The following is a 448,447-nucleotide window of genomic DNA, read 5'->3' on the forward strand; positions in this document are numbered from 1 at the left end:
GCACCCCCGGCATCGTCCACGAACCCGACGGCGCACTCACCATCACCATCAGCAACACCGCCCCCGCCGACCCCACCGCCCGCGCCAACTGGCTACCCGCCCCCGCCGGCGCCTTCCGGCCGGTACTGCGGATGTACGAACCCGCCGACGCCGTGCTCGACGGGACCTACACGGTCCCCGCCATCACCCGGACCTCCACCTGAAGCGACTACCGCGCACGAGGCTCACCCAGCATGGGCACGCGGGACATCTGACGGAGAGCCTGGATCGGCCGATTGTCAGACGGGCTACTTCCGCCCGCCCACTCCGCTGGCCCGGCCGGGAGCGCCACCGAGCACCGCCGCCATCCGGCCCGGAGTCACCCCGCCCATCGCGACCGTGCTCCGCACCAGATGCGCTTGATCCGCGAACCCGGTACTCGCCGCGATCTCCGCGGCGGGCCGGAGCGGGAACTGCAGTACGGCCTCGCGCAGCCGATGCCAGCGCCGCAGCGCTGTCAGCGAACCGCCGAGCGCCGCGGCGGAGAGCTGCCGCAACCGCCGAGGTGACAGCCCGACGCGGACGGCCGCATCGTCCACGCTCGATCCCTCGTCCAGCAGCCGCAGCACCCGCCGCAATCGGGGATCCGGGGCGGCGGCGGCGACCGCGAGCCGGTCCAGCGCCGCGCCCAGCCGCTCCGGATCGAGGTCACGGCCGGTGGCGGTGACCACTCGGCGGACCTGGTCCCGGTCGAGTGCGTGGACCCGCGGGGTGCCGCCGACCGCGACCAGGTAGGGGTCGACCCACAGCGAGAGGAACCCCGCCGGATAGCGGATCGCGCGCTCGAGGCCCGGTGGAATCAGAACTCCGGGCGCGGTGGTGATCGCGGCGCGCCCGTCTGTCACCGACACCGGGTCGTCGGTGCAGAGCACGAGCTGCCAGGCCGGATGCCGGTAGGGGTTCGGAGCGGCGGCGGCGTCGAGGGATATGCACGCGAACTCGGCGCACACCGCGACGAAGGCGGTGCTGCCGTTGCGTTCAAGACGCCACGACCGCGGCTCCTCGATCATCACTCCATGCTCGCACTCGACACACCTCCGCTTCCAGCCCCGGTGATCCGCGCCACGACACCCGTCCGAGTGGAGCGCCGATGAGAATCAGGCGATCGGAGTACAGCGCCCAGCCGTGGCGAATCCATGCGATAGCCCCGGATTTCACCGTCGAGGACGTGTGGGAACTGCCGACGCCCGGCGGCCGGGACGACCTGGCCCGCCTGGTGCGGCAATTCGCGTCGGACGGGAAAGAACAACGAACCTCGGCCGCGTATCGAATACTGTTCGCGATCCGCTGGCGACTCGGGGCGCTGCTGCACTGGGACGATCCGAACACCGGGATCGGCGCCCGGGTACCGACCCTGCGCGATCGTCTGCCCGCCGACCTGCTGGCCGGGCCCCGCGGCCCCGATCTCACCGCCGTGCCCTTCACCTCGGTGTATCTGACCGACACCGAGTGGGTGGCCGAGATGGCGAACCGGACCGTGCACGCCGCGATGCACATCGGCTGGGTCCCGGACGCTTCCGGGACCGGTTACCACGGTCAGATGGCGGTGCTCGTCAAACCCAACGGCCTCTTCGGCAGGCTCTACATGGCCGCCATCCTCCCGTTCCGCTACACCCTCGTCTACCCGGCCCTGCTGCGCTCGATCGAACGCGGCTGGCTCAGCGGGTGAGGCCGGCGAGCCCGCCCGGATCCGCGACGAACGCGCGCTCCTCGCCGGGGTCGCCGCAGTCTGCGGCGCGGTTGAGCCGCTGCTCACCGGCGGCCTCGTCCGGGGAGCCGGTCAGTTTCGCCGCGCCGCGAGTTCGTCCTCGAGCTCGGCCCCGCCGCGCGCCGAAACGCCCACCGATGTCCCGGTCTCCGAGTCGGTGCGCTGATCGGGGACGGGCGCGGAGCGTCCCGCGAACCGGTTCATGATCGGCAGATCGACCCAGTGGTAGAGCACGGCCGCGGCCGCCGTCGACAGCACGAACGTCAGCACGGCGAACCCGGCCCACCCGAGGAACCCGAATTGCCTTCCCCCGATCAGGAACCGGGTGACCAGCACCATCACCGGGAACTGGATCAGGTAGAACGCGTAGGAGATATTGCCGAGCCACACCATGCGCGGGTGCGAGTTGAGCCCGCGGATCCCGCGCAGATCCCGGACCGCGAGCGTCGCCACCACCGCCGCCGTCGGCGCGATCAGCAGCGCCGACATCTTGAAGTCGACCGGAACCACCCAGGTCGCGGCGTAGGCGAGTACCAGCGCCAGTACCGGCGGCGCGAGCCGGGTGTTGCGCCAGCGCCCCTCGATCACCATGCGGGCGGCCAGCACGCCGAGGTAGAACTCCGGGAGCCGGGCGGGCGGGAAGGTGTAGCCGAGCCAGTACGACGGCGACACCGGGATGTCGGGCTGGGCGAACCAGGCGGGGGAGGCGTGCAGCTCGTAGTACGGCGAGGTGTCGCCGGGCACGAGCCGGGGCGCGAAGGCGTTGCCGATCCCCTTCGGGCCGGGCACCCACAGGTAGAAGGCGGCGTGCAGCGCGAGCACGCCCAGCACCAGGATCGTGGCCGCGAGCAGCAGCCGCCGGGTCGGGATGCGCAGCACCAGCGGAACCAGCAGCGGGAAGCTCAGGTAGAACAGCATCTCCGAGGCGAGTGACCAGGCGGGCACGTTCAGCCCGCCGACCGTGCTCCACTTCGGCACCCACGCGTGCACGAGCAGCAGGTTCGGCAGCCACACCACCAGCCGGTGCAGCGGCACCGCCGCGACCAGCACGAACGCCGCGGCCGCCACCAGGTGCGTCGGGTAGATCTTCAGCACCCGGCGCCGGTAGAACAACCGCACCGACATGCCGGGCCGGAACGCCCAGTAGATGATGAAGCCCGACAGCACGAAGAAGAACGTGACCCCCGCGGCCCCCAGCTGCATCGGCATCCACTGGTGCAGCTGCCGGAACAGTTCGGACTTCTGGAACGGGTACACCGGCAGGAACACCAGCGCGTGCAGGGTGAACACCGCGAACGCCGCCCACCAGCGCGCCCCGGTGAGCGACGGCAGCGCGGGCCGCCGCCGCGCGACGACGTCGGTGGTCACCGCAGGTACCCGTCGTACAGCGCGTTCGCGACGACGGAGTCCCCGCGCGCGGACGGGTGCAGCGGCAGCCCGGCGATATCGGTGCGCCAGTCGAAGAACCCGTTGACCCACGGCTCCGCCGAGCACAGCCCGTGCCCGGCGGTCAGCGCCCTGGTGTCCAAGAACTCCAGCCCGAGCAGCTGGGCGGCCTCGCGCTGGGCGCGGTCCATCCGGTCGAAGTAGTCCACCACCGCCTTGGCGCGCGGCTGGATGAACGGCGCGACGCCGAGGATGCTGACGCAGGCCGTCTCCGTTCCCGCCGCCAGCACCTCCGGGTAGCCCATGATCACGATCCGGGCCGCGGGGGCGTAGTAGCGGATGTAGGTGACCGCGGCGCGGATCCGCTCGGCGTAGACCGGGCCGGTGACCCCGTGCAGGTCCGGGTAGCGGCCCTGCTCGACGGCGTCCAGGTCGCAGCCGCGGACGAGGTCGAAGACGCACTGCTGCAGCCCGTACCAGAGGGTCTGCGTGGACTCGCCCCAGCGGTCGTCGAGGCCGAGTTGCACGGTCACCAGCTTCGTCGCGGGTCCGAGCGCGCCTTCACGGTCGGCCTGCAGCACCTCGTGGGCGAGGGTGAATCCGGGGCCGCTGTCGATGGTCGCGCCCGAGCAGGACGGGTTCGCCACCTGGCCCGGCTCCAGCAGCGCGCCCAGCTGGGCGGGCCACGCGGTCGCGCCCCGCACGCAGACGTCGCCGAGGGTGAACGGATCCCAGCCGTTGGCGGTGTAGGAATCGCCGAGGACGATGACCTGCTTGCCCTGCGGCGCCGGCTCCGCCTGTGCGGCGGCCGTTCCCATCGCCGACGCGGCGGCCAGCGCGGCCGCCGCGCACAGGGCGCTGACGACGGATCTCATCGTGTCCTCAGTAGCCGGCGCGCGGCTCGAAGCCGGGCGCGTCCAGGGTGGGCGGTGCGGGCGCGGGCTGCGGGGCGGGCTGCGGGGCGGCCGTCTGCGGTGCCGGCTTCGGCGCGACCGGCGGCGGGGCAGGCGCCGGGACGACCGGCTCCGGCTCGGCGACCACCGGTGCGGGCGGGGCTTCGGCGGGTGCGGGCGCGGCGCTGCTGCTCGGCGCGGGGCCGGCGGCGGGCGCCGGAGTCGTCGGGGCCGGGGCGACGGTGCTGGTAGCGGGCGTTTTCGGCGGCTCGGTGGACCCGTCGCCACAGGCCGTCGCGCTCAGGAGCAGGAGTCCGGCGATCAGCGCGCCTGCCGCGCGGAGAAGGTGCTTACCCGAGGTGCGAATCGTCATGGGCCTCTCGAATCCAGATGTGAAATACGTGTGGGTCACTTTTGGCGCAGCGTACAGCCGCCTCGAGTGCATAGTGCCCGAATCGGGCGAAACATGATCTTCGTTCCGAGGTGAATGTGCTCGGTGACAATGGGCCGCGGGTGCTCTCGTGGTGGTCTCACGGCTCCGCCCGGGAGCGCCTGCCACGAGCGGAGTGCTGAACTCCCCGGCAGGGCTCGGCGCCACCGCAACCCGCCTTGACGCGCTCTCGATCGACGTGTCCGGCACCCCCGGGGCAGTGTCGGGAGCGGCCGCGGGGGAATCCGAGTCTCATGTCGGAGAACACTCATGACGCCGAATCGGATTGCACAGCCGTGCTCGCCGCCGCGGACTACCCGGTCTTCGTCGTCACCACCCGCGCCGGTGCCGAGCGCAGCGGCTGCCTGGTCGGCTTCACCGCCCAGGTCAGCATCGATCCCCTGCGCTTCCTGGTGGGAATATCGAAGTCGAACCACACCTTCGGGGTGGCCGAGCGTGCCGAGCGGCTGGTGGTGCAGCTGCTGCCGCACGACCGGCGGGCCCTCGCCGAGCTGTTCGGCGCCGAGACCGGCGACGAGATCGACAAGTTCGAGCGCTGTGCGTGGCGGCCGGGTCCGGGCGGGCTGCCGATCCTGACCGACGCGGCCGGGTGGTTCAGCGGCCCGATTCTCGAACGCCACGACTACGGGGACCACGTCGGCATGCTGCTCGCCCCGGATGTGGGGTCGGCGCCGGCGTCCGGGGTCGCGGTCGTGCGCATGGCCGATGTCGAACACCTCGAGCCCGGCCACCGGGCCTGAGGCGCATTCGTTCGGAGAAGTAGCAGTGCCGCAACACGTTTGGCTCGGCGTGGATCGGCTAGACCCTGGGTGACACCGCGGGCGCCCGCATCCCCGACCTTCCGATTCGGGCCCCGAGGTGTGCGGCCCTCGCCGCGATGCCGCCATGGCGGTGGCGGCCCCGCGAAGTGAGGGCTCGACCGAAACCCTGCCCGGGCGTGCGAAACAACCGGTGCCGATCGGAGTGAATCGATTCGGCGCAAGAGCTTTTCACGCCCGGGCAGGGCGGGGAGATGACGGGTGCGGCCTTCGAGCCGCCGCGGTAGCGTTTGCGCTTCTTATATTCGGGTACCACCGTTAGAACATCTGTTCGTATTGCCCGCTGGAAGGTACCCCACCCTGTGACGAGTTCGAGAACCTCGACCACCTACGCCGAATTCGCCCGCCGCTCCGGCACGGGTAAAGACGACTACGAGAACCTCGAACCCCGTTTCGCCGAGCTGGCCGCCCTCGATCCCGCCGACCCGGCGCGGGCGCGGCTGCGGGACGACATCATCACCACCGCGCTGCCGCTGGCCGAGCACATCGCGATGCGCTTCGGCGGGCGCGGGGAGAATATCGACGACCTGGTCCAGGTCGCGATGGTGGGGCTCGTCCAGGCCGTCGACCGGTTCGACCACGCGCACGGCAGCCCGTTCCTCGGGTTCGCGATCCCGACGGTGATGGGGGAGGTGCGCCGCCATTTCCGCGACAAGATGTGGGCGGTGCGGGTACCACGGGCGGTCAAGGAACTCCAGCAACGCCTCGCCCCGGCGATCGAGTCGCTGTCGCAGCAGCTGAACCGGATGCCGACCGCGCGCGAGATCGCCACCGAGCTCGGCGTAGAGCTGGTCGAGGTCACCCGGGCGCTGATCGCCCGCAACGCGTACCAGAGCGAATCGGTCGATGCGGGGCGCCGGAGCGAGGACGGCAACGGTGGCGGCTCGGTACTCGATGATCTCGTCGCCCCCGATCCCGGTTACACCCTGCTCGAGGATGCGATCACGGTCGGTCCGCTGCTGGCCGCGCTCCCGGAGCGCGACCGGCAGGTGCTGGTGTGGCGCTACTCGGAGAACCTGACCCAGAACGAGATCGCGGCCCGGATCGGGGTCTCCCAGATGCAGGTCTCCCGCATCCTGACCCGGGTGCTCGCCCAGCTGCGCGCGCAGGCGATGGCCGAGACGGTCGCGGCTGCCTGACAGCCCGCCCGCAGTCGTCGCGGGGGGCACGAAACGGCTTGCGGTGTCTCGCCCTTCACACAGGGCGCCGGGGGCGCGTTTGCCGGTGGCCCGGAGCGGGCACGTCGCCACTGCGGAGTCCGGCCCCCGCCCGAACGACCCTGGGAGCCGGGAACCGCAGGTGCCGCCGGAGGTGCGTCGAGGCAACGGACACCGTTCCGGTGGCACCGCCGTCGGCCGGGGGGCGCCGCCGGATTCAGGAGTGCAGGGTCTGCGCGGGCGTCTCGCCGTAGCGCCGCTGGTAGTAGCCGGCGAATCGTCCGGAGCTGGGGAAGCCCCAGCGGGCGGCGATCGCGGTCACGGTGTCGCCCGCTGCGGGGTCGGCGGTGAGCAGGTCACGATGGGCGGCCTCGAGCCGGACCTCGCGGTGGTAGCCGAGCGGGGTGGTGCCGTGGTGGGTGCGGAAGGCGTACTGCAGGGCCCGGGGAGTCACACCGGCGACGCGGGCGAGTTCGGTGACGGTGATGGGCAGGTGCGGGTGGGCGTGCAGGTGCTCCACCGCGCGGGCGAGCGCCGTCGGGGAGGTCGTGCCGGGGCCGGGCCGGTGGAGCTGGGTCATTCCGGTGTGCGGGAACACCGCGAGCAGCACGGTGGCGAGCAAGGCGCCGGTCTGTTCGGCGAGGACCGGGTGGGCGAGCGCGGGGTCGGCGGCCGAGAGCAGGTCGCGGTGAACCTGGTGGGTCAGCGAGTTCCAGTAGCGGTCGAGCGCGGGGTTCAGCGGAGTGAACCCGGTGAAGCGCAGTTCGCCGGGGTGCAGGCCGTAGTGGGTGGCGGCGGCGTCATCGATCCGGGTCATCGGGATCCGCAGGATCAGCATCTCCATCGCGAAGGCCTGGAATGTCTGCGTGGTGTGGGCGGGGACGAGGACGGTGTCACCGGCGCGCCCGCGCACCCGGGTGCTGCCACGGTCGTAGTCGTACTCGAACCGCCCGGCCGTGAAGGTCTCGACCACGATGTGATCGCCGATCGGGTCCGTGTCGGCGCCGAAACCCGTCGTCGCGTGCAGCCGTGCCGAGTGCAGGCCGGGCACAGCGCCGCTCTCGATACTGAAGACGTCGTCGGCGTCGATCGGCTCGATCCGGCTGCGGGTGCCGACGTACATGTCGGTGAGCATCTGCTCGATCAGGTCCGCCTCGCCGGTGGCGAAGCGCTGCCGCTGCACCGGAGCGTCGTCGCTGGTCCTGGTCATGATCTCCTCGACTCCTCGCTCCGGATGGTGCGCGCCGGGCACGCTCCCGCCGACGGCCGGTCAGCCGCCGGATTCGGCCTCCGGCGCCGGGCCGGAGAGCTCGGCATTGCGTTCGTGGGCGCGGGCGAGCTGATCCTCGAGGGAGATGATCCGGCTGGCCGCCTCCAGCGCGGTGCCCCTGTCCACCAGCTCACGGGCGCGGGCGGCGATCTGCAGCTGGGCGCGGGAGTAGCGGCGGTGGCCGCCGTCGGAGCGCTGCGGCTCGACCAGGCCGGTGGCGCCGAGGGCGCGCAGGAAGGCGGGTGTGACGCCGAGGATCTCCGCGGCTCGACCCATGCTGTAGGCGGGGTAGTCGCTGTCGTCGAGACGCCCGGCGGCGATATCGGAGCCGGATTCTTCGAATGCGGGTTCGGGCATAGTGCCTCTCGGGTCGATGTTCACGCCAGGGGGCCCCGGCGCCATTGGCGCCGGGGCCCGGAAGAGTTACGAGGGGTATTCCGACATCATCACTCGGCCGGTGCGGCCGGTGCCCGGAATCTGGCGGGCGTGTGAAGTCGGGTCGAGTTGTTCAGTAGGCCACCTCCCGGGATCGGTTGCTATCTCTGCGGTACTGCGTCCCCGCCCCCCGGCGGTCCGGCCTACTGCACCGGATTCTCTTCTCCGTCGGGGAGGGGCGAGGGTGCTGCTCTCCGGGCAGTTCCCCTGCCCGGCTACCAGTCCTTCTGTTCTCGACGAGAGAGACGTTAGTAGCTTCTCGGCAGAATGTCTACACCCGGGAGAGCAGGTTTTGCCCGCGGGATCGGTGGCATACCGAGGGGGTCTCATTACCCTGGGTTTCGGGGTCCGGAGCGGCGTCCGAGGCGGTAGCAGAACGGGGGGTGGTCGTGGACAGCGACGATCTGGAAGCCGAACTCGCCGATGCGATCACGCGACTGGGCGGGCTCGGCCCCGCGCCGACCCGCGCCGAGGTCCAGGTGCTGCGCGAGCGGGTCGGGGTGCTGTACAGCAGGCTGTCGCGCACCGTGCCCGACGGACCCCGCCTCGACCGGCTGCACGCCGCCCTGCGCGACGCCGAAGAGCTGCTGGTCCACGCCGCCGAGCGCGCCGACCGCGCGGTCACCGTCGCGCATATCGTCGCCGCCCGCCGCCGGGCCGCGCCGCGCTGACCCCCTCGATCGCGATCCGCCGCTCCGCTCCTGTCGGAAACCTGCTCGACGCCGACCTCTCGCCGGACGAAAATTCTCCGGCGAGGTCGATCGGCGGGACGAAACGGGTATGCCTCGATTGCAGCGGCCGTGGCCGCTGGCGGGGCCGGGCCCGCAGCGGTGACAGCTGCCGCGGGACCGGGCGATCCGCAGGTTCGGACCGAGAGCGAGAGGGCATGGGCGGCACACGGCAGACGGAGTCGCGCGAGGGGATCGATGCCGCGGGCGCGGTGGCGCCGGTGTGTGTCGGCCGGTTCGGGTACCGCCCGGACGAGCGGACGATGTGGTGGACCGGGGAGACCGCGCCGCGCTCGGCGGCTGCCGATGCCGGGGACGGGCAGCTGGGCCTGGAGCTGCTGCTGGCGCAGGTCCACCCGCTGGACCGGGCGGCCCTGGCCGCGGCGCTCGCCGGTGACCGGCGGTTCTGCGTGCGGGTGCGGTTGCCCGACGCCGCCGGGACCGAGCGCACGCTGATCCTGTTCGCCGACCGGGCGGGCGGTGCGGACCGGCCGGGTTCGGAGTTCGAGGGGTTCTACATCGACCTCACCGACGAACTCGCCGTGCAGCACAAGGCGCTGCTGGACGAGGCGTTGCCGCGCATGGTGCGGACCGGCGCGGCGGTCGAACAGGCCGTCGGCATGCTGCAGCTGGTCTACGGTGTCACCGCGGACAAGGCCGGGGAGCTCCTGGCCTGGCGCGCGGAGGTGACCGGGCTGCCGGTGGCGGAGTTCGCCGCGCGGCTGTGCGCCGTTGTCTCCGGGGCGGGCGCCGCGGCGTCGGCGGAGGTGCGGTCGCGAGTCGATGATCTGCTGCTGACCCTGCACGAGCGCATGGGCGCCGACCGGGAGCGGTAGCGCCGGAGCCGTGCACCGGCATTTGTGCGGTGGCTCACGTTCGAAGACAGCACGGCCCCGGTGTGACATCCTTGAGAGGAGTACGAGTTGTCGCAGTGACAGCCCGGCTTGCTACAGAAAGCAACACAAAGTAATGACGCAAGGCAGTGTGAAGTGGTTCAACGGCGAAAAGGGCTTCGGCTTCATCGCGCAAGACGGGGGCGGTCCTGACGTCTTCGTGCACTACTCCGCGATCTCCGGATCCGGTTTCAAGTCCCTCGATGAGGGCCAGCGTGTCGAGTTCGACGTCGAGCAGGGCCAGAAGGGCCCGCAGGCCGCGAGCGTCCGCGCCGTCTGACAATCGTCTGACCCGAAACCCGCGCCAACGGCGCGGGTTTCGTGCGTTAACGGGCCTCCTACGCCGTCACCTGCCGCGGCGCAGGACCAGCACGGCGCCGACCAGCGCCCACACCACCGCCAGCGCGACCCCGAGCCCGAGCGGGTAGGCCCGGTCGAGCACCGAGGGGTTGTCCGGCATGGCGCCGCCGCGCCCGAGCACCGGCAGCGCGAGCAGTGCCAGGGTGACGGTGCACAGCGCGCCGCACGCGGCAGGCGCCCACCAGCGGGCGGGTAGTATCCGGCGCGCGCCGAGCCCGGCGGCGGCGCAGAGCGGCGCGAAAACCGCGTCGTGCAGCAGGATTCCGAGGCCGAACCACCAGGCGACCGAGATCAGCTCCGGCCGGGCCAGGTCGAGCAGCGCGGCGATGCCGTACCAGCCGAGGGCGATCCCGGCCGCGAGCAGCGCGGCGCGGAGGGCGAGCATCATGCGAGCACCTCGATCCGGGCCAGCCACTTGGTCTGGAGCACGCCGGGCCGGTTCGGGGCGATGAGCCGGCACGGGTAGCCGTGGTCGAGATCGAGCGGCTGCCCGTTGATCGTCAGCGCGACGAGCGTGTCGGCGGCGGCGACGTGGACGGCGGGCAGGATCGAGGTCCGGTAGATCCCCGACTCCTCCAGCGACTCGACGCGCACCGCGCCGCCGCGGTAGCCGACGCTGTCGAGGAGGTCCCGCAGCCGGACCCCGGACCACTCCGCCGAGGCCGACCAGCCCTCCACGCAGGCGATCGGCAGCCGCGCGGAGGTCTGCGGCAGCGCGGCCAGCTCGTCGGGGCCGAACTCGCGGCGGCGTTCACCGGCGGCCACGATCAGGCGGTAGGCGGGGTTGCGGGCCCGGTCGACGACCCCGGCGGCGACGGCGGTGCGGTTGACCGGAACCCCCTGCGGTCCCTCGCCGCTGCGCGGCGCCAGCACCGCGAGCCACCGCAGGAACGGGACCGACTGGCCCGCCACCGCCAGCCCGGCGACGGCGGCGGCGATCCAGCCCGCGTTCAGCACCGCGCGCCGGGAGATTCCGGAGCTGGGCGGGGAGTTCACCGGGCGGTCGAGGGCGGAACGGATCACCGGGAGCTTCACCGCCAGGTGCACGGCCAGCGCGCCGAGCGCCACGTAGGCCATGGCGTAGTGCGCGGGCGGGAAGAAGAATTTCCACGGGTAGAGCTGGGCGATGTTGGCCAGCCCGGTGGCCAGCTGGAAGATCACCGACCCGACCAGCAGCGCGATCGAGCCGCGCTCGGCGAGTACCAGCGGCGAGAGCCGGGGCCGCTGGAACAGCCGGGGGTAGACCGCCCACAGCTTCACCAGCAGCAGCGGGATGGCCGCGACCCCGGCGATCACGTGCAGGCCCTGGGTGACCCGATACAGCCACACGGGGTGCGCGGGCCAGGAGAACCAGTCCGGCGGATGCTGGATCCAGTGGCTGAGCAGCCCGGTCACGAAACACACCAGGATGGCGACCCCGAGCGGAATGCCTGCGCGGGCGGCGATCTCCGCGCCGCGCGCCGGACTCGCCGGTTCGTTGGCGGGGTGATCGCCCGGCTGCGGCGGGTCCGGGAACTCGTCGCGAGTCCGGCCGTTCATGCCGATACCGCACGGCGGGCGCGGTCGAGCCAGGCGATGTGGCGCCCGTGCACCTCGGCGGTGGCGCGCACCCGGAACCCGGTGGCGGCGGCGAGCTGCCCGGCGTGCTCGATGCCGACCCGGGTCCACGGGAACCACGGCCCCGCGACGGCCTCGGTCTCCACCCGTTGCAGCAGCCGCACCATCCCGGTGCCGGGCGGGTCGAACTCGACCACGGCCACCCCGTCGGCGGTGAGCAGGGCGCGGGTGCGGACGAGCAGCCGGTGCGGGTCGGCGCCGATGCCGATATTGCCGTCGGCCAGCAGCGCGTAGGACCAGCGGCCGGCGCCGGGCAGCGGGCCGAACACGTCGCGCAGCAGCGCGGGCGCGCCGCGGGCCCTGGTCAGCGCGACGGCCAGCGGGGAGACGTCGACGCCGAGCGCGACGACGCCGCGGCGCAGCAGCGCGGCCACCAGCCGCCCCGGCCCGCACCCCAGGTCGATGGTCGGTCCGTCGCAGCCCGCGGTGAAGGCGGTGTCGGCGGGTTCGGCGGCGCCGAGCCAGCGCCGGGCCGGGACCTCGCGCCTCGTCCCGTCCGCGGCGCGAACCCAGCAGTCGTGTCCGGCGAGGGCCCGGTCGAAGGTCTCGGTCATCGGGACACCGGGGTGAGCCGGTGCACGGCCGCGGCGAAGCGGCCACCGGCGAAGGCGGCGACCCGCAGCGCGTCGTCGAAGTGGTCCACGTCGGAGTGCGTGGCCAGCGTGCGCACCGGAATCCCGCAGCGGCGCAGGGCGTCCCGGGTGAGCAGCCCGGTCCGCGCGGTGGACATCGGCACCCCGGCAAGGGCGCGCGCGGGTTGCGGGGTCGGCAGCCCGAGCGCCCACCAGCCGCCGTCGGTGGCCGGGCCGAGCACCGCCTCGCCGGTGCCCGCGAGCTCGGTCGCGGCCGTGGTCAGCTCGGCGGGGGAGAGCTGCGGGGTGTCCATGCCGATCTGCAGCACCGGAAGCCCGGCGCGGGCGGCGTCGGCGTGCGCGTTGGCCAGCCGTTCGCCGAAGGTCCGGCCGCGCTGGGGCAGCACCTCGAAGCGGGCGAGCAGCGCGCGCACCTCGGCGGCGCGCTCGGCGGCGGCGAGATCGCCGGTGAACGCGACGACCCGGTGCCCGACCTCGGCGTCCAGCACCGCCTCCAGGGTGTCGAGCAGCGCGGCGGCGGCTAGGTCGGCGGCCTCGCGCGGGGTGAGCGGCGGGCTCAGCCTGGTCTTGGCGAACCCGGCGACCGGCGCCTTGGCGATGACGAGAAGCGTTGCCGGACAGGTCATGACAGCACCGCCAGGAAGTCACGGGTGGCGCGCGCCGAGCCGCGCAGGGAGCCGGAGACCTTGGAGACGCCGCCGGCGCGGGGCCGGTAGCCGATGTCGAACTCGACGATCCGCCAGCCCGCCGCCGCGGCCCGCACCAGCAGCTCGAGCGGGTAGCCGAAGCGCGGGTGCAGCGGGCCGAGCGCCAGCAGCGCGTCGCGGCGCGCCACCCGCATGGCGCCGATGTCGTGCACCGGAACGCCGCGGCGGCGCAGCCGGGCGGCGATCACCCGGTTGCCGAGCCGGGCGTGCCATGGCCAGCAGCCGCGCCGCACCGGCCTGCGCCGCCCGACCGCGAGGTCGGCGCCCGCGGTCACCGCGCCGACCAGCGCGGGGAGCTCGCCGGGGTCCATGGAGCCGTCGCCGTCGAGCACGGCGACCAACCCGGTCGCCGCGGCGGCGATCCCGGCCTGCACGGCGGCGCCGTAGCCGGGAGCCGGTTCGGAGATCACCCGCGCCCCCGCGGCGCGGGCGACGGCGGCGGTCCCGTCGGTCGAGCCGTTGTCGACCACGAGGACGCGGTAGCCCCCGGGAACGGCGGCGAGTACTTTCGGCAACGCTTCAGCTTCATCGCGGCACGGGATGACGACGGTCACGCCGTCCATGCTTTCGGTCACCATGTCGACGCTATGCCCCGGAGCGTCCGAATGAGCCCATGAACCCGTGACGAAAATCTGACGTCTGTTCCGAACACCGGAAACTCCGGGCGGCGCGGCCCTAGGGTCGGTGCCGTGCCCGACCTCACCGAGACCGCGCGCGAGCCGCGCCTCGCCCGCGCCGACCTGCTCGCCGCCGGGGCGGGGTTGACCATTGTTGCCCTGGCATTCGTGGTCCCGCGAATAGCCAGCGAACAGTGGCGGCTCTCGCTCTACGCCGCCGCCGCGCCGATCTTCGGGAGCTTCGTCCCGCACATCGGCTGGGGCACGGTCCCCGCGATCGCGCTCGCCGCCGCGGTGATCACCACCGGCCCGGCGCTGGCCGCCCGGCTCTCCCCGCCCCGGCTGCTGACCCTGAGCTACCTCACCGCGCTGGGGTGGGCCCTTGCCCTCGCGCTGGTCGACGGCTGGGAACGCGGATTCGCTGGACGCTTCGCCGACGTGAACGAGTACCCGCACGAGGTGCCCGGCGTCACCGATATCGGCGCCATGCTGCGTGGGTTCTCCGGCCGCATCCTCGACTTCCAGCCCGACTCCTGGACCACGCACGTCTCCGGGCACCCGCCGGGCGCGCTGCTGTTCTTCGTGCTGCTCGACCGGGCGGGGCTCGGCGGGCCGGTGTGGGCGGCGTGGGCCTGCGTGCTGATCGGCTGCACCGCGGTGCCCGCGGTGGCGGTGGCGCTGACCGCGCTCGGGGCAGCGGAGCGGGCGCGCGCGGCACTGCCGTTCCTGGTGCTCGCCCCGGCCGCGCTGTGGATCGCGGTCTCGGCCGACGCGATGTTCGCCGCGGTCGCCGCCTGGGCGGTCGCGCTGCTCGCGATCGCGACCCGGCCCGGCCGGACCCCGGTCGCGCTGGGCGCCGGGCTGCTGTTCGGGCTGGCGATCTTCCTCAACTACGGGCTGGTCCTGATGGCGTTCCCGGCTGTCGCGGTGCTGATCGCCGGGCGCACCGCCCGCCCGCTGCTGCCCGCGCTGGCCGGCGCGCTGGCGGTGGTCGCGGCCTTCGCGCTGGCCGGGTTCTGGTGGCTGGACGGCTATCACCTGGTGGTCGAGCGCTACTACCAGGGCATCGCGACCACGCGGCCGTTCGGCTACTGGTGGTGGGGCAATCTCGCCGCGACGGTGTGCGCGGTCGGCCTGGCCACCGTGGCCGCGCTGCCGAGGGTGGCGGCGCGGCTGCGGGCGGCCGACCCGGCCGCGATCCTGGTCGTGGCCGGGCTCTGCGCGGTGCTCGCCGCCGACGTCAGCGGGCTCAGCAAGGCCGAGACCGAACGGATCTGGCTACCCTTCGACGTGTGGCTGCTGGCTGCTCCCGCGTTCCTGCCGCGCGCCGCGGACCGGATCTGGCTTACCGTGCAGGCGGTGGGCACGCTGCTGCTCGTCCACCTCGTTCTGACGAATTGGTGAACCACCGTGTGCATTCTCGTCGCCGATGACGACCCCGTGGTCCGTGAGGTGGTGCGGCGCTACCTCGAGCGCGACGGGCTGACCGTGCTGGAGACGGCCGACGGCGCCGCGACCACCGCCGCGCTGCGCGACGCGGAGGTCGAGCTCGCCGTGCTCGACGTCATGATGCCCGCCCCCGACGGCATCGACATCTGCCGCGCCGTGCGCGCGGGCCCGCGCCCGGACCTGCCGGTCATCCTGCTCACCGCGCTCGGCGAGGAGGAGGACCGGGTGATCGGGCTGGAGGCGGGCGCCGACGACTACGTGACCAAGCCGTTCAGCCCGCGCGAGCTGGCGCTGCGGGTCGCCTCGGTGCTGCGCCGCGCCCGCCCCGCGCCCGCGCCCGACCGCGGGGTGCTGCGCGACGGCCCGATCGAGCTGCGCCCGGCGGCCCGCTTCGTCGCGGTGCACGGCAGCGCGGTGGAGCTGACCCCGCGCGAATTCGACCTGCTGGAGTTCCTGCTGCGCCACCCGGGTGCGGTCTTCGCCCGCGAGGAGCTGCTCGCCCGGGTGTGGGGCTGGGATTTCGGCGACCTCTCCACGGTGACCGTGCACGTGAAACGGCTGCGCGCCAAACTCGGCGACCGGCACCGCATCGACACCGTCTGGGGTAGGGGCTATGCCTGGCGCCGGGAGCCCGCCGATGGATGAGTCGACCGCCCAGCTGATCGGTTACACCGCCGCAGGCTCGCTGCCGGTGGTGCTGGCCGGGGCGATCGTGCTGCGCTACACCGGGAATCGCTCGCTGACCACCAGCATGGTGGCGCTGGTGCTGATCCCGATCCTCTCGGCGCTGGCGGGCATGGTCGCCGTCAGCGGGCTGATGTTCACCGAGGAGCTGCACCGCACGCTGGTCGTGCTCGGGGTCGTTGCCGCGGTCACCGTGCCCGCCGCCGTCCTGCTCGGTCGGCAGCAGGCACGCAAGACCGTGTGGGAGAAACAGATTCGTGAGCAGGAGCGGGCCGCCGAGCAGTCGCGCCGGGAACTCGTCGCCTGGGTCAGCCACGACCTGCGGACCCCGCTGGCCGGGATCAGGGCCATGTCCGAGGCGCTCGCCGACGGGGTGGTCGCCGGTGACGCCGACGTCACCCGCTACGCCGGCCAGATCGGCCGGGAGGTGCACCGGCTCTCCGGCATGGTCGACGACCTGTTCGAGATGTCCAAGATCAGCGCGGGCGCGCTGCGGCTCGAGCTGGAACCGGTCGACCTGCGCGAACTGGTCGACGAGGTGCTGGCCGCCAACCGCACCACCGCCGAACGCGCCGACGTCGCGCTGCACGCCGAGCACCCCGAGACCCGGCTCACCGTCGCCGCCGACGACCGCGCGCTGGTCCGGGTGCTCACCAACCTGGTCTGCAATGCCATCGCGCACACCCCGCCCGGCGGCCGGGTCGCGATCTCCGCGGGGGCGGGCGCCGGGCACGCGTGGGCGCGGGTGGACGACACCGGCCCCGGCATCGCCGAGCTCGACCTGCCGCGCATCTTCGACATCGCCTACCGCGGCACCGCCGCCCGCTCCCCGGTCGCCGCGGACGGACTGCCCGTCGGCAGCGGCATGGGGCTGGCCATCGCCGCCGGGCTGGTGCGCGCGCACGCGGGCGACATCACCGCGGAGAACCGCGAGCGCGGCTGCCGCTTCGAGGTCCGGCTGCCGCTGCCGCGGTACTGATCACAGCGTCGGCGCACCCGCCCCGGCGGCGAGCCGCAGCGGCGCGAAGGCGAACTCGGCCAGCCCCCGTTCCGGCCGCACCCGGGCCGAGAAACCGAGCAGCCGCCGCGCCGCCTCCGGGCTCGCCACGATGTGCCGCACATCGCCGGGCCGGAACTCCCCGGTGACCACCGGCGCCGGGCCGCCGCGCGCCTCGGCCAGCACCGCGGCCACCGCGCCGATCGTGATCGGATGCCCGGAGCACACATTGAGCGCGGTGAACCCGGGCAGCGGCCGCTCGACGGCGGCCAGATTCGCCGCGGCGATATCGGTGACGTGCACGAAATCCCGCGCCTGCGCGCCGTCTTCGAACACCCGGGGTGGTTGCCCCGCCTCCAGCGCCGAGCGGAAGATGGCCGCGACCCCGGAGTACGGGGTGTCGCGCGGCATGTCCGGGCCGTAGACGTTGTGGTAGCGCAGCGCGGTCACCGAACCGCCGGTGGCCGCGACCCACGCGACCGCGTAGTGCTCCTGGGCGACCTTGCTCGCCGCGTAGAGGCTGCGCGGGCGCAGCGAAGCCGCCTCGGGGACGAGCTCCCAGTCCAGCTCCTCGCCTGCGCTCCGATGATCGAAGTGCCCGGCCGCGAGGTCGGCGCGGTCCCGCAGGCCGACCTCGACGATCCCGCCGTCCGCCGCGCGGTAGCGGCCCTCGCCGTAGACCACCATCGACGATGCCAGCACCAGCCGGGAACAGCCTGCCTCGGCCATGGCGGCGAGCAGCACCGCGGTGCCGAGGTCGTTGTGCGCGGCGTAGGCGGGCGCGTCGGCCACGCTCACCCCGGCTCCGACCACGGCGGCTTGGTGGCACACCACATCGACCCCGTGCAGCAGCGGGGCCAGGGCGTCCCGGTCGCGGACATCGACCCGGTGGACCCCGTCCGGCGCGGGGGCGTCCGGGCCGTGCGCCGCGGGCAGCATGAGGTCGGTGGCGATCACGTCGTGCCCGGCCGCGGTCAGCGCGCGGTGCACCTGCGCGCCGATGAACCCGGCCGCGCCGGTCAGCAGAATGCGGAGCGTCATGGCCCGATTGTCGTCCGGTGGCGGGGCCGGAGCTGCCGCGACAGTCCGGCCGTCACTGTTTCGTCACGACCTGGAGCGCGCGGTCCGGCATCGAGGGTTGCTTCCGCCCGGTGGTGTACCGGAGGGCGGGGTCGTGCGGGTCGCCGAATGTTACGCGACGTCGAATCCGGCATCCGGACGGTAATACCCCTTGACAATGACCTATCGGCACCCGAGTGCGGCTGCGCGACTTAGTCTCCCGATCGTCCGACGAGATCACCGATACCGCTCCGGGGAAGGTCGCACGTGCACCGAGGCCAGCGTCGCCACTACGTCAGGGCCGCGATCATCGCCGGAACGGCGCTCTTCGTGATCGCCGCGGTGGGGATCGGCCCCGCGGTCGCCGACCCCGGCCGGCCCTCCGGCAACTTCGCGCCGGGTTCGGTCGACACCGTGGGTTTCGGTCCGGTCCAGACATCCTGGGCCGCCGCGACGAGATACGCGCGGACCCGGCCCGATGTCGCACCGCCCGGCACCAACGACTGGTCGTGCCTGCCGAGCGCGGCGCACCCGCGCCCGGTGCTGCTCGTCCACGGAACATGGTCCAACGCCTACGGATTCGCCGGGCTGAGCGGGCCGCTGGCCGCGGCCGGGTACTGCTTGTTCACGTTCAACTACGGTGCCGCCGACCTGGCGGGAGGCGGGGGAGTGATGCCGATGCTGCGCCCGGCCGTGTACGGCTCCGGCGACATCGCGGATTCGGCGCGCCAGCTCGCGCGGTTCGTCGAGCGGGTGCTCGCCGCGACCGGGGCGAGTGCGGTGGATATCGTGGGGCACAGCCAGGGCGGGCCGATGTCGCGCTGGTACCTGAAGTACGGGGGCGGCGCCGCGGTGGTCCGCCGCGAGATCACCATCGGCGCGACCAATCACGGCACCACCATGGCCGGGGTCGGCGCCATCGGGCAGGCGGTGGCCGAGCTCGGCGGCACCGCCCTCGAGCCGGTCGTCGGCCGCGCCACCAGCCAGCAGCTCGCCGGCTCGGATTTCCTCACCGCGCTGAACGCGGGCGGCGATACCGTGCCGGGGGTGGAGTACACCGTGATCGGGACCCGCTACGACACCGTCAGCACCCCGTACGAGGCCACCTTCCTCGAAGCGGGCCCCGGCGCGTCGGTCGCCAACATCACCCTCCAGGACGGCTGCGAGCAGGACCGCTCGGACCACTTCGAGATGCTGTACTCCCCGCGCACGCTCTCGATCGTTCTCGATGCCCTCGACCCCGGCTCCACACCGACCTGCACCGCCCACGGGTGAACCGCTCCGCGGCCGGACCGCCTCGTAGGATGGGCCCGTGTCGTTGAGCGGGAAAGTCGCGTTGGTCACCGGTTCCACCAGTGGAATCGGCCGGGCGACAGCGGAGCTGCTCGCCGAGCGCGGTGCGCACGTGGTGGTCTCCGGCCGCGATGCCGAACGCGGCGACCTGGTCGTGCGGGGGATCCGCGAGGCCGGGGGAGCGGCGGCTTTCGCCCGCGCGGAGTTGTCGAGCGCCGCTGACGCGCTGGCCTTGGCCCGCGCCGCCGAGGAACTCGCCGGACCGGTCGACATCCTGGTCAACAATGCCGCGATCGCGGTCTTCGGCGCCACGGCCGCGATCGCGGAGGACGATTTCGACGCCTGCTACGCCATCAACGTGAAGGTGCCGTTCTTCCTGGTCGGCGCGGTAGCGCCGGGAATGGCCGCCCGCGGGAGCGGGGTGATCGTGAACGTCTCGACCATGGTCGCCTCCTTCGGCACCGCCGGATCGGCGGTCTACGCCTCCAGCAAGGCGGCGCTGGAGCTGCTCACCAAATCCTGGGCGGCGGAGTTCGGCCCGCACGGGGTGCGGGTGAACGCGGTGGCGCCGGGGCCGACGCGGACCGAGGGCACCACCGCGCAGTACGGTGCGAAGCGGTTGGAGTCGCTCGGCGCGCAGGCGCCTGCGCGGCGGGTTGCCGAGGCGCGGGAGATCGCCGAGACCATCGGGTTCCTCGTCGGGGCCGAGGCCGCGTTCGTGCACGGCGTGATCCTGCCCGCCGACGGCGGCCGCACCGCTGTCTAGCGCTCGCGGTGGGCTGATACTTCGTTCACGAGCCGAGTTCGTATCGGTACCACGCCGCGGATTGCCGTCCTCGTGAATCGCCCACACCTTCCTGTCCGAGGCGCGCGGCATCCAAGCCCACTCCGCTTTCCGCGCCAGGATGGACGCATGGGACCGACTCTGCGGAACGGGCGCTGGACCGTGCGCCGCCACATCCCGGCGGCGCCGGAGGTGGTGTGGGCGCTGCTCACCGATCTCGCCGCCTGGCCGCGCTGGGGTCCGAGCGTGCGCGGCGCGTCCATCGACGGCGGGCTGGTGGTCGAAGGCGCCCGCGGCACCGTGACCACGTCGGTCGGGGTGCCGCTGCCCTTCGTCATCACCGACGTCGATCCGGGACGCCGCTGGTCCTGGACGGTCGCGGGGGTTCCCGCCACCGCGCACGGCGTGGAACCGGCCACCGACGGCTGCGAAGTTTGGATGTCCGCTCCACTGTGGGCGCCGGCGTACCTTCCGGTGCTGGCACTCGCCCTGACTCGCATCGACCACATGGCCGGCGGGCACTGAGACTCGTCCGGCTCACCCATCCGCGGCGGCAGCGCGAACGCCGAACAGGATTCGCTGCGCAGCAGCGGCACGCCGGCGGTGCTGGGGGCGAGATGACAGGAGCAGAGCGGGAAGGTGTGGCCGCTTCGACAGGACCTCGGTCGAGATCGTGTGGCGTCGGCTCCAGCGCGTGTCTCGGAGCCGGGGCCGCGAGTAACGACGTGTGCTTCGGCCGGGCACGTAGTGTCGCGACATGCGCACTGTCCTCTTCTGGCTCGGCGTGCTGCTCGGCGTCTATCTGATCGGCCGGGCTATCGCCGAGCCTTTCGTCATCGACATGTCCGACCCGGCCACCTACAGCAAGGACTGGGGCGGACCCAGCCTGATCGGCGTTTTGCTGGTGCACTGCGGCCCGGGACTCATCGCGGCTGTCCTGCTGACCCTCGCTGTGCGCCGCCGACGCCGTTCGGCTACTGGCTGACCCGTTCACAGCCTGCCGTCGTCGCTGTCGCTGTCCTGGTCGAGGGATGATCTGTCCCACTCGTGGTAGTCGGAGATCGCGTTGTCGAGACCGTCGCCAACCGCGGGAAGCATCCTGCTCGCGGCGGCGCTGCTACTCGTGGTGCTGGTGATTCTGCCGGCCCGACAGCTCAACCCTACGAATGCGGAGGAACACGCTGTGACCGTTCCGAACTTCACCCTCAACAACGGGGTCACCATCCCCGCGCTCGGGTTCGGGGTCTTCCAGACCCCGCCGGAGCAGACCATCACCGCCGTCGAGACGGCGCTGGCGACCGGCTACCGCCACATCGACACCGCCGCCGCCTACGGCAACGAACGCGAGGTCGGCGAGGCACTGCGCCGCTCCGGGATCCCGCGCGACGAGGTGTTCGTCGAGACCAAGGTGTGGATCACCGACTTCGGCTACGAGCAGACCCTGCACGCCTTCACCAAGGGCGCGGGCAAGCTCGGGCTCGAGCAGCTGGACCTGCTGATCCTGCACCAGGCCCTGCCCGGCGAGTTCGACCTGACCATCCAGGCGTACAGGGCGCTGGAGACGCTGCTCGCCGACGGCAGGGTCCGCGCGATCGGGGTCTCGAACTTCATGCCCGACCACCTGACCCGGCTGCTCGAGGCCACCGATGTGGTGCCCGCGATCAACCAGATCGAGGTGCACCCCTACTTCCGCCAGTCCGAGGCGCTCGCCGCCGACGAGGCCAACGGGATCCTCAGCCAGGCGTGGTCGCCGATCGGCGGGATCACCTTCTACCGCGACAGCGGGCACACCTCCACCCTCACCGACCCGGTCATCACCGAGGTCGCCGCCGGGCACGGGAAATCCGCGGCGCAGGTGATGCTGCGCTGGCACCTGCAGCAGGGCAGGCAGGCGATTCCGAAGTCGGTGACGCCCGCGCGCATCAGGGAGAACTTCGCGGTCTTCGACTTCACCCTCACCGACGACGAGCTCGCCGCCATCGACGCGCTCGACACCGGCAAGCGCGGCGGCCCCGAACCGGAGCAGATCACCCGCGAGCAGTACGGCGTCGTCATCCCTGAAGCCTGACGATCCGAGGCGGTCGGAGGGCGGGCTCATCGATACCCGATGTGGTTCACGGCCCGCAGCCGAGCGCGATCGGGTCGGTGTTGCCGATCGGGCCGGCGGCGATGTCCTCGACCACCTTCGCGCGGCGGTTCCGCGACGTCGCGGACACCTCGACGCTGTCCTGCCTCATCTACCGGCGGATGCTGCCGGCCCGGCGGCCGGGGCCGATGCACCGGATGCTCACCGTCCCCGCCGGTGCTGACCGCCGGCACCCCGTACTCGGCCATACTGGCGGCATGGCGAATCGCTGGGTGGGCGTGACGGTCGACTGCCTCGATGTCGAACGGGTGGCACATTTCTGGAGCGCACTGCTCGAGCGGCCCGCCGGGCCGTCGCGGCCCGGCTGGGTCTACCTCGGCGAGCGCGGAGATCCGCTGCCGCGCATCGTTTTCCAGCCCGTCACCGAACCCGCGCGGGGGAAGGTGCGGCTGCACCTCGATGTCGCGGTGGACGATATCGACCGCGGAATCGCCCAGGTCGTGGAGCTGGGCGGGCGGGAAACCGGTGAGCGGCACGACTACGAGCAGGGCGTGGTCGTGGTGATGGCCGATCCCGAGGGCCACGAATTCTGCCTGGTGCAGTACTTCGACGAGCCCTGATCGAGCCGGCCGGGCCTCGCACCCGGAACCCGGGCCGTCAGCCCCGGTTTCCGGGCGCGGCGCTGATGAGCGCGTGGGTGCCGCTGGTGCGCCAGCCGGGGTCGTTGGTGTCGAGGGTGTGCTCCTGCTCGGCGGTGAGCCCCACGACGACATCGGACTTCAGTGTCCGCAGCGCTACGACCGCTGTCGGGAACGCCCCGGTTGTCTCGGCGAAGGGCGTGGTGGCGGGCCAGTGCCGGTCACCGACCAGGCGCCGGTAGTTCAGGTCGCCCTTGAGCACGGTGACCCGCGCGCCGGCCAGTTGCCGGGCGAGGTCGTCGGGCATCTCGGCGAACGGCAGCGGGGCGCAGAAGAATTCGTGGGTGTCGATGATCAGCCGTGCGGTGCCGATGTGGTCGGCGAGCCGAGCGGCGAGGCCGGTGGCGGCGGGGGAGGGCGCCCCGCGCAGCAGCGCGAGGGTGGCGAGGACATCGGCCGTGGTGGCGTCGGAGACGAAGTAGGGCGCGGGCTTGACCCACACCCTGACCTCGGCGGCGATCCCGGTGGTCAGCAGGTGGTCGATCAGGATCAGGTCGGGCAGCAGCTCGCCGGCGGCGTTGTCGGCGATCACGTCCAGCCTCGGTGCCTTCGCCCCCGCGAGCATCGACCACAGCCGGGCGCTGTCGTCGATGAGCAGCGCCTCGGAGCTCTCGCTCTCGGTGGCCGTGAGCCGGAATCCGAGGTCGGCGCGATTACCCCAGAGGCAGGCGAGCAGCAGCTGGTCGCGAGGGTCGACGGCGTCGAGCCGGTCGAGGGTGTCGAGCTGGCCGGTGACCGTGGTGCCGTGCAGTTCGGCGGTCTTGAACGGGGCGAAGGGGTCGATGCCCCGCCAGGGGCCGGGGCGGTGGTAGCCGGTGGCCTCGAGTAGCCGCCGGTAGAAGAAGCTCTCCGCCCACAGGAACGGCGCCGCACCCCACGGTTTGCCGTAGTGCTCGGCGCCCCAGCCCAGCCAGCGGCCGCGGTCGGCGGTGTTCTCCGACAGCGGCCGCATCTCCCCGGCGATGCTCTCGGCGAGCAGTGCCTCCAGCGCGGCGCGTTGAACGGGGGTGTAGGGCAGGGCGTCGAGGACGCGCGCGATCAGCTTCGGGTGGCGTTCGTGGAAGACGGCGCGGGCGAAGGAGCCCGGGGTGCCTGCGAGGATGGGTTGCGGGGTCGGGGGTGTCGGCACCATGCCGCTATTCGACCAGAGTCTCGGCCGCGGGGTGGTTCAGGCGTGGCTCAGCGCCTTAACCTTGAGGGCTTCGAACTCCTGGGTGGTGATGGTGCCCGCGTCGAGCAGTTCCTTGGCGTGCGCGATCTCCTGGGCGGGGGAGCGCCCGGCGGCCTCGCGGATGTAGGCATCGGTTTCCTGCTTGGTCGACGCGGCGTACTCGCGGGCCCGTTCGGCCATGCCCCGGCCGCGGGCGATCAGGTACACCAGCGCGGTGAGGTAGGGGAGCACGATCAGCCCGATGAGCCAGACCGCCTTGATCGCGCCCGAGGTCTTGTGGTCGCGCCAGAACAGGTCGACCAGGATGTTGAACAGGATCATGAGGTAGGCGACGAACGCGAAGATCACCACGCCCGCCCACAGGAAGTCCCAGAACGAATCCCACATGGTGTCTCCTCCATCGATGAGCACGGCAGCGATTCGGCAGGCGCGAAGAGCGATCGCGCGAGACGCTGATCGAAGCCTAGAGCAGCAACTCCACGATTCGGTGCAGGCGGCGGACCCGAGTTTCCGGGACCAAGGTCCTCGGCGCGCCGATCGAGCTGCCGCCCGTGCCGGCGGCGCGGCTCATGCCGGGGCTCCGGCGGGCAGGTGCGCGGTGGGCACGGTGGCCGCTCCCGGAGCCGCCAGGATGGCGTCGGCGAGGGCGCCGAGGTGTGCGGCCGGGCGCCCGGCGGGGTGTAGCCCGGCGATCGCGAAGGCGCCGACGATCGCGAGGTGGAGGTGGGCGGCGAGCCGGTCGCCGTCGGCGACACCGAGGCGTGCGGTCAGCGCGCGCAGCCGCCGGGCGAGCTCGCGGTCGTGGTCGAGGCAGCGCTGCCGGACTTCGGCGTGGCCGAACTCGGCGGCGATATTGACGAACGCGGACCCGCGGTAGCCCGCGCGCGCCGCCAGCTCCTGGAACCCGGCGAGGTGGGCGTCGAGTTCTTCGCGCGGATCGCTGTGCTGGGCGGCGGTCCGGTCCCAGCGGGCCCAGAAGTTGGTGTCGTGGCGGTGCAGTACCGCGAGCACGAGGTCGTTCTTGGTGGGGAAGCGCCGGTACACGCTCGCCTTGGCCGTCCCCGTCCGCCGGACGAGTTCGTCGACGCTGATCGCGTGGACGCCGTGCTCGTAGAAGAGCTCGGCCGCGGTCTCGACGAGCCTGTCCCGCAATGCGGTGCCGCGGAGCTGCTTGCGCTCGGCGGGCGGGGTGGGCTCGCCGCTGTGCGCGGTGGAGTGCTGCTGCCGGGCGGGATCCCGGCGCTGCCGGTGGCCGGCGGGATGGCTGTGGCCCGGCCCCGGCCGCAGCCGGTCGGCCGGTGCCGGGCGGCGCCCGATCGGGAGATCTATCGGTGTACGTAGCACTGTTTCTCGCGTTCTTGCAGGAGCCTTCTTCGGCATGCCGGGAACAGTAACGTAGGTACTATTCGAGTACTAAACGTTCCAGGTGTACCTCGGCGGGGCGCACGCGGGGTGGTACATTCAGTGCTCGCTCAGTACCATGTGGTCCGAGGGGGCGTCGTGAACTCGATCAAGCGCAACATCCGCACCACCATGGGACGCAGCGGCGGTCCGGGCAGCGTGTCCTGGAAGATCACCGCCGAGACCCTGATCTTCGCGCCCTACCTGCGCACGAGCGCGCCGCTGACCCGCCGGGTCGTGGGCGAACCTCGCTGCGCCGGCCAGGCCGGGCTCCGCGCGGGTCCGGCGCGGGTGCCCGGGCAGCCGTTGGCGATAATCAGCCGATGAGCCCAGAGCCGGTCACGCTGTCGGAGTTCCTCGACCGCGCCGCCACCCACCGGGTCGCCGACACCGACGCGACCGCGCACCGCATCCTGGACGCCGCGGTCGCCGAGGCGGGTGCCGTCGGCCTGGACCGGGTCCGGATGGAAGACGTCGTGCGCCGCAGCGCGCTCGGCCGCACCACCGTCTACCGCCGCTTCCCGAGCCGGGAGGAGCTGGTGCGCGCCCTGGTCGCCCGCGAGACCGAACGCTTCCTCGCCGCCGTGACCGCGGGCATGGACAGCGTCGACCGCCCCAGCGACCGGGTGGTGGAGGCATTCCTGGCCGCGGTCTCCTTCGCCCGCGCGCACCCCATGCTGCGCCGCATGGGCGAGAGCGCACCCGGCTCCGTGCTCGACCTCGCCACCACCCCCGGCATCGAGTTCCTCGACACCGGGACCGCGTTCATCGCCCGCCACCTGCACGGCGGCCGCCCCGGCAAACCGGGACGCCAGGCCCGCTGGGTCGCCGACGTCTTCGCCCGCCTGTTCCTCACCTACCTGGCCCTGCCCCCGCTCGACCCGGACGTGCGCAACGACACCGAACTGCGCGCCTTCGCCAGAGCCGTGCTGACCCCCATGGCCGAAAGCGCCGCGCCGGCCGACGCGACCGACAAGCGCGTCCGGTAGCGCAGCGCGTCTTGTACCCCGTCTCGACGGCACCGTGAAGTCCTTCCCCGTCGGGGCCGTCGACGAGTTCGACCGCTGGGCGCGCGGCAGCGAGCTGCACGTCACCGCCGTCGCCCTCGACGCACCGCTGCCGCGGCGATATCGGCGACCGCGCGCTGATGCCCCTGGCCGGGGACCGAGGTGTAGGCCGCCACCTGGGCGTGGCCGATCGCCCCGAGCTGCTCGGCCGGTGCGCCCACCGCCGGTGCCGACACGACCGGGACCGCTGAGCCGATCGCCTCGGCCGCGACCCTGTCGATCGCCGCGTCCAGCGCGACCTCGAGGGGCAGGCAGTCCCGCTGGGCGCGGGCGACGAGCATGCCCCCTTCGTAGGCGGTCACGATCAGCAACGCCAGCCGGGCGATGTCGGCGTCGGGGCGCAGTTCGCCGGAGTCGCGCATGCGGGTCAGGCCGGCGGCCACGGCAGCGGTGAGCCGGCGCAGGCCGAGGGCGACGAGTTCGAGCAGCTCCGGGTCGGTGTCGCCGATCTGCTCGGCGAAGGAGGCCAGCGGGCATCCGGTGCGCCACCCCGCCGCCCGCGCCCCCTCGACCACGGCGTCGCGCCAGGCGCGCAGATCGCGCAGCGAACGCAGCCCGGTCACCCATTCGTTGGCGACGACGACCTCGGTCCCGGCCTGGATGACCGCGGCGATCAGATCCCGTTTGTCGGCGAAGTAGTGGTACAGCTGCGAGGTGCTGACCTCGGCCGCGAGCCGGATCGCCTCCAGGGTGGTGGCGTCGGCGCCGTGCGCGAGGATCAGCTCCGAGGCGGCCTCGATGATCCGGGCCCGGCTGCGCCGCCCCTTGGTCGTCAAGCTCTCCGCCGCTACCGGCACCGGCCGTCCCCTCCGAGTTCTGGTATTGCGATTCCATTCTGCACTCGCAGAATGAGAGAAATGGAACGAATTGGAGCACAGCAACATTCGGTCGCCGTGGTGACCGGGGCGACCAGTGGGATCGGGCGCTCGGTGGCGCATGAGCTGGCGGGAGCGGGGTGGACGGTGCTGGTGCACGGCCGCGCCCCGGAGCGGGTGCGCGCGACGATCGGATCGGCGGGGGAGCTGCCCGGACGGCTGATCCCCGTCGTCGCGGATCTCGAGACGCTCGCCGGTGTCGGCGAGCTCGCCGCGCAGGTGCGCGCCGCGGCACCGGAGGGGGTGGATGTGCTGGTCAACAATGCGGGCGCGGCCTTCGACCGGTACGGGCTCACGGTCGACGGGGTGGAGCGCACGATGGCGGTCAACCACCTGGCGGTCGCCGGCCTCACCTTCGCGCTCGAACCGGCGCTGACCGGGCGGGGTTCGCTGCCGCGGGTGATCATGGTGACCTCGTTCCTGGAGCGCGGGGCGCGCCCCGCCGCGGAGTGGACGCTGTCGTCCGGCTGGACCCAGATGGGGGCGTACCGGACGAGCAAACTCGTCGACCTGGCCTTCACCTACGCGCTGGCGCGGGAGTGGGCGGGGCGGGCCGATGTGCTCGCCGTTGACCCGGGGTCGGTGCGCACCGGATTCCAGCGGCGGGCGGGCGGCCCGCTGCGGCTGATCGGGGTGCTCGGCAAGCCGTTCATGGCCGGTCCCGAACGGTCGGCGCGCACGATTCTCGCCGCGGCCACCGCGCTGCCCGGCCATCCCACCGGCAGCTATCTCCGGGCCGGTGCGAGCGGGCGCGGCGACTCCTCCGCGCTCTCCCGCGATCCGGATTTCCAGCGGGAGGTCTTCGCGGAGACCCGCCGGCACCTCGGGCTCGCACCCTCGTGATCGAGCTCGGCGCACGAGGTCCGCGCCGGTGGCCGGCCCGGCGGACCGTTCTCACGCACTGCTCGCGGCGTGGCGGGTGAGGAACGGGGTGACCGCGTCGAGGAAGCGTTGCGGGCATTCGGCGTAGGGCTCGTGGCGCGCGGGCAGAATCGCGACCTCGGCGTGCGGGAGAGCCTCGGCCACGCCCTTTCTGCTCACCACCCACGGGTTGATCGGGTCGTTCCGCCCCCAGACCACCTGCACCGGAACCTCGGCGCCCGGTCGGTCCCCGGCCCGCAGATCCAGGCCGGGGTCGGCGAGCGCCGCCCAGATGCTCCGGTAGACGGCGAGCCGGGCGGGATCATCGCGCAGCGCGACCGCCCGCTCGTAGATCGCCCGCGCCCCGCCGCTGCGCGCGGGCCCCAGATACGCCCGCGCACTCGGAGCCACCAGCGCAGGCCCTGTCCTCGGCCCGCTCATGATTCGGAACAGCAGCCGGGTGGCGAGGTTGAGCGGCGCGAAACCGGCCGGTGCCACGGCGACCACGCCTGCCACATCGGCGCGGTGCGCGAGCCGCAGCGCCACATAGCCGCCGACGCTGCTGCCGACGACGATCAGCTCGCGGAAGCCGTGCGCCGACAGCGCCGCGCAGACCGTCTCCGCGACGGCGACCAGGGCGGACACGGTGACGGCGGCGGGGTCGCGCACCCCGGATTGCCCGTACCCGGGCCAATCCACCGCGGCGATCGCCCACCGGCGGCCGAGCACGGTGGAGATCTCGGCGAAGTCGCGGTGGTCGCCCGGGTTCGCGTGCAGCAGCAGTATTCCGGGTGCCCGTGCGGGATCGCGGCCGGCCAGGTGCACGGCGATCTCCCCGTGGTCGGTGCCAACCCGCAGAATCATCGTCCACTCCCGTCGCTCCCGCCCGAACCGGGCGCTGTACTCGACGTTAGGCAGTGACCGACCGGTCGGTCAAGTGGGTGCGGCCCAGCTCCGCGAGAGGTCTCGCTACCGCGCCGGTCGGCGGGCGTGGAAGCGGAAGTCGTATTCACCGTGGTCGATCGTGACGTCGGTGAAGCCGAGGCCGGCCAGCCTGCCCGGCAGGGTCGAGGGGTCCAGCGGTACGAAGAGGTCGTCCACGTGCGCCGCGCGGACCCGATCGTCGTCGTAGCTGTCCGAGCCGAGCAGGACGCCGCCCGGGTGCAGCACGCGCAACAGCTCGCGGAAGATGTTGTCCTGCGTGATCGCCGACCCGACGTGGTGCAGCACGCCGAAGCAGGCGGCTGCCGAGAACCGGTCGGCGGTGAGCCCGGTCGCGGCGGCGTCGCCGTGTACGACCTCGACCTCGGTGCCAGCCAGGCGTGCGGCGAGCGCGGCCGCCAGCACCGGGTCGATCTCGACCGCGGTGACCCGCGCGGCGTTGCGGCGCAGCAGATCGGTGGTCAGGCCCGGTCCGGGGCCGATCTCGATGACGTCGTCGCCGAGCTCGGCCACCGAGGTGATCCAGGGCAGCAGGTCGCGTTCCAGCATGGCGGCCCACCGCGGGCTGGACAGGATGTCGAGGTGGTATCTGTTCATGGTCCCGGATTCCTCTGTGTCGCAACGGTGATGGATCCAGGGTCTAGAATTCGGGCATGGCTGTCGCGGCTCCAGCGGCCGACTCTGTGACCGTGGCGGCCAGAATCGCCCGCGGCGATGTCCGGGGCGGCGCACCGGGCCGGGCCGGGACCCGTGCCTTCGACTCCGGGCCGGGGCTCGTCACCGGCTGGCATCGCCACGATCTGCACCAGCTCGAATACGCCTTCGAGGGGATCGCGGAGGTCGAGACCGCCGAGGCACGCTATCTGCTGCCCCCGCGCCAGGCGATCTGGATCCCGGCCGGGGTCGACCACAATTCGACCCTGACCCGGGTGCGGACGGTCTCGGCCTTCTTCGCCCCGGAGGCGGGCATGGCGGCCGGCGACCGGGTCAGGGTGCTGGCCGTCGGCCCGCTGCTGCGCGAGATGCTGCTGCACGCCCGGCGCTGGCCCATCGACCGCCCGGCCGTCGACCCGGCCGGCGAGGTGTTTCTCGCCGCTCTGGCAGGCGTGGTCGAGGAATCGCTCGACCACGAGACGCCGTTGCGGCTACCGACGTCGCGCCATCCGGTGGTCGCGGCCGCGATGCGGTTCACCACCGAGCACCTCGCGGATGTCACCCTGGCCGAGATGTGCGCGGCGATCGGCGCCTCGCCGCGATCGCTGCGCCGGGCCTTCGCCGCCGATACCGGGATGACGTGGCGGCGCTACCTGCTGGAGAGCAGGCTGCTGCGGGCGATGGCGCTGCTCGCCGGTCCCGATCCGACCGTGCTCGCGGTCGCCACGGCGGTCGGTTTCGAGAGTGCCAGTGGTTTCACCCGCGCGTTCCGCCGCTACTGCGGTGTCTCGCCGCACGCGTACCGCAGGCGGGTGGACACAGGGGAGGGAACGCCGATGAATTTCCCGGCTCCGCCCCGTCGAATCCGGTAACCCGACCGGAAGGACACCCCCATGACCACAACCGAGAGCATCGAGACCCGAACCCTCGAGGTGCCCGGCGCCGTCCTGCGTTACGACATCCGCGGCGAGCTCGGCTCCGGCCCGCACCCCGCCCTGCTGCTGGCCGGCTCGCCGATGGACGCGAGCGGGTTCCGCACCCTGGCCGGGCACTTCACCGACCGCGCGGTGGTGACCTACGACCCGCGCGGCACCGGCCGCACCGAGCGCACCGACGGCGCCGCCGAGTACACCCCGCAGCAGCACGCCGACGACCTGCGCCGCGTCATCGAGGCGCTCGGCGCCGGGCCGGTGGACGTGTTCGGCAGCAGCGGCGGCGCGGTGAACGCGCTCGCGCTGGTGGCCCGGCATCCGGGGCCGGTGCGCACGCTGGTCGCGCACGAGCCGCCGAGCAGCCAGTTCCTGCCGGACCGCGAGATCATCGACGCCGTCTGCGACGACATGCGCGCCACCTACTACGCCGACGGCATGGGCCCGGCCATGGCGAAGTTCATCGCCCTGGTGTCGCTGCGCGGCGAGCTGCCCGCCGACCACCTGGATCGCCCCGCACCCGACCCCGCGGCCTTCGGGCTCCCCGCCGAGGACGACGGTGACCGCAGCGATCCGCTGGTCGGGCTGAACATCCGCACCTGCACCTCGTACCGGCACGACATCGAGGCGCTGCGCGCGGCGCGCACCCGGATCGTGCTCGCGGTGGGGGAGAAGTCCGAGGGCGAGCTCGCCCATCGCGGTGCTGCGGCGCTCGCGGTCGCGCTCGGCGGCCGGGCGGTGTGTTTCCCCGGCGACCACAGCGGTTTCCTCGGCGGCGAGTTCGGCATGCACGGTGAACCCGACGCTTTCGCCGCCGCGCTGCGCACCGCGCTGGACGGCTGAGCGCAGGAGCGCGGCGCGAACCGGTGGCCGTCACCGGCGGGCCGAGCCGGTCGGTATCGGCGTGCCGCGGCGACCGAATCTTGTACTGTCGCAGACGAAGAACTCGTCTCGACAGCCCGTGATCGCTATGGCTCGGGCCCGATCAGGAGCGTGCTGCTCATGTCCGATGCCCCCGACTCGGCCCTCCGGACCGATATTCCGCATTCGGCGCGGATCTGGAACTACTGGATGGGCGGGAAAGACCACTACGAGATCGACAAGATCGCCGGCGACGCCGGTATCGCGGTGGACCCCGACATCACGACCATGGCGGTCCAGTCGCGCCAGTTCCTCATCCGGGCGGTGCGGTTCCTGGCGGGGGAGGCCGGGATCGGGCAGTTCCTCGACATCGGCACCGGGCTGCCCACGATGCAGAACACCCACGAGGTCGCCCAGTCCGTGCGGCCGGAGGCGAAGGTCGTCTACGTCGACAACGACCCGCTGGTGCTCACCCACGCCAGGGCGCTGCTCACCAGCACCACCGACGAGGGCGTCACCACCTACGTGCAGTGCGATTACCACGAACCCGAGCAGATCGTGGCCGACGCCCGCAACGTCCTGAACTTCACCCGCCCGATCGCGGTGATGTTCATGGGCGTGCTCGGCCACGCCCGCACCTACGACGAGCTGCGCCGCATCGTCGGCACCGTGCTGGCCGCCGTCCCGTCGGGCAGCTACCTGGTGATGTGGGACGGCACCGACGACAGCGCCGCCTACGTGCAGCTGTGCGAGGAGTACACCGGCACCGGCGGCGCACCCTACGTGCCCCGGCCCAGGGAGCAGATCGAAGCGGTCTTCGACGGACTCGAGCTGGTCGAGCCCGGCGTCGTCCCGATCACCCACTGGCGGCCCCGGTCCACCGAGGTGGGCAGTCCGCAGACGATCTCGGCCTACGGCGCGGTGGCCCGCAAACCCTGATCATCGAGCGTGCGCCGGCACGAAGTGGTGGCGGTGCGCGCGGACGTACTCGGTGAAGGTCTGCGGCGGGCGGCCGATGGCTGCGGCGAGCGCGGTGGTGTCGGCCGGCGGGGCCGCAGGCAGCCGGGCGAACCCCGCTCCGATGGCCGAGATGTGCTGTGCCATCGCGCTGTTCACCGCCGTGCCGGTGCTGTCTGCCAGATCTTCGATCTCGCGCCGCCACCGCGCGGCCGGGATGGCGGTGAACGTCACCGGGGTACCTGTCTCGGCGCCGATGAGCGCGGCGATGTCGGCGTGGCTGTGCGCGGCGGCCCCCTGCGGGTAGTGCGTGCTGCCGCGGGGGTAGCGGGCGGGGTCGAGCAGGGCGGTGACGGCGAGATCGGCGGCGTCCAGGCCGCTGATCCACGGGACGACGGCGGCGCCGAAGCTGTTGCCGAAGGCGCCGCTCCGGCGGATGGATTCGGCGTGCAGCAGCGGGATGTTCTCGTAGAACAGCGCCGCGAAGCGCAGGATGGTCGGCTCCAGCCCCGCCCAGCCGAGCACCTCCTCGGCGGCCCACTGTGCGCGCCCGAGCCCGCTGGGGTTGTCCGCGGCGGCGACCGCCATGGACATCACCACCAGCCGGGGTGAACTTCCGGCCTGACGGAGCGCGGCGGCCAGATTCGCGGCGGCCTGCACGATGCCGGGGGCGACCGGGTAGGTGAAGTACACCGCGTCCACGCCCCGCACGGCCGCGCCGAGAGTCGGCTGGTCCAGGAGATCGCCCACGACGATCCGGGCGCCGAGGTCGCGAAGGTGTTGTGCGCGTTCGTCATCGGTGCGCACCAGGACTCGGACCTCGTGGCGCCGTTCGCGCAGGCGGCGCACGACGTGCGAGCCGGTGCCGCCGTGTCGCCCGCCCGCGCCGATGACGAGCGTGGTCCGAGCGCCGGTCGGGGATGGGGTGCCTGTGGACATGCCGCTCACCCTAGCTCGAGTAACTACTATGATGATAGTTACTCGGCAGTGTAGGAAAGGAGCGGCGGGTGCGACGGACGAGCTTCGAGGCGTTGGGGTGCCCGATCGCGGGCGCGCTGGAGTACGTGGGCGACTGGTGGACGCTGCTGATCGTGCGCGACGCGCTCGACGGTTTCACCCGATTCGACGAGTTCGAGCGCAACCTCGGCATCGCCCCGGCCATGCTGACCAAGCGGCTGCGCACGCTGGTCGAATCCGGGCTGCTGGAGCGGAAGCGGTACCGCGAGTCCCCGCCCCGCTACGAGTACCGCATCACCGCCAAGGGCCGGGACCTGTCTCCGGTGCTGGTCGCGCTGTATGCCTGGGGTCGCAAACACGCGGAGACCGGGGAGCCCGGCGTGATCCTGACCGATCGGGAAACGGGTGCCGAGATCGTCCCCGGCCTGACGGACCGCGGCAGCGGACGCCCCCTGTCCGAGGTGGACCTGGCCTTCCTCGCGGGTCCCGGCGCCGACCGGTTCATGCGGGAGCGCCTGGATCCCGAACTGCGTGCAGAGCGCCGCCGCCGCGGTGACCCCGGCACCTCGTGACCCGAGAACGTCAGATACCTGCCCCGCGCATCACGTGCTGCCCCACCTCGGCGATTCGCGCGGCATCCAGAACGCGCATCGGGTGCGCGCCGAGGATCATGGCGACGTTCCCGCGCTCGTCGAGCACCGGCGCGGTGATGCTGAAGACCGGCCGGGACTCGCGCCCCTGGTCGTCGTCGGAGAGGTACCCGATGGAGGTGAACTCGGCGAGCAGGGTGTCCATGATCCGCCGCACGTGCGGCGGCAGCCCCTCCTCGTCGAGGCGCTCCACGAGCTGAGCGGCCTGCATCAGCGCCGGGGTCGTCCAGTCGACGTCGAAGCCGCGATCGCGGGTCCGGGCCAGGACCTGTTCGAGCCGCGCGGTCACGGTGCCGTCACCGCCGGCGCGTTCGATCCATGCGCGCTTCTCGGCCGCGGGCGCCCACGCCGCGAAGGCGGCTCCGAAGGGCGGGGCGTAGGGGATGCGTTCGCCGGGGCGGGCCGGGCGCTGGTCGTCGTCGCCCGCGAGGAAGGCGGTGATCACCAGGTGGTCGCCGACCCGCTCCACGACCGAGGCGGCGTAGCCGAGTGCGGCGACGAGTTCGGCGGCGGCCGCGCGGGCGAGGGCGGCGAGCGGGCGGCTCGCCTGGACTCCGGCGGCGAGCGCGGTGAGCGCCGGGCCGGGGACATAGGTCTTGTCCAGCGGATCCCGCACCGCCCAGCCCCGCTCGCACAGCGTGGTCAGGATGGCGTGCGCGGTCGCCTGGGTGAGTTGCAGCGTGCGCACCACGTCGGAGAACCGCAGTGGCTCCGCCCCGGCCCGCGTCAGCAGTTCCACGATGTCGAGCACTCGCGAGGTCGGGGCCGATCCGCGCACCGTTGACTCCTCCTTTGCCGGAATCGTATTCTCATGTCGTAATTTCGAGAAGTATTCTCGCATATTCGAGAAGTGCAGTCCAGGAGAGTCCATGCGCGCAGTTGTCCTGCGGTCGAACCGCCTGACGGTCCGGGAGACGCCCGATCCGGAGCCGGGAGCGGGGGAAATGCTGGTGTCGGTGGTGAGCACGGCGATCTGCGCCTCCGACGTCCACTACATGGATCACCCCGAGGCCGGGACGAACGACCCCACCGGCCGCTCCCGCTACGATCCCGACCGCGATGTGGTGCTCGGGCACGAGTTCGTCGGGGAGGTGCTCGCGCACGGGCCGGGCTGCACCGGGCAGTTCCCGGTGGGGACGCGGGTCACCTCGATCCCGATCCGGCTGGTCGACGGCGGGGCGGGCGGGGCTCGGATCATCGGCCAGCACCCGGAATCCCCCGGCAGTTTCGCCGAGAGGCTGGTGATCGCCGAGGTGATCGCGCGCGAGGTGCCGCGCGAGGTGGATCCCGACGCCGCCGCGTTGACCGACGCGTTCGCGGTCGGCGAGTTCTACGTCCGCACCGCGCGGATCGCCGCGGGGGAGATCCCGATCGTGATCGGCGCGGGCGCCATAGGGCTCTCGGCCGTGGCCGCGCTGGCCCGCCGCGGCGTGGAACCGATCATCGTCTCCGATTTCGACCCCGGCCGCCGGGGGTCGGCGCGGGACGCGTTCGGCGCGCACATCCTGGTCGACCCGGCCGAGGAGTCCCCGTTCGCGGTGTGGCGCTCGGTCCGCGCGCGGCGCGAGCTGTGGGGGTCGGCGGTGGTCTTCGAGTGCGCGGGTGCGCCCGGGCTGATCCAGCGGCTGATCGCCGAAGCCGATATGGGTACCAGGATCGCCTGCGCGGGCGGCTGGTACACCGGCGACACCCTCGACATCACCGCCGCCACCCGCACCGGCGTGAACCTCCAGTTCGGCGGCGGCCCCATGCCGGAGGACTGGTACGGGACCCTCGACGCCATCATCGGCGGCGCCCTCGACCCGCTGCCCAGCGTCGGCGCCGTCATCGGCCTGGACGAGGTGCCCGACGCGCTCGAACAGGTCAGGCACTCGCGGGGGCCCGCCCGCGTCATCGTCCACCCGAACGGAGACCCGCGATGAACGACCACCACGATATCGGCGCGGTGCTGATCCGCTACGCCACCGGCATCGACCGCCGCGACTGGGAGCTGTTCCGCACCGTCTTCACCCCCGACTGCGTCCTCGACTACGGCCCGATCGGGACGTGGAACGGCATCGAGGAGGTGCTGACGTTCATGCGGCAGTCCCACGACATGGCCGGGCACACCCTGCACCGCATCACCAATATCGCGGCCACCGTCGACGGTGACGGCGCGCGGGCCACCAGCTACGTCGACGCGGTGATCATGTCGCCCGACGGCACGTCCGGCGTCAACGCCGTCGGCTGGTACGACGACGAGCTGCTGCGCACCGGTGCCGGCTGGCAGATCCGGCGCCGCCGCTTCACCACCGTCCGGATCGGCGCGACGAACCCGTGAACCCCCCGCGTCGCTCCTCGACGAGGTGGGCGAGGCGCACCGCCGCCCGGACAGGGGCGAGCACACCGGCAAGATCGTCGTCACGCTGCGGGAACAGGGCATCCGGACCTGCGAGACACCTGTGAGTTTCCCGGGTGCGGGTTTACCGGACCGCACCGGGGCTATCGCCTGATCGTCGGCCCGCGGACATCACGGACCGCGTACGTCACGTCGAAAGGGATACCGGATGAGCGCCACCGACAAGGCGAAGAACAAGGTCGAGGATCTCGCAGGCAAGGCCAAGGAGGCGGTGGGCAAGGTCACCGGCGATCGGAGCACCGAGGCCGAGGGCAAGACCGACCAGACCAAGTCCGACCTCAAGGGTGCGGGCGAGAAGGTCAAGGACGCGCTCCGCGACTGATCCATATTCTCGGCAGGCCGGGCAGCGAGGCACGTTCCTCGCGGCCCGGCCTCGCGCCGTTTCTACCGCTTGTTGAGCAGCCCGGCATCGACCGGGACGACGGTCCCGGTGACGTAGCGGGCATCCTCGGAGACCAGCCAGGCGATGGCGTTCGAGACGTCCAGCGGTTCGACCAGGTCGACCGGCATGGCATTGGTCAGCGCGTGCGCCAGCTGCGGTGAGCGCTCGAGCACCGCTCGCAGGTCGCCGTCGGCCGCCATCGGGGTGCGTACGGCGGTCGGCGCGATGCTGTTCACGCGGATGCTGTGCGGGGCCAGGTAGTTCGCCCACGACCGCATGAGGCCGATGACCCCGTGCTTGGCGGCGGTGTAGCCGAGGAATCCGGCGGTCGGAATGCCGACGCCGATGAGCCCGCCGGTCGAGCTGGTCAGCACGATCGAGCCGCCCGCGCCGCGCTCGACCATGTCCGGGATGGCCACCCGGCCGGTGTTCCACACCCCGGTCAGGTTGACCCCGACCACCTCGTCCCACTCCTGCTCCTCGGCCACCGCCGAGCCGCCCGCTCCGATGCCCGCGTTGGCGAGCACGATGTCGACCGGGCCGAGCTCCTCGACCCCCGCCCGGTACGCGCCGCGCAGCGCGCCCACATCCCGCACATCGGCGCGATGAACCGAGACGCGCCTACCGGTGGCCGCCACCAGCCGGGCGGTCTCGGCGAGTTCGTCGGCGGTGCCCATCGGGTACCGCACCGAACCGAGCTGCTCGCAGATGTCGAGCGCGATGATGTCGGCCCCCTCCTGCGCCAGCCGGACGGCATGGCTGCGGCCCTGGCCGCGCGCCGCGCCGGTGATGAAAGCGACCCTGCCTTCGAGCTTTCCCATGCCGATCACCGCCCCGCCGGCTGGTAGGTGATGTGCAGTTCCTGTAGCCCGCGCAGCAGGAAGGTGGGCTCGTACCGGAAGTCGCGGCCCCCGGCCGGGCCGTGCGCGGTCTCGTCGATGGCGAGGTCGGTGACCCGGTCGAGCAGCCGGTCCAGGGTCACCTGCCCCTCGGTGCGGGCGAGCGACGCGCCCGCGCAGGTGTGGATGCCGCGGCCGAAGGCGATGTGCTCGCGCGAGTTCGGGCGGTCGAGGCGGAACTCGTCGGGGTCGTCGAACTTGCGCGGGTCGCGGTTGGCGGCGCCGATGCAGAGCATGACGATGCTGCCCGCGGGGATGTCGACGTCGCCGACCCGGGTCGTCCTGCGGGCGAGCCGGAAGTCGACCTTGGTCGGGCTCTCGATGCGCAGCGCCTCCTCGATGAACGGGGCGACGAGGCTGCGGTCGGCGCGCAGGATCCGCTGGTACTCGGGGCGTTCGGCGAGCACCCGGATCGCGGAGCTGAGCAGTTTGGTGACCGTCTCCATGCCCGCCGCGAAGAGGAAGGTGGCCGGGCGGACGATGTCGATCAGCTCGGGCAGCGTGCCGTCGGGGTAGGTGGTGGCGGCCAGCACGCCGAGGATGTCGGGGCTCGGGGTGGCGCGGCGCTCGCCGAGGTAGCCGCCGAAGGTGTCCTCCAGCCACTGCAGCGGGTTGCTGCCGACCGGTTCGCTGTCCAGCGAGCCGACCCGGCTGCCCGGCTCCTCGTGCCCGGTCAGCCTGCGCCGGAACTCCTCCCGGTCCTCCTCGGGGACCCCGAGCAGGTCGGCGATGACCAGGGTGGCGAACGGTTTGGCGTAGTCGCCGAGGAATTCGCAGCCGCCCGCCCCGACGATCGCGTCGAGCCTGCGGTCGGCCAGCCCGAGCATGTAGTCCCGGTTCTCCCTGAGCCGCTTGGGCGTCAGCAGCCGGCTCAGCAGCGTGCGGGTGCGGGTGTGGTCGGGCGGGTCCATGGTGACCATGTGCTCGAAGATCGGGAAACGGTGCCGGTGTGCCTCGATCTGATCGGTGATGTCGTCGCCCTCGGGGGTGAACGGCAGCGGCGGGAAGGGGCCGCCGATCGACACGCACGCGGAGAACGATTCGTGGTCGCGGAAGATCAGGTCGGCCTCCCGGTAGCCGGTGACCACCAGGACGTCGTGGTGCGGTTCGCGCACGATCGGGTTCCGGTCGCGCAGCCCGGCCAGGTACGGGTAGGGGTCCTGGGCCAGCGCCGGGTCGGAGAAGTAGTCGAGGGACGCCGTATCGGTCATGAGCCGGCCTTTCCGGGGCGAGAGGGCGAGGCGGCCGGCGAGCGTCACGGCGGGCCTCGGACTGATCGATCGATAAAACTCGAGGAGCGGTGCATTGGTACCACGGCCCCGACGCGATGGTCAACCACGTAAAGCAAGAATGAGAATGGCATTGACATGGTTCTTGGAAAGGTGTCCACTTTTATCGACCGATCAGCATCGGGCTGGTCGAGAGCACGGAGCGAGGTCTTCCATGGTGGGTCGGGTCGAGGGCAAGGTCGCCTACATCACGGGCGCGGCGCGCGGGCAGGGGCGCAGCCACGCGGTGCACCTGGCGCGCGAGGGCGCCGACATCATCGCGGTGGACGTGTGCGCGCCGGTCAGCGGCACCGACCAGATCGCGCACTCCACCCCGGAGGACCTGGCCGAGACCGTGAAGCTGGTCGAGGAGACCGGGCGCCGGATCATCACCGCCCAGGTCGACGTGCGCGATTTCGACGCGCTCGCGGCGGCGGTCGATTCCGGCGTCGAGCAGCTGGGCCGGCTCGACATCGTGGTGGCCAATGCGGGGATCGGCAACGGCGGCCAGACGCTCGACAAGACCAGCGAGCAGGACTGGAACACGATGATCGACATCAACCTCTCCGGCGTCTGGAAGTCGGTGAAAGCCGCTGTGCCGCATCTGCTCTCCGGCGGCCGGGGCGGGTCGATCATCCTGACCAGCTCGGTCGGCGGGCTCAAGGCCTACCCGCAGACGGGGCACTACATCGCGGCCAAGCACGGCGTGGTCGGGCTCATGCGCACCTTCGCCGTCGAGCTCGGGCAGCACTCGATCCGGGTGAACTCGGTGCACCCGACGAACGTCAACACGCCGATGTTCATGAACGAGAACACCATGAAGATGTTCCGCCCGGATCTGGAGAACCCGGGCGTCGACGACTTCCGCGTGGTGGCCCAGATGATGCACGTGCTCCCGGTCGGCTGGGTCGAGCCGGAGGACATCAGCAACGCGGTGCTGTTCCTCGCCTCCGACGAATCCCGTTACGTGACCGGGCTGCCGCTGACGGTCGACGCAGGCAGCACGCTCAAGTGAGGGATCCGATGCGCACCGGTTTCATCGGGCTCGGCAGTCAGGGCGGGCCGATGGCCCGCCGCATCGCCGAGGCGGGTTTCCCGCTCACGCTCTGGGCCCGGCGGCCCGAGACGACGGCCGCCTTCGCCGACACCGGCGCCGCCGTCGCCGCGACGCCGCGTGAACTGGCCGCGGCCAGCGAGCTGGTCTGCCTGTGCGTGGTCGGCGACGCCGACGTGCGCCAGGTGCTCGACGGGCCGGACGGCGTGCTCGCCGGGCTGGCGCCCGGCGGCGTCGTCGCGGTGCACAGCACCGTGCACCCCGACACCTGCCGCGACATCGCCGCCACCGCCGGGGTGCGGGTCGTGGACGCACCGGTCAGCGGCGGCGGGCAGGCGGCGGCCGAGGGCAGGCTGCTGGTCATGGCCGGCGGCGACGACGAGGCCGTGCGGCGCTGCCTGCCGGTCTTCGAGTCCTACGCGGGCCGGGTCGAGCACCTGGGCGCGGTCGGCGCGGGGCAGGTCGCGAAGCTGCTGAACAACCTGCTCTTCACCGCCAACCTCGCCACCGTGGCGACCACCTTCGCGCTCGCCGCCGAGCTGGGCGTCGACCCGGCCCGCCTCGGCGGCGTGCTGGGCGGCGGCACCGCGAACAGCTTCGCCCTGACCGCGATCACCGGCAGCGGCGGCACCGTGGACGCCATCGCCGCCCACGCGGGCGAATTGCTGCGCAAGGATGTCGGGCTCGTGCGCGCTCTCGCCGAGCGGGCGGGCGCGGAATCCGGCGCCGTCGGCACCGCCGCCGAGGCGGCGCTGGCGCTGATGCGCGTCGGCTGACCGCGTTGCCCGGTCCGATCCCCTGCCACCTGCGGAATTGATCGGACGATCAGATGATAACGTGCGCTGTGCGCAGTCCGACGAACAGCGGGGAGCGGTAGTGGCCGTCAGGAAGCCGCGCGAGGCCACCGGCGCCAGGGAGCGGCTCATGGCGGCCACCGAGCAGATCATGGGCGAGGACGGCTACGCGGCGGCGACCTCCCGGCGGGTGGCCGAGCGCGCCGGGGTGAAGTCGGCGCTCGTCTACTACTACTTCCCGACCATGGACGACCTGTTCGTCACCGTCCTGCGCGACAGCGGCGAGCGGGCGCTGGTCCGCATGCGCGAGGCGCTCACCGCCGACGACCCGCTGCGCGTGCTCTGGCTGATCAACACCGACACCCGCTACACCCGGCTCAGCACCGAGTGGATGGCGCTCGCCAACCACCGCAAGGTGATCGGCGCCGAGCTCCGGGTCTTCGCCGAGCGCGTCCGCGACATCGAAACCGCCGCGGTCACCCTGGTGCTGCGCAGCAACGGCGTCGACCTCGCCGATTTCCCGCCCGTGGTGATGTCGATCCTGCTGACCGGTGCCGCGCGCATCATCTGCAACGAGAGCGCCGTCGGCATGGTGCAGGGGCACGAGCAGCTGCGCGGCTACGTCGAGCAGTTCATCGCCCGCTACCCGCTCCCGGTCCGGCCCGCCGAGCGCTGAACGGGCCGGACCGCGAGTCCGTCAGCTCATGCCGATCCGGATGTTCTTGACCTGCATGAACTCGTACAGCCCGTCCAGTCCGCCGGTGCGGCCGAAGCCGCTCTGCTTGTAGCCGCCGTAGGGGCCCTGCGGCGAGATGTCGCTGACCTGGTTGATCCAGATCGAGCCCGCCTCGAGCCTGCGGGCGACGCGGTGCGCGCGGACCAGGTTCGTGGTCTGGATGAAGGCATTGAGCCCGTAGGGGCTGTCGTTGGCCAGCCGCACGGCCTCGTCCTCGTCGCGGAACCGCATGATCGACACGACGGGCCCGAAGGTCTCGGTGCGCGCCAGCGGCGAGCCGTTGTCGACCTCGCCGAACACCGTCGGCTCGAGGTAATAGCCCGCGCCGAGCGCCCCGCCGATCCGCTTGCCGCCGGTGAGCAGGTCACCGGCGCCGGTCGCGACGGCCTCGTCGATCACCGACAGGATGCGGGTGGCGTCGGGCTCGCTGATCACCGGCCCGAACACCACGGCGGGATCGAACGGATCGCCCACCGCCGCCTGCTCGACGGTCGCGACGAACTTCTGCACGAAGGCGTCGTAGACCGATTCGTGCACCAGCACCCGGCTCGCACACGCGCAACTCTGCCCGGACTGCACGATCGGCCCCTGATAGGCCGACAACCGCGCGGCATAGTCGAGATCGGCATCGGCGAAGACGATGTTCGCCGACTTGCCACCCAGTTCGGCGACCACCGGAATCAGGTTCTCCGCCGCGGCCGCGAGGATCTTGCGCGCGGTCACCCCGCCCCCGGTGAAGTGGATCTTGCGGATGCCGGGGTGCCGCACCAGCGCCTCGCCGCCCTCGGCGCGGGCGGGCACGACGTTCACCAGTCCGGGCGGAAGCCCCGCCGCCAGGCACAACTCGCCGAAGCGCAGCGCCGCGAACGGCGCCAGCGCCGACGGCTTGAACAGCACCGCGTTGCCCGCGGCCAGCGCGGGCGCGACGCACGACCCGGCGACCACCATCGCACCGTTCCACGGCGCGATCACCCCGACCACGCCGTAGGGCTCGCGCTCGACCAGATTCAGGTCGGGGGACTCGGCGACCGGCGTGCTGAGCCCGTGCGGCTTGTCGACGTATCCGGCGTAGTGCCGCAGGAAGCGTTCCAGCACAACGGTATTGATGGCGAAGGAGATCGGCACCCCGTAGTCGTGCACGTTCAACCGGCTCAGCTCGGCCGTGTGCTCGTGCACCGCGTCGGCGAGGTCGATCAGCAGATCGCGGCGACGATCGGCGGAGTAGGAGCTCCACTCCCGCTGTGCTTCGCGCCCGGCCCGGACGGCCAGCTCGATGTCTTCGGCGCCCGCGAGCGCGACCGTCCCGTTCGGCGCACCCGTGGCCGGGAAGATGTGGTCCTGGGACCCGCCCGCGGCGGCGGTGATCCGGTCCCCGCCGATGAGTAGCGCGCCGTTCAACGTTTCGGTGGTACTCACGACTGCTCCTCCTCGGCTTCGACGCGCCACTCGTGCACGACGCGGCCCTTCTGTTCGCGGATGACCTGGCTGAGGTACGTGCCCTTCGGCAGCCCGCAGTAGGCGCCGAACTGCAGCGCCAGCTCGTCCATCTCCTCGAACGACACATCGCGGCTCTTCAACGCCGCGTAGACGTGGGACAGAATCGGCAGCGGGGCGTCCTGGAACCCGACGCAGGCCACCGTGATCAACCGGCGCGCCTTCATCGGGAGCCCCGGACGCAACCACATCTCGCCGAAGACGAAATTCAGGATGCCCGCGCCCTGGTACGGGTTGTTCCGGTCCGGGGCGAACGGCATGCAGTTGACCTCCTTGAACGACCGCGTGCCCCGGACCAGGCGCTCTTCGGGGTCGCTCGGGGTGACCAGCGGCAGCAGCGGCTCGGGGGCGGGGACCGGAAGGCCGCGTTCGCGGTGGATCCGTTCCCACTGCTGGTCGACGACGATATTGAACCGCGACGCCTTCGGCCAGCCCGCGTAGACCGCGAAATGCAGCACCGTCTCGCGCATTTCGACGATGGAGAGGTCGCCGCTGTTCAGCGCGGCGTAGACGTGGTCGATCAGCGGCTGCTCGGCGTCGGAGTCGGCGACGCAGGCCAGGGTGACGAAGCGCCGGTCGCGGCGGCTCAGCACCGGCCGGGTCCAGACCTCGGCGAAGACGTAGTCCAGTAGGTCGTCGGAGTCGGTGGGCGGAGCGAAGGTCATGACGTCGGTGAAGGCCCGCCGCCCGCGCGCGCTGATTTCGGTGGTTTCCATGAGGTTCGCTTTCAGTGGAGCGTGACGCCCGCGTCGACCTTGAACTCCATCCCGGTGACGTGCCGGGCCTCGTCGGAGATCAGGTAGAGCACCGCGTTGCTGATGTCGATGGGTTCGGTCATGACGACCGGGAGCGCATTGCCGAACAGCGGCGCCAGGTCCGGGCGCACCTCGGTGAGCAGGGTGAACAGCGACGCCGGAGACATTCCGGTGGCGACGCCGGTCGGGTGCACCGTGTTGACCCGGACGTTGCTCGCCGCCAGCTCGTTGGCCAGCGCCCGGCTCAGCCCGACGACGCCGTGCTTGGCCGCCGTGTAGGGGGTGTGCAGCGGGGTGCCCTTCAACCCGGCCGCCGAGCTGATGTTGACCAGGCTGCCGCCGCGCTCGACCAGGTGCGGCAGCGCGGCCGCGCAGGTGTTCCAGGTGCCGATGAGGTTGACCTCGACCACGGCTCGCCACTGCTCGGGCGTGGTGTTGTCCCAGGTGGCGGCGGTGAGTACCCCGGCATTGGCGACTGCGGCGTCGAGCCCGCCGAGCGCGCCCACCGCCTCGTCCACCACTGTGCGCAGTGCCGCCGCGTCGCGCACGTCGGCGACGGCGGTGCGCACCTGCCCGCCGTGCTCGCCGGCCAGCCGCGCGGTCTCGGCGAGATCGTCCTCGGTGGCGAGCGGATACTCGAGTTCGGGCAGCGACCGGCAGATATCGATGAGCAGCAGGTCGGCGCCCTCCTCGGCGAGCCGGAGCGCGTGGCTGCGACCCATGCCGCGGGCGGCGCCGGTGATCAGCACCCGCTTGCCCGCGACCCGCCCGGTCCTCACAGCTTGTTGACGAAGCCGGCGTCCACCGGCAGCGTCACCCCGGTGATGTACTTCGCCTCGTCCGAGGCGAGGAAGGCGATCGCGGCGCTGATGTCCTGCGGCTCCAGCATGGCGACCGGCATCGGGTTCATCAGGTGGGGGCCGCCGTCGGGGTTGTTCGCCGCCCACTCCATCATCTGCGGGTTGACCGCCATCATGGTGTTCACCGCCGTCGGATGCACGGTGTTGACCCGGATGCTGTACTGCGCCAGGCCGTTCGCCAGACAGCGCATGATCCCGACGATCGCGTGCTTGGACGCCGCGTACCCCAGGCCGCCCCCGTCCATCCCGCCCATGCCGACCAGCCCCGCGGTCGAACTCGTGAACACGATGCAGCCCCCGCGCCCGCCGGCGATCAGATGCGGCAGTGCGGCGCGCGCGGTGTGGAAGGCGCCGGACATGTTCACCCCGATCACGTCGGTCCACTGCGCGAGCTCGGTCTCGATCGGCACCTCCTCCAGCGAGAGCGGCGCGATCCCGGCGTTCGCGCAGACGATGTCGAGCCGGCCGAGCGTGGCCACCCCGGCGTCCAGCGCCTCGCGCAGCCGGGCGAAGTCGCGCACGTCGGCGACCGCGGCGACCATCCTTCGGCCTTCGGCCTCGACGAGCGCCACGGTCTCGTCCAGCTCGTCGCGGCTCGCCATCGGATAGGCGTTGGAGGCGATGTTCGCGCAGATGTCGACGCCGATGATGTCGGCGCCCTCGCGCGCCAGCCGCAGCGCGTGGCTGCGCCCTTGTCCTCGCGCCACCCCGGTGATGAAGGCGACCTTGCCGTCCAGGGAACCCATTGATCCTCGATTCGATGCCGAGTAGCTCCGCGCCATCCCGGATTCCGTCACGGGAGCGCGCCGAGCCGAGTGAAAATCTCGCTTCTAGCAGTGGTAATCTGATTACCACTGGGCGAGAGTAGCAGTATCTTCGGTGGCAAGGGAAGGAGTTGGGCCGAATGCCGGAAGAACACCGCGACGTCATGGAGTCGGTCGTCGGGCAGGGGGAGCAGCGCATCCGGGCCGCCGTCGTCGAGATGCTCGAGGCCGAGGGGTACGACGCGGTGCAGGTGCGCGAGGTCGCCCGGCGGGCCCGGGTCTCGCTGGGCAAGATCTACAAGCTCTACGGGACTCGCGACGAGCTGATCCTGGCGGCGCTGCAGCGGTGGCTGGCCGAGAATCGGTATGCCGGGCTGGCGGAATACACGCCCGACCCGGGGGTCTCGCTGCACGAGGCGCTCATGGGCGTGCTTCGTCCCATCTTCGAACCGTGGGAGCAGCATCCGGGGCTGTTGATCGCCTACTTCCGTGCCCGCGCCGCGAGTGGTGGGGAGTTGCTGGTGCGGCGCGGATTCGAGGCCGTTGTCCCGGCGGCCATGACCGCGCTCGACGGTGTGGACCCCGACTTCGTCCAGGATCTCGGGCGGATCCTGTCCAGCCTGGTCTACGGGCTGCTCGGGCGTTTCGCCGGGGGCGAGATCGCGGTGACCGAAATCCTGCCGACCGTTGATCGCACGGTCTACTGGCTGACTACGGGTTACCGGGCGGGGGGTGGCCCGATTGCCGAATCAAGCGTCGGGACAGCAGTTCCAGGGCATGCAGGACAGCGCTGATCTCCTCCGGGTCGGCGGTGCCGAGCGCGTCTCCGAGCACGTCGTCGACCGTGCTCGCGCGCACCTCGGCAACGCGATCGGATGCGTGCTCGGCGCGGCGCAGCAGCGTGCGCCTGCGGTCGCGCGGATCGGCGCGAGCCACGACCGAGCCGGATTCGCGAAGCCTGGCGACCGCCGTCGACACCGCGCTCTGCGGCAGTCCGGTGCGGGTGGCGATCTCACCGACCGTGCAGTCGGAGTTGTCCAGGATGTCGGCCAGTACGACCAGGACAGCGCTGTTTTCGCCCCCGCCGACGTCGGGCAGGGCCTCTTCGCCGAGCTTCATCAGGGTGCGACCGAGGAGAAACAGCTGTACTCCGTTCACGGCTCCAGCTTACATCAATCTTGATGCATCAAAAATGATGGATTACGGTGGGGTCATGACCACGATCGAAACCGCGACCCTGGCGGTTCCCGGCGCCCGGCTCCACTACGAAGTCCGCGGCCGGGGGCCGGTGCTGCTGATCTCCCAGAGCGGGGAGGGCGATGCCAACCGGACCGGCGACCTCGTCGGGCTGCTGGCGGAGGAGTTCACGGTCGTCACCTACGACCGGAGGGGACTGTCGCGCAGCACCATCGACGATCCGTCCCGGCCGATCACCATGGCGACCCACGCCGCCGACGTGCACCACCTACTGACCGCGGTCACCAGCGAACCGGCGTACATGCTCGGCTGCAGCATCGGAGCGGTGATCGGCCTGCGTCTGGCACTCGAGCACCCCGGACAGCTGCACACCCTCATCGCCCACGAGCCGGTGGCGCCCTCCCTGCTCGCCGCCCCCGACCGCGCCGCGCACCTGCGGGAACTCGAATACTGCCAGCAGGTCTTCCACGCGGAGGGCTGGCGCGCCGCGCTCGCGCCGGTAGCTCGCACACTGGGAATCGACCCTGCCTGCCAGGAGGTCGAGCCGGGGATCCGCCTGCCTGCGATCACCGCCGAGCGCGCCGCCGGCTTCGGCCACTTCCTCGGCCACGACCTGACCGCCGTCCGTGCGGACCGGCTCGACGTCGCCGCCCTGCGACACAGCTCGGTCCGGATCATCCCGGCCGTCGGCAGCACCACTCCGGCGCACGTCTTCGATCGCAAGTGCGCCGTAGCGCTGGCCGCGCTGCTCGGCACCGGCATCGCGATCTTCGCCGGTGGGCACAACGGCAGCATGACGCACCCGCGCGGCTACGCCCTGCGGCTATCGGCTCTCCTCGGGTAGTCCGCGGGACGTCGGAGAGGGGGTATCGGAGGTCACCGCGCGGGTCAGTGCGGGATGAGTCTGGGCGAGCGCGGGCGGGGTCGCGACGACAGGTGCGCCTCGATCACGTGCAGCACCTGATGAGCATGCTCGGTCGGTTCGAGCAGGGGAAGGTACTCGATCGTCCGCGCCAGTGCCCGGAGGTCGACGGCGACGTACATCGCCATGAGCGGGTTCACGAACAGCTCGCTGCCCCCGGTGCGGCCGGTGGTGTGGACGTCACCGAACTCGCCACGGAGAGCGCCCGCGATCTGGGTGTGCACGATGGTCGGGCGCAGTGGCGTGTCGGCGACCGCCTGCTCGACGGCGTCGAGGTAGGCGGCCCCTTCGGGGCTGTCGAGCGGAATGGAGAGCGCCCCGAGGTACGCGTTCCGCCGTTGCAGCGCCGCGAGATTCTCCAGGACGTGGGCGTGGCACACCCCGTGATAGGCATCGACGCCGAAACCGATCGACACCACCACGGCGGTGAGATCGTCCAGCCCGGCCACCGCCGCGAGGCTGGTCATGTCCTCGTGCGGAGTGCCGAGGCCGGTTTCGTCGCCGCGCAGCAGAATGTCGGTGCCCCCGTCCACCAGCACGATGGCGTCCACGCCGAGCTGCTCGACGAGGCCGCGGTAGGCCGCGCGCAACGGGCGGACACCGGATCGGGGGAACGTGTAGACGACCGGCTCGCGTCCGGTGGCGCCCAGCCAGCGAGCCAGGCTGCGTTCGGGGAAGTAGTCGTCGTCGCCGACGGTGTCGGGGGTGACGGCGGCGACTCCGGGGAGCAGCCAGTCGTCGAGCGGGGTCCGGCCCAGGTCGCCGAAGGACAGGTTCGCGAGGTGAACGGTCTTGCCGAGCCCCTCCAGGGCGACGGCGAGCGGCAGCCCGCCGTAGATGTCGAATCCGCCACCCGCCCCGGCGATCAGCACGCGCGAGGCGTCGTGCAGGCGAGTGAACAGCGGAGGCTCGGCCAAGCGATACGAACTCACCCCGTCCATCATGACCACGGCGGCGTTACGGCGCCACGGTCTCCCGAAGGCCCGCCCCCGCACCGACCGGCAACGGGGAGCAGCGGTGGTGGAATTCGGATCTGCGGCCCGATCCCGGTGCGGGCGGCCGGGGCCGCGCGACCTGATCAACGGCTGAACGAGATCCGGCGCCCGCTGGGAGCGGACGCCGGATCGTAGGGACTCGGACCCTCAGGCCACGAGATCGAATCGGTCGCGCATGGGCGTCGCCGGCGCCCCGGGACCGGACTCGGGCTTCCCGCCCTCGCCCCGCTCCCCACCGGTGGTCACCTCGAACGCGCCCGGCTCCGGGTCGCGCACGGTGGGCGAGCCGGGGCTGGGCTGCCCGCTCCAGAAGGTGGCCACGGCGCCGTATTCGGCGACCGCGGTGCTCCAGTTCCACATGTCGTCCCCCTTTCTCGGTCCCTCGACGGTATCCGGGATGGTGGCCGTGCCGATACTGATTTTCCGGCGCGGGAGCGGTCAGAAGCGTTCGCGCAGCGGGATGTCGAAGGGGGTGCCGCGGTAAATGCCGCGGTCGATGAGGCGCGGCACGACCTCGTCGATGAACTCGCGGATGGCGCCAGCGCCCGCCGCGAACATGAGGTTGAATCCGCCGACCGAGCCGTCCTCGTGCCAGGCGGCGAAGTCGTCGGCGAGCTCGTCGTAGGAGCCGACGAACTTGCGGTGCGTGGCTCCGCCGCGCCCGACCGCCTGGGCGACGACCTCGCCGACGGTGACCCCGGGACGCTCCTGGACGAAGGTGTAGATCGCGACGTAGTTGCCGAAGGTGCTCTTGATCGTCGCCTCGACCTCATCCGGGCGCGGGAGCAGGTGGGCGGGGAACGGTTCGCCCACGTCGCCGAGGGGGATGTCGAGCCCGAACTGCCCGAGCGCGAAGGGTGCCATGGCGGCCAAGTCGACGTGGCTGTCGAGTTCGCGCAGCTTCTCCTCTGCTTCGGCGGTGGTCCGGCCGAGGTAGGGGATGAGGCCGGGGACGGGCGGGACCGTGCCCGGGGTGCGGCCCGCTTCGATGAGCGCCTTGTCGAGGGTTTCGCGGTAGGCCGCGGCGGCGGCGCGGGTCGAAGAGTTGGTGAAGACCATGTCGGCGTGCGTGGCCGCGACCGCGATACCCGCGCCCGACCCGCCCGCCTGCGCGATGAGCGGGCGCTGCTGGCGGCTCGGCGCGATATTGAGCGGGCCGGTGACCTGGAAGTGCTCGCCGCGGTGGTCGATCGGCTCGGCGTGGAAGCGGAGGCGGCCGTCGGCGTCGGGGCGCAGGGAGCGGTTCTCCCAGAGGCCGCGCAGGACCTGGAGGAATTCGTCGGCACGGTGGTAGCGGGCCTCGCGGTCGAGGTGGCGGTCGAGGCTGTAGTTCAGGGCGAAGCGGTCGACCACCGAGGTGACGGCGTTGTAGCCGGCGCGGCCGTCCGAGGCCTGGTCGAGCGAGGCCAGCAGCCGGGCCAGGTTGTACGGGTCGTAGAAGGTGGTCGACGCGGTCGCGATCAGCCCGACGTGCCTGGTGTGCTGGGAGATCGCGGTCAGTGCGGTGATCGGCTCGGCGGGGCCGCCGTCGAAGGCGGGGGAGCCCTGCATTCCGGGGATGTCGCCGACGAAGAGCGCGGTGAACAGCCCCTCGTCGCCGAAGCGGCCGTACTCGAGCAGCCGCTCGAAGGCGCCGCGGTCGGGGATGCCACGGGCCTGCTCCGCCTTCTGTGCGCCCTGGTGCAGGTTGAGGTCGTTGGCCACCAGGTTCAGGTGCAGGTAGCGGCGTTGCGCCATGGGATGGGCTCCTGTCGTCGCCTCGGCGAGATCGGGACTTTTGTCAGTGGAGAATCATATTCTCCTCGCGGTTCCGGCGCCAGCGGCCGGTGTACACGTCCCAGGCTCCCCGGTTCGACGATTCGTGGCTCGTCGTCGAGTCCTGTTACGCTGCCCTGTTTTTCACTCGGAAGGGGAACGGAACATGATGAATCGCTCGGTCACGGTGGCGTGTGCGGGGGTCGTGCTCGCGGCGGGAGCGGTGCTGCTCGCGCCCGGAGCGCAGGCACAGGGCTCGCTCGGCTTCGATCCGGGGATCGGGGAGTGCGTGCGGCTCGGCGGCACCGTCGACGACGCCACCATCACCGGGGCGGCCTGCGGCAGCGCCGAGTCGAACTACGTGGTGATCGGCAAGGCCGCCACCAGCGACGGATGCATCGCCGACCGGGACAACTTCTACGCCGAGACCGTCGACGACGTGGAGGTCGGCGCGCTGTGCCTGGATGTCGACTGGGTCTACGGCGGGTGCCTGGACGTGGGCGGGGAGGATCCGCAGCGGATCGACTGCGGTGCGCCCGCTCGCGAGGGGATCCGGGTGCTGAACCGGGTCGACGGCACCGACGATGTCGCCGCGTGCGCGAGCGAGGTCGGGTACCGCTACACCGAGCGGCATTTCGTGGTCTGCGTCGAGGACCTCTGAGCCCGCCGATGAATCGGATCGCCGCCGTCCCCGGTGTAGGCCGATTTTCGGGGGGCGCGACGAGTTCGAACCGGCCCGACGCCCGGTGCCGGGTGAGCACCGGGCTGCCGGCGGACTACCGCGCGGCGAGCGCGTGCGTCACCAGTTCGCCCAGGATCTCGATCCCGTCGGTGGTCAGCACCGACTCCGGATGGAACTGCACCGAGGCGAAGCCGGGCCCGCGCAGCGCGTGCACCCCGCCGCTCTCCGAGGCGCTGCACTCCACCCACGGCGGCGGGGTGGCGGCGACGGCGGTGAAGCTGTTGTAGAACCCGGCGGTGGTGCGCCGCCCGAACAGGTCGATGCTGTGCTGGCTGCCCTGGTTCGGCGCGGTCAGCCGGACCAGCCGCAGCCCGAGCCGCGCGGCGAGGAGCTGGTGGCTCAGGCAGATGGCGAGCAGCGGGCGGCTCTCGCGCAGCCGGTGCCGCACGAGCGCGTCGATGCGCGCGATCCGCGGCTCCGCCGTTTCGGTGGGGTCGCCCGGGCCGGGGCCCATGACGAGCAGGTCGGCCGGGTCGGAGTCGGGCTGCTCGCTCCAGCGCCGGACCTGGACGGTCAGCCCGAGGTGGCGCAGCTGGTGCCCGAGCATGGCCGACCACTCGTCCTCGCAGTCGACGATGGTGGCGGTCACCGGCTCGACGCCCGCCTGCGGGGCGAGGGCCGGCTGCCGATCGAGCCAGAACTGGGCCAGCGACCCGTTGCGCGCGGCCAGCGCCCTGCGGATCTCGGCGTGCTCGAGCAGCGAGGTGCGCCCGATGGCGGGCCGGTGCCCGGGGAGCGCGCCGAGCGCCTGCAGCACGCCGGCGAGCTTGGCGTGCGTCTCGGCGACCTCGGTGACCGGGTCGGAGGCGCGCACGAGGGTGGCGCCGACGGAGGCTTTCACGGTGCCGTCGGCGTGCAGCTCGCAGGTGCGGATGAGGATCGGGGCGTCCAGGGTCTGGCCGTGGTCGTCGCGGCCGAGCAGGGCGAGCACGCCGGAGTAGTAGCCGCGGCCGCTGTCCTCGTAGCGGTGGATGACGCGGGCGGCGTTCTCGATCGGCGAGCCGGAGACGGTCGGGGCGAACATGGTGGCGCGCAGGATGTCCCGGACGTCGCGGGTGCTCTCGCCGCGCAGCAGGTACTCGGTGTGGGTGAGGTTGCCCATCTGCTTGAGCGAGGGGCCGATGACCTGGCCGCCGCGATCGCAGACGGCGGCCATCATCTTCAGCTCCTCGTCGACGACCATGAACAGCTCGTCGGTCTCCTTGCGGTCGCCGAGGAAGTCGAGGATGGCGGCGGGGTCGGGGGCGGTGCCCGGGTGGCGGAAGGTGCCGCTGATCGGATTCATGAGCACCGTGCCCGCCTCGGCGGAGACGTGCCGCTCCGGGGTGGCGCCGACCAGCGCGAGCTCGGGCGTGACGAAGGCGAAGGTCCAGTAGGCGCCGACCTCGTGGCGCAGCAGCCGCCGCAGCAGCACCAGCGCGCTGCGGACGTGGTCGCCGCCGATCCGGCCGCGGAAGTCGCGCCGGATGACGAAGTTGGCGCCGGCGCCGTGCGCGATCTCGTCGGTCACGATCTGCTTGACGATCTGCGCGTAATCGCTGTCGCTGGAGGTGAATCCGCCGCCGCGCAGCCCGGGGCTGCCCGCGGGCAGCAGGTGCACGGCCTCGCTGACCGCGGCGGTGCCGCGCTGCTCGATCAGCAGGCAGGTCAGCGCCGCGGCGTCGTCGTGGCAGGCGAAGCCGCGCTCGGTGATCTGCCGGTAGGGGATGGCGGCGAGGACGGCGGGGCCGTCCGCGTCGCCGGGCAGCGGGATGTCGGCGATGGTGGCGACCTGCCGCGCCCGGCCGGTCAGCACGTCGAGCGTGCTGCCGTCGCGGCAGAGCAGGGCGAAACAGTCGTGTTGTCCTTCGAGGACCTCGATCAACAGCTCGGACACCGGGAACCTTTCGTTACGCCTGCCCGAACGGGACCCCTGCTCGGCGAGGCGCGTCCCGATCGGGAAAGGCAGCCTCTGAGCGGAGAATTCGCACGCTGACAGTGGCGCCTACAGGCGCCACTGCCACACGTGCCGGGTGATCATGAACGGAGACCCTACAACACCCGGGGGATGGTGTCCGCGCACGCGCTCATCCGCTGCGCGCCAGCGTCTTCCTCGCCTTGTCGAGCAGCGCGTCCAGGCCGATCTCGAAGATGTGGTCCTGGATGAGGGTCAGGCGATAGCCCTCCTCGAGCAGTCCGGCCAGGTTCGGCATGGACTCCCGGTCGACGGGCGGCCCGGCCGAGGTGTCGCGGGTCGCCGCGGCGAGCCCCTCCCTGCGCTCCAGCATGGCGAAACCACAGCTGTGCATGGACATCGAATAATAGGTGTCGAGCGCGTCTTTCCGGGTGAAACCGGCCTGCACCAGAGTCCCGACAATTGTTTCGAGCCGCTGATAGGTGACGCGGCCGACATTGCCGTTGCCGTCGTAGACGCCGTGCGCGGTCGGCATGATGAGCAGATCGCAGAGCACCGGATTGTCCCGGAAAAGGGCGCGCATCTGTAGGAAATGATGGCGCAGGCGTTCGTGCCAGGCACCGTCGCCGGTGAAGGGGAGCGCTATCTCGTAGTGTTCGAGCGCGCGGTCCCGCATGGCCTCCAGCAGCTGCTCCTTGCTGCGGAAATACCAGTAGAGGCTGGTGACGCCGGAATCGAGCCGGCGGGCAAGGGCGGGCATGGAGAGTTTCTCCACGGATATCTCGGCTGCCAACCCGTAAGCGGCTTCGACGATTTCTTCGGCCGTGATCGAACCGCGCTCACGGCGTTGGCGCCGCGGTGTCCGCGTCGCGGTTTCGTTTCGCGCCACAGCCGTCCCTTCCGGTCATCGTCACAATCGGCGGAGTCTAGCAGGCCCGTGAATGCGGGCTTTATCGCGAATTGCCGGTTGTCGCCGACGGTGTGATACGGGTCGCACAAAGACAGTTTCGGTCATGAATCGGCTTGGCTAGCCTGCACGTCCCCCTGGGTGTCGAAGTGGCCTCCGTGCCTGCGCCGCCCGCATATAGTAACACCTTACGGTAGGCGGCAGAAGCTGTGGAAAGTGCTGGTGTGAGCATTTTTCCGGCATCGGCCATTGACACCGCGCCCACCTCGAGCGAGACTCGGAATGCGTTATCGAAAGACCTTACGGATACCCCTTACTATTGGGACCGACGCAGTGGTGGCAGTCACATCACCGCATCGGACAGCAGAGCGGGACAGCATGGCAGCAGGCACCAGACCACTCACCGGAATCCGCGTCCTGGAAGTGGCGATGTACGGGTTCGTCCCCTCGGCGGGCGCGGTGCTCGCCGACTGGGGCGCGGACGTGATCAAGGTCGAGCACGCCGTGACCGGCGATCCGCAGCGCGGGCTGCGGCAGATCGGCACGTTCGTCGTCGATGGCGACCCGAACCCCAATATCGAGCACGCCAATCGCGGCAAACGCAGCATCGGCATCGACATGGCGCAGCCGGAGGGCCGCGAGATCGTGCACGCGCTGGCCGAGACCGCCGACGTCTTCCTGACCAGCTTCCTGCCCGCGCACCGTACCCGCTTCGGCATCGACGTCGACGACATCCGCGCGGTCAACCCGTCGATCATCTATGCCAGGGGCAGCGGGCTCGGCCCGCGCGGCGCCGAGTCGGGCAAGGGCGGGTACGACATGACCGCCTTCTGGTGCCGCGGCGGCGTCGCCGCCACCATCACCCCCTCCGACGTGCCGGGAATGGTCACCCCGCCACCGGCGCTCGGCGACACGATCTCCGGCACCAACCTCGCGGGCGGCATCGCCGCCGCGCTGGTCCGGCGCGGGCTCACCGGGGAGCCGTCGGTCGTCGACGTGTCGCTGCTGTCCAGCGCGCTGTGGTCGATGGGGCACGCGATCGCGCTCTCGGCGTACGCGGGCGAGCCCATGGTGGCCGGGCCGAGCGGCGCGCACGGCGCCCCGGCCAACCCGCTGGTCGGGCTGTACGGCACCGCCGACGGCAGGTACCTGTCGTTCGTGATGATGCAGCCCGCCAAGTTCTGGGCCGACGTCTGCGCGCACATCGACCGGCCGGAACTCGCGGCCGACCCGCGCTTCGCCACCGCGGCGTCGATCGCCGAGCACACCGTCGACGCGGTCGCGATCCTGCGCGCGGCGATCGGCGCGAGGACGCTGGCGGAGTGGACCGAGAAGCTGGCGACGCTGGCCGGACCGTGGGCGCCGGTGCAGGACTCGCACCAGGTCCTCGCCGACCCGCAGGTGGTCGCGAACGAGTACATCCGCACCGCGGGCGAGCTGCGGCTGGTCGCCAGCCCGGTCCAATTCGACGTCGGCGCACCGGCATTGACCCCCGGCCCCGAATTCGCCGCGCAGACCGACGAGATCCTCGGCGAGCTCGGCCTGGACTGGGACCGCATCATCGCGCTCAAAACCGCCGGTGCGGTCACGTAGAGATAGGCAGGACCATGACACAGGCGACGACAACGCCGCGGGTGCCGAGCACCGAGCAGGTACCGGTTCGCGTGGTGGATTCCGATGTGCACCCGGTGCCGCGCGCCGGGCAGATCCTGGAATACCTCCCGGAGCCGTACCGGAGCAAGATCGTCTCGCACAAGGTGGGGAACACGATCTTCTACGACGCCCCCGATTACGCGCACGCCTTCGCCATGCGGGTCGACGCGTTTCCCGAGGACGGCGGATTCCCCGGCAGCGACCCGGAACTCGCCTTCCGGCAACTGATCATGGAAGCCGGGTCGGATATCGGCATCCTCGAGCCGTCGGCCAAGGCCGAGCGGCTGCCGGAATGGTCGCAGGCGCAGAGCGTCGCGCACAACAGGTGGCTGGCGAACCACTGGCTGGACAGCCGGAACAACTGGCACCAGCGGTGGCGCGGCTCGATCTGCGTCGCGGTGGAGGACCCCGACGGCGCGGTCAGGGAGATCGAGAACTGGGCCGGGCACCCGTACATGGCGCAGATCCTGATCAAGGCCGAGCCGCGCCCGGCCTGGGGCGACCCGCGCTACGGGCCGATCTGGGCCGCCGCGGTGAAGCACGGGCTCCCGGTCAGCTGCCACCTGTCGCGCGGCTACGCCGAGACCCTGCCCACCCCGCCGGTGGGGCTGCCCTCCTACAACCACGACTTCATGGTCAGCTACTCGCTGCTCGCGGCGAACCAGGTCATGAGCCTGATCTTCGACGGCGTCTTCGACCGGTTCCCCGAGCTGCGCATCGTCCTGGTCGAGCACGCCTTCACCTGGATCCTGCCGCTGATGTGGCGGATGGACGCGATGTACGAGGCGCGCGGGCCGTGGATGGAGATCACCCGCAAGCCGTCGGAGTACGTCAAGGAGCACATCCGCTTCACCACCCAGCCGCTGGACTACCCGGAGGACAAGACCGAGCTGATCCGGGCGTTCGAGTGGATGGAGTGCGCGAAGATCCTGCTCTTCTCCTCGGACTACCCGCACTGGACCTTCGACGACCCGCGCTGGCTGGTCAAGCACCTGCCCGCGCACGCCCGCGAAGCGATCATGTTTCGCAACGGAATTCAGACCTATCACCTGCCCGAGTCGGTCCCGGCGCTGCCGGGGCAGGCGAGGGCGTGGTGACGGGGCTGCGGAAAACAGAGGAAACGACAATGAGACGCGTTGCGGGCAAAGTCGCCTTCGTCACCGGAGCCGCACGGGGGCAGGGCCGCAGCCACGCGCTCCGGCTGGCCGAAGAGGGCGCCGACATCATCGCGGTGGATATCTGCCGCGATATCGAGTCCATCGGATATCCGATGGCCACGCAGGCCGATCTGGACGAGACCGTCGCGCTTGTGGAGAAGACCGGCCGCCGGATCTCCGCCGAGCGCGCCGATGTGCGCGACGTGGCCGGATTGCGCGCCGCGCTGGCGCGGGGCGTCGCCGAATTCGGCAGGCTGGATATCGTCGTCGCGCAGGCCGGCATCGCCGGGATGACCGGGAATCCGCCGTGGCAGGCGTGGTCGGATGTCATCGACACCAATCTGATCGGCGTCATCAATACGATCCAGGTCGCGCTGCCGCACCTGGACGACGGCGCCTCGATCATCGCCACCGGCTCGATGGCCGCGCTGATGGACGTCGCCAAGACCGACAACCCCGGCCAGGACCCGGGCGGCGCCGCCTACCTCGTCGCCAAGCGCGGGTTGTCCGAGTACGTGCACGCCATCGCCACGGAGCTGGCGGCCCGGAAGATCCGCGCGAATGTCGTGCACCCCACGAACTGCGACACCGACATGCTGCAGAGCGACGTGATGTACCGGACCTTCCGCCCCGACCTGCCGAACCCCGGCCGCGCCGACGCCGAACCGGTCTTCTACGTGCAGCAGGCCATGCCGGTGCCGTTCGTCGATCCGCTCGACATCAGCAATACGGTCCTGTTCCTGGCCTCCGACGAATCGCGCTACGTGACCGGCATGCAGATGCGAGTGGACGCGGGCGGATATCTCAAGTGGTACGACTACCACATCTGAAAGACGAGGACACGAAATGACGACCGAGAATATCGTGTCGGATATCGATCGCCGCCGCAACACCTACCATTTCGATCGGCACACCCCCGAATACCGCGAACAATTCGAGAATATCACCGAGGAAATGCAAGAGCGGTGCCCGGTCGCCTGGACCGAGACCTACGGCGGGCACTGGGTGGCCGCCGGTAACCGGGAGGTCTTCGAGCTCGCCCGCTGCCCGCACCTCTCCAACGACCGCGACATCAACAACGAGCGCCGCGGCTACGAGGGCATCACGATCCCGTCCCCGGCGACCATGCAGTACCGCAGCGGCATTCTGGAGATGGACGAGCCGGAGCATCGGATCTACCGCGCCGTGCTCAATCCGTACCTCTCCCCGGCCGCGGTGAAGCGCTGGGGGCCGTTCATCGACGAGATCGTGCGGGCCTCGCTGGACGAGCACATCGAGACGGGGCGCATCGATTTCGTCGAGGACCTAGCCAATATCGTCCCCGCGGTGCTGACTTTGGCCCTGCTGGGAATTCCGCTGGCGAAGTGGGCGATCTACAACGAGCCGTCGCACGCCTCGGTGTACACGCCGCCGAACTCCCCCGACATGCCGCGCGTCCAGGAGGCGAGCCTGGCGATGGGGCTCGACCTGCTGTCGAACCTGCTCGAGATCCGCGAGAACCCGCGGCCCGGCATCATCGACGCGCTGGCCCGGATGACGATCGACGGCGAGCAGCCGCCGGACCTGGATCTGCTCGGGCAGCTGGGGCTGCTCATCGGCGGCGGCTTCGACACCACAACCGCGCTCACCGCGCACGCGCTGGAGTGGCTCTCCCAGCATCCGGGGGAGCGGGAGCTGCTCAGCCGGGAGCGGGACGGGCTGCTCGATCCGGCCACCGAGGAGTTCCTCCGGTTCTTCACCCCCGCGCCGGGCGACGGGCGGACGGTCGCGGAGGACTGCGAGATCGCGGGCCAGCGCTTCCGGGAGGGCGAGCGGGTCTGGCTGTCGTGGGCGATGGCCAACCGCGACCCGCAGGTCTTCAGCGACCCGAACACGGTGATCCTGGACCGGAAGGCGAACCGGCACTACAGCTTCGGGCTCGGCATCCACCGCTGCATCGGCTCGAACGTGGCCCGCACGGTGTTCAAGCACATGGTCACCGCGGTGCTCGACCGGATGCCGGACTACGTCTGCGATCCGGCCGGAGCCGTGCACTACGACACCATCGGGGTCATCCAGGGCATGCGCAGACTCCCCGCCACCTTCACCCCCGGGCCCCGGCTCGGCCCCGGTCTCGACGAGACCCTGGCCCGGCTGCAGCGGCGCTGCGACGACGAGCGGCTCGCCGCACCCGTCACCGCCGAGCGCCCGCCCACCGGCTGACCCATCGACCACGGGAGCACACCCCATGCTGTCAACGCCCGACGGGCGGCGCATTCCGCTGATCGACGCCAGCGTCCACATCTTCTTCCGCTCCGACGCCGATTTCCGCGGCTTCCTGCGCGAGCCCTACCGCAGCCGCGGCATCCCGGACGTGGAGATGGACTGGTACGGCGCGCCGGGCGGGGAGTACGCGCCCGGCACGACCGGCCCCAGCGGCCAGTACCCCGGCTCGGACCCGAACCTGCTCGGGCACTGCCTGTTCGAGCAGCGCGGCGTCGACCTCGCGATCCTGCACCCGATGAGCCGCGGCATCCTGCCGGACCGGCACCTCACCTCCGCGGTGCTCGCCGCGCACAACGAGATGATGGTGTCGCGGTGGCTGGAGAGCGGCCAGTACGCCGAGCGGTTCCGCGGCACGCTGCGGGTCTGCCCGGACGACATCGCCGACGCGGTCCGCGAGATCCGGCGCTGGCGCGGGAACGCGCAGATCGTGCAGATCGGGATTCCGCTGCAATCGCGGGAGCTGTACGGCAAACCCCAGTACTGGCCGCTGTGGGAGGCCGCGCAGGAGGCGGGGCTGCCGGTGGCCGTGCACATCGAGACCGGCAGCGGGGTGGAGAACCCGCCGACACCGTCGGGGCATCCGCGCAGCTACGAGCAGTACGCCGCCTTCATGCCGCTCAACTACGTCTACCACCTGCTGAACATGATCGCCGAGGGGGTCTTCGAGCGGTTCCCCGCGCTGAAGTTCGTCTGGGCCGACGGCGCGGGCGACATGCTGACCCCCTTCATGTGGCGGATGGACACCTTCGGCAGGCCGCACCTGGAGCAGACGCCGTGGGCGCCGCGCATGCCGAGCGACTACCTGCCCGGGCACGTGCACTTCGTGCAGGGCCGGCTGGACGGCCCCGGCGACGTCGAGTTCGCCGGGGAGTGGCTGGCCTGCACCGGCAAGGAGGACATGGTCATGTTCGGCTCCAGCTACCCGCACTGGCAGCTGGGCGAGCCCGCGCTGCTGCCGCGGGCGTGGAGCGCGGAGCAGCGCGACAAGGTCTGCTGGCGCAATGCCGCCGATCTGTACGGCATCGAGCTGCCCGCGGCGGTGGCCCGGTGACCGCGGATCAGGAGTTCTTCCGGGCGACCACCGAGAAGTTCCTGCGCGGGCGCGTGCCCGCCGACGAGGTCAGGCGCCTGCGCGACGATCCGGCCGGATTCGACCCCGGCTACTGGCAGGCAGGCGCCGAGCTGGGCTGGACGTCACTGCTGGTCGACGAAGCGGCGGGTGGCGGCACGCTCAGCGGCGACCCGCTCGCCGATCTCGCGCTCGTCGCCTTCGAGTTCGGCAGGCACGCGGCGCCGGGGCCGCTGATTCCGGCGAACGTCGTCGCGGCGGCGCTGAGCGCCACCGGCACCCACCCGGAGGTGCTCGCGGAGCTGATCTCCGGCACCGCGATCGCGACCTGGTGCCACGCCGCGGCGGGGCCGGGCCTGGCCTTCGACGCCGTCGACCTCGAGATCCGGGAAGCAGGCGCCGACCTGGTGCTCACGGGCAGCTCCAGGCCGGTCGAGTACGCGGGGGTGGCCGACCACCTGCTGGTCACCGGGTACACCGATGGCGCACCGACCCAGGTCTTGCTGCCCGCGAGCACCCCCGGCGTCGCGATCGAACCGCTGAGCTCGGTGGATCTCACGCGCCGGTTCGCCGCCGTCACCTTCGCCGCCGTCCGGGTTCCGCGCACCGCGCTGGTCGGCGGCTGCGGTTCGGCCGCGCGGCAGGTGACCCGGCAGCTCGAGGTCGCGCTGGTCGCGCAGTGCGCCGAGATGGTCGGCGCGATGCAGGCCGGATTCGACATCACCCTGCGGTGGGCCGCCGACCGCTACTCGTTCGGCCGCCCGCTCGCCTCCTACCAGGCCCTGAAACACCGCTTCGCGGACATGAAGTCGTGGCTGGAGGCCGCGCACGCCATCGCCGAGGCCGCGGCTTCGGCGGTCGACGCGGATGCCACCGGCGCGGCCGAACTGGCCGAGGTCGCGAAGGCCTATATCGGCCACCACAGCGTCGAGCTGCTCCAGGAGTGCGTGCAGCTGCACGGCGGCATCGGCTTGACGTTCGAGCACGATCTGCACCTGTTCCTGCGCCGCGCCGCCGTCGGCCGGGCCCTGTACGGGACCCCCGCCGAGCACCGGCGGCGGATCGCGGCGCGGCTGATCGACCGGGAGGCGGCGCTGTGAGCACCGAGATCGAGGACCTCGCCGCCTTCCGGGCCAGGGCGCGCGGCTGGATCCGCGCCGAACTCGGCCCCTTCGACCCGGAGCTGGCGGTCGGGCTGCACCGGGTGCCCCGCGAGCAGGAGCTGGCCGCCGTCGCGCACGACCGCCGCCTCCAGCGGCGGTTCCACGACGCCGGATTCGCCGGGATCGCGATTCCGCGCGAGTACGGCGGGCAGGGGCTGACCGGCGCCCATCAGCAGGTGTTCAACGAGGAGCTGGCCGGGTACGAGTACCCGACCCGGTTCCAGGCGCCGACCATGTCGCCCTGCGCCGCGGTGCTGCTCGACTTCGGCACCGAGGAGCAGAAGCGGCGCCACATCCCCGCCATGCTGCGCGGCGAGGAGATCTGGATGCAGTTCCTCTCCGAGCCCTCCGGTGGCTCCGACGTCGCGGGGGCGCTGACCACCGCGGTCCGCGACGGCGACGAGTGGGTGCTCAACGGCACCAAGATCTGGACGACCGGGGCGTGGTGGTCGGACTGGGCGCTGTGCCTGGCCCGCACCAACTGGGACGTGCCGAAGCACCGCGGCCTGACGGTGTTCGTCCTGCCCATCCACCAGCCCGGCATCGAGGTGCACCGGATCGAACTGCTCAACGGCTCGGGGGATTTCTGCCAGGAGTTCCTCACCGATGTGCGGGTGCCGGACACCGACCGCGTCGGCGCGGTCGACGACGGCTGGACCGTCGGCACCCGCTGGATGTTCCACGAGCGGATGCTGTTCAACTCGCCCTACGTCACGCACGCGCCCGGCGCCTCGCACACCCCCGCCGAGACCTCCCCGCTGCGGATCGCCACCGACGCGGGGGTGCTCGACGATCCCCGGGTGCTCGACCTGATCGGCGAGGCGCAGGTCCTCGCGGTGGTGGGCCGGGCCCTGCAGGAGCGGCTCGGCAGCGGAATCCGCTCCGGCCGCATGCCGGACCAGTCCGCCGCCGTCGGCAGGCTGTTCGGCGGGGTGAGCCAGGTCCGCACCGAGGCGATCAAGTTCGAGATCGCCGGCTCGAGCACCGCCGCGTGGTCGGACGGGGAGCGCGGCGTGGCCGCGGCGAGCGAATCGTTCCTGATGCGGCAGGTGGCGTGCATCGGCGGCGGCACCACCGAGATGGCGCGCAACGTCATCAGCGAACGCGTCCTCGGCATGCCCCGCGAACCCGCTGCCGACCACGGCATTCCCTTCCGGGAGGTACCGCGCGGCACCCGCACCGACCGATGACCCACCCCGACGAACGAGGAGTACCGCGATGAACCTGAACGACATGATCCTGGTCAGCATCGACGACCACATGATCGAACCACCCGACATGTACGCGGGCCACATCCCGGCCAAGTGGAAGGACGAGGCGCCCAAGGTCGTCCGCAACGCCAACGGCGTCGACGAGTGGGTCTTCCAGGACGAGGCGACCTCGACCCCGTTCGGGATGGCCGCGACCGTCGGGTGGCCGCGCGAGGAGTGGGGCTTCAACCCCGGCGCCTACAGCGAGCTGCGGCCCGGCTGTTTCGACGTGCACGAGCGGGTGCGCGACATGAACGCCAACGGCGTGCTCGCCTCCATGTGCTTCCCCACCATGGCCGGCTTCAACGCCCGCACCTTCCACGAGGCGCGGGACAAGGAGCTCGCGCTGGTGATGCTGCAGGCCTACAACGACTGGGCCGTCGACGAGTGGTGCGGCACCTACCCGGGCCGGTTCATCCCGCTCGGCATCGTGCCCATGTGGGACGTTTCGCTCGCGGTGGCCGAGGTGCGCCGCCTCGCGCGCAAGGGCTGCCGGTCGATCAGCTTCCCGGAGACCCCACACGTCCAGGGCTTCCCGAGCTTCCTCTCCGGGCACTGGGACCCGATGCTGGAGGCGCTGTGCGAGGAGAACATGGTGCTCTCGCTGCACATCGGCGCCGGCTTCGACGTGATCAAGCGGCCCGCCGAGGCGCCGATCGACCACCTGATGGTGCTGGCCTGCCAGATCTCCGCGATCACCGCCCAGGACCTGCTCTTCGGCCCGACGCTGCGGAAGTTTCCGACGCTGCGGGTCGCGCTCTCCGAGGGCGGGATCGGCTGGATCCCGTTCTACCTGGACCGCATCGACCGGCACTTCACCAACCAGTCGTGGCTGCACGACGGCAACGACTTCGGCGGGAAACTGCCCAGCGAGGTGTTCCGCGAGCACATCCTGGCCTGCTACATCACCGACCCGTCCGGGCTGCTGCTGCGCGACCGCATCGGCATCGACATCATCGCCTGGGAGTGCGACTACCCGCACACCGACACCACCTGGCCGGAGTCACCGGAGTACGCCTGGAACGAATTCCAGGAGGCGGGGGTGACCTCCGAGGAGGAGATCCACAAGATCACCTGGCAGAACGCCTGCCGGTTCTTCGACTGGGACCCGTTCCAGCACACGCCGCGCGCGCAGGCCACCGTCGGCGCGCTGCGCGCGGCGAGCGCCGATGTGGACGTCACGCGGATGTCGCGGTCGAAGTGGCGGGAGCGCAACGAGGCGGCCGGGATCGGCACCTTCTGAGGGGTAGCGGCGTCCGGCTCACCCGGAGCCGGCGTCGCGGACGGTCAGCAGCAGGTCGTCGAAGCGGGATCGCAGGGCGGTCGGGGCGGGGCTGTGCCCGCTGACCGCGGCGCAGAGCCGGGCCGCGAGCTCCTCGACCGGCACGCCGGTCTCGGTGGCCCGCCAGGCGAGGATCTCGCGCGCCCGGTCCGCGGGGATGCCGTAGACGAGCAGCAGCATGCCGACGGCCCGCTCGACGACGGCGCGGTCGGCCACGAATCGGGTCACCGATTCGTCGACCACCGCCATGCCGTCGGCGCGGAGATCGGCGGTGAGGTCGACGTAGCAGCCGTCGACCCCGTCGGGGGCCGGTTCGCTGATCACGATCAGCGTGCGCACGCCCCGCTTGGTGCCGAGCACGCGCAGCCGCAGGCAGCGGCGCTCCGGTGCGTTCAGAACCTGGGCCAGCAGGCCCCGGTCGTCCGGGTGCACGCGGGCGATGGCGGCGTGCTCCGCCATCTGCTCGACCGCCGCGGGAACCCCGGGTGCCGGTGCCGCGGGTGCGGACCACCACACCGTCCGGGTGCCGCGGCGGTAGGAGAAGCGCCCCGCGCGCAGTGCTCCCGCCGCGGTGCGCTCGCCGTCCGCCTCGATGCGAGCGGTGGGGCTCACCCCGCTCGCCGGGGCTGCTCGGAAACTTTCCATGCTGGGAAAATCGGTGTTGACCTGGGGGTTATTTCCGAATTCCGGCGTGAGGAGAATCGCGGGCGCTGTGACGTTTGGGCGGTTCGACGGGGGTGCGGGCGCTATTCGCGCCCCGGAGCGGCGGTGATGCCGCCGCCGCCCCGGGGCGGGGAATGGTGCCGAGCCTGTCCGCGGGGGTGCGATGCGGAACGTCTCACCGGCGTGGCGCGACCGGAGATGTGGTCATCGGCACGGTGACGTTTCGCGCCGCGAGCGGCGGAATCACTCGGGTGCGGGCGCGGTGAAGGTGAGGCCGAGCGAGCGCGGGAGGCCGCGGTGGCGCCCGCGCCGGTTCGACCAGAACGTCTCGGCGGTCGAGGCAGGCTCGTCCAGTGCCGCCGCGCGCAGGGCGTGCTGCTTGAAGGCGGTGCCCGCGAGGCTGAGGGGGTGCTGCGCGCGGTGCAGCCCCGTGTGGTTCGTCGTCCACAGGACCGCGGGCGGCGCGTTGAGCGCCATCGCGGGCCAGACGTCGGCGAGGACGAGCACGTGCGGGTTGACCTCGTGCAGCAGCGGGGCCGGGTCGGAGCCGGGGTTCATGACGATCGCGCCGAGGAGTTCGAGGCCGCGGAGCCCGCGCGGGTCCGGGGTCGCGACGATCACCTCCCAGCCCGCCGCGCAGGCGTCGAAGAGCAGGCCGCCGGAGTGCCGGATCGCCTCGGTGGCGGTTCCGGCGGCCACCAGCAGGCGGTAGCGCAGGCTGGATTCGCGCAGGTGCGCGCGCCAGCGCTGCCGCGAGTACACCCCGAAGGTGGTTCCGCGATCGCGGAACCCCTCCTCGGCGAGGCGCAGGTGCCTGCCCGTGCGTTCGACGTCGGGCACGGTCATGCGTCGCTCCCGGTGATCGGCGCCGCCAGGTTCTGCTCGTGCACCGTGCGCTGCAGCTGCTCGATGGTGTCCGCGAGCCCGGGCCCGAGCCGGGGGCCGGGGGTGAAGGTGGCGGGCAGTTTGCGCATGCCCTGGATGATTCCGATGGTCTCGTAGTGCACGGCCCCCGCGGGGTCGCAGGCGTAGTCCGGCATCCGGTCGAGCACCGCGAGCAGCATTCGCTTGAAGATCAGGCGGGCCACGTTGGAGCCGATGCAGCGGTGGATGCCGAGCCCGAAACTCAGGTGCCGGTTCGCTTTCCGGTCGAGGACGACGGTGTCGGGGTCGGGGAAGACCGCGGCGTCACGGTTGGCCATGGCCCAGGACAGCCAGAGCCGTTGGCCTTCGCGCAGGGTCCGGCCCGCCACGTCGTGATCGGCGGAGACGGTGCGGCCGTCGCCCGGCGCCGGGGTGAAGTAGCGCAGGAACTCCTCGGTGGCGGGGTCGAGCAGCGTGTCGCGGTCCCTGCTGAGGACGGTTCGCTGGCCGGGGTTGTCCGACAGCCACTCGAGGGAGTGGGCGGTCAGCGCCGTGGTGGTGTCGAAGCCGCCGCCGATGAGCAGCCCGAGGATGCCGAGCAGGTCGAGCTCCTCGGGCGGCTCGCCGTCGACCCGCATCCGGGCGAGCGCGTCGATGATGCCGGGGCGCGGGTTCTCCCGGATCTCGTGCAGGTTGGCCAGCAGGTCCATGCCCATCGCCATGTTCAGCTCCTGAACGCGGTCGATGTCGGGGGAGTCCGGCGGGGTGTAGACCGAGGCGTGGGCGGGCTCGCTGTAGACGGCCCACTTGTGCAGCGGCACACCGAGCATGGCCAGGGTGAGCACGGCGGGCACGATATTGGCGAGGTCGTCGACGAAGTCGATGTGGCCGGTCTCGATCCGCTCGTCCAGGCAGGCGCGGACCAGGTCGTCGATGAAGGGCTGCCAGCGCCGCACCGCACTGGGCGAGAGATACGGGTTCAGCACCGCGCGGAACACCCGGTGCTCGGGGTCGTCCATCTCGATGATGCCGTTGCGCATCGGGAGGTAGGTCTTGCCGGAGGGGATGGTGATGCCCTGGTAGCCGCGGCGCTCGTTCTTGTAGTCGCGGTCACTGGAGACGTGCGGGCAGCGGGCCAGCTCGAAGACCTCGCGGTGGCCGGCGGCGACCCAGTGGCCGCCGTGGGTCTCGGTCCAGGCCAGCGGGCAGCGGGCGTGCAGTTCCCTGGTGATCGTCTCGAACTCGCCGCGGTACTGCGGGGTGTGCCGGTCGAAGTGGTAGTCGGGGGTGGGCCGGGGCGCGGCCGTCTCGGGGTGCGGGTTCACGGCGGAGTCCCTTCCTGCCGGTCGGCTCAACGGTCCTTGAACGGCACCGGCGCGGGCACGGTGACGCCCTCTGGCATGATGAGCTCGCCCTCGTTGTTGATGTAGCCGGAGCCCTTGCGCGGCAGCGGCAGCGCCGGATCCGGGCAGGGCATGTCCGAGCCCGCCCCGCAGATGCCGCCGTTGAAGTAGGAGCGCTCGAGCACGTCCTCGGGCCAGGGGTCGGCGTGCATGCCGAACCACTGCGCGGGCAGGTTGTAGAAGGCGAAGAAGATCACGCTGACCGCGGCGAAGATCGCCAGGAAGCGGGTTGCCTGCTGCTTGGCGAAGCCGCCGCCGACCCGGTCCAGCCCGCGCTCGGCGATGGTGCGGCCCCGGTCGTCGGTGAAGTAGTACAGGCAGCACAGCCCCGTCTGCACCCCGCCCCACATCAGCCCCTCGTAGACCGGCCACTGGTAGTAGGTGCCCGCGTTGATCGAGAGCGCCTGGATGGAGCCGGGGAAGCTGTAGAGCCCCATCGGCATGAGGACAAGGCCCTCCATGACGAAGTCGAAGACGAAGGCGATCACCGCGGTCACGCCGATCAGCCGCAGATTGCTCATGCCGGGCCACCGGGCCTTGACCTTGCGCATCACCCAGCAGCCCGCGATGGTGCAGAGCAGCACGCCGTAGGCGTAGCCGGGCGCGTTCATCAGCAGCGGCTCGGCGACCTGGCGGCCGGGTTCCTCCGGCGAGATCCAGCCCGGGATGTGCGAGGACCACGAGCCGCGGTTGAACATCCAGGTGTTGTAGGTGCACCAGGTGTTGAAGTAGTTGAGCAGCGGGTCCTGGAAGAACATCAGCCCCATCGCGCCGATGAGCATGCCGTCCAGGGTGATCCGGCGTTCCCGGCGCCACGGCCGGACGATGAACCACCAGATGCTGACCGGGAAGAGGACCACGATGCCTGCCGTGTAGACGGTCAGGATCGTCTTCATCGCGGTGGGCAGCTCGGTCGGCCCGGCCGGGACGCGCTCGAAGTAGGGGCCGCTGACCCAGCGGATCCACACGTACACCTGCAGGAGCAGGATCGCGGCGCCGACAACGGCCCAGATCTGCACGGGCTTGACCGCGGCCTGCTGCTCGCCGCCGAGCGCGGCGGTCTTCGCCGCGGGCTCGGTGACGGTGACCCTGCCCTTGTCCTCCGGTCCGCTCATCGCGCGCACCCTTTCCTCGACGTTTCGGTAACCGAACGAACATCAAGATACCAGCTAGTATCTGTTTGACGAAGAGGAATCTGTGGCGGGAAGAGGCAAGGGCGGCAGGGGGATCCGTGGTGGTGCTGCTACGGCGTGCGCGGAACCACCGGCAGGATGATGTGGGAGGGTCGTGCCGCGTCGTGGAAGATCGTCTGCTCGGCGGTGCGCGGGGTGACGGGATCTCCGGTGTTGAGGTTGCGGTCCCAGCGGGGGAAGTTGCTGGAGGTGATCTGGACCCGGATGCGGTGGCCGGCGCGGAAGACGTTACTGGTCGACCACAGGTCGATCTCGTACTCGCCGGGTTCGCCGGGGACGGCCCGGATGCGCTGGATGCCGTCACAGAGGTTGCGGGAGATGCCGTCGCCGTCGACGTCGCAGAGCCGCGCGACCCAGTCGGTGGCGGGGCCGTCGGTGGCGGCGTGCAGGCGCACGCGGACCCGGCCGGTGACCTCGAGGTCGTCGGTGAGCGGCTCGCTGGTGTAGACGAGCACGTCGGAGCGCTGCTCGGTGGTGGCCTGGTCGAACTGTCCGGCGGGGTACTCGGCCGACATGACGAGGTTGCCGCCGCGGGTGCGCACGGGGTCCGCGGGGTCGTAGAGGTAGTGATCCGGGTTCTGCTCGGCGCCGGGCGGGGCCGGGGTGAGGGTGGCGTCCGCGCCGAGGTACCAGGGGGTGTCGACCGCGCGGGCCGGGGGCCACTCGGTCTCGTCGCGCCACCGGTTGATGCCCATGACGAAGATCCGCACCGGCGGCTCGGCATCGATACCGTTGTCCGCGCCCTCGAGCCAGCGGTCGAACCAGTCCAGTTGCAGCTCGTTGTAGGCGATGCCGGCATGGGTGGAGGCCAGGCCGAAGTTCGTCTCGCCGAGCACGCCACCTGTCACTCCGGCGGCGGCCATGTGTGTCCACGGGCCGACGATCAGCCGGGTGGGCTTTCCCAGTGCGGTCATGGCGGCGTGGTTGTCGAGCGTGCCCTGCAGGAAGATGTCGAACCAGCCGCCGGTGTTGAGCGCGGCGACCTCCACACCGCTGTGCTTGCCCGCGATCGTGGCGCCGTCGGCGTTGGCGGGATCGGCCAGTGCGCGGCGCACGCCGATGTCGGGGACGCCGTGGCGGGCGACGGCGGGCAGTTCTCCGGCGGGCAATCCCCAGTACCCGTCGGCGGCCAGCCCGTCATAGTCGACGACCAGCCCGGCGAGGGCGGCGCCCGCCTCGGCCGGATCCTGTGCCCGCGCCGCGATCTCCCCGGCGCCGGTCGTCAGCGACCACCACCCGTTGAGACCCAGTTCGATCGCGCCGCCCCGGAAGTGCAGCCCGTCCGCGGGGTCGCTCCAGGTGATCTGCGGGCTGATCGCGCGCAGCTCCGGCGGCTTGGCCAGCGCCGCCGCCCACTGGGTGTTGCCGGTGTAGCTGCCGCCGAACATGCCGACCACACCGTTGCTTCCCGGCAGCCCCGCCGCCCAGCGCACGGTGTCGTAGCCGTCCTCGACCTCGTAGGTGAAGGGGAGCCATTCGCCCTCGGAACGGAACCGCCCGCGGGAGTCCTGACGAATCAGGATGTAGCCGCGGGACACCGCGCGGAGCGGGTCGAGGGAAATCTGCAGCATGGCGCGCCGATCGTAGGGTGTGCGCTCGATGAGGACGGGCCGGATGGGAGTGGTCATCGGCTGCTCGCGGCGGCGCGGCCGCGGCGTAGCCGGGCGCGCTGGACCTTGCCGCTCGGCGTCTTCGGCAGGGCCTCGACGAAGTGGATCCGCCGCGGGTAGGCGTGGGCGGCGTACTCGGTCTTGACCCACTGCTGCAGCTCGGTGACGAGGTCGTCGGTGCCGGTGGTGTCGCGGGCCAGGACGACGAAGGCTTCGACCACCTCGCCGCGCACCTCGTCGGGGGCGGCGACGACCGCGGCTTCGACGACGGCTTCGTGGCGGAGCAGGGTGGATTCGATGTCGAAGGGGCCGATGCGGTAGCCGGCCATGATGATCACGTCGTCGTCGCGGGAGGAGAAGCGGACGATGCCCTCGCCGTCGATCGAGGCGAGGTCGCCGGTCGGGAAGTAGGCGCCGTCGGCGCGGAAGCGGTCCCCGCCGACGCCGCCGACGTAGCCGTGGAAGGTCATGAACGGGCTCTCGGCCACGACGACGGCGAGCCGTCCCCGCTGTCCGGGCGGGGCGGGCTCGTCGCGCTCCTCGAGCAGCACGGTCATCGTCCAGCCGGGCAGTGCCACTCCCATCGCCCCGTTCCGAATCGGGACCTCGAGCAGGGGGTGGTGCGGGAAGCCGATCGGCATGCCGAGCTCGGTCTGGCCGTAGTGGTCGTGCACCCGCAGTCCGAGCGCCCGGGTGGCCCACTCGTCGACCTCGGGAGTCAGTGGCTCCCCGGCGCTGGAGAGGCGTTGCAGGGCAAGCCCTTCCGGAATCGCCGCGGCCGAGGCGCGCAGTCCGCGGTAGACGGTCGGGGCGGCGGCGAAGTCGGTGACGGCGAGCTCGGCCAGCAGCGCCCAGGTGGACTCGGGCGAGAAGCCGCCGCGCAGCAGGATCGTCGGAACACCCGCGGCCAGCGGGGCGACGAGCGCGGTGTAGAGGCCGTAGGCCCAGCCGGGATCGGCCCCGGACCAGAAGACGCTCTCCGCTCCCACCCCGAGCCCGAACTCCAGGTAGCCCTGCCAGCCGGCGGCATAGCGGACCGGATGCACGACGCCCTTGGGCTTGCCGGTGGTGCCCGAGGTGAACATGTGTACCAGCGGCGCGTCGCCGCCGACCGCGACCGAGGTGATCCCCTCCGGGCTCGCCGCCGCCATCCGGGCACGCAGCCCGTCCACGGCGTCGGTACCGGCGACCAGTACCGACCAGGAACCCGCGGGCACCTTGGCCAGCTGATCGTCGTCGGCCACCACCAGTACCACGCCCGCGTCGGCGAGCCGGGAACCGATGGCCTCGCGGCCGAAGGCGGTGAACAGCGGGGTGTAGACCGCGCCCGCCCGCCAGATCCCGAGCACGACCGCGACCAGATCGGTGCTCTTACCCATCACCGTCGCCACCCGGTCACCCCGGCGCACCCCGGCCTCGGCCAGCACCGCCGCCACCCGCCGCGAGGCCGCGCCCAGCTCGCCGAAGGTCCAGCTCGCCACCGACCCGGGCCCATCGGCCACCGTCAACGCCGTCCGCGCAGCCGGATGCCGGTCGCAGAGCAGCCACGCCACATCGGCGTCGGGCGCGCCGAACACCTCGAGCAACCGGTCGACCCGTGCTCCGACTCCGCTGTCCATCACCGCTCCTTTGGGTACTAAATCAGGTGCTCTGGTACCGAGTAACGTACCCGAACGCGGGCCGGGAGGGAAGGGCCCGGTCGGCGCGTGGGGGAGTGGTCATGTGTCAAACTCGCGGAATGGCCGCACCTTCGCCCAGGGACCGCTCGCCGGTGAAGACCCCCCGCCGCAGGCGGGTCGACTCCGCCCGCCGCGAGGACCTGCTCGGCAGCATCCAGCGGATCTTCCTCGACGAGGGCTTCACCACGGTCACCATCGGCGAGCTGGCCGACCGGCTGCACTGCTCGCGGGCCACGCTGTACAGCGTCGCCGCCACCAAGGAGCAGCTGGTCGTGCTGGCGACCAAGGAGTTCTTCCGCTCCTCCGCCCAGGCCATCGAGCAGCGGGTGAGCGAGCACGACGATCCGCGCACGCGGATCCTGACCTATCTGGACGGCGTCGCCGAGGCCATGCGGCGCAACTCGCCCGCCTTCTACGACGACATGGTGTCCTTCGCGCCGACCGCCGAGATCTACGGCCGCAACACCGAGCGGGCAGCCACGCGCGTGCGCGAGCTCATCGAGGAGGGCATCGCCGCGGGCCTGTTCCGCGCCACCGACGGCAATTTCGCCGCCCACCTGGTGGCGCTGTCCATCGAGGGGGTGCAGTCCGGGGTGCTGCTCGAGCGTACCGGCATGACCGCCGCCGACGCCTTCGCCGAACTCGGCACGCTCCTGCTCAACGGGCTGCTCCGCCGGGCGGAGTGAGCGCGCCCCGGCCGGAACGCAGGGCGTTCACCGGCGGAGTTACGCGCGTAAACTGCGGACGGAGAGTTCGGTCGGGGCTGGCGACGGGCGAGTGGATCGCTCGAGGTGGAAGGGGAGCGCGGGTGAGCACGGTGGAGCATCGGAGCCCGATCCGGGACTGGTGGAGTTACTCGCAGGGGCTCCGGCTGCGGCACCGCCTCGCGGTCCTCGCCCCGGACGCGCAGGACGTCGTCACCCACGCCGGCGGCTGGCTCTTCGACCGGGCGCAGGCGGGCTGGGAGGTGGCGGTGGTGCTGGCCGACGTCGGCGACATCGCGCCGCTGCAACTGCTCGGCGCGACGGTGCTCGAGCTGGAGGGGCCGCTCTCGGTGCCGGTGCACCACACCTGGCCGGAGCTGCTGATCGTCGCGCCGGAGCTGCTCACCGCCGATGATCGGGTGCGCAGCGGGGTGCGGGAGTGCCTGGAGCGCGAGCTGCTCGACATCGTGGTGTGGGATCAGGAGCTGCCCGAGGGGTTCGACCGCTGGTTCGCCGGGGCGCACTGCCATCCCAGCGCCGCCGCCCGCGCCTTCAAGGCGTGCGCGCTCGCGCTCGGCGGATACCCGGGTGCCGATTCCGCGCCGACCGAGCGTTTCCGCGCGGCCGGTGCTCGAATCGACGCCGTCGCGGGTAATTTCGCGCTCGATCCGGGCGAGTGCGAAGCCTGCTGACGGGAACCGGATAGAGCTTAGCCGACGAGGGACCGGAGCAGCTCCCTGGTCCGCCGGACCGAGGCCACGCGGTCGGGGCCGACCGGGAAGACGGCGGCCCAGATGTCGGTGGCGCCCGCGTCGAGCAGCGCCCGCAGCTGGCTCTCCACCGACTTCTCGTCGCCGACGACGGCGGCCTCGGCGGGGCTCGCCAGCCCGCCGGCCGCGAGGATCCGCCGGTAGTTGGGTTGATCGGCGTAGGCGGTCGCGTTGGCCGCCACGCTCGCCCGCGCCTCGGCGACGTCGTCGTGCACGGCGACGGGCAGCCCGGCGACGATCCGCGGGCTCGGCCTGCCCGCGGCGGCCGCCGCGGCGGTGAGCGCGGGGGTGATCCGGGTCTCCAGGACCTGCGCGGGCGCCATCCAGCTGACGATGCCGTCCGCGAGTTCCCCGGCGACCCGCAGCAGCCGCGGCGACATCGCCGAGAGCAGCACGGGCACCGGATGCTCCGGCGTCGCCGTCGGTTCGCCGGTGTGCGCGCGCCAGTCGACGCCGTCGACGTCGGCCGACCCGGTCCGCAGCACGGCGGTCAGGATGCGCAGGTACTCCTCGGTATTGCGCCCGGGGTGGTCGTAGTCGAGCCCGTAGACGTCGGTGACAAGGGATCGGTGCGACGGGCCGATGCCGAGGGTGAAGCCGGGCCGCGCCATGGCCTCGGCGGCCGCCGCCGCCCGGCGCGCCTGCAGGACGGGGTGGCACGGGTAGGTCTGCACGACCGCGGTGCCGAGCTCGATCCGGGAGGTCGCGAGCCCGGCGATCGCCATGGCGGTCAGTGGATCGCCGAGGACGGCGCTCGCGTACCAGAGCGAGGTGAAGCCCTCGTCCTCGGCGCGGCACGCCTGCTCGACGAGCCGGCCGGTGCTCGCGGCGCCGCCGGTGAGGCCGATGCGCATCAGCCGTCCTTCCCGGCGGCGTGCCGCCGCATCAGCTCCTCGATATCGGCGTCGATCGCGAGGTCGAAAGAGCGGAACATGCGGGCCAGCCCGTCGTAGGCGTTGACCGTGAACACCACGTCGAGCAGCTGGCGGACGTCGAGCTCGGCGGCCAGGGTGGCCCAGGTCGGGGCGGTGATCGCGCCGTCGGTGATCAGCTCGTCGACCGCGCGCAGCAGCGCGGCGTCGAGCGCGTCCCAGAACGGGGCGTCCGGGCCGTAGGCGATGCGGCCGATCTCCTCGTCGGAGAGCCCGGCGTCGCGCGCCATGAACAGGTGCTGCGCCCATTCGTAGTTCGAGCGGCGCAGCGCCGCCACCCGCATGACGATCAGCTCGCGCTGCCGCTCGCTGAGCGTCGTCGCCATCAGGATGTGGCCGTTGAAGGTGAAGAACGCGCGGGCCAGCGCGGGGTGGTGGGCGAAGATCCCGAGGGTGTTGCGCGCGGCGGGCCGGTTGTCCCGCTTCGGCGGCGGGTGCAGCGGCTCGGGTGGGCGCAGCGCCGCGAGCGCCGCGCGCATCTCCTCGGGCCATTCGCCAGGGGGGAGTGGGTCGATGCGTGCCATGTCAGATCCGAACCCTTCCATCGTTCGTTCGCGCCGCCGTCATGCCACGGCCTCCTCGCCGACCAGGGTGGTGCGGTGCATGAGCCGCCGCGAGGTCGGCGCGTAGGGGACGGCGCGGTGCAGCATGCCGGTGTTGTCCCAGATCACCAGGTCGCCCACGCGCCAGCGGTGGCGCAGGACGAAGCGGTCCCGGGTCGCCCAGGCCAGCAGTTCGTCGAGCAGTTCCCGGCTCCGCCGCTCGTCCAGGCCGACGATGCGGCCCGCGGTCGCGCCGATGAGCAGCGAATGCCGCCCGTCCCGGTGCCGCCACACCAGCGGGTGCTCGCGGGCGGGCGCCCTGTCCCACAGCGCCCGCTGCTCGGCGTCGGCGTCCGGGTGCAGCAGCAGCTGGGAGGCGGCGACGCTGTGCACCACCCGCAGCCTCGACAGCTCAGCCCCGCGCTGCTCGGGGAGCGCGTCGAAGGCGGCGTAGGTATTGGCGAACTCGGTGTCGCCGCCCTCCTCGGCGACCTCGCGCGCGGTGAGCAGCGTTGCCTTCTGCGGGGTTTCGTCGATCAGGCCGTCGGTGTGCCAGAAGATGGTGCTGCGCCGCAGCGCGGCCAGCTCGCTCCTGGCCGGGTCCAGGCTGACCGGGGAGATCTCCGGATGCTCGGGATGCCCGCCGCGGCCGGCGATCACGACCTCGCCGAGCATCCGGCTGAAGGTGACCAGGTCGGGGTCGGTGATGTGGGCTTCCCGGTACACGACGACGCCGTGCCGGGCCAGCAGCTCGCGGCACCGCTCGGCGGCGTCGGGGGTGGTGAAGCCTGCGGCGGGGAAGCCGCGGATCTCGACGCCGATGTCGGGCGAGATCGGGTTCGTGGTGACGGTCAACGGAGCCTCCGCTATCGGACGTCGAACTCGAGGTGCAGGTCGGTGAGACCGCGGATGATGTAGGTGGGGTCGTAGCGGTAGCCGCGCTGCCCGGCCGGGCCGTGCTCGGCCTCGGAGATCCGGATCGCGGTGGTGCGGTCCAGGAACTTCTCGACGGTGACCCGGCCCTCGGCGCGGGCCAGCGGGCTGCCGGGGCAGGAGTGCGCGCCGCGGCCGAAGGCGATGTGTTCGCGGGCGTTGGGCCGGTCGAGGTCGAAGGCGGCGGGGTTCGCGAAGCGCTCCGGATCGCGGTTGGCCGCGCCCGGGTGCAGCATGATGGTGGTGCCGGCGGGCACCTCGACCTCACCGATCGTGGTGCTGCGCTGGGTCATCCGGAAGTCGCTCATGGTCGGGCTCTCGGTGCGCAGCACCTCCTCGATGAAGTCGGGGACGCGTGTACGGTCGGCGCGCAGCCGGGCCTGGACCTCCTGGTTCTCGGCGAGGAGGCGCAGCGCCGAGCCCATCAGCCGGGCCGAGGTGTCCTGGCCGGCGCCGAAGAGGAAGGTCGCCAGCCGGACCACGGCCGGGATGTCGGGCAGCGAGCCGTCGGGGTAGGTGGCGGTCGCGAGGTCGGTGAGCACGTCGCGGCGCGGGGTGCGGCGGCGGTCGGAGATATAGCCGGCGAAGGTCTCGCTCAGGTACTCGAGCGGATTGCTCGGCAGCGGGGACTCCGCGCCGACCTCGGCGACGTGCTGCCCGGAGAAGATCGTGCGGAAGTGCTCGCGGTCCTCGGCGGGCACGCCGAGCAGGTCGGCGATCACCATGATGGTGAACGGCTTGCCGTAGTCGAGCACCAGCTCGCAGCGCCCGGTGCCGAGGAAGGTGTCCAGGCAGGCATCGGCGATGACCCCCATCTCGGACTCGTTCTCCTTCAGCCGCTTCGGGGTGAGCAGCCGCTCGAGCAGGTTGCGCTCGGCCAGATGGGGCTGCCCGTCCCGGGTGACCATGTACTCGTGGAACACCCAGTGCTCCCGGTTCTCCCGGATGCGCTCGCTGATGTCGTCCTCGCCCGGCTGCACCGGGAACGGCGGGAACGGCCCGCCCAGCGCGTTGCACGAGGAGAACGAGGCGCCGTCGCGGTAGACCTGCACCGCCTCGGCGTAGCCGGTCACCGCCAGCACCCCCGGCTGCGCCACCGGATGCACCGGGCACCGGGACCGCAGCTCGTCGAAGTACGGGTACGGGTCGTTGATCAGGCTCGCGTCGGTGAAGAAATCGACGGCATCGGACGGTGAATTCACAGCACCCCCTACGGGCGGCAGCGGCCCGGGTCGGCCCTCATTCGTTTGGGCGATCGCCCAAAAATGTCCCGGTTCATACCTAGCATCGGGAGCGTGAAGAGGTCAAGGGATGATGGCGGGATGGGCGATCGCCGCACGGAAGGGGCCCGGTCGTGACCGGAGCACGGAACGGAACCGGCAAGCGGGACGGCGCGACCCGTGAGCGGCTGCTCGACGCCACGGTGGAGGTCATGCTCGACGAGGGCTACGCCGCGGCCACCTCGCGGCGGGTCGCGGAGCGGGCGGGTGTGCGGCGGGCGCTGGTCCACTACTACTTCCCGACGATGGACGAGCTGTTCCTCGCGGTGCTGCGCCGTGGCTCCCAGGCGAACCTGCAGGTGCAGCGCCAGGCGCTCAGTGGCGACGCCCCGCTGCGGGCGCTGTGGGAGATGACCGCCGACCCGCGCGGGGCCCGGCTGGTCATGGAGTTCATGGCGCTCGGCAACCACCGCAAGGCGATTCGCGCGGAGCTCGCGGCCGGCGCCGCGCAGTTCCGGGAGGCGCAGGTGGCCGCGCTGTCGGTCATCCTGCGCGGTCGCGGGGAGGCGCCGCCCGCCGAGGTGCTTTCGGTCGTGCTCGCCGCGATCGGGCGGGTGCTGGTGATCGAGCAGGGGCTGGGGATCGAGATCGGCCACGCGGCGACCAGGGAGCTGTTCGAGGGCTATCTCTCCGCGCTCGAACCGCGCGGGTGAATTATTGGGCGATCGCCTAATCGGATCACTCACTCTCGTCGACCTCGGACTGAGTTAAGTAAAGCGTTTGACTTAACTCCTCGTCAAGTGTTCACTGACCTCCGTGACGAACTCCCGGACCGAGCGGGCCGAGTCGACCAAGCAGGCGATCGTGACCGCCGCCGAGGCGCTGTTCGCCGAGCACGGGATCGGCGCGGTCTCGCACCGGCAGATCGCCACCGCCTCCCGGCAGGGCAACAACGCCGCGGTGGCCTACCACTTCGGTACCAAGGCCGACCTGGTGGCGGCGATCCACCTGCGCCACGCCGGCGTCATCGAGCAGCGCATGGAGCGATCCCTGGCGCGGATGGCGGACTCCACCGAACTCGCCGACTGGATCGACGCCATGGTGCGCGGCCTGACCGACCACCTCGCCGCGCTCGGCACGCCGTCCTGGTACGCGCGGTTCTGCGCGCAGGCGATGGCCGACCCGGTCTACGCCGACGTGCTCAACCACACCGCCATGGCCGGGCCCGCGCTGAACCGGGTGGTCGCGGGGATGAACCGCTGCCTGCCCGAGCTGCCCCAGTACATCGTCGCCGAGCGGCACGCCATGACCCGCCTGCTGCTCAACCACACCTGCGCCGACTACGAAGCCGGGTTCGCCGAGGGGCGGGAGATGCCGCGCGCGGACTGGGAGTCGGTGACCGCAGGCCTGGTCGACGCCATGGTCGGGCTGTGGTGCGCGCCGCACACCGTCCGGCACCCACCGGCCCCGGGCCGGTCGGGCCCCCCGATCGAAAGGACCTCCTCGTGAAAGCCTGGCAACTCGATGCCGCGAACGAACCCCTGCGGCGCATCGAGCGCCCCGACCCGGTGCCCGGCCCGGGCCAGGTCGTCGTCGAGGTCGCCGCGGCGGGCATCTGCCACAGCGACGTCGGTTTCTGCGACGGCACCCTCACCCCGATGCTGCCCGGCCTTCCGATGATCCTCGGCCACGAGGTCGTCGGGACCGTCGCCGTGCTCGGCCCCGGCGTCACCACCGTCGCCGTCGGCGACCGGGTCGCGATCGGCGGCCCGGAGAGCTTCGCCCCCGGCTGGGCCGTCGACGGCGGCTTCGCCGACAAGTGCCTCGCCCAGGCATCGGGGCTCATCCCGATCCCGGACGGCGTCTCGTTCGCGCAGGCCGCCACCGCCACCGACGCGGGCCAGACCGCCTACGGCGCCGTCATGGGCGCCGGGGAACTGAAGAAGGGCCAGCGGGTCGGCATCGTCGGGCTCGGCGGGCTCGGCATGACCGGCGCGCGGATCGCGGTGCTCGAGGGCGCCGAGGTGTATGCCGCCGATCCCAAGACCGGCACCTGGGGGCCGGCGAAGGAGCGCGGCGTGCTCGAGGTCGTCGCCGACGTCACCGAGCTCGGCGCCTACGAACTCGACCTCATCGTCGACTTCGCCGGTTTCGGCAGCACCACTACCGGCGCCGTGAACGCCGTGCGCGGCGGCGGGCTGGTCGTGCAGGTGGGGCTCGGGGTGCTGGAGGCCACCATTTCCACGGCCGCGCTCGTGGTCAAGCCCGCCACCCTGCGCGGATCGCGCGGCGGGCGGGCCGGTGACATCGAAGCCGTCCTGGCCCACATCGCCACGGGTGACCTGGTGATCCAGACGACCCCCATCGGGTTCGACGACATCCCGGACGCCATCGGGCGGCTCACCCGCGGCGATGTGGTGGGACGGTTCGTCGCCCTGCGGGACTGAGCCCCGTGGTCGGCTCCCGGCCGGCCACCGTGAGCACCGACATCCGGGCGGGGTCGGTCCGACTCGAAACTACGTTTGCCGAGACCCTGCCGAGGTCCGACCGGCACTCGTCGAAACAGTACTCTACTTGCGGTTTTCTTTCCCAGCCGCCGGGCGAGTCCGCGTTTGCCGGACCCCGCTCACCGCTACGATCGCCGCCATGCCATCCCTCCGCACCAAGCTTGTCCTGTCTTGCTCGGTACCTGTCGTGGCTGCCGGGCTCGCCACCGCCTTCGCGCCCCCGGCCCTCGCCGAGGTGGTGACCCTGGCCCCGCACGAGCTGACCTTCGAATCGCCGGACGGCCCGACCTTCGTCGTCGGGTCGTCCGACGAGCGCATCGACAAGGTGCCGCCGCTCAACGCCGCGGGCACGGTGCGCGAGGTGTACATCAGCGGGTCGTCGTACACGCGGTCGCCCGCGGCGGGGACGTTGGCCGTCGGGTACCACGTCGGCTGCGCGGTCGATCTGCAGGGCATCAACGCGGGCATCGGCCCGGACGACGACGGCGACCCCGACTGGACCGACCTCGGCCTGACGGCGTCGGTCTCGGTGCGGCCCGGCACCATCGCCGAGGTGCCGCTGGCGAAGAAGGACGTGGTCGCCGGCGCCTCCGCCCGCATCAACATGCGCGACGTCCACCTGGTCATCAACGGGTGCATCGGCCCGGCGGTCATCCGCCAGTACACGACGATGCAGGTATACACCGAGCAGATCAGCGACATGGGCGCCGTGTACGGCGACCCGCTCTGGATCTGAACACCCGGATTCAGGCCACCTCGCCCGCGTGCCGCCACGGCAGGAACAGCGCGCCGGCGAGCAGGACCAGCGCCGCGGCGCCGATGGCGGTGCGCGTGCTGGTGGCCGCGGCCAGCGCCGCGCCCGCGACGATGAAGACCGGCTGCACCGTCTTGGCGCTGATGGACCACGCCGTGCCGACCCGGGCCAGGTGATCGTCGTCGGTGCCGTTCATCCGGACGACAGCGAAAACCGGATTGAACACACCGGCGCAGAACAGCAGCGCCGACTCCGCGGCCAGCACCACGAGCAGCCCCTTGACCCCCGGCTCGGCGAGCAGCACCAGCCCGAGCCAGCAGCACCGCAGCGTGCCGAAACCGAACAGCACCCGCGCCGGACCCCAGCGCGTCACCAGGCGCGGCGCGCACAGCGAACCGGCCAGCCCGGCCAGCGTCGGCAGCCCGAGCGCCAGCCCGTACTGCCAGGGCGCGAGGCCGAGTTCGCGCAGCATCAGCACCGCGAGCAGGGGAGCGGAGGCCATCAGTGCGCCGCCGAAGAGCATCCCGTTGCCGAACAGCCCGCGCAGCAGCGGGCGGCTGCCGATGTGGCGCCATCCGGCACCGAGATCGACCCGCGGGGTGTGCTCCGGTCGCGGCGGCGCCGGGTCGGGTGCGGTGATCCGGCTGATCCCCAGCGCCGAGAGCAGGCAGCCGACGGCGTCGATGGCGAGGGTGACGGTACTGCCGAGCAGGGAGACGAGCGCGCCGCCCGCGGGCGCCCCGATTGCGGCGGTGGTCCACATCGTCGACTCCAGGCGCGCGCTCGCGGAGACCCGATCCGGCTCGGGCACCAGCGCTTTCAGGTGTGCGGCGTTGGCGGCGGTGAACACGATCGTCGCCAGCGTCTGCACGGTCGCCACCACGCACAGCTGCCCGAAGCCGAGCACCCCGAACCAGCCCGCCAACGGCACGCTGACCAGCGCCGCCGCCGTGGCGAGATTCGCGCCGATCATCACCGGGCGCTTGCGCCGGAACTCGATCACCGACCCCGTCGGCAGCGCGATGAGCGCGGCCGCCACCCCCGAGATCGCCGCCAGCATGGAGATCTGCCAGTCCGCTGCGCCGAGCACCAGGATCGCGACCAGCGGCAATGCCCCCATGCCGATCGCGGAACCGGCCTGCGCGGCGGTGAACGCCGCCCACAGCTTCCGGAAGTCCGGCGGCAGCGCGGCTCGGCTCGTCACCTGCGGCACCCTAGCGAAAAGGGGTTTCCCCGGCCGGGAGCGGCTCTCTACCGTGGACCGGTGGCAACCGTCAGTTCTGCCTCGACTGAATCAGCGGCAGCAGTTCGGGTCGAGCGCCACGCACAGCGCCGACAGCGCCTCGCGGCGCGCGGCGTGCACGGTGTGCATCCCGCGCCGCTCGGAGGCGATGAGCCCGGCCTTGCGCAGCTGGGTGAGGTGATGTGAGACCGTCGACTCACCGAGCCCGACCGCGGCCGCGAGCCCGCCGCTGTTGTGCTCCCCGTCCGGATCGCTGAGCAGGATCGACAGCAACCGCACCCGCACCGGATCGGCGATCGCCTTCAACCGCAGCGCGATGGCGAGCGCGGTCTCCGCGTCGACCGGCGCCGCCGCCACCGGGGCGCAGCACACCGGGGAGGTCATGTCGATCACCGGCAGCGTCTTGGGCATGCACCGAATCCTACCTACCTTATTGACATATGTCGAAGTACTGGCGCAGACTCGGGCCCGTAAGTTCTTCGACATACATCACACAACCTCTGGGAGGTGGCGGTCATGTCCCGCATCCAGCTCGCCCTCGACGTCGACGACCTCGACACCGCGATCGGCTTCTACTCCACCCTGTTCGGCACCGGCCCGGCCAAGCGGAAGCCCGGCTACGCCAACTTCGCCATCGAGAACCCGCCGCTGAAACTGGTGCTCCTGGAGAACCCCGGCTCCGGCGGGCGGCTCAACCACCTCGGCGTCGAGGTCGAGACCTCGGAGCAGGTGCACGCCGAGATCGCCCGGCTCTCCGGGGCCGGGCTCTACACCGCAGAGCAGCCCGCGGCGACCTGCTGCTTCGCCACCCAGGACAAGGTCTGGGTGACCGGCCCGGATGCCGAACGCTGGGAGGTCTACACCGTGCTCGCCGACACCGAGCACTTCGGCGCCGACGCGCAGGCGGAGGCCGGGAGTTCCTGCTGCGGCAGCGATGCGAAGGCAGGCGTCCCGTGCTGCTGACCGAAGCCGGCCGGGTCCGCGCATGACGGACACCTCTGTGGCGCGACGCCTGTCGATGCCGGATCGGCTCCTCCCGGTCTTGATCGGGCTGGCGATGCTCGCCGGGCTGGTGCTGGGCCGGACGATCCCTGGGCTCGGGGACGCACTCGGCGCGATCGAGATCGACGGCATCTCGCTGCCGATCGCGGCCGGGCTGCTGATCATGATGTACCCGGTGCTGGCGAAGGTCCGCTACGACCGCCTCGACACCGTCACCGGCGATCGTCGCCTGCTCGCCGGCTCCCTGGTGCTGAACTGGGTGCTCGGCCCCGCGCTGATGTTCGCGCTGGCCTGGCTCTTCCTGCCGGACCTGCCGGAGTACCGGACCGGGCTGATCATCGTCGGGCTCGCCCGCTGCATCGCCATGGTCATCATCTGGAACGACCTCGCCTGCGGCGACCGCGAAGCCGCCGCGGTGCTGGTGGCGCTGAACTCGGTGTTCCAGGTGTTCATGTTCGCGGTGCTGGGCTGGTTCTACCTCTCGGTGCTGCCCGGGTGGCTCGGCCTCGAACAGACCGGGATCGACGCCTCGCCGTGGCAGATCGCGAAATCGGTGCTGATCTTTCTCGGCATCCCGCTGGTCGCGGGCTACCTGACCCGGCTGTTCGGCGAGCGCGCCAGGGGCCGGGACTGGTACGAGACCCGGCTGCTCCCCGCGATCGGGCCGCTGGCGCTCTACGGGCTGCTGTTCACCATCGTCGTCCTGTTCGCGCTGCAGGGAGACCAGATCACCTCCCGCCCGGCCGATGTCGCGCGGATCGCGCTCCCGCTGCTGGCCTACTTCGCGCTCATGTGGGGCGGCGGGTTCGCGCTCGGCGCCGTGCTCGGGCTCGGCTACGCGCGCACCACCACGCTGGCCTTCACCGCGGCGGGCAACAACTTCGAACTCGCCATCGCCGTCGCGATCGCCACCTACGGCGCGACCTCCGGTCAGGCGCTGGCCGGGGTGGTCGGCCCGCTCATCGAGGTGCCCGTCCTGGTCGCGCTGGTCTACGTCGCCCTCGCGCTCCGGCACCGGTTCACCGCGGAAGCGGATGACACCGGGTAGGCGAGACGGTCAGTCCGCGAATCCGCTTCGGCGTTCGGCCAGTTCCTCGGCGAGGATGCGGATCGCCTTCGGTCCGACGCCGTGGATGGCGAGCAGCTCCTTCGCGGACACCGTGCCGAGCTGCTCGTAGCGGGTGTACCCGTGCGCGGCGAGTTCGCGGCGCGCCACCTTGCCGATCCGCGGAGTGAACTCGCTCGCATCCTGGTCCATGGCCCGATGCTAGAGCCCCTGCACCCGGGCCGTCATCGCCGCCGATCAGCTCGGGCGCAGGTCTAGCAGTTGCTCGAAGAAGCCGCCGATTCCGCGGGCGCGGTCGGCGAGGTGCACCTCGAGGATCCAGTGGCACCGCTTGCCGGTGGGGTCGAGCCGGCGCAGGGGGGTGTGCGAGCCGGGGGCGATGTAGGAGGTGACCTCGGTGCCGGAGATCTTCTTGTGCGGGAACTCGCCGACCAGGTGTCCGGCGATCGGGGCGGAGAACTCCAAGCCGAGTTCGGCGGCGCGGGCGGTGATCCAGGTGTAGAGCTGGTCGCCGGTGATGTCGGGGGTGCGTTCGAAGTGTGCGCGGCCCTCGTGCCAGAGCGGTTCGAGGGCGTCGCGGAGTGCGAGCTTGGCGGGGTCGGCGCCGAGGACGTAGGTGCGGCCGAAGTCGGCTTCCCATTCGGCGAAGATGGGGCCGAAGTCGAGGTAGCAGATGTCGTCGGCGGCGATGGTGCGGTCGGGCGGGTCGGCGGCGAAGGGCTGCAGCGTGTTGATTCCGGCGCGGACCAGGCGTTTGTGCCAGAAGCGGCGGGTGCCGAAGAGTTCGATGGCCAGGTCGCGTACCGCGTCGCTCACCGCGGACTCGGTGGCGCCCGGCGTGACGAGGCCGCGCGCGAGGACCTCGTCGAAGAGCGTGACGGCCTTGGCCTCGGCCGCCAGCAGCGCGGCAGCACGCTCCGGCTCGACGACTTCGGGAACTCCCATCCGACGAACTCTAGCCGGGTGCGAAGGACGCTCGCCCGTTCCGGCCACGTCCTCGTCCGAGGGCCCGGTTTGTCGTATCGGCCTGCGGGTAGGCGCATCCGCGAAGGCACAGCGTCGATAGCTCGGAGGAGAACAACTCGTGACTCAGCCCCATGAAGCCGATGACGGTGCACCCGACACCGAGGAAGACCGCATTGTCGAGGGCGGATCCGAGGCGCCGGACAACCTGGCGGGTCCCGGCCCCGGCGACGACCGGAACGAGGACCCCGATACCTGAACCGGCCGACGCCTACCCGAGCGGGTGCGGCCAGGAGAACCCGACTGTCACCGGGTGCCCGGCCGCCGCCGGGTCGTAGGCGCCGCACCCCAGCGCGAAGTCGGTGACGAGGGTGCGCACGATGTGCCAGCCCAGCCCGTTCAGCACCGGAGGCACAGCGGTGTACGAGCTGATCAGGACCTCGATCTCGATCGCCTCCACCCGGTACTCGAAGCGCACGATCGCATCCGGCGCCGCCACCGGGATCAGCGCCGTCGCGATCTCGTGCGCGACCAGCTCCAGGTCCGCGGCGGCGTCGATAGCCAGCCCCAGCCCCCATCCCAGCGATCGAGTCATCGAGCGCAGAATCCCCAACTGCTCGGGCCGTGCCCGGATCTCCATCGCCACCGTCGAACCCGACACCCGCGCACCTGCCTCCACATCGAACCCGTACTACCCGAACGGTCCGGCTCGAATCCCGCCCGGGTGAGCACCCCTTCATACCCTCGCGACGGCTGCCGACGACACCCGGTCGCGTGTGGAGGTGGTGACCGCGGGTAGCTCTGCTCTCGAAGGCCGGAAACGGTCCCGGCCGGAGGAGAAGACATGAACAGCGAGGTCGAGCCACTACGGATCGAGTTCCCCGCGAGCCCCGACGAACTCCCCGGGGTGCGCAGCCGGCTGCGCCGGTGGCTGGCCGGGATGATCGCCGATTCCCAGCGCGCCTACGACCTGCTGCTGGCCGCGGGCGAAGCCTGCGCCAACGCGATCGAGCACGGCCACGCCGGTGACCGCAGGCCGATCCGGCTCGAGGCGATCGTGGCGCGCGGAGCGGTCCTGGTCGGCATCTCCGATCACGGACACTGGGTCGCCCGCCCGGCGGCGCCGGACGACGAACGCGGCCACACCGAATCCCTGCGCGGCCGCGGCCTGCAGATGATCAAGGCTCTGGTGCACGAGAGCCGCGTCACCGTGCTCGACTCGGGGACCACGGTCACCCTGAGCATGCCGCTCGACGCCGACGGTGCGGCGGAGGGCAGCCAGGCCCGCTGACCGGACACCCCCGGGTTGCGAGCCGTCGCGAGCCGGGGCACCCTGCCGCGCCACGCGCCGAGCTCTCGGTTGGGATCGCCGCGACAGGGCCCCGCTCTGCCAGGATGAAGGCGTGGACGCCGAGATCGACGAACGGATCGCCGCGAGCCGGGCGACGGCCGGCCGATGAGTGCCGCGCCCGGCCGCGGGCCCGAGGAGCGTGCCGTCGCCACCGTGCTCGAGGACGACGCCGAGGATCTCTACGAGTACGCGCCGTGCGGCTACCTGTCCACCCTGATGGACGGCACGATCGCCCGGATCAACACCACCCTGCTCGAGTGGCTCGGCCGCACCCGCGCGGAGCTGGTCGGGGTCCGCCGGTTCGGCGACCTGCTGACCGTCGGCGGCAGGCTCTACCACGAAACCCACTTCGCGCCGCTGCTGCAGATGCAGGGCGAGGTGAACGCGATCGCGCTGGAGTTGCGCACCGCCGACGGGCAGCGGCTGCCGGTGCTGGTCACCTCGGTGGTGCGGACCGGCGGTGACGGCGCGCCCCTGCTGATCCGCACCACCGTGGTCGCGGCCAAGGACCGCAGGGACTACGAGACCGAACTGCTGCGCGCGCACCGCGCCTCGGAGGTGGAGCTGGACCGGCTGCACCGGCTCAACCACCTGCTGCAGAGCACGCTGCTGCCCCCGGCGCTGGAGACGGTGCCCGGGCTCGATGCCGCCGCGCATTACCACATCGCCTCGCTGGACGAGGTCGGCGGCGATTTCTACGACCTGTTCCCGCTGGCCGCGGGGCGCTGGGGCTTCTTCCTCGGCGATGTCTGCGGCAAGGGCGCGCTCGCCGCGACCATCACCTCGCGGGTGCGGTACACGCTGCGCTCGGCCGCCGTCTACGCCCCCGACCCCGCCGCCGTGCTCGAGCACCTGAACGGGGTGCTGCTCGAGGCGTACAACCCCGGCGATCCCCGGTTCTGCACCGTGCTCTACGGGCAGCTCGTGCTGTCCGCGGGCGGGGTCGAGATCACCATCGCCTCCGGCGGGCATCCGGCGCCGATCCTGCTGCGCGGCAACGGTTCCGCCGCGTATCTGCCCACCGAGGGCGGGCAGCTGATCGGGGTGCTGGCCGATGTCGGGATCGTCACGGCCACCGTCACCCTGTGCCCGGGCGACACCCTGCTGCTCTACACCGACGGGCTCACCGAGGCCCGCACCAGCACCGGCGGCCTCTTCGGGGAGCAGGCGCTGCTGAGCCTGGCCGAGACAGTGGCCCCGGTGTCGGCGACCGACGTGGTGGCCGGGCTGGCCGATCTGCTGCACACCCTCGGGTCCGGGGTCACCGACGACACCGCGCTGCTGGCGCTGCACCTTCCCGGCGCGGGCCGGGGGCAGCCGTGAGCGCCCATCTCACGGTCCGCACCCGCACCGACGCCGAGGGCCCTGTCGTCGAGCTCGCCGGCGAGCTCGACTTCGCCGGAGCGCCACGGGTGCTCGCGGTGTTGTCCGGCCTGTCGCTGAGCGCGGACGAGATGCTGGTGCTGGATCTACGGGCGCTCACCTTCTGCGATTCCCGCGGCATCACCGTGCTCATCGCGGCACATCACCGCGCCGAGGAGGCGGGGGCGACCCTGACCCTGGTGGCGGTGCCCGCCGATATCGGGCGCACGCTGCGGCTGCTCGGCGTCGATCAGCTCTTCGGCACCGCCGACACCGTCGCGGCCGCCCACGCGCCGCGGGGTCGATAACGCGCCGGACCGGGGCCGGGGGAGCGGTCAGTAGGCGAGCAGGTCGAGGGCGTCGTCGGCGGGCAGGATCCAGGCCTGGTCGATCCGGTCGGTGAGCTCGGCACTGTCGAACGCCGCGCGGAGGCGATCGGGCGGCGGCGACAGCGCGGCCGGGTCGAGGCCGGTGTCGTGGTCGTCGGGGTGGGCGAGGGTGTGCTGGTCGGCGCGATCGAAGTCGCTGCCTGCCGGGGCGAAGGGCATGGCTCACTCCTTCCTGGACGGTGCGCGCGGGGCGCCGAGGTGGGGGGGCGGGCCCGTGACCGCCGGGCCCGCCCCACGAAGGGAAGAGTCGTGAAAAACGAATGATTCGAAGGGTCGTCGCGTAACGGGCACCACCTGCCTTCCACTCGCATCGTTCGTGTACGGGGTCCCCGCGGGGTCCGGGCGGAGACCGCGTGGCGGGTGTCACCACCGGTCAGGTACTGGCCAGCGCCTTGGCCTCGTTCTCGCCGCGGATGATCTCGATCTTGCGCGGCTTCGCCTTCTCCGCCACCGGGATCGTCAGCCGCAGCACGCCGTGCCGGTAGTCGGCGCGGATCCGCTCGGTGTCGAGCCCCTCGCCGAGGAACAGCTGCCGGGAGAACACGCCGCGCGGCCGCTCCGAGGCGATCATCGACCGCTCCTGGTCCAGCGGCGCGCGCTCGGCGCGCACCGTCACCACATTGCGCTCGACATCCAGATCCAGCGAGTCCGGGTCGATGCCGGGCAGATCGAACTCCGCCACGAACTCCTCGCCCGCACGCCAGGCATCCATCGGCATCACCGCCGGACGAGCCGCCGTGCCGAACACCTGCTGCGTGAATCGGTCCAGATCCCGGAACGGATCGGTACGCATCAGCATGGTCGCCACCTCCACTACTCCTTATCTCACTGTGTGTGGTGCCAGGTAATCTGTGTTCGCTGGCATAGATTTGTTTTAGCACTCCGTTGAGATGAGTGCAAGTGGGTGAGAAGATAATCTGGAACAGACCGGAAGGACGGTGAACAGGGGCGATGAGCGGTGACGGACCGGTGCACGGACCGGATCGAGCGGTGTACGCGATCTCGGTCGCGGCCGAACTGGCCGGCATCGCGGTCCAGACGCTGCGGCTCTACGAACAGCACGGGCTGATCACCCCCGCGCGCAGCGCGGGCGGGACCCGGCGCTACAGCGGCGCCGATCTGGCCCGGCTGGAGCGCATCTCCGAGCTGAGCAGGCAGGGAATCAACCTCGCCGGGATCGGGCGCATCCTCGACCTCCAGGACGACAACGCCGCGCTCACCGCCGAGCGGGACCAGCTGCGCGCCGACGCCCCCGAGCCGGAGTCGGACGGCCGCATAGCCGGGTAGGGCCGCGCCCGCCCGTCGGGCAGGCGGTCGCGATTACCGGGCAGTAACATGTAGTACTGTCTGGTGGGTAACGACGTTATCCGTCACGCGATGGGACGTCCCGTATCCGGTGCCGCACCGAGTTCGGTTCGGCGACAGGCGAACACCGCGTCGCACGTGCCGGGGCCGGGGGCTCGGAAGGGAACATGGTGGCCGTCGACCGCGCGATCGTTCATGCCTGGCTCGCGGATTTCGCCGAGCGGGTGCGTACCGAGGCCGAGACCGAGCACGTGCTGCGGTGCGTGGACCGGGCGATGCTCGAGGAGTTCCCGCGCTTCGCCGCCGACCCCGAGCTGCGCGGCGAGGTGCGCACCAGTGGCAAGGCGCACTGGCTCGGGCTGCTGGCCGGGATCGGGCGGCCGCGGTTCCATATCCGGCCGCCGATCGAGGTGATCGACGGCGCGCGCACGGTGGCGTGCCGGGGCTACGACCTGAACGTGCTGCTCAAGACCTATCGGGTGGGCCAGCGCGGGCTGTGGAACTACATCACCGGCGTGCTCGACCTGCAGATCGGCGATCCGGAGCTGCGCGGGGCGGTGCTGGTGACCTTCTGGGAGCGCAGCAGCCGGTGGCTGGACGGCTGCCTGGACGCGGTGGTCACCGCCTACCTCGAGGAACGCGAGCAGCGCAGCCGCAGCGCCGAGGAGCAGCGCGCCGCCACCGTCCAGGCGCTGCTGCGCGGCGACGCCACCGCGGCCGAGCTGACGCCGGAGCGGCTCGGGCACAACGTGGAGCACCAGCAGACCGCGCTCACGCTCTGGGCCGACCACGGCATGGCGTCGCCGGTGGCGGCGCGGGTGCTGGCCCGGCTGGCCGCCGACACCGCCGCCGCGCTCGGCGGCCCGCCCCCGCTCACCCTGCCCAGCGGCACGCACGGGCTGTGGGCCTGGGTGGCGACCCCCGAGCCCGCCGATGTCGCGCTGATCCCGGCGCCGCCGGTGCCGGGCACCCGGATGGCGGCGGGCACCCCGTGGCCGGGGGTGGACGGGTTCCGGCGCAGCCATCGGGAGGCGCTGGCGGCGCAGCGGCTCTCCGCCGACGGCGCCGCCGCGGGGCCGGTGATCGCCTACCGGGACGTGGAGCTGGTGTGCCTGCTCACCGGTGACGGCAGCGTGGAGTCGGCCCGGTTGCTGGTCGAGCGGGAACTCGGCGGGATCGCGGGCCCCGGTGAGCCGGCCGCCCGGCTGCGCGAGACGGTGCGCGAGTTCCTCGCGGGCGGCGGCAGTGTCGCCGCCACCGCGGAGGCGCTCGGGGTGCACACCAACACCGTGCGCTACCGGCTGCAGCAGGCCGAGCAGAGGCTCGGGCGCCCGATCGACCAGCGCAGGCTGCACCTGGAGCTGGCGCTCGAGGTGCTGGCCGCCTACGGCGACGAGCTCCTTCCGGCCGGATGAGACTGGAGACCGCGCACAAAGCGGGCGGGCCCCGTTGTGCGGCGGTACCAACTCCGGCGCGCGGCCCGGCGGCCTGCCGCGCGCCGACCTAGCGTGGGCCGGGTGTGGGTAGCGGGTTCGGCGATGCGGGAGCTGTCCGGCCCGCGCGCGCCGTCATCCGTGGTAGACCTCGGGCTCGAGGGCGTTGCCCGGCGCGATCTGCCCGCAGCTGGTCGGCGCGGGCTCCCCGGCGAAGCGGGCGTTCACCCAGGCGAGCGTCTCGAGGGCCCAGATCGGCACCACAGCGCCGTGGCTGAGCAGCGGCAGCTCCCGGTACTGCACCGGCAGCCCGGTCGCGCAGTAGCGGTTCAGCAGGGCGCGCACGTCGCCTGCGATCATGATGCCGTCACCGTCGCCGAGACCGGGCCCGCCGGGCGCCGTGCCCTCGAAGATGCCGCCGGTGCCCTGGTAGACGAGCATCGGGATGGTCGGGATCGGCGCCAGCCCCATGTTGATCGCGTTCGCGACCGCGGTGAACTCCGGGATGGAGTTCGGGTCGGCGTACTGCGGGAGCACCATCTGCTGCCAGGTGAGCCCGGGGTACTGCAGGAAGACGTTGATGATCGAGGCGTCCCGCAGCCGGGCGAAGACCTGCCTGCCGTGGTCGCTCAGGTACTGCTCGACATCGATCCCGTACGAGCGCGAGATGCCGACCAGCGCCATGCCGACCACGCCCGCCCAGGCCAGGCTGCCCGAGGCGTAGCGGAGGGTGTGCGCGGGCACGGCGAGCAGCCCGCCCTGGGCGACCCCGATGAGCTGCGCCGCGATCTCCGGCGCGTACTCCGGGGCGAGGATCGCGGCCCAGTTGCTGGCGATCGCGCCGCCGGAGTACCCCATCAGCGCGGTGCGGGTGCCCGGCGCGATCCCGGTCTCGGGCACCTGGGCGACCGCGCGCAGCGAGTCGAGGGTGTTCATTCCGTACTCCGGGCCCGCGGCGAAATTGGCCTGCTGTCCCTCGGTGTCCGGCACCACGATGCTGAACCCCTGCGCGAGCAGCAGCGCGAACCCGGCGACCTCGCCCGAGAAGAAGAGCCCGCCGACGGCGAGATTGCGCCCGCTGTCGGTGAATCCACCGATCCGGATGTCGCCGGCGACCGCGCGCGACGGGCTGTCCTCGGGATTGAGCGAGTCGTAGGCGGACTGGTAGGAGATCACGCCCCTGGCCGGCCCGGCCCCGGCGGCCCTGATCACCGAGGTCACGTTGGCGACGGCATTGCCCTCGGAGTCGGTCGAGCGGTACAGCACCTGGATGGCGGTCAGCGGCGTCGGCACCTCGGTGAGGTGGAACGGGACCGTCCGGACATCGAGCACGGCTCCCGGCGCCAGCGCCGCGAGATCCGCTGTGCCGCTGTAGGAGTAGAAGGTGTCGCGGGCCTGCGCGACCGGCGGCGTCAGCGCCGTCGCCACCGCCGTCGACAAAGCCGCGACGGCGATGCCCGCCGCCCGTGCGACCGCTCGAGTTCTCATACACGTCCTCACATCACACCGTTGGGATGACCGGGGTCACACCGGCACGTGGGTCTTCCGACGCCTCGAGCTAGTGGAACCAACCGGGATCAAATGCCCGCCGACTATGGCACAGCGTGGTGCGTGTCGCAATGGTCGCCGGTGATTCTGTACCGGCGGGTAAGTGGTCCGCGTCACGGCTTACTTCGTCTGGGTTCGGAATCGACGGGGAATTTTTTCGCTCGCCGGACGATCTTCTGCGCCCAAGCGTCCGGAGCAATCGAGCTGCGGTATCGGAGAAATCTGAAAACGTCGGGACTCACAAGGGTGGGATCGTCGTGCAGCCCGAATGGTGAGCGCGCCTGCACCCCGATCGGCGTACTTGAGGGTTTCATAGCGCGATCCTCACGATGTGACTCGCGTCTATCGCCCTGTCCCGGGCAGGCGGCGTCCGCGCAGGTCGCCTCGAATTCGTGCCCCGTTTGCCCCTCGTACGCGGCTGGGACACAAGTAGCAACCAGTCGCTCTCTTTGTTACGTTGCGAAAGCGCCGACGTCGCGAGATCAGTACCCGGAGGCATCGGCGCCTTCTTCGATTCGACTGTCCCCATTGCTCTTTCGCTCCCGAGCGCGCTGCCGCGTCCGGGTGGCGGAGCTGCGCGGTGGGCGACCAAGGAGGCTGCACGTGCGCGACCAGACGGCTCAGATGCCCCGCGTGCCCGACCGCGGGCACGAGAGCGAGAGTGCGAGGCGCAGGCGGCTGGAGTGGATTCGCGCGCAGACCGGCGGCAGCCTGCGCGCACTGGACACCTTCGACCTGGACCCGGCCCGGCTGGTCGGCAATATCGAGAACCTGGTCGGCAGCGTGACCATCCCGGTGGGGCTGGCCGGGCCGCTGCGCTTCACCGGCGAGCACGCGACCGGGTGGATCACCGCGCCGTTCGCCACCACCGAGGGCGCGCTGGTCGCCTCGGCGACCAGGGGCGCGCACGCGGTCTCCCGCGCGGGCGGGGTCAGTACCAGGGTGCTCGGCCAGCGCATGGTCCGCTCGCCGCGGTTCGACCTGGACGACGTGGTGAGCGCGCACCGCTTCGCGGCGTGGGCGCAGGCCAGGCAGGACGAGCTCGGCGCGCAGGTCGCGGATGTCTCCCGGCACGCGCGGCTGGTCGGGCTGCGCCCGATGCAGATCGGGCGCAGCGTCGACCTGGTCTTCGAGTACGAGACCGGCGACGCCTCCGGGCAGAACATGACCACCGCGTGCACCTGGCGGGCCTGCCTGTGGATCGAGAAGCAGCTCGCCGACGACCCGGAGATCGCGCTGCGCTCGTTCTGCGTGGAGGGCAACACCGCGGGGGACAAGAAGCTCAGCCAGCGCTCGCTGATCAACGGCCGCGGCACCAGGGTGACCGCCGAGTGCCGGATCGACGGCGCCACGCTCGCGCACGTGCTGAAGGTCGATCAGGCGGCGCTGTGCCGGGCGTATTCGATCAATGTCATCGGCACCGCGCTCGGCGGCGGCATCGCGCCGAACATCAATGTGGCGAATGCGATCGCGGCGCTCTTCGCCGCGACCGGCCAGGACATCGCCTGCGTGCACGAGTCCGGCGCCGGGATCCTCAATATCGAGCCCGACGGCGACGGCGTCTACGCCTCGCTGCTGCTGCCCGCGCTGGCGATCGGCACCGTCGGCGGCGGCACCGGCCTGCCGCAGCAGGCCGACTACCTGGAGATGCTCGGCTGCGTCGGCACCGGGACCGCGGGCAGGCTGGCCGAGATCATCGCCGGGTTCGCGCTGGCGCTCGACCTCTCGACGCTCTCGGCGGTGATCGGCGGCCAGTTCGCGACCGCGCACGAGCGGCTCGGCCGCAACCGCCCGGTCCGCTGGTTCACCGCGCTCGACCTGACCCCGGAGTTCTTCGAGCGCACCCTGACCGGCGACGGCCGGGTGCAGACGGTCAAGGTGATCGGCGACAACACCGCGTCCAGCGTGATCAGTGAGCTGACCCACCGGGTGAGCACCCAGAAGCTGGTCGGGGTGCTGCCGGTGGACGTGCACTTCGACGACGACGCGGCCCCGCTCGAGCTCGTGGTCAAGGCCAAGCCGCTCGACGGCGAGGTGGTGCTCGCCGCGCACCGGCTGGTGTCGCTGGCGGGCGGCAGGCTGGCCGAGGCGTGGTCGCGGGGCAGCGACGCCAGCGGCTTCCTCGGCACCCACATGCGCGAGCTGGAGCTGTACCGGGACCCGGGGCCGCTGGCGGCGATCATGCCGCGCTGCCACGGCATCCACCAGGCGCCGGAGCGCGAGGCGTACCTGCTGCTGCTGGAGCGGCTCGGCGACGACGTGCTGCTGAAGGACTCCGCCGACCGCCCGCAGGACTGGCGCCCGGCCCATATCCGCGCCGCGCTCGACGGCATCGCGCCGGTGCACGGGCACTGGCTGAACCGCACCGGCGAACTCGTCGCGAAGCCCTGGTTCGGCCCGGCCACCGAGACCGGCCGGATGGTCGAGATGGCCGAGCTGTGGCGCGGGCTCTACGAGCACCACCACCGCGAGTACCCGCAGCTGGTCGGCGGCGAGTGGCTCGCCGAGACCGTCGGGTGGATCGAGACCGTCGCCGACTGGTGGCCGGAGCTGGAGGCCATGCCGCGCACGCTGGTGCACAACGACTTCAACTCCCGCAATATCGGGCTGCGCCCGGTCGCGGAGCGGTTCGAGCTGGTGGCCTACGACTGGGAGCTGGCCTCGGTGCACGTGCCGCAGCGCGACCTGGCCGAGCTGCTCGCCTACGTGCTGACCCCCGCGGCCACCGCCGAGGAGGTCGACGGCCACCTCGAGCACCACCGGCTCGCGGTCGAGCGGGCCGCTGGCGTCGCGCTCGACCCGGTGCGCTGGCGCCGCGGCTACCGGCTGGCGCTGGCCGATTTCACCGTGCGCAGGCTCTCGCTGTACCTGATGGTGCACACCGCGCACCGGCTCTCGTTCCTGGAGCGGGTCGTCGCCACGGTGGCGCGGCTCGGCGAGATCGAGCGGGGCCGCGAATGAAGGTGCACCACCTGGACTGCGGCCCGCTCGCGAGCGGGATCGTCACGCACTGCCTGCTGGTCGAGACCGCCGACACGCTGGTGCTGGTGGACAGCGGCTTCGGCACCGCCGATCTCGCGGAGCCGGACCGCAGGCTCGGCTGGACCCGGCGGGTGCTCGCCCCGCGGCTCGACCCGGAGCACACCGCGCTGCGGCAGGTCGCGGCGCTGGGGTACGACCCGCGCGACGTCGGCCACATCGTGCTGACGCACCTGGACTACGACCACGCCGGCGGAATCGGCGACTTCCCGTCGGCCCGAATCCACGTGCACGGCCCCGAGCTGCGCGCCGCCGCCGCGCCGACCGGCAGCGACCGCTGGCGCTACCGCACCGCGCAGTGGGCGCACGGCCCGCGCTGGTCGATCCACGAGCGCGGCGGGGCCGAGTGGTTCGGCTTTCCCGGGGTCACGGCGCCGGGCGGGCTGCCGCCCGAGCTGCGGCTGGTTCCGCTCTACGGGCACACCGCGGGGCACATCGGCGTCGCGATCGACACCGGAGACCGCTGGCTGCTGCACGCAGGCGACGCCTTCGTCTCCGAACTCCAGCTCCATCGGCTGCTGCCGGGGCTGCTGCTGGCCGGCGCCGCGTTCGGGGTGCCCGAACCGCGGCTCGCCGCCGCCCGGGTGCGCACGCTGCACCGGCTGGCCGAGCTCGCCCGGCTGCCGGGCGGGCCGGTCACCGTCTTCGCCGCGCACGACCCGATCACCTTCGCCCGACTGGCGAACCAACCGGAAGGAGAGCCGTCGTGCGCCGGACTGTGATGCACGCCAAGGTGCACCGCGCCACCGTCACCCAGGCCGACCTGCACTACGTCGGCTCGGTCACCATCGATGCCGAGCTGCTGCGCGCCGCCGACATCCTCGAGGGCGAACAGGTCGACATCGTCGACATCACCAACGGCGCCCGGCTCACCACGTACGTGATCAGCGGCGAGCCCGGGTCGGGGGTGATCGGGATCAACGGCGCGGCCGCGCACCTGGTGCACCCGGGCGACCTGGTGATCGTGATCGCCTACGGCCAGTTCGACCCCGCCGAGCTCGCCGCGCACCGGCCGCGGGTGGTGCACGTCGACGCCGCCAACCGGATCGTCGCGATCGGGGCCGACCCCGCGCAACCCGTCCCCGGCGCACCGGACCAGATCTCCGGCGCCCTCACCGCAGCCGGACAGCGACAAGGAACCCCCTCGTGACCACCACCGCCATCACCACCGAGTCCCCGTTCGCGCTGCGGCTGCTCGCCTACTCCAACGAACGCTTCCCCGCCTGGCAGGTCGCGGCGCAGCTGCCCATGTTCCTGGCCGCCTTCCTCTTCGGCCAGGCGATCACCGGCCAGGAGCCCGCGCTGCGCGCCGCCACCTGGGCCGGTTTCGCGGCCTTCGTCGCCTACACGCTCATGGTGCGCTGCATCGACGACAACAAGGACGCCGCGCACGACGCCGAGCACTACCCGGAGCGGGTGCTGCAGCGCGGGCTGGTGACCTTCACCCAGCTGCGGGTGATCGCGGTGCTCTGCCTGGTGGTCTCGGTGGCGGTCTCGATCTGGATCGACGGCGGGCTCGGCCGGGTGACGCTGTGGTGGGTCGTCATCTTCGTGACCAACAACCTGGTGCAGTTCGTGCAGGTGAAGTGGGCGGCCATCGGTGCGTGGCTGGAGTCGCGGCGGGTGCTGCTGGCACTGAGTGTGGTGCCGTTCTGGGGCTTCGGCTCGGTGTGGATCGCGCAGATGGGCGGCGGCGACCGGCTGGTCCCCGCCGCGGTGTGGTGGCTGGTGGCGCTCTGGTGTGTGGCGGCGCTGCTGCTGGAGATCGCGCGCAAGTCCCGCACCCCCGACGACGACCGGCCGACCGTGGTCGACTACACGAAGGCGGCGGGGTCGTGGACCCGGTCGCTCGGCCTGGCGGGCACGGTCGCGGTCCTCGTGGTGCTCGCCGTGCTGGCCACCGTGCTCGAGGTCGTCGTGCTGCACACCGCGGGCGCGGACAGCCGGTGGGCGGTCGTCGCGCTCGGGGCCGTCGCGCTGCTGCCGATCGGGGCGGCGGTGCGGTTCCTGCTGAAGCCGGACCGGTTCCGGGTCAAGGACGTCGCGGAAATGTCGGCGGGGCTGTGGCTGATCGGGCAGATCGTCTCGGTCGCCGCGCTGCTGGTGGTGATCTGAGGCAGTGGAGCCCTTCGCCATCGTCGGGGCGGCGCTCGCGCTGCCCGGCGTCGAAGACCTGGATCGCTTCCGCGCCGATCTGCTCGCGGGGACAACGCATTTCGGCCCGGTGCCGCGCGTGCTCGCCGACGACAACGAGGTACCGGTCGCCTCGGTGCTGCCCGAGGCGGAGCTGTTCGACCGCGAGTTCTTCGGGCTGACCGCCACCGAGGCGCGCTGGACCGACCCGCAGCAGCGGCTGCTGCTCCGGCTGGCCCACGAGGCGCTGGAATCCACCGGGATCGCGCGCTCCGGCGCTCGGATCGGGGTGTACGCGACGGCCTCGGCGTCCACCTGGCTGCACGGCCGGGTGGCCGCGGCGGAGCCGGGCCCGGCCCGGGTCGACTACCGCGCGCTGCTCGGCAACGACCGCGACTTCCTGGCCACCCGGATCGCCTACCGGCTCGGCTGCACCGGGCCCGCGTTGACCGTGCAGAGCGCGTGCTCGAGTTCGCTGGTCGCGCTGCACCAGGCCTGCCTGGGGCTGGCGTTCGGTGATGCCGACACCGCGGTGGTGGGGGCGGCATCGCTGGCCTTCCCGCAGGAGCAGGGGTATCTGCACGAGGCGGGCGGGATCCTCTCGGCCACCGGGCGCTCGCGGCCCTTCGACGCGGCCGCCGACGGCACCGTTCGCGGAAGCGGCGGCGGGGTCGTGGTGGTGCGGCGGTTGGCCGACGCGCGGGCGGACGGCGACCCCGTGCTCGCGGTGATCGCTGGTTCGGCGATCAACAACGACGGCGCGCAGCGGATGGCGTACAGCGCGCCAGCGGTCGGCGGGCAGCGCGACGTGCTCGCGGCCGCGCTCGACCGGGCGGGGATCACCCCCGGTGCGGTCGGCTATCTCGAAACGCACGGCACCGGAACGCCGCTCGGTGATCCGATCGAGTTCCGCGCGCTCTCCCGCGCGTACGCGGATCCGGCCGCGCGGCGCTGCTACCTCGGTGCGGCGAAGGCCGGGTACGGCCACCTCGACGTCGCGGCGGGCATGGTCGGGCTGCTGAAGGCGGTGCTGGTGCTGCGCGGCGGCACGATCTTCCCCCAGCCCGCGTTCACCGCGCCGAATCCTGCTATTCCGCTGGCGGATTCGCGGTTCGCCTTCGCCACCGAGCCGGTGCCGGTGGCCGACCTGGAGTACGCCGCCGTCAGCTCGTTCGGCATGGGCGGCACCAATGGACACGTCGTCTTGCGGCGGGCCGAGGCGAGGGCGCCGGGACCGGCCGAAGGGGGGCCGGTCCCGGTGGTCGTCTCGGCCCGCTCGGCGGACGGGCTGCGCGCGTACCGGCAGCGGCTGGCCGAGTACCTGCGGGCGAACCCGGAGCTCGCGGTGCGCGATATCGCCGCCACGCTGGATCGCCGGGTCCGGCACGAGCACGTCTGGTCGGGGTCGGCGGTCTCCGCCGCCGACCTGGCCGAGCAGCTCGCGCTCGAGCCGGTGACCGGGTCGGTGGCCGCCCGGCCGGCGCCGGTGACCGGCACCGCGGAACCCGGTGCCGGAGAGCGGATCTGGCTCCCGCCGAGCCCGCTGAACCCCCAGCGCCTCACCCTGCCGCTGCTGGCGGCGCCCGCGCCCGCCCCCGAGGACGACGCGCACGCCCTGTTCGTGCGGCTGGCCGTGGCCGAGCTGGGCGGCGCGGCGGACGAGGACACCGACTTCTTCGCCGCCGGCGGGGAGTCCATGACGCTGGTCGCGCTGGTCGGCACGCTCACCGACAGCATCGGCTTCCGGGTCGACTTCGACGCCCTGGACGGCGTCTCCCGGATCGGCGACCTGGCCGCGATCCTGGCCGGTCAGGCACGCGCCAAGCAGACGCCGGCCCCCGGCGGCGACCTGCTCGTCCTCGGCGCGGGCGAGCCGCTCATCTACCTGTACCCGCCCGCGGGCGGCACGAACTTCGGCTACACCGCGCTCCAGCGCGCGGCGCCGCGGCTGACTCTGGCGGCGTTCCGCGCGGTGCGCGGCGCGCACACCGTCGAGGAGATCGCCGCGGCCTGCCTGCGCACCCTGCGCGAACGTGGCGCCGTCAGCCCGGAGCTGGTGCTCGGCGGGTACTCCTTCGGCGGCAATGTCGCCTTCGAGATGGCCAGACAGCTCGACGCCGACGGCACGCCACCGGCCGGGCTGGTGCTCATCGACTCCTTCCCGCCGCAGGCGTTCGGGGCGGAACCGGTCGACCCGGAGGCGCTGAGCCGCGAGGTCGGCGCGATCGCGCGCACGGCCGCCGCCGAGCTGCCCGGCACCGACCCCGCCGGCGTCCTCGCCGCCTTCGAATCGCTGTGGCTGGCCAATACGAAGGCGCTGCGCGCCTACCGGCCCGCGACCCCGATCTCGGTGCCGATCACCGTGCTCCGCGCCGAGATCCCGCTGACCCCGGCCCGGGCCCGCGCCGTCGGCATCGACCCCGCCACCGGCACCGACTGGTCCCGCTGGACCCGTGCGGACGTGCGGACCTTCGACACCCCCGGCGACCACTACACCGTCTTGACCGAGCAGCCATGCCGCGCGGCGGCGGCCGAGCTGCTCGAGCGGGCGCTGCGCACGAGAAGGACCATCCCATGAGACCCGCATCCCCGATCCAGCGGCACCTGGTGCTCGCCGCCGCGTTGCGCCCCGCCGACCCGGCGCAGAACTGGGCGCTGCTCTCCCGGCTGCCCGCCGGGACCGACCCGGTCCGGTTCGCCGCCGCCGTCGAGGCGATCCTGCACGGCAACCGCGCCTTCACCGAGACCTTCACCCGCACCGGCAGCGGCGATATCGTGGTGACCCCGACCGCTGTGCGGGCACCGGTCCCGGTCACCCGCTACCCCGACCTCGCCGCCGTCCAGGCCGAGGTCCGACGGCTCGGCGACAGCGTCTTCGACCCGGCGATCGCCCCGCTCCACCACGCGGAGATCGCCACCGCGGGCGCCGACGCCTACTTCCTCTTCGCAGGCGCGCACGTGCTCTCCGACGGCTTCGGCTTCTACAACCTGCTCGCCGACTTCGCCGCCCGCTACGCCGACCCCGCCTACACCAGCCCCGACCCCGGCTCGCCCGCCGATGCCGCCGACGCACCGGCCCCGAGCCGCGCCGACGCCGTGCGGCACTTCGGCGCCGTGCTCGCCGGCCTCGACGACCTGCGCGTCGAGGGCTGGCGAGACCGCGACCCCGGCGGCCGGATCACCGGCGGCATCCGCCGCGAACCGCTGCCGCGCGCCGACTACGACCGCGCCAAGCCGGCCGGGACCGCGCTGGGCGTGCGCCGCTACACGGTGCTGCTGGCGACGCTGGCACTCACCGCGGGCTGCCTGGCGGGCACCGACACCGTCGTCGTCTCCACCCCGATGTCCAATCGCCGCTCGGGCGCGGGCTCGGCGACCACCCGCGGCGTCCGGGTCAATGCCCTGCCGATCCGGTTCGATCTGCGCCCGGAGGTCGGCTTCGCCGAGCTCTGCGCCCGCACCGAGGCCCAGCTGCGCGGGCTGCTCGAGTTCGAGCAGCTGCCGTTCTCCGAGTTCTCCCGCAGCCTGATCGGCTCCGAGGCCATGGACGCCACCCAGCCCTCGGTCGCCTTCACCCTGTACCCGCGCCCACTGGCCGCGGTCGTGGACGGCGTGGCAGGCGAGGCGCTGCACGTGGACCGCCGCTACCTGCAGCACCCGCTCTCGGTGACCGTCGAGGTGGGCGCGGACGAGCCCGCGCTGCTAGTCCAGCGCGCCGACCAGCTGCCCGATGCCGATATCGGCGCGCTCTACCGGCACGTGCTGCACCAGGTCGTCGCCGACCCGGAGCACCTGCGCCTCGGTGCGATCAGCTGGGCCGAAGGCGATCTCGCCGCGCGCGTCGAGCCGGTCACCGCTTTCCCGCGGCGCAGCCTGGCCGAGGAGTTCGCGACCGCGGTCGCCCGCGACCCCGATGGAACAGCCGTGCTCACCGACGACGAGCGGCTGAGCTACGCCGAGCTGGACGCGTGTTCCGACGCCGTCGCCGCCTGGCTGCGCGCGCACGTCCCCGGCGCGCTGGTCGGCGTCACGATCGCGCCATCGGTGCGGCTGGTGGCGACCATGCTCGGGGTGTTCAAGGCGGGCAAGGTCTACGTGCCGATCGACGTGGCGGCCGCACCGGCCCGGGTCGCCCAGATCGCCGCGGCCTGCCCCGACATCACCATCGTCACCGGCCCGGCGGATCAGGCAGACGCGAGCGGCGACGCACTGCCCGAAGCCGGCCCGCGGACGGTCGCCATGCCCGAGCGGCTGCCGCCCGCGCCCGCATCGGCGGCCCGGCCCGGCCCGGACGATCTCGCCTACATCATCTTCACCTCCGGCACGACCGGCGCACCGAAGGGCGTGCGGATCGGCCACGACGCCGCGGTCCGATTCTTCGACGGCCTGCGACAGGCCACCGGCATCGGGGCCGAGCGCTGGCTGCTGTTCCACTCGATGTCGTTCGACATCTCCATCGTCGAGACCCTCGGCGCGCTGTTCTCCGGTGGCGCGGTGTGTATTCCCGGTGCCGAGGTCAAGCGCGACCCGGCAGCGCTCGGCGCGTTCCTGGACCGGCACCGGGTGGCGGTGGTGTCGCAGACGCCGTCGGCGTTCGCCATGCACGGGCCGCGGCTGCGGGAGCTCACCGGCCTGCGTCACGTGCTGCTGTGCGGGGAGCGGCTGGAGTACGGCAGCGTCGCCGGGTTCGTCGCCGCCCGCCCCGACGTGGCGGTCATGAACTGCTACGGCATCACCGAGACCACCATGTACCACACCGCGTTCCGGGTCCCGGCCCGCCCGCCGGAGCGGTCGGTCATCGGCAGGCCGTTCGCCGACACCGGCATGGCCGTGGTCGACGCCGCGCATCGGGTGCTGCCCCGCGGCGTCCCCGGCCAGCTCGTGGTCAGCGGTCCCGGGCTCATGCTCGGGTACCTCCAGGACGACGAGCCGACCCGCGCGCGCATCGTCGAGATCGACGGCGTGCCCAGCTACCTCTCCGGCGATCGGGGCACGCTCGGCGCGGACGGGCAGTTCGTCGTCGCGGGCCGGATGGACACCCAGGTCAAGATCCGCGGCCACCGCCTCGAGCCGGGCGAGGTCGAGCGGGCCGTGCACCGGACCGGGCTGGTCGCGAACGCGCACGTGCGGGTGGCGGGTGCGGGGCTCACCGCCGAACTCGTGTGCTTCCTGGTCCTGAACGGGGACGGCGATCTCGCGACGGTCCGCGAACGGCTCGACCCGCTGCTGCCCCGCGCCTTCCACCCCGACCGCTACCTGGTCCTCCCGGTGCTGCCGGTGAACGCCAACGGCAAGCTCGACGCCGAGGCGCTGACCCGGCTGTACACCGCGGACCGCGACACCGCCCCCGCCGCCACCCCGGACGACCGCGCCGCCGCCGGGCTGGACGCCGTGGTGACCGAGGTGTGGAGCGAAGTGCTCGGCAGCACCGAGTTCGACGGCTCCACCCGGTTCTTCGACGCGGGCGGCACCTCGGCGATGGTGCTGCAGGTCGGCGAGCGGCTGCGCGCCCGGCTCGGCCTGCCCGAGCTGAGCGTGGTCGACCTGTTCGAGCACTGCACCCCCGACACGCTGACCGAGTTCCTGGCCGAGCGGGCGTGACGCCCGTGCCCGCGAACCCCGACGAGAAGAAGCGAGAACGCGTGCCCTCCGACGACTACCAGGCCATCTGTGGCTGGCTCGACAACCCGGATCCGGCCGGCGGGGTGCGGCTCGCCGACGACGACGGCGGCTGGACCAGGCGGGGCTACCCCGAGCTCGCCGCCGACGTGCGCGCCGTCGCCGCCCTGCTCGCCGCCGCCGGGCTGCGCGCGGGCGACGGGGTGTGCGTGGTGCTGCCGACCGAGCTGCGCTGCATCGCGACCATGTTCGCGGTGTGGTCGAGCGGGGCGACGGTGACCATGGTGGCGCCGCCGGTGTTCGGCGCGGGCGGGGAGTACGGCGAGCAGCTGCGCGCGCAGTTCACCCGGGCCGCCCCGCGGCTGGTCGTCACCACCGAGCAGTTGCAGGGGCCGATCGGCGCGGCCATGGCGGACGCCGGGGTGGCGGGCACCCCGGTGACCCTGCCGAAGGACGTCGCGGGCGGCGCGTCCGCAGCGAGCGCCCCGGCGAACCCGGCGGATGACGGCGCGGCGCCGACGAGGCTGCCGGACAACCCGGTGTACCCCATCGCGGCTGTCGGCGCCCCCGTGCCGGGGAGCACCGATCGCGCGCTGGTGCAGTTCACCTCGGGCTCGTCGGGTGCGCCGAAGGGGGTGCCGATCAGCTGGCGCAACCTCGCCGCGAACGTCGCCTACATCACCGACTCGATCGGCTGGCGCCCCGGCGACGCCACCGTCTCCTGGCTGCCGCTCTACCACGACATGGGGCTGGTCGGCGCGGTCATCGCCACCATCGCCGGCCAGGGCGAGCTGCACCTGATGCGCCCCGACCAGTTCATCCGCGAGCCGCTGCGCTGGGTGCGGGCGATGGCGCAGGCCCAGCACGCGGTCGCGCCGTCGTTCGGACTCGGCTACACCGCGCGCCGGGTGCGGCCCGAAGACCTCGCCGACCTGGACCTGTCCGGGCTGCGGTCGCTGATCACCGGCGCCGAACCGGTCGACGTCGAGCACGTCAGCGCCTTCACCGCCCTGCTGGCCGAGGCCGGTTACGACCCGGCCGCGCTGCGCCCCGCCTACGGGCTGGCCGAATCCACGCTCATGGCCACCATCACCCGCTCGGGCGAGACCCCGGTCGCGGTGCGGATCGACAGCGCCGCAACCCGTTTCGGCGAACCGGTCGCCGTCGTCGCCGAGACCCCGTACCGGGGCCAGCCGCTGTCGGGGGGCGGCTGGCTGGTCGGGCTCGGCGGCCCGGCCGCCGCGGTCGCGGTGCGCATCACGGGCACCGACGGCGCCGAACTGCCCCCGGGCACGCTCGGCGAGGTGGTGCTCAGCGGTGCCTCGGTCGCCACCGGCTACCACGGCACCGACCAGGAGTCGGCCGCGGGCACCCGCTTCGCCGGTGGTGAGCTGTGGACCGGCGACGCGGGCTTCCTGCGCGGCGGCCAGCTCTACGTACTCGGCCGGATGGGCTCCAGCCTCAAGGTTCGTGGCCGGTCGGTCTTCATGGAGGACCTCGATGCCAGGATCGCCCGCGAGACCGGGCTGCCCAAGCACACCTTCGCCGCGGTCGCCATGCCGGAGGCAGGCGTCGACCAGGGCGTCGTGCTCTTCGCCGAGCACGCCCCGGGCGACTGGACCGACGCCGCCCGCAAGGCGCTGCGCGCCGAGCTCGGCCCGGCGCGCGACTGCGTCGTCGTCACCGGCGAGCGTGGGCTGATCCGGCGCACCTCCAGCGGCAAGCCGCGGCGCAGGCTCATGTGGGAGCTGTACCGCGACAACGGAACCGACGCGGTCGAGACCGACTCCGCCCCGGTCTTCGCCGAGCGGCGCGCGTCCCTGTCCCGGCTCGGTGACGCCGAGCTGACCCGGCTGCTGGAGCAGGCGCTCGCGGCGGTCGAGGTGCCCGCGACGGCGACGGTCCTGCTGGAGGGCTCGATCGCGGAGGGGTTCGGCAACGAGGGCTCCGATATCGACTTCCTCGCGGTCTCGCCCGGCGCGGAGCCGACGCCGGTGATGCCGTCGGTGCTCTTCCTCGGCGGGCGCCGGGTCGAGGTGCGCACCCGGTCGGAGGGCGAGCTGCGCGCCCAGCTCGACCTGGTCCGCAAGGCCGCGCTGGACGAGGACATCACCGGGGCCGCCCTGCTCGACCTGGACCAGGACCTGCTCAACCGCTGCCAGCGTTTCGCCAGGGCGGCGGTGGTGCGGCCCGGCGCGGCCGATATCGCCGGGCTGCGGCAGGCGCTGCCGTTCCCCGAGCTGAGCCGGGTGCTGTCCCGCTGGTGGTCGGCGCGCGCGACCCAGTCGCTGCGCCAGGCGGTGGCGATGGCCGCGCTGCGCGACCACGGCACCGCCGCGGCGTGGGCGGCCGACGGGCTGCTGCAGGCGGTCAAGGGGCATCTCGCCGAGCGCGGCGAGACCTACCTGGAGAGCAAGTGGCTCGGCCCGCAGCTCGACCGGCTCGGCGCGGACGCGCTCGCCGACCGCTACTTCGAGCAGCTCCGCGCCCTGCGCGCGGGCACCGATCGCGGCCGCGCCCAGGAGCCTGACTCCGCGCAGGAGCCTGACTCCGCGCAGGAGCCTGACTCCGCGCAGGTGTCCGGCTTGGCGCAGGTGTCCGGCTCCGCGCAGGTGTCCAGCTCCGCGCTGGCCCCCGCGCTGGCGCTCGCCGAGGAGCTGGGGGTCGCGGTCGCCGACGACCCCGTGCAGGTGGTGCTCACCCGCGTCGACGGCGTGACGACCTGGCCCATCGACGGCCGCATCCACGTCGTCCGCGGCCGCTCCGACGTGCTGGTCCTCTCCGACCGCGCCGCCAAGGCCTGGCGCGGCGTGGTCTTCGGCCGCTCCGTCTCCGAGGTGCTCGCGCGCAGCCCGGAGCCCCTGCACGCCGAACTCGCCGAATTCGTCCGCCTCGGCCTGGTCGGCCTGCGCTGGGGCCGCGGCGCCGCGATCAGGCCCGCGGTGGCGATGGTGAAACCGCTCGGCCCGTCCACCCTCGCCCCGTGCCCGGTCAGCCCGGTGCTCGGCATCGGCGGCGGCACCAGGGCCGAAGGCCGGCCGGTGACGCTGAGCCCGCTACCCGCCACCCGCTTCGCCGAGTGCGCCTCGGCGCTGGTCTGGTCCAACGTGATCGTGGAGAACGCCCGCGAGGACCTGGTGGGCGCGCTCGGCCAGGGGCAGCCCCGGGTGGCGGAGGCCGCCGCGGACCGGCTGCTCAAGGGCGCGGTGCGGCTGCTGCTCTGCACCCTCGGCATCAGCCCGCTCCCCCCGGACGTCGCCCCGGTCGCCACGCTCGAGCGGCTCGTACCCGCCGGCCTGCCCGGCCGCGACCGGTTGCTGGCCCGGGTGGAGGCCGCCGCGCGAGTCGGCTTCGCCGGGGCACCGCAGAGCGCAGGGCTCGCGGTACTCGACGACCTCGTCGACACCGTCCGCACCACCGCCGACCTGGCCTTCCCCGCCTCCTTCGATTCGCACGAGCAGTGGCGCGCCACCCTGCGGATCACCTACGACTGGCTGCGGCTCGCGGCCTACCTGGACACCGAGCTGCCGATCGACGAGGTCCAGGACCTGCTCGCCTCCGGTGGCGCCCAGCCGCACCAGCGCGGCACCGACCCGAACGGAGAGATCGACCGATGACCGACGACGCCATCGCGGAGCCCGTCCGCGCCCTCATCGCCCGCATGGCCCCCGACACCCCGCAGCACGTGCGCGACGACGAACGCCTGATCGACGACCTCGGCTTCGACTCCATCCGGCTGATGGAGCTCACCGTCGCCCTGGAGCGCGTCTTCGCCCTGCCGCGGCAGAACCCCGAGGACCTGGCCGACATCCTGCGGGTCGGCGACGTCGTCGGGCTGGTCCGCGGCGCGGCGGCCGGGGAGCGCCGGTGACCGCCGTGCTGCTCACCGGCGCGGGCGGGCTGGTCGGCGCCGAGGTGGCCACCCGGCTGCACCGGCGCGGACGGCACGTCGTCGCGCTCACCCACCGCACCCCCGGCATCGTGGACTGCGCCGGGAACCGGCTGCCCGCGACCGCGTTCGCCGACGATCCGGAGGCACCGGTCACCGCCGTGCGCGGTGACGTGCGCGCGCCTGGTTTCGGCCTGGACGCGAGCGCCATGGCCGGCCGGGTCGGGGCGATCGTGCACTGCGCCGCCACCACCGATTTCGCCGCGCCGCAGCGCGACTACGACGAACTGAATGTGGCGGGCACCGCCAACGCCTGCGCGCTGGCCCTCGAGCTGGACGTCCCGCTGGTGTACGTGAGCACCGCCTACGTCTGCGGCCGCCGCGAGGGCGGCATCGCCGAGGACGACCTCAGCGATGCGCACGGCTTCGGAAACGGCTACGAGCGCAGCAAGTTCGACGCCGAGACCCACGTCCGCAACACCGAGGGGCTGCGCTGGTCGATCGTGCGCCCCGGCATCGTCACCGGCTACACCGGCACCGGCGCCATCCGCGACTACAAGAACCTCTACACCGTGGTGAAGCTGATCGTGGAGGGCAAACTGCGCACCCTGCCCGGCCGCTACGACGCCACCCTCTCGCTGGCCCCGGTCGACTTCGTCGCCGACACCGTGGTCGCCGCCGTCACCGACTTCACCGAGCACCGCACCTTCCACGCGGTCGGCGCCGACCCGCTGTCGCTGCGCGGCATGTCGGAGGTGCTGGCCGAGTACCCCTCGTTCGAGGTGGCCCGCTTCGTCCCCAAGTCGGCCTTCGTGCTCGCCGACCTGGGCGACCTCGAGCGCGAGTACTACCTCCGCATCGGCGCCCAGTACACCGGCTACTTCGACGCCCGCCGCAGCTTCGACACCGCGAACACCGCCGCGCTGCTCGGCACCCCGCCACCGGACACCGGCCCCGCCTACCTGCGCACCCTGCTCGACTTCTGCACCGAGAGCGGCTATCTCGGCGCGCCGCTGGCCTCCGTCGACGAGGTGGTGCGGTGCTCGAGCTGAGCGAGGTGAGCAAGTCCTACACCGTCGGCGGCAAGGAGGTGCGCGCGCTCGACCGGGTCAGCCTGCGCTTCGACGCAGGTACCTTCACCGCGGTCGTCGGGCCGTCCGGCTCCGGCAAGAGCACCCTGCTGCACCTGCTCGGCACGCTGGACTCCCCGGACAGCGGCCGGGTCGTCTTCCGGGGCGAACCGGTGGACGGCCTCGGCGAACAGCGGCAGGCCGCCTTCCGGCGGCACACCATCGGCTTCGTCTTCCAGTTCTTCAACCTGCTCCCCACGCTCAGCGCCTGGGAGAACGTGGCCCTGCCGATGCTGCTCGACGGCGGCACCCTGCGCGGCGCCCGCGCCCGCGCGCACGACCTGCTCGACACCGTCGGGCTGACCGACCGCGCCGAGCACCGCCCCGCCCAGCTCTCCGGCGGCCAGATGCAGCGGGTCGCGGTGGCCCGCGCGCTCATGCTCGACCCGCCGATCGTGCTGGCCGACGAGCCGAGCGGCAACCTCGACACGCACGCGGGCGACGAGCTCATGGCGCTGCTGGCCCGGCTCGCGCGCGACGGCGACCGGCAGCGCGCGGTCGTCATGGTCACCCACGACCAGCAGGCCGCCGCGGGCACCGACCGCGTGGTGACGCTGCGGGACGGCCGGGTCGCCGACGACACCGGCCGCGAGGCGCCGTGAGGTCGGCGCTGAACCGCTGGTGGGTCTTCGGGGTCAGGGAGTGGTCCGCGCACCGCGCCCGCGCGCTCACCTCCGGCGCGGTGGTCGCGGTCTCGACCGCGCTGCTGGTCACCGTGCTGTCGATCATCGGCTCGATCGACCGCTCCCTCGACGACTTCGCACACGGCACCACCGGCGATGCCGCGCTGGAGGTCTCGGCCTTCTCCGGCGCGGGCATCCCGGCGGCGCTGCGCACCGAGGTCGCCGCCGTTCCCGGCGTCGCGGCGGCCGTCCCGCTGGTGCAGACCCCGGTCACCACCGCGCGCGGCACCGCCCTGCTGATCGGCACCGACGCCTCCGCGACGGCGCTGCACAGCCCGCTCCAGGACCACCTGCGGGTCCTGCCCGCCACCCCGGACGGGGTGCTGGCGGGCCCGAACACCGGCTTCGCGGCGGGGGAGGGCATCGCCCTGCGGGACACCCGGGTGACCGTGGCCGCCGTGCTCGACGGCGTCGAACGCTTCGACGGCGGCCGCTTCCTGCTCGCGCCGCTCCCGCTCGCCCAGCGCGCCGCGGGCCGCGGCGACCGCATCGACTTCGTCCTGATCGTGGCCGCGCCCGGCACCGACCCCGCCGCGCTGCGCCGCGACGTCACCGCCGCGGTCGCGGGCCGGGCCGGCGTCGGTGAGCCCGCGGCCCACCGCGCCGCGGCGAGCAACGGCGTCCAGCTCATCCGCTTCGTCTCCGTCTCCGCCGCCGGAATGTCGTTCCTCGTCGCCGCCTTCCTCATCTACACCGCGATGGGGCTGGCGATCGCCGGCCGGCGGCAGCGGATCGCCATGCTCCGCGCGCTCGGCGCGACCCGCCGGAGCATCGTCGCCGACCTGCTCGCCGAAACCGCCGTCTCGGCGCTGCTCGGCGCGCTGGCGGGTGCCGCGCTCGGGCTGCTGCTCGGCCGCGCCGCGGTCGGCCGGCTTCCGGACATATTCCTGCAATCGGTCTCCGCCCGAATCGAATTCGCGGTGCCGTGGTGGACGATCCCGCTCGCCGTTGCCGCGGCGGTCGCCGTCTGCCTGGCCGCCGCGGCACTGGCGGCGCGGCAGGTCTACCTGGTGTCCCCGGTGGAGGCGCTGGCCCCGGTCGGGGTCGCACCGGTCGACCGCATCCGCCCCGCGGCGCGGATCGGCGCCGCCGTGCTCGCCGCGGTGCTGGCCGTCGCGGCGGTGCTGGTCGCGACCGGACAGCCCGGCATCCTCGCCAACGGCGGCATCTCGACCATGTTCGCCGCCGAGATCGCGGCGGGCTTCGCGGTCGGCGCGGCGCTGGTGCGCGCGGCGGCCGCGGTCGCCAACCGGTGCGGCGGCGCGGGCGCGCTCGCCGCCGAGACCATCCGCCGCTCACCGAAACGCTCCTGGGCGACGCTGATGACCGTCGCGGTCGCGGTCGCGGCCAGCTTCGCGATCAGCGCGGGCAACAGCAACGCGGTGACCTCGACCGAGAAGTCGTTCGAGGTGCTGCGCGGCGCCGACATCTGGGTCTCGACCACCCCGGCCGGAACCTTCCCCACCGGACCCCGGCTCCCCGCGGACACCGCCGAACGGCTGCGCGCGCTGCCCGCCGTCGCGACGGTCGTCGCCGACCAGGCCACCTACGTCGACCTGGGCGAACAACGTGCCCTCGCCTACGGGGTCGCCCCCGGCTCGGCGAATGCCCTGCTGGACGCCGCCGGCCTCGATGTGGCGCGCCGCGTCCTGGACGGCGCGGGCGCCGTCGTCTCCCGCGACCTCGCCGACGCGCTATCACTCCGGGTGGGCGACACCCTCACGGTCCCGAGCCCCACCGGCGCGCACGCGGTCCCGATCCTCGCGGAGGTCGCCTTCTTCTCCGCCCTGAACGGCGCACTGGCGCTCGGCCTCCCGCTCGTGCAGGAGTGGTTCGGCGACACCGGCACCGCCGCCGTGCAACTGGGACTCGACCCAGGCGCCGACCCCGGCGCCGCGCTCGACCAGGTCCGCGGCGCCGTCCCGCCCGGCGTCCACGTCTACAGCGGCGACGAGGCGGTGCGCGGCTTCGCCGCCGCGCTCGACCAGGCCACCAGCCTGAACCACCTCATCTGGATCATCGTCACGATCATCGCCGCGGTCGCGCTGCTGAACACGCTGCTGCTCTCGGTGCTCGAACGGCGCCGCGAGATCGGCGTGCTGCGCGCCATCGGCGCCGCCCGCCGGTTCGCCGTGGCGACGGTGCTCGCCGAGGCGGCCGGGCTCGCCGTGGTGGGCGGGGTCCTCGGGCTGGCGTTCGGCTCGGTGCAGCAGGTCGTCGCCGACCTCGCCTCCTCCCGCGCGTGGAACGTCGACGTCGCCTTCGCCCCGGTCCCCGGCGCCTACGCGCTCGCGCTCGGCGCGCTCCTGCTCTGCCTGCTCGGCGCGCTGCCCGCCGCGTGGCGCGTCTCCACCGTCAACATCATCGAAGCGATGAGGGTCGAATGAATCAGCGAACCGACGTATCCGTGCTGCGTGACGGCACTCTTGTCGCCGACGGCGACACCGGCTGGGCGGGCGGCAAGGCGGCCGGGCTGGCCCGGCTCGCCCGCGCCGGCGCCACCGTGCCCTCCTGGGTGGTGCTCGGCACCGAGGGCTTCACCGCCCACCTGACCCGGGGCGAACTGCCCGAACTGCATCGGCTCCTGCTCGACGCCGCCGACGACCCCGCCCGCGCCGAAGCGGCCGAACGCCTGCGCGCCGAGATCTGCCGCACCCCGGTCGATCCCGCGCTCGCGGCCGAGATCGAGGAGGCCATGCACGGCCGCGAGCGCGTCGCGGTGCGCAGCTCGGCCGTCGGCGAGGACGGCGCCGACCGCTCCTACGCGGGCATCTACGAGTCCTTCCTCTACCTCACCGGCACCGGCCAGGTGCTCGACGCCGTGCGCCGCTGCTGGGCCTCCGCCTTCAGCCCGCGCGCCCTGCACTACACCGGCGCCGAGGCCGCGTCCCCGGTCGCGGTGATCATCCAGGACATGGTCGACGGCGAGGTCTCCGGCGTCCTGTTCACCACCGACCCCGTCACCGGCGCCACCGACCGGGCGGTCGTCAGCGCCTGCTGGGGGACCGGCGAGGGCGTGGTGAGCGGGGCCTGCGCCACCGACGAGTTCACCGTCGGCCACGACGGCACCGAGGTGTCGGTGACCGTCGCCGACAAGGACATCGAGTACGGCCGCGCCGATGCCGGCGGCGCCGAGCAGCGCGTGGTCGCCGAGCCGCGGCGCCGGATCCGCTGCCTGAGCCAGGAGCAGACCGCCGAGCTGGTGCGCGAGGGGGTCAGGATCGCCGCCGCCATCGGCGGCCCGCAGGACATCGAGTGGACCTTCCGCGCCGGCGAGCTCGTCATCCTGCAGACCCGCCCGATCACCGCGGTGGCCGCGCTCGGCACCTGGCGCACGGTGTGGGACAACAGCAATATCCAGGAGAGCTTCAACGGCGTCACCACCCCGCTCACCTTCTCCTGGGCGGCCAAGGTCTACGAGGTGATCTTCCGCGAGACGCTGCACCTGATCGGCGTCGGCGACCGGACCATCGCCGCCAACGACAAAGTGCTGCGCAACATGGTCGGGCTGGTCTCCGGCCGGGTCTACTACAACATCAACAACTGGTACCGGGTGCTGCGCCTGGCCCCGTTCTTCGACCGCAACAAGGACGACGTCGAGCGGATGATCGGCGTCGAGCACCCGGTCGACTTCATCGAGGGCATCCACGCGGGCCCCGCCGAGCGGCTCGCCGCCATCCCGCAGCTGGCCCCGGTCTTCGTGGTGCTCGGCTGGCGGATGCTGAACCGGGGCAGGCTCGTCGAGCGGTTCCAGCGCGAGGTCGGCGCCGAGGTCGAGCGCATCCGCCACGACCTGGACACCGCCACCGAACTGGACCAGCTCCTCGACCTCGCCGAGCGCGGCCTGAACCTGTTCGACCGCTGGGCCGTGCAGATCCTCAACGACCTCTACCTGAGCAACCAGGCCGGCCGGGCCAGGCGCATCCTGGCCGCCGCGGGCGGCTCCGAGGAGACCGTGGCCGGGCTGCTCGCCTCCGAGGAGGCGGTCGAATCACTGCAACCGACCCTGATCCTGATGCGGCTGGCCGCCGACATCCGCCGCGCCCCCGAACTGCGCACCGCGCTCTACACCGGCGACCCGCGCGCCGGCCTCGACGCCGTGCGCGCCGCCGCACCCGCCGTCGCCGCGGAGCTCGACGCCTACCTCGACCGCTACGGCGACCGCTGCATGGGCGAGCAGAAACTGGAGACGGTGTCGCTGCGCCAGGACCCCTCCTTCATCGGCACCATCCTGCGCAACTACGTCCGCGACGACGCCATCGACGCCGGCGCGCTCGAACGCGACCACGCCCTGCGCCGCGCGGCCTTCGAGCGCGAGATCCTCGACGCCCTGCCCCGCGGCCGCCGCGACAGGCTCGCCGGGGTGCTGCGCAAGGCCCGCACCGCGGTCCGCGACCGGGAGCGCATGCGGCTCACCCGCACCCGCATCGTCGGCGTCGGGCGCTCGGTCTACCTGCGGGTCGGCGAGGTGCTCTGCGCCGCGGGCCGCCTCGACGAGCCGCGCCACGTCTTCTACCTGACCATGGAGGAGATCCAGGGCTTCGCCGAGGGCCGCTCCATGACCACCGACCTCGCCGCGCTGGCCCGCACCCGCATCGCCGAGTTCGCCCGCTACGAACACACCGAGCCACCGAACCAGTTCGAGACCACCGGCCCGCCCGACGTCCTGACCCCCACCGCCGCGGCCGCCGCCGAGCCCGTCGGCGACGGCCGCACCCTGCGCGGCACCGGCTGCTGGCCCGGCATCGTGCAGGGGCCGATCCGCGTAGTCCGCAGCCCCGACGACGATCTCGACGTGCGCGGCACCATCATGGCCGCGCTGCGCACCGATCCCGGCTGGGGGCCGCTCTTCCCGAGCGTCAAGGGGCTGCTCATCGAACGCGGCAGCACGCTGTCGCACTCCGCGGTGCTCGCCCGCGAACTCGGCATCCCCGCCGTCGTCGGCGTGCCCGGGCTCATGGCGACCATCCGCGACGGCGAGACCGTCCGGCTCGACGGCGGCTCCGGCCTGGTGGAGCGGCTCGATGACCCCGCCTGAGCCCCCGCTGCTCGTCTGCGTCGCCGGCGCCGACGCCTCCGGCAAGAGCACCCAGATCGACGCCCTCACCGCGGCCCTGACCGAGGCGGGCATCGACACCGCAGGCGCCGGCATCTGGGACGCCCTCGCCGATCCGGTGATCGGTGCCCGGCTGCCCTTCGCCGACCGCGCCGCCGTCCTCGCCTACCTGAGTGTGCTCGGCCCGAACGCCCGCGCCCACTTCCTCTTCCACGCCCTGCACGCCGCGCTCGACCTGGCACTGGCCCGCAACCCGCGCATCCTCCTGCTGAACGCCTACTGGTACAAGTACTTCGCCACCGAGGTCGCGCACGGCGGCGACCCGGCCACCCTGCGCGCCGCCACCACCGCCTTCCCGCCACCCGCGCTCACCTTCCACCTGCGCGTCACCCCGGAGACCGCGCTCGCCCGCCGCACCGACCCCAGCGACTACGAGAGCGGCTACGGCGACGCCGCCCGCTTCCTCGAATTCCAGCGGCGCAGCCACGCGGAACTGGACCGGCTCGGCACCGAACTCGGCTGGATCGAGCTCGACGCCACCACCGCCCCGGAGGTGCTCACCCGAACCATGCTCGACGCCGTCACCGCGGCGGCCCGGCCGTGACCGCACGGATCGCCGTGGTCGGCATCGACGGCTGCGGCAAGTCCTCGCTCATCGCCCGGCTGCGGGCCGGGAACCAGCTCACCCTCAGCTGCCCCGACCTGCACCACAACGCCGACGGGCCGCTGCACGACCTGTCGCGCAAACTCGCCGCCGTCGGCGCGGCCGCCGACGCCGTCGGCAACCCCGCGGTGAAGGCGGCGACGCTCTACCTGCGCATGACCCTGTACGGCCCGGTCGAGGACTTCCTGCTGCGCACCTACCGCCCCGAGGTCCTGATCTGCGAACGGCATCCGCTGATCGAGACCCTGGTCTACGCCCCGCTCTACGCGCGGCTCGCCGGCCGCGCCCGGCGCGATGTCGCGCCCGTCCTCGACCGGGCCGAGCGGCAGCTCCCCGGCGCGACCGCCGCGCTGCGCCGCTGGCAGGCCCTCGAACAGGACCGCGTCGGCATCGGCGGCGACTTGGCGACGGTGCTCGACGAGATCGTCACCATCCTCGGCACCGGAACCGAGGCCGCCGTCACCCGCTTCGCGCAGAGCTACCGCACCACGCTGCCCGACCGCGTGCTGTGGCTGGACACGCCCCCCGCCGACGCGGCCCGGCGGCTCGCCCTGCGCGGCGGGCCCCTGGAAACCCACGAGAACCTCGCGCACCTGGAAACACTGCGCACGGGATATCGAGAACTGGGTGCGCGGCTCGAAAGCGTCTGGCCCGGCCTGCGATTCGTGCGCGTGCCGAACGCGGATTCCGCGGACCCCGCCGAGGTATTGGATGCCTGCCTGGCGGCGGCGAACTCTCCGTGAGCAGCCCGCACAGCAGCGGATGGCAGGAGCCGAATCCCGCCTCCACCCGGAAGGCGAACCGCGAGCAGTCACCCTGCCGTGCCCTGCTCGCGGGCGTCCTCCGCGAGCCGGTCACCGCGCACTACGTGGTCTGCGCGCTCGCCGCCGACCCCGCCCCGGACGACGACCCGATCCGCGACGTCCACACCCGGCTCGTCGCCACCTGTGAACAACCGGTCCCCGCCGCCCTCACCCGCCGCAGCGGCACGATCCTCATCCCCGGCCTCCGCCACATCGACCAGGCCCCGCCCGGTTTGATTACCGCCCCGCTCACGGCCACCTGGGTCCCCGCCACCGCCCCCACGGTCCCCGCCTGCGCGGAACTGGCCCACGAACTGCTCGACCTCGCGGTCCGGGTACGCCCCGGACCCGGTATCTTCGGCACGCGCGACCTCGCCCTCGAATACCAGATCACCCGCCCCGGCCCCGGCCGCGACCACCTCGCCCGGCTGCTCACCCCGCTCGACCCGCACCCCGAATTGCTCGACACCGTGCGCGAGTACCTGCGGCTCGAACACGGACGGCTCGCCACGGGCCGCGCACTCGGCGTCCACCCGAACACCGTGACCAACCGCCTGGACAAGGCCGGTCAGCTCATCGGCCTCGACCCCACCCGGCTCGAGTCGCTGTGGCAGCTCCGCGCCGCCGTACTCGTGCGCCGCTTCCTCGGCATCGGCTGATCGGGCTACGGGAGGTCGAACTCACCGCCCCGGACCCCGGCGGTGAAGGCGGCCCACTCGCCGGGGGCGAAGACCAGCGCCGGACCGGCGGTGTTCTTGGAGTCCCGCACCCCGACGAGCCCTCCACGCAGGTGGGCGACCTCGACACACTCGTTGTTCCCGCCGCTGAAACTCGACTTGAACCACTGCGCGTCGGACAGATTGGCCGTCATTGCCTGTACTCCCTCGCCATGCGCCGGAGCGCGTGCTTGCTGTCTGCCGGCGACAGGGCGGTGGCCCGGAGCCGCTCGAAGGTGCTCCGGAACTGGTCTACCACCTCGGCCTCGCGCAGCGACAGTAGCGGATGTCTCCCAGCAAAGAATCGGCGTTGCGATTTCCACCGCTGGCGCGATCGCTTCGAATGCTCCGAAGGCAGGTGGTAGTGGGGGAGGGGTCGTGGCCGCCGTCGCTGAGGGTGCCTCCGAGCGGGGAGGAGGCTCGGGATGGGATGCGGCCTGACACCCATCCGTCCGGTACCTGCGCTGCCGATCGAACTTGTCGGGCACTCAAGACTCAAGCGCGTCAAATGGTGACATTGTGATATTCGCATCAAACATGTTCGTCACCTCCAATCGGGAGTCCCGAGTCCCACTCAGTAGAGATTCGAGATACCTGGACGGTCAGGGGAACCCCACGTCTACAACTGCGCCGCCCAGGCCCGCGGCGAGCACCCCACCCGCTGGGTGAACGCCCGGGAGAACGCCGGCGCGGTGGCGTACCCGAGCTCGGTCGCGGTGCGCGCCACCGGCACGCCGGCCCGCAACCGCTCCTTGGCCACGGTGATCCGCCACCCACCGAGGTAGTCGGCGGGCGACTGCCCGACCGCCTCCTTGAACCGCGCGGCGAAAGCGCTGCGCGACATCCGCGCCTCCCGCGCCATGCCTTCGAGCGTCCACGCCCGCCCCGGCTCCTCGTGCACGGCGACCAGGGCGCGAGCCAGCCGCTCGTCGGCGAGGCCGGTGAGCAGCCCGGTGGGCAGGTCGAGGTCGTCGGCGTGCTCGAGGATCCAGCGGAAGAGCTGGATGAGCACGACTTCGAAGAGCCGGTCCACCAGCACGCGGTGCCCGCACTTCGCGGTGTCGATCTCGGCGAAGAGCAGGGCGAGCGCGGGTTCGAGGGTGGCGACGGCGTCGAGCGGGAGCACGATCACCGGGGGGAGGGTGCGGACCAGCGGGTGGTTCGATCCGCCCTCGAAGTCGACGCTGGCGCAGGCGAAGTCGGAGTCCGCGGTGGGCGCGTTGTGGAAGGAGTGGTCGAGCGGGCGGGGGTAGAAGAGCAGGCTGGGCCGGTCGACGTGGCGGGTGGCGAGCCGGTTGCCCGCCCCGCGGTGCGTGACCTCCATCGACCCGGCCCGCAGCACGTGCAGGAAGCCACGGCCGAGCCCGGCGTCGTAGGTCGTGACCCCGCAGAGCGGGCCGGTGTGGAAGAGCCGGGTCCGCACGCGGAATCGTTCGAGCAGCGGGGAGATCCGGTCCACGGAGGTCATGGGCCCATCCTCGCAGACGAATAGGTAAGAAATCGAGACGATAGGGCGCAAATCGTCCGGCTCGGCGCGGCAGGCTGGGAGCTGTCCGAAACACGACAACGAAGGAACCTCCCATGACACTCGTCCCCCTTGTCGAGCGCGAGAGCGCCACCGGCACCGTCCGCGAGCAGCTCGACAGCATCCACGCCGCCTTCGGCACGGTGCCCGCCATGTTCCGCGCGGTCGCGAACTCACCCGCCGCGCTGACCAGCATGTGGGCCGCCTTCGGCGCCTTCGGCGGCGGCGCGCTCGGCCCGGCGGTCGGCGAGCGGATCGCGGTGGCCGTCGCCAACCGCAATGCCTGCGAGTACTGCCTCGCCGCGCACACCGCGCTGGGCCGCAGGGCCGGGGTCGGCGGCGCGGACATGCGGGCCGCGCAGCTCGGCGAGTCCCCGGACCCGCGCACCGCCGCCCTGCTCGGCTTCGCGCTGAAGCTGGTGGCGGAGCGCGGACAGGTCGCCCCCGAGGAGGTGGGCGCGCTGCGCGACCTGGGGTGGAGCGATGAGCAGATCGTCGAGGCGATCGGACAGGTCGCGCTCAACCTGTTCACCAACTACATCAACGTGGCGCTCGGGGTTCCGCTCGACTTCCCGAAGGTGGCCCTGCGCTGAGGTTCGCCGAGCCGGGCAGCGCGTCCGGCGCGATCACCGGTCGGACAGCAGCTCGACGTAGCCGTCGGCGCCGTGCACCCGGATGCGCTGCCCGTCGCGAATGAGCGTGGTGGCGTGCTCGACGCCGACCACGGCGGGCAGGCCGTATTCGCGGGCGATCACCGCGCCGTGCGTCATGAGCCCGCCCGCCTCGGTCACCAGCCCGGCGATGGCGACGAACAGGGGGGTCCAGCTCGGGTCGGTGTAGACGGTGACGAGGATGTCGCCCGCTTCGAGGTCGGCGTGGGCGATGTCGGTGATGACGCGGGCGCGGCCTTCGACGGTCCCGGCGGAGACCGGGGTGCCGGGCAGCGCGCCGTCGGGCAGGTCGGTACGGCGGTAGGCGCCGGTGAGAACCTCGCCGTCGGAGGTGAGCACGCGCGGTGGAGTGAGTGCCTCGTGTGCGCGGAACGCGGCCCTGCGCGCGGTGATCAGCTCCGGGTCGGCGCGGTAGGTGGCCGCCACCTCGCGCAGTTCGTCGAAGCGGAGGTAGCCGATGTCGTCCGTGGCTTGCAGGACGCCGGCCGCGACCAGGCGTTCGGCCTCGCGCAGCAGGGCCTGCCTGTAGACGAAGTAGCGGCACACCATGCCGTACTTCGGGTACTCCCGGTAGCCGGAGAAGGTGCGGACCCGGTCGATCATGCGCTCGGTCTCCGCCGCCTTCGCGGTGCCGTCCGGGAGCGCCCGGACCCGGTCCAGAATCCGCTGTTTCGCCTGCTCGGCTTCGCGCAGGCCGTCGGCGAACTGCCGCGCGGCCGCCCCCGGCTCGAAACCGGCGACATTGCCGAGGATCGCGGGCAGCAGCGTGTCGGGCCGCTCGCGCCAGCGCGGCCGGGTGATGTCGATCTCGCCGGCGCAGCGCATGCCGTAGCGGTCAAGGAATTCTTCGATGGCGGTGCGTGCCTGTTCGCCGCCGGGGTGGTCGGGGAGTCGGTCCAGGAAGTCGTCCGGGGCAGCGTGCAGGTAGGCCACGACCTCCGGGTGCGGGCGGATGGCGTCGGCGACGTCGAGCAGCGCGAGCCCCATCTCCGAGGTGATGTTGCCTGCGACCGAGCGGGTGAGCGCGTCGGCGGCGTTGCGCTCGCCCAGCCAGTCGAGCAGCCGGTCGTTGAGCCACTCGGAGGCGTCCATGGCGGCGGTGATCAGCTGGAGTCCGCGCGGGTCGAACAGGACGCGGCGCAGCTCCTCGATGTCGGTGCGGATGAAGTCGAGCAGCGCGGCCCCGGTGTGGGCGTGGATGTCGCGCTTCAGCACCGCCAGCGATGCCTCGCTCCCGGCGATGAGCTCGCCGATGAGCGCGGGGTCGAGGTCGGGCGGTGCGGGCACCGTACCCGGGATCGGGCGCTCCGGTTCGGGCGCTTCGCTGCCGTAGCCGCCGCGCTCGACCAGGGTGCGCAGGGCATCGCCGAGCAGGGGATCGGATTTGCCGAGCGCGCTGACCAGCGCGGCGCGCGACCCCGGCGCCGCGAGCATGGCGGTGACGTCGACGAACAGCCGCCCGCCCGCGTCGCGCATGGGTGCGCCGCTGGTGAGCTGCCAGAGCGAGATCCCCAGCGGTTTCATGGCGTCGGTCATCATCTGCTGGTGGCCGACCGAGACGTAGACGTGGTCGCCGCCGTCGGCGGCCTCCGGGATCGGGAACAGCGTGGTGATCGGTCTGCTCTGCACGATGCGGATCCCGTCGTCGCCCAGGCACCACTCGATGTCCTGCGGGCTGCCGAAGTGCGCTTCGATCCGGCGGCCTAGCCGCTCGAGGTCGAGCACCTCGGCGTCGGAGAGCACCGGCTCGTCGCGGAGCTCGGGGGCGAGCTCGCGCACCCGGGTGCCCCCGCCGGGCTCCGGCTCGACGGCGAGCTTCTTGGTCGCGGTCGTGCGCTCGACGATCACGCCGCCGCGCACCCGGACGTTGTCGGCGTTCACCAGCCCCGAGACCAGCGCCTCGCCGAGCCCGAAACCGGCGTCGATCGAGGTGACGGTCCGATCCGAGGTGACCGGATCGGCGGTGACCAGCACCCCCGCGGCGCGCGGGAAGACCATGGCCTGCACCACCACCGCCATCCGGATCCCGCTGTGCCCGAACCCGTTCCGCTGCCGGTAGGCAACGGCGCGCTCGGTGAACAGCGAACCCCAGCAGCGCCGCACGTGCGCGAGAATCTCCGGCGCGCCGACGATGTTGAGGTAGCTGTCCTGCTGTCCGGCGAAGGACGCCGTCGGGAGGTCCTCGGCCGTGGCGCTGGAGCGCACGGCGTAGGCCCCGTTCGCGCCGAGCCGGGCGTGCGCCGCGACGATCTCCGCCGCGACGTCGCCGGGAATCTCCAGCTCCTCGATCACCGCGCGGACCCGTGCGCTGAGCACCCGGGTCGCCTCCCGGTCACCCGGCTCGAGCCGGGACAGCTCGCCGAACAGCGCGTCCAGCCCCGGTGCGCCCGCCACCGCGCGGGTGTAGGCCGCCGTCGTCACGCAGAACCCGTCCGGAACCCGCACACCATCCACGCGGGACAGCTCACCGAGGTTCGCGCCCTTGCCGCCGACCACCGCGACCTGCGTCCGATCGATCTCCGCGAAGCCGAGCACATAAGCCATACCGCCACACTCCTCACCTGGGGTTTTCACGCAACGGCAGCGAGTATGGATCACTTTTCGGGAGCTCATGAGGGCGCGGAATCGTGTATACAGTAAAAGGGGGATGGGGGATCAGACCTTGCTTGGATGCCAGTGCGGTACCCGGCCGGTCGTGGCGAGAATGCGATCCAGCGTCGGTGCGCAATCCGGGATCGGCACGGCGGGGCCGTAGGCACCCATTTCCCTCCCCTGCTCGGCGGTCGCGCTCACCTGCTCGAGGAGGAAGCTCAAAAGCTCATCGTCCCAGCAGGCATCGATGCCGAGCGCCCGGCCCAGATCCCAGCCGTGCACGACCAGCTCACCGACCACCATGCCGCCGAGCATCGGCGCGGGCAGTACGGCACCGGCGAACTCGGCCGTGCCGTGCCAGGCCCGCGGCTCGCTCCAGGCGGCGACGATCTCGTCTACCCGCGTGCGCAGGGTTTCGGTGAGAGCGGCGTCGCGCGGCAGGGATTCGGCCATGGGCGGCGCCTGCTCCCGGCGGCCCGCGGCGGCCAGCCCGGGCGCCCAGTACAGCAGGTGGTTCACCAGGGCGGCCACGTCGTAGTCGGCGCACGGGGTGCGGCGGTCCAGGTCGGCGGGGGTGATCGCCGCGGCGATCCGCAGCAGGGGCGCGGCGGCCGCTGCCATCGTCTCCGGAGTGCTCATGGCCGCCAGCCAACCAGCCGCGGGCCCGGCTGTCTTGAACGAACGCGACACCTACACTCGCGTCATGAGGGATGCCCGTGAGCTGGGCGGGGCCTGGCGGCGGTTCCAGCGGCACGAGACCGCCGCGCCGTCGCCGGAGCTCGCCGGGTACATCGAGCACTACTGGACCGTGCACTGGGACTACACCGAGCCCTACCGCCAGCTCATCACGGCGCTGCCGCGCGTGCACCTCACGATCAGCAGTCAGGTGGGCGCGACGGTGCGCGGGGTCACCAGGGGGCACCGCCACCAGACGTTGACCGGGAGCGGCCGGGTGTTCGGCGTCGCCTTCCGGCCCGGCGCGTTCCGCCCGATCCTCGGCGCGCCGGTATCCGGGCTCACCGACCGGGTCGCCGACGCCGCCGCCATCTTCGGCACCGAGCCGCCGCAGTGCCCGGAGGTGGCGACGATCGAGGAGTTCCTGCGCCGGCGGCTACCCGAGCCGAGCGCGGCGAGCCGGGCGGCGGTCGCGGCGGTCGCGCTGATCGCCGCCCGCCCCGACCTCACCCGCGTCGACCGGCTCGCCACCGAGCTCGGCTCCCCGATGCGGACCCTGCAGCGGCTCTTCGCCGAGCACGTCGGGGTGAGCCCCAAGTGGGTGCTGCGCCGCTACCGGGTGCAGGAGGTCGCGCGCAGGCTCGCGGCGGGCGCGGAGATCGATTGGCCCGCACTCGCCGCCGACCTCGGCTACGCCGACCAGGCCCACTTCGTCCGCGACTTCACCCGCCTGATGGGCGAGCCCCCGACGCGGTTCGCCGCACGCTACTGAGACCGCCCGGAACGTTTCCCGGCGGGCAGATTCACCCGATATGCTCGGTGGGCGAACGATTTCCGCCGCGGGCCGTCGATGCCGACGGAGTCATCCGGCCGGGGCGCGCGGGATCAGAAGGCTCGACGGGGGAGGGCTCGAACGATGAACATTCGACGACTGGGCGCGGGGCTGGCGGCATCGCTGGGGATCGGGGTGCTCTGCGGCGCGACAGCCGTTCCGGCGCAGGCGGATCCGCTGCCGCAGTTCGCGCCGATCGGCACCACGCTCTACACCTTCGGTGACGCGAACTTCTGCGCCGGAGCGATTTCCGTGGATCTGGAGGCGGCGCCGAAGCGGCCCGGGTTCGTGCGGGCGCGGGTGACGCCGCAGGGCTACCTGAGCGGGCCGTGCGGCAATCACGTCATGATCGGCTGGGTCGGCTCGGCCGGCTTCCGGCACCAGGACGTCTACGTGCGCACCGGGGCCCAGCGCGGCAAGACCGTGACCGTCGACCTGTGGGTGGGGATGGGCCCGGCCAAGATCATGTCGAGCAGCTGGCCGATCCAGGGCCCGTTCGCCGAGTGGTACCTCTACGTCCCGTAACCCCGGGCGCTCAGGGCAGGTCGGCGAAGCGGACGTCCGCGGCCGCCGCGCTGACGTGCAGCCCGTCGGGGCCCGCGCGGATGTCGGTGATCTGGGCGCCGAGCGGCAGGTCCTGGAGCGGGATCGTGAAGGCCAGGCTGCGGCTGAGCACCGAGAGCGGCAGCGCCGGGCCGCCGACCGCGGCCTGCACCGAGATCGGGGTGAGTTCGATGCCGTCGGCGGTGGGAGCCATCGCGAAGACGATGGTCGCGGGCACCGGGAACGGCAACCCCTCCACCCGGAAGGTGCCGGTCACCTGCAGCCCATCGGGGCTGTCGGAGAGTTCGCGGACGCCGTCGTCGGCGAAGCGCCGCACGGTGTCGTAGGCGACCACCGCCTCGGCGGTCGCCCCGGCCGCGACCAGGGTCGAGGTGTCGCCCCCGATCAGGTCGGCGAGCGGGGCGGTGACGTCGGTGAGGGTGAGCCGCAGGTCGCGCACGGTGACGTCCTGCTCGCTCCACTCGCCCGCCCGGATGTCGATGGTCTCGTACCGGCCGTCGGCGGCCTGGGTGAGGAACGGAAAGCCGCCGATGTCCACCGCCGGATCGCGGTCCAGCGCGTACTCGGCGGCGATCCGGCGCCCGATCTCGTTCTGCGCCATCAGCACCGCGATCCGGTCGCCCGCGATCAGCGCGATCGCCGCGACCACGATCAGTATCACCAGCGCGCGCATGCGCTCACCTGCTCGGTCACCGCACCATCATCGCCGCTGCGGGCCGCGGGGGCGAACCGATCCGCGCTATCGGGCGCCGATCAGGGCGCGTCCAGCACGCCCGCGGGCACGCTGTAGGGCAGGAACCGCACCCGGCGGCGGTCGTCGGTGTTGTCGCGGTGCGCGCGCAGCGCCTCCAGCTCGCTGGGGAAGACCTGGTCGACCCTGGCCGCTCCGCCCTCGTCGACGGTGTAGATCACCCAGACGCCGCTGCCGGACTCGCCGGTCGTCTCGCCCTCCGGCTTCGGTGTCGTGCGCGGCTTCTCCGGCTGCGGCGCGAACTGGCCGAGCAGCGCCGCCAGCGAGCCGACGCTCGCGCCGTCCACGCGCTCCAGGTACCCGCCCGCCTTGCCGATCAGATCGCGCAGCTCGATGCCCGCCTCACGCAGCGCGCGCTCGACATCTTCCGGGTCGAGGCCGAAGGGCCCGTTGGTTGCCATCGCATGTGCTCCTGGGGGACGAGTCGAATCACTACGTCCCCGAGTGTCCTCGCGAATCGCCGATCACGCCACGTCGGTCACCGCGCGGGTGACGGACTCGTCCTCGCGGAACACGAACCGGTCGATGCGCGGCTGGTTGCCGATCACCTCGGCCGCCGCCCCTGGATCGACCAGCGGGCCGACGAAGGCGTAGTAGGTCCACTCCCGCCCGCTGCCGTCCCGGCGCGGGGAGCGGCCGTGGCGCAGCTCCCGCACCCGCCGCCACAGCCCGGTGCCCGCGGGATCGGCCACCACATCCCCGAGACCCACGTCGGTCACCGCCACCGATTCGGTCCGCATGTGCTGATTCTGGCAGTCGCGCGTCGCGGCGTCGCGCCGGAATCGGCAGCGGCTCAGGGCGCGCGGAACGCGCTGATCATGAGCGCGGCGTAGTGGCTGGTTGCGGCGGCCCCGAGCACACTCCGCTCGGAGCCGGGTCAGCGGGCGAGCGCTCCGGGGCGCAGGTCGATGCGGCGCAGGAGCTGGGCGTTGGCGGCGACGACGACGGTGGAGGCGGACATGAGCAGGGCGCCGATCTCCATGGGCAGGGTGATGTTCCAGTGTGCGAGCACCCCGGCGGCCAGCGGGACGGCGACGATGTTGTAACCCGCGGCCCAGGCGAGGTTCTGGATCATCTTGCGGTAGGTGGCCCTGGAGAGGGCGATGACCGAGAGCACCGCGCGCGGGTCGTCACCGGCCAGGACCACTCCGGCGGAGGCGATGGCGACGTCGGTGCCCGCGCCGATGGCGATACCGACGTCGGCGCGGGCGAGGGCGGGGGCGTCGTTGACGCCGTCGCCGACCATGGCGACCCGGTGCCCGGCGTGCTGCAGCGCCGCGACCGCGGCGCCCTTGGCTCCGGGCAGGACTCCGGCGACGACATCGTCGATGCCGAGCCGGGCGGCGACCGCGCGGGCGACCGGTTCGGCGTCGCCGGTGATCATGGCGACGCGGATCCCCCGCTCGTGCAACGCTTCGACCGCGTGCGCGGATTCGGGGCGGATCTCGTCGGCCAGGGCGAGTGCCCCGGCGACGGCACCGTCGCGCAGCACGTGCAGCACCGTCGAGCCCGCCCACGCGGCGGCCTCCGGCAGCGGGTCGAGGCCGTGCTCGGCGAGCATGCCGGGGCCGCCGACGGAGACGGTGGCGCCCGCGACGGTCGCGGTGACGCCGATGCCGTTGCGCGCGGTGAACCCGGTCGCCGGGGCGACGGCGAGGCCGCGCGCCGCCGCGGCGGCCACGATGGCCCGGCCGAGCGGATGCTCGCTGTCCGCCTCGACGGCGGCGGCGAGGGCGATGGCCTCGTCACCGGTGGCCGCGTGCAGCGCGGGTTCGCCACGGGTGAGCGTGCCGGTCTTGTCGAACAGCACCGTGTCGACCGTGCGCATGGCCTCCAGCGCGCGGCGGTCGGTGACCAGTACCCCGCCGGCCGCCGCGCGTTCGGTGGCGATGGCGACCACGAGGGGAATGGCCAGGCCGAGCGCGTGCGGGCAGGCGATGACCAGCACGGTGATGGTGCGGGTGATCGCGGATTGCGGCTCGCCGAGGATCAGCCACACCGCCGCGGTGAGCACGGCGGTGCCCGCGGCGAACCAGAACAGCAGCGCCGCGGCGCGATCGGCCAGGACCTGGGCGCGGGACGTCGAGTTCTGCGCCTCGGCCACCAGGCGCTGGATCCCGGCCAGCGCCGTGTCGGCGCCGACCGCGGTGACCCGTACCCGCAGCCCCGAATCGGTGGTGACGGTGCCTGCCACGACGGTGTCACCGGGCGCGCGGCGCACGGGCGCCGATTCGCCGGTGATCATGGACTCGTCCACATCGGCGGTGCCGGACTCCACCGTTCCGTCGGCGGGCACCCGGCCGCCGGGGCGGACCACGACCAGGTCGCCCGCGCGCAGGTCGCCGAGAGCCACGGTGCCGGGGGTGCCGGTCTCGTCGAGGCGTTCGGCATCGTCGGGCAGCAGCGCGGCCAGTGATTCCAGGGCACTCGACGCGCGGCCGAGCGAGCGCATCTCGATCCAGTGCCCGAGCAGCATGATCACGATCAGCAGCGCCAGCTCCCACCAGAACTCGAGGTCGTGGGCGAGCAGCCCGAGGGTCGCACCCCAGGACGCGCCGAAGGCGACGGTGATCGCCAGCGCGATCAGCAGCATCATGCCCGGCTGCCCGGCGCGGAGTTCGGCGACGGCGCCGGCGAGGAAGGGGCGCCCGCCCCAGAGGTACATGACCGTGCCACCGACCGGGGCGACCCAGGTCAGTGCTCCGGGCACGGTGTAACCGACCAGATCGGCGAACATCATGGAGGTGGCGACGACCGGGATCGCGAGCACCGCCATCACCCCGAACAGCCGCCGGAACACTGCCGCGTCGTGACCGGCGTGTGCCCCGTGGTCGTGCGGGGCGGAAGCCTCGCCGGTGTGGTCGTGGTGCGTCGCGTGCTCGCTGGACATACTCGGACCATATACCCCCTAGGGGTATCTGTCCAGGTGGTGTGCGCGGCAGGGCGGCCGCTCGCTACCGTGAAGCGGGCCGAACTACGCATACCGTCGAACCCCGCACCGGGGTCGGGCGGCCGCGCGAGGATCGGACCGGCCGCGGCGGCTCGCCGTCGTGGTTTCCGTCGCGGCGCAGCGGTCATTCCGGGACGGGGGAGCGGCGTAGGAAAGGGTTCTGCACATGGGCGAGACGTGGTTCGGCCACTACCGCCTCGATCGGCTGCTCGGCAGCGGCGGCTCGGGCCGGGTCTGGCTGGCGCACGACACCGCCACCGACCGGGACGTCGCGCTCAAGGTGCTCGCCGCCGACCTGGCCGCCGACCCCGGCTTCCGGCGGCGGTTCACCCGCGAGGCCAGGCTCGCCGCGCAGCTGCGCGGCCCGCACACCGTCGCCATCCACGCCTTCGGCGAGCACGACGGCCACCTCTACCTCGACATGGAGCTCGTCGACGGCATCGACGCCGCCGCGTTGCTGCGCCGCGAGGGACGGCTCGCGCCCGGGCGCGCCACCGCCGTCGTCGCCCAGGCGGGCGCCGCGCTGGCGGCGGCGCACCGGATCGGGCTCGTGCACCGCGACGTCAAGCCGTCGAACCTCATGGTGACCGCGGAGGAGTTCGTCTACCTGATCGACTTCGGCACTGCCATGCGTGACGGGCAGCCGGCGATCACCGCCACCGGCAACCTGGTCGGGACCCTTGGCTACGTGGCGCCGGAGCGCTTCTCCGGCGCCGCCGACGCCCGCTCGGACCAGTACTCGCTGGCCTGCGTGCTCTTCGAACTGCTCACCGGGCGTAGGCCGTTCGGCGACGGTGACTCGCCGCAGCAGGTGCTCGCGCACCTCATGACCGCGCCGCCAGCGGCGAGCATGCTGAACCCCGCCGTTCCGCGGGAGCTGGACGCGGTGATCGCGCGCGGGATGGCGAAGGAGCCGCGGGCGCGGTTCGCCGATGTGGAGGAGTTCGTCGCGGCCGCCCGGGCCGCCGCGGGCGGGGCCGATATCGCGACGGCCGATATCGCGCCCGCGACCGTGGCCGGTTCCTGGTATCGGCACCCAGCTCCGCCCACCCTGCCGGAGACGGCGCCCCGCGCGGGCAGCAAGCGCCCTGGGATCGCGGTCGCCGCGCTGGCCGGGCTCGCCGCGCTGATCGGCGGTGTCCTGCTGCTCGACCGGCCCGACCCGCCCGGGAGCACCGAGGTCGCCCCGACGTCCCCGCCCGGCACCGCGGTGCCCACCGCCGCGCCGATCGCGCAGACCCCCGGCCCCGTCGTGCTCGACACCTGCGGTCCGGCGCAATGCACCGCGGTGATCCAGGCGCCACCGCCCCCGATCGGCGACCCCGACCCCGGTGCCACCGTCGCCGAGCCCGGCCCGGTCAACCCCGGCCCCGCGGTCGCAGACCTGCCGGAGCCCGACCCCGGGAACGGCAACCCCGGCAATGGAAACGGCAACGGCAACGGCCGGGTGAAACCCGAGAAGCCGGACAAGCCCGCCAAGCCGGACAAGTAGCCGCCTAGGGTGACCGGCATGAGTGAGTTGTCGGGAAAGGTCGCGCTGGTCACCGGCGCGTCGTCGGGGCTGGGCGCGGCGGTGGCCCGGCTGTTCGGGCAACGCGGAGCCACCGTCTTCGGCGTCGGCCGCGACGAACAGCGGCTGGCGGCGGTGTTCACCGAGGTGCCGGGCGGGCGGTATGCGGTGGCCGACATCGCCGGTGCGCACCGCTGCCGCGAGGTGGTCGAGCAGTGCGCCGCGGAGCTGGGCCGCCTCGACATCCTGGTCAACGTCGCCGGACAGCACGCCATGCGGCACACCGCCCAGGTCACCGACGAGGAGTGGGAGCGCGACCTCGCGGTCAACCTGAACGGCCCCTTCTACCTCTCCCGCGCCGCCCTGCCGCACCTGCTCGCGGCGGGCGGCTCCATCGTCAACGTCGCCTCGATCGCCGGCATCGAGGGGCAGGCGTACTCGGCCGGGTACTGCGCGGCCAAACACGGCCTGGTCGGGCTGACCCGCGCGCTCGCCGTCGAGTTCACCGCGCAGCGGCTGCGGGTCAACGCGATCTGCCCGGGCGGCATGCTCACCCCGCAGGTCACCGGCTTCACCCTGCCCGATGGCGCCGACCCGAACCTGGTCATGCGGGTGGCCTCGCCGCGCGGGCTCAGCGAGCCGGAGTCCGTCGCCAAGCTCGTCGCCTTCCTGGCGAGCGACGACGCGGCCGCGATCCACGGCGCGATCTACACCGCCGACAACGGCAAGACCGCGGGCTGATCAGGCGGGTTCGCGCCGCCGCAGCCGGAACTCGCTCGGCGCCACCCCGCGCACCCGCTTGAAGGCGGCGCTGAACCCGAACGGATCGGAGTAGCCGACGACGCGCGCCACGTCGGCGATGCTGCCGTCCTGCTCGGTCAGCAGATCCGCGGCCAGCGTCATCCGCCAGCGCGTGAGGTAGGTCAGCGGCGGCTCGCCGACCAGCTCGGCGAAGCGCTTGGCCAGCGTGGAGCGGGAGACGCCGGTGCGCCCGGCCAGCGTCGCGACCGTCCAGGGCGCGGCGGGCTCGGCGTGCAGCAGCCGCAGCGCGTCACCGACGACCGGGTCGCGCTGCGCGGCCCACCACGCGGGCGGCTCGCCACCGGGCCGGTCGAACCACTCGCGCAGGGTGCACACCAGCATCCAGTCCAGCAGCCGGTCCAGCACCACCTGCTGGCCGGGGACGTCGGCGCCGACCTCGGCGGCGAGGTGGTCGAGCACCGCGTCCCCGGTCCCGCCCGACCCCACCCGCAGCACCGCGGGCAGCGCCTCGAGCAGCCTGCCGCTGATCTCCCCGCGCACCGGGTAGGCGCCGACGATCAGCGTGGTCGCCCCCGGCGCGGGCTCACCGCACTCCGCCCAGCCCAGCCGGTACCGGGTACCGCCCTGCTCCGGCCCCGAGCAGAACGCCCCGCAGGCCACCGGCGCGGCAGCCGTGCCGGGATCGTCGACGAAGGTGAAGGTCGCGGGGCCACGCACCACGGCCGTCTCGTAGGCGCGGACCCGCTCCGGCGCCCCGTCCTCGGGCACGATCCAGCCCGCCCCCGACAGCACCGTGCACAGCGTGAGCGGCGCGCCGTCCACGAAGTGCAGCGACCACGGCGGGGTGAGCGTCGAGCTGCCGAACAACGAACCATGCGCCCGCACCCCGCGAATCAGGTCACCGAAGACATCCACCCCCGCCAGATTAGACGAATGGACAGGCAATCCGGCTTCTCACCTATGGAACTGTCCGGCTCGGCCCCGTTGAATCAAGGTCCATGAGCACCGACACCACCCTCGTCCTCGGCGCGACCGGCAAGACCGGCCGCCGGGTCGCCGCCCGCCTGCGCATGCGCGGCACCCCGACCCGGACCGCCTCCCGCTCCAGCCCCACCCCCTTCGCCTGGGCGCACCCCGACGGCTGGGACGCCGCCCTCACCGGCGCCACCGCCGTCTACCTCATCGCCCCGCCGGTGCCCGGCCCCGTCCACGACTTCGTCACCAGGGCCACCGCCGCCGGAGTCCGCCGGGTGGTGCTGCTCTCCGGCCGCGGCGCCGACACCTGGGGCGGCTCCGACTTCGGGCTCGACATGCGCGACGCCGAGGACGCCGTCCGCGGCTCCACGCTGGAATGGACCATCCTGCGGGCGAGCAACTTCGACCAGAACTTCGACGAGGACCTCTTCCACGCCCCGCTCACTTCCGGCGAACTCGCCCTCCCCGCGGGCGTGGTCCCCGAACCCTTCCTCGACGCCGAGGACGTCGCCGACGCCGCGGCCACCGTCCTGACGCAGCCGGCCACCCACGCCGGCCGCGTCTACGAACTCACCGGCCCGCGCGCCCTCACCTTCGCCGAGGCCGTCGAGCTCATCGCCCGCGCCGCCGGAGAGCCCATCACCTACCGCGAACTGACCCCCGCCGACTACGTGACCGCCCTGGTCGAACAGGGCTGGAACCGCGGCACCGCCGACCACGTCACCGCCATGTTCGCGCTCATGGCCCGCGGCCTGTTCGCCACCCCCACCGACGACGTCGCCACCCTGCTCGGCCGCGCACCCCGCCCCTTCGAGGACTACGTCGCCCGCACCGCCGTCACCGGAATCTGGCAGAAGGGACGGGCATGAGCACCCTCACCCCCGACGACATCACCTTCCTGCGCCGCCCCCTGCACGGCTTCCTCACCGTCGCCGCGGGCCCCGTACCGCCGCAGCCGCGCCCGGTCTGGTTCGAACTCGCCGACGACGGCACCGTCCAGGTCTTCACCGAACCCGGCTCCGCCAAGCTCCGGCGGCTCGCGAAGGACCCGCGCGCCTCGCTCGTGGTCGCCGCACCGGTGGGGGAGCGCGAACGCTGGATCTCGGTCACCGGCCCGGTCACCGTCGAACCCGACGGCGCCCGCGAACTCTGCGACCGGCTCGCCGCCCGCTACTGGGACCTCGACGACCCCGACCGCGCCGCCGAGCTCGCCGCCATGCGCGCGGGCGAGCTGGTCCGGATCGTGCTGCACCCGGAGAAGGTGGCCCGCGTGGGCTACTAGCCGCTCTTCAGCGGGTCGTGACCCCAGTTCATCAGCGAGTAGCGCCACTTCGTGTCCTCGACATCCCCGGAGGGGCGCTGCTTCGCGTGCCGGTGCACGTAGCCGACCACCTTGCGCATGTGCGCGTAATCGGCGTCGGTGAGCTCGTCGGCGGCGAGGATGTCCAGGATCCGGCGGCCACTGTGGTGGCCGGTGGACTCACCTCCGCCGTCCGGCTTCTGACCCACCGCCTTCGACTCGTCGGTCTCCAGCCAGCGGCGCAGCTCGGCGCCGGTCATATTGACCACCGCGCCGAACTCCTTCGCGGTCGCGTCGTCGTCGTCAGTCATCGCTCGCCGGCTTCAGCGCCGATGGCTTGTGCACCGCGTCCCGGCCGCTCTTCGCGCTGCGCACCCGGTACTGCGGATCGTCCTTCGACGCCCGGACCGTGCGCCCGGCCGCCTCGGTATCGGAGGTGATCTTCTCCTCGACCTTGCCCTCGGCGGTGCTGCCGTGGCTCTTCCACTCCACCCTGTCGCCCTTGCGGAACGTGTCGTCGTTGCTCATGCGCGGCTCCTCATCGTCGAAGATCAGCGAACAACCCGGACCTACCCGAGCCACCCGACCGGAAACGCCCAGCTCGGCAGGCGCGCGAGGCCGGATCGGTCTACAGTTCCGAGCGTTCCGCGCACCGAGGAGAGATCACCATGGCAGCCACCCGCACCCCCGTCGTCTTCATCCACGGCCTGTGGCTGCACGCCACCTCGTGGCAGCCGTGGGCGGAGCTCTTCGCCGCCCGCGGCTACGAACCGCACACCCCGGGCTGGCCCGGCGAGCCGGACACCGTCGCCGCCGCCCGCGAACAGCCCGAGGCCGTCGCCGGGATCGGCATCGACGACGTCACCGCGCACTACACCGAGATCATCCGCGCCCTGGACACCCCGCCGGTGCTCGTCGGCCACTCCTTCGGCGGGCTCTTCGTGCAGAAACTCCTCGCCGCCGGGCTCGGCAGCGCGGGCGTCGCCATCGACCCCGCCCAGATCAAGGGCGTCAAGCCGCTGCCCTTCGCGCAGCTGCGCTCCGGCTTCCCCGTGCTCGGCAACCCCGCCAACCGCAAGCGCTCCGTCGCGCTCACCAAGAGCCAGTTCCGCTACGGCTTCGGCAACGCCATCCCCGCCGACGAATCCGACCAGCTCTTCGACGCCTGGACCATCCCCTCCCCGGGCCGCCCGCTCTTCGAAGCCGCCTTCGCCAACTTCACCGGCGACTCCCCGGCCGCCGTCGACACCGCCAACGCCACCCGCGGCCCGCTGCTCTTCCTCTCCGGCGGCAAGGACCACACCGTCCCCGACGTCGTCACCCGCGCCGCGCACAAGCTCTACAGCGGCTCACCCGCCGTCACCGACCTGCGCCGGTTCCCCGACCGCGGCCACTCGCTCGCCCTGGACAGCGGCTGGACCGAGATCGCCGAATCCGCGCTCGAATGGCTCACCGAAAAGGGTGTCGGCCCCGCGCAGTAGAGTCCGCCGCATGCGCGCGGGCATCGGCGGACCGGAGGCACACGGCACGGCCGGCATCTGGCGGCACTCGGCGGCATGGTGGCGCGAGCACACCCCGCTCGGCGACGCCATCGGCACCGCCCCCGACCTGCCGCTGCCCGCCGACGCCGCCATCGGCTTCGCCTTCCCGCCCGCCGCCGAGCAGCGCACCCACCTGCCCGCGCTGCTCGGCCTCGCCACCTACGACCGACCCGCCGAGGTGGCGAGCGACCTGCTCGACGGCGGCATCGACCGCCCCGACCACCCCTACCTCCTCGTCCTGCCCGCCGACCGCATCCAGCCCTGGACCCGCGGCCACACCGCACCCGCGCTGCGCCGGGCACTCACCGAACACGGCTGGTCCGGGCTCACCGTCCCCGAATACCTGGTCCTGCAGCGCCAATCCTTCGAGGCATACGGCGACCACCGCTTCGACGCCTACACCGGCGACGAACCCGGCTGGAGCTGGCTGCCCGGCTCCACGCACGGCCCGCTCGTCGGCATGGCCTACTACAACCCCGGCAGCGGCACCGTGCAGATCGCCGCCTGCAAGACCGGAAGCAAGAACCCGCGCAAGGGTGCCCACATCGGCCGCGTCCTGCCCTGACCCGCCCGCGCCGCACGGCATCTGGTTGACTCGAGCCCACCTCGACCGCCACCGCGCCGGGGCAGCTGTGAATACTGGGAGGCCGCCGTGCCCGACTCCTCGCACCCGATCGACGTCCTGCTCGTCGAGGACGACCCCGGCGACGAGCTCATCACCCGCGAAGCCTTCGACACCCACACCCTCGGCAACACCCTGCACGTCGTCCGCGACGGCGAAGAAGCACTCGACTTCCTCTACCGCCGCGGCCCGCACACCGACGCCGTGCGCCCCGACCTCATCCTGCTCGACCTCAACCTGCCCCGCTACGACGGCCGCCAGGTCCTCGAACAGATCAAGGCCGACCCCGAACTGGCCGCCATCCCCGTCGTCGTGCTCACCACCTCCTCGGCCGCCGAGGACGTGGAGAGCAGCTACCGCGCCCGCGCCAACGCCTTCGTCACCAAACCCGTCGACCTCGACGCCTTCATGGCCGCCATCCAGCAGATCGACGGCTTCTTCGTCCGAGTGGTGAAGTTGCCCCGGCCACACCCGTGACCGGCGTGTCGTCCCCGCAGGTCGCGCTATTGTTTCCAGGTGTCCGAGTCCGCTGTGCCCGAGTGCCGGGAAGACCCGCTCGCCGATCTGCCCGAGTCGGTCGATCCCCAGGTGGCAGGCGGCTTCACGCTGTGGTTCGCCGACCGCCGGTGGGAATGGTCCCCCGAGGTGTACCGGCTACACGGGTATGAACCCGGCGCCGTCGAACCGAGCACCGAACTGGTCCTCGCGCACAACCACCCCGACGACCGCGACCTGGTCGCCCAGCTGATCGAGCGCGCCCTCACCGACCGCGAACCCTTCTCCGGCAGGCACCGCATCATCGACACCAACGACTGCGAGCACACCGTGCTCGTCGTCGCCAACCGCATCCTCGACGCCGACGGCGAACCCGTCGGCACCAGCGGCTGCTACATCGACCTCACCGACACCATCGACGCCGCCGGCCAGGCCGCCGTCAGCGACGTCGTCCCCGAGATCGTCGAATCCCGCGCCGTCATCGAACAGGCCAAGGGCGTCCTCATGCGGATGTACGGGATCAGCCCCGAACAGGCCTTCAAGGTGCTCTCCTGGCGCTCCCAGGAGACCAACACCAAACTGCGCGCCATCGCCGCCCAGCTCATCGCCGACCTGCCCCAGGTGCCGCCGCCCCGCCCGGACATCCTGACCGTCTTCGACCACCTGCTGCTGACCGGGCACGAACGCGTCGAGCCCGCCGCGGACTGACCGCGGCTCAGGCGGGCTGCGCCTCCCGGTACGCCGCCACGATCTCCGACGGGATCCGGCCCCGGCTGGAGATCTCGTGCCCGTTCTCCTTCGCCCACGCCCGGATCGCCGCCACATCCTCCCGGCTCGCCGACGAACGCCCGCCCCCGGCGTTCTTGCTGCGCGCCGCCTTCCCGGTCCGGCGCGCGTACGGCGTCCACTGCTCCAGGAATTTCCGCAGCGAACGCGCATTCTCCGCGGAGAGGTCGATCTCGTAGGACACGCCGTCCACCCCGAAAGCCACCATTTCATCGGCGGCCGAAATGCCGTCGTAATCGTCCACAACCGTGACAACGACTTTGCGTGCCATGAAGCTCTCCCTCTTCCAGTGCACCGAAAACGCGACAGAAACACACTGTAGCGCCAGGGGAGTACACCCCGGAATTCGGCGAACCCTTTATGGCAGCCGCGGCGGCCCGCCGCCCGGCAACTCCGGCCCCACCGCCACCCCGCTGCCCGGCGTACGCCCGCGACCCCGGCCCAGCCGCTCCCGATAGCGCCCGATCTCCTCGGCAGGCACCACCGGCCGCGGCGCCGAATCCAGGTGCACGAACAGCGCATCCGCCGGTCCACACCGCGTCCACCACGCCGGAGAGCACGTGATGCCGCTGCGCCGGATCCAGCTCCGGATGATCCGCCCGCTTGCTCATCCCGCGAGTCTCGGTGCGCGCCAGCGTCGACGCGTACATCAACCGCCACCGCCGTGATCGCCGCCGCCTGCCGCGCCCGCACCCGGCAGTCACCCGCGCTGTCGCCGCCGAGCCCGGCCACCCGCGCAGCGCGAACCGCGCCTCCCCCGCACCCGCCCACGACCCCGAACTCATCGCCCACGACCCCGAACTCATCGCCCACGCCGAATTGTGGCTGCCGCCACCGGTGAAACCCCCGCAGATCCGCTCCCGCGTCGCCGCGTCCGCCCGATCCAGCTGCGCGAAACCCGCTCCGACCGCAGCGCCCGCGCGATCACCGAACGCCCCCGCATCCTCCGGCACCGACCCGTCCTCGTGGAAGAACGTGGCATACCCGTAATAGGCCGTCTTCGTGATCGTCGACCCTTTCGCCACGATCGCGTACGCATTCGAGAATTCCACCCCGGAGAACCGCGCACCCACCCCCCCCGCCATCGACGCACCGTCCCCGCTGTTCACATTCGTGCCCAGCGCACCCGACAGGAACGCGCACCCGCCCGACGCCAGCACCACCGCCCCCGCCGCAATTCGATAATCCCGGCCCAGCTGCCGCTGAAACCCCGCCGCCCCGCGAACCACGCTGTCCGCGTCGACGAGCAATTCCAGCGCGGGGGAGTGATCCAGAATTCGGACCCCGCTGGTCCCGCAGTACCCCTTGTCCACCAGCACCACCTCGACCCCCGCCGCCCGCGCGTGCAACGCTGCCCACGCCGCGGCCGGGCCACCCCCTGCACCCCGGAACACCAGTGCGCTCACCCCGATTCCGGCGCCCCGAGCCCGGCGTTTGCCCGACGAAGCCTCGGGTAACCGCCTCCCGACCGGAGGAGGGATGCGAATCATGACGCACGCCGCACACGACCGGAACGGGCCCGCCGACGCCCGCTCGGTCTCCGAACTCGTCGGTACCGCGAGCGAACAGCTCAGCCGCCTCGTCCGCGACGAGATCCGGCTCGCCACCCTGGAGATGCAGCAGAAGGGCAAGCGGGTCGGCAAGGGCGCCGGGCTGGCGGGGGCGGGTACCGTCCTCGCGCTCTACGGGGTCGGCGCGCTCGTCGCCGCCGCCATCATCGGCCTCGCCGAGCCGCTGCCCGCCTGGGCCGCCGCGCTGATCGTCGGTGTCGTGCTGCTCGTCGTCGCCGGCATCCTCGCCCTCGCGGGCAAGAAGAACGTCCAGAGCGCAACCCCGCCGCTTCCCGAGGCCGCCGTCCACGGCGTGCAGGAGGACGTGGCCACCATCAAGGAAAGGAGCCGCAGGCAGTGAGCCCGGACCCCGAACTCAGCCCGGAGACCGAGAAGGAACTCGTCGCCGCAGGCCGTGACCGCGCCCGCGAGGAGCTCGGCCAGGCCGTCGAGGAGCTGACCCACAAACTCGACGTCCCCGCCCGCGCCTCGGAGAAGGCGCAGGAGGTCAAGGAGAACGCCGCAGCCACCGCGGCAGGCGCCAAGGACAAGGTCGCCGACAGCGCCCAGCAGGCGAAGGAGCGCGCCGCCGAAACGGCCGCCGTCGCCAAGGAGCGCGCTACGGAGTCCGCGACCGCCGCCAAGGAGAAGGCAGCGGAGACCGCCGCCGTGGCAAAGGAGAAGGCGGCCACGACTGCCGCCGTCGCCAAGGAGCGCACGCAGGACGTGGCCACCAAGGCCAAGGAGAGCACCGCGGCCGCCACGGCCAAGGTCGCCGAGGCCACCCCCGAGCCGGTCGCCCGCGGCGGACGTCAGGCCGTAGACCTGATCCGCGCCAATCCGGTGCCGGTCGCCATCGGCGTCGTCAGCGGCGTCGTGCTCTGGCAGGTCCTGCGGAAGCGAGGCAGGCGATGAAGCTCGCGTACAAACCGCTCGGGCTCGGCGTCAGCGTCCTCGGCGGCCTGCTCGCCAACTTCGTCTTCGGCAAGATCTGGCAGGCCGTCAGCGGCGAGGACGAAGCGCCGCACGCCACCTCCGAGGACTACGGCTGGCGCGAAGTCCTGCTCGCCGCCGCCATCCAGGGCGCCGTCTTCGGCCTGGTGAAAACCGCCATCGACCGGGCCGGAGCCACCGGATTCCAGGCCGTCACCGGCACCTGGCCGGAGGACTGAGACGACGTTCACGCAGTTCGGCTGCGTGAACGGGTCGATCCCGGGTAGCCAAGCCAATGGATATCGGGACCGACGACGAGAGAGAGGTACAGCAATGTCGCAACCCATCACCAGCACCCTCGAGGCCGAACAGCAGCGCATCGCCGGTGAGGCCCTGCGCGCCACCGTCGTCGACCTCATCGACCTTTCCCTGATCGCCAAGCAGGCGCACTGGAACGTCGTGGGCCGGAACTTCCGATCGGTGCACCTCGCCCTCGACGAGCTGGTGGTCGCCGCCCGCGAGTTCACCGACGCCGCCGCCGAGCGCGCCACCGCCATCGGCGTCAGCCCGGACGGCCGGGCCTCCACGGTCGCCCGCGACAGCGTGACGGAAGGCTACCCGGACGGCTGGCAGAAGGACACCGACGTCATCAACGGCGTCGTCACCAACCTGACCGCCGTCATCCGCGGCCTCCGCGAGCGCATCGACGCCACCGAGAAGGCCGATCCGGTCACCCAGGATCTCATCATCGAGATCGCCGGGCGGCTGGAGCAGCTGCACTGGATGTGGCAGGCCCAGGTCGCCGACGCCTGACATCGGCCGATCGAACCGCCCGCGAGCTCCGGCTCGCGGGCGGTTCGGCGTTTCAGGGCCGGGGGAGGGGAGGGGCGGCGGCGAGCCAGCGGCGCAGCGCCTCGTGTACCGCCTCGTCGTTGAGCAGCGTGAAGTGATTGGCGCCCGGCAGGTGCAGCCCGTTCTCCGGCTCGAACGCGATCCGGCGGGCACGGCCACGCCCGGAGCCGCTCGGCGTGAGGACCAGGCCGTCGCCGACGATGCGGCCGAGCGGGTTCTTCGGGTTGCGGATGATCGACGCCGTCACGAAGTAGTGCTCGACACCGGGCAGCAGCGGCACCTCCTGCTGCACCCGGCGGGTGAGCGCGTCGATGTCGAGATCGGTCCAATCCTCGTCCACCAGCGAACCCTGCCGCAGGTCGCGGATCCCGGCACTGCGCCTGCGCAGCAGCCGCCCGAACGGCCTGGTCTCCGGCAGCTTCACCAGCCCCGCCGACACCACGTGCACGAACTGCTCCAGCGGCGCGCCCAGGTGCGGCGAACCGAGACAGACGATCTGCCGAACGAGCCGCACCCACGCGGCACCTTCGGCGGCGGCGAGATGGCAGGCCGCGCGGGCCACCAGCCCGCCCATCGAGTGCCCGACCAGCGCGATCCGGCGCAGCGGAACCGGCCAGGCGCGCTGCGTCCGCTCCAGCAGGTCGGCGAGTTCGCGCGCGTTCTCCGAGATGTGCAGCCCGCTGTTGAATCGCACCGCCGCCGTCGCGCAGGGCAGCTCTTCGGCGAGCCGCTCGGCGTAGCCGGGGGTGCCGCCGCGGCGCCAGGCGTGCTCGGTCTCGACCAGGCCGTGCACGAAGACGACGAGGGTGTCGTGCGGCGAGCCGAGTTCCTCCGGGGCCACCGGCTGCCCGTCGACGCGGAACGACATGGGGCCCGTCAGGACGGGATTCTGCTCGGCCAGCCGGTCGCCGATCAGCCCGGACAGCACGCCGAGCAGCCCCGCGCCGAAGACCGTGCGGGAGGGTGGCTCGCCGTTCGGCAGGTCGGCGGTGCGCTCGGCGACCCGGCCCGCGGTCTCGGCGACGGTGCCGACGATCGCGTAGACACCGTCGGCGATGGCATCGTGGGCGACCTGGACGGGGGCGGCGGCGGGCCCGACGCCCCAGCGCACCGCCGTGAAGACGCGGTCGGCGACAGCCCGGTGAACAGTGGCGATGCCCGCGACAGCGCCGCCGAGCTCGTCGCCGGCGAGGCGGGCGAGGGCGCGGACTTCCGCGCGTCGCTGGTCCTCGTACATGGGGTTCAGTGTACAGGTGTGCACCAGATAGTTATCGTATAAATATTGCATGTATGCGACTATGCGCATCAATCAAGATGGCCTCCATCAACAACAAGGAACAACCGGCCAGGACAAGAGGGGGCTCAGGGAAGTTGGGTGATCGTGTACCACAGCAGCGCGAGGGTTCCCGCCATGAAAAGGGGAGCGAGCACCCAGGTCTCGACCTTGTTGCCGGTGCGGCTGATGATCTCGATCCCGAGCCGCTTCCGGTACGGCCAGAGCAGGGGGCACCCGCGGTCGGTGAGGCAGTCGCCGAGGATGTGCACCAGGCAGCCGAGCGCGACGCAGAACGGTAGCCACGGGGGAGCGTCGGAGATCCAGTGCGTCATGGCGAAGGTGCCGCCGAGGGCGAGCGCCAGGACCGTGCCCCAGGCGCGGATGCCCTTGCCGGGCGGGCAGAGGTGCAGTGCTCGGACCGCGAGCGCGAGCAGGACGAAGACCAGGCCGAGGGTGAAGGGCCGGCCGAGGTAGGTCATGCCCGCCCAGGTGCCGATGCCGGCGAGGGCGACGAAGAAGAACGAGTGCGTGGCTTTGCGGTGGCCGCCCGCGATCCAGGAGACGACCGTGCAGAAGAGCTCGGAGACCGGACCGAGGGTGTTGGCGATGGTGCCGTCGGGGTGGTCCATGTCGGGCAGCAGCGCGGCGCCCGCGGTGAGGAAGACGCCGAGTAGCAGGTCGACGGTTCCGAGGTGGTGGTCGCCGACGACGTCGATCACGGGGTACGTCAACACCGACACCGGGAGGGCGGCCGCGGCCGCCGACCAGCCGAGCGCGCCGCTGGTCGCATGAGAATGTCCGAGCACGCGTCCACGTTATCGATCTTGGTTCACGTGCGGTTCACCGGGGAGAGCGCGGTTAGTTGACATAATGTAGATTATCGGCGTTTTTACGACCTGGCGTTTGGGGCGCTGGAATGGCATTCGCTGTGCAGCTGCCCTCTGTGCCGAGTTGCACGGTTTCCCGGGTCTCTCGACCTTTGCCTCGCCCGTAAATGCTCGATGGCCGCGATGGTGACCGACTTGCACTGCGGCAACCGCCCTCCTCCGATGTGTCACAGTGACGCTCCACATCCCCCCATTTACGTCACAGTGACGTTTTTCCCACGCCACGCGGGAACGCGGCAAAACCCGTTGCCGGTCGATTGCTGGACGCTAGGCTCGTCGCATTGTGCTGTGCATCACACCAAGGAGGTGGTGGCCGTGCGGGATCGGAGCCGAGTGGTGATCGGGCTGGCGGTGGCGGCGGTGCTCGTCGTCGGGTCCTGCGCGCAGGAGGACTCGGGCGGAGGGACGGCGTCCTCGAGCTCGGCCCCGCCGAGCGGCACGGCGCAGGAGTCGCCGGGCCAGGTGGCCGGTGTCGCCATCCCGGACGGGCAGATCGACAACGCGGTCGGCAAGCTGGATCGGATCGCCGAGGAGCTGATGGCCTCGTCGAAGATCCCGGGCATGGCGATCGCGGTGGTGCACGGCGGCAAGGTCGTGTACAGCAAGGGGTTCGGGGTGCGGGATGTGACGACGGGGCAGCCGGTGGACGCGGGGACGGTGTTCCAGCTGGCGTCGGTGTCGAAGCCGCTGGGCTCGACGGTGGTGGCGCGTGAGGTGGCGGCGGGCCGGGTGGCGTGGGATACGCCGGTGAAGAAGCTGTCGCCGGGGTTCGCGCTGAATGATCCGTACGTGACGGAGAACGTGACGATCGGGGATCTGTACTCGCACCGGTCGGGGCTGCCGGATCACGCGGGCGACCTGCTGGAGGATCTGGGGTACGACCGCGGGCAGGTGCTGGAGCGGCTGCGACAGCTGCCGCTGGACACGTTCCGTGATTCCTACGCCTACACCAACTACGGGCTGACGGCGGCCGCGGTGGCGGTGGCCGAGGCGGCGGGCACCTCGTGGGAGGAGCTGTCGCAGCGGGAGATCTACGAACCGCTCGGGATGGCGTCGACGAGTTCGCGGTACAGCGACTTCGTGAGCCGCCCGGATCGCGCGGTCGGGCACGTGCTGGTGGACGGTGCGTACAAGCCCGCCGATCCGCCGCGGCAGCCGGATCCGCAGGCGCCGGCGGGCGGGGTGAGCTCGTCGGTGGACGACATGGCGCGCTGGATGACGATGATGCTGGCGGACGGGGCGTTCGAGGGCAAGGAGATCGTGCCGTCGGGCGCGCTGCTGCCCGCGGTGTCGCCGCAGGCGATGTCGGCTCCCCCGGCGTCGCCGGATTCGCGGGCGGGGTTCTACGGGTTCGGTTTCAATGTGGGGACCTCGCCGGCCGGGCGGGTGACGCTGGGGCACTCGGGGGCGTTCAACCGGGGTGCGGGGACGGCGTTCACATTGATCCCGTCGGCCGATGTGGGGATCGTGACGCTGACGAACGCGGCGCCGGTGGGGATTCCGGAGACGCTGAACGCGGAGTTCGCGGATCTGGTGCAGTTCGGGGAGGTGCGGGAGGACTGGCGGGAGCTGTACGCGGGGGCGTTCGAGCAGTTGAACGCGCCGTCCGGGGATCTGGCCGGCAAGGAGCCGCCGTCGAACGCGAAGCCGGCGGGGCCGCTGCAGGAGTACGCGGGCACCTATGACAACGCCTATTTCGGGCCCGCGGTGGTGTCGGTGGACAACGGTGCGCTGGTGTTGACGATGGGGCCGGCGGCGGTGCGGATGCCGATGCGGCACTGGGACGGGGACAAGTTCGTGTTCTCGCCGCAGGGTGAGGGGGCGAATCCGGGGTCGGTGTCGGTGGCGCGATTCGAGGGGAATCGGCTGATCCTGTCGTACTACGAGGAGGAGGGGTTGGGGATGTTTGTGCGGCCGTGACCGTTGATCGCTCTATGGCCGCGGGGTGTGACGCGGGTAACCTGGTCGAAAAGTTCGGCAGAAGGTGACGGAGCTTGATGAACGCGACCACCATTGCCCGGCAGTGCACGCTGTGCGAGGCCCATTGCGGAATCCTGGTGACCGTCGAGGACCTGCAGGTGACCCGGATCGAGGGTAATCCCGACGATGTCCTGTCGAAGGGCTATATCTGCCCGAAGGCGACGGCCATGGGCGGGCTGCACCACGATCCGGATCGGCTGCGGACGCCGATGAAGCGGGTCGGCACGGAGTTCGTGCCGATCGGCTGGGACGAGGCGATCGCCGAGGTGGGCCGCAGGCTGCGGAAGGTGCGGGCGGAGCACGGCGCGCACGCGGTCGGCATGTACCTGGGGAATCCGGCGGCGCACAGTTCGTCGGTGATCTACGGCGGGATGCTGCGGGCGGCGCTGGGGACGAACAATTTCTTCACGGCGTCGTCGATCGATCAGTTCCCGCAGGAGTTCGCGGCGTGGCAGATGTTCGGGTCGAATGTGCTGATGCCGGTGGCCGATATCGATCGGACGCATCGGCTGGTGATCCTGGGTGCGAATCCGGCGGTGTCGAACGGGTCGATCACGACGATGCCGGGCGCGCGGGATCGGATCAAGGCGGTCCGTAAGCGGGGCGGCACGGTGGTGGTGATCGATCCGCGGCGCACGGAGACGGTGAAGCTGGCGGACGAGCACGTGGCGGTGGCGCCGGGTGGTGACGCGTACCTGCTGCTGGGGATGTTGCACGTGCTGGTGACCGAGGGGCTGGTGGACGGGGCGGCGGTGCGGTCGCGGACCACCGGGTTCGAAGAGTTGCGGGCGCTGGTGGCGGAGGCGACGCCGGAGTGGGCCGCTCCCCTGGCGGGGGTGGATGCGGAGGTGATCCGGCGGTTGGCGCGGGAGCACGCGGCGGCGCCGTCGGCGGTGATGTACGGGCGGATCGGGGTGTGCCATCAGGTGACGGGCACGCTGACGCACTGGCTGATCAATGTGATCAACGCGGTGACCGGGAATCTGGATCGGGCGGGTGGGCAGATGTTCGCCACGCCCGCGGTGGACGCGGCGCGGATGGCGCGCCGGGTGCCGCTGGCGGGGTACGGGAAGTGGACGGATCGGTCGGGGCGGTTCAAGTCGTTCCGGGCGGAGTTGCCGGTGGCGGTGCTGGCGGACGAGATGCTGGACGAGGGGCCGGGGCAGATCCGGGCGATGGTGACCTATGCCGGGAATCCGGTGTTGTCGACGCCGCAGGGTGGGCGGTTGGACGAGGCGCTGGCGGGGCTGGATTTCTATGTCGCGGTCGACATGTACATCACGGAGACGACGCGGCACGCGGATCTGATCCTGCCGCCGGTCTCGCCGCTGGAGCGCGAGGACATGGACATCGTGCTGTCGGTGTTCAGTGTGCGGAACAGTCTGCGGTTCAATCCGCGGGTGTTCGAGCCGCAGCCGGGTGGGCTGGAGGATTGGGAGATCATGGCGCGGCTGGCGGTGGAGATTCTGCCGCTGCCGGTGCGGCGGGTGACGGGGCGCGCGCTGACGGCGGTGCTGGATCGGCTGAGTCCGTTGCGGCTGGCGTCGGCGGGGATCGCGGTGGGTCCGTACGGGGTACTGCGCAAGGGGCCGGGCGGGGTGACGGTGTCGAAGTTGCGGAAGACGGCGGGCGGGATCGATCTGGGGCCGTTGCGGCCGCGGTTGCGGGATTTGATCGCGACGAAGGATCGGAAGGTGCATCTGGCGCCGGAGTTGCTGCTCGATGGTGCGCGGGAGTTGATCGCGGAGGCGGGGCGGGGTGCGGCGGTGACGGCGCCCGTGGACGGGTTCGATCTGCGGTTGATCGGGCGGCGGCATCTGCGGAGCAATAACTCGTGGTTGCACAATCTGCCGTCGATGGTGAAGGGGAAGCCGCGGTGCACGGTGCTCATGCATCCCGATGACGCGGTGCAGCGCGGGTTGGCCGATGGTGATCCGGCTGTGGTGTCGTCGCGGATCGGGGCGATCGTGGTTCCGGTGGAGGCGAGTGACGAGATCCGGCGGGGGACGGTGGCGATTCCGCACGGGTGGGGGCATCGGGAGCCGGGGGTCGGGTGGACGGTCGCGGCCGGGTTGCCCGGCGCGAACGTCAACCTGCTGCACGACCCCAAGGCGACGGATACGTTCACCGGCAATTCCGCCGTGAACGGCACCTGGGTCACCGTGGCTCCCGCCCCCGGCGCCCCGGAAGTCGCCGAGCAGCCCGAAATCGCCGAGCAGCCCGAAGAAGCCGCCATCCCCGGCTGACCTCTCCCCCGGTGAACTACACCCACCCCGCACGGGTGACACAATGCGACGATGCATGTGGCTGTCGGCTTGGTGGTCCTGGTAGCGGCAGCGGTAGCCCTCGCTGCCCTGGCCCGCAGGGCGGGTCTGTCGGAGCCGCTGGTCCTCACGGTGGCGGGGGTCGCGGCGTCGTACCTGCCGTTCGTCCCGCAGGTGGATCTGGACCCGGAGATCGTCCTGCTCGGCCTGCTCCCCCCGCTGCTGTACACGGCGGCGATCCGCACCTCCCTGCTGGATTTCCGGAAGAACGCGACGACGATCGCGCTGCTGTCGGTGGTCCTGGTGCTGTTCTCCACCTTCGTGGTGGCCGCGGTGGTCTGGCTGCTGCTTCCGGTCCCGTTCGCGGTCGCGGTGGCGCTGGGCGCGGTGGTCGCCCCACCGGATGCGGTGGCCGCCACGGCGGTGGCGCGCAGGATCGGGATGCCGCGGCGGATCGTGACGATCCTGGAGGACGAGTCGCTGTTCAACGACGCGACGGCGCTGGTGGCGTTGCGGACGGCGATCGCGGCGTCGGCGGGGTCGGTGTCGGTGTGGCAGGCGGGCGGCGATTTCGTGCTGGCGGCCGGTGGCGGCGCGCTGGTGGGGGTGCTGGTGGCGGCGGTGCTGGCGACGCTGCGGCGGCGGATCACCGATCCGGTGCTGGATACGACGCTGTCGTTCCTCGCGCCGTTCGCGGCGTACCTGCCCGCGGAGGAGGTGCACGCCTCGGGGGTGATCGCGGTGGTGGTGTGCGGGATGATCCTCGGGCACGGCGCGCCGCGCTGGCAGAGCGCGGCGTCGCGGATCGCGGAGCGCACGAACTGGCGGACGGTGCAGTTCATTCTGGAGAGCTCGGTGTTCCTGGTGATCGGGTTGCAGGTGCGCCACATCGTGGAGGACGCGCTGGCGTCGGGGCTGGACGAGGGGACGCTGCTGGCGGCGGTGATCGCGGTGCCGGTGGCGGCGATGCTGGCGCGGCCGCTGTTCGTGTTGCCGTGGGCGTGGTTGAACCGGGCGCGTGGGCGGGGTGAGGAGTCGCTGCGGGAGGGGCTGGTGGTGTCGTGGGCGGGCATGCGCGGGGTGGTGACGGTGGCGGCGGTGCTGTTGCTGCCGGAGGAGACGCCGCAGCTGGCGGTGTTGAAGTTGCTGGCGTTGCTGGTGGTGGGGGCGACGTTGCTGGTGCAGGGGTCGACGCTGGCGGTGCTGGTGCGGGCGTTGAAGTTGCGGGGGCCGTCCCGGGCGGAGGACGCGCTGCAGAAGGCGAATCTGTTGCAGCAGGCGGCGGCGGCCGGGTCGGCGGAGCTGGATCGGCGGGTGACGCCGGAGACGCCGGAGGAGGTGGTGCGGGCGTTGCGGGAGCGGTTGACGTTCCGGACGAACGCGGCGTGGGAGCGGCTGGGGCGGGCGGAGTCGGAGCTGGCGACGCCGACGGCGGAGTATCGGCGGTTGCGGTTGGCGATGCTGGGCGCGGAGCGGCAGACGGTGCTGCGGGCGCGGGACGATGGCGCGCTGGATTACGAGATCCTGCAGGCGGTGATGGCGCGGCTGGATCTGGAGGAGTCGATCATCGACCGGTTCGACGAGGCGGAGGTGGCGGAGCCGGAGCCGTTGACGGCGCCGGATCGGGCGGAGAGCTGCGCGCATCTGCGGGAGGCGCCGCTGGTGCGGGTGCCGGATTCGGTGGTCGGCTGCGCGGCGTGTATCGCGGAGGGGCTGACCTGGGTGCATCTGCGGATGTGTCTGACCTGCGGGAATGTGGCGTGCTGTGATTCGTCGGTCGGCAATCACGCGTCGAAGCATTTCGCGGCGCAGCGGCATCCGGTGATGCGGAGTGTGGAGCCGGGTGAGGCGTGGCGGTGGTGCTATGTGGACGAGTTACTGGGGTGAGCGGCGGTGGGAGTAGATGAGCCCGGCGAATTCGGTGAGTAGCCGGTCGAGGCTTGGTTCTTGTTCGCCGGGGGCGATCTGCTGGTAGCCGATGAGGGTGGCCATGCCGAGTGCGGTGAGCACGCCCGCGGTGTCGGGGTCGTGGACGACGCCGTCGATGGCGCGGTGCACGGTGCGGCGGCGGGATTCGTCGACGCGTTTGAGGGCGACGGCGACGGATTCGTCGTTGGCGCCCCAGGCGCGGATGGCGGCTTCGGCGCGGTGGTTGAGGCCGCAGGCGAGGTCGGAGAGGGCGCGGATGTCGTCGTCGGGGGTGGCTTTGCCGAAGTTGCGGGCGCGCAGGACGAGGACCTGGCGGTGTTCCCAGGTTTCCAGGAGCAGGTCGACGAAGCTCTGCCAGCTGCCGAAGTGGTGGTAGAAGGAGCCGGAGGTGACGCCGAGGCGGCGGCAGAGGACGCCGATGTTGAGGCCCTTGAAGCCGAGTTCGGCCAGCACCTCGAGGGCGATGTCGAAGTACTGATCCTTGGTGACCACGCGGGACATGGGGTCGCCGATCTGCTCGCAGGGACGGAGTGAGGCCGAACAGTACCTCATGGGTCCCGGCGTTCCCGGCAGGTGAAAGGGGTGGAATCGGCGAACCGCGTGGACATCCCGGTCGGTTGTCCGGTTTCGTGACGGTTCGGGTCAGCCTCCCGGACGCGGTGTGGCTCGGCCGCTACCCGGCGGGGTGCAGCGCGATGCCGAGCAGGGCGTCGACGGCGGCGCGGATGGCGACGGGGGCGGTGCGGTCGGCGCCGCCGTAGGCGAGTGCCTGGCGAGCCCATTCGTCGACGGCGGCGAGCGCCTTGGGGGTGTCGAGGTCGTCGGCGAGGTGGCGGCGCAGGCGGGCGACGGTGTCGTCGGCGGCCGGGCCCGCTTCCAGGGCGGTGGCTTCGCGCCAGCGGGCGAGGCGCTGTTCGGCGGTGGTGAGGACCTCGTCGGTCCACATGCGGTCCTGCCGGTAGTGGCCGGCGAAGAGGCCGAGGCGCAGGGCGGCGGGGTCGGTGCCCGCGCGGCGCTGGGTGGAGACGAAGACGAGGTTGCCGCGGGATTTGGACATCTTCTCGCCGTCGAGGCCGATGAGGCCGGTGTGCACGTAGTGGCGGGCGAAGCGGCGGCCGGCGCCGAGGGCTTCGCCGTGTGCGACGGAGTATTCGTGGTGCGGGTAGATCAGGTCGGAGCCGCCGCCCTGGACGTCGAACTCGGGGCCGAGCCGGTTCAGGGCGATCGCCGTACACTCGATGTGCCAGCCGGGCCGTCCAGGCCCGAAGGGGGCGTCCCAGGAGGGTTCGCCGGTGCGGGCGGCGCGCCAGAGCAGCGGGTCGATGGGGTCGTGTTTGCCGGGGCGTCCGGGGTCGCCGCCGCGTTCGGCGAAGAGCTGTTCCATGGTGGCGCGGTCGTAGCCGGATTCGTAGCCGAACTGTTCGGTGGCGTCGGCGCGGAAGTAGATGTCGGGGTGTTCGGCGTCCTCGACGGTGTAGGCGGCGCCGGCGGCGAGCAGTTTGCCGACGAGTTCGATGACCTCGTCGACGGATTCGATGGCGCCGATGTAGTCGCGCGGGGGCAGCACGCGCAGGGCGGCCATGTCCTGGCGGAAGAGTTCGATCTCGCGGGCGCCGAGGTCGCGCCAGTCGATGCCGTCGCGGGCGGCGCGTTCGAAGAGCGGGTCGTCGACGTCGGTGATGTTCTGCACGTAGTGCACGTCGTACCCCGCGTCCCGCCAGAGCCGGTTGACCAGGTCGAAGGTCAGGTAGGTTGCGGCGTGGCCGAGGTGGGTGGCGTCGTAGGGGGTGATGCCGCAGACGTAGAGGGTGGCGGTGCGGCCGGGGGTCACCGGGCGCACGGCGCGGTCGGCGGTGTCGAACAGCCGCAGCGGCGGCCCCGTTCCGGGGAGGGCGGGGAGGGGCGTATCGGACCAGGACTGCATGATTCGAGGGTAGAGGTGTGGGCGGGGTCGCGGTTCCGCACCCCGGTTCCCGGCATACTCCCCGCACCCGGGCGGGCGTTGCCGACCTGCGGCGGGGCCGCGGGGAGGCGAAGTCAACAGTTGGCTTCCGGGTGATTCGCCGGTCACCCGCCGCGGGCGGGTCGGCGGGCCGGGGTCAGAACGCGGGCCAGGGAATGGGGCGCGCGGTGTCGGGCAGCGGCATGGCGGGGTCGTCGAGCAACCGGCGGGCACGGTCGGCGAGGGCGGTGATCTCGGTGTCGGTGAGGTGCTCGGCGAGCTCGTCGGCGAGCTCGCCGCTGAGCTCCTTGACCAGGCCGGTGATGTCGGGCAGCAACTCCTCGGGGACGGGCTCGCCCGCCCACCCCCAGAGGACGGTCCGGAGCTTGTTCTCGGCGTGCAGGCAGATGCCGTGGTCGACACCGTAGACGGTGCCGTCGGTGCCGTGCAGGGCGTGGCCGCCCTTGCGGTCGGCGTTGTTGACGATGACGTCGAGCACGGCGAGGCGGCGCAGCCGGGCGTCCTCGGAGTGCACGAGCGACACCTCGGTGCCCGCGGGGTCGACGGCGCGCAGGACTTCGCGGAAGCCGTCGGGGACGGCTCCGGCGGGGGTGAGGTCGACCAGGTCGAGGGTGTCGGCGTGGTCGACGGTGTCGATCCAGCGCTGCACCATGCCCGGGCCGAAGGGGCCCTCGCGCAGGATGGTCTCGGGGACGGTGTGCCAGCCGAGCGTCTCGGCGATCCGGTAGGTGGCGACTTCGCGGCCGGCGAGGGTGCCGTCGGGGAAGTCCCAGAGCGGTTGTTCGCCGCGGACCGGTTTGTAGACCACGCGCAGCGGTGCGGTCGGGTCGGCGGTGGCGATGTCGCAGACCAGGGTGAGGTTGCTGGCGGTGCTGATCCGGCCGAGCACCGCCAGCTCGCCCTCCCGGAACAGCGGGTCAGCGCCGCCGGGCACGGGTCACTCCTCTTCCAGGTCGGTGGTGCCGAAGATGTCGCCGCGCTTGTAGCCGTTGGTGCGCACGCACATGTGCCCGCCCGGGGTGAGCGGTTCCCCGCAGAGCGGGCAGGGCTGGCGACCGGCGGCGATCACCTTGGTGGAGCGCAGCGCGAATTCGCGGGCCTGGATCGGGGTGAGGAACACCCGCACCGCGTCGGGGCCCTCCTCGGTGTCGTCGAGCACGACCGACTCGTCGACCTCGGTCTCGGTGATGGCGAGCAGCTCGACCACCACCGCGCCGGCGTCGGCGTCCCAGCCGAGCCCCATGGTCCCGACCCGGAACTCGGCGTCCACCGGGGTGACCAGCGGGTCGGTGTCCCCGACGGCTTCGGCCTGCGGCGGCACCTCGGCGCCGAACCGGCGCGCGACCTCGTCCAGCAGCAGCCCCATCCGATCGGCCAGCACCTTCACCTGCTGCTTCTCCAGCAGCACGCTGACGACCCGCGGATCCTGCACGGCCTGGAGATAGAACGCGCGATCACCCGGTTCGCCGACGGTCCCGGCGACGAAGCGATCGGGGGTGCGAAATACGTGGATTGCTCGTGCCATCTGCACCCTCCTCGAACCCTGACCCTCATCGACTTATCCCGGCGTGGCGTTTTCCAGACGCCGGGGCGAGCCGGGTGCCCCGTGTGACGTCTCTACAACGGATCGCGGCGCTCCGCATTCCCATTATCCGCGACCGGCTCCGGCGCCACCTCGCCACCGGGGACCGGGCCGTGCGCGCCCGCGCCGGCCTTCGCGGCCCCGGACGGCGCCGCGGCGGCCAGCGCGGACAGGTCGGCGCCGGTGTCGTTGAGCCGCCACACGTAGGGGGCGTGCGGGGAGTAGCGGACGACGCTGATCGAAGCGGGCTCGACCACGATCCGCTGGAAGCCGTCGAGGTGGATGCCGAGCGCGTCGGCCAGCACCGACTTGATGACGTCGCCGTGCGTGCAGGCGACCCAGAGCACGTCGGCGCCGTCGTTGCCGTCGGCGAGGCGGCGGTCGATCTCGCGGATCGCGGTCACCGCGCGGCGCTGCACGTCGGCCAGGCCCTCCCCGTTGGGGAAGACGGCGCCGGAGGCGTGCCGCTGCACCACCGACCACAGCGGCTCCTCGAGCAGTTCGCTGAGCGGGCGGCCGGTCCAGTCGCCGTAGTCGACCTCGAGCAGCCGGTCGTCGTACTCGGGTTCGAGGCCGAGGCGTTCGGCGAGCGGGCCGACGGTGCGCTGGCAGCGCAGCAGCGGGGAGTGCGCGATGTGCTCGATCGGGAGCCCGCCGAGCCGGTCGGCGACCGCGGCGGCCTGTTCGGCGCCGCGCTCGGTGAGTTCGACGCCGGTGCTGCGTCCGGCGAGCGTGCGCGCGGTGTTCGAGGTGGACACGCCGTGGCGCAGCAGGATGACCGTCATGGGGTCAGCCTAGTGGGCCGCGGGTCGGCGCCGTTCCGCTCGCGGCGGGCGGTGGCCGCGCCCGGCCGTCGCCGCTGTCCGAAATTTTCGTTCCGGACCGACAATTGGGCTCGTCGGCCCGCCGTGATCACGCAGCGACAGTACAGGCCGCCCGGAGCCACCCGCGCGGGGGTGGGCCCGGCACTGTGTGGGACGGCGCGGTGTCGGCTCGGCGCTCCCGCGGTGGTGACGCTTTAGGCTTGGCGCCGTGACGAGAGCGTGGACGCGGTAATGGAACAGCGGACGGTCGGCCGTAGCGGGCTGCGGGTGTCGCGGATGGGCCTGGCCACCCACACCTGGGGCGACCGTACCGGCGGCGACGAGGCGGCGGTGCAGATGACGGCGTTCCTCGACGCGGGCGGCACGCTGGTCGACACCTCCCCCGCCTATACGGCGGGCGGCGCGCAGCGGGTGCTTGCCGAGCTGCTCGGCGATCTCGTCAACCGTGACGACCTGGTGCTGAGCGGCTGCTCCGGGGTGGTCCCGGTGACCGTCGCCGAGGCCGGGCCCGCGGTGCCGGAGCCGGTGCGCCCGGCCGTCGACGCCTCCCGGCGCGGGCTGCTGGCGCAACTGGACCGGACACTGCGCGAGCTCGGCACCGACCACCTGGATCTGTGGAGTATCGGCGAGTGGGATCCCTACACCCCGCTCGACGAGGTCGCGGGCACGCTCGAGCACGCGGTGCGCGCCGGGAAGGCCAGGTATGTGGGGGTGCGCGGGTTCAGTGCCTGGCAGCTGGCGTCGCTGGCCGCGCTGACCCCGGTGGTGGCCGCGCAGCACCCGTATTCGCTGCTCGCGCGCGGTGCGGAGGAGGATCTGCTGCCCGCCGCGCGGCACCACGGGACCGGGTTGATCGCGGCGACGCCGCTGGCGGGCGGCATCCTGACCGGCAAGTACCGGGACGGGGTGCCTGCCGATTCGCGCGGGGCGGACGAGGCGACGGCGGAGGAGATCAGGGATCGGCTCGACGAGCGCGCCAATCGGGTGGTGGACGCGCTGGTGACCGCGGCCGACGGGCTCGGCACCTCGCCGCTCGCGGTGGCGCTGGCCTGGATCCGGGATCGCCCGGGGGTGGCGAGCATGGTCGTCGGGGCGCGCGATATCGGGCAGCTCACCGGGGTGCTCGCGGCCGAGACGCTGGAGTTGCCGCGGGCCATCGCCGCCGCGCTCGACGACGTGAGCGCGCGCCCGGAGAACGGGCACGAGTAGCCCGGTCGCCGATGGCGCCGACCGTGCGGCCCGCCGTAGGCGGGGGCAGCGCTAGCCTGGGCGGCATGAGGTGTGGCGGTCGTGTTCGTTCCGGGGGAATCCGTGCCGTGGTGGCGGTGCTCGCCCTGCTCCTGGCGGCCGGGCTCACCGCCTGCGGGGATACCGGGGCGGGCGCGAGCGGCGGGCAGCGCGGCCCGGCGACGGCGTCGCTCACCGACCTGGATCCGGTGCCGTTCACCCCGCCGCCCGCGCCCGCGCTGCCGGTGACGGTGCGCTCCTTCGACGGCACCGAGGTCACCGTCGGCTCCGCGGATCGGATCGTGGCCGCCGACCGGTACGGCACGCTGGCGCAGACGGTGTGGGCGCTCGGGCTCGGCGCGAACCTGGTCGGGCGCAGCACCGCGGCCGCCTTCCCCGCCGTGCGGGACGTGCCGAACGTGACCGGGGGCAGCGGCTCGCTGAACGTGGAGTCGATTCTGGCGCTGCGCCCGACGGTGTTCCTCACCGACACCACCAGTGCCGCGCCCGCGGTGCGCGAGCAGCTGCGCGCGGCCGGGCTCGCGGTGGTCTACTTCGACCCGCAGCGCACCATGGACGGGGTGGTGCCGCAGATCGAGGCGGTCGCCGCCGCGCTCGGCGTCCCCGAGCGGGGCGCGGAGCTGGGCAGGCGCACCCGCGACGAGATCGCCGCCGCCACGGCCGCGGTGCCGGCGCAGGAGCCGCCGCTGCGGATCGCGTTCCTCTACCTGCGCTCCACCGCGATCACGATGATCGCCGGGCCGGGCTCCGGGGCGGACGCGCTGATCGCGGCGATCGGCGGGGCCGACGCCGGGACCGCGGCCGGGGTGCGCGAGCCGTTCACCGCCATCACCAGCGAGGGCATGATCAATGCCGCGCCCGACGTCATCCTGGTCATGACCGACGGGCTGCAGTCGGTCGGCGGGCTGGACGGGCTGGCCAAGGTGCCGGGGATCGCGCAGACCCCGGCCGGGCGGGATCGCCGCGTCGTCGACATGTCGGATGCGGTGCTGCTGTCCTTCGGGCCGAACACCGGCCGGGTGGTGGCGGCGCTCAGCGACGCCGTGTACGGCGCATGAGCCCAGAGCCGGGTACCGGATCCGCTGGGTCGCCGCCGGTGCCCGCCGGACTCGCGAAGGCGGGCGCAGCACCGGGCAGGCGGGACGATCCCGCGGTGCTCGTGCCGCACTCCCCCGCCCCGGTCGTGCCGCGCAGCCGCGGCGTGTCGCGGATCGCGATCGTGTCGATAGTCGCGGTCGTGGCGCTCGTCGCGCTGGCGCTGCTCTCGGCCACGCTCGGGCAGGTGCCGACCACCCCGGCGGAGGTCGCGGGCAGCGTCCTGCATCGCATGGGGCTGGAGCTGGGCCCGCTGCCCGCGCACCCGGCCGGCGAGGTCACGCTGTGGGAGGTGCGGTTCCCGCGGGTGCTGCTCGCGGCGTTCGTCGGCGCCGCGCTCGCCACCGCGGGCGCGCTGCTGCAGGGCGTGTTCGCGAACCCGCTGGCCGAGCCGGGCGTGATCGGGGTGTCGGCGGGGGCGGCGGTGGGCGCGGGCACGGTGATCGTGGTCGGTGGCGCGTTCGTGGCGGCCTGGTCGGTGGCGGCGGCCGCGTTCGCGGCCGGGCTGGCCACCACCATGCTGGTGTACCTGCTGGCCCGCTCCGGGGGGCGCACCGAGGTGGTGACGCTGGTGCTCACCGGGGTGGCGATCAACGCCTTCGCCGGTGGGCTGCTGGCGTTGCTGCTGTTCGTGGCGCAGCCCGCCGCCCGCGATCAGATCGTGTTCTGGCAGCTCGGCAGCCTCAACGGCGCCACCTGGGACGCGGTGGGGATCGTGGCCACGCTCACCACGCTCGGGGTCGCGGCGGCGGTGCTGGTGGCGCGGAAACTGGACCTGCTGGCGCTGGGGGAATCGGTGGCCAGGCATCTCGGGGTCGACGTCGAGCGGTTGCGGGCGATCGTGATCGCGGTGGTCGCGCTGCTCGCCACCGCGGGGGTGGCGTTCACCGGGATCATCATGTTCGTCGGGCTGGTGGTCCCGCATGTGGTGCGGATGCTGGTCGGGCCCGCGCACCGGGTGCTGATCCCGCTCAGCGCCGTCTTCGGCGCGGTGGTGCTGCTCGCCGCCGACGTCGGTGCCCGCACCCTGGTCACCAACGCCGACCTCCCGCTCGGCATGCTCACCTCCCTGGTCGGCGGCCCCTTCTTCTTCTGGCTGCTGCGCCGCACCCGCGCCCGCTCGGGCGGCTGGGCGTGAGCGGCGGGGAGCCGCGTCGGGCGAGCGGCGCGCAGCCCGCCGACCCGGGCAGCGTGGATCGGGCGAGCGCCGCGCAGACCGTCGGGCCGGGCAGCGTGGACCGGGCGGGCACAGAGCAGGCGAGCACAGAGCAGGCGAGTGCTGACGGCTCTCCGGCCGAAGGTCACGGCCCGGCGGAGCCCGTGCGGCGGCGCCGGATCTTCGGGCGCACTTCTCCCCTGCCTCTCCCCCCGGAGCCCGGCACGGTCACCCTGCGCGCCCGCGGCGTGACCGTCGCCCGCGGCCCGCGCACGGTGCTGCGCGATGTCGACTTCGAGGTCGCCGCCGGGCAGGTGGTCGCGCTGGTGGGCCCGAACGGGGCGGGCAAGTCGACCCTGCTGGCCGCGCTCGCCGGGGAGCTGCCCGCCACCACCGGCACCGTCGAGCTGGACGGCCGCCCGGTCACCGCGTGGTCGGCGCTGGACATGGCGCGCAGGCGCGCGGTGCTGCCGCAGAGCCACACCGTCGGGTTCCCGTTCACCGCCCGCGAGGTCGTCGCGATGGGGCGCGCCCCGTGGTCGGGCACCGGCCGCGACCTCGGCGACGAGGCTGCCATCGACACCGCGCTGGCGGCGGCCGATATCGGCCACCTGGCCGGGCGCGCGTTCCCGACCCTGTCCGGCGGTGAGCGGGCCAGGGTCGCGCTGGCCCGGGTGCTGGCCCAGGGCACCGCGACGCTGCTGCTCGACGAACCCACCGCCGCCCTCGACCTCGGCCACCAGGAGGCCGTGCTGACCCTGGCGCGCGAGCGCGCGCGGGCCGGTGCCGCGGTGGTGATCGTGGTGCACGACCTCGGCATCGCCGCCGCCTACGCCGACCGGGTCGCGGTCCTCGACGACGGCCGGGTGGCCGCCGACGGGGCGCCGCGCGCGGTGCTCACCACCGGCCTGCTCACCGCCGTCTACCGGCACCCGGTCGAGGTGATCGACCACCCGGTGACCGGCGCGCAGCTGGTCCTGCCGGTGCGGGCGGTCAGCGCCGCCACACCAGTTTCAGCACCGCCGGGGTGAGCAGCATCCGGATGACGGTGGCGTCGAGTACGAGCGCGGCGATCATGCCGTAGGCGATGTACTTCATGAGCACCAGGTCGGAGAAGCCGAACGCGCCGGTGACCACGATCAGGATGGCGGCGGCCGAGGTGATCACCCCGCCGGTGTGGGCGATGCCGTAGCGGATGGCCTCGGGCGGGTCGGCGCCCGCCGCGCGCGCCTCGGTCATCCGGGACTGCAGGAACACCTCGTAGTCGGTGGAGAGCCCGAAGATCACGCAGACGATCAGCACCAGCGCGGCGAACATGAGCGGGCCGGGGGTGAAGCGGAGCAGCTCCGAGCCGTGGCCCTGGACGAACAGCCAGGTCAGCAGCCCGAGGGTGGAGGCGAGGCTGAGCGCGCTCATCGCCACCGCCTTCACCGCGAGCACCAGGGAGCGGAACGCGACATACATCAGGGCCAGGGAGGCGCTGACCAGGATCAGCAGCAGCCAGGGCAGCCCGGCGAGCAGGCCGTTGATGCTGTCGCGTTCGAGTGCGGGCACCCCGGCGACGTAGGTGCGGACGCCGTCGGGTTGCGGGATCTCGCGCAGCGCGCGGACCACCCGGTCGGCGTCGCGGTCCTCGCGCAGCCCGGCGCTGAGCACGTTGACCCCGTCGCGGGTGGCGGCGGCGGGTTCGAAGCGGCCGGTGAGGCCGGGGACCTGGTTGGCGGCCCAGCGGATCTCGGCGAGCTGCGCCGCGTCGGCGCCGACGACGACGAGTTTGACCGGTTCCAGCCGCAGCCCGGGGAAGAGCTCGTCGAAGCGTTCCTGCGCGACCCGGGCCGGGTGTTCGCGGTCGAGGTAGCGTTCGCTGATCCCGCCGAACTCGATGTGCCGGAACGGGGTGCTGAGCAGCGCGATGCCGAGCAGCACCGGCACGATCACCAGCCACGGGCGGCGCATGGCGAAGCGGGCGAGCCGGGCGAAGAACCCGGCGTCGATCTGGGCTTCGGTCTTGGTGCGGGAGAACCGTTTCCAGCCCCACAGGTCGATGCGGTGCCCGACGATGCCGAGCAGCGCGGGCAGCGCGGTCACCGAGAGCACGGCGGCGATCAGCACCGAGGAGATGCCGCCGTAGGGCACCGAGCGCAGCACCCCGTTCGGGTAGATGAAGAGCGCGCCGAGGCTGATCGCGACGATCAGCGCGGAGAACAGCACGGTGCGCCCGGCGGTGGCGACGGTGCGGGCTACCGCGTCCTCGACCGTGCGGCCCGCGGCGAGCTCCTCCCGGAACCGGGTGACGGCGAAGAGCCCGTAGTCGATGGCGAGCCCGAGGCTGACCAGGGTGACGACGGCGCCGGCGAAGACGTTGACGTCGATGTAATTGGTGAGCCCGCGCATGATGCCCTGCCCGGCCAGGATGGTCATGCCGCCGATCAGCACCGGGAGCAGCGCGCCGACGATGCCGCCGAAGACGAAGTACAGCAGGATCGCCACCAGTGGCAGCGCGATCACCTCGGCGCGGCGGATGTCGTCCTGCATGCCGGTGTTGATGCCCTCGACCACCGGTTGCAGCCCGGCCAGCTGCACGGTGGTGCCGCCGGGGCCGGTGCCGTCGCCGTCCGCGCCGAGCGCGGGTTTGAGCGCGAGGAAGTTCTCGATCGCCTCGGTGCCCTCCTCGCGGAGCCCGACGACGGCGAAGGCGACGGTGCGGGTGGCGTCGGTGGCGGAGGCGGCGAACGGGCTGTCCCAGTAGCTGTCGATCTTGGCGATCCGGTCGGGGTGCTGTTCGCGCAGCGCGGTGAGCGCGGCGGTGACCGGGCCGCGCACGCCGGGGTCGTCGACGGTGGTGCCCGCGGGGGCGGTGAAGAGCAGGATGAGGTCGCTGTCGGTGTCGCGGCCGAAGGTGTCGTCGGCGATCTCGGAGCCGGCCACCGATTCGCTGCTCTCGTCGAACCAGCCCTCCTGGGTCAGGTGTTCGCCGAGGTCGCGGCCGTACCAGCCGGTGACGAGCACGGCGAACACGCACAGCGCGAGGACCGCGACGCGGTGCCGGTAGACGAATCTGCCCCACCGCAGGGAGCCGGAGTGCAGCACCCGCGCCTCAGCCGCAGGCCGCGGTGCGGTAGTCGGCCGAGCGCAGGATCCCGCACAGGTCGGTGCGCGAGATCTTCCACTGGTCGTCGAGGTAGACGAAGTGCACGACGGTGGTGCGGATGTTGCTGCCGGTGCCGTCCTTGTCCAGGCGCAGGGTGGCGGTGAGGGTGCCGTCGCGGTTGTCGAAGACCGGGTCGGTGACGCCGTAGACGGCGCGCGGGTTGTCCTGTAGCGCCTTGTACATGTCGGGGATGGCGTCGCGGAAGGCGGCGCCGTCCTCGATCAGGCCGGTGCGTTCGGCGTCGGGCAGCGCCGGGTCGAGGGCGCTCTTGATGCGGGCGTCGAGTTCGGGCGCGGTCGGGATGTGCCGGTTCGCCACCGCCGACGAGGTCGCCGCGATCGAGGAGGTGACCGCGGCGTTGGCGGAGGAGCGGGCGGCGGCGACGGCGCTCTCGTCCACGCCGTCCCCGCAGGCGGAGAGGGTGAACGCGGTGGCGGCGGCGGCCAGCGCGGCGCCGAGCGCGCGGCGGATGAGGCGGTGCGGTGTGGGAAGCATCACCTACAGGGATACCGTATGCGGTCAGCGTCCGTCGATGACGGCCCCCAACCGTCCCAGAAGGGCACGTACGATCGTGGGCTCGCCCGCGGTCGTGCCCGGTGCCGCGACGGCGCGGGGCAGCAGGTCGCGCACCAGGGCGGTGACGCTGCGCGCGTCGTCGAGGTCGATGTCGGTGACCGGGGTGTCGGCGGCCGCGAGGACGTCCTCGGGGCCGGGAACGGCCAGGTCGGGGTCGTGCCGGTATATTTCCACGAAGAGAGTGGACCGGACGGTCCGGAACGCGAAGGGGTGGCCGTCTGCCGTGGTTCCGAAGCCGTGCGCGAACGGGCCGACGGTGAGGTCGTCGACGGTGAAGCCGGATGATCGGTCGGGCTGCAACCGGGTCTCCCTGGGTCGGGTGGTGGTCACCTCCACGGTAACCACCGGAGCGGACGGTCGGCCCGCCGGAAGCGACGACACAGCTGGTGCCGGGGCGTCGGCGCAGCGATGTTGCGTCATCATGGGTCGATGCGGTCTGCTCGTATGTCGGCTCCGGCGGGGCCGATGTTTCGCCCCGGGCCGTGATCGGTTCGGGGCGGTGTCGCGGGTGAGCGGTGGAAAGGGAGTGCGGCGGATGCGTCCGGTTGGTTCACTGGCGGCGGGGCTGGTGGCGCTGGCGGTGCTCACCGGCTGCTCCGGCGAGTCCGCCGGCCCCGACGTCCCCACCAGGGAACCCGCCGCCCCCGCCGCCGCGCCGGTGCCCGCCGTCCCGCCCGCCGGGCGCACCGCGCTGGCCGGCTCCTCGTACTCGCTGCTCGCCGCCGATCCCGGCAGCGGGCTGCTCGCCGCCGCCACCGGCACCCGGCTCGACGTGCTCGATCCCGGCGCCGAGCCGCTCGCCGTCGCCCGCACCGTCACCCTGCCCGGTGCCGCCGCCGCGCTCGTGCCCGGTCGCCCCGGTGAGGTACTGGCCGCGGTGCCCGGCGCGGTGGTGCGGGTCGCGCTCGGCACCGGGACGAGCACCGAGGTCCCGGTCGACGCCGAGGTGCGCAGCGTCGCGCCCGGCCCGGACGACACCCTCGTCGTCGGCACCGGAGACGGGCAGCTGCGCACCCTCGGCCCGGACGGCGCCACCCGCGCCACCGCGGACGGGCTGGTCTCGGCCGACGCGCTCGCCGTCGTCGGCGGCGAGGTCGCCGTGCTCGATCGGCGCCAGAGCATGATCGCCGAGCTCGGCACCGGCGCCGACCGGCTCGGGCTCGGGCTGCGCGCGGGCGACGGCGCCACCACCCTGATCGCCGACCCGCTCGGCCGGGTCCTGGTCACCGACACCGACCACGGGGAACTGCTGGTCTACACCACCGCGCCGCTGGTGCTGCGGCAGCGCTTCCCGGTGGGCTCCGCGCCCTACGCGCTCGCCTACGACGCCGGGTCGGACACCGTGTGGGTGTCGTGCACGCAGAGCAACGAGGTCGTCGGATTCGACCTCGGCACCGGGATACCGGTGGAAGTGGACCGTCGTCCGACGGTCCGGCAGCCGGACGCGCTCGCCGTCGACGCGGGCACCGGCGACCTGTTCGTGGCATCGGCCGCCGGCGACGGCGTCCAGCGGATCGCCGCGACGGATCGGAAGAGAGGTCAGTGATGGCGCCGAAGCACCGGAGTTCGCGAACCGCGCTCCCCGCGGGCTGGGAGACCAGCGGCGACGACTACGAGTACGTGCCGCTGCGGCTGCCACCCGAGGTCACCAGGGTGACCGCCTCCATGCGGCTGGCCATCCAGGCCGAGTACGGCGGCTGGGAGCTGTCCCGGGTCCGCGCCTACACCGACGGCAGCCGCCGCGTGCTGCTGCGCAGGCGCCGCAACGCCGCGCTACCCGAGTCCGAACCGGGGATCTGATGTACGGCCTGCTGCTGCGCCTGATGTTCCTGCTTCCGCCGGAGCGGGTCCATCACCTCGCCTTCGCCGCCATGCGGTGGGCGACCCGGTTCCCGCCGCTGCGCTCGGTGCTGGCCCTGGTGCTCGCCGGGCACGACCCGATCCTGCGCAGCACCCTGTTCGGGGTCGGCTTCCCGGCCCCGCTCGGGCTCGCGGCCGGGTTCGACAAGAACGCCGACGGCGTCGACGCCTGGGCCCCGCTCGGCTTCGGCTTCGCCGAGATCGGCACCGTCACCGCGCACGCCCAGCCCGGCAACCCCGCCCCCCGGCTGTTCCGGCTGCCCGCCGACCGCGCCCTGATCAACCGGATGGGCTTCAACAACGAGGGCGCCGCCCCGGCCGCCGACCGGCTGCGCGCGCGCCGCCCCGGCGTCCCGATCGGCGCCAACATCGGCAAGACGAAGGCGACCCCGGCCGCCGAGGCCGCCGCCGACTACGCCACCAGCGCCGCCCTGCTCGGCCCGCACGCCGATTTCGTCGTCGTCAACGTCAGCTCCCCCAACACCCCCGGGCTGCGCGACCTGCAGGCCGTCGAGGCGCTGCGGCCGCTGCTGGCCGCGGTGCTCGACACCGTCACCGTTCCCGTCCTGGTCAAGATCGCCCCTGACCTCTCCGACGACGACATCGACGCCGTCGCCGACCTCGCCATCGAGCTCGGGCTGGCCGGGATCGTCGCCACCAACACCACGATCGAGCGCGCCGGGCTCGCCACTCCCGCCGCCGAGGTCGAAACCTGCGGCGCGGGCGGGCTCTCCGGGCCGCCGGTGGCCGACCGGTCGCTCGAGGTGCTGCGCCGGCTGCACCGGCGGGTGGGCGGGCAGCTGGTGCTGGTCTCGGTCGGCGGGATCGAGACCGTCGATCAGGCGTGGGAGCGGATCCTCGCCGGGGCGAGCCTGCTGCAGGGCTACACCGGGTTCATCTACGGTGGCCCGTTCTGGGCGCGGCGGATCCACCGCGGGATCGCCGCCCGGCTGCGCGCCGCCGGCTACCGGGATCTGGCCGAGGCCGTCGGCGCGGAACACCTCGACCCGGCCTGATCACGGGAACACCACCGGCGGCTCGGTGTGCGGCCTGCGCAGGTCGGTGCAGTATCCGAGGCCGTGGCCCGGGCCCGGCGCGGGCGGGCGGCGCGGGATCCCGATATCGCCGCCGCGCGGGCCGTCGGCCGGCTCGCCGGGGGTGATCTCCACCGCGCCGCGCGCCGCCATCGCCTTGGCCAGCAGCAGCAGGGCCTGGGCGAAGACCGTTCCCAGCCGGTGCGCCCGCTCCTGCATCAGCGCGAACGCCAGCGGGTCGTGCACCAGCGCCGAGTTCGACACCAGCTCGTCGAGCTCCATCCCCGCCAGCGCCTGCTCCTCGGTGAGCGGCCTGCCCGGCCACCAGCTCAGCCGCCACGGCTTCCTGCCGCCGGAGTACACCCGGTAGGCGTACTCCGGGGTGACCTCGCTGGTCATCCTCGAGCCGGTGCTGTGGACTGCCATGATCGCTCCTTATCGGCCCCTCCGGGCCTCGTCCCCGACGGGGAGGAGCCGATCCCAGTGTGACAGTCGCCGCCGAAGGCGGTCAATTGCCGTCGAGTCATGGGAATTGACATGTGAACATTGCGGTAAACCTGCTGTCAGGCCGGATGGACAGCGCGCAATCCCGCTGTGCGCGACACTATTACGGCGCGGTTGCCAGATCGCGATCTCTCGGAAGCCTTCGGGCGGACGCAGGGTGGCAATTGGCGCGGTAGCGTAGAGAGCGGCGGTGGCAGGAGGTGAGGCCGGTGAGCGGCCCGCTGGACGGACAAGTCATCGCTGTCCGGCAAATTCTCACCCGGCTCGGGAAACGGTCGGGGCTCAGCGCGGAGCGGGTGCGCACCACGGAGATCGACGTCTCCCCCCTGCTGGAGCTGCCCGCCATCCGTACCCACGCCCGCCGCACGGGGGTGGAGTCCGCCGAGGCGGTGTTGCCGGTCGTTCGCGAAGTGGCGCAACGACTCTCGCCCACCGATCGGCTCGTCGTCGATGCCGCGCTCTCGCTGGGGCTGCTCGCCGACGACGAGGTGGACACCGCACGGCTGTACGCCGGTGACCTCGGGGAGCGACGGGAGTACCTCTCGACGGCCTGGGCGCTGCTGCACACCGTGCTCGGCGCCGGGCCGACGCCCTCGGCCCCGAGCGTCCGGACGCTGCGCGCCTCCCCCGAGCGGCGGGCGTTCACCGCACTCGCCGCGGCCCTGGTCGACGGCCCGGTGCGCAACGGCCGGGGCTATTCGCCGGCGCGGGTGTCGGAACAGGCCGACGCGATCGCCGACCGGTTCGGCACCAACGGCACGGTCACGGTGCTGGGGAACGCGGTGGTCGACCACCTGTACCGCGTCGATCGGCTGCCGGTCGCCGGCGGCTCGGCGAGTGGCCGCTTCGAGCGGCGCCTCGGCGGCAAGGGCCTCAACCGGGCGGTCGCCGCCTCCCGGCTCGGCATGAACACCCGGTTGCTGGCCGCCGTCGGTGACGACGACGCCGGACGCCGCATCGTGGCCCTGCTCGAACGCGAAGGCGTCGACACCTCGATGATGAAGATCGTCCGGGAAGCGGGCACCGACGTGGCCGCGCTCATCGTCACCCCCGGCGGCAGCACCAGCGCGATCGGCGCCGAAGGCAACCAGGTCCAGTTCACCCCGCAGGACCTGCTCGACCCCGACGTTGCCGCGACGCTGGTCAGCTCCGACGTGGTGATCATGACCCTCGAGTCACCGCTGCCGGTCGTGGAGCAGGCGCTCTCGATCCTGCGGGAGGTCCCCCGGCCCCCCGCGCGGGTGCTGCAGGCGGCGCCGCCGCACGACCAGCCCGCCAGGCTCTACCAGTTCCTCGACGGCGTCGAGTACGTGGTCGGCAGCACCTGGCAGCTCAGCCGGCTCATCTCCGCGACCCGGTACACCCCCGACGAAGCGCTGCGGGTCTTCGACGCCGAGATCGCGCCGAAGCTGCTGGCCCTCGGCGTGGGCACGGTCTGCGCCATCGAGGGCTTCACCTGCCGGCTGCGCGGCAGGCACGGCACCGCCGATATCCCCCGCCCCCGGCTCGCCGCGATGGACGACGCACCCGGCGCCCACGCCGCGTTCTGCGGCGCGCTCGCCCACCAGCTGGTGATCACCGGCGGCGAGCCCGACTTCCACTGGATCTGCGCGGCGATGGCCGCCACGCAGTCCTTCGCCGGTGATGTTCCCGAGGCCATGCCCGGCCGGGCGGCGATCGATCGGTTCGTGGACAAGCCGGGCGACCCCGGGTGATGTACGTTTGCCCCGCCCGCCAACGATGCCCGACCGCTTCGGAGGAAGCATTTGACCACGACCGCGTGTGATCGGCCCGAGGCCGCACATCGGAGCCCCCGCAAGGGGAGCGAGCTCGACGTCCGGGTGGTCGAACTATCGGATGCCGTCAACGGGGGGCACCTGCTGACCTTCGGCACCGTCACCGACGGCTGCCTCGTCCGGCTGCACTCCCGCTGCCTCTACGGCGAGGTCCTCGGCTTCGAGGACTGCGACTGCGGGCCGGAGCTGGAGGCCGCGATGGACCTCATCCAGGCCGAGGGGGCCGGGGTGCTGGTCTACCTGGAACAGGAGGGGCGCGGCGCGGGGCTGTCGATGAAGGCCCGCGGGCTCGGGCTCGGGCAGCGCGACAACCTCGACACCTTCGAGAGCTACCACCGGCTCGGCCTGAACGAGGACTCCCGCGACTACAAGGTAGCGGCGACCGCGCTGGTGGCGCTCGGACTCGACCGGGTCCGGCTCATGACGAACAATCCGGACAAGGTCGCCGCGCTGGAGGAAGCGCGCATCGAGGTCGTGGTCGTTCCGCTGCACACCGAGCCGCGCTCGGAGGCCGCGCGGCACTATCTGACCGCCAAGCGGGTCAAGCGCCACCACCTCCTCCCGGAATAGGGACGATCCGGGCAGTACACCCGCTACGATCGACGTGATCCACACCACTTCCGCGCACCCTGAACCCTGACACGGTGACAGACGTTCACCGCCACTGTGTCAGGGGCTGCGTGTGGCCACGCTCGACGATCGGGAACTACGAACTATGACTACACCGGAGATCGGCTTCGCCCACGAATCGGGCGCCACCGTCTACACCGTGCCCGCCGCGTTCCAGGAGACCGTGAAGCTGCGCCCCGGCCAGGTGGCGCTGCGCACCGTCGGGGGAACCCAGGAGATCACCTGGGGCCAGTACGCCGAACGGGTCCGGGTGCTCGCGGCCGGGCTCGCGCGGCTCGGCGTCGCCCGCGGCGACACCGTCGGCATCATGCTCACCAACCGGCCCGAGTTCAATCTCGTCGACACCGCCGCACTGCACCTGGGCGCCACCCCGTTCTCGGTCTACAACACCAGCTCCACCGAGCAGATCGCGCACCAGTTCGGCAACGCCGGGAACCGGGTCGTCATCACCGAGCGGGCGTTCCTGCCGGTGATCACGGCGGTGCCGACCCCGGTCGAGCACCTGATCGTGGTCGACGGCCCGGCGAGCGGCGCGATCACCCTCGCCGACCTGGAGGCGAACCCCGAGCCCGGCTTCGACTTCGACGCCGCCTGGCAGGCCGTGCGCGCCGACGACCTCGCCACCCTCATCTACACCTCCGGCACCACCGGGCCGTCCAAGGGCGTGGAGATCAGCCACCGCAACGTGCTGGCCCAGATCATCGCGCTGCTCAGCGGGCCGCTGAAGGTCGGGTTCGACGACCGCGCCGTCTCCTACCTGCCCGCCGCGCACGTCGCCGACCGCATCTCCGGGCACGCCATCAGCCTGCTCACCGGCGTGCAGATCACCACCGTTCCCGACCCGCGTGAGATCGCCGCCGCGCTGCCCGACGCCCGCCCCACCACCTTCTTCGGCGTGCCGCGGGTGTGGCAGAAGATCAAGGCCGGGGTCGAGGGCAAGCTCGCCGCCGAACCCAGCCCGCTCAAGCGGTCGCTCGCGGACTGGGCCATCGCGACCGGAATCGCCGCCGCCCGCGCCGATCTCAGCGGCAAGGGCCGCTCGCCGGTGCTCAAGGCTCAGCACGCCGTCGCCGACAAGCTGGTGCTGGCCAAGCTGCGCGCCGCGCTCGGGCTCGACCAGCTGCGCGTCGCCTCCTCCGGCGCGGCGCCGATCCCGCCGGAGACCCTCGAGTACTACCTGGGGCTCGGGTTCGTGGTCTCCGAGGTGTGGGGGATGTCGGAGACCACCGGTGTCGGCACCTTCACCGACCTGGACAACCCGCGCCCCGGCTCGGTCGGGCGCGCGGTCGACGGGGTCGAGCTGAAACTCGCCGAGGACGGCGAGGTGCTGATCCGCGGCCCGATCGTCACCCGCAGCTACCGCAACATGCCGGACAAGACCGCCGAGGCCATCGACGCCGACGGCTGGCTGCACACCGGCGACGTCGGCAGCCTCGACGACGACGGCTACCTGCGGATCATCGACCGCAAGAAGGAGCTCATCATCAGCGAGGCGGGCAAGAACATCGCCCCCTCCAACATCGAGAACGCGGTCAAGGCCGCCAGCTCGCTGGTCGGGCAGATCGTCGCCATCGGCGACGCCAGGCCCTACATCACCGCGCTCGTCATGGTCGACCCCGACGTGCTCGCGCTGCGCGCCAAGGAGCTCGACGCCACCGGCGAGGAGCTGCCCGCCCTCGTCGCCCGCACCGAGATCCTCGACGAACTCCGGGCCGCCGTCGCCGAGGGCAACAGGAAGCTCTCCCGGGTCGAGCAGATCAAGCGCTTCACCGTCGTCGACCGGGTCTGGGAGCCCGGCGGGGAGGAGCTCACCCCGAAGATGTCGCTCAAGCGGGTCCCGATCGCCGCGGCCTACGCCGCCGAGATCACCGCGCTCTACGGCCCCGAGCCGGGCGGGCGGGTCATCGCCGTCTAGAATCCGCGAAAACGGCCCCGGACAGCGTGCTCCGGGGCCGTTTTCGCGGGCGGGGGCCTACTGCTCGTAGGTGGCGACCAGGGTGGCGCGGGCCAGGGTGTGGCTGAACAGGTTGAAGCCGAGGAACGCGGGGCTCGCCTCCGGCGGCACGCCCAGGCTCTCCACGTCCACCGCGTGCACCACGACGAAGTAGCGGTGCGGGCCGTGGCCCTGCGGCGGAGCCGCGCCCACGTACCCGGCGAAGCCGCCGTCGTTGCGCAGCGTGATCGCCCCCGTCGGGATCGCCCCGCCCTCCTCGCCGCTGCCCGCCCCGGACGGCAGCGAGGTGGTGCCCGCCGGGATGTCGGCCACCGCCCAGTGCCAGAAACCGGAGGCGGTCGGGGCGTCGGGGTCGTAGACGGTGACCGCGAAACTCTTGGTGCCCTCGGGGAAACCGGACCACGACAGCTGCGGCGAGATGTCCCGCCCGCCCGCGCCGAACACCCCGCTCACCTGGTCGTTGCCGAACTTCTCGCCGTCGGCGACATCGTCGGAGGTGACGGTGAAGGACGGGACATCGGGCAGCGCGTCGTACGGGTTGTTTCTCATGCGGTCCTCTCTCGTTCGGTTCAGCTGTGCAGCAGGAAGTGTTCCAGCACCCGGGTGCCGAATTCGAGCGACTCCACCGGCACCCGCTCGTCCACGCCGTGGAACAGCGCGGTGAAGTCCAGCTCCGGTGGCAGCCGCAGCGGCGCGAACCCGAAGCAGCGGATCCCGAGCTTGGCGAAGGCCTTCGCGTCGGTGCCGCCGGAGAGCATGTAGGGCACCGTGCGCCCGTTCGGGTCGTGCGCCAGCACCGCGGCGTTCATCGCGTCGACCAGGTGCCCGTCGAAGGTGGTCTCGTAGGAGTCGAGCTTGGTGATCCACTCGCGCTCCACGTCCGGGCCGATCAGCTCGTCCACCTCGCGCTCGAACTCGGCCTGCCTGCCGGGCACGACCCGGCAGTCCACCACCGCCTCCGCGGTCTGCGGGATCACGTTGGCCTTGTAGCCGGCACTGAGCATGGTCGGGTTCGCGGTGTCGCGCAGGGTGGCGCCGATGATCCGGGAGATCGTGCCCAGCTTGGCCAGCCTGCCCTCGATGTCGGGGCCCGCCGGATCGAACTCCAGGCCGCTCTCCTCCGACACCGCGGCCAGGAACTCGGCCACCGAATCCGAGACCACCAGCGGGAAGGTGTGCGTGCCCAGGCGCGCCACCGCCCTGGCCAGGATGGTGACCGCGTTGTCCTCGTGCAGGAACGAGCCGTGCCCGGCGCGCGCCTTGGCGCGCAGCCGCATCCAGCCCAGCCCCTTCTCCGCGGTCTCCACCAGGTACAGGCGGCGGTCGCTCCCGTCCCGGCGCGGCACCGTCAGCGAGAAGCCGCCGACTTCGCCGACCGCCTCGGTGATGCCGTCGAACAGCTCGGGGCGGTGCTCCACCAGCCACTGCGACCCCCACTTGCCGCCGTTCTCCTCGTCGGCGAGGAAGGCGAAGACGATGTCGCGCGGCGGGACCGTTCCCTCCCGGCGGAACTGGCGGGCCAGCGCCAGGGACATGCCGACCATGTCCTTCATGTCGACCGCGCCGCGGCCCCACACGTAGCCGTCCCGGACCGCGCCGGAGAACGGGTGCACGCTCCAGTCCGCGGCCTCGGCGGGCACCACGTCCAGGTGGCCGTGGATCAGCAGCGCGCCGCGCGAAGGATCCGCGCCGGGCAGCCGGGCGAAGACGTTGCCGCGGCCCGGCGCGCCGGACTCCACGTACTCGGTGGTGTAGCCGACCTCCTCCAGCTGCTCGATCACCCACCGCGCGCACTCGGCCTCGCCCCTGGTGGTGGCCAGTTCGCCGGTGTTGGAGGTGTCGAAGCGGATCAGCGCGCTGACCAGGTCGACGACCTCGGCGACGGCGCTGGAGTCGGGAGGGGGACCGGAGGGATCGCCAGTTGCGGACACGTCCCCTTTCCTACCATCCGGCGCGGCCCCGGTGCCGCCGGTGCGATCACGCCGATCGGAAGTACCGGACGGTTTCAAGATCAACAGCGGTGCCCCCGCGCCCGGCCTGTCACCGGCATTGGATATTCTGGTCGGCGTCACGCGCTACCCCAGACCCCGGTGGCCTGCGGCGAATCGATTTCGTCGGAAGAGGTAGGGGTATGGACCAGGCGAACAGTGATGCCGTCGTGCTCGGCGCCGCGCCGCGCGCAGCCGAGGCCGAGGACGGGCTGCCCGGGGGCACCGAGCTGCTCGGCGGCGGCCGCCCCCAGGTCGCGGGCGGTTTCCGGTTCTACCTCGCCGACCAGCGCTGGGAATGGTCCGACGAGGTCGCCGCCCTGCACGGCTACGCCGAGGAGACCGTGCAGGCCACCACCGAGCTGCTGCTCTCGCACAAACACCCCGAGGACCGCGACCAGGTCGCCGCCACCATCGCCCGCAGCGTCGAGACCGGCGAGCCCTTCTGCAGCAGCCACCGCATCGTCGACCGCACGGGCGCGGTGCGCCACGTTCTCGTCGTCGGCGACCACCTGACCGGCGACGACGGCACCGTGCTCGGTACCAGCGGCTACTACATCGACGTCACCGACACCTTCGCCGAGAGCCGCAAGGCCACCCTGGACGGGGTGCTGCCCGAGCTCTACGAATCGCGTGCCGTGATCGAACAGGTCAAGGGCGCCATGATGCTGGTCTACGGGATCAGCGCCGACCAGGCCTTCCGGGTGCTCGCCTGGCGCTCGCAGGAGACCAACGTCAAACTGCGCACGCTGGCCGCGCGGCTGATCGCCGAGCTCGCCGCGAGCGCCGACGCCGACGTCCAGCTGCGCACCCGGTTCGACCACCTGCTGCTCACCGTGCACGAACGCGCCGACGAGGGCGAGCACCCCGAGCCCTGACCGCTACCGCTCGTGTGCGGGCGCCGCGGCGAAGGCCAGCACCTCGGCGGCGTCCACCGAGCGCTCCACCACCTCGCGCGAGAGCTCGGGCAGCCGGCGCCGGTGGTGGCGGGCGTAGCCGCGCAGCGCGGCGAACGCCGTCTCCGGGTGCAGCTCGCCCTGCGCCGAGAGCATGCCCTTGGCCTGTTCGATCACGATCCGCGATTGCAGCGCGTGCTGCAGCTGGTTGTTCACCGTCCTGGTGTCGGCCAGCTGCCTGGCCCGCAGCAGCGCGATCGCGGCGATGTCGGCCAGCGCCTGCCCGACCGCGAGATCGTCGTCGGACAGGTGCGCCCCGGTGTCGGTGCTGAACAGGTTCATCGCGCCGAGGCGGTCGTCGCGCAGCCGCAGCGGCAGCGCGTACACCGAGCGCAGCCCCTGCTCGTAGGCGGTGTCGGCGAACTCCGGCCAGCGCTCCCGGTCGCGCTGCAGATCCTCGGTGACGACCCGCTCCGCGGTCCGGTAGGACTGCAGGCACGGCCCGTTGCGGGACTGCAGCTGCAGTAGCTCCAGCCAGCGCGCCGTCTCGTCGGTCGAGGCGAAGACCTGCAGGTCGCCGTGCTCGTCCACCAGCAGCACCGCGCCGTTGTCGGCGGGCGGCAGCAGCTCGACGGCACGGTCGAGCAGGTACTGCACCAGGTCCATCGGGTCGTAGTCGTCGACCAGTGTGTCCGCGAGGCGGACGAATGCCGCCACCAACTCCGTTTCCCGGCGCGCCATTCCTCCCACTTCCTTCCAGCTCCGCCGGGCCCGTCGGGGCCCGGTGCCGGGACGCCGCCCGGCCGTGCTTTCGTGATTGCCCCGCAATCTTTCCGTCAACCCTGTCGGAAAACGAAACACCGCCCGGGCGTGGCGCAGCACACGCCGGGGCGGAACTCGATGTGCGCGTGCCGTTCTCACCGGGCCGAGCACGTTTGCGCGCACCGGCAGCGGGCATCGCGGCAGCCGTGACCAGACAACCCGCCCCGGCCCGGCGCCACCGCGCGCCCCTTCGTGCGAAACTGGCCGCGTGAGCGCGGAAGACGCCGTCGGACACGGCACCCGAAAGCCCGAGCAGGCGCGTGACCGGGGCGAGGTGATCGGCAGGGGGTTCCTCTGGCTGGCCAAGTGGTCGCTGTGCCTGGTCGCGGTCGCCGCCGGCGCCTGGGTGCTCGGCTATCTCATCGCCAAGTTCTGGGTGATCCTGCTGCCGGTGGCGATGGCCATCGTCGTGGCCACCGTGCTCTGGCCGCCGACCCGCTGGATGGTCAACCACGGGCTGCGGCCCGCGCTGGCCGCCACCATCTCGCTGCTCGGCTTCATCGGCGCCCTGGCCGGGGTGATCGCGCTGATCGTCCCCTCGGTCGTCGACCAGGCCCCCGACCTGGGCGACAAGTCCACCGAGGGCGTGAACCAGGTCCGCGATTGGCTGCGCGGCCCGCCGCTGCGGGTCCGCGACGAACAGCTCGACTCGGCGGTCGACGCCATCGTGCAGCGGCTGCAATCCAGCGCCGAGCAGATCGCGGGCGGGGTCTTCACCGGCGTCACCACCGCCACCTCCGCGCTCATCGGCATCTTCCTGGTGCTGGTGCTGGTCTTCTTCTTCATCAAGGACGGGCCGCGGTTCCTGCCGTGGCTGCACCTGCTGCTCGGCAGCCGCAGCGGGCGCCACGTCGAAGAGGTGCTCAACCGGATGTGGGTCACGCTCGGTGGCTTCATCCGCACCCAGGCGCTGGTCAGCCTGATCGATGCGATCTTCATCGGCGCCGGGCTGGTGATCCTCGGCGTCCCGCTGGCCATGGTGCTCGCCGTCATCACCTTCATCGGCGGCTTCGTCCCCGTGGTCGGGGCGTTCGTCGCAGGCGCGCTCGCGGTGCTGGTCGCGCTGGTCGGCAACGGGTTCACCACCGCGCTCATCGTGCTCGGCATCATCATCGCGGTGCAGCAGCTGGAGGGCAACGTGCTGCAGCCGGTGCTACAGAGCCGCAGCATGAAACTGCACGCGGTCGTGGTGCTGCTCGCGGTCACCGCGGGCGGCTCCCTCTACGGGATCGTCGGCGCCTTCCTCGCGGTACCGGTCGTGGCGATCGTCGCCGTGGTCGTGCGCTACCTCGGCGAGCAGATCGACGTCGTCACCGAACCGGCCCCCGAAGCCACCGACGACAACCCCTCCCGAGCCGGGAAACCGGACGACGCCGCCGATGCCCCGGCCGGGGAGAAGCCCGTCTGATCCTCAGCGGATGTCGAGGTGCCAGTCCGCGGGCAGCCCCTCGACCCGGGCGGTGTCGCCGCGGGCGATCACGTGCACGCTCGCCCCGCCAAGGCGCAGGTCGGTCAGCCGCACCTCGCCCCAGGCCGCGGGCAGCCGCGGGGTGAGCAGCAGGGTGCGGCGCGGCAGGTCGGGCTCCAGGCCGAGCAGGGCGCGGACCAGCAGCAGCGGGGCCGCGCTGGCCAGCGCCTGCGGCGAGCACGCCGCCGGATACGGGATCGGCGGGTCGAACCGCGCGCGCGGGAACCCGCAGAACAGCTCCGGCAGCCGCCCGCCGAAACGCTCCGCGGCCTCCAGCAGCCCGGCCGCCAGCGACTCCGCGAGCTCCGCCGCCCCGCGCACGTGCCGGTAGCGGGCCAGCCCCGCCACCGCGAGCGCGGTGTCGTGCGGCCAGATCGAGCCGTTGTGGTAGCTCATCGGGTTGTAGGCGCCCATCCCGTCGGCCAGCGTGCGCAGCCCGAACCCGCTGTTCATCGCCGGGCCCGCGAGCCGGTCGATCAGCTCCTCGGCGCGCTCGTCGGCCACGATCCCGGTCCACAGGCACTGGGCGGCATTGCTGGTCAGCGCATCGATCTGCTGCTTGTCGGCATCCAGGCCGAAGGCGTACCAGCCGTGCTTGGGAATCCAGAACGCCTCGTCGAAACGCGCCCGCAGCTCCTCGGCCGCAGCCCACATCATCGCGCCGGTACCGGCATCGCCGAACGCCGCCGCCAGCTCCGCGCGCGCCAGGTACGCCGCGTACACGTACCCCTGCACCTCGGCCAGCGCGATCGAGGGCCCGGCCGGGCGGCCCCTGGCATCGGTGACCGCGTCGAAACTGCCCTTCCAGCCCTGGTTCACCGGCCCCTGATCGGAGAGCCGCCGGTACTCGACGAAACCGTCGCCGTCGCGGTCGCCGTACTCGGTGATCCAGCGCAGCGCCGCGTCCGCCGCCGGCAGCAGCGCCTGCACCTCGGCGTCCGGGGCGCCCCAGCGCCGCGCCTCGGCCAGCAGCACCACGAACAGCGGGGTCGCGTCCACCGAGCCGTAGGTGACCGCGTCGTGCCAGTCCCGGCCGCCGTGGCGCAGCTCGTGCATGATCCGGCCCGGCTGCTCCTCGGTGAAGGCGTCCACCCGCGCGCCCTGGGTCGCGGCCAGCTCGCGCAGCGTCGACAGCGCCAGCCCGTGGTCGAGCGGCAGCGTCATCCACGAGGTGAGCAGGCTGTCGCGGCCGAACAGCGTCATGAACCAGGGCGCGCCCGCCGCCACATAGCCCGCGCCCGCCGCGGAGTCCTCGATGCGCAGCGCGCCCAGGTCGGTGTCGGTGCGGCGCAGCACCCGATCCAGCGCGGGCGCGGTCGCGGTGAGCGCGGTCGGGGTGGCGCGCCAGTGCCTGGCCGGATGCTCGGCGCAGCGGTCCAGGCAGGTCACCTCCACCCGGCGGTGCCCGCTGATCGGCTGCACCAGCAACCGCGTCTCCCACTCGCCCTGCGCGGGCACCATCGCCTGCCACTGCAGCTGGCCCGGCACGATCACCGGGGCCGGGCCGGTGGCGCGCACCGCGACCCCGTGCCCGGTGCCGCTCTGGTCGTGCAGCAGCAGTTCGTGCTCGGCCGGGGTGGCCTCCACCGGGACCTGGTGCGCGCGGCCCTGTTTCACCGCGAGCAGCCCGGCGAAGTCGGCGTCGGCGTGCAGCACCAGCCCGATCACGGTGTCCTCGTGGCCGAGGTTGCGCACCGTGATGGTCTCGGCCAGCCCCTCCCCCACCAGCCTGCGCCGCTCGATCAGCAGCGTGCTGTCGGCCAGCCCGCTGCGCGGCGGCACCCGCAGCACGAACCTGGCCTCGTCCGGCCCCGGCATGTCGAGCGCGAGCTGCTCGGCGGGGTGGCCGTCGACCAGCAGCTCCCAGCGCGACAGCAGTCTGGTGTCGCGGTAGTAGAGCCCGGCCGCCGCGCCGCCGATGTCGCCGCGCGGGTCCGAGGCGCAGAAGGTGGTGGCCTCCACCAGCGTCACCGTCTGCGGGCCGGAGTCGAAGGGCAGCTCGCCGCGGTGCGGCAGGGTCTGCGGCTCGGTCATGCGCGGCCACCGACCGGAACCGCCGCGCGGCCGGCGCGCACCGCGCGGTAGGCGTGCTCGTAGCCCGCGGCGAGCCGCTCCACCCCGAACCGGGTCTCCGCGGCGCGGCGGCAGTCGCGCGGGTCGAGCGCGGTCACCCGGTGCAGGGCGGCGGGCAGCTCGGCCGGGTCGTCGGCGATCATGCCGGTCACGCCGTGGGTGAGGATCTCGGGCACCGCGCCCGCGCGCAGCGCCACCACCGGGGTACCGCAGGCCAGCGCCTCGATCAGCACCATGCCGAACGGCTCCTCCCAGCGCACCGGGAACAGCAGGCAGCGCGCCCCGGCCAGCAGCGTCCGCTTGGCGGTGGCGTCGGCCTCGCCGACCAGGGTGTCGGTGGGGCCGAGCAGCGGGCGCACGGTCTGCTCGAAGTAGCGGCGCTCCATCGGCTCGCTGCACTTGGCCGCCAGCACCAGCGGAACCCCGGCCGCGTGCGCGGCGCGGATCGCCAGATCCGGCCCCTTGTCCGGGGAGAACCGGCCGAGGAACAGCGCGTAGTCGCCCTTGACCGGCTCGAACGGCCAGTCCGCCGGGCGCAGCGCGTTGTGCACCCGCCCGACCCAGTTCAGGTCGGGGGCGAGCGCGCGCTGGCGGTCGCTGATCGCGACCAGCCCGGCGCTGTCGCCGATCTCGCGGTAGTAGTCGGCCAGCTCGGAATCGACCGAGCCGTGCACGGTGATCACCGCCGGGATGCCGAGCCGGGCGAAGGCGGGCGCGTTCAGCGCGCCGGCGAAGGTGTGGTCGTGGATGACGTCGACCGGATCGCTCGCGTGCAGCTGCTCGATCGCGCGGCGGACCGCGAGCGCGTGCACCACCTCCGGGAAGGGTTCGCCGAGCCGGGCCGCGGCGGGGGTGTCGGAGACCGCGACGAAGCGGGCGCTGGTCCCGGGCCGCCCGACGCCGAGCAGCGTCACCCGGTGCCCGCGCACCACGAGCGCGTCGGCCAGGTCGGCGAGCACCGCCTCCACCCCGCCGTAGCCGCTGGGCGGCACCTCGTAGTAGGGCGGGGCGACGAGCGCGATGTGCAGCCGGGACCCCTCCGGGCCCGGCGTGTCCGGCGGTCCCGGCGGGACGGGCGAACCCACCGCGGCCTGGCGTGTTCCGGACATCGTGCTCATCGGGCCTCCTCGTGCGTGGCTGCCGCCGGACGCGCGCGGCAAGGGAGCGATCGGACGTGATCGGTGGAGCGAGAAGGAGATATCGGGCGCAACGGTAACCGCTGCGCTGCCGCGGTGACCGGTATTGCGCCGTCGGCCTGCGAGTGTCGGCGCCGTCTCCTGGTTACGGTTCGGCAACTACCCGGGCTCGGGGGTGGGAAACCGGCGAACCGCAAATCGCGCGCTGGCCGGCCGCACCGGAAATCCCTCGCACGCAATGCATCTCGTCGGCCCGGGAGCAACTGACAGCACCTGCCCGCACAACCTCCGTAGGATGCGCTACGGTACGAACGCCACGACGACGTGACGGAAGGCGGCGCGGATGCAGTACCGTCCCTCGGCCCGGGAACTCCTCGACGACCTGGCCGAACTGCTCGGCGAGGTACTCCTGCCCGCGCTCCCGCCGGAGCTGCGGCACCGCGCCCGCGTCGGGGCCAACCTGGCCCGCATCCTCGCCCGCGAAGCCGAGCTCGGCCCGGCCGCCGCCGAACGCGAAAAGGACGCCCTGGCCGCGCTGCCGGGGGCTGACGAGCACGCCGAATGGGCCGCCCTGGTCGAGATCACCCGCGCCGACCTCGCCATCGCCAAGCCCGGCTACGACGCCTGGACCGGCGAATGAGCCCCGACCTCGCCGCCGGGCTCGCCCGGCACCTGAGCGAGGCGCTAGGCGAACCCGCCACCGTCGAGGCCGTCCAACCGCTCTCGGCCGGGGCCAGGCGCCGCAATATCGCCGTCGACGCCACCGTCGGCGGGCGCCCGCTCGCCCTGGTCGCGACCCTCGTGCCCGCGGGCATCCAGCTGCTCCCGGTCACCGCCGAGGCCGCCGTGCGCGAGCTGGCCCGCGGCGCCGGGGTCGCCGTCCCGGAGCTGGTGAGCCTCTGCCCCGACCCCGCCGCCGTCGGCGAGCCCTTCCTGCTCTCGGCCCGGATCGCGGGCGAGACCGTCCCGCGCCGGGTGCTGCGGCTGGTCGCGGCCGAGGGCAACGGCGAGCGCATCGCCACCCAGCTCGGCCACGCCATGGCCCGGCTGCACGCCGTCGACCCCGCGCTCGCCCCCGCCGAGCTGCCCGGCACCGCCGGCGAGAACCCGGCCGAGGCCGCGCTCACCGAGGCCGAGGACGGCGTCGCCGCGCTGCTCGCCGACCGCCCCGCCTTCGCCTTCGCGCTGCGCCGCCTCGCCCGCGACGTCCCCGCCCCGCCCCCGCGCACCGCGATCCTGCATACCGACCTGCGCAACGGCAACCTCGTCATCGGCCCCGACGGCATCCGCGCGGTCCTCGACTGGGAGGGCGCGCACCGCTACGGCGACCCCATGCGCGACGCCGCCTGGGCGGCCCTGCGCATGTGGCGCTTCGGCGCCGACGGCCGCGAATTCGGCGGCTTCGCCGGACGCGACCCCTTCGTCCGCGGCTACACCGAGGCGGGCGGCGACTTCGACCCCGACCGTTTCCGCTGGTGGAAGACGCTCGCCACGCTGGCCTGGGGCATCGGGCTGGCCGGGCAGGCCGCCGCGCACACCGACGGCAGCGTCCGCGACATCGTGATGGCCGCCAGCGGGCGGCGCATCCCGGAGATCGAATGGGACCTGCTCATGCAGACCCGGCCGAGCTGAGGAAGGAACACCATGGATTTCGAGCTGCCCGCCGCGCTCACCGCCTACCTCGCCGAACTCGACGAGTTCATCGAGCGCGAGATCGTCCCGCTACAGCACACCGGCGACAACAACCGCTTCTTCGACCACCGCCGCGAGGACGCCCGCACCGACTGGGACCGCGACGGGCTGCCCAACGCCGAATGGGAGGCGCTGCTCGACGAGGCCCGCCGCCGCGCCGACGCCGCCGGACACCTGCGCTACCCCTTCCCGGTCGAGCACGGCGGCCGCGGCGGCGGCAACCTCGACATGGCCGTCATCCGCGAACACCTCGCCCGCAAGGGCCTCGGGCTGCACTGCGACCTGCAGAACGAGCACGCCGTCGTCGGCAACAACGTCGGGCTGCTGCTCATGCTCGAATACGGCACCGAGGCACAGCGGGCCGAATGGCTCGAGGACCTCGCCACCGGCAACCGCGGCTTCGCCTTCGGCATCACCGAACCCGACCACGGCTCCGACGCCACCCACATGGAGACCACCGCGGTGCGCGACGGCGCCGACTGGGTCATCACCGGCGCCAAGACCTGGAACACCGGCATCCACCGCGCCGACACCGACCTGATCTTCGCCCGCACCTCCGGCGCACCCGGCGACGCCACCGGCATCACCGCCTTCCTGGTCCCGGTCGCCAGCCCCGGCTTCACCGTCGAGGAATTCCTCTGGACCTTCAACATGCCCACCGACCACGCCCGCATCTCGCTCGACGCCGTCCGGGTGCCGGACTCGGCGATCTTCGGCCGCGAGGGCCGCGGCCTCGCCGTCGTGCAGCACTTCTTCAACGAGAACCGGATCCGCCAGGCCGCCTCCAGCCTCGGCGCCGCCCAGTACTGCATCGACGAGGCCGTCGCCTACGCCAACGAGCGCCGCACCTTCGGCAAGCGGCTCGCCGCCAACCAGGCCATCCAGTTCCCGCTGGTCGAGCTGCACACCCAGTGCGAGATGCTGCGCGCGCTCATCCACAAGACCGCCTGGACCATGGACCGCGACGGCGCCTTCACCGTCTCCGCCCAGGTCTCCATGTGCAACTACTGGGCCAACCGGCTCTGCTGCGAGGCCGCCGACCGCGCCATGCAGGTGCACGGCGGGCTCGGCTACTCCCGGCACAAGCCCTTCGAGCACATCTACCGCCACCACCGCCGCTACCGGATCACCGAGGGCGCCGAGGAGATCCAGATGCGCCGGGTCGCCGGCTACCTCTTCGGCTTCATGAAGCAGCAAGCACCCAAGGGCGTCTGAGCCGTGTAATTCACTCTTGACTTATATAAGTTCTTCCTGAAATATCGGGTCGTGCACGCGTTCGATGTTCTCGGTGACCCGGTGCGCAGGCGGCTGCTCGAGCTGCTCGCCGCCGGGGAACGCTCGGCCGGTGAGCTGGCCGAGCAGGTGCGGGCGGAGTTCGGGATCAGTCAGCCCGCCGTCTCCCAGCACCTGAAGGTGCTGCGCGAGAACGGCTTCGCCTCGGTCCGCGCCGACGGCACCCGGCGGCTGTACGTGGTCGAGCCGGAGCCGCTGCGCGAGGTGGACCGCTGGCTCGGCCACTTCCGGCACTTCTGGACCGCCCGGCTCCGCGCCCTGGATACCGAGATCGCCCGCGGCAAACGCACCCGACGAACCGAGGAAGGACCACCCCCATGACCGATGACCAGGTCACCGCACCCGTCGATGTCGACCGGCAGCTGCACGAGGTGCGGCGCGGCGTCACCATCGGCGCGCACGAGACCGGCGCGGCCGCCGTGCCGACCATCGTCGAGCTGAGCGAGGAGTACGCCACCACCGTCGACGACCTCTGGGACGCCTGCACCACCGCCGAGCGGCTCCCCCGCTGGTTCGCCCCCGTCACCGGGGAACTGCGGATCGGCGGGCGATACCAGGTCGAGGGGAATGCGGGCGGTGTCGTCGAGGAGTGCGAGCCGCCGCGCTCGTTCCGCATCACCTGGGAGTTCGGCGGGGCCGTCACCTGGGTCGATGTCACGCTGGAGCCGGTCGGCGCCGAGGCGGCGCGGCTTACGCTGCGGCACTCCGGCGACACCCCCGCCGAGATGTGGGACCAGTTCGGCCCCGGCGCCGTCGGGCTCGGCTGGGACCTGGCCCTCCTCGGCCTCGCCTCGCACCTGGCCGGGCACGACCTGCCGCCCGAGGCCACGCAGTGGGAGCAGAGCGACGAGGCCAAGCGCTTCATCCGCGAAGCCGCCGCGGCGTGGGGTCGGGCCGCTATCGAGGGCGGGAGCCCCGAGGAGGCCGCGCTCGCCGCCGCCGAACGGACCAGGGCGTTCTACCTCGGCGAGGGGCCGGGCGCGGCCGGATGAGGGGTGGCCCGGTGCCGGGTGCGGCCGGAACCGGTTCGCGCCGGGAACGGTGACGTCGCGGGCGCGGTCCGGCGGTGCGCCCGGGGCGCGGGGTCAGTGGCGGTTGCGGCGCCAGAGCGCGGCCGAGAGCACCGTGGCGAAGGCGCACCAGGCCGGGTAGGCGATCAAGGCCCGGCCGCGCGGGTCGGCCGCGGCCACCCGGCGGGTCAGGTCCGCGCTGCTCGCGGTGAGCGCGGCCGCCGTCAGGGTGGCCGCGCCGAGCCGGTGCGCGCGGAAGAACACCCAGGTCCAGCCCGCGTTCAGCACCAGGTTCGCGGCCAGCGCGCGCTGCACCCGCTCCGCGTAGCCCGGATCGGGGGCGTTCTCCAGCGCCAGCGCCGAGGTGAACGCCAGATCGGCGTAGAGCAGCGTCCACGCCACCGGGAAGGCGGCGGGCGGCGGCTGGAACCGAGGCTTGCGCAGCTGCCGGTACCAGGCGCTGCCCGGCGTGGTCGCCGCCGAGCCGACCACCGCCGCCGTCGCCACCCCGAGCCCCGTCTTGACCAGCGAGTCCGTCGCCGGCCACCGCCTGTGCCTCGCGATCGTCGCCACCTCGCACCTTCCCGTAGTCCTTGCCGTCGCGTACCCGGAGACCGACCGCAGCAAACTGTGAGCGATCACTCCGCGGGTAGATTGCCCGGGTGATCGAGGTCAGGAGTGGCTGCGGCGCCGTCCGCGGGCAGTGGACCGCCGGTGTCGCCGTATTCCGCGGCATTCCGTACGCCCTCCCGCCGTTCGGCCCGCGGCGCTTCGCCGGACCCGTCCCGGTCCCGCGCTGGGACGGCGCCCGCGCGGCACTCGCGTTCGGCCCCTTCATGCCGCAACCCGGCCACCCCGGCAGCGCCGGGCCCCTCACCCTGAACATCTGGTCGCCCGCGCCGGGCGCGACCCGGTTACCGGTCCTGGTCTGGATCCACGGCGGCGGCTACTACGAGGGCGGACCGGACAATCCGCACCAGGACGGGACCGCGCTCGCCCGCGCCGGGACCGTGCTGGTGACGCTCACCTACCGGGTCGGGGTCGAGGGCTTCGCGCACCTCGACGGCGCCCCCGGCAACCGTGGCATCCTCGACCAGCTCGCCGCGCTGCACTGGGTGCGGGACAACATCGCCGCATACGGCGGTGACCCCGGGAACGTCACCCTGATCGGCCAATCCGCGGGCGCTGGCTGCGTCGCGGCGCTGCTCGCCATGCCCGCGGCACGCGGACTCTTCCGCCGCGCCGTCCCGATGAGCGTGCCCGGCACCTTCTTCACGCCCGCGCTCGCCGCGCGCATCGCCACCGACATCGCGGCCCGGGTCGGGGCGCGCGCGACCGGCGCCGAGCTGTCCCGGTTCGCACCGGGGGCGCTGGTGGCCGCGACCGGCGAGGTCATGGGGCGGATGCCCGGATACATCGGCCGGTGGGGGCGCGTCGCGCTCACACCATCGCCGTTCTCCCCCGTCGTGGACGGCGAGGTGCTCCCCCGCGATCCCTGGCGCGCGCTCGCCGACGGCGCCGCACGCGAGGTCGAGATCCTCACCGGGCACACCCGCGACGAGTACCGGCTCTTCGCCGTCCGGCCCGGCGCCGCGACCGAGGAGCTGATCGACGCCGCGTTCCACTGGTTCGCCGATGAGGACCGCTACCGCAGCGCCTACCCGGACGCGAACCGCGCCCGGCTGCACGAAACGCTGCACGCCGACTGGCTCTTCCGCATGCCGACCCTGCACCTCGCCGACGCCGCGCACATCGGCGGCGGCTCGGTCCGGCTCTACGAGCTGTGCTGGAGCTTCCGGCACGACCAGGGCGCCTCGCACAGCCTCGACGTCCTGCTCCTCTTCGGCACCCTCGCCGCCGCCGACGTGCGCGACCACCCGGCCGCCATCGCCGGTGCCGCTGAACAGCTTCCGGCGCTCACCCGGCGACTGCGGGACGAATGGGTGCGCTTCGCCCGCACCGGCGACCCCGGCTGGCCGCGGTACGACCCCGAGGCCAGGGCTACCCGGATCTACGGCGCCGAGGTGGTGACCGGGCGCTACCCGGAGGAGCCGTCGCGCGCCATCTGGCGGGAACACCGGTTCGGAGCACTGACCCCGCCCGGGTGAAACACCCCGGCCCCGCCATCCCGCCGCCCCTGCGCCGCCGTGTCACCGCCACGGCGCGCGGAGGCACTGGAAAGGGGGCCGGGAGGGCATCGTATTCTATTGAGGCACTGAGCCGTTCGACTTCTGCCGTCCAGGGGGCGCGTGATGATCGTGATCGCGCAGGACAGTACGTTCTCCGGTCCCGAGAAACTTGTCCGGCGATGGTTCGAGAGCTGGCACGGCCCCGATCGCGGGCTCGGCGGCCTCGCCGTCTTCGGCTGCAGGCTTCCCGGTGTCGCGGGCGGGCCCGGCCGCCGGGCCGACATCCTCGTCTGGACGCCGGGGCACTGCACCGTCGTCGAGATCGCCGGGCTGCGGCGCAGCCAATCCGGGGTGCTCGACACCGAGCAGCGGTGGCGGATCGGCTCCGCCCCCGCCGATCTCGACCTTCCCGTCGCCAGCCTCACCCCGGACGTGCGCGCCGCGCAGACCGCCACCGGGCTGCGGGCCCGGCTGAAGCGGGCCGGGCTGCCCGACTTCGTCGGCGAGCTCGCCGTTCTGGTCACCGCGCCGGGGTCGGCGGTCACCTGTTCCGAACCGCTCGAGCCGACCGGCGGTGTCGTCGTCGCCGGGAGCGCGGATCCCGACGCGGTCGAGCGGTACTTCCGGCGCCGGACCGGTGGCGAGGTCCGCTGGGATGTCGCCACGCTCACCGCCGCCTTCGCCGAACTCGAACTCGGTGAGCTGCTGCCCTCCGCCGAAGCGCTCGCCCGCGAGGGATTCGCGGCGGTAGCCGAGATTTCGGCGGCGGAGGTGGCGGCGCAGGGGGCCGTCACCACCGCCGCCGATCCACCGTCGGGAGTGGACGGGGGGACCACCGAGGGCGGCCGCATCGGCGATTCGGGAGCGGGCGCCCCGGAGCACGGGACCGGACTGCCGGACGACGCCGACCTCCGCGACCGATCACCGGAACCCGCCGCGACCGACACGGACCTCGATGAGCCGGACCGGGCGGAAGCCCCCGGCGACCGACCCGGCCGAGCAGTGGCAGCCGCTCCCGAACCGCCCCCGACGTCCGCTGATGACGACCTGGAGCCCGACGATCCGCGTCGCGCGGAATCCGAGGCACCGGAGCGGGTTCCGGCGATGGCCGCGGCAGGGCGCCCGCCGTGGCTCGCGCCGATTCCGCCGCTCCCGGAGCGGCCGCGCCGCCGGCCCGGCGGGCGGAAGGCGGAGCCGAGCGCGATCACGCAAAGGGATACGCCGCGCCGCCCCACCTCGGCGGCCGCGGCCGAACCGGTGGTGGATGCGCCGGCGCGCGCGACCCCGGAGGCCACGCCCGAACCCGTGGTGGATACGCCGGCGCACGCGACCCCGGAGGCCACAGCCGAACCCGTGGTGGAGATGCCGGGGCGCGCCGCCTCCGAAGCCACGGCCGAACCGGCGTGGGCAGGGGCCGGACGGGCCGCACCGGCGCAGACCTGGCGTCCCGGGCCGACCCCCACCGAGCCTCCGAGCAGCGAAGGCCGCACCGCGCCGCCACCGCGATCCCCGATCGCCGCACCGCACCCTGCCTCCGCACCGCGCCCCGCCTCCGCACCGCGCACGGACACCGCACCGCGCACGGACACCGCACCGCGCACGGACACCGAAGGACCCCGGCAGCCGCAAGCCGCCCCCTGGTCACCACTGCCCGGACACCACCACCCGGACTCCGCACCCTCCGGAGAACCCCGCTCCCGCGGCGTCCGCCTCACCCGAACCCCGGCGAACCCGGCACCCTCCCCCCGCGGCCCATCGTTCACGGCGCCCTCCCCCTACGACACCGCCCCGACGAACGAAATGCGCCAACACCCGCGCCCCACCCCACCCGCCGCCGAACAACGCCCGCCCCGCCGCCTCGAATACAGCGCCGACCCCCAACCCCTCCGCCCCCGCACCCACTACTCCCCGCCCCCGTCCCGCGGCGAGAAACTCCGGTCGGCGTTCGACACGGAATCCTGGCCCCGCTTCCGGGTCGGCGGCACCGCCCTGCTCGTCGCCCTCGCCGCAGTGGTCGCCGTCTTCTTCGTCGTCACGCACGTGGCACGGGAGAACCGGCCCGCGCTCGCCGACTACGCCGCGATGTGCGACAAGCCGGACGGCTTCGCCGGCGCCGCCGAGCCGAAACCGGGCCCGGTCGGGGTCTACGCGGCGGGCGACCTCAACGCCGTCAGCCCGCCCGGCGACCCCGCACTGCCCCGTGCCACCCGCCCCGAGGACGTGCAGTGGGTGGCCTGCGCGACCCGCACCGGCGTCGGCGAACCCGTCGCGAACTGCCGCTACCAGGACGGCTCCGCGCTGACCCTGATCGCGGGCCGCTACCGGCTCACCGTCTACGAGGCCGCCACCGGCCGCACCGTGCACAGCGCCGACGTCCCCGGCGACTGGTTCGCCCCCGGCACCATCCCGATCGGCGACCCCTGCGCGGCCGCGGCGGGCGCGACACCCGACCAGCCGGGCCAGCGCTTCGGCCGACCGGCCCCCGACCGGCTGCGCCAGTTCCTCACCGACGCGGCGCGACTGCGGAATCTCCCGTCCTGAACCCCTCCACCCCGGCCGCCGCGCGATCGGCGGCCCGCACCTGCCGGGTGAACGCCGCGCCGAAGGCCCGCGCGGAGTAGGGATCCTGGCCGGTGACCAGCTCCCGGTCGATCACCACCTTGCTGCCCATCGGCAGCCGGGTCTGCTCCACCCGGCCACCGAGCTCACCGAGCAGCCCCGCCGGGTCCGGCTCGAAGAGCCTGCCGGGGAAGCGCCGCGCCACCGGGACCGTCTGCAACATGGTGTCGACCACGGTCTTGAAGCAGGTCATCCGGTAGCCGGCGTAGAGCCAGTGCCCGTCCACCTCGGGCGCGGCGGCCAGCGCGGCCGGGGCGTGGCAGATCAGCCCGGTCGGCTTGCCCGCGGCGTGGAAGTGCGCGAGCAGCGCGCCGAAGTCCTCGTTGTGCGCGGCGCCGGTGTGCGCGTCGCGGTAGAGCAGGTCGACCAGCGGGGCGTGCCCGCCGGGGACGAAGAGCCCGTCGTACTGCTCGACGGTGTGCAGCTTCTCCAGCGGGATCGGGGCGCCGAGCCCGGCGTCGAGCAGCCGCGCGTAGGTGGCGAAGGCGGCGTCGCGCCGCGCCCGGGAGAAGCCGAAGTAGGCGAGGCTGCAGGAGGTGCCGTCCAGTGTCGGCGCCCGCCCGCCCGGCGTCGCGAACGACAGCCGCACCCCCGCCTCCAGCAGCGCCGCCGCCGGTTCCACCAGCTCGCCCAGGTAAACCCCGGTCGGGGCGCTGCCGCCGCCCTGCAGCGGCAACCGGTCGGCGGCGGAGACGACGACGAGCACGTGACGGGGCATGGTGGATCCTCTCGACGGCGGGCATTCCCCACGGGGCTACCCCGTCGCCGCGCCCCGACGCAGCGCGCCCCTCGCTACGCTCACCCCGTGACCGCCGCACCCGACCCCGCCCTGCCCGCCCCGCGGGACGCCGTGGCCCATGCGGTGCGCGCCGACATCCTCGCCGGGCGGCTCGCTCCCGGCGACCGGCTGCGCGAAACCGACCTCGCCGAGCGGTTCGGGGTCTCCCGGATCCCGGTCCGCGAAGCGCTCTCCCAGCTGCAGAACGAGGGGTTCGTGACGCTGGTGCGCTACCGCGGCGCCACCGTCTCGGTGCCATCGGGCACCGCGGCCAGAGAGCTGGTGCAGGTGCGGCGCGGGCTGGAGGTGCTGGCCGCGCAGCTGGCGGCGCGCAGGCGCGGCGGCGAGGTCGCCGCCGAGCTCGCCCGCGTGGTCGAGCTGGGCCGCGACCTCAGCCACTCGGCGGCCGCCCGCGCCGAGTTGCCGCCGCTGGTACTCCGCTTCCACGAGCTGGTGGCCGAGGCGTCGGGCAACAGCCAGCTGCGGCAGCTGCTCGAGCAGCTGCTCGGCCGGGTCTCCTGGCTGTTCGGCAGGCACCTCGACGCGCGCAGCGAGGAGTCGTGGAGCGATCACGCCGCCATCGCGCGCGCCATCCTCTCCGGCTCGCCGGTGCAGGCCGGGTTCCTGATGGACGAGCACATCGCCAAGGACGAGGCGTTGCTCGACGAACTCGACAACTGATTTTGTATACAAACACGCCGAAAACACCGCACCGCCCACGGTGAGTTAACGCAATCCACCCGGACGGTAATCGACCGGAAACAGAAGTTGTATACAAAAGCGGGGTAGCTCAGCAGAAACCCGGAGGTCCCCGTGTCCGTACTCGCCCCGGCGGAATCCCCGCCCGCCGCCACCCTGCCCTGGTGGCGCACCGTGCTCTTCGGCATGCAGCACGTGCTCGTCATGTACACCGGCTGCGTGGCGGTGCCGCTGGTCTTCGGCGCCGCGCTCGGACTGGACCGCTCGATCGTCGCGGCGCTGGTCAACGCCGACCTGCTGGTCGCCGGGATCATCACCGTGGTGCAGGCCGCCGGGGTCGGGAGGCTGCTCGGCGCCCGGATGCCGGTGGTCGCCGGCGCCTCGTTCACCGCCGTCACCCCGATGATCCTGATCGGCCAGGAGTACGGGCTCTCCGCCGTCTACGGCTCGATGATCGCCGCGGGCATCTTCGGCGTGCTGGTCGCGGTGCCGTTCTCCCGCCTGCAGCGCTTCTTCCCGCCCGTCGTGCGCGGCGCCGCCATCGCCATGATCGGGCTCTCGCTCATCGGCAAGGCCGTCACCATGACCTTCGGCGCGGAACCCGCGGGCGGCGCGCGGCTGCTCGTCGCCGCCGGGGTGATCCTGCTGATCCTGGCGCTCATGCGCTACGGCCGCGGGCTGCTCGCCCAATCCGCGGTGCTCGTCGCGCTGGTGCTCGGCACCGTCGCCGCCGCCGCGCTCTCGCTCACCGACTTCTCCGCCGTCGGGGCCGCGGGCTGGCTCGGGCTGCCCGACCTGTTCCCCTTCGGCGCGCCGACCTTCCCCATCGCGGGCATCGTCTCGATGTGCCTGGTGATGCTGGTGATCTTCACCGAATCCACCGCCTACCTGCTCGCCACCGCCGAGCACACCGGGCAGCCCGCCACCCCGGCCGTGATCGGGCGCGGGCTCGCCGCCGACGGCCTCTCCGCGGTGCTGGCGGGCGGGCTCACCTCGTTCCCGGACACGATCTTCGCGCAGAACGTCAGCCTGGTCCGGATGACCGGGGTCGCCGCCCGCAGCGCCGTGGTGGTGGCGGGCGGGTTGCTGGTCGTGCTCGGGCTGGTGCCCAAGATGGGCCAGGTGGTGGCGAGCCTGCCCGGGCCGGTGATCGGCGCGGTCAGCCTGGTCATGTTCGCCACCGTCGCCGGGGTCGGCATCGCCACCCTCGCCACGGTGGACTACGCCCGCACCGACAACCTGCTCATCGTCTCGCTCGCCATGGGCGCGGGCATGATCCCGATCGTCGCGCCCGAACTCTACGACGGGCTGCCCACCTCGCTGAAGGTGATCGTCGGCGGCGCCATCACCAGCACCGTCCTCGTCGCCTTCACCCTGAACCTGGTCTTCCACCACCTCACCCGCACCCCGAAGGAGCTGCCCGCATGACCGGCATCGCCCTGCTCACCGTCCCCACCGCGGGCCCGGACGACCTCGCCCCGCTCACCGCGCTCGGCCCCGCCGGGCTGCGCGCCGACGACGTCCTCGCCGTGATCGGCAAAACCGAGGGCAACGGCTGCGTCAACGACTTCAGCCGCACCCTGGCCGCCGCCGTCTGGGAGCCGCGGCTGCCCGGCGCGATCACCGTCTTCTCCGGCGGCACCGAGGGCGTGCTCAGCCCGCACGTCAACCTCGTCGTGCGCGACCCCCGCGCGCACCCCGGCCACGACCGCGGGCTGGTCGCCGCCGCCGGGCGGACCCGGGCACTGGCCCCCGCCGAGATCGGGCGCCCCGCCCAGCTCGGCGCGGTCGCCGAGACCGTCGGCAAGCTCGTCGCCGAACTCGGCGCCGACCCCGGCGACGTGCACCTGGTCCTGGTGAAATGCCCGCTGCTCACCTCTGACCGGATCGCCGCGGTGCGCGCGACGGGCGCCGAACCGGTCGCCGCCGACACCTACGCCTCCATGGGGCACTCCCGCGCGGCCGCCGCGCTCGGGGTAGCGGTCGCGCTCGGCGAATGCGACACCCGCGCCGCCGAAGCCGCGCTCGCCGGGCACGCCGATATCGACTCCGCGCGCGCCTCCACCAGCGCGGGCGCCGAACTCGACGACTGCCACGTGCTGGTGCTCGCCGAGAGCGCCCGCGCCGCCAACCCGCTGCGCGCGCTGCACGGCCGGATGCGCGACGCCATCGACATCGCCACCGTGCGCGGGCTGCTGGACGAGGTCGCCGCGCGCGGCGGCACCGTGCGCCAGATCTTCGCCAAGGCCGACGCCGACCCGGCGGGCACCGTGCGCGGGCTGCGGCACACCATGCTCACCGACTCCGACATCCCCGCCACCAGGCACGCCCGCGCCGCCGTCGGCGGGCTGCTCGCCGCGCTCAAGGGCGACGGGGCCGTCTACGTCTCGGGCGGGGCCGAGCACCAGGGGCCGCCCGGCGGCGGCAGCATCACCGTGGTGTTCGAGGTACCCGGGGCGTGAGGGTCGTGCTGGTGCACGGCACCGCCACCGACGGCCGGGTCTGGGCAGGCGTCGCCGAAGCGCTCGGCGCCGGATACGAACTCGACCGCCCCACCCGCCCGCAATCCGGTGACCTCGACACCGAGATCGCCTTCCTCGCCCCGCGCTGCGCCGGCGCGGTCGTCGCCGGGGTGAGCGGCGGCGCCACGCTCGGGCTCGAGCTCGCCGCGCGCGGCGTGCCCTTCATTGCCGCGGTGCTGCACGAACCGGCCGCCGGGTCGCTGGTCCCCGGGCTGCTCGCGCCGGTCGCGGCGGCCTTCGCCGACGGCGGGACCGGCCCCTTCGCCCGGACGCTGTACGGGGACTCCTGGCACGCCGGGCTCACCACCGCCGATCCCGGCACGATCGCCGCCGAGCTGCGCATGTTCCGCGCCTTCGAACCCCGCCCCTTGCCCGCCGGGGTAGCCGAGCGGGTGCTGCTGACCGTCGGCGCCGACTCCCCCGCAGCGCGCCACCGGGCCGACACCACCCTCACCGCGCTGCTCGGGGTCCGCAGCCGGGTGGTGCCCGGCGCGCACGCACTGCACCTCGACCACCCGGCGGCCCTCGCCGACCTCATCCGGGAGGCCGCCGAGCACGGGTGAACTACGATCCACCGGCGACCACAGCGGGGGGAGGACGGTGCACCGGCTCGCTCGGCGCAGCCGTGGCGTGACCCGTGCGCGATCCCGCGCCGCCGCAGCGGTTCGACAGCCTCGGCTAGCGGCCCTCCGTGCCCGCCGCCTCGGCGATCAACTGCGTCATCTCGGTGATCTCGCGCCGGATCCGCCTGCGCATGGCCCGCCCGAACTGCTCGTCGGCCACGGTCCGCGCCACCGGGCGCAGCTCGGCGACGGCGCCGATCAGCCGCTCCAGGTTCTCCGGGGTGGGGTCGTCGAGCATGCGGTCGAGCACGTGGCTGCGGAAGGCGTGCACGAAGGAGAAGGCCATCCGGTCGAAGGCCGCCTCGATCTCCCAGCTCATGGCGAGCACCGCGCGCAGCGGGATGCCGGTCGCCACGAGCGTCAGCGTCGCCTCCAGCAACCGGGCGCTCGGGTGGCTGTAGTGCTCGCCGCGGCGGCGCAGGTACCCCAGCTCGATCGCCTCCGCGAGCACCTCCGGGGTGAGCTGGCCGCCGAAGCGGGCGCGCAGCTCGGCGGCGGTCAGCTCGACCGGGTCGCTGTGCGCCCAGTCCACGGTGGCGACCGAGCCGAAGCCGAGGATCTCCGCCAGCCCGCGCCCCTTCTGCGCGGCGGTGAGCAGCTCCTCGATGCCGTCGAGCCGGTAGCCGCGCGCGACCAGGTCGCCGATCAGCCGCAATCGCTCCAGGTGGGCCGCGCTGTACCGGGCGGTGCGGCCCTCCCGGCGGGGCGGCTGGAGCAACCCGCGCTCCTGGTAATAGCGCAGCGTGCGCACCGGGATCCCGGCCTGCTCGGCCAGTTCGGTGACCCGGTACTCGCGCTGCTCGTCCACCGGGCCATCCTCGCCTCGCTCGAACCCTGCTGCCGCGCCGCGCCGTCCGCGGTGCCGCCCGATCCTGCCACCCGGTACCGGGGACGGCCACCGACCGGCAACCATTCCACCCCGAGGTGGCAGCAAACTCCCACTTACCATAGCGTTCACTACGGAAAACCCGGTATCGAAACAGGTTCCACCCTGGTGGACGATCACGTACCCTGCAATCGTGACAGTTGCCACTGGCTGATCGAGTCGATGGGCAACCCAGCCAGGAGGGCAACGGTGATCGAGAACGCGCCCGCCACAGCGGATCTGCTCGTATCGGGGCGGCCCGCATCCGCCCACCTGCGCGACGTCCGGACCCTGGCGCGCCGCCTGGTCGGGCACTTCGCCGACAATGTGGTGCCCTGCGGCACGCTGCCCGGTGACGCGCTGAGCGGCGAGATCACCGTGGTCACCCGGATCTGCCTCGAGCTCGCGCTCGACCTGCTCGACGGCAGGGAGACCACGGACAAGACCGAGCGGGTGCAGGAGGCCGCCGCCGACTGGGCGCGCGAGGGCATCCCGATCGACGCCATCCACAACGCCGTGCACGAGGGGCTGCGGATCGGCTTCGACCTGATCGTCGCCAAGGCAGGCGCGCAGGACTCCCCCGCCATGGTCGACCTGGCGCGCAAATTCATGGAGATCCAGGACCGGATCACCCGCGCGGTCTCCACCGCCTACGTGCGGGAGCTGAAATCGGTGGTCTCCGAGCACCACACGGCCGTGCACACGCTCACCTCCGCACTGCTCGGCGGGCGCAGCACCTCCACCATGGCCAGGGAGAGCGCGGTCGCCATCGCCGACTCCTACCACGTGCTGGCGCTGGCCGTCCCGCCGCACCGCGACGAGCACAACATCGCCCTCGACACGCAGGTGGTGGCGCGGCGCAAGCTGCGCAGGCTGCAGGCCGCGCTGGCCGATCACTGCGGCGGCGACGCGCTCGCGCTGCTCAGCGTGGACGGCGGCACCGTGCTGCTGCCCACCGACCGCTACACCGAGCAGGCGCTGGACACCCTGATCGACCAGCTCGCGGTGGCCGCGCAGGTGCCGCTGGTCGCGACCACCGTGCGGGCCGGACGCGAGGAGATCCCGCTCGCCACCGACCAGGCGCACGAACTGCTCGACGTGGTGCAGCGGCTCGGCTGGCCGCACCGGCTGCACCGCTTCGACGACCTGGTGCTCGAGTACCAGCTCGCCCGCCCCGGCCCGGCGCGCACCGTGCTCGCCGCCGCGCTCGAGCCGCTCGACGGCCAGCCCGACCTGCTGCAGACCCTGCGCACCTACATCGCCAAGGACCTGAACCGCCAGCGCACCGCGCGCGCCCTGCACGTGCACGCCAACACCGTCGACCACCGATTCCGCCGGATCGGCCAGCTCACCGGCTTCGACCCCGGCCAGGCGCACGGCCTCTGGTACCTGCGCTCGGCGCTGATCGCCCGCGCCTTCGAGGCCGGAGCGGCGGCACCGGCGCGCCGTGCCGAGGATTCCGCTGCCGGATAGCCCGCCCGGCTGACACGATTGGCCGCGAGAGCCACCGGCGAGCGCGGCGGTGGGAGCGGCGAGGTGAGGAGGGTGCGGTGCAGGCAGCCGTCTACTACGGTTCGGAACCCCGGCTGGTGATCGAGGAGATCCCGCGCCCGGCGCCCCGGCGCGGCGAGGTGCTGCTGCGGGTCACCGCCTGCGGGGTGTGCCACACCGACCTGCACGTGCTGCGCTCCGAGGTCGCCTTCCCCACCCCCGCGGTGCTCGGGCACGAGGTCTCCGGGGTGGTCGCCGAGCTCGGGCCGGAGGTCACCGGCGTCGCCGTCGGCGACGAGGTGGTGTGCAGCTTCATCATGCCGTGCGGGGACTGCAGGCACTGCGTGCGCGGCATGGAGGACCTCTGCGAGAAGTTCTTCGCCTACAACCGGCTCAAAGGCGCGCTCTACGACGGGGAATCCCGGCTCACCACCGCCGACGGCTCACCGCTTGCCATGTACTCCATGGGCGGGCTCGCCGAGTACTGCGTGGTCCCGGCCACCGACGTGTTCCGGGTGCCGGACGGAGTCGCGCTGGACCAGGTCTCCATCCTGGGCTGCAGCACCTTCACCGCGCTGGGCGCGCTGCGCACCGCCGAACTCGGGGTCGGCGCGCGGATCGCGGTGGTCGCCGCGGGCGGCGTCGGCTCCTCGATCGTGCAGCTCGCCGCCGCGGCCGGGGCCGCGCAGATCATCGCGGTCGACCTCGGCGCGGAGAAGTTGTCCGCCGTGGCGAAGCTCGGCGCCACGCACACCGTGGACGCGGCCACCGAGGACGTGGTCGCGCGGGTCAGGGAGCTCACCGACGGGCACGGCGTCGACATCGCCTTCGAGGCGCTCGGCAATGCCGCCACCTTCGGCACCGCGCTCGACATCCTCGACGACGGCGGGCGGGCCGTCGTGGTCGGCATCGCCCCGGCCGGCTCCACCGGCTCCGTCGACCTGGCCCGACTGGTGCGCCGCAAGCTGGAGATCCGCGGCTCCTACGGCGCCAAGGCGCGCACCGACATGCCCGCGCTGCTGCGCCTGGTCGCCGCGGGCAGCGTCGCCCCGCAGGAGCTCATCACCCGCCGCTACCCGCTGGAACAGGCCGACGAGGCGTACCAGGCCCTGGCCCGCGGCGAAATCGTCGGCCGGGCCATCATCGAGATGGGCTGAACCCTCAGCGCTGCCGCGCGGGCCGCACCACGATCTCGTTGACATCCACCTCGGCCGGCTGGTGCAGCGCGTAGTCCACCGCGGCCGCGATCGCCTCCGGGGCCATAGCGTGCGCGCGGTAGCCGCGCATCGCCTCGGCGGCGCCGGGGTCGGTGATCGAGTCGGCGAGTTCGGAGGTCACCACCCCGGGAGAGACGGTGGTGACCCGGATGCCAGGCGCGCTCTCCTGCCGCAGCCCCTCGGTGATCGCCCACGCCGCGTGCTTGGTGCCCGAGTACACCGCACTGGTCGGCACCACCTCGTGCGCGCCAACGCTCGCCACCGTCACGAAGTGCCCGCTGTCCTGCGCGGTGAACCGGGGCAGCACAGCGGCGATGCTGTGCAGCAGCCCGCCGATATTGACGTCGAGCATGTGCTGCCACTCGTCCACGAGCAGCCGGTCCAGCCGGGACAGCGGCATGACGCCGGCATTGGCGACGAAGGCATCGACCCGGCCGTACCGCTCGGCGGCCCGATCGACGAAGTCCCGCACACCGGCGAGGTCGGTGACATCGACCCGCACCGGGTGAATCCGGTCGTCGCGCTCGGCCAAGGCCCGCAGCCGCTCGGTGCGCCGCGCCCCGGCGAACACCCGGTGCCCGCGGGCCGCCGCCCGCAGCGCGACGGCTTCCCCGATGCCGCTGCTGGCGCCGGTGACGAGGACGATCTTGCTGGTTTCGGTAGTGGTCATGGGTTCCACCGTGCTCGGCGCGCGGAGTCGGCGGCAGGGCGGGAAGTTCCTGGGAGCAGCGCACCCAGGCTCGCCCCCGCACCCCCTCCTACTCTCGGGGCATGGCTTCCAAGCAGTTCGGCGCCTACCTGAAAGCGCGGCGCGCCCAGCTCGACCCGGCCGCGGTGAACCTGCCGGACACCGGGGTACCGGCGGGTGCCGGGGTTGCGGCACGAAGAGGTCGCAATGCGGGCCGGGGCGGGATGTCGGTTATATACCCCATCAAGACTGACCTGCCCCACGTCATCGCGCAGCAGCCCAATTCGCAGGCGGGCATGGCAAGCGGCTCCGACCAGATCCTTGCCCCCGGTGACAGTAATGGCCGCCGCGTCGGTAATCAGGGCAGGTCGAGTTCGCCGGGGATGGAGGGGTAGATCCCGGCGGGTTCACGTTGGCCAGCGCGGACCGCCTCGCGCGCGAAGGTGCCGAGCATCTCGCCGCGATGGCGTCCGCGCTACACAGCCTCGGTCGCGGCTCTTATGCCCAACTCGGCAAGGAGTTCTTCGTTCGAAAGTTCTGCCAGCGTCAGTGCTGGGCGATCGAACAGAAGCTCTGACACCAAGGCCGCGCGCGCGGCCTCGGTGTCGTGGGCGAAGATGACGATCGCCAGCGACTCGACGGCCCGGGAGACACACACATAGAGGAGCCGCCGGGTCCGTTCGAGCACTGAGTCCTCATTGGCGGCGCGACGTGCCAAGTCTCGGTCGGAGAGGGCTTTGATGCCGAAGAGCTTTTCGTAAGAATATTGCTTGAAGGGTGCCCCTTCCTGGTCGTCGAGGATGACGAGGACCTTGGCGAACTCGGAGCCTTTGGTACCGTGCTGCGTCGAGTACGGCGACTGCTCCCGGATATAGTAAAAGTATCGAGAGACTTCTCTGACGTCACACGCGAGGTAAGCCTTGAGAGCCGCCGATTCGGGATCTCCTGTGTCAGCATCCGTAAGTTCACCGCCGAGCGCTCGGTTCAGCATCACAGCCAACTTAGGATCCGGTTCGTAGAGACTGGATTCCATTGCGAGCCGCAGTACCGCGCCGACTGAGTTCGGGCCGCCCTCGCTTACAAGACTTCTGATCTTCTCCACCTGGGTGCGCGTCCCGGCAAGCGCACCACGAGCATCCGTGCCGCTCGTCAGTTCTCGAACGAGCTTGTCACGCACGAGGGCGATCACGGCGGGGTCGTCTGCGCCAGCGGGTTCACACAGCGGCAGAATCAGTTCATCGAAGACCTGCAACGGCCGTGCGTTCCCGCTGTTGAACGCCGCTTTTAGTGTCGATTCGTCGTTGTCGTTGAATGCGGCAAAAAGCGCCGCGAATCCCAGCCGGGCGGCCGCCATGCGATGCATGATGATCAGGATCTTGGCCGCACGGCCATCGACGTCCGGGTCGGTGGTCCAGTCACCGGCGCTGCTGTGGCGACTGAGCCATTCCCGAACAAGATTCAGGTTTGCAGTGCGATGCTCGTCGGCGGGCAGCACGAAGACGTGGAATTCACCTTCCCGTTGCGTGCCATCTGGACGGCCCGGGACTTGAACTAGCCCATCCGCCTTGGAGCGAACCTGATTCACGATGCGGAGCACCTGCAGAGAGCTGCGAAAGTTCTCGGCCTTCTCGATGGTTGCCCATCCTGGTTCGATTGTCACCGTGCCGACGCCGCGTTGGTAGATCTGCTGCATCGGATCACCGAAGAACCCCAGACATACTTCACCGCGCGCCTGGGCGTAGATGTGTTTGAGGGCGGTGACCACTTCGGGAAAGGTGTCCTGGCTTTCATCGACGAAGATGTAGGGATACTTGCGTGCGGCGATCCGGGCCAGCATCGGCTTGTCGATTATGAGCTGGGTCGCCAGTTTCACGACCTCTTCGTGCCCCAGGCTCCCTGTGCTGTGGTCGGTTCCGTGCCCGTAGCGGAAACTCTCGACCGATGCCAAAGCTCCGACTTGGCGTCGCAGACGCCGCATCTCCTCGTCATCCCGCGCCCTGGTGGTTTGCCTCGTCCGCAGCGTATATGCAGCTTGTTTGGCGGTCATCGTCTCGATCTTGCGGTGGAGTTCCTGTTCGAGCCATACACGGATGTCGTGGTTGAAGGGCCGGACGAGCGTCCACAAGAAGCTGTGGATCGTTGACACTGTGACAATCGGGTTGTACCCGACGTCGGCCGCGATCTCCTCGGCCGCGACTGCAGTATAGGTGATACACGCGATCTGTTGAGTCCGGCTTCTCAGCTGCTGCCCGCGGGTCCGAACTACGTGGCCGAGTGCTTTCACCAAAGACGTGGTTTTACCCGACCCCGCTCCGGCGATCATCACGAACCCGCGCGCCGGGGCACCGTCGAGGACCTCACGAAGCTGCCGGTCGGCGTCGGTGTCCTTCGCCGACAGTCTGGAGCTCACGAGATCGACGCCGAGCCGAGCACGGCGGGGATGACGACGTTCGACTGCCGCTCTCCTAGGGCGCCCGGTTCGCCAACCCCCAGACCAAGGCGGCCCCGCAGCCAAGCTAGTCCATCCAAAATATATTGCGGGGCTTCCCATTCCGAAGCAGAAGCAGACATCAGTCGAAGCGCGAACACTGTCTTGTCGAGCCTCCGAACACGGTTGAAGAGCCCTCGGTGTATCTGCTCCAGTGTCATGCCGTGGCCGCCTCGAATGCGCAGACCCACGTCGACACGCGATCGATCCTGCGTCCAAGCCAGATTGCGGAGAGCGAAGGCTTCCTCCAAGGTACGACCTGCGAGGGCCGCCGTGCTCCCGGCCCAACTCACCTCGCAGCGGGTCTGGTACGCCAGACGGATCGTGCCCTCGATCTGACCGTCGAGGGCGATAACCTTGCCGATTTCATCCACGTCGAGAAGATCACTGATCGTCGCCGACCCCTTCAACCAATGAATCAGCGTCTTGTTGGAGGTAACGGCGCCTGGAACCGTTGCCAGGCAGGCCTTTCTGGCATCAGCGAGCTCGTCCTCGGTAGTCGCGGCGGACGGCGTCGCCTTCGTTGGCCTGACGCTGTCGAGATCGGTGATGATCAACGCCGGCACGCCCAGGAACGCTAGCAGAGGCTCGAAGACGTGGGCGAAGTCTCCGCCTACCTCAAGAATGGTCAGATGAACCGACCCGAGTTCGGGGAAGTAGCGTTCGATAATTAGCGGAAGCAATAACCGCTCGACGTTGCCCTCCACCAAGATCACCGCATCAGCGAAAAACAGGTCGCAGTGCGTCAGTTTTACGTACTTCTGCAGAAACTCTCTCGTCGGTTCTTCAGCCTGTTGATGGAAAACTGACAAGTCTTTGACCTCGCTGTGCGGCAGCGCTTTCGAGCTCGCCGATCGGCTGAAGTACCGAATAGGCGTGAAGTTGCTCTCGTAGAGCATGTGGGAAGAGTGTGTCGTCACCACGAGCTGAGTACTGAAGCCCGCCTCCGGGGGTGGCAACAGCTCGAAGACCTTTCGAATGAAGACCTGCTGCAACTGAGCATGCTGGTGAGCCTCGGGTTCCTCGATCATGATCAGATGAACAGGGGGGCGATCACCGGTCGACTCAGTCCACGCCTGATGGAAATCGAGCAACTCCACGGCCATATAGATCAGATTTTTGAATCCCAGGCCATTGTACTGATCGGGCAAGGTCGCCTGGGTCCCGGAGCTGACGATACCGGGCAGCGCGTAGTGCACGCGGGCGTTGCCGGCAAGGACCTGGGCGGGGTTGAAGGAAGCCTTGAGTAGCAGCTCGGGGTGCGCGGTGCCCGGGTAACCGAGCTCGGCGATACCTTGCAGGATCGGCGCGAAAACATCGGCGTAGTGATCGTTGAGAGCGGCTTCCGACCCCGCGATCGCGCTGAGCGCGGCGGGGTCGGCATCGTACTGTCGCAGGTTGCGCTTGTAGAAGGCGCCCAAACGGTGTGAAAGGTTCTCCGCGCGCCCTCGGGACGAAGCGCTTTCTCCGCGAGGGCGAGAATCCGAATCGGATAAGTGCCGTTGGGCGTCGAGAAAGTCCACCCGAATCAGGTCCGCAGCGATGTCCCCGGCACCCGAGGATCGCGGTCCGAGCCGGTGAGGGATGTAGTCCGGCATGGGTTGGCGCGATTCATCACAGAACCGCTCATCTAACACGTAGTAGAAGATCTCGAACTCATCGGTCAACCGCTTGCGCAGATAGTCGGTCAAGCTCAAAGGCCAAGGCCTGTGCGCGAATTCATCGCCAGCCGCTCGGTCCTTGGAGACCTCCCGCGCGGCCCGATAGTTCTTGAACAACGCGTCGGGGTTGCGCGGCCCGTAGGCCATCCGTAGTCCGATTAACTCGCCGTCCCACGACAGGCTCGGCAGCAACCCCACCACACGATGGATGTTCGCGTCATCGACGTCGAACCACAGGTCCAAACTGATCACCGGCAACAACTCCGCGGCGTCAGGATCATCGGTATCAAGGGCATCGAACGTTGCCCAACAATCAGCGCTGAAGTCGTAGATCTCGAACCGGTCGCTTCGTCCCAGAAACCGCTGGAACACATGGGTCGCCGACGTCTTCCCTGTGTTGTTCGCACCGACGAAGACTGTGGTCTGCTCATCGAGATCGACTACGACATCCTTCAGGCGACGAAAGTTTTGAACCCGAAATACTTTGATACGCAACCGTTCATTCTCCACTGTTGAATGGAACTGGCGAGACTTCTAAGGACACCGACTGTCGAGATAGAAGCGATATCACTGCGAACCGCCCCTATACGGATACTGAGGCGACGACTTCGAATGCAGCGGGCAATAGACACGCACTGTGGCTGGACCGCCACTAAGTGGCCCGCTCAGGCCGACACTAGCCGATTCGCCCGACCGAGAGGAGATAGTCGGCACCATAGGCAGATGTGCCAAGTATGGCGCCGCACCGACAAGCAGGACGGACGGGCAGGCTCTTCCCGTAGCGAAGTCATGCTTGACTCACACAACTGCGCTCCCCCTTCCAGATAGGTACCCCGTCGCTCATCGCCTAGCAGAACGTGACAGGTAGCCTAACCGCACGGTGTACGCTCGTCACATCGGGGCTGCTGCATGAGTAGGTGACACCGTTCTGGCTTGCCGTGAGGCGGGCCTGGAAAGATGTTCATCGTGCCCAAGCCCTACCCCCAGGAGTTCCGCGACGACGTGGTCCGGGTCGCCCGTAACCGCGAGGACGGGGTGACCCTGGACCGGATCGCCGCGGATTTCGGGGTCCATCCGATGACGTTGTCGAAATGGATGCGTCAAGCCGACATCGACGAGGGCAACAAGCCCGGAACCAGCAGCAGCGACTCCGCTGAGCTGCGGGAACTGCGGCGGCGGAACCGGTTGCTCGAGCAGGAGAACGAGGTCTTGCGCCGGGCCGCGGCCTATCTGTCGCAGGCGAATCTGCCGGGAAAAGGCTCTACCCGCTCGTGAAAGAGCTCGCCGCCGACGGGATCCCTGTCGTGGTGACGTGCCGGGTGCTCGAGCTCGCTCGCCAACCCTATTACCGGTGGCTGGCCGCCCCGGTCACCACCGGGGAGGTCATCGAGGCCTATCGAGCCGCCGCCCTGTTCGATGCTCATCGTGACGACCCGGAGTTCGGGTATCGGTTCCTTGCCGACGAGGCCGCAATTGCGGGTGAGGTGATGGCGGGGCGGACCGCGTGGCGGATCTGCTCGGTCAACAGGTGGTGGTCGGTGTTCGGCAAACCCCGCCGCAAAAAATCGCAAGCCCGGGCCGCCGGTCCATGACGACCTGGTGCACCGGAGGTTCACCGCGGATCGCCCGAATATGTTGTGGCTCAGCGATATTTCCGAACATCGGACCAGGGAGGGCAAGGTTTACATCTGCGCGGTGAAGGACGTGTTCTCGGGTCGGATCGTGGGCTATTCGATCGACTCACGGATGAAGTCCCGTTTGGCGGTGAACGCGTTGAACAACGCTGTCGCCCGTCGGGGCGAGGTGGCCGGTTGTGTTGTTCATACCGACAGGGGTAGTCAAGGCGGATTCAACTGGTCGTCGCAACACCTCGACTGTGGAGGTGTTGGGCAATGGCGACGAGGGACTGGGGCGCGAAGACGAGCGAGGTTCCCGAGGGGGCGCGGCGGCAGTGGCGTGCGGATCGGGCGTTGCGGCCGGCGATGCGTTCGCCTGGGCGGCCTGAGCCATCGCGGGCGGTGCAGCGGCAGTTCTGGCGTCTGATCGCGACGGGCATCAACTCGGCCGAAGCGGCGTTGAGGGTGGGTGTGTCTGTGCCGGTCGGGGCTCGCTGGTTTCGCCACGGTGGCGGCATGCCGCCGATCTCACTGGCCGAGCCCTCCGGCCGCTATTTGTCCTTCGAGGAGCGTGAGGAAATCGCGCTGCTGCGCGCCGAGCAGGTCGGCGTGCGTGAGATCGCGCGCAGGATCGGCCGCGACCCGGGGACGATTTCCCGCGAACTACGCCGCAACGCGGCCACGCGCGGCGGAAGGCAGCAATACCGAGCGTTGGTGGCCCAGTGGAAGGCTCAGCAGGCGGCCAAGCGCCCCAAGACAGCGAGGCTCGCGACCGACGACAGGCTGCGTGAGTACGTCGGGTAGCGCCTCGCCGGCAACATCCGCCGGCCGGACGGCAGCATCGTCCTCGGGCCGGAGCCGCCCGCGTGGAAAGGGCTGAACAAGCCGCATCGGCAGGACCGGCGGTGGGCGAGAGCGTGGAGCCCGGAGCAGATCTCGCATCGCCTGAAGGTCGACTTCCCCGATGATGCGTCCATGCGCATCAGCCACGAGGCGATCTACCAGTCGCTCTTCATCGGGGGCCGCGGTGGTCTCGAACGCGCACTCGTCACCTGCCTGCGAACCGGCCGTGCGCTCCGGGCGCCGCGGGCTCGAACACAGGACAGACCACAAGGACACGTCACCGCCGATGTGGTGTTCTGCAAGCGTCCCGCGGAGGCCGCGGATCGCGCTGTCCCCGGGCACTGGGAGGGTGACTTGATCATCGGCACGGGCCGGTCCGCGATCGGCACGATCGTCGAACGCAAGAGCCGCTCGACTCTGCTGGTGCACCTGCCCCGGCTGCAGGGATGGGGTGAGATGGCTTACGTGAAGAACGGTCCCGCGCTGGGTGGCTAGGGCGCGATCGCGATGAACGCCGCGCTCATCGCGACGATGGCGAATCTTCCCGAACAGCTCCGCAAGACTCTCACCTGGGATCGCGGCAAAGAGCTCTCCGCGCACGCCCAGTTCGCGCTCGCCACGGGCACGAAGGTGTTCTTCGCCGACCGCACTCGCCCTGGCAGCGGCCGACGAACGAGAACACCAACGGGCTTCTCCGGCAGTACTTTCCGAAGGGCACAGACCTCTCACGATGGTCCGTGGAAGACCTCAAGGCAGTCGCTTTCGCGCTCAACAATAGGCCCCGCAAGAGCCTCGGGTGGAAGACGCCCGCCGAGGTGTTCGACGAACAGCTACGCTCACTTCCACAACCCGTTGTTGCAACGACCAATTGAACCCAAGCAGTTCCGTTCCCGGCGTTTCACGCACGCGCTCAACAGGTTCGGGATGGCTGGGTCGATGGGGCGGTCGGGGCCGCTGGTGACAACGCCGCGATGGAAAGCTTCTTCAGTCTGTTGCAACGCAATGTCCTCGACCGCCATCGGTGGAGACCCGTGAGCAGCTCCGGATCGCGATCGTGTCCTGGAATGAACGCACCTACCACCGCCGCCGGCGCCAGGACCGGCTCGGCCGGTTGACCCCGATCGAGTACGAAGCAATCATGACCCCAGCAGTCGTGCAGGCTGCATAACTCCTGCCACCTCAGAGTGCAGCAGCCCCGGTCACGTATCGGGCTGTGTCACGGGCAGCGCGCAGCGCCGGCTGCTGCCGTCGGCGAGGAATGAGCCCAGTGGGGATCAGCAGTCCGCAGGCGAGTGTCATCGCGGTGTATCCGGTGCCGAAATGCGCCAGGTCCGGTGCGATGACGACCTCGGCTCCGACGCGGGCGGCGGCGGTGATGATGTAGGTGATGGGCATGTAGGTGTCGTGACCGATGGTCACGACCTCGGCCAGCTGGAGGGTTTCGGCGCGGGCGAGGTCATCGATGACCGTGCAATGGGTGGATTCATTGCCGGGCAAGCCGAGATGGATGAGTCCGATCGCTCTGTTGCACAAGGGTTTTACCTCGTCTCTGAAGCGGGTTCCGGGCTGCTTTGCGGGGCTCAGAACAGGGCGTTGTTCGTGGCCTTGTCGTAGAGCCGCATGGCGCCTGGCACCCCGGAGTTCTGGTAGGAACGGACCATGAGCGCGACGTGGTCGGCTGCGTGGGGGTAGTCCCTGGTTTCTTCGGCGATCACTTGCGACAGCTTTTCCCGTGCCGAGTCCTCGAAGTTGCGGATACCGAGTTCATTGATGATCAACGAGCCGTCGACGCCGTCCCTGCTGACCACCCCATCGGTGTTGAGCCATGCGACCAGATTCGCCAGCAGGAACACCGCGTACAGCAAGCGAGCTTGCGGGTGGTGGCGTGGGACGTGGCCTGCGAGTGCGGCCAGCAGATCGGCCGAGGACGGCAACAGTGTCGGCTCGGGAGCCGGGCGCGGGATCGTTTCGGTCATGCTCGCGGGGCCTTTCACACTTGAGCGGGGATGCGAGGAATGCGGGTGGTGGTCACGTTCTGATTCATCGCCGACAGCGCGGCTCTGACTGAACCGAGAACGGTCAGTCCGGTGGGCCGGTACGGCCCGGGGGTTGCGGTGATCCAGCCGCGGTAGAACACGCCACGTCCCTGCGGGGAAGGCAACGGAACCTGTGTGCCGGGAGCGAGGATCGCAACCCTGTAGCCGTTCCACAGCGGGGCCTCCCGGGCCGCGACGTCGGCAGGAACTTCCGAGCGGGTCAGGAAGGTCCACACCGCGCGGCGCGGGTGGCACACGATCGGTCCACCGCCCTGGCGTCGCCGGTCGAGGTCTACTTTCACCAACTGCGCTATATGTGAGGGGATTTCGATCGCCCACACCAGTCCGACCCGGACGTTGATACCGCCGGTTGTCGGGTTGACCGTCGCCGGTAGGTACATGGCATTGCGGTAGAACAGGCATCGGCTGCGCGCGGTGTCGGCGGTCACGACTCTTCTCCGAGTCGGGCTCGCGCGTTCGCGATGGCATCCACCGCGCGCGCCTGCGCGATGAGTTCGGCCACCACCTCAGCTGACGGCGGCCCAGCATAGGTGGCGGCTTCCCATGCGGTGACCAGACCCGAAGACACCAGTCGCTCCAACAGCGAGGAGTAAGCGCCCCCATCCGGCGTCCGCTGCTCACAGCTCACGAGGAGTGCCCGTGCACTCACGATCTGCGTCCCGTGCGGGACGTGCTCGCCGGTTGAGGTACCGCTTGCCTCTGTTCTCGCCGGGAGATTCATGCGGCTGCGTTTGCCCACCTGGACTGGCATAGCTCTGCCCCCAATGCCTTCCCTGTCGTAGCTGGTCAGCCCCGCTAGCGAGGAGCGTCTGTCACCCGCTAGCGGGGTTAGGGGCAACCGTGCCAGCGCGGGAAACCCCGAAGTACGAAGAAACTTCGTACTCTGAGCGATAGCGCTGGAACAGGATGGTGGGTATGAGCCACGTCGAGGGTGGGGCAGCGAAGGCGGTCGCGGAAGATCGCAGGTGTCACCCAGAAGGAACTCGCCAGGCGCGCCAACGTGTCGGTCGGGCTTGTTCGCTCTGTTGAGCAGGGGCGGGTTGCTGCCACTCCGGGGTTTCTCGGCGCGGTCTCGAAGGCGCTGCGCGTGCCGGTGAGCGAGCTGAATGGGCAGCCGTTTCCGCCTGCCGAAGCCGACTCGGGCGTGCACTCCGTGATTGGCTTTCTGCGTACCGAGCTGGCTGCCTACGACATCGACTGTGCTGTCTCGAGCGACTTTCGGCCGATAGAACAGATCGGCGTAGACGTAGCTCAGGTATGCCAGTACCGGCGAAATGCGTCTTTTCATCGTCTGAGCGAAGCGCTGCCGCCCCTACTCAAAGAGGTACGCGCTGTCGTGCATCGGACGGTCGGCATCGAGCGCGATCTTGCTCTCGTGCTCCTGTGCGAGCTGTACTACTCCACACATTCCCTGGCGCACAAGCTCGGATACGCGGACCTCGCCGCCCTTGCTATCGACCGGATGGGGTGGGCTGCCGCGGAAGCCGACAATCCGCTCTGGACGGCAACGGCACACTTCCATCGTGCTGCTCTGTTGACTTCCGGCGGCGACTGGGCAGCCGCGTTGACATTTCTCGAGCGTTGCCGAACAAGCATCGAACCGCGCCTCGGTACAGGTAAGCGACCTGATCTGATCGCGTGGGGTGGTCTGCATCTTCAGTCCGGACTGGCCGCGTCTCGCGCCGGCAGGAGAGATATTGCCGATGAGCACCTCGCCGAGGCGAGATCTGCCGCTGGACGGATAGGTGATGACCGAGACCGGGTCCTGTCGTTCGGGCCGAGGAATGTGGGCATCTGGGGCGTAGCCCTCGCGGTGGAAGCAATGGACGGCACCGAGGCTCTCCGCCGATCACGGTCGCTGATCATTCCTGACGACGCCCCTCGGGAACGTACGGGGCACCACTTCATCGACCTATCGCGTGCCTATCTATTGCACGGTAACCGGCGTAGGGCGCTCGATGCCTTGCTCACCGCAAAGCAGATCGCGCCCGCGCAGACGCGGTACAACCCCGGCGTACATGAAACTGTGCGCGCTCTGGCCCGGGCCGAGACTCGAAGCGTGGGCCTCGTCCACGATTTCGCGGTGTGGTGCGGAATCGTGCACCGGCTCTAGCCGGGAATCCCTTTCACCGCAGCCGGGGACAAGAACTCGACTCGGAAGGACTCGACAAACTCACCGCGGCTGTCGAGGAAGCGACGTGTATGGGGTTGGCGCTCGTGTTCTTCGAAGGCGTCTCGATTCCTGTAGACCTCGTAGAAGACTCTCGCCAATGGCTCGTTCTCGACGGTGTGCGTCGCATAGACCAGCGTGCCGGGTTCGCGCTCTCGGATGGCGGCAACGGTCTCTTCAACGAGGTCATCGAAATCGGCAGCCTTCTCGGCGTCGATGAGGTCGAATCTCACCACAAGGGCAAACATGCCCTGACCTTACCGTTCAGGATCGGGACAAGGTGCCGGGCGGACGCCTCGTGTACGTGGTCTTCACCGGCAGGGCGAGAAGTTCCTGCCCAGGTCCCGCACCGGTAGCGCATTGTCAGCAAGCTTTTGGATGACCTGCAAGCAGCTATCGGGCTGGATGAACAACCCTTCGGCTATCGGTTGGCCGTGCGCTGACGCAGCGCCGTCAGTCCCACCGCGACCGCGCCGCGCACGATCAGCCCGGCAGCGACCAGCGGCGCGAAGACCAGCCACCCGGTGCCCCGGTGGTAGTCGCAGTAGAACCGCAGGGCACTGCGGTGGTGCGCACGGACCTTGCGATAAGGGGCGGATCGCATGCTGCCGCCCTCACGGTGGCGGATCTCCACGCTCGGGTCGAGCACCACCCGGTAGCCCGCGCGATGCATGTCCAAGGCCATCTTGGTTTCCTCGAAGTAGAGGAAGTAGCGGTCGTCGAAGCCACCGACGGCGTCGAACGCTTCGCGGCGGAACAGCATGCAGCACCCGGAGATCCAGTCCACCCCGGTCACCCCGGTGACCGGGGTGCCGAAGTAACGGCGCGTGGCGGGGTTGCCCGGCCACACGCCGCCCAGCAGGGCATGGGCGATGCCGACTGCCAGCGACGGGAACCGCCGCCCGCTCGGATACGGGGTACCGTCCAAGCGGGCGATCCGCGGACCGATCATGCCCATACGCGGGTCGGAGATCGCTGTGTCGACCAGTGCGGCGATCGAGCCCGGCATGAGCTGGGTGTCCGGATTGGCGACGAGAATCCATTCCGCGCTCGTCGCGGCAGCCCCTTGATTGATCGCTGCTGCAAGGCCGACATTGCGCGGGTTGCGGATGACGCGGCCACCGAATTCCTCGACGATATCGGCGCTGCGGTCGGTGGAGACATTGTCGACACCAATCACATCGGCCGCATACGGCTCCACGGCAGCCGCCAACGTCTCCAGGAATCCAGGCAGATCCTCGGCGCTCTGGTAGGTCACCAGGGCCAAGCCGACGGTCTTGTCATCCGAGCTGAGCATGTCGGCGAACCTACCACCGTGAAATCGTCCCTGAGCCACCGATTACGTCACCGACCAGGCGGTCTGTCGGCTCAGCAGCACAGTTGGAATCGTCGTCGAGTGCTCCCAAGCGTCAAGCGGCCGAAGAATGGAGCTAGCTCAGCGCACTCGACGAACCTCGTGCATGTCGCCGGCATCAACGACTCTTGATCGACTCCATCGCTATCCGGACCGCCTGCACGACCGCGTCAGGTTCCAGACGGCTGACAATTGCGTCTGGTGAATGCTGCGCCAGCTCGTCGGCCGGCAGTCTGTGCGCTACTGCGACGACCCCGAAGCCTGCGTGACGTGCGGTCGCGATGTCGTTCGGCGCATCGCCGATGATCACGGTCCGTGCCGGGTCGAGCGGATATCCGAACCGTGCCCGGAATCGGTCGGCGACGAAGGCGGGCAGGTCGAACCGCTCGCGCGCATCCGAACCGAACGCACCGAGATCCATATCGAGGTCCGCGGCGAGACCCGCGACCCTGAGCTTGAATTCGGCTGATACCCGCAGGTTGCCCGTGAGAACGGTCTGGACGAACCCGTTCTCCGCCAGAGCGGCAATGGTGTCGGCAGCGCCGGGGTACGCGGCCTGATCACGGGCAAGCTCTGCCTCGCCCTGAGCCATGACGTCCATGAGCACGTCGGCGTAGCGACCGAAACCCTGCTCCGCGGTCGCCTCGTCGACTCCGGAGGCGATCACCGTATCGATGACGATCGACTCGTCGGTGTAGCCGTGAACGCGTGATGCGGGGAAGACTACCGCTGACTCATCCAGGTCGTAAGTGCGGGCCACAGCGCGCCTCAACCACCGCAGATCCGCAGGAATCAGAGTGCCGTCGACGTCCCAGACAACAAGCCCCGCGTTCGTCTCCCCCATGTCCACGGATTCTTGCAGACGAGACTGTCGGATGCAGGTGCGTCCGAACAGCCCGGCGTTCAGGATTGGGAGAAGGTGCTGGGCGCACTCGACGAACCTCGTGCACGTGGTCTTCACCGGCCGGGCGGGAAGTTCCTGGGAGCAGCGCACCCAGGCTCGCCCCGGCGCCGCCGCCTACCCTCGAGCCTATGGCTTCCACGCAGTTCGGCGCCTATTTGAAAGCGCGGCGCGCCCAGCTCGACCCGGCCGCGGTGAACCTGCCGAGCACCGGGTATCGGCGGGTGCCGGGGTTGCGGCGCGAAGAGGTCGCGCTGCTGGCAGGGATCTCCGTCGACTATTACGTCCGGCTGGAGCAAGGCCGGGAGCGGACCCCGTCGGCGCAGGTCGTCGAAGCGCTGGCGGCGGCGTTGCGGCTGGGTGACGATGCCCGCGAGCATCTGTTCCGGCTGGCCGGGCTCGGCCCGCGGGCGCGCGCGGCGGCCGGGCCGGCTCGGGTCGACCCGAGCCTGGCGGCGCTGCTGGCGGCCTGGCCGGACAACCCGGCCGTCGTCTACAACCGCGCCTACGACGTGCTCGCGTCGAACCCGATCGCCGACATCCTGTTCCACGGCTGGGCGCACTCGACGAACCTTGTGCACGTGGTCTTCACCGACCCGGCCGCACGCGCCTTCTACCGCGACTGGCGCGAGGTCGCCCGCAATACCGTCGCCGGGTTCCGGCTGAACCACGGCAAGGCGCCGGACGATCCGCGCATCCGGCAGGTGCTCGCCGAACTGCTCGCCGCGAGCCCGGACTTCGCCGAGCTGTGGGGCAGCCACGACGCGCGCGGGAAGGCGCTGGAGAGCAAGCGGTTCCAGCACCGCGATGTCGGGCCGCTGACGCTGACCATGCAGACCTTCGACGTGCGCTCCAGCCCCGGGCAGGAGCTGGTCGTCTACCACGCCGAGCCGGGGTCGGCGAGCAGCGAGGCGCTCACCCTGCTCGGGACGCTGGCGGCGACGCGCGGTTAGGGGTTCTCCCGGATTTCGTTTCCTTACTCGCGGGCGTATATTCGTCTGCGAGTAAAGGAGGCGGGATCGTGGGAGCGCGCAAGGTCGACAACCTGATGGCGTTGGCAATTCTCTCGGTCATGGTGGAGCGGCCCATGCACCGCTACGAGATCGCCGCCACCCTGCGCTCGCACGGCAAAGACCAGGACATGGATATCAAGTGGGGCTCGCTCTACACGGTGGTCCGCAATATGGAGAAGGCCGGCTTCCTGGAGATCGTCGGCAGCGAACGCGCGGGCGCCCGCCCCGAGCGGGTCATCTACCGGATCACCGAGGCGGGCCGCAAAGAACTCGTCGACTGGACCCGCGACCTGGTGGCCCGCCCGCAGCGCGAGCAGAGCCGCTTCGTGGCCGGGCTCTCGGTGCTCGCCGTGCTCTCCCCGGACGAGGTGGTGTCCCTGCTCGAGCAGCGCGCCGCCGCGCTCGAGAACACCCTGGCCGAGATCCGCGCGCAGGTCGGCGCGGTCGAGGGGCTGCCGCGGCTGTTCCTGATCGAGACCGAGTTCGGCGTCGCCATGCTGGAGGCCGAGCTGGGCTGGGTGCGCGGGCTGTGCGCCGAACTCGCCGAGGGCACCTTCCCCGAGGTCGACACCTGGCGGCAACTCAACCGCGCCCTGTTCGACCCGGCGGCGCCCGCGGTACCGGGGTGGTCGACGGAGTAAGGGTGAGCGGAAGTCACCGCGCGGGCAACGCTCGCAACTATGCACACCGGGCCCGGCAACGGTGCGGCAACACCATCGCCGAGCCCGGATCTACCGTCTCGAACCGCGCCCGCGGAGCGCACCCGGCCACGAGGCTGGCACCACGAGGATATCCGGGTGGGCACGCGGGACGGTTCGGGCTGCTCGAAATCAGGAGAACATTATGTCCACTCCCGCAATCCGCACCGCGATCGTCGCCGGTGGCGGCATCGCCGGAACCGTCGCCGCCACCGCGCTCCGGCTGGCCGGTATCGACGCCCAGGTGTACGAGGCATACCCGGCCGACAGCTCGTGGCCCGGCTCCGGGCTCGCGCTCGCCCCCAACGGGCTGGCCGCGCTCGACATCATCGGCGCCGGTGACGCCGTGCGCGCCATCGGCGTCGACGTGAGCGGCACCCGCATGTCGGTCGGACGGCGCACCCACGAGCTGCCCGGCCTCGACGACCTGCCGCCGCTGTCGCTGGTCGACCGCGGTGACCTCGTCCGGGTGCTGCGCGAGCACGCCGCCGCCGCGGGCGTTCCGTTCGAGTTCGGCGCCCGGCTGACCGGCGTCGAGGAACACGACGGCGGCGTGACCGCCCGGTTCGCCGCCGGCCGCACCGCCACCGCCGACATCCTGATCGGCGCCGACGGCATCCGCTCCGCGGTCCGCGCGCTGATCGATCCGGCCGCGCCCGGACCGGACTACACCGGCATGCTCGGCTTCGGCGCCGTCGTCCCGTGCGAGGTCGGCATCCCGGCGGGCACCATGCAGTTCGCGTACGGCAAACGCGCCTACTACCTGTACTGCCCGCTCGGCGACGGCCGGGTCATGTGGGGCGCCAACCTGCCGCACCCCGAGTACCTGACCTCCACCCAGGCGCGGGCGATCCCCGCCGAGCAGTGGCTGCGCACCCTGCGCGAGACCTACGCCGAGGACACCCCCGGCGCCGCGCTCACCCGCGCCACCACCCCGGAGACGCTGGAGGTCTGGGGCGCGCTGCACATCATGCCGCCGGTGCCGCACTGGCACCGCGACCGGCTGGTCCTGATCGGCGACGCCGTGCACGCGCCGTCCAACAGTTCCGGCCAGGGGGCGTCGCTGGCGATCGAGAGCGCGATCGAACTGGCCCGCTGCCTGCGCGACCTGCCCACCCCCGCCGCCGCCTTCGCCGCCTACGAGGCGCTGCGCCGCCCGCGCGTCGAGGGCATCGCCGCGCGCGCCGCCAAGATCAACCACAGCAAGGCGCCGGGCCCGGTCGCCCGGGTCGTCATGAACCTGCTCATGCCGATCGCCATGCGCATGATGGACCCGGAGAAGATGCTCGGCACCGAACAGCGCTACCGCATCGACTGGAAGCGGCCGGTCGCAGCCTGACCCACCGGGGGCGAGTCTTACGAGCCCCGTTCGCGGCCCGTCTCGCCGCCGAGTGCTCGAAAGCGCATGCGCCGAAGGCGCGAGACTCGAGCGCTCGGCGGCGAGACTCCCCGGGGCCGCGAACACGCCCGCCGAAGGCGGGCCATCCAACACAAGCAAACACTTGACTCGTTCCAAAGAAAGAACGAGACTCTCGTGTGTGCCGACGGCGACCGAGTTCCAGCAGATGCTTCGGGGTGTGTCGCTTCGCGTGACCGCGCCGCGCATGGCGGTGCTGAGCGCAGTGCACGAAAACCCGCACGCCGACACGGATTCGATTATCCGCGCGGTGCGCGACCGCCTCGCCGCGGTCTCGCACCAGGCGGTGTACGACTCGCTGCACACGCTCACCGCGAGGGGGCTGATCCGGTGCATCCAGCCCCTCGGATCGGTCGCCCGCTACGAGACCAGGGTCGGCGACAACCACCACCACGTGGTGTGCCGCAACTGCGGCGCCATCGCCGACGTCGACTGTGCCACCGGCCCGGCCCCGTGCCTGACCGCGACCGACGACCACGGCTTCTCGATCGACGAGGCCGAGGTCATCTACTGGGGCCGCTGCCCCGCTTGCAAGTCCTGATCGCAGCCCACAACCCCCTCAGGAAGGAACGTCGTGACCTCCGACAGTCGTCCGCCCGCTCCCGATACCGCTACCGCCAGCAACAGCGAGAGCGAGAACCCGGCGCTCAAGTCCCCGACCGCGCATCCGGAGCGCCGCCCGCACACCAACCAGGACTGGTGGCCGGAGCAGATCGACCTCTCGGTGCTGCACGCCCACTCCACCAAGTCCAACCCGCTCGGCGCGGACTTCGACTACGCGAAGGAATTCGCCAAGCTCGACGTCGAGGCGCTCAAGGCCGACGTCACCGCGGTGCTGACCGACTCCAAGGACTGGTGGCCCGCCGACTTCGGCCACTACGGCGGCCTCTTCATCCGCCTGAGCTGGCACGCCGCCGGCACCTACCGGATCGCCGACGGCCGCGGCGGCGGCGGGCAGGGCGCGCAGCGCTTCGCCCCGCTGAACAGCTGGCCGGACAACGGCAACCTGGACAAGGCGCGCCGGCTGCTGTGGCCGGTCAAGCAGAAGTACGGCAACAGCATCTCCTGGGCCGACCTGCTCGTCCTCGCGGGCAACGTGGCGCTCGAGGACATGGGCTTCCAGACCTTCGGCTTCGCCTTCGGCCGCGCCGACGTGTGGGAGCCGGAGGAGATCTTCTGGGGCCCGGAGGACACCTGGCTCGGCGATGAGCGCTACAGCGGCGAGCGCGAGCTCTCCGGCCCGCTCGGCGCGGTCCAGATGGGGCTCATCTACGTGAACCCGGAGGGCCCGAACGGCCGCCCGGACCCGCTGGCCGCCGCCAAGGACATCCGCGAGACCTTCGGCCGGATGGCGATGAACGACGAGGAGACCGCCGCGCTCATCATCGGCGGCCACTCCTTCGGCAAGACCCACGGCGCGGGCAACCCCGACCTGGTCGGCGCCGAGCCCGAGGGCGCGCCGATCGAGCAGCAGGGCCTGGGCTGGAAGAGCACGCACGGCAGTGGCAAGGCGGGCGACGCCATCACCTCCGGGCTCGAGGTGATCTGGACCTCGACCCCGACCCAGTGGAGCAACGGCTTCCTGCAGAACCTGTACGGCTACGAGTGGGAGCTGCACAAGAGCCCGGCCGGTGCCTGGCAGTGGAAGCCGAAGGACGGCGCGGGCGATGGCACCGTCCCCGACCCGTTCGACGGCCCGCGCCGCGCCCCCGGCATGCTCACCACCGACCTGGCGCTGCGCGAGGACCCGATCTACGGCGAGATCACCCGCCGCTGGCTGGACCACCCCGAGCAGCTCGCCGAGGCGTTCGCCAAGGCCTGGTACAAGCTGCTGCACCGCGACATGGGCCCGGTCAGCCGCTACCTCGGCCCGTGGGTGCCCGAGCCGCAGCTGTGGCAGGACCCGGTGCCCGCCGTTGACCACGAGCTCGTCGACGAGCAGGACGTCGCCGCGCTCAAGGCGAAGGTGCTCGAGTCGGGGCTCTCGGTCGCGCAGCTGGTCAAGACGGCGTGGGCGGCGGCCTCCAGCTTCCGCAGCACCGACTACCGCGGCGGCGCCAACGGCGCGCGGCTGCGGCTCGACCCGCAGAAGAACTGGGAGGTCAACGAGCCGGCCGAGCTGGCGAAGGTGCTCCCCGTGCTGGAGCAGATCCAGCAGGACTTCAACGCCTCCGCCGGCGGCAAGAAGATCTCGCTCGCCGACACCATCGTGCTCGCGGGCAACGCGGCCGTGGAGAAGGCGGCGAAGGACGCGGGCCACGAGGTCACCGTCGCGTTCTCCCCCGGGCGCACCGACGCCTCCCAGGAGGAGACCGACGCGGAGTCGTTCGCGGTGCTCGAGCCGCGCGCCGACGGCTTCCGCAACTACGTCCGCCCGGGTGAGAAGGCGCCGCTGGAGCGGCTGCTGCTTGACCGCGCCTACCTGCTCGACGTCACCGCGCCGGAGCTCGCCGTGCTGATCGGCGGGCTGCGCGTGCTCGGCGCCAACTACGCGGGCAAGGAGCACGGCGTCTTCACCGATCGTCCCGGCGTGCTCTCCACCGACTTCTTCGTCAACCTGCTCGATCAGGACATCGAGTGGAAGGCCTCGAAGTCCGAGGAGAACGTCTACGAGGGCACGAAGGGTGGCGCGGCGGTCTACACCGCCACCGCCAACGACCTGGTCTTCGGTTCGCACTCGCAGCTGCGCGCCATCGCCGAGGTCTACGCCCAGAACGACGCGTCCGCGAAGTTCGTCGACGACTTCGCCGCCGCGTGGGCCAAGATCGCCGACAACGATCGCTTCGACCTGCGCTGATCCCGCTCACGAGCACCGGGCCGGTCCTTCGGGGCCGGCCCGGTCTCGTTTCGGCCGTACACTCACCTTCAGTCAGTCTGAAGGTCCGCAGTGGCCGTATCGAGAGGGAGCTACACCGATGACGAAGGTTCTGCTCGCGCTGCACGTCGTGGCCGCGATCGTGGCGATCGGGCCGGTCACGGTCGCCGCGAGCATGTTCCCGCCCGCCGCCAGGCGCGCCGACGGCGAGCCGGGGATCGAGCAGGCGGCGCTGCTGTACCGGATCTGCCCGGTCTACGCCGCCGTCGGCATCGCGGTGCCGCTGTTCGGACTGGCCACCGCGCTCGCGCTCGGCGTGCTCACCGACACCTGGGTGGTGTTCTCCATCGCGCTCACCGCGGCCGCCGCCGGCGTGCTCGGGCTGATGATCCTGCCCGGCCAGGCCGAACTGCTGACCCGGCTGCGCGGCGCTGGCCCGGTGCTCGTGCGCGCCGACACCGCGCAGCTGGCCATGCTCACCGGCGTCTTCAACCTGCTCTGGGTGGTGGTCACGGTGCTGATGATCGTGCGCCCCGGGTCCACCACCGGCGGGTGACCGCCCCACTTCGTTCGGCGGACAGGCCGGGCCGAAGGGTTCGCTCGAGGTGCTGTGCGGCCCGGCCGCCGCCCGGCAAACTGGACCGACGGTGCCCACCGCGCGGGCACGCGGGCGGAAGGGCGGGCATGACCGAGACGATGAGCGGACCGCGGGCCGCTTCCGTGGCGCTCCTCGCCATCGCCGAGCACCTGGCCCAGCTGGTGCCGGGCCCGCCCCTGGTCGGCATCACCGCGATCAGCGGTGACGAGATCGTGGTGGCCGGTTGGTCGTCGCCGCGCGCCCGGCTGGCCGAGCAGGCGCAGCTCATCTGGGGCGCCTCCCCCGGCCTGGAGGCGCTGCGCACCGGCAAGCCGGTCACCGTGCCCGACCTGCGCCTGACCCAGCGCTGGGGCGAGTGGTCGGCCGAGCTGCGGCTGCTCGGGCTCGGCTCCAGCCACAGCCTGCCGGTGCGCGGCGACACCCGTCCGATCGCGGTGCTCGACCTCTACGCCGACGACGGCAACGGCTTCGAGACCGAGATCGACCACCTGCTCATTCCGCGGCTGCCCGCCGTGGCAGCCGCGGTCACCGCGCTCACGGGCGGAACACCGCGCGCACGCAGCCGTCCTTCTTGTTCTTGAACAGGTCGTAGCCGCGCACCGCGTCGTCCAGCGGCAGGTCGTGAGTGATCAGCCAGGACGGATCCAGGTCGCCCTGCTGCACGTAGTCGAACATGCGCGGGACGTAGCGCTGCCCGTGCTGCTGGGCGGTGCGCAGGGTGAGGCTCTTGTTGGTGAGCGCGCCCATCGGGAACTTGTCGGTGACGCCGTAGACGCCGAGCACCGAGACCACCCCGCCCTTGCGGCAGGCCAGGATGGCCTCGCGCAGCGGGGTCGCCCGGTCGGTCTCCAGCCGCAGCGCCTGCTTGGCGCGGTCGTACAGCTGCTGCACGCCGGTGCCGTGCGCCTCCATCCCGACCGCCTCGATCACCGCGTCCGGGCCGCGCCCGCCGGTCGCCTCGCGCAGCGCGTCCTGCACGCTGTCCACCGCGCTGTAGTCGATCACCTCGGCGCCGACCTTCCGCTCGGCCAGCGCGAGCCGCTCCGGCAGCCGGTCGATCACGATCACCCGCTCCGCGCCGAGCAGCAGCGCCGAGCGCGCCGCCATCAGCCCGACCCCGCCGCCGCCCCACACCGCGATCACGTCGCCGGGGGTGATGTCGCAGAAATTCGCGCCCATCAGCCCGGTCGGCACCGCGTCGGAGAGGAACAGCGCCTGCTCGTCGGTGACGCCGTCCGGCACGACGAAGCAGTTCGAGTCGGCGAAGGGCACCCGCACGTACTCCGCGTGCGAGCCCTGGTAGCCGCCGAACGGGTGCGTGTAGCCGTAGATGCCGCCGGTCGGGTGGCCGAGCAGCGGCTGCTGCAGCTCGGGGTTGGGGTTGGTGGTGTCGCAGGCCGAGGGCAGGTCGTGGCGGCAGTACCAGCACGATCCGCAGGAGATGAAGGACGGGACTGTGACCCGCTCGCCGATCCGGCGCTCCCGCACCGCGGGCCCCACCTCGACGATCTCGCCGGTGAACTCGTGGCCGAAGACGTCGCCCGCCCGCATGCCGGGCAGGTAGCCGTCGATGAAGTGCAGGTCGGAGCCGCAGGTGGTGGTGAGCGTGACCTTCACGATCGCGTCGTGCGGGTTCAGCGGGGCCGGGTCGTCGACGGTCTCGACCGCGAGGTCGTTCACGCCGTTCCAGACGAGTGCGCGCATTCGGGGTGTCTCCTTCGATCAGTGGTCCGATTCGCGGGCGGCGGGCTGTGGCTGCAGGGTCGGGATCTCCCCGGTCTGCAGCAGTGCCCGGGCCCGGTACAGCACCTTGAAAACGGCGGCTTCGGTGAGGATTCCGGGGATCGGGGCGGCTACCCGCGCGGTCACCTCGGTGCCTCGATCCGCCGGGGCCTCGGCGAAGGTCAGCCGGATGTGCGGGCCGTCGGGGTCGTCGGTGGTGCTGAAGCGCAACCCTTCGGCATCGGTGCTCAGGGTGGTCTCCCACTCGGTGTCCCGCTCCCCGTGCAGCACCCAGGTGTAGCCGTCGCTGCCGCGCGGCCGCACCTCGCCGACCGTGCCGAGCACCCGGGACAGCTGCTCCGGGTCGTGCCAGAACCGCTCCACCTCGGGGCGCGGCCGCTCGATCGTGATCGCCTGTGCGCGTTCAGTTCTACTGCCGAGCACGGTGCTCGCCAGCCCGCTCAGGCGCTTGGTGGCGGTGCCGACGGTCTTGTCGACGATGCTCATGCGGATCTCCTCCCGTCGTCGTTCGGCGGGCGGCTACCCCTGGGCCGCACGGGCAAACGGGGTTTCCGGGGCCGCGGCGGGGGCAAGCGGAGTGCATCGCCGCCGGTTATCGACCGGCGAACAATCGCATACCCGGAGGCTCCCGTGTTCGCTCGCCGTTTCGTCCTCGCCGGTGTCGTCGTCGGCACCTGCCTGCACGGAGCACCCGTCGCCGGCGCCGACCCGGCCGCGGAGGCCGTGCCCGCGCGCACCGCCTTCTCCGTGCGGACCCCGCTCGGCGGCTGGGGCACCGAGACCGAGAACCTGCCGCGCGCCGCGCTCTCGCTGGCCAAGCTCTACCTCGCCGACTACGCGGTGCGGCACGGCGACGGCTCGCCCGCCGACCTCGCCGCCGCCGAGCGCGCCATCCGCCGCTCCGACGACGCGGCCGCCGACACCCTCGGCGCCCGCTACCCGCAGGCCGTCGCGGCGACCGCCGCCGAATTCGGGCTCACCCGGACCGGTGGCGGCTACTGGGGAACCGCGACGACCAGCACCGCCGACGTCGCCACCTTCCTGCTGGCCAAGGAGACCGCCGACCCGGGCTCCCCGATTCTGCTCTGGATGGCCACCGCGGCCCCGGTCGCGGCCGACGGCACCCCGCAGGACTGGGGCACCGCCGACGTCCCCGGCGTCATCGGCACCAAGTGGGGCTGGTCCGACACCGGCGTCGCCGAGGTCGCCTCCGCCTCCTTCGGCCCCGGCTTCGTCGTCGTCGCGCACACCACCGGCAGCACCGGCGAGCACACCGCCGACGTCTTCGCCGGGATCGCGGCGGCCGTGGCCGACACGGTTCTGCCCGGCTGAGGCCCCCGGCCCGCGGGACAGCGGCGTAACCCGCCGCGGGCGCGGGAACGTGCTATTTTGCTCCGAGTTCGCCATCGCGGCCGGACTCCCGCGCAGCGGCACCCATATGGGGCCGCGCCCGCGTTTCGCCGCCGCGAAACCGGGCATGCGGTATCCATTCCCCCGGTGCCCCACCGGCACGCGCGTCTCGATTCCGCCGGAGGTTCCGTGTCCGCTCGGATGTTCTGTCTCACCCTCGCCGTGGGTGTCTGCTGCGTCCTTCCCGCACCGGTCGCCGGTGCCGAGCCCGCCTCGGTGGTCATCGCCACCGACGACGTGCCCGCCAGGACCGCGTTCTCGACCCGGACCCTGCGCGGCGGCGGGTCCGGCTCCGCCAACGAGAACGAGCCGCGCGCCGCGCTCTCGCTGGCCAAGCTCTACCTCGTCGACTACGCCGTGCGGCACGGCACCCACGGCGAGCTGGACCGGGCCGCGGGCGAGCGCGCGATCCGCTTCTCCGACGACGCCGCGGCCGACACCCTCGACGCCGCCTACCCGGACGCGGTCGACGCGATCGCCGCCGAGTTCGGGCTCACCCACACCGGCGGCGGCTACTGGGGCACCTCCACCACCAGCACCTCCGACGTGGCCACCTTCCTGCTCGCCAAGCTCCGCGCCGACCGCGATTCGCCGATCCTGGAGTGGATGGCCGACGCCGCGCCGGTCGCCGCCGACGGCACCGAGCAGAACTGGGGCACCGCCGACCTGCCCGGGGTGCTGGGCACCAAGTGGGGCTGGTCGGACACCGGGATCTCGGAGGTGGCCTCGGCCTCGTTCGGCGTGGGTTACGTCGTGGTCGCCAACACCATCGGCAGCACCGGCGAGCACACAGCCGATGTCTTCGCCGGGTTCGGCGCCGCCGCGTTCGAGGTCACGAACTCGCGCTGATCGCGCGCCGCACGGCGGCGGGCCTGCACCGCATTTTCAGCTCCGGCCCGCCGGTACGCCCGGCACCGCTGCCCCGATCCGGCGCAGCATCTCGCGCACCACGATCCGGTGCCCGCCGGAGCCGATGACCAGCGCCTTGTAGACGGCTCCGCGCAACCCGGGGAACTCGGCCCAGGTCTGGGCACGCACCCGGGTGCCGTCCGGCCCCAGGTCGTCGAGCTCGAAGATCAGCGCGTAGCGGGAGAACCAGTGCCGCCCGCGCAGGACCAGCCGGTGCGGGGCGTCGGCTTCGTCGAGGCGGAAGCCGCGCGGGACGGTCGCGGGGTCGTCCGGGTCGCGGCAGACCACGGTCAGCAGGGCGCGCCACACCCGGGCCGGATCGGCGTCGAAGGATCTGGCATGCTCATCGATATAGGGTAAACGCTCCATATAGAAGGAACGTACTAGTAGTGGCACCTCCCCGCAAGCACGACACCGATGTGATCCTCGACGCCGCGCGGGCTCTCGTGCTCGGTGAGGGCCCGCGCGCGGCGAGCGTCGCCGCCATCGCCGCGGCCAGCGGCGCCCCGGTCGGCACGCTCTACCACCGCTTCGGCAACCGCGACGGCGTGCTCGGCGCGCTCTGGCTGCGGGCGCTGGAGCGGTTCCAGCGCCGGGCGCTGGCCGCCGCCGACTCCGCCGACCCCGTACAGGCGGGTATCGCCATGGCGCTCGCCACCCTGGAGTTCGGGCGCGACCTGCCCGACGACGCCCGGCTGCTGCTCGGCGCCGGCCCGGCCGACCTCCTCGACAGCGGCCCCGACGCCGCCTTCCGGGCCCGCCGCGACGAGCTGAACGTCCCCCTGCGCGCCCGCCTCGACGCCCTCGCCACCGCACTGACCGGTACCGGCGACGCCCGCGCGGTCGAGGCCGTCACCCGCGCCGTCGTCGACCTGCCCTACGCCGCGCTGCGCAGGCATGCCCCCGCCCCGCCGGAGTGGCTGGCCGCCGATCTCGCGGCCGCTGTGCGGGCGCTGCTGACCGTCCCGAACCTGGGCGTCCGACTAGATTGATTCACCTTTTCGGCCCTCTGGGCGGTGTCCGCCCCGGTCGGGAAACTCGGAGTGGCAGCTTTACCCACTGGCCGCTATTCTCAACCGCGAAAATTTCGGATCTGCTTGCCGGGCTGCGACTTCGGTTATCCAGATCGCCGCAGCAAGGGTCGGAGGCGCCGACACGACGCCCTCCGGCGAGCGCGAAAGTGCAGGACGTGTCGGATTCTTCGCAACCGCGGGCAAGCGAGCCCGCGAGTCCAGAGTCGCGCCCCCTCGTGGTGGCGCTGCTGTCGATCGTGCTGGTCATCGTCGGGTTGGTCGTGCCGCCCGGCGTGCTGACCTCCGGTGATACCAGGGTCATTCTCTCCGTAGTCGGCGCGGCGGGCGGGCTGCTGTTCACCGTCGCGGTGCTCATCGGGCTGCGCTTCCACCGCAAGGCCGCCGAGGCCGCGGCCGCGGTGGCCGCCGCCGAGGTGCGAACCCTCGAGGCGCAGGACCGAACCCTCGAGGCGCAGGAGCGGATCGCCGAGGCCGAGCACCGGCTGGCAGGCGCCGAGGCCGAGCGCGCGCAGGACGGCGCCGCCACCAACGACGCGGTCGGCCGGGCCAGGGAAAGTGAGCACCGCAGGGCCGCCGCCATGGCCGCCTTCGCGGGCGCCGCAGGGCGGATGCAGGCCATGACCACCAGCATGCTGGCCGAGCTCCGCGAGATGGAGCACCGGCACGCAGACCCCAAGGTGCTGGCCGACCTGCTGCACCTGGACCACCGCACCGCGCAGGCCGGGCGGCTCGCCGACAGCGTCGCGGTGCTCTCCGGGGCGCGCTCCGGGCGGCGCTGGGCCAAGCCGATCGCGATGGAATCCATCCTGCGCGGCGCGATGGGACGGGTCGCCGGCTACCAGCGGGTCCGGCTGCGCGCCGTCGCCGACGTCGGGATCGCCGGGCACGCCGCCGAGGGCGTCATGCACGCGCTCGCCGAGCTGCTCGACAATGCCTGCAACTTCTCCCCGCCCACCACCGAGGTGCACGTCTACGCGGCCGAGGTGCCCGCGGGCGTGGTCGTCACCATCGAGGACAGCGGCCTGGTGATGAGCGAATCGGCGCTGCGCCGGGCCGAGTTCGCGGTCTCCGGCGCGGGCGCGGGCGGCCGCGGCATCTCCTCGGCCGACCTCGCCTCGCTCACCGGCACCAGGCTCGGGCTCGCCGTGGTCGGGCACCTGGCCCGCAAGCACGGCCTCACCGTCTCCTACCGGCCGTCGGCCATCGGCGGCACCGCCGTGGTGATCGTGGTGCCGCGTGACCTCACCGCGCGGGTGGACCGCACCCGCCGCCCCCAGCTCGCCCCCGCCGGACCGGCGGAGGCGGCACTCGCCGTCGAGCGCGTCGAGGCCGAACCGGCCGCGCTACCCGACGGCGACGCACCGCTGCCCAAGCGCCGCCGCGGCAGCACGCTCGCGGCGGTGCACCCGGCCGGGATCGGCGCCGACGCCGCGCCCGCCCCGGCCGCGGGCACCGCGCACACGGTCGAGCCATCCGCGCTCGGCGCCTTCCAGCGTGCGGTCACCGGCCGCGACGATGCCGTCGCGCCGCCGCACTCCTCCCCCTCACCCGCCCTGGAGAACGATCGATGACTACCTCCACCCCCGCGCAACTGGGCTGGCTGCTGGAACAGCTGCTCGCCCGCACGCCGCACGCCAGGCACGCGCTGCTGCTCTCCGGTGACGGGCTGAAGATCTGCCACACCCCCGAGCTCTCGGTCGACAAGGCCGACCAGCTCGCCGCCATCGCGGCGGGCATCCAGAGCCTCTCGCACGGCGCCTCCGCCGAGTTCGGCGACGGCCGCAGCGGCGTCAGGCAGTCGATGACCGAGTTCTACGGCGGCATCCTGTTCATCGTCGAGGCCGGGCGCGGCTCGCACATCGCGGTACTCGCCGCAGAGGAGGCCGACGCGGGCCTGGTCGGGCACAACATGCGCGAGATCGTCGAGCAACTCGGCGAGCACCTCGCCATGGCGCCGCGGGTCGCGGGAGCGAGCCTGTCGTGACCAGGCCAGGTCGCGACGACGACCCCGATCGGCTCTATACGCTCACCGGCGGCCGCACCCGCCCCGATTCCGACGCGTTCGATCTGGTGACGCTGGTGGTCGGCGAGTGCGAGCCAGCGCCGGGCATGCAGTCCGAGCACACCGCCATCCTCGAGCTGTGCCGGGCGCCGATCGCGGTGGTCGAGATCGCGGCCGAGTTGCGGCTACCGGTCGGAATCACCACGATTCTGCTGTCGGATCTGTTGCACGCCGGGAAGATCACGGTGCGCCATCCGCACGGGGCGGACGGCGCCTACCGGATGCCGCCCGCAGACTCGACCACTCTGGAGAAGGTGCTCGTTGGACTCCGCAATCTCTGACCACCGGCCCAGCCGTGCCGATGCCCCCCTACAGGCCAGCACCAACCAGGGGCTGAAGATCGTGGTGGTCGGCGGATTCGGCGTCGGCAAGACCACGCTCGTGCGCGCGGTGAGCGAGATCCGCCCGCTCGACACCGAGGCCACCATGACCGACGCCGGGCTCGGCATCGACGACACCAGCGGCGCGCCCGGCAAGACCACCACCACCGTCGCCTTCGACTTCGGCCGCATCACCATCGACGCCGAGCACGTGCTCTACCTGTTCGGCGCGCCCGGCCAGGAGCGGTTCTGGTTCCTCTGGGACCGGCTCTTCGCCGGCGCGCTCGGCGCCATCGTGCTCGTCGACCGGCGCCGGATCGCCGACTCCTGGTACGCCATCGACCGGCTGGAGGCGCAGCGCACCCGATTCGTCGTCGCCTGCAACAATTTCGGCGGCGCCGCCCGGCTGGAGGAGGTGCGCGACGCGCTCGACCTCGACCCGGGCGTCCCGCTGCTCGACTGCGACGCCCGCTCGCGCGGGTCGGCGAAGGACGTGCTGATCGCCCTGGTCGAGCACCTGCACAACTCCGCGACCGGCGTCGCTCCCCCCGCTCGGGGCATCGTCGCCCCCGGGACGCGATTTTGACCGGGTCCGACCCGAGGGCGCACACCGGCGCGGTGCCGCTGGTCGGCCCGCGCTTCCACACCGACCCGCAGCGGCTCTACGCGGAGATGCGGCTGGAGCACGGCCCGGTGGTGCCGGTGGAGCTGCCCGGCGGGATTCCGGCGTGGCTGGTGATCGGGTACCGAGAACTGCACCAGGTGGTCACCGACACCGAGATGTTCCCGCGCGACGTCTCGCTGTGGAACCAGTGGCCGGCGATTCCGGCGGACTGGCCGCTGCTGCCCATGGTCGGCAGGCACTTCACCTCCCCCGAGCAGTCGCGCAGGCACATCGCGGCGGTGGAGCCCGCGCTGGCGGCGGTGGACGCCTTCGCGCTGCGCAATTCCTGTGAGGCACTGGCGGATCGGCTGATCGACGGCTTCTGCGGCCTGGGCCGGGCCGATCTGGTCGCCGAGTTCGCCGAGCCCATCCCGGCGCTGGCGCTGGCCCTGACCCTCGGCTTCCCGCCGGAGGCGGGCGACGAGCTGGCCCGGTCGATGAAGGCCATGGCCGACGGCGGCGCCGACGCGCAGGCCGCGCACGTCGGCTTCGCCGAGCACTTCGGCGCGCTGCTCGGCCGGGCCCGCGCGCATCCGGGCGAGGACCTCGCCAGCGGGCTGCTGCGCCGCCCCGGCTCCTTCACCGACGACGAGGAGTACGTCCTCGTGCTCATGGCGATCATGCTCGCCGGGCACCTGACCACCGCGGACTGGCTGAGCAACACGGTGCGGCTGATGCTCACCGACGACCGTTTCGCCGCCGCGCTCGGCGCCGGGCGGCACAGCGTCGGGCAGGCCATGAACGAGGTGCTCTGGGACGACACCCCGAGCCAGATCCTCTGCGGGCGCTGGGCTTCCCGCGACACCCGGCTCGCCGACCGGCAGATCCGCGCCGGTGACATGCTCATGCTCGGGCTGGCCGCGGCCAATGCCGATCCGCACATCCGCCAGCACGTCGACGGCACGGTCGGCGGGGATCCGGTGTACAGCGGCAACCAGGCGCACTGCTCCTTCGGGTACGGCCTGCACCGCTGCCCCGATCCCGCGCAGCAGATCGCGGAGATCATCGCCCGCACCTCCATCGAGGTGCTGCTGGACCGGCTGCCCGATCTCGACCTCGCGGTGCCCGCCGCGGCTCTGACCCGGCGGCCGTCGCCGTTCCTGCGCGGCACCACCGCGCTGCCCGTCCGCTTCACCCCGGTGCCCGCCATCGGCGCCGCCCGGTGAGCGGCAGAACCACCCCACCCCGCCAGCTGCGGCCACCCGGCCGCCGGACTCGCCGGAGCGACATGGTGCCCGTCCTCGTCCCAGCCCATGCCCCACCGGCTCTCGGAGGCCAGTCGTGACCCGCCCGGACAACACCGCCCGCGTACCGGGCTGCCCGGTGAACCCGCAGGCGGTGCCGCTCGGCGGCCCCCGCTTCCACACCGAGCCGCACCGGCTCTACACCGAGATGCGCCGCGACCACGGCCCGGTCGTCTCCGTCGAGCTGCCCGGCGGGGTGCCCGCCTGGCTCGTCATCGGCTACCGCGAGCTGCACCAGGTGACCAGCGACCCCGACCTCTTCCCGCGCGACGTCGGGCTGTGGAACCAGTGGCCGCACATCCCCGAGGACTGGCCGCTGCTGCCCATGGTCGGGCGGCCCATGCCCTCGCTCTACTTCAGCGCGGGCGCCGAGCACCGCAGGCACCTGGCCATGGTCGAGCCCGCGCTGGAGGCGGTCGACCCGTTCGCGCTGCGCCGCACCTGCGAGCTGCTCGCCGACCGGCTCGTCGACAGCTTCTGCGGCCGCGGCGAGGCCGACCTGGTCGCCGAGTACGCCGAGCCGCTCCCGGTGCTCGCCCTGGCCTGGATGCTCGGCTTCCCTGACGACGACGGCGCGCGGCTGGCCTGGACCATGAAGACCCTCGCCGACGGCGGCGCCGACGCCCAGGCCGCGCACCTCTCCTTCGGCGAGCTGATGCAGAACCTGCTCGCGATGGCCAGGTCCCGGCGCGGCGACGACCTGGTGGCCAGGCTGCTCGCGCACCCCGAGCGCTTCTCCGACGAGGAGTACGTGCTCGACCTCATGGCGATCACCGCGGCCGGGTACCTGCCCACCGCGGACTGGATCGGCAACTCGGTGCGGCTCATGCTCACCGACAACCGCTTCGCCGCCGCGCTCGGCGCCGGGCGGCACAGCATCGGCCAGGCCATGAACGAGGTGCTCTGGGAGGACACCCCCACCCAGATCCTGGCCGGGCGCTGGGCCGCCCGCGACACCAGGCTCGGCGACGAGACCATCAGGGCGGGCGACATGCTGCTGCTCGGGCTGGCCGCCGCCAACGCCGACCCGCACGTGCGCCAGCACGCCGACGGCGCCGGAGGCCGCGCCGACCCGACCTACTCCGGCAACAGCGCGCACTTCGCGTTCAGCCACGGCGAGTACCGCTGCCCGTACCCGGCGCAGCAGATCGCCGAGATCATCGCCAGGACCGGGCTCGAGGTGCTGCTGGACCGGCTGCCCGACCTGGATCTGGCGGTCGCCCCCGGCAGCCTGGTGCGCAGACCGTCGGCCTTCCTGCGCGGAATGACTTCGCTCCCTGTACATTTCACGCCAGTCCCCGCAGTCGGAGGTTTTCTGTGAGTTCATCGTGCCCGCATGCCATGGCCATCGATCCGATGGTCGGCGATCTCGCGGGTGAGACCGATCGGCTGCGCGCGGCGGGCCCGCTGACCCGCATCGAGCTGCTCGGCGTGCCCGCCTGGACCGTCACCGAGCACAACCTGGCCAGGCAGCTGCTGACCGACCCGCGGCTGGTCAAGGACATCGGCTCCTGGAAGCTGTTCACCGACGGCATCGTCACCAGGGAGTGGCCGCTGATCGGGATGATCGACGTCAAGCGCTCGATGTTCACCGTGGACGGCGCCGCACACCGCAGGCTCCGGATCAAGACCACGCAGGCGCTGTCGCGGCGCAGGCTCGACGCGCTGCGCCCGATCGTCGAGCGCTACGTCGCCGAGCTCCTCGACGACCTCGAGGCCGCGGGCGCCGCCGGCGAGCCGGTCGACCTCAAGCAGGTCTTCGCCTACCCGCTGCCCATGCGCGTCGTCAGCGAGCTCATGGGCGTGCCGCACACCGACAACGAGCAGCTGCTCACCTGGTACAAGGCGTTCTTCTCGCTGCTCACCCCGCAGGACGAGCGGCTGGCCACCATCGACGAGCTGACCACCTACTACACCGCGCTGGTCCGCAAGAAGACCGCGACCCCGGCCGACGACCTCACCTCCGCGCTGATCCACGAGAACGGTGACGGCGAGGAGCCGCTCACCGAGGAGGAGGTGATCGGCAACCTGGAGGCGCTGGTCGCCGCGGGCCACGAGACCACCGTCAACCTGATCCTGGCCACCGTGCGGGCGCTGCTGAGCAACCCCGAGCAGCTGGAGCGGATCCGCGCCGACGAGGTCTCCTGGGCCGACGCCATCGAGGAGACGCTGCGCTTCGACGGGCCGGTGATCCACCTGCTCATGCGCTTCGCCACCGAGGACATCGTGCTGGACCAGGGCGTCATCCCGGCCGGTGACGGCGTGGTGATCTCCTACCGGGCGATCGGCCGCGACACCGGCGTGCACGGCGCGGACGCCGACGTCTACGACAGCAGCCGCCCCACCGCGCACCGCAACATCTCCTTCGGCTTCGGCCCGCACATCTGCCCCGGCGCCACCCTGGCGCGGCTGGAGGCAGCGGTCGCGCTGCCCGCGCTCTTCGCCCGCTTCCCGAATCTGCGCGCGGCAGGCGACCTCGCGGCGCTGCCGAACATGCCGGTGCTCACCCAGAACGACCTCTCCGCGCTGCCGGTCCTGCTCACCTGAGTTTCGTTGCGGCACAGGCGGGAATTGCCCGGCGGTGCCCCGTAACGACACCGCCGCACAGCGGCGCGACAAAGGCGTCGCCGCGCTCTGGCGCGCAGGAAAGGCCGCCGTGCGGCGCGGCAAGACCCGTCCGGCCGCGCGGCGGCGCGAACTCTGCCGGGTCGCGAAGGAGACCTTCGGCTGGCCGGAGCTGCGCACCGGCCAGCTCGACGCCATGCTCCCGCTCACCGCGGGGTGCGACGTGCTCGCCGTCATGCCGACCGGGGCGGGGAAATCCGCGATCTACCAGGTGCCCGCGCTGCTGCTGGACGGCCCGGCGCTGATCGTCTCCCCGCTCACCGCGCTGCACCGCGACCAGGTGCAGCAGCTGGCGCGGACCGCAGCGCCGCCCGCCGTCGCGATCAACGCCACCCAGTCCGCCGCCGCCACCGAGCAGGCGTGGGCCGCACTCGAGGGCGGCACCGCGAAGTACCTGTTCCTGGCCCCCGAGCAGCTCGCCAAGGCCGAGCTGCTGGACCGGGTGGCGGCGCTGCGCCCCGGGCTCTTCGTGGTGGACGAGGCGCACTGCGTCTCGGCCTGGGGCCACGACTTCCGCCCGGACTACCTGCGGCTCGCGCACGCCGCCGAGCGGGTCGGCAGGCCGCCGGTGCTCGCGCTCACCGCCACCGCCAACGGCCCCGTGCGCGAGGACATCACCCGCGTGCTCGGCCTGCGCGACCCGGCCACGATCGTCGCGGGCTTCGACCGGCCCAACCTCTCGCTGACCGTGCGCGCCACCCGCACCGCGGGCGACCGCGACGCCGCCGTGCTCGACCTCGTCAGCACCGGCCCGGCCCTGGTCTACACCGCCACCCGCCGCGACACCGAGCGGCTCGCCGCCGCCTTCCGCGAGCGCGGGGTCGACGCCGCCGCCTACCACGCGGGCATGAAGCCCGCCGAGCGCAACGCGGTGCACGAGCGGTTCCGCACCGACCGGGTCGCGGTGGTGGTCGCGACCTCGGCCTTCGGCATGGGCATCGACAAGCCCGGCGTCCGCGCCGTCGTGCACGCCGCCGCCCCGGACTCGCTGGACTCCTACTACCAGCAGATCGGCCGCGCGGGCCGGGACGGCGACCCGGCCGAGGCGATCCTCTGCTTCCGCGCCGAGGACCTCGGGCTGCAGCGCTTCCTCACCAGCCGCCAGGTGGACACCGACGGCCTGCGCGCCCTCGCCCGCACCCTGCACGGCAGGAAGGAGCCCGCGACGCTCGCCGAGCTCACCGCGGCGAGCGAGCGCTCGCGCCGCCGCACGCTCAACAACCTGAACCTGCTCGAGGCCGCCGGGCAGGTGGAGAGCACCGCCGACGGCCGCTTCCGCGGCACCGGCGACGACCCCGACGCCGCGCCCGAGCGCGCCGCCGAGATCGCCGAGCGCCGCCTGCAGCTCGACCGCTCCCGGCTGGAGACCATGCGCGCCTACGCCGAGACCCCGCTCTGCCGCAGGCAATTCCTGCTCGGCTACTTCGGCGAGGTGCGCGAGGAGCAGTGCGGCAACTGCGACACCTGCCTGGCGGGCACCGCGCCGCCGATCGAGCACGTGGACGGCCCGTTCCCGGCCGGCGCGGCGGTGCGGCACCCGGTCTTCGGCGACGGCGAGGTGGTCCGGCGCGAACCGGAGACGGTGACGGTGCTCTTCACCGAGGCCGGGTACCGCAGCCTGTCGCTGGCCGCGGTCGAGGAGGGCGACCTGCTGAGCGAGCGCTGACTCAGCGCATCTCGCGCAGCAGGTCCTCCAGGAAGCCGGTGCTCTCCGCGGGCGAGAGCGCCTGCACCGCGAGCCGGTTCATGACCGCCAGGTACAGCTCGACGTCGCGCTGCTTGTCCAGGTAGATGGAGCTGGTGAGCTGCTCGGTGTAGACGATGTCGGGCAGCTCCGGCTCCGGGAAGCGCAGGATGCTGAACGGGCCGCCCGCCGCCGAGTGCCCGCCCGCGGCGTAGGGCAGCACCTGGATCCGCACGTGCGCGTGCTCGGCCATCGCCACCAGGTGCGCCACCTGCTCGCGCAGGACATCGGCGCCGCCGACCGGGCGGCGCAGCGCGTTCTCGTCCACCACCGACCACAGCGTCGGCGGGGCGTGCCTGGTCAGGATGCGCTGCCTGCGCATCCGCATGTCCACCCGGCGGTCGGTCTCGTCGGAGTTGCCCAGCTCGATCACCGCGCGGGCGTAGTCCGGGGTCTGCAGCAGCCCGGGGATGAACTGCGCCTCGTAGGTGCGGATCGTGGTGGCCGCCTGCTCCAGCCCGATGTAGGTCTCGAACCAGCTGGGCAGCAGGTCGCTGTAGCTCTGCCACCAGCCCGGGTCGTTCGCGCGCTTGGCCATCGCCAGGAACGGCGCGCGCGCCTCCGGATCCTCGACCCCGTAGAGGGTCAGCAGATCGCGCAGGTCCCGCTCCTTGAACCCGGTGCGCCCGAGCTCGAGCCTGCTGATCTTGGCGTGCGAACCGCGGATGGCGTACCCCGCCGCCTCCCGGCTGATGTCGCAATCCTGGCGCAGCTGCCGCAGCCTGCTCCCCAGTGCGACGCGCAGCACCGTCGGCCCCCGCTCGGCCGCGAGGAACTCCGCGAAGCCGCTGTTGTCGTCGTTGGTCATGGACCGCCTCCGGCCGGTGAACGAATACCCCTGCACGCGAAAGTCGCTCCCGGCACACCGCCATCCCCCGCGTCGCGCGCCGATACTACCGCCTCGCCGCGCGCGCCGGAGCACGGGTGAATCCCCGTTTTCCATTGGCATTACTGTGAATTCGCGTACCGGGCGCTGTTCGGAGCGCTGTTCCGTACCGACCGGCCCGAATGTCAGCTATCCCGAAACTCGCTCTCCGACAGTGTGATCGGATCCACGGTTATCGAGCGGAGCGCACGGTGGGTGCGTAAAGTGCGCGGCAAGCGGCGCCGGAGGGGGTACTCCGGCGGTTCCGCCGCAGCGCAACGAGGATCGAAAGCCAGGGGGCCGACCGTGACGTCGCACGAAATCCAGCTCACCGACGGCGAGGTGGCCGATCGGCTGTCCGCCATCCTGACCAGCACCAGCATCGATCTCGCCACCTCGAAGGCGGGCGCGAACTGGTGCTCGAACGCCTTCTTCGCCGAGCGCGGCGGCGATCCGTTCCGGCTCCTCGTCGTGCTGGAGTCGAGCGGCCGCACCCTCGATTCGCTGCGCGCCAATCCGCAGGTCGGGGTGAAGGTGGTGCCGACCGGCTTCCTCGAGCCCTTCGCGCAGGGCGTCGGCACCGCGGCGGTGCGCACCGAGTCGGCGGCGCGGGAGGAGATATTCCGCACAGTGGTGGACAAGGAGCCCGCGCTGCGGCCGTTCCTGTCCGCCCCGGTCGAGGCGGTGGAGATCACCGTCGACTGGTGGCGGGTCACCCACGTCGGCGCCGGTCTGCTGCCCGGCCGGGTGCTCGAGCGCCCGGCGCCGCACTGATGCCGAACCCGGATCAGCAAGTCGCTCAGTACATTCGGCTATTGTCGCCGCGCCGGTGGCGCTCCTAGGCTTGGCCCGCCGCGGTGGATCGGCACCCGATCCCGCGGCCTCGCACCCGCACAGAGAGGTCCCCATGTCCGAAGCCACACCGCAGACCGGCGTTCGCGCCCCGGTCGGCGTGGACACCACCCGGGCCAGCATCGCCCGCGTCTACGACGCCACCCTCGGCGGCAAGGACAACTACCCGATCGATCGCGAGGTGCGCGACCGGGTCGCCGAGGTCGCACCCAGGCAGAGCGACGTCGCCAGGATGAACCGGCGCTGGCTGCACCGCGTGGTGCGCTACCTGGCCGGTACCGCCGGCATCGACCAGTTCCTCGACATCGGCGCCGGGCTGCCGACCGTCGGCAACACCCACGAGATCGCCCAGCAGCAGAACCCCGAGGCCACCGTGGTCTACGTGGACAACGACCCGGTCTGCAACGCGCACGGCCGGGTGCTGCTGGAGCAGAACGAGTTCACCCACTTCGTCCCGGCCGACCTCACCGAGCCGGACACCCTGCTGCGGCACTCCGAGGTCACCGCGCACCTCGACCTCGAGCGCCCGCTCGCGCTCATCCTCTGCGGCATCCTGCACCACGTCGACGACGCGCTCGACCCGGCGGGCATCATGCGCCACTACATCGAGGCGCTGCCGCCCGGCTCCTACGTCGGCATCACGCACTTCTACGACCCCGCCGACGGCGGCGCCGCGCACGACATGGCGCTCGAGCTGCAGCGCCGCTTCACCGAGATGGGGCTCGGCTCCGGCTGGTACCGCACCGCCGAGCAGATCGCCACCTTCTTCGGCGACCTCGAGATCGTCGAGCCCGGCCTGGTCGAGCTGGACGACTGGTGGCCGCCCGGCCCCGCCCTTCGTCCCAGGCGCACCGAGGAGCGGCTGCTGCTCGGCGGCCTCGGCTACAAGCCGGAGCAGCTGCGATGACCGGCTACGACGACCTCACCGGCCCCGCCGTCGACCCCGAGCGCTGGCAGTACCTCGAGGTCCCGCTCGGCCCGGACGAGACCTGGCGCTACGCCGACCCGGCCGCCGAGATCACCGTCTCCGGCGGCGCCGTCGCGGTGCGCATCCCGGAGTTCACGCTGGCCAACCCGGCGGTGCAGATCCTGGACAACCCCAAATTCCTCATGGTCTCCACCGCCGAGTTCGACCTCACCGCGGGCCCGCGCACCTTCGGCGTGCGGATGGCCGCGACCAACCTCGGCACCGACGGCGCCGACTACCGCGACGGCTTCGCCGCCTTCAACGTGCTCGACATGGCCACCGCGCAGGTCTTCGACGCCATCGCCACCGGCAGCCACGCCTACGCCATCCACGAGCGGCTCCTCGTCCCCGGCGTGGTCGACCCGGCCGACGCCTTCACCCACGTCGCGCACGCCCCGCTCGCGGGCGAGGCGGTGAAGGCCGGGGAGTTCCAGCACTACGCGGTCACCATCGACCGCGCGGCCGAGCGGGTCGAGTGGCGGGCGGGCGGCGCGCTCGTCTACACCGTGCGCGCCGCCGCGCTGCCGGAGCGGGTGCGGATCGGCTTCGGCATCATCACCCTGCACCCGCTCGCCGACGGACGCAGCACCTCGCTGCGCGGTCAGGGGCTCGCCGCCGCCTGGCGCGACTTCACCGTCGACTGACCGCGCCGGGCTTGGCCAGGCTGAACTGCATGACGTCGATGTAACCGTCGCGGAAGAACTCGGCGCAGCCGGTCAGGTACTTGATGTAGGTGTCGTAGGTCTGCGGCGAGGTCAGCGCGATGGCCTCGTCGCGGTGCGCGCGCAGCGCCTCGGCCCAGCGGTCCAGGGTGATGGCGTAGTTCGGGCCGAGCGGGTGGACCCGGGTGACCTCGAACCCGGCCCGCTGCGCGCCCTCGATGACCCACTCCGGCTGCGGCAGCTCGCCGCCCGGGAAGATCTCGCGCGCGATGAAGCGGGCGAACTCCAGCACCTCCCGGTCGATCGGCAGCCCCTTCGCCCTGATCTCGTGCCGGTCGAACTGCACGATGGTGTGCAGCAGCATCTTGCCGTCCGCGGGCAGGATGGCGTGACAGCGGTCGAAGAACTGGTCGTAGCGCTCCCGGCGGAAGTGCTCGAAGGCGCCGATGCTGACGATCCGGTCGACCGGCCGGTCGAACTCCTCCCAGCCCTGCAGCAACACCTCGGCACTGCGCGTGCCGCGGTGCCGCTCGAGCAGGTCGGCGACGTGCTCGTGCTGGTTCTTGCTCAACGTGAGCCCGACGACGTTCGCGTCGTAGCGCTCCATCGCGCGCAGCATGACCGAGCCCCAGCCGCAGCCCACATCGAGCAGCGTCATCCCCGGCTCGATGTCGCACTTGCCGAGCGCCAGGTCGACCTTCGCGCGTTGTGCCTGCTCCAGCGTCATATCCGGACGTTCGAAGTAGGCGCAGCTGTAGGTCCGGGTCGGGTCTAGGAAGAGCGCGAAGAAGTCGTCGGACAGATCGTAGTGCGACTGGACATCGGAGTAGAACGGAGCCAAACCGGGCACAACGCGCTCCTTCATTCGTCTGAGTGGTCGAACAGAGCTAACGATCGGTGCAGCGGCAGCGCGATACCACGGCATACTCAGAGCAAACAGGGGATTTACGGGTGTCCGATTGACGGAGGGCTTGCGGCGGTCAGGCGGTGCGGCGCTCCGTCGCGGCGTCGCCGATCCAGGTGGAGACGACTTCGTCGACGCTGAGGTGAGCGGCGCGGGCACTGTCGATCAGGACCCGGTCCTGGTCGGCGGGCAGGCTCAGGGACACCGTGCGCCGCACCCGCAGGGTGCCGCGCTCGTGATCGGGTACCTCGTCGGCGGGAGCGTCGGCGGAATCGGGACGCAGATCGGCGATGCTCCAGCCCGGCCCGAACTCGGCCACGAGTGCGTCGCGGACCGCTTCGATGGGGTCACCCTGTGAACGGCTCATCGGTACGCTCCTCCCAATCCTCGAACGCGGCCAGCTCCGCACCGGTCAATTCCTCGGCGCCCAGAACCAGCCAGTGGAACGTCCCGACTCGGTGCACTGCCACGAACAGCGGCCGCCCCGCCTCGGTGCGTCCAGCTATCAGTGTGACCCGTAGTGACGCTCCTGTCGACGGCCGGGGCCATTTGCGGCGCCCGCTCAACACCTGGTCGATCTCGTCGGGGGTCACCCCTCGCAGCTTCGACTCCGCCCACTCGGGCAGCTCGTAAGGCATGGCCGGAAACCCTACTCTGCTCGGAGTAGAGGTTCTTCGGCGCCAATGCTGTTGCTGCGCAGACATTGTGGTCCGGGTTCCGGACGCACCCGGGCCGATGTCCGATTCGTGCAAGACCGGGAGCCGGTCGACGGGGTTCACTGGCAGCATGACGATCAGTGCGATCACCCTCGGGGTGCGGGACCTGGAACATTCGCTGCGGTTCTACCGCGACGGCCTCGGACTGCCCTTCCCCGGCATCATCGGCACCGAGTTCACCGGCGACGCGGAGAACCCCGGCGGCAGCACCGCCATGCTGACGCTGGGCAGCGGGCTGATCCTGTCGCTGTACGGCCGCGACGACCTGGCGAAGGACGCGGGCGTCACCCCGGACCGGGTGACCGGGTCCGGGGTGAGCCTGGGCTGGTTCGTCCAGAGCAGGGGCGAGGTCGACGAGATCCTGGAGCGGGCCGCCGCGGCGGGCGCGACGATGGTGCGCGCGCCGCTGGAGCGGCCGTGGGGCATCTACGCCGGCTACTTCGGCGACCCCGACGGGCACCTGTGGGAGGTCGTCTACTTCCTGCCCGGCTGAGCGGCCGGTGCCGCTGTAGCGGGCGTCGAGCCCGCGGAAGTAGCCGCCGGCCGGCGCGGCTGCCCCGAACCGTACTCCGCGAGCCCGCGCAGCGCGGGCGGCAGCGGGCCGCGGTGCAGCACCCCGAGCCGCTGGGTGGCGCGGGTGAGCGCGACGTAGAGCTCGGCGGCGCCGCGCGGGCCGTCGGCCAGGATCGCCTCCGGCTCGACCACCAGCACGGCGTCGTACTCCAGCCCCTTGGTCGCCGCGGCGGGCACCGCGCCCGGCACCCAGGGCGGCCCGATCACCACCGCCGTTCCCGGCTGCTCGGCCTCCGAACGCACGAATTCCTCGACCGCCGCCGCGATCTCGCCCGTCGCGACCTGCCGGGACCAGGGCCTGATCCCCGCGGCCCGCACCGACTCCGGCGGGCGCACCGCGGGCGCGAACTCGGCGAGCACCGCCGCGGCGATCCCCATGATCTCGGCCGGGGTCCGGTAGTTCACGGTCAGCGACCGGTACAGCCAGCGCCCCGGCACGTACCGGTCGAGCACCGCACCCCAGGTGTGCGCTCCGGCGGGCGAGCGGCGCTGCGCCAGGTCGCCGACGATGGTGAAGGAGTGGCTGGGGCAGCGCCGCATGAGCACCCGCCAGTCCATGTCGGAGAGCTCCTGCGCCTCGTCCACCACCACGTGCCGGTAGGTCCAGTCCCGGTCGGCGGCGGCGCGCTCGGCGAGGTCGCGGGTGTCGCGCTCGACGAAGCGCTCGGCCAGGTCGGTGTCGTAGAGCAGGTCCGAGGCGAAGAGGTGGTCCTCGTCGTCCATGGAGTCCTCGCGGTTCACCAGGATGTCGAGGACGCCCGCGGCGTAGGCGGCCTCGGCGCGCTGCGCCCGCTCGGCCGCGCCGTCGTCGCCGTCGGTGCGGCCGAGCAGGTCGGTCAGCTCGTCGAGCAGCGGTACGTCCGAGACTGTCCAGGCCGTGCCGTCGGCGCGCCGCAGCGCCGGGGCGGCGCCGGCCGCGGCCAGCCGCTCCGGTGATTCGTAGAGCGCGGCGAGCAGCCGGGGCGGGGTGAGGATGGGCCACAGCTCGTCCAGGGCGGCGGTGAAGGTCTCCAGTTCGGCGAGCTCGGCGGTGAGGTCTTCGCGCAGATTCGCCCAGGCCGCGCGGTCGTCGCGGGTGAGCCAGCCCCGGCCCACCCGGGTGGCGGCCCGCTCGGTGAGCACATAGCTCACGATCTCGGTGAAGACCGCGCGCGCCTCGTTGTGCGGCCGCTCGCTCGCCCGCGCCTCCTGCCTGGCCCACTCGGCGGTCTCCGCGTCGAGCCGGACCGTGACGTCGCTCAGCTCGAACTCGATCGGCCGTTCCGGCAGCCGCTGCCGGTCGGCCACCGCGGCGGCCAGCACCGCAAGGATGTCGAGCGAGCCCTTGAGCCGGGCGGCCGCCGGGGCGTCCTCGGCGGTGACGCGCAGCCCGGGCACCAGGTCGCCGGTGGTCGTGAACACCACATCGGTCTCGCCGAGCGAGGGCAGTACCCGGCCGATGTGGCGCAGGAAGGCCGGGTTCGGCCCGATCACGAGCACGCCGTTGCGCGCCATCTGCTCGCGCTGGGTGTAGAGCAGGTAGGCGACCCGGTGCAGCGCGACGACGGTCTTGCCGGTGCCCGGGCCGCCCTCGATCACCAGCACCCCGGCGTGGTCGAGCCGGATGATCTCGTCCTGCTCGGCCTGGATGGTCGCGACGATGTCGCGCATGCCATCCCCCCGCGGCGCGTTCACCGCGGCCAGCAGCGCCGCGTCCCCGCTCTCGCCGCCCGCGGGGCGGCCGAGCACCTCGTCGGTGAAGGCGGTGATCCCGCGCCCCCTGGTGTGGAACTGCCGCCTGCGCCGCATGTTCTCCGGGTGCGCGGCGGTGGCCACGTAGAACGGGCGCGCCGCGGGCGCCCGCCAGTCCAGCAGCAGCGGCTCGAATTCGTCGCGCTCGTCGAACAATCCGATGCGGCCGATGTAGGAGCGTTCGCCGGTGGTGGAGTCGAGTCTGCCGAAGCAGAGCCCGTTGTCGGCGACGTTCAGCCGCTCGACCTCGCGGGCCAGCGCGCGCACCTCGGCGTCGCGCTCCAGCGGCGAGCTGCCCCGCGTGCGCAGCGCCGCCGCGTGGCGGTCGCCGGCCAGCGCGCGCTCGGCGTCGAGCCGGGTGTAGAGCCCGGCCACATACTCGCGCTCGTCCCGCAGTTGCGCGTCGTACCCCTCGGCAGTCATGCCCCTCACTTCCCGCGTTTCCGCAGCGTCCGGCCTCGGCGGGCTATTGTGCGGGAAGACCGGGGCCTTGCCGCAAGCCCCGGGGTCCGGGATAAAATGAGGACGGGAACACGGACGTGCGCATGCCCCTGGAGCTTCCCGACACCCCCTTCGCCGTGGTCGACCTGGCGCGTGTCGACCGCAACGCCGCTCGCCTGCGGGACCGCCTCGACGGGCTCGGCGTCCCGCTGCGGCTGCACGTGAAGACGGTGAAGTCCGTCGAGCTGGTCCGGCGGGCGCACGGCCGCGCGCCGATCACCGTCTCCACGATGGCCGAGGCCGAGTACTTCGCCGACGCCGGGTACGACGACATCGTCTACGCCGTCGGCATCGACCCGCACAAGCTGCCGAGGGTGGCCGCGCTGCGGGCGCGCGGGGTCGCGCTCACCGTCCTGCTCGACAGCCGCGCCCAGGCCGAGGCGGTCGCGGCGGCCGGGATTCCGGCGCTCATCGAGATCGACGCGGACGGCAGCCGCGCCGGGCTCCGCCCCGCCGACCCGCTGCTGCCGGAGCTCGGGGCGGTGCTCGGCGACCGGCTGGCCGGGGTGCTCACGCACGCGGGCGGCTCCTACCACGCCTTCACCCCCGAGGCGCGGGCCGCGGCGGCGAAGGGCGAGCGGGACGCCGTCGTCGGCGCCGCCGAGGTGCTGCGCGCGGCCGGGCTGGACTGCCCGGTGGTGAGCCTCGGCTCGACCCCGACCGCGCACACCGTGCGCGACCTCACCGGGGTCACCGAGGTCAGGGCGGGTGTCTACCTCTTCTTCGACCTGGTGATGGCCGGGCTCGGTATCTGCGGCCTCGACGATCTCGCGCTCTCGGTGGTCGTCACGGTGATCGGGCACCGGCCGGACCGGGCCTGGATCGTGACCGACGGCGGCTGGATGGCGCTCTCCCGCGACCGCGGCACCGCCGAGCAGCCGGTCGACCAGGGCTACGGCCTGGTCACCGACCTCGCCGGGACCCCGCTCCCCGACCTGCTCGTGACCGGGGCCAGCCAGGAGCACGGCATCGTCGCGCTGCGCCCGGGCAGCGGCCGCCCGCTGCCCGAGCTGCCGGTCGGCACCCGGCTGCGGGTGCTGCCCAACCACGCCTGCGCCACCGCCGCGCAGTACGCCCGGTACCACCTGCTCGCGGACGGCGCGCTCACCCGGGTCGAGCGGCACACCGGCTGGTGAATCAGTCTCCGCGCAGGGCGTTCTCGACGCGCTCGGTCGCGGCGGCATTCCATCCGGGCGGGTCGAGGATCTCGGCCCACAGCTGCGCGGCCTCGGCGCCGTAGGTGTGGCCGAACCCGGCGGGGACGTCGGCGGAGAAGACCATGTCCATGGTCACCTGCCAGAAGGTGACCATCGGGATCCAGCGCATGCCCGGGTCGACGTCGGGGCCGAGCGGTTCGCGCAGCCAGTCCGGGCGGTGCCAGGCCAGGTCGAACGACCACCAGGTGATCGGGTCGCCGGCATGCTGCCAGAACACCAGCCGCGGGAACTCCCACGGCGTGGCGAGCGCGGTGTCCTCCGGGCGGGAGGCGAAGCGGATGTGCTCGCCGTCGTCCACCACCGGCAGCCGCTCCGGCGAGCCGGGGTCGCGGCCCGCGGTGATCCGGCCCCACGGCTCGGCGAAGTTCGGCGTGCCGACCAGCAGCGCGCCGTCGGTGCGGGCCACCAGGTCCGGGCCGGAGGCGAAGGCCGCCTGCCCGCCGTAGGAGCCGAGGCTCTCTCCGAAGACCACCAGCTTCGGCCGCCGGTCCTCCGGGCGCGCGGCCCACACCTTGTACACCGCCTCGAACAGGGCGCGCCCCGCCACCTGCGGGGTCTCCCGGTCGGCGACGAAGGAGAGCGCGCTGGGCAGGAACGAGTACTGCATGGCCGCGATGGCGGTGTCGCCGCCCGCCACGTACTCGAAGCTCGAGGCCACGTTCGCGTTCACCCAGCCGCGCCCGGTGGTGGTGACCACCGCGAGCACCCGGCGGTCGAAGGCGTCGGTGCGCTCCAGCTCGGCGACGACCCGCTCCGCGATCCCGGCGACGGTGTCCGCGGATTCGCGGCCCGCGTACACCCGGATCGGGGTCCGGGCGGGCGCGCCGGTGACCTCGGCGATCCGCTCGACGCTCGGGCCGCCCGCCACGAAGGTCCTGCCCTCGGCGCCGAGCGAGTCCCAGGGTTCGGCCGAGGCGGGCGAACCGGAGCGCTCCGGGAGCCGCGGCTGCTCGACCCCCTCCGCGGTGCCCTGGTCGGCGGCCTTGGCCGACTGCTCGGCCACTCCGAGCAGCCCGCGATACAGGGCGCCGTTGAGCAGCACCACCAGGATCACAAGCACCAGCACCACCGCGCCCAGCCGGGCCACCGGCGCGGGCAGCCAGCGTCCGCCGAATCGGGTCAATCCGGCGGTGGCGGCGCGGATCCCGCGCCCGGCGGCGAGCAGCAGCAGCGCGACGACCACCGCGATCAGCAGCACCAGCAGGTAGTAGGAGCGCTCCACGCGTACCACCCCGACCAGGTCGCGGATGATCTGCTGCCACCACGAGCCGAGGGCAAGGAACAGCGGCACCAGGATCGCCGCCGCGGCGGCCAGCGCCAGCCAGCCGATCCGCTTCGTGCGCGCCGACCACTCGGGCCGGACTCCGCAGCGCCGGATCACCCAGGCGACCAGCACGCCGATCGCGTAGCCGGTGATCATGGACAGCCCGGTCGCCACGCCCTGCAGGTACCAGACGCGGGGTAGCAGCGACGGTGTCATGGACCAGACGAAGAACAGTAGCGCCCAGGCCAGCCCGACGGGGTGCGGAGCGCGGAGGAAACCGCGCGGGGGCGGCTCGGGCTCGGGGTCGGGCTCGGGCTCGGGGTCGGGCTCGGGCTCGGGCTCAGGCTCGGGGTCGGGCTCAGGGTCGGGGTCGGGCTCGGGCTCAGGGTCGGGGTCGGGTGAATCGAGCACGGCCATGCTCCTCTCCGGGCGCGACCGGCGGGGTCCTGGCACGATCGCGTGTGAGCAGGGTACACAGCGGACACCGCTCGCTGTCGGCAATACCGTCCGCTGGCATGGGGGTGCGAAGCTGCGCTGGATTCAGTAGTAGACCGGGCCGGGAACCCCGCCGCCCGCGGCGATGGCGTCGCCGGTGAGGGCGATGCTGCGCGGCGAGGCCAGGAAGGTGACGTCGTCGGCGACCTCGCTCGCGTCGACGATCCGGCGGATCGAGTTCCGCGCCGGCCCGGCTTCGAGTTCGGACCCGGCGCCCGCTCGCCGCCGCCGGCGTGCGCGCGGGTCCGCCGTCCCGCTCGAGCGGATCCGAATCAGCGGGCCGCCGGTCCCGGGTGGGCGCGGAAGAAGTCCCAGATCAGCACGGTGGCGTCGATCGAGGTGGTGTTCGCGCCGACGATGAACGCCGGGTACAGCGGGGAGCGGCTACCCGGCCAGATGTGGCCGCCGCCGAGGATCGAGTACAGCTGCACGTCGGCTCCGGGGGGACACGCGTACCGGTCGAGCACGACGTCGGTGGCGATCGTCGTCCGCTGCGCCCCGCCGGTGCAGCCGTTGCGGTTCGCCCAGCTCTGCGCAGCGGCGGTGACCGCTCCGGGGCTCGCCCCGGAGTTCTCGTCACCGGCCGCCGATCCGGTGCCCGCCGTGCCCGTGTACGGGACGATGGGGTCGTCGGTGCCGTGGAACGCGATCACCGGAACCGGCCGCGCCGGGCGGCACCAGCTGAAGTCCCGCAGCCCCGCGACCGGTGCGATGGCGGCGATCCGGTCGGCGAACCGGCAGCCGGCCGAGCTGGTGGCGAAGCCGCCCATGGAGAGGCCGGTGACGTAGATCCGGCCGAGGTCGGCGCAGACCGTGGACTCGACGTGCGTCAGCACCTCGCCCAGCCAGGTGATGTCGGCCGAGCCGGGGCCGAACTCCCACTGGGAGGGCGCCAACCGGTCGAGTTGCGGGGTGACGGTGACGAAGCCCTGCCGCAGCCCGTACTCGCCCATCCCGCTGCCCAGTTCGGCGATGTCGATGTTCTCCAGCAGGCCGTGCAGGGCGAGGACGACCGGAAGCGGCCGGTCGGCGGCGGCCGGGACCATCCGGCGGTACTGCCCCGATTTCTCGCTGCCCTGGAACTTCACGGTGGCTCGCTGCTCGAGCGGAGTATCGCTCGCGCAGCCGGCGGACGGGATCGGCGCCGGTCCCGGCTCGTCGGCGTGCGCCGTGGCGGGTGTCGCCAGCAGGCAGGTCGCCACCGCGGCGAGCATGACCAGGAATGATCTGAGAGGTTGATTCTCCTTCATGCGAAGGAGAATCTCAGGCGGACTCGCGCGTTCGGCTCCACATCCGCCGGTGTTGGAGGTATTCACCCCCGCCTCGGGCCGGGATGCACATACTTCCCGGCAGCTTCACCGCCTGCGCTGCTCGGCGTGCCGCAGTGCGGTGCGGATGGAGTCGTCGGAGAAGCCGATGGCCTCGATCGGCTTGCGGATCAGCCCCGCCATCCGGGCCGCGAGCGTGAGCGTGCGCGGCACGGTCGTCAGCTCGGCGCGGCGCTCGATGGCGTCGGCGGTCGCGGTGACCACCGTGGCGCGGGGCACGAACTTCCACGGCGCCCTCCGGTGCTCGCCCCACAGCGCGCGCCCGGCCGGGTCGTCCAGGACGCCATCCATCATGGGGGTGTCGAAGAACGTGGGGTGCACCGAGCCGACGGTGACGCCGGTGTGCCGCAGCTCCAGGCGGATCGAGTCGCACAGCGCCCAGACCCCGGCCTTGCTCGCGGTGTAGGCGCCGTTGAGCGGTGAGTGGACGAACGCCGCCATGGACGAGATCGCCAGCAGATGCCCGCGCTGCTCCGACACATGGGGCAGCGCGGCGCGGAACGTGCGCCAGACCCCGGTGAGGTTGATGTCGACGGTTCGTTCGAAGGCGGCGGGGTCGCCGGTGGCGAGCGACTCGATGGCGCCGACACCCGCGTTGGCGACGGCCACGTCGAGCCGGCCGAAGTGCGCGGCCGCCGCGGTCATGGCGGCCTCGAGCGAGGCCAGATCGCGCACATCGGCCCGCCAGCCGCGGGCGACGGTGCTGCCGCCGAGGGCCACCGCCTGTTCGTCGACGGCGTCCTGGTCGAGATCGAGTAGCGCCAGGTCGGCGCCCCTGGCGCGGAGTTCGGTGGCGAGGTCGCGGCCGAGGCCGCCGGTGGAACCGGTGATCGCGACGGTGCGGCCGGCGAGTTCGATGCGGGACATTCTCATCCTCCTCGAAGGGTCGGTATAGGGACATGGACGTCGGACCGGCTCGAGCCGGCCCGGATCGCCGCGAGCGCGGTGTCCACCACCGCCTCTCGGCCGAGCACCGACCCCTGCGCCCTGGCTCGCGCGAAAGCGACCTCGCCGAGCGCCGCCCGCAAGGCCGCCGCGACCGGAGCCACCGCCTCGGCGTCCGCGCCGAATCCGGGATCGCCGCTCTCCAGCGCGCCGAGCAGCACGGCGGTCTCGGTCTCGGCGACCCCGGCCAGCAGCGGGAGCAGGGCGCGCAGCGTGGTGCGCTGGTGATGCCAGACCTGCATCGCCCGCCAGCCACGCACCGCCGCCCCGAACGCGTCGAGCGCCTCCGGGATCCGCTCCGCACGCAGGTGCAGCGCGGCCAGCCCGACGTGCGCGACATTGGCCGCGAACACGCTGTACACGGTCGCCGCCAACGCCACCACCTCGCTGTACCCGAGCAGCGCCGCCGGCGGATCGAGCACGGCCAGCGCCTCGGCCCGGTTGTAGAGCGCCCAGGCGCGCAGGCTCGGATTGCCCGCGTCGGCGGCGGCGCGCAGGTTGCGCTCGGCCAGCGCGAGCCCGTCGGCCGGGTGGCCGGCGTAGCTGCGGGCGAGCCCGGCGAAGAGCAGCGCCTCGGCCCGGTACCAGGGAGTGCCGGAACGTTCGGCCAGGGCGAGCAGTTCGGCGGTGGCGGCGCCGCACTCGTCCAGCCTGCCCCGGTAGAGCGCGACCGCCGCGCGAATCTTGAGCAGCGGCATCCGCTCCGCTGCCTCCGGCGGCAGCGGGGCGAGCGCGGCCTCGGCGACGGCGAGCGCGCGATCGTGCTCCCCGCCGAAGGTCAGCGCCTCGCCGACGGCGGCGCAGACCGCCGGGTAGCGCGGGTGGGCGTCCGCGCCGGGCAGGGTGAGCGCGGTCTCGCCCCAGGCGACCACCTCGTCGGGGAAGCGGTAGAGCATCGCGAGCGCGAGCCCGGCGCTGAGCCGCAGCGCGCGATCGGTGTCGCCCACCGCCACGGTGTGCCGGTGCGCGGCCCGCAGATTGTCCAGGTCGGCGGTGACGACGGCGTACCAGTGCGCCTCGTCGGGGCCGCGCAGTCCGGCGTCGGCGCGCTCGGCCAGTTCGGTGAACCACGCGGCGTGCAGGTCGAGCACGGCGTCCGCCTCGCCGCGCTGGCCTAGCAGGTCGGCGCCGTACTCGCGGACCGTCTCCAGCATCGTGAACCGGGTCGTTCCCGCGGATTCCGCGACGGCGACCAGCGAGTTGTCGACCAGGGCGGTGAGCAGGTCGAGCGCGGGAGCGCCGTTCACGGTCTCGGCCGCGTCGGCGCCGAATTCGCCGTGGAAGACCGAGAGCCGGGCGAAGAGCCGCTGTTCGGCCGGGCCGAGCAGTGCGTGCGACCAGTCGAGCACGGCCCGCAGGCTGCGGGCTCCGGCGGCGCCGAGCGGGTCGGCGCGGGCGGCGAGCCGGGCCGCCAGGTCGGCGGGGTTCAGCACCCGCACCCGGGCCGCCGCCAGCTCGAGGGCCAGTGGGAGCCCGTCCAGCCTGCGGCACACCTCGGCGATGTGCCGCAGGTTCGCCCGGTCCAGTTCCAGCCCGGGCCGGACCGCGCGGGCGCGTTCGGCGAAGAGCCGGACCGCGGGGGCGGTGTCGTCATCCGGCGAAGCGGGCAGGCCGAGCGGCGGAATCGGGTGCAGCCGCTCCCCCGGGACGCCGAGCGCGGCCCTGCTCGTGGCCAGTACGGTCACCCGGGGGCAGGTGCGCACGATCTCGGTGACCAGCCGCGCGGCGTCGTCGAGGACGTGCTCGCAGTTGTCGAGCACCAGCAGCAGTTCGCGCTCGGCCAGGAGCGCGAGCAGCGAGTCCAGCAGACCGGTGCCCGGCTGCCGCCGAGCGCCGACCGCGGTGGCCACCGCCTGGACTACGGCATCGCCGGTGAGCGGGGCGAACTCGCACCAGACCGCCGACATCCCCGACCCGTGCGCGGCGTGCAGCGCGAGCGTGGTCTTGCCGACCCCGCCCGGCCCGGTCAGCGTGCGCACGCGATGCTCCCGCAACCCGGCCACGACCCCGGCCAGCTCGGCCTCCCTGCCGATCAGCCCGGTTTCGGGCAGCGGCAGCCCGCGCACCCGGACCACCGCTGCCAAGGCCGGATCCTGCCGTAGCACAGCGACTTCCAGCGCGCGCAGCGGCGCCGACGGCTCGACCCCGAGCTCGGCATCGAGCCGCTCCCGCAACGCCCGCAGCACCGCGAGCGCCTCAGCCTGGCGCCCGTCCCGGTACAGCGCCCGCGCCAGCTGCCCCACCGGACGTTCCCGCACCGGGAACTCGGCCACGTGCGCCTGCAACGCCGCCACCAGCCCGTCCCTACGGTCGGCGGCCAGCGCCGCCTCGAACCGCTCCTCCACCGCCGCCACCCGCAGCGCGCCGAGCCGGTCGGCCTCGGGGCGCACGGCGTCCAGCTCGGCGAACTCCGCGTAGGCGGGGCCGCGCCAGAGCGCGAGCGCGGCGTCGAGCAGGTGCCGGGCGCGTTCCGGGTCGGCGTCGCGGGCAGCGCCGAGCAGCCGCGCGAACTCGGCCGCGTCCAGCGCGTCGGCGTCGAGCAGGTAGCCGGGCGGGCGGGTGTGCAGCCGCTCGACCCCGTCGGCGCGCAGCGCGCCGCGCAGCCGGGCGATGTGGCTGTGCAGGGTGCGCAGCGCGGTGGGCGGCGGCTCCTCGCCCCACAGCGCCTGGATCAGCCGATCGGTCGAGACCACCGTGCCCGCGTGCACCAGCAGCACGGTGAGCAGCACCCGCTGCGCGCGGCTGCCGAGTGCGACGGCGACGCCCGCCTGCCGCACCCGCAGCGCGCCGAGTACCTCGAACTCCATCCGGCCCCGATTCCGTGCCCGCAACCGTGCCACAACCGCGCGGCAACAGGGTCGCCCCATCCTCGCATCGACGACACCACAACAGGAGGTTGGAGACGATGGGTACCACGGAGCAGCTCGAGCTCGACCCGGCCGAGGTGCAGGCCTTCGCCGGCCGGGCGGTCGCGGACGCGGCCACCTGGATGGCCAGCACCATGACCATGTTCGGCGACCGGCTCGGGCTCTGGCGCGCGCTGGCCGATTCCCGCCCGGTGACCAGCCCCGAACTCGCCGCCCGCACCGGCACCGACGAGCGCTACCTGCGCGAATGGCTCGCCGCCATGACCGCGCACGGCTACCTCACCCACGACCCCGGCGCGGGCACCTACCTGCTCCCGCCCGCCCACGTGCCGGTCCTCGCCACCGAGAGCCCGGCCTACATCGGCGGGCTGCACCAGGCGCTCTACGGCCTCACCGGCATGCTCGACCGGGTGCTCGCGGTCTTCCGCACCGGCGGCGGCGTGCCCATCGGCGCCTACCCGCGGGACTGGTTCCAGGGGCTGGAGCGGTTCAGCGCGGGCTGGTTCGACCACCTGCTGCCGCAGGTCTGGCTGCCCGCGCTGCCGGAGCTGGAGGCGGCGCTGCGCCGCGGCGCCGACGTCGCCGACATCGGCTGCGGCCACGGCCGGGCGCTGATCCGGCTGGCCGAGCGCTACCCCGCAGGCCGCTACACCGGCTTCGACGTGCACCCGGAGTCCATCGCGGCGGCCGCGGCCGCGGCGCGGGCGGCGGGCGTGGCCGACCGGGTGCGCTTCGAGTGCCTCGACGTCTCCGGCGGGCTGCCCGGCGACTACGACGTGATCACCACCTTCGACGTCGTGCACGACGCCGCCGACCCGCGCGGCATCCTGGCTGCCGTCCACGCCGCGCTCCGCCCGGACGGCCGCTACCTGTGCCTCGACATCAACTCCAGCCACCGCCTCGAGGACAACCGGGGCCCGATCGCCGCCTACTTCTACGGTGTGAGCGTGCTCTACTGCATGACCACCTCGCTCGCGCACGGCGGCGCCGGGCTGGGGACCTGCGGGTTCCCCGAGCACACGGCGCGCGAGCTGTGCGCGGCGGCGGGTTTCGGCACGGTCCGGCGGGTCGAGATGGAGAACCCGTTCAACATCCTCTACGAGATCACCCACTAGAAAGACGGCACCGCCATGACCAACCCGCTGCCCATGACGAACGCGCTGCCCGGAACCGGTCCCGTGCTGGGAATCTGGGCCCATCCCGACGACGAGGTCTACCTCTCCGGTGGGCTGATGGCGGCCGCGCGGGCCGCGGGCAGGCGGGTCGTCTGCGTCACCGCCACCCGCGGCGAGCACGGCACCGACGACCCGGGGCACTGGCCGCCGGAGCGGCTCGCCGCGGTCAGGGAGGTCGAGCTCACCGCGAGCCTCGCGGCGCTCGGCGTCACCGAGCACCACCAGCTCGGCCTCCCCGACGGCGGTTGCGCCCGGCAGCCGTTCGAGGCGGTGGTCACCCGGCTCGCCGCCATCGTTTCCGAGGTGCGCCCCGAGGTCGTGCTCACCTTCGGCCCGGACGGCTTCACCGGCCACCCGGACCACCGCATGGTCTCGGCATGGGCCGAGGCCGCCAGGAACCGCGCGGCACCGACGGCCCGGCTGCTGCACCCGCGGCTCACCGCGGCCTTCGCCGACACCTGGCAGCACGTCTACGACCGGCTCCAGCTGTTCGACTCCGCCGACCTGCCGTGGCGCGCCGCCCCCGACCGGGTGGCGGTCGAGCTCCGGCTGGACGACGCGCTGGCCGACCGCAAACTGGTCGCGCTGCGCGCCCAGGCCACCCAGACCGCGGAGCTGCTCACCCTGCTCGGGGCGGAGACCATGCGGGCCTGGGCCTGCTCGGTGGAGTCCTTCGTCGACGCGGCGCCCGCCCCGGCGTGGGATTTCGCGGACGGCTGCTGACCGCCCGGCGCCCTCAGCTCGGCTCGGCCCACATATTGCTCAGCAGCCGGTGGCTGGGGGTGTCGGCCAGCGACTGCGAGGACTCGTAGATGCGGCGGTAGCCGGTCGCGGTGATCCGCCAGGCGCCGTCCGGGTCGCGGCGGTACTCGTCGGCGTAGTAGCCGGAGCCGCGGATCAGCGCACCCCACTCGGTGGCAAGCACGGTGTCCTCGAAGAGCCAGCTGCCGGTGGCGGTGTCGCCGTCGACCCGGATCTCCGGGTGGTTGGCGACGTGCGTGGTGACGATGCCCGGCCCCAGGTTCTCCCGCATGAAGGCGACGATGGCGGCGCGGCCGTCCAGCACCGGCGGCTCGCCGAGGGCGTGCGTGCCGTACCGGCCGCGGCAGTCCTCGGCCAGGGTGTCGGCGAACTCGTCCCACAGCTTGAGGTCGAGCGTGCGGAAGTAGCGGTACTTGAGCCCGCGGATCGCCTCGAGTGCAACCAGGTCCATCGCGACAGAATAACGTGTTCTAGTTTTCCGGGGCGGAATCCGGCGTGAAGGCGGCCTCCAATCCGTCGAACCACGCCGCCTCCTCGATCAGCCTGCGGCTGCGCCACCCCTCCCCGGTCCGCACCAGCTCGTGGTTGTACCAGCCGCCGCAGAAGAACTGCTTACCCGGCGTCACCACCATGGGGTTGAAGAACATGGCGCGAACCCGCGCGCTGTCACCGTCCAGTTCGACGCCGATGTTCGAGATGAAATGCTGTGTGCGGCTGAATAATCCGAGTCCGGTGACGAGTCCTTCGATCACCTTCTCCAGGTTGCCCACCGGGCCGCCCGCGGTGCCGTAGTCGATGTGCGCGTCGGCGGTGAAGACGGTCCGGTAGAGCTCCCAGTCCTTGCTGTCCACCGCGTGCGCGTAGCGGGTGAGCAGGTCGGTGATCTCGATCCGGTCGGCGATGGTCTGCAGATCCATGCCGTCCATCCAAGCGCACCCGGCCCGCGAAAGGAGGCAGAACGCGTTATCGTCTACCGGCGAGCGTCGGCGTGGTGCCGACCTGTCAGCTCGGGCGGCCGAACCAGCGGGCCAGCGCCTGATCCAGTTCCCGCTGTTCGGAACCGGCCCAGGCCACATGGCCATCCGGGCGCAGCAGTACCGCGGGCGTATCCAGCTCCGCGCTGTCGGCGGCGAGGTGGTCGACCCGATCCGCCCTGCCGGTCACCGACAGTTCCCCGGTGTGGTCGAGCAGCAGCCCGCGCCCGGCGTGCAGGTGTTCGTACAGCCGCCCGTCGCCGAGCGGGATATCGCGCAGCCTGCGCCCGACCAGCTCGGGGCCGGGGCCGAAGTCGTAGCGCACACCGATCGCGTGGATCGACTCCACCAGATACCGGTTCACCTCCTCGAACTCCATCAGCCGGGTGACCAGCCGCCGCACCGCCTGCGCGCCCGGATCCAGCGCCATGAGCTGCATCTGCGCCCGCGTGTTGTCGAGCACCTCGGCGGCGACCGGGTGCCGCTCGGCCTGGTAGGTGTCGAGCAGATCGTCCGGCGCCCACCCGTGCACCGCGGCGGCGAGCTTCCAGCCCAGGTTGAAAGCATCCTGGAGGCCGAGATTGAGCCCCTGCCCGCCGGTCGGCGGATGCACGTGCGCAGCGTCGCCCGCTAGAAAGGCGCGGCCGCTGCGGTACCGCTCGGCGAGCCTGGTGCCGTCGCCGAAGCGGGAGAGCCAGCGCGGGGAGTGCACCCCGAAATCCGTGCCCGCCACGGCATGCAACCGAGACCGGAATTCGTCCAGCGTCGGCGGGATGCCGCGCTCCTCGCTCAGCCCCGCCGCGGGCACCACCACCCGATACCGGCCGTTGCCGACCGGCCCGATCCCGAAGCGCAGCTGGGTCTTGCGGATCTCGGCGGTGACCGCGGCCATCACCTCGGGTGCCGCGGTCGCCGCCATCTCGCCGAGCAGCGTCTCGACCCGGCTCGGCTCGCCGGGAAACTCGATCCCGAGCAGGTTCCGCACGGTGCTCCGGCCGCCGTCGCAGCCGATGAGGTAGCGCGCGGTCTCCGTCGACCCGTCGGCGAGTTCGACGGTGACCCCGTTCTCGTCCTGGCGCAGCCCGGTCACCGCGGTCCCGCGCCTGAGTTCGGCACCGAGCTCGGTGGCCCGCTCGGCGAGCAGCCGCTCGGTGATCGGCTGCGGCAGCCCCAGCGTGAAGGGGTGCGCGGTGTCCAGCTCCGCGGGCGGCGGCTTGGGAATCCCGGCGAAGAACCCACCCGCCGGGTGCTTCGTGCCCAGCTCCACGAATCGCTCCAGGATTCCGCGCTGGTCCAGGATCTCGATACTGCGCGCGTGCATGCCGAGCGAGCGCACCACCTCGGTTGGCTCCGGCTCCTGCTCCAGCACGAGCACCCCGACCCCGTGCAGCCGCAGCTCGCACGCCGTCATCAGCCCGGTCGGGCCGCCGCCCGCAATGATCACGTCGATCATGAAACTCCCGATTTCCGCAGGTAGTGGCCAACGGAGAGAGATTCTGCGGCACGCCCCGGGTCTTGCCGCAAGCCCCGGGGTGCGCTATACGTTGAAGAGGGAAGCGAACTCGCCCGCCGGTTCGATGGGCTGGATCACATCCACCAGCACCCCGCCCGGGTCGGCGACGATGAAGTGCCGCTGCCCGAAATCCTCGCTCCTGATCGCCAGCTCCGGGTGCAGCCCGCCCGCGGTCACCATGCGCTCCCACTCCGCGTCGACATCGTCGACCTCGACATTGAGCACGATGCCGCGTGCCGGGGTGCGGTAACCGTCCGGGATCGTCGGGTGCGCGGGATCGAGCAGCGCCAGCTCGCACGGCACCGGGCCCGGCCTGCGCAGGCTCACGTACCACTCCGCCTCGAAGGTCACCTCGAAGCCCAGCCAGTGGCGGTAGAAGTCGCGGCTCGCCGCGATCGCCTCGGTGCCGAGCACCGGATAGAAGCTCTGCAGTCGCATGTCACACCTTTCGCATACCAGCGGTATGTGAGCTACGGTAGGTCGCATACCGCCGGTATGTCAACGAGGAGGGGCCGATGCCACCCAGCCGACGCGCCGCGCAGCGCGAGCAGACCCGCGCGCTGCTGGTCCGGCGCGGTCGCGAACTCTTCGCCGCCGAGGGGTACGCGGTGGTCGGGTTGGCCCGCATCGTCGCCGCCGCCGGCGTCACCAAAGGCGCGCTCTACCACAACTTCTCCAGCAAGGAGGAGCTGTTCCGCGCGGTCCTCACCGAGGTGCAGCAGGAGGTCGGCGCCCGGGTCGCGGCCGCCGCCGAGGCCGTGGACGACCCGTGGCAGCAGCTGCGCGCCGGCTGCGACGCCTTCCTGGTGGCCGCCACCGACCCGGCCATCCAGCGCATCCTGCTCGTCGACGGCCCCGCCGTCCTCGGCTGGCACGAATGGCGCGCGCTGGACGAGGCGAACTCCGCGAGCCACCTGCGCGACGCGCTCGCCCCGCTCGTCGCCGACGGCACCCTGCCCGCCCAGCCGCTCGAGCCACTGGTCCACCTGCTCTCCGGCGCCATGAACGAGGCGGCGCTGTGGCTGGCGACCGAGCCGGAGGCGCTGGCCGACACCAGCGCCGCGCTGGGGCGGCTGTTGGAGGCGCTGCGCGAGCCCTAGGATCACACGGGGACACGGGTCTATCGAAGGAGTCGGCGATGACGGCACACCGGTTCGGCACCGCGGCAACCGCTCTCGGGCTGGCCGCGACTGTCGCGCTCGGCGTCTCGGGCTGCGGCAAGTCCGAGCGCTGGTGCGAGCGCGACCAGGGCGACGTCCTCGTCGCGAACTCCTACTGCGAGGCGAACACGCCCGGCTACGAGTGGGAGCCCGACCACGACAAGCCCAAGAAAAAGAAGAAGCCGATCAAGAAGAAGCACTAGGTCGTGGCGACCAGGATCTGCTCGGACTCCGCCGGCCGCAACCCGTCCGCGCGGCCGGTGAAGTAGCGCGCGGTGAGCTCCGCCGCCGAGACGTGCCCGGCCTCGGCGAACCCGGCCTTTCGCGCGAGTTCGACCAGCTCGTCGGGGCGGAAGAAGCTGCGGAACGGGGTGCCGGAGCGGCGGGCGCCGTCCTCGGCGAACCGGCGCAGCCGCTGCTCGTCGGCGTCGACGAGATGCAGCGGCAGCAGGAAGGTGGCGACGAAGGCGGAGCCGGGCGCGAGCCGCGAGAGCTGCTCCCACGTCGCGATATTCGCCTCCCCGCTGAGGTACATCGTGACGCCGGCGGAGGCGACGAACGCGGGCCGGTCCGGCTCGAAACCGGCGGAGCGCAACCGCTCCCACCAGGAGTCGGTCTCGAAGTCGACCGGCACCAGGCGCAACCGCTCCGGCACGCCGTAGCCGAGTTCGCCGAGGCGCCGCCGCTTCCACTCCTGCGGGCCGGGCCGATCCACCTCGTAGATCGTGAGGTCCCGCTCGGGCCACGGGTTCCGCTGCGCCAGGGTGTCGAGCCCGGCGCCGAGCACCACGTACTGGTCCACCGCCCGCTCGGCGAGCAGCTCCTCCACGAAGCGGGCCCTGGCCACGATGCCCGCACGCATCGGCGCGGTGGTCACCGGATCCATGTCGGGCCGCCGCTGCCAGTCGTCGTCGGGCGCGGCCAGCCGCAGCCCGATCGGATCCTCGAACACGTGCGGGGCCGGGTCGTGTGCGAGGTGCAGCGCCCGCCACAGCGCGGTCCGGACGGCGGTGTGGTCCGGGGCGGCGGTCACCGAGGCGCCTGCAGGTTCCAGATCCGGCCGTCCGGATCGCGAACCGTCATCTCGGTGGTGCCGTAGTGAGTCTCCTCGAACTCGCTGAGCACCTCGACGCCATCCCCCGGCCCCTCGGTGCCGGTTGCCTTCAGCACCAGCCGGACCCCGGTCGGGCTGCTCTCCGGCACCTCGGCGACGAACACGTAGGGCCCGTCACCGCTGCGGAACTGCCCCGAGTTGTGGTCGGTCTCGAACTCCACTGCGAACCCGACATCCTGCAGAAACTTCGCCATCCGCCCCCAGTTGTGCGTCTCCAGGAACACGGCCTCGATACCGTCGCTCGTCATCGCTCTTCCTCTCCTTCATCCGCGAGATAGTCGCGCAGCGCCGCGGCGACCAGCGCCGACAGCGACATCTCCGACTCGATCGCGCGGAACTTGACCTGCTTGATCAGCTCGACCGGCAGATAGACGTTGAACTGCTTCACTCCCTCATCGCCCACGAGACGAGGCTAGCATGCTAGTAATCTAGTCCTCTGACGTGGCTCGGGGTTCCCAGAGTCGAGCGCACGGAATCGTGGGTAGTCCGTCGGTCACGTGATCGTCGACGGTGATCTCGGCGTCCGGCGCCCATGCGCGGAGGACGGGCTCGAATTCGCCGGCCGCGGCGTCGCTGATTCGATAGTCGAAGACGGCCCCGCCCGCATATTCGATCCGTATGTGGCGATCCACAGTCACTCCCAGTCGTCACCGGAAGCGGGCTCGCTCAGGAAGGCGAGGGCCGCGATCCCCGGAAGGCAGTTGGGGCCGGGGCAGTGCCGATGGAAGCGCAGGATCAGATCCACAGCCTGTGGTGTCAGGTGATCGGGGTCGAAACCGCAATCGAGCCGACGCTTGTCCACCGCAACCATGCCGCCCCGCCCCCCGCTTCAACCGGCGAGAAACCAACCAGGGCCCAGGGGTGAGCGGCCCGCGAATCATGGAGGCGTGATCCACGAATGGCGCAGAAAAAGAAGGCGCTCGGCACCATCCCCCGCCGTCAACTGGGCCGCTATCTGCGAGATTTGCGAGCGGAGGCGGGATATTCGCTGCGCAACGCGGCCCGCCTGATCGAGCGCGGCGCCAGCACGCTGCAACGCCTGGAGAAGGGGGAGGCGGGGCGGATCCGGACACTGGACATCCAGGCGCTGTGCCAGCTGTACAACACGATGGACAAATTGCCGATGCTCCTGGAACTGGCGCGAGCGGCCGAGGCGAACGAGGGCGAGGGGCACTGGTGGCACGAGCATGCCGACGCCATCCGAGCCGATTTCGAGCTGTATGTCAGCCTGGAGGCCAGCGCCTCCCGGCTCGCCGTCTTCCAACCCGAGACGCTTGTCCGGCTCTTCCAGACAGCCGCCTACGCGGAAGCTTTGGACAGGCTCTTCGATCCCGATGCCACCGGGGAACAGATCGAGCATCGGGCTGGTGTCCGGATCAACCGGCAGCGGATCATCACTCGGCGACGCTCCCCGGTTCAGGTCGATCTGCTGCTCGACGAGGTGGTGACGAAGCGTGTCGTCGGCGGTCCCGGGGTGATGGCCCAGCAGTTGCGCCACCTGGCCGATATGTCCGCGAACGTCAACGTGATGCTCTTTCCGTTCACCTCCGGCTATCCCCTCGGATTCGGCCCCGGCCCCTTCACCATTCTGGAGTTCGACGAGGCGATCGGCGAGGAACCGATGGTCTTCGTCGAGGGCCTTCGTGGGAACATGTACTACAGCAAGGCCGACGCGGTGGAGCAGTACCACGAGACGTTCGCCCGTCTCCGGGCCACTGCGATGACCTCGGCAGACAGCAGGCAAGCGCTGCGGCGCGCAGCGAGGGAGTACGAGTAGTGAGCGTGGAGCTATCGGGCGCCGAGTGGTTCAAATCGAGCTACAGCGGCGGTGACAACAACTGTGTCGAGATCGCACATGTGGAGGGCGGGCTGGTCGGCGTGCGCGACTCCAAGAACGCGGCGGGCCCGGCGCTGCTCTTCGCGTCCGGCGAGTGGACAGCCTTCGCCGAGGCCATCCGAGGTGGCGAGTTCGCCCGTTCTTGATCGGCCCGATCGATCCAGCACGACCTGATCGCGTCCCGACCGCGCCCCGGCTCTCCTCACGAGTCCGGGGCGTTGTTCTGCCCGATTGCGGACGAGACGGCTTGCGCTCGCGCCCCGACCGGTGTGAGGCTGGAAATGTCCGTATTCACTGTGCTGGGAGGGATCGTGGCGCTGACGCCCGGTGCAGTTGTCGCGGAGTACACGATCGTGGAACGGCTCGGCGCGGGTGCGCACGGCACGGTGTACCTGGCGCGCCATCCGTACCAGCGCAGGGACGTGGCGCTCAAGGTGCTGCACGCCGGGGACGCTGAGCTCCGGGCGTCCTTCGAGCGCGGGCCGCGGCTCGAGCACCCCAATATCGCGACCGTGCTCGACCGCAGCCGGGCGGGTGATCCGGAGTGCTGGCTGGCAATGCGGTACGTGCCCGGCGGTGATGTCACCCCGCTGCTGGCGGCCGCGGCGGGCGGGCTGGAGCCGGAGCGGGCGGTCCGGCTGATCACCGATATCGCCCGCGGGCTCGACTACGCGCACCAGTGGGGCACGTACCACGGCGATCTCAAGCTGACCGACGTCCTGATCGAGCCGCACCCGGACGGTGATCGCGCGGTGATCGCCGATATCGGGCTGGCCCGTTCGACCTGCACCCCGGCCTACGCCGCGCCGGAGCGCTGGGCCGGTGCGGATGGCGGTCCCCGCGCGGATCTCTACACCCTCGGCTGCCTCTTCTACCAGCTGCTCTGCGGCCGAACCCCGTTCGGCATCACCGACCCCGAGTCCGGACACCGATCGGAACCTGTTCCACCGCTGCGGATTCCGGGGGTACCCGCCGAGCTGGACGAAGTGCTCGCCACCGCCATGGCCAAGGACCCGGCCGACCGCTACCCCACCGGCACTGCGCTGGCGATCGACGCATTGCGGGCGGTGACGGTGCACAAACCCGCCCCCGAGCCCGCGCTCCCCGCCGACCAGCCGCTGCGCGCGGCCGCCGAGCGCGGCGTGCCGGAGGCCATGGTGGAACTCGCGCACGCGCACCGGGACCGCGGCGAGCTGGACGCGGCCGAGTCCTGGTATCGCCATGCGGTCGAGCGCGGCCACTCGGAGGTCGCCGCCAATATCGGCAATATCCGGTACGCGCGCGGCGACGCGGCCGACGCCATCACCTGGTACCGCTGGGCGATCGACCGCGGCGACACCTCGGCGCTCTACAACCTGGGCAAGTTGCATTACGAGCAGGGATCGCCGGCCGAGGCGGAGAGCTGGCTGCGCCGGGCCGTCGACACCGGGAACCTGCCCGCGCTCAACGCCCTCGGCGTGGTGCTCTTCGAGCTGGGCCGGGCGGACGAGGCGGCGTTCTGGCTGCGGCACGCCGTCGACCGGGGTGACCCGCACGCCGCCCGCAACCTCGCCGTCGTCCTGCGCGGGCACCGCTGACCCGTCAGGGCCGGTCAGGCGTTCGCGGCCTTCAGCTGGGGGTAGAGGGCCTCGATGGGAGCGCTGAGCCCCGCCTTGACCTGAACGGAGCCCTGATCGGCGAGGACTTCGTACTCCCCCGCCTCGACGGCGTCGAAGACGGTGCGCACGAGGTCGCCGGGCTTCGTCTTGGGGTCGGTGGCGTGCGCGGCCATGGGGGTGTCGACGTAGCCGACGTGTACGCCGACGACGTGCACGCCCTCGGGGGCGAGCTCGAGGCGCAGCGAATTCGTCGCCGACCACAGGGCCGCCTTGGTGGCGCTGTAGATGCCCGCGACGGCGTACCAGCTCAGCAGGGAGTGGATGTCGATGATGACCGACTCGTCCCTACCGCTCAGGATGGGTGCGAAAGCGCGCGCGAGGAAGAGGGGGCCGAGGAAGTTGGTCTCGACGTTGGCGCGGATCTCCGCGTCGCTCTGGGTGAGGATGCCGGTGCTGGAGACCGAGGTTCCCGCGTTGTTGATGAGCACGGTCACGTCCGGTGCGGCGGCGACAGCGGCCCGGATGGACTCGGCGTCGGTGACATCGAGGGTGAGGGGGACGATGCGCTCGTCGTTCCAGTCGCGCGGGGTGCGGGCCGTGGCGTAGACCTTCGCGGCGCCCCTGGCGAGCGCCTCGTGGACGAAGTGCGTCCCGATGCCGCCGTTCGCTCCCGTGACGAGGACGACGGCTCCGTTGAGTGTGGGCATGGCGCGCTCTTTCCGTTGAGTGGGACGATCGAGGGAACGCAACCGAACCCATTGATAGTGACTATGCTCAAAACTGAGTGCAGTCAGAAATTATTCCCGGAGGATCCCGATGCGATTCGCTGCCGAGCCGGTCGGCCGGCGCGAGCGGAACAAGCAGCAGAAGCTCGACCGCATCACCGCCGCCGCGGGTGAACTCTTCGCCGAGTACGGCGTCGACGAGGTCACCACCCAGCAGATCGCCGATCGGGCCGACGTCGGCACCGGGACGGTGTTCCTGTACGTCAAGACCAAGGCCGAGCTGCTGCTGCTCGTGCAGAACTCGCACTACACGGCATCCCTCGACCGGGGCCGCCGGGCCGCCGAGCACGTCCCCGACGTGCTCGAGGCGGTGCTGACGATCATCCGTGCGATCGTGGAGTGCAACCGCACCCAGATCGACAACGGCCGCACCTACCTGCGGGAGATGGTCTTCGGCGATCCGGAGGAGCCGCACCACCGTGACGCCCTGGCCATCGTCGCGCAGACCGAAGCGGCGATCGCCGCCGTCCTGCGCCGGGACGAAGGGGTCACAGCGGCCGACGCCGCGACGCTGGCGCACATCGTCTCCGCGGTCATGTTCCTCGCGATGGCTGCCACGATCAACGTCGCCCGCACCGTGGACGAGATCGTAGCGGACATCAGGGGCCAGGTGGCTGTCCTGCTGGCCCGGGCGCGCGGCTAGGCAGTGTTGCGAAGTAGCTGTCATTGGTCGCGCAGCCAGTGGTTGATGGCAGCGATGTGGACGCTGGCGAGGTAGCGGACGGCGAGTTTGTCGTAGCGGGTCGCGACGGCGCGGTGTTGTTTGAGCTGGTTGATGCCGCGTTCGACAGCGTTGCGGTCGCGGTAGGCAACCGGATCGCATGCCGGAGGCCGGCCACCGGCCCTGCCGCGGTTGCGGCGATGACGGAGCTGGTCAGCCGGGCTCGGGATCGTGGCCGCGATGCCGTGGCGACGCAGCCAGGTGCGGTTGGCGCGGGAGGAGTAGGCCTTGTCGGCCAGCACCCGATCCGGCCGCTGCCGTGCCCGCCCCGGTCCTCGGCGTGGCACCGCGATCGCGTCGAGAACCAGCGGCAGGTGCGGGCTGTCGCCGGCTTGGCCGGCGGTGAGCAGGATCGCCAGCGGTTTGAGTCCTTGCTCGCAGGCCAGATGTAGTTTCGTGGTCCACCCGCCCCGTGAGCGGCCCAGCCCGTGATCGCCGGGCTCACCGGCAGGACCCGACCGGGCTCCGGCGGCGTGCTGGTGCGCGCGAACGATCGTGGAGTCCACGCTGAGCTGCCAGCGGATCGAACCGGAGGCGTCGGCATAGACCTGCAGCATCTTCCAGATCAGCACCCACGCTCCGTTGTGCTGCCACCGCCGGAACAGCCCGTAGACCGCTTGCCAGGACCCGTACTGCGGCGGGACGTCGCGCCAGGGTGAGCCTACGCGGGTTCGCCAGCGGATTCCGTCGATGAGCTGGCGTCTGCTCCATTGCGGCGGGCGGCCCGCCTTCTTCGCGCGGGGCAGCAACGGTTCCAATCGAGCCCATTGGGCATCGGAGAGATCCGCTCGCCCCGCGGCCGTTACGCTGGCCACGAGGTCTCCGGTGGGTGATGTTTTGCTTGGTCGCTGAACACCACTACCGGAGACCTCGCCTCGTCACCTCACCGGGACATGCGACGGGTCAACAGATTCCAGGACACCTCACGCGACCTGCGCGCGCTACTTCGCAACACGACCTAGAGCGCGCCGAAGAGGTCGAGCTGTTCGCGCCCGCACGGCGGCAACGGATTTCGCTCCGGCGCGCGCTGCCCGAGCCGGTCGGCCACGGCCTGCGGGGTGAGCCCGGATCGGGCCAGCCGCTGCTCGGCGGTGCTCCGCAGGACGTGATGCCCCAGCTCCACCTCCGCGTCGGCACCGATGCCGCGCAGGATCTCCGCCACCGTGCGGTGCGCGAGCCGCCGGTGCGGGGCGTGTTCGGTGACGAAGACCGCGAGCACCTCCCCCTCGGCGAGCAGGCGACGCTCCTCCAGCCAGGCGGTCAGGGCACCCCTGGTCGCCGCGGCGATCGGCACCGCCCGGTCCGCGCCGAGGGTGATCCGGCCCGGCCACTGCGCCAGGTCGAGCGCGCCGAGGTCGAGCGCGGCCAGCTCCGCTCCCCCGGCGCCGGTGTCCAGCGCGAGCAGCAGCAGTGCGTAGGCGCGGCTGCCGCGGCGGGCGGCCGCGCCGAGTACCGCCCGCTCCTGCTCGGCGGTCAGCGCCCGCTCGTCCGCGGGAATCCGGCGGGCGGCGGGCGCGCCGAGCCCGAGCCAGCGGTAGAAGACCCGCAGCGCGGTCAGATCACCGTCGACGGCCCCGGCCCGCAGGTACCCGCTCACGGCGAGATCGCGGCCGGCGGCACTGTCCAGTGCGTCCTCGTACCCGCGGCGCGCGGCCAGCCAGGTGAGGAACCGGGCGATCGGCACGCGCTGAGCGGGAAAAGCCGCGGCGAACCCGGCGAGCAGCGGCGCCGCGGACACCCCCACCGGAACCCGGATGTCGAAGCCCATCTGGCACCACCTCCACCGTCAGGGTGCCACCGGGCACCGACACCTACGGCCCGGCCACGGTCAGCACCGCCTGTGCCACCCGCTCGTTCCGCTCCAACTCGCGCTCCAGCTCGCGCAGCGTGGCGGCGATCGTGTGCTCGGCCGGGTCACCGACCAGATCCACGCTCCCCACCAGGAAGACCTTGCGCGGCCCGACGTACTCGAGCCGCACGAACCGCACCGAATCCACCTGCGGCAGCGCCTCGATCCGGGCGACGGCGGCGGCGTGGATCGGCGCGCTGGCGGGTTCGCCCGCGAGGAAGCGGCGGTTGCTGTCGATGAGCAGCACCGCGACGCCGCCGAGCAGCAGCCCGACCAGAATGGAGCCGAGCGCGTCCCACAGCGGGTCGCCGGTGAGCTGGTGCAGCCCCATCCCCGCGGCGGCGAGCAGGATGCCGATGAGCGCGGCGCTGTCCTCGGCGAAGACCGCGCGCAGCGTCGGGTCGGAGGTCTCCATGACGTAGTCGAGCAGGTCGCTGTCGCGCTCCCGCGCCTCGCCGCCGAGCTGCCGGACCGCCCGCAGCCAGGAGACGCCCTCCAGCGCGAAGGCGATGGCGAGCACCACGTAGCCGACGAGATAGTTCTCCCCGCCCGGCGTCTCGTGCAGCAGCTCGGAGGCCCCGTGCCACACCGAGACCGCCGCACCGGCCACGAACAGCCCGACCGCGGCGAGCAGCGACCACACGTACGCCTCGCGGCCGTAGCCGAGCGGATGCTCCGCGTCGGCCGGGCGGCGGCCGCGCCGGTCGGCGATCAGCAGGAAGATCTCGTTGCCGGTGTCCGACCAGGAGTGCGCCGCCTCGGCCACCATCGACGCCGAACCGGTGAGCACCGCCGCCACCGATTTCGCCGCCGCGATCGCGAGGTTCGCGGCGAACGCGACGAGCACGGTCCTGGTCGACTCCCCTGTCTCCGTCATTCCACCCAGTCTGCCCCCCGGGTCAGGATGTGGGGCAGGACACGTCCGCCGCGGGGAGCGTGCCGTCGACCAGGTAGGCGGTCGTGACGTCGTTCGCGCACGGATTCTCGCCGAGCAGGTAGGCGCCGTGGCCCGCGGCGTCGACGCTCACCAGCCGGGCCCGGTCGCCGAACTTCGCGCGCAGCAGCTCGGCGCCGCGGTGCGGGGTCGGGACGTCGCGCCGGTTCTGCACCAGCAGGATGTTCGCCGGACCGTCGGCGAGAACGGGGACCGGCGGCTCGGCCGGCTCGTGCGGCCAGTACGCGCACGGGATGATGTTCGCGGCGGCGGCGCCGTAGAGCGGGTACCGCTCCCGGTCCTCGGCCACGGCGTCGCGGTAGGGCTGCACCTCTTCGGGCCAGTCGACGTCGTTGCAGGTCACTGCGAGGAACACGGTCCACGAGTTGTCGAACGAGGCGAGGTCGGGCACCTCGCCGGTGTCGGGCGGCGCGGCGCCGGTGCGCAGCGACTGCCACAGCCCCGCCAGGACCGGATACTGCCGCTCGTCGAACAGGTACGCGAACACGCTGCCCCGGAAGATGGCGCCGGTGAGCCCGTCCACCGGCTCCCGATCCAGCCGGTCCGCCAGCTCCAGGTAGGCGGCGCGGACCTCGTCGGGGGTGCGGCCGAGGCCGTAGGTGTCGTCGCGCGCCGCGGCCCAGGCGGCGAAGTCGGGGAAGGTCTGCTCCATGCCGAGGGCGTAGCGGCGCATGCCGTCGCGGTCCAGGTGGGTGTCGCCGACGATACTGTCCAGCACCACGCGGTCGGCGCGGTCCGGGAACATCGAGGCGTAGGCGGCACCGAGCGCGCTGCCGTAGGAGTAGCCGAGGAAGCTCGCCTTCTCCTCGCCGAGCGCGGCGCGGATGGCATCCAGGTCGCGGGCCATCTCGGCGGTGCTGATGTGGCGCAGCCGGTCGTCGGGGTCGTGGTCCGCGCACTGCTGGGCGACCCCGCGGACGACCTCGGCGCGCGCGGTCACCGCCGCGGCGTCGACCGCGTACGGCGGCAGGTTGCCGACGTAGGGCCCCGCGCCGGTGAAACCGCACTCGACCGGCGCGGAGTGCCCGATCCCCCTGGTGTCGATGCCGATCACGTCGTAGCTGTCGGTGACGCTCGCGGGCATGCCGCGCGCCACCAGGAACGCGGGAAACGCCAGCCCGGACCCGCCCGGCCCGCCCGGATTCGACAGCAGCACGCCCCGGCGCTTCTCCGGGTTCGGGCCTGCCAGTCGCGAGATCATGATCTCGATCTCGCCGCTCGCCGGGTCGGCGTGGTCCAGCGGGACCGGCACGGTGGCGCAGTCCAGCCGGCTCGGCGCGGCCTCGGCCACCACCTCCTCGGGGCAGGCGCCCCACGCGAGCGGCGGCCGCGCGGGCTCGTCGGTGCCGCACGCCACCGCGGATGTCGTGCCGACGACGATCGCCGCCAGGGCGGCGATGGTGCGGGGTAGGCCGTTCATCGAGTTCTCCTCCTCGGTTCCTGGTGCGGAACCGATTCGACACCGTGCCGCCGCGGCACAGTCAAGACCGGTCGGACTGCGGCACTTTCGGCCATCGGTGTGCGATCTCCAAGATCGCTCCGGTACCGCAATGGTGAAAGTCCCAGACATCCCCGCGCGGCGGCCGGGAAGCGCTGCGCGGCAACTACGGTGGCTCCCGCGGGCCGGTTTCAGCGTCGAGCCGCTGCCGCCTTCAGATCCCGGATTGATTGTCCGGGAACATCATTCGCATTCCAAGCGTGAGGTCTATCGATGAACGAACGCTGGCCGCTCCGTGCCGTGCTGGTCATGGCAGCCACCGCAAGTCTGCTCGCGACCGGGCCGCACCCGGCCCGTGCCGAGGAGGATCCCGGCGCGCCCTCCGGGCTCCAGCAGGGCATCGACAGCGTCGTCCCCGCACCGGCGCTCCCGCCAGGCCCTCCGGTCGACGGACTGACCCCGGAGCAGGCCGCGCTCCTGCACGCGGTGCACTCGCCGCCGACCGGCGACCCGTTCTTCGACGCCACCCCGGCCGGGCTCGCGGCACTGAACCCCGGCGACATCCTCGAGCAGCGCGACGTCACCGCCTCGGCCGCCCTCGTGGTCGGGGTGCCGATCGCCCGCGCCACCCTGGTCAAGTACCGCTCCACCTCGGCGACCGGCGCGCCCTCGTTCGGCACCGCCACCCTTGTCGTCCCGCTCACCCCGTGGCCCGCGGGCGACCGGCCGGTGCTGGTCGACAACCAGCCGATCAACTCGCTCGGCTCCGAGTGCACCCCCGGCTACGCCCTGGCGCACGGCCCGGCCTTCAAGAACTTCGCCACCGACTCGATACCGCCGACCGCGGCCTGGGGGCTGAACCAGGGCTTCGCCGTGCTGGTCACCGACCACGAGGGCCCGAACATGGCGTACGCGGAGCCGAATGTCGCCGCGCACGTCGTCCTGGACGGGATCCGCGCGGTCCGCGCCACCCCCGGCTTCGGCGACAGCCGGTTCGCGCTCGGCGGCTACTCCGGCGGCGCGATCGCCTCGCACGGTGCCGCCATGCTGCTCGGCGAGTACGCCCCCGAGCTGGGCGACGCCGTGGTCGGCGCCGCGATGGGCGGGCTGGTCACCGACAACCGGGTGATCGCCGACCGGTTCAACGGCAACTTCGCCTCCGGCGTGCTGCTCGCCGTCGTGCTGGCCTACTCGCGAGAGCACCCGGAGATCCTCGACCGGATGAACCACCTCGGCACCTGGGCGGCCACCTCGCCGCTGAACGCGGTGTGCGGGCAGGCCATCGGCTTCCTCGGGGTGACCGGCATCCCGATCGACGTCGCCGCGAACGTCGCCGACGCACTGGACAGCGCGGTCGCGGACGAGATCTTCGCGCGCACCGACCTCAGCGACCGCACCTCGCGGGTGCCGCTCTACATCTACCACGGTGCGCACGACCTGTGGATTCCGTTCGAGGGTGCGCAGGAGCTCTACCAGCGGCAGTGCGCGCGCGGGGTCCCCGCGGTCTTCCGGAGCGAGCCGGGTGAGCACCTGATCGCGCTCCCCGGCGGCTTCCCCGGCGCCGCCGCGTGGCTCGCCGCCCGGCTGCGCGGCGAGCCGCCGCCGAACGAGTGCTGAATCGCGCCGGCAACCGCTAGGCTGCCCGGCGAAGGGGACCGCTCGCGAGGAGAGCCGATGACCGCAGCCCCGACTCCGCCCGCTCCCGTGGAGCTGAGCCACAACCCGCACCTCTCCGGGGTGTTCGCCCCGCAGCGGCGCGAGGTCTCGGCCGCGGAGCTACCGGTCACCGGCGTGATCCCGGCCGAGCTGAACGGCACCTACTTCCGCAACGGCCCCAACCCGCGCTTCGACCCCATCGGCACCTTCGTCTACCCGCTCGACGGCGACGCCATGGTGCATCGGATCACCCTGCGCGACGGCGCCGCCGGCTACGCCAACCGCTTCGTCCGCACGCCCATGGTGGTCGCCGAGGAGCGCGCCGGGCACGCGATCTGGGCGGGCATCACCGATCTCTACACCCCCGGCCCCGAACTCGTCGGTCCGGAGCTCGCCGGAACCAGCAGGGAACTGCCCGACATCAATGTGGTGGCGCATGCCGGGAAGTTGCTCGCCATGGCCGAGAGCGAGCAGCCCTACCGCCTCGACCCCGGCGACCTGGCCACCCTCGGCCGCGACGACTGCGCGGGCGCCATGGCGCTCGGCAGCACCGCGCACCCCAAGCTCGACCCGCGCACCGGCGAGCTCGTGCTCTTCACCTACCGGCTGGAGCCGCCCTACCTGGCCTGGTCGGTGGTGGCGCCGGACGGTTCGCTGCGCCGCGCCCCGACCCCGGTGGAGGGCGTCGACGAGCCGATCATGGTGCACGACATGGCGCTCACCGAGCGCTACATCGTGCTCTTCCTCGGCCCGCTGGTCTTCGACATCCCCGGCATGCTGAACGGCGGCTCGCTGCTGGACTGGCGGCCGGGCAACGGCACCGGGATCGCGCTCATCCCGCGCGACGGTTCGCCGGTGCGCTGGTCGCGCACCGACCCGTTCTGGGTGTGGCACTTCGCCAATGCGCACGACGACGAGCAGGGTCGGGTGGTCGTGGACTACGTGCGGTGGAGCTACCCGGGCGGGCTCGCCGACGTCGCCGAGGAGCAGCGCGGCGGGATCGAACGGGCGGTGATCGATCCGGAGTCGGGCGCGGTGCGGCGCACGGTGCTCAGCGACCGGTTCGTGGAGTTCCCGCGGATCGACGACCGGTTGATCAGCCGTCCGCACGGCACCGTCGCCACCGTGTCGAGTGGTCCCGGGCGCAATGCCTTGGTCTTCCTCGATCCCGAGCGCGACACCGAGAAGGTCTGGAACGCGGGCGATCTCGCGGTCGGAGAGCCGGTTTTCCTGCCCGGCGCCGAGCACGGCTACTGGGGTGCGATCGCCACCGACCCGGGCGATATGACCTCGCGGTTCCATATTCTCAGCGCCGAGGATCCGGCGGCGGGGCCGATCGCCTCGGTCCAGCTGCCGATCCGGGTTCCCGCCGGGTTGCACGGGGCGTGGATCAGCGCGGACAGCGACCTTCTCGACCCGCCCTGAGCTACCGCTACGGCATCTCCACCGTCTCGGCCCGCTCGATCTCGGTGAAAGCGCTGCGGACGGCGGCGGTCGCGGGCACCTGCGCGAGCGCGGCGAGATCGGCGACGAGCAGCAGCGCGGCGGGCTGGGTGACGGCGGGCGGGGGCGGGACCTCGTCCGGCTCGGTGACACCGAGCGCGCCGGTGAGCGCGGCGACGAAACCGGCCGGGTCGAGGCCGGGCAGCCAGGCGACGGTCGCGCGGACCGTGCGCGTGAGCGCGGCCTGGATGTCGTCGGCGTCCAAGCCGTCCGGGTGCGCGACCTCGAGCAGTTCGCGCAGGGCGGCGCCGAGGACCAGCCCGGTCTGCTCGGCGGGCCGCGCGGCGAGGTCGGTGGTCGCCTCGGTGAAGGCGGCCGCGTCCTGCGCGGTGATCGCGGTCAGCGCCGCCTCGATGCCGCGCTCGATCTCCCTGGCCGTCGTTGCCACGCGGCTCTCCTTCCGTCGCGGCCACTGTCTCACGCGGGGCCGACGGATCCGCGATCGGCGGCGTCGATCGGGCATTCGGCAGCGGTGATCGCGATCCGGCGCCCGGATTGTCGCGGATTTCGAGTACTGTTCGCGCAGTTCATATTTCGCCGGATGACCGGAGTCGCCGGTCTCCTTCGCGCGAGCCGCGCCACCCGCGCGGACCGGTACGCTCGGCAGCACTTGTCCGCCTCGGCGCCGAAGTGGGGGTGACGATGACCGCCGACATCGAATCGACCGGCACCGACCTGCTCGAGGTACTGACCGAGCTGGCGAGCCCGGCGGGCCGCGCCGATCCGTACCCGCTGTACCGGCGGCTGCGCGCGCTCGGCCCCGCCGTGCTCGACCCCACCGGGACGCTGCTGGTCACCGAGTACCGGCTGGCCGCCGCGCTCATCCGCGACCACCGCTTCGTCAAGCGCCCCGAGATCGCCCTGAAAGCCGCCGGGTTCGAGCACTGGCAGGAGCGCCCGGCGCTGCGGCTCATGTTCAACAGCATGCTGGTCCGCAATCCCCCGGTGCACACCCGGCTGCGCCGCTCCGCCGCAGGCGCCTTCACCGCCCGCCGGGTCACCGGGCTGCGCCCCGCCGTCGAGCGCATCGTCGACGACCTCGTCGCGGAGCTGCGCACCGCAGGCACCGCCGACTTCATCGAGGCATTCGCGTTCCCGCTGCCGGTGACCGTGATCGGCGAGCTGCTCGGCATCCCGGAGCCCGACCGCGCCCAGTTCCAGCTGCTGGTCCGGCACTGGACCGGCGTCCTCGACGGGCTCACCCCCGAGATCGTGGACCGCGCCGACCCGGCCGCCGTCGAGATCGACGCCTACTTCCGCGAGCTGCTCGCCCGCCGCCGCCGCGAACCCGCCGACGACCTCGTCTCCGCGCTGGCCCAGGTCGATGGGCTCGCCGACGACGAGATCGTCACCACCGCCGCGCTGCTCCTCGCCGCCGGTTTCGAGACCACCACCGGGCTGCTCGCCAACGGCCTCGTCGCGCTCCTCGACCATCCCGGCGAGGCGGCGGCGCTGCGCGAGCGGCCCGAGCTCGCGGTCGCGGCCACCGAGGAGCTGCTGCGCTACGACTCCCCCGTGCAGCTGCTCTCCTCGCGCACCGCGCCCGAGGAGCTCGAGGTGGCCGGCCGGGTGCTCCCCGCCGGGCAGCGGGTGATCACCCTGATCGGCGCCGCCAACCGCGACGCGGAGGTCTTCCCCGACCCCGACGTGCTCCGGCTTGACCGCGCCGACGAGGCGCCGCTCTCCTTCGGCGGCGGGCTGCACTACTGCCTCGGCGCGCCGCTGGCCAGGCTCGAAGCGCAGATCGCCTTCCCGGCCCTGCTGCGCGCCTTCCCCGATCTCGCGGTCACGGGCCCGGCCGTGCATCGCGAGGGCCTCGCCCTGCACGGGCTGATCGAGTTGCCGGTCACGACCGGGCAGGCTGTCTGAGCCGGTCACGCGCGGCCGCAACGAGAGGTTCGGCGCGAGTGGTGGAAACATTTGTCCCATTTGGGGCGTCGCGGGAGTTTCCCGGATGCCTTGTCGACCCAGATCTCCTCGCACCCGGCGGCGGTGAGCGCGTCGATCTGGGAGTTGCGAATTCCCATTGATATGTCAGTGGTGTGAGCTGGGCTTTTCCCACTTCGTGTCAGTGATTTTCCCACCGAATGTCAGTGCTGGCAGCGTTCCGCTGTGGAGGGCGACGCCGCTTGCGCAGCAGAGAGGGCGCCGATGCCGGTGTGCGGTGGGCGTCGGCGCCCTCGGGCCGGGGATGCGGTCGTACAGGCGCGGGTGGGCAGGAGCTCGGCGATGAGTTCCTCTACCCGACGGTGGATCTGATCGCGGATCGGTCGCACCGCTTCGAGGCCCTTGCCGGCGGGGTCGTCGAGTTTCCAGTCGCGGTAGGTGGTGCCGGGCAGGACGGGGCAGGCGTCGCCGCAGCCCATGGTGATCACGACGTCGGCGGCCTCGACGGTGGCGTAGGTGAGCTTGGCGGGGGTGCGGCCGGTGAGGTCGATGCCGAGTTCGGCCATGGCCTCGATGGCGGCGGGGTTGACCCGGTCGGCGGGGTCGCTTCCGGCGGAGGAGACCTCGACGGCGTCTGCGGCGAGGTGGGTGAGGAAGGCGGCGGCCATCTGGGAGCGTCCGGCGTTGTAGATGCAGACGAACAGCACGCTGGGTTTGCCGGTGGTCACTGGTCGGTCGCCTTTTCCGGTGGTGGGGATGTCGAGTTCGGTGAGCAGGGCGTGGACGCGGGCGGCGATGTCTTTGCGGATCAGGCGCATGCGTTCGATGCCGTCGATGCCGCGGGCGGAGGGCTCGTCGGTGTCCCAGCGGAGTAGCCGGGGTCCGGGCGGCAGGTCGAGTTCGGCTTCGGTGCCGAGCACGACCACGACCTCGGCGTGGGCGGCGATGGCCGGGTCGAGGGGTTTGGGGTACTCGCCGTCGACGGTGGCGCCGACCTCTTCGAGTACCTGGACCGAGAGCGGGTTGAGCGCGGTGCCGGGGTCGGTGCCCGCGGAGTGCACGCGCACGAGCCCGGGTCCGGCCTGGCGCAGGAGCGCGGCGGCCATCTGGGACTTGCCGCTGTTGCGCGCGCACACGAACAGCACCGACGGCGTCGTCGTGGCGGTCACGGCCGCACGCTGCCCTCGACCGGGTGCGCGGTGTCGGTGCGGAAGCGTGTGCGCAGGGCGAGGGAGACGTAGACGAGCGCGATGAGGACGGGGACTTCGATGAGCGGGCCGACGACTCCGGCGAGGGCTTGCCCGGAGGCGGCGCCGTAGGTGGCGATGGCCACGGCGATGGCGAGTTCGAAGTTGTTGCCCGCCGCGGTGAAGGCCAGCGTGGTGGTCCGGGCGTAGCCGAGACCCATGACCGCGCCGATGGCGTAGCCGCCTCCCCACATGAGCGCGAAATACGCCAGCAGCGGCACCGCGATCCGCACGACGTCGAGGGGCTGGTTGATGATCCGCTCGCCTTGCAGGGCGAACAGGATGACGATGGTGAACAGCAGCCCGTGGAGCGCCAGCGGCCCGATCGCGGGAAGCAGCCGGGTCTCGTACCACTCCCGGCCCTTGGCGCGTTCGCCGAGGCGGCGGGTGAGGTAGCCCGCGACCAGCGGGATGCCGAGGAAGATCAGCACCGATTTCGCGATCTGCCACGGCGAGGCGTCGATTCCGGTCTGTTCGAGGCCGAGCCATCCGGGCAGCACCGAGAGGTAGAACCAGCCCAGCACCGCGAACATGAACACCTGGAACACCGAGTTCAGCGCCACCAGCACCGCGGCGGCTTCGCGATCGCCGCAGGCGAGGTCGTTCCAGATGATGACCATGGCGATGCAGCGGGCGAGCCCGACGATGATCAGCCCGGTCCGGTACTCGGGCAGGTCCGGCAGGAAGAGCCAGGCCAGCGCGAACATCAGCGCGGGGCCGAGGATCCAGTTCAGCACCAGGGAGCCGGCGAGCAGGCGACGATCACCGGTGACGGTGTCGAGGCGGTCGTAGCGGACCTTGGCCAGCACCGGGTACATCATGATCAGCAGCCCGATCGCGATCGGCAGCGAGATACCGTCGATCTCGATCGCGCTCAGCCCGTCGCCGAGACCGGGGATCAGCCGTCCGAGCAGTAGCCCGGCGGCCATGGCCACGCCGATCCAGACCGGCAGGAACCGGTCGAGGGTGGACAGCTTGCCCACGACCGCGGGCTCGGTGGCGATGGCGCTCATGCCGGAACCCCGGCCTCGTGCGGGTGGCCGGCCTCGGCGAGCAGCAGCGCGGCCAGCCCGGTCAGCGCGTGCGGGACGAGGCGGTAGTAGACCCAGGACGCGCGCCGTTGCGAGGTGAGCAGCCCGGCGGAGCGCAGCACTTTGAGGTGGTGCGAGATCGTGGGCTGGGCCAGCTCCAGCCCGGCCGAGACCTCGCACACGCATGCCTCCTGGTTCTCGCGGGCGGCGATCGCGGAGAGCAGCCGCAGCCGCACCGGGTCGGCCAGCGCCTTGAACACCACCACCGCCTCGGCCGCGGCCTTTTCGCTGAGCGGTGCCCGGGTCAGCGGGGCGGGATCGCACCCCGCCGGGGTGCGCGGGCCCGGCACTGTTGAATTCGACATAGGTCGATATTGATCGATGTCGAACTCATCGCGCAAGCCGGGTCCGGATGACCGCAGGCGGCTGCGGCGGAAGGGGTCAGCAGCAGTCGGCGCCGGCGGCCTTCGCATCGGCCTTGGCCCGGCTGCCGCAGCAGGCGCCCTCGGCATCGGCTTCGGCGGTGCTGCCGCAGCACGCCGACATCGCCTCGGCGTCGGCGCCCTGGGTGCCCGGGGCCGTGGCGAGCAGGTCGGGAATGGCGCCGAAGTGCTCGGTGTCGGCGAGCACGGTGTAGACCTCCCAGCGCTCGGCGTCGGGGCCGGTGACCCAGACCTTGTCCTGGGTGGCGAAGCAGCACGTGGTGGCGATCTGCTCCTCGGTGAACAGCCCTGCCTCGCTCAGCCGCGCGATCTCGCCGTGCACCTGGGCGGAGGTCTCGACCTCGACGCCGAGGTGGTTGAGCCGGCCGCCGTTGCCGGGGTTCTCGATGAGAACCAGCTTGAGCGGGGGGTTGTCGACGGCGAAGTTGGCGTAGCCGGGCTTGCGCTTGGCCGGGCCGGTGCCGAGCAGGGTGGAGTAGAAGCCGATCGCGGTATCGAGGTCCTCGACGTCGAGGGCGAGCTGGATGCGGGACATGACCGCCACCTCCAAGGTGTGTGATGTATGTCGAAAAGGTTGCCGGGGCCGAGTCTGCGCCACCTATTCGACGTATGTCAAGGAGGTGGGTAGGATCGGGCCATGCCCAAGACGCTGCCCGTGATCGACATGACCTCCCCGGTGTGCTGTGCCCCGGTGGCCGCGGCGCCGGTCGATGAGGACACCGCGCTGGCGATCGCGTTGCGACTCAAGGCCATCGCGGACCCGGCTCGGGTCAGGTTGCTGTCGATCCTGCTCACCCACCCCGACGGCGAACGCAACGTCGGCGAGCTCGCCGACGCGATCGGGCTCGGGGAGTCGACGGTCTCGCATCACCTCACCCAGCTACGCCGCGCCGGGCTCATCGCCAGCGAGCGCCGCGGGATGAACACCTACCACTCGGTGCGCCGCGAAGCGCTGTCGGCACTGTGCGTGGTGCTCGACCCGAACTGCTGCCGCTGACCTCGACGACCCCGAGGTCTCAGTCGGCGGCCCGGCGCGAGATCGTTCGGCCGCGACCGCCCGATACAACGCTGAGCGGCTCGGCGCGGGCGGGCCGCCGGCCTGCTCGGCGGCGATGAGCTCGCGGTGTACCGCCAGCACGTTGCCGCGCCAGTACGCCAGGGCTGCGGGAGGCCGCGGCGAAGCGGTTGCTGGGGCTGGATCGGCGCGGAGCGTTGACCAGCGAGCACGTGCGGTTGACGCCCTGCGACGTCGACCACCACCGACCTCCCGCCGAACCGCCAGACACAGCGCCCGCATCTGACCACGAAACCAACAGCGCGGCAGCGAAATCCAGGTCAAACCGCTGTCATGCCCCACTGACACCGAAGTGGGAAAAATCCACTGACCCGCCACGGCGAACCGCACGATGGGGGCCGGTCCGGGCAACCCTCGGTTCAGGCAGGTCGGGGTGCGTACATGATGACCCCGACCCCGGCCAGACACAGCAGCGCACCGGTGACGTCGTAGCGGTCGGGCCGGAACCCGTCCACGGCCATGCCCCACAGCAGCGACCCGGCCACGAAGATCCCGCCGTAGGCGGCCAGGATGCGCCCGAAGTTCGCGTCCGGCTGGAGCGTGGCCACGAACCCGTACACGCCGAGGGCGAGCACGCCGGCGCCGATCCAGATCCAGCCGCGGTGCTCGCGCACCCCCTGCCAGACCAGCCACGCCCCGCCGATCTCGGCGAGGGCGGCCAAGACGAACAGCAGGATCGAGCGCAGCACCATCACAGCCAGTGACCGTAGCCGCCGATGTTCACCGGGTGGAGGCCGTGTCCGGTGTGCACGAACAACCCTGGGCAGACTCACCGGTATCGGCGGCTCCGCCGGTGCCCGCCGGGCTGGTGCAGGCACCGGGCCCGCAGCCCGAGCGCCGCGAGCGGGCGCGAGCCCAGAACAGCCCGCCGATCCCGCCGGCGAGCAGCGCGATGCCGAGGGGTTCGAGCCAGGAGGTGCTCACCAGTACCGACCCGCTGCCGATCAGCCCGGCCGCGAGCAGCAGCGGCGCCGCGCAGCACGCCAGGCACAACGCGGCCCCGGCGGTGATCGGCATCCACCAGCGCCGCGTGCGGGCGGTCTCAGCAGCCACAACGACCCCCCGTGGCCTCGGTGCCGGTCGTGGTGGTGCCGGTGAACGGGATCGGGCAGCACGGGGAATCGCTGCACTCCAGCAGGTCCTCGCAACCTGCGGCGATCGCGGCGACCAGGGTGTCGCGGACCGCGGTGAGCTCGGCCAGCTTCGTGTCGACCTCGATCAGTTTCGCCCGGGCGCGTTCGCGCAGCCCGGCGTCAGCGCGCCGGGATCCGAGCTGGGTGGCTTCGAGCAGGTCGGCGACCTCGTCGAGGGTGAACCCGAGGCGTTGGGCGGCCTTGATCACCCGCAGTACCGAGACCGCCTGCTCGGAGTAGACGCGGTGCCCGCCCAGGGTGCGGGCAGGCTCGGCGAGCAGCCCGCGGCGTTCGTAGTAGCGCAGGGTCTGGGCGTTGACCCCGGCCGCGGCCGCCAGCTGCGCGGTGCGCATCCCGGTCACCGGCCCGCGCCCGCGACAGCGGTCTGCGCGCGCCCAGCGAGGGCGTCGAGGACATCGAGGTGCGCGGCGGGGACCTCGATGCCCATCACCACGGTCCCGGCCGGGTCCGGGGTGAAGGAGAAGGTGAAGAACGAGCAGCACGCCGATTCGCGGGCAGCCAGATCCCGCCCGACCGGCTCGGCGTCCCCGTCCCCGGCCAGCCGCAACTCCAGCCGGGTCGGGACCGGACGCGCGGTCGCGGTCACCGAGCGGGCGAAGAACGCGTCGAACTCCGCCACCCGGGTCGGGCGCTCCACTGTCGGCAGGGTGCACGCGGAGAGGTTCATCATCTGTTCGGACAGGTCGTTGTCGGTCATATATCGACGGTAAGCCTGTATCCCGGTACCGGATGCAACCCCGAAAGCGAAGAAACTCCGTCCTCGGACGGCCGACCCGCGCAGTAGCGCTACGCGGCTCGGCGCGTGCACCACCAGCCCGTTGCTCATCACCAACACGGGCATGACCCACTGACACCGGAGCGGGAAAAAGCCACTGACATTCCAGTGGGAAATCGCAGGGAGTCGCTTCACCGGCCGCGCGCGGGGACCCGCGCGTATCGAACCGAGGCATGCCCGGAACTGTCTGTTTCACGAAGGGCCGACAGCCCCGGTTTCGCGGATCGGCGGCATGCGGCGGATCGCTGTGGTGGCGACATCGTCGGCGCGCTCGGATGTCTGGTCGCGATCGGCTGTGGACGCGATGTCGCGGGCGTGACGCAGAAACGCGGCCACGGCCGGCGACTCGGTTCCCGGTAGCCAAGCAAGGACCGAGGTGGTCGGCTCGGCGTCCGAGACGGGCAGGCAGGGCAGGCTGCGTGGGACCTGACCCGCAGCGGATGCGGGAAGTAGCGCTATCGCGCGGCGGGTGGCGGTGAGGTGGGTGAACTGGCCGATGTCGCGAATCAGGGGTCTGTTGTCGGTTCCCGGTCCGGAAGCTGTTTCCGGCCAGCGGACGATCGGTTCGCCGATGAGGTCGGCCACCGACAGGGCAGCCTGCGATGCCAGCGGATGGTCGGGCGCGAGGACCGCGATCTGGGTTTCGGTGATCAGGTCGAGGCTCTGTAGCCCGGTGAGGTCGTTGTTCGGGCGGTGCAGCAGCGCCACGTCGGCGCGACCGTCCCGCAGCATGACGATCCGCTGGTCGACACTGTGCACGATCTCGACAGGCACCGCGGCCGGATCGGAACGAAAGCTACCCAGGATCCGGTCGATCACCCCGGCATCGGTTCCAGCCTTCATCGCCACCAGCAACCGTGCGTCCACGCCGGCGCGCCGAGTGCGCGATGCGGCGCCGGCTACGGCATCGAGCGCGCGGGCTCCCTCCCGCCACAACGTTGTTCCGGCTGCGGTGAGTTCGACCTTCCGGCTGGTGCGGTACAGAAGGGTCACCCCCAGGCGCCGCTCCAGGCGCGCGATCGCGCGGGACAATGCCGGCTGGGCAATTCCCACTTTCTGGGCGGCCCTCCCGAAATGCAGCTCCTCGGCGACGGCCGCGAAATAGACCAGGTCCCGAGTCTCGAGCAGATCCATTCCTCCAGGGTATCGACCCAGAACAACTCGGTCCTGGTGTCAACGGCCATCCGGTGCTGAGCTGGGGACATGGAGATGGAACGTGCACCGATCGCACTGATCACCGGCGCCAATCGCGGAATCGGATACGAGATCGTTCGTGGATTGGGACGCCTCGGCATGACGGTCTTGGTCGGCGCTCGCGACCTCGGCCAGGGTGAACACGCTGCCGCCCGGTTGTGTGGCGATGGCATCGACGCGCACGCTGTCCATCTGGAGGTCACCAGCGGTGCTGATCCGGCTGCGGCTGCGGCGTGGATCGAGGCGGAGTACGGCCGCTTGGACGTGCTGGTGAACAACGCAGGCATTTCCGGAGCCCGCCAGGGTCAGCTGCCTGGATCGGTCGATCTCGACTCGCTTCGTGCAGTGTTCGCCACCAACGTCTTCGGCGCCGTCGCCGTCACCGAGGCGATGCTGCCCCTGCTACGCAGTTCTCCACGCGCTCGCATCGTCAATGTCACATCCGGCCTCGGCTCGATGACCCGCATGACCGACCCGCAGGACTACTTCACCGATCTGCCCGCCAATCTCGGCTACGCACCGTCGAAGTCCGCTCTCAACCACATCACCGTCCAATACGCCAAACACCTCGCCTCCCAGGCCATCCTGGTCAACGCGGCCGATCCCGGCCCCTGTGCGACCGACTTCACCAAGGATCTCCCCGGTGTGACCCGCACTGCCGCGGAGGGTGCTCGCATCGTCGTGCAGCTGGCCACTCTCGAGGAGAACGGGCCCACCGGCGGATACTTCGACGAAACCGGCCCGGTGCCGTGGTGAACTCGGAGCGATCGCCACACGACGGCGTCGCACCGCATCGGCGGGTCGGCCGAGCGTGAAGCGGGGCGATACCGGACCGTGCACAGCGTCTCAGCGCACGAACAGGCGTTCGCGCGCCGCTTCGTACTCGGCGGCGAGCCGGTCGACGACGGCGGCGGCCGGACGTACCGCGCCGACCGCGCCGACCCCGTGCCCGGCACCCCAGATGTCGCGCCACGCCTTGGCCCCGAGCGCCCCGTCGTCACCGAAGTCGATGGCCCCGGGCTCGGCACCGGCGAGCAGGGCCGGGTCGAGCCCGGCGGCGACGATGCTCGGCGCCAGGTAGTTCCCGTGCACCCCGGTGAACTTGTCGGTGTAGACGATGTCGGCGGCGTCGGAATCGACCACCATCTGCTTGTAGCCGGCCGCCGCGTTCGCCTCCTCGGTGGCGATGAACAGCGACCCGATGTAGGCCAGATCGGCCCCCGCGGCCTCGGCGGCCAGCACCGAGCGCCCGTGCGCGATCGACCCGGAGAGCGCCAGCGGCCCGTCGAACCACGCCCGGATCTCCTGCACCAGCGCGAACGGCGACTGCGTCCCCGCGTGCCCGCCCGCACCCGCCGCCACCGCGATCAGCCCGTCCGCCCCCTTGTCCACGGCCTTGCGCGCGTAGGCGTTGTGGATGATGTCGTGCAGCACGATCCCCCCGTAGGCGTGGATCCGCTCGTTGACCTCGGGGCGCGCCCCCAGCGAGGTGATCACGATCGGCACCCGGAACTCCTCGACCAGCGCCAGATCCGCCGCCAGCCGCGCATTCGTCCGGTGCACGATGAGGTTCACCGCGAACGGCGCGCTCGGCGCCTCCGGATGCGCGGCATCGTGCGCCGCCAGCGCCTCGGTGATCCGCGTCAGCCACACCCGCAGCTCGGCGAGCGGGCGCGCGTTCAGGCTCGGGAACGAGCCGACCACCCCGGCGGTGCACTCGGCGATCACCAGGTCAGGGCCGGAGACGAGGAACATCGGTGCGGCGATCACGGGCAGGCGAAGGCGATCGGCCAGAACGGGCGGCAGGCTCACGGAACATCCTCGGGGCCGGGGGTGGAACGCCCCCGAGCATAGGGACCACCCGGCGCGGTGCCGTGCGGCCGGCCGCTCTCATCGCGATCATTCCGCCGCGTCGACGTCCATCTTCTGCGCCCACCCCTCCGCCCACCGGGACAGCGGGCCGAGTACGACCATGAGTTCGAGTCCGTGCAACGTGAGGTGATAACCGCCGCGGTCGTGCCCGAGCAACTGCAGGGCGCGAAGTTCCTTCACACGGGTATTGATGGCGCCTGGATTGGAGTCACAGGCATCGACCAACGCCCTGAAGGTCAGCGAACGGCCGTCGCGAAGCTCCCAGATCACCCGGAGCGCCCCCCGCCGCCCGAGCGCGTCGAGCAGCACCATGATCGGCCGACCCGTGCTGCTGCCCCGAGTCGGTTCGCCTATCCTCAACTCATCCATGCTACAAATTTTATAGCATTTGTTCTAGGCTGGAACCTGTGACTCGCTCCAGCCCCGGCCGTGCCCGAATCGCACCGGCCCCCGAACCACTCGACCCCGGCACGCAGGCAGCGATCGACCGCGTCATGCGCGGAAACCCGCCCCTGCTCCTCTTCACCACCCTGGCCCGCGATCGGCGACTGTTCGCCAAGTTCTTCGGGAGCGGACTTCTCGATCGCGGCCACCTCACCCTGCGGCAACGCGAAATCGTCATCGACCGCACGACGGCGCTGTGCGGTGCCGAATACGAATGGGGCGTCCACATCACCCTCTTCGCCCACGCGGCGGAGTTGCCGGCCGACCAGATAACGTCCCTGCTCGACGGCGATTCCGGTGACGAATGCTGGAACGACGACGACCGCGTGCTGATCGATCTCTGCGATGCGCTCCACGCGGCCGCCACCGTGGACGACAGCCTGTGGGCGCGGCTGACGAGCCGATTCACCGAGGAGGCGATCCTCGAACTGCTGATGCTCGCCGGCTTCTACCACACCACGTCATACCTGGTGAACGCGCTCGCACTGCCACCCGAGCACGGCATGGCGCGTTTCGCCGACTACGCCGACCCCGCGAGCACGTCGGGGCGCGAGCATTGACCATGCCCGAGATCGGCTGGGGCGAGCGGTCAGTCGATGCCTTCGACGATGCGGAAGTCGCGCTCGATGCCGTCGGGGAAGGCCGCCAGCGCCTTCCGGTATGCCTCGCTCTCGTAGGCCGCGACGGCCTGTTCGAAGCTGTCGAACTCGATCAGCACGACGCGCGCCGCGATTCCGGCCTCGTGCGCGACGACTCGACCGCCACGGGACAGGACGCGCCCGCCCCCGGCCCGGACAGCCGCGCGGGCCAGCTCGTTGTAGGCGGTCAGCCGCTCGGGGGCGACGGCGGGGTAGACACTGACCCAGTAGCCCTCAGCCATGGAAACCGCCGGTATCCGCGGTTGGTTGGTTCGTCATACGGGCAGGTTAGGGCGCGGTGAGCGGTCGAGGGAAAGATCGATGCGCGATCGGCTCGGAACGATTCGTTGTCAATCGGCGGGAGGGCGTGTGGCGCCGGATACGGTGAGCCTTCGGTACTTCCTGGTGCTGGCGCGGGAGTTGAACTTCACCCGCGCGGCGGCGCGGATCGGCATCGCGCAGCCCGCGCTCAGTGCCCGGATGCGCCGGTTGGAGACCGACCTCGGCACGGCCCTGCTGGTTCGCACCACGCGGAGCGTCGAATTGACCGCGGCCGGTCTCGCCCTGGCCGAGTCGGCGCCGCAGGCGCTGGCGGCGCTGGACCGGACGTGGGACGCCGCCCGGCGTGCGGGCTCCGGTGAACTGGGCACGCTGCGCATCGGATACAGCCTCAGCACGGGGGCCGGGACGACACCGGCCCTGGTGGACAGCCTCGTGCGCGGCAGCCGGGGACTCGAGGTCCGCGCCGTCCCGATGGCGACACCGGAGATCTCGCCCGCGGTGGCCGACGGCCGGGTCGACGCGGGGATCACCCGCGGTGCACAGCCCGGGCGTGGCGTGCACCGGTTCCTGCTGCGGCGTCAGCGGCTCGGGGTCCAGCTGGCGCAGCACCACCCGCTGGCCGGACACGAGGAGATCGAGATCGCCGAGGCGGCCGCGTATCCGCTGCGTCTGCCCGACCGGGCGGCCAACCCCGCGATCCACGATCAGCTCTCCGCGCTGTTCCGCGACATCCGGCCGAGCCCCCGGCTGCACACGCCCGCGGTGTCTTTCGACATGTTCCAGCGCGACCTGCGCGACGGGCGCACCCTGGCCCCGGCCGGTGAGGCCGCGGTGGCGACACAGACGGCCGGTCTCACCTGGCGACCGCTGCGGGGCGCGCCCGGCCTGACGATCCACCTGGTCCTCCCGCGCGAGCAGTCGCCGCTACACCGCCGCATCCGTGCCGTCGCCGACACCCTCGCGCACGAGTTGCACTGGCTGCCGGAGTGAGCCGCGGCAGGCCGTGCGAGTCCGGCATCGGCTCTCAGCCGAACAGCTCCAGCAGGACATCTCGGACCCGTCCCAGCGGGCCGCCGATGGCTTCCCCGAGCCGGTCGATCGCCTCGTGGGCGGCCTGCTCACTCCAGGAGAGCACGCTGTCGAGGCCGAGCAGATACGCGATGGGCAGGACGGTGGCCGCTGCTCCGACGACCACCAGAATCGGGAAGGCGACGAGACTTCCGATGCCCTTTCCGATGCCGACGGCATCCACGTGCCCGGGGTCGTCCGGCCGGTAGACCACGGTGATCCGCGCACCGATGCGGGGGCGGGTGGTCGTGGTGTCGGCCAGGTCGACGCGGCACGGTTCGCCGGTCGGCGTGGTGAATTCCACGCTGGGCCGGTAGACGCGGTGACTGTCGGAGTCACGTTCCTCGCCGACCGAGGTGATCACGGCACGCGCCCGGTGCCCGCGCAGCCACAGCACCGCGCGCTCGACGGTCTGCCGGAGAATTCCGAACCCGATGAACAGCTGCGCCACACCGAACAGGACCGTTGCCGCCGCGCCCACGTAGTCCCAGAAACCGAGCACGACAACAGGATATGGAGCGGAAGTGACGGCGCCGGGCCCCGCGGGCGGCGATCACCTGAACAGCGGAGGTAGCCGAGCACGCCGGGCTCCGCTGGCTCAGTCCCCGGCGTTCTCCAGCGCCGCGCGCAACCGCTCCGGGTCCATGCCGAAGCCGGCGAGGCGGTTCAGGGGGATGGAGGCGATCATGCGCATCATGTCCATGCCCATGGCGCTGCCGTCACCCATGGACTCGGCCATGCCGCCGAAGACCTCCGCCAGGGCGGCCGCCGTCTCGGGGTCGGCGAGTGCTTCGCCGAGCGTGGAGTTCGTGGTGATCGGGATGCGTACCCGGTCGCCGGGCAGGTCGAGTTCGGTCTCCGCGCGCAGGTCGCGGCTGGAGGCGCCGGCCCAGAGGCGGTAGCGGCCGGGTTCCACCACCCAGGATTCGGTGCGGGTCTCCCAGTAGGCGAGATCCTCGCGCGCCACCTCGACGGTGACCTGTTCGGTCGCACCGGGTTCCAGCTCGCCGGTGACCGCGGAGCCGATGAGGGCGCGCACCGGGCGCTGCACCTGCGATTCCGGTACTCCGGCGTAGAGCTGCACCACCTCGCGGCCCGTCCGGTCGCCGGTGTTGGTGACGGTCAGCCGGGCGGTCAGGCCGTCGCTCGTGGGCTGGGCGGTGAGGTCGGTGTGGTCGAAGGTGGTGTAGGACAGGCCGTGGCCGAAGGGGTAGCAGACGTCCATGTCGCGGGCGTCGTACCAGCGGTAGCCGACGAAAAGTCCCTCGCCGTAGCGGATGTGCGAGTTCTCGCCGGGGAAGTTCAGGTAGGCGGGGGTGTCCTGGAGGCGGATCGGCACCGTTTCGGCGAGGCGGCCGGAGGGGTTCACGACTCCGAAGAGCACGTCGGCGAGTGCGCCGCCGCCCGCCTGGCCGAGCAGGGCGCCGTCCAGGACGGCGGGGGCGAGGCAGGCGACCGGCTCGAGGCGGAGTACGCCGCCGTGGGCGAGCACGACGACGGTGTCCGGCTGGGCGCGGGCGACGGCGGCGAGGAGTTCCAGCTGGTCGGCGGGGAGTTCGATGTGCTCGCGGTCGAAGCCCTCGGATTCCTGGTCGGCGGCGAGGCCGAGGAACAGGACGGCCACATCGGCTTCGGCCGCCGCTGCTGCCGCCGCGTCGTGGTCGAGGCCGTCGTGGTGGGTGACGGTGCCGTCGCCTGCCAGGGTGCGGATCTCGTCCAGCGGGGTGTCGAGCCGGGTCGGGTTGACGTGCGAGCTGCCGCCGCCCTGGTAGCGGGGTTCGGTGGCGAAGGTGCCGAGCACCGCGATCGAGCGGCCGGGGGTGAGCGGGAGCAGGTCGCGGTCGTTCTGCAGCAGGACGATGCTGCGGGCGGCGGCCTCCCGCGCGAGGCGGTGGTGCTCGTCGGCGAAGAGCGCGACCCCGGCTCCGGCTGCCTGCGCGGTGCGGGCGCCCGCGTCCGCTGCGTCGTCACCGCCGCTCGCGGCCCCGTCCCGGGTGCCGGCACCTGCTTCCCCGTCCCTGCGGGCCTGCGCGGAGTCCCGCATACCAGCATCTGCTTCCTCGGTGCCGCGGGCATGCGCGGCGCGCACCCGCTCGACCAGCCGCGCGACATTAGTCGCGGCGGCATCGACAGCCTCTTCGGACAGACTCCCGTCCTCGACCGCGGCGACCACCGACTCGTCCCCCGCACCGGCCCCGCCCGGCATGGTCAGATCCAACCCCGCCGCGACCGACGCGGGCCGATCCGAGACCGCACCCCAGTCGCTCACCACGAGCCCGTCGAACCCCCACTCCCCGCGCAGCAGGTCGGTGAGCAGCCAGCGATTGTGCGAGGCGGGCACGCCGTTGATCCGGTTATAGGAGCACATGACCGTCCACGGCCGAGCCGTGCGCACGATGTGGGAGAAGGCGCGCAGGTAGATCTCGCGCAGCGGCCTCGGGTCGATATCGGAGCTGGCCCGCATCCGATCGTGCTCGGCATTGTTCGCCGCGAAGTGCTTGAGCGAGGCCCCGACCCCCGCGCTCTGCACGCCATCCACCCAGGCCGCGCCGAGCCGCCCGGTCAGCTGCGGATCCTCCGAGTAGTACTCGAAGTTCCGCCCGCCCCGCGGATCCCGCTTGATATTCACCCCGGGCCCGAGCAGCACATCCACCCCGAGCGCCCGCGCCTCCCGCCCCAGCGCCACCCCGACGCGGCGCACCAGCGCCGGATCCCAGCTCTGCGCCAGCGCCACCGCGGGCGGGAAGCACGTCGCGGGCTCGCTCCCCGCCAGCCCGAGGTGATCGGTGGCGCCGGTCTGCCTACGCACCCCGTGCGGGCCGTCGGTCAGCACCAGCGAGCCGACCGGCCCGATCGCCTTCGTACTCCAGAAGTCCGCGCCGCTGCCGAGCGCCGCGCGTTCGGCCAGGGAAAGGTCGCTGATATCGCTCGTCATCGAGACTCCTCGGGATCGGGATTACAAAACAGTATGTCATTCGGTTTTGGTGGGCAAGGCTCTCCTAGTACAGTCACGGCGTGACTCGGCGCGGCTCGTATTCGAAGGGAATCGCCAAGCGCGAGGAGATCCTGGAAACCGCGCTCGAGCTGGTCGCCCGGGTCGGCTACGGCCGGACGACGGTCAAGGAGCTCGCCGACGCGGTCGGGCTGAGCCAGACCGGGCTGCTGCACTATTTCGGCAGCAAGGAGGAGCTGTTCACCGCGATCCTGGCCCGCAGGGACGCCGCCGACCGCGCGGCCTTCCTCGCCCCGGACACCCCGCCGGAGCTGCCCGCGGGCCTGGTCCGCCTGATCCGGCACAATGCCGAGGTACCCGGCTTGGTCGAGCTGTACACCCGCTTCTCCGCCGAGGCGGTTCGCCCCGAGCACCCCGCGCACCCGCACTTCCGCGACCGCTACCGCGAGATCCGGCAGCTGATCGGCGACAGGGTCGGCGAGCTTCAGCGCGAGGGGCAGCTCCGCGCCGATATCGACCCCGAGCGCTTCGCGGTGCTGGCGGTGGCGCTGCTGGACGGGCTGCAGGTGCAGTGGCTCTACGACCCCGAGGTCGACATGGCCGAGCACCTCACCCACCTCTGGGCCCTGCTCGCCCGCTGAGCCGGGCTTGCTCGTGCCGGGTGAACTGTGCGAGCCTCGTGCATCACCTCCGGCGGTCGACGCGCTCGTCGTGCCCCGACGACCACCAGGAGTACCCCGTGTCCACGATCAGCTGGACCGAGACGAACACCACGCACACCGCCCGCTGGCATTCCGAGAGCGGAGCCTCGCCGCGCGCGGTGATCAGCGCGGGCGACCGGATGAACGCCGACAGCGCGCACCGTCTCGCCTGCGAAGGTACCGCCCTGCTGTGGCGCGGCGACTTCCAGAACGCGCGGGCGCTGCTGCAGGCCATGCGCAGGCGCGTCGCCAGGAAACCGCCCCCGTCCGGGAAGACTCCGGCGGAATCGTTCCACCTGCACCGCCGCGCCCGCGGCCATCGGGCCCTGGTGCTCGGCAAGCTCCTCGTCCTGCTGGACGACGGCTATCGGCTGGATCTGCGCCGGGCGCCGGAGGTCCGCGCGGCCTGCCTCGACGCGTACGGCCCCGCGGGCACGCCGATGGCCGTCTCGCTCACGGAGCTGCTCGGCGTGATCGGCGCGCACCAATGGCGGGTGAACGGAGTGCCGATACCGGCGCTCGGCGCAGCCATTCACCCCCACTACGGCGTATTCTCCCCGGTCAGGGGCGAGTACATCGACCTGGTCGCGCAGACGCCGCTCCCCGCGGGCAGCCGGACCGCATTCGATCTCGGCACCGGAACGGGAGTGCTCGCCGCCGTCCTGGCCCGGCGGGGCGTCGAGCGCATCGTGGCGACCGACATCAGCCCGCGCGCCCTGGTCTGCGCCCGCGACAATGTCGGCCGCCTCGGCCTCGCCGAACAGGTCGAGGTCGTCGGGCCCGGCCTCTTTCCCGATGGCCGCGCGGACCTCGTCGTGTGCAATCCGCCCTGGATTCCGGCCCGGCCCTCGTCCGCCGTCGAGCACGGCGTCTACGACCAGGGCAGCGGCATGCTCCGCGCCTTCCTGGCCGGGCTCACCGCCCATCTCGAACCGGGCGGCGAGGGCTGGCTCATCCTGTCCGACCTGGCCGAGCACCTCGGGCTCCGGACCCGGGGTGAACTGCTGGCCGCGATCGAGGAGGCGGGGCTGCGCGTGCTCGGCAGAGCCGACACCAAGCCGGAGCATCCGCGGGTGCGCGATGCCACCGACCCGCTGCACGCGGCCAGGGCCGCGGAAGTCACCTCGCTGTGGCGGCTCGCCCCCGCCTGATGCGGTGGCCCGGTAGCGGGCGCCCGGTCGTCATCCGCGCGGACTTCCCGGTCGACCGGGTGCCGCCCCCGCTGGCTACGATGAATTAGCCGCGAACGAGGGAGCCGGGATGACGAGCACCGCGTCGGCGCGCCCGGCCGCCATTCGCCGGGCCGCGCTGGAGCTGTTCATGCGCCAGGGCTACCCGGCCACCACCATGAGCGAGATCGGCGCGCTGGTCGGCATCCGCGGGCCGAGCCTGTACAAGCACGTGGCCTCCAAGCAGGAGCTGCTCGCCGAGATCATGGACGGCATCATGGACGCCCTGCAGGACGCCCACCGGCGCGCGGTCTCCGGGACCGGCGATCCGACCGAGCGGCTGCGCCGGGCGGTGGAGGCGCACGTGCGCTACCACGCCAGGCACCGCGCGGAGGCGTTCGTCGGGAACCGGGAGATCCGCAGCCTCACCGAGCCGCACCGCTCGGCGGTGCTGGCCAGGCGCGCGGAGTACGAGCAGCGGTTCCGCGCGCTGATCGCGGACGGGGTGGCGGCCGGGGTGTTCCGGGTGACCTCCACCCGCGTCGCCTCCTACGCGGTGCTCGATCTCGGCATGGGCGTCGCCACCTGGTTCCGGGACGACGGCGAGTTCAGCGAGAACGAGATCGTCTGGCAGTACGCCGACTTCGCGCTGCGGCTGGTCGGCGCGGAGTGATCAGGTGACGGTGAAGCCGCCGTCGACGGCGAGCGTCTGCCCGGTGACGTAGCCGCCCGCGGCCCCGGCGAGGAAGACGACGGCGGCGGCGAGCTCGGCCGGGTCGCCGAGCCGGTTCACCAGCACCCGCCCGAGCTGGCTCTCCAGGTAGCCGTCGCTGTACTGGTCGGTCATCTCCGAGGTGAAGAAGCCGGGGGCGATGGCGTTCACCCGGATGCCGCGGCGCCCGCTCCACTGCTGGGCCAGGTCGCGGGTGAGCCCGATCAGCCCGGCCTTGCTGGCGGCGTAGGCGGCCTGCGGCAGCCCGGCCGTGGTGATGCCGAGCACGCTGGAGATATTGACGATGCTGCTGCCCGGCTCCATCACCGCGGCGCAGGCCTGGGCCATCCAGTAGCAGCCGTTCAGGTTCACGTCGATCACCTGGGTGAACTGCTCGGGGGTCTCGCGCAGCGCGGGGACGGCGGTGCCGATGCCCGCGTTGTTGACCAGGATGTCGACCCGGCCGAACTCGCGCACCGCGGCCTCGACGACCGTCTTCGCCTCGGCCGGGTTCGCCACGTCGAGCTGCACCGGGAGCGCGCGCTGCCCGGCCTGCTCGACCAGCAGCGCGGTCTCCTTCAGCCGGTCCACCCGGCGGGCGGCGAGCACCACGTCGGCGCCGGCCTCGGCGAGCGCGCGCGCGAAGGCGACGCCGAGCCCGGACGAGGCGCCGGTCACCACGGCCACCTTGCCGCGCAGGCTGAACAAATCGAGTACGCCGGCCACTCCGACCTCCTGGCAAATCGTGAATCGGTCCCGATCAGGCTAACAACCATTAGCCGCTGTCGTACGCTTGCCCTTCGCCCCGAGCACGGAGGATCGGCCGTTGAACAGTTCCGCCATCGACCTCGCCGCCGTCACCGCCTGGCTGGATCGGCTCGGCATCGCGCGCACCGGCGCGATCACGCTGCGGCGCATCGGATTCGGGCAGTCCAACCTGACTTTCCTGGTCCGGGACGAGGCGGAGCGGCGCTGGATCCTGCGCAGGCCGCCGCTCGGCACGCTGCTGCAGTCGGCGCACGACGTCGGGCGGGAGGCGGGCATCCTGCGCGCGCTGGAGCCCACCGATGTGCCGGTGCCGCGCATCCTCGGCGTCGCCGACCCGGGCGCGGTCACCGACAGCACCGCGGTGCTCATGGAGTTCGTGCCCGGTGTGGTGATCGACGAACCCGCCGTGCTGGAGACGATGGGACCCGAGCGCAGATCCGCCCTCGCCGCCTCCATGATGGCGGTGCTCGCCCGGGTACACGCCGTCGACCTGGACGAGACCGGGCTCACCGGCCTCGCCGGGCACGGCCCCTACGCCCAGCGCCAGCTGAAACGCTGGACCAGGCAGTGGCGGGAGAGCTGGAGCGGCGACAGCGCGCCCTTCGACGCGATCACCGAGCGGCTGGCCGCGAGCATCCCGGAGCAGCGCGAGCTGCGGCTGGTGCACGGCGACTTCCACCTGCGCAACGTGATCACCGGGCCGGACGACGGCACCGTGGTCGCCGCGCTGGACTGGGAGCTCGCCACGCTCGGCGACCCGCTCGCCGACATCGGCTACGCCCTCGCCTTCTGGCCCGACCCGGAGCTGCCCACCTTCGGCCTCGGTCTGCCCGCGCTGCCCGGTATGCCGGACCGCGCGGGCCTCGCCCGGCTCTACCTCGACGCCACCGGCCGCGACCGCACCGCCCTGCGCTTCTGGTACGTGCTCGGCATTTGGAAGATCGCCGCCATCTACGCCGGGATCATCCGCCGGGTCGAGGCCGAGCCGGCGAACCTGGCCGCAGGCGCCGCGCCGCGCGCGGCCGAGGTGCTGGCCCTGCTCGACGCCGCCGCGCAGGCCGCCGCCGAGCCGCCCTTCTGACGCTCAAGGATTCGGCACTGCGGCGCTGTCGCCGACCGGAAGCACTGCGGCGCTGTCGCCGACCGGAAGCACTGCGGCGCTGTCGCCGACGTAGGCCGCCCACAGCTCCCGGTAGGTCCCCTCGACGGCGAGCAGCTCGGCGTGCGTCCCGGTCTGCTCGATCCGCCCGCCGCGCACCACGACGATGAGGTCGGCGTCGGCGGCGGTGGCCAGCCGGTGCGCGACGACGAGGGTGGTGCGGCCCGCGGTGAGCACGTCGACGGCGGCGCGCACCCTGGCCTCGGTGGCGAGGTCGAGCGAGGCGGTGGCCTCGTCCAGGATGAGGATGTCCGGCTCGACGAGCTGCGCCCGCGCCAGCGCGAGCAGCTGGCGCTGCCCGGCGGAGAGCGCGCGGCCGTTGGGGCCGATCGGGTGGTGGTAGCCGTGCTCCAGCCCGGCGATCATCTCGTGCGCGCCGACCGCGCGCGCGGCCCACTCGATCTCGGCCGGTTCGGCGCCGGGGCGCCCGTAGGCGATCGCCGCGCGCACGGTGTCGCCGAAGAGGAACGGCTCCTGCGGGACGATGCCGAGCCGGGCCCGGAAGTCGGCGAGCCGGTAGCGGCGCAGGTCGACGCCGTCGATCAGCACCGCCCCCTCGGTCGGGTCGTAGAACCGGGCCAGCAGCTTGACCAGCGTGGACTTCCCCGCACCGGTCTCGCCGACCAGCGCGACCTTCTGCCCGGCGGCGATGCTCAGCGAGACGCCCGTGAGCACCTCCGGAGTCTCCGGGTGGTAGGCGAACGCGACGTCGCGCAGCTCGATCCGGCCCCGCAGCCGCTCGACCGGCATCGCGTCCTCGGCCTCCGGGGTGGCGACCGGGGTGCGCAGCAGCTCGCCGAGCCGGTCGACGCCGACCACGGCCTGCTGGTAGCTGTCGAAGACCTGGGACAGCTGCTGGATCGGCGCGAAGAGCAGGTCGATGTAGAGCAGGAAGGCGATCAGGGTGCCCGCGGTGAGCACGCCGTCGCGCACGTCGTGCACGCCGACCGCGAGCACCGCCGCGGTGGCGATCACCGACATCAGCTCGATGAACGGGAAGAAGACCGCCATCAGCAGCTGGCTGCGCAGCCGCGCGTCCCGGTACGACCAGGAGCGGCGCTCGAACTCGGCGCTGTTGAACGGCTCCCTGCGGTAGGCCTGGGTCACCGCGATGGTGTCGACGTTCTCCTGCAGGTAGGCGTTCACCGCCGAGACCCGCTCCCTGGCCAGCACGTAGGCGGGCACCGAGAGCCTGCGGAAGGCCGCGGTGGAGACGAACAGGATCGGCAGCAGCGCCAGCACCACCAGCGCCAGGTGCGGCTCGATCAGCAGCATGGCGATCACGACACCGCCGACGGTGACCGTGCTGGTGAGCGCGGTGGCCAGCCCGGTCTGCAGGAAGGCGGAGAGGCCGTCCACGTCGGTGGTCATCCTGGTCATGATCCGGCCGCCGAGCTCGCGCTCGTAGTACTGCAGCCCGAGCCGCTGCAGGTGCGCGAAGGTCTTCACGCGCAGGCCGTAGAGCAGCCGCTCCCCCGCCCGGCCCATCACCCGCAGCTGCCCGACGCCGATCGCCCAGTCCACCAGGCAGACGACGAGCGCGGCGGCGGCAGCGAGCAGCACCACGTCGCGGGCACCGGCCAGCACGCCGTGGTCGATGCCGTAGCGGACCAGCACCGGGATCAGGATCTGGGCCAGCGCGTCCAGCGCCACCAGCCCGAGCCCGGCCAGCAGCGGCGCCGCGAAGGGGCGGAGCAGCCGGGCGGTGCCGAAGGCCGGGTCGGGGGTGCGGGCGAAGGAGTCGGCGACCTCGGGTTCGCCGGTGACCGGCGGCAGCGCGTCGATCTGCGCCCTGACGTCACCGCTCGGCGGCGCCGCGGTCATCATGCCGCCGCCCGCGCCGCCGCGGCCGATGCCGCCGGGCGAGCCGGCCGCGCGCTGGGAGAAGGCGGCGGCGGCCTGCTCCAGCATGCGGTCGTCGTCGGTGCTGCCCGCGGGTTCGATCCAGAGCGGCGCGGTGGCCGATCGGGCCGCGCCCGCGTGCGGTTCGGCCTCGATCTCGCTGACGTCCGGCGGGGTGAAGAGCGCGCGGAAGAGCTCGCCGGAGGCGCGCAGCTGCTCGAGCGTGCCGAGCTCGGCGACCCGGCCGCCGTCCAGCACGGCGACCCGGTCGGCCAGGGCCAGCGTCGACATACGGTGCGCGACGACCAGCGTGGTGCGGCCGCGCACCTCGGCGGCGATGCGCTGGAAGATCCGCTCCTCCACCCTGGCGTCGATCGCCGAGGTGGCGTCGTCGAGAACCAGCACCGGGGCGTCGGTGAGCAGGGCGCGGGCCAGCGCGATCCGCTGGCGCTGCCCGCCGGAGAGCCGTTGCCCGCGCTCGCCGATCCTGGTGTCGAGGCCCTGCGGCAGCGCGGCGACGAACTCGTCGGCGGCGGCCAGGTGCAGCGCGTGCCGGATGGCGTCGTCGGTGGCGTCCGGGATGCCGTAGGCGACGTTGGCGCGCACGGTGCCCGCCACCAGGTGGGTGTCCTCGAAGACCACCGCGACCTCGCCGCGCACGCCGGGCAGTGCGCGGATATCGGTGCCGCCGAGGGTGATGCTGCCCGCGTCGGGGTCGAGCAGGCGCGGGATCAGCAGCGCGAGCGTGGATTTGCCGCTGCCCGCCCCGCCCGTGATCGCGACCGTCTCACCCGGCTCGAGGGTGAGGTCGAGCCCGTTCAGCACGGTGGTCGAGCCGAAGGTCACGGTCACGCCGTGAAACCCGAGCCCGGGCGGGCGTGCCGCGATAGCGGCCGCCGCGGCAGGGAGTGCCGCGGCGCCGAGGACGGATGCGGACGCTTCCGGTGGCGCCGCCGACGCGGTCGCGGAGGGTTCCGTCTCGATCACCTCGCGCACCCGGTCCAGCGCGGCCCTGCCCTGTTGGCTCACGGTGAGCAGCATGGCGAACTGCCGGATCGGCGCGACGAACGAGCCGAGGTAGGTCATGAAGGCGAGGAAGGTGCCGAGGCTCACCGAGGCGTTCAGCGCCAGCACCCCGCCGAGCACCAGGATCAGCGCCTGGCCGATGGCGGGCACCGACTGCACCGCCGGGGTGAACCGGCTGGTGATCCGGTTGACCCGGAGCCGGGAGCGGTAGAGGTCGCGGGCGGTCCCGGCCAGCTCGTCCAGCTCGCGCCGCTCCTGCCCGAACCCCTTCACCACCCGGACGCCCGCGACCGCCGCCTCCACCCGGATGGCGACCTCGGCGGCCTTGGCCTGGGCGTCCCAGTTCGCCGGGAAGAGCTCGCGCTGGCTGCGCCTGGTCAGGATCCACAGCGCCGGGATCACCAGCACCGCGACCAGGGTGAGCGTCGGCGACATGACCGTCATCAGCACCAGTGCCGCGATCAGCAGCAGCACATTGCCGGTGACGATCGGGATGAGCTGCAGGAACATCTGGATCAGGGTGACGTCGGTGATCGCCCGGCTCACCACCTGCCCGGTGCGCAGCTCCCCCTGCGCGCGGCCGTCCAGCCGCAGCAGCGCCGCGAAGAGGTCGCGGCGCAGGTCGTGCTGCACGCCGAGGGAGAGTTGCGAGGAGGTCACCCGGCGGAGGAACGAGGCGCCGAAGCGCAGCAGCCCGAGCCCGAGCAGCAGGAACGCCCAGGGAAGTACCGATGCCACGGTGCTGGTGAGGGTGTCGACCACGTGCCGCACGATGAGCGGAAGGCTCGCGGTGAGCAGCGCGGCGCCAGCGGCGCCGGTGGCCGCGCCGTACACGGCCCTCGGATGAGCCCGACATCGACGGATCAGATACCGGATCCAGTCGCCGCCCGGTTCGTTCGCTGAGGTAACCACTTCTCCATTCTGCGCGATCACCGGGCGACCGCGAGCGGATCCGCGGTGTCGTACCGGTTCTCCGGGCGGTCGAGGCCGTAGTGGCCGCGCAGCGTGGTCTCGGTGTACTCGGTGCGGAAGAGCCCGCGCTCCTGCAGGATCGGTACGACCCGGTCGACGAAGCGGTCCAGCCCGGAGGGCAGCACCGCGGGCATGATGTTGAAGCCGTCGGCGGCGCCGCGCCGGAACCAGTCCTCGATGGTGTCCGCGATCTGCTCCGGGGTGCCCGCGATGGTGCGGTGCCCGCGGCCGCCGCCGAGCCGGGCGATCAGCTCGCGCACGGTCAGCCGCTCGCGCCGGGCGAGGTTGACGATCAGGGTGAATCGGCTCTTGGCGCCTTCGATCTCGTCCTCCGAGGGCAGCTCGGCGGGCAGCTCGCTATCCAGCTGCAGCGCCTCGACCGGCAGCTTGAACCGCTCGGCCAGCTGAGCCCGCGCGTACTCGGGCGAGATGAGCCTGGCCAGCTCGGCGTCGAGGGCGCGCGCCTCCGCCTCGGTGTCGCCGATCACCGGGACGATGCCGGGCAGGATCTTGATGGTGTCCGGGTCGCGGCCCAGGCGACGGGCCCGGTCCTTGAGGTCGGTGTAGAAGGCCAGGGCGTCGGAGAAGGTCTGCTGCGCGGTGAAGACCGCCTCGGCGTAGCGGGCGGCGAAGTTCTTGCCGTTCTCCGAGGAACCGGCCTGCACCAGCAGCGGATAGCCCTGCGGCGAGCGCGGCACGTTGAGCGGGCCATCCACCGAGAAGAACTCGCCGCGGTGCCCGATCGCGCGCACCTTCTTCGCGTCGGCATGGACGCCGAGCGCCTTGTCGCCGACCACGGCGTCGTCGGCCCAGCTGTCCCAGAGCTTGGTGGCCACGTCGACGAACTCGGCGGCGCGCTCGTAGCGCACGCGGTGCTCGGGGGTGTCGTCCAGCCCGAAGTTGCGCGCGGCGTCGGCCCCGGCGGTGGTGACGATGTTCCAGCCCGCCCTCCCCTTGCTCACCCAGTCCACCGAGGCGAACCGGCGAGCCAGGTTGTAGGGGTCGTTGTAGCTGGTGGAGGCGGTGGCGATGAGCCCGATCCGGCTGGTCTGCACGGCGACCGCGGTGAGGACGACGGTCGGCTCCAGCTTGCCCTGCGGGCGCCTGCCCGGATCGCCCATGAGCACCGGGCTGTCGGCGAAGAAGATCGAGTCGAGTTTGCCGCGCTCGGCGGTGCGGGCCAGCGCCACGTAGTGGTCGATGTCGATGTGCGCGTGCGGGTCGCTCTCCGGCAGCCGCCAGGCGGCCTCGTGGTGGCCGACCGACATCAGGAAGGCGTTCAGGTGCAGCTGTTTGGTCATGCGCGTGTTTCCTTTCACACGGGGAGGTCGGCGGGGCCGGGAGTCGCGCCCGCCCAGCGCTCCATGGCGTCGAGCGGGGCCCGGAACAGGCCGTCCAGCGCGACGGCGGCGCCCGCGGTCTCCAGCACCTGCCCCATGAAGGTGGAGGCGGCGATCAGCTCGCCGGGATCGCTGCTCGTCACCGAGTTCCCGCGCACCGTCTCGACGTAGGTCTCCCGGACCGCGGGCACCTCGGGCAGGCTGCGGTCGATGATCACCACCGCCTCGGGGTCGAGGATGTCGACCAGCATGGCCACGATCCGGCCGAGCACAGCGGCCCGCTCGACGAACAGCTCCTGCGCGGCCGGGTCGGTTCCGGCGACGGCGATCAGCTCCGGGATGGTCCGCACCGGGATGTCGGCCGCGGCGGCCCGGCGCAGCAGGGCGTGGTCGGAGTAGTCGTCACGCGGCGACTCCGCGCCGCCGACCAGCCGGGAGATCGAACCGGCCGACGACCGCGGCCCGTAGTGCACCCGGCCGTGCACCGCGAAGGCCGCGTCGATCACGTTGCCGACGAACAGCATCACCGCGCTGCTGGTACCGCGCAGCCTGCCGAAGAGCTGCTCGGCGTGCATGAGCGCGCGGGCGTGGCTGTCCAGCTCGACCGCGAGCCCGGTGGCCGCCGTCAGCCTGGCCCGCACCGGGATGTCGTGCCAGCGCAGGAAGGAGTGCTCGAGCACGGTGCCCGCCCGCCGGTCCACCCGCCCGCCGATGGCGACCCCGACGGCGAGGATGCGGTGACCGTCCCCGGCGTCGCGGACGCGGGCGATCGCCGCGCCCGCGTCGGTGAGGATGTCGTCCGGGTCGAAGGAGCGGTGCGGAATCTGACTGCCGGAGAGCACCTTCCCGGCGATGTCGACCACCGCGACGGTGGTCTGCGCGGCCGCGATGTGCACCGCGATCACCACGTTCCCCGCGCTGTTCAGCGCCAGCGGCGAGTACGGCCGCCCGATCCCGGAGAGGCTCACCGCCTCCGGCAGCTCGATCAGCAGCCCGGCCTCCAGCAGCGACCTGGACTGCCAGGTCACCGTGGCCGGGGAGACGCCGACGTGCCGCGCGACCACGCTGCGCGGCACCGGACCCAATTCCAGCACCGCCCGCAACACCGCCGCCGCGCTGTTGTCCGTCACCGTCGCCTCCGCCCTCCGCACCGTCTCCCGGCACTCGCGTCGACAACGCTAGGAGCGCGGGGGGCCGGATCGAAGGCTTCAGCGCAGCCTGATCTATTTTGCTCGCGCCCTGCTCAATGCCGCGCGGGCGGCGAGGAAGTCGTCGACCAGGCGCGCGCAGGCCGCCGGTGAGGCATCGCCGAGCCCGACCAGCCGGGTGAAGACCAGCGGCCCGACCAGCTGGATCAGCACCTGCACCCGGTCGTGCTCGCCGAGCACCGCGCGCGCCTCCCTGCCGTCGAGCAGCTCGTCGAAGGGCACCCGGTACTGCTCGATGAGCCGGGCGCGCAGCGCGCTCGTCGCCGGGCCGTCCCCCGGGTCGGTGGCGAGCCAGGCCACGGTGGCGAGGTGCAGCGGCGCCTCCTCGATGACCTTCGCCTGGCGGGTGAGCAGCTCGACCAGCCGGTCGCGCAGCGTGCCGTCGGCCGGGGCGTGCACCGGCGGCGGCAGCAGCCGCTCCAGGGTGGCCGCGCGCAGCTGCGCGGCGCTGGAGAAGTGCCGGTAGAGGGTGGTGCGCGCGACCTTCGAGACCTTCGTCACCGCATCGACGGTCACCGCGTCCAGCCCGCCGCTGCGCAGCAGCGACGTAGCGGCGTCCAGCAACCGGGCGCGGGACCGCAGCCTGCGGGGATCGGTCTCCGCGGTATCCGTCATGCTCGACAGCATTCCTCGCTCCCGGTGTGGTTCGCCGTCGACCCCCTATGATACCGATAGTACCGCTACGATACTGACAGTTTCGTTTCTCCGAGAGGGCGATGATGGCGACGCGGGTGTGGAAGTCCGGAACGTGGATCGTGACCCTGGCGTGCCTGGCGCTGGTGCTGGTGGTCGGCTCGATGGCCGCGCTGTACACGGCGCTGCCGGACATGGCCGTGCGCACCGGGGCCGATCAGCACCAGCTCACCTGGATCGTGGACGGGTACACGCTGACCCTGGCCTGCGTGGTGCTGCTCGGCGGCGCGCTCGGCGACCGCTACGGCAGGCGCACCATGATGGTGCTCGGCCTGATCGTCTTCGGCGCGGCCTCGGCGATCCCGCTCTTCGCGGAGGGGCCGACCTGGATCATCGCGGCGCGGTGCGTCTGCGGTGCCGGTGCGGCGCTCGTCATGCCATCCACGCTCTCCCTGCTCACCGCGAGTTTCGGCGAGAAGCAGCGCGGGCTGGTGGTCGGGGTGTGGGCCGGGGTCTCGGGGATCGGCGCGATGCTCGGCATCCTCGCCTCCGGGCTGCTGCTGCGGTTCTCGTCCTGGACCTCGATCTTCGTCGCCATGAGCCTGGCCGGGGTGGTGCTCGCGCTCGCCTCGTTCTCGCTGCCGGAATCGCGGGACGAGTCCGAGCCCCCGATCGACCTGCTCGGCGCGCTCACCTCCGGTGCGGCGGTCGGGGCGCTGGTGCTGGCCGCGGTGCAGGTGCCGCTGCACGGCTGGACCCACCCGGCGGTGCTGATCCCGGCGGCGCTCGCGCCGATCGCGGCGGCGGCCTTCATCGCGGTGGAGCTGCGCGTGGCCCGGCCGCTGCTCGACGTGCGGCTCTTCGCCGACCGCGGCTTCGGCACCGGCACCATCGCGGTGACGCTGCAGTTCCTGGTCTCGTTCGGCGTCTTCATGGTCTACGTGCAGTTCCTGCAGCTGGTCTTCGGCTACTCGCCGCTGCAGGCCGCCTTCGCCATGGCGCCGATGATGGTTCCCATGATGGTGCTGGCGGTGATCGCGCCGAAGCTGGCCGAGCGGTTCGGGCTGCGCATCCTGCTCGGCGCCGGGCTGGCGATCATCGGCGTCGGGCTGCTGCTGCTCGCGCAGACCGACGCGTCCAGCACCTACGGCGACATCGTGCTGGCGCTGCTGGTGATCAGCGCGGGCGTCGGGCTCTCCACCTCGCCCGCCACCGCCGCCATCGTGGCGGGCACGCCGGTGGAGCAGCACGGCGTCGCGGCGGCGGTCAACGATGCCGCGCGCGAGATCGGCGCCGCCGTCGGCATCGCCGTGGCGGGCAGCATCCTGGCGGCCGGGTACGGCGCCCGGATCGATCCGGTGGTCGAGCGGCTGCCGGAGCAGCTGCGGGAGCCGGTGGGCGATTCGCTGGCCGCGGCACTGGCGGTGGCCGAGCAGGCGGGGCCTGCGGGGCAGCCGCTGGCCGATGCCGCGGTCGACGCCTTCGCGTACGGCGCCCACCAGGCCCTGGTCGCGCTCGGCGTCATCGCGCTCGTCACCGCCGCCGTGGTCGGCGTGTGGGCACCGGGCGCCAAGCGAGCGGCACCGGTGCCCGCCGAACCCGAACGTGATTCCGGACAGCTGTCCGAAGCGATGTCCGGCACCGGAGATCATACACTGGACACATAGTTGTATGACGGTCTACGGTGACGCCGACGGCGCGATGCGCGACAGCGACGAAGGCAGGTTCACCATGAAGACCAAGGGTGCTCTGATCTGGGAATTCAACCAGCCCTGGACGATCGAGGAGATCGAGATCGGCGCGCCGCGCCGGAATGAGGTGGCGATCCGGATGGAGGCCGCCGGGATGTGCCACTCCGACCACCACCTGCAGACCGGCGGCATCCCCATGGCGGGCTTCCCGGTCCTCGGCGGGCACGAGGGCGCCGGGGTGGTGATCGAGGTCGGCGAGGGCGTCGAGGACGTCGCGGTCGGCGACCACGTGGTGCTGTCGTTCATCCCCTCCTGCGGCAAGTGCCCGTCCTGTCAATCCGGGCTGCGCAACCTCTGCGACCTCGGCGCGCTGCTGCTCGGCGGCGCCTCGGCCACCGACGGCTCGTTCCGGATCACCGCCCGCGGCGAGAACGTCTACCCGATGTCGCTGCTCGGCACCTTCTCCCCGTACATGGTGGTGCACCGCAGCTCGGTGGTGAAGATCGATCCGTCGATCCCGTTCGAGGTGGCCTGCCTGGTCGGCTGCGGGGTCACCACCGGCTACGGCTCGGCGGTGCGCACCGCGAACATCCGCCCCGGCGAGGACGTCGCGATCATCGGCATCGGCGGGCTCGGCATCTCCGCGCTGCAGGGCGCGGTGGCCGCGGGCGCGCGGCACATCTTCGCCGTCGACCCGGTGCCGTGGAAGCGCGAGCAGGCCCTGAAGTTCGGCGCCACCCACGCCTACGCCAGCACCGAGGAGGCGACCGCGGCCTGCGCCGAGATCACCGCGGGCGGGATGGCCAAGAAGGTGATCGTGACCGTCGGCGAGGTGCACGGCGGCGACGTCGACCTCTGGATGGGGATCACCGCCAAGGCGGGCACCTGCGTGCTCACCGCCATGGGCAACCTGATCGACAACCAGACCACGCTCAACCTGGCGATGCTCACCCTGCTGCAGAAGAACCTGCAGGGCACCATCTTCGGCGGCGGCAACCCGCACTACGACATCCCGCACCTGCTGTCGATGTACCAGGCCGGCAAGCTCAACCTCGACGACATGGTCACCAGGCAGTACCGGCTCGAGCAGGTCAACGACGGCTACACCGACATGCTCGAGGGCCGCAATATCCGCGGCGTGGTCCGGTACACCGACGCGGACTGGTGAGTTACCCGGCCACCGTGGCGAAGCGCTCGTCGGTGTAGCGGCGCAGGTTGGCCAGGAAGCGGCGGAAGGTCGCGTTCATCGCCGGCGCTCCGATGGCGCCGGTGAATCGCGCGGGCCCGGCGAGCTGGTTGGCCAGGGTCCAGGTGAGCCGGCAGCCGTCGGCGGTCGGCTCCACCAGGTAGTCCTCGGCGAAGGCGGCCACCGCCTTCGTCGAGCAGGCGTTGAAGCGAAACGCCATCCGCCGGTTCGGCTCCCAGATCAGGAACTCCTCGTCGCCGACGATGCCGCCGCGCATCTCGACGGTCCTGGTGGTGCCGACCCCGATCGGCGGCGCGCTGGTCCAGGTGACCTTGGTGATCACGCCGGCCCAGCGCGGCCATGCTTCGGCATCGGCGAACACCTCGAAGAGCTGCTCGGGCGTGATGGCGAGATCGACGCTGTTGCTGAACCGGTTCGGCGCGGCGTCGACGAAATCGGCGTCGACGCGTTCGCAGGGGTGCAGGGTGGCCAAGACGGGACCTCCGGTGTGTGGGGTTCTTTCACAGTAGCCTCTGTGAAACGTTGCCGCGGCATTTCCGAATGAGCCGTTTGTGCCGGTCCGCGGTCTCGCCGGGCGCCCGGCGGCCATTCGAGATAGTCTCCGCCGCAGTGCGGTTCGGCGGAAGGCGGGACGATGTCAGCAGTGACGATGTCAGCGGTGTGGCGCGGATGAGCGCGTTGGCCGATGCCTTCCTGGCGCTGCCGCCGCGGCGCAACCCGCACGCGGCCGCCGCGGGCGCGCACGTCGACGCCTGGGTGGGCGGCCACGGCCTGGTGCAGCGCGAGGCCGTGCGGCTGCGGTTCGCCGAGACCGATTTCGGCGCCTTCGCCGCGGCCACCTACCCGGCCGCCGACGCACCGGGCCTCGAGCTGGTGACCGACTGGCTGGCCTGGCTGTTCCTGCTCGACGACCTGCTCGACGACGGCGCACTCGGCCGCTCGCCGGAGCAGCTCTCCGCGCTGCTCACCGCGATCATGGCGGTGCTGGCCGGGCGCGCCCCCGAGGCCGGGGCGGCGCCCATCGTGCACGCGCTGGACGACCTGTGGCGGCGCACCGCCCCCGGCACCGGCGAGGTGTGGCGACACCGGTTCACCGGGCACGCCACCCAGTGCGCGCTGGCCGTGGTGTGGGAGGTGGACAACCGGGTGCGCGGGGTCGTGCCGTCCGAGGCGGAGTACCTGGAGCGGCGCAGGCACACCGGCGCGATCTACCCCTGCATGGACCTGATCGAGGTGGTCGAGGGCATCGAGCTGCCGGACGCGGTGTACCGGAGCGGGCCGTTCACCCGTGCCCTCGACGCCGCCTGCGACGTGGTGTGCTGGACCAACGATCTGGTCTCGCTGGACAAGGAGGTCGCGCTCGGCGAGTACCACAACCTGGTCGTGCTGCTCGAGCACTGGCGCGGAATCGACCGCGGGGATGCGCTGGAGCTGGGCCGGGCCCGGGCCGCGGAGCGGCTGCGCGAGTTCCACGGCGCCGAGGCCGAGGTGCTCGCCGCGCACCACGGGCACCGGGCCGAACTCGCCACCTACCTGGCCGGGATGCGGTCCTGGATGCGCGGGCACCTGGACTGGTCCGCGAGTTCCGGCCGCTACCGCCTCCCGGTGACCGATGCCGTCGCCGGTGAAAGAATCTGAGATGACCGTGCTTTCCGATCCGGTGCAGCCCGTCCTGGCCCGCACCAGGCAGCAACTCCTCCCGGTGCTCACCGCGGCGATCGACCGGCTCACCGGCCCGCTGCGGCACATGTGCGGCTACCAGCTCGGGCTGCTCGGGCTGGACGGCGCGCCGACCGGACGGCTGGAGGGCAAGTTGCTCCGCCCCGCCTTCACCCTGCTCTGCGCCGACGCCACCGGCGCCGAGCTCGACGACGTGCTGCCCGCGGCGGCCGCGATCGAGCTCCTGCACAACGCCTGCCTGGTGCACGACGACGTGATGGATCGGGATCTGCTGCGCAGGCACCAGCCCACCGTGTGGGCGCACTTCGGCGTCGGCGAGGCCGTGCTGGCGGGCGACGCGCTGATCGGGCTCGCCTTCGAGGTGCTCGCCGACCGCGATCATCCGGCGGCGCGGGCCGCGCTGAGCCGGCTCGCCGTCACCCTGCGGCTGCTCGGCCAGGGCCAGGAGCGCGACCTGCGCGCCAGCGCTCGCGCCGAGGTGAGCGTGGCCGACTGCCTGGCCACGTTCGCGGGCAAGACCGGTTCGCTGTTCGGCTGCGCCTGCCGCTTCGGTGCGCTCTTCGCGCCCGCGGGGCCGGAGGTGGCGGAGCGCTTCGACCGCTTCGGCACCGACCTCGGCATCGCCTTCCAGCTCGCCGACGATCTGCTCGACATCTGGGGCGACACCGCGATCACCGGCAAACCCGCCTCCGACCTGCGGGCCCGCCGCAAGAGCGCCCCGGTGGTCTACGCCCTCGCCCGCTCGGCCGAGCTGCGCGAGATGTACGCGGCGGAGACCGAATTCGATGACGAGGCGACCGCGGCGGCGGTCGCGCTGATCGAGGCCACCGGCGCCGGGGAGTGGACCCGCGCCGAAGCCGCCCGCCGCACCGGCGCCGCCTGGCTCGAACTCGACGGTCTCCCGCTCGACCCGGTCGCGCGCGGCGAGCTGTCCCACCTCGCCGCGGCGATCATGGATATCTCCGGAGCGGCACCGGCCTAGTTAGTTGTCCATGCCCCCGCCACGTTGCAGTCAGCGCGTAATGACGCGCGGATCGACTCCGTATTGGGCTGGGGCGCCGAGATGTGCTCGCAGGGTGGTGCCGCCGTATTCGCGGTGGAACAACCCGCGATCTTGAAGGATCGGCACGACGCCATCGATGAAGGCGTCGATCCCGTCCTCGTAGATATCAGGCGAGACCCAGAAGCCGTCGACGGCGTCTGCCTGGAACCATTCCTGCGGTGATAGTGGCTGGTCGAGCCGTGCGGGATCGAGCTGCAGGCCGGGCAGGAACAGGAACTGGAGCTTTCCACGCTCGGCCGATCGGGCATGGCGAACTTTCGCGTCGAAGCTCGTATAGCTCGTGGCGTCGCCGCCCGGGGCGTGTCACCGTCGCTTTCGGCGGCGGCGTGCTGGTTCGGCGTGGTGCCGCAGGGGCGCGAGGCCCTATCAGAAGTTAAGAGGAGGTACCCTCCCCTTAAGTGGAACAATACGGAGACACCCACCGTTTAGCCAGTAGGAGGTGATCACCATGTCCGAGATCACGACGAGCAGGGCTCGTGCCCCGCGGGCTGACGCCCGACGAAACCGAGATCACATCCTCGGCATCGCCGAGCAGTACTTCTCCGATCACGGTGTCCACGGTTCGCTCGAGGCGATCGCGAAACAGGCAGGCGTCGGCGTAGCGACCCTGTACCGGCACTTCCCGAACCGGGAGACGCTGCTCGCCGCGTTACTCGCCGCGCGCGACGAGGCGCTCGCGTCCCGACGCGACGAGCTTCGCACCCGTTCGGCCACCGCCGCCGACGCACTCGAGGGCTGGCTCGCCGCGGTCACCGACTGGGCCGGTGCATTCGACGGGCTGCCCGAGCCGCTGCGAGCGGCAACGACGAACCCTTCCCCGCTGGCCGTGACCTGCCAGGGATTCATCACGACCACCGAGGAGTTCCTGCACGCCGCGCAACGCGAAGGCAGTGCGCGCAGCGGAATCCGGGCCCGGGATCTGTTCCTGGCTGCTCTGGCCACCAGCTGGGCACGGGGCGCGGCTATGGCCGACGACGCATCCGCCGCGGGCCTGGCCGGTCTCCTCAGAAGCGGGTGGGAGTCGACCACCCGCACGATCCACCCCACGAGCACCACCGACAACGAATAGGCGAACGGTCAGGCCTCGTGCAGGCGCGACCACCATCAACAGCAAGGAGAGCACCATGAAGCGCATCGGAATCATCGGTAGCGGATCGATCGGCGCGGCCCTCGCTCGGCTGGCCGTCGCAGCCGACTACGACGTCCTCATCGCGAACTCGCGGGGACCGGAGTCGCTCACGGACCTGATCGACGAGCTCGGCCCCCGGGCCCGGGCCGGCGAGGTCGGCGCGGCAGCGGAGTTCGGTGACATCCCGGTCCTGGCCGTACCTCTGGGCGCGTACCCCAAGCTGCCCGGCAACGCCTTCGCGGGCAAGACGGTCCTCTCCACCGGCAACTACTACCCCCATCGCGACGGCCGCATCGAGCAGCTGGACTCCCTGCAGAGCACGACGGCCGAGTTCGAGCAGTCGCTACTCCCGGGCGCGGTGATCGTCAAGGCGTTCAACAACATCCTCTTCCACCACATCCCGAACCTGGCACACTCCTGCCCGCGTACAGCGCTGCCGATCGGCGGAGACGACAGTGTAGCGAAGGCGCGGGTCTCCACGATCGTGAACACCCTCGGTTTCGACCCCGTCGACGCCGGAACGCTCGCCGAATCGTGGAGGTTCGAACCGGAGTCCGGCGCCTACACTCCGATCTACGCCGCCGACGCGGACAAGTTCGCCCTCGACTACCTCGCCGACCCCGGAGCTCCCGTTCCGGCCGACCGCCTCCGAGAGCTACTCTCCGTCTCGCATCGTCCCGATGTCGCGGCGCGACAGTTCTGACGGCGGCGCCCAGCGCGCCGTGGAAAGGCCACCTCGCCGGACAAGGTGATCTTCGGACCGCGTTGCGGAAACGGCCGCCGCCACCGCATCACACCGTGGCCGCGGCGGGGTACCGCGCGAAGGCGTCGGCGATGACATCGGCCACGTGGTCGAGCTCGGCGGGCTCGTGGTCGGCGGTCACGAGCAGCCGGAGCAGCGTCTTGCCGTAGGCGACGCCGGGGAAGATGCCGACCCCGCAGTAGATGTTCCGATCGTAGACCTCGTTCCAGATCGCGATGATGCGCATCTCGTCGCCGACCAGGGCGGGCACGATCGGGCCGACCAGGCTGCCGCCACCCGGTGCCGCGGAGGCTCCGCCGACCGGGATGCCCCGCCCCTGCAGCGCATCGCGCAGGTGCAGGCTGTTCGTCAGCACCGAGCGCGCGCGCCGCTCGCCCTCCGCCGACCGGATGATCCGGATCGCGGCCAGCGCGGCCGCCGCCGCGGCGGGCACGCCGGAGGTGGTGAACAGGTACGCGCGGGCGTTCGTCCGCAGGTAGTCGACGAGCTCGCGCGAGCCGACGACGAATCCGCCGATCGCGCCGATTCCCTTGGACAACGTGCCCATGCGGATATCCACCGTGCCCGTGCTGCCGAACAGCGCGCAGGCACCGGTGCGGTCGTCGCCGTGGATGCCGACGCTGTACGCCTCGTCGACCATCAGCATCGCCTGGAACTCGGCGCAGACCTCGACGATGGCGGGCAGCGGAGCGAGATCACCCTCCATCGAGTACAGGCCGTCGACCACGACCAGGGCCCGGGACGGATCGTCGGCCCCGGCCAGCACCTCGCGCAGCGAGTCCACGTCGTTGTGCCGGAACTTGGCCGTGGCGGCTCCGGACAGGCGAGCGCCGTCCCGGATCGAGGCGTGCGCGGCGGAGTCGATGACCACGAGGTCGCCGGCTCCGGCCACCGCGCTGATCGTTCCGACGTTGGCCTGGTACCCCGTCGGGAACGTGATCGCGGCCTCGGTCCCGTGCCACTCGGCGAGTTCGGCTTCGAGCTCGCGATGGATCGCCAGGCTGCCGTTGGCGGCGCGGCTCCCGGTGCTCGCGACGCCGAACTCGTCGATCGCCGCCCTGGCCGCCGCCCGGACCTCGGGATGGTTCGCGAGGCCGAGGTAGTTGTTGGAGCCGAGCATGATTCGCTCGATGCCGTCCATCCGGACGCGCGCCCGCACCGCCGACTCGACGGTGCGGTAGAACGGCGATTTGCCGATGGCCTCCAGGGCCGTGATGTCCCGGTACAGCCGGGCGGCCGGCATGCGCTGGGCGAGCTGGTTCATCACCACGGTGACATCGTCCTTTGGCTGAGCGTGCACGAGCGGAGCCGGAAGGCAGCAGCGGCGATGCCGGTCCTTCCGCGAAGAAAGTTATTGGCTATTCCGCAGAAGTCAAATCGGAACCCGGCAGCGGAACGCAGTTGCCGATATCACGAATGTTGTTGCGACACCCCATGTTCACCGGGGGTGACAGCCTGTTCATGAACCGGCAACGCACACTGCGCCTTCGGTACTGATTCCACTCAGACCAGCGGCCTGCCGACCCGCAGGCGGCGCCGGAAATCGGCGAGAAAATAGTTCATCGGGAACAGCCGCACAGCGTTCGGCTGATTCAGGAAGAAGCGCTTAAATCACCCGCACCGCCTGTCAATCGGAGCGCAGGTGCGCGCGCATCCGCTCCGGATCGTCCTCGAGCAGCCCACGATCCCAGTTCGCCAGGTCGGCGGCGGCCGCGTAGCTCGATTCCAGGAACTCCAGCAGCGTGCCGTCCGGGTCCGGCGAGCCGGCGACCGCTTCGTAGGGCAGCACGAACTCGCCGAGATCGCTCCGGTATTCGGCGGCGTCCGGGCCGATCGGATGCGCGGCGTAGCCGACGGGCTCGGGGTAGGCGTAGGCGTAGAACGCGCCCTCCTCGCCGCCGCCCGGCCAGAAGCCGCAGCTGGCGAGCTCTCGCGAATACCCCTCCAGCATCACCCAGTCGGCGCAGTTCGGCGCGCCGCCGGGATGCGGCGGCGCGGTGCGCCCGGAGAACCGGGTGCAGGCGAGATCCATGGCGCCCCAGAAGAAGTGCACCGGGCTGGACTTGCCGACGAAGCGCGACCGGTACAGCCCGAACACCCGGTCCACCTGGATCAGCTGCCGCCAGAACCGCTGCGCGGCGTCGCCGTCGTAGGCGGCGTGCACGGTGTCCTCGGCGAACGGGATCGCCACCTCCACCTCGTTCGGCACCGGCCGGATGTCGACCGGCACCCGCAGCGCTTCGAGCGCGGCCATGACGTCCGCGTAGAACTGCGCCACCGACTTCGGCTCCAGCGCCACCGCGCGGGACTCCCCCGCGCTGGTCCGCGCCAGCAACCGGTGCTCGACGAAGTCGAATTCGAGGTCGAGGACGCCGTCGGCGTATGGGATCGCCGAGGTGGTGAGCCCGCGCGGGCTGACATACAGCGCGACCTCCCACCAGTGGTTGACCAGGGGCGCGTGCGCCATCCGGATCTTGCCGACGATCTGGGTCCACATGTGCAGGGTGTCCCGGGTGTCCGTCCACTCCGAGACCCGCAACCGAGGCCAATGTCCGCTCATTCCTCGAGCTTGCCACAGATTAGCCGTACCCGAGGCTTGCTTCTACGTACACTTATACTTATAGTTCTCCTACGTATACATCTACGCATAGGAGTTGAGCAGATGCGCACCGAACTCGCGAAACCCTGGACCGGCATGGTCCCGGTCGACGACACCGCGCTGGCCGTCGAGGATTCCGGTGGCGCGGGCCCGGCGGTCGTCTACCTGAACGGCGCCTACGCGGGCCGCAAACACTGGCGCCCGGTCATCGCCGAGCTGGGCGCCGATTTCCGGCACATCGGCTTCGACGAGCGGGCCCGCGGCGGCTCGAAGCAGTCGGCGGACTACTCCTTCGACGGCTGCCTCCGCGATGTCGACGCCGTGCTCGAAGCCACCGGCGCGAAGCACCCGGTGCTGGTCGGCTGGTCCTTCGGCGCGCTGATCGCGGCGCACTACGCGGCGCGGCATCCGGAGCGGGTGCGCGGCGTGGTCGCGGTGGACGGCGCGCTGCCCTACGGCCTGACCGGCGCCGAGGGGCGGGAGCGGATCCGGAGGCTGTTCGCCCGGATGAGCCCGCTGCTCCCGCTGGCCCGCCCGTTCGGCCTGGCCGCCAAGATGAGCGCCGCCGCGCACGCCGAGGTCAATATCGAGGCCAACGAGCTGCACGCCGCGCTGGCGCCGGTGCTCGAGCAGGTGCGCGTCCCCCTGCGCTACGTGCTGGCCACCGGCAAGAACCTGGGCGGCGGCGCCGAGGAGATGGAGGCCGCCCGCGCCTCGCTCGCCCCGGTGCTCGCCGCCAACCCGAACCTGCGGGTCGCCGCCAAGGTCGCGAGCAACCACTCGCACATCCTGCGCAAGGACTTCCGCGCCGTCGCCGACGCCGTCCGCACCCTGTCCTGACACCCCCGCGAATACAAGGAGAAACACCATGACCGTCTTCAGCACCCCCGCCCCGATCGCCGCCACCATCGACGTGCCCGTCGGAACCGTCACAGTGACCGCGGCCGACCGCGCCGACACCGTGGTCGAGATCCGCCCCGCCGACCCGTCGAACAAGACCGACGTGCGGGCCGCCGAGCAGTTCCGCGTCGAGTTCACCGGCACCGAGCTGACCGTGCGGCTGCCGCGCGGCCGCTGGAACCCGTTCGGCGGCACCCCGTCGGTCGAGGTCGAGGTGCTGGTGCCCACCGGTTCCCGGCTGACGGCCACCCTCGCGGTGGGTGGGCTGCACACCGCGGGCGCCTTCGACGGCTGCGCGCTCACCGTCGCCGACGGCGACATCCGGATCGAGCGGCCGCGCGGCGCGGTCACCGCGGTGGTCGCGCGCGGTGACATCCGGGTCGAGGACGCGGCGAGCGGGGTGCTCCGGCTGGAGACCTCGACCGGCGAGCTCGCGGTCGGCATCCGCCCCGGCAGCGCGGCCCGGCTGGCGACGCACGAGTCCTTCGGCCCGGTCCGCAACCAGCTGGAGCCGGCCGAGCCCGGCGCCGAGCTGGTCGAGGTGCACGCCAGGAACTCCTACGGCCCGATCGTCGTCGGGCACGCCGTCGCGGTCTGAGCACCGCCACAGAGCCCCGCGAATCCTCGCGGGGCTCTGCGGCGCTCAGGCGGCGACGTGGCCGAAATCGAGCTTGACCAGCTGGTCGGCGCGGTCGAAGTACCGGTCGTCGTGGGTGATCACGATGACGGTCTTGCCGCGGCGCTTCAGCTCGGTCAGGATCTCGCCGTAGAAGACGTCGCGGAAGCGCGGCTCCTGATCGGCGGCCCACTCGTCGAAGAGGTAGATCGGGCGGTCCTCCAGCAGCGCGGTGAGCAGCGCGAGCCGCTTGCGCTGCCCCTGCGAGAGCGCGATCGTGGAGAGCTTCCCGTCCCGCACCGTCACCTTGTGCGCGATCTGCAGCTGCTCCAGGTAGTGCCGCACCTCGTCGTCGATCCCGGGCCGGTCGAAGCCGAGGTAGTCCTCGAAGAGGTGGAAATCGGTGAACACCGCCGAGGAGTTCTGCCGGAACCACTCCACGTTCTCGTGGTCGATCTTCTCGCCGTTCAGCGAGATCGAGCCGGTGCGCGGCACGTACAGCCCGGTGATCAGCTTGGCCAGCGTCGACTTGCCGCTGCCGTTGCCGCCCACCACGAAGGTGATCTGCCCCGGCTCGAAGACCAGGTCGAGCGGGCCGAGCGCGAACCCGGTGGTCTCGGTTTGCTCCAGCACCGGCGCGCCCATCGGCACCGGGTGGTGGTCCCGGCCGCCGTGGTCGATGCGGCGGCGGCCGTTGACATCCGGCCCCGGCAGCGCGGGCGGCCTGCCCGGATGCGGGTGACCTGGGTGCGCCCCGCGGGGGTGCGCGCCGCCGTGCTGCCTGCCGCCGGGATGGGTGCCCGGCTTTCCACCGGGGCGGCCGTCCGGGTGCGGCGGCGGCGCGCCGGGCCCGTCCTCGAAGGGCGCGGGCGGCTCGCTCGCGTAGTGGTAACCGATATTGTTCAGCTCCAGCCGGGCCGATTCGACCACCGGACGCTCGGTGTAGGGCAGCTGCTCCTCGTTGTGCAGCGTCGTCATGGACAGGTTCATGGTGCGGATCTTGGCCAGCGCCACGTCACCGCGGACCAGGTCGGGCAGCCGGTGCATGAAGTTCTGCATCGGCATGGCGAGGAAGGTGGTCACCAGCACGTACCCGACCATCACGTCGCGCGGCAGGTCGAGCGCGGCGGCGATGGCGAACAGGACCAGCGCCATCGTGCCGAGCTGCAGGAACTGCCCGAGCCCCTGTGCCACCGAGAATTTCTGGCTGGCGTCCACGTTCTGGTCGCGCAGCGTGCGGGCCGAGCCGAGCAGGTGCCGGTCCATGAAGTCGCGGCGCCTGCCGCGGTGCAGCTTCAGCTCCTTGATCCCGAGCGTGACCGCCTGGAACGAGCTGAGCAGCAGGTCCTCGTTCTCCCGCGCCCGGTGGTAGATGGCCCGCACCCGGCGCAGGAAGAGCTCGACGCAGCAGATGCCGACCAGCGTGCCCGCCACGCTGATCGCGAAGATCGGCCCGGAGAGCACCGCGAGGAAGACGAAGCAGCCGACGATGGTCGCGACGTCGACGCAGATCGCCGGGATCGCGGTGACCGCCTGCGACAGCGAGCGCACGTCCTCGGTGAGCGTCGCCAGCAGCCGGTGCGAGCCGAGCCGCTCCAGGTGCTCGAGCGGCGCGGAGACCACGCCGCCGCTGAGGTCGGCGCGGAGCCGGAAGATGGCCTCCTGCGCCAGCCGGATCAGCAGGATCTGCGAGATCAGGCCGCTCACCAGCAGGACGACTCCGGTGAGGACGAACCGCGTGAGCAGGTCGTCCGGGTGCGGCCCCGGCGCCACCACCTTGTTGATGAGGGTGACCAGGTAGGTGTTGGCCGCGCCGGCCACGAGGCCGGCCGCGACGACGCCTGCGATTCGCACCAGGGAGATCGAGATGAGGAATCTGATGAGTTGCATGGTTTCTGTGCTTTCGGAAGTGCCGGCGGGTGCGATTACCGGCGGATGATGTCGAAGATCATGCCTTCGAGCGTGACGCCGGGGGCGAAGGAGAACGCCACCCCCGTAGAGACGGGAGCGACGGGAGCGGTGTCGTCGGCGGCCTGGCCGATCATCCGCTGCAGCACGAAGATCAGCGAGACGCTGAGCATGTTGCCGTGCTCGGCGAGCACCTCCCAGCTCACCGCGGCGGCCTCGCTCGGGAGCCCGAGCGAGCGCGCCGACTCCTCGATGATCTTCGGGCCACCCGGGTGGATCGCCCACAGCGCGACGTCGGACTTGCGCAGCCCGTGCTCGGCCAGGCGCCGGGTGACCACCGGGTCGACGCCGTCGTAGATGTACTTCGGCAGGTCCTCGGCGAGCTCGCAGGTGATGCCGTTGTGGTTGACGCCGAGCACGATGCCGTCCTCGGCGTCGTCCAGCAGGTGGCTGAAGCTGTCCCGGATGACGATCTTGCCGGGGCTCAGCGGCTGGTGCACCTTGCTCGCGCCGATCACCACCGCGCCGCAGCCGTCGCCGAAGAGGCTGTGCGTGATCACGTCGTTGACGTCGTCGGCGAAGACGGCGTTCACCGAGCTGAGCTCGATGCAGATCAGCATGGCCTTCTTGTCGGGGTGCGCCCGGACGTAGTCGACGGCGGTGCGCATGCCGTTCATCGCGGCGGCGCAGCCCATGAAGTTGACGACCACCCGGCCCACCGACGGCGCGAGCCCGAGCCGCTTGACCACCGCGACGTCGACGCCGGGGGCGATGAAGCCGGTGCTGGTCACGAAGATCAGCAGCCCGATCTCGGCCGGATCCTCGATCCCGGCCAGCGCCCGCCCCGCGGTGTCGACGGCCAGCGGGACCGCGTGCTCGTGGAAGAGGTTCATCCGCTCCCGGATGGTGCCCGGCTCCCGGCTGTAGGCGAGGAACTCCGGGTCCAGCGGATCCACCGCCAGCCGGCGGGTGTCGATCCTGGTCTTCCGGTACACCCGGGCGATCCGGGTGCGCTGCCGCTCGTCGCCGAACAGCTCGGCGACCCGCTCGGCGGCGGCCGCCTGGTCGAAGACCCGCAGCGGCGATCCGGTCGCGATGCTCTCGATCACCCCGACCGTGGTCGGCGGCGCGGGCGGCAGCATCCGCGTCGCGATGTCGTGCCCGTGCTCCCCAGCCGCCCGCAGGCGGGTTGTCCCCGGGCGATTGCCCTCGTCGATCGTTACAGACACGACCCTCTACCTTTCGCAATGATGTGTGACGGTGGAATGCGGCTCAGACGGTGCCGATTCCGGTGAAGCCCTGGGCCGTGTAGACGACGCAGGTCTTCAGTGCCGACGGCGAGCAGTGCTCGCGCACGAACCCCCAGTTGCGTTCTTTCGCCTCGTCGGAGCGGGAAAGCAGATATGTCCGGATCTGTTTCGGGAACCGGTCGGTGAGGAAGCTCTTCGCGGGCAGCCACTCCACCCCGAACTTCTCCGCCTCCTCGCGCAGCACGTCCTCGGTCGCGATGTTCGCGAAACCGCTGCGCTGGTAGGGCAGCACGTGGTGCACCCGGTGCGAGCTCAGCCCGGCGGAGAGGAAGCAGTCGACGTAGCGGTTGCCGACCACCTTCAGGTCGTAGGCCTGCTGGAGCTGGTTGATGCCCCAGTCCTCGGTGTCGGTGTGCGTCTCCTCGGTGTCCAGCTCGAAGTCGTGGCTGGCCACCACCAGGAAGGTGCTGATCCACAGCGAGATCACGAACTGCAGGAACCAGGCGAGGAAGTCGCCCGCGACGGTGAAGGCCACCAGCTCGGCGACGAGCAGGAAGCGCACCCCGAACGAGCCGACGAAGTGCGGCAGCGCGCCGCGCATCGAGCCGTACATCTCCTTGACGCCCACCTTGCGGGTGAGCCGGCAGACGTCGAGCAGCCGGATCGTCATGCCGGTCAGCGTGTGCCCGAGTTTGTGCAGCGTGTGCACCGGCATCCGGTAGAGCCGAGGCACCCGCATCATCATGGTGAAGACGTTCTTCTTGATGTCGACTTCGCTCTGCGTGTGCGGGTGGTGCAGCAGCGCGTGGCCGTCCGCGGTGACGAAGGAGAGCGCGACGTAGTTCAGGTCGAAGGCGTTCACCCAGACCTTGTTCACGCCCTTCTGCGCGCGGTGGATGGCGTAGTGCCCGAAGCCGGCGAGCGAGCTGCGCAGCAGCACCATGGCGATCACGAAGACCGGCAGCGGCATCCAGCCCGGCTCGAAGAGCCGCAGCCCCTGGACCGCGAAGTAGGCCACCGCCAGCACCGCGACCACGATGTTGAAGATGGTGTCCATCCGCTTGATCCGGGCCGCGAGTTCGGGCTCGCGGAGCCGGGCGCGCACCCGGTGCAGCAGGTCGTCGGAATTCCCGAAGGTGTACTTCGGGGTGTCCCGCCAGCTGTCGAAGCCCTCCTTGAAGAGGAAGTCCGGCGCGTTGTTCTTCGGGTGGATGTCCTCCGGCGTGGCGTCGCGGTCGAGCGCGTAGCGCTCCAGCATCCGCTCCACCGCCTGCGGGTTTTTGTGGTACGACCCGATGATCGAGGTGATGTCCCGGTTCTTGGTCCGGCCGATGAAGAACTCGCCGCCCGGATGCTTGGAGATCCAGTCGCTGAGGTCGTAGGCCCGGCCGTTGTAGATCCAGACGTTCGAGATCGGGGGCGGCCCGTCGGGCGGCGGGGGACGACGGAAGTCCTGCTCCTCCGTCGCGGGGCGGGTGTCGGTCATCGCTGTCCTTCGTGCTGGGTTCCGCGGTGTCTCGGGCCGTATCGCTCGGACCCGGGAATTGATTTCAGACACCGAGCGGACCGGCTCCGCGCCGGTCCGGACCGGAAGGTTATCCCAGGTCACGTGGTCCGTCTCGGTGGTCATGCTCAGTATGGTGCGTCGTCTCGCCTACAGCGCACTGAACGATTCCTTAAGCCGGAACCGGGTCGCGACGCGTTTGCCCGCGGCCCTATGCGAGACGACCGCGCACAGGGTAACGTTCCGGCCCGCAGCGGCTTCCGACCGTGGTTCGGCCATGGGTCGGCCACCGGAAATCACGGCCGGCGAAGGGCTCTTCCTCCGCCGGAGGGGCTGCTGCGCCACCCCGGCAGCGCCTGCTGCCACTCCACCCCGGTCGCCTGCGACCACGCACTCTCTGGGGGCATCCATGAGTGACCCGACAACGTCCGAATCCACCGTCGCCCGGCGGGCAACCCGCAGGCTCACCCCGGTGCGCCTCGGCACCGCCGCCGTCGCGGCCTCGCTCCTCGCGGCGGTCCTGACCGGTTGCGGCAGCGACGATTCCAGCACCGGCACGAGCACCGCCGCGACCGCGACCGGCGCGCTGCCCGAGGCCGCGCAGATCGTGCAGGAGTCCGCGCGCACCACGCAGACCCTGCAGGCCGTGCACCTGGAGCTGGAGGTCGAGAACATCCAGAACCTGCCGGTCGAGAAGGTCGACGCGGACGTCACCAACCAGCCGCAGGGCCAGGGCGCCGCCCAGGGCAGCGCCACCGTGCGGACCAAGCCGGACGCGCCGTTCATCGACGCCGACTTCGTCGTCGTGGACAAGTCCATCTGGGTCAAGCTGGAGGACGGCAAGTTCGCCGACCTCGGCCCCTCGGAGAAGGTCTACGATCCGGGCATCATCCTGGACAAGGACAAGGGCCTGGCCAACGTGATCGCCAAGGTGCAGAACCCGAAGGTCGAGGGGCGCGAGAGCGTCGAGGGCACCGCGGTCGTGAAGGTCAGCGGCACCATCGACTCCTCGGTCATCGACCCGATCGTGCCCCGGGTCGGCGAGGGCGGCGGCACCTTCCCGATCACGCTCTACATCGCCGACGTCGCGCCGCCGAGCACCTCGGCCGCGGCCAAGCCGTCCGACGCCCCCTCCGCCGGCGACGGGCCGAACCTGGTGCGCGCCATCATCAAGAAGGGCGACGGAACCATCAACGTCACCCTCTCCGACTGGGCCGATCCGGTCACGGTCACCAAGCCCGCGAACTGACAGCTACCAGCCTGTAGGGTCGGAGCTCGAGCCGGGTGCCCGCCGCGAATCCGCGGCGGGCACCCGGTTTTCGCATGTCCGCGGCGGAGGCGCCGATACCCGGCATCGCGCGGCTCGCACTCCACCCCGCCGCGTTACCCGGCGATCGCGGCCACGAACTCGGCACGGACCGCGGGTGCGACCCAGCGGCGCAGGTAGGTGCGGAGCTCGGCCCCGCGCCGCTGCGCCCCCTCGCCGCCGGACCCCTCCTCGACGAAGGAGAGCAGCACGCGGACGAGGAACTCGATCAGCTCGTCCAGCTCCGGGCCGGTGAAGCCGTGCGCCGCCCACTCGACGTCGGTGCGGGCGAACGCCTCCCGGCAAACGCCGAGCGCCACCTCCGAGAGCGCGTACCGGGAGAACGCCGTTCCCTCCCCGCTGTTCATCAGCGCGGTCAGATACCGCTCCCCCGGCAGCTCCTCGACGGTGAACGCGACCGCCTCCACCGCGAGTTCGGCCGGATCGACGCGCCCGGCCAGGTGCGCGACCAGCCGGTCGACGAAGCTGTCCTGCGCCGCGTACCCCACCGCGGCGAAGAGCGCCTCGGTACTCGGGTAGTAGCGGTACACCGTCTGCCGGATCACGCCCAGCTCCGCGGCCACGCGGGAGAGGCTGGTCCCGCGTGCGCCGTGCGTGTCGATACACCGCATGGCGGCGGTCAGGATGCGCTCGCGCGCCTCCTCCGGGCCGCTCGGCGGCGAGCCGTTCCACGCCGGTCGTCTCATGGCTCCAGTGTGCGGGAGCGGGAGATCCGGCATTCCGCCCGGTCCCGGCGCCGCAGTTCAATCAGTGATTGAACCGGCGATTGAAACGTGTTCTAATTCTGCCGTGGGACGAGCCGATACCGGGACGCGCGAACGCATCCTCACCAGTGCCGAGCGGCTGCTGCTCGAGGCCGGGTACGACCGGGTCTCGGTGCGCGCCGTGTGCGCCGCCGCCGGGCTGAACCCGGCCGCCGTGCACTACCACTTCGGCTCCAAGGAGGCGCTGGTCGCCGCGTTGCTGGAGGCCAGGCTCGGCCCGCTCTGGCAGACCACGCTCGACGATCTCGCCGTCGGCTCCCCCGACGTGCGCGCGGTGGTCGCCGCGCTGATCGCGCCGCTCGCCGAGCTCGCCGCCGACCCCACCGGCCGGCTCTACCTGCACCTGCTCGCCCGCCTCGTGCTCGGCAGGCGGCCGGTGCGCTGGGCGGCCACCTGGTTCCGGCTCGACCCCTGGGTGGCGCTGCTGCGCGACCTGGTGCCCGGGATCGACGCCGCCACCGCCAAGCGGCGCTGGCTGCTCGCCTTCGACCTCGTGCTCGGCCAGTTCGGCGACCCGCTCGCCGGCGACCGGGTGCTCTCCCCCGCCGCGGTGGCAGCGCTCACCGCGTTCGTGAGCGCGGGGCTCGCACTCTCTCCGGAGGAAGAATGAACGATGTGTTCGCCCCGGCCCAGCTGGGGCCGGTCCGGTTGCGGAACCGGGTGGTCAAGTCCGCGACCTTCGAGGCCCGCACCCCGGACGCGCTGGTCACCGACGACCTGATCGAGTACCACCTGCGCCCGGTGCGCGGCGGGGTCGGGATGACCACCGTCGCCTACTGCGCGGTGGCGCCGGAGGGCCGCACCGAACGCAGGCAGATCTGGATGCGTCCGGAGGCCGTGCCCGGGCTGCGCAGGCTCGCCGACGCCGTGCACGCCGAGGGCGCCGCGGTGAGCGCGCAACTCGGCCACGCGGGCCCGGTCGCCAACGCCGCGTCGAACCGCGCCCCCGCGCTCTCCCCGAGCCGGCTGTTCAGCCCGCTCGGCATGGCCGCCACCCGGCGCCCGAGCGCGGCCGAGGTGCGCGGGCTGGTCCGCGCGCACGCCGAGGCCGCGGTGCTGGCGCAGGACGCCGGATTCGACGCCGTCGAGCTCCATTTCGGGCACAACTACCTGGTCAGCGCCTTCTTCAGCCCGCTGCTGAACCATCGCCGCGACGAGTACGGCGGCGCGCTGGAGAACCGGGCCCGCTTCGCCAGGGAGATCGCCACCGCGGTGCGCGAGCGGGTCGGCACCGGCATGGCCGTCACCGCCAAATTGAGCATGGACGACGGCGTGCGCGGCGGGCTGAAACTGCCGGAGAGCCTGCAGATAGGGCGCTGGCTGGAGGCGGACGGCGCGCTCGACGCACTCCAGCTGACCGTGGGCAGCTCGCTGCTGAACCCCATGTACCTGTTCCACGGCGACGCGCCGCACCGGGAGTTCGCCCGGGTCTTTCCGCCGCCGCTGAGCTGGGGGTTGCGGGCGGGCAGCCGCTTCTTCCTGCGCGAGTACCCCTACCGCGAGGCCTACCTGCTCGACCTGGCGCAGCAGTTCCGCCGCGAGCTGAGCATGCCGCTCATGCTGCTCGGCGGCATCACCACCAGGGCGACCATGGACCTGGCGATGGCGAGGGGCTTCGAATTCGTCGCCATGGCCAGGGGTCTGCTGCGCGAGCCCGACCTGCTGCACCGGCTGCGCGCCGACCCGGCGACCGAGTCGCTCTGCACGCACTGCAACGTCTGCATGACGACGATCTTCCACCGCACCCGCTGCGTGCTGGCCCGCCCGGACGAGCCGGTGGCTGAAGTTCCCGGCTGAGACCGGTCCCCGTTCGCCCCCGAGCAATCTCCGGGTTATCGTTTCGGCGATACCGAAGTGGAGGTCCTGTGGGGACGCATGCCAGGGAGCCGGGAACGGCCGATCCGACCTCGTACTTCGACCCCGGCGAGCGCTGGGTCCCGGTCGACCGGCGCTGGTTCGGGATGGACCGGCGGACGCTGCTGCCCGCGCTGGTGGTGCTCGCGCTGGCGTTTCTGCAGGGCGTGCTGCTTCCACGGCTGGACGACGCCATCGCGGACGACGATGTGACCGCCGCGGGCGACGTGATCGCGCTGGACGGCGGGATCACCTTCCCGGCCGCACCCGGCTGGGCGCTGGTCGACGGGGAGCGGGCCGGCGACGAACCCAGCGGCAGGGGCTACCCGACGGTGGCGGTACTGGCCAGCGGCGGCACCCGGTTCAGCGTGCAGACCGGTGATTTCAACGGTGACGCGAACGCCCTGCTCGACCAGATCGAGCGCACCGACGCCGCGCTCTCCGGCGGCCGCGGGCTGACGGCGACCGGCGATCCCGCCCCGGTCAGCACCGATCGCGGCGCGACCGGGGTCAGCACCAGGTACACGACGGCGCAGCTGGACGGTGTGCTCGCCGCGTTCGTCTTCGACGGCATCGGGGTGGAGGTCGTGGCGATCGGCCCCGCCGGGGCGGACCAGGACATTCGCACCGAGGTCGGCGCGATGATCGCCGGGCTCGGCCGGACCGGAGAGCGGTGAGCGTGATGACCACATCGACCAGCGACCTCGAGCACGCTCGCTTCCTCGCGATCGAGCAGTCCGGCTGGGGCCGCTCCTTCACCCTCTACCAGCCGCGCAACCTCGCGTTCTGGGTCTACGCGCTGCTCACCGCCTCCGGAGCGCTGCTGTTCGCGAGCCGGATCGGCAACACCTACGGGGCCTACAGCCAGGCGATCCTGGTGACCGCGGCGGTGTTCGCGGTCTACGGCGCCCTGCTCTGGTGGTTCACCCACCACGTCGATCGCTACGCCCGCCAGCCGACGAAGATCCTGGTGGTGGCGTTCTGCTGGGGCGGGTTCGCCGCCACCTGGGCCATGGCCGCCTACGCCAACAACGCGCTGATCAGTATCTACGGCAAGCTCTTCGGGCATCCCTTCGCCCAGGACTGGGGGGCCGGGCTGGCCGCGCCGTTCACCGAGGAGACGGCGAAGGGGTTCGGGTTGCTGCTGCTCATCGCGCTGGCGCCGCGGCTGGTTCGCACCGCCTTCGACGGCCTGATCCTCGGCGCGTTCCTCGGACTCGGCTTCGAGATCATCGAGGACGTCGCCTACGGATTGAACTCGGGCGCCTCGCAGTTCGGCGCCAACCAGGTGGAGGCCTCGCTGAGCACGGTGATCGTGCGGGTGGCCACCGGCGCCGCCGGACATCTGGTCTACACCGCGCTGTTCTGCGCCGGGCTGGTCTATCTGCTCGGGCGTCCGGCCGAGCCGCGCCGGGCCGGGCGCGGGCTGCTGCTGATGGGCATCGCCATGCTGCTGCACGGGCTGTGGGACTCGATGGGCAACGCGGCGGGCGGCAGCGCCGTGGCGGCGTGGGCCCTCATCCTGGGAATGATGGCCGTGGCGGTGGCGATCGCAATCCGGGTATTCGTGCTGACCGTCCCCCGGGAGCGCGAGTTCCTCGCCGAGATCCTGGCGCCCGAGGTTGCGGCCGGTGCGGTCACCTCGGAGGAGGCGCTCGCCGCGTGCGGCAACGCCCGTGCGCGCCGCGCGTTCCGGCGGTCCGGTGGCACCCGGGCGGGGCGCGCACGGCAGGGTCACGTCCTGGACGCGGTGGACGACCTCGCCGATGCGCTCGCGGCGGAGCACGGCGCCGCGGCACCGCGGGTGGAGTTCGCCCGCGCGGAGGTGGCGCGGCTGCGCGAGGGCAGGCCGCCGAGCGACGCGCTGCTTCCGGTGCGGCTCTGACAGCCGCCACCACAGCGGGCGGATCGCGGCCGCTCGCGTGCGTAGAGTTCGGCAGATGGCCCGAACCATGCAGATCACCGACAGCATCGTGATCGCCGTCGACCCGGCGACCGCGTACGACAACATCGCCGACGTCACCCGCATGGGGCGCTGGAGCCCGGAGAACACCGGCGCCGTGCTCGACGCCCCCGGCCGCCCGGCCCGGGCCGGCGACACCTTCGTCGGCGCCAATGTGCGCGGGGGCATGCGCTGGCACACCGGCTGCGTGGTGACCGCCGCCGAGCCGGGCAGCCGCTTCGCCTTCCACGTGCGGCGCTGGGGCCTGCGCAAGCCCGCGCTCCGGGTGGCGGTGGCCACCTGGGAGTACCGCTTCGAGCCGGTCGACGGCGGCACCCGGGTCACCGAGACCTGGACCGACGACCGGGCGAAGTGGCCGGACGCGGTCGCGTCGGTCTTCGACCGCCTCGTCACCGGCAAGCGCGGCTTCGCCGAATTCCAGCGGGGCAATATCCGGCGCACCCTGACCCGGCTCAAAGAGGTCCTGGAGTCCGAGCAGGTCGGCTGACCGATTGGCCGGACGGGCCAACATGGCGACCGGTCGGTCAGCCGGCCGGGTGCCGCCGGTCCAGCCAGCTGGCGAAGGTGGGGCCGGCCAGCTCGGCCGCGGGGCCGGGCAGCAGCCCGCCGTCCGCCTGCAGCGCGGCGTCCGGCGCGGTGTCGTCGGCGGACTCCAGCACGTGCGCGGGTGCGCCGCGCCGCTCGGCCAGTGCCCGCACCGCGGTCACCAGCTCCAGCGGCTCCGGCCCCGCCAGCTCGAGCCGCGCGGGCGCCTCGGCGGCGAGCGCGAGATCGGCGAGCCGCTCGGCGACGGTCCGCGCGCTCACCAGCTGGGTGCGCATCCGCGGCACGGTGGCGGTGTCGCCGACGGTGGTCCAGTTCAGCATCATCTCGGTGAATTCGTGGAACTGGGCGGCGCGCAGAATCCGCACCGGCACCGCGCCTTCCAGGTAGGCGTGTTCCTGGGCGAGCTTGCCCGCGTAGTGCCCGGCGGTGGTGTCGTCGATGCCGATGATCGAGAGCAGCACGATGTGCCGCACCCCGGTGCGCGCCGCGGCGGCCCGCACCCGCCGCGCGACGGTGCCGAAGAACTCGCGCACCGCCTCGGTCTCCTGCAGCGGCGAGTTCACCGCGTCGACGATCGCGTCGACTCCGACCAGCGCCGCGTCCAGCCCGGCGCCGGTGTAGGCGTCCACCCCGGACGTCCGGGTCAGCGCGATCACCTCGTGCCCGCGGCCGGTGAGCACCTCGGCCACGGCCGCGCCGATCAGTCCGCCTGCCCCCAGTACCGCTACCCGCATGTCGTGCTCCTTCGCTTCGTGGCTGTCGAGGGGTGACGACACGGCGAACGGATGTGTGACAACCGGGCGCGCAAACGCCCGGCATTCCGTAGGTTGTCGGTGTCCGCCGTCGTGGCCGAGGCGGACTCCCCCTTCCCCTTCGACGACGGAACGCGCCCGTGAAAGTCCACCACCTGAACTGTGGCAGCATGCATCCCCCCGCGACGGCCGACCTGGTCTGTCATGTCCTGCTGGTCGAGGCACCCGGCTCGCTGGTGCTGGTCGACACCGGCTTCGGCCTGCGCGACATCGTCGATCCGGGCGCCAGGATCGGTCCGGTGCGGCACCTGCTACGGCCCTTGCTGGAGCCGAACGAGACGGCCGCGCGGCAGGTGGAGCGGCTCGGTTTCAAGCGCGACGACGTGCGCCACATCGTGCTCACCCACCTGGACGCCGACCACATCGGCGGGCTCGCCGACTTCCCGCACGCCCAGGTGCACCTGACCTCGGCGGAGCTGCGCGGCGCCGTCACCGAGCCGACCTCGCGCGAGCGCATGCGCTTCCGCGCCGCGCAGTGGGCGCACGGCCCGAAATTCGTGCAGCACAACCCGGCGGGCGAGCCGTGGCGCGGCTTCGCCGCGGCCCGCGAGCTCACCGAGATCGCGCCGGGCATCGTGCTCATCGCCCTGCCCGGGCACACCCGCGGGCACGCCTGCGTCGCGGTGGACGCCGGGCGTCGCTGGATCCTGCACGCCGGTGACGCCTTCTACCACCCGGCCACGCTGGACGGCCGCTCGAAGGTCCCGTTCCCGCTGTCGATCATGGAGTCGTGGGTCGCCTACGACCGGCACCGGGTTCGGGAGAACCACGCCCGGCTCGCCGAGCTCTACCAGCGCGGCGAACCCGACCTGCGGATCGTCTGCGCGCACGACGCCTCGCTGCTGGCCGGTTCGCTCGTCTGAAAGTTCGCTTCTCGGGGGATATTTCGGGGTCGGGCTCCGGGTAGCGCCCGGATTCCCCGCTCGCGCGCGCGGCCTAGCGTTTTCGGTATGACACGCGCACGCGCCATCGCACTCTGGCTCTTGGTGATCTTCGTCGGTATCCAGTTCGGGGCGGGCTGGTACGAGAAGGTCATCGTGGTGCACCTGTGGGAGCAGGTGCCGCCGGCGGACACGCTCGCCGCCATGACCGATTCCGGCTTCGAGCGGGCGGGGAAGGCGTTCTGGCCCTTCGTCTCGCCGCTGGTCGCGCTGCTGGCCCTGGTGAACATCGGCCTCGCCTGGCGGGCACCGGGCCCGATGCGGCGCTGGTGGCTGGCCGCCGCCCTGCTCATGACCACCTACGCCCTGGTCAGCTACGGCTGGTTCGTACCGCAGATGGTGCTCTTCCAGCGCGACGGCGCGGACTGGGATGCCGATCGCACCGCCTCCTTCGTCGAGCTGTGGACATCGGCGAACTACGCCCGGATGGCGCTCGGCGGGGTGGGCTGGCTCTGCGCGCTGCGCGCGCTCTCGCTGTCCGGCGACCGTGCGCGGCCGATCGCCGATTAGCATCGCGGAAATGACCGGAACGGCCCCGAGCAGCAGCAGGCGCACCAACCGCCGCGGCGCGGCGACCCGCGAGTCCATGCTCGAGGCCGCGCTCAGCTCGCTGGCGTCCGGCGATCCCGGCTCGGTCTCGGCCAACCGGATCGCCAAGGACATCGGAGTCACCTGGGGTGCGGTGAAGTACCAGTTCGGCGATATCGACGGGCTGTGGGCGGCGGTGCTGCACCGCACCGCCGAGCGGCGCGGCGAGCTCCCGGTGGGGCTGGCGCCCGGCGGCTCGCTCCGGGAGCGGGTCGCCGCCACCGTCGACACGCTCTACCACGGCCTGACCGGCACCGATTCGCGCGCCATCGAGACGCTGCGCGCCGCGCTCCCGCGCGACCCGGCCGAGCTGGAGCGGCTCTACCCGCGGACCGCGGCCGAGCTCGTCTCCTGGCGGGCCGGCTGGAACGCCGCCTGTCAGAAAGCCTTCGCCGATCTCGACGTGGACCCGGAGCGGGTGCGCGAGGTGGCCTCGTTCCTGCCGGGCGCCATGCGCGGCATCGTCTCGGAGAAGCAGCTCGGCACCTACGCCGACCTGGACGAGGCGCGCCGCGGCTTCACCGCCGCCATCGTCGCCTACCTGGAGCACTCGCGCTGAGCCTCACTTCAGCAGCGCGCCGACCAGCGTGATCAGGTACTCGACGGTGGCCTCCTGGCTCAGCCCCTGCTCGTGCCGCAGGCTGCGCCAGGTGCCGACGTTCAGCACGACGACGAGCAGATCGCCGAACCGATCCTGCTCGTGCGGGCGGCGCGCGATCTCGGCGGCGAAGACCGTCTCCACCCAGTCCCGGTGCGAGCGGTGCCCGTCCTCGATGATCGGCAGCAGCTCCGGCATCCGCTCGGCGAGCGCGAGCAGCCGCCAGGTGCCCTCGCCGGTCTGCTCGTAGTCGCGCACCGCGGTGCGCACGATGGATTCCACGTCGCCCGGCACCGCCGCGGAGCGCCCGGCCTTGATCGCCGGCGCGAACCGCTCGGCCAGCCCGGCCAGGTACAGCCCGATCTTGCTGCCGAAGTGGTTGACCACCGTCTGCGACGAAACCCCGGCCGCGGCAGCGATGTCCGCGATCGTCACCTCGTCGTACCAGGCATCCACGAACAGCTGGATCGCCGCGTCCAGGATGGCCTCCCTGGTCTGTTCGCGCGCCTTCGCCCTCGCCGTCATCTCGTATCGGCGCGTCATCGCACCTGCTTCCCTTTGGCCTTGACACAAATCAATTTAGTCTCATACTAACAGAAGTCCCTCGAAACGGAGCCCGCGATGACCCGCTTCCTCGTCTACACCGCCCCGGCCACCGGCCACACCCTCCCCCTGGTCCCCGGCCTCCTCGAGCTGCGCCGCCGCGGCCACGAGGTGCACGTGCGCACCCTGCCCGCCCTGGTCGGCCCGCTGCGCGCCGCCGGGCTCTCCGCCGACGCCGTCGACCCGCGCGTCACCGCGGTCGAGGTCACCGACTTCCGCGCCACCTCCGACACCGAGCGGCTGCGCAGCGGCCAGGTCGATCTGCTGCGCCGCGGCCGCTTCGACGGCCCCGACCTGGACGCCGCCATCGCCGAGCACCGCCCCGACGTGCTGCTGGTCGATTCCATCGCCTACGGCGCGCAGACCCGCGCCCAGGCGTCGCCGCTGCCGACCGCCATGGTGCTTCCCTCGGTGCTTCCGGTGCGCGGCCGCGGCGTCCCGCCGTACGGCCTCGGGCTGAAGCCGCTGTCCGGCCCGCTCGGCCGGGTGCGCGACGCGGTGGGGTGGAAGCTGGTCGAGCGCATCTTCGGCAAGGCCATGCTGCCGGGGCTGAACGAGCTGCGCCGGGAGGCCGGGCTGCCCGGGTTCCGCTCCCCGCTCGACCAGTTCACCGCCCAGGACGCGGTCATCGTGCTCACCGGCGAGCCGCTGGAGTACCCGCGCACGGACCTGCCCGCCCACGTCCACCTGGTCGGCGCCCAGCCCTGGGACCTGCCCGCCGAGCGCCCCGCCTACCTGGACGAGCCCGGCGACCCCTGGGTCCTGGTCACCTGCTCCACCGACTACCAGGGCGACGAGGACCTGGCCCGGATCGCGGTCGAGGCGCTGCGCGACCACCCGGTGCGGGTGCTGCTCACCCTCGCCGAGGCGTACGAGGGCGCCGCGCTGGTGAGCTCGGGCAACATCCGGGTGGAGCGGTTCGTGCCGCACGGGCACGTGCTGCCGCACTGCGCCGCCGTCGTCACGCACGGCGGGTTCGGGATCGTCTCCAAGGCCATGGCCGCGGGCGTGCCGACGGTGGTCGTCCCCTTCGGGCGGGATCAGCCGGAGATCGCGCGGCGCGTCAGCGAGGCCGGTGCCGGGGTCACGCTGCGGCCGAAGGAACTGAACCCCCGCTCGCTGCGCGTGGCCGTCGAGCGCGCCCGCGCCCTGACGCCCGGCGCCCGCGCCGCCGCCGCGACGCTGCGGGCGAACAGCGGGGCCACCCGGTTCGCGGATGTCGCCGAGGGGCTCGGGGTCGGGGCGGCGAGGTCGGAGCTCAGTCGCTGAGAGCGCCTCGCCGGTGCCGTCAGGCTCGGCCCACCGCTGTCGCAAGCGCGCCGAAGTCGTAGACCACCCTGGTCGAGCGCTCCGACTCCCGCCAAAGCAGATCGTTCGCATCGGGGTCCGTCGCGTACTCGGAGATCCGCGCCCGCTCCGGGTTGCCCCGCATCTCCCGCCAGTCGGCGGGGCCGAAGTATTCGGCGCCGACGGCGGCGGGGTCGGTGGCCGCGCGCAGCGTCGCGAGCGCGCCGACGGCGGCGGGCTGCTGGGTCCAACCGACCAGGGGGCGCAGCACTCCCGAGTTGAGCTGCCTGGACAGCGGGCCCATGTTGTCGCCGAAGGCCGTGTGCACCGACCCGGGGTGCGCGGCCGTCGCGATCGCCGGTGCGCCCGCGGCCGCCAGCCTGCGCTGGAGTTCGAGTGTGAACATCAGGTTGGCGAGCTTCGACTGCCCGTACACGACCATGTTCCGGTACCGCCGATTCGCGCAGTGCAGGTCGTCGAGGTCGAGCGGCGCCCGGTGGTGCAGGAGGCTGCCGACGGTGACGATGCGCGCTCCCCGGTGCGGGGCGATGCGGTCGAGCAGCAGCCCGGTCAGGGCGAAGGGCCCGAGGTGGTTGGTGGCGATGGTCGCCTCGAAGCCGTCCGCCGACTCGGTGCGCCGCGCGAAGGTGGTGCCCGCGTTGTTGACGAGGAGGTCGATGCGCGCGAACTCCGCCCGGAGCTGCTCGGCCGCCGCCCGCACCGACATGAGGGACAGCAGATCCGCGCGCACGGTGCGGATCTCGGCATCCGGGGCGGTCTCCCGGATGCGCTCGGCCGCCGTCTCGGCCCTGCCGATGCTCCGGCAGACCAGCGCGACCGTCGCGCCACGCTCCGCGAGCACCCGCGCGGTCTCGAAGCCGAGCCCGCTGTTGGCGCCGGTGACGACGGCGATCCGGCCGTGCTGGGCGGGGATGTCCGCCTCCGTCCACGGCGTCCGGGGTTCGGTGGTCATGGGAGTCCTTCCGTCGGTGCGGCGTTCTCCCGCAGACTCAATCGACCCGGCGTGAACATCGATCGACGCCGAGGTAACGTTGAGGTAGCTAAACGAGTTGCACAGCAACGCTTTTCATGCTCGGCCCGGCACCGGCCCGCACCGCGGCTATCCGGCGCCGAGCAGCTCCGCGGCGATCGCGCGCCCGAGCCGGAGCGGCTCCACCGAGTGCTCCAGCTTCGACCCCGCCAGCGCGCCGTCGTAGACGAGCTGGATCCGCTGCGCGAGCACACCCGGATCGGCCACCCCCGCCTCGGCGAGCAGCCCGGTCAGCGTCTCCCGGACCCAGACCCGATGCGCGACAACCGGTTCCAGCCGCTCATCGGGAAACTCGGTCGCCGCGTTCGCGTACTGACACCCCCGGAACCCCTTCCCCGGCGCGGAGGCCAGCGCGAGGTCGAAGAAGGTCAGCACCCGATCGGCGGGGCCGGGGACGGCGGCCACCGCCTCCTGCCAGCGCGCCCGGTCGCGGCGGTCGAGGTGCTCGAGGTAGGCGAGCACCAGCGCGTCCTTGGAGCCATAGCTGGAGTAGAGGCTGGCCCGCGCCACCCCGGCCTCGGCCAGCACCCGGTCGATGCCGACGGCGCGAATGCCGTAGCGGGCGAAGAGGGCTCCGGCGGTGTCGAGCAGGCGCTGCGCCGGGCTCGGCCTGGCCGGCTGCCCTGCCTGCGCCGCGGGTTCCGTCGACGTGGTCACACCGTCCACCATAGCCACTCCGCCAAATAGACAGATCGTTCTGTCTATGTCATGGTTGCTCCGTGACCCGCAGTACCCTCACCCGCCGCCTGCACGTGGATCTCGTGCGCGTCGCCGGTGCTGCCTGTCGTCACTCGCGCTGAGCCGCGTCCCGGCCCCGCACTGCTTCGAGGGCCGCTATCCGTTCTCCGAAAGGCGATCCCGCATGTCCCTGTACCTGTACGAACTGGCGCCCGCGATCGATCCGGCCAAGGCCGTGGACGAGCTGGCGGCGCGCATCGGCGAGGCCGGCGGCGAGCTGATCGAGGCCCAGGTGACCGGCGCCGGGCGGATCTTCGCGATCGCCGAGTTCGAGTCCTGTCGCGCCCCCGGGCTGGAACCGGACGGCGCACTCGGCGCGGTCGACGGCCCGCACGAGGTGCGGCTGGTCGGCGCCGAGCTGGCGCAGCTCAAGGCGGCCCGCCCGGCGGCGGGGTACCTGGTCGAGTGGGACATCCCGGCCGAGATCGACATGGACACCTACCTCGCGCGCAAGAAGGCGAACGCGCCCAAGTACGCGAACGTCCCCGAGGTCGACTTCCTGCGCACCTACGTCCGCGAGGACACGGCCAAGTGCCTCTGCTTCTACGACGCCCCCGACGAGGCCGCGGTCCGGCGCGCCCGCGATGCCGTGAGCACCCCGATCGACCGCCTGCACGCGCTCACGGAACCCAGGACATGACCGCCGTGCTCGACGCCCGCGCCGAGGCGGTGGCCTTCGTCCGCGAGCGGGCCGCCGCGCTCGACCGGGGCGCGACCGACGTCCGCACCGACCTGGCCGAGCTGGGCCGGCTGGGGCTGCTCGGCATCGGGCTCGGCGAGCCGGGGATCGAGCCGATCATCGGCGTGGTCGAGGCAATCGCCGGGGAGAGCCTCGCGGTCGGCTTCTCGCTCTGGGCGCAGCGGATGAGCATCGAGTACATCTCCCGCGCACCGGAACCCGTGCGCGAAGCACATCTCGACGGCCTCACCTCCGGCCACACGGTCGGCGTCACCGCCATGGCGGCGGCGCTCAAGCACCTGGCCGGGCTCGGCCCGCTCCCGCTGGCCGCCGACGGCGACCGGATCTCCGGGCCGATCGCCTGGGCCTCCAACGTCTTCCCGGACGCGCTGATCGTCTTCCCCTTCCGCGACGAGTCCGGGCGCGGGCACGTCGGCTGCACCCGCACCGGTGCGACCGGCGTCGAGGTGGCGCCCGCACCCGAGCTGCTCGCGCTCGGCGCGACCGCCTCGACCTCGCTGCGCTTCACCGACGTCGCGGTCGAGCAGCGGATCACCGCCGACCTGAAGGGGTTCTGCGGCGCCATTCGCCCGACCTTCCTGCTGCTGCAATCCGCCTTCTGCACCGGTATCGCGCGCACCGCGCTCGCCGAGGCGGCTGGGCGGCTGGACGGGCTCGGCGAGGAGTTCCGCACCGAGCTCGAATCGCTCGCCGCGCGCGCCGACGACCTGCGCCACCAGCTGCACCGGCACGCCGCCGACCCCGGCGCGGCCGGACCGGCCGAGCTGCTCGAGGTCCGGCTCGGCGCCGCCCGGCTCGCGGTCGAGGCCACCCGGCTGGAGTTCGCCCTGCGCGGCGGGGCGGGCTATGCCACCGCCAGCGCCACCAATCGTCGGTTCCGGGAGGCCGCCTTCCTGCCGATCCAGTCACCCTCGGAAGGGCAATTGCGGTGGGAACTCTCGCAGTACGAATAGCGGACGGCCACAAGAACTACGCCGGCACCCCGGTCCTGCGCGGCCTCGATCTGGCGGTGCCCGCCGGGGAGACGCTGGCCGTGCTCGGCGTCAGCGGCAGCGGGAAGTCCACGCTGCTCCGGGTGCTGGCCGGGCTGGACCGGCTCGACGCGGGCAGCATCGACTGGGACGGCGCCGGCACCCCGCCCGCCACCGGCACCGTGTTCCAGCAGCCGCTGCTCATGCCGTGGCTGACGGTGCGCGACAACATCCTCTTCGGCGGCCGCTTCACCCGGCACCGCGACGGCTTCGACGCCGGCCACGCGCTCGGCCTGCTCGCCCGCTTCGGCCTCGGCGACCTGGCCGGACGCCGCCCCGACCAGCTCTCCGGCGGGCAGGCGCAGCGGATCGCGGTGATCAGGGCCGCCGCCGTCCGCCCCCGGCTGCTGCTGCTCGACGAGCCGTTCAGCGCGCTCGATCCGGCGGTGCGCGCGGACCTGCAGGACTGGCTGCGCGAACTCGTCGCCGAGCTGTCCTGCACCACCGTGCTCGTCACCCACGACGTGGACGAGGCGCTGCGGCTCGCGGATCGGATCGTGCTCATCGGCCCGGGGGCCGCCGTGCGCGAGGACGTCCGGCTGACCGGCGCCGACCCGGTGGCGGTGCGCGAGCGCATCGTGGCCGGCTACCGCGAGACGGTGGTGCCCGCGTGAGCCTCTCCCGCCGGGCCCTGCTGTGCGGGTGCGCCGGACTGGTCGCCGCCGGTGGCATCGCCGGGGTCGCCGATCTGGCGCGGGCCGCCGGGGCCGACCGCGGCAACACCGGCGGCACGCTGCGCATCGGCTACCTGCCGATCACCGATGCCGCGCCGCTGCTGGTCGCGCACGGCGCGAACACCGTCGCCGCGGGCACGGTGGACAGCGCCAAGCCGGTGCTCTTCCGCAGCTGGGCCTCGCTCGCCGAGGCTTTCCTGACCCGCCAGGTGGACGTCGTGCACCTGCTCATGCCGCTCGCCGTACAGCTCAGGTACGGGCTCGGCGCGGATGTCCGGGTGCTCGGCTGGAACCACACCAACGGCTCCGCGCTCACCGTCGCCCCGCACATCACCGAGCCGGAGCAGCTGGCGGGCACCCAGGTGGCGATCCCGTTCTGGTGGTCGATCCACAACATCCTGATCCAGCAGTACCTGCGCGCGCACGGGCTGCGCCCGGTGATCCGGCGCTCCGCCGCGCGCGCCGACCGCACCGTCGAACTCGTGGTCATGAGCCCATCGGACATGGTCCCCGCGCTGGCCAACGGCTCGATCGCCGGCTTCACCGTCGCCGACCCGTTCAACGCCGCCGCCCAGGTCCGCGGCATCGGCCGGATCCACCGCTACCTCGGCGACCTGTGGCGCGACCACGCCTGCTGCGCCCTCGTGGTGCACCAGGACCTGCTCGACCGGCGCCCCGAGGTCGCGCAGGCGCTCACCGACGGCGTGGTGGCAGCCCAGCGCCGCATCGACGCCGACCGCCCCGCCACCGCGGCGATGCTGGCCGGCGGCTACCTTCCGCAGCCGCTGCCCGCCATCACCACCGCGCTCACCTACCCGAAACCACCCCCGGTCCGGCACCCGGAGTGGAGCCCGCAGCGCATCGGCTTCCAGGCGTACCCCTACCCGAGCTTCACCAGGGCCCTGATCGAGGCCATGCCCGCGACCGTCGTCGACGGCGACACCAGGTTCCTCACCCGGCTCGACCCCGCCCGGGTGCACGCCGAACTCGTCGACGACCGCTTCGTCCGCGGCAGTCTCGGCGGCGCCGCCCCCACCCGCATCGAGGAGATCGACCCGTCGTGACCGCCACCGTCCTCCCCGATACCGACCCGGTTTCGCGCACCCGCCGCAGCCCGCTCCCCCGCGTCGCCGCCATCGCCGCCGCGCTGGCGCTCTGGTGGCTGGTCACCAGCGTGCTGGCCGGCTCCGACTCGCTGCTCCGCGAATTCGCCCCGCAGCACGTGCCCGGCGCGCTGCACGCGCTGTACGAGCGCGGGGTGCTGCTCTCCGATATCGGGGTCAGCCTGTGGCGGTTGCTGCTCGGGCTGCTGATCGCCGTGACCGTCGGCGTTCCGCTCGGCTTGCTGCTCGGGCTGCACGCCGCGACCGAGCACGCCGTCGCGCCGGTCGTGCAGTTCCTGCGGATGATCTCGCCGCTCTCCTGGGCGCCGATCGCCGTCGCGGTGTTCGGCATCGGCAACCAGCCGGTGGTGTTCCTGGTCGCCGCCGCGGCGGTCTGGCCGATCGTCCTGAACACCAGCGCCGGTGTCCGCGCCATCGACCCCGGTTTGCTGCTGGTCGCCCGCTCCTTCGGCGCCACCCGCCGCGAGCGGCTCTTCGCCGTGGTGCTGCCCGCCATTCGCGGGCACGTGCAGGCGGGGTTGCGGATCGCGCTCGGGATCGCGTGGGTGGTGCTGGTGCCCGCCGAGATGCTCGGCGTGCGTTCGGGTTTGGGCTACCAGATCCTGAACGCGCGGGATCAGCTGGCCTACGACCAGGTCATGGCGGTGATCGTCGTCATCGGCGCGCTCGGCTTCGTCCTCGATTCCGCCGCGCGGGCGGTGCTCGACCGGCGCTGAGGGTTACCGGGGGTGAGCGCTCCGCCGGATATCAGCCCGCCGCGAGCCGATCGACCAGTAGCTCGACCCGCCGCGCGGAATCACCCGGCGGCAACCGGCCCGCGCGGGTGAGCGTGGCGAGCCCGTGCAGGGCCGACCAGACGACCTCGGTGAACAGCCCGGGGTCGACGCCGTCCCCGGCGGCGTCGGCGAGGTTTTCGAGCAGGGCCGCGAAGGCATCCTTCAGCGGCTCCGGGGTGTCCTCGCTCGCGAAGGCCAGGCCGCCGTCGAGCTGGAACATGGCGTCGTAGACCGAGGGGTTGCGCGCGGCGAAGTCGAGGTAGGCGTCGGCGAGGGCGGTGACCCGGGCGCGTGGCCCGTCAGCCGCGCCTGCCGCGGCCCGCACCGCCGCGGCCAGTTCGGCGGCACCCTCGAGGGCGACGGCGCCGATGATCTCGCGCTTGCCCCGGAAGTGGCTGTAGAGCACCGGCTGGCTGTACTCGATGCGCTCGGCGAGCCGCCGGGTGGTGACCGCGTCCCAGCCGTCCCGCGCGGCGAGCTCGCGGGCGGTCGCCACGATCAGGCGCTCCCGCTCCGCCCGCTCGCGCTGCTTCCGTTCCTGTACCGACATAGCTGAATCCTAGCACCGCTAGACAACGGGTCGCCGATAGTTCTAGTGTTGATCCAATAACTAGCAGCACTAGATCGAGAAGGTGGCCATGAACAACGCACTCGCAATCGGCACCATCGTCATCGTCGGCCTGATGGTGGGAGTCGAACTCTCCGTCGCCTTCGTGATCAACCGGATCCTCGACGGCCTCCCCGGCGACGCGGGCCAGCTCGGCCGCGCCCACGGCGGCCGCATGCTCGGCGCCCTCATGCCGTTCTGGTACCTCGGCTCCGTCGCCCTCAGCGCCGTCTGGGCCGCCACCGCCTGGCACGACCCCGGCACCGGCCTCGTCGTCACCGCCACCGCACTGCTGATCGTGAGCGTGGTGATGTCGCTGCTCCTGCTCGTCCCGATCAACAACCGGGCCAAGACGTGGACCGCCGAGAGCCGCCCCGCGGACTGGAAGGAGCAGTCCAACCGCTGGGACCGCTACCACTACGTCCGCGTCGCGATCATCGTCGCCGCCTTCGTCCTACTGACCGCCGCGCGGTGAACGTCGCTGTCGGCACGGCCAACTAGGGTGCACGACGTGCGCGAACTCGACGACCTCCCCTTCGCAGCCCACCTCCACCCCCTGGACGACCCCCTGGACGACGAGGGCGACCACGACCGCACCCTCGTCGAGGGGGACCATCGGCACCTGACCGTGCGCAACGCCCGCTTCACCCAGTGCGCCTTCCGTACGGCCCGCCTGACCGGCACCGACTTCACCGCGACCAGATTCGCCGACTCCTGGCTCCGCAACGCCGACCTCACCGGCACCTCCCTGACCGAAACGTCCTGGCAGGACGTCGAACTCGTCGACTCGACCCTGGCGGGCGCGGAGCTGATCGGCGCGCGGCTGCGCCGGGTCACCTTCGAGGGCTGCAAGCTGGACGGCGCGAACCTGCGCGGCGCCCAGCTGCGCGAGGTGACGTTCCGCGACTGCGTCCTGCGCGACGTCGACCTCGGCGGCGCCAAGCTCACCGGCGTCACCTTCCCGGGCAGCCGGGTGCAGTTCGCGCTCCGCGACACCACGCTGGAGAAGGTCGATCTCCGCGAGGCGGCGAGCATCACGGTCACCGAGGGCGTGCCCGCGCTGCGCGGCGCGATCATCTCGCGAACCCAGATGTTCGAGCTCGCTCCCCTGCTCGCCGCATCGATCGGACTGCTGGTCAGGGACTGATTCGGACATCTCGGGCGTGACCCACCGCACCCCCGCAAACTAGTTGCTTGTGTCAAACAACCGTCGTATAGTTGCTTAACGCAAGCAAGCAAATAGTCTGTTCCGGGAGTGGTGGAGATGGCGGTGTCGAGCACGACGGCCCAGAGCCTGATCGACGAGCTCTACCTCATGGGCCGGGCGATCAAGATGTCGATCGCCAGGAACGAGGACGAGCGGCTGCTCGCCGGCGGCCTCGGGGTGCTGGTCACCCTGGAGGAGCACGGCCCGTGCAGGCAGGGTGATCTGGCGGTATCGATGTGCCTCAGCCCGTCGGCACTGAGCCGCCACGTCGCCGAACTGGTCGCCGATGACCTGCTGAGCAGGCACCCCGATCCGACCGACGGCAGGGCCACAGTCCTGCACATCACCGACCGGGGCCGCGCACTGCTGCGCCGGATCCGGGTCAAACGCGCCGAGGTCATGGCCGCCCTGCTCGACGACTGGGGCGACGACGACGCCGAACGCGCGCGCAGCACCATCCGCACCCTCCGGGAAAAGCTCACCGAACACGCTCTCCGCACCGGCGCGGGCGAGCACCAGCCGGTTCGATAGAAAGTCAGGTATTCGATGTCCACCACAGCCGAGGCGGTGAAAGACCGAGATCCGGCCGCCATGAGTCACCGCGAGATCCTGGAAGCGATGACCGGTCTGCTGGCCGCGCTGTTCACAGCGCTGCTGAGCACCACCATCGTCGCGACCGCGTTGCCGACCATCATCGGCGATCTGAAGGGTTCGCAGACGGCCTACGCCTGGGTCATCACCACGGCGCTGCTCGCCAACGCGGCGACCACCCCGATCTGGGGCAAGCTCGCCGACCTGTTCAACAAGAAACTGCTCGTGCAGTCCGCCATCGTGATCTTCGTGATCGGCTCGGTGATCGCCGGCTTCGCGCACACCGTGCCGCTGCTGCTGGTCGCCCGGGTCATCCAGGGCGTCGGCATGGGCGGGCTGACGGCGCTGGTCGTCGCCATCATCGGCTCGATCGTCTCACCCCGTGAGCGCGGCAGGTACTCCGGCTACATGGGCGCCGTCATGGCGGTCTCGATGTCCGGCGGCCCGATCCTGGGCGGCGTGATCGTGGACAGCCCGCTGGGCTGGCGCTGGTGCTTCTTCGTCTGCGTGCCGCTGGCCGTGATCGCTCTCTTCCTGTTGCAGCGCACGCTGCGGCTGCCCACCGAGCGCAAGACCGGCGGCTCCATCGACTGGCTCGGCGCGACGCTGCTCACCGCGGGCGTCTCGGTGCTGCTGATCTGGGTGTCCTTCGCGGGCAAGGCCGGCTACTACGACTGGTTCTCCCGGGAGTCGGCGCTCTACGTCGGCGCGGGCGTGCTGCTGCTGGCGGCCACCGTGTGGGTCGAGCGGCGGGCGAAGTCGCCGATCATTCCGCTGCCGATCGTGCTGGAGAAGACCACCGGCCTGGCGATCATCGCCTCCATCGCGGTCGGCGTCGGCATGTTCGGCGCGACCACCTTCCTCGGCCAGTACTTCCAAACCGCGCGGGGCTACTCCCCCACCGCGGCAGGCGTCCTGACCATCCCGCTGGTGGCGGGCATGCTGATCGCCTCGGTGACCTCGGGTCAGCTGATCACCCGGTTCGGCAAGTGGAAGCGCTTCGTGGTCTTCGGCGGCGTGCTGCTGGTGATCGGCTTCGGGCTGCTCGCCACGATCGACCACGCCACCAACCTGTGGCTGGTCGGCGGCTACATCACCGTGGTCGGGCTCGGCGTCGGCATGATGATGCAGAACCTGGTGCTGGCCGTGCAGAACACGGTGAGCGTGCAGAACATCGGCGCCGCCTCCAGCAGCGTCGCGTTCTTCCGCACCTTCGGCGGCGCGATCGGGGTCTCGGTGCTCGGCTCGATCCTGGCCTCCCGGGTGGGTGAACTCTCCGCGGCGGGCTTCGCCGAGCTCGGCATCCCGGCCGGCAGCTCCGGCGGCGGCACCCTCGACCTGAAGTCGCTGCCCGCCCCGGTCCTGGAGATCGTCCGCGGCGCCTACGGCGACGCCACCGGGCGCATCTTCCTGGTCGCCGCCGCGGCCTGCGTCATCGCGCTGATCGCTGCCGCGCTGCTGCCGAACAAGCCGCTGCGCACCACGATCGACATCGACCCGGCGCTCGACCCCATGCAGCCGGGGACGACGCCGCGGACCGGCAACACCGTCGACGACACCACCGACGACACCACCGTCGACGACACCAACAAGGAGCGCGTGCTGCAGCACTGACTCCCCCGAGCAGCGGGCCCCGGAGCGATCCGGGGCCCGTTTCTCATCTCCGCGACCGGCGCGGCAGCTCGGCCGCGGTGAGCCCGACCAGCATGGCGGCCTCGCCGATATTGCCGAGCGGCGGCACCGCCACCGCCGCGCCGGAGGCGAGCACCAGCAGCACCGTCCCCACCAGCGGCTGCCACCGCGACTCGCGGCGCAGCAGCCAGACGCTCGCGGCCAGCAGGACCACGGTCACGACCAGCGGGACGATCGGCGGCGCGGGCTCGGCCGAGGCGTAGCGCAGGGTGTCGGCGTACTCCTTCGGGATCAGCTCCAGGTGCGGCAGCTCGAACACGCCCCACGCGATCAGGATCACGGTGAGCGCGACCGCCGACACGCGCAGCCGCTGCCCCGCGGCCACCCGGTCGGCCGCCCACAGCACCAGCACCGGGGTGAGCAGCGCGTGGCCGATGAAGCGGCCGAGGCTGATCGTCTCCAGCAGCGCGCCCGCACCGATCACCGCTCCCAGCCCGATGATCGCCGAATCGTAGGCGACGCCGAGCCCGACGACCCCGAGCAGCCAGACGCGGGCGGGCCGGGTGGTGCGGGTCCAGAGCAGGACCACGCAGGCGAGCTGGACGAGTGCGGTGAGGAGCAGGAGCGCGGAGATCACGCCACACCCTAGCGAAACGGACAATCTCACCCGTTGCGGAGGATCTGCTGGCACGCTGTCATCTGCCAGTCTCACCCGGACCGAGACCCGGAGGTACCCATGTGGCGGAGCACTCTCGCTGCCTTTGCCGGAACTTTGCTGACCTGCGCCACGGCGCCGCTCGTCACCGCACAACCGCCGGGATATCAGGAGTACGTCTCACTCGGTGACTCCTGGTCGGCGGGCGCGACCCTGAACCCCGCGCTGCTCAACGCCGAGTTCGTGCCGCTCGGCTGCCTGCAGCGCACGCAGAACTTCGCCAGGCAGGTGGCCGAGGCGCTGAACGTCCCCACTTTCCGGGACGCGGCCTGCGCCGGCGCCACCACCGAGGACATGACGGTCGACCAGCCACTCGGCAAGGACCAGTACCCGTCGTACAACGAACCGCAGTTCGACCGGCTCACCCCGGACACCGACCTGGTGACGATCCTGATCGGCGGCAACGACGTCGGGCTCGCGGCGACGGTGCGCACCTGCATCACCCCGAACCCGGACGTCTCGCCGTGCGTGTCCCGGTTCGTGGTGAACGGCGTCGACCAGATGACGCAGCGGATCGAGGCCGCCGAGCCGAAGATCGCCGCCACCATCAGGGGCATCGCCGAACGCTCGCCGAAAGCCAGGATCGTCATGCTGAACTACCTGGACGGCGTCGCCGTCGGCGACCCGTGCTACCCGATCATCCCGATCTCGCCGACCGACGTGAACTGGCTCGCCGAGAAGCTCGCCCAGCTGAACACCATGCTCGCCGCCGTCGCCAGGCAGACCGGGGTGGAGTTCGCGAACACCTACGCGGGCAGCGTCGGGCACGACGCCTGCCGCGCGCCCGGCGTCCGCTGGGTCGAGGGGCTGATCCCGGTCACCGCCGACCCGCCCGGCCCCGCGCTCCCCTTCCACCCCAACCAGCTCGGCGTCGATCACCAGGCGAGCACGGTGCTCGCGACCCTCGGCGGCTGATTCCCGCGCGGCAGGTCGGGTAGCCGGGCAGCACCCGACCCGAGGAGAGCCCGTGCCCGACCCCGCCGCCGTGCTGTTCGACATCGACGGAACCCTCGTCGACTCCAACTACCAGCACACCCGCGCCTGGCACCGCGCCTTCCGCGAGGCGGGGGCGGTGGTGCCGAACTGGTGCATCCACCGCGCGATCGGCATGGACGGCGACACCCTGATCGAGACGCTCGCCCCCGATGCCGACGCCGACCGCGCCGACGAACTGCACTCCCGGTACTACCTGGAGTCCGCCGGGGAGCTCACCCTGCTCCCCGGCGCCCGCGAAATCCTGCACGCGCTGCACGACCGCGGCCTGCGCATCGTCCTCGCCACCTCCGCCCCGCCCGACGAACTCGCCCGCCTGCGCGAACTGCTCGACAGCGACTCGATCCTGCACGCCGTCACCGACGCCGACGACGTGGGAACGGCCAAGCCGGACCCGGCCATCGTCCGCGTCGCCCTCGACCGCGCGGGCGTCCCCGCCGACCGGGCGGTCTTCGTCGGGGACACGGTGTGGGACGCGAAAGCCGCGACCGAGGTCGGGGTGCGCGCCGTCGGCGTACTGAGCGGAGGTATCTCCCGCGACGAGCTGACCTCGTCGGGTGCGGAGTTCGTCTGCGACGACGTCGCGGAGCTGCTGCGCGAGGTCGACCGGAGCCCCATCGGCACACTGCTCTGACCCGTCCGGGGATCGGTCGGCGGGCGCGGGGAAAAGCGAATGCGCCCGCATCGGGTCACCCGTCATGCTCGGAGCGTGAGCACCGACTTCACCGTCCCCCTCGAATCCCCGTTCCCCGCGGCGATTCTCACGCCGCCACTGGCCGATCTCCGGTGGCGGGGCGATGCGCCGTGCGATCCGGTGACCGAGCCCGGCCACTGGTTCCCGCACCGGGACGGGGTCTCCACGCGCTCGCTGACGGTCGACTGGTCCGACGGCACCCTCGACGTGACGGTGCCGCTGGCCGCCGCCCCGGAGGATGTGGAGCTGGCGCTGCGCATCGTGCGCGCCGCGGCCGAGCACGCCGGGACCGACGTCGACACCGAGTACGGCCCGATGGCACCGGACCGCCTGAGCGAGGTCTTCGACGAGGCGTGGGCGCTCGACGGCCTCGGCCGCGCGGTGACTCTGCTCGCCCGCATGTCCCGGCGCGACGACGGCGTGCTGTCCCTCCCCGGGCCGACCCGCGACGTCCAGCTCGGCCCGCACACCCTGCCCGGCCTCGAGCACGACGACGACCGCGCGCACCGCCTCCTCGAGACGATGCGCCGAGTCCTGTGGCCGGATCCCCGCTACGAGATCGCCACCGTCTTCCGGGCGACGAAGGACGGCGAGCGGAACACGTTCGTCGCGCTCCTGCCGGACCGCGCCTGCCTGCTGCCGCCGTCGACCCGGTTGATGCTGCACGACGACGACCTGCTCGTGCTGCCGCGCGGCGCACTGCACCGGCTGCCGATCGATGCCGTCCGCCTGGACGACGGCAACGATCTCCTCGAACCCGTTCCCGCGCACCGGTGGCCGGTCGTGGTCGCGGCCGCGCGCGCATCGGCGCTGCCGGAGTGACGCGGGGCGCGCACCCTCGATCCGGCCCGGACGGAGGGTGCCGTAGGTTCAAACCCCGTGCGCGCGTTCATGGTCGACGGTCATCCACTGCTCGGGAAAATACCGGGGCCGCTCGTGCCCGCCCGCTTCGGGGAGACGCTGTGGGTGGCAGGCGGCGGGCGCGGGGACAGCGCCGTGCTGCGGCTCGACGGCGCGGGGTGGCGGTCGCGGCGGCTCGACGCGAACGGCCTGCGCGCGATCCTGCCACTGAGCGACACCACGGCGGTCGTCGCCGGTGAGCACGGCTTTCTCGCGATCATCGACGCGGACGACGAGCGGATCGTCCCGACCGATACCGGAGGGTGCCTGTACGCGCTGGCGGCGGTCGGCGGGGCGATCCGGGTGACCGGTGACGCCGGGTTCGTGGCAGTGCTCGACCCGGAGACCGGGGAACTGCGCGTCGAACCGCCGTTCACCGGTGACAGCGTCGTGGCCGTGGCCGCGGCCCCCGGCGGCGCGACGGTTTTCGTGGCGGGAGACGCAGTGATCGTCCGCTCCCCCGACGGCTCCGTGCGCGAGTCGTTCCGCGGGAACGCCCCGCTGTGCGGCGTCGCCTTCGCCCCCGACGGCCGCGCCGTGGTCGTCGGCGACAAGGGGCAGGTGTTCCGGTCGGCGCCCGGTGGCTCCTTCCTGCCGTGCCGGGAAGCGCCATCGCTCGACCTGGAGCACGTGCACTACGACGCGCCCCGTGACCGCTTCCTCGTCGTCGGCGCGGACGGCTTCGTCGGCCTGCTCGACGACACCGGTTTCCGGGCCGCGCCGCCCGCGACCCCGCCGTACCGCCTCAGCGGTGTCGTCGAATGGGGCGACGGCCACCTGTTCACCGGCTGGACCCAGCAGGGCCCGCCCTTCGAGTTCCGCGGTGCGCTCTACCACGACGGCAGCACCGTGCCCGACACCGTCTACCACCCGCCCCGCCAGGACTTCGGCCCGCCGCGCAGCCGCACCGTCGCCGTGCCGTCGGACGCGGCGCTCGGTGCCGGCGACTACACCGTGCTCCCGCTCGCGGAGGCCACCCGGCTCCTCCCCGGGGTGTCCTGGCCCGACTGCGCACTCGACGAGGTCCGGTTCTACGACGGCGACGTCCACGTCGCGGATGCGACCGCGCTGCTCGGCAGCGACACCGACTACGCGGTCGCGATTCGCGGCGACCTCACCGTCGACGGCACGCTCGACGCCACCGCGGGCGGCGAGGGCTACGGCAGCCTGCTCGTCGTCGGCGGTGACGTGTGGGCGCGCGCGGCGATGTTCCGCTACGGCATCGCCGCCGCCATCGGCGGAACCCTCCAGGTCGCCACCGTGGTGCTGTGCGACCACGGCGACGACGGCGGCACCCTGCGAGCCGGGGAGATCGACGCGCAGGTGCTCTCCTACTCGCTCTACTTCCCGCGCCCCGACGCCGAGTTCGACGCGTTCCTCATCGGTGACGTCTACGGAGAGGCGAGTTTCCCCCCGGAGCGGGCCGACGAGGTCTTCGTCCCCGAGGTCCTCGAGGACGGATTCCTCGACGAGCGCACCGCGGCGAAGTGGTTGCGCGAGGGGCGCCCAATCCTGCGCGAGGATTGAGCGCTCTCCGAACCGGGGCGAACCGCGCTGACCATTCGCGTCGAGTACCCGCGTCGCTAGGATCGCAGACAGAAGGTCAGGGGGCAGCGTGGTGAGCAATCGATTCACGGTCGATGTGGAACAGCTGGAACAAGCGGCAATTCGGTTGCATGCTCTGGCCGCCTTCCTCGACAGCCAGCTCGATGAGCTGGACAACCGGGTCACCGAACTCGGTGCCGGTTGGTCCGGCCTCGCCGCGACGGCCTTCGCGGCGTCTCACACGGCATGGTCGCCCGGCGCCCGCGAATTGGCCACGTCGCTGCGCGCGCAGTCAGCACTGATCGAGCAAGCGGGACAGCGCTACCTCGCCGCTCACCAGGCCAACAATCGGATGATCCAGAAGGGCTGAGGTGGCTGGCTGGGAGCTCGATCCATCCGACTACGAGCGCGCCGCGCAACAATGCCATCGCCTGGCCGACGAAGTCCTGGACGCTGTCGGAAGATTACACAGTCACCTACTCGGCGACTGCGACGGCTTCATGGGAGATCATTCCCTCACCCGTGACTGGACAGCCGGCTACGACAACGTAGCCGGTGCGGTATTCGCCACCGCCACGCTGCTCTCGGACGCGCTTCATCGGTACGGCGATGTCCTCGCGGCCATAGCCTACAACTGGTCGGTGGCGGACGAGACGTTTCCCGACCTGACCGCCCCGATACCTACCGCTTCAAGTGGAAATCCCTACTCGGCGCCGCACTCTTCCCGGGGGGCGAATGGGGACGGCATCGCGATCACCGCGATGGGATCGATCACGCGGGTGCCCATTCCGAACGGTGACACCACCAAGCTTTCAACAGCGGGTGACAACGGCTGGCTGACCTACACGATGGCGCCGGAAGTTCGTGATGCCGGTGCTCGAATCAAGGAGATCGGATACAACTTCGACGGCATCGGAGCAGGTGACAGCGACGCCATTCGGGAATGGCTCGACGTGTTGCGCCGGGCTGCCGAAGCCCTTGCCTCAGCGGCGGACGCGGTCGCGGGTGCGGTGCGTGCGATGCACACCGCTCTTCGCCGGATGCGAACGAATATAGAGGTGCGCCTGACTGCGTCGAGACCCGGCGTCACCGTGATGGTTCACGCTGCCGGGATCCACGTTCACAGCACGACGACGCTCTACGACCCAGACCTTCAAGAGCCGGTCTACGACACGGTCACGACAAGCGATGTCGCCGTGCTCGCGCAGAGCATGCCCTTTCGAAACACGCCCGATCTCGAAGCAGAAATGGCGCAGTTGCGGCGTATCGTTGATTTATCGATCGAACTGACCTCGCCCGGAGAACCCGACGGGGGAACCGGGCCGAATTCCGATGTTCCGCTTCCCGTCATGACGGTCGCGAGCGAAGAATACGTTCGTCGCAAGCACTTTCCGGGTGGCCTCGAGAACAAGAGCGACAAGAGCACGTTCGATTCCGGAGAGGATCCCTGTCAACTCGTCGAAGCGGCGCGAAACGTGCCCCCGATCGGCCCCACCGAGACAGGCCGCTATGAGCGACATGTGGACGCCGGCCGGTACATCGGGTACCGATCCGTCGACCATCACGGCGCGCCGACGACCAAATATGTCGTTGTCCAGGACCGCTGGGGCGGCATCGTCACGATGTACCCCGAATGACAGGAGAAGTTGGTTGGCACTGACGATCGTGGTGCAGAACATCGTCCACTCGGAGATCGGCCGCTACTCCGATGATCCCGCCGGAACCCTGCAGCGGCTGTGCTCGGCACGGCCGGAGACAAGCCTCCTACGCAGGGTGGATCCGCACGCCGACACCATGTTCAACGCGTACCAACTCGACCGCATCATTGCGGAGATAGACGCCCTCACAGCCGAGTCCGCCCAGCACGCGAAGGAGTGGACGCGACTGCGCGATGCCGCGATGACCGCGATCCGCAATCAGGGCTACCTGTGGTTCAGCGGAGACTGAGAAGCGTCACGCCACCGCGACGCCGTCGGTGATCGGGAGCCCGGCCACCGACACCTCGGCGATCGCCTCGAGCCGCTCCCGCGGCATACCCAACCGGCTCCCCTGGATCAGCCCCTGCGCCATCAGGATCACCTGGGCCGCCACCACGTCGACGTCGAATCCGTCGGCCACGACGAGCCTTTCGGTGACGGCGCGCTCCATGAGCGAGGTGGCGCGCGCGCCGATCTCGACCACCTCGGGAATGCGGACGCCGAGTCCGGCGATGCTGTTGAGCATGAGGCACCCGCGGCGGTCCGGGTGCTCGGCGCAGCCCTCGAGGACGGCGTGGAAGAGGGCGCGCACGGCGTCGCGGGGCGAGCCGGGGGCGGATTCCATGACCTCGCGGATGAGCGCGGCGCGGCGCTCGCAGTAGCGGCCGTAGGCGGCGAGGAAGAGGCCGCGCTTGCTGCCGAAGGCGGCGTAGATGCTGCCGTTGCCGATGCCGGTCGCGCGGGAGACGTCCTCGACCGAGGTGTCGTCGAAGCCGCGGATCCAGAACAGCTCGGTCGCGGCGTCCAGCAGGTTCGACTCGTCGAACTGTCGTGGGCGTCCCATAGCGCCACGGTATCCGATGGCGAGTTCGCCCACACAGGTTGTTCTGGAGCCGCTACTCCATAATACTGCTCGGTATGTGCTCAGAATTCGCTGCACCCGCAAGACGCCGCATCGGAATCCTGCTCTTCGACGGTGTGAAGATGCTGGACTTCGCTGGACCTGCGGAGGTCTTCGTGGAGGCGAACCAGTCGCTGAACGGTTACCAGGTGGTGCTGCTCTCGCCGGACGGCAGCGATGTGAGCACCTCGATCGGCGCCAGGATCGAGGTCGCGGGGGCGGCCGCGGACGCGGGCCGGTTCGACACCGTGGTGATCCCGGGCAGCGAGCGGCCGCCGTCGGTCTTCGTCACCCCGCAGGTGCTCGCGGCGGCGCGGCACCTGTCGGCGCGGACCCGGCGGCTCGCCTCGATCTGCAGCGGCGCCTACGTGCTCGGCGAGCTCGGGCTGCTGGACGGCAGGCGGGCCACCACGCACTGGAAGTTCACCACCGACCTCGCCAGGCGCTACCCGCGGGCCGCGGTGGACCCGGACGCCATCTTCGTGCGCGACGGCACGCTCTACAGCTCGGCCGGGGTCGCCGCCGGGATGGACCTGGCGCTGGCACTGGTCGAGGAGGACCACGGCGCCGACGTGGCGCGCCGGGTGGCGCAGTCCCTGGTCGTCTACATGCAGCGGGCGGGCGGGCAGTCGCAGTTCTCCGCCTCGCTGAGCGGCCCGGCGCCGCGCACCCCGCTGGTGCGGGCGGTGGTCGACCTGATCTGCGCCGACCCCGCGGCCCCGCACACCGTGCAGAGCCTCGCCGCGCACGCCCGGGTCAGCATCAGGCACCTGACCCGGCTCTTCCGGGCCGAACTCGAGCGCTCGCCCGCCGAGTACGTGGCGTTCATCCGCTTCGGCGTCGCGCGCGACCTGCTGCACTCCGGCGCAGGCGTCACCGAGGCGGCGATGACGGCGGGGTACGGCAGCAGCGAGGCGCTGCGCCGGGCGTTCGTGGCCCGGCTCGGGATCTCGCCGCGCAAGTACCAGCAGCGGTTCCGCTCCACCGGGAGCGCGGGCGCGCCGCTGCTGGCGGCGGTCGGCACCTGACCCGGTGTCCCGATCGGTGGCATACCCGGCCGCTGAGGCGGGGCGCCGGCAACCTTCCGAGTGAAGACTCGACAGCGCGCCGGCAGGTGCCGGTCCGGAAAGGAAGTCCATGTCCTCCCCCACCATCGTCCTTGTCCACGGCGCCTTCGCCGACGCCGCGAGCTGGGCTCCGGTCACCCAGCGGCTGCTCGCCGCGGGGCACCGCGTGCTCGTCCCGCCGGTCTACAACCGCAGCCTCGCCGCCGACGCGGCCTCGATCCGCGCCGTGGTGGAGGCGGTCGACGGCCCGGTGCTGCTGGCCGGGCACTCCTACGGCGGCGCCGTGATCACCGTGGCCGGGGTGGCGGAGAACGTGGCCGGGCTGGTCTACGTCGCGGGCTACGCGCTGGACGAGGGCGAGAGCCTGGGCCGGCTGCAGGGCGGTTTCCCCGACTCCGACCTGGCATCCGCCCTGGTCTACACGCCGTTCCCGGTGCCGGGCGGCGACCCGGGCACCGACGTCTCGGTGGACATCGACAAGTTCCCCGAGGTCTTCGCCGCGGGGCTGGATCCGGCCGAGGCCGCGGTGCTCGCCGTCTCGCAGCGCCCGCTCACCGCCTTCGCCTTCGGCGAACCGGCCAGCGTGGCGGCCTGGAAGACCAAGCCGGGATGGGGCATCGTCTCGAGTGCCGACCGCACCATCAACCCGGACGTCGAGCGCTTCGGCTACCAGCGCGCCGGGCTGCGTTCGGTGGTCGAGATCGACGGTCCGCACCTGGTGATGCGCACCCACCCCGACGAGGTGGTCGCGGTGCTCACCGAGGCGCTCGCCGCACTGTCCTGAAACGTTCCATCGAGAAAGGCAGCCCGCTATGGCAGGAAATCCGCACGGCCTCTCGCTCGAACCCGCCGCCCAGGCGTTCGTGGACGCGACCTCGCAGCCGCCCTTCCTCTACCAGCTCGACCCCGAGGAGGGCCGCAAGACCGTCGACGGCGTCCAGGATTCGGAGATCTGGAAGCCCGAGATCGACGAGGAGTGGGTGACCGTCGACGGCGGCCCGACCGGGTCGGTCCGGGCGCGGATCGTCAAGCCGAAGGGCGCCGCGGGCGCGCTGCCGGTGATCGTCTACACGCACGGCGCGGGCTGGGTCTTCGGCGACGCGCACACCCACGACCGGCTGGTCCGCGATCTCGCGGTCGGCGCGAACGCGGCGGTGGTGTTCCCGGAGTACGACCGCTCCCCCGACGTGCGGTACCCGGTCGCCAACGAGCAGTCCTACCGGGTGGCGCAGTGGGTCGTCGGTGACGGCGCCGCGCACGGGCTGGACGCCGCGCGGATCGCCGTCGCCGGTGACTCGGTCGGCGGCAACATGGCGATCGCGCTCACCCTGCTCGCCAAGGAGCGCGGCGACCTGAGCTTCGTGCAGCAGGTGCTCTTCTACCCGGTCACCGACGCGGCCTTCGAGACCGAGTCCTACCACCGCTTCGCCGAGGGCTACTTCCTGGCCCGCGACGGAATGCAGTGGTTCTGGGACCAGTACACCCCCAGCGCGGAGGACCGGGCGCAGATCACCGCCTCGCCGCTGCGCGCGAGCACCGAGCAGCTGGCCGGGCTGCCGCCCGCGCTCGTCATCACCGCCGAGGCCGACGTCCTGCGCGACGAGGGCGAGGCGTACGCGGCGAAGCTGCGCGCCGCGGGCGTTCCGGTGACCGCGGTGCGCTACGGCGGCATCGTGCACGACTTCGTCATGCTGAACACGCTGCACGACACCGAGGCCGCCAAGGCCGCGGTCGCCCAGGCCGTCGCGACCCTGCGCGCCGCGCTGCACCCCGCATGAGCGCGCCGACGATCGTGACGTCGGTGGCGGTCTCCCGGCCGGACGTGGTCGCGAGCTGATCGGGAGGGCGGTGGCTGCCGTCCGCTGACGGCGCCGGTGGCGGCGCAGGGTAAGAAGAAGCCTGCGGTCCCGCGCCGCCACCAACCACCGTCGAACGAGGAGAGCTGGTTCATGACGAACCCCACCGCGCGTGCACAGATCGGGGTCACCGGCCTCGCGGTCATGGGCAGCAATATCGCCCGCAACTTCGCCCGCCACGGCTACACCGTCGCGCTGCACAACCGCAGTATCGCCAAGACCGACGCGCTGCTGGCCGAGCACTCCGGCGACGGCGACTTCGTGCGCACCGAGACCATCGCCGAACTCGTCGACGCCCTCGAGAAGCCGCGCCGGGTGCTCATCATGGTCAAGGCAGGCGACGCCACCGACGCCGTGATCGAAGAACTCGCCTCGGCCATGGAGCCCGGCGACATCATCATCGACGGCGGCAACGCCCTCTACACCGACACCATCCGCCGCGAAGCCGCCCTGCGCGAACGCGGCCTGAACTTCGTCGGCGCCGGCATCTCCGGCGGCGAGGAGGGCGCTTTGAACGGGCCCTCGATCATGCCCGGCGGACCCGCCGAGTCCTACGAATCGCTCGGCCCGCTGCTGGAATCGATCGCCGCGCAGGTCGACGGCACCCCGTGCTGCACCCACATCGGCCCCGACGGGTCCGGGCACTTCGTGAAAATGGTCCACAACGGCATCGAGTACGCCGACATGCAGCTCATCGGCGAGGCCTACCACCTGTTCCGCGACGCGCTCGGCTACGACGCCAAGCAGATCGCGGACGTGTTCACCCAGTGGAACACCGGCGACCTGGAGAGCTACCTGGTCGAGATCACCGCCGAGGTCCTCAACCAGGTCGACGCCAAGACCGGCAAAGCCCTCGTCGACGTGATCGTGGACGCCGCCGAGCAGAAGGGCACCGGCCGCTGGACCGTCAAATCCGCCCTCGACCTCGGCATTCCAGTCACCGGGATCGCCGAGGCGGTCTTCGCCCGCGCCATCTCCGGCTCCCGCGCCCAGCGCAAGGCCGCCCAGGGGCTCGCTTCCGGGACGCTGGCCGACAAGCCCACGGATGCCGACACCTTCACCGAGGACATCCGCCGCGCGCTGTATGCCTCGAAGGTGATCGCCTACGCCCAGGGCTTCGACCAGATCGCCGCGGGCAGCACCGAGTACGGCTGGAACCTGACCCCCGGTGACCTGGCCCGGATCTGGCGCGGCGGCTGCATCATCCGCGCGCGGTTCCTGAACCGGATCACCGAGGCCTACGACCGGAACCCGGAGCTGCCGAGCCTCATCCTCGACCCCTACTTCCGGGACGCGATCGAGACCGGCATCGACAGCTGGCGCCGGGTGGTCTCGACCGCGACCCTGCTCGGGATCCCGGTACCGGCCTTCGGCTCCTCGCTGTCCTACTACGACGCACTGCGCGCCGAACGGCTCCCCGCCGCCCTCACCCAGGGCCAGCGCGACTTCTTCGGTGCCCACACCTACGAGCGCACCGACGCCGAGGGCAAGTTCCACACGCTGTGGAGCGGGGACCGCAGCGAAGTATCCGCTTGACCTCAACAATGGTTGAGGAGTCACGGTGGAGTCATGAATTCCACCGTGACCGAACCACTGCAGATCGCCGTCGTCGTCGGCAGCACCAGGCCGGGCCGGCTCGGCCCGGCCGTGGCGGAGTGGTTCCTGGACCGCGCTCGCGCGCGTCCTGAGCTGATCCCCGCTGTCGTCGACGTCGGCGATACCGAGCTGCCGCACTCGTTCGGCGCCCCGGCGCCGGGGCTGGCTCCGGCGGCGGCCGCGCTGGCCGCCGCCGACGCCTTCGTCGTCGTCACCCCCGAGTACAACCACAGCTACCCCGGCTCCCTGAAGAACCTGATCGACCTGCACGCGGCCGAATGGCGCGCCAAGCCGGTCGCTTTCGTCAGCTACGGCGGCATCTCCGGCGGGCTGCGCGCGGTGGAGCACCTGCGCGGAGTCTTCGCCGAGCTGCACGCCGTGACCGTGCGCGACACCGTGAGCTTCCACAATCCGTGGGGCCGCGCCGAAGGCGGCCGCCTGCGCGCCGACCCCGAGTCCGACGCCGCCGCCACCACCCTGCTGAACCAGCTCGTCTGGTGGGGCGAGGCGCTGCGCACCGCCCGCGCCAACCGCCCCTACGGCAGCTGAGGACGGGCCCGTGACGAACATCCTGACCAAACCCGTCGTCGCCGAGCGCAATCCGATGACGGTCGCACTGGTCCTCGTGGTCGGCTCGATCATGTCGACGCTGGACCAGACCATCGTCAACGTCGCCATCCACCGGCTCTCCATCGACTTCGACGCACCCCTCTCCACCATCCAGTGGGTGACCACCGGCTACGCGCTGGCGCTCGGTGCGGTCGTGCCCGCCTCGGCCTGGGCGATCGGGCGGTTCGGCGCCAAGCGGCTCTACCTCTTCGCGGTGGTCTTCTTCGCGCTCGGCTCGCTGCTGGCCGGGCTGGCCTGGGACATCGGCTCGCTCATCGCCTTCCGGGTGCTGCAGGGCGTCGGCGGCGGGCTGCTCATGCCGGTCGGCATGACGATCCTGCTGCGCGCCGCCGCGGCCACCCCGGAGCGGCTCGGCCGGTTGATGAGCACGCTCGGGCTGGCCATCCTGGTCGGCCCGCTGGCCGGGCCGGTGCTCGGCGGGTACCTGATCGACGCGGTCTCCTGGCGCTGGATGTTCTTCGTGAACGTCCCGGTCGCGGTGCTGGTGGTGCTGCTCGCCGTGCGCGTCTTCCCGGCCGACGTGCCCGAGCCGCGCAAGCCGCTCGACCTGATCGGGCTCGCGCTCATGTCGCCGGGGCTGGCGCTGCTCATCTACGGCGTCACCGCCGCCGGCGAGCGCGGCGGCTTCACCTCACCCGCCGTGCTCGGCCCCCTGCTGGTCGGGGCGGCGCTGGTGGCGGCGTTCGGGTATCGCGGGTTCACCGCGGAGAATCCGCTGCTCGACCTGCGGGTGCTGCGCAACCGGTCGGTGGCGGCGGCCGCGGCGGTGCTCGGGTTGTTCGCGGCCGGGTACTTCGGCTCGATGCTGTTGCTGCCGCTGTACTTCCAGGTGGTGCGCGGGGAGTCGGCCATGGTCGCGGGGGCGCTCGGGATTCCGTTCGCGCTGGCGTCCGGGTGCGCCATGCAGGTGGCGGGGCGGCTCATCGACCGGGTGCCGCCTGGGCGCTACCTGCCGGTGTCGATCGGGGTCGGGCTGCTCGGCTTCCTGCTCTTCCGGGCGCAGCTCGACGCGGACGCCTCGTACTGGGGGCTGTGCGCGGCCATGCTGCTGATGGGGGCGGGCGGCGGTGGGACGCTGATGCCGGCCATCACGGTCGCCACCCGCAGTCTCGCGCCGGAGCAGCAGGCGAGCGGGACCACGACGGTGAACATGGTCAACACCACCGCGCTCGCCATCGGCACCGCCGTCACCTCGGTGGTGCTGGCCGCGCTGCTCCCGGTCGACGGCGGGTTGCAGGCGCTGCACCACATGGGCGCGGAGGCGCAGGCGGCACTGGCGCCCGCACTGGCGCGGGCTTTCCAGGACTCGTACCTGGTCGCGCCCGCGCTCATGGCGCTGGCGGTGATCCCGGCGCTGCTGCTGCCGCGGCGTCAGGGTTGACATGAATATGATGACCGGTCTACTTTTGGGTCATGGGTAGCAAGGGTGCCGAGACCCGGCAGCGCATGGTGGCCGCGACGCTCGCCTCGATCGAGCGGCGCGGCTACTACGGTGCCGGGTTGAACCAGATTCTGGCGGACAGCGGCACCCCGCGCGGATCGCTGTACTTCCATTTCCCCGGCGGGAAGGACGAATTGGTGGCCGAGGCGGTCCGGGAGGCGGCCGCTGTGGTGGAGGCGGTGCTGGCCGAGGTGGATCCGAGCGATCCGGTCGGTGCTGTCGGCGCGGTGCTCGGCGCGTTCGGGGATCGGCTCGAGGAGTCCGGGTGGGAGTGCGGGTGTCCGATCGCGGCGGTCGCGCTGGAGGTCTCCGGGACGCACGATCCCATACAGCGGGCCTGTGCGGAGGTTTTCGCGCGCTGGACCGAGAGCATTCGGCTCGGGTTGGTCGCTGCCGGGCGGGATGATGCCGACGATCTCGCGTCGTCGCTGCTCGCCCTGATCGAGGGGGCGTTGCTGCTCGCGCAGACTCAGCGCAGTCGGGAGCCGTTGGATCGCGCGCTGCGCACGGCGCGGGTGTTGTTGACCTGAAGGCGGTTTTCGCGTGGCTCAAAAATATGTAGACCAGTCAATTAAGGAGCTTCTTGTGGCCGACAGTATCGTCTTCGGCGCCGCCGGGTTCATCGGTGGCGCGCTCGTCGCCCGGTTGCTGGACGAGGGCCGGACGGTGATCGCCGCGGTGCGGCCGGGTAGTGAACCCCGGGTGCGTATCCAGCATCCGGAGCTGACCGTGGTCGCCGCGGACATCACGAAACCCGATCTCGGACTGGCGGATTCTCTGGATGTCCAGGACGTCTACAACTGCGCCGCGCGCTTCGCCTTCGGCCTCGATTCCGCCGATGCCAGGGCGGTGAACGTCGACGGCGCGGTGCACGTGCTGGAGTGGGCGGCGCGGCTGCCCGCGCTGCGCAGGCTGGTGCACGTGAGCGGGTATCGAGTGTCCGTTCCCGGGCATCGGCCCGACTACCGCGCGGGCGCGTACGAGGCGTCCAAGACCGAGGGTGATCGGGTGCTGTGGCAGCGGGCCGGGGAGCTGAATGTCCCGGTCACGGTGGCGAATCCGAGTGCGGTCCTCGGTCCGGGGCAGTACATCGGCCTGGCCGAGATGGTGCGCGACCTGTGGCAGCGGAAGCTGCCCGCCATCCCGGGCGGGCGGCGCACCCTGGTGCCGATCGTTGAGCTCGGCTACTTCGCGGAGTTCCTCGCGCGGATTCCGGAGTACCCCGAGACGGCGGGTGCCGCCTACACCGTGCTCGACCCGGACAGCCCCGCACTGCCCGACCTGATCCGTTTCCTGGCAGCGCATCTCGACGTGCCCGCGCCGCGCTTCACCGTTCCGTTGGGGGTGTTGCGGCGATTGCCCACCGTGCTCACCGGGGTGGATCGGGAACAGCTGGCCTTCCTGTCCGAGGATCGGTACGACACCTCCGCCGCGGAAGCGTTCGCCGAGCGGGCGGGGCTGGTGATGCCGCCGGTCGAAGAGGTGTTGCGGGCATGGGCAGATCATCTTGTGGACAGCGGGTTCGGGGAGGAAGGTACGCGAATGTCATCGGTGGTGACGAAGTCGAGAAGTTCGTGAGCCGGGCCGGCGATCACGCGCGAACGCGGGCCCGTGTGGTGACCACGCGCCTGCACGCCCCCAGCGCCGTTTCCGGCCCTGGGGATGCTCAGTGATCACGCGCTGCGCGACCTGGTGGACGCGGCTGCGCCGATCGGCGCCGGTATCGGCGGGAAATCGGCGCTGCTGGAGGTCGACGGCACTTCGGTCTTCGTGAAGCGCGTGCCGCTCACCGACCTGGAACGGCGGCCCGAGCACGTCCGGTCGACGGCGAACCTGTTCGATCTGCCGCTCTTCTGCCAGTACGGTATCGGCCGCATCGGCTCGCCGGGCTTCGGGGCCTGGCGCGAACTCGCCGTCCACACCATGACGACGAACTGGGTCGCAGAACCTGCGCGAATGGCTCGGTGCGGGCGGCCGGGCGATCGCCGTGGTGGAGCGGGAACTGGCCGCGGGCGCCGATTTCATGAACAGCCGCGGGCTGCTGCACCTCGACGCGCACTTCGAGAACATCCTGACCGACGGGCACCGCCTCTACTTCACCGACTACGGCCTCGCGCTCGGCACCGGGTTCGACCTCTCGCCCGAGGAGACCGCGTTCTTCGACCGCAACCGGAGCTACGACCGCGGCTACACCGCGAGCTACCTGGCGAACTGGCTGGTCACCGCGCATTACGGGCAGCAGGACCGCGCCCGGCTGCTGCACGCCTTCGCCGAGGGGGAGCGGCCGGAGGGCGTACCCGATGAGGTCGCGGCGGTCCTGCTCCGGAACGCCCCGTTCGCCGCGGCGATGTCCCCCTTCTTCCGCGGGTTCCTGGACGAGAGCCGCGGCTTCCCCTATCCGGACCGGGAGGTCCGCCGCCTGCTGAGCGGGACGGCGATGTGAGAGGGTGACCCTTCACGCGTGGATCTCGGAGGAAAACTGTGGTGGAAGCGGCATTCGATGTGGCCGGGCTGGTGGGGTATCGCTACCGTGCGGACGACTTCTACGAGGTGGGGCGGGAGAAGATCCGCGAGTACGCGCGGGCGGTCCAGGACTTCCACCCGGTGCACTGGAGCGAGGACGCCGCCGCCGAGCTCGGGTACCCGGGGCTGATCGCGCCGACCACCTTCATCTCCACCGTGGCCATGCTGGCCAATCGCAAGCTCCTGGAGACCGTGCTGGCCGGGTACGCCGTGATCGTGCAGACCGACCAGGTCTTCGAGATGCACAAGCCGGTGCTCACCGGTGACCGGCTGGTCAGCGACGTCGAGCTGTCCTCGGTGCGCCGGATCGGCGGGAAGGACCTGCTCACGATCACCAATACGTTCAGCGATCGGGCCGGCGAGGTCGCGCAGGTCATGCACACCACCGTCGTGGGGCTGACCAGCGAGGACGTCGCCGCGGACGTCGGCGGGGCGATCGAGCGGGTGATCATGAGCGGGCTCGGCACGACCTCCGTCGCCGACGAGCCGGCCGGCGCCGCCGAAGAGCCGCGCCTCTCGCTCGAGTCGCGCACGCGCACCCCGCGCACGGCGATCCGCTTGCACGATGTCACCGCAGGGGACGAACTGCCCGCCCGGACCGTGCAACTGACCCGCGGTGACCTGGTGAACTACGCCGGGGTCTCCGGGGACGCGAACCCCATCCACTGGCACAACGGGATCGCCGCGCTGGCGGGGCTGCCCGACGTGATCGCGCACGGCATGCTCACCATGGGGCTCGGCGCTGGCTTCGTCACCGGCTGGCTCGGCGACCCGGGCGCGGTGCTCCGCTACGGAGTCCGGCTGTCGAACTACACCGTCATCGAGGCGCTCGAGGCCGGGACGGTGGAGTTCACCGGGCGGGTGAAGTCGATCGATGCCGAGGCCGGGACGGCCGTCGTGGTCATCATCGCCAAGTCGGCGGGGCGCAAGATCTTCGGGCTCGCCACGGCCGAGGTCCGCCTCGCCTGAACACCTCCACCCTATGTGCCATTGACAAATGGCACATAGGGGGCTGATGCTGTTGAGCATGACAACCCCACGGTCGACGGTGACCTCGCGGGCCAGGCCGGTCCCGGCAGCGGCATCGCTGCGCAGCCGGGTCGCGGCGGAGCTCTCCGCCCGCAGCCTGCGGCACCTGAACGGCGCACTGCCGCTCAATGCCGCCGGGATCTTCGCGGGCAGGCAGATCGTCGCCGGGCTCATGGCGGCGTTCGGGCCGGTGCTGCCGGGCACGAAGGTGCGGCAGGTGCGCGAGCCGGGGGTGCGCGGCGAGTGGGTGCGCGCCGCGGGCGTCGCCGAGGGGGCGCGCGCGATCTACTTCATCCACGGCAGCGGCTACGTCATCTGCTCGGCGCGCACGCACCGCGGCCTCGCCTCGCGGCTCTCCGCGGCGACCGGGCTGCCGGTCTTCGTCGTCGACTACCGGCTCGCGCCGGAGCACCGCTTCCCGGCCGCCGCCGACGACATCGCCGCCGGGTACGCGTACCTGCTCGGCAGCGGTCACCGGCCGGGCGATCTCGTGATCGGCGGCGACTCGGCAGGCGGTCACCTCGCGCTCGACCTGGTGCTGCAGCTGGCCGAGCGCGGCACGCCGCAGCCCGCGGGCGTCTTCTGCTTCTCGCCGCTCATGGACCTCACCTTCGCGCTCGCCGAGGAGCACGACCGGGCCCGCCCCGACCCGATGGCGCCCGCGACCACCGGGCGGCCCATGCTCGCGCTGTACACCGAGGGCCAGCAGCTCGACTCGCCCCGGCTGCGGCTCACGGCGCGGCAGGGCGCGGTGCTGCCGCCGTTCTTCGTGCAGGCCGCCGCCGAGGAGATGCTGGCCGGCGACGCCAGGCACCTGCACACCATGCTCACCGCCGCCGGGCAGCGCTGCGAGCTGCAGCTGTGGCCCGGTCGCATCCACGTCTTCCAGGCGCTGCCGCTGCTGGTCCCCGAGGCCACCGCCGCGCTGCACCACACCGCGACCTTCGTCGCCGCCGCCCTGGCCGGGGCCGACACCCCGATCGCCCGCCCGGCCTGACCCCGCACCGACAGGAGAACCGTCGTGGACTTCGACTCCATGCTCGCCAAGATCAAGGCCAAGCAGTGGGCGCTGGCCGATTTCGACTGGGACGCCCCGGGCGCCGAACTCATCGATCCCGCCCTGCACGCCAAGCTGAAACCCTTCATGGCCGACCTCATGTGGATCGAGAACGTCGGCGCGCGCGGCTTCGCCGCCATGGCCACCAAGGCGCCCACCGAGACGCTGAAACAGATCTACCGCTACTTCCACGCCGAGGAGCAGCGGCACGCCAATGCCGAGCTCGCGCTCATGCGGCGCTGGGGCATGCTCGACGGCGACGAGATCCCCGAGCCGAACATCAACGTCAAACTGGTGATCGACTTCCTGGACAAGCACGCCGACGAGATGTCGCTGTCCTTCCTGGGCACCGTCATCCCGATGCTCGAGGTGGCGCTGGACGGCGCGCTGATCAAGTTCGTCACCGACGAGATCGAGGACCCGGTGGCGCAGGAGGTCTTCAAGAAGATCAACGCCGACGAATCCCGGCACCTGGCCACCGACTACGCGGTCATGGAGCTGCTCGGGCACTCGGGGGCGCGCAAGCTCGCCATCGAGCTGGTCGGCGGCTGGGCCAAGCCGTCGTTCATCGTCGGGGTGCTCAGCTACGTGCCGCTGCTCAACAAGATGCGCGACAACATCGTCGCCATGGGCGTGGACGAGGAGAAGCTGTACTCGGCCATGCGCAAGTTCAAGCAGGTCGGCGAGCGGATGCCGCAGGCCAACCGGGTGCCCATGTACCGGATCGTGAAGATGCACGGCGACTGGGTGATCGACCGCGACCACCCCTACCACCTCTTCGCGGACGCCATGGTGAAGCTCACCGCCCGGATCCCGCAGCGCTTCCTCGCCAAGCAGCCGAGCTGGTCGCAGGAGCTCACCTACGAGCCGGTCGCGTGAGCGGCGTGACGGCCCTGCCCGGGCGCGGCGGCTCGCCGCTGGACGCGGTGGTGATCGGCGCCGGGTTCGCTGGCATCGGTGCCGCGATCAGGCTGCGGCAGAAGGGCATCCGCAATGTCGCGGTGCTGGAGCGGGACAGCAGGATCGGCGGCACCTGGCGGGACAACACCTACCCCGGCGCCGCCTGCGACATCCCGTCCCGGCTCTACTCCTACAGCTTCGCGCCGAACCCCGACTGGTCGCGGACCTACTCCGGCAGCGCCGAGATCCTGCGCTACATCGAGCACATGGCCGACGAGTTCGGCGTGCGGCAGCTCATCCGCTTCGGCCACACCGTCACCGGGATCGCCTGGGACGAGCCGAGCGGGTTGTGGGAGGTGTCGCTCGCCGACCAGCCGACGCTGTGGGCGCGCAGCGTGGTGCTGGCCTCGGGGCCGCTCGCCGAGCCCGGCTACCCGGACATCCCCGGACTGGACCGGTTCGAGGGCAAGGTCGTGCACAGCGCGCGCTGGGACCACGAGTACGACTTCGCGGGCAAGCGGGTCGCCGTGGTCGGCACCGGAGCCAGTGCCGTGCAGATCGTGCCGGAGCTGGTGCGGCGGGTGGAGTCGGTGCGGGTCTTCCAGCGCACCGCGGGCTGGGTGCTGCCCCGGCTGAACCACCGGACCTCGCCACTGCTGCGCGAGCTCTACCGGCAGATCCCGGCGGGCGAGAAGCTGGCGCGGGAGGCGTGGTTCTGGGGGCACGAGTCGGTGGCGCTCGGCGTGGTCTGGAATTCGCCGCTGACCAGGGTGGTCGAGTCGGTGGCGCGGGCGCACCTGCGGGCCCAGGTCCGCGACCCGTGGCTGCGCCGCCAGCTCACCCCCGACTTCCGGGCGGGGTGCAAGCGGCTGCTCATGAGCAGCGAGTACTACCCGGCGCTGCAGCAGCCCAACTGCAAGCTCGTCACCTGGCCGATCGCCGGGATCCACGCGAACGGCATCCGCACCGCCGAGGGCATCGAGCACCGCGCCGACTGCCTGGTGCTCGCCACCGGGTTCGAGGTCTCCAAGCAGGGCACGCCGATCCCGGTGCGCGGGCGCGGCGGCCGCGAGCTGGCGGCCGAGTGGAGCGGCGGGGCCTACGCGTACAAGAGCATCACCGTGGCCGGCTACCCCAACCTGTTCCTCACCTTCGGCCCGAACTCCGGGCCGGGGCACAACTCCGCGCTGGTCTACATGGAGGCGCAGCTCGAGTACCTCTCCGAGGCCATCGGCGTGCTGCTGAGCCGCGACCTGCGCGGGCTCGAGGTGCGCCGGGAGGTGCAGGACCGGTACAACGCGCGGCTGCAGCGCAGGCTCGCCTCGACCACCTGGAACTCCGGCTGCCGCAGCTGGTACCTGACCGAGGACGGCTTCAACGCCACCATGTACCCCGGGTTCGGCACCCAGTACGTGCGCGAACTGGCGATCGTCGACCTGGACGACTACGTGCTCACCCCGCGGCAGCCGGTTCGCGCCGAGCCCGGGATCGCGGTGCCGTTCGGCTAAGGTCGAGGCCGGGTAGCGGGGCGACGGAAGGACGGCGGGTGATGGCGGAGTACCGCATCGATGATCTCGCCAGGGCCGCGGGCACCACCTCCCGCAATGTGCGCGCGTACCAGGAGCGCGGCCTGCTGCCCACCCCCGCCAGGCGCAGCGGGCGCGCGCTGATCTACGACGACTCGCACCTGGCCCGGCTCAAGATCATCGACGCGCTGCTGCAGCGCGGCTTCACCACCGGGCACATCGCCGACTTCATCATGAGCTGGGAGACCGGCAAGGACCTCACCGAGATCCTCGGCCTGCAGCACGCCGTCACCGCCACCTGGGGCAAGGCGGGCGACCCGGTGACGGTGCCGCGCGAGCTCGTGCACGCCTTCCTCGGCGGCGACGACGACCGCCCGGTCGCCGACCACGACCTGCACCGGCTCGCCGAGCTCGGCCTGGCCCGGATCGACGACGACCTGGTCGAGTTCACCCGCCCCGAACTGCTGGACACCTTCGCCGCCCTGCACCGCTACGGCTTCGACCTGCACCGCCTCATCGACGTCTTCGCCGCCATGATGCCCAAGGTGGAGGAGATCGCCCGGCTCATGATCACCACCGCCGAGGAGCAGATCGTCGCCCAGCACGGGCCCGGGTGGCTTCCCGACTCCGCCGCCGAGATCGCGGCGACCACCGCGCTGCTCGAGCACCTGCGTGAGCTCGGCATGAGCGTCGTGCAGAGCACCTTCGCCCAGGCGCTGGAGCAGGTGCTCCGGGCGGAGCTGGGGGCGTATCTGGAGGTTGCGGCCGGGAATCGGGTCGGGCGCGTCAATATCGAGTGACAGCGGTGGGTGGGGGCGGCACACTCGCGCTCATGGCGGCCAGGGCCGCGCTGCGGCTGGAGTGACTGGCAGGATGCGGGCGGTGCGTATCGAGCTGCTCGACCTGCTGTCCAGGCACAACGGCCCGATCGACCCGATTCCGGTGCCGGAGCGCTACTTCGCCGAGTACGCGGAGCGGCTTCCCGATCTCGTGCTCGATCTGTGGCGGGAGCTCGGCTTCGGCGGGTTCGGGGACGGGCTGCTGTGGGCCTGCGATCCGCATCGCTGGCAGCCGATCGTGGACGCGTGGCTGGCGAGCGTCGCGCTTCCCGCCGAGTACACCGGCGATCAGATTCCGATCTTCCGGACCGCCTACGGCAAGATCTACTGCTTCCGGCCCGGATTGGGACAGAAGATCGAGATCGACCCGCTCTTCTCCGGCGTCCACCTGTTCCGGCCGGAAACGCTACCCGGGGAACGGTGGATCGATAGGGGGATCACCGACCTCCTGACCTTCCCGGACGGTCAGTTCCTGGTCTACGCCGACCACCCGACCGAGGGCTTCGATATGCAGGAGGACCTGTTCGAGCGGATCGTCGAGCGGCTGGGGCGCACCTCGCACGACACCGTCTACAGTTTCGCGCCGCGCATCCAGGAGGACGGTGCCATCCGTGCCGAGCACGCGGTGCTCGCCGACGCCACCACCGAGCTGGCCGCCCTGCTCGCGCTCCAGGAACCCGAAGTCACGCTCGACTGAGCGGAGCCTCTCCGCGCCGGGTGCGGAAATTTTTCGCCATCACACCGCGGCGGCGAAGGCGTCATAGGCCGCAGGGCCGAACAGGACGAAACGCACCTCCCGCACCGCGGTGTCGGCGGCCCGGACGGCCCCGATCGCGATGCGGGCACCGTCATCGATCGGCCAGCCGTAGACCCCGGTGGAGATGGCGGGGAAGGCGACCGTTCGCGCACCCAGCTCGTCCGCCACCCGCAGCGACTCGCGGTAGCAGGAGGCCAGCAGCTCCGATCGGTCGTCCTGCGCCGACCACACCGGCCCGACCGTGTGGATCACCCATCGCGCGGGCAGATTCCCGCCGGTCGTCGCCACGGCCTTCCCGGTCGGCAGCCCCTTCCCGTACTGCGACGCCCGCAGGTCGCGGCACGCGGACAGGATCGCCGGACCGCCCTTGCGATGAATGGCCCCGTCCACGCCCCCGCCGCCGAGCAGCGAGGAATTCGCCGCGTTCACCACCGCGTCCACATCCTGCTCGGTGATATCGCCCCGGACCAGCACGAGTTCGACCATGAGGCCATTGTCGTCACTTCCGGCGGCGAGGCGAAATTCGGCCGATCAGGTGGCCGGTCATCGAACCGCCTCGCCCGTCGATCGCACATTCTCGGTCGGGCCGCCGAACGCGATCCGTCAAACCGGTCCGGCTCTCGGACGACGTCCGGGCGGCCATCGGCGTGCAGTTGCTGGTTGATCACGCCCGGCGCGTCGGCCTCGTGCGGCTCTGCCCGGCGAACCTCGAAAGCACCGGCGCCGGAACGATGAGCCCCGAGTGGGAACCGAGCCGAGTTCGCTCCGTCCGGGAGGGCTGTCGGCGACCGCGGTCTCCCGTCCCCGCCACCACCGAGCAAGCGGATTCAGGCGCAGAACACTAGTCCGCGTCCGCTTCGTGGCCGGGCTGCGCGACATCGCGTGGCGTCCACGCGGCGCGCCGCGCGATCGCGGCCAGCTCCGCGGGATCGGCGACCGCGTCCGCCGGGTTCTCCGGCCAGGTCTGTACCTGTTCGGCGGCCCAGTCGGCCCACCGCGCCACCATGGCGTAGAACTCGGTGAAGAACGCCCCGGCGAGCATGGTGTGCGCGGCGCGGTATTGGAACAACCCCTGCCCCTGCGCGTACTGCTCCGCCGCGGCCAGGTTTTCGACGTTGCGCTGCTCGGCCCAGCTGTGGGCGGCCGCGATCGTGCGCAGGGCGTCGTCCTTCGTCCCATGGTCGGCGAAGCCGAGTTTCACGAGTTGCTCGAACTCGAGGACCGGCCCCGCACCGGGTTCCCGCAGCCACCGGGCGAGCGCGGCGCGCCCGGCGTCGGTGATGGCGTAGATCGTCCGCGGGCGCCGCCCGACGATGTCGTCCTCGGCCGTGGCGAAGCCCAACGCCACCAGCTTCTTCGGCTCCTCGTACAGCCTGCTCTGGGCCCGGGGCCAGATCCGGCCGAGACTGCGCTCCATCTGCCGGGTCAGCTCGTAGGTGCTCCAGGGCTGCACGGCGAGCAACCCCAGCACGGCGTAGCTCGTACCGGTCATGCGCGGGCTTGACATCTCGTCTCCTCGAACTCATATTTACTCTCATTGAGAGTACTCCCATTGGGAGTATCCGTGAGCGGAAGGATACCGGGATGGCCGGAGTGGGTGCGGCGCGCAACGCCGAGCAGGTGGCTGCGTGGGACGGGGAGGAGGGCGCGTACTGGGCTGCCAACCACGAGATCTTCGAGGCGGTCCTCGACCGCTACCAGCCCGCGTTCGACAGGGCCGCGGCGATCGAACCGCACCACCATGTCCTCGATGTCGGTTGCGGCACCGGCGCGGGTGCCCGAGCCGCCGCCGCTGCCGCGTCCCGGGGTCGCGTGCTCGGCGTCGACCTCTCCACCCGGATGATCGAGGTCGCCCGCCGGCTCGCCACGCAGCCCAACATCGCCTTCGAACGCGCCGACGCCCAAATCCACCCGTTCGGCGAGTGCTACGACGTGCTGATCAGCCAGACCGGGGCCATGTTCTTCGACGATCCCGACGCCGCCTTCGCCAACCTGCGCCGCGGCCTGCGCCCCGGTGGACGCATGGCCCTGCTGACCTGGCAGCGCCCCGAGCACCAGGAATGGCTCCGGGAGTTCTCCCTGGCGCTGACCGGACTCGAGCCGCCCGAACCCGCCGCAGGCGTACCGGGCCCGTTCTCGCTCAGCGACCCCGACCACGTCACCGCGCTGCTCGACCACGCCGGATTCAGCGACATCCGGATCACCGGCCTGCGCGAGAGCACCACCTACGGTCGCACCGTCGAGCAGGCCCACCGCTTCCTGGCGGGGTTCTTCGGCCGGATGCTCGACGGCCAGGAACCCGATCGGCGCGCCGCGGCACTCGACGCGCTGCGCGCCACGATCACAGCACACCGGACCGAAGACGGAATCCGCTTCGACTCCGCCACCTGGCTCATCACCGCCGCACGCCCCTGAGCCGCGCGCACTGCCACCGGAAAGCGAGTACCACCTTGTCCACTCCCTCATCCGGAGCCGCCGTCGTCTTCGTTCCGGGAATGGCCGGGCACGCCGGGGAGTTCGACGCCATGGCCCGCGGCTGGGTCCACGGCCCCCACCTGTGCCTCGACCCGATCTACGGCGAATTCACGATCGCGGGTCAGGCCGCCCGCGTCGCCGAAGCGGCCCGCGCCGCCGGGTTCACCCGGTACCTGGTACTCGGTCACAGCCAGGGTGGAGTCGTCGCCCTCGAACTCGCTCGGATGTATCCGGACGTCGTCGTCGCCGTCGTGATCGTGGACGCACCGGTTCTGGTGCCCGCGCCGATCCGCACCGCGCTGAGCCTCTTCGCCGCGCTCCTGCACACCCCGATCGGCCCCGCCCTGCTGCGGGCCTTCGTCCGTGCGACCTTCACCGCGGCCGACGCCCCCGAGCACCGAGCCGGTGTCCTGCGACGGCTCGCCGCTGTCGCGCACTCCGACGCGCGCCGGGTCGTCGCCGCGGCTTTCGGGTTCCGCGCGATCGACGCCTTCGCCGCACTCACCGTGCCGAGCGCGTACCTGCGCGCGGAGATCCCGACCCGCCTGGACCGGCTCCCCGTCGGCGTCAGGGGGTACGACGTCAGCGGCGCCGGGCACTGGGTCCACCTGCACCGCCCCGACCGCCTTATCGCCGTACTGGAAGAACTCGCGGCCGTGGGGACGTGAAGCGGCGCTACGGAGCGACGGGCTCCGCCGGGATTGGTCTCCGCACAGCCTGTTTCGACGAACTCGTTGCCGGTGCCGAGGCTGTGCGTTCGGTCATCGCCTTAGCGAGATCGGCGGTGAGCCGGGCGATCGTGGCGCGTGCGGTCGCGGTGTCGGGGTATCTGATCCGCAGCGCGAGCCCGGAATCGGTGCGCGAGAACCAGAACTGGGCGTCGTCGGCGCGGCCGACGGCCGAGATGTGCCTGGCGCCGATGGCGTCGTGGTGCGCGGCGCCGGGCAGCGTGCGGTAGTCGATCCAGGAGACCATGAAGATGTCGCCGCGGCGCAGCGCGAGCCCGCCGAGGTGCGGCAGCACGGCCCCGAGCGGCAGGGTGCCGAGCGGGATGGCGGCGCGCACGGCGGCGGCGGAGGCCCGGGTGGCCGCGGCGGGGTCGGGCAGGGCCGGGATCTCGACCGGCACGTTGGTGGTGAACCAGCCGAGCGCACCGCGCCAGCGCTCGTCGTGCCTGGTGTGCATGGGGAAGACCAGGCGCAGCCGGTCCGGGCCGCCGCCGGTGTGCGTGGCGTGCGCCAGCGCGGCGAGCGCCCCGGCGAACGGGCGGGCGCCGAGTTCGCGGCACCACTCGTCGAAGCGCTCGGCGCCCGCGCCGTCGAGCAGCACGCGCAGCTCGACCGCCTGCGGCGCGGTCTCCCCCGGCGCGACGCCCAGGTCCAGCGGGAACTCCGGCGGCCGGACCTCGCCGGGGCCGAAGAAGGAGCGCCACCCGCGCAGCCGCGGGTCGTCCGGCGCCACCGCGAGCCGCGCCTGTTCGGCGCAGTGGTCGACGAAATCGCCGGTGGGCGGCAGGGTTTCGCCATCGTAGAGGCGGCGCAGGTCGTCGATGACGAGCGCGATGGAGTAGCCGTCCACGTGGGCGTGGTCGAAGGCGCAGAGCACCGTGGCGACGTCCGGCCGGTCGATCACCCCGAGCAGGTACGACGGGTGCCCGAAGGCGCCGCAGCGCTCGTCGAGCAGCGCGGGCAGCGCCGACACCGGGACACCGGGGAGCCGGTGCATGACCGCGGGCACCGGGTGCCGCAGCCGGACCGGGCCCGGCTCGAAGGAGCTGCGCAGCGTGCCGTGCCTGGCGATCAGCGCGCGGTAGGCACCGGCCAGCCGCGCGTGGTCGACCGGGCCGGGCACGTCGAAAACCGCGGCGAGCCAGATGTTCCCGCCCCCGGCGAGGTGCACCGCCTGGTTGAACGACGGCGGGACCGGCGAGCGTTCCCCCGGCCCGGACTCCGGACGGTACTCGACGAAGGTGCCCGGCGCGGGGGCGAAGCGGTCAGCGGTGGTGACCCGCACCGATCACCTCCCGCGGGCGGATCGCACGATCACCGTCCCTGGCGACCTCGGCGAAGACCTCGCGCAGCCGCGCGTGGTAGGGCGCGAGCGCCGCCTGGGCGGCCGGGGTGCCCGGGCTCTGGCAGCCGAGGTAGAGGTGGCGCCGGTCGCGGTTGATCCAGAGCGAGGCATTGCCGGTCGCGCCCTCGCCGGTGAAGAGCATGCCGTGCTCGTACTCCGAGCTGCCCGCGCCGGGAAAGCGGCGGAAGTCGATGTAGGAGAGCATGTTCGGGCTCGCCGCCACCTTCGCCGGGTCGGCACCGGACATGAGCAGCGCGGTGATCACCGACTGCACCGGCGCCGCCGCCAGCCGCAGCGCGCGCTCGTAGCCCGCGTGCGCGTGCGCCAGCAGCTCCCGGAAGGTGCCCGCCGAGCGCACCGGGAAGGCGACCGGCGCGAAATTGCAGAACCAGCCCTGCGACAGCAGGTAGTCGCCGCGGTCCCTGGTGCTGGTGACGATCATGCCGTAGTAGTCCGGCTTGCCCGCGATCTCCAGGTCGGCGACGGCCACCGCGGCGAGCACGCCGGCGACGAAGCGCACGCCCTCGGACTTGCAGACGGCATCGAAGGCGGCGGTGCCGTCGGCGTCGAGCAGGTCGAACTCGATCGGCCGCATCGGCGCGGTTTCGCCGGGGGCGAGCCCGAGATCGACCGGGCAGCTCGGCAGCGCGCCGTCGTTGTGCCGCACGATCTCCAGCCACTCGGCGATCTCCCGGCTCTCCGGGCCGAACTCCGCGGCCAGCGCGTGCTCGGCCGCGGCGTACTCCGGGAAGCCACCGGCCGGCGTGCTGGTGAACGGGCCGAGCGCGGCCCCGGTGGCCTCGGCCCGGTACAGCTCGAGCAGCTCGGGCAGCACCAGCGCCTGCGAGATGCCGTCGCTGAGCGCGTGGTCGCAGCCGTAGTACAGCGTGAACGACCCCGGTCTGCGCACCGCGCCGACCGCGAATCCCGGGTACGAGGTCACGATCGCCTCGCGGGAGAACCGGGCCAGCGCGTACTCGCGGAACGCCGCACCGCCCTCGGTCTCCCCGATGGGACGCACCTCGAAGGCGACCGCGCTCTCCGGCACCCGCATCCTGGTGACGGCGCCGTTGTCCACCTCGAGCCAGGTGCGCAGCCCGGCGTGCCGCAGGGAGAAGCGCTCGACCGCGCGGCTCATGGCGGTGGCCTCCAGCTCACCGGCCACCTCGGTGGCGGTGGCCAGGTAGGCGTGGTGCTCGCGGCCCGCGTGCTGCCCGGCCGCCACCCCGCGGACGTGGTTCTCCTGGAGGAAGGAGGCGCGCCCCGGGTCGGGCTCGGCCCGCGGCGGACCGGCCGGGTGCCATTCGAACACGCTGCCCGCGGGCGGGTTCCAGTTGGCGAGGGCGGTGATGATCACCCGCGCACCGCCATGGCGGGGACCGGCAGCTCGCCGGTGCTGGCGACGGCGCCGAGCAGCTGGGAGACGGTGTTGATGAAGCGGTGCACATTGGCGGCCGCGACCTCGTTGCTCGGGAAGCGCGCCGAGATGGCGAGGCCGTCCGGGGAGCGCGCGATCCAGAAGTACACCTCGTCGTCGGAGGTCTCGCCGCTGCGCAGCGGGCGCACCGCCCAGCGGCGCCACTCGGCGGCGTCCGGGACCGCGCGTACGTCCAGGTAGGAGACGACGAAGCGCGGCACCGACGGATTCCCGAGCAGGTGCGCGACCCGGGGGTACGGGTAGCGGGCCAGCGGGCGGGCGGTGCGCACGGCGGTGGCGGCCCGGTCGAGCACGGCGTCGAAGCCGTCGGCGCCCGCGCTCTCGATCCGCACCGGAGCCAGCCCGACGTACCAGCCCATGGCGTGCACGTCGCCCGGCTGCTGCCTGGTGTGCATGGGCATGGCGAAGTCGAGGGTGTCGGTACCCGCCAGCGTGCGCGTGGCCGCCGCGACCGTGGCCAGCACACCGGTCTGCACCGAGTGGCCGGCGGCCCGGCAGCGCGCCTCGAAGGCGGCGGCCTTCTCGGCCGTCAGCGACCAGGCGGAGAGGCCGCTCTGGTGCCTGCCCGGGGTCGGCCTGCGCGGGGAGACGATGTCGAGCGGGAAGCCGGGGAAGCGATCGCCGCAGCGGCGCAGGAACTGCTGCCAGCCGCGCACGGCCGGGTGCGCGGGGGTCAGCTCGTCGCCGTAGCCGCGCTCGATGCCGCCGTAGTCGACGCAGCTGCCGACCTCGGGCAGCGCGGCGGGCTCGCCGGTGCGCACCTCGCGGTAGAGGCGCTGGATCTCGCTGATGGCCAGCATCATCGAGTACGCGTCCATGACCGAGTGGTCGGCGCCGAAGACCAGCAGGAAGCCGCCGCCGGGGCGGGCGGGGACCGGGTCGGTGACGGTGGCGAGCAGGCAGTGCGGCCAGCGCGTCGGCGCCAGCCTGGCCTCGAAGAAGTCGGTGATGTGCTGGTAGACGCGGGTTCCGGTGCGCAGCGCGCCGACGTGGCGCGGCGTGACGTCGACCTCGTCGGCGCGGACGCCGTACCGGTTCCAGAGGGGGGCGCCCTCGGCGCCGGGGCGCACCGTGGTGCGGAAGGTCTCGTGCCGGGCGATCCAGCGCCGCAGCGTCTCCCGCAGTGCCTGCTCGTCGTAGCGATCCGGGATCTCGAAGATGGTGCCGAGCCACGAACCGGGTCCGGAATCGGCCTGTCTTCGGGCGCAGTGCTCCTCGTGGATCCAGCTCAGCGGCCGATCGTCCGGACGCCACGGATCACCCGGTACGGCGGGCACCCATTCGGTGAGGGTGCCCGCGGGCAGCGGGTAGTCGGCAAGCTCTGTGAATTCCATCTGGAAGACGCCCCATTCATTTTGCTGACCGCATGCTGACAACGACGAGAATGTACGTAAAAAGCCCTTGTTTCGAAAATCGCTACTCTGCAGCCCCTGTGCCGACACCTGATCCGCACACCGTTGTCAGCGTAGGGGGACCACCCCGGAACCCTCTCACCGACCCCGAGTGGCCTTCATCACCATCAATATTTTCGGACATACTGCCTGGTAGTGGTTTCGGGGCCGATCGAACTGGCTACGGTCGGCTGTTCAAAAATTTCTTTTGTGTGAACTCGCGGTTTCACCCATCCAGGGTGGGAGGCGTATCGAATCACGGATTGCTCAGCACTTTGCCCCAGCCCATTGCGGATCATATGCTGGCGCAGCGCTACGCAGTGTCGCGAGCGATTTCGAGCAATGAAGTACTTTAATTCCGACACTCGAGCGAGCAGGGGGTAATCATGTCTGGCGTCCCGGTTCCCGCCATCGAAACAACGGGGCTGTCCAAATCTTTCGGCGCTTTCCGGGCCGTGGACGGTATCGACCTGACGGTCCCGTCCGGAAGTGTGTGCGCGGTACTCGGCCCCAACGGGGCGGGCAAGACCACCATGGTCCGGATGATCGCGACGCTGACCCGGCCGGATGCCGGGCGCGCGGCGGTCTTCGGCTACGACGTGGTGCGCGAGGCGACCGCGGTGCGCTCGCTGATCGGGCTCACCGGGCAGTACGCCTCGGTGGACGAGGAGCTGACCGCCCGGGAGAACCTCGCCATCTTCGGCAGGCTGCTCGGCCGCTCCGGCCGCGCGGCACAGCACCGCGCCGACGAACTGCTCGACGAGTTCGGGCTCACCGACGCGGGAAACCGCGCGCTCAAGCACTTCTCGGGCGGCATGCGGCGCCGCCTCGACCTGGCCGCCAGCCTGGTCGCCCGGCCGCCGCTGCTCTTCCTGGACGAGCCGACAACCGGACTCGATCCCCGAACCCGCGCGCAGATGTGGCACACCGTCCGCGATCTGGTACGAGAGGGAACCACCGTCTTGCTGACGACGCAGTATCTGGACGAGGCCGACGAACTCGCCGACCGGATCGTGGTCATCGACCACGGCCGCCTGGTCGCCGACGGCACCGCCGACGAACTCAAGGCCGGGATCGGCACCGCCACCCTCACCCTGCGGGTGCCCGACCCGGACCTCACCGTCGCCATCGGGGTGGTGCACCGCTTCCTCGGCGACACCGCCGCGGTCTCCGCGGGCGAGGGCAGGCTGGCGGTCCCCGCCATCAGCAACGCCCGGCTCCCGGAGCTGCTGATCGCGCTGCGCGACAGCGACGTCGACGTGCTCGAGGTGGCGCTGGCCAAGCCGAGCCTGGACGAGGTCTTCTTCGCCATCACCGGCAGCAGGCGCCCGGCCGTCGCGGAGCCGGTGTGACCGCGGCGCCGCTCGCGCCGGCGAGCGCTCAGCTCCGGCCCGTCGTCTCCAACCGCATCTCGCTGCGCGGGTCGGTCGACCACGCGCTGGTCATGGCGCGCCGCGGGCTGCTCAAGATCCGGCACAACCCGCAGGAGCTCTTCGACGTCATCGCGCTGCCGGTGGTCTTCACGGTCATGTTCTCCAGCATCTTCGGCGGCGCCATCGCCGGAACGGTGACCGGCTACCTGCCGACGCTGATCCCCGGCGTGCTGGTGCAGGTCACCATAGCGGCCTCGGTCGGCACCGGGGTGAAGCTGCGCGAGGACATGAACAAGGGCGTCTTCGACCGGTTCCGGTCGCTGCCGATCGCGCGGATCGCGCCGCTGGCGGGCTCGCTGCTCGCCGACATGGTGCGCTACGCGGTGGCCACGGCGATGACCGTCGCCGTCGGGCTGCTGATGGGGTACCGCCCGGCCAGCCTGGCCGGGCTGCTGGCCGCCTGCCTGCTGGTGATGGTGGTGGCCTTCGCGCTGAGCTGGATCTTCGCGCTGATGGGTGTCCTGATGGACAAGCCGTCGACGGTGCAGGGGGTCTCGATGCTGGTGCTGATGCCGCTGACCTTCGTCTCCAACGCGCTGGTCCCGGTGGACACCATGCCGGGCTGGATGCAGGCGTTCGCGCACGTGAACCCGGTCTCGCACCTGGTCTCCGCGGTGCGCACGCTGGCCGACACCGGGCGGGCGAGCAGCGAGATCGCGACCTCGCTGCTCGGCGCCGTGCTCGTGCTCGCGGTGATGGCCCCGCTCACCGTGCGGGTCTACATGCGCAAGGCGTGATCAGGGAGCGGGCCGGTCGGCGTGGTTCTCGCCACGCCGCAGCATGTTCCGCAGCCCGTAGGTGCCGGTGCGACGATCGTAGGCGCGGATGAGCAGCAGCCGCGCCGCGTGCAGGACCACGATGGACGGCACGTAGACGAGCGCCGCACCGGCCGCGAGCCCCCAGCGCCTGTGCAGCAGCAGGGTGCGCGGCAGGCAGGCCATGTACCGGACGAAGGCCGGGACCCCGGTCTCCATCCGGCGCGCCGCGACGCCGACGGTCAGGTTGTTCAGGAAGGCGTTGCGGCCACCGATCTCGGTGACGCAGAGCCCCATGTCGACATCCTCGAAGACGTCGCGGCGCATGGCGACCGAGCCCCGGATGGCAGCCCAGGTCTCGGCGCGCAGGATCATGTTCGAGCCGTAGAGCACCGGCACCTGCTTCACGCCGTCCGGATCGCGTTCGCGCAGCCGGTTCTTGGCCCGGCCGACCCGGTCGCCGTAGGGCAGCCCGTACGCCTCGCCGCGCCCGCAGGCCGCGGCCCAGTGCCCGGCGGTGTCCGCGGCGAAGAACTCGACCACGGTGGCGGCCCAGTGCGCCGGGATCCTGGTGTCGGCGTCGATCCGGGCGAGCAGCGCGCCGGTGGCGGCGTCCAGCCCGCGGTTACGCGCGTGCACCAGCCCCTGCTGCTCCTCGCGCACCAGCACGACCTGCGGGAAGCGCTCCGCGTAACCGCGCACGATGTCGGCGGTCTTGTCGGTCGAGTTGTTGTCGACCACCACGATCTCGGTGATCGCCCCGAGCTGGGTGGTGAGCCGGTCGAGACACTCGCCGATCACCTCCTCCTCGTTGTATGCCGGTACGACCACCGACAGCGTGCCCGCCTGCACCGCATCCCCTCTCGATCGGCGGGTGGCCACCTCGGCCACCCGTTCGGCGATCCGCACCGCCCGCTCCGCCGCCGCGGCGGGCGGGATCAGCGCTGCCGCCGCGCGCGCCGCGGCCGCCGCCCGCTCCGGGCGCAGCACATCGACGAGCGCGGACTGTAGCCGCTCCGGCGTCAGCCCGGCGACCGGGATGGCCGTCCCGGCGCCGAGCGCGCGCAGCCTGCGACCCCAGAGCGGCTGGTCGGCGCCGTGCCAGCAGATCAGCGCCGGACGTCCGGCGCGCAGCCCGGCGGCGACGGTCCCGGCGCCACCGTGGTGCACCAGCGCGACGCAGCGCGGAAGCACCGCCGCGTGGTCGACGCTGCGCACCACCCGGATCCGGTCGCCGTGCGGCGCGAACTCGGTGCCGTCGAGCCCGCCCCAGCCGGAGACCACCAGCACGCGCAGCCCGAGCTCCGCGGTGACCAGGGCCAGCGTGCGGGCCAGTTCCGGCGGATCGGCGACGGTCATGCTGCCGAAGCCGACGTACAGCGGCGGCGGGCCTGCGGCGAGCCAGGCGTCGAGGCCGTCGTCACCGGTGCCCGGGTCGACGAGCGCGCGGGTCTCGGGCGCGAGACCGAGGAAGCCGGTGAGCGGCCGGGCCGGACCCCACTCCTCGGCGAGGCCGGGGAAGAGCAGCGGGTCGTAGGCCTGGATCTCCGGAACCCCGGCGATCCGGCCCGCCGCGGGGCCGACCGGCGCGGGCAGCCCGAGATCCGCCGCGAGCGTCCGCTCGGCGCCACGAATTCCCAGCCACAGCAGCTGTTCCAGCGCGGTCCAGCCGACCCGGTGCACCGCGGGCGGGAGCCCGTCCGCAGGCAGCAGCGAGACCACGCCGTTGCGGCGCAGTGGGCAGTAGTGGACCGGCAGGTATGGAATGTCGAGCGCGGTGGCGACGTTCAGCACCCGCTCCTGCCCGGCGCTGCCGCCGATCAGCACATCCGCGCCCGCGGCGAGCTCGGCCAGCTCGCGCTGCGTCCGCCTGCCGTCGCGCAGCGTGAGCTCCGCGATCGCCCGCAGCCGGGTGCGCGGGTTCGCCGATTTGAGTTGCCGTCGCACCAGTTCCGAGCCGAGCAGCGCACCGGTGTCGGCGCCGAAGGGGTGCGTCTCCAGCCCGGCGCCGCGGCCGAACTCGACCAGGTTGGGCGGGACCGCGAGCCGCACCGCGTGGCCCGCGCCCGCCAGCGCGACGCCGAGCGCGACCGCGGGCTGCACATCGCCCCGGCTCCCGGAGAACGCGAGCACGAAAGTCATCGAAGGCCCTCCTGGCACCTCGGAACCGGGACGGAAGAACCGTCAGCCTAACCACGGGCTCGGCAGCGCAGCGCGGCGGGAAGAGGTGCCGGTGCTCCTTCTCACAGCGACCCATACCCGCCGGGAGGCGAAGCGAATCTCCTGTTTGCCGAGGTGGTCGGCGGGCATGGCGCTGATCACATCCGGCCGAACCGAACCAGGCGTCCGCAACGAATACCACCTACAGTGCGGTCGATCCGACAGCAGGGAGATCCGGTGAAGTTTCTGCTCGCGTTCAACGGGACCCGCGGCGACGTCCAGCCCGCCGTGGTCGCCGGTGCGGAGCTGCAGCGGCGCGGGCACGACGTGGTGCTCGGGGTCCCGCCCAACCTCGTCGAGTTCGCCGCCGCGGCCGGGCTGGACGCGCGCCCGTTCGGCTACGACACCAGGGCGCACATGAAGTCCGAGCCGGTGCAGGCCGCGCTGCGCGGCGGCGGACCACGACAGCGGCTGCGCGCCCTCGCCGAGGTGCGCGACCTGGGCTGGGCGCAGGGCGTGCGGGACATGGGCGCGCTCGCCGACGGCGCGGACGCCATCGTCACCGGCTTCGTCACCGAGCAGATCGGGCTCGCCTACGCCGCCGCCCGCGGCGTGCCGGGCGTGCTGCTCCAGCACGCCCCCATCCGCCCCAACCGCAGCACCTTCCCGGTCCCCGGGGTCTCCCCCGCCCTGCCCGGCCCGGCGAAGGCCGCGGGCTGGTGGGCCGTCGAGACCGTCATGTGGGCGCTGACCCGCAACCGGCAGAACGCCCTGCGCCGCTCCCTCGGCGCACCCGGCCGCGCGCCACGCTCCCCGCGCGCCGCCGCGGAGATCCAGGTCTACGACCCCGCGCTCTGCCCCGAGCTGGCCCTGGAGTGGGCGGGCACGCACCGGCCCTTCACCGGCTTCCTCGACCTGGCCGCCGAGCAGCGCGCCCGGATCGGCACCGACACCGGCCCCGAGCTGCTGGCCTGGATCGAGCGCGGCGACCCGCCGCTCTACGTCGGCTTCGGCAGCATGCCGATCGCCGACCCGGCGGCCACGGTCGCCGCGGTCACCGCCGCCTGCGCGCACTTCGGGGTCAGGGCGCTGATCAGCGGCGGCTGGCACGACCTCCCGGTACCCGAGACCGAGACGGTTCGCGCGATCGGCAGCGTCGACCACGAACTGATCTTCCCGCGCTGCCGAGCCGTGCTGCACCACGGCGGTGCCGGGACAACGGCGGCCGCGCTGCGGGCCGGGGTGCCGAGCCTGATCGCCTGGATCGGCTCGGACCAGCCGTTCTGGGGGTCGGTCTGCGAGCGGTTCGGCGCGGGCGCCTCGACCAGGGCCAAGGGGCTCACCACCGAGATCCTGATCGACAAGCTGCGCACGGTCCTCGCCCCGGAGACCGCGGCGAGCGCCAGGGCGCTCGGTGCCCGGCTGATCGGCCCGGACGAGGCGCGCACCCGCTGCGCGGACGCCCTCGAGGCGAGCCTGCGCCGCACGACGGCGGGAGCGGGCGCGTGAGGACGCTGCGCGCGGCCCGGATGCAACCGGAGGACAGCACCTACTGGTTCGTCCGCGAGGCATTCGGCTGGTCGGTGGTGCTGCAGCTGGTCTGGCGCTTCCCGCGCCCGCCTGCCGAGCGAGCGCTCCGTGACTTCGCCGCCGGACTCGCCGACGGCGTGCTCTCCCGCCGCATCACCGTCCCGAGCGCCCCGCTGGCGCGGCCGCGCTGGCAGCACGAACCGCACGCCGCCGTGCTGCACACCGATCCGGGCACCGTCCCCGCGGGCACCGTCGAGACCTGGGCCGGAGCCGAACTCGGCGGCGCGCCGCTCGATCCCGAGCGCGGCCCGACCTGGCGGCTGCGCGGCACCCGGCTCGACGACGGCGGCTACGCGCTCTCGCTCACCACCCTGCACCTGGTCGCCGACGGCCGCACCATGGTCACCGCCGCGCTCGACGCGCTGGCCGGAACCGCCGCCGACCCGCTGGCCCGCCGACCCGAGCCGCGCGGGCTCTCCGACACCGTCGACGGCATCGGCGTGCTCGGCGCCGCCGGTCGCGGCGTCGCCAGGGCGGCCGCCGCCGCCACCCGAACCCGCTCCGCCGCACCGGAGATCGCCCGCACTCGGACACCGGCACACGAGCGCGCCCCGCTGGCCCGCCCCGCGTGGACCACCGTCACGGTCGCCGCCGAGGCATGGGAGCGGGCGGCCCGCGCGCACGGCGGCACCCCGAACACGCTCTTCGTCGCGGTGCTCGCCGGAGCACTGCGGGCCGCAGGCTACACCGGCCCGCTCAAGCTCGGCATCCCGGTGAGCACCCGCGCCGACGGCGACGAGGGCGGCAACGCCACCGCGGGCGTCTCGGTGCCGCTGGAAGGGGACCCCGCGCCCGGTGACGACCTCACCGCGCTGCGCCGGGCCTGCAAGGATGCCTTCACCCGGCTCGCCGCCGGAAACCGCACGCCCCTGGTGCATCTCACCCCGCTGCTCGGGCTGCTGCCCACCAGGGCCGTCGTGAAGGCGGTGAGCTCCGGCTCCGGCATGCCGGATGCCGTCGCCTCGAATCTCGGCGACTTCCCCGCCGAGCTCGCCCGCATCGGCGAGGTGACCGCGAGCGCCGTCGCCTTCCGCGGCATCGCCCAGGGCGTCGACCCGGCGCTGCCCTACCGCTTCGGCGACGGGGTGCAGTCCTGGCTGCTCCGCATCGGCGGCTCGATCACCTTCTCGGTCGCGGCATTCGACGAGCAACACTTCCCCGGCGGCACCCTGCGCACCCTGCTCGGGGCCGAGCTCGACCGCTGGGGCGTGCCGCGGGTGCTGTGGTGAACCGCCCCGACCCGGGCTCGACCGGCGGAGATGCGATCCCGCCGCAGAGCCACTACCCTGCGGGAATGGACCGTGTTGCCGGAGCAGACGAGTCATACCTCCTCGCCGAACGGCTTTTCGGGATGGCGGCGCCGATCCAGTACGCCTGGATCTTCCCCGCCGAGCCCGATCCCGCCGCGCTGGCCCGATTCGGGGATCAGCTGGCCGCCGGGCTACTGAGCCGCAAGGTGGTTCCCGCGGTGGTTCCGTTCGCCAGGCACCGCTGGGTGCGCTCGCCGCACCCGCCGGTGCTGCGCATCGAACCGGAGCCGGTGCCGGACGGCGAGATCGGCGCCTGGGCCGACCGCACCCTGCGCACCGCCGACCTCGACCCCGCCGCCGGGCGCGGCTGGCAGCTGGTCGGCACCCACACGGTGTCCGGGAAATTCGTGCTCTCCCTGCTGATCTCGCACATGGTGACCGACGGCCAGGGGCTCTACAACGCCTTCGCCGCCGCGCACGCGGGCACCTCCATGAGCGGCCTGCCCAGCGAGGACCAGGTGCGCGGCTGGCCGAGAGTCCGCGCCGACCTGAAGGATTCGCGCACCGCGCTCGGCGAGGCGGCGGCTTCCGCGCGCGTGATCGGCACCGAGCTGTGGCGCCGGCGCAAGGCCGCGAAGGCCGCCGAACCCGGAGCGAAGCCGGCCGCCGCGAAGGCGGCGCCGCGCTCGGGAACCGGCGAGTCCGGCTCCACCCTCGCCATCGTCGACGTCGACCGGAACGCCTGGACCGCGGCCGCGACCGCGGCGGGCGGCACCGGAGCCACCCTGTTCACCGCGCTGCTCGGCGGCCTCGTCCGCCGCTCCGGCTACCCGCTCGCCCCCGACGGGCTGCTCAAGGTCTGCATCGCCGTGAGCAACCGGGAGGACGGCGACGACCGCGCCAACGCCTCCGGCGGCGTCTGGATCCGGGTGCCAGGCGAGATCGGCCCCGACGCCGGGCTCGCCGAGATCCGCGCGCTGAGCAAGCAGGCCTTCATCGAGTACCGCACCCGCGACGACACGCTCACCGACAACCTGCAGCCGGTGGTCCGGCTGCTGCCCAAGGCGGTCATCCGCAGGCTCATGCGCGCGGTCCCCGGCCCGGACACCACCGTCTCCAACCTGGGCGCCGCACCGGACAGCGCCCTCGAGATCGGCGGACAGCGCGCCGAGTCCTTCGCCATCCGCGCCATCATGCAGGGGCAGTCCGCGGCCGAGCGGCGCAGGCAGGGCCCGGCCATCGCCGCCTGGGCGGTGGAGTACGACGACAAGATCACGCTCACCTTCTTCGGCATCGACCCGGATCACTTCGGCGACGCCGAGCAGCTGCGCAAGGCGATCGCCACCGAGCTCGACTCCTGGGGGCTCGCCGGCACGCACTGGTGAGGCTCAGCGCAGCCGGTGCCGCCGGGCGGCGAACTCCGCCCGGCGCCGCGCCGGGGTGGTGCCGGTCCACCGCTTGTAGGCGTGGATGAAGCTGGCCGCCTCCGCGTAGCCGAGCCGCACCGCGATCTCCTCCACCGAGTCCGTCGTCTCGGCGAGCAGCCGATCGGCCGTGGCGTGCCTGGCCTGATCCAGCAGCACCCGGAAGCTGGTCCCCGCCGCGGCCAGCCTGCGGCGCAGCGTGCGCGGGCTGACGCTGGCCCGCGCCGCCAGGTCCTCGAACGAGGGCGCGCCGCCGCCGGGCGCGCTCAACCGGGAGCGGAGCTCGCGCGCCAGCGCCGCCGCGTACGGGTCGCGACGGCGGGCAAGCAGCGCCCGGCACTGCTCGACGCAGCGGGCGTGCGTCTCGGCGTCGGCGTGCGGCAGCGGCCGGTCCAGCACCGCCACCGGGAAGTCGACCGAGCTGCTCGGCTGGTCGAAGCGGAGCGGGCGGCCCATGAGCCGCCGCAGCGCGTCGGCGTGCTCCGGCTCCGGGTAGGAGAGCCGCACCTCGCTCGGCAGCTCCGCCGCGCCCGCCATCTCCGCGATCACCGAGAAACCGGCCAGCAGGTCGCGCTCGATGATCAGCGGGCGCAGCTCCTCGGGGAGGCCGTGGTCCAGGTAGTGCACCCGCAGCAGCTCGGCATCCACCTCGATTCGGGCCCCGCCGAAGGCGTAGCTGAGCTCCCAGAACTCCACCGCCACCCGCAACGCCGCGCCCACCGTCGCGCTCGTCAGGCACGCGTAGCCGTACACCCCGAGCGTGCTCACGCCGTAGTACCGGCCGAGCGCGAGGCCGAGCGCGGGCGGGTTGTTCAGCCCGGACGCCAGGTTGCGCAGCGCCGTGAGCTCCTGTTTCGCCGAGATCACGGAGTCGGGGCCGAGCAGCTCCGGGGTGCGCACGCCGGTGCCCGCGAGTACCGCCGCGGGAGAAAGCCCGCGCTCCAGCGCGAACTCGACGATAATGGCGATCCCGAGCCCGGCGCGCGGGATCTCGGGTGCGATGTCCCCGGTCGCCCGGTACGGCCGCGGCCTTCCGATCGGCATGAATCGCACCCTAGCGACTCTTCCGCAACCGAATGGCCGGTTTCATCAATTCCTTGTCCGGCACTATCCTTCTGCCCAGCGTCGGAGCAGCTTAGGTTCACCTTACGTTCGAGGTGTCCCGGAGGAACAACCCCATGCAGCCAACCAAGGTCGCCGTCATCGGCTCCGGCCCCGTCGGGACCGATCTGATGATGAAGGTGCTGCACGGCGCCCCGACCCTGGAGATGGCCGCCCTGATCGGCATCGACCCCGACTCCCCCGGGCTCGTGCAGGCCACCGAGCTGGGCGTCCCGACCTCCGCGCGCGGGCTGGCCGGGCTGCTCGCCATGCCGCACTTCGCCGACATCGCGCTGGTCTTCGACGCCACCACCGCCGGGGCGCACCGCGCCAACGTCACCGCGCTGGCCGAGCACGGCAAGCGGATCGTGCACCTCACCCAGTCCGCGCTCGGCGCCCACGTGGTGCCGGGGGTGAATCTGGACGCGCACGTCGGCGCGGGCAACATCAACGTCCTCACCGGCAGCGCCCAGGCGACCGTCCCGCTGGTCGCCGCCATCGCCACCGTCACCCCGGTGCTGGAGGCCACGGTCTCCGCCGTGGTGGCAGGCACCCCTGCGGCGCGCATGACCAGGGATCGGATCGCCGCGCTCACCGACACCACCGCGCACGCGCTGACCACCGTCGGCGGCGCGCTGCGCGGCCGCGCCTCGCTCAGCCTGGACCGCACCGACCCGCCGCGCGCCACCGTCGCCACGCTGCGCGCTACCGTCGGCGCGCTCGACCGAAGTGGCCGCGCTGCCGTCGCCGCCGCGGTCCGGGAGGCGGCGAGCCGGGTCGCCTGCTACTCCCCCGGGTTCCGGGTGGCGGGCGAGGTCGGGATCGAGCCGGGGCGGGAGGGCGCCGACGAGGTGACCGTCGGGCTGGAGCTCACCGGCGCGGGCGCGCACCTGCCTGTGCACGCGGGCGGGCTCGACCTGATGACCGCGGCGGCTGTCCGGATCGCGGAGCGGATCGCGGTCAGCTCCGCGCGCTGAACGTCACGGTGACGGGAACGTCGTCCTGCCAGGGCTGGCGCGTCACCATATCGGCCACCCGCACCTCCCCGCGCTCGAACTCGCCGGTCGCGGCGTCGACCAGCCGATACGCCTGGGTCTGCCGCTGGATCGGCTGCGCGTCCAGCAGCACGACCCTGACCTCACCCGGCTCGAACCCGCAGCGCTCCTGCAGCGCGGCGATGAGCTGCTCGCTGTGCATGTGCCCGTCGCCGAAGTTCCAGCCGAGCGCGGTGCTGCAGATCCGCTCGCCGTCGGTGATCACGTACTCGCCCTCGTGCCCCTCCGGCATGGCCCGGTGCACCAGGGTGAAGAGCGCGCGGCCGTGCGTGTTCATGGCACGGAAGGCGTAGCCGAGGTACTGCAGGATCTCCGCACGTCCCTCGCCGTAGACCTTCTCCAGCTGCGCCTGCGGCATCGAGGCGATGGCGACCACGTGCTCGCCGATCTTCGCCGCCCCCGATGGCTTCACGCACCACACCGTCGTATCCCAATTCCCGGCGTAGTACCGCATGCCGGGCAGGAACGAGACGCGCCGCGGGAACAGGTTCCCCGTGATCACGACCGCCGCGCTCACCGCGGGCAGCAGCAGCACCGCCGGGTGCTCGAGATCGCCGAGCCCGACCCCGGCGTTGCCGACGAACAGCACCACGATCCCGATGATCATGAACACGTTCCACTCCAGCGGCACACCCATCGGGATCGCCGTCAGGATCACCAGGTGGAAGGTCACCATGATCGCGGCCGCCACCGCGGTGAGCCAGCTCCCGGTCGCGAAGAACAGCACCACCGGCACCAGCAGCTCCACCGCCGTCCCGCCGTGCGCGAAGAACCGCGCCCGCCCGCCGGGGCGCAGGTCGTCCGGGAAGTTCTCGAAGAACGACCGCTTGAGCCGCTTCGACCGGACCACCGGGCTGTTCGACATCATGGTCGCCACCACGAACGGGAAGTGCTTGTTCAGCTTCGAGGTGGCCGCGCCCATCCAGATCACCACGAACACCAGCTTCGCGGCCACGATCAGGTCGGCGCCGCTGAACAGGAAGGCGACGGTGAGGGTTCCGTACACCTCGCCGCGCGCCGCCAGGAAGATCACCTTGTCGCGCAGCGCCAGCACCCCGAGCAGGGCCAGGATCAGCGCGATCTGCCACACCGGGAGCAGTCCGGCGCCGAACCCGGGGTTCGCCCTCGACCCGTCGCTGACCAGCGCGATCACCACCGCGATCAGCAGCGCCGCATACAGCGCCACATCCACCGGCGTCCGCGCGGTGCCCTTCGTCAACGGGATCACGTTCGGCCATGGCGGCAGCCGGATCGTGCCCGGGCGCAGCCAGTACAGGATCGACCCCATCGGCGGGTTGTACCGGTTGTTCAGCGGCCCGAATCCGCAGCCGAGCCCGACCACCTCGAACAGCAGCGTGAACAGCACGACCTTCTGGAACACGATCGGCTCGGTCCACCACTGCGCGATCGGGCCGTCGATTCCTTCCGTGGACAGCGCGATCAGGTACAGCGCGAGCAGGTACGCCAGGATCTTCCCGACGTAGAACAGGTGCAGCACCACCGGCGTCCCGAACCCGACCTCGGCCCAGTGCCGCGCCATGGGCCGGATGCGCTCGCCGCGGGTGCCCGCGCGCCAGCTCTCCAGGTCGACGACCGGCAGGTCGGGCGTACGAAAACCCATGGGTTACCTCCGCGTCGCGCGTCGGGCCGGGTGGCCCCGGACACGGTGACACGTGTTGCAGTTTTCTGTCAATCGACTGCGGTCGGCCGATTCATCACCTGCTTCGGCTGCACGGCACGCCGACCCCGGGGGCGGATCCCTGATCTGCACCTACTGGGGTCGGGACGAAAATTCGTGCAGTATTGCCCCGTCCATTTCGTATTTGCTCACCCTTTTCGGGTGAATTCGAATCGCACCTCATCGCTCGCCGGCGAAAGGGAGAATCTTGTCGGCGATATGAATCCGGAAGAGCCGATCGCGCGTATTGTCGTGCGTCCACCCGCAGCACACTTCTTCCCTCAGCAGGAGGGCGCCATGCCGAGAATCGAGCACGAAGAAGCGGATCAGATCGACCAGGTGATCGAGCGATTGCGCGACCGCTACCCGTTGCTGGCGAACACCGATCTGGATGTGCTCGTGCACACCATTCACCACCGCTATGCGGGCTGCCGGGTGCACGACTTCGTGCCGCTTCTGGTCGAGAAGGCGGCGCGGCAGGTCATTTCCCGGCTACCAGCCGACGTCGCCGAGTCGCTCGGATGATCGGCCGCGGGCACCGCCGGGCCGCGCCGGACACCCGATTCGAGACCGGGACGGCGTGCTTGTCGCTGCTGATCGTGATCACAATGGGTACCGGGGTCATGGTGCTGTCGACGTCGATCGTCGCGACGGTGCTGGTCGTTCTCGCCGTCATCGCGGTGCTCGGCTTCGTCGTGCTCTGAACCCCGCCGCCGTCAGCCGCATCGTCGCGCCGATTCCCGCGCTTTCCCGGCCGTACTGCTCAGTTGCTGGGTTTTCGGCTTCTTCGCGTTCTCCGGCCTGTCTCGCTGGGGATTTTCCAGACGGTCGAGGTTCCGGCCACGCGCTTTCGCTTTATCGCGTGCGGGTGATCCTGCCGCGAAAGACCTCGGCTGTCGCCGAAGCGGCGGCGGATCACCCGATCCGGGTGAATTCGACGCGCGCACGAATTTCATTCGGAACGGGTGATGCCCGCACAGCGCGCGGCGCCGACGATGGTGTGAACATCCACCCCGGCGCTCCGGCGAACTCGTGAATCCCGCCGCCCACCCAGCCCCCGCACCGGATCCCGGCTCCGTACCGAACCGCGGCTCGCGGCGCGGTCTCAGCTACCTCCGGATGTATGGCCGGTGTCGACCGGCAGGATCCGGCGGGGCAGCATCGACGCCGCGAGGAACCCGGCGACACCGATCGCGGCGAGCGTGATCATGGCCGCGGCATAGGCGTGCCCGCTCAGCCCGGCGACCAGGATGGTGCCCGCGACGGCGGTGCCCAGCGAGGAGCCGAGGTTCGACACGCTGCGCGACAGCCCGGAGATCTCGCCTTGCTCGTCTTCGCTGAAGCTGGACTGCACGACGGTGACCGAGGGGGTCAGCATCATTCCGAGGCCGAGCCCGATGAGGAGCAGCCCCGGCGCGAATGCCCAGGGACTCACCGAGTTTCCCGCCATGGTCACCAGCACGACGAGCCCGGCGATGGTGATGCCGAAACCGGCCATGATGAGCGTGCGCGGGCTCCGACGGGTGGCGAAGCGCTCGGCCGACAGCGAGGTCACCAGCATGCCGAGGGTGGCCGCGGTGAAGATCACGCCCGTCTCCACGGCGTTGTAGCCCCGCACGACCTGCAGGTAGGCCGCGACCACGAACGAGGTGCCCATCAGCAGCAGCCACTGGATGTTCTGGGTGATCAGGCCGAGGTTGGAGGTGCGGTTGCGGAACAGCGCGATCCGCAGCAGCGGTGCGCCTCCGGCCCGGTCCTTGGCACGGATGGTCAGGAAGAAGACGGTCAGCACGGCCGCCGCCAGCACCAGCAGGGCCAGGCTCAGCACGAGGTTGTCGTCGATGGCCATGATGCCGGTGACGAGCAGGACGAGCCCGCCCGCCGAGAGCACCGCGCCGAGGAGGTCGAAGGACTTGGTGGGGTCGGGGGGCAGGGGATCGAGGATGCGGCGACTGGAGACGATGATGACCACGATGACCAGGGCCTGGAATCCGAAGGCTGCCCGCCAGCTCAGCACCGAGGTGATCAGGCCACCGATCAGCGGCCCGGCCGCGGCGCCGACGCCGCCCAGCGCCATGATCGTCCCGAATGCCTTGGCACGCCGGGCGGATTCGGTGAACAGCAGGGTGGTCAGGATGTAGACCGGCGGGATGAGCAGGGCGGTGCCGATGCCCTCCAGGATCGAGTTGCCCAGGATCAGCACGCCCAGGTTGGGCGACACCGCGCTGACCACCGCGCCGACGCCGTAGACGGCCAGCCCGAGCACGAAGCAGGGCTTGCGGCCGAACCGGTCGGTGAGCGCGCCGCACGGAATCATCAACGCCGCCATCACCAGCAGGAAGATCGTGATCGCGACCTGGACGCCCTGCACCGTGGTGTTCAGGTCGGTGCTGATGTCGGTGATCATCACATTCATGTTGGAGCCCGCGAAGCTGCAGATGAACTGCGCCAGCGCCAGGGGCACCAGCACCCCGCGGGCGCGTGTCGTACCGGTCGATTCGCTCATCCGGCTCCCCTAGCCCGCGCGGCCTGCCCGCGCCTGGGCGCGGTCGAGCTGCTCGTCCAGTGCCAGCGCCGCGGCGACCAGCGCCAGATGGGTGAAGGCCTGCGGGAAATTGCCCAGCTGCTCGCCCGAGGGGCCGATCTCCTCGGCGAACAGGCCGACGTGGTTGGCGTAGGTGAGCATCTTGTCGAAGGCGTAGCGGGCCTCGGTCAGCCGGCCCGACCGCGCCAGCGCCTCCACGTAGAGGAAGCTGCACAGGTTGAAGGTGCCCTCCGAGCCGCGCAGGCCGTCCGGGGAGGCAGCCGGATCGTAGCGGTAGACCAGGCTGTCGCTGACCAGCTCGTCGCCCATCGCGTCGAGCGTGCTGAGCCAGGCCGGGTCGTCCGGGGCGAGAAAACCCATCCGCGGCATCAGCAGCAGCGAGGCATCGAGCACCTCGGTGTCGTAGTGCTGGACGAAGGCCCGGCGCTTCTCGCTCCAGCCCCGCTCGGTGATCTGGGTGAACACCGCGTCTCTGGCCCGGGTCCAACCGGCGATGTCGGCCGGGCGCGAGTGGGTGGTGGCGAGGGTGATCCCACGATCGAAGGCGACCCAGGTCATCAGCCGGCTGTAGGTGAAATTCTTACGGCCGCCGCGGGTTTCCCAGATCCCCTCGTCGGGGCGGTCCCAGTTGTCGACGAGCCAGTCGAGCAGTCCGGCGAAGACCCGCCAGCCCGCGATGCCACCGATGTCGGAGGTCCTGGCGAGCGCGTCGGCGGCCTCGCCGTAGATGTCGAGCTGGATCTGGTCGGCGGCGGCGTTGCCGACCCGGACCGGGCCCGAACGCCGGTACCCCTCGAGGTGGGTCAGCACCTCCTCCTCGAGCCGGGGCTCGCCATCGATCCGGTACATGATCTGCAAAGGTTCACCGGAGGCGGTATCTCCCGCGTCGAGGCGGGCGCGCAGCCACCGCCGGAACGCGTAGGCCTCCTCGGTGAAGCCGAGGTCGACCAGTGCCCGCACGGCCAGCGAGCCGTCCCGGATCCAGGTGTAGCGGTAGTCCCAATTGCGTTCTCCGCCGATCTGTTCGGGCAGTCCCATCGTGGCGGCCGCGATCGGCGCGCCGGTCGGGGCGTAGGTCAGCAGCTTCAGCGTGATCGCCGAGCGGTTGACCATCTCGTGCCAGCGCCCGCGGTAGGTGGAGGCGTGCAGCCAGGACAACCAGAACTCGCGGCACTCCTCGAACGCGGCCAGCACCGTCTCCTGGCCGGGCTGCGGCGGTGCCGCCGCGTCCGAGTCGGTGCTGGTCAGCACGAATGCCGCGCTCTCTCCGCTGGTCAGCGTGAAGCGCGCCGCCACGTCGTCGCCGTTCGCGGACAGCGCGGCTGCCCCCGAAACCTGCAGGTGCAGATCGATGCCGGGTCCCGCGAACACCGCCTGGTGCTCGTCGCGCAGGGTCAGGGTGTGCCCGGCGCGGGCGTAATCGAAGCGGGGGCGACAGGTCAGCGCGAACGGCAGGCGGCCGCGGACCACCCGCGCGATCCGGGTCAGCCGGTGCCTGCCGGTAGGTGCCGGATCCCGGATCGGGTCCATGAAGTCGACGACCTCGCCGACGCCGTCTTCGGTCATGAATCGGGTGATCAGGACCGCGGTGTCGGACAGGTAGAGCTGACGGATCGTCATCCGGTCTTCCGGCAGGTTGGCAATCAGCTGGCAATGGCCGCCTTTCTCCCTGTCGAGCAGCGCGGCGAAGATGCTCGGCGAATCGAAGCGCGGCGCGCACCACCAGTCGACGGTTCCGGTGGCGCTGACTAAGGCCGCGGTCTGCAGGTCGCCTACCATGCCGTGGTCAGCGATCGGCGGATATGGGTTCACGGGCACACCTCCGGTGGTGGATGACCTCGCCGGATGAGCCGCTTCCGGGAGGAGCAGAGATCCGGTCCGGCGAAAAAGGGCGGCAACTGCATCCCAGCAAACTCCGGCGTCGCACCGCTGTCGAGGGCCGGACCCGCATATCACCCGAATCGGGTGAGGGCGGGTGAACGGCTACCCGCCGACCGGGTCCGGCTGCCGCACGGCATCGTCCTTCGGCTCGGGCTCTTCGGGCCGGCCGCGGGCAGGGCGGATCAGCAGTTCCAGCGCGAGCAGCGCCAGCAGCGCACCGAGCACGATCCACACCATCACCAGCCCGGTGGGGTAGCGCCAGCAGACCAGCAGCAGCGCCGTGGTGCCTGCGATCGCGCAGCGCAGCGCGGTGCGGGCTCGGAAAGCCCCCGTTTCCACGGCGTTCGGCGGACGGGACCGCCGCAGCCTCCGCACCCCGTCCATGCCCTGGCCGACCCCCCGGCGCACCGCGACCGCCGACGGTGAGCCACCGGTGAGGTAGGCGACCGCGGCGAGCACCAGGCCGAGTACGGCGACGCCACGCAGCGCGGTTCGCAGCGGCACCAGCAGCGTGTCGATGATCGCCCTTGCCGCGTCCGGTGCCAGCACCTCGGGCGGAATCCGGTCCAGATACAGCGCCCGCCCGGCGAGCAGCGCGACGGCGAGCACGAGCATCGCCCCCGCGATCGCGAGCCCGACGAAGGACAGGGCGCGCCGGCGTCCCCCCGGCGGTGCCACGCCGATCGCCGCGACGGCGGCGGCGATCGTCAGCCACGGCAACACGACCGCGGCGGTGTCGAGCGCGTCGACCGCCCGCTGCGCCCGCACGAGTTGCGGGGAGCGGAAGAGGACGAAGCGCTTGTCGACCGCGGGAATCTTCTCGGCGAAGGTGAAGCCGCGGGCGAGCAGCCTGGCCTTCACTTCGTCGATCACCGCGGCCAGGGAGAGGGTCACCGTGCCGTTCTCGTCGACGGTGACCGCCTCCGGGCCGACGTCTCCGGTCACCGCGGCCACCAGCGCGGCGTGGGCGGTGCGGTTGGCCTGCAGCCACAGATCCTCGAAGCGGTCGCTGCGCACGAACTCGAGCACGGTGTCGTCGACGTACCCGCGTGCCTGCCGGGTGATCACCGGCGCGAGCCCCTCGACGGCCCGATCCACCCGCGGCCGGTTCGTCTCCGCCGGCACGGCGTCGGTCAGCGCGGCCAGCGCCTGTGCGGTGAGCCCCTCGATATCGGCCCTGGCGAAGATCTCGTCGGTGACAGCGGTGGCGAGCTCGGTCTGCAGCGCCGGATCCGATGCCAGCGGAGCCACCGTGCTCAGGTACCTGTCGGTGTCGAGGATCTCGGTGCGCACATACCGTGACACCACGGTGCTGATCGCCAGCACGGCGACCAGCACCGTCAAGATCAGCACCGCGGTCCACCGCCAGAAATGCGGGAGTCTGCGGCCTCCCGGCGCGGCCCGCCGCGTGCTCCGCAGCGCCGCGACCTCGGCACGCAGCCGTTCCAGCTCGGCGCGTTCGTCCGCGCTCACGGGGTCGACCGGCGGATCAGAAGTCATCACTACCCCTTGGTCCGGAAATGGATTCGGGCAGACTCGTATCGAGCGGGACGGGATGCCGGAAAACTCGGCGTCCAGCCGAGGAACAATAGATTCGGTGACGACCGGAGCGTACGCTTGCTGACACCGGTGTCGCCCGCAACGTGGCGAATGCGAGGTTACTCTCGAATCGGAAAGAGGCCACAGTGAGCGAAAACGATATCGACATGTTGGGTCCCGTCGACTATCTCGTCATCGAATTCCCCGCCGACCGGCCCCCGGACGGCTCGGCACTGCCCCTCCTCCGCGATCTGGTCGAGCGCGGGGTCATCCGCGTGCTCGACCTGGCGTTCGTCCACAAGGACGCCGCCGGATCGCTCTCCGGCATCGACATCGCCGACCTCGGCTTCGACGGAGACATCGACGTCACCCTGTTCGCGGAGGCACAATCGGGCCTGCTGGACGACACCGACCGCATGGAGGCGGGCCGCGCGCTGGAGCCCGGGTGCTCCGCCGCGGTTCTGGTCTACGAGAACAGGTGGGCGGCGCCGTTCGCATCCGCGCTGCGCCGCAACGGCGCCGAATTGGTGGCCGCCGGGCGCATTCCGATGCAGAGCATCCTGGCGTCGCTCGACGTCGAATGAGCCGCAGCCCCAACATTATTCGCATTGTCGGTTGAACCGAGCAAGGAGAGCGTCATGCCCGGACTGCTTCGCGGCGTAGCCCGCACCGCCGTGGTCGCCGGAACCGCGACCGCCGTTTCCAACCGCGTCTCCCGACGGCAGGGACAGCGGTGGGCCGCCCAGGAGCCGCAACCAGCCCCACAACAGCAATACGCGGCGCCGCCGCCCGGCGGCGACGCGACGATGGACCGGATCACCGCCCTCAAGGAACTCGCTGAGCTCAAAGCTCAGGGGGTGCTCACCGATGCCGAGTTCGAGGCGGAGAAAGCCAGAATTCTCGGATAGCAAGAATACCCGCACGACAACATGCGTTGACAAGGCAAATCTTCAGTAATCTCGGTATCGAGAAACCCATCCGTTCCGACCGAGTTCCGGTTCCCGAACGCTCATGCTGACGCGGACCACCCAGGAACGGCCTCAGGCCGCGATCGGCGCGAAAGGCCGGATCGCGTCGGCACCGCCGCCCACGATCGCAGCCGAGGATTCCGGTACCTCGTTCCACGCGCCTTCGAGATCGCGCAGCGGCTCGGACACCACGAGGCGGGTACGGTCGCCGAGTTCGCGCAGCACCTCGACTTCGGGGTGCAACGCGCGAAGCTGGGAGATCTCGGTCCGACGTCCTCGACGTAGCCGACCGCTCGGGCGACGGCCCCGAAGGGGTCGTCGCCGAGGCCGAAGGTCAGGGCGAGGTAGAACAGGGCTTCGGTGTCGGTGGAGCCCTCCATATCGGGGAACAGCGCCGGGTCGACCGCCAGCACCAGGTCGCGCCTGATCTCGTGGAAGCCGCGCAGCAGGCCGTTGTGCACCCACAGCCATTTCCCGTGCCGGAACGGATGGCAATTGCTGCGCTGCACCGCGGTCCCTGTCGAATACCGGACATGGGCAAGCAACATCGGCGTTCGCACCTGTCCGGCGATCTCCCGCAGGTTGCTGTCGTTCCAGGCCGGTTCGATGCTCTTGTACACCGCGGGTTCGCTGCCCTCGCCGTACCAGCCGATGCCGAAGCCGTCACCGTTGGTGGCGCTTTCCCCGAGGTGCGCGTGCAGGCTCTGATCGATCAGTGAGTGTTCAGGGCGGAACAACAGATCCTCGGCGAGGATCGGCTCACCCGAGTACGCCATCCACCGGCACATACCGCAGTTGACCACAGCCGGGAACCGCTGCGACAGCGATTGCCACGCGCTGATTCGCCCTACCCGGTGCAAGCCCCACTCGGCGTTTCACCTGATGTGGGTGAGGTGGCGGTTCGCCGCAGGAGGCAGGCTGAGTCCGTACCTGCCCGCCCCGCCCGGAGGGACGACCGAGATATGAGCATCGACCGCCGGCCGAGGACTGATTTCCGCACCCCGGTGACATCGTGACGTGGGCGCTACCCGCGATCACCGCGATCGTGCTCGCCTTCGCGGCGATCTCGGGACGGGTTCCGGGCACGCCGATAACCGCGCCGATCATCTTCACCGTCGGTGGCCTCGTCGTCGGCAGCACAGCCGTCGGCCTGATCGAGGTGGAGAACGCCGCGGAGACGGTCAAACTCCTCGCCGAGATCACGCTCGCCCTTGTACTGTTCTCCGATGCCTCCCAGGTGAACCTGACCACGCTCCGGGCCGAGATCGCCCTGCCCGCCCGGTTGCTCGGGATCGGCCTGCCCCTGACGATCGTCGCCGGGTTCGCCGCCGCTCTGCTCGTGCTGAACGAGCTCGCCTGGCCGGAAGCGCTCCTGCTCGCGGTGATCCTCGCTCCGACCGACGCGGCGCTCGGGCAGGCGGTGGTCACGCTCCCCGATCTGCCCTCGCGTGTGCGGCAGGGCCTGAACGTCGAAAGCGGCCTCAACGACGGCATCTGTGTGCCCCTGTTCCTGATCGTGCTCGCGCTCGCCCACACCGAAGCCGATGCCATCGGGCAGGGCGCCGCCGCCCGGCTCGTCGCGGAGCAGATCGGGTACGGCAGCGCCGCCGGTGCCGGTGCGGGCGCGATCGCCGCCGCGGTCCTGATCACAGCCGAACGCCGCAACACGATCGACCGGGCGTGGGCGCAGATCGTTCCCCTCACCACCGCCGCGCTCGCCTACACCCTCGCCGTGCCGATCGGCGGATCGGGTTTCATCGCCGCGTTCGTCGGCGGGCTGGTCTTCGGGGCGCTACGCCGCCGCCATGCTCCCCGCGGCGGCTCGGCGGGCATGCTCGAAGAAGCGGGCGACCTGTTCAGCGCCGTCACCTTCATCGTCTTCGGTGCCGTGCTGCTCGGGCCCGCGCTCGGCCACCTGTCCTGGGGCATCGTCGGGTATGCCCTGCTGAGCCTGACCGCGGTGCGGATGATCCCGGTCGCGCTGTCGCTGATCGGAACCCGCTCCCGCCCCGCCACCACCGCCTTCGTCGGCTGGTTCGGTCCGCGTGGGCTGGCCACCATCGTCTTCGTCATCTTGATCCTCGAAGAAGACAGAGAGCTGCCGCACCAGGACCTGCTCCTCGCGGGCGCCGTCGTCACGATCGGGTTGTCGGTGCTCGCCCACGGACTCACAGCGGCACCACTGGCCCAGCGTTATGCCCTGTGGTTTCGGCAAGATTCACCTCCGAGCCGTCCCGATCCGAGCGGGCACCCCTGACCGTGCCCGGGCTCCGTGACGTCCTGGTGTCGGGTTCAGCCCCCGGCCGGATCGCTGCCGCGGCGCGGCGGCCGGCTTCGCCGACGAAGGCTTCGAGTACTGCCCCGCTGATCTCGGCCCGCTTGGTGTCGCCGTCGGCGAGGGCGTCGCGGTGCGCTGCCTGCCAGCGCGCGATCGCGAGGGCGATCCGCTCGTCGGTCTCCTCGCTCAATGCTCGGGTCCGCAGACCGGCCATAGCAGCTCATCCTCCTGGAGTAGTGATAGCGGACGATCCGAGATTCCGGTGCGGGCGGAGCCGGTCCGGAGCCACGGGCAGGGCGAGCAGCGCGGTGCTCTCGTGCACGCTGATCACCGCGGTCAGGTCGGCATACGGTGCCGAGCCGAGCATCATCCGGTGCCCGAGCCTGGCCATGGCCAACCGCGGTCCGTACTTCACCCGCATCGCCTCGGCCACGGCGTCGGCCAGCGGGCCGGGCCCGAACAGCACCACGCTGCCCTCGTGCTCACGCGAACCGAGCGCGGGCCGGCCACCCAGGTCCCCCGCCTGCACGATCACCCGCCGGTCCCGCCACAGCTGTCCCGCCTCCGGCGAATGCGAGGACAACCGGAATGCCAACCGGCCTCGCCCCACCGGCACCACCAGACGCCGCAGGAACTCGCACCGGCCCGGCGCGGCCTCCCGGGTCACCACCACCGTGTGAGCCGCCGACCACAACGACCCCGGGCCGTGGTCGCGGTACGGGACCGGATCGTTCAGCAGGTCCCGGACGCGACGATCCGCGTCGACCGGCGGGAACCGGCAGGCCGTGGCCCCGCGCCGTGGAGCGGTCCGCACGAGCGCCGCGCCGGCACCCGACCGGTAGCCCAACCCGTCACCCCACCGGGCTTCACCCAGCATCGCCATCACCACCCCGGTACCTCGCCCGGCCACGGCGGCCTGGCCCTCGGTTCATGCTCACCGCACACACCACCGGTGCGCCTCACCCGAATCGAGTGATGTCACACGGACAGCCGATGAGCGGACCAGCCCCCGATGCGACGATGCGAGGTCGATGCCGTTTCGTCGCCCACGTTGCCTCCACGGGCACGCCGCCCGCTTCCCGCCGGCTCGGTGGCCGCGGCGCCGAACCGGCCGCGGGTGGAGACCGGCGGATTCCACCACAGCGGCAGGTGCCACAGCAGGCCGAGCAGCAGGTTCGCTACCCAGATCGGGTGCCGGGCGTGCAGCCGCGGCCGAACTCCTCGTCGATGCCCCCACCAGGCAGGGAGATCATCGAGCGCCTGGCGCGATCCACCGTTCGGCGGGCTGTTGCCGCCGCCACCCCCTGCGGCTGCCGCCAGGAGCGCAGCGCCGATGAGCGCGGGCACGGTCGGCTGGGTGCCGAGCAGCACCCACGCGGCGCCCGCGACGGCCACCGCGGTTGCCGCAGCGCTCACGGTCAGCCCGGCGGTGTTCGCGAACGCGCCCCGGCCGCGGCGCAGTGCATGTCGGGCTTCCGAGCGCGATCGGGGTGGTCACGCCGCCGATCCGGGTCCCCGGCGCGAGATCTCCGCCTGCGGCCGGGCCACCGGGTGCGGCGAGGGCGACGACGCGCGCGCCGATGGCCAGTAGCGCGGCGATCGCGAACGGCACGCGCGGCGGAGGGCAGGTAAGGGTATGGAATTCGAGTGATCGACCACGCGGGCCGGGGTATCAGCTCACACCCTCGCCGATCTCGACTGGGAACCCGGCACCCATCTGGCGACCCACATCCACCGTGAACAGGTCGCGGTCATCACCCCCGGCCGAGGGACCCGCCCTGGGCCCCGAAGTCCACCTGCGCCTGACCAAGGCGGTCCGCCCAGGCCCTGCTCACCGAACTCGGCCTAGCAGACAGGCCGCCACAGCGACCCGCACAGGAAATTGGGGAACAGCAGACCGAAGAGGGCGCCACCCAGCTCGGCCGAGCCGGTGGACAGTTCCGCGACGTTCGCGCCCGCCGGTTCGGCCTGAGCCGGTGCGGTGGACAGCAGCAGTGCACCGGCGAGCAGGGCCGCCGCCATCATGTTGCGATTGGTCTGTTTCATATCAAATCCGTTCTACTGCGAATATTTGAGCGGAAACGTGAGCCGACTCGACAGGGATCACCTGTCAGCTGTCGAACAACTGGATATGGACGTAGCGACTCTGCGGACCCCGCTCGTCCACGATGACTATTCGATAGATCGTCGCACCGCCGGAGCCACGGTATTCGTCCTCGGTTCGGAGGATCGAGGGCGAGGTGTCGAGCGGCGGCCCCGCGATGGTGGATTCGGCGACCCGGAACACCCTGCTCGGTGCTTCGGCGAACCTCGATGCCGCCAGCAGCCGGTCCACTCCCGCTTCGTCGGTCGCGAGCGCGATCCGGTAGAGGGTGTCCATGCCGTGTTCGGTGCGGGCGTCGAGGACCGAAGCATTGTCCGGGATCACTATGCCCCCGAAATCGGATGCCTGCTCGACGATCTCGGCGGTGTTCTGCGGCTGCCCCGACCGGCCCTGTGGTTCGTCGTCCCGGCCGCCATCACCGCACCCGGTCAGCATTCCGGCCACGGAGCCGAGCGCGACCCAGGCCAGTACGGCTCGCATTCTCATCGGGTCGGATCAGTCCTTTCACCATCGCGGCTGTCGTCCGATCCCGGCAGGTCGACGGCGCCGTTCGCCGGTATCGGGCCCTGATACCGGCGGACATCGCTGGTTCCCTCGATGTCGTACTCACGGGCCAGCCCCGCCGTGTGCAGTTCGCCCAAGTCCTTGTCGTAGAACAGCACACCGGCGATTTCGGTCTTCTTGCCGGTATCCCAGTTGTATCGGTCGTACAGGTGCACCTTGTACTCCACGTCCACGGTGGGCACCGCCCCCTGCGCGGGCTCACGCGTGATCACCGCACCACTGACAGCGAGGCTGATGCCGTTCATCGCGAAGAACCAATCGGCGCTGAGTTCCTCGCCGATATAGAAGCCCTTCCACCTGGACTGGAACTGGGTCGGCGTGTCATAGGCTTCGGCTTTCACCTGGGCCGCCGCAACTCTTCTGATCTCCTTCTCGGCTATCGAATTGGCCGCAGTGTTGGCCGCGGGCACGTCGTGCAGGACCGAATCGACGTTGACCGTCAGGGTGTCCCCGCTGTTGTCGAGGTAGTGCCACAGGTGTGCCGACGCGTGCGTATATCCTTTGATATCCGCGGCCGCGGCCACCGCTGCCGCCACTTCGGCGAATCCGATGTCGTCGAATGTGCTGTACCAGGGCTGCGAGTTCCACTCGCCCGCGCCCGCATCCGATTTCGGCGGTTCGGGCACAGCGGGAATCGGCAATGGCGCGGGCGGCGGCACCGGAGCGGGCCCCGGTGCCGGGCTCGGAATCGGGCTTGCCTCTGCGACGGGTGCCGGTGACGGACCCGGAGTCGGGCTGGGCTCTGCCATGTATCTGCTCGCTCGTGCTCGATGGGATTTCCGGTTGATTTCAGACGGAGAGGGTGGGCGCTTCGTCGATCGCCGTGTGCTGCCACCAGGTGTGGCCGCCGAATCCGTATCGGAGCAGATGGGCGCCGGGGTCGACGCGCGCCGGAACCTCGAAATCCGCCGTGGCGAATGTCGGTGCCGCCCGGTCGGGGGAATAGCTCAAAGCCGAGGAAACCCGATCGAGCACCGCGGTCATATCGGCGTGCCTCGACTTGGCGGAGTCCTTCACGGCGTCGACCGCCGAGACGATCCGAGATCGGTGCGACTCCTGCATGGGGTGGTCGATCAGCAGCGCCCAGACTCCCAGCGGCAGGGTGAATCCGACGAAGGTCATCGGCTCGGTGAGCGCGCTGCTCAGATCTATCGCCTGGTTGTATACCGTGCGTTCGAGGCGGGCACCCGCGTTCTGGACGATCTTCGACACCGCGTCCAAGTCCCAGCTGCGGCCCGCGAACGATTCACCCAGTACGCCCGCATTGTCGCCGAATGCCCGCGAGCCCTGCCTTTTCCAGCTCCCCTGCAACCAGGCGCTGCCACCGGCGATATTCACCGACGCCGTATAGTCGTTGACGCCGAGGAGGCCGATCCGCTCACCGACGACCTGTAGCGCCTCCCAGTCGCCCATCAGCGGTTCCAGGTATTCCTTCGCGGGCCGCATGCCGATCTTCTGTCCGAGCGCCTCGTCGTAGGGGCCGATCAATGCGATACCGGCGGTGACCACGTCGTGCACGGTGGCCGGCGCCTCTCCCACCTCCGGCATCGTGGGCAGGTGCAACCCGGCGAAGCGCGTGACCACACCCGAGTCATCCGATTGTCCCGCCCCGGTATTCATGACCGCCCCGAGTCCATCGGTCGATTCGGTCTCGGCGTTTTCATAGGTGGTTCTCGCGGTGCCGAGGTGCTCACCCAGGCGGTGGACCGTGGTCAGATCGCTCCTGTGCGCGGCGGACAGCCCGCTGTGGAATGTCCTGAATGCCGGGGCCAGAGTCGACATGAGTTCACCCGACCGGGTCGGCAGTGCCACACCCGGTAGCAGCCGGGTGGCATTCGAGGTAAAACTCGCCGAAAGATCCCGTAGATCCAGTCCGAACCCGGAGAGGCTGGGTTCGTGTACCTCGAGTTCATCCACAACCGCTCCCGATGCCGCGCGTGAGGTTCTTTGCGAACAGTAGTGGTCTCGTAGAGCGCCGCCAAGACCCCGGTGCATGGGGCTGGCGAAGAATTCGGCAATGCCCTAATGCTCCGGTTCGGTGGCTCTGGAGCTGTTGTCATCGGGGTTGGACTGCAACCCCGCCGTGTCACTCGCGCACGATCGCCACCACGCGCCTGCTGCCGCGAAGGTGGCGGTACCGCTTTCCCATCCGGCGGGCACCGGATGCCGACGCAGCCCCCGCGGCTGCCCCGAGCAGCGCCGCGACGACGAGCGCGGGCACGGTCGGCTGGGTGCCGAGCAGCACCCATGCCGCTCCCGCCACCGCCACGGCGGTCGCCGCGGCGCTCACGGTCAGGCCTGCCGAATTGGCGAACGCGCCCCGGCCGCGGCGCAGTGCGCGGAGATTGGATTCGAGGTAGGCGAGGGAGAGCAGGGCGAGCAGGGCGATGCCGACCGCCGCGGCCGTGGTGAGCGCCGATTGCGCGGTGCGGAATTCGACGCGCTGGGTAGCGACCGCCGTCTCGCCGCGCAGCAGGGTCAGCTCTGCCGTTCCGGTTCCGGCCACGATGTAGGGGTTGACGGGTGCGGGAACCGTTGTCGGGCTTCCGGGTTCGATCGGGGTGGTCGTGCCGCCGATCCGCGTCCCGAGCAAGACGATCGACAGCCGGGCGGCATCGGCGTCGACGCCGTCCACGCGCAGCGGGACGGGCGCGGACAGATCGAGGTCGACGGGTCCGGTCGCCGGGTCGGCGTTCGCGAGGGTGACGGTTCCCGGCGTGAGATCTCCGCCCGCGTCCGGTCCGCCGAGTCCGACGAGGGCGACGGCGCAGGCACCGAGGGCCAGGACCGCGGCGACGGCGAAGGGCACGCGTGGTGACGCGATGTTCACCACCTCGCGGATGGGCACCAGGTCGGCACGATCGAGGTCGATCAGCCGAGCTCCTCGGACCTGGACTTCGCCCTGCGGGCGCATCCGCGCTGTCGGCGGCGGGGGCGAAGGCCGGGTGGCGTGGCGCGTCGGCGCAGGCGTGTGGCCGATCGTCCGAGTGGCGGGCATGGGCACGGTGGGCGGGCTCGGGGCGTACCCACCGGTGGTGTGCCGGGAGCCACCGGTGGCCGCGGCCACGATGGTGTCCGCGCCGATCACCGGGATGCCGACGGGGGCGAGCCAGCCGCTGCCCCAGCAGTGGGCAGCGGGTGCGGCGAGCGCGATGCCGAATTCCTCGGCCGAGCCGAAGCGCTGCGTCGGATCGGTCGCCAGGCCGCGCATCACGACCGAAGCGATCGGCTCCGGGACGCGCGGCGCGGCCTCGGAGAGCGGGATCGGCTGTTCGTAGGCGTGCGCGTAGAGGGTGGCGAGGTGGTTGGCGGCGGGCGGGAAGGGCAGGGCACCGGCGAGCAGCTGGTAGAGCATGGTCGCCAGCGAGTAGATGTCGGTGGCGGGCGAGAGCTCCTCGCCGCGAACCTGTTCCGGTGCGATGTAGGACGGGGTGCCGATGATCTCGCCCGCCTTGGTCACCAGCGTCTCGTCGCCGCCGACGATCTTGGCGATGCCGAAATCGGTCAGCTTGATCGCTCCGCCCGCGCCGAACATCAGATTCGACGGTTTGACGTCGCGGTGCAGGACGCCGTGGTTGTGCGCCGCCTGCAGCCCGGCGGCGCAGGAGAGCGCGACCGCGACTGCCGTCGCGGCGTCGAAGCCCTGCGTGGCGAAGCGGTGGGCGACCGTGCCGCCGGGCAGGTACTCCATGATCAGCAGACACAGCTGCTCGTGCTCGACGTAGTCGAAGACCCGCACCACGTGCGGATGGTCGATCGCCGCCATGACGCGGGCCTCGGCGACGAAGCGCCTGCGCACCGTCGGATCGTGGGCGAACTGGGACGGGATCTGCTTGATCGCGACGGTCCGGCCCAGCCGACGCTGGACCCCCGACAGGACCACCCCGCAGCCGCCTCGGCCCACCTCCGAGCCGAGGTCGTAGCCGGGAAGGGCCGCGCGCAGCCGGCCGGTGTCCGCGGTCACCGTGTCTCGCTCGTTCACGCGATCGGCCCCCGCGACACGATGCGGACGGTATCGGCGTCGCCGGAGACGTCGACGGCGGCGAACTCCGGATCGAAGGCATCGTCCGGGTCGGAATGCGGTGTCGGGGAGAGGTATCCGAGCACGAAGGCGACCGCGGCCGCCGCGCCGGCGACCCCGATCCACACGCCCGTGTCCGGCACCCACCAGCGCAGCACCGAGGCGGTGAAGCCGAATACCAGTCCGATGCCGACCCCGGGGGCGAGCAGCCGGACCCCGCGCTGCCACCGATTGGCCGAGAGCCGGTGCCTGGCGATGCCGATCGCGGCGTCGAGCAGGGCGAGCGCGGTCAGCACGGCGAGCGCGATGCCGAACAGGCCGTACACCGACCGGATCGAGCCGCGCACGTCGGTCACCGTGCCGACGTGTCCGAGCTCCGCTCCGTCCGCGCCGACGACCGCGAGCCGGCCGGCGATGAGGCCGGTGGCCTGGCCGCCCAGGCCCGCCGGATCCAGTTCGTAGCGCAGGGTTTCGGTCTTTCCCGGCGCGATCTTCAGGCCGACGGCCGTCGAGTAGGAGAAGAAGCGGAGTCCGAGCACCTCGCCGGTGAGGTCGACCCGGCGCACCTCGATCTGCTGAGCGCCGTTGTTGCTCAGCGTCACCGCGATCGCGGCCGGGCTCTCCGGGGTCAGGACGACCGGGTCGGCGCCGCTCCGACCGGCGATATCGCGGTCGTCGATGGTGGCGGTCAGCTCGACGCCGTCCGGCTGGGCCTGCGCCGGTCCGGACCACAGCAGTGCCGCCGCACCGAACAGGACGGTGAGCGCCGATATCGCGAAACGCCTCGGGTGGATGGTCATCGGTCTCTCCGGGTCGAGCGGTGCGAGATGAGCCGGTGGCCGTAGAACCAGCCACCGAGGAGGAGGAAGAACAGCAGGATCGCCAGCGTCGACGCGCCGCTGTCGACGCGGCTGACCAGCACCACGTCCAGCTGGGCGGTCAGCGGGCGTCCGCACCAGGTCGCCACGTCGTGGCGCCCGACCGCGATGGCGGAGAGCGTGAGTTTCGCGGTGAAGGAGCCGTCCGCCGTGGCGACGGTCGTGCCGACGGGGGTCCGGCCGATCTTCAGTTCGACCGGCGCGCCCGGGTCGCAACCGTGCCCGGAGGCCGTCACCTCCCCGCCGGGGGCGATCGCCGACGGGGTCAGCGCCAGCGCGGCGGAGCCCGTCCGGCTGCGGTCGTCGGTCACCGGCGGGTTCTCGATATCCGGTTGTCCGGTATCGGGCTGCCCGGTGTCGGAGCCCGGGTCCCGCCTGCCCGGCTCCGGATCCCGCGTGCCCGGGTTCGAGGTGTCCGGGTCACCCGTGTGCGGGTGCGGATCCCCCGGGTTCGGGGTGACCTCGTCGTGCGGGCACTGCGGGCTCCCCGGCACGCACGGCACGGTCGGGTCCGGCTCCCGCGGGCAGGTCGGCGGTGGGTTCGCAGCGGAGCAGGACGGGGTGGTTCCGCAGGTCGACGGCGGATCGCTCCCGGTGCACGGGTCGGTCACGCACCCCTCGGCGGTGGGGGTGCGAGCACACGGGTTCGTCAGCGGGCACGGGCCGACGCCCGTTCGGCATCCGGGGTAGGGATCGGTACCACCGTTGGCGTCCGGATTCCCGGTGCCCTGCCCGGAGTCGCAGGTGGTACCCACGCACTCGTCCGGCGCGGGAGCGACGGAGGTCGGCGGTAACGGTGCGCGGACAGTGACGGTTCCCGGCGGAAGTGCCGAGACGGTCGCGGCCAGCGCCGACAGCATGAGCAGTGCCGCCAGCCCGATACCGGCGATCCGAGCTGTCCACGACCGTCCACGCGCGGCCCAGGGGGGCCGGGATGGCCCAACGGCTCTGTGGCGCACCGATGCTCGCCGACGACCGCTGCTCCCGGCTGCGTCTCCTCGTCCCGGAATCCGCATCGGCCCTCCCCGGCGATCACAGATCGATCAGTGTCATGGTAGAGCCCGCGCACCGAAACGGAGCGGTGAACTGCGAGCCCTACCCGTTTGATCGCCGTGCGGGGCTCCCGCGCAGCGGTCGCCCGATAACGAATCGGTCATGGACGAGATGGCCGTCGTATTCCGATCGAGCGACTACGCGCAGCCCGACCGGGCCCCCTCGGTCACGGCTGACCGGTGACGAACGCCTGCAGGGCGTCGGAGAACTCGGGGCCGCCCATGATCGATCCGCCGATGGCCCCGCCGATCAGCACGCCGAGCGGGATGCTGACGCCCCAGATCAGGAACAGGCAGGCGCCGAGCAGGCCGCCGACGATGGCACCGCCTGCCACGCCGGGCATGTTCTTGTTGATCTGCTCCATCAGCCGGCCATAGGAGCCGATCTCCTCGGCGACCACCTTCGCCGGGGTGGGCGGGGTCAGCGTCAGGGTGCGGCCGTCGGCGGCGATCTCGTGCGCCATCGTGATCGCGCGGCCGTCGGCGGCGTAGTGTCGCGGCACCTCGAGTACCGTCGCTCCGTCGCCGGTCTCGAGCAGTACCGTTCCGTTGCCCGCCTGCTCGAACCGGCCGTTCTCGACTGTGGCGGTGACGACTCGGCCCACCGGCGAAACCGCGATCCGGTAGCCGATTCCGTGATCGATCCCCGAGGTTGTCGTGCTGTCGGCCGATCCGGTCGGCGGCGGTGTGGACGGTTCCGCGCCCGCGGTAGCTGTGGTGATGGCCATGGCCGAGGCTGTGATGAGAACAGCGGCGGTCGTTTTTCCGAGCTTCATTCGTCGAACCCCTCTACGCGGTTACCCCTGCTAGGTGGATCGAGTCGGACCGCGAGCGGTCGTCGGCGTGCAGGAGTGTACCCATGCGGAACGGGGGTCAGGACATCGACCGACGCGTTGCCGGGGTGGCTGTCCGCGAGGCAGAGCGCCCGGTGCCGACGGGTTCAGACGGCGACGGCGGCACCGCAGATTCCACAGGACTCGAACTGGGTGCGACCCCAGCGCAGAACCGGGATGAAGAAGATCGTGAGCTGTGTGTACTCGCGCAGCCGGGTCCACTGCGTGGTGTTGTGGCAGCGCGGGCAGGTCCGGGTCGCGCCCGGGCCGATGGGCTTCTGTTTGCGGCCGTAGCCGAAGAGGAGAAACACCCCTCTCAGCGTAGCGGCGGTCGCGCACCGAATACACTGACGGCCGTGAGCGCGCCGGGGCCGAGTTACGAGGAGGCGCTGCACGCCGCGCGGGAGATCGCACGCGACCCCGGGACGGTCGTCCACTATCCGCACCCGGGACTGGAGAACGCCCGCTACGGCCGCGGCTTCTCCTTCCGGCACCGGGTCGACACCGATCGCGGGGTGGTGGACGGCTACATCCTGGTGAGCACCGGCGGACGCGCCAGCGGCATCCTTCCCTCGGACGACTCCATCGACGAGCGGATCGCGGAGCACCTCGCCCGCGCCGAACACCACAACCGCGACATACCCGACAGCGATCTCACCCCGGCGCAGCACCTCGCGCTCGAGGCCTACGACGCGGGCCGCACCCGGATCGAGAGCGCAACAGCCGACGCCGACTATGCCGAATACCTCCTCATCACCCTGCGCCGCAACCCGGACACCGGCGAGCCGGGCCGTACAGTGCTCGCCCGCAACGATTTCCTGCTCCGGCCACCGGAACCCGGCCGCCGCTACACCCAGCCCTGCCCCCGCTGCACCCGTCCGGCCCTCTACAACGAGCGCTACCCCCGCCTGGTCTGCGACCACTGCCGCGCCCGCACCACCGACAGCGCCGGACGCCGCATCACCGGCTTCAACACGAGCATGGGCGGCGGCATGATCGCGTACTACACCGACACCCTCGACCGCCCCGGGCAGGAGGAGTGCGTCGAGGTCACCCGCACCGGCAGGTGCCTCGTCGACGGGCAGGCCGCGATCATGGAGGAGGCCCGCTTCGGCGGGATCGTCATCCGGCTCGCCGGGAGTGACCCGCACTGAACACGGCTACGCCACGCTCCGCATACCGAGCGCGGCGGCGATATCGTCGGGCACCGGGTAGCTCCGCTCGACCGGGAGCAGCTCGGCGGCGTTCGTGGCTTCGCGGATGGTCCGCACGGTGTCGGTGATATCGGTGACGGCGACGATCCACTCGTCGAGATACCGCCGCACCGCGTCGCCCGCGAGCCCGACCTGCAGCGATCGATACGGCAGCGGAGCGGAGCGAAGGTCCCGCTCGGGATCCCACTGCACGCGGACCAGCGCGACCAGGCCGTCCCGCCACTCCTGCTCGCAGGCATGCATCCCCGGCTCGTAGTGGCTCAGCGCGCTGTGCCGCAGCGCCCACTCGAATCCCGCGCGGGTGATCCTTATGGCGAGCACCCGATCCTGCCCGGGCTTGGTCGCCCAGCCGCTGCGGTACATCATCCACAGGAACGAGGGCTTGATCCAGGTCATCCGCTCCACCTTGAACCCGGCGCCGAACCGGCCGGCGCGCACCGCCGCCGCGGCGATCTCCGGGTTGTAGGCCTGGTAGACGACGAGCGATTCGGTGTCGAAGTCGGCCCTGATCTCGCGGAGCGGGTGGTTCATGCCCCGGATGGTGCCCGGTCCGCGGCGCCGGGTCGACCGATTATCGCGGCCCCTCGATATCGGCCGGTGGCCGCGCGGCGCCGGCGTGCTGTCCGCGGAGCCGCGACAGGACCGGTCCGCGCTAGAACCCGAGCTGTTCGGCGACCTCGGCGATCCCGGCCTCGGTGAGCGAGCCGAGCACGAGATCGGCGCGGGAGAAGTCGAGTTCGGCGGTCATGGCATTGGGCACCGCGACGGCGCGCAGCCCGGCCGCCTTCGCGGCGGCGATGCCGTTGGCGGAGTCCTCGACGGCGATGGCGTCGGCGGGGTCGATGTCGAGGGTGTCCAGGGCGAGCCGGTAGACGGCCGGGTCGGGCTTGCGCCGCGGCACCCGGTCGCCGGTGGCGAGCACGGCGAAGCGCTCGCGCAGCCCGAGCCGCTCCAGGTGCGGGCCGACCCACGGCTCGCTCGAGCTGGAGGCCAGCCCGACCGCGAGCCCGAGCGCCTTCGCCTCGTCCAGCCAGGCGAGCACGCCCGGCCGGACCACCTCCGTCGCGATGAGTTCGTGGTGCCTGGCCAGCCGGGCGGCGCGCAGCGTGGCCTGATCGATGGGGTGCCCGACCAGCTCCTCCAGGTGCTGGGCGGCGTCCCAGCCGGTGGTGCCGATATTGGCGGTCCAGAGTGTGCGGTCCAGCGTGGCGCCGAGGCCGCTGTAGGTCTCCTGCCACGAGGTGTACGAGGGGGTCTCGGTGTCCAGGATCAGGCCGTCGAAGTCGAAGATCACCGCACGCAGAGCCACCGCTTCACCGTACGCGGGCGATGATCCCGCGGACGCTCGTGCCGTCCGGGATGGTGGTGCGGTGCACGATCGCCGTGTCCGTGCAGTCTGCCGGAGCGCGCTACGGGCCGAACTGCCGGACCAGCGCGGGAAGTTGCTCCGGGGTCAGCCCGGCGATCACCACGATCCCGGCGTCGTCGAAGATCGAGCGGGCGCGGGCGATGTGGTCGGCCGAGGTCACCACGACGGCGTCGCGCACGCCGATGTCGCGCAGGATCCGCGCGGTGAATTCGGCGTTCTGCAGCGTGGATCCCGCCTCGGATTCGATGTGCACGCGGGCAGGCACGATTCCGTGCGCGACGAGCCAATCCGCCATCGCCGCCGCCTCGGTGATTCCCTGCTGCGGATTTCCGCCGGTGACGACGACCGGCGAGGCGGGTGCGAGCAATGCCTGGATATAACCGGCCTGGAGGCGGTGCACCAATTCCGGCCGCATGCTCCCGTCCGGAAGTAACCCGTAGCCGAGGACGACCACCGCGGTCTCCGGTCCGCGCACCGCGGGTGGCCCGGCCACCGCGGTCGCTCCGGCCGGGATCAGCCCGGTGATCAGCGGTCCCGGCGCGGCGGCGCCGGAATCGGCCGATGCGGTGGCCGGAATGGCGACCACGGCGGCCAGCCCGAGCAGCGCACCGCCCGCCCTGCGGAGCGAACGGGGTGCGGGCTTACGGTGCCGACCGGCCATGGAATTCCCCTGAACTGCGCGTGGACGAATACCGTTCATCGTCCGGCGGCGCGACAGCGGAAATCGGTGAACGCGGCTTTGTCTGGACGGATCACGAACTCCGCACACCCGACATTGGCACTGGAAACTGTCGCCTTGTGACCGGCTACCGGCCCGGTCGAAAGGAGTTGTGACGGTAGGGTGGGCGCATGAGCGCCGGCGAACAGCGCGACGGGGTCGAGCTGACGAATCTGGACCAGCCGCTGAGCGAGGACGCGGCCGCCACCAAGCGCGACCTCGTCGACTACCTGGACGCCGTCGCCGATCGCATCCTCCCCGCCCTCGCCGACCGCCCGCTCACCGTGCTGCGGGTGCTGCGCGGGCGGGCGCCGTTCATGCAGAAGAACGTGCCCAAGTACACCCCGGACTGGGTGCGCACGGTGCCGATGTGGGCGGAGTCCTCGCACCGCGAGGTGCGCTACGCGCTCTGCGACGACCGGCGCACGCTGCTCTGGCTCGCCAACCAGCGCGCCATCGAGTACCACCCCACGCTCGGCCTGGCCGCCGACATCTACCGCCCCACCCACCTGATCCTGGATCTGGACCCGCCGCCGGGCAGCGATTTCGCCGCCGTCGTCGCGGTCGCGCACCTGGTGCGGCAGGCGCTGGCGGACTGCGGGCTCGCGGGCGCGGTGAAGACCAGCGGGGCAAAGGGCGTGCACGTCTTCGTCCCGGTCGACGACAGCGCCCCGGTCGACGACGTCGCCGCCGCCACCCGCGCCCTCGCGGCCAGGGCCGAGGCGCTCGACCCCGGCCGCGCCACAACGGCTTTCATCGTCGAGGACCGGAAGGGCAAGGTCTTCGTCGACTCCACCAGGGCGGGCGGCGCGACCGTCGTCGCCGCCTACAGCCCGCGGTTCCGGGCGGGCACCCCGGTCTCCTTCCCGCTGGACTGGTCCGACCTGGACCGGATCACCCCGGCCGACTTCACCGTGCGCACCGCGCTCGACGCGCTCGGCGGGCGCGACCCGTGGGCGGCGGCCATGCCCGCGCCGCAGCGGCTGCCCGCCGAGCTGATCGAGCACGGCCGCACCATTCCGGTGGCCAGGGTGGCCGCCATGCACGAGGGCAAGCGCAGGGCGCGGGCCAAGCGGGCAGCCGGATAACGATCCGGACAACCACCCGAAAACCCCACCTAGACTCGCAATCATGAGTAGTTGGGTGCTTCCGCTGTTCCTCGGGCTCGGCCTCGCGGCCGCCTGCGGGTTCCGTGCCTTCCTGCCGCTGCTCATGCTCAGCGCCGCCGCCCGCTTCGACCTCTTCGGCCTCGACCTCAACGAATCCTTCGCCTGGATCGGCTCGACCGCCGCGCTGGTGGCGCTGACCGTCGCGGCGGGCGCGGAGCTGCTCGCCGACCTCATCCCCTACGTGGACAACCTGCTCTCCCTCGTGGGGAATGTCACCGGGCCGATCGCGGGCGCCATCGCCGCCGGAGCGGTGTTCCAGACCGCGGACCCGAGCACCGCCGCGATCGCCGGGATCATCGTCGGCGCCCCGACCGCGCTCACCTTCAGCGCCACCCAGACCGGGGTGCGCGCAGCCAGCACCGCCACCACCGGCGGTTTGACCAACCCGATCGTCTCGATCGTCGAGAACATCCTGACCTTCTGCACGGTCCTGCTCGCCATGGTGCTGCCGGTACTCATCCCGGTGTTGCTCGCCGGGTTGCTCTACCTCATGTGGCGGGTTACCCGCCGGTTCAGGCGGCGCCGCGCGGCGGTGGTCGCGGCCGCATAGGCCACGCACCCCCGGCCGGGGGTCCGCGTACCGCGCACCGCACGCGAAGACCGAATACGCTGGCGCTCCCGTACTCGAGTCGGTTCTGACCGGAAGTTTCGAACTTCGGCTCCGGGGCTGCTCCCCGAATTCGGTTCCGCGACAGTCGTTCGAGTAGCTTGACCGCTTGCAGGATGGTCGCCGCGGCGTCGGCGGTGGAGTGAAGGAGTTCTTGGTCCGATGGCCTCGGTGTCCCGATGACCCGTTCCGCTCGTACCCGCCCGGCCCGGAACAGGGTGCCGCGCGCGATCCGGCTGCCGCAGCTGCTCGCCGCGGCTGCCGAGGCGAATCCCGGCGGGGTGGCGGTGGTCGCCGCCGGGGCCGGGGCGAGCACGGAGCGGCTCACCTACGCCGAGCTGGACACGCGGTCGAGCCGGCTGGCCCGCTCGCTCATCGCGCGCGGGGTCGGCCCGGAGGACCTGGTCGTGATCGGCATCCGGCGCTCGGTGGCGTCGGTGCTCGCGGTGTGGGCGGTCGCGAAGACCGGGGCCGGCTTCGTTCCGGTGGATCCGAACTACCCGCCGGATCGGGTGCGGCACATGCTCACCGACTGCGGCGCCGCGCTCGGGCTCACCGTCTCGGCGGCGCGGCCGGGGCTCACCGACGACATCGGCTGGCTCACCCTGGACGACCCGGCGTTCCTGGCCGAGGTGGCGGGGTACTCGCCGGAGGCGGTCACGCACGGCGATCGGGTGCGGTTGCTGCGGGCCGGGCACCCGGCGTACGTCATCTACACCTCGGGATCGACCGGGCTGCCGAAGGGCGTGGTGGTGACCCAGGCCGGGCTGGCCGGGTTCTGCGCCGAGCAGCGCGAGCGGTACCGGGTGGAGCCGGACTCCCGGACGCTGCACTTCGCCTCGCCCTCGTTCGACGCCTCGGTGCTGGAGCTGCTGCTCGCGGTGGGTGGCGGGGCGACGATGGTGGTCGCCGACCCGGCCGTGTACGGCGGCGACGACCTGGCCCGGCTGCTGCGCCGGGAGCGGGTGACGCACGCCTTCGTCACCCCGGCCGCGCTGGCGTCGGTGGATCCGACGGGGTTGGACGAGCTGCGCGTGGTGGTCGCCGGGGGCGAAGCGTGCCCGCCGGAGCTGCTGCGCCGCTTGGCCTTCGGCGGCCGCGAGTTCTACAACGGCTACGGCCCCACCGAGACCACCATCATGACCAATATCAGCGCCCCGCTGCGCCCGGGCGAGGTCGTGACCATCGGCGGGCCGATCCGCGGGATCACCGAGTTCGTGCTGGACGAGCGGCTCGCGCCGATGCCGGGCGGGGTGGCCGGCGAGCTCTACATCACCGGCGCGCAGCTCGCGCGCGGGTATCACCGCAGGCCGGGGCTGACCGCGGCCCGCTTCGTGCCGAACCCGTTCGCGGCGGACGGCTCCCGCCTGTACCGGACCGGTGATCTGGTGCGGTCGCTCCCCGGTGGCGAGCTGCAGTATCTGGGCCGCAACGACTTCCAGGTCAAGATTCGCGGCTTCCGGATCGAGCTGGGTGAGATCGACGCGGTGCTCGCCGCCGACGAGTCGGTGGATCTGGCGGTCACCGTCGGGCACGAACACGGCGGCGGCACGGTGCTCGTCTCCTACGTGCACGCCGCCGATGGCGCGGTCATCGATGTCGACGCCCTGACCGAGCGGGCCCGCGCGCACCTGCCCGCGCACATGGTGCCCGCGGCGATCACGGTGCTCGATCGCATTCCGCTGACCCCGGTCGGCAAGCTGGACCGGGCCGCGCTACCCGCGCCGGTGCTGCGCGCCGCCGCCTACCGCGCCCCCACCACCCGGATGGAGGCGCTGGTCGCGGAGGCCTTCGCCGAGCTGCTCGCGCTCGAGCGGGCCGGTGCGGACGACGATTTCTTCGCGCTCGGCGGCAATTCGCTGATCGCCACCCGGCTCGCGGCCCGGCTGGGCGCGCGGCTCGACACCACGGTTCCCGCCCGGCTGGTGTTCGAGGGTTCCACGGTCGCCGGGCTGGCCGGGCGCCTGGCCGAGCTGGACGGCGCCGGGGCGCGGCCCGCGCTGACCGCGATGCCGCGGCCGGAGCGGATTCCGCTCTCCCCCGCGCAGCAGCGGATGTGGTTCCTGAACCAGTTCGACACCGCCTCGGTGACCGACACCATCCCGGTGGCGCTGCGGCTGTGCGGCGCGGTCGACACCGCCGCCGTGGCCGCGGCCTTCGCCGATGTGCTCGACCGGCACGAGGCGCTGCGCACCGTCTACCCGGACGGTCGGCAGGTGGTCCGGCAGCTCGCGGTCGACCTGACTCCGCGCCCGGTGGAGCCCGCGGAGCTGCCCGAGCGGTTGGTGGCACTCATGGGCGCGGGCTTCGACGTCACCACCGAGGTGCCGCTGCGCGCCGCGCTCTACGAGCTGGGTCCGGAGGAGTTCGTCTTCGCGCTGGTCCTGCACCACATCGCCGCCGACGGCGCCTCCATCGCCCCGCTGGTCCGCGACCTCAGCACCGCCTACCTCGCCCGCGCCACCGGCCGCGAACCCGCTTGGACCCCGCTGCCGGTCCAGTACGCCGACTACACCCTCTGGCAACGCGAACTCCTCGGCGCCGAGACCGACCCCGACTCCCTGGCCGCCGCCCAGCTCACCTACTGGCAGCACGCCCTGCGCGGCATCCCCGCCCGCCTCGACCTGCCCGCCGACCACCCCCGCCCCACCGTCGCCACCGGCCGCGGCGCCCGCCACACCTTCACCATCCCCGCCGCCACCTACCGCGCCGTCGAAGAACTCGCCCGCCGCCACAACGCCTCGGCCTTCATGGTCACCCACGCCGCCTTCGCCGTCCTGCTCGCCCGGCTCACCGGCACCCGCGACATCACCGTCGGCACCCCCGTCGCCGGCCGCGGCGAAGCCGCGCTCGACGACCTGGTCGGCATGTTCGTCAACACCCTGGTCCTGCGCACCCCCATCGACCCCGCCGAACCCTTCACCGACCTGCTCACCCGGGTCCGCGAAACCGACCTCGCCGCCTTCGCCAACGCCGAGCTGCCCTTCGAGCGCCTGGTCGAGGTCATCGACCCCGAACGCTCCGCCGCCCACCACCCCCTGTTCACCGTCGCCCTGTTCTTCCAGAACCTCGACCCCGTCGCCCTGGAACTCCCCGGCCTCACCGTGGCCGGGCTCGACGTCGACGGCGTCCGCGCCCGCTTCGACCTCCAGCTCACGATCACCCCGCGCGGCACCGATGCGGGCGCCGAATTCACCTATGCCGCTGATCTGTTCGAGCCGGCGACCGTCGCGGGCTTCGCCGACCGGCTGCTGCGGGTACTGGATGCGCTGATCGCCCGGCCGGAGACGCCGGTCGGCGACATCCCGCTGCTGACCGCCGACGAACGATCCGCGGTACCGCGCTCGGGCCCCGCCCTCGAACTCCCCGCCGGACAGCTGCTGGACGGGTACCGGCGTGCCGTCACCGCCCGGCCGGACGCGATCGCGGTCGTCTTCGAGGATCGCACCCTGACCTACGCCGAGTTCGACGCCGCCGTCAACCGGCTCGCCCGGCTCCTCGTCGCGCGCGGCGCCGGACCGGAAAAGGTTGTCGCGCTGTCGATCCGGCGCTCCCCGGAGCTGGTGATCGCCATCTACGCGGTACTCACCGCGGGCGCCGCCTACCTGCCGCTGGACCCCGAGCACCCGGCCGAGCGGATCGGCTACGTGCTCGACACCGCCCGCCCGCTCTGCCTCCTCACCACCGGCGCCGATCGGGTGCCGGTACCGGACGGGCTGCCGGTGCTGGAGCTGGACCGCATCGACCGCACCCACTACCCGGCGGGACCGCTCGACCGGCTGGGGCCGCACCCCGAACACCCGGCGTACATCCTGTTCACCTCCGGCTCCACCGGCCGGCCGAAGGGCGTCGCGGTGCCGCACCGCGCCATCCGGCAGCAGCTCTCCTGGATGCTGACCCGCTACCCGCTGCACCCGGGCGACCGCTACCTGCAGAAGACCGCCACCACGTTCGACGTCTCGCTCTGGGGCTGGCTGCTCCCGCTCGCCGCTGGCGCGCGCCTGGTGCTCGCCACCCCGGACGGGCACCGCGACCCGCGCTACCTGCTCGACACCATCGCCGCCAACGGCATCACGCACACCGACTTCGTGCCGTCCATGCTCACCGCCTTCGCCGCCGCGGCCGACCCCGCGACGGCCGGGCCGACGACGCTGCGCCAGGTGTTCGTGATCGGCGAGGCGCTGCCGCCGGAGACGGTGGCGGCGACCGCCGCCGCGCTCCCCGCCGAGATCCAGAACCTGTACGGCCCCACCGAGGCCGCGGTCTCGATCACCGGCTGGACCGCGCGGCCCGGCGCGCCGACGGTGCCGATCGGCACCCCGCAGGGCGGCAGCCGGGTGTCGGTGCTGGACGAGCGGCTGCACCCGGTCCCGGACGGCGTGGTCGGCGAGCTCTACCTGGCGGGCGGCCAGCTGGCCCGCGGCTACGTGGCCCGCCCCGACCTCACCGCCGACCGCTTCGTCGCCGACCCGTTCGGCCCGGCCGGTTCCCGCATGTACCGCACCGGCGACCTGGTGCGCTGGACCCGCGACGGCGCCGAACCGGTGCTCGAGTACCGGGGCCGGGCCGACTTCCAGGTGAAGTTCCGCGGCCTGCGCATCGAACTCGGCGAGATCGAGGCCGCGCTGCTGGCCGCGCCCGAGGTGGTGCAGGCGGCGGTGCTTCCGGTGCCGGTCGCGGGCGAGGATCAGCTGGTCGGCTACGTGGTCGCCGCCGCGGGCGCGCACCCCGACCCGGCCGCGCTGCGCGCCGGGCTCGCCGAGCGGCTGCCCGGCTACATGGTGCCCGCCGCCGTGCTCGTTCTCGCGGCGCTGCCGCTCAACAGCTCCGGCAAGCTGGACCGCGGGGCGCTGCCGGTCCCCGAGTTCACCGCGCGCGCCTTCACCCCGCCGAGCGGACCGGTGGAGGAGCTGGTCGCCGCCGCCTACGCGGAGGTGCTGCACGGCGCCAGGATCGGCCGCGACGACGACTTCTTCGCGCTCGGCGGCAACTCGCTGGCGGCCATGCGGGTGGCGGGGCGGATCGGCGCGGCGCTGCGGCGCCGGGTGCCGGTGGCGCTGCTCTTCGAGCTGCCGGTGGTCTCCGCGCTCGCGGCCAGGCTGGCCGTCGGCGGCGGGCGCCCCGCGCTCACCGCGAGCCCGCGCCCGGAGCGGATCCCGCTCTCCCCCGCGCAGCAGCGCATGTGGTTCCTCAACCGGTTCGACCCCGGCTCCACCGCCTACAACCTGCCGATCGCGGTGCGCTTCCGCGGCGACCTCGACGTCACCGCGCTGCGCGCCGCGCTCGCCGACCTGGTCGCCAGGCACGAAACGCTGCGCACCGTCTACCCGGAGACCGCGCAGGGGCCGGTGCAGACCGTGCTTCCCGCGGCCGTCGCGGTCCCCGACGTCGAGCTGCTCACCGTCGCCCCGGACGCGGTGGCCGATGCCGTGGCCGAGGTACTCGGCACGGTCTTCGACATCACCACCGAGGTACCGGTGCGGATGGCGGTGCTCGCGGCGGGCGGCGAGCACGTGCTGGCCGTCGTCGTGCACCACATCGCCGCCGACCGCTTCTCGCTCGGCCCGCTCACCCGCGACCTGGTGACCGCCTACCTCGCCAGGACCGGCGGCGCCGCACCCGCCCGGCCGCCACTGCCGGTGCAGTACGCCGACTACAGCCTGTGGCAGCGGGCGCTGCTCGGCAGCGAGGGCGACCCGGACGCCGCCGTCACCCGCCAGCTCGCCTTCTGGCGCACCGAGCTCGCCGGGCTGCCCGACCAGCTCGAGCTGCCCGCCGACCGCCCGCGCCCCGCCGTGCAGTCGCTCGCGGGCGGCACCGTCCCGGTACGCGTCGACGCCGCGACGCACCGCGCGCTGGCCGAGCTCGCCGCGGCGGGCGGCGCCACGCTCTTCATGCTGGTGCACACCGCGCTCGCGGTCTGGGCAGGCCGGGTGGCGGGCACCGACGACCTGGCCGTCGGCACCCCGGTCGCGGGCCGCGACGACGCCGCGCTCGACGACCTGATCGGCATGTTCGTCAACACCCTGGTCTTCCGCACCCGGCTGGAGCACGGACAGCCCTTCACCGAGCTGCTGAACCGGCAGCGCGACACCGACATCCGGGTCTTCGCGAACGCCGACGTGCCGTTCGAGCGGCTGGTCGAGGTGCTGAACCCGGCGCGCTCCACCGCCAGGCACCCGCTGTTCCAGCTCGGCCTCTCCTTCCAGAACCTCACCCCCGCCGTGCTGGAGCTGCCTGGCGTCACCGTCTCCTCGCTCGCCGTCGACACCGCCGTCTCCCAGTTCGACCTGCACTGGATCATCGCCGACGGCTACGACGCCACCGGCGAGCCGACGGGCATCGACGGCGTCCTCACCTACGCCACCGCGCTCTTCGACGAGGCGACCGCGCGCTGGTTCGCCGACGGCTTCACCCGCCTCCTGCGGGCCGTCGCCGCCGCACCGCACACCCCCGTCGGCGACCTGCCGCTGCTCGAGCCACACGAGCGGCACCGCCTGCTCGTGACGCGCAATGCCACCGCCCGCCCGCTCGACGCCGCGAGCACACTCGCCGACCTGCTCGACATCGGCGACCCGGAGGCCACCGCACTCGTCGGCCCGGACGGAACGGTGGTCGACTACCGCACGCTCGGCGCCCGGGTCGCGCGGCTGGCCAGGCACCTGATCGCGCTCGGCGTCGGCCCGGAGCGGCGGGTCGCGCTGGCGCTGCCGCGCGGCATCGACCTGGTGGTCGCCGTGTACGCGGTCACCGCGGCGGGCGGCGCCTACGTACCGCTCGACCCCGGCCAGCCCCTGCGCCGCGCCGAGCACGTGCTCGACCTGGCCGCGCCGGTCTGCGTGCTCACCGATCGCGACACCGGCTTCCGCTCCGGCGCGGCGCCGGTCGTGCTCATCGACGACCTCGACCTCACCGGCTACCCCGCCACGCCGGTGCGCGACGCCGAGCGGCGTGCCCCGCTGCGCCCGGCGAACACCGCCTACGTCATCTTCACCTCCGGCTCCACCGGGCTGCCGAAGGGCGTCGCGGTGCCGCACGCCGCGATCGTCAACCAGATGCTCTGGAAACGAACGGAATTCGGGCTGCTCCCGGACGACGTCGTGCTGCTGAAGACCGTCGCGACCTTCGACCTCTCGGTCTGGGAGTTCTTCTCGGCGACGGCCTGCGGCGGCACCCTGGTGATCGCCGAGCCGGAGGGGCACCGCGACCCGGCCTACCTGCTCGAGCTCATGGCGCGGGAACGGGTCACCACCCTGCACGCGGTGCCGTCGGTGCTGGAGGCGCTGCTCGCCGCGGCCGACGGGGCACTGCCCCCGTCGCTGCGCCGGGTGCTCGCCATCGGCGAGGCGCTGCCGCCGGCGACGGCCACGCGCTTCCGGCGGGCGAACTACGCCGAGCTGTACAACCTGTACGGCCCCACCGAGGCCGCGGTCTCCGTCACCGCCCAGCGGGTGACCGACACCGGCCGCGGCACCGTCGGCATCGGCGGGCCGGAGTGGAACTGCCGGGTCTACGTGCTGGACCGGCGGCTCCGCCCGGTCCCCGCCGGGGTGCCCGGTGAGCTGTACCTCGCGGGCGCGCAGCTGGCCCGCGGGTACGTGGCCCGCCCGCAGCTCACCGCGGACCGCTTCGTCGCCGACCCGTTCGGCGCATCCGGCACCCGCATGTACCGCACCGGCGACCTGGTCGCCTGGGCGCGCTCCGGCGACGGCCTGGAGTACCTCGGCCGCACCGACTTCCAGGTGCAGCTGCGCGGCTTCCGGATCGAGCTCGGCGAGGTCGAGACCGCGCTGGCCGGGCACCCCGCGGTCGCGCGGGCCGTCGCGCTGGTGCGCGCGCCCGACCGGCTCGTCGCCTACGTGGTGCCCGCCGCGGGCGCCGCCGTCGAGCCCGCCGAGCTGCGCGACCACCTCGCGGCGCGGCTGCCCTCGTACATGGTGCCCGCCGCGGTGGTGCCGCTGGACCGCCTCCCGCTCACCGTCAACGGCAAGCTGGATCGCGCCGCGCTCCCCGACCCGGTGTTCGCCGCGCTCGAATACCGCGCTCCCCGCACCGAAGTGGAGCGGCTGGTGTGCTCGGCCTTCGCCGCCGCCCTCGAGCTCGAGCGGGTCGGGCTGGACGACAACTTCTTCGAACGCGGCGGCACCTCACTGCGCGCCGTCTCCCTGGCCGGGCGCCTGGGACAACTGCTCGACCAGCCGGTGCCGGTGGCCTGGCTCTTCTCCGCCCCGACGCCCGCGGGGATGGCCGAGCGCGCCGGAGCGGGCGAGCCGCACCTCGACGCCGCCTTCGACCTGCTGCTCCCGCTGCGCCCGGCGGGCTCCGCCGAGCCGCTGTTCTGTTTCGCACCGGCGGGCGGCGTCGCGTGGTCCTTCGCCGGACTCGCCGCGCACCTGGATCGGGAGCGGCCGCTGTACGGGCTGCAGTCGCCCGCGCTCACCGGCGCCGCGCTGCCGGAGTCGCTGGCGGCGTGGGCCCGGCTCTGCGTGCGCGAGATCAGGGCCGTGCAGCCCGGCGGGCCGTACCACCTGCTCGGCTGGTCGCTGGGCGGCGTGCTCGCGCACGCCGTCGCCGTCGAGCTGCGGCGCGCGGACGCGGCGGTGGCGCTGCTCGGCATGCTGGACAGCTCGCTCGAGGTGCCCGCCGACCGCTCCGGCGCCCTCGCGCTCGCCGACCTGTTCGGCGGGCTGCTCGACCCGGGCGAAGCGGCCGCGGACTCCGCCGACCTCGCCGCACGGCTGGAGGGGCTGCCCGAGCCCTTCCCCTCGCTCGGCGCGGCCAGGCTCAGGCACATCGTCGACGCGGGGCTGCGCTCGCTCGACCTGATCGCCGCCTACCGGCCGGACCCCTTCGACGGCGACCTGGTCTACTTCACCGCCGCCGCGCACGACCCCGCCGAATCCAGGGGCGCCGACAGCTGGAGCGCCGCGGTCACCGGAACCGTGCACAACCACCCGCTCCCGGTCGACCACTGGCACATGACCGCGGCCGAGGTGCTCCCGGTGATCGCCGAGACGCTCGCCCTCGACCGCGCCCCGGTGGGCGTCACCGCGTCCTGAAGCCGGGGCTCAGGGCCCGGTCGAACCGGCAAATTCGCCATTCACCCCCGGCCCTGTACCGTCGCTGAGGACATCGCGGGCGAGAGAGTGTGGAGGGTGCGTGGGCGAGTCGATGACCTGGGTGCAGGCTTTGGTACTCGGGCTGGTGCAGGGGCTCACGGAGTTCCTGCCGGTCTCCTCGTCGGGGCATCTGCGGATCGTCTCGTCGGTCTTCTTCGGCGCGGACGCGGGCGCCTCCTTCACCGCCGTCACCCAGCTCGGCACCGAGGCCGCGGTGCTCGTCTACTTCGGCAAGGACATCGCGCGGATCATCGTGGCCTGGTTCGCCGGGGTCGGCGCACGGCTGCGCGGCAAGCGCGAGCCGGCCGAGCAGACGGTGCCGATCACCGACCAGGTGACCACGAAGCTCCCCGTCTACAACCCGAGCGACCCCGCGACCATGAAGCTCCCGGTGCTCACCGCCGCCGCCGACGCGCAGCGCGACCTCGACTACCGGATGGGCTGGTACGTCATCATCGGCACCATCCCGATCGGGCTGCTCGGCTTCCTCTTCAAGGACGAGATCCGCACCGGCGCCAGGAACCTGTGGCTGGTCGCGATCATGCTCATCGTCTTCGCGCTGGTGATCGCCGCCGGTGAGCACTTCGGGCGCAAGGAGCGGCCGCTCGCGCAGCTCAGCACCAGGGACGGCATCGTCATGGGGCTGGCCCAGTGCCTCGCGCTCGTCCCCGGCGTCTCCCGCTCCGGCGCCACCGCCACCGCGGGGCTCTTCCTCGGCCTGGAGCGCGCCGCCGCCGTCCGCTTCTCCTTCCTGCTCGCCATCCCCGCGGTCACCGCCTCCGGGCTGTTCAGCCTCCCGGACGCCTTCGAACCGGCGGGCGAGGGGCTCAACGCCTCCGGCACCCAGCTGCTCGTCGCCACGATCCTGGCCTTCTTCGTCGGCTACGCCTCGATCGCCTGGCTGCTCAAGTTCGTCGCCGACCACTCGTTCTACTGGTTCGTCGGCTACCGCGTCATCCTCGGCTTCGTCCTCATCGGATTGCTCGCCACCGGGGTCGTCGCCGCCACCTGAGCCCCCACCGGTAGCCTCGCGCCGAGCGGAGGAGGTCCGGGGTGGTCGCGAGCATCGCCATGGGCGTATTCCAGATCGCGGTGGTGATCGCGGCGCTCCGGGCACGCGGGAACGCGGTCGGGTGGTACACCCTCGCCGCCCTCGGGCTCACCCTGGGCACGCTGCCGCTGTTCCTGATCGTGACCCCGATAGCGCTCGGCTTCACCGCGCCGCTGGTCGCCTACCCGCTGCTGATCGTCGCGGACGCGCTGCTGGTGCTCTTCGCGCTGACCTTCATGGACGTCGGCGACAACGGGCCGCTGGTCCCGCTGCTCACCGAGCGCGAGGCGGCAGGCGAGCGGGGCCGTCGGCTCGGCCGGATCGGCTTCCGCGCCGGTATCGCCTATGTCGCCGTCCTGGTGGCGCTGATCGTCTGGACCGTCGGCACCCGCTAGCGACAACGAATCCCGCTCCCCCACAGCGGAGGGAGCGGGATTCGTTCATCCGCGGGCGAAGTCGGCCAGCAGCCCGGGCACCGCCGCGTCGAAACCGGCGACGTCGAGCATGCCGGCGTCGGACGGGTCCGCGATGCTGAAACCGGTCGCGGTCATGCCGACCACCACCAGCTTCGCGGCCGGGTTGACCTCGCGCCGGTACTGCTTCAGCGCCTGGAAGGGGTGCGTCTTCCCGGCCCAGGTCTCGTTGTCGGTGTACACGGAGAACACGTCGACCTCGAGGCCCGTGCGCAGCGCGTGCAGCATCGGCAGCGAGCAGTCGGTCGCGCCGAACGGCAGCTTCGCCGTGCCGGCGAGCACGTCGTCCAGCCGCTGCCGCGGCCCGATCCGCAGCGGCCGCAGCGCGGAGCCGTGCTGCCGGCGCTTCCCGGCGGCGGTGAAGCCGACGATGGTGTGCCGCTGCTCGGTGGCCGCGGTGACCATCGCGAGGGCGGCCGATGCCTCCCGCGCGGTGATCGGCAGCCCCGCGATCGTGGCCCCCATCGACCCGGAGACGTCGAGCGCGAGCAGGTGCCGCTTCCCGGTCGGCCGGACCGCGTCGAACGCCGCGTAGAACGCGGCGTCCAGCGCGTCGATCACCGGCCGCGACGGCTGCCAGCTGCCGCCGCCGCGCGCCCCGTGCCCGGAGGCGTAGGTGCGCAGCGCGACCAGCACCGAGATCGGGTGCACCCGGCCGCGGCGCAGCCGCTCGCCGGCGGTGAGCTGCGCGCACACCGCCGCCGTGCGGTCACCCAGCGGGTCGAGCAGGCCGAGCCGGGTCAGCCGCGGCAGCTGCCGCAGCAGCGCCGTCTGCGGAATCCCGTTGTCCAGCAGCGCCTCCCACACCGCGCGCTCGCCGAGCGCGTGGTCGGGCAGCATCTCCCAGGACAGCCGGTACTCGCGGACGAGGCCGGGCAGCGCGGCGACCGGAGCCGTCCGCGCCCGCTCGAACCCCTCGACGATCCGCAGCCCGTCCAGCGCGGGCTCGCGCCCGCAGATCCAGTCGAAGAGCCGCGTGCGGTCGTCCTCGGTGGTCAGCGGGTGCGCCAGCCGCAGCAGGTCGCGGTGCGACCAGCCCTCGCGCTGCCGGTACTTGACCGCCTGGAACGCGAGGTCGTCGACGGACTTGGCGGTGTACCAGTTCGCGACGCCGCGGCGCAGGCCGCGACCCCAGCCGCGGAACTGCTCGATGTAGCGCGCGAACAGGAACAGGTGCGTGCCCGTGCGCGCCACCAGCGGCAGTGCCTCCAGCGCGGTGCGCCGCCCGTCCACGTCGCCGAGCGAGGCCGCCGCGGCGAGCGCGAACAGCGCCGGGTTCTGCTTCGGCGCGCGGCCGGCGGTCGAGATCGCGACGATCTCGCGCACCAGGTCGTCGGTGCGCTCGCGCGCGAAGCTCAGCACGATTTCGGCGTTGTCCGCGGTCAGCTCGCCCGGGCTCACGTAGAAGGTGCCGCCGTCGGTGCCGAGGGTCAGGAAGCGGCGCAGCCGGACCTCGGGGGTCACCGCGAAGACGAAGCCACCCGCGGAGTTCGGCACCTGGTCCGGACGCGCCCGCTCGCCCTGTGGGGTCTTCCGGCGATTGATCTTCGACAGCACGTCCATTGTGGTTCCTCCTCCCGTGCGGTCACGGCGATCCGGGTGGGCGGTCGTGGTGTGCCGACCGACAAAGTGCTCTGCCAGCTGAGCTACGGGAGCACGCGCTCCCGGCAGGACTCGAACCTGCGACCGCTCCATTGAAAGTGGTAACCGTTCGACTCCGGCCCGCCCACCTCGGATTGCCTGGAATGAACTGTAGAGAACGGGCACCGGCCGCCGCCAACCATTTTCGCCACGGTCCGCGCCGTCCGGCACACCGGGGTCAGCGTGCGGGGCAGGCCGCAGCTGCGGCTCGCGCTCACCGTCGACGCGGACGGGCGCCGCTTCGACGCCGAGACCGTGCTGGTGGCGCCGCTGAGCGAGCTGTCGCTGCTGCGCCCCGGCGTGGTCCTCCTTCCACACCAGCACCGAGCAGTACCTGCCCGCCGCCGCGCTCGGCGAGGTCGGGGTCGGGTGCGCGGTGCGGGTGCACTACCTGCCCTCCGCCGAGCGGGAGGTAGTGGTGTCGCTGCTGGTCAGCGCGTAGTGGCGTGCACCAGGCGAATACCGGAGCCGATCGGGTGCGTGGTGTGTGACCCGTACTCGCGCAACAGGTCTCCGGCTGTGCGGTCCTCGATCCCGGCGAAGCCGAAGCCCTCGACCAGGGTGTGCACCTCGTCGGCGGTGAAGTAGCTGAGCCAGGGCTCGCCCGCGGCGGCGACCCGGTCGGCGCGGGCGCGCTGCTCGGCTGCGCTCTCCGGTGCGGGCGGGGCGGGGTAGTCGAAGACGAGGTCGGCGCGCTGACCGGCGATGAAGCCGAGGGTCTCGTCGATCGAGCCGCGGGTGAGGTAGACGACGACGCCGAGCCAGACGAAGATCGCCCCGGCCGTGCGGTCCAGCCCCGCGGCGGCGAGCCCGGCCGCGAGCGTCGACCGCTCGAAGTCGACCGGGGCGAAGGTCAGGGTCGGTGGTGGCTCGATTCCGGCCGCGCGCAGGCGGTTTCGCTTCCAGGACTGGGTGTCGGGGTGGTCCACCTCGAAGTAGCGGACGTCGGGGTGCTGGTTGCGGTAGGCGCTGGTGTCCAGCCCGGCGCCGAGGATCACCACCTGCCGGGTGCCGCGGGCGATCGCGGCGGCCACCCGATCGTCGGCGAAGCGGCTGCGGGCGGCGATGACGAGGCGGCGCACCCGGGCCACCTCGGGGTCGACGCCGTCGAACTCGCCCGCGGCCGCGCTGTCGCCGACGATGCGGCTCGCGAAGGGGTCGGTGAAGATGCGCGGATCGTCCAGCGCCTGGTGCTCGGCCCGCGCCAGGGCGACGGCCAGCGCGGTCCGGCTCGGTTGCCCGGTCTCCATCCCCCCACCTTACGAGCAGGCGGCGGTGAAGATCCGGTCCAGTTGCCGGTCGAGCAGCGCGACCGCCTCGGCCGCGGGCAGTTGCCCGAGCAGCACCCGGTACTGCAGCCCGTCGGCGGCGGCGAGCAGGAGGGCGGCCTCGGCGGCGGCGTCGATCCGCGCCTCGGCTTCGCCCAGCGCGACGGCGTGCGTCAGCAGCTCCGTGACCAGCGCGGTCAGCGCCGGTGGGGCGTCCCGCGCCACGGCGGCGAGCGCGGGCTCGGTGAGGAAGCGGACGAAGTAGGCCGCGTACACGGTGTGCCTGCTCCGGCGCTCCTCGTCCAACGGCAGCATCTCCAGCACGACGCCGCGGACCACCGCGCGCAGGCCGGGATCCGGGCCGAGCGCGGCGAGCCGCTCCTTCGCGGTCGCCTCGGCGTCGGCATTGAGGAGCTCGAGCGCGCCGAGCAGCATCTGGTCCCTGGTGCCGAAGTAATACTGCAGCAGCCGCACCGACACCCCGGCCTCGGCGGCCACCTGGCGCAGCGTGACCTGCTCCAGGCCACCGCGGGCGGCCAGCCGCCACACGGCCTCCGCGATCTGGCGGCGGCGCAGGTCGTGATCGGCCAGGCGGGGCATGGTGCGATCGTATCAACGATGTTATGGTTCGATCGAACCAACAAAATGCCGCCGCGGGGTGGCGGGAGGAGGGCACGATGCGTGCGGTCATCGCCCTTGTGCTCGGAATGGTGCTGCTCGTACTGGGCGCGCAGGGGGCCGTCCGGCTACTCGCCGACCACGACAATGCGGGGTTGCTGAGCCGGCTACCCGGCGAGTTCGCCGTGCGGCTGGTCGTCTACGTCGCGGTGGCGGTCGTCGGCGCCGCGCTGGCCGGGCGGGGCAGCCGGGCGCTGCGGCCCTGATCAAGGCTTCTTCCGGCCGGGGAGCGGGTGCGGGAGGAAGCCGTCGGCGAAGTAGAGCAGCGAGCCGCAGTCGTCGCAGCGGTAGGCGTGCTGCTGGTCGACCTGCTGGCCGAGCTCGCTCGGGGCATCGGACAGGAACCCGGTGTGGCCGGTGACGAAGCCGATCTGCCCGAGGTAGCGGCGCGGCCGCTCGCACCACAGGCAGTCCAGGTCGATCCGGGCCACCCGGCGCTCGATCTCGGCCGCGCGCTCGGCGATCCGCCGCACCGCCTGCCGCAGGTAGTACTGCCCCTCGGAGACGGTGATCCGGCTCGGCTCGCTCCACGGCGCCTCGTACCCGCTGTCCAACGCGGTGCGCAGGTGCGCGAACTCGGCCGCCGAAGCGGGCACGACCCGGCTGCCCCGGAAGCCGCCATCTACCCGAAAGGTGACCTCGGCGCGCGAGATCCCCTGCGGCAGGCCGTCGTACAGCCTGACCCGCCGCGGATCCCGCGCATCCGGGGTGTACTCGATCCCATGCTTCGCCACGCTGGCCACGCTAGCGCCGCCCGGTGACCACCACGGTAATTCCTGGGGTATACGAACAGTGCCGTTCTTGGATACCGTGACGGCACCGTTCGACGGAAGGACATCCGATGCCAGCTCCACGCAGGGCAGCACTCCTCGTGCTCGCCGTATTACTCGGCGCCGCAGTACTTCTCGTTCCCACCGCGCCCGCCTCGGCGAGCGGGATCGTGCGCTGGGAGAACCGGGTCAGCGACCGCATCCTGGATATCGGGATCTCCTCGCCGAACCTGGAGGGGCCGGACTGGTCGGTCAAGGTGGTGCGGCTGCTGCTGCCGCCGGGCTGGTCCAAGGACGCGAACCGCACCTGGCCGACGATCTGGGTGCTGCACGGCGGTTTCGACGACCACAAGTCGTGGAGTGATAAAGGGGATCTGACGACGCTGACCGCGGGCAAGGACGCGATCTTCGTACTGCCCGAGACCAGCTGGTGCAGCGCGTACTCGGACTGGCGGAACAACGGCAACGGCGGCCCCCCGGCCTGGGAGAAGTACCTGCTCGGCGATGTGCGGACGGTACTGGAGTCCACCTACAGGGCCAATACGACGCGCGCCGTCGCGGGGAATTCCATGGGCGGGCTCGGCGCGATGAAGTTCGCGGCGAAGAACCAGGGGTTCTTCCGGTCGGCGGCGTCGTTCAGCGGGAACGTGGACCCGCTGCACGAGTCCGGCGCGCCGGGCGACCCCGACCTGCCGGGGCAGGGGTGCGCCGCGGACTGGAAGCGGGTGTGGGGCGAGCTGCCCGCGCAGCGCGACGTCTGGCAGGCGAACAACCCGTACAGCCAGGTCGCCCGGCTCACCGGCATCCCGCTCTTCGTCTCCTACGGCAAGGGCGACGCGGTCGAGGAGAAGGTGTACGAGCAGAACTACCGCTTCGTCGACGCGCTCCAGGACGCACACGCCCAGGTCGACGAGCGCTACGTGTCGGGTCAGGGCCACAACTGGAACGCCTGGAAGATCCAGATGGGCGATGCGCTGCCCATGCTCCTGTCCTCGGTCGGCGCCTGATCACGGGTCGACGCCCGCGACGGCGTCCGGGTTGGCGGCGTCGCGGACGATGCGCAACGCCTGCACCAGGCCCGCCAGCTGCTCCGGGGTGAGCAGCCCGGTGAACCAGCGCTCGACGGCGGCCAGGTACTCGGGGAGCACCTCGGTGAGGGTGCGGGCACCGGCGTCGGTGAGCACGGCGTGCGCGGCGCGGCGGTCGGCCTGGTCGAGCACCCGCTCGACCAGGCCGTTGCGGACCAGCCGGTCGACCAGCCTGGTGGCGCCGCTGGTGGAGAGCGAGACCTGCACCGCCAGGTCGGTCATCCGCAGCCGTCGCTCCGGCGACCGGCTGAGCCGCATGAGCGCGTTCAGGTCGAGTCCGGAGAGCCCGCCCGCCCTCCAAGTCGGCTCCAGCCGCGCCACCAGCCCGTCGTGCGCCTCGAACAGCAGCCCCATGGCGGTGAGCCGGGGGTCATCGAACAGCGACATGCCCCGAACCTACCAGATACTTGCTGTGCGGATAGTTGACGCGCGGAATATCTCGGGGTACACCTGGAGCGGTGAACACTTCCGCAGTATGGCTCGCCGGATTCCGCGGCGGCCTGATCAGTCCGCACGAGCAGATCCGGCTGGCCGAGCCGCTCACCTTCGCCGACGTCACGGTGCGCCAGACCCTCCGAATCGCCGGCGGCGGCAGCCGGTTCCGGGTGCGGATCAGCAACCGGTTCGGCCGCACGGCGCTCACCGTCGGCGCGGCCCGGGTGGGCGAGCACGCGCTGCTCTTCGACGGCGCCTCGACGGTCACCATTCCGTCGGGAGCCGAACTAGTCAGCGACGCAGTCGATCTCGCGGTCGAACCGGGCACTGATCTGGTCGTGAGCCTGTACCTGCCGGAGCCGACCGGTCCCGCGACGGCGGCCTCCCAGCCCGGGCAGACCGCGCTCGTCGCGCCCGGCGACCGCACCGCCGACGCCGACCTCCCGGCCGCCGAACCGCTCCCGTACCGGGTCTTCCTGGACGCCGTCGACGTCTTCGCCGAGCCGCAGCCGGTACTCGCCGCCTTCGGCGACTCCTGGTTCGAGGGCGTCGGCACCACGCCGGACGCCAACCTGCGCAGCGTCGACGTGCTCAACCGGGAACTCGCCCGGGGCTGGGCGGTGAATCTCGGCATCGCCGGAAACCGCCTGCTGCGCAGCGAGGTCGGGCCGAGCGCGCTGGACCGCTTCGAGCACGACGTGCTCGCCCTCCCCGGCGTCTCCCGGGTGCTGGTGAACTTCGGCATCAACGACCTCATCCTCGGCGGCTACACCGGGGAGCAACCACCCGCCGCAGGCGCGATGATCGCCGGCTACACCGAACTCGCGCGCCGCGCGCACGATGCCGGGCTGTCGATCCACGCCGCCACCATCGGCCCCTTCGCCGGCTGCGAGTACCCGAATCTCACCGTGGACGCGGGCATTCCGATCCGCCACGAGGTCAACGAATGGCTGCGCACCACGACGGTCTTCGACTCGGTCGCCGACGTCGCGCGGACCGTCGAGGATCCCGCGCGCCCAGACCACCTCGCCCCCGAGCTCGACAGCGGCGACTGCATGCACCTCAACAATGCCGGCGCCCACCTCATGGCCCTCGAGTTCCTGGCCGCCCTACCGACCGCGGTGCACTGAACGCGTGCCCCGCCGCTCACCACGCCGTGGACACCTGTCCGCGACTGGGTAATGTCGATCATCCCAGCACAGGAGGATCGATGGTCAGCTTCTTCACACCGGACGGCGACGCGGTGATCCCGGAGCCGATCGCGCGCAGCGGCTGGGGCGGCGGCCACCTCGGCGGCCCCGGCGTGTGCGGGCTGATGGCGCGGGACGTCGAGCGGCACTGCCCGGAGGGGTTCGTGCCCGCCCGGATGACGGCCGACCTGTTCCGCCCGGTGCGGGACCGGCCGATCACCGTGCGGAGCGAGGTGGTGCGCTCGGGCAGGCGGATCACCGTCGCGGATGCCTGCATCGTGCAGGACGGCGAGGTGCGCGCCCGCTCGACCGTGGTCTTCCTGAGCACCGGCGCCGAGCCGCCGGGGCAGCTCTGGCGCCCGGAGCGCGAGCTGCCGGTGCCGCCGGTCGGCATCGTGCCGCCCGAGGGCGGGCGGCCGCTGTTCCGCAGCGGCGAGCGCGAGTGGTCCCGCGAGTACGGCGACCACCAGAACGCCGACCGGAAGATCTCCTGGCACGCCATGCCCGCGCTGGTCGCCGGGGAGAAGCTGACCCCGTTCCAGCACGCCGCCATGGTCGGCGACACCGCCAACCACATCTGCCACTGGGGTTCGGCAGGCGCGGGCTACATCAACGCCGACATGACGCTGACGCTCTCCCGGCTGCCGATCGGCTTCGAGCTCGGGCTGCGCGCGGCGGACTCGCTCGCCGCCGACGGCGTCTCCATCGGCACCGCGACGATGTACGACCGCAGCGGCCCGCTCGGCACCTGCGTGGTGACCTCGCTGTCCAACGCGGACAAGCTGATCGACTACACCGCGCCGCGGCGCTGACCGGCGCGGGACACAACCGGATTCAGTTGTGCCAGTTGTCATCTCGGTTACCGATAGTTTCGGACCGAGTGCGCTTCGGGCTGCCGGAGCGGCCCGCAGCGGATACCCTGGAGGGGTGACCAGACGGATTATCCGAGCCGGTTCGGCGGTGGCGATCACCGCGTTCCTGGCAGTGGGGTGTGGCGATGGGTCCGGGGGGCTGCCCGATCCGCAGTTCCTGCTCCGCGGCGCGACCGCGGCCAGCGCGGCGGTGACCAGTGCACACGTGGAGATGAGCAGCGAGGGCAGCCTCTCCGGGTTCAGCGCCAGGGAGCTGAACGCGGATGTCAGAGCGCGCGGCAAGAGCGGTCCGGGAGCCTCCGTGGGGACGGCCGAGGTCGCCGGCGCCACGCTGGCCTTCGTCGAACAGGAGGGCAGGTTCTACTCGCGCGGCGCGGACGGGCGGTACAGCGCGGCGCAGCTGCCCGGCGGCGCGGCGCTGCCGCGGCCGTCGGAGCTGCTCGATCCCGAGCGCGGGCTGGCGAAGCTGCTCGGCGGGCTGCGCGATGTGCGCACCGAGGTGCGGGAGGAGCACGAGGGGGTGCTCTCCTTCCGGGTGGCCGGGACGGTGCCGCGGGCCGACGCCGCGGTCTGGCTGCCGGGCACCGCGGGCGATCCGAGACTGACGGTGTGGTTCGCGGCGCAGGGCAGGCACCTGCCGGTCGGCACCCGGCTCGCCACCGTCAACGACACCGGGGAGCCGGTCACCATCGACTTCGCGCTGAGCGAGCTGAACGAGAAGGTGCAGATCCCGGCGGTCGACTGAGCGCGCGGCCCCCGCCCGGCGGGGGCCGCTCCGGCAGCTCAGCGCCCGACCCGCAGGGCGGCCACGACCGCGGCGACCTCACCGGCCACCTCGGCCCGCAACTCCCACTCGTCGGGCTCGTCGCGTCGGCGCACCGTCAGCCGCACCTGGTCACCGGGCACGACGAAGCGCCGGAACCGCAGGCCGCGCGCCTCGCGCAACCGCAGCAGCGGCTCCGCCGCCGTCGCCCGGATCAACGCGATCCCGCTCTCCAACAGCAGCATTCCGGGCAGCGTCGGGTAGCGCGGGAAGTGCGCGGTGAACACCGGCAGCGTGCCGGTGACGTTCAGCACCGCGGTGCCGCACTCCCCCGGCCGCACGATCTCGACCGCGTCGAAGGCGGGCGCACCGTAGGTCGCCGCCGCCGTCACGACGCGCTCCGCACCGGCGCGTCCAGCGGGCCGGCGCCGAGCAGGATCCCCGCGGTCCGCGCGGTCTCCGCCGGGTCGTCGAAGCGGTCGGCGTCGACGAAGGCGCACATGATCCGGCGGGCGACCAGGATCGGCTCGCCGTCCACCCGCACCGTGCCGTCCACGCTCGCCGTGCGGGATCCCGCCTGGGTCACCTCGACCTCCAGCTGCAGCACGGCGCCGCGCCCGGCATCGCGCAGCACCGACACCTCGGCGATGTTCAGCAGCGCGGCCCGCTTCCGGTGCTCCGAGCTGAGCAGCACCAGCCAGGCGCCTGCCTGGCACAGCGCCTCCAGCACGATGCCCGCGGGCAGCACCGGCCCGGCCGCCGACGGCTGCCAGTAGTCCTCGTACACCGAGGTCGCCTTACGAGCGCGCAGCGTCCGCATCGGCTCCCACGACTCGATGCGATCGATCAGCTGGAACTTCACGGCGCCTCCGCCCCGAGCAGCGCCCGGAGCCGCTCCGCCAGCTCCGGTGGTGCCGAGTCGGCGACGCGGGCGATTGATTCCGGCCCGGATAGCAGCTCCGCGGCGGATGCGAGTACGGCGGGATCCAGCTCGGCCAGACAGCCGCGGAGCTGGGCGGCGGTCGCGATGTCCAGCATGCCGGCGAGGGTGGGGTGGTCGGCGGCGGTCACGAGTTCGCGCGCCACCTCGACGGCGAGTGGCACCGGGAGCGCGGCGATCACCGCGCCGGAGCGCGCCAGATCCAGGTACGTCGCCACCCGGGCCAGGTACTGCGGGGTGAGCCGCTGGGCCACCGCGGCGGCCCTGGCCGGCTCCATCACCGCCGCCAGGTGCGCGGTCATCAGCGGGCTGTCGTTGCGGGTCGCGACCTTGGCCGCTATCTGCGGCGGTACCAGCCGGGTCGCGGCGGCGACCGAGCTCAGCCCGGCCTCCTCGGTGATGCCGAAGATACGGTCCGACACCAGGATTCGCAGCGCGGCGAGGTCGGCGGCGGGAACGTCGGTGAGGTAGCCGATGCGCTCGGCGGTGACCCCGAGCAGCCGGGCCAGCGCGGTGACCGCGGCCCGCCGGACGGCCGGTGTGTCGTTCACCGCCCCACCGCCCGCCGGATCGCCGGGCGGAGGAATGCGGGGATGGCATCGAGCGCGTCCTCCGCGGCGCTGGTCAGCTCCTCGATCCGCCGCGCGCAGGCGGCGTCGACCAGCTCGGCGAGGTCGGCCCGGTGCGCCGCGGGCAGCGCGGCGACACCGGCGGGCAGCGGCGCGGCGAAGAGGCCGGGCAACCGGTCCTCCGGCACAACGGGATCTTCGGATTGCGTCAACACGACCTCCACGGCGACAGGGCAGCGCTACATCCGCATCCACACCGATGCGGAACGGGGACAGGGGTTTTCGGACGATCCGAGCTGAGGAGCGGACCACCGTGGTCCGACGGCCGGAGCGTAACACGGCGCGCCGGGAGCCGCCCGAAGATCGGGTTCACCGAGCGGTCACTCGGTAAATGCAATTCTCGGGCAATTCGGGCAGCGCGCTGGACCGTCGCGAATGAATTGCGCGGTCGACGCCCGGAGGACTGGATAGCTCGTGGTGTGCGGCGTGGCCGTTTCGGCCATCCGAATGCAAATAGTCGCCCGTCCAGTTCTGTGCATTTTCACATGCTTGCCGAGACCTGTTGACGCTGAAGCGCTCTCGATCTAATCTCGAACCCGGCACCCGGCCGGTCGGCATGTTGCGAGGATTGGGAATCCTCCGTGCCGGCAGTTGTGAAATTCGACATCGCTGTCGAAGGGTGATCCCGGTACTCGTCGTCGCCGACGAGGTTGCATACTCTCCTTGGCTACCCGCGCTACGCAGTATCGCTGCGCTGATGCGGGGAAAGGTCGGTCAATCATGTCTGTCGACGTATCCATCCGCGACGATATCGCCGAATTCCTGCGTGCCCATTACGACGTCGATCTGGACGTCGTCTCGCCCGATTCGACGCTGGATGACCTCGGCCTCGATTCCCTCGGCGTCCTCTCGGTCGCCGATCTCATCGAGAACAAGTACGGCATCTCGCTGGACGACGAGCGAATCGCGTCGGTGCGCACCTTCACCGATCTCATGGGGCTGATCCGGCTCAAGGCCGCCGAAGCCTCCTGATCGGCGCGTCCTCCTTTCCTCGCGTTTCCGCACAGCCCCGGTCACCGATCCGAAAAGGCACGACTCCATGGACGCTTACATCACCGCAACCGGCCGCTTCCTCCCCGGCGAGCCCATCACGAACGACGAGATCGAGGAGTACATCGGCAAGGCGGGTCGCGCCTCGTCGGATCTGAAGGACCAGATCCTGCAGAACAGCGGCATCAAGACGAGGCACTATGCCATCGACAAGGACCAGAACACGGTCTACTCCAATGCCCGCATGGCTGCCGAGGCGGTGCGCGCGGCGGTCGACCGGGCCGGCCTGACGCCGGAGGGCGTGGAGATGCTGGCCGCCGCCACCACGCTCCCCGACCTGATGGGGCCGGGCCACGCCAGCATGGTGCACGGCGAGCTCGGCTATCCGCCCATGGAGATCGTCACCACGCACGGCATCTGCAGCTCCGGAATGATGGCGTTGAAGAATGCCTATCTGCAGGTGAAGGTCGGCGAGAAGCGAACCGCGCTCGCGGTGGCGAGCGAGCTGGCCAGCCGCGGCTTCAAGCACACGCGCTACGCCGAGATGAAGACCACGACCGAAGACGGCTCGCTGCCGATGGAGACCGCCTTTCTGCGGTACATGCTCTCGGACGGAGCCGGTGCGGCGGTGGTCTCGGATACCGCGCCCGCGGATCGCACGAGCCTGCGGATCGATTGGATCTCGCTGACCTCGTACGCGAACACCGAGAACGCCTGCATGTACTTCGGCAGCACCAAGAATTCCTGCGAGAAGACCTGGGGCGATTACCCCTCGGCGTCGGAGGCCGCCGCGGCGGGCGCCCTCGCGCCGCGGCAGAAATTGTCGCTGCTACCGCATCTGGTGCGGGTCGGAATCGACGAGTACGAAAAACTCGCCAATGCCGGGAAATTCGATCCGGATACCGTCACCTGGTTTCCCGCGCACTACTACAGCGAACGCATGAAAACGATGCTGACCGGAGAATTGAAACGGCGCGGCGTCTCCGCGGGCCGCCCGGAGGCGTGGTTCAGCAACCTTACGCAGGTGGGGAATATCGGCAGTGCGAGTATCTATGTCATTCTGGACGAAATGCTCACGCAGAATCTGGTGCAGCCCGGTGACACCCTGCTCTGCATGGTGCCGGAATCGGGACGATTCGCCATCTCGTTCATGCACCTGACCGCGGTGCGCGGCCCGATCGAACATTCGGGCGCCGCATGACGGGACATACCGGAATCCGGGCGGTGCGGCCCGGTGGCGCCGTCGGCGCCGACACCAGGCCGGTCGTGGTCTTCGAGTACTCGCAGACCGGCCAGCTCACCGAGGTGGCCGATGCGCTGGTCGCCCCGCTCGAGGCGGCGGGCAGGCCGGTGCGCCGGGTGCGCTACGCCCCGGCCGAGCCGTACCCGTTCCCCTGGCCGGTCGCCCGGTTCTTCGGCGTATTCCCCTCTGCCACAGACGAATCGGCGCGGGTCGCGCTCACCGTCGATCCCTCCGAGCTGTACACCGGGCCGGACGAACTGGTGATCCTGGCCTACCAGGTGTGGTATCTGGCGCCGTCGGTACCGGTGCGCTCGCTGCTCGCCGCGCACCCGGAGCTGTTCGCCGGGCGCGATGTCGTCACCCTGGTCGCCTGCCGGAACATGTGGTACTCGGCGGCCGCCGAGGTGCGCCGCACGCTCACCGCGGCAGGCGCCGCGGCGGTCGGCACCGTCGCCGCGATCGACACCAGGCCGCAGGGCATCACGCTGGTCACCACGCTGCGCTGGCTGTTGCTCGGCTCCAGGGACGGGTTCCTGGGCAGGGCCGGGGTCGGCGCCGACGAGCTGCGCCGGGTCGGCGCGGTCGGCGAGAGGCTCGCGGCGGCCACCGGGCCGGACGAGACCGCACAGGCGCTGGCGGGTGCGGCACCGGTGGTCCCGGTGCTCGCCGCCGCGGATCTCGTCGCCGGACAGGTCTTCCGGCGCGCGGGTGCGGTCATCCGCCCAGCGCGCGGTGCGGCCAGGGCAGCCGGGCTGCTCGGCTTCGCGCTGACGCTCGGCGTCGCCATCGTGACCGGGCTGCCCGCGCTGGTGGCGGCCCGGCTGCTGCTCGGCAAGCGGTTCGACCGGGTGGTGCAGGCCCGGCTGACCGGGGTGGGCGCCGCTGCGAGTGCGGGAGCAGCGCGGTGAGCGCCCGCGTCGCCGTGGTCGGGGCGGGCCCGGCCGGGTTGGCCGCCGCGTACGCGCTCGGGCGGCACGGCGTCGAGACCGTCGTGCTGGAGAAGCGCACCCGGCCCTCGACCCACCCGCAGGCCACCCTGGTCAATGTCCGCACCACGGAGATCCTCCGCGAGTTCGGGCTCTTCGACGCCGCGCTCACCGCGGGCACCCCGCTGGAGCAGGCCGCGCGAGTGCGCTTCCTGACCGCGGTCGCAGGCACCGAACTCGGCCGCCTCGAGCTGATCGAGGACACCGACAAGCTCATGCGGCTCGCCGCGCAGAGCCCGGCCCGGCCGATGCTCTGCCCGCAGAACCGGTTGCAGGAGGTGCTCGCCGCCGGGCTCGCCGGGCTCCCCGAGGTCACGCTGATCACCGGCGCGACCGTCGAGGCGGTCTCGACCGGAGCGGACGGCACCGTGCTGGAGTACACCGACGGCGCGGGAGCACACCGGCTGGCCGCCGACTACGTGCTGCTGGCCGAGGGGATGCACGGCGCGCTGCGCGAGCAGGTCGGCATCACCGGGACGGCCGGTCCCCCGCTCGGCAGCCTGCTCGACGTGCACTTCCACGCCGACCTCGGGGACTGGCTCGGCGGCGCCGAGAGCGTGCTCTCCTGGATCGTCAACCGGGAGCTGCGCGGCGTCCTCATCACCGTCTCCCCGGAGCAGGACGAGTGGCTGCTGGAGATCCCGCTCACCGCCGCCGACGGCGACCGTACCGGTGACGCCGCGGCCCTGGTCGCCGCTGCCATCGGCGCTCCGGTCGAGGTCGACATCACCGGCGTCCGCACCTGGACCATGGGCAGCACCGGGATCGACCGCTGGCGGGACCGCTCGGGCCGGGTCTTCGCGCTCGGCGACGCCGCGCACACCTTCCCGCCCACCGGGGGGTTCGGCATGAACACCGGCATCCAGGACGCGCACAACCTGGCCTGGAAGCTGGCGGCGGTCCTGGCCGGCTGGGCGGACGACCGGCTGCTCGACACCTACCGGCCCGAGCGGGAACCGGTGGCCGGGTTCAATGCCGCGCAGAGCGAGCACAATGCCCGCGCGATGGCCGAGTTCGGGGCACTGGCGCTGGCCGCGCCGGACGCGGCGGCGCTCTCGACCGGGATCGAGGAGCAGCGCCCGCACTTCGATTTCTACGGCCAGGCACTGGGTTTCCGGTACGGGGTGGAGCCGGTGGTCGACGACGTCATCGACTACACCCCGGAGGTGCGCCGGGGCAGCCGGGTGCCGCACCACTGGCTGCGCGCCGCCGACGGCACCCCGATCTCCACGCTCGACCTGGCGGGCAGCGGCTTCGCGCTGCTCGCCGCCGAACCGGCGGGCGCGGCGTGGGCGGACGCGGTCGGGTACGCGCACCTGATGAACACCGTGCCGGTCACCGCGGTCACCGTGCTGGCCGGCCGCCGAACCGGCAGCGGGACCACGGGATTCGGCGATCCCTCCGGCGCGGCGACGGCGGCGCTGTTCGCCGAGCCGGGGCAGGCCGTGCTGATCCGGCCGGACGGCCATGTGGCGGCCGTGCTGCCGGGCCGCGACCCCTACAACGAACTCATCGCGGCCGTGATCCGCGCCGTCACCGACGGTTCCAGTACAGCGGAGGTATTCGTATGAACGCAGTGGAGACGGCGGCGCGGCTCGCCGCCGACACCGGGAAGGCGAGCCGCGCCCAGATCGAGGATCTGCTCTCCGGTGAGCGGGCGCGGGTGCGCCGGGTGGTCGAGGTGCTGCCCGCCGATGATCTGAGCTGGGCGCTCGGCACCGAGGTCGGGGCGCAGGCGCTGCGCAACGCCATCGCGCTGATGCCCGAGTACTACCTGCCCGGCCGGTTCGACCGCGAGGTCGCCGTCCGGTTCGAGATCACCCGCCCGCCCGGCGAGACCGTGGTGGACACCGTCTCCTTCGGCCCGCAGACCTGCCGCGTGCTCGGCCCGGAGCATCCGGGCGCGGTGGCGCTGACGGTGTACCTGGACGGCGCCGGCTTCGCCCGCATCGCCACGGGCCTGGACAAGGGCATGGAGCTGATGATGCGCGGCGAACTGCGGGTGCAGGGCGACGTGCAGGTCGCGATGAAGATGGAGGCCTTCTTCGGCCTCGACCCGAAGGGGAAGAAGCGATGAACGGCGACCGCAAGCGGGTGGCGATCACCGGGATCGGGCTGGTCACGCCGATCGGCATCGGCACCGAGCTGTACTGGAAGCAGCTCACGGCCGGGGTCAGCGGCGCCCGGCTGATCGAATCCTTCGATGCCTCGTTCAACCGGGTCCGGATCGGCGCGGAGGTCACCGGCTTCGACCCGTCGGACTGGCTGGAGTACAAGGACGCCAGGCGCTTCGACCGGGTGGGGCACCTCGCGGTCGCCGCCTCCGACCTGGCGCTGAACGACCAGGGCATCGACGGGCTCGACCGCTCGGAGATGGCCACCGTGATCAGCTCCGCGCTCGGCGGCACCGCCACCGCGGTGCAGAACATCGAGGCGCGGGCCGGGGGCCGCAATGCCTCACCGCTGTTCATCCCGATGACGATGGCGAACTTCGCGGCCTCCGCGGTCGCCTTCCGGCACAAGCTGGGCGGGCCGAGCTACGCCCCGCTCAGCGCGTGCTCCTCGTCCGCGGACGCGGTGGGCCAGGGCTACCGGATGATCCGCGACGGGTACGCGGAGTCGGCGCTGGTCGGCGGCGCCGAGGCGGCCATGAGCCCGGTCGTGCTCTCCGGTTTCACCAGCATGCGGGCGCTCTCCGCGCGCAACGACGACCCGAAGGGCGCGGGCCGCCCGTTCGCCGCGGACCGGGACGGCTTCGTGCTCGGCGAGGGCGCGGGCATGCTGGTGCTGGAATCGCTGGAGTCGGCGCGCGCCCGCGGCGTGCACGTCTACGCCGAGATCTGCGGCTACGGCCAGGTCGTCGACACCCACCACGTCACCGCGCCGCGCGCGGACGGCGCCTGCGCGGCCAAGGCCATGCGGCTGGCGCTGCGCGAGGCCGGCGCCGAGCCCGAGCAGGTCGGCTACATCAACGCGCACGGCACCGGCACCATCCTGTCCGACCCGGCCGAGACCAAGGCGGTGCACACCGCGCTCGGCGCGCACGCCCGCTCGGTCGCGATCAGCTCGACCAAGCCGATGACCGGGCACATGCTCGGCGCCACCGGCGCGGTGGAGGCGGCGACCTGCGCGCTGGCCATCGATCGCGGCCAGCTCCCGCCCACCATCAACCACACCGTCCCCGATCCCGAGTGCGACCTGGATTACATCCCGAACGTCGCGCGCTCGGCGAATGTCGAACTCGCGCTGTCGAATTCGATCGCGTTCGGCGGGCACAACGTGACCCTTGCCTTCCGTCGCCCCGCTGACGAGGAGAACTGACCGTGGAACTCACCCGCATCGGCACCGTCACCGCGCACCTCAAGCCACCGCAGATGATCGGCCCCGGCCCGTACGGCATCCGGATGTTCATCGAGATCATGGACGGCACGCTGGAGGGCGACCCCTCGGTGCCCGAGGTGAACTCGATCGCGGGCACGGTGCTCCCCGGCGGCGGCGACTGGGTGCTCATCGGCGCCGACGGCTGGGCCCGGCTCGACGTCCGGGTCCAGTTCCTGACCTCGAACGGCGCGGTGGTCTTCGCCGAGTTCTTCGGGCTGATCGAGATGACCGACAAGGTGCAGGACGCGCTCATGTCCGGCGCCGCCACCGAGTTCGACGATCAGTACTTCCGGGTCACCCCGCGGCTGGAGACCGGTGACCCGCAGCTGGAGTGGGTGAACCAGGCGGTCTTCCTCGGCGAGGGCCGCTTCGTCGAGGGCTTCGGCCTGCAGTACGTGATGTACCGGGTCGGCTGAGCCGATGGCCGCACCGGAGAACGCCGCCGTGGTCGTCGACGACCTGCGGGTGCGGCGCGGGGAGACGGAGGTCCTGCGCGGCCTGTCGTTCACCGTGCCGCCCGGGGCCGTCACCGGCCTGCTCGGGCCGAGCGGCTGCGGCAAGACAACCCTGATCCGCTCGATCGTCGGCGTCCAGCAGCTCGGGTCGGGCAGCATCACGGTGCTCGGCGCACCGGGCGGCAGCGCGTCGCTGCGCGCCAGGATCGGCTACGTCACCCAGTCACCGTCGGTGTACGGCGACCTCACGGTGCGCCAGAACGTGCGCTACTTCGGCGCGGTGTACGGAGTTTCGGCGGCGGCCGCGGACGCGGCCGTCGCCGACGTCGGGCTGACCGAGCACCGCGGCAGGCTGGTGGACAAGCTCTCCGGCGGCCAGCAGGCCCGGGTCTCGCTGGCCTGCGCGCTGGTCGGCAAACCCGAGCTGCTCGTGCTCGACGAACCGACCGTCGGGCTGGACCCGGTGCTGCGCCGGGATCTGTGGCAGCACTTCGCCGAACTCGCGGCCGGCGGCGCCACCCTGCTGGTCTCCAGCCACGTCATGGACGAGGCGGACCGCTGCGACCGCCTGCTGCTCATGCGCGAGGGCAGGCTGCTCGCCGACCAGACCCCCGGCGAGCTGCGCGCCGCGACCGGCACCGCCAACCTCGACGAGGCCTTCCTCGAGCTGGTGCTCGCCAGTGACCGCGCGCCGGAATCCGAGACGACAGGAGCACAGTGATGTCACCCCGGCTGACCTGGTGGACCGTGCGGCGGGTACTCACCCAGCTGCGCCACGACCGCCGCACGATCGCGCTGATCCTGGTGGTGCCGAGCGTGCTGCTCACCCTGCTGCGCTACGTCTTCGACGGCCGCCCCGACATCTTCGACCAGGTCGGGCTGCTTCTGCTCGGCATCTTCCCGTTCACCTCCATGTTCCTGATCACCAGCGTCGCCATGCTGCGCGAGCGCACCACCGGCACCCTCGAGCGGCTGCTGAGCATGCCGCTGCACAAGCTGGACCTGCTGCTCGGCTACGGCATCGCCTTCGCCCTCGTGGCCATGGTGCAGGCGGCGGTGGCGGCGACGGTGGCCTACGGGTTCCTCGGGTTGCAGACCCAGGGCGCGATCGGGGTGGTGCTGCTGATCGTGGTCGCCACCGCCGTCCTCGGCTCCTCCACCGGGCTGTTCACCAGCGCCTTCGCCCGCACCGAGTTCCAGGCGCTGCAGTTCGCGCCGTCGATCATCATTCCGCAGCTGCTGCTCTGCGGGCTGATCTGGCCGCGTGAGGAGATGGCGGGCCCGCTGCGCGCGGTGTCGGACGTGGTGCCGCTGCGCTACGCCGCCGAGGCGCTCGGCGAGGTCGGCACCTACCCGCTGCCGACCACCCTGCTCTGGCGCGATCTCGCCGTCGTGCTCGCCTTCGGCCTGGTGCTGCTCGCGCTCGGTGCGGTCACGCTGCGCCGCAAGGCGCGCTGAGCGACCAGCTTCCGCCGCCGCCGTCGACGCGGCACCCCTCCGACGATCCCGAGGTGAACCACCATGATCACCGCGCTCGGCGTCGCCAGGCACCTGGTGCCCGCGCCGTCGATGAAGGACATGCTCTTCCACACCCGCCGCTTCCCGGTCACCGCGGGCCCGCTGGCCCGGCGGTACGAGGGCGTGCCGCGCGCCGTGCTGGAGGGCTTCGAGTACGGCGCCGACATCGCCGACCCGGCCGAGATCGCGGAGCGGCTGGAGTGGATCGATCCGCTCTACCGCAGCCTCGCCTGCGAGGGAGCGGTCGCCGCGCTCGCCATCCGGGACCTGATGTCGCCCCGCAAGCAGAGCCGCGCGATCGAATTCACCCGCGGCCCCGGGGCGCCGCACGCCATGCTGGCCTATATCGGGTTCGGGCTCGTACTCTCCCGGCTGCCCCGCCCGCTCTGGCGGCGAGCGCTGCCCCGGCTCGAGCAGGCCGAGCCGCTGCTGGCGCACCTGAGCTGGCTCGCGGTCGACGGTTACGGCTTCGACCTCGCCTTCTTCGATCCGGAGCGCTGGATCGTGCGCCGCGAGCCGGCGCCCCGCTACCGCTGGGAGGGCCGCACCGACTACTTCGATCGCGCCTTCGATCAGGGCATCGGCCGGGCCGTCGCCTTCTATCACGCGGGCGACTACGACGCGGCCGCCGCCACGGTGCGCACCTTCGCGCCGGAGCGCAGGGCGGATCTGTGGAGCGGCGTCGGCACGGTCGCCTGCTACCTGGGCGGGATCGACCGCGCCGCGCTGCTGCGGCTCCTCGCCGCCGCGGGCCCGCACCTCCCCGACCTCGCCATCGGCGTGGTGATGGCGGCCGAGGCCAGGCAGCACGCCGGATTCGTCCCGGAGAACACCGAACTGGCGTCCGAGGTGGTCTGCGGCGCGAACGCGGCAACGGTCGCCGCGCTGGCGGTGCAGACCGCGCAGGCGCCACCCGCCCCGGAGGGGCCGCCCGCCTACGAGCAGTGGCGGCTGCGGATCCGCGCGAACTTCGCCGAGCGCGTGGCGGTGGCGCCGTGAGCGCCGCGCCGCTGCGGCTGGTCAGCGAGCCGCTGGTGGAGCGGCCGCCGCTGGACCGCTTCGGGGTGCGCGAGGCGGCCAGGGTGCTGGTGATCGGGCTGGTGCTCGGCGGCAGCCTGCTCGCCGGGCTCGGCCGCCACAGCGCACGGAGGCTGCTGCGCGGCAGCGACTCGAGCTGGCAGGAGGCAGCCGCGGAAGCCACCGTCGACGCCTTCGAGCGGCTCGGCCCGCTCTTCGTCAAGCTGGGCCAGCTCATCGCCTCCTCCTCCGGCGCCTTCCCGCCCGCGCTCTCCGCGGCCTGCCTGCGCTGCCTGGACCGGGTGCGGCCGTTCCCGGCCGCCGAGGCGCGCCGGATCGTGGGTGCCGATCTCGGGCACCCGGTGGACGAGCTCTTCCGCTCCTTCGACGACGCCCCGCTCTCCGCCGCCTCGGTGGCCCAGGTGCACGCCTGCGTGCTCCCGGACGGCCGCGAGGCGGTGCTCAAGGTGCAGCGCCCCGGGATCGCGGGCCGGATGATCGTCGACCTGCGCGCCGCGCTGCGCACCGCCCGGCTGCTACAGCGGTTCTCGCACGCGGCGCGGGTCGCCAATGCCGTCGGCGTGGTGCACGACCTCTACGAGGCCACCGTGAGCGAGCTGAACTTCCTGGTGGAGGCCGAGAACCAGCGCCGCATCCGGGCCGATCTCGGCGCCTTCGGCGACAACGGGGGCGTCATGGTTCCCGAGGTGTACAGCGAGCACTGCGGCCCGCGGGTGCTGTGCATGGAACGGGTGCGCGGGGTGCCGCTGGACCGCTTCGACGTCACCGCCGCCCACCCCGACCCCGAACTGCTCATCCGCAGGCTGGTGAAGGTGTGGCTGGAGGGGGTGACCGTGCACGGCATCTTCCACGGCGACGTGCACGCGGGCAACCTCTGGCTGCTCGACGACGGCAGGCTCGCCCTGCTCGACTTCGGCATCGTCGGGCGGATGACCGCGCCCTGGCGGCAGCTGGTGCGGAACATGTTCCATGCCAGCGCCTTCGACGGCGACTTCACCCCGGTCGCCACCTCGCTGCGCGAACTCGACCTGTTCCCGGACCAGAGCAGCGACGACGCCGCCATCGGGAGCCAGCTGGCCATGGTGCTCGGCCCGATCCTCTCCGGCGAGCTCGCCGAGCTGGATCTGAAGACGGTCACCGGCCTGATGCTCGACTTCGGCACCGACAGCGGGATGAGCGGCCCGCAGCAACTCATCCTGATGGGTAAGCAGCTGGGCTACTTCGAGCGCTACGCCGTCACCCTCGCCCCGGACTGGCGCCTCGGAACCGACCTGTTCCTGCTGCGCAATGTCTTCCCCGACGAGGTGGCCGCGGCGCTGGCCGAGCGCGGAGCCACGCTGCCTGCCTGAGCGCTCCGGTTAACAGCGGGCGCGCGCGGGGATATCTTCGAGCGGAACCCGCCGCGCGCCCGGACCCGGACCACGCCGGACGGATTCGCACTTCCTGGAGGCAGCTGTGCCCACTCCCCTCGTCCGGATCTCCGCAACCGCGGCGGCGCTCGCCATCGCCGTGCTCTCCCTGACCGCCTGCAACGACGAGGTCGGCACCGCCACCCCGGCCTCTCCGTCGGCCACCGCCACCCCCGCGGCTGGCGCGCCGGCGCCCGGCGGCCGCTCGGCGCAGTCCACCGTGCGCACCATCGGCAAGACCGGCTGGTACGACGACTTCACCATCACCGTCGACCGGGCCACCGTGGTCCCTGACCAGTACGGCGGCGCCGAGGTGACCGTCGACCTCACCTACGCCAACACCGGCCTCACCGACCGCATGCTCGGCCTCACCCCGACCCTGCTGGTCGACGGCGAACTCGACGGCGGCGCGACCTTCGACAGCCCCACCGTCGCCGCGGGCGGCAAGGGCAAGGGCAAGGCCAACACCCCGGTGCGGTCGCTGGACGACGCCGAGCACCTGATCGACACCCTGACCATCGTCTACGGCACCGCCACCGACAACCAGACCATCATCCCGCTGGAGGCGGACGAGAAGGTGCAGAGCGTGCAGCCGCGCAGCTTCCCGATCTCGGCCACGCTCACCCAGGGCGACACCACCGCCACGATCACCGGCGCCACCCTGCACCCCAGCTACAGCACCGGCGACCGCGGCAGGTCCGATCTCTCGCTGCACGTCACGCTCACCGGCGGCTCCGGCATCCCCGCGGGCGGCGCGAACATCTACTACCAGTACTTCAGCGTGCGCACCCCGGACGGCCGCACGGTGCCCGCCGACTTCAAGGGCCCGATCAACGAGCTGCTCGAAGCGGGCCAGACCATCGACAAGCCGGACAACTTCGCGGTCTTCGTGGTCGACTCCCCCGGCACCGGCGCCTACACGCTCTCCTACAACGCCATCGGCGCCGAGGGCGAGGGCTCGGCCCCGACCGCGCCGTTCACGCTGAACTGACCCCGGAAACGCCGACGGCGGCCCCGCACCTCATCGGGCGGGGCCGCCGTCGCCTGCTGCCGCTACCTGCCCGCGGAGCCGGAGCCGATCAGGTTGCCCAGCCCGGTCAGCAGGTTCGACGAACCGGCCGACCACCCGTCCAGGTACGGGTTGGGGTAGCCATCGACGATCGGCGTCGGCAGCGGCTTCACCCCGCCCGAGCCGGTGACCAGCAGCTTGGTCAGGCCATCGGCGAAGTTGGCCGAACCGGTGCCGACGTCGGTCTGCGCCGACGCCACGCCGGAGCCGCCGAGCACGATGCCCGCCGCGATCGCGGCCACACCGAACGCACGAATTGTGCTCATACATTCCCTCTTCTCGAAAATCGCGCCGGCAGCTCAGCTACCGCCGGGCCAATGTCTAGGCAGCCGATGCCGCCATCGGACGACGGGCGGGTGAACGCGGGGGCAATGGCCGATGTCCACCGCTTCCGAGCCCGCTCGACCGGACAATTCCGGCGCATTCTGCGCGGTCACGGTGCGGTACGCACAGCAGCGGCCCCGTCCGTGGACGGGGCCGCCGGTTCAGCCGGGCTCAGCGCGCGGCGGTGGTGGTCGAGGTCGCCGATCCGGTCGTGGTGGTGACGGATCCGGTCGTCGTCGGAGCCGGGGGCGTCGTGGTGGGCGGCTCCGCGACCTGCGGGGTAGTCGTCGCCGCGGCGGGCGGTGTCGTGGTCACCGCTGCCGCGCCGGGGTTCGTGGTCCCCGGGGTGGTGGTCGGCGTGGTGGTCGTGCCGGTCGGCTTGGGGGTGGTGGTCGCGGTCGGCTTGGCCGTGGTGCTCTGGACGGCGGCCTGGACGGTGGCGAAGTCCTCGGGCTGCGGCTTGGCCTTGGTCTCCACCGGCTCCCCGGCCTGGGCCTGCTTGGCCAGGTGGGTCAGCCAGGCGGCGGCGTACTGGGCCGAGGTGAGCGGCCGGTCGTTGTTCGGGTCGGCGTCGTCCCAGTAGTCGAAGTGGTGACCGGTGTGGTCGGGGCCGAGGGTGAGCTGGTACGGATCGCTCATGACCACCGGGATGGTGTTCTCGTTGGTGGCGATCAGCCCGACGATCTCGTCCAGGATCTTCTGCGGCAGGTAGGCCAGCGGCGACAGCTTGTCCGAGGCGATGGCGTCGGCCTTGGCCGGCTTCTGCGGCGCGGCCTTCGGGTCGTACTGCGGATCGGAGACCCGGAGCAGCACGTCGAGGAAGGTCTCGTCGCTCTGCATCCAGGTGCCGAGGCCCTGGGCCTGGATGTCGGCGAAGGCGGCCAGCGCGATCCGGCCGAGCGCCACCGCGACGTCGCCGCCGGTGGCCGGGGTCAGCCCCTCGGCCTGCAGCCGGTCCACGTCGAGCTGCCTGCCCACGTTCACCACGAGCTGCAGCAGCGAGATGTTCTCCGGGGCGGCGCAGGTCAGGTCGCCGTCCGAGCAGAAGGAGGCGATCTTGCCGTCGAGCGCGCCGAAGCCGCCGAGGGTGCCGGCGACCGCGCCCTGCCCGTCGGCCGGGGTGCAGGTGGCGCCCTGGTACTTCTGGTCGAAGCCGTCGGGGTTGCTGCAGGCGTTGTCCGCGCCGATGAACGGGCCGTCGCCGGGCGAGCGGCCGGAGTCGGCGAGGATCACCACGCCGACCACGTCGGCCGGGTCGACGATGCCGTACTCGCCGTCGGCGCCCGGCTGCTGGTTGCCGATCTCCATGGCGACGCGGCGCACCACGTCGGCGCCCTCGCTGTAGCCGACGATGGCGAAGCGGGTGTCCGGGCAGGCGGCGCTGATCTCGGTCATGACCTGCTTGGTGTTCGCCACCCCGGTCTCGACCGCGGCCTCGTAGCTGGACATGTCCGCCGGGTAGGCGATGTAGACGGCGGCGTAGGAGTCCGGGTCGACGGCGCCGTCGGGCGCGTTGACCACCGGGTCGACCCACTCGCTGTTGTGGTCGCCCGCGAGCGCGGCGGGCAGCGGCTTGCCGTCGGCGTCGACCAGCAGTTTCGTGCTGTCCTCGGCGGGCGCGTCGTTGCGGCCCGCGACCGAGATGGTCACCATGTCGTGGCACTCGGTGACCGAGCTGGTGAGCTGGGTGGCGTCGTCGCGCCCCGGCGCGCTGATGGCCCAGGTGGCCGCCACGATGGCGACCACGCCGAGCGTGGCGGGCGCGATCACCGCGGTGGCGATGCGGTGGCGCGCGAAGAAATCCCTGAGAGGCATCCCGGTATCCGTTCCTGATTCGACAAGCGGACGGACAGGCCCCCCGACGGGCCGTATGTCACCAGGCACGTCGGGATCCGAGGGGTTGGTGTTACGGGTGGTTCTCGGACGACCTTCCGTCACCCCGGTCACACCCGTATAGTCGAACTCGGTTATTCGACTTCGACCGAAGGGCAGTGGATGCCGCCCCGTGCCGCCCGCACCCCGCTCACCCTCGCGGTGCTGAGCCTGCTCGCCGAGTGCCCGCGGCACCCGTACGAGATGCAGGCGCTGATCCGGCAGCGCCACGTCGGCGACGTGGTGCGGCTGCGCGGCGGCTCGCTCTACGACGCCATCGCCCGCCTCGACGGCATCGGACTGATCGAGGCGGTGGGCTCGGATCGCAACGGCGCCCGCCCGGAGCGCACCGTCTACGCCATCACCGCGGCGGGCCGGGTGCAGCTCACCGAGCAGCTGCGCGAGTACCTGGCCGAGCAGGCGGAGGAGTTCCCGGTGTTCCCGGCCGGGCTCGCGCACGCCCCGCACCTGTCCGCCGCCGAGGTGGTGGCGCTGCTGCGCCGCCGGGCGGCGGCGCTCACCACCCGGATCGCGGATGTCGACGCCGATCTGGGGGTGGCAACGGCCGCCGCGGTCCCGCGCGCGGTGCTGCTCGAAGCCGAGTACGCCCAGGCCGTGCGCCGCGCCGAACTGGCGTGGCTGGACGGCATCGTCACCGAATTGGAGTCGGGCGTGCTCGCCTGGCCGGAGCTGGAGGAAGAATGAATCAGGTCGCGCTGCCCCGCAAGGTGCGGTTCTTCAACGTCGTCGTCAAGGGGTTGCAGCGGGTGGGCATCGCGCTGGGCCCGGTCACCGTGCTGACGGTGCGGGGCCGCAAGAGCGGGCAGCCGCGAAGCACCCCGGTGACCCCGTTCCTGGTGGACGGCGCCGAGTACGTGCTGAGCGGCATCCCCGGCTCGGCGTGGGCGCACAACGTGCGCGCCGCGGAGACCGTCGAGCTGCGCAGCGGGCGGCGCAGCCGCACCGCGCGCATGGTGGAGGTGCCGGTCGCCGAGCGCGGGCCGATCCTGCGCGCCTTCGCCGAGCAGGTGCCGCGCGGGGTGGCGATGATGCTGGACGCCGGGGTGGTGCGGACCGGCTCGGCCGATGAACTGGCGGCCGCCGCCGACCGGCTCGCCCCCTTCCGCATCGACCCGGCCTGAAAGGCGCTGCGGCTCAGTCGAAGACGACCGGGCGCAGCCGTCCGGTGTACTCCCCCGCGCGGTGCAGCGCGTCCGCGGCGGCGGCCAGTTCGATGGCCGCCTCCTCGAGCACCTCGCGGGCGCCGGCGACGCAGTAGCCGGGGGTCATCAGCGCGCCGATGCCCGGGGTGTCGAGCAGCACGCCCTGCTCGGGCAGGGCCAGGTAGCCCGCGGCCAGCTCGGCCACCCCGGCGCGCAGCGCCTCCAGCTCGGCCGCGAGCCGCGCGCGCCTGGTCTCCAACTCGATCGGGTCGCTCATCGGCTCAGTCTGCCGCGCGGCGGCGCCGCCCGGGGCCGCGTTCGCGCTGCGCGAAATCGTAGGCGCCGCGGGCCCGCTCGACGGCGGCCAGATTCGGCGACCACTCGGCCAGCGCGGCGAACAGCGGCGCGAGACTCGTTCCCAGCGCGGTGATCTCGTACACCACCCGGGGCGGCACCTCGGCGAAGTACGTGCGCGAGATCAAACCGTCGCGCTCCAGGTGCCGGAGCCGCTCGGTGAGCACCTTCGGGGTGATGCTGCCGATGCGCTGCTGCAACTCCACGAAGCGGTGCGGGCCGTACTCGTGCAGTGACCAGAGGATGGGCGTGGTCCACCGGGAGAAGACCACGTCGACGACCGGCGCGATCGGGCAGGCCAGTTCGGGCGACGAATTCTGCTGCATGGCCGATACTTTCGTCTAGGTACCTACTATCTCCAGGATAGTACCGTCCTCTCGACCCCGAACGAGAGGAACGACCATGATCGTGGTGACCGGAGCGACTGGCAACGTGGGAGCCCCGCTGGTGCGCGCGCTGACGACGGCGGGCGCGCGGGTGACGGGGGTGTCCCGCGGCGCACCCGCCGACCCCGTCCCCGGCGTGACCTACCGGCAGGCCGATCTCATCGACCCGGAATCCCTGCCGCTCGACGGCGCGACGGGGCTCTTCCTGCTCACCGCCGCCGACTTCCTGGCGAGCGGCACCGGGCTCACCCGCACCCTGGAGCGCGCCGCGGCGGCCGGGGCGCGCCGAGTGGTGCTGCTCTCCTCGCAGGGCGTGCGCACCGGGAGGCATCCGGCGCAGCTGGAGGCGGAGGTGTTCGCCTCCGGGCTGGAGTGGACCGTGCTGCGCCCCGGCGGCTTCGCCTCCAACGCACTGCAGTGGGCCGAGTCGGTGCGCGCGCACCGGACCGTCGCCGCGCCGTTCGCGGATGTCGCGCTGCCCGTCGTCGACCCCGGCGACATCGCCGCCATGGCCGCCGCGGCACTGCTGACCGACGGCCACGCCGGGCAGCGCTACGAACTGACCGGACCGGCCGCGATCACCCCGCGCGAGCAGGCGGCCGCGCTCGCCGCCGCACTGGGCGAGCCGCTCCGGTTCCTCGAGCTCACCCGCGCGGAGGCGGCCGGGCAGCTGAGCGCCTTCATGCCCGCCCCGGTGGCCGAGGCGACGCTGGACATCCTGGGCAGCCCGACACCGGAGGAGCAGCGCGTGAACCCCGATATCGAGCGAGTGCTCGGCCGCCCGGCCGCCTCCTTGGCCGAGTGGGCGGCCCGGAGCACCGCCGCCTTCCGCTGACCCTCACTCGATCCGGTGGTCGGTGACCGGTGCGCTCAGGTCGGTGCCGTTCAGCGCGATGTAGAGCACGTCCTCGGTCACCGACACGCTCAGCGTGTTGCGCCGCTGCACCAGCCCGGCGGCGGCGTCGACGAACGCGCGGTCGAAGGCGCGGATCGGGATCTCCGCCGCCCGGTGCACCTTCTTGCCGGTGAGCTGGGCGAGCACCTTGGCCGGGTCGCGGTGGGTGTAGACGGCGACCCGCTCGGCGAGTTTGCTGCCCCGGTGCACCCGCTCGGCGTCCGGGGCGCCGACCTCGATCCAGGCGGTGATCCGGCCGGTGTGGTCGCGGGCGAGCACGGCGGGTTCGTCGGTGGAGGAGACGCCGCCGTCGCTGAACGCGATCCCCTCCCGGTACTCCAGGCAGTAGGCGAGCAGCCGGGTGATCATGAACTCGGCGGTCTCGGAGGGATGCCGCGCCACGCGCGTCTCCCACTCCTCGTAGACGCCGCGGTCGACATCGGCCAGGTGCACCGCGAAGGTGTGCAGGGTCGCGCTCAGTGCCATGAACGCAGCAGCCTAGCCGGTGCCGAGCACCTGCTCGCGCACCTCGGTACTCCACTCGACGTATTCGACCCATGCGCCGTCCGGATGCCGGGCGTAGAGGAACGCGCTCACCCCGGCCGGGCGCGACCCGCTCGCCCCCTGACCTGCGAAACGGCCCCGGCGTGCTCGCCGGGGCCGCCGCCGTCCTATGCGGATCAGGCGTTCGCGCGCTTGGGCAGCTTCCAGCCCGGACGCGGGAAGTGGCAGGTGTAGCCGTTGGGGTAGCGGACCAGGTAGTCCTGGTGCTCCGGCTCGGCCTCCCAGAACTCGCTCGCCTGCGTCACCTCGGTGACGACCTTGCCCGGCCAGAGCCCGGAGGCGTCGACGTCGGCGATGGTGTCGAGCGCGACCTGCTTCTGATCGTCGTCCAGGTAGAAGATGGCCGACCGGTAGCTGGTGCCGATGTCGTTGCCCTGCCGGTCCTTCGTGGACGGATCGTGGATCTGGAAGAAGAACTCCAGCAGCGCCCGGTAGTCGGTCTGCTCCGGGTCGTAGACGATCTCCAGCGCCTCGGCGTGGCCCGGGTGGTTGCGGTAGGTGGGGTGGTCGTTGCGGCCGCCGGTGTAGCCGACGCGGGTCGACAGCACCCCCGGCTGCTTGCGGACCAGGTCCTCCATGCCCCAGAAGCACCCGCCTGCCAGAATCGCCCTACGCGTGTCGGTCACGCCTCCTCCTTCGTGAACAGAGCGGTGTACTGCCCGTACCCCTCCGCCTCGAGCCGGTCGAGGTGGACGAAGCGCAGCGCCGCCGAGTTGATGCAGTACCGCAGACCGCCCTCGTCGCGAGGGCCGTCGGTGAACAGATGGCCGAGGTGGCTGTCGCCGTGCGCCGAGCGCACCTCGGTGCGGATCATCAGGTGGCTGAAGTCCTTCTTCTCGACGACGTTGTGCGCGTCGATCGGTCGGGTGAAACTCGGCCACCCGCTCCCGCTCTCGAACTTGTCGACCGAGGCGAACAGCGGCTCACCGGAGACGACGTCCACGTAGAGCCCGGGTTCGTGGTTGTCCCAGTACTCGCCGGTGAACGCACGCTCGGTGCCGTTCTCCTGGGTCACACGGTACTGCTCCGGCGAGAGCGCCGACAGTGCCGCGGGGTTGCGGTTGTACTCCTGTGCCACACGACCTCCTCGTTCAGGCTCCCCGTACAACCGCGGAGCGGCCGGGAAAAGTCCCGTCGGTCCCGTTCGGCGCGCACGCGGCTACTGTGGCTGGGGTGACTGCGCCGACACCGTGCCCCCACCCCGGAGAAACCGCGCTGAACTGGTCATTTCGGACACGGCGGTGCGGTATCGGGGCCGCGCGCGGCGCGTGAGCGGGGCGGCGGGCAGGCTCCGGGTGCTGGCGAATCCGGGTGTCGCGGTGTCGATCGCCCGGTTCCACCTGCGGCCGCTGCGCCGCCTGGCGCAGGCGGCGGGGGGCGCGGGGCTCGCACTCGACGCCACCGAGGTCGCGCCGTGCGGCAGCACCGTGCACGTGCGGCCGCCGCGGCTCACCGACGCGCCCGCCTGGCGCCGGGCGCGGCTGCGCAACCGGGAGGCGATCGAGCCGTACTGGGTGAGCACCGGCCGCGGCTGGGGCTCCCAGCACACCGACCGCGCCTGGACCGGACACTGGCTGGCCGCGCGCTGGGGTGCTCGGCTCGGCACCCTGCTGAGCGTGGTGATCGAGGTCGACGGGCGGTTCGCCGGGCAGTGCGAACTGCGGGTCGAGGAGCACGACCGGCGCGGCGAGGCCGGGATCTGGATGGATGCCGGGCTGGCCGAGCCGGGCACCGCGCTGGTCGCGGGGCGGCTGGTGCTCGCCTACGCGTTCGGCCCGCTCGGGCTGGTCCGGGTGGCGGCGCCGGTGAGCGTGCAGAACGAGCGCGCGGCGCGGTTCGCGGCCCGGCTCGGGCTCGTCCGCGAGGGAACCATGGCCGGCTACCTGACCGTCGGCGGGCAGCGCCGCGACCACGACCTGTGGGCCGTCACCGTGGACAACTGGCGCCCGTAAACCCGTGGCGCCCCGCCGATGCCGCTCGCTACCGTCGACCCATGGAGCTGGAGTTCACGCCGGACGCCGCCGCCTTCCGCACCGCGGCGGGGCGCTACCTCGCCGCCGACCCGGTCCGCAGCACGGTGGTGACCACGCTCGCCGACCGTCAGGTGGCGCAGCGCGCCGACGGTGTCCCGCTCCCGGACGACCAGTGGTTCCTGACCGTCCGGAACGGGGCCGGGGTCGTCGGGGCCGCGATGCGCACCGCGACGTTCGGCCGCCGCCCCGCCTACCTGCTCTCCATGCCCGCCGCCGCCACGCTGGAGCTCGCGCGGGTGCTGCACGCGCGCGGCGAGCGGCTCACCGCCGCCCACGGCGTCCTGCCGGTCGCCGCCGACCTGCTCACCGAGCTGGCCCGGCTGGCGGGGCGCGGCACGGTCCGGACCCGGGTGCGGACCCGGCTCTTCGAACTGGGCACCCTCGAACCGCCGCTCGGCGTCCCCGGCGCGCTGCGGGCCGTGCGGCCGGACGAGGCGGAGCTCGCCGCGAGGTGGCTCCGCGCGTTCAACGCCGATATCGCCGCCGAGTCCGGGCACGGGCCGGACGAGGAGCGCGGCGAGCCGGTCGCGGACGACATCCGCTACCGGATCGCGAAGGGCAGGCTCTGGTTCTGGGAGCACGCCGGGCAGCCGGTGCAGCTGACCGGCGTCAATCCCCCGGCCTCCGGCGTAGCCCGGATCGGCCCGGTCTACACCCCGCCCGAGCAGCGCGGTCGCGGCTGGGCCTCGGCCGCCGTCGCCGAGGCGTCCCGCGTGCTCGCCGCGGGCGGTGCCAGGGTCTGCCTCTTCACCGACCTCGCCAACCCCACCTCGAACAAGATCTACCAGCGCATCGGCTACCGGCCGGTGACCGATATGGTCGAGCTGGTCCTGGACTGACGCGGGCCGCGGTCACACTGAACCCATGCGGACGACGGCGTGGGCGCGCGAACTCGGGTTGCGAATTCCGGTGGTGAATGCCCCGATGGGCGGGGTGGCGGGCGGGCGGCTGGCCGCGGCGGTGCGCGCGGCAGGCGGGCTCGGCATGATCGGCATGGGCAGCGCGGGTTCGGCGGCGGCGCTGCGGACCGAGCTGGCGCTCGCGGGCGACGGCGTCGGAATCGGCGTCGTGGACTGGGTGCTCCGCGCCGAACCGGAGCTGCTCGAGCAGGCGCTGGCCGCGCGGCCCTGGCTGCTCTCGGTGAGCTTCGGCACCGACCTGTCCTGGGTGGCCGCGGCCCGCGCGCACGGCATCCGCACCGCCACCCAGGTGTACTCCGCCGACGAGGCGAAGCGCGCGCACGACGCCGGAATCGACGTCCTGGTGGCGCGCGGCGCGGCGGGCGGCGGCCACGGGACGGCCGCCCCCGAGCTGCGGCCGCTGCTGGACGAGGTGCTCGCCGCCGTCCCGATCCCGGTTCTGGCGGCGGGCGGCATCGCCACCGCGGCCGACTTGGCGGCGGTCCTGGCCGCCGGGGCATCCGGGGCGTGGATCGGCACCCGCTTCGCGGCCTGCGCCGAATCACTTCTTCCCGAACCCGGCCGGAACGCCCTGATCGCCGCCACCGCCGACGACACCGTCCTGACCAGTGCCTACGACATCGCGGCCGGTCTCCCCTGGCCCGCCAGGTTCCCGTCCCGGGTGCTGCGCGACCCCGCCACCGACCGCTGGGCCGGGCACGAGGACGACCTCCGCGGCGACCCGGTGGCCCGCGCCGAACTCCGCTCGCGCGCCGCCGATCCGGCGACCGCGCCGGTGGACGCGGGGCGTGGCGTCGGGGCGATCACCCGGGTGGAGACCGCCGCCGAGATTCTCGAATCGCTCGGCGCGGCAGCGGAATGAGCGCCAAGCTGTTCTCCGCCCAGCAGTCCGGGCGGCTGGGCGGCGCGTCGGCCCGCCGCTCGATCACGGTGTGGCTGACCGTTCTGGTTCCGGCCGTCCCGGCCAGGTCGCTGTCGGGCTCGCACGCGGCCTGCGCGAGGCCGGGCCGCCGATCTGGGCGCCGGGTCAGGTGCGCAGCAGCACCTGGTGGTCGTGTCTGGTGCCGAGCGCTTCGGTCGAGAAGGTCGCGCGGAGATAGCCCGGGGTCTGGTCGCGGAACTCGCTGGCGTCGGCGAAGTCGACGTTGTCGCCGACGATCAGGCTCCCCGGGCGCAGCGCGGGTTCCAGTTGCCGCAGCAGCGCGAGGTACAGCGATTTCTCTCCGTCGAGGAACAGCAGGTCGACGGAGTCGGCGGGAAGGTCACGCAGGGTCTCGCGGGCGTCGCCGACGCGGAACTCCACGTGCGAGTCCAACCGCGCCGCGCGCAGATTCGCCCGCGCCCGCGCCACCTTGCCCGGCTCGAGCTCGGTGGTGACGACGCGGCCCGCGCCGTTGTCGCGCAGCGCGGCGGCGATGAACAGGGTGGAGACGCCGAACGAGGTCCCGAACTCCACGACCAGGGACGGCCGCCGGCAGGCGACGAGCAGGTAGAGCAGGCGGCCGAAGTCCGGTGTGACCGGCATGTACGCCTCCCGCATCGCCGCGTAGAAGCCGGGGCTGCCTTCGGTCAGGCGGTGGCGGGCTCGCACTTCGGGATCGACGCGCAGCGTCTCCGCGTAGAGGGTGTCGAGCAGGTTCTGAATCCGGTCGAGGGGCATTGCTCGAGGTTGCCCGCCGCGGCGCGGTACGCCTTGTACGGTCGCGCCACCGTTAGGCTCGCGAGGTGGCCAAGAGCTATCACCTGCTGAGCACGTGCGCGGCGCCGCCGACCGGCGGTGCCCGAGCCGCCTTCGCGCGCAGCGTGCGCACGGTCGTGGACGGGTTCGTCGAGCACGAAGCGTATGTCGCCGCGGCGGAGCGCTCTTCGGTCCGTGCGGCCGATCTGGCTACCTGGGCGCCGCTGGATGTGAATCCGGTCATCGAACTGCTGCGATGCGCGCCCGAGCGGGCGGCCGTGGTGTCGCGATTCAACGCGTTCAACGCCGCCGCGCCGCTCGGCGTGGTCTCGCGCGTGGACGGCTCACGGCTCGAGCGCAGCTCCGGCGATGAGCGGCGCGCGGCGATCATGGCGCTCGCCTTCGACTGGCTGACCCGCAATCGCGCGCCCGACGAACCGCGGCGGCTGCTCACACTCCAGGACGACCTCGGCGGGAGCGCCGACGTCGTGCGGGACGTGGTCACCCGGCTCTACGACACCCCGTGGGCGAGCGTGGAGGAGGTCGTCGCGGCGCTGGGGTGCCGCCGGCGTTCGTTGCAGCGCGCGCTCACGACCGAGCAGGTGACCTTTCGGGCGCTGCGCCAGGCGGTCCGGCTCACGACGGCCGGGTACCGGCTCCGCAACAGCGGTGACTCCATGACCCGCATTGCCCACGACGCCGGGTTCTTCGACTCCGCGCACTTCTGTCGCGCGTGGCGCACGGCGTGCGGAGTGTCTCCCTCGCTCTACCGCAGCTGGGCCGCGGGCGACCGCCCGGGTGGAGACCGCCGCCGAGATTCTCGAATCGCTCAGCGCAGCAGCGGAATGACCGGGGCGAAGGTCTCCATGCTGTCCTCCAGCACGGTGATATAGCCGAAACCCCAGCGCTCCCTGCGCTCGCGCAGCCGCTCGGCCATCTCGCGCGGGGTGCCGACCAGCAGGATCGGCAGCTCTTCCGGCCTGCCCGCGATCTCGGCGGGCAGCATGGCGCCGAACTGCTCGAGCAGCGCCTCCCGCTCGCCGGGCGCGGCGACCTTCTGGATGAGCAGGTTGAACTCGACGTCGTCGGCGCGCGCACCGAGCAGTTCGCGCGCGGTGCCGATCCGCTCCCCGTAGGCGGCCGGGCCCGCGGCCACCAGCGGGCCGCCGTGGGTGGCGGCGGCCGCGCCGGTGAAGCCGATGATGTCGGCGTGCTCGGCGGCGAGGCCGAGCAGCTTGTCGCCCCAGCCCGCGATCAGCACCGGAGGGCCGCCGGGGCGGGCGGGGCGCGGCTGGTAGCCGGGGTCGGCGAGCAGTTCCCCGATGGTGCGGAGTGCCTCGGCCAGCTGCGCGATCCTGGCGCCGCCGGTGCCGAACGGGATGGCGGCGGCGTCGAACTCCTCGCGCACGTAGCCCGCGCCGACGCCGAGCTCCAGCCGCCCGCCGGTGATCCCGTCGACCGTGGCGATCTCCCTGGCGAGCAGCACCGGGTTGTAGAACGGAGTGTTCAGCACGAAGGTGGTGAGCCGAGGGGTCTCGGTCACCTCGGCGGCCAGCACCAGCGAGGGGAACGGCGCGGGCATGCCGAGGTGGTCGGCGACGCCGAGCACGTCGAAGCCGAGCTCCTCGGCCCGCCTGCACTTGGCGGCCCACTCGGCCCGCGACCCCGAGGCGATCATGTTGACACCGAACCGGAACGATCGTTGTGCGCCCACCCGACCTGTCTACCGCACGGGCGGTGCGGTGGTCATCCCGCGTCCACCGGCTCGGCCTGTTTCGGCGCGGCGGGCACCCATTCGCGCAGCGGCTGCACCACGGCGCCGTAGAAGGCGTCGGTCGCGGTGGTGACCCCGGTGACGAAGCCGGCGGCGGTGCCGGAGCGCCGCGCGCCCATGGGGAAGCTCTGGCGCAGGGTGAAGGCGACGACGGTGCCTGCGCGGCCCTGGGTGAGCACCTTGGGGTTCGCGCGCACGGTGTCGAGCCGCTCGCACGCCTCGTTGCCGCGCTCGGAGAACATCGCCTCCACGGTGATGTCGGCGGGGGCGTCCCCGAGCTGCCGCAGCAGCCAGGCCACGCGGCGTCCGGCGGCGCCCTCGTCGGGGGCGTCCAGGGAGACCGCGCAGCGGATCTTGGCGGTGCGCACGTCGGCGGCGACCACCAGGTCGCCCGCGGTCTCCGGAATCCGCAGCACCGCCTCGAAGACGCCGTCGGCGGCGAGCCGCTCGGCGACGGCGGCACTGCGCGCGGCGGGGTCGGTGGTGTGTCTGCGCGGCAGGACGTGTTTCACCGTGACACCGAGCTCGGCGGTGAGCCGCAGCGCGAGGTGGCGGGAGAGCGAGGTCCAGGTGTCGGCGACGGCGAGCGCCTTCTGGTCGCTCGCGCGCAGGGTGCCGGCGGTGACGGCGTCGCGCACCGCGACCCAGTGCCTGCCCATGTCGACGAACTCGCTCGCGCCGGAGCGGGGATGCTCCAGGTAGCGCAGGAATTCGGCGAGCAGCCAGGCGCGCAGCTCGTCCTCGATGCCGCCGTGCGCGAGCAGCATCCGCGCCTCGTGCGCGACCTCGGCCCAGGAGAGGTGGCGCAGCGCGACCTTGGCGAGCTTGCGCCGGTCCACCTCGACCGGCAGCTCGCCCGGGCCTGCGGGGACGTCGTTGGAGAGGCTGACCACGACGTCGTATTTCCGGCGGCGCGCGACGTCGAGGTAGTTCTCCAGCTGGTCCCGGCGCAGTCTGCCGTTGCCGGTCTTGACCTCGAGCAGTGCGGTCCAGATCTTGCCGCCGCGCTGCACGCGCAGCACCGCATCGGGCACCACCTTGCCGTCGCCGCGTTCGTACTGCACCTCGAGGTAGCCCTCGAACGCGCCGACGGGTGCGCCGATCCGGGCGCAGATCGCCCGCGCGAACGGCTTCACCGCCTGCATGGTGGCGACGAATGCCGAGGTGGCGCGGCGCTCCTGCTCGTCCCCCGCGCCGATGCCGGCGACCGAGAAGAGGCGGGCGGTCTGCCAGCCGTCCTCGCCGAGGGCGAAGGTCATGGGCTCGGCGCGTTTGACCGCCGCGCGTTTGGCGGTGCGCACTCCCCGGCGGGCGACGGTGCGCACCGGTTCGGGTGCGGCGGTGGTCGCAGTGCTGGTCGCAGTGCTGGTCGCGGCGGTGACAGCGGCTTCCGCCGCGGTGATCGCGGTGGTCGCGGCATCGACGGCGGTGACCACGGCAGCCGCGACAGCGCGGTTACCCGAGGCAGCCGCGGCGGCCCGGTCACCCGAGGCAGCCACGTCCGTCCGGTCACCGGGGGCGGGCACCACGGCGTCCGTCCGGTCACCGGGAGCGGTGACGACGGTGTCCGTCCGATCGTGGGTCTGCGGGAGCGCGTCGTCTTCCGGGCCCGGCTCGGTCCCGTCCTCGTCGATATCGACGCCGAAGGCGGTGGCGAGCCCGGCCAGCCCGGAGTCCCACCCCTGCCCGACCGTGCGCACCTTCCACTCGGCCCCGCGCCGGTAGATCTCGCCGAAGACGAAGGCCGACTCGGTGGTGGCGTCGGCGGTGACGTACTCGGCCAGCGAACCGCCCGCACCGTCCACCACCCGCAGCGCGAGCTTGCCGAGGTCGCCGAAGGCGCCGGTGCCGACGCTGCCAGCCAGCGCGATCGTGTGCACCTCGGCGGGCACCGCCGCGAGGTCGACCGCGATCCGCGCCTGGGCCCCCTCCTCGGTGGCGCCGGTGCCGAGGAAGACCACCGAGCCGTCGGCCGATTCCGGCTGGTTGTAGAAGACGAAGTCGCTGTCCCCCTGTACCTTCCGGTCGGCGCCGAGGAGCAGGGCCGAGGCGTCGACCTCGACCTCGTTCTCGGTCCAGCCGAGCACGACGTCGATGCGCTCGACATCACCGGGCAACGCGATGTTCTGCCCCTTGGACAGCATCGGAGACGTCACTGCCGCACACCCCTCATCCACGCGATTCGGAAGACCCCCGTCGCCCACCCGGGCAACGCAGCACATGTCGCGCGAACTGTGGTCGCCGTTACAGACGCTAGGTGCGGGACATCACGCGGGCACCGCTTCGGGTGCGGGGGCGAGCCCGGCGCGGATGAGGCTCTCGGCGGTGTCGACGATGGATTCGCGCACCGGCCGCATGCTCCAGCCCAGCTCGGTGCGGGCCTTCTCCGCACTGACCTGTTCGCGGATACCGAGATTCGGCACCGTGAGCCGGACGCCGCGGTCGAAGAGCGCGACGGTGCGCACCACCAGGTCCGGGATGGTCCGGCTCGGGATGCGGTAGCCACGCGGGCCGAACTCCTCGTCCAGCACCCGCGCGATGTCGGCGAAGGAGAGCGAATCGCCAGCGCAGATATAGCGGTTGCCCGCGGCGGCGGGGGTCTCCAGGGCGAGCCGGTGCGCCACGGCGAGGTCGCGGACGTCGACCGGAACCCAGCCCACCTTCGGCATGCCCGGCATCTCGCGGGCCAGCAGCCTGCGCACCGGCTCGTGCGAGGTGCTGGTGGCGGCGCCGAGCAGCGGGCCGAGGATCATGCCGGGGTTGAGCACGACCAGCTCGGGGCCGTCCGGGTGCGCGGCGGCGAAATCCCAGGCGGCGCGCTCGGCGAGCACCTTGCTCTTGGGGTAGGCGGTCGCCTTCTCGACCACGGTCCAGTCGGCCTCGGTGCGCACCCCGTCGTCACCGTGGCCGTAGACGATGGCGGCGGTGGACGAGGTCTGCACCACCCGGCGCACCCCGGCGGCCGCGGCGTGGCGCAGTACCCGCAGCGTGCCGTCGACCGCGGGGCGGATCAGGTCGTCCTCGTGCTTCGGCGGCGCGGCGGGGAACGGCGAGGCGACGTGCAGCACGCCCTCGACTCCGGTCATCGCCTCGGCCCAGCCCGCGTCGGTGAGCAGGTCGGCCTCGGCGAATTCGAGGTCGCCGCCGAGCGCGGTCAGGTGTTCGCGCCTGCCGGTGGCGGCGGCGTCGCGCACCGTGGCGCGGACCGCGTACCCGGCGCGCAGGAGTTCGGCGACGCAGTGTCCGGCGAGGAATCCGGTCGCGCCGGTGACGAGGATGCGGGGGCTCATCGGGGTCTCCTTCGGTACGCTGGCGGCGACGATCTGAGCGCCGCTCAATTAATCTAAGCATCGCTCAGACGCGCTGTCCACTACGCTGATCGGGTGCGGCGGACCACCTATCACCACGGAGCGCTCCGCGATGCCCTGATGGCGGCCTGCCTGCGGCTGCTGGAGTCCGAGGGGCTGGCGGCGGTGAGCCTGCGCCGGGTCGCGCGCGAGGCCGGGGTCAGCACCGGCGCGCCCTACCACCACTTCCCCGACCGCTCCGCGCTGCTCTCCGCGCTCTCGGTGCAGGGCTTCGAGCTGCTGGCGGGCGAACTCGCCGCGGCGCGCGCCGCCGCCCCCGGCCCGCTGGCCGCGCTCACCGCGCTGACGAGCGCCTACGTCGGCTTCTCCCGCGACCACCCGGCACACTTCCGGCTCATGTTCCGCCCCGAGCTCTCCCAGCCGGAGAAGCACCCGGACGCCACCGTGGCCGGTGACGCCGCCTTCGCCGTACTCACCGACACCATCGCCGAGTGTGTCGCGGCCGGGGCGGTGCCCGAGCGCGGCGCGGAGACCCTGGCGGTGACCTTCTGGGCGCTGGCGCACGGCCTCGCCTCGCTCTGGCTGGACGGGCAGCTCGCCGAGCGCAGCGATCAGCTCGGTACCAGCGCCGAGGAGCTGGTCGCCGAGATCCTGCGCGGCTTCGCCGCGCTCGCCACCCCGGCCCCGGGCTGACTACAGTCGGCGCCGTGCTGCTGACCCCCCGCTACGGCGCAGGCGCCCTGGCCGACCTGCTGCCCTCGGTCCTCGCCGCGCTCGGCGTGCCCGGCGAGACCGACGCACTCGACCTCGGCCTCGACCCCGCGATCGACCGGATCTGCGTGCTGCTGGTCGACGGCCTCGGCAGCCACCAGCTGGCCGGGCACGCCGCCGACGCCCCGACCCTGACCGCGCTGCCCCGGCGCACCCTCACCGCCGGTTTCCCCAGCACCACCGCCACCAGCCTGGCCTCCTTCGGCACCGGGCTACCGCCCGGCGAACACGGCCTGGTCGGCTACCTCATCCGGGTCCCCGGCTTCGACCGCGCGGTGAGCACGCTGCGCTGGACCCTGCACGGCGACGGCGAGCGAACCGACCTGCTGAAGGCGCTCCCCCCGGAGGAATTCCAGCCGCGCCCAACGGCTTTCGAGCGAGCGGCGGCGCACGGGGTCACCGTGACCCAGGTGGCGCCCGGCTACCAGAACAACTCGGGGCTGAGCCGGGCGGTGCTGCGCGGCTGCGAATTCCGGCTGGAGGTGTCGGTCGGCGACCTGGTGGACGGGGTGCTCACCGCGCTGGAGGCGGGGCCGCGCGCGCTGGTCTACGCCTACCACGCCGACCTGGACAGCACCGGGCACCTGCGCGGGCCCGGCTCGCGGGCGTGGCGCGGGGAGCTCGCGCACACCGACCGGATCGTGGCCGAGATCGCCGAGCGGCTGCCGCCGCGCTCGGCGCTGCTGGTCACCGCCGATCACGGCATGATCGCGCACACCGGCAGCGTGGACGCCGACACCGAGCCCGCGCTGCGCGCCGGGGTGACGCTGCTGGCCGGCGAGCCGCGCGCCAGGTACGTCTACACCGCCGACGGCGCCACCGCGGATGTCGCCGCGGCCTGGACCGCCACCCTCGGCGCGGATTTCACCGTGCTCACCGGGGACGAGGCGATCGACCGCGGCTGGTTCGGGCCGGTCGTCTCCGACGCCGTGCGGCCCCGGATCGGCGACCTGGTGGTGGTCGCGACCGGCACCCGCGGCGTGGTGCGCACCGGCGCGGAGCCGATCCAGTCGGCCATGCTCGGCCACCACGGCTCGCTCACCCCGGCGGAGCTGGAGATTCCGCTCGCCGTGGCCGCCGCGCTCTAGGCTCACCCCATGCAGACCATCCCGGCCGCCCGCTGCGCGCTCGCGGCCGCCGCGCTCACGCTCACCCTCACCGGTTGCACCGACGTGGAGCGCTTCCTGAACAAGGGTGGCGACACCCCGTGCAGCGAGTACATCCGCCAGGATCAGGACACCAAGCGCACGACCATCACCAAGTTCGTGCAGGAGCAGCAGAAGACCGACGCGCAGCCCTCCGGCACCGCGGTCGACGCCACCATGATCTCGGTCGACCTGCTCTGCGGGGCCCAGCGCAATGTCGAGACCCCGATCAAGAACGCCGACGTCGCCGGGATCTTCCTGCAGCGCTAGCGGCCGGGCAGGAAGCGCAGCCCGCGGGTGATGCCCATCAGCACCCGCTGCCACACCGCGGCGGGCACCAGCGGCGGGGTGTCCAGGTTCAGGAACCGGGTCACCACGACGGTCTGCGGCTCGGTGTACTCGAGCAGCCCGTCCGCGCCGTGCCTGCGGCCGACCCCGGAGCTGCCCATGCCGCCCATCGGCGCGCCGGTCGTTCCCCAGGCGGGCGCGTACCCCTCGTCCACGCACACCGTCCCGGCTCGCAACCGGGCGGCGATCCGCTCGCCGTCGGCCTTGGTGCGCGCCCAGACACTGGCGTTGAGCCCGTACTCGGTGTCGTTGGCCAGCCGGACCGCCTCGTCCACGCTGTCCACCGGGTAGATCGAGACCAGCGGGCCGAAGGTCTCGGCGCGGCCGCACTCCATCTCGTCGGTGACGTCGGCGAGCACGGTCGGCTCGAAGAACAGCGGGCCGAGATCGGGGCGGGCCCTGCCGCCTGCCAGGACGGTGGCGCCCTTGGAGGTGGCGTCGGCGACGTGCTTGGTCACCGTCTCCAGCTGCGCGGCCGAGATGAGCGAGCCGATCTCGGCGGTGTAGCCGTAGCCCGCGCCGAGCCGGGCGGCGCCGACCGCGCGCAGGAACTTCTCGGTGAACTCGTCGGCGACCGAGCGCTCCACGTAGAGCCGCTCGATCGAGATGCAGAGCTGCCCGGCGTTGGAGAAGCAGGCGCGCACCGCGGCCTTGGCGGCGCGGTCCAGGTTCGCCCCGCGCGCGACGATCATCGGGTTCTTGCCGCCGAGCTCGGCGGAGAAGCCGATCAACCGGCGCCCGGCCCGCTCGGCCAGGGTGCGGCCGGTGGCCGACGACCCGGTGAACATGAGGTAGTCGCAGAAGTCGGCGATGGCGGTGCCGACCTCGGTGCCGGGGCCGGGCACCACCTGCAGCAGCCCGCGCGGCAGCCCGGCGCGGTAGAGCAGGTCGGCGGCGGCCAATGCCGAGAACGGGGTCTGGCTGTCCGGCTTGACCACGACGGCATTGCCCGCGAGCAGCGCGGGGATCGCGTCGCCGACCGAGAGCAGCATCGGGTAGTTCCAGGGTGCGATCACCCCGACGACGCCCTTGGGCTGGGTCCGCACGCTCGCCCGGTTCAGCAGCGGGAAGGCGCCCGGCACCGACTGCGGGCGCAGCAGGGCGGGGGCGTTGCGGGTGAACCAGCGGGCCGCGAAGAGCATGCCCATGATCTCCTCCTGGGCCGCCCAGCGCGCCTTCCCGGTCTCGGCCTGGATGATGTCCATGAGCTCGTCGCGGTGCCGGACCAGCAGCCCGCGGAACCGGTCGAGCACGGCGGCGCGCTCGGTGGCGTCCCTGGCGGCCCAGCGGGGCTGCGCGGCGCGGGCGGTGCCGAAGGCGGCCTCGACGTCGGCGGCGGTGCCGACCGGGACGGTGCCGAGCGGCTCGCCGGTGAAGGTCTCCGGGATGGCGCGGGTGCCGCGGGCGTCGGCATCGTCGATCGCGGCGAGATCGCTGAGGCGGGTGAACACGGCGGGCGCGGGAGCGGGCATCGTCGGCCTCCTACTAGTCGGTAACCCCGTTCGACCAGAATCTACGCCCCGCCGGGCGCGATGCCCATTTTCAGAAAGAAGGCCGACCAGTTCGCTGCGGGTTGTCAACTCCAGTCCCGTTCAGCGGGACAGAATCGGACTACGAGTAGGTAACTGGCTAGTTTTAGCCGATGTTCACTGCGAGACTCGGTGTCCGCACCAGAGTGTTGGCAATCGCGCTCGTCCCGAGTCTGTCACTGCTGGCGGTCGGTGTCGGGACGACGTCGTACCTGGTGTCGGAGTCCAACCGGACCCACGAGTGGGCGGTTCAGACGCAGGCCGCCCTGGCAGGCACCCGCGACCTCGTCGAAGGCGCGCAGGCCGAGCGGCTGGCCTCGATGGCCCGGCTCACCGGCAATGCCGAGGCCGCGGCCGGTCTCGCGGCCGCCCGCGCGAAGCTCGACGGCTCGGTGCGCGCGCTGGAATCGGCGAAGACCTCGCTCGGCGCGGTCGAGGACGACCTGGGCGACGTCGGCGGCATCGACGCGATGATGAAGTACCTCTCCCAGCTGCGCACCGCCATCGACGCGGGCCAGCTGCCCGCCGCGGACGCCTACAACTTCTTCAACCAGGTGATCGACGGCATCGTCCTCGGGTCGCAGATCTCCCAGCAGCTCGCGCCGGACGCCGAGATCGGCGTCGAGCTCGCCGAGGCCATGCAGATCCTCAAGTCGGCCGAGGCCATGTCGCGGGCCACCGCGCTCGCCGTCGCGCTGGAGTCCGGGCAGGACGCGCCCGCGGTTCCGGTCGAGGAGTTCGCCCGCCAGGTCGGCTACTACCGCATCGAGATCGGCAACCTGAGCCGGGACGTCGATCCCGAGCAGAAGGAGGTCGCGGCCGCGCTCACCAACAGCGTCTCCTGGCAGAAGCTGGACGTGGTGGAGAACGTCATCGGCTGGCGCGCGGTCACCCGGGCCGCCGCCGCGGCCGAGGGCGGCGCGGGGAGCTCGTCGGCGCGGGCGTCCGCGCTGCCGCCGCTGCCGATGCCGAACGCCGAGTGGCAGGCCGCCGCCGCGGACGTGAACCGGCAGCTGGTCGACATGTGGATCGCGCAGAGTGCGCGCACCAACGGCATCGCCGAGAACAAGGCCGACGAGGACTCGGAGAACGCGCTGCTCGCCGGGATCGGCGTCGGCACGATCAGCCTGCTCGCCATCGGCGTCTCGGTGCTGCTCGCCAACCGGATCATCCGCCGCCTCAAGCGGCTCCGCTCCGAGACGCTCACCCTGGCCGACGTCACGCTGCCGGAGATGATGCGCAAGCTGGAGAACAACGAGCCGGTCGATCCGGCGACGGAGATGCCCAAGCTGGACTTCGGCACCGACGAGATCGGCGAGGTCGCCAAGGCCTTCGAGCACGCCGCCAACGCGGCGGTCAACGCCGCCGTGGCCGAGGCCCGCACCCGCGAGGGCGTGAAGTCGGTGTTCCTGAACATCGCGCACCGCAGCCAGGTCGTCGTGCACCGGCAGCTGGAGATCCTGGACGAGGCCGAGCGCAAGCAGGAGGATCCGGCGCTGCTGGACACCCTGTTCCGCCTCGACCACCTGGCCACCCGCGAGCGCCGCAACGCCGAGAACCTGATCATCCTCGGCGGCGGCCAGGTCGGGCGGCAGTGGCGCAACCCGGTCGCCATGATCGACCTGGTGCGCTCGGCGGTCGGTGAGACGCTGGACTACTCGCGCGTCCGCGTCGCGCGGATGCCCCAGGTGCACGTCCTCGGCGGCGTGGTCGCCGACCTCGTGCACCTGCTCGCCGAGCTGGTCGACAACGCCACCACCTTCTCCCCGCCGCAGTCGCGGGTCGAGGTCACCGGCAATGTCGTCGGGCGCGGCGTCGTGGTCGAGATCGAGGACCAGGGCATGGGCATGCCGACCGGCGACATCGTGCGCACCAACCAGATGATGGCCGACCCGCCGGACTTCGGCGTCGCCTCGCTCTCCGGCGACTCCCGGCTCGGGCTCTTCGTGGTCGCGCGGCTGGCGGTGCGGCACGACATCGCGGTCAAGCTCGCCGAGTCCGACTACGGCGGGATCAGGGCCATCGTGCTGATCCCGTCCGCACTGCTCGCCGGCGCGGTGCCGGACGGCCAGCCCACCTCGACCGCCGCCGTCGGCCGCCCGGTCCCGATCCCGGCGCTGGAATCGCCGGTGCGGCACGCGGAGTCGGCGGCGAGCGCCCCGCTCCCGGCCGCCACCCTGGTCGCCGACCCGCCGATGGACACGCAGAGCTTCCGCCCGCCGGTCGAGTCGCAGCCCTACCGGCCCCCGGAGCAGCCCTCCTACACCGGCGAGCGGCCGCAGCCGTACAACCCGAACACCCCCGCGCCGTCCCGGCCCGCGGTCTCGCAGCCCCCTGCCGCCCAGCCGCTGCTGCAGGACGGCAGGCCCGCGCTGCCGCGCCGCAACCGGCAGACGAATCTGAACCCGCAGCTCGACCGCGACCCGGAACCGACGACGCAGACCCGTGCGCCGGAACGTCCTCGGCTCACCGCGGACCAGGCCCGAGATCTGATCTCGGCCATCGAGAACGGAACCCGACAGGGCCGCAAGCCGCTCAGCGGTGACGCGTCCGGTAACGACAGACAGGAAGGCTGAGGTGAACTCTCCCAACCCCGGCGATCTCAACTGGCTTCTCGACGACCTCGTCGACCGACTCGCCGGTGTGCGGCACGTGGTGGTGCTCTCCACCGACGGCCTCCTGCTCGGGCGCTCGAACGCGCTGACCCAGGAGGACGCCGAGCACTTCGCCGCCATGTCGTCCACGCTCTACGGCCTCGCGCGCAGCGCGGGAGCCCGCTTCGAGGGTGGCGGAGTCCGCCAGGCCATGATCGAGCTCGACCGGGCCGTTCTGTTCGTGACCTCGGCGGGCAGCAACGCGTGTCTCGCGCTCCAGGCGAATGATTCCGCAAATCTCGGTATGGTCGCTTACGAAATGAACCTCACCGTCCAGCGGGTCGGCAACTACCTGTCGACCACACCGCGCCATAGATTGGCCGAGCTCTAGGACCGAGATGACACGACACGGCGAGCACTGGTTCGACGACGCGGCCGGTCCGCTGGTCCGGCCCTACGCACTCACTCGGGGCCGCACCATGGGTGCGGCCCACGACCTGGACATGCTGACGGTAGTCGTGGTCACGCACCCGGCACCGATCCTGCGCCGGGTCGAGCCCGAATACGCGGAAATCGTTCGCCTGTGCGCGGTTCCGCAATCCGTGGCCGAGGTCTCTGCAACACTGAAGCTACCCCTGGCTGTGACGAAGATCCTCGTCGGTGATCTGATCAGCGAAAACCACCTGATCTTCCGGGCGCCGGTTCAAGCCGACGCCGGGCCCGGCGACATCAACATTTTGCGAGCGGTGCTGGATGGAATCCGAAGAATTTGACCCGAGCCGGCAGAACGCCGGTGTCCCGAACCTGGCGGCCTCCGTCAAGATCCTGATCGCGGGAGGGTTCGGCGTCGGTAAGACGACGATGGTCTCCGCGATCAGCGAGATCGCGCCGCTGCGCACCGAGGAGCTGATCACCGAGGTCAGCTCCGGGGTGGACGATCTGTCCGGGGTGGAGCAGAAGTCGACCACCACGGTGGCGCTGGACTTCGGCCGCATCTCGATCGACCGGGACCTGGTGCTCTACCTGTTCGGTACGCCGGGGCAGGACCGGTTCTGGTTCCTCTGGGACGAGCTGGCCCGCGGCGCGCTCGGCGCCGTGGTGCTGGCCGACACCCGCCGGCTCGGCAACTCGTTCGCCGCCATCGACTACTTCGAGCGGCGCGGGCTGCCGTTCATCGTCGGCGTGAACTGCTTCGACGGGGCGCCCAGCTACAGCGAGGACGAGGTGCGCGACGCGCTCGACCTCGACCCGGGCACCCCGGTGCTGCTGTGCGACGCGCGCAGCAGGCAGTCGTCCAAGACGGTGCTGCTCACGCTCGTCGAGCACCTGATCGCGCGGGCGAACCGAGCGCCGGTCCCGAGCTGACCGGCCGCTCGGCCCGCGGCGGGACGGCGCAGCCGATCGCGCGGGCCAACCGCGCGCCGGCCCGGGCTAGCGGAGTTCGCCGCCGGCGGCCAGTTCGTCGAAGAGGAGCTGGTCGACCGGCGGCACCCGCGGCCGGTCGGCGTAGCCGAACCAGGCCACCTCGGCGATCTCCGCGCTGGCGGTGATGGTGCCGCGGTACGCGGCGGTGTAGCAGGCCATCCGCACCAGCGCGGCGCCGTCGGCGGCCTCGTAGGTGCCGACGTGGCGCAGGCTCTCCGGCAGCAGCGCGACGGTGAGCTCCTCGTCGATCTCGCGGAGCAGCGTCTGCTCGTCGCTCTCCCCCGGCTCGCGCTTGCCGCCCGGCACGTAGAAGACGTCCTTGCCGCGCGGCCGCGCGCAGAGCACCCTGCCCTCCCGCACCAGGATCCAGGCCACGGTGTCGATCAGCTGCGTCACCGGTGCAGCCTAGCGGCCCGCTTCCCGGAGCACGGCCAGCGCCCGCTCGACGTCGGCGCCGGTGTTGTAGAGGTGGAACGACACCCGCAGCCCGCCGCCGCGCGCGGAGCCGACCACGCCGCCCGCGGCGAGCGCGGTGGCGTGCGCGGCGGCGCCCGGGACGGTGACGATGGGCGTATCACCGGGCACCGCCGCCAGTCCCAGCTCCGCGAGCCCGGCCCGGAAGGCCGCGGCCAGCGTCCGGTCGTGCGCGCCGATCGCCGCGACCCCGAGTTCGTGCACGAGTCCGAGCCCGGCGATGGCGGCGGCGACGCCGAGCCAGTCGGGGGTGTCGTCGAGGCGGTGTGCGGTCGCGGCGAGCGGGCCCGCGCCGTACATGTCGCCCCAGGGATCGGCGCCCGCGTACCAGCCCGCGCCGACCGGCACCGCGCCGTCCAGCGCCTCCGGCTGCACGGCGAGCAGGCTGACCGAGCGGGCGCCGAGCAGCCACTTGAAGGAGGCGCAGACCCAGAAGTCGGCGTCGGCGAAGCGCAGCGGCAGCCAGCCCGCGGCCTGGGTGGCGTCGATCAGCAGGCGGGCGCCGTTCGCGTGCGCGGCCGCGCGCAGGGCGGCGGGGTCGACGGTGCGGCCGTCGGCGGACTGGGTGAGGCTGACCGCGATCAGCGCGGTCTCCGCGCGCACCTCGACGGCGAGCTTCTCCAGCGGGACCGCGCGCACGTCCAGGTCGCCGCGGAAGCGGAACGGGTTCGGCACCGAGGCGAAATCGCCCTCGGCGACCAGTACTTCGGCGCCGGCGGGCAGTGCGGCGGCGACCCGGCCGATCAGCCCGGCGACGGTGCCGCCGATCGCGATGTCGTCGGCAGTGGCGCCGGTGAGCAGCCGGGCGAAGCTCGCGCGCAGCTCGGGGACGAGGTGGTCGTAGTCGCCCGGGGTGCTGCGCCCGGAGCTCCAGCCGGCCTGCACCGTCTCCAGGACGGCCCGGCCGCGGGCGGGCAGCAGCCCGTGCGAGGCGGTGTTCAGGTAGGTGACCTCAGGGGCGTACTCACCGGGGGCCAGCGGATCGGCGGGCGTCATGGTACCCAGTGTCCGGGGCGGGCCGGACGCGGGTCCATAACCACCTGGGCGGCGCTGGACCGATTTCACCCGGCGCCCGCGCGCTCCCGGAGGGCCGTGCCCGTGGGCAGGCTGCTCATCCCGGCGGACCCGATTCCCGGGCTCAGCCGATGCGCGCCCGCAGTTTCGCGCCGGTGGCGGCGGCGAGCCGCGCGGCGGCGGGCGCGAGTTCCTTCGTCGTCGGCGCCTTCCCGAACGGGGTGACGACGATGTCGTCGCCGTCCCGCTCCCAGGTGCCGGTGACCCGCCCGCCCTGCACCAGCACCGGCGAGATCCACCCGCCGGGGCGGCTGACCGCGGCCCGGTGCGCGGCGGGAACCAGGGCGGTGTCGGTGGTGCCGGGGCCGAGCACGTACTGGTCGAAGCCGCCGAGCAGCAACACCTCGCGGAGCGGCCGCGCGGCGGCGAGCCCGTCCAGGTCCTCGGTGCGGGCGAAGCAGCCGCGCCCGTCCACCTCCACGCGCGTCAGCGCGGGGCCGAGCTCGGCGAACCAGCGCCGAACCACGGTCTTGCGCA

459 protein-coding genes, 1 tRNA gene and 7 pseudogenes (2 of these 467 only partly in view) are annotated in these 448,447 nt (G+C 72.0%); 263 read left to right on the forward strand and 204 right to left on the reverse strand.

Translation table 11 applies throughout. The features are described from left to right. A protein-coding gene (locus LTT61_RS00835) for a DUF1254 domain-containing protein (protein ID WP_233017984.1) crosses the window boundary here: on the forward strand, nt 1–203 show its end. The gene continues 1,138 nt to the left of window position 1, outside the view; 203 of the gene's 1,341 nt are visible here — the last part of the coding sequence; its start codon lies beyond the left edge, outside the window; the stop codon is at nt 201–203. Between the two features lie 84 nt (nt 204–287). Here LTT61_RS00835 and LTT61_RS00840 read toward each other — a convergent pair whose 3' ends face one another. Continuing rightward, the gene (locus LTT61_RS00840) at nt 288–1,049 is read right to left on the reverse strand and encodes a helix-turn-helix domain-containing protein (RefSeq protein WP_233017985.1); all 762 of its coding nucleotides are present in this window, start codon (nt 1,047–1,049) and stop codon (nt 288–290) included. Between the two features lie 80 nt (nt 1,050–1,129). On the opposite strand from LTT61_RS00840, the gene LTT61_RS00845 reads away from it, so the two are divergent. Next, nucleotides 1,130–1,708 carry a DUF2867 domain-containing protein gene (locus LTT61_RS00845; RefSeq protein WP_233017986.1) on the forward strand — a complete coding sequence of 193 codons (579 nt, stop codon included), beginning with the start codon at nt 1,130–1,132 and terminating at the stop codon, nt 1,706–1,708. 111 nt (nt 1,709–1,819) lie between these two features. Here the strand turns inward: LTT61_RS00845 and LTT61_RS00850 are convergent, their stop codons facing one another. The 3 genes from LTT61_RS00850 to LTT61_RS00860 are packed head-to-tail and all read right to left on the reverse strand — an operon-like array spanning nt 1,820 to nt 4,399. Then, a complete protein-coding gene (locus LTT61_RS00850; protein ID WP_233017987.1) occupies nt 1,820–3,115 on the reverse strand; it encodes an acyltransferase family protein in 1,296 nt (431 codons plus the stop codon). Continuing rightward, a complete protein-coding gene (locus tag LTT61_RS00855) occupies nt 3,112–4,008 on the reverse strand; it encodes an SGNH/GDSL hydrolase family protein (protein WP_233017988.1) in 897 nt (298 codons plus the stop codon). Before LTT61_RS00855 ends, LTT61_RS00850 begins: the two co-directional genes overlap by 4 nt. Before the next feature lie 7 nt (nt 4,009–4,015). After that, nucleotides 4,016–4,399, reverse strand: coding sequence for a hypothetical protein (locus LTT61_RS00860; protein WP_233017989.1), 384 nt, complete (start codon nt 4,397–4,399; stop codon nt 4,016–4,018). A gap of 311 nt (nt 4,400–4,710) precedes the next feature. Between LTT61_RS00860 and LTT61_RS00865 the strand changes: the two genes are divergently transcribed. Both LTT61_RS00865 and LTT61_RS00870 read left to right on the forward strand, forming a co-directional pair. Beyond that, nucleotides 4,711–5,217, forward strand: coding sequence for a flavin reductase family protein (locus LTT61_RS00865; protein ID WP_233017990.1), 507 nt, complete (start codon nt 4,711–4,713; stop codon nt 5,215–5,217). A gap of 380 nt (nt 5,218–5,597) precedes the next feature. Continuing rightward, nucleotides 5,598–6,434 carry a SigB/SigF/SigG family RNA polymerase sigma factor gene (locus LTT61_RS00870; protein ID WP_233017991.1) on the forward strand — a complete coding sequence of 279 codons (837 nt, stop codon included), beginning with the start codon at nt 5,598–5,600 and terminating at the stop codon, nt 6,432–6,434. 235 nt (nt 6,435–6,669) lie between these two features. On the opposite strand, the gene LTT61_RS00875 is transcribed toward LTT61_RS00870, so the two are convergent. Then, nucleotides 6,670–7,662 carry an AraC family transcriptional regulator gene (locus tag LTT61_RS00875; RefSeq protein ID WP_233017992.1) on the reverse strand — a complete coding sequence of 331 codons (993 nt, stop codon included), beginning with the start codon at nt 7,660–7,662 and terminating at the stop codon, nt 6,670–6,672. A 60-nt stretch (nt 7,663–7,722) separates the two neighbouring features. Next, the gene (locus LTT61_RS00880; protein ID WP_233017993.1) at nt 7,723–8,079 is read right to left on the reverse strand and encodes a helix-turn-helix domain-containing protein; all 357 of its coding nucleotides are present in this window, start codon (nt 8,077–8,079) and stop codon (nt 7,723–7,725) included. A gap of 467 nt (nt 8,080–8,546) precedes the next feature. On the opposite strand from LTT61_RS00880, the gene LTT61_RS00885 reads away from it, so the two are divergent. The 3 genes from LTT61_RS00885 (at nt 8,547) to LTT61_RS00895 (ending at nt 10,058) form a co-directional block, all read left to right on the forward strand. Next, on the forward strand, nt 8,547–8,828 hold the full coding sequence (locus LTT61_RS00885; RefSeq protein ID WP_233017994.1) for a hypothetical protein: 282 nt from the start codon (nt 8,547–8,549) through the stop codon (nt 8,826–8,828). A 215-nt stretch (nt 8,829–9,043) separates the two neighbouring features. Further along, nucleotides 9,044–9,721 carry an ANTAR domain-containing protein gene (locus LTT61_RS00890; RefSeq protein ID WP_233017995.1) on the forward strand — a complete coding sequence of 226 codons (678 nt, stop codon included), beginning with the start codon at nt 9,044–9,046 and terminating at the stop codon, nt 9,719–9,721. Nucleotides 9,722–9,854: 133 nt separating this feature from the next. Further along, nucleotides 9,855–10,058: a cold-shock protein gene (locus tag LTT61_RS00895; protein WP_233017996.1), complete on the forward strand. Its 204-nt coding sequence runs from the start codon at nt 9,855–9,857 to the stop codon at nt 10,056–10,058. A 66-nt stretch (nt 10,059–10,124) separates the two neighbouring features. On the opposite strand, the gene LTT61_RS00900 is transcribed toward LTT61_RS00895, so the two are convergent. The 5 genes from LTT61_RS00900 to LTT61_RS00920 are packed head-to-tail and all read right to left on the reverse strand — an operon-like array spanning nt 10,125 to nt 13,633. Continuing rightward, complete coding sequence (locus LTT61_RS00900) at nt 10,125–10,526, reverse strand: hypothetical protein (RefSeq protein WP_233017997.1); 402 nt, start codon at nt 10,524–10,526, stop codon at nt 10,125–10,127. Next, entirely contained in the window at nt 10,523–11,677 is a 1,155-nt protein-coding gene (locus LTT61_RS00905) for a molybdopterin-dependent oxidoreductase (protein ID WP_233017998.1), read from the reverse strand. The genes LTT61_RS00900 and LTT61_RS00905 overlap by 4 nt, the downstream gene beginning before the upstream one ends. Next, nucleotides 11,674–12,309 carry a class I SAM-dependent methyltransferase gene (locus LTT61_RS00910; protein ID WP_233017999.1) on the reverse strand — a complete coding sequence of 212 codons (636 nt, stop codon included), beginning with the start codon at nt 12,307–12,309 and terminating at the stop codon, nt 11,674–11,676. The genes LTT61_RS00905 and LTT61_RS00910 overlap by 4 nt, the downstream gene beginning before the upstream one ends. Continuing rightward, nucleotides 12,306–12,974, reverse strand: a complete 669-nt coding sequence (locus tag LTT61_RS00915) for a TIGR04282 family arsenosugar biosynthesis glycosyltransferase (RefSeq protein WP_233018000.1) — start codon at nt 12,972–12,974, stop codon at nt 12,306–12,308. The genes LTT61_RS00910 and LTT61_RS00915 overlap by 4 nt, the downstream gene beginning before the upstream one ends. Continuing rightward, complete coding sequence (locus tag LTT61_RS00920; protein WP_233018001.1) at nt 12,971–13,633, reverse strand: glycosyltransferase family 2 protein; 663 nt, start codon at nt 13,631–13,633, stop codon at nt 12,971–12,973. The genes LTT61_RS00915 and LTT61_RS00920 overlap by 4 nt, the downstream gene beginning before the upstream one ends. Nucleotides 13,634–13,744: 111 nt before the next feature. On the opposite strand from LTT61_RS00920, the gene LTT61_RS00925 reads away from it, so the two are divergent. The 3 genes from LTT61_RS00925 to LTT61_RS00935 are packed head-to-tail and all read left to right on the forward strand — an operon-like array spanning nt 13,745 to nt 16,784. Then, nucleotides 13,745–15,076, forward strand: coding sequence for a hypothetical protein (locus tag LTT61_RS00925; RefSeq protein ID WP_233018002.1), 1,332 nt, complete (start codon nt 13,745–13,747; stop codon nt 15,074–15,076). A gap of 6 nt (nt 15,077–15,082) precedes the next feature. Next, nucleotides 15,083–15,766, forward strand: a complete 684-nt coding sequence (locus LTT61_RS00930; RefSeq protein ID WP_233018003.1) for a response regulator transcription factor — start codon at nt 15,083–15,085, stop codon at nt 15,764–15,766. Next, nucleotides 15,759–16,784 carry a sensor histidine kinase gene (locus LTT61_RS00935; RefSeq protein ID WP_233018004.1) on the forward strand — a complete coding sequence of 342 codons (1,026 nt, stop codon included), beginning with the start codon at nt 15,759–15,761 and terminating at the stop codon, nt 16,782–16,784. Before LTT61_RS00930 ends, LTT61_RS00935 begins: the two co-directional genes overlap by 8 nt. Here the strand turns inward: LTT61_RS00935 and LTT61_RS00940 are convergent, their stop codons facing one another. Further along, nucleotides 16,785–17,843, reverse strand: coding sequence for an NAD-dependent epimerase/dehydratase family protein (locus LTT61_RS00940; RefSeq protein WP_233018005.1), 1,059 nt, complete (start codon nt 17,841–17,843; stop codon nt 16,785–16,787). A 285-nt stretch (nt 17,844–18,128) separates the two neighbouring features. Between LTT61_RS00940 and LTT61_RS00945 the strand changes: the two genes are divergently transcribed. The 5 genes from LTT61_RS00945 (at nt 18,129) to LTT61_RS00965 (ending at nt 22,006) form a co-directional block, all read left to right on the forward strand. Further along, nucleotides 18,129–19,136 carry an esterase/lipase family protein gene (locus tag LTT61_RS00945; RefSeq protein ID WP_233018006.1) on the forward strand — a complete coding sequence of 336 codons (1,008 nt, stop codon included), beginning with the start codon at nt 18,129–18,131 and terminating at the stop codon, nt 19,134–19,136. 37 nt (nt 19,137–19,173) lie between these two features. Next, the gene (locus LTT61_RS00950; protein WP_233018007.1) at nt 19,174–19,920 is read left to right on the forward strand and encodes an SDR family NAD(P)-dependent oxidoreductase; all 747 of its coding nucleotides are present in this window, start codon (nt 19,174–19,176) and stop codon (nt 19,918–19,920) included. 147 nt (nt 19,921–20,067) lie between these two features. Further along, nucleotides 20,068–20,463 carry an SRPBCC family protein gene (locus tag LTT61_RS00955; RefSeq protein ID WP_233018008.1) on the forward strand — a complete coding sequence of 132 codons (396 nt, stop codon included), beginning with the start codon at nt 20,068–20,070 and terminating at the stop codon, nt 20,461–20,463. A gap of 232 nt (nt 20,464–20,695) precedes the next feature. Further along, entirely contained in the window at nt 20,696–20,923 is a 228-nt protein-coding gene (locus LTT61_RS00960) for a hypothetical protein (protein WP_233018009.1), read from the forward strand. A 198-nt stretch (nt 20,924–21,121) separates the two neighbouring features. Next, the gene (locus LTT61_RS00965; RefSeq protein WP_233018010.1) at nt 21,122–22,006 is read left to right on the forward strand and encodes an aldo/keto reductase; all 885 of its coding nucleotides are present in this window, start codon (nt 21,122–21,124) and stop codon (nt 22,004–22,006) included. Nucleotides 22,007–22,052: 46 nt separating this feature from the next. Here the strand turns inward: LTT61_RS00965 and LTT61_RS32585 are convergent, their stop codons facing one another. Then, the gene (locus tag LTT61_RS32585; RefSeq protein WP_269821834.1) at nt 22,053–22,175 is read right to left on the reverse strand and encodes a hypothetical protein; all 123 of its coding nucleotides are present in this window, start codon (nt 22,173–22,175) and stop codon (nt 22,053–22,055) included. A 106-nt stretch (nt 22,176–22,281) separates the two neighbouring features. Here LTT61_RS32585 and LTT61_RS00970 point away from each other — a divergent pair, with 106 nt between their 5' ends. Then, nucleotides 22,282–22,644, forward strand: a complete 363-nt coding sequence (locus LTT61_RS00970; protein ID WP_233018011.1) for a VOC family protein — start codon at nt 22,282–22,284, stop codon at nt 22,642–22,644. A gap of 37 nt (nt 22,645–22,681) precedes the next feature. Here LTT61_RS00970 and LTT61_RS00975 read toward each other — a convergent pair whose 3' ends face one another. The 3 genes from LTT61_RS00975 to LTT61_RS00985 all read right to left on the reverse strand — a co-directional run bounded on the left by LTT61_RS00975 (nt 22,682) and on the right by LTT61_RS00985 (nt 25,237). Then, entirely contained in the window at nt 22,682–23,854 is a 1,173-nt protein-coding gene (locus tag LTT61_RS00975) for a damage-control phosphatase ARMT1 family protein (RefSeq protein ID WP_233018012.1), read from the reverse strand. Between the two features lie 36 nt (nt 23,855–23,890). After that, nucleotides 23,891–24,280, reverse strand: coding sequence for a PLDc N-terminal domain-containing protein (locus tag LTT61_RS00980; RefSeq protein ID WP_233018013.1), 390 nt, complete (start codon nt 24,278–24,280; stop codon nt 23,891–23,893). A 180-nt stretch (nt 24,281–24,460) separates the two neighbouring features. Then, nucleotides 24,461–25,237 carry a TetR/AcrR family transcriptional regulator gene (locus tag LTT61_RS00985; RefSeq protein WP_233018014.1) on the reverse strand — a complete coding sequence of 259 codons (777 nt, stop codon included), beginning with the start codon at nt 25,235–25,237 and terminating at the stop codon, nt 24,461–24,463. 156 nt (nt 25,238–25,393) lie between these two features. On the opposite strand from LTT61_RS00985, the gene LTT61_RS00990 reads away from it, so the two are divergent. Beyond that, nucleotides 25,394–25,621, forward strand: coding sequence for a hypothetical protein (locus tag LTT61_RS00990; protein WP_233018015.1), 228 nt, complete (start codon nt 25,394–25,396; stop codon nt 25,619–25,621). Beyond that, a complete protein-coding gene (locus LTT61_RS00995) occupies nt 25,618–26,283 on the forward strand; it encodes a TetR family transcriptional regulator (RefSeq protein WP_233018016.1) in 666 nt (221 codons plus the stop codon). The genes LTT61_RS00990 and LTT61_RS00995 overlap by 4 nt, the downstream gene beginning before the upstream one ends. Nucleotides 26,284–26,384: 101 nt before the next feature. Here LTT61_RS00995 and LTT61_RS01000 read toward each other — a convergent pair whose 3' ends face one another. Further along, nucleotides 26,385–27,158, reverse strand: coding sequence for a TetR/AcrR family transcriptional regulator (locus LTT61_RS01000; RefSeq protein WP_233018017.1), 774 nt, complete (start codon nt 27,156–27,158; stop codon nt 26,385–26,387). 60 nt (nt 27,159–27,218) lie between these two features. On the opposite strand from LTT61_RS01000, the gene LTT61_RS01005 reads away from it, so the two are divergent. Then, entirely contained in the window at nt 27,219–28,079 is an 861-nt protein-coding gene (locus LTT61_RS01005) for an SDR family NAD(P)-dependent oxidoreductase (RefSeq protein WP_233018018.1), read from the forward strand. A gap of 51 nt (nt 28,080–28,130) precedes the next feature. Here the strand turns inward: LTT61_RS01005 and LTT61_RS01010 are convergent, their stop codons facing one another. Together LTT61_RS01010 and LTT61_RS01015 are read right to left on the reverse strand one after the other, a co-directional pair. Then, entirely contained in the window at nt 28,131–28,961 is an 831-nt protein-coding gene (locus tag LTT61_RS01010; RefSeq protein ID WP_233018019.1) for an alpha/beta fold hydrolase, read from the reverse strand. 105 nt (nt 28,962–29,066) lie between these two features. Further along, entirely contained in the window at nt 29,067–29,636 is a 570-nt protein-coding gene (locus LTT61_RS01015; RefSeq protein ID WP_233018020.1) for a class I SAM-dependent methyltransferase, read from the reverse strand. 92 nt (nt 29,637–29,728) lie between these two features. Between LTT61_RS01015 and LTT61_RS01020 the strand changes: the two genes are divergently transcribed. The 3 genes from LTT61_RS01020 (at nt 29,729) to LTT61_RS01030 (ending at nt 32,422) form a co-directional block, all read left to right on the forward strand. Continuing rightward, the gene (locus tag LTT61_RS01020; RefSeq protein WP_233018021.1) at nt 29,729–30,565 is read left to right on the forward strand and encodes an AraC family transcriptional regulator; all 837 of its coding nucleotides are present in this window, start codon (nt 29,729–29,731) and stop codon (nt 30,563–30,565) included. Nucleotides 30,566–30,586: 21 nt separating this feature from the next. Next, on the forward strand, nt 30,587–31,465 hold the full coding sequence (locus tag LTT61_RS01025) for an alpha/beta fold hydrolase (RefSeq protein ID WP_233018022.1): 879 nt from the start codon (nt 30,587–30,589) through the stop codon (nt 31,463–31,465). 159 nt (nt 31,466–31,624) lie between these two features. After that, a complete protein-coding gene (locus LTT61_RS01030; protein WP_233018023.1) occupies nt 31,625–32,422 on the forward strand; it encodes an SAM-dependent methyltransferase in 798 nt (265 codons plus the stop codon). Here the strand turns inward: LTT61_RS01030 and LTT61_RS01035 are convergent, their stop codons facing one another. After that, entirely contained in the window at nt 32,423–33,379 is a 957-nt protein-coding gene (locus tag LTT61_RS01035) for an NAD(P)H-binding protein (RefSeq protein WP_233018024.1), read from the reverse strand. It lies immediately after the preceding gene. A gap of 68 nt (nt 33,380–33,447) precedes the next feature. Between LTT61_RS01035 and LTT61_RS01040 the strand changes: the two genes are divergently transcribed. Beyond that, the gene (locus LTT61_RS01040; protein ID WP_233018025.1) at nt 33,448–33,969 is read left to right on the forward strand and encodes a winged helix-turn-helix transcriptional regulator; all 522 of its coding nucleotides are present in this window, start codon (nt 33,448–33,450) and stop codon (nt 33,967–33,969) included. 10 nt (nt 33,970–33,979) lie between these two features. Here LTT61_RS01040 and LTT61_RS01045 read toward each other — a convergent pair whose 3' ends face one another. Beyond that, entirely contained in the window at nt 33,980–34,825 is an 846-nt protein-coding gene (locus LTT61_RS01045; RefSeq protein WP_233018026.1) for a helix-turn-helix domain-containing protein, read from the reverse strand. Nucleotides 34,826–34,916: 91 nt separating this feature from the next. Between LTT61_RS01045 and LTT61_RS01050 the strand changes: the two genes are divergently transcribed. From LTT61_RS01050 to LTT61_RS01060, 3 genes are all read left to right on the forward strand, one after another. Then, nucleotides 34,917–35,969 (forward strand): alcohol dehydrogenase catalytic domain-containing protein, encoded by a 1,053-nt coding sequence (locus tag LTT61_RS01050; protein WP_233018027.1) that lies wholly within the window; start codon nt 34,917–34,919, stop codon nt 35,967–35,969. Then, entirely contained in the window at nt 35,966–36,367 is a 402-nt protein-coding gene (locus tag LTT61_RS01055; RefSeq protein ID WP_233018028.1) for a nuclear transport factor 2 family protein, read from the forward strand. The genes LTT61_RS01050 and LTT61_RS01055 overlap by 4 nt, the downstream gene beginning before the upstream one ends. A gap of 226 nt (nt 36,368–36,593) precedes the next feature. Then, nucleotides 36,594–36,767 carry a CsbD family protein gene (locus LTT61_RS01060; RefSeq protein WP_233018029.1) on the forward strand — a complete coding sequence of 58 codons (174 nt, stop codon included), beginning with the start codon at nt 36,594–36,596 and terminating at the stop codon, nt 36,765–36,767. A gap of 62 nt (nt 36,768–36,829) precedes the next feature. Here the strand turns inward: LTT61_RS01060 and LTT61_RS01065 are convergent, their stop codons facing one another. Both LTT61_RS01065 and LTT61_RS01070 read right to left on the reverse strand, forming a co-directional pair. Further along, a complete protein-coding gene (locus LTT61_RS01065) occupies nt 36,830–37,648 on the reverse strand; it encodes a mycofactocin-coupled SDR family oxidoreductase (RefSeq protein ID WP_233018030.1) in 819 nt (272 codons plus the stop codon). A 5-nt stretch (nt 37,649–37,653) separates the two neighbouring features. Further along, entirely contained in the window at nt 37,654–38,937 is a 1,284-nt protein-coding gene (locus tag LTT61_RS01070; protein WP_233018031.1) for a cytochrome P450, read from the reverse strand. Between the two features lie 232 nt (nt 38,938–39,169). Here LTT61_RS01070 and LTT61_RS01075 point away from each other — a divergent pair, with 232 nt between their 5' ends. From LTT61_RS01075 to LTT61_RS01085, 3 genes are read left to right on the forward strand one after another with little or no spacing between them, the layout of a single operon-like run. Beyond that, a complete protein-coding gene (locus tag LTT61_RS01075) occupies nt 39,170–40,009 on the forward strand; it encodes a mycofactocin-coupled SDR family oxidoreductase (protein ID WP_233018032.1) in 840 nt (279 codons plus the stop codon). Nucleotides 40,010–40,017: 8 nt separating this feature from the next. Next, nucleotides 40,018–40,824 (forward strand): NAD(P)-dependent oxidoreductase, encoded by an 807-nt coding sequence (locus LTT61_RS01080; protein ID WP_233018033.1) that lies wholly within the window; start codon nt 40,018–40,020, stop codon nt 40,822–40,824. Nucleotides 40,825–40,846: 22 nt separating this feature from the next. Continuing rightward, complete coding sequence (locus LTT61_RS01085; protein WP_420094846.1) at nt 40,847–41,518, forward strand: TetR/AcrR family transcriptional regulator; 672 nt, start codon at nt 40,847–40,849, stop codon at nt 41,516–41,518. 21 nt (nt 41,519–41,539) lie between these two features. Here LTT61_RS01085 and LTT61_RS01090 read toward each other — a convergent pair whose 3' ends face one another. From LTT61_RS01090 to LTT61_RS01105, 4 genes are read right to left on the reverse strand one after another with little or no spacing between them, the layout of a single operon-like run. Further along, nucleotides 41,540–42,994 carry an aldehyde dehydrogenase family protein gene (locus tag LTT61_RS01090; RefSeq protein ID WP_233018034.1) on the reverse strand — a complete coding sequence of 485 codons (1,455 nt, stop codon included), beginning with the start codon at nt 42,992–42,994 and terminating at the stop codon, nt 41,540–41,542. Next, nucleotides 42,991–43,788, reverse strand: coding sequence for a carboxymuconolactone decarboxylase family protein (locus tag LTT61_RS01095; RefSeq protein ID WP_233018035.1), 798 nt, complete (start codon nt 43,786–43,788; stop codon nt 42,991–42,993). The genes LTT61_RS01090 and LTT61_RS01095 overlap by 4 nt, the downstream gene beginning before the upstream one ends. A gap of 11 nt (nt 43,789–43,799) precedes the next feature. After that, nucleotides 43,800–44,606 (reverse strand): mycofactocin-coupled SDR family oxidoreductase, encoded by an 807-nt coding sequence (locus LTT61_RS01100; RefSeq protein WP_269821835.1) that lies wholly within the window; start codon nt 44,604–44,606, stop codon nt 43,800–43,802. Then, on the reverse strand, nt 44,603–45,433 hold the full coding sequence (locus tag LTT61_RS01105) for a mycofactocin-coupled SDR family oxidoreductase (RefSeq protein ID WP_233018036.1): 831 nt from the start codon (nt 45,431–45,433) through the stop codon (nt 44,603–44,605). Before LTT61_RS01105 ends, LTT61_RS01100 begins: the two co-directional genes overlap by 4 nt. A gap of 158 nt (nt 45,434–45,591) precedes the next feature. On the opposite strand from LTT61_RS01105, the gene LTT61_RS01110 reads away from it, so the two are divergent. Next, nucleotides 45,592–46,245, forward strand: coding sequence for a TetR family transcriptional regulator (locus LTT61_RS01110; RefSeq protein WP_420094723.1), 654 nt, complete (start codon nt 45,592–45,594; stop codon nt 46,243–46,245). Here the strand turns inward: LTT61_RS01110 and LTT61_RS01115 are convergent. Then, entirely contained in the window at nt 46,163–46,570 is a 408-nt protein-coding gene (locus LTT61_RS01115) for a MarR family transcriptional regulator (RefSeq protein WP_233018037.1), read from the reverse strand. The genes LTT61_RS01110 and LTT61_RS01115 overlap by 83 nt on opposite strands. Nucleotides 46,571–46,664: 94 nt before the next feature. Between LTT61_RS01115 and LTT61_RS01120 the strand changes: the two genes are divergently transcribed. After that, nucleotides 46,665–47,492 (forward strand): alpha/beta fold hydrolase, encoded by an 828-nt coding sequence (locus LTT61_RS01120; RefSeq protein WP_233018038.1) that lies wholly within the window; start codon nt 46,665–46,667, stop codon nt 47,490–47,492. A 44-nt stretch (nt 47,493–47,536) separates the two neighbouring features. Here the strand turns inward: LTT61_RS01120 and LTT61_RS01125 are convergent, their stop codons facing one another. The 3 genes from LTT61_RS01125 to LTT61_RS01135 form a co-directional block, all read right to left on the reverse strand. Beyond that, nucleotides 47,537–48,502 carry a DUF1152 domain-containing protein gene (locus tag LTT61_RS01125; RefSeq protein ID WP_233018039.1) on the reverse strand — a complete coding sequence of 322 codons (966 nt, stop codon included), beginning with the start codon at nt 48,500–48,502 and terminating at the stop codon, nt 47,537–47,539. A gap of 210 nt (nt 48,503–48,712) precedes the next feature. Then, nucleotides 48,713–48,925 carry a hypothetical protein gene (locus tag LTT61_RS01130; RefSeq protein ID WP_233018040.1) on the reverse strand — a complete coding sequence of 71 codons (213 nt, stop codon included), beginning with the start codon at nt 48,923–48,925 and terminating at the stop codon, nt 48,713–48,715. Nucleotides 48,926–49,003: 78 nt separating this feature from the next. Further along, nucleotides 49,004–50,302: an NtaA/DmoA family FMN-dependent monooxygenase gene (locus LTT61_RS01135; protein ID WP_233018041.1), complete on the reverse strand. Its 1,299-nt coding sequence runs from the start codon at nt 50,300–50,302 to the stop codon at nt 49,004–49,006. 184 nt (nt 50,303–50,486) lie between these two features. On the opposite strand from LTT61_RS01135, the gene lppU reads away from it, so the two are divergent. Next, entirely contained in the window at nt 50,487–50,981 is a 495-nt protein-coding gene (gene lppU / locus LTT61_RS01140; protein WP_233018042.1) for an LppU family putative lipoprotein, read from the forward strand. Nucleotides 50,982–51,096: 115 nt separating this feature from the next. On the opposite strand, the gene LTT61_RS01145 is transcribed toward lppU, so the two are convergent. Both LTT61_RS01145 and LTT61_RS01150 read right to left on the reverse strand, forming a co-directional pair. Continuing rightward, nucleotides 51,097–52,938, reverse strand: coding sequence for an anthranilate synthase family protein (locus LTT61_RS01145; protein ID WP_233018043.1), 1,842 nt, complete (start codon nt 52,936–52,938; stop codon nt 51,097–51,099). Nucleotides 52,939–53,128: 190 nt separating this feature from the next. Beyond that, complete coding sequence (locus LTT61_RS01150) at nt 53,129–53,845, reverse strand: TetR/AcrR family transcriptional regulator (protein ID WP_233018044.1); 717 nt, start codon at nt 53,843–53,845, stop codon at nt 53,129–53,131. 396 nt (nt 53,846–54,241) lie between these two features. Between LTT61_RS01150 and LTT61_RS01155 the strand changes: the two genes are divergently transcribed. From LTT61_RS01155 to LTT61_RS01190, 8 genes are read left to right on the forward strand one after another with little or no spacing between them, the layout of a single operon-like run. After that, complete coding sequence (locus tag LTT61_RS01155; RefSeq protein ID WP_233018045.1) at nt 54,242–55,456, forward strand: CaiB/BaiF CoA transferase family protein; 1,215 nt, start codon at nt 54,242–54,244, stop codon at nt 55,454–55,456. 14 nt (nt 55,457–55,470) lie between these two features. Further along, the gene (locus LTT61_RS01160; RefSeq protein WP_233018046.1) at nt 55,471–56,613 is read left to right on the forward strand and encodes an amidohydrolase family protein; all 1,143 of its coding nucleotides are present in this window, start codon (nt 55,471–55,473) and stop codon (nt 56,611–56,613) included. Nucleotides 56,614–56,642: 29 nt separating this feature from the next. Then, nucleotides 56,643–57,503 carry a mycofactocin-coupled SDR family oxidoreductase gene (locus LTT61_RS01165; RefSeq protein ID WP_233018047.1) on the forward strand — a complete coding sequence of 287 codons (861 nt, stop codon included), beginning with the start codon at nt 56,643–56,645 and terminating at the stop codon, nt 57,501–57,503. A 16-nt stretch (nt 57,504–57,519) separates the two neighbouring features. Then, complete coding sequence (locus LTT61_RS01170; protein WP_233018048.1) at nt 57,520–58,875, forward strand: cytochrome P450; 1,356 nt, start codon at nt 57,520–57,522, stop codon at nt 58,873–58,875. A 25-nt stretch (nt 58,876–58,900) separates the two neighbouring features. Then, nucleotides 58,901–59,989 carry an amidohydrolase family protein gene (locus tag LTT61_RS01175; protein WP_233018049.1) on the forward strand — a complete coding sequence of 363 codons (1,089 nt, stop codon included), beginning with the start codon at nt 58,901–58,903 and terminating at the stop codon, nt 59,987–59,989. Then, the gene (locus LTT61_RS01180) at nt 59,986–61,107 is read left to right on the forward strand and encodes an acyl-CoA dehydrogenase family protein (protein ID WP_233018050.1); all 1,122 of its coding nucleotides are present in this window, start codon (nt 59,986–59,988) and stop codon (nt 61,105–61,107) included. Before LTT61_RS01175 ends, LTT61_RS01180 begins: the two co-directional genes overlap by 4 nt. Beyond that, nucleotides 61,104–62,360, forward strand: a complete 1,257-nt coding sequence (locus LTT61_RS01185; protein WP_233018051.1) for an acyl-CoA dehydrogenase family protein — start codon at nt 61,104–61,106, stop codon at nt 62,358–62,360. The genes LTT61_RS01180 and LTT61_RS01185 overlap by 4 nt, the downstream gene beginning before the upstream one ends. 28 nt (nt 62,361–62,388) lie before the next feature. Then, entirely contained in the window at nt 62,389–63,663 is a 1,275-nt protein-coding gene (locus LTT61_RS01190) for an amidohydrolase family protein (protein WP_233018052.1), read from the forward strand. 18 nt (nt 63,664–63,681) lie between these two features. Here the strand turns inward: LTT61_RS01190 and LTT61_RS01195 are convergent, their stop codons facing one another. The 6 genes from LTT61_RS01195 to LTT61_RS01220 form a co-directional block, all read right to left on the reverse strand. Next, nucleotides 63,682–64,314, reverse strand: coding sequence for an ANTAR domain-containing protein (locus LTT61_RS01195; RefSeq protein WP_233018053.1), 633 nt, complete (start codon nt 64,312–64,314; stop codon nt 63,682–63,684). A 294-nt stretch (nt 64,315–64,608) separates the two neighbouring features. Next, nucleotides 64,609–65,211 carry a hypothetical protein gene (locus LTT61_RS01200; protein WP_233018054.1) on the reverse strand — a complete coding sequence of 201 codons (603 nt, stop codon included), beginning with the start codon at nt 65,209–65,211 and terminating at the stop codon, nt 64,609–64,611. Then, a complete protein-coding gene (locus tag LTT61_RS01205; RefSeq protein WP_233018055.1) occupies nt 65,208–66,554 on the reverse strand; it encodes a cytochrome P450 in 1,347 nt (448 codons plus the stop codon). Before LTT61_RS01205 ends, LTT61_RS01200 begins: the two co-directional genes overlap by 4 nt. Nucleotides 66,555–66,580: 26 nt before the next feature. Continuing rightward, nucleotides 66,581–67,747 carry a spirocyclase AveC family protein gene (locus LTT61_RS01210; protein WP_233018056.1) on the reverse strand — a complete coding sequence of 389 codons (1,167 nt, stop codon included), beginning with the start codon at nt 67,745–67,747 and terminating at the stop codon, nt 66,581–66,583. Nucleotides 67,748–67,875: 128 nt separating this feature from the next. Further along, a complete protein-coding gene (locus LTT61_RS01215; protein WP_233018057.1) occupies nt 67,876–69,453 on the reverse strand; it encodes a CocE/NonD family hydrolase in 1,578 nt (525 codons plus the stop codon). Then, nucleotides 69,450–71,054 (reverse strand): AMP-binding protein, encoded by a 1,605-nt coding sequence (locus tag LTT61_RS01220; RefSeq protein ID WP_233018058.1) that lies wholly within the window; start codon nt 71,052–71,054, stop codon nt 69,450–69,452. Before LTT61_RS01220 ends, LTT61_RS01215 begins: the two co-directional genes overlap by 4 nt. Nucleotides 71,055–71,173: 119 nt before the next feature. Here LTT61_RS01220 and LTT61_RS01225 point away from each other — a divergent pair, with 119 nt between their 5' ends. Then, entirely contained in the window at nt 71,174–71,800 is a 627-nt protein-coding gene (locus LTT61_RS01225; protein WP_233018059.1) for a TetR/AcrR family transcriptional regulator, read from the forward strand. Between the two features lie 122 nt (nt 71,801–71,922). Further along, nucleotides 71,923–72,510 (forward strand): hypothetical protein, encoded by a 588-nt coding sequence (locus tag LTT61_RS01230; protein ID WP_233018060.1) that lies wholly within the window; start codon nt 71,923–71,925, stop codon nt 72,508–72,510. A 17-nt stretch (nt 72,511–72,527) separates the two neighbouring features. Here the strand turns inward: LTT61_RS01230 and LTT61_RS01235 are convergent, their stop codons facing one another. The 4 genes from LTT61_RS01235 to LTT61_RS01250 are packed head-to-tail and all read right to left on the reverse strand — an operon-like array spanning nt 72,528 to nt 76,197. Beyond that, entirely contained in the window at nt 72,528–73,442 is a 915-nt protein-coding gene (locus LTT61_RS01235) for a TIGR03564 family F420-dependent LLM class oxidoreductase (protein ID WP_233018061.1), read from the reverse strand. After that, a complete protein-coding gene (locus LTT61_RS01240) occupies nt 73,442–74,044 on the reverse strand; it encodes a carboxymuconolactone decarboxylase family protein (RefSeq protein WP_233018062.1) in 603 nt (200 codons plus the stop codon). The genes LTT61_RS01235 and LTT61_RS01240 overlap by 1 nt, the downstream gene beginning before the upstream one ends. A 39-nt stretch (nt 74,045–74,083) precedes the next feature. Next, the gene (locus tag LTT61_RS01245; protein ID WP_233018063.1) at nt 74,084–74,917 is read right to left on the reverse strand and encodes a TauD/TfdA dioxygenase family protein; all 834 of its coding nucleotides are present in this window, start codon (nt 74,915–74,917) and stop codon (nt 74,084–74,086) included. Between the two features lie 11 nt (nt 74,918–74,928). Continuing rightward, complete coding sequence (locus LTT61_RS01250; protein ID WP_233018064.1) at nt 74,929–76,197, reverse strand: cytochrome P450; 1,269 nt, start codon at nt 76,195–76,197, stop codon at nt 74,929–74,931. 152 nt (nt 76,198–76,349) lie between these two features. On the opposite strand from LTT61_RS01250, the gene LTT61_RS01255 reads away from it, so the two are divergent. The 4 genes from LTT61_RS01255 to LTT61_RS01270 all read left to right on the forward strand — a co-directional run bounded on the left by LTT61_RS01255 (nt 76,350) and on the right by LTT61_RS01270 (nt 79,458). After that, nucleotides 76,350–76,928 (forward strand): TetR/AcrR family transcriptional regulator, encoded by a 579-nt coding sequence (locus tag LTT61_RS01255; protein WP_233018065.1) that lies wholly within the window; start codon nt 76,350–76,352, stop codon nt 76,926–76,928. A 103-nt stretch (nt 76,929–77,031) separates the two neighbouring features. Next, nucleotides 77,032–77,724, forward strand: coding sequence for a TetR family transcriptional regulator (locus tag LTT61_RS01260; RefSeq protein ID WP_233018066.1), 693 nt, complete (start codon nt 77,032–77,034; stop codon nt 77,722–77,724). After that, nucleotides 77,721–78,662: an alcohol dehydrogenase catalytic domain-containing protein gene (locus LTT61_RS01265; RefSeq protein ID WP_233018067.1), complete on the forward strand. Its 942-nt coding sequence runs from the start codon at nt 77,721–77,723 to the stop codon at nt 78,660–78,662. Before LTT61_RS01260 ends, LTT61_RS01265 begins: the two co-directional genes overlap by 4 nt. A 247-nt stretch (nt 78,663–78,909) precedes the next feature. Further along, complete coding sequence (locus tag LTT61_RS01270) at nt 78,910–79,458, forward strand: MspA family porin (RefSeq protein ID WP_233018068.1); 549 nt, start codon at nt 78,910–78,912, stop codon at nt 79,456–79,458. Nucleotides 79,459–79,468: 10 nt separating this feature from the next. Here the strand turns inward: LTT61_RS01270 and LTT61_RS01275 are convergent, their stop codons facing one another. Further along, on the reverse strand, nt 79,469–80,680 hold the full coding sequence (locus LTT61_RS01275; RefSeq protein ID WP_233018069.1) for an MFS transporter: 1,212 nt from the start codon (nt 80,678–80,680) through the stop codon (nt 79,469–79,471). Between the two features lie 90 nt (nt 80,681–80,770). Continuing rightward, entirely contained in the window at nt 80,771–81,130 is a 360-nt protein-coding gene (locus LTT61_RS01280; RefSeq protein WP_233018070.1) for an Rv2640c family ArsR-like transcriptional regulator, read from the reverse strand. A gap of 105 nt (nt 81,131–81,235) precedes the next feature. Between LTT61_RS01280 and LTT61_RS01285 the strand changes: the two genes are divergently transcribed. Together LTT61_RS01285 and arsB (LTT61_RS01290) are read left to right on the forward strand one after the other, a co-directional pair. Then, nucleotides 81,236–81,682 carry an ArsI/CadI family heavy metal resistance metalloenzyme gene (locus tag LTT61_RS01285; protein WP_233018071.1) on the forward strand — a complete coding sequence of 149 codons (447 nt, stop codon included), beginning with the start codon at nt 81,236–81,238 and terminating at the stop codon, nt 81,680–81,682. Between the two features lie 22 nt (nt 81,683–81,704). Next, nucleotides 81,705–82,769 carry an ACR3 family arsenite efflux transporter gene (gene arsB / locus LTT61_RS01290; RefSeq protein ID WP_233018072.1) on the forward strand — a complete coding sequence of 355 codons (1,065 nt, stop codon included), beginning with the start codon at nt 81,705–81,707 and terminating at the stop codon, nt 82,767–82,769. Nucleotides 82,770–82,778: 9 nt separating this feature from the next. Here the strand turns inward: arsB (LTT61_RS01290) and LTT61_RS01295 are convergent, their stop codons facing one another. Further along, nucleotides 82,779–82,979 (reverse strand): hypothetical protein, encoded by a 201-nt coding sequence (locus tag LTT61_RS01295; RefSeq protein WP_233018073.1) that lies wholly within the window; start codon nt 82,977–82,979, stop codon nt 82,779–82,781. Nucleotides 82,980–83,024: 45 nt separating this feature from the next. Next, nucleotides 83,025–83,732: a M24 family metallopeptidase gene (locus LTT61_RS01300; protein ID WP_233018074.1), complete on the reverse strand. Its 708-nt coding sequence runs from the start codon at nt 83,730–83,732 to the stop codon at nt 83,025–83,027. A 139-nt stretch (nt 83,733–83,871) separates the two neighbouring features. On the opposite strand from LTT61_RS01300, the gene LTT61_RS01305 reads away from it, so the two are divergent. Continuing rightward, complete coding sequence (locus tag LTT61_RS01305) at nt 83,872–84,009, forward strand: hypothetical protein (RefSeq protein ID WP_233018075.1); 138 nt, start codon at nt 83,872–83,874, stop codon at nt 84,007–84,009. 12 nt (nt 84,010–84,021) lie between these two features. Here the strand turns inward: LTT61_RS01305 and LTT61_RS01310 are convergent, their stop codons facing one another. Then, a complete protein-coding gene (locus LTT61_RS01310) occupies nt 84,022–84,411 on the reverse strand; it encodes an ATP-binding protein (protein WP_233018076.1) in 390 nt (129 codons plus the stop codon). Between the two features lie 183 nt (nt 84,412–84,594). Here LTT61_RS01310 and LTT61_RS01315 point away from each other — a divergent pair, with 183 nt between their 5' ends. The 3 genes from LTT61_RS01315 (at nt 84,595) to LTT61_RS01325 (ending at nt 86,771) form a co-directional block, all read left to right on the forward strand. After that, nucleotides 84,595–85,041 carry an ATP-binding protein gene (locus LTT61_RS01315; protein ID WP_233018077.1) on the forward strand — a complete coding sequence of 149 codons (447 nt, stop codon included), beginning with the start codon at nt 84,595–84,597 and terminating at the stop codon, nt 85,039–85,041. A gap of 165 nt (nt 85,042–85,206) precedes the next feature. After that, nucleotides 85,207–86,424 (forward strand): PP2C family protein-serine/threonine phosphatase, encoded by a 1,218-nt coding sequence (locus LTT61_RS01320; protein ID WP_233018078.1) that lies wholly within the window; start codon nt 85,207–85,209, stop codon nt 86,422–86,424. Further along, nucleotides 86,421–86,771 carry an STAS domain-containing protein gene (locus LTT61_RS01325; protein ID WP_233018079.1) on the forward strand — a complete coding sequence of 117 codons (351 nt, stop codon included), beginning with the start codon at nt 86,421–86,423 and terminating at the stop codon, nt 86,769–86,771. Before LTT61_RS01320 ends, LTT61_RS01325 begins: the two co-directional genes overlap by 4 nt. A gap of 27 nt (nt 86,772–86,798) precedes the next feature. On the opposite strand, the gene LTT61_RS01330 is transcribed toward LTT61_RS01325, so the two are convergent. Continuing rightward, on the reverse strand, nt 86,799–87,011 hold the full coding sequence (locus tag LTT61_RS01330) for a hypothetical protein (protein ID WP_233018080.1): 213 nt from the start codon (nt 87,009–87,011) through the stop codon (nt 86,799–86,801). 214 nt (nt 87,012–87,225) lie between these two features. After that, a complete protein-coding gene (locus LTT61_RS01335) occupies nt 87,226–87,666 on the reverse strand; it encodes an Hsp20/alpha crystallin family protein (RefSeq protein ID WP_269821836.1) in 441 nt (146 codons plus the stop codon). A gap of 137 nt (nt 87,667–87,803) precedes the next feature. On the opposite strand from LTT61_RS01335, the gene LTT61_RS01340 reads away from it, so the two are divergent. Then, the gene (locus LTT61_RS01340) at nt 87,804–88,139 is read left to right on the forward strand and encodes a MerR family transcriptional regulator (RefSeq protein WP_233018081.1); all 336 of its coding nucleotides are present in this window, start codon (nt 87,804–87,806) and stop codon (nt 88,137–88,139) included. A gap of 185 nt (nt 88,140–88,324) precedes the next feature. Next, entirely contained in the window at nt 88,325–89,572 is a 1,248-nt protein-coding gene (locus tag LTT61_RS01345) for a PucR family transcriptional regulator (RefSeq protein WP_233018082.1), read from the forward strand. A gap of 153 nt (nt 89,573–89,725) precedes the next feature. On the opposite strand, the gene LTT61_RS01350 is transcribed toward LTT61_RS01345, so the two are convergent. Continuing rightward, nucleotides 89,726–91,078: a lipase family protein gene (locus LTT61_RS01350; protein ID WP_233018083.1), complete on the reverse strand. Its 1,353-nt coding sequence runs from the start codon at nt 91,076–91,078 to the stop codon at nt 89,726–89,728. A 663-nt stretch (nt 91,079–91,741) separates the two neighbouring features. Here LTT61_RS01350 and LTT61_RS01355 point away from each other — a divergent pair. The 15 genes from LTT61_RS01355 to LTT61_RS01425 are packed head-to-tail and all read left to right on the forward strand — an operon-like array spanning nt 91,742 to nt 114,813. After that, nucleotides 91,742–94,099 carry a hypothetical protein gene (locus LTT61_RS01355; RefSeq protein WP_233018084.1) on the forward strand — a complete coding sequence of 786 codons (2,358 nt, stop codon included), beginning with the start codon at nt 91,742–91,744 and terminating at the stop codon, nt 94,097–94,099. After that, entirely contained in the window at nt 94,096–94,899 is an 804-nt protein-coding gene (locus tag LTT61_RS01360) for an MBL fold metallo-hydrolase (RefSeq protein ID WP_233018085.1), read from the forward strand. Before LTT61_RS01355 ends, LTT61_RS01360 begins: the two co-directional genes overlap by 4 nt. Further along, the gene (panD, locus tag LTT61_RS01365; protein ID WP_378641887.1) at nt 94,899–95,327 is read left to right on the forward strand and encodes an aspartate 1-decarboxylase; all 429 of its coding nucleotides are present in this window, start codon (nt 94,899–94,901) and stop codon (nt 95,325–95,327) included. Before LTT61_RS01360 ends, panD begins: the two co-directional genes overlap by 1 nt. Further along, complete coding sequence (locus tag LTT61_RS01370; RefSeq protein ID WP_233018087.1) at nt 95,324–96,292, forward strand: hypothetical protein; 969 nt, start codon at nt 95,324–95,326, stop codon at nt 96,290–96,292. The genes panD and LTT61_RS01370 overlap by 4 nt, the downstream gene beginning before the upstream one ends. Nucleotides 96,293–96,296: 4 nt before the next feature. After that, nucleotides 96,297–98,888: a beta-ketoacyl synthase N-terminal-like domain-containing protein gene (locus LTT61_RS01375; RefSeq protein WP_233018088.1), complete on the forward strand. Its 2,592-nt coding sequence runs from the start codon at nt 96,297–96,299 to the stop codon at nt 98,886–98,888. After that, nucleotides 98,885–101,911: a non-ribosomal peptide synthetase gene (locus LTT61_RS01380; protein WP_233018089.1), complete on the forward strand. Its 3,027-nt coding sequence runs from the start codon at nt 98,885–98,887 to the stop codon at nt 101,909–101,911. Before LTT61_RS01375 ends, LTT61_RS01380 begins: the two co-directional genes overlap by 4 nt. Beyond that, on the forward strand, nt 101,908–105,546 hold the full coding sequence (locus tag LTT61_RS01385) for a DUF6001 family protein (RefSeq protein ID WP_233018090.1): 3,639 nt from the start codon (nt 101,908–101,910) through the stop codon (nt 105,544–105,546). The genes LTT61_RS01380 and LTT61_RS01385 overlap by 4 nt, the downstream gene beginning before the upstream one ends. Beyond that, entirely contained in the window at nt 105,543–105,800 is a 258-nt protein-coding gene (locus tag LTT61_RS01390) for an acyl carrier protein (RefSeq protein WP_233018091.1), read from the forward strand. Before LTT61_RS01385 ends, LTT61_RS01390 begins: the two co-directional genes overlap by 4 nt. Beyond that, nucleotides 105,797–106,870, forward strand: a complete 1,074-nt coding sequence (locus LTT61_RS01395) for an SDR family oxidoreductase (RefSeq protein ID WP_233018092.1) — start codon at nt 105,797–105,799, stop codon at nt 106,868–106,870. The genes LTT61_RS01390 and LTT61_RS01395 overlap by 4 nt, the downstream gene beginning before the upstream one ends. Then, entirely contained in the window at nt 106,858–107,550 is a 693-nt protein-coding gene (locus tag LTT61_RS01400) for an ABC transporter ATP-binding protein (RefSeq protein WP_233018093.1), read from the forward strand. Before LTT61_RS01395 ends, LTT61_RS01400 begins: the two co-directional genes overlap by 13 nt. After that, a complete protein-coding gene (locus LTT61_RS01405; protein ID WP_233018094.1) occupies nt 107,547–110,018 on the forward strand; it encodes an ABC transporter permease in 2,472 nt (823 codons plus the stop codon). Before LTT61_RS01400 ends, LTT61_RS01405 begins: the two co-directional genes overlap by 4 nt. Continuing rightward, on the forward strand, nt 110,015–112,669 hold the full coding sequence (locus LTT61_RS01410) for a phosphoenolpyruvate synthase (RefSeq protein WP_233018095.1): 2,655 nt from the start codon (nt 110,015–110,017) through the stop codon (nt 112,667–112,669). Before LTT61_RS01405 ends, LTT61_RS01410 begins: the two co-directional genes overlap by 4 nt. Next, nucleotides 112,656–113,291 carry a hypothetical protein gene (locus LTT61_RS01415; protein WP_233018096.1) on the forward strand — a complete coding sequence of 212 codons (636 nt, stop codon included), beginning with the start codon at nt 112,656–112,658 and terminating at the stop codon, nt 113,289–113,291. Before LTT61_RS01410 ends, LTT61_RS01415 begins: the two co-directional genes overlap by 14 nt. After that, a complete protein-coding gene (locus LTT61_RS01420) occupies nt 113,288–114,094 on the forward strand; it encodes a hypothetical protein (protein WP_233018097.1) in 807 nt (268 codons plus the stop codon). Before LTT61_RS01415 ends, LTT61_RS01420 begins: the two co-directional genes overlap by 4 nt. Continuing rightward, the gene (locus LTT61_RS01425; RefSeq protein WP_233018098.1) at nt 114,091–114,813 is read left to right on the forward strand and encodes a PucR family transcriptional regulator; all 723 of its coding nucleotides are present in this window, start codon (nt 114,091–114,093) and stop codon (nt 114,811–114,813) included. The genes LTT61_RS01420 and LTT61_RS01425 overlap by 4 nt, the downstream gene beginning before the upstream one ends. 5 nt (nt 114,814–114,818) lie before the next feature. Here the strand turns inward: LTT61_RS01425 and LTT61_RS01430 are convergent, their stop codons facing one another. Continuing rightward, entirely contained in the window at nt 114,819–115,025 is a 207-nt protein-coding gene (locus tag LTT61_RS01430; RefSeq protein WP_233018099.1) for a DUF397 domain-containing protein, read from the reverse strand. A 464-nt stretch (nt 115,026–115,489) separates the two neighbouring features. Further along, nucleotides 115,490–116,338, reverse strand: coding sequence for a helix-turn-helix transcriptional regulator (locus tag LTT61_RS01435; protein WP_233018100.1), 849 nt, complete (start codon nt 116,336–116,338; stop codon nt 115,490–115,492). A 113-nt stretch (nt 116,339–116,451) separates the two neighbouring features. Between LTT61_RS01435 and LTT61_RS01440 the strand changes: the two genes are divergently transcribed. Continuing rightward, entirely contained in the window at nt 116,452–116,988 is a 537-nt protein-coding gene (locus LTT61_RS01440; protein WP_233018101.1) for a carboxymuconolactone decarboxylase family protein, read from the forward strand. Nucleotides 116,989–117,021: 33 nt separating this feature from the next. Here LTT61_RS01440 and rph read toward each other — a convergent pair whose 3' ends face one another. Together rph and LTT61_RS01450 are read right to left on the reverse strand one after the other, a co-directional pair. Further along, nucleotides 117,022–119,610 (reverse strand): rifamycin-inactivating phosphotransferase, encoded by a 2,589-nt coding sequence (gene rph / locus LTT61_RS01445; protein ID WP_233018102.1) that lies wholly within the window; start codon nt 119,608–119,610, stop codon nt 117,022–117,024. 111 nt (nt 119,611–119,721) lie between these two features. Continuing rightward, the gene (locus LTT61_RS01450) at nt 119,722–120,297 is read right to left on the reverse strand and encodes a TIGR03086 family metal-binding protein (protein ID WP_233018103.1); all 576 of its coding nucleotides are present in this window, start codon (nt 120,295–120,297) and stop codon (nt 119,722–119,724) included. A 64-nt stretch (nt 120,298–120,361) separates the two neighbouring features. Here LTT61_RS01450 and LTT61_RS01455 point away from each other — a divergent pair, with 64 nt between their 5' ends. Together LTT61_RS01455 and LTT61_RS01460 are read left to right on the forward strand one after the other, a co-directional pair. Further along, entirely contained in the window at nt 120,362–121,105 is a 744-nt protein-coding gene (locus tag LTT61_RS01455) for an AraC family transcriptional regulator (RefSeq protein ID WP_233018104.1), read from the forward strand. A gap of 144 nt (nt 121,106–121,249) precedes the next feature. Beyond that, on the forward strand, nt 121,250–121,690 hold the full coding sequence (locus LTT61_RS01460; RefSeq protein WP_233018105.1) for a hypothetical protein: 441 nt from the start codon (nt 121,250–121,252) through the stop codon (nt 121,688–121,690). A gap of 10 nt (nt 121,691–121,700) precedes the next feature. Here LTT61_RS01460 and LTT61_RS01465 read toward each other — a convergent pair whose 3' ends face one another. The 4 genes from LTT61_RS01465 to LTT61_RS01480 all read right to left on the reverse strand — a co-directional run bounded on the left by LTT61_RS01465 (nt 121,701) and on the right by LTT61_RS01480 (nt 125,370). Next, nucleotides 121,701–122,402: a DUF2993 domain-containing protein gene (locus tag LTT61_RS01465; RefSeq protein WP_233018106.1), complete on the reverse strand. Its 702-nt coding sequence runs from the start codon at nt 122,400–122,402 to the stop codon at nt 121,701–121,703. Nucleotides 122,403–122,482: 80 nt separating this feature from the next. After that, a complete protein-coding gene (locus LTT61_RS01470) occupies nt 122,483–122,881 on the reverse strand; it encodes a hypothetical protein (RefSeq protein ID WP_233018107.1) in 399 nt (132 codons plus the stop codon). A gap of 63 nt (nt 122,882–122,944) precedes the next feature. Then, entirely contained in the window at nt 122,945–123,220 is a 276-nt protein-coding gene (locus LTT61_RS01475) for a hypothetical protein (RefSeq protein WP_233018108.1), read from the reverse strand. A 137-nt stretch (nt 123,221–123,357) separates the two neighbouring features. Next, complete coding sequence (locus tag LTT61_RS01480; protein WP_233018109.1) at nt 123,358–125,370, reverse strand: copper-translocating P-type ATPase; 2,013 nt, start codon at nt 125,368–125,370, stop codon at nt 123,358–123,360. A 226-nt stretch (nt 125,371–125,596) separates the two neighbouring features. Between LTT61_RS01480 and LTT61_RS01485 the strand changes: the two genes are divergently transcribed. Together LTT61_RS01485 and LTT61_RS01490 are read left to right on the forward strand one after the other, a co-directional pair. Beyond that, entirely contained in the window at nt 125,597–126,922 is a 1,326-nt protein-coding gene (locus tag LTT61_RS01485; RefSeq protein WP_233018110.1) for a serine/threonine-protein kinase, read from the forward strand. Nucleotides 126,923–126,940: 18 nt separating this feature from the next. After that, the gene (locus LTT61_RS01490) at nt 126,941–127,681 is read left to right on the forward strand and encodes an SDR family NAD(P)-dependent oxidoreductase (RefSeq protein WP_233018111.1); all 741 of its coding nucleotides are present in this window, start codon (nt 126,941–126,943) and stop codon (nt 127,679–127,681) included. Here LTT61_RS01490 and LTT61_RS01495 read toward each other — a convergent pair whose 3' ends face one another. Next, nucleotides 127,682–128,617, reverse strand: coding sequence for an AraC family transcriptional regulator (locus LTT61_RS01495; protein ID WP_233018112.1), 936 nt, complete (start codon nt 128,615–128,617; stop codon nt 127,682–127,684). It abuts the gene before it with no gap. Nucleotides 128,618–128,700: 83 nt separating this feature from the next. On the opposite strand from LTT61_RS01495, the gene LTT61_RS01500 reads away from it, so the two are divergent. Continuing rightward, a complete protein-coding gene (locus LTT61_RS01500) occupies nt 128,701–129,546 on the forward strand; it encodes an NAD(P)H-binding protein (RefSeq protein ID WP_233018113.1) in 846 nt (281 codons plus the stop codon). After that, the gene (locus tag LTT61_RS01505) at nt 129,543–129,959 is read left to right on the forward strand and encodes a pyridoxamine 5'-phosphate oxidase family protein (protein ID WP_233018114.1); all 417 of its coding nucleotides are present in this window, start codon (nt 129,543–129,545) and stop codon (nt 129,957–129,959) included. Before LTT61_RS01500 ends, LTT61_RS01505 begins: the two co-directional genes overlap by 4 nt. Here LTT61_RS01505 and LTT61_RS01510 read toward each other — a convergent pair. Next, complete coding sequence (locus LTT61_RS01510) at nt 129,956–130,288, reverse strand: DUF3140 domain-containing protein (protein WP_233018115.1); 333 nt, start codon at nt 130,286–130,288, stop codon at nt 129,956–129,958. The genes LTT61_RS01505 and LTT61_RS01510 overlap by 4 nt on opposite strands. After that, nucleotides 130,281–130,505 carry a DUF2945 domain-containing protein gene (locus LTT61_RS01515; RefSeq protein ID WP_233018116.1) on the reverse strand — a complete coding sequence of 75 codons (225 nt, stop codon included), beginning with the start codon at nt 130,503–130,505 and terminating at the stop codon, nt 130,281–130,283. The genes LTT61_RS01510 and LTT61_RS01515 overlap by 8 nt, the downstream gene beginning before the upstream one ends. A 140-nt stretch (nt 130,506–130,645) precedes the next feature. On the opposite strand from LTT61_RS01515, the gene LTT61_RS01520 reads away from it, so the two are divergent. The 4 genes from LTT61_RS01520 (at nt 130,646) to LTT61_RS01535 (ending at nt 133,343) form a co-directional block, all read left to right on the forward strand. Further along, the gene (locus LTT61_RS01520) at nt 130,646–131,458 is read left to right on the forward strand and encodes an alpha/beta hydrolase (protein WP_233018117.1); all 813 of its coding nucleotides are present in this window, start codon (nt 130,646–130,648) and stop codon (nt 131,456–131,458) included. A gap of 10 nt (nt 131,459–131,468) precedes the next feature. Continuing rightward, on the forward strand, nt 131,469–132,083 hold the full coding sequence (locus tag LTT61_RS01525) for a hypothetical protein (protein ID WP_233018118.1): 615 nt from the start codon (nt 131,469–131,471) through the stop codon (nt 132,081–132,083). 87 nt (nt 132,084–132,170) lie between these two features. Further along, complete coding sequence (locus LTT61_RS01530; RefSeq protein ID WP_233018119.1) at nt 132,171–132,617, forward strand: response regulator; 447 nt, start codon at nt 132,171–132,173, stop codon at nt 132,615–132,617. A gap of 39 nt (nt 132,618–132,656) precedes the next feature. Then, the gene (locus tag LTT61_RS01535; RefSeq protein ID WP_233018120.1) at nt 132,657–133,343 is read left to right on the forward strand and encodes a PAS and ANTAR domain-containing protein; all 687 of its coding nucleotides are present in this window, start codon (nt 132,657–132,659) and stop codon (nt 133,341–133,343) included. Nucleotides 133,344–133,350: 7 nt separating this feature from the next. Here the strand turns inward: LTT61_RS01535 and LTT61_RS01540 are convergent, their stop codons facing one another. Beyond that, nucleotides 133,351–133,692 (reverse strand): histone-like nucleoid-structuring protein Lsr2, encoded by a 342-nt coding sequence (locus tag LTT61_RS01540; RefSeq protein ID WP_233018121.1) that lies wholly within the window; start codon nt 133,690–133,692, stop codon nt 133,351–133,353. A gap of 235 nt (nt 133,693–133,927) precedes the next feature. Beyond that, a pseudogene (locus LTT61_RS32780) lies at nt 133,928–134,833 on the reverse strand (FAD-binding protein); the annotation flags it as partial. A gap of 76 nt (nt 134,834–134,909) precedes the next feature. Here LTT61_RS32780 and LTT61_RS01555 point away from each other — a divergent pair. The 4 genes from LTT61_RS01555 to LTT61_RS01570 all read left to right on the forward strand — a co-directional run bounded on the left by LTT61_RS01555 (nt 134,910) and on the right by LTT61_RS01570 (nt 136,717). Continuing rightward, entirely contained in the window at nt 134,910–135,332 is a 423-nt protein-coding gene (locus LTT61_RS01555; protein ID WP_233018122.1) for a phage holin family protein, read from the forward strand. Beyond that, the gene (locus LTT61_RS01560) at nt 135,329–135,886 is read left to right on the forward strand and encodes a DUF3618 domain-containing protein (protein ID WP_233018123.1); all 558 of its coding nucleotides are present in this window, start codon (nt 135,329–135,331) and stop codon (nt 135,884–135,886) included. The genes LTT61_RS01555 and LTT61_RS01560 overlap by 4 nt, the downstream gene beginning before the upstream one ends. Next, complete coding sequence (locus LTT61_RS01565; RefSeq protein ID WP_233018124.1) at nt 135,883–136,143, forward strand: DUF4235 domain-containing protein; 261 nt, start codon at nt 135,883–135,885, stop codon at nt 136,141–136,143. Before LTT61_RS01560 ends, LTT61_RS01565 begins: the two co-directional genes overlap by 4 nt. Before the next feature lie 94 nt (nt 136,144–136,237). After that, nucleotides 136,238–136,717, forward strand: a complete 480-nt coding sequence (locus tag LTT61_RS01570; protein ID WP_233018125.1) for a Dps family protein — start codon at nt 136,238–136,240, stop codon at nt 136,715–136,717. A 52-nt stretch (nt 136,718–136,769) separates the two neighbouring features. On the opposite strand, the gene LTT61_RS01575 is transcribed toward LTT61_RS01570, so the two are convergent. Further along, the gene (locus LTT61_RS01575; RefSeq protein ID WP_233018126.1) at nt 136,770–137,993 is read right to left on the reverse strand and encodes a lipase family alpha/beta hydrolase; all 1,224 of its coding nucleotides are present in this window, start codon (nt 137,991–137,993) and stop codon (nt 136,770–136,772) included. Between the two features lie 125 nt (nt 137,994–138,118). After that, entirely contained in the window at nt 138,119–138,838 is a 720-nt protein-coding gene (locus tag LTT61_RS01580; RefSeq protein ID WP_233018127.1) for a metal-dependent hydrolase, read from the reverse strand. Between the two features lie 369 nt (nt 138,839–139,207). Here LTT61_RS01580 and LTT61_RS01585 point away from each other — a divergent pair, with 369 nt between their 5' ends. The 3 genes from LTT61_RS01585 (at nt 139,208) to LTT61_RS01595 (ending at nt 145,050) form a co-directional block, all read left to right on the forward strand. Then, the gene (locus tag LTT61_RS01585) at nt 139,208–140,839 is read left to right on the forward strand and encodes a serine hydrolase (protein ID WP_420094724.1); all 1,632 of its coding nucleotides are present in this window, start codon (nt 139,208–139,210) and stop codon (nt 140,837–140,839) included. Between the two features lie 77 nt (nt 140,840–140,916). Next, nucleotides 140,917–143,145 carry a molybdopterin oxidoreductase family protein gene (locus tag LTT61_RS01590; RefSeq protein WP_233018128.1) on the forward strand — a complete coding sequence of 743 codons (2,229 nt, stop codon included), beginning with the start codon at nt 140,917–140,919 and terminating at the stop codon, nt 143,143–143,145. Between the two features lie 51 nt (nt 143,146–143,196). Further along, nucleotides 143,197–145,050: a Na+/H+ antiporter gene (locus tag LTT61_RS01595; protein ID WP_233018129.1), complete on the forward strand. Its 1,854-nt coding sequence runs from the start codon at nt 143,197–143,199 to the stop codon at nt 145,048–145,050. Here LTT61_RS01595 and LTT61_RS01600 read toward each other — a convergent pair. From LTT61_RS01600 to LTT61_RS01620, 5 genes are all read right to left on the reverse strand, one after another. After that, a complete protein-coding gene (locus tag LTT61_RS01600) occupies nt 145,039–145,593 on the reverse strand; it encodes a TetR/AcrR family transcriptional regulator (protein WP_233018130.1) in 555 nt (184 codons plus the stop codon). The genes LTT61_RS01595 and LTT61_RS01600 overlap by 12 nt on opposite strands. Nucleotides 145,594–145,765: 172 nt before the next feature. Further along, entirely contained in the window at nt 145,766–147,016 is a 1,251-nt protein-coding gene (gene mshC, locus LTT61_RS01605; protein WP_233018131.1) for a cysteine--1-D-myo-inosityl 2-amino-2-deoxy-alpha-D-glucopyranoside ligase, read from the reverse strand. A gap of 175 nt (nt 147,017–147,191) precedes the next feature. Then, nucleotides 147,192–147,989 carry an SCO1664 family protein gene (locus LTT61_RS01610; protein WP_233018132.1) on the reverse strand — a complete coding sequence of 266 codons (798 nt, stop codon included), beginning with the start codon at nt 147,987–147,989 and terminating at the stop codon, nt 147,192–147,194. Nucleotides 147,990–147,992: 3 nt separating this feature from the next. Next, nucleotides 147,993–148,580, reverse strand: coding sequence for a DUF3090 domain-containing protein (locus LTT61_RS01615; protein ID WP_233018133.1), 588 nt, complete (start codon nt 148,578–148,580; stop codon nt 147,993–147,995). Between the two features lie 92 nt (nt 148,581–148,672). Further along, a complete protein-coding gene (locus LTT61_RS01620; RefSeq protein WP_233018134.1) occupies nt 148,673–149,422 on the reverse strand; it encodes a histidine phosphatase family protein in 750 nt (249 codons plus the stop codon). Nucleotides 149,423–149,692: 270 nt separating this feature from the next. Here LTT61_RS01620 and LTT61_RS01625 point away from each other — a divergent pair, with 270 nt between their 5' ends. From LTT61_RS01625 to LTT61_RS01640, 4 genes are all read left to right on the forward strand, one after another. Beyond that, entirely contained in the window at nt 149,693–150,670 is a 978-nt protein-coding gene (locus LTT61_RS01625; protein ID WP_233018135.1) for an aldo/keto reductase, read from the forward strand. 65 nt (nt 150,671–150,735) lie between these two features. Continuing rightward, nucleotides 150,736–151,767: a heme/hemin ABC transporter substrate-binding protein gene (locus LTT61_RS01630; RefSeq protein WP_233018136.1), complete on the forward strand. Its 1,032-nt coding sequence runs from the start codon at nt 150,736–150,738 to the stop codon at nt 151,765–151,767. 125 nt (nt 151,768–151,892) lie between these two features. After that, nucleotides 151,893–152,942, forward strand: a complete 1,050-nt coding sequence (locus LTT61_RS01635) for a FecCD family ABC transporter permease (RefSeq protein WP_233021294.1) — start codon at nt 151,893–151,895, stop codon at nt 152,940–152,942. A gap of 182 nt (nt 152,943–153,124) precedes the next feature. After that, complete coding sequence (locus LTT61_RS01640; protein WP_233021295.1) at nt 153,125–153,991, forward strand: heme ABC transporter ATP-binding protein; 867 nt, start codon at nt 153,125–153,127, stop codon at nt 153,989–153,991. Here LTT61_RS01640 and LTT61_RS01645 read toward each other — a convergent pair. From LTT61_RS01645 to LTT61_RS01655, 3 genes are read right to left on the reverse strand one after another with little or no spacing between them, the layout of a single operon-like run. Further along, entirely contained in the window at nt 153,954–156,050 is a 2,097-nt protein-coding gene (locus tag LTT61_RS01645) for an MMPL family transporter (protein WP_233018137.1), read from the reverse strand. The two genes, LTT61_RS01640 and LTT61_RS01645, sit on opposite strands and share 38 nt — an antisense overlap. A gap of 7 nt (nt 156,051–156,057) precedes the next feature. Next, complete coding sequence (locus tag LTT61_RS01650; protein ID WP_233021296.1) at nt 156,058–156,606, reverse strand: hypothetical protein; 549 nt, start codon at nt 156,604–156,606, stop codon at nt 156,058–156,060. Nucleotides 156,607–156,630: 24 nt separating this feature from the next. Continuing rightward, on the reverse strand, nt 156,631–157,023 hold the full coding sequence (locus LTT61_RS01655; protein ID WP_233021297.1) for a hypothetical protein: 393 nt from the start codon (nt 157,021–157,023) through the stop codon (nt 156,631–156,633). A gap of 199 nt (nt 157,024–157,222) precedes the next feature. Here LTT61_RS01655 and LTT61_RS01660 point away from each other — a divergent pair, with 199 nt between their 5' ends. Genes LTT61_RS01660 through LTT61_RS01670 form a run of 3 tightly spaced genes read left to right on the forward strand, consistent with a single transcriptional unit; the run spans nt 157,223 to nt 159,563 of the window. After that, a complete protein-coding gene (locus LTT61_RS01660; RefSeq protein WP_233018138.1) occupies nt 157,223–158,233 on the forward strand; it encodes a YncE family protein in 1,011 nt (336 codons plus the stop codon). After that, on the forward strand, nt 158,233–158,487 hold the full coding sequence (locus tag LTT61_RS01665; RefSeq protein WP_067651050.1) for a DUF5703 family protein: 255 nt from the start codon (nt 158,233–158,235) through the stop codon (nt 158,485–158,487). Before LTT61_RS01660 ends, LTT61_RS01665 begins: the two co-directional genes overlap by 1 nt. Continuing rightward, nucleotides 158,487–159,563: a quinone-dependent dihydroorotate dehydrogenase gene (locus LTT61_RS01670; protein ID WP_233018139.1), complete on the forward strand. Its 1,077-nt coding sequence runs from the start codon at nt 158,487–158,489 to the stop codon at nt 159,561–159,563. Before LTT61_RS01665 ends, LTT61_RS01670 begins: the two co-directional genes overlap by 1 nt. Here the strand turns inward: LTT61_RS01670 and LTT61_RS01675 are convergent, their stop codons facing one another. Continuing rightward, nucleotides 159,564–160,007: a hypothetical protein gene (locus tag LTT61_RS01675; protein ID WP_233018140.1), complete on the reverse strand. Its 444-nt coding sequence runs from the start codon at nt 160,005–160,007 to the stop codon at nt 159,564–159,566. Between the two features lie 287 nt (nt 160,008–160,294). Between LTT61_RS01675 and LTT61_RS01680 the strand changes: the two genes are divergently transcribed. The 3 genes from LTT61_RS01680 to LTT61_RS01690 all read left to right on the forward strand — a co-directional run bounded on the left by LTT61_RS01680 (nt 160,295) and on the right by LTT61_RS01690 (nt 164,426). Then, nucleotides 160,295–161,800, forward strand: coding sequence for a PfkB family carbohydrate kinase (locus LTT61_RS01680; protein ID WP_233018141.1), 1,506 nt, complete (start codon nt 160,295–160,297; stop codon nt 161,798–161,800). A 51-nt stretch (nt 161,801–161,851) separates the two neighbouring features. Beyond that, nucleotides 161,852–162,451, forward strand: coding sequence for a GTP cyclohydrolase II (locus LTT61_RS01685; protein ID WP_233018142.1), 600 nt, complete (start codon nt 161,852–161,854; stop codon nt 162,449–162,451). A 145-nt stretch (nt 162,452–162,596) separates the two neighbouring features. Then, nucleotides 162,597–164,426 (forward strand): AMP-dependent synthetase/ligase, encoded by a 1,830-nt coding sequence (locus LTT61_RS01690; RefSeq protein WP_233018143.1) that lies wholly within the window; start codon nt 162,597–162,599, stop codon nt 164,424–164,426. 57 nt (nt 164,427–164,483) lie between these two features. On the opposite strand, the gene LTT61_RS01695 is transcribed toward LTT61_RS01690, so the two are convergent. Both LTT61_RS01695 and LTT61_RS01700 read right to left on the reverse strand, forming a co-directional pair. Continuing rightward, nucleotides 164,484–165,014, reverse strand: a complete 531-nt coding sequence (locus LTT61_RS01695; protein WP_233018144.1) for a YbhB/YbcL family Raf kinase inhibitor-like protein — start codon at nt 165,012–165,014, stop codon at nt 164,484–164,486. A gap of 20 nt (nt 165,015–165,034) precedes the next feature. Next, entirely contained in the window at nt 165,035–166,396 is a 1,362-nt protein-coding gene (locus LTT61_RS01700; RefSeq protein ID WP_233018145.1) for a M20/M25/M40 family metallo-hydrolase, read from the reverse strand. A 200-nt stretch (nt 166,397–166,596) separates the two neighbouring features. Between LTT61_RS01700 and LTT61_RS01705 the strand changes: the two genes are divergently transcribed. Then, the gene (locus LTT61_RS01705; protein ID WP_233018146.1) at nt 166,597–167,331 is read left to right on the forward strand and encodes a PAS and ANTAR domain-containing protein; all 735 of its coding nucleotides are present in this window, start codon (nt 166,597–166,599) and stop codon (nt 167,329–167,331) included. A 3-nt stretch (nt 167,332–167,334) separates the two neighbouring features. Here the strand turns inward: LTT61_RS01705 and LTT61_RS01710 are convergent, their stop codons facing one another. Beyond that, complete coding sequence (locus LTT61_RS01710; protein WP_233018147.1) at nt 167,335–168,090, reverse strand: GAF and ANTAR domain-containing protein; 756 nt, start codon at nt 168,088–168,090, stop codon at nt 167,335–167,337. A 289-nt stretch (nt 168,091–168,379) separates the two neighbouring features. Here LTT61_RS01710 and LTT61_RS01715 point away from each other — a divergent pair, with 289 nt between their 5' ends. Then, nucleotides 168,380–169,579 (forward strand): AI-2E family transporter, encoded by a 1,200-nt coding sequence (locus LTT61_RS01715; protein WP_233018148.1) that lies wholly within the window; start codon nt 168,380–168,382, stop codon nt 169,577–169,579. 3 nt (nt 169,580–169,582) lie between these two features. Here the strand turns inward: LTT61_RS01715 and LTT61_RS01720 are convergent, their stop codons facing one another. Next, nucleotides 169,583–171,673 (reverse strand): glycogen debranching N-terminal domain-containing protein, encoded by a 2,091-nt coding sequence (locus tag LTT61_RS01720; RefSeq protein WP_233018149.1) that lies wholly within the window; start codon nt 171,671–171,673, stop codon nt 169,583–169,585. Next, complete coding sequence (locus LTT61_RS01725; RefSeq protein WP_233018150.1) at nt 171,670–172,830, reverse strand: glycosyltransferase family 4 protein; 1,161 nt, start codon at nt 172,828–172,830, stop codon at nt 171,670–171,672. Before LTT61_RS01725 ends, LTT61_RS01720 begins: the two co-directional genes overlap by 4 nt. Before the next feature lie 361 nt (nt 172,831–173,191). Here LTT61_RS01725 and LTT61_RS01730 point away from each other — a divergent pair, with 361 nt between their 5' ends. The 5 genes from LTT61_RS01730 to LTT61_RS01750 are packed head-to-tail and all read left to right on the forward strand — an operon-like array spanning nt 173,192 to nt 176,825. Then, complete coding sequence (locus LTT61_RS01730) at nt 173,192–173,488, forward strand: DUF6285 domain-containing protein (protein WP_233018151.1); 297 nt, start codon at nt 173,192–173,194, stop codon at nt 173,486–173,488. After that, nucleotides 173,485–174,480, forward strand: a complete 996-nt coding sequence (locus tag LTT61_RS01735; RefSeq protein ID WP_233018152.1) for a phosphotransferase family protein — start codon at nt 173,485–173,487, stop codon at nt 174,478–174,480. Before LTT61_RS01730 ends, LTT61_RS01735 begins: the two co-directional genes overlap by 4 nt. 12 nt (nt 174,481–174,492) lie before the next feature. Further along, nucleotides 174,493–175,755: an acyl-CoA dehydrogenase family protein gene (locus tag LTT61_RS01740; RefSeq protein ID WP_233018153.1), complete on the forward strand. Its 1,263-nt coding sequence runs from the start codon at nt 174,493–174,495 to the stop codon at nt 175,753–175,755. Nucleotides 175,756–175,806: 51 nt separating this feature from the next. Then, a complete protein-coding gene (locus LTT61_RS01745) occupies nt 175,807–176,154 on the forward strand; it encodes an ArsR/SmtB family transcription factor (RefSeq protein WP_233018154.1) in 348 nt (115 codons plus the stop codon). Then, the gene (locus tag LTT61_RS01750) at nt 176,151–176,825 is read left to right on the forward strand and encodes an SRPBCC family protein (protein WP_233018155.1); all 675 of its coding nucleotides are present in this window, start codon (nt 176,151–176,153) and stop codon (nt 176,823–176,825) included. Before LTT61_RS01745 ends, LTT61_RS01750 begins: the two co-directional genes overlap by 4 nt. A gap of 93 nt (nt 176,826–176,918) precedes the next feature. Here the strand turns inward: LTT61_RS01750 and LTT61_RS01755 are convergent, their stop codons facing one another. Beyond that, nucleotides 176,919–177,416: a TspO/MBR family protein gene (locus tag LTT61_RS01755; RefSeq protein WP_233018156.1), complete on the reverse strand. Its 498-nt coding sequence runs from the start codon at nt 177,414–177,416 to the stop codon at nt 176,919–176,921. An 89-nt stretch (nt 177,417–177,505) separates the two neighbouring features. Between LTT61_RS01755 and LTT61_RS01760 the strand changes: the two genes are divergently transcribed. Both LTT61_RS01760 and LTT61_RS01765 read left to right on the forward strand, forming a co-directional pair. Next, nucleotides 177,506–178,951, forward strand: coding sequence for a carboxylesterase/lipase family protein (locus LTT61_RS01760; RefSeq protein ID WP_233018157.1), 1,446 nt, complete (start codon nt 177,506–177,508; stop codon nt 178,949–178,951). Between the two features lie 144 nt (nt 178,952–179,095). Further along, nucleotides 179,096–181,513, forward strand: coding sequence for a hypothetical protein (locus LTT61_RS01765; protein WP_233018158.1), 2,418 nt, complete (start codon nt 179,096–179,098; stop codon nt 181,511–181,513). Here the strand turns inward: LTT61_RS01765 and LTT61_RS01770 are convergent. After that, nucleotides 181,476–182,309 carry a DJ-1/PfpI family protein gene (locus LTT61_RS01770; protein ID WP_233018159.1) on the reverse strand — a complete coding sequence of 278 codons (834 nt, stop codon included), beginning with the start codon at nt 182,307–182,309 and terminating at the stop codon, nt 181,476–181,478. The two genes, LTT61_RS01765 and LTT61_RS01770, sit on opposite strands and share 38 nt — an antisense overlap. Nucleotides 182,310–182,396: 87 nt before the next feature. Between LTT61_RS01770 and LTT61_RS01775 the strand changes: the two genes are divergently transcribed. The 4 genes from LTT61_RS01775 to LTT61_RS01790 all read left to right on the forward strand — a co-directional run bounded on the left by LTT61_RS01775 (nt 182,397) and on the right by LTT61_RS01790 (nt 186,153). Continuing rightward, nucleotides 182,397–183,050 carry a GntR family transcriptional regulator gene (locus LTT61_RS01775; protein ID WP_233018160.1) on the forward strand — a complete coding sequence of 218 codons (654 nt, stop codon included), beginning with the start codon at nt 182,397–182,399 and terminating at the stop codon, nt 183,048–183,050. Nucleotides 183,051–183,182: 132 nt separating this feature from the next. Further along, on the forward strand, nt 183,183–184,496 hold the full coding sequence (locus LTT61_RS01780) for a nucleobase:cation symporter-2 family protein (protein ID WP_233018161.1): 1,314 nt from the start codon (nt 183,183–183,185) through the stop codon (nt 184,494–184,496). After that, nucleotides 184,493–185,530, forward strand: a complete 1,038-nt coding sequence (locus LTT61_RS01785; protein ID WP_233018162.1) for a ring-opening amidohydrolase — start codon at nt 184,493–184,495, stop codon at nt 185,528–185,530. Before LTT61_RS01780 ends, LTT61_RS01785 begins: the two co-directional genes overlap by 4 nt. Beyond that, nucleotides 185,527–186,153: an alpha/beta fold hydrolase gene (locus LTT61_RS01790; protein WP_233018163.1), complete on the forward strand. Its 627-nt coding sequence runs from the start codon at nt 185,527–185,529 to the stop codon at nt 186,151–186,153. The genes LTT61_RS01785 and LTT61_RS01790 overlap by 4 nt, the downstream gene beginning before the upstream one ends. Nucleotides 186,154–186,268: 115 nt before the next feature. On the opposite strand, the gene LTT61_RS01795 is transcribed toward LTT61_RS01790, so the two are convergent. After that, nucleotides 186,269–187,021, reverse strand: coding sequence for a MerR family transcriptional regulator (locus tag LTT61_RS01795; RefSeq protein ID WP_233018164.1), 753 nt, complete (start codon nt 187,019–187,021; stop codon nt 186,269–186,271). Between the two features lie 267 nt (nt 187,022–187,288). On the opposite strand from LTT61_RS01795, the gene LTT61_RS01800 reads away from it, so the two are divergent. Beyond that, complete coding sequence (locus LTT61_RS01800; RefSeq protein ID WP_233018165.1) at nt 187,289–188,551, forward strand: PucR family transcriptional regulator; 1,263 nt, start codon at nt 187,289–187,291, stop codon at nt 188,549–188,551. A gap of 77 nt (nt 188,552–188,628) precedes the next feature. Beyond that, the gene (locus LTT61_RS01805; protein WP_233018166.1) at nt 188,629–189,726 is read left to right on the forward strand and encodes a zinc-binding dehydrogenase; all 1,098 of its coding nucleotides are present in this window, start codon (nt 188,629–188,631) and stop codon (nt 189,724–189,726) included. Between the two features lie 4 nt (nt 189,727–189,730). Here the strand turns inward: LTT61_RS01805 and LTT61_RS01810 are convergent, their stop codons facing one another. After that, nucleotides 189,731–190,456: an SDR family oxidoreductase gene (locus tag LTT61_RS01810; protein ID WP_233018167.1), complete on the reverse strand. Its 726-nt coding sequence runs from the start codon at nt 190,454–190,456 to the stop codon at nt 189,731–189,733. Between the two features lie 101 nt (nt 190,457–190,557). Between LTT61_RS01810 and LTT61_RS01815 the strand changes: the two genes are divergently transcribed. Continuing rightward, nucleotides 190,558–190,869, forward strand: a complete 312-nt coding sequence (locus tag LTT61_RS01815; RefSeq protein ID WP_233018168.1) for a hypothetical protein — start codon at nt 190,558–190,560, stop codon at nt 190,867–190,869. 80 nt (nt 190,870–190,949) lie between these two features. Here the strand turns inward: LTT61_RS01815 and LTT61_RS01820 are convergent, their stop codons facing one another. After that, nucleotides 190,950–192,884: a UvrD-helicase domain-containing protein gene (locus LTT61_RS01820; protein ID WP_233018169.1), complete on the reverse strand. Its 1,935-nt coding sequence runs from the start codon at nt 192,882–192,884 to the stop codon at nt 190,950–190,952. Continuing rightward, nucleotides 192,881–195,133, reverse strand: coding sequence for an ATP-dependent nuclease (locus LTT61_RS01825; protein WP_233018170.1), 2,253 nt, complete (start codon nt 195,131–195,133; stop codon nt 192,881–192,883). Before LTT61_RS01825 ends, LTT61_RS01820 begins: the two co-directional genes overlap by 4 nt. A gap of 447 nt (nt 195,134–195,580) precedes the next feature. Between LTT61_RS01825 and LTT61_RS32860 the strand changes: the two genes are divergently transcribed. From LTT61_RS32860 to LTT61_RS01840, 5 genes and pseudogenes are all read left to right on the forward strand, one after another. Then, the gene (locus tag LTT61_RS32860) at nt 195,581–195,898 is read left to right on the forward strand and encodes a transposase (RefSeq protein ID WP_420094725.1); all 318 of its coding nucleotides are present in this window, start codon (nt 195,581–195,583) and stop codon (nt 195,896–195,898) included. Continuing rightward, nucleotides 195,895–196,215, forward strand: coding sequence for an integrase (locus tag LTT61_RS32865; RefSeq protein WP_420094726.1), 321 nt, complete (start codon nt 195,895–195,897; stop codon nt 196,213–196,215). Before LTT61_RS32860 ends, LTT61_RS32865 begins: the two co-directional genes overlap by 4 nt. Nucleotides 196,216–196,255: 40 nt before the next feature. Then, a complete protein-coding gene (locus LTT61_RS32870; protein ID WP_420094727.1) occupies nt 196,256–196,666 on the forward strand; it encodes a DDE-type integrase/transposase/recombinase in 411 nt (136 codons plus the stop codon). Continuing rightward, nucleotides 196,606–197,954, forward strand: a pseudogene (locus LTT61_RS01835) (IS30 family transposase). Before LTT61_RS32870 ends, LTT61_RS01835 begins: the two are co-directional and overlap by 61 nt. A 7-nt stretch (nt 197,955–197,961) precedes the next feature. Next, nucleotides 197,962–198,250 (forward strand): annotated as a pseudogene (locus LTT61_RS01840) (integrase core domain-containing protein); the annotation flags it as partial. Nucleotides 198,251–198,261: 11 nt separating this feature from the next. On the opposite strand, the gene LTT61_RS01845 reads toward LTT61_RS01840, so the two are convergent. From LTT61_RS01845 to LTT61_RS01855, 3 genes are read right to left on the reverse strand one after another with little or no spacing between them, the layout of a single operon-like run. Beyond that, on the reverse strand, nt 198,262–198,615 hold the full coding sequence (locus tag LTT61_RS01845; RefSeq protein ID WP_233018171.1) for a hypothetical protein: 354 nt from the start codon (nt 198,613–198,615) through the stop codon (nt 198,262–198,264). A 47-nt stretch (nt 198,616–198,662) separates the two neighbouring features. After that, nucleotides 198,663–199,058, reverse strand: coding sequence for a hypothetical protein (locus LTT61_RS01850; RefSeq protein ID WP_233018172.1), 396 nt, complete (start codon nt 199,056–199,058; stop codon nt 198,663–198,665). Between the two features lie 14 nt (nt 199,059–199,072). Then, nucleotides 199,073–199,567 carry a DNA-directed RNA polymerase subunit beta gene (locus LTT61_RS01855; protein WP_233018173.1) on the reverse strand — a complete coding sequence of 165 codons (495 nt, stop codon included), beginning with the start codon at nt 199,565–199,567 and terminating at the stop codon, nt 199,073–199,075. Nucleotides 199,568–200,070: 503 nt separating this feature from the next. Between LTT61_RS01855 and LTT61_RS01860 the strand changes: the two genes are divergently transcribed. Next, complete coding sequence (locus LTT61_RS01860) at nt 200,071–201,252, forward strand: helix-turn-helix domain-containing protein (protein ID WP_269821837.1); 1,182 nt, start codon at nt 200,071–200,073, stop codon at nt 201,250–201,252. Here the strand turns inward: LTT61_RS01860 and LTT61_RS01865 are convergent. The 3 genes from LTT61_RS01865 to LTT61_RS01875 all read right to left on the reverse strand — a co-directional run bounded on the left by LTT61_RS01865 (nt 201,249) and on the right by LTT61_RS01875 (nt 203,507). After that, nucleotides 201,249–201,557 (reverse strand): putative quinol monooxygenase, encoded by a 309-nt coding sequence (locus LTT61_RS01865; protein ID WP_233018175.1) that lies wholly within the window; start codon nt 201,555–201,557, stop codon nt 201,249–201,251. The two genes, LTT61_RS01860 and LTT61_RS01865, sit on opposite strands and share 4 nt — an antisense overlap. 173 nt (nt 201,558–201,730) lie before the next feature. After that, the gene (locus LTT61_RS01870) at nt 201,731–202,606 is read right to left on the reverse strand and encodes a glycosyltransferase family 2 protein (protein WP_233018176.1); all 876 of its coding nucleotides are present in this window, start codon (nt 202,604–202,606) and stop codon (nt 201,731–201,733) included. A 175-nt stretch (nt 202,607–202,781) separates the two neighbouring features. Continuing rightward, nucleotides 202,782–203,507, reverse strand: a complete 726-nt coding sequence (locus LTT61_RS01875; protein WP_233018177.1) for an HAD family hydrolase — start codon at nt 203,505–203,507, stop codon at nt 202,782–202,784. Between the two features lie 188 nt (nt 203,508–203,695). On the opposite strand from LTT61_RS01875, the gene LTT61_RS01880 reads away from it, so the two are divergent. From LTT61_RS01880 to LTT61_RS01910, 7 genes are all read left to right on the forward strand, one after another. After that, complete coding sequence (locus tag LTT61_RS01880; RefSeq protein WP_233018178.1) at nt 203,696–204,517, forward strand: helix-turn-helix transcriptional regulator; 822 nt, start codon at nt 203,696–203,698, stop codon at nt 204,515–204,517. A gap of 68 nt (nt 204,518–204,585) precedes the next feature. Next, nucleotides 204,586–205,218 carry a PadR family transcriptional regulator gene (locus LTT61_RS01885; protein WP_332909221.1) on the forward strand — a complete coding sequence of 211 codons (633 nt, stop codon included), beginning with the start codon at nt 204,586–204,588 and terminating at the stop codon, nt 205,216–205,218. Nucleotides 205,219–205,420: 202 nt separating this feature from the next. Further along, the gene (locus tag LTT61_RS01890; RefSeq protein WP_233018179.1) at nt 205,421–206,614 is read left to right on the forward strand and encodes an FAD-dependent oxidoreductase; all 1,194 of its coding nucleotides are present in this window, start codon (nt 205,421–205,423) and stop codon (nt 206,612–206,614) included. Nucleotides 206,615–206,840: 226 nt separating this feature from the next. Continuing rightward, a complete protein-coding gene (locus LTT61_RS01895; protein WP_269821917.1) occupies nt 206,841–207,233 on the forward strand; it encodes a Fur family transcriptional regulator in 393 nt (130 codons plus the stop codon). A gap of 33 nt (nt 207,234–207,266) precedes the next feature. Next, nucleotides 207,267–209,489 carry a catalase/peroxidase HPI gene (gene katG, locus LTT61_RS01900; protein WP_233018181.1) on the forward strand — a complete coding sequence of 741 codons (2,223 nt, stop codon included), beginning with the start codon at nt 207,267–207,269 and terminating at the stop codon, nt 209,487–209,489. Between the two features lie 118 nt (nt 209,490–209,607). After that, complete coding sequence (locus tag LTT61_RS01905; protein ID WP_233018182.1) at nt 209,608–210,063, forward strand: hypothetical protein; 456 nt, start codon at nt 209,608–209,610, stop codon at nt 210,061–210,063. Nucleotides 210,064–210,191: 128 nt separating this feature from the next. After that, a complete protein-coding gene (locus tag LTT61_RS01910) occupies nt 210,192–210,686 on the forward strand; it encodes a GAF domain-containing protein (protein ID WP_233018183.1) in 495 nt (164 codons plus the stop codon). Here the strand turns inward: LTT61_RS01910 and LTT61_RS01915 are convergent. Both LTT61_RS01915 and LTT61_RS01920 read right to left on the reverse strand, forming a co-directional pair. After that, nucleotides 210,640–211,809, reverse strand: a complete 1,170-nt coding sequence (locus LTT61_RS01915) for a zinc-dependent alcohol dehydrogenase (protein WP_233018184.1) — start codon at nt 211,807–211,809, stop codon at nt 210,640–210,642. The two genes, LTT61_RS01910 and LTT61_RS01915, sit on opposite strands and share 47 nt — an antisense overlap. Nucleotides 211,810–211,827: 18 nt before the next feature. Further along, the gene (locus LTT61_RS01920; RefSeq protein WP_233018185.1) at nt 211,828–212,334 is read right to left on the reverse strand and encodes a hypothetical protein; all 507 of its coding nucleotides are present in this window, start codon (nt 212,332–212,334) and stop codon (nt 211,828–211,830) included. Nucleotides 212,335–212,478: 144 nt separating this feature from the next. Here LTT61_RS01920 and LTT61_RS01925 point away from each other — a divergent pair, with 144 nt between their 5' ends. After that, nucleotides 212,479–213,180 (forward strand): hypothetical protein, encoded by a 702-nt coding sequence (locus tag LTT61_RS01925; RefSeq protein WP_233018186.1) that lies wholly within the window; start codon nt 212,479–212,481, stop codon nt 213,178–213,180. A 207-nt stretch (nt 213,181–213,387) separates the two neighbouring features. After that, nucleotides 213,388–214,107, forward strand: coding sequence for a hypothetical protein (locus tag LTT61_RS01930; RefSeq protein WP_233018187.1), 720 nt, complete (start codon nt 213,388–213,390; stop codon nt 214,105–214,107). 36 nt (nt 214,108–214,143) lie between these two features. On the opposite strand, the gene LTT61_RS01935 is transcribed toward LTT61_RS01930, so the two are convergent. Continuing rightward, nucleotides 214,144–214,536: a hypothetical protein gene (locus tag LTT61_RS01935; RefSeq protein ID WP_233018188.1), complete on the reverse strand. Its 393-nt coding sequence runs from the start codon at nt 214,534–214,536 to the stop codon at nt 214,144–214,146. A 20-nt stretch (nt 214,537–214,556) separates the two neighbouring features. Between LTT61_RS01935 and LTT61_RS01940 the strand changes: the two genes are divergently transcribed. From LTT61_RS01940 to LTT61_RS01980, 9 genes are all read left to right on the forward strand, one after another. Continuing rightward, the gene (locus LTT61_RS01940) at nt 214,557–215,159 is read left to right on the forward strand and encodes a TetR/AcrR family transcriptional regulator (RefSeq protein WP_233018189.1); all 603 of its coding nucleotides are present in this window, start codon (nt 214,557–214,559) and stop codon (nt 215,157–215,159) included. A gap of 260 nt (nt 215,160–215,419) precedes the next feature. Further along, the gene (locus tag LTT61_RS01945) at nt 215,420–216,772 is read left to right on the forward strand and encodes a sensor histidine kinase (RefSeq protein WP_233018190.1); all 1,353 of its coding nucleotides are present in this window, start codon (nt 215,420–215,422) and stop codon (nt 216,770–216,772) included. Beyond that, nucleotides 216,769–217,185, forward strand: a complete 417-nt coding sequence (locus LTT61_RS01950) for a roadblock/LC7 domain-containing protein (protein WP_233018191.1) — start codon at nt 216,769–216,771, stop codon at nt 217,183–217,185. The genes LTT61_RS01945 and LTT61_RS01950 overlap by 4 nt, the downstream gene beginning before the upstream one ends. After that, on the forward strand, nt 217,182–217,544 hold the full coding sequence (locus LTT61_RS01955) for a DUF742 domain-containing protein (RefSeq protein WP_233018192.1): 363 nt from the start codon (nt 217,182–217,184) through the stop codon (nt 217,542–217,544). Before LTT61_RS01950 ends, LTT61_RS01955 begins: the two co-directional genes overlap by 4 nt. After that, on the forward strand, nt 217,525–218,169 hold the full coding sequence (locus LTT61_RS01960) for a GTP-binding protein (RefSeq protein WP_233018193.1): 645 nt from the start codon (nt 217,525–217,527) through the stop codon (nt 218,167–218,169). The genes LTT61_RS01955 and LTT61_RS01960 overlap by 20 nt, the downstream gene beginning before the upstream one ends. Continuing rightward, on the forward strand, nt 218,166–219,413 hold the full coding sequence (locus LTT61_RS01965; RefSeq protein WP_233018194.1) for a cytochrome P450: 1,248 nt from the start codon (nt 218,166–218,168) through the stop codon (nt 219,411–219,413). Before LTT61_RS01960 ends, LTT61_RS01965 begins: the two co-directional genes overlap by 4 nt. 115 nt (nt 219,414–219,528) lie before the next feature. Next, nucleotides 219,529–220,812 (forward strand): cytochrome P450, encoded by a 1,284-nt coding sequence (locus tag LTT61_RS01970; RefSeq protein ID WP_233018195.1) that lies wholly within the window; start codon nt 219,529–219,531, stop codon nt 220,810–220,812. Between the two features lie 20 nt (nt 220,813–220,832). Further along, nucleotides 220,833–222,038: a cytochrome P450 family protein gene (locus LTT61_RS01975; protein WP_233018196.1), complete on the forward strand. Its 1,206-nt coding sequence runs from the start codon at nt 220,833–220,835 to the stop codon at nt 222,036–222,038. Between the two features lie 34 nt (nt 222,039–222,072). Further along, nucleotides 222,073–223,782 carry a RecQ family ATP-dependent DNA helicase gene (locus LTT61_RS01980; protein WP_233018197.1) on the forward strand — a complete coding sequence of 570 codons (1,710 nt, stop codon included), beginning with the start codon at nt 222,073–222,075 and terminating at the stop codon, nt 223,780–223,782. Between the two features lies 1 nt (nt 223,783). On the opposite strand, the gene LTT61_RS01985 is transcribed toward LTT61_RS01980, so the two are convergent. After that, complete coding sequence (locus tag LTT61_RS01985) at nt 223,784–224,668, reverse strand: helix-turn-helix domain-containing protein (RefSeq protein WP_233018198.1); 885 nt, start codon at nt 224,666–224,668, stop codon at nt 223,784–223,786. A 363-nt stretch (nt 224,669–225,031) separates the two neighbouring features. Here LTT61_RS01985 and LTT61_RS01990 point away from each other — a divergent pair, with 363 nt between their 5' ends. The 3 genes from LTT61_RS01990 to LTT61_RS02000 all read left to right on the forward strand — a co-directional run bounded on the left by LTT61_RS01990 (nt 225,032) and on the right by LTT61_RS02000 (nt 227,188). Continuing rightward, on the forward strand, nt 225,032–225,499 hold the full coding sequence (locus LTT61_RS01990; RefSeq protein WP_233018199.1) for a hypothetical protein: 468 nt from the start codon (nt 225,032–225,034) through the stop codon (nt 225,497–225,499). Between the two features lie 133 nt (nt 225,500–225,632). Further along, on the forward strand, nt 225,633–226,484 hold the full coding sequence (locus tag LTT61_RS01995) for an SAM-dependent methyltransferase (RefSeq protein ID WP_233018200.1): 852 nt from the start codon (nt 225,633–225,635) through the stop codon (nt 226,482–226,484). Next, nucleotides 226,481–227,188 carry a DUF6081 family protein gene (locus LTT61_RS02000; protein ID WP_233018201.1) on the forward strand — a complete coding sequence of 236 codons (708 nt, stop codon included), beginning with the start codon at nt 226,481–226,483 and terminating at the stop codon, nt 227,186–227,188. The genes LTT61_RS01995 and LTT61_RS02000 overlap by 4 nt, the downstream gene beginning before the upstream one ends. Here the strand turns inward: LTT61_RS02000 and LTT61_RS02005 are convergent. From LTT61_RS02005 to LTT61_RS02015, 3 genes are all read right to left on the reverse strand, one after another. Then, nucleotides 227,175–228,056 (reverse strand): cyclopropane mycolic acid synthase family methyltransferase, encoded by an 882-nt coding sequence (locus LTT61_RS02005; RefSeq protein ID WP_269821838.1) that lies wholly within the window; start codon nt 228,054–228,056, stop codon nt 227,175–227,177. The two genes, LTT61_RS02000 and LTT61_RS02005, sit on opposite strands and share 14 nt — an antisense overlap. 130 nt (nt 228,057–228,186) lie before the next feature. Further along, entirely contained in the window at nt 228,187–228,477 is a 291-nt protein-coding gene (locus tag LTT61_RS02010) for a hypothetical protein (RefSeq protein ID WP_233018203.1), read from the reverse strand. Continuing rightward, nucleotides 228,458–228,748: a hypothetical protein gene (locus LTT61_RS02015; RefSeq protein ID WP_233018204.1), complete on the reverse strand. Its 291-nt coding sequence runs from the start codon at nt 228,746–228,748 to the stop codon at nt 228,458–228,460. Before LTT61_RS02015 ends, LTT61_RS02010 begins: the two co-directional genes overlap by 20 nt. 148 nt (nt 228,749–228,896) lie before the next feature. Here LTT61_RS02015 and LTT61_RS02020 point away from each other — a divergent pair, with 148 nt between their 5' ends. Then, entirely contained in the window at nt 228,897–229,319 is a 423-nt protein-coding gene (locus LTT61_RS02020; RefSeq protein ID WP_233018205.1) for a VOC family protein, read from the forward strand. Here LTT61_RS02020 and helR read toward each other — a convergent pair. Continuing rightward, nucleotides 229,301–231,553, reverse strand: coding sequence for an RNA polymerase recycling motor ATPase HelR (gene helR / locus LTT61_RS02025; RefSeq protein WP_233018206.1), 2,253 nt, complete (start codon nt 231,551–231,553; stop codon nt 229,301–229,303). The two genes, LTT61_RS02020 and helR, sit on opposite strands and share 19 nt — an antisense overlap. Before the next feature lie 122 nt (nt 231,554–231,675). Here helR and LTT61_RS02030 point away from each other — a divergent pair, with 122 nt between their 5' ends. Continuing rightward, nucleotides 231,676–232,767 (forward strand): alanine racemase, encoded by a 1,092-nt coding sequence (locus LTT61_RS02030; RefSeq protein WP_233018207.1) that lies wholly within the window; start codon nt 231,676–231,678, stop codon nt 232,765–232,767. A gap of 1 nt (nt 232,768) precedes the next feature. On the opposite strand, the gene LTT61_RS02035 is transcribed toward LTT61_RS02030, so the two are convergent. Further along, a complete protein-coding gene (locus LTT61_RS02035; RefSeq protein ID WP_420094728.1) occupies nt 232,769–234,328 on the reverse strand; it encodes an alpha/beta hydrolase in 1,560 nt (519 codons plus the stop codon). Between the two features lie 42 nt (nt 234,329–234,370). Between LTT61_RS02035 and LTT61_RS02040 the strand changes: the two genes are divergently transcribed. Further along, a complete protein-coding gene (locus tag LTT61_RS02040) occupies nt 234,371–234,514 on the forward strand; it encodes a hypothetical protein (RefSeq protein ID WP_233021331.1) in 144 nt (47 codons plus the stop codon). A gap of 138 nt (nt 234,515–234,652) precedes the next feature. On the opposite strand, the pseudogene LTT61_RS02045 reads toward LTT61_RS02040, so the two are convergent. The 4 genes and pseudogenes from LTT61_RS02045 to LTT61_RS02060 form a co-directional block, all read right to left on the reverse strand. Continuing rightward, nucleotides 234,653–234,814, reverse strand: a pseudogene (locus LTT61_RS02045) (short-chain dehydrogenase); the annotation flags it as partial. Nucleotides 234,815–234,879: 65 nt separating this feature from the next. Further along, complete coding sequence (locus LTT61_RS02050; RefSeq protein ID WP_233018208.1) at nt 234,880–235,857, reverse strand: alpha/beta hydrolase family esterase; 978 nt, start codon at nt 235,855–235,857, stop codon at nt 234,880–234,882. A 105-nt stretch (nt 235,858–235,962) separates the two neighbouring features. Then, nucleotides 235,963–236,802 carry an SDR family NAD(P)-dependent oxidoreductase gene (locus LTT61_RS02055; RefSeq protein WP_233018209.1) on the reverse strand — a complete coding sequence of 280 codons (840 nt, stop codon included), beginning with the start codon at nt 236,800–236,802 and terminating at the stop codon, nt 235,963–235,965. 2 nt (nt 236,803–236,804) lie between these two features. Further along, entirely contained in the window at nt 236,805–239,687 is a 2,883-nt protein-coding gene (locus LTT61_RS02060; RefSeq protein ID WP_233018210.1) for a BTAD domain-containing putative transcriptional regulator, read from the reverse strand. Between the two features lie 98 nt (nt 239,688–239,785). Between LTT61_RS02060 and LTT61_RS02065 the strand changes: the two genes are divergently transcribed. After that, the gene (locus tag LTT61_RS02065; RefSeq protein ID WP_233018211.1) at nt 239,786–240,862 is read left to right on the forward strand and encodes a class I SAM-dependent methyltransferase; all 1,077 of its coding nucleotides are present in this window, start codon (nt 239,786–239,788) and stop codon (nt 240,860–240,862) included. 15 nt (nt 240,863–240,877) lie between these two features. Next, nucleotides 240,878–241,645 carry a PIG-L deacetylase family protein gene (locus LTT61_RS02070; protein ID WP_233018212.1) on the forward strand — a complete coding sequence of 256 codons (768 nt, stop codon included), beginning with the start codon at nt 240,878–240,880 and terminating at the stop codon, nt 241,643–241,645. A gap of 13 nt (nt 241,646–241,658) precedes the next feature. Here the strand turns inward: LTT61_RS02070 and LTT61_RS02075 are convergent, their stop codons facing one another. From LTT61_RS02075 to LTT61_RS02090, 4 genes are all read right to left on the reverse strand, one after another. Further along, on the reverse strand, nt 241,659–242,135 hold the full coding sequence (locus LTT61_RS02075) for a nuclear transport factor 2 family protein (protein WP_233018213.1): 477 nt from the start codon (nt 242,133–242,135) through the stop codon (nt 241,659–241,661). A gap of 19 nt (nt 242,136–242,154) precedes the next feature. Further along, a complete protein-coding gene (locus tag LTT61_RS02080; RefSeq protein ID WP_233021300.1) occupies nt 242,155–242,601 on the reverse strand; it encodes a nuclear transport factor 2 family protein in 447 nt (148 codons plus the stop codon). Nucleotides 242,602–242,686: 85 nt separating this feature from the next. After that, entirely contained in the window at nt 242,687–244,111 is a 1,425-nt protein-coding gene (gene rox, locus LTT61_RS02085; protein WP_233018214.1) for a rifampin monooxygenase, read from the reverse strand. An 84-nt stretch (nt 244,112–244,195) separates the two neighbouring features. Beyond that, entirely contained in the window at nt 244,196–244,609 is a 414-nt protein-coding gene (locus LTT61_RS02090) for a VOC family protein (protein WP_233018215.1), read from the reverse strand. Between the two features lie 77 nt (nt 244,610–244,686). On the opposite strand from LTT61_RS02090, the gene LTT61_RS02095 reads away from it, so the two are divergent. Together LTT61_RS02095 and LTT61_RS02100 are read left to right on the forward strand one after the other, a co-directional pair. Further along, nucleotides 244,687–245,271 carry a TetR/AcrR family transcriptional regulator gene (locus LTT61_RS02095; protein ID WP_233018216.1) on the forward strand — a complete coding sequence of 195 codons (585 nt, stop codon included), beginning with the start codon at nt 244,687–244,689 and terminating at the stop codon, nt 245,269–245,271. Between the two features lie 38 nt (nt 245,272–245,309). After that, nucleotides 245,310–245,534, forward strand: a complete 225-nt coding sequence (locus tag LTT61_RS02100; RefSeq protein ID WP_233018217.1) for a hypothetical protein — start codon at nt 245,310–245,312, stop codon at nt 245,532–245,534. Here the strand turns inward: LTT61_RS02100 and LTT61_RS02105 are convergent. The 4 genes from LTT61_RS02105 to LTT61_RS02120 all read right to left on the reverse strand — a co-directional run bounded on the left by LTT61_RS02105 (nt 245,531) and on the right by LTT61_RS02120 (nt 247,256). After that, nucleotides 245,531–246,364 carry a class I SAM-dependent methyltransferase gene (locus LTT61_RS02105; RefSeq protein ID WP_233018218.1) on the reverse strand — a complete coding sequence of 278 codons (834 nt, stop codon included), beginning with the start codon at nt 246,362–246,364 and terminating at the stop codon, nt 245,531–245,533. The two genes, LTT61_RS02100 and LTT61_RS02105, sit on opposite strands and share 4 nt — an antisense overlap. Continuing rightward, the gene (locus tag LTT61_RS02110; RefSeq protein WP_233018219.1) at nt 246,361–246,693 is read right to left on the reverse strand and encodes a VOC family protein; all 333 of its coding nucleotides are present in this window, start codon (nt 246,691–246,693) and stop codon (nt 246,361–246,363) included. Before LTT61_RS02110 ends, LTT61_RS02105 begins: the two co-directional genes overlap by 4 nt. Then, nucleotides 246,690–246,848 (reverse strand): CopG family transcriptional regulator, encoded by a 159-nt coding sequence (locus LTT61_RS02115; protein WP_233018220.1) that lies wholly within the window; start codon nt 246,846–246,848, stop codon nt 246,690–246,692. The genes LTT61_RS02110 and LTT61_RS02115 overlap by 4 nt, the downstream gene beginning before the upstream one ends. Before the next feature lie 231 nt (nt 246,849–247,079). Beyond that, the gene (locus LTT61_RS02120) at nt 247,080–247,256 is read right to left on the reverse strand and encodes a hypothetical protein (protein WP_233018221.1); all 177 of its coding nucleotides are present in this window, start codon (nt 247,254–247,256) and stop codon (nt 247,080–247,082) included. A gap of 87 nt (nt 247,257–247,343) precedes the next feature. Here LTT61_RS02120 and LTT61_RS02125 point away from each other — a divergent pair, with 87 nt between their 5' ends. The 3 genes from LTT61_RS02125 to LTT61_RS02135 all read left to right on the forward strand — a co-directional run bounded on the left by LTT61_RS02125 (nt 247,344) and on the right by LTT61_RS02135 (nt 249,859). Then, the gene (locus LTT61_RS02125; protein WP_233018222.1) at nt 247,344–248,222 is read left to right on the forward strand and encodes a helix-turn-helix domain-containing protein; all 879 of its coding nucleotides are present in this window, start codon (nt 247,344–247,346) and stop codon (nt 248,220–248,222) included. After that, on the forward strand, nt 248,222–248,428 hold the full coding sequence (locus LTT61_RS02130; protein WP_233018223.1) for a DUF397 domain-containing protein: 207 nt from the start codon (nt 248,222–248,224) through the stop codon (nt 248,426–248,428). Before LTT61_RS02125 ends, LTT61_RS02130 begins: the two co-directional genes overlap by 1 nt. A 165-nt stretch (nt 248,429–248,593) precedes the next feature. After that, on the forward strand, nt 248,594–249,859 hold the full coding sequence (locus LTT61_RS02135) for a serine/threonine-protein kinase (protein WP_233018224.1): 1,266 nt from the start codon (nt 248,594–248,596) through the stop codon (nt 249,857–249,859). Nucleotides 249,860–249,873: 14 nt separating this feature from the next. Here LTT61_RS02135 and LTT61_RS02140 read toward each other — a convergent pair whose 3' ends face one another. After that, nucleotides 249,874–250,587, reverse strand: a complete 714-nt coding sequence (locus tag LTT61_RS02140; protein ID WP_233018225.1) for an SDR family oxidoreductase — start codon at nt 250,585–250,587, stop codon at nt 249,874–249,876. 109 nt (nt 250,588–250,696) lie between these two features. On the opposite strand from LTT61_RS02140, the gene LTT61_RS02145 reads away from it, so the two are divergent. Then, nucleotides 250,697–251,308 (forward strand): TetR/AcrR family transcriptional regulator, encoded by a 612-nt coding sequence (locus LTT61_RS02145; protein WP_233018226.1) that lies wholly within the window; start codon nt 250,697–250,699, stop codon nt 251,306–251,308. Between the two features lie 20 nt (nt 251,309–251,328). On the opposite strand, the gene LTT61_RS02150 is transcribed toward LTT61_RS02145, so the two are convergent. The 4 genes from LTT61_RS02150 to LTT61_RS02165 all read right to left on the reverse strand — a co-directional run bounded on the left by LTT61_RS02150 (nt 251,329) and on the right by LTT61_RS02165 (nt 255,610). Then, nucleotides 251,329–252,201, reverse strand: a complete 873-nt coding sequence (locus tag LTT61_RS02150; protein ID WP_233018227.1) for an IS5 family transposase — start codon at nt 252,199–252,201, stop codon at nt 251,329–251,331. Between the two features lie 143 nt (nt 252,202–252,344). Continuing rightward, nucleotides 252,345–253,154: a site-specific integrase gene (locus LTT61_RS02155; protein WP_233018228.1), complete on the reverse strand. Its 810-nt coding sequence runs from the start codon at nt 253,152–253,154 to the stop codon at nt 252,345–252,347. 43 nt (nt 253,155–253,197) lie between these two features. Continuing rightward, nucleotides 253,198–254,112 carry a cation diffusion facilitator family transporter gene (locus tag LTT61_RS02160; protein ID WP_233018229.1) on the reverse strand — a complete coding sequence of 305 codons (915 nt, stop codon included), beginning with the start codon at nt 254,110–254,112 and terminating at the stop codon, nt 253,198–253,200. Nucleotides 254,113–254,134: 22 nt separating this feature from the next. After that, the gene (locus tag LTT61_RS02165; protein WP_233018230.1) at nt 254,135–255,610 is read right to left on the reverse strand and encodes an alpha/beta hydrolase; all 1,476 of its coding nucleotides are present in this window, start codon (nt 255,608–255,610) and stop codon (nt 254,135–254,137) included. A 291-nt stretch (nt 255,611–255,901) separates the two neighbouring features. Between LTT61_RS02165 and LTT61_RS02170 the strand changes: the two genes are divergently transcribed. Beyond that, on the forward strand, nt 255,902–257,245 hold the full coding sequence (locus tag LTT61_RS02170; protein WP_233018231.1) for a lipase family protein: 1,344 nt from the start codon (nt 255,902–255,904) through the stop codon (nt 257,243–257,245). A gap of 57 nt (nt 257,246–257,302) precedes the next feature. Beyond that, a complete protein-coding gene (locus LTT61_RS02175; protein ID WP_233018232.1) occupies nt 257,303–258,709 on the forward strand; it encodes a carotenoid oxygenase family protein in 1,407 nt (468 codons plus the stop codon). Between the two features lie 7 nt (nt 258,710–258,716). On the opposite strand, the gene LTT61_RS02180 is transcribed toward LTT61_RS02175, so the two are convergent. Next, nucleotides 258,717–259,175 carry a hypothetical protein gene (locus LTT61_RS02180; RefSeq protein WP_233018233.1) on the reverse strand — a complete coding sequence of 153 codons (459 nt, stop codon included), beginning with the start codon at nt 259,173–259,175 and terminating at the stop codon, nt 258,717–258,719. A 254-nt stretch (nt 259,176–259,429) separates the two neighbouring features. Here LTT61_RS02180 and LTT61_RS02185 point away from each other — a divergent pair, with 254 nt between their 5' ends. Next, nucleotides 259,430–260,656, forward strand: a complete 1,227-nt coding sequence (locus LTT61_RS02185; protein ID WP_233018234.1) for a cytochrome P450 — start codon at nt 259,430–259,432, stop codon at nt 260,654–260,656. Between the two features lie 344 nt (nt 260,657–261,000). Here LTT61_RS02185 and LTT61_RS32785 read toward each other — a convergent pair. The 5 genes and pseudogenes from LTT61_RS32785 to LTT61_RS02205 all read right to left on the reverse strand — a co-directional run. Next, nucleotides 261,001–261,342: pseudogene (locus tag LTT61_RS32785) on the reverse strand (heat-shock protein HtpX); the annotation flags it as partial. A gap of 237 nt (nt 261,343–261,579) precedes the next feature. Beyond that, nucleotides 261,580–261,843, reverse strand: a pseudogene (locus LTT61_RS32790) (low molecular weight phosphatase family protein); the annotation flags it as partial. Next, nucleotides 261,840–262,934 (reverse strand): ACR3 family arsenite efflux transporter, encoded by a 1,095-nt coding sequence (gene arsB, locus LTT61_RS02195; RefSeq protein WP_233018236.1) that lies wholly within the window; start codon nt 262,932–262,934, stop codon nt 261,840–261,842. The gene arsB (LTT61_RS02195) and the pseudogene LTT61_RS32790, both read right to left, overlap by 4 nt. Beyond that, nucleotides 262,931–263,317 (reverse strand): ArsR/SmtB family transcription factor, encoded by a 387-nt coding sequence (locus tag LTT61_RS02200; protein WP_233018237.1) that lies wholly within the window; start codon nt 263,315–263,317, stop codon nt 262,931–262,933. The genes arsB (LTT61_RS02195) and LTT61_RS02200 overlap by 4 nt, the downstream gene beginning before the upstream one ends. 76 nt (nt 263,318–263,393) lie before the next feature. Then, nucleotides 263,394–263,930: an ArsI/CadI family heavy metal resistance metalloenzyme gene (locus LTT61_RS02205; protein ID WP_233018238.1), complete on the reverse strand. Its 537-nt coding sequence runs from the start codon at nt 263,928–263,930 to the stop codon at nt 263,394–263,396. Between the two features lie 102 nt (nt 263,931–264,032). On the opposite strand from LTT61_RS02205, the gene LTT61_RS02210 reads away from it, so the two are divergent. After that, the gene (locus tag LTT61_RS02210) at nt 264,033–264,392 is read left to right on the forward strand and encodes an Rv2640c family ArsR-like transcriptional regulator (RefSeq protein ID WP_233018239.1); all 360 of its coding nucleotides are present in this window, start codon (nt 264,033–264,035) and stop codon (nt 264,390–264,392) included. 437 nt (nt 264,393–264,829) lie between these two features. On the opposite strand, the gene LTT61_RS02215 is transcribed toward LTT61_RS02210, so the two are convergent. The 5 genes from LTT61_RS02215 to LTT61_RS02235 form a co-directional block, all read right to left on the reverse strand. Further along, entirely contained in the window at nt 264,830–265,162 is a 333-nt protein-coding gene (locus LTT61_RS02215; RefSeq protein ID WP_233021301.1) for a YnfA family protein, read from the reverse strand. 28 nt (nt 265,163–265,190) lie between these two features. After that, nucleotides 265,191–265,523, reverse strand: a complete 333-nt coding sequence (locus LTT61_RS02220; protein ID WP_233018240.1) for a hypothetical protein — start codon at nt 265,521–265,523, stop codon at nt 265,191–265,193. Further along, nucleotides 265,513–265,956, reverse strand: a complete 444-nt coding sequence (locus LTT61_RS02225) for a MerR family transcriptional regulator (protein WP_233018241.1) — start codon at nt 265,954–265,956, stop codon at nt 265,513–265,515. The genes LTT61_RS02220 and LTT61_RS02225 overlap by 11 nt, the downstream gene beginning before the upstream one ends. Before the next feature lie 5 nt (nt 265,957–265,961). Further along, the gene (locus LTT61_RS02230) at nt 265,962–266,321 is read right to left on the reverse strand and encodes a hypothetical protein (protein WP_233018242.1); all 360 of its coding nucleotides are present in this window, start codon (nt 266,319–266,321) and stop codon (nt 265,962–265,964) included. Nucleotides 266,322–266,591: 270 nt separating this feature from the next. Continuing rightward, on the reverse strand, nt 266,592–267,533 hold the full coding sequence (locus LTT61_RS02235) for a LysR family transcriptional regulator (protein ID WP_269821839.1): 942 nt from the start codon (nt 267,531–267,533) through the stop codon (nt 266,592–266,594). Nucleotides 267,534–267,602: 69 nt separating this feature from the next. Between LTT61_RS02235 and LTT61_RS02245 the strand changes: the two genes are divergently transcribed. After that, nucleotides 267,603–268,349 (forward strand): SDR family NAD(P)-dependent oxidoreductase, encoded by a 747-nt coding sequence (locus tag LTT61_RS02245; protein ID WP_233018243.1) that lies wholly within the window; start codon nt 267,603–267,605, stop codon nt 268,347–268,349. Between the two features lie 90 nt (nt 268,350–268,439). Here LTT61_RS02245 and LTT61_RS02250 read toward each other — a convergent pair whose 3' ends face one another. Together LTT61_RS02250 and LTT61_RS02255 are read right to left on the reverse strand one after the other, a co-directional pair. After that, a complete protein-coding gene (locus tag LTT61_RS02250; RefSeq protein WP_233018244.1) occupies nt 268,440–269,405 on the reverse strand; it encodes an NAD(P)H-dependent flavin oxidoreductase in 966 nt (321 codons plus the stop codon). Nucleotides 269,406–269,492: 87 nt separating this feature from the next. Next, nucleotides 269,493–269,834: a transcriptional regulator gene (locus LTT61_RS02255; RefSeq protein WP_233018245.1), complete on the reverse strand. Its 342-nt coding sequence runs from the start codon at nt 269,832–269,834 to the stop codon at nt 269,493–269,495. Between the two features lie 38 nt (nt 269,835–269,872). Between LTT61_RS02255 and LTT61_RS02260 the strand changes: the two genes are divergently transcribed. Continuing rightward, entirely contained in the window at nt 269,873–270,469 is a 597-nt protein-coding gene (locus LTT61_RS02260) for a carboxymuconolactone decarboxylase family protein (protein ID WP_233018246.1), read from the forward strand. 29 nt (nt 270,470–270,498) lie between these two features. On the opposite strand, the gene LTT61_RS02265 is transcribed toward LTT61_RS02260, so the two are convergent. Further along, the gene (locus tag LTT61_RS02265) at nt 270,499–270,789 is read right to left on the reverse strand and encodes a DUF1330 domain-containing protein (protein WP_233018247.1); all 291 of its coding nucleotides are present in this window, start codon (nt 270,787–270,789) and stop codon (nt 270,499–270,501) included. Nucleotides 270,790–270,931: 142 nt separating this feature from the next. Here LTT61_RS02265 and LTT61_RS02270 point away from each other — a divergent pair, with 142 nt between their 5' ends. Next, nucleotides 270,932–271,819, forward strand: a complete 888-nt coding sequence (locus LTT61_RS02270; RefSeq protein WP_269821840.1) for a LysR family transcriptional regulator — start codon at nt 270,932–270,934, stop codon at nt 271,817–271,819. Nucleotides 271,820–271,853: 34 nt separating this feature from the next. Here the strand turns inward: LTT61_RS02270 and LTT61_RS02275 are convergent, their stop codons facing one another. Both LTT61_RS02275 and LTT61_RS02280 read right to left on the reverse strand, forming a co-directional pair. Next, a complete protein-coding gene (locus LTT61_RS02275; protein ID WP_233018249.1) occupies nt 271,854–272,399 on the reverse strand; it encodes a DUF3592 domain-containing protein in 546 nt (181 codons plus the stop codon). Nucleotides 272,400–272,495: 96 nt separating this feature from the next. Further along, nucleotides 272,496–274,832, reverse strand: coding sequence for a glycoside hydrolase family 3 C-terminal domain-containing protein (locus tag LTT61_RS02280; RefSeq protein ID WP_233018250.1), 2,337 nt, complete (start codon nt 274,830–274,832; stop codon nt 272,496–272,498). Between the two features lie 80 nt (nt 274,833–274,912). Here LTT61_RS02280 and LTT61_RS02285 point away from each other — a divergent pair, with 80 nt between their 5' ends. The 3 genes from LTT61_RS02285 (at nt 274,913) to LTT61_RS02295 (ending at nt 277,393) form a co-directional block, all read left to right on the forward strand. Continuing rightward, complete coding sequence (locus LTT61_RS02285; protein WP_233018251.1) at nt 274,913–275,491, forward strand: TetR/AcrR family transcriptional regulator; 579 nt, start codon at nt 274,913–274,915, stop codon at nt 275,489–275,491. Nucleotides 275,492–275,589: 98 nt separating this feature from the next. Further along, nucleotides 275,590–276,702 (forward strand): methyltransferase, encoded by a 1,113-nt coding sequence (locus tag LTT61_RS02290; protein WP_233018252.1) that lies wholly within the window; start codon nt 275,590–275,592, stop codon nt 276,700–276,702. A gap of 109 nt (nt 276,703–276,811) precedes the next feature. Then, entirely contained in the window at nt 276,812–277,393 is a 582-nt protein-coding gene (locus tag LTT61_RS02295) for a TetR/AcrR family transcriptional regulator (RefSeq protein ID WP_233018253.1), read from the forward strand. Here the strand turns inward: LTT61_RS02295 and LTT61_RS02300 are convergent, their stop codons facing one another. Continuing rightward, nucleotides 277,394–278,158 (reverse strand): SDR family NAD(P)-dependent oxidoreductase, encoded by a 765-nt coding sequence (locus LTT61_RS02300; protein ID WP_233018254.1) that lies wholly within the window; start codon nt 278,156–278,158, stop codon nt 277,394–277,396. A 100-nt stretch (nt 278,159–278,258) separates the two neighbouring features. Here LTT61_RS02300 and LTT61_RS02305 point away from each other — a divergent pair, with 100 nt between their 5' ends. Then, complete coding sequence (locus LTT61_RS02305; protein ID WP_233018255.1) at nt 278,259–279,281, forward strand: phosphotransferase family protein; 1,023 nt, start codon at nt 278,259–278,261, stop codon at nt 279,279–279,281. Between the two features lie 3 nt (nt 279,282–279,284). Here LTT61_RS02305 and LTT61_RS02310 read toward each other — a convergent pair whose 3' ends face one another. The 4 genes from LTT61_RS02310 to LTT61_RS02325 all read right to left on the reverse strand — a co-directional run bounded on the left by LTT61_RS02310 (nt 279,285) and on the right by LTT61_RS02325 (nt 286,362). Continuing rightward, a complete protein-coding gene (locus LTT61_RS02310) occupies nt 279,285–283,139 on the reverse strand; it encodes an ABC transporter ATP-binding protein (protein WP_420094729.1) in 3,855 nt (1,284 codons plus the stop codon). Between the two features lie 17 nt (nt 283,140–283,156). Next, nucleotides 283,157–284,500: an LLM class flavin-dependent oxidoreductase gene (locus LTT61_RS02315; protein WP_233018257.1), complete on the reverse strand. Its 1,344-nt coding sequence runs from the start codon at nt 284,498–284,500 to the stop codon at nt 283,157–283,159. A gap of 14 nt (nt 284,501–284,514) precedes the next feature. Then, nucleotides 284,515–285,669 (reverse strand): ROK family transcriptional regulator, encoded by a 1,155-nt coding sequence (locus LTT61_RS02320; RefSeq protein ID WP_233018258.1) that lies wholly within the window; start codon nt 285,667–285,669, stop codon nt 284,515–284,517. 93 nt (nt 285,670–285,762) lie between these two features. Then, nucleotides 285,763–286,362 carry a TetR/AcrR family transcriptional regulator gene (locus tag LTT61_RS02325; RefSeq protein ID WP_233018259.1) on the reverse strand — a complete coding sequence of 200 codons (600 nt, stop codon included), beginning with the start codon at nt 286,360–286,362 and terminating at the stop codon, nt 285,763–285,765. Nucleotides 286,363–286,502: 140 nt separating this feature from the next. Between LTT61_RS02325 and LTT61_RS02330 the strand changes: the two genes are divergently transcribed. Together LTT61_RS02330 and LTT61_RS02335 are read left to right on the forward strand one after the other, a co-directional pair. Then, nucleotides 286,503–288,047 carry an MFS transporter gene (locus tag LTT61_RS02330; RefSeq protein WP_233018260.1) on the forward strand — a complete coding sequence of 515 codons (1,545 nt, stop codon included), beginning with the start codon at nt 286,503–286,505 and terminating at the stop codon, nt 288,045–288,047. A 64-nt stretch (nt 288,048–288,111) separates the two neighbouring features. Next, complete coding sequence (locus tag LTT61_RS02335; protein ID WP_233021303.1) at nt 288,112–289,239, forward strand: NDMA-dependent alcohol dehydrogenase; 1,128 nt, start codon at nt 288,112–288,114, stop codon at nt 289,237–289,239. Nucleotide 289,240: 1 nt separating this feature from the next. On the opposite strand, the gene LTT61_RS02340 is transcribed toward LTT61_RS02335, so the two are convergent. Further along, nucleotides 289,241–289,741 (reverse strand): SRPBCC family protein, encoded by a 501-nt coding sequence (locus LTT61_RS02340; protein ID WP_233021304.1) that lies wholly within the window; start codon nt 289,739–289,741, stop codon nt 289,241–289,243. Between the two features lie 206 nt (nt 289,742–289,947). Here LTT61_RS02340 and LTT61_RS02345 point away from each other — a divergent pair, with 206 nt between their 5' ends. From LTT61_RS02345 to LTT61_RS02360, 4 genes are all read left to right on the forward strand, one after another. Next, nucleotides 289,948–290,916 carry a terpene synthase family protein gene (locus LTT61_RS02345; RefSeq protein ID WP_233018261.1) on the forward strand — a complete coding sequence of 323 codons (969 nt, stop codon included), beginning with the start codon at nt 289,948–289,950 and terminating at the stop codon, nt 290,914–290,916. 1 nt (nt 290,917) lies between these two features. Further along, on the forward strand, nt 290,918–291,940 hold the full coding sequence (locus tag LTT61_RS02350) for a polyprenyl synthetase family protein (protein WP_233018262.1): 1,023 nt from the start codon (nt 290,918–290,920) through the stop codon (nt 291,938–291,940). Nucleotides 291,941–292,469: 529 nt separating this feature from the next. After that, on the forward strand, nt 292,470–293,090 hold the full coding sequence (locus LTT61_RS02355; RefSeq protein ID WP_233018263.1) for a TetR/AcrR family transcriptional regulator: 621 nt from the start codon (nt 292,470–292,472) through the stop codon (nt 293,088–293,090). Between the two features lie 55 nt (nt 293,091–293,145). Continuing rightward, entirely contained in the window at nt 293,146–293,853 is a 708-nt protein-coding gene (locus tag LTT61_RS02360) for an NADPH-dependent F420 reductase (protein WP_233018264.1), read from the forward strand. An 88-nt stretch (nt 293,854–293,941) separates the two neighbouring features. Here the strand turns inward: LTT61_RS02360 and LTT61_RS02365 are convergent, their stop codons facing one another. Together LTT61_RS02365 and LTT61_RS02370 are read right to left on the reverse strand one after the other, a co-directional pair. Beyond that, the gene (locus tag LTT61_RS02365; protein ID WP_233018265.1) at nt 293,942–295,213 is read right to left on the reverse strand and encodes an aminotransferase class I/II-fold pyridoxal phosphate-dependent enzyme; all 1,272 of its coding nucleotides are present in this window, start codon (nt 295,211–295,213) and stop codon (nt 293,942–293,944) included. A gap of 327 nt (nt 295,214–295,540) precedes the next feature. Then, entirely contained in the window at nt 295,541–296,473 is a 933-nt protein-coding gene (locus LTT61_RS02370; RefSeq protein ID WP_233018266.1) for a DUF5996 family protein, read from the reverse strand. 102 nt (nt 296,474–296,575) lie between these two features. On the opposite strand from LTT61_RS02370, the gene LTT61_RS02375 reads away from it, so the two are divergent. Together LTT61_RS02375 and LTT61_RS02380 are read left to right on the forward strand one after the other, a co-directional pair. Then, on the forward strand, nt 296,576–297,352 hold the full coding sequence (locus LTT61_RS02375; RefSeq protein ID WP_233018267.1) for an alpha/beta fold hydrolase: 777 nt from the start codon (nt 296,576–296,578) through the stop codon (nt 297,350–297,352). Between the two features lie 28 nt (nt 297,353–297,380). Then, nucleotides 297,381–298,010 carry a DUF4097 domain-containing protein gene (locus LTT61_RS02380; protein ID WP_233018268.1) on the forward strand — a complete coding sequence of 210 codons (630 nt, stop codon included), beginning with the start codon at nt 297,381–297,383 and terminating at the stop codon, nt 298,008–298,010. A 45-nt stretch (nt 298,011–298,055) separates the two neighbouring features. Here the strand turns inward: LTT61_RS02380 and LTT61_RS02385 are convergent, their stop codons facing one another. From LTT61_RS02385 to LTT61_RS02395, 3 genes are all read right to left on the reverse strand, one after another. Continuing rightward, nucleotides 298,056–299,918 carry an ATP-binding cassette domain-containing protein gene (locus LTT61_RS02385; protein ID WP_233018269.1) on the reverse strand — a complete coding sequence of 621 codons (1,863 nt, stop codon included), beginning with the start codon at nt 299,916–299,918 and terminating at the stop codon, nt 298,056–298,058. Between the two features lie 35 nt (nt 299,919–299,953). After that, the gene (locus LTT61_RS02390; RefSeq protein ID WP_233021305.1) at nt 299,954–301,078 is read right to left on the reverse strand and encodes a type III polyketide synthase; all 1,125 of its coding nucleotides are present in this window, start codon (nt 301,076–301,078) and stop codon (nt 299,954–299,956) included. A 130-nt stretch (nt 301,079–301,208) separates the two neighbouring features. Further along, a complete protein-coding gene (locus LTT61_RS02395) occupies nt 301,209–302,672 on the reverse strand; it encodes a fatty acid desaturase (RefSeq protein WP_233018270.1) in 1,464 nt (487 codons plus the stop codon). A gap of 427 nt (nt 302,673–303,099) precedes the next feature. Between LTT61_RS02395 and LTT61_RS02400 the strand changes: the two genes are divergently transcribed. Beyond that, nucleotides 303,100–303,939 (forward strand): LppX_LprAFG lipoprotein, encoded by an 840-nt coding sequence (locus LTT61_RS02400; protein ID WP_233018271.1) that lies wholly within the window; start codon nt 303,100–303,102, stop codon nt 303,937–303,939. Nucleotides 303,940–304,073: 134 nt separating this feature from the next. Here the strand turns inward: LTT61_RS02400 and LTT61_RS02405 are convergent, their stop codons facing one another. Continuing rightward, the gene (locus tag LTT61_RS02405) at nt 304,074–304,703 is read right to left on the reverse strand and encodes a TetR/AcrR family transcriptional regulator (protein ID WP_233018272.1); all 630 of its coding nucleotides are present in this window, start codon (nt 304,701–304,703) and stop codon (nt 304,074–304,076) included. A gap of 103 nt (nt 304,704–304,806) precedes the next feature. On the opposite strand from LTT61_RS02405, the gene LTT61_RS02410 reads away from it, so the two are divergent. The 5 genes from LTT61_RS02410 to LTT61_RS02430 all read left to right on the forward strand — a co-directional run bounded on the left by LTT61_RS02410 (nt 304,807) and on the right by LTT61_RS02430 (nt 309,085). Next, a complete protein-coding gene (locus LTT61_RS02410) occupies nt 304,807–305,391 on the forward strand; it encodes a TetR/AcrR family transcriptional regulator (RefSeq protein WP_233018273.1) in 585 nt (194 codons plus the stop codon). Continuing rightward, entirely contained in the window at nt 305,388–306,578 is a 1,191-nt protein-coding gene (locus LTT61_RS02415; protein WP_233018274.1) for an NADH:flavin oxidoreductase, read from the forward strand. The genes LTT61_RS02410 and LTT61_RS02415 overlap by 4 nt, the downstream gene beginning before the upstream one ends. 68 nt (nt 306,579–306,646) lie before the next feature. Continuing rightward, entirely contained in the window at nt 306,647–307,312 is a 666-nt protein-coding gene (locus tag LTT61_RS02420) for a hypothetical protein (protein WP_233018275.1), read from the forward strand. Between the two features lie 5 nt (nt 307,313–307,317). Beyond that, nucleotides 307,318–308,520, forward strand: a complete 1,203-nt coding sequence (locus LTT61_RS02425; protein ID WP_233018276.1) for a PrsW family intramembrane metalloprotease — start codon at nt 307,318–307,320, stop codon at nt 308,518–308,520. Nucleotides 308,521–308,575: 55 nt separating this feature from the next. Then, entirely contained in the window at nt 308,576–309,085 is a 510-nt protein-coding gene (locus LTT61_RS02430; RefSeq protein WP_233018277.1) for an SRPBCC family protein, read from the forward strand. 37 nt (nt 309,086–309,122) lie between these two features. Here the strand turns inward: LTT61_RS02430 and LTT61_RS02435 are convergent, their stop codons facing one another. Beyond that, nucleotides 309,123–309,878: an SDR family oxidoreductase gene (locus tag LTT61_RS02435; protein ID WP_233018278.1), complete on the reverse strand. Its 756-nt coding sequence runs from the start codon at nt 309,876–309,878 to the stop codon at nt 309,123–309,125. A 158-nt stretch (nt 309,879–310,036) separates the two neighbouring features. Here LTT61_RS02435 and LTT61_RS02440 point away from each other — a divergent pair, with 158 nt between their 5' ends. The 3 genes from LTT61_RS02440 to LTT61_RS02450 all read left to right on the forward strand — a co-directional run bounded on the left by LTT61_RS02440 (nt 310,037) and on the right by LTT61_RS02450 (nt 312,044). Further along, nucleotides 310,037–310,819, forward strand: a complete 783-nt coding sequence (locus tag LTT61_RS02440; protein ID WP_233018279.1) for an MBL fold metallo-hydrolase — start codon at nt 310,037–310,039, stop codon at nt 310,817–310,819. A gap of 87 nt (nt 310,820–310,906) precedes the next feature. Then, nucleotides 310,907–311,407: a DUF1772 domain-containing protein gene (locus LTT61_RS02445; RefSeq protein ID WP_233018280.1), complete on the forward strand. Its 501-nt coding sequence runs from the start codon at nt 310,907–310,909 to the stop codon at nt 311,405–311,407. Between the two features lie 10 nt (nt 311,408–311,417). After that, nucleotides 311,418–312,044 (forward strand): TetR/AcrR family transcriptional regulator, encoded by a 627-nt coding sequence (locus LTT61_RS02450; RefSeq protein ID WP_233018281.1) that lies wholly within the window; start codon nt 311,418–311,420, stop codon nt 312,042–312,044. 3 nt (nt 312,045–312,047) lie between these two features. On the opposite strand, the gene LTT61_RS02455 is transcribed toward LTT61_RS02450, so the two are convergent. After that, the gene (locus LTT61_RS02455) at nt 312,048–312,626 is read right to left on the reverse strand and encodes a TetR/AcrR family transcriptional regulator (RefSeq protein WP_233018282.1); all 579 of its coding nucleotides are present in this window, start codon (nt 312,624–312,626) and stop codon (nt 312,048–312,050) included. A gap of 78 nt (nt 312,627–312,704) precedes the next feature. Between LTT61_RS02455 and LTT61_RS02460 the strand changes: the two genes are divergently transcribed. Beyond that, nucleotides 312,705–313,955, forward strand: a complete 1,251-nt coding sequence (locus LTT61_RS02460; RefSeq protein WP_233018283.1) for a glycosyltransferase — start codon at nt 312,705–312,707, stop codon at nt 313,953–313,955. 19 nt (nt 313,956–313,974) lie between these two features. On the opposite strand, the gene LTT61_RS02465 is transcribed toward LTT61_RS02460, so the two are convergent. Then, the gene (locus tag LTT61_RS02465) at nt 313,975–314,946 is read right to left on the reverse strand and encodes an oxidoreductase (RefSeq protein WP_233018284.1); all 972 of its coding nucleotides are present in this window, start codon (nt 314,944–314,946) and stop codon (nt 313,975–313,977) included. Nucleotides 314,947–315,093: 147 nt separating this feature from the next. Then, complete coding sequence (locus tag LTT61_RS02470; RefSeq protein ID WP_420094730.1) at nt 315,094–315,693, reverse strand: TetR/AcrR family transcriptional regulator; 600 nt, start codon at nt 315,691–315,693, stop codon at nt 315,094–315,096. A gap of 50 nt (nt 315,694–315,743) precedes the next feature. On the opposite strand from LTT61_RS02470, the gene LTT61_RS32875 reads away from it, so the two are divergent. The 6 genes from LTT61_RS32875 (at nt 315,744) to LTT61_RS02495 (ending at nt 320,007) form a co-directional block, all read left to right on the forward strand. Further along, entirely contained in the window at nt 315,744–315,824 is an 81-nt protein-coding gene (locus tag LTT61_RS32875) for a putative leader peptide (protein WP_378648168.1), read from the forward strand. Nucleotides 315,825–315,886: 62 nt separating this feature from the next. Beyond that, complete coding sequence (locus LTT61_RS02475; RefSeq protein ID WP_233018286.1) at nt 315,887–316,402, forward strand: DUF4242 domain-containing protein; 516 nt, start codon at nt 315,887–315,889, stop codon at nt 316,400–316,402. Next, nucleotides 316,399–317,415: an acyl-CoA dehydrogenase family protein gene (locus LTT61_RS02480; protein ID WP_233018287.1), complete on the forward strand. Its 1,017-nt coding sequence runs from the start codon at nt 316,399–316,401 to the stop codon at nt 317,413–317,415. The genes LTT61_RS02475 and LTT61_RS02480 overlap by 4 nt, the downstream gene beginning before the upstream one ends. Next, nucleotides 317,391–318,107, forward strand: a complete 717-nt coding sequence (locus tag LTT61_RS02485; RefSeq protein WP_233018288.1) for an ABC transporter ATP-binding protein — start codon at nt 317,391–317,393, stop codon at nt 318,105–318,107. The genes LTT61_RS02480 and LTT61_RS02485 overlap by 25 nt, the downstream gene beginning before the upstream one ends. Beyond that, entirely contained in the window at nt 318,104–319,231 is a 1,128-nt protein-coding gene (locus LTT61_RS02490; protein ID WP_332909222.1) for an ABC transporter substrate-binding protein, read from the forward strand. The genes LTT61_RS02485 and LTT61_RS02490 overlap by 4 nt, the downstream gene beginning before the upstream one ends. Then, on the forward strand, nt 319,228–320,007 hold the full coding sequence (locus tag LTT61_RS02495) for an ABC transporter permease (protein ID WP_420094731.1): 780 nt from the start codon (nt 319,228–319,230) through the stop codon (nt 320,005–320,007). The genes LTT61_RS02490 and LTT61_RS02495 overlap by 4 nt, the downstream gene beginning before the upstream one ends. 31 nt (nt 320,008–320,038) lie before the next feature. On the opposite strand, the gene LTT61_RS02500 is transcribed toward LTT61_RS02495, so the two are convergent. Continuing rightward, nucleotides 320,039–320,617: a TetR/AcrR family transcriptional regulator gene (locus LTT61_RS02500; protein WP_233018289.1), complete on the reverse strand. Its 579-nt coding sequence runs from the start codon at nt 320,615–320,617 to the stop codon at nt 320,039–320,041. An 88-nt stretch (nt 320,618–320,705) separates the two neighbouring features. Between LTT61_RS02500 and LTT61_RS02505 the strand changes: the two genes are divergently transcribed. The 4 genes from LTT61_RS02505 to LTT61_RS02520 all read left to right on the forward strand — a co-directional run bounded on the left by LTT61_RS02505 (nt 320,706) and on the right by LTT61_RS02520 (nt 324,086). Next, nucleotides 320,706–321,149, forward strand: coding sequence for a DUF1772 domain-containing protein (locus tag LTT61_RS02505; protein WP_233018290.1), 444 nt, complete (start codon nt 320,706–320,708; stop codon nt 321,147–321,149). Between the two features lie 36 nt (nt 321,150–321,185). Beyond that, nucleotides 321,186–321,821, forward strand: coding sequence for a pentapeptide repeat-containing protein (locus tag LTT61_RS02510; protein ID WP_233018291.1), 636 nt, complete (start codon nt 321,186–321,188; stop codon nt 321,819–321,821). 117 nt (nt 321,822–321,938) lie between these two features. Then, complete coding sequence (locus LTT61_RS02515; protein ID WP_233018292.1) at nt 321,939–322,412, forward strand: MarR family winged helix-turn-helix transcriptional regulator; 474 nt, start codon at nt 321,939–321,941, stop codon at nt 322,410–322,412. A gap of 60 nt (nt 322,413–322,472) precedes the next feature. Next, nucleotides 322,473–324,086, forward strand: a complete 1,614-nt coding sequence (locus LTT61_RS02520) for an MDR family MFS transporter (protein WP_233021307.1) — start codon at nt 322,473–322,475, stop codon at nt 324,084–324,086. Between the two features lie 43 nt (nt 324,087–324,129). On the opposite strand, the gene LTT61_RS02525 is transcribed toward LTT61_RS02520, so the two are convergent. Beyond that, nucleotides 324,130–324,741: a hypothetical protein gene (locus LTT61_RS02525; protein ID WP_233018293.1), complete on the reverse strand. Its 612-nt coding sequence runs from the start codon at nt 324,739–324,741 to the stop codon at nt 324,130–324,132. A 99-nt stretch (nt 324,742–324,840) separates the two neighbouring features. On the opposite strand from LTT61_RS02525, the gene LTT61_RS02530 reads away from it, so the two are divergent. The 7 genes from LTT61_RS02530 to LTT61_RS02560 all read left to right on the forward strand — a co-directional run bounded on the left by LTT61_RS02530 (nt 324,841) and on the right by LTT61_RS02560 (nt 330,898). Beyond that, entirely contained in the window at nt 324,841–325,734 is an 894-nt protein-coding gene (locus tag LTT61_RS02530) for an SGNH/GDSL hydrolase family protein (RefSeq protein WP_233018294.1), read from the forward strand. 52 nt (nt 325,735–325,786) lie between these two features. Next, a complete protein-coding gene (locus LTT61_RS02535) occupies nt 325,787–326,446 on the forward strand; it encodes an HAD family hydrolase (protein ID WP_233018295.1) in 660 nt (219 codons plus the stop codon). Nucleotides 326,447–326,521: 75 nt separating this feature from the next. After that, a complete protein-coding gene (locus LTT61_RS02540; protein WP_233018296.1) occupies nt 326,522–327,328 on the forward strand; it encodes a hypothetical protein in 807 nt (268 codons plus the stop codon). 57 nt (nt 327,329–327,385) lie between these two features. Continuing rightward, the gene (locus LTT61_RS02545; protein ID WP_233018297.1) at nt 327,386–328,933 is read left to right on the forward strand and encodes a hypothetical protein; all 1,548 of its coding nucleotides are present in this window, start codon (nt 327,386–327,388) and stop codon (nt 328,931–328,933) included. 91 nt (nt 328,934–329,024) lie between these two features. Next, complete coding sequence (locus LTT61_RS02550; protein WP_233018298.1) at nt 329,025–329,321, forward strand: WXG100 family type VII secretion target; 297 nt, start codon at nt 329,025–329,027, stop codon at nt 329,319–329,321. Between the two features lies 1 nt (nt 329,322). Further along, entirely contained in the window at nt 329,323–330,588 is a 1,266-nt protein-coding gene (locus LTT61_RS02555) for a WXG100 family type VII secretion target (RefSeq protein ID WP_233018299.1), read from the forward strand. Nucleotides 330,589–330,601: 13 nt separating this feature from the next. Further along, a complete protein-coding gene (locus tag LTT61_RS02560; protein ID WP_233018300.1) occupies nt 330,602–330,898 on the forward strand; it encodes a hypothetical protein in 297 nt (98 codons plus the stop codon). Between the two features lie 6 nt (nt 330,899–330,904). Here the strand turns inward: LTT61_RS02560 and LTT61_RS02565 are convergent, their stop codons facing one another. After that, entirely contained in the window at nt 330,905–331,492 is a 588-nt protein-coding gene (locus tag LTT61_RS02565; RefSeq protein WP_233018301.1) for a TetR/AcrR family transcriptional regulator, read from the reverse strand. A 74-nt stretch (nt 331,493–331,566) separates the two neighbouring features. On the opposite strand from LTT61_RS02565, the gene LTT61_RS02570 reads away from it, so the two are divergent. The 15 genes from LTT61_RS02570 (at nt 331,567) to LTT61_RS02640 (ending at nt 346,710) form a co-directional block, all read left to right on the forward strand. Then, nucleotides 331,567–332,577 (forward strand): GlxA family transcriptional regulator, encoded by a 1,011-nt coding sequence (locus tag LTT61_RS02570; protein ID WP_269821841.1) that lies wholly within the window; start codon nt 331,567–331,569, stop codon nt 332,575–332,577. Nucleotides 332,578–332,686: 109 nt separating this feature from the next. Next, a complete protein-coding gene (locus LTT61_RS02575) occupies nt 332,687–333,400 on the forward strand; it encodes an alpha/beta fold hydrolase (RefSeq protein WP_233018303.1) in 714 nt (237 codons plus the stop codon). 28 nt (nt 333,401–333,428) lie between these two features. Continuing rightward, a complete protein-coding gene (locus tag LTT61_RS02580) occupies nt 333,429–334,394 on the forward strand; it encodes an alpha/beta hydrolase (protein WP_233018304.1) in 966 nt (321 codons plus the stop codon). Between the two features lie 171 nt (nt 334,395–334,565). Then, nucleotides 334,566–336,008 carry an NADP-dependent phosphogluconate dehydrogenase gene (gene gndA / locus LTT61_RS02585; RefSeq protein ID WP_233018305.1) on the forward strand — a complete coding sequence of 481 codons (1,443 nt, stop codon included), beginning with the start codon at nt 334,566–334,568 and terminating at the stop codon, nt 336,006–336,008. 33 nt (nt 336,009–336,041) lie between these two features. Continuing rightward, nucleotides 336,042–336,617 (forward strand): NADPH-dependent FMN reductase, encoded by a 576-nt coding sequence (locus LTT61_RS02590; protein WP_233018306.1) that lies wholly within the window; start codon nt 336,042–336,044, stop codon nt 336,615–336,617. Nucleotides 336,618–336,627: 10 nt separating this feature from the next. Beyond that, a complete protein-coding gene (locus LTT61_RS02595) occupies nt 336,628–338,079 on the forward strand; it encodes a DHA2 family efflux MFS transporter permease subunit (protein ID WP_233018307.1) in 1,452 nt (483 codons plus the stop codon). Between the two features lie 32 nt (nt 338,080–338,111). Continuing rightward, nucleotides 338,112–338,669, forward strand: coding sequence for a TetR/AcrR family transcriptional regulator (locus LTT61_RS02600; protein WP_233018308.1), 558 nt, complete (start codon nt 338,112–338,114; stop codon nt 338,667–338,669). A 55-nt stretch (nt 338,670–338,724) separates the two neighbouring features. Beyond that, the gene (locus LTT61_RS02605) at nt 338,725–339,717 is read left to right on the forward strand and encodes an SDR family oxidoreductase (RefSeq protein WP_233018309.1); all 993 of its coding nucleotides are present in this window, start codon (nt 338,725–338,727) and stop codon (nt 339,715–339,717) included. 409 nt (nt 339,718–340,126) lie between these two features. Next, nucleotides 340,127–340,582: a hypothetical protein gene (locus tag LTT61_RS02610; RefSeq protein ID WP_233018310.1), complete on the forward strand. Its 456-nt coding sequence runs from the start codon at nt 340,127–340,129 to the stop codon at nt 340,580–340,582. Between the two features lie 38 nt (nt 340,583–340,620). After that, nucleotides 340,621–341,631, forward strand: a complete 1,011-nt coding sequence (locus tag LTT61_RS02615) for a fused (3R)-hydroxyacyl-ACP dehydratase subunits HadA/HadB (protein ID WP_233018311.1) — start codon at nt 340,621–340,623, stop codon at nt 341,629–341,631. Nucleotides 341,632–341,689: 58 nt separating this feature from the next. Then, nucleotides 341,690–342,688: an alpha/beta hydrolase gene (locus tag LTT61_RS02620; RefSeq protein ID WP_233018312.1), complete on the forward strand. Its 999-nt coding sequence runs from the start codon at nt 341,690–341,692 to the stop codon at nt 342,686–342,688. A gap of 39 nt (nt 342,689–342,727) precedes the next feature. Then, nucleotides 342,728–343,627, forward strand: a complete 900-nt coding sequence (locus LTT61_RS02625; protein ID WP_233021308.1) for a ferritin-like domain-containing protein — start codon at nt 342,728–342,730, stop codon at nt 343,625–343,627. After that, nucleotides 343,624–345,156 (forward strand): flavin-containing monooxygenase, encoded by a 1,533-nt coding sequence (locus tag LTT61_RS02630; protein WP_233018313.1) that lies wholly within the window; start codon nt 343,624–343,626, stop codon nt 345,154–345,156. The genes LTT61_RS02625 and LTT61_RS02630 overlap by 4 nt, the downstream gene beginning before the upstream one ends. 41 nt (nt 345,157–345,197) lie before the next feature. Beyond that, nucleotides 345,198–345,974 (forward strand): MerR family transcriptional regulator, encoded by a 777-nt coding sequence (locus LTT61_RS02635; protein ID WP_233018314.1) that lies wholly within the window; start codon nt 345,198–345,200, stop codon nt 345,972–345,974. A gap of 82 nt (nt 345,975–346,056) precedes the next feature. Next, on the forward strand, nt 346,057–346,710 hold the full coding sequence (locus LTT61_RS02640) for a GAD-like domain-containing protein (protein ID WP_233018315.1): 654 nt from the start codon (nt 346,057–346,059) through the stop codon (nt 346,708–346,710). A gap of 39 nt (nt 346,711–346,749) precedes the next feature. On the opposite strand, the gene LTT61_RS02645 is transcribed toward LTT61_RS02640, so the two are convergent. Both LTT61_RS02645 and LTT61_RS02650 read right to left on the reverse strand, forming a co-directional pair. Further along, entirely contained in the window at nt 346,750–347,256 is a 507-nt protein-coding gene (locus LTT61_RS02645; protein ID WP_233018316.1) for an O-acetyl-ADP-ribose deacetylase, read from the reverse strand. A gap of 355 nt (nt 347,257–347,611) precedes the next feature. Beyond that, on the reverse strand, nt 347,612–348,277 hold the full coding sequence (locus tag LTT61_RS02650; RefSeq protein ID WP_233018317.1) for a PadR family transcriptional regulator: 666 nt from the start codon (nt 348,275–348,277) through the stop codon (nt 347,612–347,614). A gap of 77 nt (nt 348,278–348,354) precedes the next feature. On the opposite strand from LTT61_RS02650, the gene LTT61_RS02655 reads away from it, so the two are divergent. Together LTT61_RS02655 and LTT61_RS02660 are read left to right on the forward strand one after the other, a co-directional pair. Beyond that, nucleotides 348,355–349,185, forward strand: a complete 831-nt coding sequence (locus tag LTT61_RS02655; RefSeq protein WP_233018318.1) for a class I SAM-dependent methyltransferase — start codon at nt 348,355–348,357, stop codon at nt 349,183–349,185. 35 nt (nt 349,186–349,220) lie between these two features. Beyond that, on the forward strand, nt 349,221–349,913 hold the full coding sequence (locus LTT61_RS02660) for an alpha/beta fold hydrolase (RefSeq protein ID WP_233018319.1): 693 nt from the start codon (nt 349,221–349,223) through the stop codon (nt 349,911–349,913). Nucleotides 349,914–349,920: 7 nt separating this feature from the next. Here LTT61_RS02660 and LTT61_RS02665 read toward each other — a convergent pair whose 3' ends face one another. The 3 genes from LTT61_RS02665 to LTT61_RS02675 are packed head-to-tail and all read right to left on the reverse strand — an operon-like array spanning nt 349,921 to nt 354,090. Continuing rightward, the gene (locus LTT61_RS02665; RefSeq protein ID WP_233018320.1) at nt 349,921–351,258 is read right to left on the reverse strand and encodes a peptide synthase; all 1,338 of its coding nucleotides are present in this window, start codon (nt 351,256–351,258) and stop codon (nt 349,921–349,923) included. After that, a complete protein-coding gene (locus LTT61_RS02670; protein ID WP_233018321.1) occupies nt 351,239–352,675 on the reverse strand; it encodes a condensation domain-containing protein in 1,437 nt (478 codons plus the stop codon). The genes LTT61_RS02665 and LTT61_RS02670 overlap by 20 nt, the downstream gene beginning before the upstream one ends. Further along, on the reverse strand, nt 352,672–354,090 hold the full coding sequence (locus LTT61_RS02675) for a condensation domain-containing protein (protein WP_233018322.1): 1,419 nt from the start codon (nt 354,088–354,090) through the stop codon (nt 352,672–352,674). The genes LTT61_RS02670 and LTT61_RS02675 overlap by 4 nt, the downstream gene beginning before the upstream one ends. 443 nt (nt 354,091–354,533) lie before the next feature. Between LTT61_RS02675 and LTT61_RS02680 the strand changes: the two genes are divergently transcribed. Then, a complete protein-coding gene (locus LTT61_RS02680) occupies nt 354,534–355,499 on the forward strand; it encodes an ATP-binding cassette domain-containing protein (protein WP_233018323.1) in 966 nt (321 codons plus the stop codon). Continuing rightward, the gene (locus LTT61_RS02685; protein WP_420094732.1) at nt 355,496–356,317 is read left to right on the forward strand and encodes an ABC transporter permease; all 822 of its coding nucleotides are present in this window, start codon (nt 355,496–355,498) and stop codon (nt 356,315–356,317) included. The genes LTT61_RS02680 and LTT61_RS02685 overlap by 4 nt, the downstream gene beginning before the upstream one ends. Here LTT61_RS02685 and LTT61_RS32795 read toward each other — a convergent pair whose 3' ends face one another. Beyond that, nucleotides 356,318–358,477, reverse strand: a complete 2,160-nt coding sequence (locus LTT61_RS32795; protein WP_332909223.1) for a glycosyltransferase — start codon at nt 358,475–358,477, stop codon at nt 356,318–356,320. A 255-nt stretch (nt 358,478–358,732) separates the two neighbouring features. Between LTT61_RS32795 and LTT61_RS02700 the strand changes: the two genes are divergently transcribed. The 3 genes from LTT61_RS02700 (at nt 358,733) to LTT61_RS02710 (ending at nt 362,720) form a co-directional block, all read left to right on the forward strand. Continuing rightward, nucleotides 358,733–360,004 carry a glycosyltransferase gene (locus LTT61_RS02700; protein ID WP_233018324.1) on the forward strand — a complete coding sequence of 424 codons (1,272 nt, stop codon included), beginning with the start codon at nt 358,733–358,735 and terminating at the stop codon, nt 360,002–360,004. Next, a complete protein-coding gene (locus LTT61_RS02705) occupies nt 360,001–361,314 on the forward strand; it encodes a hypothetical protein (RefSeq protein WP_233018325.1) in 1,314 nt (437 codons plus the stop codon). Before LTT61_RS02700 ends, LTT61_RS02705 begins: the two co-directional genes overlap by 4 nt. Before the next feature lie 65 nt (nt 361,315–361,379). Next, entirely contained in the window at nt 361,380–362,720 is a 1,341-nt protein-coding gene (locus LTT61_RS02710) for a hypothetical protein (RefSeq protein ID WP_233018326.1), read from the forward strand. 3 nt (nt 362,721–362,723) lie between these two features. On the opposite strand, the gene LTT61_RS02715 is transcribed toward LTT61_RS02710, so the two are convergent. Then, the gene (locus LTT61_RS02715) at nt 362,724–363,803 is read right to left on the reverse strand and encodes an AraC family transcriptional regulator (RefSeq protein WP_233018327.1); all 1,080 of its coding nucleotides are present in this window, start codon (nt 363,801–363,803) and stop codon (nt 362,724–362,726) included. Nucleotides 363,804–363,937: 134 nt separating this feature from the next. On the opposite strand from LTT61_RS02715, the gene LTT61_RS02720 reads away from it, so the two are divergent. Continuing rightward, the gene (locus LTT61_RS02720; protein ID WP_233018328.1) at nt 363,938–364,837 is read left to right on the forward strand and encodes an acetaldehyde dehydrogenase; all 900 of its coding nucleotides are present in this window, start codon (nt 363,938–363,940) and stop codon (nt 364,835–364,837) included. On the opposite strand, the gene LTT61_RS02725 is transcribed toward LTT61_RS02720, so the two are convergent. After that, a complete protein-coding gene (locus LTT61_RS02725) occupies nt 364,821–366,536 on the reverse strand; it encodes a DUF3556 domain-containing protein (protein ID WP_233018329.1) in 1,716 nt (571 codons plus the stop codon). The two genes, LTT61_RS02720 and LTT61_RS02725, sit on opposite strands and share 17 nt — an antisense overlap. 219 nt (nt 366,537–366,755) lie before the next feature. On the opposite strand from LTT61_RS02725, the gene LTT61_RS02730 reads away from it, so the two are divergent. The 3 genes from LTT61_RS02730 (at nt 366,756) to LTT61_RS02740 (ending at nt 367,629) form a co-directional block, all read left to right on the forward strand. After that, nucleotides 366,756–367,118, forward strand: coding sequence for a three-helix bundle dimerization domain-containing protein (locus LTT61_RS02730; protein ID WP_233018330.1), 363 nt, complete (start codon nt 366,756–366,758; stop codon nt 367,116–367,118). Continuing rightward, complete coding sequence (locus LTT61_RS02735; protein WP_233018331.1) at nt 367,115–367,297, forward strand: hypothetical protein; 183 nt, start codon at nt 367,115–367,117, stop codon at nt 367,295–367,297. The genes LTT61_RS02730 and LTT61_RS02735 overlap by 4 nt, the downstream gene beginning before the upstream one ends. 158 nt (nt 367,298–367,455) lie before the next feature. Further along, entirely contained in the window at nt 367,456–367,629 is a 174-nt protein-coding gene (locus tag LTT61_RS02740) for a hypothetical protein (protein ID WP_233018332.1), read from the forward strand. 69 nt (nt 367,630–367,698) lie between these two features. Here LTT61_RS02740 and LTT61_RS02745 read toward each other — a convergent pair whose 3' ends face one another. The 3 genes from LTT61_RS02745 to LTT61_RS02755 form a co-directional block, all read right to left on the reverse strand. Continuing rightward, nucleotides 367,699–369,099 carry an MFS transporter gene (locus tag LTT61_RS02745; RefSeq protein WP_233018333.1) on the reverse strand — a complete coding sequence of 467 codons (1,401 nt, stop codon included), beginning with the start codon at nt 369,097–369,099 and terminating at the stop codon, nt 367,699–367,701. A 9-nt stretch (nt 369,100–369,108) separates the two neighbouring features. Further along, nucleotides 369,109–370,950 carry a glycoside hydrolase family 15 protein gene (locus LTT61_RS02750; RefSeq protein WP_233018334.1) on the reverse strand — a complete coding sequence of 614 codons (1,842 nt, stop codon included), beginning with the start codon at nt 370,948–370,950 and terminating at the stop codon, nt 369,109–369,111. Between the two features lie 171 nt (nt 370,951–371,121). Beyond that, the gene (locus tag LTT61_RS02755; RefSeq protein WP_233018335.1) at nt 371,122–372,519 is read right to left on the reverse strand and encodes a hypothetical protein; all 1,398 of its coding nucleotides are present in this window, start codon (nt 372,517–372,519) and stop codon (nt 371,122–371,124) included. A 185-nt stretch (nt 372,520–372,704) separates the two neighbouring features. Between LTT61_RS02755 and LTT61_RS02760 the strand changes: the two genes are divergently transcribed. Then, nucleotides 372,705–373,142, forward strand: a complete 438-nt coding sequence (locus LTT61_RS02760; protein ID WP_233018336.1) for a DUF6325 family protein — start codon at nt 372,705–372,707, stop codon at nt 373,140–373,142. A gap of 54 nt (nt 373,143–373,196) precedes the next feature. Next, entirely contained in the window at nt 373,197–373,466 is a 270-nt protein-coding gene (locus LTT61_RS02765) for an SHOCT domain-containing protein (RefSeq protein ID WP_233018337.1), read from the forward strand. A gap of 132 nt (nt 373,467–373,598) precedes the next feature. On the opposite strand, the pseudogene LTT61_RS02770 reads toward LTT61_RS02765, so the two are convergent. Then, a pseudogene (locus tag LTT61_RS02770) lies at nt 373,599–374,302 on the reverse strand (class II glutamine amidotransferase). Nucleotides 374,303–374,538: 236 nt separating this feature from the next. Here LTT61_RS02770 and LTT61_RS02775 point away from each other — a divergent pair. Further along, nucleotides 374,539–375,783: a cation:proton antiporter gene (locus LTT61_RS02775; RefSeq protein WP_233018338.1), complete on the forward strand. Its 1,245-nt coding sequence runs from the start codon at nt 374,539–374,541 to the stop codon at nt 375,781–375,783. A 241-nt stretch (nt 375,784–376,024) separates the two neighbouring features. On the opposite strand, the gene LTT61_RS02780 is transcribed toward LTT61_RS02775, so the two are convergent. The 11 genes from LTT61_RS02780 to LTT61_RS02830 form a co-directional block, all read right to left on the reverse strand. Continuing rightward, complete coding sequence (locus tag LTT61_RS02780) at nt 376,025–376,387, reverse strand: hypothetical protein (protein ID WP_233018339.1); 363 nt, start codon at nt 376,385–376,387, stop codon at nt 376,025–376,027. 395 nt (nt 376,388–376,782) lie between these two features. Further along, nucleotides 376,783–377,220, reverse strand: coding sequence for a hypothetical protein (locus tag LTT61_RS02785; protein ID WP_233018340.1), 438 nt, complete (start codon nt 377,218–377,220; stop codon nt 376,783–376,785). Between the two features lie 429 nt (nt 377,221–377,649). Next, nucleotides 377,650–377,850, reverse strand: coding sequence for a hypothetical protein (locus tag LTT61_RS02790; protein ID WP_233018341.1), 201 nt, complete (start codon nt 377,848–377,850; stop codon nt 377,650–377,652). Nucleotides 377,851–377,914: 64 nt separating this feature from the next. Next, on the reverse strand, nt 377,915–378,388 hold the full coding sequence (locus LTT61_RS02795; RefSeq protein WP_233018342.1) for a hypothetical protein: 474 nt from the start codon (nt 378,386–378,388) through the stop codon (nt 377,915–377,917). Nucleotides 378,389–378,390: 2 nt separating this feature from the next. Beyond that, nucleotides 378,391–379,098: a hypothetical protein gene (locus tag LTT61_RS02800; protein WP_233018343.1), complete on the reverse strand. Its 708-nt coding sequence runs from the start codon at nt 379,096–379,098 to the stop codon at nt 378,391–378,393. Nucleotides 379,099–379,261: 163 nt separating this feature from the next. Continuing rightward, on the reverse strand, nt 379,262–380,389 hold the full coding sequence (locus LTT61_RS02805; RefSeq protein WP_233018344.1) for a hypothetical protein: 1,128 nt from the start codon (nt 380,387–380,389) through the stop codon (nt 379,262–379,264). Nucleotides 380,390–380,558: 169 nt separating this feature from the next. Then, complete coding sequence (locus tag LTT61_RS02810) at nt 380,559–382,436, reverse strand: serine/threonine-protein kinase (RefSeq protein WP_233018345.1); 1,878 nt, start codon at nt 382,434–382,436, stop codon at nt 380,559–380,561. Nucleotides 382,437–382,450: 14 nt separating this feature from the next. Next, a complete protein-coding gene (locus LTT61_RS02815; protein WP_233018346.1) occupies nt 382,451–383,293 on the reverse strand; it encodes a hypothetical protein in 843 nt (280 codons plus the stop codon). Further along, a complete protein-coding gene (locus LTT61_RS02820) occupies nt 383,290–383,865 on the reverse strand; it encodes a hypothetical protein (protein ID WP_233018347.1) in 576 nt (191 codons plus the stop codon). The genes LTT61_RS02815 and LTT61_RS02820 overlap by 4 nt, the downstream gene beginning before the upstream one ends. Before the next feature lie 725 nt (nt 383,866–384,590). After that, a complete protein-coding gene (locus tag LTT61_RS02825) occupies nt 384,591–385,151 on the reverse strand; it encodes a hypothetical protein (protein WP_233018348.1) in 561 nt (186 codons plus the stop codon). Between the two features lie 212 nt (nt 385,152–385,363). Then, nucleotides 385,364–385,567, reverse strand: coding sequence for a zinc-ribbon domain-containing protein (locus LTT61_RS02830; RefSeq protein WP_233018349.1), 204 nt, complete (start codon nt 385,565–385,567; stop codon nt 385,364–385,366). A gap of 45 nt (nt 385,568–385,612) precedes the next feature. Here LTT61_RS02830 and LTT61_RS02835 point away from each other — a divergent pair, with 45 nt between their 5' ends. Beyond that, on the forward strand, nt 385,613–386,410 hold the full coding sequence (locus tag LTT61_RS02835; RefSeq protein ID WP_233018350.1) for a hypothetical protein: 798 nt from the start codon (nt 385,613–385,615) through the stop codon (nt 386,408–386,410). Nucleotides 386,411–386,416: 6 nt separating this feature from the next. Here LTT61_RS02835 and LTT61_RS02840 read toward each other — a convergent pair whose 3' ends face one another. The 3 genes from LTT61_RS02840 to LTT61_RS02850 form a co-directional block, all read right to left on the reverse strand. Further along, complete coding sequence (locus LTT61_RS02840) at nt 386,417–387,001, reverse strand: DUF4291 domain-containing protein (protein ID WP_233018351.1); 585 nt, start codon at nt 386,999–387,001, stop codon at nt 386,417–386,419. Between the two features lie 121 nt (nt 387,002–387,122). Further along, the gene (locus tag LTT61_RS02845; protein ID WP_233018352.1) at nt 387,123–387,779 is read right to left on the reverse strand and encodes an HAD family hydrolase; all 657 of its coding nucleotides are present in this window, start codon (nt 387,777–387,779) and stop codon (nt 387,123–387,125) included. Between the two features lie 100 nt (nt 387,780–387,879). After that, on the reverse strand, nt 387,880–388,500 hold the full coding sequence (locus LTT61_RS02850; protein WP_233018353.1) for a YdcF family protein: 621 nt from the start codon (nt 388,498–388,500) through the stop codon (nt 387,880–387,882). A gap of 188 nt (nt 388,501–388,688) precedes the next feature. On the opposite strand from LTT61_RS02850, the gene LTT61_RS02855 reads away from it, so the two are divergent. The 5 genes from LTT61_RS02855 (at nt 388,689) to LTT61_RS02875 (ending at nt 400,898) form a co-directional block, all read left to right on the forward strand. Beyond that, nucleotides 388,689–389,645: a DNA polymerase domain-containing protein gene (locus LTT61_RS02855; protein WP_233018354.1), complete on the forward strand. Its 957-nt coding sequence runs from the start codon at nt 388,689–388,691 to the stop codon at nt 389,643–389,645. 43 nt (nt 389,646–389,688) lie between these two features. Continuing rightward, nucleotides 389,689–390,276: a DUF4126 domain-containing protein gene (locus tag LTT61_RS02860; protein ID WP_233018355.1), complete on the forward strand. Its 588-nt coding sequence runs from the start codon at nt 389,689–389,691 to the stop codon at nt 390,274–390,276. Between the two features lie 236 nt (nt 390,277–390,512). Further along, nucleotides 390,513–399,392, forward strand: a complete 8,880-nt coding sequence (locus LTT61_RS02865) for a non-ribosomal peptide synthetase (protein ID WP_233018356.1) — start codon at nt 390,513–390,515, stop codon at nt 399,390–399,392. Between the two features lie 112 nt (nt 399,393–399,504). Further along, nucleotides 399,505–400,464 carry an undecaprenyl-diphosphate phosphatase gene (locus LTT61_RS02870; protein WP_332909265.1) on the forward strand — a complete coding sequence of 320 codons (960 nt, stop codon included), beginning with the start codon at nt 399,505–399,507 and terminating at the stop codon, nt 400,462–400,464. Nucleotides 400,465–400,505: 41 nt separating this feature from the next. Then, on the forward strand, nt 400,506–400,898 hold the full coding sequence (locus tag LTT61_RS02875; RefSeq protein ID WP_233018358.1) for a hypothetical protein: 393 nt from the start codon (nt 400,506–400,508) through the stop codon (nt 400,896–400,898). Between the two features lie 45 nt (nt 400,899–400,943). Here the strand turns inward: LTT61_RS02875 and LTT61_RS02880 are convergent, their stop codons facing one another. The 4 genes from LTT61_RS02880 to LTT61_RS02895 form a co-directional block, all read right to left on the reverse strand. Further along, entirely contained in the window at nt 400,944–402,539 is a 1,596-nt protein-coding gene (locus LTT61_RS02880) for a TROVE domain-containing protein (RefSeq protein WP_233018359.1), read from the reverse strand. 99 nt (nt 402,540–402,638) lie between these two features. Next, nucleotides 402,639–402,698: transfer RNA gene (locus LTT61_RS02885), tRNA-Glu, on the reverse strand. Between the two features lie 350 nt (nt 402,699–403,048). Next, on the reverse strand, nt 403,049–403,867 hold the full coding sequence (locus tag LTT61_RS02890; RefSeq protein WP_233018360.1) for a class I SAM-dependent methyltransferase: 819 nt from the start codon (nt 403,865–403,867) through the stop codon (nt 403,049–403,051). Nucleotides 403,868–403,876: 9 nt separating this feature from the next. Next, nucleotides 403,877–404,485: a TetR/AcrR family transcriptional regulator gene (locus tag LTT61_RS02895; RefSeq protein WP_233018361.1), complete on the reverse strand. Its 609-nt coding sequence runs from the start codon at nt 404,483–404,485 to the stop codon at nt 403,877–403,879. A gap of 77 nt (nt 404,486–404,562) precedes the next feature. On the opposite strand from LTT61_RS02895, the gene LTT61_RS02900 reads away from it, so the two are divergent. Beyond that, entirely contained in the window at nt 404,563–404,769 is a 207-nt protein-coding gene (locus LTT61_RS02900) for a hypothetical protein (protein WP_233018362.1), read from the forward strand. On the opposite strand, the gene LTT61_RS02905 is transcribed toward LTT61_RS02900, so the two are convergent. Further along, complete coding sequence (locus LTT61_RS02905; RefSeq protein ID WP_233018363.1) at nt 404,770–405,297, reverse strand: hypothetical protein; 528 nt, start codon at nt 405,295–405,297, stop codon at nt 404,770–404,772. It lies immediately after the preceding gene. A 107-nt stretch (nt 405,298–405,404) separates the two neighbouring features. Between LTT61_RS02905 and LTT61_RS02910 the strand changes: the two genes are divergently transcribed. After that, nucleotides 405,405–406,340: an alpha/beta hydrolase gene (locus LTT61_RS02910; RefSeq protein WP_233018364.1), complete on the forward strand. Its 936-nt coding sequence runs from the start codon at nt 405,405–405,407 to the stop codon at nt 406,338–406,340. Here LTT61_RS02910 and LTT61_RS02915 read toward each other — a convergent pair whose 3' ends face one another. Beyond that, nucleotides 406,341–406,808: a MarR family winged helix-turn-helix transcriptional regulator gene (locus LTT61_RS02915; RefSeq protein WP_233018365.1), complete on the reverse strand. Its 468-nt coding sequence runs from the start codon at nt 406,806–406,808 to the stop codon at nt 406,341–406,343. A gap of 71 nt (nt 406,809–406,879) precedes the next feature. On the opposite strand from LTT61_RS02915, the gene LTT61_RS02920 reads away from it, so the two are divergent. The 3 genes from LTT61_RS02920 to LTT61_RS02930 all read left to right on the forward strand — a co-directional run bounded on the left by LTT61_RS02920 (nt 406,880) and on the right by LTT61_RS02930 (nt 409,663). Beyond that, entirely contained in the window at nt 406,880–407,986 is a 1,107-nt protein-coding gene (locus tag LTT61_RS02920) for a GDSL-type esterase/lipase family protein (RefSeq protein ID WP_233018366.1), read from the forward strand. Between the two features lie 80 nt (nt 407,987–408,066). Then, nucleotides 408,067–408,858, forward strand: a complete 792-nt coding sequence (locus tag LTT61_RS02925; protein WP_233018367.1) for an acyl-CoA thioesterase domain-containing protein — start codon at nt 408,067–408,069, stop codon at nt 408,856–408,858. 115 nt (nt 408,859–408,973) lie between these two features. Next, nucleotides 408,974–409,663 carry an LppX_LprAFG lipoprotein gene (locus LTT61_RS02930; protein ID WP_233018368.1) on the forward strand — a complete coding sequence of 230 codons (690 nt, stop codon included), beginning with the start codon at nt 408,974–408,976 and terminating at the stop codon, nt 409,661–409,663. A gap of 38 nt (nt 409,664–409,701) precedes the next feature. Here LTT61_RS02930 and LTT61_RS02935 read toward each other — a convergent pair whose 3' ends face one another. From LTT61_RS02935 to LTT61_RS02950, 4 genes are read right to left on the reverse strand one after another with little or no spacing between them, the layout of a single operon-like run. Continuing rightward, complete coding sequence (locus LTT61_RS02935; protein WP_233018369.1) at nt 409,702–410,073, reverse strand: 3-hydroxyacyl-ACP dehydratase FabZ family protein; 372 nt, start codon at nt 410,071–410,073, stop codon at nt 409,702–409,704. Further along, nucleotides 410,070–410,543, reverse strand: coding sequence for a hypothetical protein (locus LTT61_RS02940; protein ID WP_233018370.1), 474 nt, complete (start codon nt 410,541–410,543; stop codon nt 410,070–410,072). Before LTT61_RS02940 ends, LTT61_RS02935 begins: the two co-directional genes overlap by 4 nt. Next, nucleotides 410,540–411,172, reverse strand: coding sequence for a hypothetical protein (locus LTT61_RS02945; protein ID WP_233018371.1), 633 nt, complete (start codon nt 411,170–411,172; stop codon nt 410,540–410,542). Before LTT61_RS02945 ends, LTT61_RS02940 begins: the two co-directional genes overlap by 4 nt. After that, nucleotides 411,169–411,402, reverse strand: a complete 234-nt coding sequence (locus tag LTT61_RS02950; protein WP_233018372.1) for a hypothetical protein — start codon at nt 411,400–411,402, stop codon at nt 411,169–411,171. Before LTT61_RS02950 ends, LTT61_RS02945 begins: the two co-directional genes overlap by 4 nt. A 568-nt stretch (nt 411,403–411,970) precedes the next feature. Here LTT61_RS02950 and LTT61_RS02955 point away from each other — a divergent pair. The 12 genes from LTT61_RS02955 (at nt 411,971) to LTT61_RS03010 (ending at nt 423,261) form a co-directional block, all read left to right on the forward strand. Further along, nucleotides 411,971–412,222, forward strand: coding sequence for an acyl carrier protein (locus tag LTT61_RS02955; RefSeq protein WP_233018373.1), 252 nt, complete (start codon nt 411,971–411,973; stop codon nt 412,220–412,222). Between the two features lie 67 nt (nt 412,223–412,289). Beyond that, nucleotides 412,290–413,441 carry a 3-oxoacyl-[acyl-carrier-protein] synthase III C-terminal domain-containing protein gene (locus LTT61_RS02960; protein WP_233018374.1) on the forward strand — a complete coding sequence of 384 codons (1,152 nt, stop codon included), beginning with the start codon at nt 412,290–412,292 and terminating at the stop codon, nt 413,439–413,441. Further along, on the forward strand, nt 413,438–414,391 hold the full coding sequence (locus LTT61_RS02965) for a hypothetical protein (protein WP_233018375.1): 954 nt from the start codon (nt 413,438–413,440) through the stop codon (nt 414,389–414,391). Before LTT61_RS02960 ends, LTT61_RS02965 begins: the two co-directional genes overlap by 4 nt. After that, entirely contained in the window at nt 414,388–416,040 is a 1,653-nt protein-coding gene (locus LTT61_RS02970; RefSeq protein WP_233018376.1) for an FAD-dependent monooxygenase, read from the forward strand. Before LTT61_RS02965 ends, LTT61_RS02970 begins: the two co-directional genes overlap by 4 nt. After that, on the forward strand, nt 416,037–416,546 hold the full coding sequence (locus LTT61_RS02975; protein ID WP_233018377.1) for an SCP2 sterol-binding domain-containing protein: 510 nt from the start codon (nt 416,037–416,039) through the stop codon (nt 416,544–416,546). Before LTT61_RS02970 ends, LTT61_RS02975 begins: the two co-directional genes overlap by 4 nt. Continuing rightward, entirely contained in the window at nt 416,543–417,790 is a 1,248-nt protein-coding gene (gene fabF / locus LTT61_RS02980; protein ID WP_233018378.1) for a beta-ketoacyl-ACP synthase II, read from the forward strand. Before LTT61_RS02975 ends, fabF begins: the two co-directional genes overlap by 4 nt. Before the next feature lie 2 nt (nt 417,791–417,792). Beyond that, nucleotides 417,793–418,266, forward strand: coding sequence for a DUF3237 domain-containing protein (locus tag LTT61_RS02985; RefSeq protein WP_233018379.1), 474 nt, complete (start codon nt 417,793–417,795; stop codon nt 418,264–418,266). A gap of 4 nt (nt 418,267–418,270) precedes the next feature. Continuing rightward, nucleotides 418,271–419,026 carry an ABC transporter ATP-binding protein gene (locus tag LTT61_RS02990; protein WP_233018380.1) on the forward strand — a complete coding sequence of 252 codons (756 nt, stop codon included), beginning with the start codon at nt 418,271–418,273 and terminating at the stop codon, nt 419,024–419,026. After that, nucleotides 419,026–419,763, forward strand: coding sequence for an ABC transporter permease (locus LTT61_RS02995; RefSeq protein WP_233018381.1), 738 nt, complete (start codon nt 419,026–419,028; stop codon nt 419,761–419,763). The genes LTT61_RS02990 and LTT61_RS02995 overlap by 1 nt, the downstream gene beginning before the upstream one ends. A 63-nt stretch (nt 419,764–419,826) precedes the next feature. Then, the gene (locus LTT61_RS03000; protein ID WP_233018382.1) at nt 419,827–420,822 is read left to right on the forward strand and encodes a DUF1702 family protein; all 996 of its coding nucleotides are present in this window, start codon (nt 419,827–419,829) and stop codon (nt 420,820–420,822) included. Then, complete coding sequence (locus LTT61_RS03005; protein WP_233018383.1) at nt 420,819–422,210, forward strand: ABC1 kinase family protein; 1,392 nt, start codon at nt 420,819–420,821, stop codon at nt 422,208–422,210. The genes LTT61_RS03000 and LTT61_RS03005 overlap by 4 nt, the downstream gene beginning before the upstream one ends. A gap of 106 nt (nt 422,211–422,316) precedes the next feature. Further along, the gene (locus LTT61_RS03010; RefSeq protein WP_233018384.1) at nt 422,317–423,261 is read left to right on the forward strand and encodes a hypothetical protein; all 945 of its coding nucleotides are present in this window, start codon (nt 422,317–422,319) and stop codon (nt 423,259–423,261) included. A gap of 62 nt (nt 423,262–423,323) precedes the next feature. Here LTT61_RS03010 and LTT61_RS03015 read toward each other — a convergent pair whose 3' ends face one another. Continuing rightward, nucleotides 423,324–423,605: a hypothetical protein gene (locus LTT61_RS03015; protein WP_233018385.1), complete on the reverse strand. Its 282-nt coding sequence runs from the start codon at nt 423,603–423,605 to the stop codon at nt 423,324–423,326. A 229-nt stretch (nt 423,606–423,834) separates the two neighbouring features. Next, entirely contained in the window at nt 423,835–425,478 is a 1,644-nt protein-coding gene (locus LTT61_RS03020) for a cutinase family protein (RefSeq protein ID WP_233018386.1), read from the reverse strand. Between the two features lie 180 nt (nt 425,479–425,658). On the opposite strand from LTT61_RS03020, the gene LTT61_RS03025 reads away from it, so the two are divergent. Beyond that, the gene (locus LTT61_RS03025) at nt 425,659–426,240 is read left to right on the forward strand and encodes a PadR family transcriptional regulator (RefSeq protein WP_233018387.1); all 582 of its coding nucleotides are present in this window, start codon (nt 425,659–425,661) and stop codon (nt 426,238–426,240) included. Further along, nucleotides 426,237–426,677 carry a nitroreductase family deazaflavin-dependent oxidoreductase gene (locus LTT61_RS03030; protein ID WP_233018388.1) on the forward strand — a complete coding sequence of 147 codons (441 nt, stop codon included), beginning with the start codon at nt 426,237–426,239 and terminating at the stop codon, nt 426,675–426,677. The genes LTT61_RS03025 and LTT61_RS03030 overlap by 4 nt, the downstream gene beginning before the upstream one ends. A gap of 13 nt (nt 426,678–426,690) precedes the next feature. On the opposite strand, the gene LTT61_RS03035 is transcribed toward LTT61_RS03030, so the two are convergent. Then, the gene (locus LTT61_RS03035) at nt 426,691–426,975 is read right to left on the reverse strand and encodes a hypothetical protein (protein ID WP_233018389.1); all 285 of its coding nucleotides are present in this window, start codon (nt 426,973–426,975) and stop codon (nt 426,691–426,693) included. 4 nt (nt 426,976–426,979) lie between these two features. Continuing rightward, the gene (locus LTT61_RS03040; protein ID WP_233018390.1) at nt 426,980–427,378 is read right to left on the reverse strand and encodes a winged helix-turn-helix transcriptional regulator; all 399 of its coding nucleotides are present in this window, start codon (nt 427,376–427,378) and stop codon (nt 426,980–426,982) included. 76 nt (nt 427,379–427,454) lie between these two features. Here LTT61_RS03040 and LTT61_RS03045 point away from each other — a divergent pair, with 76 nt between their 5' ends. Then, nucleotides 427,455–428,273: an NAD(P)H-binding protein gene (locus LTT61_RS03045; protein ID WP_233018391.1), complete on the forward strand. Its 819-nt coding sequence runs from the start codon at nt 427,455–427,457 to the stop codon at nt 428,271–428,273. A 3-nt stretch (nt 428,274–428,276) separates the two neighbouring features. Here LTT61_RS03045 and LTT61_RS03050 read toward each other — a convergent pair whose 3' ends face one another. The 3 genes from LTT61_RS03050 to msrB form a co-directional block, all read right to left on the reverse strand. Further along, nucleotides 428,277–428,819 carry a YaeQ family protein gene (locus tag LTT61_RS03050; RefSeq protein ID WP_233018392.1) on the reverse strand — a complete coding sequence of 181 codons (543 nt, stop codon included), beginning with the start codon at nt 428,817–428,819 and terminating at the stop codon, nt 428,277–428,279. A gap of 194 nt (nt 428,820–429,013) precedes the next feature. Continuing rightward, on the reverse strand, nt 429,014–429,523 hold the full coding sequence (gene msrA / locus LTT61_RS03055) for a peptide-methionine (S)-S-oxide reductase MsrA (protein ID WP_233018393.1): 510 nt from the start codon (nt 429,521–429,523) through the stop codon (nt 429,014–429,016). Next, nucleotides 429,520–429,975 carry a peptide-methionine (R)-S-oxide reductase MsrB gene (msrB, locus tag LTT61_RS03060; protein ID WP_233018394.1) on the reverse strand — a complete coding sequence of 152 codons (456 nt, stop codon included), beginning with the start codon at nt 429,973–429,975 and terminating at the stop codon, nt 429,520–429,522. The genes msrA and msrB overlap by 4 nt, the downstream gene beginning before the upstream one ends. Nucleotides 429,976–430,165: 190 nt before the next feature. On the opposite strand from msrB, the gene LTT61_RS03065 reads away from it, so the two are divergent. From LTT61_RS03065 to LTT61_RS03075, 3 genes are read left to right on the forward strand one after another with little or no spacing between them, the layout of a single operon-like run. Continuing rightward, nucleotides 430,166–430,849 (forward strand): GNAT family N-acetyltransferase, encoded by a 684-nt coding sequence (locus LTT61_RS03065; RefSeq protein WP_233018395.1) that lies wholly within the window; start codon nt 430,166–430,168, stop codon nt 430,847–430,849. A gap of 41 nt (nt 430,850–430,890) precedes the next feature. Continuing rightward, a complete protein-coding gene (locus tag LTT61_RS03070; RefSeq protein ID WP_233018396.1) occupies nt 430,891–431,769 on the forward strand; it encodes a GNAT family N-acetyltransferase in 879 nt (292 codons plus the stop codon). 25 nt (nt 431,770–431,794) lie between these two features. Beyond that, entirely contained in the window at nt 431,795–432,712 is a 918-nt protein-coding gene (locus LTT61_RS03075) for an NAD(P)H-dependent flavin oxidoreductase (protein ID WP_233018397.1), read from the forward strand. Nucleotides 432,713–432,877: 165 nt separating this feature from the next. Here the strand turns inward: LTT61_RS03075 and LTT61_RS03080 are convergent, their stop codons facing one another. Continuing rightward, complete coding sequence (locus LTT61_RS03080) at nt 432,878–433,510, reverse strand: O-methyltransferase (RefSeq protein WP_233018398.1); 633 nt, start codon at nt 433,508–433,510, stop codon at nt 432,878–432,880. Nucleotides 433,511–433,665: 155 nt separating this feature from the next. Between LTT61_RS03080 and LTT61_RS03085 the strand changes: the two genes are divergently transcribed. Further along, complete coding sequence (locus tag LTT61_RS03085; protein WP_233018399.1) at nt 433,666–434,421, forward strand: helix-turn-helix transcriptional regulator; 756 nt, start codon at nt 433,666–433,668, stop codon at nt 434,419–434,421. On the opposite strand, the gene LTT61_RS03090 is transcribed toward LTT61_RS03085, so the two are convergent. The 3 genes from LTT61_RS03090 to LTT61_RS03100 form a co-directional block, all read right to left on the reverse strand. After that, complete coding sequence (locus tag LTT61_RS03090) at nt 434,358–435,206, reverse strand: TIGR03621 family F420-dependent LLM class oxidoreductase (RefSeq protein WP_233018400.1); 849 nt, start codon at nt 435,204–435,206, stop codon at nt 434,358–434,360. The genes LTT61_RS03085 and LTT61_RS03090 overlap by 64 nt on opposite strands. 68 nt (nt 435,207–435,274) lie before the next feature. Next, on the reverse strand, nt 435,275–437,458 hold the full coding sequence (locus LTT61_RS03095) for a TerD family protein (RefSeq protein WP_233018401.1): 2,184 nt from the start codon (nt 437,456–437,458) through the stop codon (nt 435,275–435,277). A gap of 111 nt (nt 437,459–437,569) precedes the next feature. Then, nucleotides 437,570–438,592, reverse strand: coding sequence for an SDR family oxidoreductase (locus LTT61_RS03100; protein ID WP_233018402.1), 1,023 nt, complete (start codon nt 438,590–438,592; stop codon nt 437,570–437,572). 93 nt (nt 438,593–438,685) lie between these two features. On the opposite strand from LTT61_RS03100, the gene LTT61_RS03105 reads away from it, so the two are divergent. Genes LTT61_RS03105 through LTT61_RS03115 form a run of 3 tightly spaced genes read left to right on the forward strand, consistent with a single transcriptional unit; the run spans nt 438,686 to nt 440,796 of the window. Further along, the gene (locus tag LTT61_RS03105) at nt 438,686–439,303 is read left to right on the forward strand and encodes a TetR/AcrR family transcriptional regulator (protein ID WP_233018403.1); all 618 of its coding nucleotides are present in this window, start codon (nt 438,686–438,688) and stop codon (nt 439,301–439,303) included. Between the two features lie 14 nt (nt 439,304–439,317). Further along, complete coding sequence (locus tag LTT61_RS03110; RefSeq protein ID WP_233018404.1) at nt 439,318–440,469, forward strand: alkaline phosphatase family protein; 1,152 nt, start codon at nt 439,318–439,320, stop codon at nt 440,467–440,469. A 9-nt stretch (nt 440,470–440,478) separates the two neighbouring features. Continuing rightward, the gene (locus tag LTT61_RS03115) at nt 440,479–440,796 is read left to right on the forward strand and encodes a hypothetical protein (protein WP_233018405.1); all 318 of its coding nucleotides are present in this window, start codon (nt 440,479–440,481) and stop codon (nt 440,794–440,796) included. Here the strand turns inward: LTT61_RS03115 and LTT61_RS03120 are convergent. Beyond that, on the reverse strand, nt 440,793–442,346 hold the full coding sequence (locus tag LTT61_RS03120) for a succinic semialdehyde dehydrogenase (protein WP_233018406.1): 1,554 nt from the start codon (nt 442,344–442,346) through the stop codon (nt 440,793–440,795). The two genes, LTT61_RS03115 and LTT61_RS03120, sit on opposite strands and share 4 nt — an antisense overlap. A gap of 170 nt (nt 442,347–442,516) precedes the next feature. On the opposite strand from LTT61_RS03120, the gene LTT61_RS03125 reads away from it, so the two are divergent. The 4 genes from LTT61_RS03125 to LTT61_RS03140 are packed head-to-tail and all read left to right on the forward strand — an operon-like array spanning nt 442,517 to nt 446,362. After that, nucleotides 442,517–444,979 (forward strand): nitrate- and nitrite sensing domain-containing protein, encoded by a 2,463-nt coding sequence (locus tag LTT61_RS03125; protein ID WP_233018407.1) that lies wholly within the window; start codon nt 442,517–442,519, stop codon nt 444,977–444,979. Between the two features lies 1 nt (nt 444,980). Beyond that, nucleotides 444,981–445,388, forward strand: coding sequence for a roadblock/LC7 domain-containing protein (locus tag LTT61_RS03130; protein ID WP_067651593.1), 408 nt, complete (start codon nt 444,981–444,983; stop codon nt 445,386–445,388). A gap of 7 nt (nt 445,389–445,395) precedes the next feature. Continuing rightward, nucleotides 445,396–445,770 (forward strand): DUF742 domain-containing protein, encoded by a 375-nt coding sequence (locus tag LTT61_RS03135; protein WP_233018408.1) that lies wholly within the window; start codon nt 445,396–445,398, stop codon nt 445,768–445,770. Then, entirely contained in the window at nt 445,751–446,362 is a 612-nt protein-coding gene (locus LTT61_RS03140) for a GTP-binding protein (RefSeq protein ID WP_233018409.1), read from the forward strand. Before LTT61_RS03135 ends, LTT61_RS03140 begins: the two co-directional genes overlap by 20 nt. 66 nt (nt 446,363–446,428) lie before the next feature. Here LTT61_RS03140 and LTT61_RS03145 read toward each other — a convergent pair whose 3' ends face one another. From LTT61_RS03145 to LTT61_RS03155, 3 genes are all read right to left on the reverse strand, one after another. Beyond that, nucleotides 446,429–446,818 carry an NUDIX hydrolase gene (locus tag LTT61_RS03145; RefSeq protein WP_233018410.1) on the reverse strand — a complete coding sequence of 130 codons (390 nt, stop codon included), beginning with the start codon at nt 446,816–446,818 and terminating at the stop codon, nt 446,429–446,431. 9 nt (nt 446,819–446,827) lie between these two features. Next, nucleotides 446,828–447,892 carry an aminotransferase class V-fold PLP-dependent enzyme gene (locus tag LTT61_RS03150; protein WP_233018411.1) on the reverse strand — a complete coding sequence of 355 codons (1,065 nt, stop codon included), beginning with the start codon at nt 447,890–447,892 and terminating at the stop codon, nt 446,828–446,830. 142 nt (nt 447,893–448,034) lie between these two features. After that, a protein-coding gene (locus LTT61_RS03155) for a DNA glycosylase AlkZ-like family protein (protein ID WP_233018412.1) crosses the window boundary here: on the reverse strand, nt 448,035–448,447 show its 3' end. The gene runs 691 nt beyond the window's last position; 413 of the gene's 1,104 nt are visible here — the last part of the coding sequence; its start codon lies off the right edge, out of view; it ends in the stop codon at nt 448,035–448,037.

It is taken from the genome of Nocardia asteroides, assembly GCF_021183625.1.
GTDB classification, from domain to species: domain Bacteria; phylum Actinomycetota; class Actinomycetes; order Mycobacteriales; family Mycobacteriaceae; genus Nocardia; species Nocardia asteroides_A.

Coding starts and splice junctions, on each gene's coding strand:
- LTT61_RS01060 (WP_233018029.1), top strand. CDS start 36,594: ATGAGCGCCACCGACAAGGCGAAGAACAAGGTCGAGGATCTCGCAGGC.
- LTT61_RS02680 (WP_233018323.1), top strand. CDS start 354,534: ATGTCTGGCGTCCCGGTTCCCGCCATCGAAACAACGGGGCTGTCCAAA.
- LTT61_RS00935 (WP_233018004.1), top strand. CDS start 15,759: ATGGATGAGTCGACCGCCCAGCTGATCGGTTACACCGCCGCAGGCTCG.
- LTT61_RS00920 (WP_233018001.1), bottom strand. CDS start 13,633: ATGGTGACCGAAAGCATGGACGGCGTGACCGTCGTCATCCCGTGCCGC.
- LTT61_RS02955 (WP_233018373.1), top strand. CDS start 411,971: ATGTCTGTCGACGTATCCATCCGCGACGATATCGCCGAATTCCTGCGT.
- LTT61_RS00880 (WP_233017993.1), bottom strand. CDS start 8,079: ATGCCCGAACCCGCATTCGAAGAATCCGGCTCCGATATCGCCGCCGGG.
- LTT61_RS03120 (WP_233018406.1), bottom strand. CDS start 442,346: ATGCCCGCTCCCGCGCCCGCCGTGTTCACCCGCCTCAGCGATCTCGCC.
- LTT61_RS02965 (WP_233018375.1), top strand. CDS start 413,438: ATGACGGGACATACCGGAATCCGGGCGGTGCGGCCCGGTGGCGCCGTC.
- LTT61_RS02030 (WP_233018207.1), top strand. CDS start 231,676: ATGCCCCTGGAGCTTCCCGACACCCCCTTCGCCGTGGTCGACCTGGCG.
- LTT61_RS01135 (WP_233018041.1), bottom strand. CDS start 50,302: ATGGCGCAACGCCGCTACCTGCACCTGAACCTGGTGGCCAACGACCTC.
- LTT61_RS01565 (WP_233018124.1), top strand. CDS start 135,883: ATGAAGCTCGCGTACAAACCGCTCGGGCTCGGCGTCAGCGTCCTCGGC.
- LTT61_RS02390 (WP_233021305.1), bottom strand. CDS start 301,078: ATGCTGCCGCCCGCGCCGCCGACCACGGTCGGGGTGATCGAGAGCATC.
- LTT61_RS01120 (WP_233018038.1), top strand. CDS start 46,665: ATGACCACGATCGAAACCGCGACCCTGGCGGTTCCCGGCGCCCGGCTC.
- LTT61_RS02345 (WP_233018261.1), top strand. CDS start 289,948: ATGAGCGCGTTGGCCGATGCCTTCCTGGCGCTGCCGCCGCGGCGCAAC.
- LTT61_RS02900 (WP_233018362.1), top strand. CDS start 404,563: ATGCGTGCGGTCATCGCCCTTGTGCTCGGAATGGTGCTGCTCGTACTG.
- LTT61_RS00890 (WP_233017995.1), top strand. CDS start 9,044: ATGGGCGGCACACGGCAGACGGAGTCGCGCGAGGGGATCGATGCCGCG.
- LTT61_RS03000 (WP_233018382.1), top strand. CDS start 419,827: ATGATCACCGCGCTCGGCGTCGCCAGGCACCTGGTGCCCGCGCCGTCG.
- LTT61_RS02145 (WP_233018226.1), top strand. CDS start 250,697: ATGCGATTCGCTGCCGAGCCGGTCGGCCGGCGCGAGCGGAACAAGCAG.
- LTT61_RS02475 (WP_233018286.1), top strand. CDS start 315,887: ATGTCCCTGTACCTGTACGAACTGGCGCCCGCGATCGATCCGGCCAAG.
- LTT61_RS02360 (WP_233018264.1), top strand. CDS start 293,146: ATGAAGCGCATCGGAATCATCGGTAGCGGATCGATCGGCGCGGCCCTC.
- LTT61_RS02890 (WP_233018360.1), bottom strand. CDS start 403,867: ATGGAGACCGGGCAACCGAGCCGGACCGCGCTGGCCGTCGCCCTGGCG.
- LTT61_RS00975 (WP_233018012.1), bottom strand. CDS start 23,854: ATGGTGCCGACACCCCCGACCCCGCAACCCATCCTCGCAGGCACCCCG.
- LTT61_RS02355 (WP_233018263.1), top strand. CDS start 292,470: ATGTCCGAGATCACGACGAGCAGGGCTCGTGCCCCGCGGGCTGACGCC.
- LTT61_RS01280 (WP_233018070.1), bottom strand. CDS start 81,130: ATGCCCAAGACGCTGCCGGTGATCGACATGACCTCCCCGGTGTGCTGC.
- LTT61_RS02110 (WP_233018219.1), bottom strand. CDS start 246,693: ATGACGAGCGACGGTATCGAGGCCGTGTTCCTGGAGACGCACAACTGG.
- LTT61_RS02155 (WP_233018228.1), bottom strand. CDS start 253,154: ATGGGCTTCGACATCCGGGTTCCGGTGGGGGTGTCCGCGGCGCCGCTG.
- LTT61_RS00895 (WP_233017996.1), top strand. CDS start 9,855: ATGACGCAAGGCAGTGTGAAGTGGTTCAACGGCGAAAAGGGCTTCGGC.
- LTT61_RS01220 (WP_233018058.1), bottom strand. CDS start 71,054: ATGGACAGCGGAGTCGGAGCACGGGTCGACCGGTTGCTCGAGGTGTTC.
- LTT61_RS01055 (WP_233018028.1), top strand. CDS start 35,966: ATGAACGACCACCACGATATCGGCGCGGTGCTGATCCGCTACGCCACC.
- LTT61_RS03150 (WP_233018411.1), bottom strand. CDS start 447,892: ATGACGCCCGCCGATCCGCTGGCCCCCGGTGAGTACGCCCCTGAGGTC.
- LTT61_RS01720 (WP_233018149.1), bottom strand. CDS start 171,673: ATGACCGAGCCGCAGACCCTGCCGCACCGCGGCGAGCTGCCCTTCGAC.
- LTT61_RS01890 (WP_233018179.1), top strand. CDS start 205,421: ATGTCCACTCCCGCAATCCGCACCGCGATCGTCGCCGGTGGCGGCATC.
- LTT61_RS02165 (WP_233018230.1), bottom strand. CDS start 255,610: ATGAACGGCCTACCCCGCACCATCGCCGCCCTGGCGGCGATCGTCGTC.
- LTT61_RS01190 (WP_233018052.1), top strand. CDS start 62,389: ATGAACCTGAACGACATGATCCTGGTCAGCATCGACGACCACATGATC.
- LTT61_RS02855 (WP_233018354.1), top strand. CDS start 388,689: ATGAGCGCCGGCGAACAGCGCGACGGGGTCGAGCTGACGAATCTGGAC.
- LTT61_RS02325 (WP_233018259.1), bottom strand. CDS start 286,362: ATGACGGATACCGCGGAGACCGATCCCCGCAGGCTGCGGTCCCGCGCC.
- LTT61_RS02565 (WP_233018301.1), bottom strand. CDS start 331,492: ATGGGACGCCCACGACAGTTCGACGAGTCGAACCTGCTGGACGCCGCG.
- LTT61_RS01710 (WP_233018147.1), bottom strand. CDS start 168,090: ATGGCGCGCCGGGAAACGGAGTTGGTGGCGGCATTCGTCCGCCTCGCG.
- helR (WP_233018206.1), bottom strand. CDS start 231,553: ATGACTGCCGAGGGGTACGACGCGCAACTGCGGGACGAGCGCGAGTAT.
- LTT61_RS02850 (WP_233018353.1), bottom strand. CDS start 388,500: ATGGCCGGTCGGCACCGTAAGCCCGCACCCCGTTCGCTCCGCAGGGCG.
- LTT61_RS03050 (WP_233018392.1), bottom strand. CDS start 428,819: ATGGCACTGAGCGCGACCCTGCACACCTTCGCGGTGCACCTGGCCGAT.
- LTT61_RS02815 (WP_233018346.1), bottom strand. CDS start 383,293: ATGACCATCCACCCGAGGCGTTTCGCGATATCGGCGCTCACCGTCCTG.
- LTT61_RS02515 (WP_233018292.1), top strand. CDS start 321,939: ATGGCGGTGTCGAGCACGACGGCCCAGAGCCTGATCGACGAGCTCTAC.
- LTT61_RS02530 (WP_233018294.1), top strand. CDS start 324,841: ATGTGGCGGAGCACTCTCGCTGCCTTTGCCGGAACTTTGCTGACCTGC.
- LTT61_RS01175 (WP_233018049.1), top strand. CDS start 58,901: ATGCTGTCAACGCCCGACGGGCGGCGCATTCCGCTGATCGACGCCAGC.
- LTT61_RS02080 (WP_233021300.1), bottom strand. CDS start 242,601: ATGGATCTGCAGACCATCGCCGACCGGATCGAGATCACCGACCTGCTC.
- LTT61_RS01810 (WP_233018167.1), bottom strand. CDS start 190,456: ATGACCACTACCGAAACCAGCAAGATCGTCCTCGTCACCGGCGCCAGC.
- LTT61_RS02075 (WP_233018213.1), bottom strand. CDS start 242,135: ATGGACCTGGTTGCACTCGAGGCGATCCGCGGGCTCAAGTACCGCTAC.
- LTT61_RS01595 (WP_233018129.1), top strand. CDS start 143,197: ATGCATGTGGCTGTCGGCTTGGTGGTCCTGGTAGCGGCAGCGGTAGCC.
- LTT61_RS01095 (WP_233018035.1), bottom strand. CDS start 43,788: ATGGAAACCACCGAAATCAGCGCGCGCGGGCGGCGGGCCTTCACCGAC.
- LTT61_RS02450 (WP_233018281.1), top strand. CDS start 311,418: ATGACCGGAACGGCCCCGAGCAGCAGCAGGCGCACCAACCGCCGCGGC.
- LTT61_RS01525 (WP_233018118.1), top strand. CDS start 131,469: ATGCGCGCGGGCATCGGCGGACCGGAGGCACACGGCACGGCCGGCATC.
- LTT61_RS02205 (WP_233018238.1), bottom strand. CDS start 263,930: ATGTCCCGCATCCAGCTCGCCCTCGACGTCGAGGACCTCGATACCGCG.
- LTT61_RS01005 (WP_233018018.1), top strand. CDS start 27,219: ATGGAACGAATTGGAGCACAGCAACATTCGGTCGCCGTGGTGACCGGG.
- LTT61_RS01475 (WP_233018108.1), bottom strand. CDS start 123,220: ATGCGGACCGAATCGGTGGCGGTGACCGACGTGGGTCTCGGGGATGTG.
- LTT61_RS02380 (WP_233018268.1), top strand. CDS start 297,381: ATGACCGTCTTCAGCACCCCCGCCCCGATCGCCGCCACCATCGACGTG.
- LTT61_RS02315 (WP_233018257.1), bottom strand. CDS start 284,500: ATGACCAAACAGCTGCACCTGAACGCCTTCCTGATGTCGGTCGGCCAC.
- LTT61_RS02765 (WP_233018337.1), top strand. CDS start 373,197: ATGCCCGGACTGCTTCGCGGCGTAGCCCGCACCGCCGTGGTCGCCGGA.
- LTT61_RS02575 (WP_233018303.1), top strand. CDS start 332,687: ATGTCCTCCCCCACCATCGTCCTTGTCCACGGCGCCTTCGCCGACGCC.
- LTT61_RS02395 (WP_233018270.1), bottom strand. CDS start 302,672: ATGACCGACACCCGCCCCGCGACGGAGGAGCAGGACTTCCGTCGTCCC.
- LTT61_RS02415 (WP_233018274.1), top strand. CDS start 305,388: ATGAACGATGTGTTCGCCCCGGCCCAGCTGGGGCCGGTCCGGTTGCGG.
- LTT61_RS01110 (WP_420094723.1), top strand. CDS start 45,592: ATGCCGGAAGAACACCGCGACGTCATGGAGTCGGTCGTCGGGCAGGGG.
- LTT61_RS02735 (WP_233018331.1), top strand. CDS start 367,115: ATGATCGGCCGCGGGCACCGCCGGGCCGCGCCGGACACCCGATTCGAG.
- rox (WP_233018214.1), bottom strand. CDS start 244,111: ATGATCGACGTGATCATTGCGGGCGGCGGCCCGACCGGGCTGATGACG.
- LTT61_RS01895 (WP_269821917.1), top strand. CDS start 206,841: ATGCTTCGGGGTGTGTCGCTTCGCGTGACCGCGCCGCGCATGGCGGTG.
- LTT61_RS03125 (WP_233018407.1), top strand. CDS start 442,517: ATGTTCACTGCGAGACTCGGTGTCCGCACCAGAGTGTTGGCAATCGCG.
- LTT61_RS03070 (WP_233018396.1), top strand. CDS start 430,891: ATGGAGCTGGAGTTCACGCCGGACGCCGCCGCCTTCCGCACCGCGGCG.
- LTT61_RS01340 (WP_233018081.1), top strand. CDS start 87,804: ATGAGCGGTGACGGACCGGTGCACGGACCGGATCGAGCGGTGTACGCG.
- LTT61_RS01705 (WP_233018146.1), top strand. CDS start 166,597: ATGGACCAGGCGAACAGTGATGCCGTCGTGCTCGGCGCCGCGCCGCGC.
- LTT61_RS02000 (WP_233018201.1), top strand. CDS start 226,481: ATGACCGGCTACGACGACCTCACCGGCCCCGCCGTCGACCCCGAGCGC.
- LTT61_RS01065 (WP_233018030.1), bottom strand. CDS start 37,648: ATGGGAAAGCTCGAAGGCAGGGTCGCTTTCATCACCGGCGCGGCGCGC.
- LTT61_RS02520 (WP_233021307.1), top strand. CDS start 322,473: ATGAGTCACCGCGAGATCCTGGAAGCGATGACCGGTCTGCTGGCCGCG.
- LTT61_RS02120 (WP_233018221.1), bottom strand. CDS start 247,256: ATGGTTGCGGTGGACAAGCGTCGGCTCGATTGCGGTTTCGACCCCGAT.
- LTT61_RS02055 (WP_233018209.1), bottom strand. CDS start 236,802: ATGTCCCGCATCGAACTCGCCGGCCGCACCGTCGCGATCACCGGTTCC.
- lppU (WP_233018042.1), top strand. CDS start 50,487: ATGATGAATCGCTCGGTCACGGTGGCGTGTGCGGGGGTCGTGCTCGCG.
- LTT61_RS01735 (WP_233018152.1), top strand. CDS start 173,485: ATGAGCCCCGACCTCGCCGCCGGGCTCGCCCGGCACCTGAGCGAGGCG.
- LTT61_RS01740 (WP_233018153.1), top strand. CDS start 174,493: ATGGATTTCGAGCTGCCCGCCGCGCTCACCGCCTACCTCGCCGAACTC.
- LTT61_RS00875 (WP_233017992.1), bottom strand. CDS start 7,662: ATGACCAGGACCAGCGACGACGCTCCGGTGCAGCGGCAGCGCTTCGCC.
- LTT61_RS01345 (WP_233018082.1), top strand. CDS start 88,325: ATGGTGGCCGTCGACCGCGCGATCGTTCATGCCTGGCTCGCGGATTTC.
- LTT61_RS01905 (WP_233018182.1), top strand. CDS start 209,608: ATGACGAAGGTTCTGCTCGCGCTGCACGTCGTGGCCGCGATCGTGGCG.
- LTT61_RS02255 (WP_233018245.1), bottom strand. CDS start 269,834: ATGGATGAGTTGAGGATAGGCGAACCGACTCGGGGCAGCAGCACGGGT.
- LTT61_RS01330 (WP_233018080.1), bottom strand. CDS start 87,011: ATGCCCTTCGCCCCGGCAGGCAGCGACTTCGATCGCGCCGACCAGCAC.
- LTT61_RS01105 (WP_233018036.1), bottom strand. CDS start 45,433: ATGGGTTCCCTGGACGGCAAGGTCGCCTTCATCACCGGGGTGGCGCGA.
- LTT61_RS01985 (WP_233018198.1), bottom strand. CDS start 224,668: ATGACCAACGACGACAACAGCGGCTTCGCGGAGTTCCTCGCGGCCGAG.
- LTT61_RS02430 (WP_233018277.1), top strand. CDS start 308,576: ATGGCCCGAACCATGCAGATCACCGACAGCATCGTGATCGCCGTCGAC.
- LTT61_RS03135 (WP_233018408.1), top strand. CDS start 445,396: ATGACACGACACGGCGAGCACTGGTTCGACGACGCGGCCGGTCCGCTG.
- LTT61_RS01995 (WP_233018200.1), top strand. CDS start 225,633: ATGTCCGAAGCCACACCGCAGACCGGCGTTCGCGCCCCGGTCGGCGTG.
- LTT61_RS01010 (WP_233018019.1), bottom strand. CDS start 28,961: ATGATTCTGCGGGTTGGCACCGACCACGGGGAGATCGCCGTGCACCTG.
- LTT61_RS32870 (WP_420094727.1), top strand. CDS start 196,256: ATGTTGTGGCTCAGCGATATTTCCGAACATCGGACCAGGGAGGGCAAG.
- LTT61_RS02265 (WP_233018247.1), bottom strand. CDS start 270,789: ATGGCTGAGGGCTACTGGGTCAGTGTCTACCCCGCCGTCGCCCCCGAG.
- LTT61_RS01320 (WP_233018078.1), top strand. CDS start 85,207: ATGAGTGCCGCGCCCGGCCGCGGGCCCGAGGAGCGTGCCGTCGCCACC.
- LTT61_RS01660 (WP_233018138.1), top strand. CDS start 157,223: ATGCGTCCGGTTGGTTCACTGGCGGCGGGGCTGGTGGCGCTGGCGGTG.
- LTT61_RS02725 (WP_233018329.1), bottom strand. CDS start 366,536: ATGGGTTTTCGTACGCCCGACCTGCCGGTCGTCGACCTGGAGAGCTGG.
- panD (WP_378641887.1), top strand. CDS start 94,899: ATGCACGCCAAGGTGCACCGCGCCACCGTCACCCAGGCCGACCTGCAC.
- LTT61_RS02910 (WP_233018364.1), top strand. CDS start 405,405: ATGCCAGCTCCACGCAGGGCAGCACTCCTCGTGCTCGCCGTATTACTC.
- LTT61_RS02580 (WP_233018304.1), top strand. CDS start 333,429: ATGGCAGGAAATCCGCACGGCCTCTCGCTCGAACCCGCCGCCCAGGCG.
- LTT61_RS02860 (WP_233018355.1), top strand. CDS start 389,689: ATGAGTAGTTGGGTGCTTCCGCTGTTCCTCGGGCTCGGCCTCGCGGCC.
- LTT61_RS02655 (WP_233018318.1), top strand. CDS start 348,355: ATGGCCGGAGTGGGTGCGGCGCGCAACGCCGAGCAGGTGGCTGCGTGG.
- LTT61_RS02385 (WP_233018269.1), bottom strand. CDS start 299,918: ATGCAACTCATCAGATTCCTCATCTCGATCTCCCTGGTGCGAATCGCA.
- LTT61_RS01490 (WP_233018111.1), top strand. CDS start 126,941: ATGAGTGAGTTGTCGGGAAAGGTCGCGCTGGTCACCGGCGCGTCGTCG.
- LTT61_RS01160 (WP_233018046.1), top strand. CDS start 55,471: ATGACACAGGCGACGACAACGCCGCGGGTGCCGAGCACCGAGCAGGTA.
- LTT61_RS02280 (WP_233018250.1), bottom strand. CDS start 274,832: ATGACGAGCGATATCAGCGACCTTTCCCTGGCCGAACGCGCGGCGCTC.
- LTT61_RS01225 (WP_233018059.1), top strand. CDS start 71,174: ATGGCCGCACCTTCGCCCAGGGACCGCTCGCCGGTGAAGACCCCCCGC.
- LTT61_RS00900 (WP_233017997.1), bottom strand. CDS start 10,526: ATGATGCTCGCCCTCCGCGCCGCGCTGCTCGCGGCCGGGATCGCCCTC.
- LTT61_RS01815 (WP_233018168.1), top strand. CDS start 190,558: ATGGCTTCCAAGCAGTTCGGCGCCTACCTGAAAGCGCGGCGCGCCCAG.
- LTT61_RS00980 (WP_233018013.1), bottom strand. CDS start 24,280: ATGTGGGATTCGTTCTGGGACTTCCTGTGGGCGGGCGTGGTGATCTTC.
- LTT61_RS03040 (WP_233018390.1), bottom strand. CDS start 427,378: ATGCAGCAGAATTCGTCGCCCGAACTGGCCTGCCCGATCGCGCCGGTC.
- LTT61_RS03020 (WP_233018386.1), bottom strand. CDS start 425,478: ATGCCTCTCAGGGATTTCTTCGCGCGCCACCGCATCGCCACCGCGGTG.
- LTT61_RS01050 (WP_233018027.1), top strand. CDS start 34,917: ATGCGCGCAGTTGTCCTGCGGTCGAACCGCCTGACGGTCCGGGAGACG.
- LTT61_RS02960 (WP_233018374.1), top strand. CDS start 412,290: ATGGACGCTTACATCACCGCAACCGGCCGCTTCCTCCCCGGCGAGCCC.
- LTT61_RS01460 (WP_233018105.1), top strand. CDS start 121,250: ATGAACATTCGACGACTGGGCGCGGGGCTGGCGGCATCGCTGGGGATC.
- LTT61_RS01630 (WP_233018136.1), top strand. CDS start 150,736: ATGAGGTGTGGCGGTCGTGTTCGTTCCGGGGGAATCCGTGCCGTGGTG.
- LTT61_RS01435 (WP_233018100.1), bottom strand. CDS start 116,338: ATGACCTCCGTGGACCGGATCTCCCCGCTGCTCGAACGATTCCGCGTG.
- LTT61_RS02405 (WP_233018272.1), bottom strand. CDS start 304,703: ATGAGACGACCGGCGTGGAACGGCTCGCCGCCGAGCGGCCCGGAGGAG.
- LTT61_RS02790 (WP_233018341.1), bottom strand. CDS start 377,850: ATGAAACAGACCAATCGCAACATGATGGCGGCGGCCCTGCTCGCCGGT.
- LTT61_RS02185 (WP_233018234.1), top strand. CDS start 259,430: ATGACCGCCGACATCGAATCGACCGGCACCGACCTGCTCGAGGTACTG.
- LTT61_RS02470 (WP_420094730.1), bottom strand. CDS start 315,693: ATGGTGGACGGTGTGACCACGTCGACGGAACCCGCGGCGCAGGCAGGG.
- LTT61_RS01670 (WP_233018139.1), top strand. CDS start 158,487: ATGTACGGCCTGCTGCTGCGCCTGATGTTCCTGCTTCCGCCGGAGCGG.
- LTT61_RS01235 (WP_233018061.1), bottom strand. CDS start 73,442: ATGCGCATCGGCCTCACCGGCGGCGCCGCGAGCACCGGCCGGCTCGTC.
- LTT61_RS01850 (WP_233018172.1), bottom strand. CDS start 199,058: ATGACCGAAACGATCCCGCGCCCGGCTCCCGAGCCGACACTGTTGCCG.
- LTT61_RS02570 (WP_269821841.1), top strand. CDS start 331,567: ATGTGCTCAGAATTCGCTGCACCCGCAAGACGCCGCATCGGAATCCTG.
- LTT61_RS01025 (WP_233018022.1), top strand. CDS start 30,587: ATGACCACAACCGAGAGCATCGAGACCCGAACCCTCGAGGTGCCCGGC.
- LTT61_RS02295 (WP_233018253.1), top strand. CDS start 276,812: ATGACGAGCACCGCGTCGGCGCGCCCGGCCGCCATTCGCCGGGCCGCG.
- LTT61_RS01115 (WP_233018037.1), bottom strand. CDS start 46,570: ATGAAGCTCGGCGAAGAGGCCCTGCCCGACGTCGGCGGGGGCGAAAAC.
- LTT61_RS03045 (WP_233018391.1), top strand. CDS start 427,455: ATGATCGTGGTGACCGGAGCGACTGGCAACGTGGGAGCCCCGCTGGTG.
- LTT61_RS02090 (WP_233018215.1), bottom strand. CDS start 244,609: ATGCGACTGCAGAGCTTCTATCCGGTGCTCGGCACCGAGGCGATCGCG.
- LTT61_RS01975 (WP_233018196.1), top strand. CDS start 220,833: ATGGCCATCGATCCGATGGTCGGCGATCTCGCGGGTGAGACCGATCGG.
- LTT61_RS02015 (WP_233018204.1), bottom strand. CDS start 228,748: ATGCCTTACGAGCTGCCCGAGTGGGCGGAGTCGAAGCTGCGAGGGGTG.
- mshC (WP_233018131.1), bottom strand. CDS start 147,016: ATGCAGTCCTGGTCCGATACGCCCCTCCCCGCCCTCCCCGGAACGGGG.
- LTT61_RS02010 (WP_233018203.1), bottom strand. CDS start 228,477: ATGAGCCGTTCACAGGGTGACCCCATCGAAGCGGTCCGCGACGCACTC.
- arsB (WP_233018072.1), top strand. CDS start 81,705: ATGACGGACACCTCTGTGGCGCGACGCCTGTCGATGCCGGATCGGCTC.
- LTT61_RS03075 (WP_233018397.1), top strand. CDS start 431,795: ATGCGGACGACGGCGTGGGCGCGCGAACTCGGGTTGCGAATTCCGGTG.
- LTT61_RS00905 (WP_233017998.1), bottom strand. CDS start 11,677: ATGAACGGCCGGACTCGCGACGAGTTCCCGGACCCGCCGCAGCCGGGC.
- LTT61_RS02755 (WP_233018335.1), bottom strand. CDS start 372,519: ATGACTTCTGATCCGCCGGTCGACCCCGTGAGCGCGGACGAACGCGCC.
- LTT61_RS02840 (WP_233018351.1), bottom strand. CDS start 387,001: ATGAACCACCCGCTCCGCGAGATCAGGGCCGACTTCGACACCGAATCG.
- LTT61_RS02235 (WP_269821839.1), bottom strand. CDS start 267,533: ATGGATCTGCTCGAGACTCGGGACCTGGTCTATTTCGCGGCCGTCGCC.
- LTT61_RS01465 (WP_233018106.1), bottom strand. CDS start 122,402: ATGCGCGCGCTGGTGATACTGATCGTGGTCGCGGCGATCGCGCTGATC.
- LTT61_RS00915 (WP_233018000.1), bottom strand. CDS start 12,974: ATGACCTGTCCGGCAACGCTTCTCGTCATCGCCAAGGCGCCGGTCGCC.
- LTT61_RS00855 (WP_233017988.1), bottom strand. CDS start 4,008: ATGAGATCCGTCGTCAGCGCCCTGTGCGCGGCGGCCGCGCTGGCCGCC.
- LTT61_RS01485 (WP_233018110.1), top strand. CDS start 125,597: ATGGGCGAGACGTGGTTCGGCCACTACCGCCTCGATCGGCTGCTCGGC.
- LTT61_RS01075 (WP_233018032.1), top strand. CDS start 39,170: ATGGTGGGTCGGGTCGAGGGCAAGGTCGCCTACATCACGGGCGCGGCG.
- LTT61_RS01455 (WP_233018104.1), top strand. CDS start 120,362: ATGAGGGATGCCCGTGAGCTGGGCGGGGCCTGGCGGCGGTTCCAGCGG.
- LTT61_RS02600 (WP_233018308.1), top strand. CDS start 338,112: ATGGGTAGCAAGGGTGCCGAGACCCGGCAGCGCATGGTGGCCGCGACG.
- LTT61_RS01875 (WP_233018177.1), bottom strand. CDS start 203,507: ATGGGGGAGACGAACGCGGGGCTTGTTGTCTGGGACGTCGACGGCACT.
- LTT61_RS00970 (WP_233018011.1), top strand. CDS start 22,282: ATGGCGAATCGCTGGGTGGGCGTGACGGTCGACTGCCTCGATGTCGAA.
- LTT61_RS01070 (WP_233018031.1), bottom strand. CDS start 38,937: ATGACCGATACGGCGTCCCTCGACTACTTCTCCGACCCGGCGCTGGCC.
- LTT61_RS01770 (WP_233018159.1), bottom strand. CDS start 182,309: ATGCCCCGTCACGTGCTCGTCGTCGTCTCCGCCGCCGACCGGTTGCCG.
- LTT61_RS01360 (WP_233018085.1), top strand. CDS start 94,096: ATGAAGGTGCACCACCTGGACTGCGGCCCGCTCGCGAGCGGGATCGTC.
- LTT61_RS32585 (WP_269821834.1), bottom strand. CDS start 22,175: ATGAGGCAGGACAGCGTCGAGGTGTCCGCGACGTCGCGGAACCGCCGC.
- LTT61_RS01470 (WP_233018107.1), bottom strand. CDS start 122,881: ATGGCAACCAACGGGCCCTTCGGCCTCGACCCGGAAGATGTCGAGCGC.
- LTT61_RS01920 (WP_233018185.1), bottom strand. CDS start 212,334: ATGAGCATCGTCGACAAGACCGTCGGCACCGCCACCAAGCGCCTGAGC.
- LTT61_RS01540 (WP_233018121.1), bottom strand. CDS start 133,692: ATGGCACGCAAAGTCGTTGTCACGGTTGTGGACGATTACGACGGCATT.
- LTT61_RS02245 (WP_233018243.1), top strand. CDS start 267,603: ATGGAGATGGAACGTGCACCGATCGCACTGATCACCGGCGCCAATCGC.
- LTT61_RS01200 (WP_233018054.1), bottom strand. CDS start 65,211: ATGACCGTGCCCGACGTCGAACGCACGGGCAGGCACCTGCGCCTCGCC.
- LTT61_RS02100 (WP_233018217.1), top strand. CDS start 245,310: ATGACGGCACACCGGTTCGGCACCGCGGCAACCGCTCTCGGGCTGGCC.
- LTT61_RS02500 (WP_233018289.1), bottom strand. CDS start 320,617: ATGTCGGTACAGGAACGGAAGCAGCGCGAGCGGGCGGAGCGGGAGCGC.
- LTT61_RS01165 (WP_233018047.1), top strand. CDS start 56,643: ATGAGACGCGTTGCGGGCAAAGTCGCCTTCGTCACCGGAGCCGCACGG.
- LTT61_RS01730 (WP_233018151.1), top strand. CDS start 173,192: ATGCAGTACCGTCCCTCGGCCCGGGAACTCCTCGACGACCTGGCCGAA.
- LTT61_RS01600 (WP_233018130.1), bottom strand. CDS start 145,593: ATGTCCCGCGTGGTCACCAAGGATCAGTACTTCGACATCGCCCTCGAG.
- LTT61_RS02020 (WP_233018205.1), top strand. CDS start 228,897: ATGACGATCAGTGCGATCACCCTCGGGGTGCGGGACCTGGAACATTCG.
- LTT61_RS01350 (WP_233018083.1), bottom strand. CDS start 91,078: ATGAGAACTCGAGCGGTCGCACGGGCGGCGGGCATCGCCGTCGCGGCT.
- LTT61_RS02050 (WP_233018208.1), bottom strand. CDS start 235,857: ATGAAGGAGAATCAACCTCTCAGATCATTCCTGGTCATGCTCGCCGCG.
- LTT61_RS02445 (WP_233018280.1), top strand. CDS start 310,907: ATGACACGCGCACGCGCCATCGCACTCTGGCTCTTGGTGATCTTCGTC.
- LTT61_RS01695 (WP_233018144.1), bottom strand. CDS start 165,014: ATGAGAAACAACCCGTACGACGCGCTGCCCGATGTCCCGTCCTTCACC.
- LTT61_RS01620 (WP_233018134.1), bottom strand. CDS start 149,422: ATGACGGTCATCCTGCTGCGCCACGGCGTGTCCACCTCGAACACCGCG.
- LTT61_RS02455 (WP_233018282.1), bottom strand. CDS start 312,626: ATGACGCGCCGATACGAGATGACGGCGAGGGCGAAGGCGCGCGAACAG.
- LTT61_RS03080 (WP_233018398.1), bottom strand. CDS start 433,510: ATGCCCCTCGACCGGATTCAGAACCTGCTCGACACCCTCTACGCGGAG.
- LTT61_RS02915 (WP_233018365.1), bottom strand. CDS start 406,808: ATGTCGCTGTTCGATGACCCCCGGCTCACCGCCATGGGGCTGCTGTTC.
- LTT61_RS00865 (WP_233017990.1), top strand. CDS start 4,711: ATGTCGGAGAACACTCATGACGCCGAATCGGATTGCACAGCCGTGCTC.
- LTT61_RS01520 (WP_233018117.1), top strand. CDS start 130,646: ATGGCAGCCACCCGCACCCCCGTCGTCTTCATCCACGGCCTGTGGCTG.
- LTT61_RS01015 (WP_233018020.1), bottom strand. CDS start 29,636: ATGAACAGATACCACCTCGACATCCTGTCCAGCCCGCGGTGGGCCGCC.
- LTT61_RS02995 (WP_233018381.1), top strand. CDS start 419,026: ATGTCACCCCGGCTGACCTGGTGGACCGTGCGGCGGGTACTCACCCAG.
- LTT61_RS02505 (WP_233018290.1), top strand. CDS start 320,706: ATGAACAACGCACTCGCAATCGGCACCATCGTCATCGTCGGCCTGATG.
- LTT61_RS01625 (WP_233018135.1), top strand. CDS start 149,693: ATGGAACAGCGGACGGTCGGCCGTAGCGGGCTGCGGGTGTCGCGGATG.
- LTT61_RS02460 (WP_233018283.1), top strand. CDS start 312,705: ATGACCCGCTTCCTCGTCTACACCGCCCCGGCCACCGGCCACACCCTC.
- LTT61_RS02990 (WP_233018380.1), top strand. CDS start 418,271: ATGGCCGCACCGGAGAACGCCGCCGTGGTCGTCGACGACCTGCGGGTG.
- LTT61_RS02060 (WP_233018210.1), bottom strand. CDS start 239,687: ATGGAGTTCGAGGTACTCGGCGCGCTGCGGGTGCGGCAGGCGGGCGTC.
- LTT61_RS01650 (WP_233021296.1), bottom strand. CDS start 156,606: ATGCTTCCCACACCGCACCGCCTCATCCGCCGCGCGCTCGGCGCCGCG.
- LTT61_RS01510 (WP_233018115.1), bottom strand. CDS start 130,288: ATGACTGACGACGACGACGCGACCGCGAAGGAGTTCGGCGCGGTGGTC.
- LTT61_RS02645 (WP_233018316.1), bottom strand. CDS start 347,256: ATGGTCGAACTCGTGCTGGTCCGGGGCGATATCACCGAGCAGGATGTG.
- LTT61_RS01865 (WP_233018175.1), bottom strand. CDS start 201,557: ATGTTTGCCCTTGTGGTGAGATTCGACCTCATCGACGCCGAGAAGGCT.
- LTT61_RS02925 (WP_233018367.1), top strand. CDS start 408,067: ATGGTCAGCTTCTTCACACCGGACGGCGACGCGGTGATCCCGGAGCCG.
- LTT61_RS02975 (WP_233018377.1), top strand. CDS start 416,037: ATGAACGCAGTGGAGACGGCGGCGCGGCTCGCCGCCGACACCGGGAAG.
- LTT61_RS02370 (WP_233018266.1), bottom strand. CDS start 296,473: ATGAGCGGACATTGGCCTCGGTTGCGGGTCTCGGAGTGGACGGACACC.
- LTT61_RS01785 (WP_233018162.1), top strand. CDS start 184,493: ATGACCGGCATCGCCCTGCTCACCGTCCCCACCGCGGGCCCGGACGAC.
- LTT61_RS02175 (WP_233018232.1), top strand. CDS start 257,303: ATGACCGCAGCCCCGACTCCGCCCGCTCCCGTGGAGCTGAGCCACAAC.
- LTT61_RS00995 (WP_233018016.1), top strand. CDS start 25,618: ATGAGCCCAGAGCCGGTCACGCTGTCGGAGTTCCTCGACCGCGCCGCC.
- LTT61_RS01390 (WP_233018091.1), top strand. CDS start 105,543: ATGACCGACGACGCCATCGCGGAGCCCGTCCGCGCCCTCATCGCCCGC.
- LTT61_RS02715 (WP_233018327.1), bottom strand. CDS start 363,803: ATGCCGATCGGAAGGCCGCGGCCGTACCGGGCGACCGGGGACATCGCA.
- LTT61_RS01440 (WP_233018101.1), top strand. CDS start 116,452: ATGACACTCGTCCCCCTTGTCGAGCGCGAGAGCGCCACCGGCACCGTC.
- LTT61_RS02825 (WP_233018348.1), bottom strand. CDS start 385,151: ATGGCCATCACCACAGCTACCGCGGGCGCGGAACCGTCCACACCGCCG.
- LTT61_RS01615 (WP_233018133.1), bottom strand. CDS start 148,580: ATGGCACGAGCAATCCACGTATTTCGCACCCCCGATCGCTTCGTCGCC.
- LTT61_RS02170 (WP_233018231.1), top strand. CDS start 255,902: ATGAACGAACGCTGGCCGCTCCGTGCCGTGCTGGTCATGGCAGCCACC.
- LTT61_RS02625 (WP_233021308.1), top strand. CDS start 342,728: ATGCTCGCCAAGATCAAGGCCAAGCAGTGGGCGCTGGCCGATTTCGAC.
- LTT61_RS02795 (WP_233018342.1), bottom strand. CDS start 378,388: ATGCGAGCCGTACTGGCCTGGGTCGCGCTCGGCTCCGTGGCCGGAATG.
- LTT61_RS02650 (WP_233018317.1), bottom strand. CDS start 348,277: ATGTCAAGCCCGCGCATGACCGGTACGAGCTACGCCGTGCTGGGGTTG.
- LTT61_RS02425 (WP_233018276.1), top strand. CDS start 307,318: ATGACCACATCGACCAGCGACCTCGAGCACGCTCGCTTCCTCGCGATC.
- LTT61_RS01725 (WP_233018150.1), bottom strand. CDS start 172,830: ATGAGCACGATGTCCGGAACACGCCAGGCCGCGGTGGGTTCGCCCGTC.
- LTT61_RS01035 (WP_233018024.1), bottom strand. CDS start 33,379: ATGTCCACAGGCACCCCATCCCCGACCGGCGCTCGGACCACGCTCGTC.
- LTT61_RS02140 (WP_233018225.1), bottom strand. CDS start 250,587: ATGCCCACACTCAACGGAGCCGTCGTCCTCGTCACGGGAGCGAACGGC.
- LTT61_RS02590 (WP_233018306.1), top strand. CDS start 336,042: ATGAATTCCACCGTGACCGAACCACTGCAGATCGCCGTCGTCGTCGGC.
- LTT61_RS01380 (WP_233018089.1), top strand. CDS start 98,885: ATGAGACCCGCATCCCCGATCCAGCGGCACCTGGTGCTCGCCGCCGCG.
- LTT61_RS02620 (WP_233018312.1), top strand. CDS start 341,690: ATGACAACCCCACGGTCGACGGTGACCTCGCGGGCCAGGCCGGTCCCG.
- LTT61_RS01155 (WP_233018045.1), top strand. CDS start 54,242: ATGGCAGCAGGCACCAGACCACTCACCGGAATCCGCGTCCTGGAAGTG.
- LTT61_RS00955 (WP_233018008.1), top strand. CDS start 20,068: ATGGGACCGACTCTGCGGAACGGGCGCTGGACCGTGCGCCGCCACATC.
- LTT61_RS02635 (WP_233018314.1), top strand. CDS start 345,198: ATGGCGGAGTACCGCATCGATGATCTCGCCAGGGCCGCGGGCACCACC.
- fabF (WP_233018378.1), top strand. CDS start 416,543: ATGAACGGCGACCGCAAGCGGGTGGCGATCACCGGGATCGGGCTGGTC.
- rph (WP_233018102.1), bottom strand. CDS start 119,610: ATGGCTTATGTGCTCGGCTTCGCGGAGATCGATCGGACGCAGGTCGCG.
- LTT61_RS00845 (WP_233017986.1), top strand. CDS start 1,130: ATGAGAATCAGGCGATCGGAGTACAGCGCCCAGCCGTGGCGAATCCAT.
- LTT61_RS03140 (WP_233018409.1), top strand. CDS start 445,751: ATGGAATCCGAAGAATTTGACCCGAGCCGGCAGAACGCCGGTGTCCCG.
- LTT61_RS01590 (WP_233018128.1), top strand. CDS start 140,917: ATGAACGCGACCACCATTGCCCGGCAGTGCACGCTGTGCGAGGCCCAT.
- LTT61_RS01555 (WP_233018122.1), top strand. CDS start 134,910: ATGACGCACGCCGCACACGACCGGAACGGGCCCGCCGACGCCCGCTCG.
- LTT61_RS02865 (WP_233018356.1), top strand. CDS start 390,513: ATGACCCGTTCCGCTCGTACCCGCCCGGCCCGGAACAGGGTGCCGCGC.
- LTT61_RS02350 (WP_233018262.1), top strand. CDS start 290,918: ATGACCGTGCTTTCCGATCCGGTGCAGCCCGTCCTGGCCCGCACCAGG.
- LTT61_RS02400 (WP_233018271.1), top strand. CDS start 303,100: ATGAGTGACCCGACAACGTCCGAATCCACCGTCGCCCGGCGGGCAACC.
- LTT61_RS01240 (WP_233018062.1), bottom strand. CDS start 74,044: ATGGCACGCATCGACCCACTCCCCCCTGGCGAATGGCCCGAGGAGATG.
- LTT61_RS01500 (WP_233018113.1), top strand. CDS start 128,701: ATGAGCACCGACACCACCCTCGTCCTCGGCGCGACCGGCAAGACCGGC.
- LTT61_RS02435 (WP_233018278.1), bottom strand. CDS start 309,878: ATGCGGGTAGCGGTACTGGGGGCAGGCGGACTGATCGGCGCGGCCGTG.
- LTT61_RS03090 (WP_233018400.1), bottom strand. CDS start 435,206: ATGATCGCCTCGGGGTCGCGGGCCGAGTGGGCCGCCAAGTGCAGGCGG.
- LTT61_RS01690 (WP_233018143.1), top strand. CDS start 162,597: ATGACTACACCGGAGATCGGCTTCGCCCACGAATCGGGCGCCACCGTC.
- LTT61_RS02160 (WP_233018229.1), bottom strand. CDS start 254,112: ATGACGGAGACAGGGGAGTCGACCAGGACCGTGCTCGTCGCGTTCGCC.
- LTT61_RS02200 (WP_233018237.1), bottom strand. CDS start 263,317: ATGTCGAATTCAACAGTGCCGGGCCCGCGCACCCCGGCGGGGTGCGAT.
- LTT61_RS02065 (WP_233018211.1), top strand. CDS start 239,786: ATGGGTACCACGGAGCAGCTCGAGCTCGACCCGGCCGAGGTGCAGGCC.
- gndA (WP_233018305.1), top strand. CDS start 334,566: ATGACGAACCCCACCGCGCGTGCACAGATCGGGGTCACCGGCCTCGCG.
- LTT61_RS01415 (WP_233018096.1), top strand. CDS start 112,656: ATGACCCCGCCTGAGCCCCCGCTGCTCGTCTGCGTCGCCGGCGCCGAC.
- LTT61_RS00960 (WP_233018009.1), top strand. CDS start 20,696: ATGCGCACTGTCCTCTTCTGGCTCGGCGTGCTGCTCGGCGTCTATCTG.
- LTT61_RS02710 (WP_233018326.1), top strand. CDS start 361,380: ATGGACCGTGTTGCCGGAGCAGACGAGTCATACCTCCTCGCCGAACGG.
- LTT61_RS01665 (WP_067651050.1), top strand. CDS start 158,233: ATGGCGCCGAAGCACCGGAGTTCGCGAACCGCGCTCCCCGCGGGCTGG.
- LTT61_RS01575 (WP_233018126.1), bottom strand. CDS start 137,993: ATGTACGAGGACCAGCGACGCGCGGAAGTCCGCGCCCTCGCCCGCCTC.
- LTT61_RS03100 (WP_233018402.1), bottom strand. CDS start 438,592: ATGAGCCCCCGCATCCTCGTCACCGGCGCGACCGGATTCCTCGCCGGA.
- LTT61_RS02880 (WP_233018359.1), bottom strand. CDS start 402,539: ATGGACGTGCTGTCGAAGATCAATCGCCGGAAGACCCCACAGGGCGAG.
- LTT61_RS03025 (WP_233018387.1), top strand. CDS start 425,659: ATGCCGCCCCGTGCCGCCCGCACCCCGCTCACCCTCGCGGTGCTGAGC.
- LTT61_RS01570 (WP_233018125.1), top strand. CDS start 136,238: ATGTCGCAACCCATCACCAGCACCCTCGAGGCCGAACAGCAGCGCATC.
- LTT61_RS02210 (WP_233018239.1), top strand. CDS start 264,033: ATGCCCAAGACGCTGCCCGTGATCGACATGACCTCCCCGGTGTGCTGT.
- LTT61_RS01880 (WP_233018178.1), top strand. CDS start 203,696: ATGGCTTCCACGCAGTTCGGCGCCTATTTGAAAGCGCGGCGCGCCCAG.
- LTT61_RS02225 (WP_233018241.1), bottom strand. CDS start 265,956: ATGCGCACCGCGCAGCTGGCGGCCGCGGCCGGGGTCAACGCCCAGACC.
- LTT61_RS03015 (WP_233018385.1), bottom strand. CDS start 423,605: ATGAGCACAATTCGTGCGTTCGGTGTGGCCGCGATCGCGGCGGGCATC.
- LTT61_RS02895 (WP_233018361.1), bottom strand. CDS start 404,485: ATGCCCCGCCTGGCCGATCACGACCTGCGCCGCCGCCAGATCGCGGAG.
- LTT61_RS01480 (WP_233018109.1), bottom strand. CDS start 125,370: ATGTCCAGCGAGCACGCGACGCACCACGACCACACCGGCGAGGCTTCC.
- LTT61_RS01300 (WP_233018074.1), bottom strand. CDS start 83,732: ATGGGAGTTCCCGAAGTCGTCGAGCCGGAGCGTGCTGCCGCGCTGCTG.
- LTT61_RS01130 (WP_233018040.1), bottom strand. CDS start 48,925: ATGTGGAACTGGAGCACCGCGGTCGCCGAATACGGCGCCGTGGCCACC.
- LTT61_RS00840 (WP_233017985.1), bottom strand. CDS start 1,049: ATGATCGAGGAGCCGCGGTCGTGGCGTCTTGAACGCAACGGCAGCACC.
- LTT61_RS01450 (WP_233018103.1), bottom strand. CDS start 120,297: ATGAGCACTCCGGAGACGATGGCAGCGGCCGCCGCGCCCCTGCTGCGG.
- LTT61_RS02375 (WP_233018267.1), top strand. CDS start 296,576: ATGCGCACCGAACTCGCGAAACCCTGGACCGGCATGGTCCCGGTCGAC.
- LTT61_RS03035 (WP_233018389.1), bottom strand. CDS start 426,975: ATGAGCGACCCGATCGAGTTGGAGACCAGGCGCGCGCGGCTCGCGGCC.
- LTT61_RS01515 (WP_233018116.1), bottom strand. CDS start 130,505: ATGAGCAACGACGACACGTTCCGCAAGGGCGACAGGGTGGAGTGGAAG.
- LTT61_RS02230 (WP_233018242.1), bottom strand. CDS start 266,321: ATGACCGACAACGACCTGTCCGAACAGATGATGAACCTCTCCGCGTGC.
- LTT61_RS01315 (WP_233018077.1), top strand. CDS start 84,595: ATGAACAGCGAGGTCGAGCCACTACGGATCGAGTTCCCCGCGAGCCCC.
- LTT61_RS03030 (WP_233018388.1), top strand. CDS start 426,237: ATGAATCAGGTCGCGCTGCCCCGCAAGGTGCGGTTCTTCAACGTCGTC.
- LTT61_RS02125 (WP_233018222.1), top strand. CDS start 247,344: ATGGCGCAGAAAAAGAAGGCGCTCGGCACCATCCCCCGCCGTCAACTG.
- LTT61_RS01080 (WP_233018033.1), top strand. CDS start 40,018: ATGCGCACCGGTTTCATCGGGCTCGGCAGTCAGGGCGGGCCGATGGCC.
- LTT61_RS01215 (WP_233018057.1), bottom strand. CDS start 69,453: ATGACCACTCCCATCCGGCCCGTCCTCATCGAGCGCACACCCTACGAT.
- LTT61_RS02745 (WP_233018333.1), bottom strand. CDS start 369,099: ATGAGCGAATCGACCGGTACGACACGCGCCCGCGGGGTGCTGGTGCCC.
- LTT61_RS32795 (WP_332909223.1), bottom strand. CDS start 358,477: ATGACTTTCGTGCTCGCGTTCTCCGGGAGCCGGGGCGATGTGCAGCCC.
- LTT61_RS02070 (WP_233018212.1), top strand. CDS start 240,878: ATGACCAACCCGCTGCCCATGACGAACGCGCTGCCCGGAACCGGTCCC.
- LTT61_RS01210 (WP_233018056.1), bottom strand. CDS start 67,747: ATGAGCGGACCGGAGGACAAGGGCAGGGTCACCGTCACCGAGCCCGCG.
- LTT61_RS02465 (WP_233018284.1), bottom strand. CDS start 314,946: ATGACCACCGAACCCCGGACGCCGTGGACGGAGGCGGACATCCCCGCC.
- LTT61_RS01935 (WP_233018188.1), bottom strand. CDS start 214,536: ATGGAGCGTTTACCCTATATCGATGAGCATGCCAGATCCTTCGACGCC.
- LTT61_RS03115 (WP_233018405.1), top strand. CDS start 440,479: ATGCAGACCATCCCGGCCGCCCGCTGCGCGCTCGCGGCCGCCGCGCTC.
- LTT61_RS01910 (WP_233018183.1), top strand. CDS start 210,192: ATGACCGAGACGATGAGCGGACCGCGGGCCGCTTCCGTGGCGCTCCTC.
- LTT61_RS02480 (WP_233018287.1), top strand. CDS start 316,399: ATGACCGCCGTGCTCGACGCCCGCGCCGAGGCGGTGGCCTTCGTCCGC.
- LTT61_RS02870 (WP_332909265.1), top strand. CDS start 399,505: ATGACCTGGGTGCAGGCTTTGGTACTCGGGCTGGTGCAGGGGCTCACG.
- LTT61_RS02035 (WP_420094728.1), bottom strand. CDS start 234,328: ATGACACCGTCGCTGCTACCCCGCGTCTGGTACCTGCAGGGCGTGGCG.
- LTT61_RS01285 (WP_233018071.1), top strand. CDS start 81,236: ATGTCCCGCATCCAGCTCGCCCTCGACGTCGACGACCTCGACACCGCG.
- LTT61_RS01675 (WP_233018140.1), bottom strand. CDS start 160,007: ATGGCAGTCCACAGCACCGGCTCGAGGATGACCAGCGAGGTCACCCCG.
- LTT61_RS01430 (WP_233018099.1), bottom strand. CDS start 115,025: ATGACGGCCAATCTGTCCGACGCGCAGTGGTTCAAGTCGAGTTTCAGC.
- LTT61_RS01295 (WP_233018073.1), bottom strand. CDS start 82,979: ATGGACCAGGATGCGAGCGAGTTCACTCCGCGGATCGGCAAGGTGGCG.
- LTT61_RS00860 (WP_233017989.1), bottom strand. CDS start 4,399: ATGACGATTCGCACCTCGGGTAAGCACCTTCTCCGCGCGGCAGGCGCG.
- LTT61_RS02720 (WP_233018328.1), top strand. CDS start 363,938: ATGCAGCCAACCAAGGTCGCCGTCATCGGCTCCGGCCCCGTCGGGACC.
- LTT61_RS02675 (WP_233018322.1), bottom strand. CDS start 354,090: ATGGAATTCACAGAGCTTGCCGACTACCCGCTGCCCGCGGGCACCCTC.
- LTT61_RS00910 (WP_233017999.1), bottom strand. CDS start 12,309: ATGACCGAGACCTTCGACCGGGCCCTCGCCGGACACGACTGCTGGGTT.
- LTT61_RS02215 (WP_233021301.1), bottom strand. CDS start 265,162: ATGGTGCTGCGCTCGATCCTGCTGTTCGTCTTGGCCGCCCTCGCCGAG.
- LTT61_RS01030 (WP_233018023.1), top strand. CDS start 31,625: ATGTCCGATGCCCCCGACTCGGCCCTCCGGACCGATATTCCGCATTCG.
- LTT61_RS32860 (WP_420094725.1), top strand. CDS start 195,581: ATGTTCATCGTGCCCAAGCCCTACCCCCAGGAGTTCCGCGACGACGTG.
- LTT61_RS01505 (WP_233018114.1), top strand. CDS start 129,543: ATGAGCACCCTCACCCCCGACGACATCACCTTCCTGCGCCGCCCCCTG.
- LTT61_RS01870 (WP_233018176.1), bottom strand. CDS start 202,606: ATGCTCAGCTCGGATGACAAGACCGTCGGCTTGGCCCTGGTGACCTAC.
- LTT61_RS01915 (WP_233018184.1), bottom strand. CDS start 211,809: ATGCGCGCACTCGTCTGGAACGGCGTGAACGACCTCGCGGTCGAGACC.
- LTT61_RS00940 (WP_233018005.1), bottom strand. CDS start 17,843: ATGACGCTCCGCATTCTGCTGACCGGCGCGGCCGGGTTCATCGGCGCG.
- LTT61_RS01170 (WP_233018048.1), top strand. CDS start 57,520: ATGACGACCGAGAATATCGTGTCGGATATCGATCGCCGCCGCAACACC.
- LTT61_RS02335 (WP_233021303.1), top strand. CDS start 288,112: ATGAAGACCAAGGGTGCTCTGATCTGGGAATTCAACCAGCCCTGGACG.
- arsB (WP_233018236.1), bottom strand. CDS start 262,934: ATGAGCGCCATCGCCACCGAGCCCGCGGTCGTGGGCAAGCTGTCCACC.
- LTT61_RS01950 (WP_233018191.1), top strand. CDS start 216,769: ATGACTACCTCCACCCCCGCGCAACTGGGCTGGCTGCTGGAACAGCTG.
- LTT61_RS01410 (WP_233018095.1), top strand. CDS start 110,015: ATGAATCAGCGAACCGACGTATCCGTGCTGCGTGACGGCACTCTTGTC.
- LTT61_RS01750 (WP_233018155.1), top strand. CDS start 176,151: ATGACCGATGACCAGGTCACCGCACCCGTCGATGTCGACCGGCAGCTG.
- LTT61_RS02095 (WP_233018216.1), top strand. CDS start 244,687: ATGCCACCCAGCCGACGCGCCGCGCAGCGCGAGCAGACCCGCGCGCTG.
- LTT61_RS01765 (WP_233018158.1), top strand. CDS start 179,096: ATGATCGTGATCGCGCAGGACAGTACGTTCTCCGGTCCCGAGAAACTT.